At 44.1% G+C, this 461,373-nt stretch carries 474 protein-coding genes, 9 tRNA genes, 3 rRNA genes, 62 pseudogenes and 3 riboswitches (2 of these 551 running past the window's edge); of the genes and pseudogenes, 218 read left to right on the top strand and 330 right to left on the bottom strand.

Features of this window, described 5'->3' with window-relative positions; translation table 11 throughout:
* From DXE31_RS05505 to DXE31_RS05490, 4 genes are all read left to right on the top strand, one after another.
* Nucleotides 1-1,218, top strand: partial view of an O-antigen ligase family protein gene (locus DXE31_RS05505; RefSeq protein ID WP_114698110.1) — the 3' portion only. Its footprint begins 255 nt before the window's first position; the window shows 1,218 of its 1,473 coding nt (coding positions 256-1,473); the start codon falls outside the window, past its left edge; the stop codon is at nt 1,216-1,218.
* A complete protein-coding gene (locus DXE31_RS05500) occupies nt 1,215-2,165 on the top strand; it encodes a glycosyltransferase family 2 protein (RefSeq protein ID WP_114698109.1) in 951 nt (316 codons plus the stop codon). Before DXE31_RS05505 ends, DXE31_RS05500 begins: the two co-directional genes overlap by 4 nt.
* Nucleotides 2,158-3,312: a glycosyltransferase family 4 protein gene (locus tag DXE31_RS05495; protein WP_114698108.1), complete on the top strand. Its 1,155-nt coding sequence runs from the start codon at nt 2,158-2,160 to the stop codon at nt 3,310-3,312. Before DXE31_RS05500 ends, DXE31_RS05495 begins: the two co-directional genes overlap by 8 nt.
* Before the next feature lie 71 nt (nt 3,313-3,383).
* Nucleotides 3,384-4,190, top strand: coding sequence for a class I SAM-dependent methyltransferase (locus DXE31_RS05490; protein ID WP_114698107.1), 807 nt, complete (start codon nt 3,384-3,386; stop codon nt 4,188-4,190).
* 55 nt (nt 4,191-4,245) lie between these two features.
* Here DXE31_RS05490 and DXE31_RS05485 read toward each other — a convergent pair whose 3' ends face one another.
* From DXE31_RS05485 to DXE31_RS05465, 4 genes are all read right to left on the bottom strand, one after another.
* Nucleotides 4,246-5,805, bottom strand: a complete 1,560-nt coding sequence (locus DXE31_RS05485; protein ID WP_114698106.1) for a CDP-glycerol glycerophosphotransferase family protein — start codon at nt 5,803-5,805, stop codon at nt 4,246-4,248.
* On the bottom strand, nt 5,802-6,320 hold the full coding sequence (locus DXE31_RS05480; protein WP_114698105.1) for a hypothetical protein: 519 nt from the start codon (nt 6,318-6,320) through the stop codon (nt 5,802-5,804). The genes DXE31_RS05485 and DXE31_RS05480 overlap by 4 nt, the downstream gene beginning before the upstream one ends.
* A gap of 1,497 nt (nt 6,321-7,817) precedes the next feature.
* Complete coding sequence (gene pseB, locus DXE31_RS05470; RefSeq protein WP_114698103.1) at nt 7,818-8,816, bottom strand: UDP-N-acetylglucosamine 4,6-dehydratase (inverting); 999 nt, start codon at nt 8,814-8,816, stop codon at nt 7,818-7,820.
* Between the two features lie 53 nt (nt 8,817-8,869).
* Complete coding sequence (locus tag DXE31_RS05465; RefSeq protein ID WP_231969394.1) at nt 8,870-10,888, bottom strand: acyltransferase family protein; 2,019 nt, start codon at nt 10,886-10,888, stop codon at nt 8,870-8,872.
* A 99-nt stretch (nt 10,889-10,987) separates the two neighbouring features.
* Here DXE31_RS05465 and DXE31_RS05460 point away from each other — a divergent pair, with 99 nt between their 5' ends.
* The 3 genes from DXE31_RS05460 to DXE31_RS05450 are packed head-to-tail and all read left to right on the top strand — an operon-like array spanning nt 10,988 to nt 14,526.
* Nucleotides 10,988-11,872 (top strand): NAD-dependent epimerase/dehydratase family protein, encoded by an 885-nt coding sequence (locus tag DXE31_RS05460; RefSeq protein WP_162785541.1) that lies wholly within the window; start codon nt 10,988-10,990, stop codon nt 11,870-11,872.
* A gap of 9 nt (nt 11,873-11,881) precedes the next feature.
* The gene (locus DXE31_RS05455) at nt 11,882-13,273 is read left to right on the top strand and encodes an NAD(P)-binding protein (RefSeq protein WP_114698100.1); all 1,392 of its coding nucleotides are present in this window, start codon (nt 11,882-11,884) and stop codon (nt 13,271-13,273) included.
* Nucleotides 13,252-14,526: a class I SAM-dependent methyltransferase gene (locus tag DXE31_RS05450; protein ID WP_114698099.1), complete on the top strand. Its 1,275-nt coding sequence runs from the start codon at nt 13,252-13,254 to the stop codon at nt 14,524-14,526. Before DXE31_RS05455 ends, DXE31_RS05450 begins: the two co-directional genes overlap by 22 nt.
* Here the strand turns inward: DXE31_RS05450 and DXE31_RS05445 are convergent.
* The 34 genes and pseudogenes from DXE31_RS05445 to DXE31_RS05270 all read right to left on the bottom strand — a co-directional run bounded on the left by DXE31_RS05445 (nt 14,523) and on the right by DXE31_RS05270 (nt 47,266).
* A complete protein-coding gene (locus tag DXE31_RS05445) occupies nt 14,523-15,305 on the bottom strand; it encodes an oxidoreductase (RefSeq protein ID WP_114698098.1) in 783 nt (260 codons plus the stop codon). The two genes, DXE31_RS05450 and DXE31_RS05445, sit on opposite strands and share 4 nt — an antisense overlap.
* A gap of 19 nt (nt 15,306-15,324) precedes the next feature.
* Nucleotides 15,325-16,446 (bottom strand): FAD-dependent oxidoreductase, encoded by a 1,122-nt coding sequence (locus DXE31_RS05440; RefSeq protein ID WP_114698097.1) that lies wholly within the window; start codon nt 16,444-16,446, stop codon nt 15,325-15,327.
* A 63-nt stretch (nt 16,447-16,509) separates the two neighbouring features.
* Nucleotides 16,510-17,418 (bottom strand): glycosyltransferase family 2 protein, encoded by a 909-nt coding sequence (locus DXE31_RS05435; RefSeq protein ID WP_162785539.1) that lies wholly within the window; start codon nt 17,416-17,418, stop codon nt 16,510-16,512.
* Nucleotides 17,411-18,124 carry an SDR family oxidoreductase gene (locus DXE31_RS05430; RefSeq protein ID WP_114698095.1) on the bottom strand — a complete coding sequence of 238 codons (714 nt, stop codon included), beginning with the start codon at nt 18,122-18,124 and terminating at the stop codon, nt 17,411-17,413. The genes DXE31_RS05435 and DXE31_RS05430 overlap by 8 nt, the downstream gene beginning before the upstream one ends.
* Nucleotides 18,121-19,290 (bottom strand): methyltransferase domain-containing protein, encoded by a 1,170-nt coding sequence (locus DXE31_RS05425; protein WP_114698094.1) that lies wholly within the window; start codon nt 19,288-19,290, stop codon nt 18,121-18,123. The genes DXE31_RS05430 and DXE31_RS05425 overlap by 4 nt, the downstream gene beginning before the upstream one ends.
* The gene (locus tag DXE31_RS05420) at nt 19,283-20,002 is read right to left on the bottom strand and encodes an acylneuraminate cytidylyltransferase family protein (protein WP_114698093.1); all 720 of its coding nucleotides are present in this window, start codon (nt 20,000-20,002) and stop codon (nt 19,283-19,285) included. The genes DXE31_RS05425 and DXE31_RS05420 overlap by 8 nt, the downstream gene beginning before the upstream one ends.
* On the bottom strand, nt 19,999-21,033 hold the full coding sequence (locus DXE31_RS05415; protein ID WP_114698092.1) for a Gfo/Idh/MocA family protein: 1,035 nt from the start codon (nt 21,031-21,033) through the stop codon (nt 19,999-20,001). Before DXE31_RS05415 ends, DXE31_RS05420 begins: the two co-directional genes overlap by 4 nt.
* The gene (gene hisH / locus DXE31_RS05410; protein ID WP_114698091.1) at nt 21,026-21,673 is read right to left on the bottom strand and encodes an imidazole glycerol phosphate synthase subunit HisH; all 648 of its coding nucleotides are present in this window, start codon (nt 21,671-21,673) and stop codon (nt 21,026-21,028) included. Before hisH (DXE31_RS05410) ends, DXE31_RS05415 begins: the two co-directional genes overlap by 8 nt.
* Entirely contained in the window at nt 21,660-22,430 is a 771-nt protein-coding gene (gene hisF / locus DXE31_RS05405) for an imidazole glycerol phosphate synthase subunit HisF (RefSeq protein WP_114698090.1), read from the bottom strand. Before hisF (DXE31_RS05405) ends, hisH (DXE31_RS05410) begins: the two co-directional genes overlap by 14 nt.
* 13 nt (nt 22,431-22,443) lie before the next feature.
* Nucleotides 22,444-23,763: an N-acetyl sugar amidotransferase gene (locus tag DXE31_RS05400; protein WP_114698089.1), complete on the bottom strand. Its 1,320-nt coding sequence runs from the start codon at nt 23,761-23,763 to the stop codon at nt 22,444-22,446.
* Nucleotides 23,764-23,782: 19 nt separating this feature from the next.
* Nucleotides 23,783-24,835, bottom strand: a complete 1,053-nt coding sequence (locus tag DXE31_RS05395; protein WP_114698088.1) for a nucleotidyltransferase family protein — start codon at nt 24,833-24,835, stop codon at nt 23,783-23,785.
* Nucleotides 24,832-26,013, bottom strand: a complete 1,182-nt coding sequence (neuC, locus tag DXE31_RS05390) for a UDP-N-acetylglucosamine 2-epimerase (RefSeq protein WP_197712153.1) — start codon at nt 26,011-26,013, stop codon at nt 24,832-24,834. The genes DXE31_RS05395 and neuC overlap by 4 nt, the downstream gene beginning before the upstream one ends.
* Nucleotides 26,010-27,017 carry an N-acetylneuraminate synthase gene (neuB, locus tag DXE31_RS05385; protein WP_269460587.1) on the bottom strand — a complete coding sequence of 336 codons (1,008 nt, stop codon included), beginning with the start codon at nt 27,015-27,017 and terminating at the stop codon, nt 26,010-26,012. The genes neuC and neuB overlap by 4 nt, the downstream gene beginning before the upstream one ends.
* Nucleotides 27,018-27,021: 4 nt before the next feature.
* The gene (locus tag DXE31_RS05380) at nt 27,022-27,642 is read right to left on the bottom strand and encodes a NeuD/PglB/VioB family sugar acetyltransferase (protein ID WP_114698086.1); all 621 of its coding nucleotides are present in this window, start codon (nt 27,640-27,642) and stop codon (nt 27,022-27,024) included.
* The gene (locus DXE31_RS05375; RefSeq protein ID WP_197712152.1) at nt 27,639-28,823 is read right to left on the bottom strand and encodes a LegC family aminotransferase; all 1,185 of its coding nucleotides are present in this window, start codon (nt 28,821-28,823) and stop codon (nt 27,639-27,641) included. The genes DXE31_RS05380 and DXE31_RS05375 overlap by 4 nt, the downstream gene beginning before the upstream one ends.
* The gene (locus tag DXE31_RS05370) at nt 28,824-29,840 is read right to left on the bottom strand and encodes an NAD-dependent 4,6-dehydratase LegB (RefSeq protein WP_114698085.1); all 1,017 of its coding nucleotides are present in this window, start codon (nt 29,838-29,840) and stop codon (nt 28,824-28,826) included.
* A 3-nt stretch (nt 29,841-29,843) separates the two neighbouring features.
* Nucleotides 29,844-31,613, bottom strand: a complete 1,770-nt coding sequence (locus tag DXE31_RS05365) for an ABC transporter ATP-binding protein (RefSeq protein ID WP_231969392.1) — start codon at nt 31,611-31,613, stop codon at nt 29,844-29,846.
* A gap of 807 nt (nt 31,614-32,420) precedes the next feature.
* On the bottom strand, nt 32,421-32,645 hold the full coding sequence (locus DXE31_RS05360; protein ID WP_114698083.1) for a hypothetical protein: 225 nt from the start codon (nt 32,643-32,645) through the stop codon (nt 32,421-32,423).
* 341 nt (nt 32,646-32,986) lie between these two features.
* Nucleotides 32,987-33,628: a glycosyltransferase gene (locus DXE31_RS05355; protein ID WP_114698082.1), complete on the bottom strand. Its 642-nt coding sequence runs from the start codon at nt 33,626-33,628 to the stop codon at nt 32,987-32,989.
* Nucleotides 33,629-33,634: 6 nt separating this feature from the next.
* Nucleotides 33,635-34,033 (bottom strand): hypothetical protein, encoded by a 399-nt coding sequence (locus DXE31_RS05350; RefSeq protein WP_114698081.1) that lies wholly within the window; start codon nt 34,031-34,033, stop codon nt 33,635-33,637.
* A 1,009-nt stretch (nt 34,034-35,042) separates the two neighbouring features.
* Complete coding sequence (locus tag DXE31_RS05335) at nt 35,043-35,393, bottom strand: MATE family efflux transporter (protein WP_114698078.1); 351 nt, start codon at nt 35,391-35,393, stop codon at nt 35,043-35,045.
* 76 nt (nt 35,394-35,469) lie between these two features.
* Nucleotides 35,470-36,471 (bottom strand): annotated as a pseudogene (galE, locus tag DXE31_RS05330) (UDP-glucose 4-epimerase GalE).
* Nucleotides 36,472-36,509: 38 nt separating this feature from the next.
* Nucleotides 36,510-37,883 (bottom strand): hypothetical protein, encoded by a 1,374-nt coding sequence (locus tag DXE31_RS05325; protein ID WP_231969391.1) that lies wholly within the window; start codon nt 37,881-37,883, stop codon nt 36,510-36,512.
* 14 nt (nt 37,884-37,897) lie between these two features.
* A complete protein-coding gene (locus tag DXE31_RS05320) occupies nt 37,898-38,893 on the bottom strand; it encodes a GDP-L-fucose synthase family protein (protein WP_114698076.1) in 996 nt (331 codons plus the stop codon).
* 56 nt (nt 38,894-38,949) lie between these two features.
* Complete coding sequence (gene gmd, locus DXE31_RS05315; protein ID WP_114698664.1) at nt 38,950-40,080, bottom strand: GDP-mannose 4,6-dehydratase; 1,131 nt, start codon at nt 40,078-40,080, stop codon at nt 38,950-38,952.
* Between the two features lie 59 nt (nt 40,081-40,139).
* Nucleotides 40,140-41,666: a mannose-1-phosphate guanylyltransferase/mannose-6-phosphate isomerase gene (locus DXE31_RS05310; protein ID WP_114698075.1), complete on the bottom strand. Its 1,527-nt coding sequence runs from the start codon at nt 41,664-41,666 to the stop codon at nt 40,140-40,142.
* A gap of 517 nt (nt 41,667-42,183) precedes the next feature.
* A complete protein-coding gene (locus DXE31_RS05305; protein ID WP_114698074.1) occupies nt 42,184-42,492 on the bottom strand; it encodes a high-potential iron-sulfur protein in 309 nt (102 codons plus the stop codon).
* Between the two features lie 196 nt (nt 42,493-42,688).
* Entirely contained in the window at nt 42,689-42,895 is a 207-nt protein-coding gene (locus DXE31_RS05300; protein WP_114698073.1) for a hypothetical protein, read from the bottom strand.
* 26 nt (nt 42,896-42,921) lie between these two features.
* Complete coding sequence (locus DXE31_RS05295) at nt 42,922-43,929, bottom strand: hypothetical protein (RefSeq protein ID WP_114698072.1); 1,008 nt, start codon at nt 43,927-43,929, stop codon at nt 42,922-42,924.
* Nucleotides 43,930-43,933: 4 nt separating this feature from the next.
* Complete coding sequence (gene folE, locus DXE31_RS05290; RefSeq protein ID WP_231969539.1) at nt 43,934-44,605, bottom strand: GTP cyclohydrolase I; 672 nt, start codon at nt 44,603-44,605, stop codon at nt 43,934-43,936.
* Between the two features lie 150 nt (nt 44,606-44,755).
* On the bottom strand, nt 44,756-45,046 hold the full coding sequence (locus DXE31_RS05285; RefSeq protein ID WP_231969538.1) for an MAPEG family protein: 291 nt from the start codon (nt 45,044-45,046) through the stop codon (nt 44,756-44,758).
* A 138-nt stretch (nt 45,047-45,184) separates the two neighbouring features.
* Nucleotides 45,185-45,817, bottom strand: coding sequence for a glycerol-3-phosphate 1-O-acyltransferase PlsY (gene plsY / locus DXE31_RS05280; RefSeq protein WP_114698070.1), 633 nt, complete (start codon nt 45,815-45,817; stop codon nt 45,185-45,187).
* A 44-nt stretch (nt 45,818-45,861) separates the two neighbouring features.
* Nucleotides 45,862-46,788 (bottom strand): site-specific tyrosine recombinase XerD, encoded by a 927-nt coding sequence (gene xerD / locus DXE31_RS05275; RefSeq protein ID WP_114698069.1) that lies wholly within the window; start codon nt 46,786-46,788, stop codon nt 45,862-45,864.
* The gene (locus DXE31_RS05270) at nt 46,781-47,266 is read right to left on the bottom strand and encodes a YajQ family cyclic di-GMP-binding protein (RefSeq protein WP_114698068.1); all 486 of its coding nucleotides are present in this window, start codon (nt 47,264-47,266) and stop codon (nt 46,781-46,783) included. Before DXE31_RS05270 ends, xerD begins: the two co-directional genes overlap by 8 nt.
* Before the next feature lie 125 nt (nt 47,267-47,391).
* On the opposite strand from DXE31_RS05270, the gene murB reads away from it, so the two are divergent.
* On the top strand, nt 47,392-48,429 hold the full coding sequence (murB, locus tag DXE31_RS05265) for a UDP-N-acetylmuramate dehydrogenase (protein ID WP_114698067.1): 1,038 nt from the start codon (nt 47,392-47,394) through the stop codon (nt 48,427-48,429).
* Nucleotides 48,430-48,448: 19 nt separating this feature from the next.
* Here murB and xseA read toward each other — a convergent pair whose 3' ends face one another.
* Complete coding sequence (gene xseA / locus DXE31_RS05260; protein WP_114698066.1) at nt 48,449-49,669, bottom strand: exodeoxyribonuclease VII large subunit; 1,221 nt, start codon at nt 49,667-49,669, stop codon at nt 48,449-48,451.
* 310 nt (nt 49,670-49,979) lie between these two features.
* On the opposite strand from xseA, the gene DXE31_RS05255 reads away from it, so the two are divergent.
* The 7 genes and pseudogenes from DXE31_RS05255 to DXE31_RS05225 all read left to right on the top strand — a co-directional run.
* Nucleotides 49,980-50,609, top strand: coding sequence for a MotA/TolQ/ExbB proton channel family protein (locus tag DXE31_RS05255; protein WP_114698065.1), 630 nt, complete (start codon nt 49,980-49,982; stop codon nt 50,607-50,609).
* On the top strand, nt 50,606-51,070 hold the full coding sequence (locus tag DXE31_RS05250) for an ExbD/TolR family protein (RefSeq protein ID WP_114698064.1): 465 nt from the start codon (nt 50,606-50,608) through the stop codon (nt 51,068-51,070). Before DXE31_RS05255 ends, DXE31_RS05250 begins: the two co-directional genes overlap by 4 nt.
* Before the next feature lie 23 nt (nt 51,071-51,093).
* Nucleotides 51,094-52,185, top strand: coding sequence for a tetraacyldisaccharide 4'-kinase (gene lpxK / locus DXE31_RS05245; RefSeq protein WP_114698063.1), 1,092 nt, complete (start codon nt 51,094-51,096; stop codon nt 52,183-52,185).
* Between the two features lie 61 nt (nt 52,186-52,246).
* Nucleotides 52,247-52,426, top strand: coding sequence for a Trm112 family protein (locus tag DXE31_RS05240; RefSeq protein WP_114698062.1), 180 nt, complete (start codon nt 52,247-52,249; stop codon nt 52,424-52,426).
* Between the two features lie 32 nt (nt 52,427-52,458).
* Entirely contained in the window at nt 52,459-53,226 is a 768-nt protein-coding gene (kdsB, locus tag DXE31_RS05235) for a 3-deoxy-manno-octulosonate cytidylyltransferase (protein WP_114698061.1), read from the top strand.
* 116 nt (nt 53,227-53,342) lie between these two features.
* Entirely contained in the window at nt 53,343-54,008 is a 666-nt protein-coding gene (gene adk, locus DXE31_RS05230; RefSeq protein WP_114698060.1) for an adenylate kinase, read from the top strand.
* A 106-nt stretch (nt 54,009-54,114) separates the two neighbouring features.
* A pseudogene (locus DXE31_RS05225) lies at nt 54,115-54,987 on the top strand (GDP-mannose 4,6-dehydratase); the annotation flags it as partial.
* A gap of 28 nt (nt 54,988-55,015) precedes the next feature.
* Here the strand turns inward: DXE31_RS05225 and nrdR are convergent.
* Nucleotides 55,016-55,455 (bottom strand): annotated as a pseudogene (gene nrdR, locus DXE31_RS05220) (transcriptional regulator NrdR).
* A gap of 28 nt (nt 55,456-55,483) precedes the next feature.
* Nucleotides 55,484-56,728 carry a serine hydroxymethyltransferase gene (gene glyA, locus DXE31_RS05215; protein ID WP_114698059.1) on the bottom strand — a complete coding sequence of 415 codons (1,245 nt, stop codon included), beginning with the start codon at nt 56,726-56,728 and terminating at the stop codon, nt 55,484-55,486.
* A 76-nt stretch (nt 56,729-56,804) separates the two neighbouring features.
* Between glyA and tolQ the strand changes: the two genes are divergently transcribed.
* The 7 genes and pseudogenes from tolQ to DXE31_RS05180 form a co-directional block, all read left to right on the top strand.
* A complete protein-coding gene (gene tolQ / locus DXE31_RS05210) occupies nt 56,805-57,461 on the top strand; it encodes a protein TolQ (protein WP_114698058.1) in 657 nt (218 codons plus the stop codon).
* Between the two features lie 21 nt (nt 57,462-57,482).
* Nucleotides 57,483-57,902 carry an ExbD/TolR family protein gene (locus DXE31_RS05205; protein WP_114698057.1) on the top strand — a complete coding sequence of 140 codons (420 nt, stop codon included), beginning with the start codon at nt 57,483-57,485 and terminating at the stop codon, nt 57,900-57,902.
* Between the two features lie 15 nt (nt 57,903-57,917).
* Nucleotides 57,918-58,727: a cell envelope integrity protein TolA gene (gene tolA, locus DXE31_RS05200; RefSeq protein WP_114698056.1), complete on the top strand. Its 810-nt coding sequence runs from the start codon at nt 57,918-57,920 to the stop codon at nt 58,725-58,727.
* A gap of 27 nt (nt 58,728-58,754) precedes the next feature.
* Nucleotides 58,755-60,041 carry a Tol-Pal system beta propeller repeat protein TolB gene (tolB, locus tag DXE31_RS05195; RefSeq protein ID WP_114698663.1) on the top strand — a complete coding sequence of 429 codons (1,287 nt, stop codon included), beginning with the start codon at nt 58,755-58,757 and terminating at the stop codon, nt 60,039-60,041.
* A 148-nt stretch (nt 60,042-60,189) separates the two neighbouring features.
* Complete coding sequence (gene pal / locus DXE31_RS05190; protein ID WP_114698055.1) at nt 60,190-60,693, top strand: peptidoglycan-associated lipoprotein Pal; 504 nt, start codon at nt 60,190-60,192, stop codon at nt 60,691-60,693.
* Nucleotides 60,694-60,699: 6 nt separating this feature from the next.
* Entirely contained in the window at nt 60,700-61,425 is a 726-nt protein-coding gene (gene ybgF, locus DXE31_RS05185) for a tol-pal system protein YbgF (protein WP_231969389.1), read from the top strand.
* A 64-nt stretch (nt 61,426-61,489) separates the two neighbouring features.
* Nucleotides 61,490-62,099: pseudogene (locus DXE31_RS05180) on the top strand (7-cyano-7-deazaguanine synthase); the annotation flags it as partial.
* A 47-nt stretch (nt 62,100-62,146) separates the two neighbouring features.
* Here DXE31_RS05180 and DXE31_RS05175 read toward each other — a convergent pair.
* The 6 genes from DXE31_RS05175 to DXE31_RS12845 all read right to left on the bottom strand — a co-directional run bounded on the left by DXE31_RS05175 (nt 62,147) and on the right by DXE31_RS12845 (nt 65,693).
* The gene (locus DXE31_RS05175; protein WP_114698053.1) at nt 62,147-62,764 is read right to left on the bottom strand and encodes a riboflavin synthase; all 618 of its coding nucleotides are present in this window, start codon (nt 62,762-62,764) and stop codon (nt 62,147-62,149) included.
* Nucleotides 62,765-62,879: 115 nt separating this feature from the next.
* Nucleotides 62,880-64,004 carry a bifunctional diaminohydroxyphosphoribosylaminopyrimidine deaminase/5-amino-6-(5-phosphoribosylamino)uracil reductase RibD gene (gene ribD, locus DXE31_RS05170; RefSeq protein ID WP_231969388.1) on the bottom strand — a complete coding sequence of 375 codons (1,125 nt, stop codon included), beginning with the start codon at nt 64,002-64,004 and terminating at the stop codon, nt 62,880-62,882.
* A 214-nt stretch (nt 64,005-64,218) separates the two neighbouring features.
* Entirely contained in the window at nt 64,219-64,533 is a 315-nt protein-coding gene (locus tag DXE31_RS11240) for a pilus assembly FimT family protein (RefSeq protein WP_231969387.1), read from the bottom strand.
* The gene (locus DXE31_RS05160) at nt 64,526-64,855 is read right to left on the bottom strand and encodes a hypothetical protein (RefSeq protein ID WP_174222258.1); all 330 of its coding nucleotides are present in this window, start codon (nt 64,853-64,855) and stop codon (nt 64,526-64,528) included. Before DXE31_RS05160 ends, DXE31_RS11240 begins: the two co-directional genes overlap by 8 nt.
* A gap of 202 nt (nt 64,856-65,057) precedes the next feature.
* A complete protein-coding gene (locus DXE31_RS05155) occupies nt 65,058-65,477 on the bottom strand; it encodes a hypothetical protein (RefSeq protein WP_197712151.1) in 420 nt (139 codons plus the stop codon).
* Between the two features lie 135 nt (nt 65,478-65,612).
* Complete coding sequence (locus DXE31_RS12845) at nt 65,613-65,693, bottom strand: prepilin-type N-terminal cleavage/methylation domain-containing protein (protein WP_415078079.1); 81 nt, start codon at nt 65,691-65,693, stop codon at nt 65,613-65,615.
* A gap of 173 nt (nt 65,694-65,866) precedes the next feature.
* Between DXE31_RS12845 and ribBA the strand changes: the two are divergent.
* From ribBA to DXE31_RS05130, 4 genes and pseudogenes are all read left to right on the top strand, one after another.
* Nucleotides 65,867-66,997, top strand: a pseudogene (ribBA, locus tag DXE31_RS05145) (bifunctional 3,4-dihydroxy-2-butanone-4-phosphate synthase/GTP cyclohydrolase II).
* Between the two features lie 34 nt (nt 66,998-67,031).
* Complete coding sequence (gene ribH / locus DXE31_RS05140) at nt 67,032-67,547, top strand: 6,7-dimethyl-8-ribityllumazine synthase (RefSeq protein WP_114698051.1); 516 nt, start codon at nt 67,032-67,034, stop codon at nt 67,545-67,547.
* Between the two features lie 5 nt (nt 67,548-67,552).
* The gene (nusB, locus tag DXE31_RS05135) at nt 67,553-68,071 is read left to right on the top strand and encodes a transcription antitermination factor NusB (protein WP_114698050.1); all 519 of its coding nucleotides are present in this window, start codon (nt 67,553-67,555) and stop codon (nt 68,069-68,071) included.
* A 115-nt stretch (nt 68,072-68,186) separates the two neighbouring features.
* Nucleotides 68,187-69,669: pseudogene (locus tag DXE31_RS05130) on the top strand (NAD-dependent succinate-semialdehyde dehydrogenase).
* Nucleotides 69,670-69,691: 22 nt separating this feature from the next.
* On the opposite strand, the gene trmB reads toward DXE31_RS05130, so the two are convergent.
* From trmB to DXE31_RS05110, 4 genes are read right to left on the bottom strand one after another with little or no spacing between them, the layout of a single operon-like run.
* Nucleotides 69,692-70,495 (bottom strand): tRNA (guanosine(46)-N7)-methyltransferase TrmB, encoded by an 804-nt coding sequence (gene trmB / locus DXE31_RS05125; RefSeq protein WP_114698049.1) that lies wholly within the window; start codon nt 70,493-70,495, stop codon nt 69,692-69,694.
* Between the two features lie 2 nt (nt 70,496-70,497).
* Nucleotides 70,498-71,433, bottom strand: a complete 936-nt coding sequence (locus DXE31_RS05120) for a UDP-glucuronic acid decarboxylase family protein (protein WP_114698048.1) — start codon at nt 71,431-71,433, stop codon at nt 70,498-70,500.
* Nucleotides 71,434-71,472: 39 nt separating this feature from the next.
* Nucleotides 71,473-71,934, bottom strand: coding sequence for a DUF2721 domain-containing protein (locus tag DXE31_RS05115; RefSeq protein ID WP_114698047.1), 462 nt, complete (start codon nt 71,932-71,934; stop codon nt 71,473-71,475).
* A 35-nt stretch (nt 71,935-71,969) separates the two neighbouring features.
* A complete protein-coding gene (locus tag DXE31_RS05110; protein ID WP_114698046.1) occupies nt 71,970-72,815 on the bottom strand; it encodes an undecaprenyl-diphosphate phosphatase in 846 nt (281 codons plus the stop codon).
* A 487-nt stretch (nt 72,816-73,302) separates the two neighbouring features.
* Here DXE31_RS05110 and DXE31_RS10295 point away from each other — a divergent pair, with 487 nt between their 5' ends.
* From DXE31_RS10295 to DXE31_RS10280, 4 genes are read left to right on the top strand one after another with little or no spacing between them, the layout of a single operon-like run.
* A complete protein-coding gene (locus DXE31_RS10295) occupies nt 73,303-73,599 on the top strand; it encodes a hypothetical protein (RefSeq protein WP_197712150.1) in 297 nt (98 codons plus the stop codon).
* 6 nt (nt 73,600-73,605) lie between these two features.
* Nucleotides 73,606-73,797, top strand: coding sequence for a hypothetical protein (locus tag DXE31_RS10290; protein WP_197712149.1), 192 nt, complete (start codon nt 73,606-73,608; stop codon nt 73,795-73,797).
* A 33-nt stretch (nt 73,798-73,830) separates the two neighbouring features.
* Nucleotides 73,831-74,364 (top strand): TolC family protein, encoded by a 534-nt coding sequence (locus tag DXE31_RS10285; protein ID WP_197712148.1) that lies wholly within the window; start codon nt 73,831-73,833, stop codon nt 74,362-74,364.
* Between the two features lie 5 nt (nt 74,365-74,369).
* Nucleotides 74,370-74,534 carry a hypothetical protein gene (locus DXE31_RS10280; RefSeq protein ID WP_197712147.1) on the top strand — a complete coding sequence of 55 codons (165 nt, stop codon included), beginning with the start codon at nt 74,370-74,372 and terminating at the stop codon, nt 74,532-74,534.
* Here DXE31_RS10280 and waaC read toward each other — a convergent pair.
* From waaC to DXE31_RS05075, 6 genes are read right to left on the bottom strand one after another with little or no spacing between them, the layout of a single operon-like run.
* Nucleotides 74,531-75,598 (bottom strand): lipopolysaccharide heptosyltransferase I, encoded by a 1,068-nt coding sequence (gene waaC, locus DXE31_RS05100; RefSeq protein WP_114698045.1) that lies wholly within the window; start codon nt 75,596-75,598, stop codon nt 74,531-74,533. The two genes, DXE31_RS10280 and waaC, sit on opposite strands and share 4 nt — an antisense overlap.
* Before the next feature lie 36 nt (nt 75,599-75,634).
* Nucleotides 75,635-76,201 (bottom strand): dTDP-4-dehydrorhamnose 3,5-epimerase, encoded by a 567-nt coding sequence (gene rfbC, locus DXE31_RS05095; protein WP_174222257.1) that lies wholly within the window; start codon nt 76,199-76,201, stop codon nt 75,635-75,637.
* On the bottom strand, nt 76,198-77,121 hold the full coding sequence (gene rfbA / locus DXE31_RS05090) for a glucose-1-phosphate thymidylyltransferase RfbA (RefSeq protein WP_114698660.1): 924 nt from the start codon (nt 77,119-77,121) through the stop codon (nt 76,198-76,200). Before rfbA ends, rfbC begins: the two co-directional genes overlap by 4 nt.
* A gap of 47 nt (nt 77,122-77,168) precedes the next feature.
* Entirely contained in the window at nt 77,169-78,143 is a 975-nt protein-coding gene (rfbD, locus tag DXE31_RS05085; RefSeq protein WP_114698044.1) for a dTDP-4-dehydrorhamnose reductase, read from the bottom strand.
* A 9-nt stretch (nt 78,144-78,152) separates the two neighbouring features.
* Nucleotides 78,153-79,211 (bottom strand): dTDP-glucose 4,6-dehydratase, encoded by a 1,059-nt coding sequence (rfbB, locus tag DXE31_RS05080; protein ID WP_114698043.1) that lies wholly within the window; start codon nt 79,209-79,211, stop codon nt 78,153-78,155.
* 22 nt (nt 79,212-79,233) lie between these two features.
* A complete protein-coding gene (locus DXE31_RS05075) occupies nt 79,234-80,166 on the bottom strand; it encodes a hypothetical protein (protein WP_162785538.1) in 933 nt (310 codons plus the stop codon).
* Between the two features lie 15 nt (nt 80,167-80,181).
* Between DXE31_RS05075 and DXE31_RS05070 the strand changes: the two genes are divergently transcribed.
* Both DXE31_RS05070 and DXE31_RS05065 read left to right on the top strand, forming a co-directional pair.
* On the top strand, nt 80,182-81,198 hold the full coding sequence (locus tag DXE31_RS05070) for a glycosyltransferase family 10 domain-containing protein (protein ID WP_114698041.1): 1,017 nt from the start codon (nt 80,182-80,184) through the stop codon (nt 81,196-81,198).
* Nucleotides 81,191-81,526, top strand: a complete 336-nt coding sequence (locus DXE31_RS05065) for a hypothetical protein (RefSeq protein ID WP_114698040.1) — start codon at nt 81,191-81,193, stop codon at nt 81,524-81,526. The genes DXE31_RS05070 and DXE31_RS05065 overlap by 8 nt, the downstream gene beginning before the upstream one ends.
* A 649-nt stretch (nt 81,527-82,175) precedes the next feature.
* Here DXE31_RS05065 and DXE31_RS05060 read toward each other — a convergent pair.
* Genes DXE31_RS05060 through DXE31_RS05050 form a run of 3 tightly spaced genes read right to left on the bottom strand, consistent with a single transcriptional unit; the run spans nt 82,176 to nt 85,383 of the window.
* Nucleotides 82,176-83,132: a glycosyltransferase family 2 protein gene (locus tag DXE31_RS05060; RefSeq protein ID WP_114698039.1), complete on the bottom strand. Its 957-nt coding sequence runs from the start codon at nt 83,130-83,132 to the stop codon at nt 82,176-82,178.
* Entirely contained in the window at nt 83,132-84,031 is a 900-nt protein-coding gene (locus DXE31_RS05055; RefSeq protein WP_114698038.1) for a DUF6492 family protein, read from the bottom strand. The genes DXE31_RS05060 and DXE31_RS05055 overlap by 1 nt, the downstream gene beginning before the upstream one ends.
* Complete coding sequence (locus DXE31_RS05050; RefSeq protein WP_231969383.1) at nt 84,028-85,383, bottom strand: glycosyltransferase; 1,356 nt, start codon at nt 85,381-85,383, stop codon at nt 84,028-84,030. Before DXE31_RS05050 ends, DXE31_RS05055 begins: the two co-directional genes overlap by 4 nt.
* 602 nt (nt 85,384-85,985) lie before the next feature.
* On the opposite strand from DXE31_RS05050, the gene DXE31_RS11225 reads away from it, so the two are divergent.
* Entirely contained in the window at nt 85,986-86,147 is a 162-nt protein-coding gene (locus DXE31_RS11225) for a hypothetical protein (RefSeq protein WP_231969381.1), read from the top strand.
* Nucleotides 86,148-86,203: 56 nt separating this feature from the next.
* Complete coding sequence (locus tag DXE31_RS09740) at nt 86,204-86,365, top strand: hypothetical protein (RefSeq protein WP_231969379.1); 162 nt, start codon at nt 86,204-86,206, stop codon at nt 86,363-86,365.
* Here DXE31_RS09740 and DXE31_RS05045 read toward each other — a convergent pair.
* From DXE31_RS05045 to DXE31_RS05025, 5 genes are all read right to left on the bottom strand, one after another.
* Nucleotides 86,345-87,304 carry an aspartate carbamoyltransferase catalytic subunit gene (locus tag DXE31_RS05045; protein WP_114698658.1) on the bottom strand — a complete coding sequence of 320 codons (960 nt, stop codon included), beginning with the start codon at nt 87,302-87,304 and terminating at the stop codon, nt 86,345-86,347. The genes DXE31_RS09740 and DXE31_RS05045 overlap by 21 nt on opposite strands.
* Nucleotides 87,305-87,309: 5 nt before the next feature.
* Entirely contained in the window at nt 87,310-87,804 is a 495-nt protein-coding gene (gene pyrR, locus DXE31_RS05040; RefSeq protein WP_114698037.1) for a bifunctional pyr operon transcriptional regulator/uracil phosphoribosyltransferase PyrR, read from the bottom strand.
* Nucleotides 87,805-87,841: 37 nt separating this feature from the next.
* Nucleotides 87,842-88,258: a Holliday junction resolvase RuvX gene (ruvX, locus tag DXE31_RS05035; RefSeq protein WP_114698036.1), complete on the bottom strand. Its 417-nt coding sequence runs from the start codon at nt 88,256-88,258 to the stop codon at nt 87,842-87,844.
* Entirely contained in the window at nt 88,251-88,790 is a 540-nt protein-coding gene (locus DXE31_RS05030; RefSeq protein WP_231969537.1) for a YqgE/AlgH family protein, read from the bottom strand. The genes ruvX and DXE31_RS05030 overlap by 8 nt, the downstream gene beginning before the upstream one ends.
* Nucleotides 88,791-88,916: 126 nt before the next feature.
* Nucleotides 88,917-89,729 carry a YdcF family protein gene (locus DXE31_RS05025; RefSeq protein ID WP_231969377.1) on the bottom strand — a complete coding sequence of 271 codons (813 nt, stop codon included), beginning with the start codon at nt 89,727-89,729 and terminating at the stop codon, nt 88,917-88,919.
* Between the two features lie 73 nt (nt 89,730-89,802).
* Here DXE31_RS05025 and DXE31_RS05020 point away from each other — a divergent pair, with 73 nt between their 5' ends.
* Both DXE31_RS05020 and DXE31_RS05015 read left to right on the top strand, forming a co-directional pair.
* Complete coding sequence (locus DXE31_RS05020; RefSeq protein WP_114698033.1) at nt 89,803-91,275, top strand: cryptochrome/photolyase family protein; 1,473 nt, start codon at nt 89,803-89,805, stop codon at nt 91,273-91,275.
* Between the two features lie 8 nt (nt 91,276-91,283).
* Entirely contained in the window at nt 91,284-92,123 is an 840-nt protein-coding gene (locus DXE31_RS05015; RefSeq protein WP_114698032.1) for a symmetrical bis(5'-nucleosyl)-tetraphosphatase, read from the top strand.
* A 29-nt stretch (nt 92,124-92,152) separates the two neighbouring features.
* On the opposite strand, the gene hemL is transcribed toward DXE31_RS05015, so the two are convergent.
* The 10 genes from hemL to DXE31_RS04965 all read right to left on the bottom strand — a co-directional run bounded on the left by hemL (nt 92,153) and on the right by DXE31_RS04965 (nt 102,903).
* Nucleotides 92,153-93,454, bottom strand: coding sequence for a glutamate-1-semialdehyde 2,1-aminomutase (gene hemL / locus DXE31_RS05010; protein ID WP_114698657.1), 1,302 nt, complete (start codon nt 93,452-93,454; stop codon nt 92,153-92,155).
* A gap of 13 nt (nt 93,455-93,467) precedes the next feature.
* Nucleotides 93,468-93,638 carry a rubredoxin gene (locus tag DXE31_RS05005; protein ID WP_071464595.1) on the bottom strand — a complete coding sequence of 57 codons (171 nt, stop codon included), beginning with the start codon at nt 93,636-93,638 and terminating at the stop codon, nt 93,468-93,470.
* 62 nt (nt 93,639-93,700) lie between these two features.
* Entirely contained in the window at nt 93,701-95,137 is a 1,437-nt protein-coding gene (locus DXE31_RS05000; RefSeq protein WP_114698031.1) for a THUMP domain-containing class I SAM-dependent RNA methyltransferase, read from the bottom strand.
* Nucleotides 95,138-95,197: 60 nt separating this feature from the next.
* Entirely contained in the window at nt 95,198-95,623 is a 426-nt protein-coding gene (locus DXE31_RS04995; protein WP_114698030.1) for a CopD family protein, read from the bottom strand.
* Between the two features lie 35 nt (nt 95,624-95,658).
* Nucleotides 95,659-96,936: a glutamate-5-semialdehyde dehydrogenase gene (locus tag DXE31_RS04990; RefSeq protein WP_114698029.1), complete on the bottom strand. Its 1,278-nt coding sequence runs from the start codon at nt 96,934-96,936 to the stop codon at nt 95,659-95,661.
* A gap of 33 nt (nt 96,937-96,969) precedes the next feature.
* A complete protein-coding gene (gene holA, locus DXE31_RS04985) occupies nt 96,970-98,031 on the bottom strand; it encodes a DNA polymerase III subunit delta (protein WP_114698028.1) in 1,062 nt (353 codons plus the stop codon).
* 14 nt (nt 98,032-98,045) lie between these two features.
* Nucleotides 98,046-98,573: an LPS-assembly lipoprotein LptE gene (locus DXE31_RS04980; RefSeq protein WP_114698027.1), complete on the bottom strand. Its 528-nt coding sequence runs from the start codon at nt 98,571-98,573 to the stop codon at nt 98,046-98,048.
* Nucleotides 98,574-98,595: 22 nt separating this feature from the next.
* On the bottom strand, nt 98,596-101,268 hold the full coding sequence (gene leuS, locus DXE31_RS04975) for a leucine--tRNA ligase (RefSeq protein ID WP_114698026.1): 2,673 nt from the start codon (nt 101,266-101,268) through the stop codon (nt 98,596-98,598).
* A gap of 30 nt (nt 101,269-101,298) precedes the next feature.
* The gene (gene dapB / locus DXE31_RS04970) at nt 101,299-102,111 is read right to left on the bottom strand and encodes a 4-hydroxy-tetrahydrodipicolinate reductase (RefSeq protein ID WP_114698025.1); all 813 of its coding nucleotides are present in this window, start codon (nt 102,109-102,111) and stop codon (nt 101,299-101,301) included.
* A 78-nt stretch (nt 102,112-102,189) separates the two neighbouring features.
* The gene (locus tag DXE31_RS04965; protein ID WP_231969375.1) at nt 102,190-102,903 is read right to left on the bottom strand and encodes an outer membrane protein assembly factor BamE; all 714 of its coding nucleotides are present in this window, start codon (nt 102,901-102,903) and stop codon (nt 102,190-102,192) included.
* A 58-nt stretch (nt 102,904-102,961) separates the two neighbouring features.
* On the opposite strand from DXE31_RS04965, the gene fur reads away from it, so the two are divergent.
* Nucleotides 102,962-103,435 (top strand): ferric iron uptake transcriptional regulator, encoded by a 474-nt coding sequence (gene fur / locus DXE31_RS04960; RefSeq protein ID WP_197712246.1) that lies wholly within the window; start codon nt 102,962-102,964, stop codon nt 103,433-103,435.
* Nucleotides 103,436-103,489: 54 nt separating this feature from the next.
* Here fur and gap read toward each other — a convergent pair whose 3' ends face one another.
* Complete coding sequence (gap, locus tag DXE31_RS04955; protein ID WP_114698023.1) at nt 103,490-104,518, bottom strand: type I glyceraldehyde-3-phosphate dehydrogenase; 1,029 nt, start codon at nt 104,516-104,518, stop codon at nt 103,490-103,492.
* 47 nt (nt 104,519-104,565) lie between these two features.
* A complete protein-coding gene (gene tkt / locus DXE31_RS04950; protein ID WP_114698022.1) occupies nt 104,566-106,560 on the bottom strand; it encodes a transketolase in 1,995 nt (664 codons plus the stop codon).
* A 44-nt stretch (nt 106,561-106,604) separates the two neighbouring features.
* On the opposite strand from tkt, the gene DXE31_RS04945 reads away from it, so the two are divergent.
* Nucleotides 106,605-107,378 (top strand): 16S rRNA (uracil(1498)-N(3))-methyltransferase, encoded by a 774-nt coding sequence (locus tag DXE31_RS04945; protein WP_114698021.1) that lies wholly within the window; start codon nt 106,605-106,607, stop codon nt 107,376-107,378.
* 20 nt (nt 107,379-107,398) lie between these two features.
* Here DXE31_RS04945 and DXE31_RS11220 read toward each other — a convergent pair.
* From DXE31_RS11220 to DXE31_RS04935, 3 genes and pseudogenes are all read right to left on the bottom strand, one after another.
* Nucleotides 107,399-107,791, bottom strand: a pseudogene (locus DXE31_RS11220) (barstar family protein); the annotation flags it as partial.
* A gap of 50 nt (nt 107,792-107,841) precedes the next feature.
* The gene (locus tag DXE31_RS11215) at nt 107,842-108,018 is read right to left on the bottom strand and encodes a hypothetical protein (protein ID WP_231969372.1); all 177 of its coding nucleotides are present in this window, start codon (nt 108,016-108,018) and stop codon (nt 107,842-107,844) included.
* A gap of 128 nt (nt 108,019-108,146) precedes the next feature.
* Nucleotides 108,147-110,464: pseudogene (locus DXE31_RS04935) on the bottom strand (NADP-dependent malic enzyme).
* Between the two features lie 73 nt (nt 110,465-110,537).
* On the opposite strand from DXE31_RS04935, the gene DXE31_RS11210 reads away from it, so the two are divergent.
* The 4 genes from DXE31_RS11210 to DXE31_RS04920 are packed head-to-tail and all read left to right on the top strand — an operon-like array spanning nt 110,538 to nt 112,597.
* Nucleotides 110,538-111,056, top strand: coding sequence for an AIR synthase related protein (locus tag DXE31_RS11210; RefSeq protein ID WP_231969370.1), 519 nt, complete (start codon nt 110,538-110,540; stop codon nt 111,054-111,056).
* Entirely contained in the window at nt 111,049-111,564 is a 516-nt protein-coding gene (locus DXE31_RS11205) for a thiamine-phosphate kinase (protein ID WP_231969369.1), read from the top strand. Before DXE31_RS11210 ends, DXE31_RS11205 begins: the two co-directional genes overlap by 8 nt.
* Nucleotides 111,561-112,115, top strand: coding sequence for a phosphatidylglycerophosphatase A family protein (locus DXE31_RS04925; RefSeq protein ID WP_114698020.1), 555 nt, complete (start codon nt 111,561-111,563; stop codon nt 112,113-112,115). Before DXE31_RS11205 ends, DXE31_RS04925 begins: the two co-directional genes overlap by 4 nt.
* Before the next feature lie 2 nt (nt 112,116-112,117).
* Complete coding sequence (locus DXE31_RS04920) at nt 112,118-112,597, top strand: CinA family protein (protein WP_114698019.1); 480 nt, start codon at nt 112,118-112,120, stop codon at nt 112,595-112,597.
* 13 nt (nt 112,598-112,610) lie between these two features.
* Here DXE31_RS04920 and corA read toward each other — a convergent pair whose 3' ends face one another.
* Complete coding sequence (gene corA, locus DXE31_RS04915; protein WP_114698018.1) at nt 112,611-113,576, bottom strand: magnesium/cobalt transporter CorA; 966 nt, start codon at nt 113,574-113,576, stop codon at nt 112,611-112,613.
* Between the two features lie 73 nt (nt 113,577-113,649).
* On the opposite strand from corA, the gene pyrF reads away from it, so the two are divergent.
* Nucleotides 113,650-114,495: an orotidine-5'-phosphate decarboxylase gene (gene pyrF, locus DXE31_RS04910; protein WP_114698017.1), complete on the top strand. Its 846-nt coding sequence runs from the start codon at nt 113,650-113,652 to the stop codon at nt 114,493-114,495.
* A gap of 250 nt (nt 114,496-114,745) precedes the next feature.
* On the opposite strand, the gene DXE31_RS12840 is transcribed toward pyrF, so the two are convergent.
* The 7 genes and pseudogenes from DXE31_RS12840 to mpl form a co-directional block, all read right to left on the bottom strand.
* A complete protein-coding gene (locus tag DXE31_RS12840) occupies nt 114,746-114,823 on the bottom strand; it encodes a hypothetical protein (protein WP_415078076.1) in 78 nt (25 codons plus the stop codon).
* A complete protein-coding gene (locus DXE31_RS12835; protein WP_415078074.1) occupies nt 114,792-114,980 on the bottom strand; it encodes a transglycosylase domain-containing protein in 189 nt (62 codons plus the stop codon). Before DXE31_RS12835 ends, DXE31_RS12840 begins: the two co-directional genes overlap by 32 nt.
* Nucleotides 114,981-115,178: 198 nt before the next feature.
* A complete protein-coding gene (aroE, locus tag DXE31_RS04900) occupies nt 115,179-116,084 on the bottom strand; it encodes a shikimate dehydrogenase (protein WP_114698016.1) in 906 nt (301 codons plus the stop codon).
* A gap of 24 nt (nt 116,085-116,108) precedes the next feature.
* Entirely contained in the window at nt 116,109-116,864 is a 756-nt protein-coding gene (locus DXE31_RS04895) for an energy transducer TonB family protein (RefSeq protein WP_231969368.1), read from the bottom strand.
* A 110-nt stretch (nt 116,865-116,974) separates the two neighbouring features.
* Nucleotides 116,975-119,026, bottom strand: a complete 2,052-nt coding sequence (locus tag DXE31_RS04890) for a ribonuclease catalytic domain-containing protein (RefSeq protein WP_114698015.1) — start codon at nt 119,024-119,026, stop codon at nt 116,975-116,977.
* Between the two features lie 2 nt (nt 119,027-119,028).
* Nucleotides 119,029-119,763, bottom strand: coding sequence for a glucose 1-dehydrogenase (locus DXE31_RS04885; RefSeq protein ID WP_114698014.1), 735 nt, complete (start codon nt 119,761-119,763; stop codon nt 119,029-119,031).
* 128 nt (nt 119,764-119,891) lie between these two features.
* Nucleotides 119,892-121,221, bottom strand: a pseudogene (mpl, locus tag DXE31_RS04880) (UDP-N-acetylmuramate:L-alanyl-gamma-D-glutamyl-meso-diaminopimelate ligase).
* A 213-nt stretch (nt 121,222-121,434) separates the two neighbouring features.
* Between mpl and DXE31_RS11200 the strand changes: the two are divergent.
* The 7 genes and pseudogenes from DXE31_RS11200 to DXE31_RS04850 all read left to right on the top strand — a co-directional run bounded on the left by DXE31_RS11200 (nt 121,435) and on the right by DXE31_RS04850 (nt 126,956).
* Nucleotides 121,435-121,775, top strand: a pseudogene (locus tag DXE31_RS11200) (TlpA family protein disulfide reductase).
* Nucleotides 121,776-122,024: 249 nt separating this feature from the next.
* Complete coding sequence (gene aroQ / locus DXE31_RS04870) at nt 122,025-122,474, top strand: type II 3-dehydroquinate dehydratase (protein WP_114698013.1); 450 nt, start codon at nt 122,025-122,027, stop codon at nt 122,472-122,474.
* Between the two features lie 36 nt (nt 122,475-122,510).
* Nucleotides 122,511-122,966, top strand: coding sequence for an acetyl-CoA carboxylase biotin carboxyl carrier protein (gene accB, locus DXE31_RS04865; protein WP_114698012.1), 456 nt, complete (start codon nt 122,511-122,513; stop codon nt 122,964-122,966).
* Between the two features lie 62 nt (nt 122,967-123,028).
* On the top strand, nt 123,029-124,393 hold the full coding sequence (accC, locus tag DXE31_RS04860; RefSeq protein WP_114698011.1) for an acetyl-CoA carboxylase biotin carboxylase subunit: 1,365 nt from the start codon (nt 123,029-123,031) through the stop codon (nt 124,391-124,393).
* Nucleotides 124,394-124,413: 20 nt separating this feature from the next.
* Nucleotides 124,414-125,334, top strand: a pseudogene (prmA, locus tag DXE31_RS11195) (50S ribosomal protein L11 methyltransferase); the annotation flags it as partial.
* Nucleotides 125,317-125,994: a DUF3426 domain-containing protein gene (locus DXE31_RS11190; RefSeq protein WP_269460627.1), complete on the top strand. Its 678-nt coding sequence runs from the start codon at nt 125,317-125,319 to the stop codon at nt 125,992-125,994. The pseudogene prmA and the gene DXE31_RS11190, both read left to right, overlap by 18 nt.
* A 2-nt stretch (nt 125,995-125,996) precedes the next feature.
* Entirely contained in the window at nt 125,997-126,956 is a 960-nt protein-coding gene (locus DXE31_RS04850) for a carbohydrate kinase family protein (RefSeq protein WP_114698009.1), read from the top strand.
* A 229-nt stretch (nt 126,957-127,185) separates the two neighbouring features.
* On the opposite strand, the gene DXE31_RS12830 is transcribed toward DXE31_RS04850, so the two are convergent.
* The 5 genes from DXE31_RS12830 to DXE31_RS04825 form a co-directional block, all read right to left on the bottom strand.
* Nucleotides 127,186-127,392 carry a hypothetical protein gene (locus DXE31_RS12830; protein WP_415077807.1) on the bottom strand — a complete coding sequence of 69 codons (207 nt, stop codon included), beginning with the start codon at nt 127,390-127,392 and terminating at the stop codon, nt 127,186-127,188.
* A gap of 332 nt (nt 127,393-127,724) precedes the next feature.
* Nucleotides 127,725-128,909 carry a ribonucleotide-diphosphate reductase subunit beta gene (locus tag DXE31_RS04840; protein WP_114698008.1) on the bottom strand — a complete coding sequence of 395 codons (1,185 nt, stop codon included), beginning with the start codon at nt 128,907-128,909 and terminating at the stop codon, nt 127,725-127,727.
* A 44-nt stretch (nt 128,910-128,953) separates the two neighbouring features.
* Nucleotides 128,954-131,938: a ribonucleoside-diphosphate reductase subunit alpha gene (locus DXE31_RS04835; RefSeq protein ID WP_114698007.1), complete on the bottom strand. Its 2,985-nt coding sequence runs from the start codon at nt 131,936-131,938 to the stop codon at nt 128,954-128,956.
* Between the two features lie 274 nt (nt 131,939-132,212).
* Nucleotides 132,213-133,031, bottom strand: a complete 819-nt coding sequence (ampD, locus tag DXE31_RS04830; protein ID WP_269460585.1) for a 1,6-anhydro-N-acetylmuramyl-L-alanine amidase AmpD — start codon at nt 133,029-133,031, stop codon at nt 132,213-132,215.
* Complete coding sequence (locus DXE31_RS04825) at nt 133,032-133,883, bottom strand: cytochrome C assembly family protein (RefSeq protein WP_114698006.1); 852 nt, start codon at nt 133,881-133,883, stop codon at nt 133,032-133,034. It lies immediately after the preceding gene.
* Between the two features lie 20 nt (nt 133,884-133,903).
* Between DXE31_RS04825 and ffh the strand changes: the two genes are divergently transcribed.
* Nucleotides 133,904-135,286 carry a signal recognition particle protein gene (gene ffh, locus DXE31_RS04820; RefSeq protein WP_114698005.1) on the top strand — a complete coding sequence of 461 codons (1,383 nt, stop codon included), beginning with the start codon at nt 133,904-133,906 and terminating at the stop codon, nt 135,284-135,286.
* Here ffh and DXE31_RS04815 read toward each other — a convergent pair whose 3' ends face one another.
* Complete coding sequence (locus DXE31_RS04815; RefSeq protein WP_114698004.1) at nt 135,287-137,029, bottom strand: proline--tRNA ligase; 1,743 nt, start codon at nt 137,027-137,029, stop codon at nt 135,287-135,289. It abuts the gene before it with no gap.
* A 48-nt stretch (nt 137,030-137,077) separates the two neighbouring features.
* Between DXE31_RS04815 and DXE31_RS04810 the strand changes: the two genes are divergently transcribed.
* Nucleotides 137,078-137,677, top strand: coding sequence for an RNA pyrophosphohydrolase (locus tag DXE31_RS04810; protein ID WP_114698003.1), 600 nt, complete (start codon nt 137,078-137,080; stop codon nt 137,675-137,677).
* Nucleotides 137,678-137,978: 301 nt separating this feature from the next.
* The gene (locus DXE31_RS12825; RefSeq protein ID WP_114698654.1) at nt 137,979-138,269 is read left to right on the top strand and encodes a CNP1-like family protein; all 291 of its coding nucleotides are present in this window, start codon (nt 137,979-137,981) and stop codon (nt 138,267-138,269) included.
* Nucleotides 138,270-138,283: 14 nt separating this feature from the next.
* Here the strand turns inward: DXE31_RS12825 and proB are convergent.
* From proB to rplU, 4 genes and pseudogenes are all read right to left on the bottom strand, one after another.
* Nucleotides 138,284-139,063: pseudogene (proB, locus tag DXE31_RS04795) on the bottom strand (glutamate 5-kinase); the annotation flags it as partial.
* 20 nt (nt 139,064-139,083) lie between these two features.
* The gene (gene cgtA / locus DXE31_RS04790; protein WP_114698000.1) at nt 139,084-140,172 is read right to left on the bottom strand and encodes an Obg family GTPase CgtA; all 1,089 of its coding nucleotides are present in this window, start codon (nt 140,170-140,172) and stop codon (nt 139,084-139,086) included.
* Between the two features lie 91 nt (nt 140,173-140,263).
* Nucleotides 140,264-140,524, bottom strand: a complete 261-nt coding sequence (gene rpmA, locus DXE31_RS04785) for a 50S ribosomal protein L27 (protein ID WP_114697999.1) — start codon at nt 140,522-140,524, stop codon at nt 140,264-140,266.
* A gap of 19 nt (nt 140,525-140,543) precedes the next feature.
* The gene (gene rplU, locus DXE31_RS04780; RefSeq protein WP_114697998.1) at nt 140,544-140,855 is read right to left on the bottom strand and encodes a 50S ribosomal protein L21; all 312 of its coding nucleotides are present in this window, start codon (nt 140,853-140,855) and stop codon (nt 140,544-140,546) included.
* A 75-nt stretch (nt 140,856-140,930) separates the two neighbouring features.
* On the opposite strand from rplU, the gene DXE31_RS04775 reads away from it, so the two are divergent.
* Complete coding sequence (locus DXE31_RS04775) at nt 140,931-141,935, top strand: polyprenyl synthetase family protein (protein WP_114697997.1); 1,005 nt, start codon at nt 140,931-140,933, stop codon at nt 141,933-141,935.
* Between the two features lie 129 nt (nt 141,936-142,064).
* On the opposite strand, the gene DXE31_RS04770 is transcribed toward DXE31_RS04775, so the two are convergent.
* Complete coding sequence (locus tag DXE31_RS04770; protein ID WP_197712145.1) at nt 142,065-142,760, bottom strand: hypothetical protein; 696 nt, start codon at nt 142,758-142,760, stop codon at nt 142,065-142,067.
* Between the two features lie 237 nt (nt 142,761-142,997).
* Between DXE31_RS04770 and DXE31_RS04765 the strand changes: the two genes are divergently transcribed.
* Nucleotides 142,998-143,654 (top strand): fumarylacetoacetate hydrolase family protein, encoded by a 657-nt coding sequence (locus DXE31_RS04765; RefSeq protein ID WP_197712245.1) that lies wholly within the window; start codon nt 142,998-143,000, stop codon nt 143,652-143,654.
* Here DXE31_RS04765 and DXE31_RS04760 read toward each other — a convergent pair.
* A pseudogene (locus DXE31_RS04760) lies at nt 143,646-144,487 on the bottom strand (sodium:solute symporter family transporter); the annotation flags it as partial. The gene DXE31_RS04765 and the pseudogene DXE31_RS04760 overlap by 9 nt on opposite strands.
* Nucleotides 144,488-144,615: 128 nt before the next feature.
* On the opposite strand from DXE31_RS04760, the gene DXE31_RS04755 reads away from it, so the two are divergent.
* Complete coding sequence (locus DXE31_RS04755; RefSeq protein WP_114697996.1) at nt 144,616-145,578, top strand: squalene/phytoene synthase family protein; 963 nt, start codon at nt 144,616-144,618, stop codon at nt 145,576-145,578.
* 18 nt (nt 145,579-145,596) lie between these two features.
* Here DXE31_RS04755 and DXE31_RS04750 read toward each other — a convergent pair whose 3' ends face one another.
* Entirely contained in the window at nt 145,597-146,109 is a 513-nt protein-coding gene (locus DXE31_RS04750) for a methylated-DNA--[protein]-cysteine S-methyltransferase (protein WP_114697995.1), read from the bottom strand.
* Nucleotides 146,110-146,357: 248 nt separating this feature from the next.
* Nucleotides 146,358-146,651, bottom strand: coding sequence for a hypothetical protein (locus DXE31_RS12390; protein ID WP_331852042.1), 294 nt, complete (start codon nt 146,649-146,651; stop codon nt 146,358-146,360).
* On the opposite strand from DXE31_RS12390, the gene DXE31_RS04745 reads away from it, so the two are divergent.
* The 6 genes and pseudogenes from DXE31_RS04745 to zapD all read left to right on the top strand — a co-directional run bounded on the left by DXE31_RS04745 (nt 146,542) and on the right by zapD (nt 151,063).
* On the top strand, nt 146,542-147,507 hold the full coding sequence (locus DXE31_RS04745; RefSeq protein WP_331852033.1) for a CNNM domain-containing protein: 966 nt from the start codon (nt 146,542-146,544) through the stop codon (nt 147,505-147,507). The genes DXE31_RS12390 and DXE31_RS04745 overlap by 110 nt on opposite strands.
* Nucleotides 147,504-148,567: pseudogene (locus DXE31_RS10260) on the top strand (GspE/PulE family protein). Before DXE31_RS04745 ends, DXE31_RS10260 begins: the two are co-directional and overlap by 4 nt.
* Before the next feature lie 294 nt (nt 148,568-148,861).
* Nucleotides 148,862-149,158, top strand: a complete 297-nt coding sequence (locus DXE31_RS11185; protein ID WP_331852032.1) for a type II secretion system F family protein — start codon at nt 148,862-148,864, stop codon at nt 149,156-149,158.
* Complete coding sequence (locus DXE31_RS04730; protein WP_114697994.1) at nt 149,158-149,658, top strand: prepilin peptidase; 501 nt, start codon at nt 149,158-149,160, stop codon at nt 149,656-149,658. The genes DXE31_RS11185 and DXE31_RS04730 overlap by 1 nt, the downstream gene beginning before the upstream one ends.
* Nucleotides 149,613-150,299 (top strand): dephospho-CoA kinase, encoded by a 687-nt coding sequence (gene coaE, locus DXE31_RS04725; protein WP_114697993.1) that lies wholly within the window; start codon nt 149,613-149,615, stop codon nt 150,297-150,299. Before DXE31_RS04730 ends, coaE begins: the two co-directional genes overlap by 46 nt.
* 11 nt (nt 150,300-150,310) lie before the next feature.
* Nucleotides 150,311-151,063: a cell division protein ZapD gene (gene zapD / locus DXE31_RS04720; protein ID WP_114697992.1), complete on the top strand. Its 753-nt coding sequence runs from the start codon at nt 150,311-150,313 to the stop codon at nt 151,061-151,063.
* Here the strand turns inward: zapD and DXE31_RS04715 are convergent.
* The 11 genes and pseudogenes from DXE31_RS04715 to secA all read right to left on the bottom strand — a co-directional run.
* A pseudogene (locus DXE31_RS04715) lies at nt 151,060-151,383 on the bottom strand (NUDIX domain-containing protein); the annotation flags it as partial. The gene zapD and the pseudogene DXE31_RS04715 overlap by 4 nt on opposite strands.
* Before the next feature lie 92 nt (nt 151,384-151,475).
* Nucleotides 151,476-152,348, bottom strand: coding sequence for an ATP-binding protein (locus tag DXE31_RS04710; protein ID WP_415077806.1), 873 nt, complete (start codon nt 152,346-152,348; stop codon nt 151,476-151,478).
* Between the two features lie 15 nt (nt 152,349-152,363).
* The gene (argJ, locus tag DXE31_RS04705) at nt 152,364-153,599 is read right to left on the bottom strand and encodes a bifunctional glutamate N-acetyltransferase/amino-acid acetyltransferase ArgJ (protein ID WP_114697990.1); all 1,236 of its coding nucleotides are present in this window, start codon (nt 153,597-153,599) and stop codon (nt 152,364-152,366) included.
* Between the two features lie 330 nt (nt 153,600-153,929).
* On the bottom strand, nt 153,930-154,136 hold the full coding sequence (locus DXE31_RS12820; protein ID WP_415078069.1) for a MoaD/ThiS family protein: 207 nt from the start codon (nt 154,134-154,136) through the stop codon (nt 153,930-153,932).
* Nucleotides 154,137-154,210: 74 nt separating this feature from the next.
* A complete protein-coding gene (locus DXE31_RS11180) occupies nt 154,211-154,384 on the bottom strand; it encodes a hypothetical protein (protein WP_231969365.1) in 174 nt (57 codons plus the stop codon).
* Nucleotides 154,385-154,432: 48 nt separating this feature from the next.
* Nucleotides 154,433-154,591 carry a hypothetical protein gene (locus DXE31_RS11175; RefSeq protein WP_231969364.1) on the bottom strand — a complete coding sequence of 53 codons (159 nt, stop codon included), beginning with the start codon at nt 154,589-154,591 and terminating at the stop codon, nt 154,433-154,435.
* 33 nt (nt 154,592-154,624) lie between these two features.
* Nucleotides 154,625-154,819: an FAD-dependent oxidoreductase gene (locus DXE31_RS12055; RefSeq protein ID WP_269460584.1), complete on the bottom strand. Its 195-nt coding sequence runs from the start codon at nt 154,817-154,819 to the stop codon at nt 154,625-154,627.
* A complete protein-coding gene (locus tag DXE31_RS11170) occupies nt 154,732-155,328 on the bottom strand; it encodes an FAD-dependent oxidoreductase (protein ID WP_269460626.1) in 597 nt (198 codons plus the stop codon). The genes DXE31_RS12055 and DXE31_RS11170 overlap by 88 nt, the downstream gene beginning before the upstream one ends.
* Nucleotides 155,329-156,632 (bottom strand): annotated as a pseudogene (locus tag DXE31_RS04690) (aldehyde ferredoxin oxidoreductase family protein); the annotation flags it as partial.
* 77 nt (nt 156,633-156,709) lie between these two features.
* A pseudogene (locus tag DXE31_RS04685) lies at nt 156,710-157,129 on the bottom strand (4Fe-4S dicluster domain-containing protein).
* Nucleotides 157,130-157,295: 166 nt separating this feature from the next.
* The gene (secA, locus tag DXE31_RS04680; RefSeq protein WP_114697988.1) at nt 157,296-160,079 is read right to left on the bottom strand and encodes a preprotein translocase subunit SecA; all 2,784 of its coding nucleotides are present in this window, start codon (nt 160,077-160,079) and stop codon (nt 157,296-157,298) included.
* Between the two features lie 54 nt (nt 160,080-160,133).
* On the opposite strand from secA, the gene DXE31_RS04675 reads away from it, so the two are divergent.
* On the top strand, nt 160,134-160,634 hold the full coding sequence (locus DXE31_RS04675; RefSeq protein WP_114697987.1) for a hypothetical protein: 501 nt from the start codon (nt 160,134-160,136) through the stop codon (nt 160,632-160,634).
* A 21-nt stretch (nt 160,635-160,655) separates the two neighbouring features.
* Here the strand turns inward: DXE31_RS04675 and lpxC are convergent, their stop codons facing one another.
* The 19 genes and pseudogenes from lpxC to bioB all read right to left on the bottom strand — a co-directional run bounded on the left by lpxC (nt 160,656) and on the right by bioB (nt 181,533).
* Nucleotides 160,656-161,570, bottom strand: coding sequence for a UDP-3-O-acyl-N-acetylglucosamine deacetylase (lpxC, locus tag DXE31_RS04670; RefSeq protein ID WP_114697986.1), 915 nt, complete (start codon nt 161,568-161,570; stop codon nt 160,656-160,658).
* Nucleotides 161,571-161,617: 47 nt separating this feature from the next.
* The gene (locus DXE31_RS04665; RefSeq protein ID WP_114697985.1) at nt 161,618-162,118 is read right to left on the bottom strand and encodes a peroxiredoxin; all 501 of its coding nucleotides are present in this window, start codon (nt 162,116-162,118) and stop codon (nt 161,618-161,620) included.
* A gap of 112 nt (nt 162,119-162,230) precedes the next feature.
* Nucleotides 162,231-163,574 carry a cell division protein FtsZ gene (gene ftsZ / locus DXE31_RS04660; protein WP_114697984.1) on the bottom strand — a complete coding sequence of 448 codons (1,344 nt, stop codon included), beginning with the start codon at nt 163,572-163,574 and terminating at the stop codon, nt 162,231-162,233.
* Nucleotides 163,575-163,622: 48 nt separating this feature from the next.
* Nucleotides 163,623-164,852, bottom strand: a complete 1,230-nt coding sequence (gene ftsA, locus DXE31_RS04655) for a cell division protein FtsA (RefSeq protein WP_114697983.1) — start codon at nt 164,850-164,852, stop codon at nt 163,623-163,625.
* Between the two features lie 22 nt (nt 164,853-164,874).
* The gene (locus DXE31_RS04650) at nt 164,875-165,720 is read right to left on the bottom strand and encodes a cell division protein FtsQ/DivIB (RefSeq protein WP_114697982.1); all 846 of its coding nucleotides are present in this window, start codon (nt 165,718-165,720) and stop codon (nt 164,875-164,877) included.
* Nucleotides 165,717-166,709 (bottom strand): D-alanine--D-alanine ligase, encoded by a 993-nt coding sequence (locus DXE31_RS04645; RefSeq protein WP_114697981.1) that lies wholly within the window; start codon nt 166,707-166,709, stop codon nt 165,717-165,719. The genes DXE31_RS04650 and DXE31_RS04645 overlap by 4 nt, the downstream gene beginning before the upstream one ends.
* Nucleotides 166,710-166,722: 13 nt before the next feature.
* Entirely contained in the window at nt 166,723-168,159 is a 1,437-nt protein-coding gene (gene murC / locus DXE31_RS04640; protein WP_114697980.1) for a UDP-N-acetylmuramate--L-alanine ligase, read from the bottom strand.
* Nucleotides 168,156-169,229 carry an undecaprenyldiphospho-muramoylpentapeptide beta-N-acetylglucosaminyltransferase gene (murG, locus tag DXE31_RS04635; protein WP_114697979.1) on the bottom strand — a complete coding sequence of 358 codons (1,074 nt, stop codon included), beginning with the start codon at nt 169,227-169,229 and terminating at the stop codon, nt 168,156-168,158. Before murG ends, murC begins: the two co-directional genes overlap by 4 nt.
* Nucleotides 169,226-170,497: a putative lipid II flippase FtsW gene (gene ftsW / locus DXE31_RS04630; protein WP_114697978.1), complete on the bottom strand. Its 1,272-nt coding sequence runs from the start codon at nt 170,495-170,497 to the stop codon at nt 169,226-169,228. Before ftsW ends, murG begins: the two co-directional genes overlap by 4 nt.
* Nucleotides 170,494-172,077, bottom strand: a complete 1,584-nt coding sequence (gene murD / locus DXE31_RS04625) for a UDP-N-acetylmuramoyl-L-alanine--D-glutamate ligase (protein ID WP_231969533.1) — start codon at nt 172,075-172,077, stop codon at nt 170,494-170,496. The genes ftsW and murD overlap by 4 nt, the downstream gene beginning before the upstream one ends.
* Before the next feature lie 48 nt (nt 172,078-172,125).
* The gene (mraY, locus tag DXE31_RS04620) at nt 172,126-173,295 is read right to left on the bottom strand and encodes a phospho-N-acetylmuramoyl-pentapeptide-transferase (protein WP_114697976.1); all 1,170 of its coding nucleotides are present in this window, start codon (nt 173,293-173,295) and stop codon (nt 172,126-172,128) included.
* Nucleotides 173,286-174,734 (bottom strand): UDP-N-acetylmuramoyl-tripeptide--D-alanyl-D-alanine ligase, encoded by a 1,449-nt coding sequence (locus DXE31_RS04615; protein ID WP_114697975.1) that lies wholly within the window; start codon nt 174,732-174,734, stop codon nt 173,286-173,288. The genes mraY and DXE31_RS04615 overlap by 10 nt, the downstream gene beginning before the upstream one ends.
* Nucleotides 174,734-176,278, bottom strand: coding sequence for a UDP-N-acetylmuramoyl-L-alanyl-D-glutamate--2,6-diaminopimelate ligase (locus tag DXE31_RS04610; protein ID WP_231969362.1), 1,545 nt, complete (start codon nt 176,276-176,278; stop codon nt 174,734-174,736). Before DXE31_RS04610 ends, DXE31_RS04615 begins: the two co-directional genes overlap by 1 nt.
* A gap of 2 nt (nt 176,279-176,280) precedes the next feature.
* A complete protein-coding gene (locus tag DXE31_RS04605; protein ID WP_114697973.1) occupies nt 176,281-178,053 on the bottom strand; it encodes a peptidoglycan D,D-transpeptidase FtsI family protein in 1,773 nt (590 codons plus the stop codon).
* Nucleotides 178,050-178,316: a cell division protein FtsL gene (ftsL, locus tag DXE31_RS04600; protein ID WP_114697972.1), complete on the bottom strand. Its 267-nt coding sequence runs from the start codon at nt 178,314-178,316 to the stop codon at nt 178,050-178,052. Before ftsL ends, DXE31_RS04605 begins: the two co-directional genes overlap by 4 nt.
* Nucleotides 178,313-179,263 carry a 16S rRNA (cytosine(1402)-N(4))-methyltransferase RsmH gene (gene rsmH, locus DXE31_RS04595; protein WP_114697971.1) on the bottom strand — a complete coding sequence of 317 codons (951 nt, stop codon included), beginning with the start codon at nt 179,261-179,263 and terminating at the stop codon, nt 178,313-178,315. Before rsmH ends, ftsL begins: the two co-directional genes overlap by 4 nt.
* A 12-nt stretch (nt 179,264-179,275) precedes the next feature.
* Nucleotides 179,276-179,704: a division/cell wall cluster transcriptional repressor MraZ gene (gene mraZ, locus DXE31_RS04590; RefSeq protein WP_114697970.1), complete on the bottom strand. Its 429-nt coding sequence runs from the start codon at nt 179,702-179,704 to the stop codon at nt 179,276-179,278.
* Between the two features lie 295 nt (nt 179,705-179,999).
* A complete protein-coding gene (gene coq7 / locus DXE31_RS04585) occupies nt 180,000-180,629 on the bottom strand; it encodes a 2-polyprenyl-3-methyl-6-methoxy-1,4-benzoquinone monooxygenase (RefSeq protein ID WP_114697969.1) in 630 nt (209 codons plus the stop codon).
* 7 nt (nt 180,630-180,636) lie between these two features.
* Nucleotides 180,637-181,533, bottom strand: a pseudogene (gene bioB, locus DXE31_RS04580) (biotin synthase BioB).
* 229 nt (nt 181,534-181,762) lie between these two features.
* Here bioB and bioA point away from each other — a divergent pair.
* The 4 pseudogenes from bioA to DXE31_RS04560 all read left to right on the top strand — a co-directional run bounded on the left by bioA (nt 181,763) and on the right by DXE31_RS04560 (nt 185,815).
* Nucleotides 181,763-183,075 (top strand): annotated as a pseudogene (gene bioA / locus DXE31_RS12815) (adenosylmethionine--8-amino-7-oxononanoate transaminase).
* 103 nt (nt 183,076-183,178) lie between these two features.
* A pseudogene (locus DXE31_RS04570) lies at nt 183,179-183,859 on the top strand (aminotransferase class I/II-fold pyridoxal phosphate-dependent enzyme).
* Nucleotides 183,846-184,499, top strand: a pseudogene (bioD, locus tag DXE31_RS11165) (dethiobiotin synthase). Before DXE31_RS04570 ends, bioD begins: the two co-directional pseudogenes overlap by 14 nt.
* 117 nt (nt 184,500-184,616) lie before the next feature.
* Nucleotides 184,617-185,815, top strand: a pseudogene (locus DXE31_RS04560) (M20 aminoacylase family protein).
* Nucleotides 185,816-185,848: 33 nt separating this feature from the next.
* Here DXE31_RS04560 and DXE31_RS04555 read toward each other — a convergent pair.
* The 3 genes from DXE31_RS04555 to apaG form a co-directional block, all read right to left on the bottom strand.
* Nucleotides 185,849-186,451, bottom strand: a complete 603-nt coding sequence (locus tag DXE31_RS04555) for an enoyl-CoA hydratase-related protein (protein ID WP_114698653.1) — start codon at nt 186,449-186,451, stop codon at nt 185,849-185,851.
* A 27-nt stretch (nt 186,452-186,478) separates the two neighbouring features.
* Nucleotides 186,479-187,609, bottom strand: coding sequence for a murein transglycosylase A (gene mltA / locus DXE31_RS04550; protein ID WP_114697968.1), 1,131 nt, complete (start codon nt 187,607-187,609; stop codon nt 186,479-186,481).
* A gap of 130 nt (nt 187,610-187,739) precedes the next feature.
* Nucleotides 187,740-188,114 (bottom strand): Co2+/Mg2+ efflux protein ApaG, encoded by a 375-nt coding sequence (gene apaG, locus DXE31_RS04545; protein WP_114697967.1) that lies wholly within the window; start codon nt 188,112-188,114, stop codon nt 187,740-187,742.
* Nucleotides 188,115-188,163: 49 nt separating this feature from the next.
* Between apaG and rpe the strand changes: the two genes are divergently transcribed.
* Genes rpe through trpC form a run of 5 tightly spaced genes read left to right on the top strand, consistent with a single transcriptional unit; the run spans nt 188,164 to nt 192,804 of the window.
* The gene (gene rpe / locus DXE31_RS04540) at nt 188,164-188,889 is read left to right on the top strand and encodes a ribulose-phosphate 3-epimerase (protein ID WP_114697966.1); all 726 of its coding nucleotides are present in this window, start codon (nt 188,164-188,166) and stop codon (nt 188,887-188,889) included.
* Nucleotides 188,889-190,394: an anthranilate synthase component I gene (gene trpE, locus DXE31_RS04535; RefSeq protein ID WP_114697965.1), complete on the top strand. Its 1,506-nt coding sequence runs from the start codon at nt 188,889-188,891 to the stop codon at nt 190,392-190,394. The genes rpe and trpE overlap by 1 nt, the downstream gene beginning before the upstream one ends.
* Nucleotides 190,378-190,944 carry an aminodeoxychorismate/anthranilate synthase component II gene (locus DXE31_RS04530; protein WP_114697964.1) on the top strand — a complete coding sequence of 189 codons (567 nt, stop codon included), beginning with the start codon at nt 190,378-190,380 and terminating at the stop codon, nt 190,942-190,944. The genes trpE and DXE31_RS04530 overlap by 17 nt, the downstream gene beginning before the upstream one ends.
* A gap of 20 nt (nt 190,945-190,964) precedes the next feature.
* Nucleotides 190,965-191,990: an anthranilate phosphoribosyltransferase gene (trpD, locus tag DXE31_RS04525; RefSeq protein WP_114697963.1), complete on the top strand. Its 1,026-nt coding sequence runs from the start codon at nt 190,965-190,967 to the stop codon at nt 191,988-191,990.
* A 10-nt stretch (nt 191,991-192,000) separates the two neighbouring features.
* A complete protein-coding gene (gene trpC / locus DXE31_RS04520; RefSeq protein ID WP_114697962.1) occupies nt 192,001-192,804 on the top strand; it encodes an indole-3-glycerol phosphate synthase TrpC in 804 nt (267 codons plus the stop codon).
* A 230-nt stretch (nt 192,805-193,034) separates the two neighbouring features.
* On the opposite strand, the gene DXE31_RS11160 is transcribed toward trpC, so the two are convergent.
* Together DXE31_RS11160 and ychF are read right to left on the bottom strand one after the other, a co-directional pair.
* Nucleotides 193,035-193,307 carry a hypothetical protein gene (locus DXE31_RS11160; RefSeq protein WP_231969361.1) on the bottom strand — a complete coding sequence of 91 codons (273 nt, stop codon included), beginning with the start codon at nt 193,305-193,307 and terminating at the stop codon, nt 193,035-193,037.
* A 490-nt stretch (nt 193,308-193,797) separates the two neighbouring features.
* Nucleotides 193,798-194,892, bottom strand: a complete 1,095-nt coding sequence (gene ychF, locus DXE31_RS04505) for a redox-regulated ATPase YchF (protein ID WP_114697961.1) — start codon at nt 194,890-194,892, stop codon at nt 193,798-193,800.
* Between the two features lie 40 nt (nt 194,893-194,932).
* Here ychF and DXE31_RS04500 point away from each other — a divergent pair, with 40 nt between their 5' ends.
* The 11 genes and pseudogenes from DXE31_RS04500 (at nt 194,933) to DXE31_RS04455 (ending at nt 204,675) form a co-directional block, all read left to right on the top strand.
* Nucleotides 194,933-196,207, top strand: coding sequence for an FAD-dependent monooxygenase (locus DXE31_RS04500; RefSeq protein ID WP_114697960.1), 1,275 nt, complete (start codon nt 194,933-194,935; stop codon nt 196,205-196,207).
* Nucleotides 196,200-196,916, top strand: coding sequence for a DsbC family protein (locus DXE31_RS04495; protein ID WP_114698652.1), 717 nt, complete (start codon nt 196,200-196,202; stop codon nt 196,914-196,916). The genes DXE31_RS04500 and DXE31_RS04495 overlap by 8 nt, the downstream gene beginning before the upstream one ends.
* Nucleotides 196,917-196,995: 79 nt before the next feature.
* Entirely contained in the window at nt 196,996-197,727 is a 732-nt protein-coding gene (locus tag DXE31_RS11155; RefSeq protein ID WP_331852031.1) for a M61 family metallopeptidase, read from the top strand.
* A gap of 6 nt (nt 197,728-197,733) precedes the next feature.
* Nucleotides 197,734-198,335, top strand: a pseudogene (locus DXE31_RS11150) (M61 family metallopeptidase).
* A 68-nt stretch (nt 198,336-198,403) separates the two neighbouring features.
* Nucleotides 198,404-198,682 carry a PDZ domain-containing protein gene (locus DXE31_RS11145; protein WP_231969360.1) on the top strand — a complete coding sequence of 93 codons (279 nt, stop codon included), beginning with the start codon at nt 198,404-198,406 and terminating at the stop codon, nt 198,680-198,682.
* 6 nt (nt 198,683-198,688) lie between these two features.
* Complete coding sequence (locus DXE31_RS04485; protein ID WP_114697959.1) at nt 198,689-199,444, top strand: uracil-DNA glycosylase; 756 nt, start codon at nt 198,689-198,691, stop codon at nt 199,442-199,444.
* Nucleotides 199,445-199,731: 287 nt separating this feature from the next.
* Nucleotides 199,732-201,048, top strand: coding sequence for a glutamyl-tRNA reductase (gene hemA / locus DXE31_RS04475; RefSeq protein ID WP_114697958.1), 1,317 nt, complete (start codon nt 199,732-199,734; stop codon nt 201,046-201,048).
* Nucleotides 201,049-202,128: a peptide chain release factor 1 gene (gene prfA / locus DXE31_RS04470; RefSeq protein WP_114697957.1), complete on the top strand. Its 1,080-nt coding sequence runs from the start codon at nt 201,049-201,051 to the stop codon at nt 202,126-202,128. It abuts the gene before it with no gap.
* Between the two features lie 15 nt (nt 202,129-202,143).
* Entirely contained in the window at nt 202,144-202,983 is an 840-nt protein-coding gene (gene prmC / locus DXE31_RS04465; protein WP_114697956.1) for a peptide chain release factor N(5)-glutamine methyltransferase, read from the top strand.
* A gap of 95 nt (nt 202,984-203,078) precedes the next feature.
* Nucleotides 203,079-203,387: a Grx4 family monothiol glutaredoxin gene (grxD, locus tag DXE31_RS04460; protein ID WP_114697955.1), complete on the top strand. Its 309-nt coding sequence runs from the start codon at nt 203,079-203,081 to the stop codon at nt 203,385-203,387.
* A 76-nt stretch (nt 203,388-203,463) separates the two neighbouring features.
* Complete coding sequence (locus DXE31_RS04455) at nt 203,464-204,675, top strand: DNA recombination protein RmuC (RefSeq protein ID WP_231969359.1); 1,212 nt, start codon at nt 203,464-203,466, stop codon at nt 204,673-204,675.
* Nucleotides 204,676-204,840: 165 nt separating this feature from the next.
* Here the strand turns inward: DXE31_RS04455 and DXE31_RS04450 are convergent, their stop codons facing one another.
* The 14 genes from DXE31_RS04450 to petA all read right to left on the bottom strand — a co-directional run bounded on the left by DXE31_RS04450 (nt 204,841) and on the right by petA (nt 215,276).
* On the bottom strand, nt 204,841-205,128 hold the full coding sequence (locus tag DXE31_RS04450; RefSeq protein ID WP_114697953.1) for a hypothetical protein: 288 nt from the start codon (nt 205,126-205,128) through the stop codon (nt 204,841-204,843).
* Between the two features lie 19 nt (nt 205,129-205,147).
* Complete coding sequence (locus DXE31_RS04445; RefSeq protein ID WP_114697952.1) at nt 205,148-205,351, bottom strand: phasin family protein; 204 nt, start codon at nt 205,349-205,351, stop codon at nt 205,148-205,150.
* Between the two features lie 1,640 nt (nt 205,352-206,991).
* Nucleotides 206,992-207,150 carry an exostosin family protein gene (locus tag DXE31_RS09735; protein WP_162785536.1) on the bottom strand — a complete coding sequence of 53 codons (159 nt, stop codon included), beginning with the start codon at nt 207,148-207,150 and terminating at the stop codon, nt 206,992-206,994.
* A 102-nt stretch (nt 207,151-207,252) separates the two neighbouring features.
* Nucleotides 207,253-207,666: a hypothetical protein gene (locus tag DXE31_RS04435; RefSeq protein ID WP_114697951.1), complete on the bottom strand. Its 414-nt coding sequence runs from the start codon at nt 207,664-207,666 to the stop codon at nt 207,253-207,255.
* An 11-nt stretch (nt 207,667-207,677) separates the two neighbouring features.
* The gene (locus DXE31_RS04430) at nt 207,678-208,052 is read right to left on the bottom strand and encodes a hypothetical protein (protein ID WP_114697950.1); all 375 of its coding nucleotides are present in this window, start codon (nt 208,050-208,052) and stop codon (nt 207,678-207,680) included.
* Nucleotides 208,053-208,559: 507 nt separating this feature from the next.
* Nucleotides 208,560-208,943, bottom strand: coding sequence for a class I SAM-dependent methyltransferase (locus DXE31_RS04425; protein WP_114697949.1), 384 nt, complete (start codon nt 208,941-208,943; stop codon nt 208,560-208,562).
* Nucleotides 208,944-209,106: 163 nt separating this feature from the next.
* Nucleotides 209,107-209,182, bottom strand: a tRNA-Thr gene (locus DXE31_RS04420).
* Nucleotides 209,183-209,374: 192 nt separating this feature from the next.
* Nucleotides 209,375-209,584 (bottom strand): O-linked N-acetylglucosamine transferase family protein, encoded by a 210-nt coding sequence (locus DXE31_RS04415; RefSeq protein ID WP_162785535.1) that lies wholly within the window; start codon nt 209,582-209,584, stop codon nt 209,375-209,377.
* A 136-nt stretch (nt 209,585-209,720) separates the two neighbouring features.
* Nucleotides 209,721-210,044, bottom strand: a complete 324-nt coding sequence (locus DXE31_RS04410) for an O-linked N-acetylglucosamine transferase family protein (RefSeq protein WP_114697947.1) — start codon at nt 210,042-210,044, stop codon at nt 209,721-209,723.
* Nucleotides 210,045-211,309: 1,265 nt separating this feature from the next.
* Complete coding sequence (locus DXE31_RS04405) at nt 211,310-211,717, bottom strand: ClpXP protease specificity-enhancing factor (RefSeq protein WP_114697946.1); 408 nt, start codon at nt 211,715-211,717, stop codon at nt 211,310-211,312.
* A 28-nt stretch (nt 211,718-211,745) separates the two neighbouring features.
* Nucleotides 211,746-212,357 (bottom strand): glutathione S-transferase N-terminal domain-containing protein, encoded by a 612-nt coding sequence (locus tag DXE31_RS04400; protein WP_114697945.1) that lies wholly within the window; start codon nt 212,355-212,357, stop codon nt 211,746-211,748.
* A gap of 100 nt (nt 212,358-212,457) precedes the next feature.
* Nucleotides 212,458-213,231, bottom strand: coding sequence for a cytochrome c1 (locus DXE31_RS04395; RefSeq protein ID WP_114697944.1), 774 nt, complete (start codon nt 213,229-213,231; stop codon nt 212,458-212,460).
* A 31-nt stretch (nt 213,232-213,262) separates the two neighbouring features.
* Nucleotides 213,263-214,663: a cytochrome b gene (locus DXE31_RS04390; protein ID WP_114697943.1), complete on the bottom strand. Its 1,401-nt coding sequence runs from the start codon at nt 214,661-214,663 to the stop codon at nt 213,263-213,265.
* A 10-nt stretch (nt 214,664-214,673) separates the two neighbouring features.
* Nucleotides 214,674-215,276 (bottom strand): ubiquinol-cytochrome c reductase iron-sulfur subunit, encoded by a 603-nt coding sequence (petA, locus tag DXE31_RS04385; RefSeq protein WP_114697942.1) that lies wholly within the window; start codon nt 215,274-215,276, stop codon nt 214,674-214,676.
* A 137-nt stretch (nt 215,277-215,413) separates the two neighbouring features.
* Between petA and mscL the strand changes: the two are divergent.
* Together mscL and DXE31_RS04375 are read left to right on the top strand one after the other, a co-directional pair.
* Nucleotides 215,414-215,834 (top strand): annotated as a pseudogene (gene mscL, locus DXE31_RS04380) (large conductance mechanosensitive channel protein MscL).
* Nucleotides 215,835-215,927: 93 nt separating this feature from the next.
* Nucleotides 215,928-217,115: a Do family serine endopeptidase gene (locus DXE31_RS04375; protein WP_114697941.1), complete on the top strand. Its 1,188-nt coding sequence runs from the start codon at nt 215,928-215,930 to the stop codon at nt 217,113-217,115.
* A gap of 17 nt (nt 217,116-217,132) precedes the next feature.
* Here the strand turns inward: DXE31_RS04375 and DXE31_RS04370 are convergent, their stop codons facing one another.
* The 8 genes and pseudogenes from DXE31_RS04370 to DXE31_RS04330 all read right to left on the bottom strand — a co-directional run bounded on the left by DXE31_RS04370 (nt 217,133) and on the right by DXE31_RS04330 (nt 223,839).
* Nucleotides 217,133-217,867, bottom strand: coding sequence for an amino acid ABC transporter ATP-binding protein (locus DXE31_RS04370; protein ID WP_114697940.1), 735 nt, complete (start codon nt 217,865-217,867; stop codon nt 217,133-217,135).
* Between the two features lie 33 nt (nt 217,868-217,900).
* Nucleotides 217,901-218,571, bottom strand: a pseudogene (locus DXE31_RS04365) (amino acid ABC transporter permease).
* Nucleotides 218,565-219,376 (bottom strand): annotated as a pseudogene (locus tag DXE31_RS04360) (amino acid ABC transporter permease). The pseudogenes DXE31_RS04365 and DXE31_RS04360 overlap by 7 nt, the downstream one beginning before the upstream one ends.
* A 21-nt stretch (nt 219,377-219,397) precedes the next feature.
* Nucleotides 219,398-220,300 (bottom strand): annotated as a pseudogene (locus DXE31_RS04355) (amino acid ABC transporter substrate-binding protein).
* A 103-nt stretch (nt 220,301-220,403) separates the two neighbouring features.
* Complete coding sequence (locus DXE31_RS04350; RefSeq protein WP_269460625.1) at nt 220,404-221,045, bottom strand: O-linked N-acetylglucosamine transferase family protein; 642 nt, start codon at nt 221,043-221,045, stop codon at nt 220,404-220,406.
* Between the two features lie 803 nt (nt 221,046-221,848).
* Complete coding sequence (locus DXE31_RS11140; RefSeq protein WP_231969356.1) at nt 221,849-222,022, bottom strand: hypothetical protein; 174 nt, start codon at nt 222,020-222,022, stop codon at nt 221,849-221,851.
* 83 nt (nt 222,023-222,105) lie between these two features.
* On the bottom strand, nt 222,106-222,420 hold the full coding sequence (locus DXE31_RS04335; RefSeq protein ID WP_231969353.1) for a tetratricopeptide repeat protein: 315 nt from the start codon (nt 222,418-222,420) through the stop codon (nt 222,106-222,108).
* A gap of 234 nt (nt 222,421-222,654) precedes the next feature.
* Nucleotides 222,655-223,839 carry a porin gene (locus tag DXE31_RS04330; protein WP_114697935.1) on the bottom strand — a complete coding sequence of 395 codons (1,185 nt, stop codon included), beginning with the start codon at nt 223,837-223,839 and terminating at the stop codon, nt 222,655-222,657.
* 208 nt (nt 223,840-224,047) lie between these two features.
* On the opposite strand from DXE31_RS04330, the gene DXE31_RS04325 reads away from it, so the two are divergent.
* A complete protein-coding gene (locus DXE31_RS04325; protein ID WP_114697934.1) occupies nt 224,048-225,463 on the top strand; it encodes an SEL1-like repeat protein in 1,416 nt (471 codons plus the stop codon).
* Here DXE31_RS04325 and tatC read toward each other — a convergent pair.
* Genes tatC through hisB form a run of 10 tightly spaced genes read right to left on the bottom strand, consistent with a single transcriptional unit; the run spans nt 225,439 to nt 231,165 of the window.
* Nucleotides 225,439-226,227, bottom strand: a complete 789-nt coding sequence (tatC, locus tag DXE31_RS04320; protein WP_114697933.1) for a twin-arginine translocase subunit TatC — start codon at nt 226,225-226,227, stop codon at nt 225,439-225,441. The genes DXE31_RS04325 and tatC overlap by 25 nt on opposite strands.
* Before the next feature lie 35 nt (nt 226,228-226,262).
* The gene (gene tatB / locus DXE31_RS04315) at nt 226,263-226,739 is read right to left on the bottom strand and encodes a Sec-independent protein translocase protein TatB (RefSeq protein ID WP_114697932.1); all 477 of its coding nucleotides are present in this window, start codon (nt 226,737-226,739) and stop codon (nt 226,263-226,265) included.
* A gap of 45 nt (nt 226,740-226,784) precedes the next feature.
* The gene (gene tatA, locus DXE31_RS04310) at nt 226,785-227,006 is read right to left on the bottom strand and encodes a Sec-independent protein translocase subunit TatA (RefSeq protein WP_114697931.1); all 222 of its coding nucleotides are present in this window, start codon (nt 227,004-227,006) and stop codon (nt 226,785-226,787) included.
* 16 nt (nt 227,007-227,022) lie between these two features.
* Entirely contained in the window at nt 227,023-227,379 is a 357-nt protein-coding gene (locus DXE31_RS04305) for a histidine triad nucleotide-binding protein (protein ID WP_114697930.1), read from the bottom strand.
* Between the two features lie 36 nt (nt 227,380-227,415).
* Nucleotides 227,416-227,817: a phosphoribosyl-ATP diphosphatase gene (locus DXE31_RS04300; RefSeq protein WP_114697929.1), complete on the bottom strand. Its 402-nt coding sequence runs from the start codon at nt 227,815-227,817 to the stop codon at nt 227,416-227,418.
* Nucleotides 227,818-227,856: 39 nt separating this feature from the next.
* A complete protein-coding gene (hisI, locus tag DXE31_RS04295) occupies nt 227,857-228,270 on the bottom strand; it encodes a phosphoribosyl-AMP cyclohydrolase (RefSeq protein WP_114697928.1) in 414 nt (137 codons plus the stop codon).
* Between the two features lie 53 nt (nt 228,271-228,323).
* The gene (gene hisF / locus DXE31_RS04290; RefSeq protein WP_114697927.1) at nt 228,324-229,085 is read right to left on the bottom strand and encodes an imidazole glycerol phosphate synthase subunit HisF; all 762 of its coding nucleotides are present in this window, start codon (nt 229,083-229,085) and stop codon (nt 228,324-228,326) included.
* Nucleotides 229,085-229,846 carry a 1-(5-phosphoribosyl)-5-[(5-phosphoribosylamino)methylideneamino]imidazole-4-carboxamide isomerase gene (gene hisA / locus DXE31_RS04285; protein WP_114697926.1) on the bottom strand — a complete coding sequence of 254 codons (762 nt, stop codon included), beginning with the start codon at nt 229,844-229,846 and terminating at the stop codon, nt 229,085-229,087. Before hisA ends, hisF (DXE31_RS04290) begins: the two co-directional genes overlap by 1 nt.
* Nucleotides 229,847-229,863: 17 nt before the next feature.
* A complete protein-coding gene (hisH, locus tag DXE31_RS04280; protein ID WP_114697925.1) occupies nt 229,864-230,526 on the bottom strand; it encodes an imidazole glycerol phosphate synthase subunit HisH in 663 nt (220 codons plus the stop codon).
* Nucleotides 230,527-230,553: 27 nt separating this feature from the next.
* A complete protein-coding gene (hisB, locus tag DXE31_RS04275) occupies nt 230,554-231,165 on the bottom strand; it encodes an imidazoleglycerol-phosphate dehydratase HisB (RefSeq protein ID WP_114697924.1) in 612 nt (203 codons plus the stop codon).
* Between the two features lie 117 nt (nt 231,166-231,282).
* On the opposite strand from hisB, the gene hisC reads away from it, so the two are divergent.
* Nucleotides 231,283-232,344 carry a histidinol-phosphate transaminase gene (gene hisC / locus DXE31_RS04270; protein WP_114697923.1) on the top strand — a complete coding sequence of 354 codons (1,062 nt, stop codon included), beginning with the start codon at nt 231,283-231,285 and terminating at the stop codon, nt 232,342-232,344.
* Between the two features lie 45 nt (nt 232,345-232,389).
* Here the strand turns inward: hisC and hisD are convergent, their stop codons facing one another.
* From hisD to DXE31_RS04190, 16 genes and pseudogenes are all read right to left on the bottom strand, one after another.
* Nucleotides 232,390-233,712: a histidinol dehydrogenase gene (gene hisD / locus DXE31_RS04265; RefSeq protein WP_114697922.1), complete on the bottom strand. Its 1,323-nt coding sequence runs from the start codon at nt 233,710-233,712 to the stop codon at nt 232,390-232,392.
* Nucleotides 233,713-233,738: 26 nt separating this feature from the next.
* Nucleotides 233,739-234,365 carry an ATP phosphoribosyltransferase gene (gene hisG, locus DXE31_RS04260; RefSeq protein WP_114697921.1) on the bottom strand — a complete coding sequence of 209 codons (627 nt, stop codon included), beginning with the start codon at nt 234,363-234,365 and terminating at the stop codon, nt 233,739-233,741.
* 20 nt (nt 234,366-234,385) lie between these two features.
* Nucleotides 234,386-235,660 carry a UDP-N-acetylglucosamine 1-carboxyvinyltransferase gene (gene murA, locus DXE31_RS04255; protein ID WP_114697920.1) on the bottom strand — a complete coding sequence of 425 codons (1,275 nt, stop codon included), beginning with the start codon at nt 235,658-235,660 and terminating at the stop codon, nt 234,386-234,388.
* Nucleotides 235,661-235,701: 41 nt separating this feature from the next.
* On the bottom strand, nt 235,702-235,950 hold the full coding sequence (locus DXE31_RS04250) for a BolA family protein (RefSeq protein WP_114697919.1): 249 nt from the start codon (nt 235,948-235,950) through the stop codon (nt 235,702-235,704).
* Nucleotides 235,951-235,983: 33 nt separating this feature from the next.
* Nucleotides 235,984-236,637 (bottom strand): annotated as a pseudogene (locus tag DXE31_RS04245) (ABC transporter permease).
* A 118-nt stretch (nt 236,638-236,755) separates the two neighbouring features.
* Nucleotides 236,756-237,320: pseudogene (locus tag DXE31_RS04240) on the bottom strand (ABC transporter ATP-binding protein); the annotation flags it as partial.
* A gap of 5 nt (nt 237,321-237,325) precedes the next feature.
* Nucleotides 237,326-237,583, bottom strand: coding sequence for an STAS domain-containing protein (locus DXE31_RS04235; RefSeq protein WP_114697918.1), 258 nt, complete (start codon nt 237,581-237,583; stop codon nt 237,326-237,328).
* 18 nt (nt 237,584-237,601) lie between these two features.
* On the bottom strand, nt 237,602-238,246 hold the full coding sequence (locus DXE31_RS04230) for an MlaC/ttg2D family ABC transporter substrate-binding protein (RefSeq protein WP_114698651.1): 645 nt from the start codon (nt 238,244-238,246) through the stop codon (nt 237,602-237,604).
* 71 nt (nt 238,247-238,317) lie between these two features.
* Nucleotides 238,318-239,067 (bottom strand): MlaA family lipoprotein, encoded by a 750-nt coding sequence (locus tag DXE31_RS04225; protein ID WP_231969350.1) that lies wholly within the window; start codon nt 239,065-239,067, stop codon nt 238,318-238,320.
* On the bottom strand, nt 239,064-239,546 hold the full coding sequence (gene mlaD / locus DXE31_RS04220) for an outer membrane lipid asymmetry maintenance protein MlaD (protein ID WP_114697916.1): 483 nt from the start codon (nt 239,544-239,546) through the stop codon (nt 239,064-239,066). Before mlaD ends, DXE31_RS04225 begins: the two co-directional genes overlap by 4 nt.
* Nucleotides 239,547-239,567: 21 nt before the next feature.
* The gene (mlaE, locus tag DXE31_RS04215) at nt 239,568-240,356 is read right to left on the bottom strand and encodes a lipid asymmetry maintenance ABC transporter permease subunit MlaE (RefSeq protein WP_174222256.1); all 789 of its coding nucleotides are present in this window, start codon (nt 240,354-240,356) and stop codon (nt 239,568-239,570) included.
* Nucleotides 240,353-241,207 (bottom strand): ABC transporter ATP-binding protein, encoded by an 855-nt coding sequence (locus DXE31_RS04210; protein ID WP_114697915.1) that lies wholly within the window; start codon nt 241,205-241,207, stop codon nt 240,353-240,355. Before DXE31_RS04210 ends, mlaE begins: the two co-directional genes overlap by 4 nt.
* Nucleotides 241,208-241,217: 10 nt before the next feature.
* Nucleotides 241,218-242,681: a glutamate synthase subunit beta gene (locus tag DXE31_RS04205; RefSeq protein ID WP_114697914.1), complete on the bottom strand. Its 1,464-nt coding sequence runs from the start codon at nt 242,679-242,681 to the stop codon at nt 241,218-241,220.
* A 41-nt stretch (nt 242,682-242,722) separates the two neighbouring features.
* A complete protein-coding gene (locus DXE31_RS04200) occupies nt 242,723-247,468 on the bottom strand; it encodes a glutamate synthase-related protein (protein ID WP_114697913.1) in 4,746 nt (1,581 codons plus the stop codon).
* Nucleotides 247,469-247,662: 194 nt separating this feature from the next.
* A complete protein-coding gene (locus DXE31_RS10245; RefSeq protein WP_197712140.1) occupies nt 247,663-247,995 on the bottom strand; it encodes a hypothetical protein in 333 nt (110 codons plus the stop codon).
* 330 nt (nt 247,996-248,325) lie between these two features.
* Nucleotides 248,326-250,662 (bottom strand): penicillin-binding protein 1A, encoded by a 2,337-nt coding sequence (locus tag DXE31_RS04190; RefSeq protein ID WP_114697912.1) that lies wholly within the window; start codon nt 250,660-250,662, stop codon nt 248,326-248,328.
* 105 nt (nt 250,663-250,767) lie between these two features.
* Between DXE31_RS04190 and DXE31_RS04185 the strand changes: the two genes are divergently transcribed.
* The 7 genes from DXE31_RS04185 to aroB all read left to right on the top strand — a co-directional run bounded on the left by DXE31_RS04185 (nt 250,768) and on the right by aroB (nt 254,065).
* The gene (locus tag DXE31_RS04185; RefSeq protein ID WP_162785534.1) at nt 250,768-251,064 is read left to right on the top strand and encodes a hypothetical protein; all 297 of its coding nucleotides are present in this window, start codon (nt 250,768-250,770) and stop codon (nt 251,062-251,064) included.
* A gap of 88 nt (nt 251,065-251,152) precedes the next feature.
* Nucleotides 251,153-251,344, top strand: a complete 192-nt coding sequence (locus DXE31_RS04180) for a hypothetical protein (RefSeq protein ID WP_114697910.1) — start codon at nt 251,153-251,155, stop codon at nt 251,342-251,344.
* 186 nt (nt 251,345-251,530) lie between these two features.
* Complete coding sequence (locus DXE31_RS10240; protein ID WP_197712139.1) at nt 251,531-251,794, top strand: hypothetical protein; 264 nt, start codon at nt 251,531-251,533, stop codon at nt 251,792-251,794.
* Nucleotides 251,748-252,305, top strand: coding sequence for a hypothetical protein (locus DXE31_RS10235; RefSeq protein WP_197712138.1), 558 nt, complete (start codon nt 251,748-251,750; stop codon nt 252,303-252,305). The genes DXE31_RS10240 and DXE31_RS10235 overlap by 47 nt, the downstream gene beginning before the upstream one ends.
* Nucleotides 252,268-252,429 (top strand): hypothetical protein, encoded by a 162-nt coding sequence (locus DXE31_RS12810; RefSeq protein ID WP_197712242.1) that lies wholly within the window; start codon nt 252,268-252,270, stop codon nt 252,427-252,429. The genes DXE31_RS10235 and DXE31_RS12810 overlap by 38 nt, the downstream gene beginning before the upstream one ends.
* A 12-nt stretch (nt 252,430-252,441) precedes the next feature.
* Nucleotides 252,442-252,966 (top strand): shikimate kinase, encoded by a 525-nt coding sequence (locus DXE31_RS04170; protein WP_162785533.1) that lies wholly within the window; start codon nt 252,442-252,444, stop codon nt 252,964-252,966.
* A 16-nt stretch (nt 252,967-252,982) separates the two neighbouring features.
* Nucleotides 252,983-254,065 (top strand): 3-dehydroquinate synthase, encoded by a 1,083-nt coding sequence (aroB, locus tag DXE31_RS04165; protein ID WP_174222268.1) that lies wholly within the window; start codon nt 252,983-252,985, stop codon nt 254,063-254,065.
* Here aroB and cyaY read toward each other — a convergent pair.
* On the bottom strand, nt 254,062-254,439 hold the full coding sequence (cyaY, locus tag DXE31_RS04160; protein WP_114697908.1) for an iron donor protein CyaY: 378 nt from the start codon (nt 254,437-254,439) through the stop codon (nt 254,062-254,064). The two genes, aroB and cyaY, sit on opposite strands and share 4 nt — an antisense overlap.
* Before the next feature lie 239 nt (nt 254,440-254,678).
* Here cyaY and lysA point away from each other — a divergent pair, with 239 nt between their 5' ends.
* Nucleotides 254,679-255,977 (top strand): diaminopimelate decarboxylase, encoded by a 1,299-nt coding sequence (gene lysA / locus DXE31_RS04155; RefSeq protein ID WP_114697907.1) that lies wholly within the window; start codon nt 254,679-254,681, stop codon nt 255,975-255,977.
* A gap of 88 nt (nt 255,978-256,065) precedes the next feature.
* On the opposite strand, the gene DXE31_RS04150 is transcribed toward lysA, so the two are convergent.
* Nucleotides 256,066-256,782 (bottom strand): c-type cytochrome, encoded by a 717-nt coding sequence (locus tag DXE31_RS04150; protein ID WP_114697906.1) that lies wholly within the window; start codon nt 256,780-256,782, stop codon nt 256,066-256,068.
* Between the two features lie 109 nt (nt 256,783-256,891).
* Between DXE31_RS04150 and yihA the strand changes: the two genes are divergently transcribed.
* Together yihA and hemB are read left to right on the top strand one after the other, a co-directional pair.
* Nucleotides 256,892-257,557, top strand: coding sequence for a ribosome biogenesis GTP-binding protein YihA/YsxC (gene yihA, locus DXE31_RS04145; RefSeq protein WP_114697905.1), 666 nt, complete (start codon nt 256,892-256,894; stop codon nt 257,555-257,557).
* Nucleotides 257,541-258,560, top strand: a complete 1,020-nt coding sequence (hemB, locus tag DXE31_RS04140; protein ID WP_114697904.1) for a porphobilinogen synthase — start codon at nt 257,541-257,543, stop codon at nt 258,558-258,560. Before yihA ends, hemB begins: the two co-directional genes overlap by 17 nt.
* A gap of 19 nt (nt 258,561-258,579) precedes the next feature.
* Here the strand turns inward: hemB and dsbD are convergent, their stop codons facing one another.
* The 53 genes and pseudogenes from dsbD to DXE31_RS03875 all read right to left on the bottom strand — a co-directional run bounded on the left by dsbD (nt 258,580) and on the right by DXE31_RS03875 (nt 298,075).
* Nucleotides 258,580-260,241: a protein-disulfide reductase DsbD gene (gene dsbD / locus DXE31_RS04135; RefSeq protein ID WP_231969348.1), complete on the bottom strand. Its 1,662-nt coding sequence runs from the start codon at nt 260,239-260,241 to the stop codon at nt 258,580-258,582.
* Nucleotides 260,242-260,255: 14 nt separating this feature from the next.
* Entirely contained in the window at nt 260,256-260,606 is a 351-nt protein-coding gene (gene cutA / locus DXE31_RS04130) for a divalent-cation tolerance protein CutA (protein ID WP_114697902.1), read from the bottom strand.
* Nucleotides 260,607-260,674: 68 nt separating this feature from the next.
* Nucleotides 260,675-261,070, bottom strand: coding sequence for a 50S ribosomal protein L17 (gene rplQ / locus DXE31_RS04125; protein WP_114697901.1), 396 nt, complete (start codon nt 261,068-261,070; stop codon nt 260,675-260,677).
* 16 nt (nt 261,071-261,086) lie between these two features.
* Entirely contained in the window at nt 261,087-262,067 is a 981-nt protein-coding gene (locus DXE31_RS04120; protein WP_114697900.1) for a DNA-directed RNA polymerase subunit alpha, read from the bottom strand.
* Nucleotides 262,068-262,090: 23 nt separating this feature from the next.
* Entirely contained in the window at nt 262,091-262,714 is a 624-nt protein-coding gene (gene rpsD / locus DXE31_RS04115; protein WP_114697899.1) for a 30S ribosomal protein S4, read from the bottom strand.
* A 118-nt stretch (nt 262,715-262,832) separates the two neighbouring features.
* On the bottom strand, nt 262,833-263,240 hold the full coding sequence (gene rpsK / locus DXE31_RS04110; RefSeq protein WP_114697898.1) for a 30S ribosomal protein S11: 408 nt from the start codon (nt 263,238-263,240) through the stop codon (nt 262,833-262,835).
* A gap of 18 nt (nt 263,241-263,258) precedes the next feature.
* Nucleotides 263,259-263,624, bottom strand: coding sequence for a 30S ribosomal protein S13 (rpsM, locus tag DXE31_RS04105; RefSeq protein WP_114697897.1), 366 nt, complete (start codon nt 263,622-263,624; stop codon nt 263,259-263,261).
* A gap of 24 nt (nt 263,625-263,648) precedes the next feature.
* Complete coding sequence (gene rpmJ / locus DXE31_RS04100) at nt 263,649-263,765, bottom strand: 50S ribosomal protein L36 (protein WP_114697896.1); 117 nt, start codon at nt 263,763-263,765, stop codon at nt 263,649-263,651.
* 34 nt (nt 263,766-263,799) lie between these two features.
* A complete protein-coding gene (gene infA, locus DXE31_RS04095; RefSeq protein ID WP_114697895.1) occupies nt 263,800-264,018 on the bottom strand; it encodes a translation initiation factor IF-1 in 219 nt (72 codons plus the stop codon).
* A 4-nt stretch (nt 264,019-264,022) separates the two neighbouring features.
* Nucleotides 264,023-265,360 (bottom strand): preprotein translocase subunit SecY, encoded by a 1,338-nt coding sequence (gene secY / locus DXE31_RS04090; protein ID WP_114697894.1) that lies wholly within the window; start codon nt 265,358-265,360, stop codon nt 264,023-264,025.
* A gap of 18 nt (nt 265,361-265,378) precedes the next feature.
* Nucleotides 265,379-265,819, bottom strand: a complete 441-nt coding sequence (rplO, locus tag DXE31_RS04085; RefSeq protein WP_114697893.1) for a 50S ribosomal protein L15 — start codon at nt 265,817-265,819, stop codon at nt 265,379-265,381.
* A gap of 12 nt (nt 265,820-265,831) precedes the next feature.
* Complete coding sequence (gene rpmD / locus DXE31_RS04080; protein ID WP_114697892.1) at nt 265,832-266,020, bottom strand: 50S ribosomal protein L30; 189 nt, start codon at nt 266,018-266,020, stop codon at nt 265,832-265,834.
* Between the two features lie 24 nt (nt 266,021-266,044).
* Nucleotides 266,045-266,563: a 30S ribosomal protein S5 gene (gene rpsE / locus DXE31_RS04075; RefSeq protein WP_114697891.1), complete on the bottom strand. Its 519-nt coding sequence runs from the start codon at nt 266,561-266,563 to the stop codon at nt 266,045-266,047.
* 17 nt (nt 266,564-266,580) lie between these two features.
* Complete coding sequence (gene rplR / locus DXE31_RS04070; protein ID WP_114697890.1) at nt 266,581-266,934, bottom strand: 50S ribosomal protein L18; 354 nt, start codon at nt 266,932-266,934, stop codon at nt 266,581-266,583.
* A 13-nt stretch (nt 266,935-266,947) separates the two neighbouring features.
* Nucleotides 266,948-267,481, bottom strand: coding sequence for a 50S ribosomal protein L6 (rplF, locus tag DXE31_RS04065; RefSeq protein WP_114697889.1), 534 nt, complete (start codon nt 267,479-267,481; stop codon nt 266,948-266,950).
* A 10-nt stretch (nt 267,482-267,491) separates the two neighbouring features.
* Nucleotides 267,492-267,887 (bottom strand): 30S ribosomal protein S8, encoded by a 396-nt coding sequence (rpsH, locus tag DXE31_RS04060; protein ID WP_114697888.1) that lies wholly within the window; start codon nt 267,885-267,887, stop codon nt 267,492-267,494.
* Between the two features lie 24 nt (nt 267,888-267,911).
* Nucleotides 267,912-268,217 (bottom strand): 30S ribosomal protein S14, encoded by a 306-nt coding sequence (rpsN, locus tag DXE31_RS04055; RefSeq protein WP_114697887.1) that lies wholly within the window; start codon nt 268,215-268,217, stop codon nt 267,912-267,914.
* Nucleotides 268,218-268,230: 13 nt separating this feature from the next.
* On the bottom strand, nt 268,231-268,773 hold the full coding sequence (gene rplE / locus DXE31_RS04050; RefSeq protein WP_114697886.1) for a 50S ribosomal protein L5: 543 nt from the start codon (nt 268,771-268,773) through the stop codon (nt 268,231-268,233).
* A gap of 26 nt (nt 268,774-268,799) precedes the next feature.
* Nucleotides 268,800-269,108, bottom strand: coding sequence for a 50S ribosomal protein L24 (rplX, locus tag DXE31_RS04045; protein WP_114697885.1), 309 nt, complete (start codon nt 269,106-269,108; stop codon nt 268,800-268,802).
* A 9-nt stretch (nt 269,109-269,117) separates the two neighbouring features.
* The gene (gene rplN, locus DXE31_RS04040; protein ID WP_114697884.1) at nt 269,118-269,486 is read right to left on the bottom strand and encodes a 50S ribosomal protein L14; all 369 of its coding nucleotides are present in this window, start codon (nt 269,484-269,486) and stop codon (nt 269,118-269,120) included.
* Nucleotides 269,487-269,669: 183 nt separating this feature from the next.
* Nucleotides 269,670-269,939, bottom strand: a complete 270-nt coding sequence (rpsQ, locus tag DXE31_RS04035; RefSeq protein WP_114697883.1) for a 30S ribosomal protein S17 — start codon at nt 269,937-269,939, stop codon at nt 269,670-269,672.
* Between the two features lie 12 nt (nt 269,940-269,951).
* Nucleotides 269,952-270,146: a 50S ribosomal protein L29 gene (gene rpmC, locus DXE31_RS04030; RefSeq protein ID WP_114697882.1), complete on the bottom strand. Its 195-nt coding sequence runs from the start codon at nt 270,144-270,146 to the stop codon at nt 269,952-269,954.
* A 14-nt stretch (nt 270,147-270,160) separates the two neighbouring features.
* Nucleotides 270,161-270,574, bottom strand: a complete 414-nt coding sequence (gene rplP / locus DXE31_RS04025) for a 50S ribosomal protein L16 (protein ID WP_114697881.1) — start codon at nt 270,572-270,574, stop codon at nt 270,161-270,163.
* Nucleotides 270,575-270,576: 2 nt separating this feature from the next.
* Nucleotides 270,577-271,404, bottom strand: a complete 828-nt coding sequence (gene rpsC, locus DXE31_RS04020; RefSeq protein ID WP_114697880.1) for a 30S ribosomal protein S3 — start codon at nt 271,402-271,404, stop codon at nt 270,577-270,579.
* Nucleotides 271,405-271,412: 8 nt separating this feature from the next.
* Nucleotides 271,413-271,745: a 50S ribosomal protein L22 gene (gene rplV / locus DXE31_RS04015; protein ID WP_197712241.1), complete on the bottom strand. Its 333-nt coding sequence runs from the start codon at nt 271,743-271,745 to the stop codon at nt 271,413-271,415.
* Nucleotides 271,746-271,752: 7 nt separating this feature from the next.
* Nucleotides 271,753-272,031: a 30S ribosomal protein S19 gene (gene rpsS, locus DXE31_RS04010; RefSeq protein WP_011901904.1), complete on the bottom strand. Its 279-nt coding sequence runs from the start codon at nt 272,029-272,031 to the stop codon at nt 271,753-271,755.
* Nucleotides 272,032-272,050: 19 nt separating this feature from the next.
* The gene (gene rplB, locus DXE31_RS04005) at nt 272,051-272,881 is read right to left on the bottom strand and encodes a 50S ribosomal protein L2 (RefSeq protein ID WP_114697879.1); all 831 of its coding nucleotides are present in this window, start codon (nt 272,879-272,881) and stop codon (nt 272,051-272,053) included.
* Nucleotides 272,872-273,198 carry a 50S ribosomal protein L23 gene (rplW, locus tag DXE31_RS04000; RefSeq protein WP_114697878.1) on the bottom strand — a complete coding sequence of 109 codons (327 nt, stop codon included), beginning with the start codon at nt 273,196-273,198 and terminating at the stop codon, nt 272,872-272,874. Before rplW ends, rplB begins: the two co-directional genes overlap by 10 nt.
* Entirely contained in the window at nt 273,195-273,815 is a 621-nt protein-coding gene (gene rplD, locus DXE31_RS03995; protein WP_114697877.1) for a 50S ribosomal protein L4, read from the bottom strand. Before rplD ends, rplW begins: the two co-directional genes overlap by 4 nt.
* Before the next feature lie 11 nt (nt 273,816-273,826).
* A complete protein-coding gene (rplC, locus tag DXE31_RS03990; protein WP_114698647.1) occupies nt 273,827-274,483 on the bottom strand; it encodes a 50S ribosomal protein L3 in 657 nt (218 codons plus the stop codon).
* Between the two features lie 197 nt (nt 274,484-274,680).
* Nucleotides 274,681-274,992, bottom strand: a complete 312-nt coding sequence (rpsJ, locus tag DXE31_RS03985) for a 30S ribosomal protein S10 (RefSeq protein WP_114697876.1) — start codon at nt 274,990-274,992, stop codon at nt 274,681-274,683.
* 90 nt (nt 274,993-275,082) lie between these two features.
* On the bottom strand, nt 275,083-276,273 hold the full coding sequence (tuf, locus tag DXE31_RS03980; protein WP_114697866.1) for an elongation factor Tu: 1,191 nt from the start codon (nt 276,271-276,273) through the stop codon (nt 275,083-275,085).
* 50 nt (nt 276,274-276,323) lie between these two features.
* Nucleotides 276,324-278,426: an elongation factor G gene (gene fusA, locus DXE31_RS03975; protein ID WP_114697875.1), complete on the bottom strand. Its 2,103-nt coding sequence runs from the start codon at nt 278,424-278,426 to the stop codon at nt 276,324-276,326.
* A gap of 28 nt (nt 278,427-278,454) precedes the next feature.
* Nucleotides 278,455-278,925, bottom strand: coding sequence for a 30S ribosomal protein S7 (gene rpsG / locus DXE31_RS03970; RefSeq protein ID WP_114697874.1), 471 nt, complete (start codon nt 278,923-278,925; stop codon nt 278,455-278,457).
* 160 nt (nt 278,926-279,085) lie between these two features.
* Nucleotides 279,086-279,466: a 30S ribosomal protein S12 gene (rpsL, locus tag DXE31_RS03965; protein ID WP_068947691.1), complete on the bottom strand. Its 381-nt coding sequence runs from the start codon at nt 279,464-279,466 to the stop codon at nt 279,086-279,088.
* Nucleotides 279,467-279,648: 182 nt separating this feature from the next.
* Nucleotides 279,649-283,905, bottom strand: coding sequence for a DNA-directed RNA polymerase subunit beta' (rpoC, locus tag DXE31_RS03960; protein WP_114697873.1), 4,257 nt, complete (start codon nt 283,903-283,905; stop codon nt 279,649-279,651).
* 1 nt (nt 283,906) lies between these two features.
* Nucleotides 283,907-287,833: a DNA-directed RNA polymerase subunit beta gene (rpoB, locus tag DXE31_RS03955; RefSeq protein ID WP_114698646.1), complete on the bottom strand. Its 3,927-nt coding sequence runs from the start codon at nt 287,831-287,833 to the stop codon at nt 283,907-283,909.
* A gap of 227 nt (nt 287,834-288,060) precedes the next feature.
* The gene (gene rplL, locus DXE31_RS03950; protein WP_114697872.1) at nt 288,061-288,387 is read right to left on the bottom strand and encodes a 50S ribosomal protein L7/L12; all 327 of its coding nucleotides are present in this window, start codon (nt 288,385-288,387) and stop codon (nt 288,061-288,063) included.
* A 2-nt stretch (nt 288,388-288,389) separates the two neighbouring features.
* Nucleotides 288,390-288,719 (bottom strand): annotated as a pseudogene (rplJ, locus tag DXE31_RS03945) (50S ribosomal protein L10); the annotation flags it as partial.
* A 237-nt stretch (nt 288,720-288,956) separates the two neighbouring features.
* Complete coding sequence (gene rplA, locus DXE31_RS03940) at nt 288,957-289,658, bottom strand: 50S ribosomal protein L1 (protein ID WP_114697870.1); 702 nt, start codon at nt 289,656-289,658, stop codon at nt 288,957-288,959.
* Nucleotides 289,659-289,660: 2 nt separating this feature from the next.
* Nucleotides 289,661-290,092 carry a 50S ribosomal protein L11 gene (gene rplK / locus DXE31_RS03935; RefSeq protein WP_114697869.1) on the bottom strand — a complete coding sequence of 144 codons (432 nt, stop codon included), beginning with the start codon at nt 290,090-290,092 and terminating at the stop codon, nt 289,661-289,663.
* 157 nt (nt 290,093-290,249) lie between these two features.
* Nucleotides 290,250-290,822, bottom strand: a complete 573-nt coding sequence (nusG, locus tag DXE31_RS03930; protein WP_114697868.1) for a transcription termination/antitermination protein NusG — start codon at nt 290,820-290,822, stop codon at nt 290,250-290,252.
* 9 nt (nt 290,823-290,831) lie between these two features.
* Nucleotides 290,832-291,209 carry a preprotein translocase subunit SecE gene (secE, locus tag DXE31_RS03925; protein WP_114697867.1) on the bottom strand — a complete coding sequence of 126 codons (378 nt, stop codon included), beginning with the start codon at nt 291,207-291,209 and terminating at the stop codon, nt 290,832-290,834.
* A 20-nt stretch (nt 291,210-291,229) separates the two neighbouring features.
* Nucleotides 291,230-291,305 (bottom strand) — tRNA-Trp (locus DXE31_RS03920).
* A gap of 13 nt (nt 291,306-291,318) precedes the next feature.
* Nucleotides 291,319-292,509, bottom strand: coding sequence for an elongation factor Tu (gene tuf / locus DXE31_RS03915; protein ID WP_114697866.1), 1,191 nt, complete (start codon nt 292,507-292,509; stop codon nt 291,319-291,321).
* A gap of 64 nt (nt 292,510-292,573) precedes the next feature.
* Nucleotides 292,574-292,648, bottom strand: a tRNA-Thr gene (locus tag DXE31_RS03910).
* A gap of 21 nt (nt 292,649-292,669) precedes the next feature.
* Nucleotides 292,670-292,743: transfer RNA gene (locus DXE31_RS03905), tRNA-Gly, on the bottom strand.
* 5 nt (nt 292,744-292,748) lie between these two features.
* Nucleotides 292,749-292,833, bottom strand: a tRNA-Tyr gene (locus DXE31_RS03900).
* A gap of 105 nt (nt 292,834-292,938) precedes the next feature.
* Nucleotides 292,939-293,052 (bottom strand): 5S ribosomal RNA (gene rrf, locus DXE31_RS03895).
* Between the two features lie 106 nt (nt 293,053-293,158).
* A 23S ribosomal RNA gene (locus DXE31_RS03890) occupies nt 293,159-296,031 on the bottom strand.
* Between the two features lie 270 nt (nt 296,032-296,301).
* A tRNA-Ala gene (locus DXE31_RS03885) sits at nt 296,302-296,377 on the bottom strand.
* Between the two features lie 29 nt (nt 296,378-296,406).
* Nucleotides 296,407-296,483: transfer RNA gene (locus tag DXE31_RS03880), tRNA-Ile, on the bottom strand.
* A gap of 59 nt (nt 296,484-296,542) precedes the next feature.
* Nucleotides 296,543-298,075: ribosomal RNA gene (locus DXE31_RS03875) — 16S ribosomal RNA — on the bottom strand.
* The 16S, 23S and 5S rRNA genes sit together here with 5 tRNA genes alongside, the layout of an rRNA operon.
* Before the next feature lie 810 nt (nt 298,076-298,885).
* Between DXE31_RS03875 and DXE31_RS11135 the strand changes: the two genes are divergently transcribed.
* Nucleotides 298,886-299,206 (top strand): hypothetical protein, encoded by a 321-nt coding sequence (locus tag DXE31_RS11135; protein ID WP_231969346.1) that lies wholly within the window; start codon nt 298,886-298,888, stop codon nt 299,204-299,206.
* 381 nt (nt 299,207-299,587) lie between these two features.
* Here DXE31_RS11135 and DXE31_RS11130 read toward each other — a convergent pair whose 3' ends face one another.
* From DXE31_RS11130 to DXE31_RS03855, 3 genes are all read right to left on the bottom strand, one after another.
* The gene (locus tag DXE31_RS11130; RefSeq protein WP_231969345.1) at nt 299,588-299,830 is read right to left on the bottom strand and encodes a BON domain-containing protein; all 243 of its coding nucleotides are present in this window, start codon (nt 299,828-299,830) and stop codon (nt 299,588-299,590) included.
* On the bottom strand, nt 299,831-300,145 hold the full coding sequence (locus tag DXE31_RS11125) for a BON domain-containing protein (RefSeq protein WP_231969343.1): 315 nt from the start codon (nt 300,143-300,145) through the stop codon (nt 299,831-299,833). It lies immediately after the preceding gene.
* A gap of 91 nt (nt 300,146-300,236) precedes the next feature.
* The gene (locus DXE31_RS03855) at nt 300,237-300,839 is read right to left on the bottom strand and encodes a phosphoheptose isomerase (protein ID WP_114697865.1); all 603 of its coding nucleotides are present in this window, start codon (nt 300,837-300,839) and stop codon (nt 300,237-300,239) included.
* Nucleotides 300,840-300,932: 93 nt separating this feature from the next.
* Here DXE31_RS03855 and rsmI point away from each other — a divergent pair, with 93 nt between their 5' ends.
* Together rsmI and DXE31_RS11115 are read left to right on the top strand one after the other, a co-directional pair.
* A complete protein-coding gene (gene rsmI, locus DXE31_RS11120; protein ID WP_231969341.1) occupies nt 300,933-301,469 on the top strand; it encodes a 16S rRNA (cytidine(1402)-2'-O)-methyltransferase in 537 nt (178 codons plus the stop codon).
* The gene (locus DXE31_RS11115; RefSeq protein ID WP_231969339.1) at nt 301,466-301,609 is read left to right on the top strand and encodes a hypothetical protein; all 144 of its coding nucleotides are present in this window, start codon (nt 301,466-301,468) and stop codon (nt 301,607-301,609) included. Before rsmI ends, DXE31_RS11115 begins: the two co-directional genes overlap by 4 nt.
* 287 nt (nt 301,610-301,896) lie before the next feature.
* On the opposite strand, the pseudogene DXE31_RS12805 reads toward DXE31_RS11115, so the two are convergent.
* A pseudogene (locus DXE31_RS12805) lies at nt 301,897-302,348 on the bottom strand (c-type cytochrome); the annotation flags it as partial.
* Nucleotides 302,349-302,448: 100 nt separating this feature from the next.
* Between DXE31_RS12805 and DXE31_RS03840 the strand changes: the two are divergent.
* The 4 genes and pseudogenes from DXE31_RS03840 to DXE31_RS03825 all read left to right on the top strand — a co-directional run bounded on the left by DXE31_RS03840 (nt 302,449) and on the right by DXE31_RS03825 (nt 304,570).
* A tRNA-Arg gene (locus tag DXE31_RS03840) sits at nt 302,449-302,524 on the top strand.
* 84 nt (nt 302,525-302,608) lie between these two features.
* The gene (locus tag DXE31_RS03835) at nt 302,609-303,751 is read left to right on the top strand and encodes a fatty acid desaturase (RefSeq protein WP_231969336.1); all 1,143 of its coding nucleotides are present in this window, start codon (nt 302,609-302,611) and stop codon (nt 303,749-303,751) included.
* 41 nt (nt 303,752-303,792) lie between these two features.
* Nucleotides 303,793-303,978, top strand: a complete 186-nt coding sequence (locus tag DXE31_RS09730; RefSeq protein WP_129560400.1) for a hypothetical protein — start codon at nt 303,793-303,795, stop codon at nt 303,976-303,978.
* Nucleotides 303,979-304,154: 176 nt separating this feature from the next.
* Nucleotides 304,155-304,570, top strand: a pseudogene (locus tag DXE31_RS03825) (glycine cleavage system protein H).
* Between the two features lie 3 nt (nt 304,571-304,573).
* On the opposite strand, the gene priA reads toward DXE31_RS03825, so the two are convergent.
* The 26 genes and pseudogenes from priA to dnaA form a co-directional block, all read right to left on the bottom strand.
* A complete protein-coding gene (gene priA / locus DXE31_RS03820; RefSeq protein WP_114697863.1) occupies nt 304,574-306,700 on the bottom strand; it encodes a replication restart helicase PriA in 2,127 nt (708 codons plus the stop codon).
* Between the two features lie 265 nt (nt 306,701-306,965).
* Nucleotides 306,966-308,084 (bottom strand): uroporphyrinogen decarboxylase, encoded by a 1,119-nt coding sequence (gene hemE / locus DXE31_RS03815; RefSeq protein WP_114697862.1) that lies wholly within the window; start codon nt 308,082-308,084, stop codon nt 306,966-306,968.
* Between the two features lie 9 nt (nt 308,085-308,093).
* Entirely contained in the window at nt 308,094-308,510 is a 417-nt protein-coding gene (locus DXE31_RS03810; RefSeq protein ID WP_114697861.1) for a F0F1 ATP synthase subunit epsilon, read from the bottom strand.
* 21 nt (nt 308,511-308,531) lie between these two features.
* Complete coding sequence (gene atpD, locus DXE31_RS03805; RefSeq protein ID WP_114697860.1) at nt 308,532-309,932, bottom strand: F0F1 ATP synthase subunit beta; 1,401 nt, start codon at nt 309,930-309,932, stop codon at nt 308,532-308,534.
* Nucleotides 309,933-309,987: 55 nt separating this feature from the next.
* Entirely contained in the window at nt 309,988-310,857 is an 870-nt protein-coding gene (gene atpG, locus DXE31_RS03800) for a F0F1 ATP synthase subunit gamma (protein WP_114697859.1), read from the bottom strand.
* Nucleotides 310,858-310,874: 17 nt separating this feature from the next.
* Nucleotides 310,875-312,416, bottom strand: coding sequence for a F0F1 ATP synthase subunit alpha (atpA, locus tag DXE31_RS03795; protein WP_114697858.1), 1,542 nt, complete (start codon nt 312,414-312,416; stop codon nt 310,875-310,877).
* A gap of 45 nt (nt 312,417-312,461) precedes the next feature.
* Nucleotides 312,462-312,998 (bottom strand): F0F1 ATP synthase subunit delta, encoded by a 537-nt coding sequence (locus tag DXE31_RS03790; protein ID WP_114697857.1) that lies wholly within the window; start codon nt 312,996-312,998, stop codon nt 312,462-312,464.
* A 1-nt stretch (nt 312,999) separates the two neighbouring features.
* On the bottom strand, nt 313,000-313,470 hold the full coding sequence (locus DXE31_RS03785; protein WP_114697856.1) for a F0F1 ATP synthase subunit B: 471 nt from the start codon (nt 313,468-313,470) through the stop codon (nt 313,000-313,002).
* A 63-nt stretch (nt 313,471-313,533) separates the two neighbouring features.
* Nucleotides 313,534-313,800: a F0F1 ATP synthase subunit C gene (gene atpE, locus DXE31_RS03780; protein WP_028818346.1), complete on the bottom strand. Its 267-nt coding sequence runs from the start codon at nt 313,798-313,800 to the stop codon at nt 313,534-313,536.
* A gap of 42 nt (nt 313,801-313,842) precedes the next feature.
* Nucleotides 313,843-314,733 carry a F0F1 ATP synthase subunit A gene (atpB, locus tag DXE31_RS03775; protein ID WP_114697855.1) on the bottom strand — a complete coding sequence of 297 codons (891 nt, stop codon included), beginning with the start codon at nt 314,731-314,733 and terminating at the stop codon, nt 313,843-313,845.
* A gap of 35 nt (nt 314,734-314,768) precedes the next feature.
* A complete protein-coding gene (locus tag DXE31_RS03770) occupies nt 314,769-315,143 on the bottom strand; it encodes an ATP synthase subunit I (RefSeq protein WP_162785532.1) in 375 nt (124 codons plus the stop codon).
* Nucleotides 315,144-315,249: 106 nt separating this feature from the next.
* On the bottom strand, nt 315,250-316,143 hold the full coding sequence (locus DXE31_RS03765; protein ID WP_114697853.1) for a ParB/RepB/Spo0J family partition protein: 894 nt from the start codon (nt 316,141-316,143) through the stop codon (nt 315,250-315,252).
* Complete coding sequence (locus tag DXE31_RS03760) at nt 316,131-316,913, bottom strand: ParA family protein (RefSeq protein ID WP_114697852.1); 783 nt, start codon at nt 316,911-316,913, stop codon at nt 316,131-316,133. The genes DXE31_RS03765 and DXE31_RS03760 overlap by 13 nt, the downstream gene beginning before the upstream one ends.
* A 387-nt stretch (nt 316,914-317,300) precedes the next feature.
* The gene (locus DXE31_RS11105) at nt 317,301-317,669 is read right to left on the bottom strand and encodes a 16S rRNA (guanine(527)-N(7))-methyltransferase RsmG (RefSeq protein WP_231969334.1); all 369 of its coding nucleotides are present in this window, start codon (nt 317,667-317,669) and stop codon (nt 317,301-317,303) included.
* A complete protein-coding gene (gene mnmG, locus DXE31_RS03750) occupies nt 317,662-319,587 on the bottom strand; it encodes a tRNA uridine-5-carboxymethylaminomethyl(34) synthesis enzyme MnmG (protein WP_114697851.1) in 1,926 nt (641 codons plus the stop codon). Before mnmG ends, DXE31_RS11105 begins: the two co-directional genes overlap by 8 nt.
* A 106-nt stretch (nt 319,588-319,693) precedes the next feature.
* Nucleotides 319,694-320,407 (bottom strand): annotated as a pseudogene (locus DXE31_RS03745) (sulfite exporter TauE/SafE family protein).
* 34 nt (nt 320,408-320,441) lie between these two features.
* Nucleotides 320,442-321,181 (bottom strand): annotated as a pseudogene (locus tag DXE31_RS03740) (branched-chain amino acid ABC transporter permease); the annotation flags it as partial.
* Nucleotides 321,163-322,079: pseudogene (locus DXE31_RS03735) on the bottom strand (branched-chain amino acid ABC transporter permease). The pseudogenes DXE31_RS03740 and DXE31_RS03735, both read right to left, overlap by 19 nt.
* A gap of 24 nt (nt 322,080-322,103) precedes the next feature.
* Nucleotides 322,104-323,288: pseudogene (locus tag DXE31_RS03730) on the bottom strand (ABC transporter substrate-binding protein).
* Nucleotides 323,289-323,307: 19 nt separating this feature from the next.
* Nucleotides 323,308-324,008: pseudogene (locus DXE31_RS03725) on the bottom strand (ABC transporter ATP-binding protein).
* 18 nt (nt 324,009-324,026) lie between these two features.
* A pseudogene (locus DXE31_RS03720) lies at nt 324,027-324,768 on the bottom strand (ABC transporter ATP-binding protein).
* Between the two features lie 177 nt (nt 324,769-324,945).
* Nucleotides 324,946-325,095: pseudogene (locus DXE31_RS03715) on the bottom strand (DUF3717 domain-containing protein); the annotation flags it as partial.
* Between the two features lie 14 nt (nt 325,096-325,109).
* Nucleotides 325,110-325,601, bottom strand: a complete 492-nt coding sequence (locus DXE31_RS03710; RefSeq protein ID WP_114697850.1) for an SET domain-containing protein — start codon at nt 325,599-325,601, stop codon at nt 325,110-325,112.
* A gap of 2 nt (nt 325,602-325,603) precedes the next feature.
* Nucleotides 325,604-328,102: a DNA topoisomerase (ATP-hydrolyzing) subunit B gene (gene gyrB / locus DXE31_RS03705; protein WP_114697849.1), complete on the bottom strand. Its 2,499-nt coding sequence runs from the start codon at nt 328,100-328,102 to the stop codon at nt 325,604-325,606.
* An 11-nt stretch (nt 328,103-328,113) separates the two neighbouring features.
* Nucleotides 328,114-329,229 (bottom strand): DNA polymerase III subunit beta, encoded by a 1,116-nt coding sequence (gene dnaN, locus DXE31_RS03700; protein ID WP_114697848.1) that lies wholly within the window; start codon nt 329,227-329,229, stop codon nt 328,114-328,116.
* 263 nt (nt 329,230-329,492) lie between these two features.
* Nucleotides 329,493-330,920: a chromosomal replication initiator protein DnaA gene (gene dnaA / locus DXE31_RS03695; protein ID WP_231969333.1), complete on the bottom strand. Its 1,428-nt coding sequence runs from the start codon at nt 330,918-330,920 to the stop codon at nt 329,493-329,495.
* Nucleotides 330,921-331,142: 222 nt separating this feature from the next.
* On the opposite strand from dnaA, the gene rpmH reads away from it, so the two are divergent.
* The 9 genes from rpmH (at nt 331,143) to DXE31_RS03655 (ending at nt 338,006) form a co-directional block, all read left to right on the top strand.
* Complete coding sequence (rpmH, locus tag DXE31_RS03690; protein ID WP_114697847.1) at nt 331,143-331,289, top strand: 50S ribosomal protein L34; 147 nt, start codon at nt 331,143-331,145, stop codon at nt 331,287-331,289.
* Complete coding sequence (locus tag DXE31_RS03685) at nt 331,286-331,603, top strand: ribonuclease P protein component (protein ID WP_231969331.1); 318 nt, start codon at nt 331,286-331,288, stop codon at nt 331,601-331,603. The genes rpmH and DXE31_RS03685 overlap by 4 nt, the downstream gene beginning before the upstream one ends.
* Entirely contained in the window at nt 331,604-331,837 is a 234-nt protein-coding gene (yidD, locus tag DXE31_RS03680) for a membrane protein insertion efficiency factor YidD (protein WP_197712137.1), read from the top strand.
* A gap of 15 nt (nt 331,838-331,852) precedes the next feature.
* Nucleotides 331,853-333,526, top strand: coding sequence for a membrane protein insertase YidC (gene yidC, locus DXE31_RS03675; protein WP_114697846.1), 1,674 nt, complete (start codon nt 331,853-331,855; stop codon nt 333,524-333,526).
* A gap of 42 nt (nt 333,527-333,568) precedes the next feature.
* Nucleotides 333,569-334,930, top strand: coding sequence for a tRNA uridine-5-carboxymethylaminomethyl(34) synthesis GTPase MnmE (mnmE, locus tag DXE31_RS03670; protein ID WP_114698641.1), 1,362 nt, complete (start codon nt 333,569-333,571; stop codon nt 334,928-334,930).
* Between the two features lie 86 nt (nt 334,931-335,016).
* Complete coding sequence (locus tag DXE31_RS03665; RefSeq protein ID WP_114697845.1) at nt 335,017-336,882, top strand: phosphoenolpyruvate carboxykinase (GTP); 1,866 nt, start codon at nt 335,017-335,019, stop codon at nt 336,880-336,882.
* A gap of 72 nt (nt 336,883-336,954) precedes the next feature.
* Nucleotides 336,955-337,227 carry an FAD-dependent oxidoreductase gene (locus tag DXE31_RS12800; RefSeq protein ID WP_415077805.1) on the top strand — a complete coding sequence of 91 codons (273 nt, stop codon included), beginning with the start codon at nt 336,955-336,957 and terminating at the stop codon, nt 337,225-337,227.
* 49 nt (nt 337,228-337,276) lie between these two features.
* A complete protein-coding gene (locus DXE31_RS12795) occupies nt 337,277-337,441 on the top strand; it encodes a hypothetical protein (RefSeq protein WP_415077804.1) in 165 nt (54 codons plus the stop codon).
* A gap of 106 nt (nt 337,442-337,547) precedes the next feature.
* Nucleotides 337,548-338,006 carry an MnmC family protein gene (locus tag DXE31_RS03655; protein WP_114697843.1) on the top strand — a complete coding sequence of 153 codons (459 nt, stop codon included), beginning with the start codon at nt 337,548-337,550 and terminating at the stop codon, nt 338,004-338,006.
* On the opposite strand, the gene DXE31_RS03650 is transcribed toward DXE31_RS03655, so the two are convergent.
* A complete protein-coding gene (locus tag DXE31_RS03650; protein ID WP_114697842.1) occupies nt 337,989-340,658 on the bottom strand; it encodes a DNA topoisomerase III in 2,670 nt (889 codons plus the stop codon). The two genes, DXE31_RS03655 and DXE31_RS03650, sit on opposite strands and share 18 nt — an antisense overlap.
* Before the next feature lie 217 nt (nt 340,659-340,875).
* Nucleotides 340,876-341,415: pseudogene (locus DXE31_RS11100) on the bottom strand (DNA-processing protein DprA).
* Nucleotides 341,416-341,629: 214 nt separating this feature from the next.
* On the opposite strand from DXE31_RS11100, the gene def reads away from it, so the two are divergent.
* The 8 genes from def (at nt 341,630) to DXE31_RS03595 (ending at nt 350,483) form a co-directional block, all read left to right on the top strand.
* Nucleotides 341,630-342,145 carry a peptide deformylase gene (gene def / locus DXE31_RS03640; RefSeq protein ID WP_197712135.1) on the top strand — a complete coding sequence of 172 codons (516 nt, stop codon included), beginning with the start codon at nt 341,630-341,632 and terminating at the stop codon, nt 342,143-342,145.
* A gap of 8 nt (nt 342,146-342,153) precedes the next feature.
* Complete coding sequence (gene fmt / locus DXE31_RS03635) at nt 342,154-343,146, top strand: methionyl-tRNA formyltransferase (RefSeq protein WP_114697840.1); 993 nt, start codon at nt 342,154-342,156, stop codon at nt 343,144-343,146.
* A 2-nt stretch (nt 343,147-343,148) separates the two neighbouring features.
* Nucleotides 343,149-344,015, top strand: a complete 867-nt coding sequence (gene htpX / locus DXE31_RS03630; protein WP_114697839.1) for a zinc metalloprotease HtpX — start codon at nt 343,149-343,151, stop codon at nt 344,013-344,015.
* Entirely contained in the window at nt 343,990-345,333 is a 1,344-nt protein-coding gene (gene rsmB, locus DXE31_RS03625) for a 16S rRNA (cytosine(967)-C(5))-methyltransferase RsmB (RefSeq protein WP_231969330.1), read from the top strand. The genes htpX and rsmB overlap by 26 nt, the downstream gene beginning before the upstream one ends.
* Complete coding sequence (locus DXE31_RS03620) at nt 345,330-345,911, top strand: DUF4390 domain-containing protein (protein WP_231969329.1); 582 nt, start codon at nt 345,330-345,332, stop codon at nt 345,909-345,911. Before rsmB ends, DXE31_RS03620 begins: the two co-directional genes overlap by 4 nt.
* Entirely contained in the window at nt 345,908-348,214 is a 2,307-nt protein-coding gene (locus tag DXE31_RS03615) for a sensor histidine kinase (protein WP_114697838.1), read from the top strand. Before DXE31_RS03620 ends, DXE31_RS03615 begins: the two co-directional genes overlap by 4 nt.
* A gap of 2 nt (nt 348,215-348,216) precedes the next feature.
* Nucleotides 348,217-348,900 carry a response regulator gene (locus tag DXE31_RS03610; protein ID WP_114697837.1) on the top strand — a complete coding sequence of 228 codons (684 nt, stop codon included), beginning with the start codon at nt 348,217-348,219 and terminating at the stop codon, nt 348,898-348,900.
* A gap of 1,507 nt (nt 348,901-350,407) precedes the next feature.
* Nucleotides 350,408-350,483, top strand: a tRNA-Phe gene (locus DXE31_RS03595).
* 69 nt (nt 350,484-350,552) lie between these two features.
* Here the strand turns inward: DXE31_RS03595 and DXE31_RS10215 are convergent.
* Both DXE31_RS10215 and DXE31_RS12790 read right to left on the bottom strand, forming a co-directional pair.
* A complete protein-coding gene (locus DXE31_RS10215) occupies nt 350,553-350,894 on the bottom strand; it encodes a hypothetical protein (protein WP_269460624.1) in 342 nt (113 codons plus the stop codon).
* A pseudogene (locus tag DXE31_RS12790) lies at nt 350,840-351,004 on the bottom strand (glutathione S-transferase N-terminal domain-containing protein); the annotation flags it as partial. The pseudogene DXE31_RS12790 and the gene DXE31_RS10215, both read right to left, overlap by 55 nt.
* A 371-nt stretch (nt 351,005-351,375) precedes the next feature.
* On the opposite strand from DXE31_RS12790, the gene DXE31_RS12050 reads away from it, so the two are divergent.
* The 5 genes from DXE31_RS12050 to DXE31_RS03560 all read left to right on the top strand — a co-directional run bounded on the left by DXE31_RS12050 (nt 351,376) and on the right by DXE31_RS03560 (nt 353,757).
* Nucleotides 351,376-351,504, top strand: a complete 129-nt coding sequence (locus DXE31_RS12050) for a hypothetical protein (RefSeq protein ID WP_269460582.1) — start codon at nt 351,376-351,378, stop codon at nt 351,502-351,504.
* Between the two features lie 15 nt (nt 351,505-351,519).
* Nucleotides 351,520-351,957 (top strand): DinB family protein, encoded by a 438-nt coding sequence (locus DXE31_RS03580; RefSeq protein ID WP_162785531.1) that lies wholly within the window; start codon nt 351,520-351,522, stop codon nt 351,955-351,957.
* A 289-nt stretch (nt 351,958-352,246) separates the two neighbouring features.
* A complete protein-coding gene (locus DXE31_RS03575) occupies nt 352,247-352,453 on the top strand; it encodes a hypothetical protein (RefSeq protein ID WP_162785530.1) in 207 nt (68 codons plus the stop codon).
* A gap of 183 nt (nt 352,454-352,636) precedes the next feature.
* Nucleotides 352,637-352,867: a hypothetical protein gene (locus DXE31_RS03570; RefSeq protein ID WP_114697831.1), complete on the top strand. Its 231-nt coding sequence runs from the start codon at nt 352,637-352,639 to the stop codon at nt 352,865-352,867.
* Nucleotides 352,868-353,397: 530 nt separating this feature from the next.
* Complete coding sequence (locus DXE31_RS03560; protein WP_114697829.1) at nt 353,398-353,757, top strand: DMT family protein; 360 nt, start codon at nt 353,398-353,400, stop codon at nt 353,755-353,757.
* Here DXE31_RS03560 and DXE31_RS03555 read toward each other — a convergent pair.
* Entirely contained in the window at nt 353,722-354,249 is a 528-nt protein-coding gene (locus tag DXE31_RS03555; RefSeq protein ID WP_114697828.1) for a cupin domain-containing protein, read from the bottom strand. The two genes, DXE31_RS03560 and DXE31_RS03555, sit on opposite strands and share 36 nt — an antisense overlap.
* A 233-nt stretch (nt 354,250-354,482) precedes the next feature.
* On the opposite strand from DXE31_RS03555, the gene DXE31_RS09725 reads away from it, so the two are divergent.
* From DXE31_RS09725 to DXE31_RS03520, 8 genes and pseudogenes are all read left to right on the top strand, one after another.
* Nucleotides 354,483-354,623 (top strand): hypothetical protein, encoded by a 141-nt coding sequence (locus DXE31_RS09725; protein WP_162785529.1) that lies wholly within the window; start codon nt 354,483-354,485, stop codon nt 354,621-354,623.
* A gap of 192 nt (nt 354,624-354,815) precedes the next feature.
* Nucleotides 354,816-355,046, top strand: a complete 231-nt coding sequence (locus DXE31_RS10205; protein WP_197712133.1) for a phosphate-starvation-inducible PsiE family protein — start codon at nt 354,816-354,818, stop codon at nt 355,044-355,046.
* 278 nt (nt 355,047-355,324) lie between these two features.
* Entirely contained in the window at nt 355,325-355,783 is a 459-nt protein-coding gene (locus DXE31_RS10200) for a tetratricopeptide repeat protein (RefSeq protein WP_197712132.1), read from the top strand.
* Between the two features lie 258 nt (nt 355,784-356,041).
* A complete protein-coding gene (locus DXE31_RS12365) occupies nt 356,042-356,212 on the top strand; it encodes a COG4315 family predicted lipoprotein (protein ID WP_331851987.1) in 171 nt (56 codons plus the stop codon).
* Nucleotides 356,213-356,221: 9 nt separating this feature from the next.
* Nucleotides 356,222-356,398 (top strand): COG4315 family predicted lipoprotein, encoded by a 177-nt coding sequence (locus DXE31_RS12360; protein ID WP_331851986.1) that lies wholly within the window; start codon nt 356,222-356,224, stop codon nt 356,396-356,398.
* Nucleotides 356,399-356,912: 514 nt separating this feature from the next.
* Nucleotides 356,913-357,527 carry a DUF6803 family protein gene (locus DXE31_RS03530; RefSeq protein WP_197712131.1) on the top strand — a complete coding sequence of 205 codons (615 nt, stop codon included), beginning with the start codon at nt 356,913-356,915 and terminating at the stop codon, nt 357,525-357,527.
* A gap of 93 nt (nt 357,528-357,620) precedes the next feature.
* Nucleotides 357,621-357,719, top strand: a pseudogene (locus tag DXE31_RS03525) (haloacid dehalogenase); the annotation flags it as partial.
* Between the two features lie 27 nt (nt 357,720-357,746).
* Nucleotides 357,747-357,839: riboswitch (glycine riboswitch) on the top strand.
* A 3-nt stretch (nt 357,840-357,842) separates the two neighbouring features.
* Nucleotides 357,843-357,946, top strand: a riboswitch (glycine riboswitch).
* Nucleotides 357,947-358,118: 172 nt separating this feature from the next.
* A complete protein-coding gene (locus DXE31_RS03520; RefSeq protein WP_114697826.1) occupies nt 358,119-358,313 on the top strand; it encodes a hypothetical protein in 195 nt (64 codons plus the stop codon).
* Nucleotides 358,314-358,426: 113 nt separating this feature from the next.
* On the opposite strand, the gene DXE31_RS03515 is transcribed toward DXE31_RS03520, so the two are convergent.
* The 4 genes from DXE31_RS03515 to DXE31_RS10190 all read right to left on the bottom strand — a co-directional run bounded on the left by DXE31_RS03515 (nt 358,427) and on the right by DXE31_RS10190 (nt 359,902).
* Nucleotides 358,427-358,855 carry a histidine phosphatase family protein gene (locus tag DXE31_RS03515; protein ID WP_197712258.1) on the bottom strand — a complete coding sequence of 143 codons (429 nt, stop codon included), beginning with the start codon at nt 358,853-358,855 and terminating at the stop codon, nt 358,427-358,429.
* Between the two features lie 29 nt (nt 358,856-358,884).
* Entirely contained in the window at nt 358,885-358,977 is a 93-nt protein-coding gene (locus tag DXE31_RS12045) for a histidine phosphatase family protein (RefSeq protein ID WP_197712130.1), read from the bottom strand.
* A gap of 17 nt (nt 358,978-358,994) precedes the next feature.
* Nucleotides 358,995-359,393, bottom strand: coding sequence for a GNAT family N-acetyltransferase (locus DXE31_RS03510; RefSeq protein WP_114697825.1), 399 nt, complete (start codon nt 359,391-359,393; stop codon nt 358,995-358,997).
* 278 nt (nt 359,394-359,671) lie between these two features.
* Complete coding sequence (locus DXE31_RS10190; protein ID WP_197712128.1) at nt 359,672-359,902, bottom strand: hypothetical protein; 231 nt, start codon at nt 359,900-359,902, stop codon at nt 359,672-359,674.
* Between the two features lie 77 nt (nt 359,903-359,979).
* Here DXE31_RS10190 and DXE31_RS03500 point away from each other — a divergent pair, with 77 nt between their 5' ends.
* Nucleotides 359,980-360,231 (top strand): EamA family transporter, encoded by a 252-nt coding sequence (locus DXE31_RS03500; RefSeq protein ID WP_114697824.1) that lies wholly within the window; start codon nt 359,980-359,982, stop codon nt 360,229-360,231.
* A gap of 14 nt (nt 360,232-360,245) precedes the next feature.
* On the top strand, nt 360,246-360,563 hold the full coding sequence (locus DXE31_RS03495; RefSeq protein ID WP_114697823.1) for a hypothetical protein: 318 nt from the start codon (nt 360,246-360,248) through the stop codon (nt 360,561-360,563).
* A gap of 212 nt (nt 360,564-360,775) precedes the next feature.
* Here the strand turns inward: DXE31_RS03495 and DXE31_RS03490 are convergent, their stop codons facing one another.
* On the bottom strand, nt 360,776-360,958 hold the full coding sequence (locus DXE31_RS03490; RefSeq protein WP_114697822.1) for a hypothetical protein: 183 nt from the start codon (nt 360,956-360,958) through the stop codon (nt 360,776-360,778).
* A gap of 128 nt (nt 360,959-361,086) precedes the next feature.
* Between DXE31_RS03490 and DXE31_RS03485 the strand changes: the two genes are divergently transcribed.
* On the top strand, nt 361,087-361,323 hold the full coding sequence (locus DXE31_RS03485) for a DUF2798 domain-containing protein (protein WP_114697821.1): 237 nt from the start codon (nt 361,087-361,089) through the stop codon (nt 361,321-361,323).
* 257 nt (nt 361,324-361,580) lie between these two features.
* Here the strand turns inward: DXE31_RS03485 and DXE31_RS03480 are convergent, their stop codons facing one another.
* Both DXE31_RS03480 and DXE31_RS03475 read right to left on the bottom strand, forming a co-directional pair.
* On the bottom strand, nt 361,581-363,209 hold the full coding sequence (locus DXE31_RS03480) for a peptide chain release factor 3 (protein ID WP_114697820.1): 1,629 nt from the start codon (nt 363,207-363,209) through the stop codon (nt 361,581-361,583).
* Nucleotides 363,210-363,265: 56 nt separating this feature from the next.
* A complete protein-coding gene (locus DXE31_RS03475) occupies nt 363,266-364,003 on the bottom strand; it encodes a pseudouridine synthase (protein WP_114698638.1) in 738 nt (245 codons plus the stop codon).
* 102 nt (nt 364,004-364,105) lie between these two features.
* Between DXE31_RS03475 and DXE31_RS03470 the strand changes: the two genes are divergently transcribed.
* A complete protein-coding gene (locus tag DXE31_RS03470; protein WP_114697819.1) occupies nt 364,106-365,434 on the top strand; it encodes a dicarboxylate/amino acid:cation symporter in 1,329 nt (442 codons plus the stop codon).
* Here the strand turns inward: DXE31_RS03470 and DXE31_RS03465 are convergent, their stop codons facing one another.
* The 3 genes from DXE31_RS03465 to DXE31_RS03455 form a co-directional block, all read right to left on the bottom strand.
* A complete protein-coding gene (locus DXE31_RS03465) occupies nt 365,435-365,812 on the bottom strand; it encodes a hypothetical protein (protein WP_162785528.1) in 378 nt (125 codons plus the stop codon).
* A 116-nt stretch (nt 365,813-365,928) separates the two neighbouring features.
* Nucleotides 365,929-366,237, bottom strand: coding sequence for a protein kinase family protein (locus DXE31_RS03460; protein ID WP_114697817.1), 309 nt, complete (start codon nt 366,235-366,237; stop codon nt 365,929-365,931).
* A gap of 71 nt (nt 366,238-366,308) precedes the next feature.
* Complete coding sequence (locus DXE31_RS03455; RefSeq protein ID WP_231969530.1) at nt 366,309-366,488, bottom strand: hypothetical protein; 180 nt, start codon at nt 366,486-366,488, stop codon at nt 366,309-366,311.
* Between DXE31_RS03455 and DXE31_RS12040 the strand changes: the two genes are divergently transcribed.
* Nucleotides 366,450-366,584 carry a hypothetical protein gene (locus DXE31_RS12040; RefSeq protein WP_269460581.1) on the top strand — a complete coding sequence of 45 codons (135 nt, stop codon included), beginning with the start codon at nt 366,450-366,452 and terminating at the stop codon, nt 366,582-366,584. The two genes, DXE31_RS03455 and DXE31_RS12040, sit on opposite strands and share 39 nt — an antisense overlap.
* Before the next feature lie 175 nt (nt 366,585-366,759).
* Here DXE31_RS12040 and DXE31_RS10185 read toward each other — a convergent pair whose 3' ends face one another.
* From DXE31_RS10185 to can, 4 genes and pseudogenes are all read right to left on the bottom strand, one after another.
* Nucleotides 366,760-367,095 carry a hypothetical protein gene (locus DXE31_RS10185; protein ID WP_197712126.1) on the bottom strand — a complete coding sequence of 112 codons (336 nt, stop codon included), beginning with the start codon at nt 367,093-367,095 and terminating at the stop codon, nt 366,760-366,762.
* Between the two features lie 295 nt (nt 367,096-367,390).
* Nucleotides 367,391-367,794: pseudogene (locus DXE31_RS11095) on the bottom strand (LpxL/LpxP family acyltransferase).
* Between the two features lie 269 nt (nt 367,795-368,063).
* Nucleotides 368,064-368,294 (bottom strand): LpxL/LpxP family acyltransferase, encoded by a 231-nt coding sequence (locus DXE31_RS11090; protein ID WP_231969326.1) that lies wholly within the window; start codon nt 368,292-368,294, stop codon nt 368,064-368,066.
* Nucleotide 368,295: 1 nt separating this feature from the next.
* Entirely contained in the window at nt 368,296-368,967 is a 672-nt protein-coding gene (gene can, locus DXE31_RS03440) for a carbonate dehydratase (protein WP_114697815.1), read from the bottom strand.
* 94 nt (nt 368,968-369,061) lie between these two features.
* On the opposite strand from can, the pseudogene DXE31_RS12785 reads away from it, so the two are divergent.
* Nucleotides 369,062-369,286 (top strand): annotated as a pseudogene (locus DXE31_RS12785) (DUF167 domain-containing protein); the annotation flags it as partial.
* A gap of 261 nt (nt 369,287-369,547) precedes the next feature.
* On the opposite strand, the pseudogene DXE31_RS12035 reads toward DXE31_RS12785, so the two are convergent.
* From DXE31_RS12035 to DXE31_RS11080, 3 genes and pseudogenes are all read right to left on the bottom strand, one after another.
* A pseudogene (locus DXE31_RS12035) lies at nt 369,548-369,721 on the bottom strand (aspartyl/asparaginyl beta-hydroxylase domain-containing protein); the annotation flags it as partial.
* A gap of 14 nt (nt 369,722-369,735) precedes the next feature.
* Nucleotides 369,736-369,846: a hypothetical protein gene (locus tag DXE31_RS12030; protein WP_269460580.1), complete on the bottom strand. Its 111-nt coding sequence runs from the start codon at nt 369,844-369,846 to the stop codon at nt 369,736-369,738.
* Nucleotides 369,801-370,202 (bottom strand): aspartyl/asparaginyl beta-hydroxylase domain-containing protein, encoded by a 402-nt coding sequence (locus DXE31_RS11080; RefSeq protein WP_231969564.1) that lies wholly within the window; start codon nt 370,200-370,202, stop codon nt 369,801-369,803. The genes DXE31_RS12030 and DXE31_RS11080 overlap by 46 nt, the downstream gene beginning before the upstream one ends.
* Nucleotides 370,203-370,837: 635 nt before the next feature.
* On the opposite strand from DXE31_RS11080, the gene DXE31_RS03420 reads away from it, so the two are divergent.
* Entirely contained in the window at nt 370,838-371,122 is a 285-nt protein-coding gene (locus tag DXE31_RS03420; protein ID WP_162785527.1) for an HU family DNA-binding protein, read from the top strand.
* 97 nt (nt 371,123-371,219) lie between these two features.
* Here DXE31_RS03420 and rodA read toward each other — a convergent pair whose 3' ends face one another.
* From rodA to DXE31_RS03395, 5 genes are read right to left on the bottom strand one after another with little or no spacing between them, the layout of a single operon-like run.
* Complete coding sequence (rodA, locus tag DXE31_RS03415) at nt 371,220-372,371, bottom strand: rod shape-determining protein RodA (RefSeq protein WP_114697812.1); 1,152 nt, start codon at nt 372,369-372,371, stop codon at nt 371,220-371,222.
* A complete protein-coding gene (gene mrdA / locus DXE31_RS03410; RefSeq protein ID WP_114697811.1) occupies nt 372,353-374,260 on the bottom strand; it encodes a penicillin-binding protein 2 in 1,908 nt (635 codons plus the stop codon). The genes rodA and mrdA overlap by 19 nt, the downstream gene beginning before the upstream one ends.
* An 8-nt stretch (nt 374,261-374,268) precedes the next feature.
* Entirely contained in the window at nt 374,269-374,793 is a 525-nt protein-coding gene (gene mreD / locus DXE31_RS03405) for a rod shape-determining protein MreD (RefSeq protein ID WP_114697810.1), read from the bottom strand.
* Entirely contained in the window at nt 374,790-375,725 is a 936-nt protein-coding gene (mreC, locus tag DXE31_RS03400) for a rod shape-determining protein MreC (protein WP_114697809.1), read from the bottom strand. Before mreC ends, mreD begins: the two co-directional genes overlap by 4 nt.
* Nucleotides 375,726-375,749: 24 nt before the next feature.
* Nucleotides 375,750-376,793, bottom strand: coding sequence for a rod shape-determining protein (locus DXE31_RS03395; RefSeq protein ID WP_114697808.1), 1,044 nt, complete (start codon nt 376,791-376,793; stop codon nt 375,750-375,752).
* A gap of 61 nt (nt 376,794-376,854) precedes the next feature.
* Between DXE31_RS03395 and gatC the strand changes: the two genes are divergently transcribed.
* From gatC to DXE31_RS03335, 14 genes and pseudogenes are all read left to right on the top strand, one after another.
* The gene (gene gatC, locus DXE31_RS03390; RefSeq protein WP_114697807.1) at nt 376,855-377,148 is read left to right on the top strand and encodes an Asp-tRNA(Asn)/Glu-tRNA(Gln) amidotransferase subunit GatC; all 294 of its coding nucleotides are present in this window, start codon (nt 376,855-376,857) and stop codon (nt 377,146-377,148) included.
* Nucleotides 377,145-378,452 carry an amidase family protein gene (locus DXE31_RS03385; RefSeq protein ID WP_114697806.1) on the top strand — a complete coding sequence of 436 codons (1,308 nt, stop codon included), beginning with the start codon at nt 377,145-377,147 and terminating at the stop codon, nt 378,450-378,452. Before gatC ends, DXE31_RS03385 begins: the two co-directional genes overlap by 4 nt.
* Entirely contained in the window at nt 378,452-379,933 is a 1,482-nt protein-coding gene (gene gatB / locus DXE31_RS03380; protein ID WP_114698637.1) for an Asp-tRNA(Asn)/Glu-tRNA(Gln) amidotransferase subunit GatB, read from the top strand. Before DXE31_RS03385 ends, gatB begins: the two co-directional genes overlap by 1 nt.
* 82 nt (nt 379,934-380,015) lie before the next feature.
* Nucleotides 380,016-380,327 (top strand): DUF484 family protein, encoded by a 312-nt coding sequence (locus DXE31_RS11075; protein ID WP_231969325.1) that lies wholly within the window; start codon nt 380,016-380,018, stop codon nt 380,325-380,327.
* Nucleotides 380,328-380,354: 27 nt separating this feature from the next.
* Complete coding sequence (locus DXE31_RS11070; RefSeq protein ID WP_231969324.1) at nt 380,355-380,597, top strand: hypothetical protein; 243 nt, start codon at nt 380,355-380,357, stop codon at nt 380,595-380,597.
* On the top strand, nt 380,578-381,579 hold the full coding sequence (locus DXE31_RS03370) for a tyrosine recombinase XerC (protein ID WP_114697805.1): 1,002 nt from the start codon (nt 380,578-380,580) through the stop codon (nt 381,577-381,579). The genes DXE31_RS11070 and DXE31_RS03370 overlap by 20 nt, the downstream gene beginning before the upstream one ends.
* Before the next feature lie 70 nt (nt 381,580-381,649).
* Nucleotides 381,650-382,464, top strand: a pseudogene (locus DXE31_RS03365) (CobW family GTP-binding protein).
* Nucleotides 382,370-382,687 carry a GTP-binding protein gene (locus DXE31_RS12780; RefSeq protein ID WP_415077803.1) on the top strand — a complete coding sequence of 106 codons (318 nt, stop codon included), beginning with the start codon at nt 382,370-382,372 and terminating at the stop codon, nt 382,685-382,687. Before DXE31_RS03365 ends, DXE31_RS12780 begins: the two are co-directional and overlap by 95 nt.
* Before the next feature lie 213 nt (nt 382,688-382,900).
* Nucleotides 382,901-383,278, top strand: a complete 378-nt coding sequence (gene dksA, locus DXE31_RS03360) for an RNA polymerase-binding protein DksA (RefSeq protein WP_174222266.1) — start codon at nt 382,901-382,903, stop codon at nt 383,276-383,278.
* A 12-nt stretch (nt 383,279-383,290) separates the two neighbouring features.
* A complete protein-coding gene (gene argB / locus DXE31_RS03355) occupies nt 383,291-384,193 on the top strand; it encodes an acetylglutamate kinase (RefSeq protein WP_114697803.1) in 903 nt (300 codons plus the stop codon).
* A gap of 9 nt (nt 384,194-384,202) precedes the next feature.
* Nucleotides 384,203-384,844 (top strand): annotated as a pseudogene (slmA, locus tag DXE31_RS03350) (nucleoid occlusion factor SlmA).
* Nucleotides 384,841-385,913 (top strand): annotated as a pseudogene (metX, locus tag DXE31_RS03345) (homoserine O-succinyltransferase MetX); the annotation flags it as partial. The pseudogenes slmA and metX, both read left to right, overlap by 4 nt.
* A gap of 68 nt (nt 385,914-385,981) precedes the next feature.
* Nucleotides 385,982-386,575 (top strand): annotated as a pseudogene (gene metW / locus DXE31_RS03340) (methionine biosynthesis protein MetW).
* 15 nt (nt 386,576-386,590) lie between these two features.
* Nucleotides 386,591-387,895: pseudogene (locus tag DXE31_RS03335) on the top strand (AmpG family muropeptide MFS transporter).
* Between the two features lie 15 nt (nt 387,896-387,910).
* Here DXE31_RS03335 and DXE31_RS03330 read toward each other — a convergent pair.
* The gene (locus tag DXE31_RS03330) at nt 387,911-388,693 is read right to left on the bottom strand and encodes an exodeoxyribonuclease III (RefSeq protein ID WP_114697802.1); all 783 of its coding nucleotides are present in this window, start codon (nt 388,691-388,693) and stop codon (nt 387,911-387,913) included.
* 8 nt (nt 388,694-388,701) lie between these two features.
* On the opposite strand from DXE31_RS03330, the gene pyrE reads away from it, so the two are divergent.
* Complete coding sequence (pyrE, locus tag DXE31_RS03325; protein ID WP_114697801.1) at nt 388,702-389,370, top strand: orotate phosphoribosyltransferase; 669 nt, start codon at nt 388,702-388,704, stop codon at nt 389,368-389,370.
* On the opposite strand, the gene dapF is transcribed toward pyrE, so the two are convergent.
* The 3 genes and pseudogenes from dapF to DXE31_RS03310 all read right to left on the bottom strand — a co-directional run bounded on the left by dapF (nt 389,367) and on the right by DXE31_RS03310 (nt 391,853).
* Nucleotides 389,367-390,221, bottom strand: coding sequence for a diaminopimelate epimerase (gene dapF / locus DXE31_RS03320; RefSeq protein WP_114697800.1), 855 nt, complete (start codon nt 390,219-390,221; stop codon nt 389,367-389,369). The two genes, pyrE and dapF, sit on opposite strands and share 4 nt — an antisense overlap.
* A 60-nt stretch (nt 390,222-390,281) precedes the next feature.
* Nucleotides 390,282-391,181 (bottom strand): annotated as a pseudogene (locus tag DXE31_RS03315) (LpxL/LpxP family acyltransferase).
* A 15-nt stretch (nt 391,182-391,196) separates the two neighbouring features.
* Nucleotides 391,197-391,853: an LpxL/LpxP family acyltransferase gene (locus DXE31_RS03310; RefSeq protein ID WP_197712124.1), complete on the bottom strand. Its 657-nt coding sequence runs from the start codon at nt 391,851-391,853 to the stop codon at nt 391,197-391,199.
* Between the two features lie 408 nt (nt 391,854-392,261).
* On the opposite strand from DXE31_RS03310, the gene metK reads away from it, so the two are divergent.
* The 3 genes from metK to metF all read left to right on the top strand — a co-directional run bounded on the left by metK (nt 392,262) and on the right by metF (nt 395,995).
* Nucleotides 392,262-393,428 (top strand): methionine adenosyltransferase, encoded by a 1,167-nt coding sequence (gene metK, locus DXE31_RS03305; protein WP_114697799.1) that lies wholly within the window; start codon nt 392,262-392,264, stop codon nt 393,426-393,428.
* An 86-nt stretch (nt 393,429-393,514) separates the two neighbouring features.
* A riboswitch (S-adenosyl-L-homocysteine riboswitch) is annotated at nt 393,515-393,626 on the top strand.
* A 61-nt stretch (nt 393,627-393,687) separates the two neighbouring features.
* On the top strand, nt 393,688-395,133 hold the full coding sequence (gene ahcY, locus DXE31_RS03300) for an adenosylhomocysteinase (RefSeq protein WP_114697798.1): 1,446 nt from the start codon (nt 393,688-393,690) through the stop codon (nt 395,131-395,133).
* 31 nt (nt 395,134-395,164) lie between these two features.
* Nucleotides 395,165-395,995, top strand: coding sequence for a methylenetetrahydrofolate reductase [NAD(P)H] (metF, locus tag DXE31_RS03295; RefSeq protein WP_114697797.1), 831 nt, complete (start codon nt 395,165-395,167; stop codon nt 395,993-395,995).
* A gap of 12 nt (nt 395,996-396,007) precedes the next feature.
* Here metF and DXE31_RS03290 read toward each other — a convergent pair whose 3' ends face one another.
* Nucleotides 396,008-396,625 (bottom strand): 5-formyltetrahydrofolate cyclo-ligase, encoded by a 618-nt coding sequence (locus DXE31_RS03290; protein WP_231969323.1) that lies wholly within the window; start codon nt 396,623-396,625, stop codon nt 396,008-396,010.
* Between the two features lie 147 nt (nt 396,626-396,772).
* Here DXE31_RS03290 and DXE31_RS03285 point away from each other — a divergent pair, with 147 nt between their 5' ends.
* From DXE31_RS03285 to DXE31_RS03275, 3 genes are read left to right on the top strand one after another with little or no spacing between them, the layout of a single operon-like run.
* Complete coding sequence (locus DXE31_RS03285; RefSeq protein WP_231969322.1) at nt 396,773-398,674, top strand: lytic transglycosylase domain-containing protein; 1,902 nt, start codon at nt 396,773-396,775, stop codon at nt 398,672-398,674.
* A gap of 36 nt (nt 398,675-398,710) precedes the next feature.
* Entirely contained in the window at nt 398,711-399,592 is an 882-nt protein-coding gene (locus tag DXE31_RS03280; RefSeq protein ID WP_114697794.1) for an NAD-dependent epimerase/dehydratase family protein, read from the top strand.
* Complete coding sequence (locus DXE31_RS03275; RefSeq protein WP_114697793.1) at nt 399,592-400,722, top strand: polynucleotide adenylyltransferase; 1,131 nt, start codon at nt 399,592-399,594, stop codon at nt 400,720-400,722. The genes DXE31_RS03280 and DXE31_RS03275 overlap by 1 nt, the downstream gene beginning before the upstream one ends.
* Here the strand turns inward: DXE31_RS03275 and DXE31_RS03270 are convergent.
* Nucleotides 400,700-401,923, bottom strand: a complete 1,224-nt coding sequence (locus tag DXE31_RS03270) for a class I SAM-dependent methyltransferase (RefSeq protein WP_114697792.1) — start codon at nt 401,921-401,923, stop codon at nt 400,700-400,702. The genes DXE31_RS03275 and DXE31_RS03270 overlap by 23 nt on opposite strands.
* 25 nt (nt 401,924-401,948) lie before the next feature.
* Here DXE31_RS03270 and DXE31_RS12355 point away from each other — a divergent pair, with 25 nt between their 5' ends.
* From DXE31_RS12355 to DXE31_RS03230, 9 genes are all read left to right on the top strand, one after another.
* A complete protein-coding gene (locus tag DXE31_RS12355; RefSeq protein WP_331851985.1) occupies nt 401,949-402,131 on the top strand; it encodes an SDR family NAD(P)-dependent oxidoreductase in 183 nt (60 codons plus the stop codon).
* Nucleotides 402,132-402,160: 29 nt separating this feature from the next.
* The gene (locus DXE31_RS03265; protein WP_415077802.1) at nt 402,161-402,757 is read left to right on the top strand and encodes an SDR family oxidoreductase; all 597 of its coding nucleotides are present in this window, start codon (nt 402,161-402,163) and stop codon (nt 402,755-402,757) included.
* Between the two features lie 65 nt (nt 402,758-402,822).
* Nucleotides 402,823-403,170, top strand: coding sequence for a dihydroneopterin aldolase (locus tag DXE31_RS03260; protein ID WP_231969321.1), 348 nt, complete (start codon nt 402,823-402,825; stop codon nt 403,168-403,170).
* A 32-nt stretch (nt 403,171-403,202) separates the two neighbouring features.
* Entirely contained in the window at nt 403,203-404,111 is a 909-nt protein-coding gene (ttcA, locus tag DXE31_RS03255; protein ID WP_114697791.1) for a tRNA 2-thiocytidine(32) synthetase TtcA, read from the top strand.
* Nucleotides 404,108-405,649 (top strand): bifunctional UDP-N-acetylglucosamine diphosphorylase/glucosamine-1-phosphate N-acetyltransferase GlmU, encoded by a 1,542-nt coding sequence (gene glmU / locus DXE31_RS03250; RefSeq protein ID WP_114697790.1) that lies wholly within the window; start codon nt 404,108-404,110, stop codon nt 405,647-405,649. The genes ttcA and glmU overlap by 4 nt, the downstream gene beginning before the upstream one ends.
* Nucleotides 405,649-407,481 carry a glutamine--fructose-6-phosphate transaminase (isomerizing) gene (gene glmS / locus DXE31_RS03245; protein ID WP_114697789.1) on the top strand — a complete coding sequence of 611 codons (1,833 nt, stop codon included), beginning with the start codon at nt 405,649-405,651 and terminating at the stop codon, nt 407,479-407,481. Before glmU ends, glmS begins: the two co-directional genes overlap by 1 nt.
* 138 nt (nt 407,482-407,619) lie before the next feature.
* Nucleotides 407,620-409,149 carry an efflux transporter outer membrane subunit gene (locus DXE31_RS03240; RefSeq protein WP_231969320.1) on the top strand — a complete coding sequence of 510 codons (1,530 nt, stop codon included), beginning with the start codon at nt 407,620-407,622 and terminating at the stop codon, nt 409,147-409,149.
* Between the two features lie 169 nt (nt 409,150-409,318).
* The gene (locus DXE31_RS03235) at nt 409,319-410,458 is read left to right on the top strand and encodes an efflux RND transporter periplasmic adaptor subunit (RefSeq protein ID WP_114698635.1); all 1,140 of its coding nucleotides are present in this window, start codon (nt 409,319-409,321) and stop codon (nt 410,456-410,458) included.
* A gap of 7 nt (nt 410,459-410,465) precedes the next feature.
* Entirely contained in the window at nt 410,466-413,501 is a 3,036-nt protein-coding gene (locus DXE31_RS03230) for an efflux RND transporter permease subunit (RefSeq protein WP_114697788.1), read from the top strand.
* A 147-nt stretch (nt 413,502-413,648) separates the two neighbouring features.
* On the opposite strand, the gene DXE31_RS11065 is transcribed toward DXE31_RS03230, so the two are convergent.
* From DXE31_RS11065 to DXE31_RS12020, 4 genes and pseudogenes are all read right to left on the bottom strand, one after another.
* On the bottom strand, nt 413,649-413,852 hold the full coding sequence (locus DXE31_RS11065; RefSeq protein ID WP_231969319.1) for a glutathione binding-like protein: 204 nt from the start codon (nt 413,850-413,852) through the stop codon (nt 413,649-413,651).
* Between the two features lie 90 nt (nt 413,853-413,942).
* Nucleotides 413,943-413,999 (bottom strand): annotated as a pseudogene (locus DXE31_RS12775) (hypothetical protein); the annotation flags it as partial.
* A gap of 199 nt (nt 414,000-414,198) precedes the next feature.
* On the bottom strand, nt 414,199-414,399 hold the full coding sequence (locus DXE31_RS12025) for a flavin reductase family protein (RefSeq protein WP_269460579.1): 201 nt from the start codon (nt 414,397-414,399) through the stop codon (nt 414,199-414,201).
* Nucleotides 414,371-414,640, bottom strand: coding sequence for a flavin reductase family protein (locus DXE31_RS12020; RefSeq protein ID WP_331852029.1), 270 nt, complete (start codon nt 414,638-414,640; stop codon nt 414,371-414,373). Before DXE31_RS12020 ends, DXE31_RS12025 begins: the two co-directional genes overlap by 29 nt.
* A 495-nt stretch (nt 414,641-415,135) precedes the next feature.
* Here DXE31_RS12020 and DXE31_RS03210 point away from each other — a divergent pair.
* Nucleotides 415,136-416,009 (top strand): annotated as a pseudogene (locus DXE31_RS03210) (MDR family oxidoreductase); the annotation flags it as partial.
* Between the two features lie 184 nt (nt 416,010-416,193).
* Here DXE31_RS03210 and DXE31_RS03205 read toward each other — a convergent pair.
* Nucleotides 416,194-416,352 carry a DUF1289 domain-containing protein gene (locus tag DXE31_RS03205; protein WP_114697787.1) on the bottom strand — a complete coding sequence of 53 codons (159 nt, stop codon included), beginning with the start codon at nt 416,350-416,352 and terminating at the stop codon, nt 416,194-416,196.
* A 49-nt stretch (nt 416,353-416,401) separates the two neighbouring features.
* Between DXE31_RS03205 and DXE31_RS03200 the strand changes: the two are divergent.
* Nucleotides 416,402-417,434, top strand: a pseudogene (locus tag DXE31_RS03200) (MBL fold metallo-hydrolase).
* On the opposite strand, the gene DXE31_RS10175 reads toward DXE31_RS03200, so the two are convergent.
* Nucleotides 417,366-417,587, bottom strand: coding sequence for a hypothetical protein (locus tag DXE31_RS10175; protein WP_197712257.1), 222 nt, complete (start codon nt 417,585-417,587; stop codon nt 417,366-417,368). The pseudogene DXE31_RS03200 and the gene DXE31_RS10175 overlap by 69 nt on opposite strands.
* A 49-nt stretch (nt 417,588-417,636) precedes the next feature.
* Nucleotides 417,637-417,798 carry a hypothetical protein gene (locus DXE31_RS10170; RefSeq protein ID WP_197712122.1) on the bottom strand — a complete coding sequence of 54 codons (162 nt, stop codon included), beginning with the start codon at nt 417,796-417,798 and terminating at the stop codon, nt 417,637-417,639.
* A 74-nt stretch (nt 417,799-417,872) separates the two neighbouring features.
* On the opposite strand from DXE31_RS10170, the gene DXE31_RS03190 reads away from it, so the two are divergent.
* Both DXE31_RS03190 and metH read left to right on the top strand, forming a co-directional pair.
* Nucleotides 417,873-418,937, top strand: coding sequence for a homocysteine S-methyltransferase family protein (locus DXE31_RS03190; RefSeq protein WP_114697786.1), 1,065 nt, complete (start codon nt 417,873-417,875; stop codon nt 418,935-418,937).
* Between the two features lie 5 nt (nt 418,938-418,942).
* Nucleotides 418,943-421,684: a methionine synthase gene (gene metH / locus DXE31_RS03185; RefSeq protein WP_114698634.1), complete on the top strand. Its 2,742-nt coding sequence runs from the start codon at nt 418,943-418,945 to the stop codon at nt 421,682-421,684.
* Here metH and DXE31_RS03180 read toward each other — a convergent pair.
* Nucleotides 421,681-421,998 carry a DUF1840 domain-containing protein gene (locus tag DXE31_RS03180; protein ID WP_114697785.1) on the bottom strand — a complete coding sequence of 106 codons (318 nt, stop codon included), beginning with the start codon at nt 421,996-421,998 and terminating at the stop codon, nt 421,681-421,683. The genes metH and DXE31_RS03180 overlap by 4 nt on opposite strands.
* A gap of 35 nt (nt 421,999-422,033) precedes the next feature.
* On the opposite strand from DXE31_RS03180, the gene argS reads away from it, so the two are divergent.
* The 3 genes from argS to DXE31_RS03165 all read left to right on the top strand — a co-directional run bounded on the left by argS (nt 422,034) and on the right by DXE31_RS03165 (nt 425,061).
* Nucleotides 422,034-423,761, top strand: coding sequence for an arginine--tRNA ligase (gene argS / locus DXE31_RS03175; protein ID WP_114697784.1), 1,728 nt, complete (start codon nt 422,034-422,036; stop codon nt 423,759-423,761).
* Between the two features lie 71 nt (nt 423,762-423,832).
* Nucleotides 423,833-424,417, top strand: coding sequence for an SPOR domain-containing protein (locus DXE31_RS03170; protein ID WP_231969318.1), 585 nt, complete (start codon nt 423,833-423,835; stop codon nt 424,415-424,417).
* The gene (locus DXE31_RS03165) at nt 424,414-425,061 is read left to right on the top strand and encodes a thiol:disulfide interchange protein DsbA/DsbL (protein ID WP_114697782.1); all 648 of its coding nucleotides are present in this window, start codon (nt 424,414-424,416) and stop codon (nt 425,059-425,061) included. Before DXE31_RS03170 ends, DXE31_RS03165 begins: the two co-directional genes overlap by 4 nt.
* Nucleotides 425,062-425,110: 49 nt before the next feature.
* Here the strand turns inward: DXE31_RS03165 and DXE31_RS10165 are convergent, their stop codons facing one another.
* From DXE31_RS10165 to DXE31_RS03140, 7 genes and pseudogenes are all read right to left on the bottom strand, one after another.
* Nucleotides 425,111-425,347 carry a Rossmann-fold NAD(P)-binding domain-containing protein gene (locus tag DXE31_RS10165; protein WP_197712120.1) on the bottom strand — a complete coding sequence of 79 codons (237 nt, stop codon included), beginning with the start codon at nt 425,345-425,347 and terminating at the stop codon, nt 425,111-425,113.
* Nucleotides 425,348-425,387: 40 nt separating this feature from the next.
* On the bottom strand, nt 425,388-425,606 hold the full coding sequence (locus tag DXE31_RS12350; RefSeq protein WP_331852028.1) for an SDR family NAD(P)-dependent oxidoreductase: 219 nt from the start codon (nt 425,604-425,606) through the stop codon (nt 425,388-425,390).
* A gap of 449 nt (nt 425,607-426,055) precedes the next feature.
* Nucleotides 426,056-426,613 carry a DUF1365 domain-containing protein gene (locus DXE31_RS03150; RefSeq protein WP_269460577.1) on the bottom strand — a complete coding sequence of 186 codons (558 nt, stop codon included), beginning with the start codon at nt 426,611-426,613 and terminating at the stop codon, nt 426,056-426,058.
* Nucleotides 426,597-426,875 (bottom strand): DUF1365 family protein, encoded by a 279-nt coding sequence (locus DXE31_RS12015; RefSeq protein ID WP_269460576.1) that lies wholly within the window; start codon nt 426,873-426,875, stop codon nt 426,597-426,599. Before DXE31_RS12015 ends, DXE31_RS03150 begins: the two co-directional genes overlap by 17 nt.
* A gap of 500 nt (nt 426,876-427,375) precedes the next feature.
* Complete coding sequence (locus DXE31_RS10155) at nt 427,376-427,585, bottom strand: hypothetical protein (RefSeq protein ID WP_197712118.1); 210 nt, start codon at nt 427,583-427,585, stop codon at nt 427,376-427,378.
* Between the two features lie 338 nt (nt 427,586-427,923).
* Entirely contained in the window at nt 427,924-428,256 is a 333-nt protein-coding gene (locus DXE31_RS10150) for an NAD(P)-binding protein (protein WP_197712116.1), read from the bottom strand.
* Nucleotides 428,253-428,720 (bottom strand): annotated as a pseudogene (locus DXE31_RS03140) (glutathione peroxidase); the annotation flags it as partial. The gene DXE31_RS10150 and the pseudogene DXE31_RS03140, both read right to left, overlap by 4 nt.
* Before the next feature lie 184 nt (nt 428,721-428,904).
* On the opposite strand from DXE31_RS03140, the gene rfaE2 reads away from it, so the two are divergent.
* Nucleotides 428,905-429,393, top strand: a complete 489-nt coding sequence (gene rfaE2 / locus DXE31_RS03135; protein ID WP_114697779.1) for a D-glycero-beta-D-manno-heptose 1-phosphate adenylyltransferase — start codon at nt 428,905-428,907, stop codon at nt 429,391-429,393.
* On the opposite strand, the gene DXE31_RS03130 is transcribed toward rfaE2, so the two are convergent.
* Together DXE31_RS03130 and DXE31_RS03125 are read right to left on the bottom strand one after the other, a co-directional pair.
* Nucleotides 429,390-430,199, bottom strand: coding sequence for a type III pantothenate kinase (locus DXE31_RS03130; protein WP_114697778.1), 810 nt, complete (start codon nt 430,197-430,199; stop codon nt 429,390-429,392). The genes rfaE2 and DXE31_RS03130 overlap by 4 nt on opposite strands.
* The gene (locus DXE31_RS03125; protein WP_114697777.1) at nt 430,196-430,981 is read right to left on the bottom strand and encodes a biotin--[acetyl-CoA-carboxylase] ligase; all 786 of its coding nucleotides are present in this window, start codon (nt 430,979-430,981) and stop codon (nt 430,196-430,198) included. The genes DXE31_RS03130 and DXE31_RS03125 overlap by 4 nt, the downstream gene beginning before the upstream one ends.
* 373 nt (nt 430,982-431,354) lie before the next feature.
* Between DXE31_RS03125 and DXE31_RS10145 the strand changes: the two genes are divergently transcribed.
* The 7 genes from DXE31_RS10145 (at nt 431,355) to DXE31_RS09720 (ending at nt 435,384) form a co-directional block, all read left to right on the top strand.
* Entirely contained in the window at nt 431,355-431,957 is a 603-nt protein-coding gene (locus DXE31_RS10145) for a hypothetical protein (RefSeq protein WP_197712114.1), read from the top strand.
* Between the two features lie 15 nt (nt 431,958-431,972).
* Nucleotides 431,973-432,281, top strand: a complete 309-nt coding sequence (locus tag DXE31_RS03115) for a (2Fe-2S) ferredoxin domain-containing protein (RefSeq protein WP_114697776.1) — start codon at nt 431,973-431,975, stop codon at nt 432,279-432,281.
* Between the two features lie 25 nt (nt 432,282-432,306).
* Nucleotides 432,307-433,020, top strand: a complete 714-nt coding sequence (locus DXE31_RS03110) for an alpha/beta hydrolase (protein ID WP_114697775.1) — start codon at nt 432,307-432,309, stop codon at nt 433,018-433,020.
* A gap of 19 nt (nt 433,021-433,039) precedes the next feature.
* Nucleotides 433,040-433,306 carry a YbeD family protein gene (locus DXE31_RS03105; protein WP_114697774.1) on the top strand — a complete coding sequence of 89 codons (267 nt, stop codon included), beginning with the start codon at nt 433,040-433,042 and terminating at the stop codon, nt 433,304-433,306.
* Between the two features lie 8 nt (nt 433,307-433,314).
* The gene (gene lipB / locus DXE31_RS03100) at nt 433,315-433,959 is read left to right on the top strand and encodes a lipoyl(octanoyl) transferase LipB (RefSeq protein WP_114697773.1); all 645 of its coding nucleotides are present in this window, start codon (nt 433,315-433,317) and stop codon (nt 433,957-433,959) included.
* On the top strand, nt 433,956-434,966 hold the full coding sequence (gene lipA, locus DXE31_RS03095; protein ID WP_114697772.1) for a lipoyl synthase: 1,011 nt from the start codon (nt 433,956-433,958) through the stop codon (nt 434,964-434,966). Before lipB ends, lipA begins: the two co-directional genes overlap by 4 nt.
* Nucleotides 434,967-435,240: 274 nt before the next feature.
* A complete protein-coding gene (locus DXE31_RS09720; protein WP_162785526.1) occupies nt 435,241-435,384 on the top strand; it encodes a hypothetical protein in 144 nt (47 codons plus the stop codon).
* 168 nt (nt 435,385-435,552) lie between these two features.
* On the opposite strand, the gene DXE31_RS03090 is transcribed toward DXE31_RS09720, so the two are convergent.
* A complete protein-coding gene (locus DXE31_RS03090; protein WP_114698633.1) occupies nt 435,553-435,834 on the bottom strand; it encodes an accessory factor UbiK family protein in 282 nt (93 codons plus the stop codon).
* A 200-nt stretch (nt 435,835-436,034) separates the two neighbouring features.
* On the opposite strand from DXE31_RS03090, the pseudogene DXE31_RS03085 reads away from it, so the two are divergent.
* The 9 genes and pseudogenes from DXE31_RS03085 (at nt 436,035) to ptsP (ending at nt 442,334) form a co-directional block, all read left to right on the top strand.
* Nucleotides 436,035-436,949 (top strand): annotated as a pseudogene (locus DXE31_RS03085) (TorF family putative porin).
* 25 nt (nt 436,950-436,974) lie between these two features.
* Nucleotides 436,975-437,322, top strand: a complete 348-nt coding sequence (locus tag DXE31_RS03080; RefSeq protein WP_114697771.1) for a P-II family nitrogen regulator — start codon at nt 436,975-436,977, stop codon at nt 437,320-437,322.
* Nucleotides 437,316-437,555 carry a hypothetical protein gene (locus tag DXE31_RS03075; RefSeq protein WP_197712112.1) on the top strand — a complete coding sequence of 80 codons (240 nt, stop codon included), beginning with the start codon at nt 437,316-437,318 and terminating at the stop codon, nt 437,553-437,555. Before DXE31_RS03080 ends, DXE31_RS03075 begins: the two co-directional genes overlap by 7 nt.
* Before the next feature lie 141 nt (nt 437,556-437,696).
* Nucleotides 437,697-438,615: pseudogene (gene gshA, locus DXE31_RS03070) on the top strand (glutamate--cysteine ligase).
* Nucleotides 438,616-438,617: 2 nt separating this feature from the next.
* Nucleotides 438,618-438,881, top strand: coding sequence for a glutamate--cysteine ligase (locus tag DXE31_RS12770; protein ID WP_415077801.1), 264 nt, complete (start codon nt 438,618-438,620; stop codon nt 438,879-438,881).
* A gap of 29 nt (nt 438,882-438,910) precedes the next feature.
* A pseudogene (gene gshB, locus DXE31_RS03065) lies at nt 438,911-439,858 on the top strand (glutathione synthase).
* A 5-nt stretch (nt 439,859-439,863) separates the two neighbouring features.
* On the top strand, nt 439,864-440,289 hold the full coding sequence (locus DXE31_RS03060; protein WP_114697770.1) for a PTS sugar transporter subunit IIA: 426 nt from the start codon (nt 439,864-439,866) through the stop codon (nt 440,287-440,289).
* A gap of 21 nt (nt 440,290-440,310) precedes the next feature.
* Entirely contained in the window at nt 440,311-440,580 is a 270-nt protein-coding gene (locus tag DXE31_RS03055; RefSeq protein WP_114697769.1) for an HPr family phosphocarrier protein, read from the top strand.
* Nucleotides 440,581-440,585: 5 nt separating this feature from the next.
* Nucleotides 440,586-442,334: a phosphoenolpyruvate--protein phosphotransferase gene (gene ptsP / locus DXE31_RS03050; protein WP_114697768.1), complete on the top strand. Its 1,749-nt coding sequence runs from the start codon at nt 440,586-440,588 to the stop codon at nt 442,332-442,334.
* A gap of 4 nt (nt 442,335-442,338) precedes the next feature.
* On the opposite strand, the gene DXE31_RS12345 is transcribed toward ptsP, so the two are convergent.
* From DXE31_RS12345 to gpmA, 4 genes are all read right to left on the bottom strand, one after another.
* Complete coding sequence (locus DXE31_RS12345; RefSeq protein ID WP_331851984.1) at nt 442,339-442,755, bottom strand: HesA/MoeB/ThiF family protein; 417 nt, start codon at nt 442,753-442,755, stop codon at nt 442,339-442,341.
* A complete protein-coding gene (locus DXE31_RS12340) occupies nt 442,685-443,041 on the bottom strand; it encodes a ThiF family adenylyltransferase (RefSeq protein ID WP_331852027.1) in 357 nt (118 codons plus the stop codon). Before DXE31_RS12340 ends, DXE31_RS12345 begins: the two co-directional genes overlap by 71 nt.
* Before the next feature lie 75 nt (nt 443,042-443,116).
* A complete protein-coding gene (locus DXE31_RS03040; RefSeq protein ID WP_114697767.1) occupies nt 443,117-444,550 on the bottom strand; it encodes a S41 family peptidase in 1,434 nt (477 codons plus the stop codon).
* Nucleotides 444,551-444,562: 12 nt separating this feature from the next.
* Complete coding sequence (gpmA, locus tag DXE31_RS03035; RefSeq protein WP_114697766.1) at nt 444,563-445,252, bottom strand: 2,3-diphosphoglycerate-dependent phosphoglycerate mutase; 690 nt, start codon at nt 445,250-445,252, stop codon at nt 444,563-444,565.
* A gap of 94 nt (nt 445,253-445,346) precedes the next feature.
* Here gpmA and DXE31_RS03030 point away from each other — a divergent pair, with 94 nt between their 5' ends.
* Genes DXE31_RS03030 through DXE31_RS03015 form a run of 4 tightly spaced genes read left to right on the top strand, consistent with a single transcriptional unit; the run spans nt 445,347 to nt 447,549 of the window.
* Nucleotides 445,347-445,688, top strand: coding sequence for a rhodanese-like domain-containing protein (locus tag DXE31_RS03030; protein ID WP_231969317.1), 342 nt, complete (start codon nt 445,347-445,349; stop codon nt 445,686-445,688).
* 10 nt (nt 445,689-445,698) lie between these two features.
* Nucleotides 445,699-445,953, top strand: coding sequence for a glutaredoxin 3 (gene grxC, locus DXE31_RS03025; protein WP_114697765.1), 255 nt, complete (start codon nt 445,699-445,701; stop codon nt 445,951-445,953).
* A 26-nt stretch (nt 445,954-445,979) separates the two neighbouring features.
* Entirely contained in the window at nt 445,980-446,507 is a 528-nt protein-coding gene (secB, locus tag DXE31_RS03020; RefSeq protein WP_114697764.1) for a protein-export chaperone SecB, read from the top strand.
* A gap of 22 nt (nt 446,508-446,529) precedes the next feature.
* The gene (locus DXE31_RS03015) at nt 446,530-447,549 is read left to right on the top strand and encodes an NAD(P)H-dependent glycerol-3-phosphate dehydrogenase (protein WP_114697763.1); all 1,020 of its coding nucleotides are present in this window, start codon (nt 446,530-446,532) and stop codon (nt 447,547-447,549) included.
* A gap of 26 nt (nt 447,550-447,575) precedes the next feature.
* Here the strand turns inward: DXE31_RS03015 and trmL are convergent, their stop codons facing one another.
* Nucleotides 447,576-448,046: a tRNA (uridine(34)/cytosine(34)/5-carboxymethylaminomethyluridine(34)-2'-O)-methyltransferase TrmL gene (gene trmL / locus DXE31_RS03010; RefSeq protein ID WP_114697762.1), complete on the bottom strand. Its 471-nt coding sequence runs from the start codon at nt 448,044-448,046 to the stop codon at nt 447,576-447,578.
* Nucleotides 448,039-448,161 carry a hypothetical protein gene (locus tag DXE31_RS12765; protein ID WP_415077800.1) on the bottom strand — a complete coding sequence of 41 codons (123 nt, stop codon included), beginning with the start codon at nt 448,159-448,161 and terminating at the stop codon, nt 448,039-448,041. The genes trmL and DXE31_RS12765 overlap by 8 nt, the downstream gene beginning before the upstream one ends.
* A gap of 326 nt (nt 448,162-448,487) precedes the next feature.
* On the opposite strand from DXE31_RS12765, the gene DXE31_RS12010 reads away from it, so the two are divergent.
* The 7 genes and pseudogenes from DXE31_RS12010 (at nt 448,488) to DXE31_RS02980 (ending at nt 453,068) form a co-directional block, all read left to right on the top strand.
* Entirely contained in the window at nt 448,488-448,616 is a 129-nt protein-coding gene (locus DXE31_RS12010; RefSeq protein WP_269460575.1) for a hypothetical protein, read from the top strand.
* 207 nt (nt 448,617-448,823) lie between these two features.
* Nucleotides 448,824-449,621: a methyltransferase domain-containing protein gene (locus DXE31_RS03000; RefSeq protein ID WP_114697761.1), complete on the top strand. Its 798-nt coding sequence runs from the start codon at nt 448,824-448,826 to the stop codon at nt 449,619-449,621.
* A 514-nt stretch (nt 449,622-450,135) separates the two neighbouring features.
* Nucleotides 450,136-451,312: pseudogene (locus DXE31_RS12755) on the top strand (cbb3-type cytochrome c oxidase subunit I); the annotation flags it as partial.
* Nucleotides 451,313-451,434: 122 nt separating this feature from the next.
* The gene (locus DXE31_RS11045; RefSeq protein WP_231969316.1) at nt 451,435-451,617 is read left to right on the top strand and encodes a hypothetical protein; all 183 of its coding nucleotides are present in this window, start codon (nt 451,435-451,437) and stop codon (nt 451,615-451,617) included.
* A pseudogene (locus tag DXE31_RS02990) lies at nt 451,586-452,011 on the top strand (cytochrome c oxidase assembly protein). The gene DXE31_RS11045 and the pseudogene DXE31_RS02990 overlap by 32 nt, the downstream one beginning before the upstream one ends.
* Nucleotides 452,008-452,205, top strand: coding sequence for a DUF2970 domain-containing protein (locus DXE31_RS02985; protein WP_114697760.1), 198 nt, complete (start codon nt 452,008-452,010; stop codon nt 452,203-452,205). Before DXE31_RS02990 ends, DXE31_RS02985 begins: the two are co-directional and overlap by 4 nt.
* Before the next feature lie 29 nt (nt 452,206-452,234).
* Nucleotides 452,235-453,068: pseudogene (locus tag DXE31_RS02980) on the top strand (cytochrome c oxidase subunit 3).
* Between the two features lie 64 nt (nt 453,069-453,132).
* Here the strand turns inward: DXE31_RS02980 and DXE31_RS02975 are convergent.
* Nucleotides 453,133-453,345, bottom strand: coding sequence for a twin transmembrane helix small protein (locus tag DXE31_RS02975; RefSeq protein ID WP_114697759.1), 213 nt, complete (start codon nt 453,343-453,345; stop codon nt 453,133-453,135).
* Between the two features lie 87 nt (nt 453,346-453,432).
* Here DXE31_RS02975 and DXE31_RS11040 point away from each other — a divergent pair, with 87 nt between their 5' ends.
* The 10 genes and pseudogenes from DXE31_RS11040 (at nt 453,433) to DXE31_RS02950 (ending at nt 457,412) form a co-directional block, all read left to right on the top strand.
* Nucleotides 453,433-453,609 (top strand): hypothetical protein, encoded by a 177-nt coding sequence (locus DXE31_RS11040; protein ID WP_231969315.1) that lies wholly within the window; start codon nt 453,433-453,435, stop codon nt 453,607-453,609.
* A gap of 200 nt (nt 453,610-453,809) precedes the next feature.
* Nucleotides 453,810-454,157, top strand: a complete 348-nt coding sequence (locus DXE31_RS11035) for an SURF1 family protein (protein ID WP_231969314.1) — start codon at nt 453,810-453,812, stop codon at nt 454,155-454,157.
* Nucleotides 454,151-454,285, top strand: a complete 135-nt coding sequence (locus DXE31_RS12000) for a hypothetical protein (protein WP_269460573.1) — start codon at nt 454,151-454,153, stop codon at nt 454,283-454,285. The genes DXE31_RS11035 and DXE31_RS12000 overlap by 7 nt, the downstream gene beginning before the upstream one ends.
* 191 nt (nt 454,286-454,476) lie before the next feature.
* Entirely contained in the window at nt 454,477-454,659 is a 183-nt protein-coding gene (locus tag DXE31_RS11030; RefSeq protein ID WP_231969312.1) for a hypothetical protein, read from the top strand.
* Between the two features lie 155 nt (nt 454,660-454,814).
* Complete coding sequence (locus tag DXE31_RS12750; protein WP_415077799.1) at nt 454,815-455,063, top strand: COX15/CtaA family protein; 249 nt, start codon at nt 454,815-454,817, stop codon at nt 455,061-455,063.
* Complete coding sequence (locus tag DXE31_RS11020) at nt 455,026-455,238, top strand: COX15/CtaA family protein (protein WP_231969311.1); 213 nt, start codon at nt 455,026-455,028, stop codon at nt 455,236-455,238. Before DXE31_RS12750 ends, DXE31_RS11020 begins: the two co-directional genes overlap by 38 nt.
* 38 nt (nt 455,239-455,276) lie before the next feature.
* Nucleotides 455,277-455,411, top strand: a complete 135-nt coding sequence (locus tag DXE31_RS11995; protein WP_269460623.1) for a hypothetical protein — start codon at nt 455,277-455,279, stop codon at nt 455,409-455,411.
* Between the two features lie 4 nt (nt 455,412-455,415).
* Entirely contained in the window at nt 455,416-455,559 is a 144-nt protein-coding gene (locus DXE31_RS11990; protein ID WP_331851982.1) for a COX15/CtaA family protein, read from the top strand.
* Nucleotides 455,560-455,956: 397 nt separating this feature from the next.
* Nucleotides 455,957-456,820: pseudogene (gene cyoE / locus DXE31_RS02955) on the top strand (heme o synthase).
* 7 nt (nt 456,821-456,827) lie between these two features.
* On the top strand, nt 456,828-457,412 hold the full coding sequence (locus tag DXE31_RS02950) for an SCO family protein (RefSeq protein ID WP_114698631.1): 585 nt from the start codon (nt 456,828-456,830) through the stop codon (nt 457,410-457,412).
* A 36-nt stretch (nt 457,413-457,448) separates the two neighbouring features.
* Here DXE31_RS02950 and rpoH read toward each other — a convergent pair whose 3' ends face one another.
* Nucleotides 457,449-458,366 carry an RNA polymerase sigma factor RpoH gene (rpoH, locus tag DXE31_RS02945; RefSeq protein ID WP_114697758.1) on the bottom strand — a complete coding sequence of 306 codons (918 nt, stop codon included), beginning with the start codon at nt 458,364-458,366 and terminating at the stop codon, nt 457,449-457,451.
* Nucleotides 458,367-458,460: 94 nt separating this feature from the next.
* Nucleotides 458,461-459,351, bottom strand: coding sequence for a signal recognition particle-docking protein FtsY (gene ftsY / locus DXE31_RS02940; protein WP_114697757.1), 891 nt, complete (start codon nt 459,349-459,351; stop codon nt 458,461-458,463).
* A gap of 63 nt (nt 459,352-459,414) precedes the next feature.
* On the opposite strand from ftsY, the gene DXE31_RS02935 reads away from it, so the two are divergent.
* Nucleotides 459,415-460,761, top strand: a complete 1,347-nt coding sequence (locus tag DXE31_RS02935; protein WP_114697756.1) for a M16 family metallopeptidase — start codon at nt 459,415-459,417, stop codon at nt 460,759-460,761.
* Nucleotides 460,727-461,373, top strand: the 5' end (the start) of a protein-coding gene (locus DXE31_RS02930) for a M16 family metallopeptidase (protein WP_231969310.1). Its footprint extends 730 nt past the window's final position; 647 of the gene's 1,377 nt are visible here — the first part of the coding sequence; the start codon lies at nt 460,727-460,729; its stop codon lies beyond the right edge, outside the window. Before DXE31_RS02935 ends, DXE31_RS02930 begins: the two co-directional genes overlap by 35 nt.

Raw genomic sequence — 461,373 nt, 5'->3', positions numbered from 1 at the left:
TTTGCCATATTCGTGTTAACTATTCTCTTTCAAATTATTTCTACACTCATGTCCCCCAGAATTCCTGAAGGATTAAGACAAATTGCAATTCATGTCGCCCTGATGACAATCTTCATGATTATTGTTGCAACATCTAAAAATATTGCCACAATAACCAACGCAATAAAAATCTATCTTGGCGTTGGGTTTTTGCAAAGTCTTTACGGAATTTATCAAGTGTGGGGAGGGTCTTTCAATTGGATAACATATCAAAAAATACTTGCGTACTTGAAGATACCAACAGCCAATGATCATACGTATAATGGATTTTTATATTCAGGCCTTTATAAAACCTTTCGAGCCATAGGCTTCTATCCCGCCGATGTGAGTCACTATGCAGGATATTTAGTTGGCGTTCTCATACTTACAGCTTCATTCTTAATTTATAACCGACGTCTAGTTTGGCCAAAAATAATCTTTGCCTTAGGTTTTTGTGCAATTATTCTATCCTTTTCAAGGAGCGGAATGATCACATTGCTCTTTATAGGAATACCAACCTTACTGTATTTGCTAACACGCATAAAACCAGGCGCACTATTTGAATTTTCAAAATTGCTTCTGATTCCGATGGTAGCTGGATCATTCCTAGCATACATAGTATTTGATGGTAAAAGTATATTCAGTATTTCAACTCAAGAAACCCAATTTACAAAAATGCTGTCAGATCGCTATGGCGACCTTACTTTAAATTCCCTGACAAATAAAAATAAATTTGAATCCCTAAATGAGCATATAGAAACAAGAATAGCTGGATTAAAAGCATTTTCAACTAGTCCATTTTTTGGGGTGGGATTAGGGGTTAATGCCTCACCTTGGAAATCAAACGATTATCCTAGAGGGTGGGGTGGCTCTCATTCTCATCATCTCGATATGCTAGGGCAAACAGGCCTAATAGGCGCGATTCTTCAAACCTGGTTTATGGTATTGGTTGGGAAATATATGTGGAAAGCATTTAACATTGGATCAAAAAACGATTCCTCAAGGTATCTACTCGCAGGACTACTAGCAAGCTACGTTGCAATTATTATTGGCAACTTTTTATATCATTATTTCAATCTAGATATTGTTTGGTTTTTAATTGGCTCTGGCATTGCTTTAAGTAGGTTAAGAATACTTCGTGAATCCGGGCCAATAGAAGTTAAATCCTTCAATGGCATCATACAAAAAGGCTTAAGATGATAGATGCCCCACTAGTTGCAATTATATTAATCAATTGGAATAATTATCAAGATACATTAGAGTGCATCCAAGCCATCCAAGATTCAACGTATAAAAATATTTTGATTATTGTTGTTGATAACAACTCGCAAAATAATTCAGTTCAGATATTAAAGGAAAATTCAAAAGATATTCAACTGATTCTTTCCAATGAAAATACTGGATTTACTGGGGGAAATAATATTGGGATTTCATTTGCCACAAAAATGAATGCAGATTTAATCCTAGTACTAAATAATGATACTTTAGTAGATAAATCAGCAATAGAAGAGTTAGTTTTAGCAACTAAACTATATGACGATGTTGGAATTTTTACGCCAAAAATACTCTTCCACCCAGATCGGCATCTAGTCTGGTCGGCAGGTACCATCTATGATGAGAAAAAATTAATGGGGCTCAATTTTGGATATAAAAATATTGACAGTCCTGAGCATAACAATATTAGAGATCTAGATTATGCAGTGGGATGCGCCCTCCTAATTAGATCCTCAGTATTTAAAAAAATTGGTGTACTAACTGAGGATTATTTTGCTACGTGGGAGGACGTTGATTTTGGCCTTAGAGCCAAAAAGGCTGGAGTAAGAATCCTATATATTCCGTCTTCAACTATATGGCATAAAGAATCATCTAGCTCAGGAGGAATGGACTCTCCACAATATGTTTATTACCAAACTAGATCTGCTTTAGTATTTCAACGGAGATGGGCAAAATCACTACTCAATCTAATAATTGGTTACTCTTACTATTTTGCGTATTGTATAAAACGTAGTTACAAGTTTTTTATTAGAGGAAATTCACGCGGAATTCTTGCAATGCTACTTGCACTTAATGATTCCATATTTAATCGTCTTGGAAGACGTGACTATCCCATCCTAAAAAAACAAATTCCTATAAACGTTAATGACTGAGCAGTTTTCTCAAATGAAGATTTTAAATGTAATTGATTTAATGAACCCATTTACCGGCGGGGGCGCTACTACTCGAACGTACCAGATGAGTAAATTCCTAGTAGAACGCGGGGTTCAGATTGAGATACTAACAACTAACTGGGATTTAGATATCAGTTATGTGGCCGCTTTACCTAAAGTGAAATGGCATTCAATTAACGCTGTTCATCTCCGCTATCTCTTTCCATTAGGTGCAAAGAGTTGGCTAGAGAAGAATATAAGAAATTATGATCTTATTCATATCAACAAGAATTGGAGTGTTCTATCAACATGGGCTGCCCTTATTGCTTTTAAATACAATATTCCTTATGTTTTTTCTGGGATGGGCTTGGTATCAATGAGCAATCGATCCCAATTTCTCAAGCTTATTTATAGCAAGCATTTAAGCAAAAAAGTGATGAAAAGAGCTCGTTACTGTATTGCAGTTACGGATGAAGAAAGACAATCTCTCATTACCGCAGGAGTTTTTGAAGAAAAAGTTATAGTCATTCCTAATGGAATTGATTTTGATGAATTATCTTGCTTTGATAACAATAAATTCAGACGTAAATTCAATCTTGATGAGCGAAAAATAATTTTATTTATAGGTAGGATGGATGAAGTAAAAGGTGTCCATCTACTAATTGAATCTTTTGCTTCCATTAGAAGTTCGTTAAAAGAATGGCAAATGGTCTTAATCGGCACCAATACCCCTTATAAAAATCAAATGAAAAAATTGGTTGAAGAACATAAACTGAGTGATAGCATTTATTTTCTTGATCCTATTTTTGGAGAAACAAAAAGCATGGCTTATCATGCTTCAGAAATTGTTGCCATTCCATCCATAAAAGATGCAATGACGATCATAGCGCCTGAAGCTGCTTACTGCTCCAAACCGGTGCTAATTACAAACACCTCTGAATTTTCTAGCCTTTCAAAAATAGGCGGATCAATCGAAGTATCCCCTACTGTACCAGCAATATCAGAGGGGCTATTAAAACTAACTAATGATGCCTCTCTTCGTTTATCAATGGGGATAAAGGGGCAAGAGTTCATTAAAAAAAATTACTCATGGATTCAAATCACTGATAGCTATTTTGATATTTTTAGTGCTTCACTAAGAAATTAACGCTTCACTTTAAACTTCCATTTGAAATGGAAGTTTTTTAATTGTTACCATATGAAATATAAGGAAGAAAGATGGAAGAAAGGGTCGCATTCTATGAAAGGGTTGTAGATAGTCTAATTAAACCAAAAACAGCATCCATACTGATTTGTGGCGGCGGGATGCTAGATAGAATTGTCTTTGATAAATTAGGCTTTTCTAAAGTCACACTATCCAACTTAGACACCCGAATTAAGCCAATTGATTATGAGCCATTCGAATGGAAGTATGAGAATGCTGAAGCACTTTCATTTGCAGATAATTCATTTGACTATGTCGTAATACATGCTGCAATTCATCATGCATCCTTACCACATAAGGTACTCTGTGAGATGTATCGCGTGGCGCGAATAGGAGTTCTTGGAATCGAAAATCGAGACTCCGTTACCCTGCGAATTTTTGAGCGACTCAGTCTCACTCAAATGTATGAGCATGCAGCTGTTTATTTTAATGACTGCCAGTATGGAGGTCTTAATAATACAGACATACCAAACTTTGTTTACCGGTGGACAGAGAGAGAGCTTGAAAAAACAATTCAGACTTACGCCCCTTTATTTCAACATAAATATATTTATACCTATGGAACGGCATTTCCGTGTACGCCAAAATTAGAATCAAGGGGTCGAATCAAAACTATCTTTTTAAAAGTTTTGAGACCAGCTTATCAAATTTTCGTAAAATTTTTTCCTAAACAGCAGAATCTATTTGCTTTTTATATCGATAAATCAAATCCAGAACAAGAGCTTTTCCCTTGGTTAATTCAAGACGAGAATGGTAATATTCGATTTAATGAAAAATGGGGGCAACAAAAATATGGCCAAAAATCTAGCTCATTAATATAATCATACTTATTTTTGATAAGCCCCTTAAGATACCTCATTACTAAAAAGTTAATTCTTAATGTTCTGAAATTCTATATAGTGATTCTACGATTTTCCTGGTTGCACCATTGCCATTGTCTAGAACCACATCATCAAGAAATTTATTACGATTTTCAGAGTGGCGCTGAATAATACTTTTGCCACTATCGAAAATAATTTCTTGAATTAGAATATTTAACTCATCCTCTGATGAAGGGGCGGGAACTGAGCCAGTCTTTATGAAGTTATCGCTAATAATCCATCCTGGATACGCAGGACAAATTGTTGGTTTTTCGAGAATGATACCATCAAGAGTTGAGGTACTCCCGAAAGTAATAAATGCATTACATGCACATATCAGAGGTCTGATATCCTCTTTAGCATCTGCAAAAATAATATTTTTTATACCCTTTGCTAGTAATTTAGTTGCCTGAACATCCTCTATTGGATGCGGCTTAACAATAAGCACTAATTCAGGAAATTTTGATAAACATGAAAAAATGTCCCTCTTCATCTTGATTAGCAACTCTGTAGTTTTCGCTAAATTATTTTCAAAAATTTCCGAAGAGTACGAAGATGCTAGTAGTACTAGTATGGCATTTTTTTCAATGTTAAATCGACTTTTCAATTTACTTATTTCTGCCTGAGTAGCTGTAACAAGCCCATCATACCGAGTTGATCCAGTTACTTTAATCTTATTCTCGGATACGCCATGAGCAATAAAGTAACGCCTTGACTGATCACCTTGCGCCATTACTAAATCATCTAAAAAAAAATTCCATTCAGTAGCTTCAGGACCCACCGCTCCCGACTGAATTTGAACAACGGGAATTCCAAGTGATTTTCCAATTAATGAATAAATACGAGTTCTTGGATCAGCAGTATCAATTGAGATAATGACGGAAGGTTTATGCTCTCTTAGAAGATGACTAGCAACAGCGATAATATCAGGAAGAATAAAACTTGCATGGACTCTAAATGCTCGTTTTATCGAATGTTTCAATTGCTTCCAGAGAAAAATTCCATTCTCAGAAAATATTGATCTGTATTCTTCACTGCTTACTAATTGGTAAGTTGCTTTTGCAAGAGATTTATGAAAATCAATTGATTCATCTATACACGATTGTGTTCGATGGTGATGCATCGAATGTATATGTTTTACACCTGGATGCATATCAGGATTATCCGAGAGTAATATTGGAGTAATATGCCCCTCTTTTGTCATCAAACTAATAATTGGGTGAAATATATCCCGAGCCAAGTAGTCACTAAATCCGAGGAATAGTGCTGTTCTTCCAGATGGCCATCTCTTACAGTCCTTAAAACTTAATTCTGAAGGCTTCCAGAAAGAGTATTTTATGGGTCTTAAATATGGAGTCAGAACTTGACGCAGAGTTCTGCGTTTTACTCTACCAGCTAAACTGTCTGGGACAAGATATAAGGCAAGCTCAACCGCCAATACATCCCAAATTGATAAACTTTTTATAGTCAGCAAACCCCTAAGGGACCTGCCATTGGGTAACTGATAATCGCCCCATTCTTTAACCAATTTTGCGGAACGGTGCAATGATTTTTCAAAGGTATTTAGCCCTTTCATAATAGACTTTCATTTACTTCCCATAATTCAGCACCATCAATTACTGACTTTAAATGAACTAAATCTGGATTTTCTTTAAAATTTTGTGAGTTTATCAAATTATTTTTTGATAAATAAATATATCGCACATTTCTACGAGTGATTATTTCCAGTAACTCGCTTCTCGACTTTGAAAATGACAACAAGCTATCATTATCATCCTTATTTATCGCAATATCCTCTATTGACTTTGCCCTCCATACTTCAGTAATAATTGGATCAAGCTCTGTAAGAGCTGCCACTGGGGTGGACATAGGCGCATCCAAAACAATAACGCCTGGGGTCAGGGTCCGAAAGTATAAGAATGGTGAAGAAGTAAGTGAATTATGAGTGCTATAGTATCCCCCCCTATTTTGAAGCAATGCTAGAAAATAATCAGCCCTCCAACTAACAATGATTAAGCTGGAGGCAATCAGCGCTACAATAATTGTGTTTCGAAAACTTTTAAAACTAAGCTTTAATTTAAGAAAATCCAATACTGCATATATAGTNATATAAAACTACCGAAGACTTTAAATAATTAATGACTAAGTAAACAAGTAGAGGATTAAAGATTACTAAAAATACGGAAGTAAGTGTTCCAATATAAACCCAAAATAACAAGTTAAATATTTCGGCTCTTGATTTATTAGTTTGCTCACTATATTTTAAATGTGTTATTTTCGAAAGATATCTTAATAATAGAATTGTTCCAAAATCAAATATTGCTCTCTCTGAAAAATACGACTTAGGGTCATATAAATATATAAAATTAGAGATGAATAGCAAGTTTCCACCACTATCACGCCAAAGTGCAATCGGGCTAATGATATTAATATCAGAAGAATAGGTATTGCTGCATAAAATATACCCAGCAAAAGATATGATACTAATGAAAAATATTATTAATAATAATTTAATTAGATAAATCCAACTGAAATTTTTGTTTTGAATACCTATTTTATTAAAAAATAAAATTCCAACAATCAAAATTGGCGCCCAAAATAGCCATGAAGGATGCGTTCTTGAAGCCACTAAAAAGCAAATAAGCGTTAAAACTAAGTCAGAGTAAAGCCTATATTTCAAATATCTAACAAGAAAGATTAGTGTAGTTGGAAAAAGAATATATGAAATAAGATGTTGAGGAAAAATTAGGTTATTAATTGGGTCTAAGCTATAATAGGAATTATTTCCAATAATTATCAACCAATTAGATACTGAAACAATCACAAAGCCAATTGATCCTAGCTTTGCTAGATAACTGCTGTTGGAAATTTCTTTAATGAACGAATAGGTTGCTACTACCCACAGGGAAAATATTAACCCACACAAATATTGATAACCTAAGGCGATATCAACTCCTGATAGCCTAGAGATAAGGCCAAGAATTAGATACCAAGGATTACACCCATATGCTGAAGTCATAGGCGCATTTCCGCCTAAAATCCAATCACAAGATAATATTTTTTCTGAGATTGCCAAGTTCCTAATGCTGGCTATGTGTGCAAACGCATCACCATCTCCGGTTTGATACTGTGAAATAAAACCTACTAAGGTTGCACACACTAGAATCAAAAGTGAATAAGTATTAATAAAATTAAAATAGTTTTTNACCAAAAAAACATCTAATAAATGGCTGCGAAATTTTAAAGCAATCAAAAATAAACTACTCAGAACAATAGTAGTTAAGAGGTCTGTTGATATACTGAAGCCATAGGCCAATGCTGAAATTGGCACCCATACAGATAACCCAAAAATAAAAGAGAACGCCAGTCGCTGATACGGGTCCAAGCCACCGTTATATTTTCTGGGCATTAAATATTTTGATATTAATATCCCAGGTAGAATTAATAATATAAGAAAAACAGCTAATACCCTAGCAACTATAAATATCGATGTCATTTATCGCGTACTAAAGTATACGAGCTCGTTAAAAATTTATTCAAGATGATAAATAAATTTGCTAGGAAATTGAAGTTAATGTTTAAATATATTTAATAAACATTAAAATTTTTATGAAACTTTTCTATCCAATTTCTAAGATGACTTATGGTCATCCATTCAGCATTGTTATTGGAGCAATAAGTAAAATTTTCATTAACTTTTTGGCCCTCTTTTATTCGTTTTGGATCCTTGCTCCAATTATGGATTGCAGGAAGAATTTTAAAATAATCCAAATATTCATAGGTATGCGGAGCATCTTCAATACCAATCATTTGTTCGTGTAATTTTTCCCCCGGAAGAATTCCTATAATTTTTTGATTTGCATCTGGAGAGCATGCTATTGCTACTTCAGTAATTTTCATTGAAGGAATTTTTTTAACATAAATTTCACCTCCAATCATATCCTCTAATGCATGCCATACCAATTCAACGCCCTGCTCAAGAGTGATCATAAACCGAGTCATTCTAGTATCTGTAATTGGAATAGAATCACCCTTAGGAATCGAAAGAAATAGTGGGATAATGGATCCGCGAGATCCCATGACATTTCCATACCTGACTACACTAAAATGAGTATCGTGAGATCCCGCATATGAATTGGCGGCAACAAATAATTTATCCGAAGCCAACTTTGTAGCCCCGTATAAATTTGCAGGGCTACTTGCTTTATCTGTAGATAAAGCGACAACCCTCTTGACCCCACTTTCAATACATGCGTCAATAACATTCATGGCTCCAAAAATATTAGTCTTAATGCACTCGAATGGATTATATTCGGCCGCCATAACAATCTTAGTTGCGGCTGCATGAATCAGAAAATCTATACCGTCTAAGGCGCGAATCAATCTATCCCGATCCCTTACATCTCCAATCATGAATTCTACTCTTGAGTCTTTTGAGTACAACTTAGCCATTTCCCACTGCTTCATTTCATCGCGAGAATAAACAACCAGTCTCTTAGGACTATATTTTGCTAGCGTCATTGCTACAAAAGTTCTACCAAATGAACCCGTCCCGCCTGTTACTAGAATACTGTTATTTTTAAGCATAAAAAATTAAATTCCTTGTGAATTAGGCACAATTAAAAACAATCTTAAATAAGTTATTTACTTTTTTTGTATAAGACATCATTGAGTAATTTAGTGCTACCTACTAAAGATAGGTGATCATCATCCCAATACCATAAGCCATCAGAACCTTTTCCGTAACAACTTATATCATCGCAAAATGTGTTCATACCATGATAAACATCCAAGTCTGGATTGTCTGCCTTTATTCTTTCAATAATTTCAAAATATTTTGCTTTTCTCGCAAGAACATCTTGTTTGTTCTGTACACAAGATGAGGCTTCTTTTTTGAAAAAGAAGATTGGCCTTTTTGCTATACAATTTTTAGGCTCTTCACCTAACTCAGGTATCTCTGTAATTAAGATTACTTTAATCTTTTTTGCAATAAGTTGTTTTATAAAACTGGAATAGCCTAAATAAAATCTCTCCTCCTGGCTTAAGTTATCATTTCCGTTTACACGAGAAATTGATAATTTATTTTTCCCCTCAATTCCGTATCCTTCCCCAGAAAAATATACTGGACCGCGCGTACTCAAATAAACTTTCTCTACGCTTGGCATTTTATCAATCGTATTTAAAACATTAGCGGCATAGTCTAGGCACCAGGAGCGAGAAACAAGATTATCTTGAATTACATAATTTAATAAGGGCAGGCAACCGTTACCGGCATATAAAACTGCAGATTCATTTATTTTCCCATTACGAATCCCACCAAATAATGCAATTGCATGACTATCACCTGCAATCATGATTTTAGGTGAATTGGAATTCTTTATACATACATTTGGGAATAACGTGGGTTGCTGAAGAGTGTTGTCACATGATCCATCAGATTTTATAAAATGCTGAGGACTCAAAAGTGCCGACTCCATCTCGACAATGTCTCTTATTGCTGGTCTATTAATTAATCCCTTTTCAAAAGCAACATAAAAACCCAGGCTACCAACTAATGTCATTGCAACTAATAACAAAGTAGCTGTTTTTCCAGTTTGATTATTTTTTTGAATTGGAATTTCGACAAGCTTATAAGTAATGTATGCCAAAGAAATGGAGGCAAAGATTATTATGCATTTTATTCCAGCCCCCAATTGATCTCCCTTGACAATACGAAAGAAACAAAGCAGAGGCCAATGCCAAAGATACAGTGGATAGCTAATTTTTCCAAGAAAAACTAATCCCTTATGAGACAGCACCTTTGAACCCGCCGAATTTTTTGGTAAAACCAAAAGAAAAGCCGCTCCTAGAACTGGCATAAGTGCATACCATGATGGATATCTAGTATCTCCCGTCAAATAGAGTACACTTAATGTCATTAAAAAAATTCCGATAAGCGTAAAAAAACTAATTACAAAATTCTGATAGTTTTCAAAAAACTTAACTCCAATTCTTCTTTCCAATCTAGGAAAACTTAGGAAACCCCCATTTTTCTGATTCCACACACCAATGAATGCCCCTATTAGTAACTCCCACAATCGAGTAAGGGGTGAATAAAAATCAAACGAAGGATTAGCAAAGGAATAGTAAATGTTTAATAGAAAGGAGCCCACTACCAAGAAAATTATTACAAGCAACCACTTCCATCTTCTGTGCCATACTATTATTAGCAATATTGGCCAAAATATATAAAATTGCTCTTCAACACCAAGGCTCCATAAATGCAGTAAAGGCTTCATTGCGGAGTTAATATCAAAATATCCAACTTCATTCAAGTAAATAATATTAGAGAGAAATCCTGATCCAGCGGCAATATGCCTCCCTAGAAGCTCATACTCATTGGGCAGCAATAAATACCACCCGAATATTAAGCAAAAAATTAACACCGCCAAAAGAGCGGGGAAAATTCTAACTATACGTTTAGAGTAGAAATTAATAATATTGAATTTATTAAAATTTAAATCCAACCATATAATGCTAGTAATCAAGCACCCGGATATTACAAAAAAAATGTCAACGCCAATGTAACCGCCACGAAATACTTCTGGAAATGTATGAAAGCCAACGACTAAAATTACAGAAACCGCCCTAAGTCCATCAATATCAGGACGATAAGCCAAAGAGTGAGACTTGGAGGACAATTGATCGTTTTTGAACATCTGTTTTACAATAATTGGATTAAAAATTACAAATCAGCAAAAAAATAAATGAGTATATTGGTGACTGGTGGAAGTGGATTTATTGCTTCACACCTAATAAATAAACTTTGTAAAGATTATAAGGTTTATTTACATAATCGATCATCGAGATTTGATGCCATAGTTTCAAGGGACAATTCCCCTACAATAATCTCAGGTCCGCTCAATCTAGATACGCTTAGTAACTCAGAAATAGATAATTGTGAATGCATCATTCATTTAGCCGGCTCCTTTTCTGCAAGTACGTTTGAGGAATTAATTTTTGATAATTTAATCACAACGAAAATTATCTTGGATTTCATGAGAATAAAAAAGATTCCAAAAATTATTTTTATTTCATCAGCGRCTGTTTGGGGTAAAAATCTTCAAGAAATACCAACTGAAAAGACTCCGGCTAGCCCTGAAACAGAATATGCATATACAAAATTTTCTGCTGAGTGCCTCATAAAGAGCGCGCACTCGAATGGTGATATTGAGACAGCATTCATGCTTAGGCCAAACACAATTTATGGCATTGGAAGCAATGCAGGAGTTATTCATTCTTTAATTAGCCAGGCTTTAAATGGTACAAAATTTAAGATATTTGGAAATGGCGTTCAAAGAAGGCAACCTCTGAATATTCAAGATATGGTAGATGTTATCTTTGGTTGCCTTATGTTTGATAATAAAGGGCTCAATTTATACGGGGTAGCGGGTCCAGAGGCACATTCAATTTTAGATATTGCAAGGAAAATTGCAGAAATATTTAATGTGAAATTTGATTATGAATTCTTATCTGCTCAAACAAATAAGCCTCAAACAATCTTAATTAATCAGTCAAGGATCAACAATGAGTTATCTTGGACCCCAAAAGTTACGCTAGACAATGGTCTTATAGCGATGTTTAATGTAAATAAATTTGAATGATTTAATCAAGTGAAAAAAACTATTGTAATTATTGGCGCAGGGCCGGCTGGTTTAATGGCAGGACTTGAAGCACTGCAAAATGATTTAAATGTAATCATCATAGAAAAAAGTTCGTTCCCTGGCGGTAAGGGTGCAAGCATAAAATGGGGTGATTATCTCGTAGACTATGGTCCTCACGTTTTTCATCCAGCAACTGAATCCTTAAAAAAATTAATGATCAAGTATTCTGGCGGAAAAGAATTTCAACCAAAAATAATGCAATCCCTATATGTTGAAGATCAACCTATGGATTATCCATTTCGGATCTCTCAAGCCATTTCACATTTAAAGTTTACAACTAATTTAAAAATATTTTTTGATTATTTCTTTGTTAAGCTTAAATCAATTGTTTTTAAGCCGCCAAAAACTAACTTTAAAGAATTTGGTATTGCTAATTTTGGGAATACCTTATATCAAATTTGCTTTGGGAAATATTCGGAGAGAGTTTGGGGATGCTCTGCAGAAAATATATCTATCGAGTTCGCTATGCGAAAGTTACCTTCGCTATCACTTCGTTCTCTGTTAATTGACTCTCTTTCTAAGAGAAAGAAATCGCACACTTCGTACCATGATTCAGGTTTTCTTTACCATGAAAATGGTATTGGCACTATTTTTAATAATATTGCAGCTGATCTACTCGAACGAGGTGTTCAATTTATCTATAACTCTACAATTAAAGAATTGATTTTGAAAGATGGGAAGATTGCAAGCGTAATTGTTAATGACACTGAAGTATACCTAGATTATTTATTGACGACGATGCCTTTAGGCGAGCTTGTGAGCTTAATCTCAGATAAGTACTGCCTTTTTACTAAATATAGTGATGCAATGCAGTATCGCAATACTATCTTTGTCAACGTCATACTCAATAGACCACAGTTCTCAAAATTTAACTGGTCTTTTCTTGTCAATGAACGATTCATTTTTAATAGAGTTAGTGAGCAAAAGAATCTTTTTCCAACATTTGCCCCAAAGAACAAAACCCTCATTACTCTCGAAAAAGTTTGTAAGAACTCTGACCCAGAGTGGCTCCGTGATGCATGCATGTGGAGGTCTGATGTCGAGAAAGAACTTGGCTTTTTTGGTGTTTCTGGAAATGAAATTGATAGCATTTTTATTAATAAATTAGAGAAATCTTATCCTTTTATGTATGTTGGATATGAATTCCAAAAAATTAATTGTCTTAATGACCTAGCATCTTTTAAGAATCTAATTACTACTGGACGATATGGTTTATCAATCGATACCGATATGCATGATTCAATGCAACTTGGGCGCGAAGCAATCTCATATCTTATCAATCAAAAAGTTTCTGATTTTTATACTCAACACGAAGAAATATGCAAAACTCGAGCAGCTTAGACAAACCGTCTAATATTGGAAGTTACATTAAAAATTGCACTTGCATTATCTGTAATTCCACAGACCTAATGCCCTTTCTTAATTTTGGAGACCTCCCTTTAGCAGGAGGATTCATACTAGAATCTGATCTCAATTCAGACAAGCTTTATCCAATGACGATATCCTTCTGCAGAACTTGTTTTGAGGTTCAAATACAGGAAATTGTTCCTCCATCAATTCTTTTTACTGACTATCGTTATACATCATCAACAACTAAAACACTGCGGAATCATTTCCAAGCGTATGCCGAAGAAATGCATGAAAGATTCTTATCGCCTTCATCCTTTGTGGTTGAATTCGGCTCAAATGATGGTGTGCTACTAACTCCATTTAATAAATTAAATATAAATGCTCTTGGAGTAGAACCTGCTAAGAATATTGCAAATATTGCAAGAAGTAGAGGTTGCAATGTTATTAATAATTTTTTTAATACCTCTGTTGCGGCTCAAATTAAAAGCGAATATGAGCCAGCAGATCTTATTCTTGCCAATAATATTTTGGCCCATATTAGCGATATGCATGAACCTATTAAGGCCATCAAAATATTATTGAAACCAGATGGAGTATTCGTATTTGAAGTGCACTATCTTTTAGATTTACTTGAAACTTATCAATATGATATGTTTTATCATGAGCATTTATTACATCACTCTTTAGGTGCTCTAGTTAATTTTTTCAAACTCCATGATATGGAAATCTTTGATGTGAAAAGAGTTCCTACGCATTGTGGATCAATTCGCGCTTACTCGCAAATTAGAAACTCGGGCATTCACCCTTTATCTGATAATGTAAGTAACTTTCTTAAGATAGAAAAGGAAGCCGGTTTGTACGAGGAATCCACTTTTATCAAATTTAGTAATGATGTTCTTAAAAAGAAAGATGAGCTGATTACACTAGTCAAAAAATTAAAATCCGAAGGCAAAAGAATTGCTGCATATGGCGCATCAGGAAGAGCAACAATTCAACTTAATTTTTGCAACCTCACCTCTACTGAGGTTGAATATGTTATAGATGCGTCTTCGGAAAGAATAGGGAGATATATACCGGGCATTCATATTCCAATAGTTGCCGCCGATATTCTCAATACTAATCCTCCAGATTACTTAATTATTTTTGCCTATAACTATTTAGATGAAATTCTTAGAAAGGAAAAAGTCTATATCAACGGTGGTGGAAAATTTATTATCCCACTTCCAATACCTAAAATTATTTAGCTTGAAATACTATAGCCATCGTCGATATTTATACTTTGTCCAGTTAAATACTTTGATTCGTCAGATAATAAATATACCAAGCTTCCAGACACATCTTTTGCTTCAAGCATGCCCTTAGAGTTGCAATGTGCATCATATTTTGATCTGAACGCAATTTCTTGCCCGTCCAAAATTCCCCCAGGACTTAAGCAGTTAAAACGAATACCCGTGCCTTTGTAGTAGCTAGCAAAATATCGCGTGAGTTGTAAAATTCCTGCTTTGATTGCTGCATACTCTACTGGCATGGTCATCTTTGTATCCCGATAAATTTCAAATCTCGGGGGCATATATGAATATATTGAGGCTAAATTGATTAGATTTCCATATCCCTGCTCTTTAAAAAAAATTCCAAACTGTTGCGACACAAGAAAATATCCGCCTAGATGTACATTAACGTTCGTACAAAAATCTTCATAGGTTACATCCTCAACCAACCTACCATAATTTGGACCCCTAGGATATGCGCTATTGACGACAGCATCAATTCGCCCATGTCTAGCTTTAAGATTATAGATTAATGATAAAACTGTACGTTTTTCAGTTATGTCAAGTGCAAAGGGATATGCATTACCGACCCCAGAAAAGCTAATTTCCTTTGCAACTTCTGTTGCTTTATGAATATTATTATCCGCAACTATTACAACTGCACCCCGTTTAACAAGGTCCATGCAAAATACTTTTCCAAGTAGTCCAGCCCCACCAATAACTACAATAACTAAATCTTGGATTGTATTGCTCATTGACCACCACCTACCAATCTCATGAGCTTTCCCCTAAAAGCCGATCTCTTATATTTCTAGCAACCCAAATACTGCTATCAACCTTTCCAGAAAGAATTGAAATATAACTATTATCATTACTAAACTTTACGACGCTTGGCCTAGCATCAGTGCTTTCTTTCTTCGATTGCACAATCCTAGGCCCCTCTAAATATCCACATACTTTTGCACTTTTTAACGCTGGAATAAATTTACTACATAATTCGATCATTTTTAAAAAATATTCTTGCTTGTTTACTGAAAAAAATGGTCCAGTTTCCGGCGATAACCAATTAGCATTAACTTGGCAACCTACCTCTCTAGCCAACACTGAATGATCAACGTGGTACAGCAAAAATTCTCCTGAAGATCCCCTTGGAAGTATTGATGTAAAAGGACCGTCCATAATCGTAACTCCAACACGTGGAATTTCAGCTTCAATTATCGGAATTACAGTGTATTCATACTGCATCTCATCCAATTCAAATCCACATTGGATGGTTAGCCTATTAATATCGGCATAGGTTGTATTTATTACAACATCAGCATTAAGAATTTCGCTATTGGACAACTCAAGTATATATGAGTTGTCAACTTTAGATAAGCGATCAACTCTATTCCCGATTATGAGCTGCATCTGATTCTCTTTAAACCGTTCGTATATCAGGTTACGCATTGATTCAAAGTCGTAAACGCTCTCTTCGCAAATTATTCCTTTATCCGCTCCAATAATTTGAAGAGGGAACTCTGTGGAATTTATAATTTCGTATGGCGCACCTAATTCCCTGCAAAATTCGAAGAAATGTTGAGGACTAGTTAAAGATCCTTCATTGGCAATAAAATATGAATTCAAAAAGTCTGTGCTAACGCATGAGGAATATTTTTTTCTAAATTCTTCATAACATTGATATGCTTGCTTAGCGGTTTCTAAGTCACGTGGATAATGGAAGCCAATATGCAATCTGTTCAGATTGTTACCAGTTGCGCCACCTAAAATTTGGCTCTTACTTTCAATAATCGAAACTGAAAAACCTGATTGACTCAATGCGATGGCAATTTCTGTACCAAAGATTCCACATCCAATCACTGCTACTCTATTTTTTTTTAACCTACTAGCATCCATAAATTTTTTTAAACGTTTAAATGTTATTGATCCTAGGAATTTCAGGCATCAGTACTAACTAAACTAAATTCTTTGATCACCGAAGGCATAGTGATCCATCTTTTCCTTTTCTGTAAGTTTGTAGGCCTCTAGGCCCACTGAAGTTTCTCCAGGCCTTGGCAGAACATAGGCTAAAACCTCATCACAAAAACCTATACGTGCACCTGAATCATATATTCTCAACGCTAAATCAATATCCCATACGCGATTCCAATCTTTGCGCCAGCAATCAATATTATATTCCATGAAACGAAGATAAGTCCTCTTTAACCACGTAGAAACACCTCCTATTTTCGGACTATTCTTATAATTTTCTTTCTTACTTCTCGTAAAATATTCGTCTAATGCATGCACGCCATCAACAACCTTACGAACTCCAAAACGCTCTTCGGCATACAAGCCAGAAACAAATTCATAATCACCTTTAAGGGCAAAATGTAGTAACTTTTCGATGTGATCATCTGTCCAAGTATCATCGTCATCAAGCCTAGCAATCCAAGTTCCATTCGCAAGACGCATCGCTTCATTAGTCGGAACCGCACCCCCAACAAACCAATGGTTTTCTATATTTTTTGGGTATTTTCTATGACGGGTCGGTAAATTATAAAATCTTAACCTCGGGTCCTGTACTTTCGACAAAAGTTCCGCTGTATTATCTGTGCAATGGTCTCCGACTATTATCAGTTCAATATTTTTATATGATTGAGATAATGCCGTCTTGACTGCTCGCTCGATGAGAATGTCAGCCCTATTGTAAGTTGGTACACATATACTTACTAAAGGCTTTTCATTATGGTTTTTATACAAATGCTCGCTTCTAAGTCTTTCTATTTTTAAGCGTGTTGGCTCTACAATAGAGTAATAAACCTCATGCAATTTTGCTATTATCTGATCTTTTGTAGACTGATTATTTTGTCTCAAACCCTTAGACATAAGCTCCCCCATTTAGATCAATACATGCGCCATTCAAATGCGTCCATTTTAACTGGCTAATATCAAACACTATTTCAGATAAATCTTGCATTGAGAGAAGATTTTTTGAATTTGACTGCATTTTATGCCTCTCTTGAACTATAGGATCCATAGCCATATACATAGAACTACCCTCAATCAAACCTGGAGCTAATGCATTAATTCTGACCCCCATTGGCAACTTAGATGACATAGACTTGACAAATGATAGTAATGCCCCTTTTGAGGCAGCATATATTGGATCAAAACTTCCCCGTCTAGCAGAAATTGATGAAAACATCAAAATGCAAGCTTGATTGGATAGCATCGGAACTAGTTTTGAAAGCACTTTAACCTGACCGCTAAAATTAATACTCATCACATTATCAACTTCAGCGAAAGTATATTTCTCTAGACTTTTACCAGGCAAAATTCCTGCGAGAAATATTAAAACATCAATTTTTTTACAAACTTTTTTAAGATTAGTAGTAAATTTTTCTATGCTATCTTCACTAGAAAGATCTAGGTAAAAACTTGAAGGCATATTATTTGGAGTTTTTTTTCTGCCACTAGAATATGTACCGAAGACTTCAAAACCAGAATTAATAAATTTTTGGGAAATATCATGACCAATGCTGGAATATGCGCCTACAATAACTACCGTTTTTTGTAATCCAATATTACTCACAGCAGTGACTCACCAGATAAACTTTCACCAAGTACAACGATATTATCTGATGAAATTTGCTTCCCGCTTTTTTTAAAAATCCAATCAATTATTTCTGACTTGTATCTAGGAGCACATATAATAATCAAATCACTGGTTGCTATATGTTCAATTACGTTTTTTGGCTCGAATACTTCTATACCTTCATTTAGAAGAAACCCCTTTCTTCTCGGATCTGAATCAACAATAATCGCACCTTTTGGAAGTTTCATAACTTCAAGTATTCGCCTTAATATCTCAGTAACACCCCACAATGTCATTTTCTTATTTTCAAGACTTAAGGTGTTTATTTTCTCAGTCAGTTTTTTGACATTACTCAACATCAATTCTATTTGGTCCATGCCACCTCTTAAGCATGCAAGTGCATCAATATACTCTACAGTATGATCATAACTAACAGCGTTTTTTTCGGGTTGTTTACAAAATACCGCAAGAAACCCAAAGCTTCTACTGCATTTGTGAGAAACTTCAATGAGAGTAAATCCAATTTCTCTTGCAATATTACTTAATGTATTGACAGAAAAATGATTCACATGCTCACACTCAAGCATCAGTAAATTACGAGGATATAGCCGTAAATTTGGTACCTCACAGATCATAATTCCACTCGGTTTGAGTACCCTTAAACACTCGCCTAAAAAATCTTTTATATCTAATACGTGTTCAAGAACATCATAATGAGCTAACACATCAACTGATTCACCTTCTAAATTCTTTACACTTCTCAATTTTGAATCAATATCATTACTTATATCGATTACAAGCTGTGTTTTAAAAAGGCTAGCACATGCTTTATGAAAGTCTCCTGGCTCATCCCCGCCTACTTCAGCAAAAACTCCATCTGGAGCGGCATATTTTTTTAATATTTGAACTCTAGCCCCTATCGAGTAGGGCAATCCAATACTCTTGCATCCAGAATATCCATTTGAATAATATTTCTCTAAAGAACTTTTAGAGGGAGCAGGAGAGGAAAAACAAAACCCGCAATTTCGACATAAAACTGTATTTATCGGAAATTGCCATTCTCCATTTACCCTGGTGACCTGCGCACTATTCTTCCAGATCAAGTCAAAATTAGTGCCGCCGCAGGACTCGCAAGCCCTAAATTCCATATCCATCTTATGCATAATCTTTTCCTTGATTACTTAATCTTTCCTTCATAAGCAATTCAGCAATTTTGAAATCATAGATCGTGTCTATATCAATAGAGCGCTCAATAGGTACCAATGTAGACTTAACCCGCCCTTCAAAAATAGAATTATTATTCAAAACAAACTTTGGACTAGCCGCATAACAAACTGTTGTCATATCATATACAGTCGGAGCATCTTGACGGCGCACTATGGATGAAGACCATGGTATAACGAGCTCAACTGTATTATCTGGATTTTTTGTTACCATATTAAAATATGGACTTCTATGGGCGTTAGCAACCGTAATCACAACATCTACTTCACCCTGCTCGTAAACATTAAGGCAGTTTTCGATATCTTGCGGTATCCGCAAAGGTGCTGTGACTGGCACTGAAATCATCACATCTGGTAATTCTTTAGATGTTTGATAAAGATGATTAAGAGCGTGCTTCCATGCCAGCCACTCTGGGCTCTCATCCTGAGAAAATTCTGCGGGGCGAATAAATGGTACTTTGGCCCCATACTGCAATGCAACTTCAGCAATTTCTGGTGAATCCGTAGAAACAATCACTTGCTTGATGCGCTTTACAGCTAAAGCTTGCTCAATAGACCATGCAATTAAAGGTTTGCCAGCTAGCTGCCTGATATTTTTCCCAGGCAAACCTTTAGATCCCGCTCTTGCAAAAATAAAAGCAATCGGATTCATGAGCCGACCTCATACGCCCGAAGATCGCTTAACTCAAAAATCACACCGCCTAACTCAGAGGAGCGCTTAGCGCCCTCGATAATCTTAAGCACCTCCAAACCATCTTCGCCAGAAATAAATGGTGATTTATCGCCAACTACACAATCTATGAAATTTTGCCATTCAGCAATATAACTTTCATCGCGATTAGATGAGTACTGGAATAACTTATCCCAATTACTAGCTCCCGCCTTGTAAAGTAAAACCTCTCCTGTTAATCCATTCCAACGTAGGCTCCCTTTTTCACCGATTGCGGTACATATCCTTGTAGTATCGTGACGAATAAAATCTAGGTCAATAGCGCCAATAAGTTGCCGCCCATCAGACGAAGGATTAAAGCCAACTGTTAAGTGAGCAGTATCTTCGACATTTATTTCTAAACCACTCTGACGGCTGATCATGGCACTTATCCAGCAAATTTCGCCAAATATCCAACGAAGGTAATCAAGTTCGTGACTCAGTTCCAATAAAACACCGCCACCTAATTCATGCTTAGCAGATACCGTTTGCCGATAATCCCTGTCAGGACGCCAGGATGGTAAATACTGACCCATTTCGCAGCGCACAGATAAAACTCTTCCTACAACCCCCTCATCCACTAACAACTTAAATCGTTGTAGTGAAGGCAAAAACCTAAGATTATATCCCGTAAATAAATAAACCTGTCGTTCTTTACAAATTGCTATTAGTTCCTTAACACCAATCAAGGATGCTGATAGTGGCTTCTCTATCAGCAGATGTGTTCCCAAAACTACCAAGGCTAGTGCAGTCTCAATATGAAATGATGCTGGATTTGCAATCACTGCCACTTGAGGGTTAAAGCGAATCACATCTTCAATCGAAGAAAAACACCCATTAGCATATTCAGGATTCTCATCTGTAGTCTGATGTCTCAATATGCGAATATCAGCAAGTGGCATCAACTCTCTAGCAACTCGTAAATGACGCTTACCAATACTGCCATATCCAACAATAAGGATGCGATTAATCAATGCAAAACCTTCTCAAAATCTTTAAACCCACTGCCCCACTTTTTTCTGGATGGAACTGACAACCAATAATATTATCCCTACCTATCACTGCAGATATACGATGACCGCCGTAAAAGCAATCTGCAATGCGATGAGATTTATTTTTGGGTGACGCCATGAAACTATGCACAAAATAAGCGGCGTCACCTTGGTAATTATCTTTCAGCAAAGTATCCTGCCAGCCCACATCTCGTTCTGACTTATGTAATGCACCCCATCCAATATGGGGAATTTTTTGTAATTTACCGGATAACCCTCTATCTGGTACTGCAATAACCCGTCCAGGGATTAACCCTAAGCCTTTAGTAACCCCAAATTCGTCACTCTCATCAAGCAAAAGTTGCATCCCAAGGCAAATACCAAGCACAGGTGTTTTACGATCCGAAAGCTCCCGAATAACATCGACTAAACCCAATCTTTCTAAGGCCAACATCGCATTAGCAAAAGCCCCAACCCCAGGTAAAACAACCCTCTCTGCTGAGAGAATTTTTTTTGGATCAGCCGTCAGAACTACATTTGCACCACAATATTCAAATCCACGCTGAACACTAAGCAAATTTCCAACGCCATAATCAATCACTACTATCTCAGGGGTATTCATAATTCCTCACTCCAAATCCTGAATTCTGAGCAAGTCGTCTAATGTCAGCAATTTCCGCCCGATCATAGTGCAGTATGTCAGCCATAGCAACTGCATCGGCACCACCTTCATTAACAACTGTCAGCAAGTCCTCTGGTTTTCCCATGCCACCACTAGCGATTACTGGCACAGAAACCTCCGAGGTTACCGCTGCAACTAATGCAATATCAAAACCCTTACGAGTTCCCTCTCTATCCACTGAAGTCAACAATATCTCACCAGCGCCCATAGCGACACCACGCTTAACCCATTCAATAACATCACAACCAGTATGTTCACGTCCATTATCCGTATAGACCTCCCAACGATCTGGGCCTACTTGCTTGGCCTCTATAGATAAAACCATACATTGACTGCCAAAACGACGAGCAACATCAGTAATAAGTTTTGGATTATTTACCGCTGCAGTATTGATGGCCACCTTATCGGCACCTGCACGTAAAATTTCAGTGGCATCATTGATAGAGCGAATACCACCACCAACTGTCATAGGTACAAAAATATTTTTTGCAGCGTCTTTAACTATATCTCCCAGATGATTTCGACCATATAAGCTTGCAACGCAATCCATGTAAATCAACTCATCAATACCTTGGAGGTAATAACGCATGGCATACTCATTGGGCGAACCCATAACACGCAACCCTTCTAGGTGGATTCCCTTGATTAGATTTGGACCTTTGATATCAAGGCGGGCGATTAGGCGAATATTTCTCATGCACACCTATTCCCTAAGCCTTATCCAGCAAGGGATGGCGTAATTTCCAAACACCATCCTCGACATACCAGAGATGAGGAGATCTGAACTGATCAGTGAGCAAGCGGAAGTACTCTTTGTTCATTGTGGGATTTTCGAACATCTTACTTGCCTGAGGAAATTCATTCTCACTTAGACTCAAATAAGAAAACATTTCATCAATAAAGCGTTCTGGGTACTCATGATCAAAACGCTTTACCAACGCGACCCCTTCTTCTCTGGTGATATCACCAGAACGAATTTCTTGTGCCGCATCGTAACTAGCACGCCCAAGACCGAACTTAATACCAGTGGTCAAATAATGTAAATCATCAATTCGATCATCGATACTATTATATTTTGAATAAGTGCCTGGCGTTCGCTCAGGAGATGCTTGAAAGCCCCCATACTCAACTGCGTAGTAATAACAAGACTGCGGATGCCATTTTAAATAGTATCCAAGATAATGGACCTCAACGTTTTTTTCTAATATTTGATTGGGATCAGCAGGCAAATAGGGCTGAAGATCATTTTGATCTACACCAAAATGTGACTTCAAGTCAGCTATTGATACACCGCCTAGATGAATTTTTGATTGATCATCAGAGGTGAAATAAGACCAATCACGCTTTGCAGTTTCAGTATCACCAATTGGGTTTCCATATTCAGCCTCATTCTCACCATAAAAAACTAAGGGTATGTTGAACAACAGCGCCATTTTAGGAGCCAAAGCCTTTTGACCAAACATAAAAGCCTGAAATGGGTGAAAAAGTAACTCCGTTGAAAGCCTAGTTAATAAACGATGTATGCGTCCATTTGGAGTCATTAAGAAATTATCATGTCCAGCTTGAATCCAAGATTGAAAATTTTTCCAGCCCCACTGTGTATATACATGTGGGGCCCAGGTTACAGTAAGCGGGTGCATACCATATTTTGTTTTTAAAATATGTGAAGCATAAAAACTATCTTTACCGCCTGATCCAGGTACGATGCAATCGTACGATCCATCATGCTTTCGATGTTTATCACAAAGTTCACGCAACTGCTTCTCGCGCTCGTCCCAGTCTATAACATGACGCTTACGCTCCGTAAAATTGCAGGCATCGCAAATACCGTTTTCATCAAAATTTATAGTTACTTTTTTACTATCTTTAGTATGTTGATATTCAACCGCAGAGTTTGGTCGCTGATTAGATATTACACACGTCTTGCAATAGGCAACAGTCGAAGGCAATCCGTATAAAGCCGCTGGATTTTCAGCATCTTTAGCAAAACTCTTCAAATCAACAGCTTTTGGGTATTTAATTTTTCCCATCTGAAATCTATCTTTTTAATTAAATTTGATTATTTATATTGGCCTGCTTTAAATCATCTGGTCTACCAACATCTAGCCATGGCTCATGCATTGGATATGCGACTATACGTTGAGCATTCACTTGCAAACGTTCAAATAACGTAGGCATATCGCAACGTACATTTTCAGTTAAGGTATTTAGAGTAATTGGGTCAAGAACGTAAACTCCTGCATTAATATGACTTCGAGCTACGGGCTTTTCTTCAAACCCAATAATTTCAACACCATCTGTGTTAACTACCCCAAAGGGATGTTGCCACTCATATGTTCGGACAGCCATAGTGGCAGCGGCACCATGCCGAACATGAAAGTCAAGTAACCCTCCATAGCGTATATCCGTTATAACATCACCATTAGCAACGACAAATGGGCTGTCTGGTATCGGCTTAAGTAAGCTCAATGCACCAGCAGTACCTAATGGAGAGTTCTCACGTAGATAGTCAATTCGAACACCTAAATGCTCACCATTTCCAAAATAATCCTCAATCATCTCACCTAGATAATGAATTGTAAGTATGAAATGGTTAAATCCCTCCAACTTAGCACGATCCATAATGTGCTCTAGCATTGGTTTACCGGCAACCTCTAATAGAGGTTTTGGGCAGTTATTAGTATGCGGGCGAAGCCTTGTGCCCATACCCCCAGCCATAATTACCATTAAGTTAGGCCGAGCAGTTGGTAGAGTAATCTCATCCCATATATGCAAATCTACGATTCGATGGTTACTATCAACCACAGGAATTTGCTGAATCTTATTTGCAACCATTAATTGCATGACTAGCTCGCGCTCAAATTCTGGAGGTACCACAAATGCATTTCTATGTACGATTGTTGAAATAGAACTTTCTAAATCAAGCCCCTTGAGCAAGCCTCGACGAATATCTCCATCAGATATGGTGCCCTCTAAAACGCCAGTCTCGTTAACAACCAAAACAATTTTTATAGATACTTCATTTAGATTGCGGATAGCTTCTGCGATAGTCGCATTACTTAATAATATTGCGCTACGCCAAAGTTGATTAGAAGAGTTCATGCAACACCTTTATCGCTATAAACAATCGGTAAGTCATAAAAAGTCTTTTTAGTAGAACTATTAATGGGGAAATTTTTAAGCACTTCTACGATCTTAGTGCTTGCTCCACCCTCGCCATATGGATTGATTGCATTGAGCAAATTTGCTTGAAACTCATTAGAGTAGAGTCGTGTTAATGCGCTAATTATGCTATCTTTCGTCGACTCACAATTAATAACGCTAGCGGCTTGCAGGCGACCACGTTGCCTATCACCGATATTAATGGTGCCCTTCTGAAAACTTGGTACCTCTGTCAGACCGCTAGATGAGTTTCCAACTACACCGTCCACATGAGCAATACAGGAAAGGTACCTTAATTGCCCCAATGACTTATATGCACGGGCATTAGGTCGTCTATCAACAAATCCTTGAATCATATCAATTAGCACACGACCATCAACATCTGCATTGGGCATAGTGAAAATCAGGTGGACATCTTTAATCACATCAAGAGCATCAAGCAAACTTTGCATTTGCTTTTCAGCCGAAGCTGTTTCTAACGTTGTAGAGTGAAAAGTAATCAATAAATTCTTAATGCCCAATTTAAATTCAAGCGAGTCCTCCAAGGCAGATCTATCCAGCAGCCTCATTCGCTTAATGTTATCAACACCTAATCCACCAACTAAAAATACTCTATCTGGTGATTCGCCTAATTGAGTTACTCGCCAACGATATGCTTCCGCTGCCACAAAATGCAAATGCGACATCTTAGTGATTGAATGTCTCAGCGACTCATCAAAAGCACCCTCCGTAGTCTCACCTCCATGCAGGTGTGCTACTGGTATGCACGCTATCAATGCTGCTGAAACTGCAGAAAATATTTCAAAACGATCGCCAAGCACCGCAATCAAATCCGGCTTCATCTCATGCAATGCATCTGCAAAACTAATCATGCCAAGACCCATAGATTTGGCGACCCCAACAGGGGTATCAGAACTAGTTAGCATTTCAATTTTGCGGTCAATTTTAAAACCGTCTTGCTCAATGACTTTGTAAGTCAGACCAAACTCAGGAGAAAGATGCATGCCAGTAACGATAACCTGTAGCGCTAGAGTAGGCTCATCTTTGATACCCTGCATTACCCAACGTAGCAAACCATATTCAGCACGAGTACCTGTAATGACGCAAATCTTTTTCATAATTCTATCATTTCATCAACCATGAAATTTCGTCGCGCAATCTCACCCATTACCTCACTCCATCTCATGGGTGAGATACCAGTGCCAGGCCTCTTAGTGGTTGTATTCTTAACGCTAAATTCCTCCCCAGCTTTAATTGCACATCTAGCAACCAAAGATTTGCGCGCCATTGACTTATTTTTAATTTCACTTGTAGTTAGACGCTTTACCCCATCACCCAAAGCTATCTCTATATTTCGAATAGCATCAACCATAGCCTTTAACTGGCACGGCTCAAGGCTAGCTTTATGATCTGGCCCCTGTAGATTGCGATCTACAGTAAAGTGCTTCTCAATCACAGAGGCGCCCAAAGCAACAGCGGCAATCGAAACTTCTATACCCTCCGAATGATCAGAATATCCTACATTAGCATTAAATGCTGCTTGCATACTTTGCATAGCTCGCAAGTTCACCTCGCACATAGGTGTTGGATACTCAGTAGTGCAATGTAATAAAGTGAAATTTTTTCGATGAGTACCAGCATGCTCAAGCACATCAATAGCCGACTCAATATCGCCTAAGGTCGACATACCAGTTGATAGGATAACCTTCTTACCTAATTGACCGATATGACGCAGATACGGCAAGTTAGTAATCTCACCAGATGGAATCTTAAAAAGCTCAAGCCCAAAGCTTAAAAGTAAATCCACGCTTTCAATATCAAATCCCGTCGATAAGAATCCAATGTTACGTTTTTGACAGTGTTCAATAAGATTAAGATGCATTGCTGATGACAATTCCAACCTCCTTAGCATTTCATATTGAGACTCTGTATCACCAGTCGTTTGAATTTGGTAATCAGCTTTTTTAGCTGTTTGAGTAACTTGACGACTAGCGCTAAAGGTTTGAAATTTCACTACATCAGCACCTGCAAATGCAGCCTCATCGATCAGTTGCTTTGCCAAATTAATGTCGCCATTATGATTAACACCTGCTTCAGCAATAATAAGAGTTTTGTGAATCATGATGCTAGTCGCCTAAAAATTTTGCTTGGCTAATGAGGTCATGTCGAACTGATAAGCCCATGCCTATAAGACAATTCTTGCCTATTTTAACCCCTTGCTTAATAACGCTAGCACTTCCTACAAAACTTCCAGACCCAATTGCCACCCCCCCGTTTAAAATTGCACCGGTCGAAATATGGCAATGGTCTTCAACACTTACGTCATGCTCAAGCAGAGCGCAACTATTAATAATGCAATTAGCTCCAATGCTTACACCAGCATTCACTACAGCTCTATGCATGATTATCGTACCCAATGCAATGGTGGCGTGGCGTGACACATAAGCACTAGGTGCAATTATGGTGGGTAACTTAAAGCCGAGTTGCGTAACCTGCTGAAAAAGGCGTATGCGGCAAGATGAATTCTGAATCTGACCTGTGGCAATCACTGCATAGTCATATATTTTTGCAAGAGATGGCAAATCCTTATCTGTACCAACAACAGTATAACCCAAGCGCTGTTCATACCGCTCATGTGGCAATCCAATCAGACCAGCAATCTGAAAGATATTGTGCTCTTCAACCACATCAATACATGAATCGGAATGACCCCCAGCACCTATCAAAATCAAACTTGGTTTAGTCATAATTGATCCACAACCAAACCTGCGCTACTTGGAATATTAATTAAGCACTTTGCTAAAGTCTGTGCCATAGACAAATCCATGCGAGGACATTCTTTGTAAGGGGCAAGCTCATGCATCAAAGTCCAAGCAGGTCGTGTCATAAAGCCTGCATCATTTGTTGCCTTCAATATGGAATCACGCATGTTTGAATTTTCAGAGTCAAGCAATAATGTTTGAAGCCAATAATTACTATGGCATTTAGAGGGTTCAGCCATTAATTTAATGCCCGCTACTTTTGCAAAAGCATTTTGATAACGCTCATACAACGCTCTTTTAGCTGCAAGTTTAAAAGGCAACCTCTCCAACTGAGCACAACCTAAGGCAGCATTCAAATTTGGCATTCGGTAGTTATAACCAACCTCATCATGAGAAAATTCCCATAAATGCGCCAATTTAGCGGTAGTTGTTAGATGTTTAGCACGGCACGCAAGATCAGCGTCATTAGTCAATATTGCACCACCTCCACCTGTAGTAATAGTTTTGTTGCCATTGAAGCTCAGCGTCCCCAAAATTCCAAATGTACCGGTATGTTTTCCATGGTAGTAACTACCTAGCGATTCAGCAGCATCCTCAATCATGGCAATATTAAAATCACTTGCCACTCTGAGTAAGCCATCAATATCTACCGGATGGCCAAATGTATGCATAGGTACAAGAGCGCGGATCACTCTTCCGGTATAACGATTAATACATAGACCTGATCGTTGATCGGTATAGTCAATTAGATAATTACGTAATTTAATTGCATCCACACCTAATGTGCCAATTTCACTATCTACAAAATGTGGGATTGCATTACAGTAAGTAACAGCGTTAGCAGTGGCAATGAAAGTAAGTGCTGGTATCAGTACTTCGTCACCAGCTTTTACACCCGCCAACTTTAAAGCGATATGTAAAGCAGAAGTACCGTTAACTACAGCCACCACATGTTTTGCACCGGTAAATTTTGATAAATCTTTCTCAAAGCGATCAACAAACTTGCCGACTGACGAGACAAATGTGGAGTCAAGACACTGTTTAAGATAGAGCCATTCATTTCCATCAAAACTAGGTTCATGAAGCGCAGCAACTTCATCCCCAGCCACAGACCGAATAGCCTCGACCACCTGGTTAGGGAGAATATCTTGGATACTCTTGTACATCTAAACATTATAAATATCAGACTTATACCGATGCAAATTTTCAGGCTCGGTAAACCACTCAACAGTTTCGACCAATCCTTGCTTAAAGCCTGACCCCCCCCCGTATCTCGGATGCCATCCAAACAGTCGTTTTGCTTTAGAGTTGTCAGCCCATAGGCGCTCTACCTCAGAATTTTCTGGCCGTAAGCGTACTTCATCGGCAATAATGTCGATCTCAATATTCATAACATCAGAAATCAGCTGAACGGTTTCGCCGATTGAAATTTCAAAATTACTACCTAAATTCACAACTTCCCCTAAACCACCATCAGAGGTTAGCACAGCAATAAAACCAGCCACGGTATCTAAAACATAATTGAAATCGCGAGTGGGTGAAACTGCACCTAATTTAATTCGACGCATACCACTTGCGATCTGGGTAATGATAGTGGGAATAACGGCACGAGCAGACTGTCGTGGCCCATAAGTATTGAAGGGCCTCACAATTACAACTGGCATATCAAACGAACTATAAAATGAATAAGCCATCTGATCTGCAGCAATCTTTGTTGCAGAGTATGGTGACTGCCCTTGCAAAGGATGATCTTCCGTGATCGGCACAAAACACGCCGTACCATATACCTCGCTTGTTGAGGTATGAATAATCCTCTTAATGCCTAATTCTCGAGCTGCCTGTAGAACATTAAGTGTGCCCTTAATATTTGTATCCACATATGTATCTGGCGAATGATAAGAATATGGAATTGCAATCAACGCTGCTAAATGCAATACAGCATCGCACCCAGTCATGGCCTTTTTCACTCCATGTGGATCGCGAATATCTCCAGCAAAAACCTCAAACTGACCTTTAAGATCAGTAGCGCAATGATCCAACCAGCCCCAAGAATTGAAAGAGTTGTACATTACAAACGCGCGTACCTGAAAACCTAAACGCACTAAAGCCTCAACAAGATGAGAGCCTATAAAACCATCAGCGCCAGTGATAAGAATAGTTGTGTTATTTTTTTTTAAAGGCATAAGCTATGTCGATCGATTCACGAAATCTTGAAATTTTCCAATACTTTTAATATTGCCATCAATCAACTCTACAATTTGGGTGCAGTCTTTTAAAGTTGTAAGGCGATGAGCAATAATCAATATGGTTGTCTCATGACTGAGGTTTTCAATAGAATGCATCACAGCCCTCTCCGTTTCTCCATCTAAGGCACTGGTAGCCTCATCAAAAATGATAACGTCCGCTTTCTTATAGAGTGCCCGAGCGATTCCTATTCGCTGTCGCTGACCACCAGACAGGCGTATACCCCGCTCTCCAACAACAGTTGAGTATTGATTTGGCCAATTTTCAATAGTATCGGCAATTTGAGCACGTTGAGCAGAGGCTCTAACTTGAGAATGATCAATGAGATTTTTTGGAATGCCGAAAGCAATATTTTCCTCAATGGTGCTATCAATCAAAAAAATTGTTTGCGGGACATGAGCAATGTGAGCCTGCCAAGCCCGAGCATTGCTAAACGTAATCGGCGCTCCATCTATTTCTATTAAGCCATTGGTCGGTTGAAGTAAACCCATTAAAATGTCCAACAAAGTACTCTTTCCACTTCCCGTGGTCCCAATAAACCCGACTCGACTTCCTTTGGGGATTATGAGATCAATTTTATTGAGAACATTGGGCTCATAAGAACCATAGCGAAACTCAATCTGCTTGAGAGCCATGCATTGATTAAATGGTAATTTTGTATTGTTATCATAGGCATTTAAAGGCATCGGCTGATCTAGTAACTCGAGAGTATCTACCAATGAAGCTTTTCCACTACTCATTTGAGCCCAAGACCCGTAAGCTTGCTGCAAGACCGGCAACAATCTTTGCGCACCAAGCGCAAGGGCGCCCAAGAGGGGAATAGTTTTTGCAATACCATCAACCTGCTGAGCTAGCATATAAGCAAGTGTGGATATAAGCACCATACCTAAAGCTTCCATTCCGTAACGTGGGCTAAAGCCAATGAATAAACTATTACCTTGTGCCCTACGAAGCAGGGCATCAGCTCGGCGATAAATTTCGCTATAAATCTCTTGACTGCCATCTATGAGGACATCACGTATACCGCCTAACCCCTCTTGAAGTGCTTTGATCACTTGAGTCGATTCACGAGCAATACACTCACTATCAAGCATCAATTGTTTGCGGGTAAGGCGGACGATAGCTAGATAAATAAATCCAAAGCCACCAAAAGCAATAAGCGCGATAACGGGCTCTAACATTAATAAGGTAATCAAAATCGCAATAAGCATGACGCTAGAGCTAATTAAAGTCAAAGCCGGAAAAACAACACTGTAAATAACTCCATTGGCCTTGCCTGAAATGCCATTAATGACCTCACTACTGTTTCGTGCGCAATGGATAGAGTATGGTTGATAAAGTGTTCTTCTATAGATATCAATACTAAGATCTGCGCCTGTAGCAAAAGATAATCTAGTGCTCGCCCAAAGCAACATTAACCGCATGGTTCCTGCCATTAAAACCGACAAAATAAAAGCAATAGTAAGTGGTAATAGCAACTGCTTAGGCTCGAATAATCCTAAATACTGAATCATGAATTGGGCTGAGGGAGCCTCAAAAATACGCTCGGGTGCTGTTAAAACTCCAAGAAATGGTAAAATTGTACCTATGCTGAGGATCTCCGCAAACGAAGCAAGTAACATTAAAAGTAGCAACAAAACGAACTGCTTACGACGCCTAAGAGTAATGTGACGCCACAGGCGGCCCAAAAGGCTAAAAATAGAAGTATTCAAGTCCATTTAAGGGATGGACGCATACAAAGCCCAAATTCGATCGTCTGCTTAGTTATATTTACTATGCCGTCTGAATATGGATCTAGATTCATGATAATTAATTCAACAATGTAGCTATATTTTTCAATCAAACATTATCGCACAAAGCCTAGTTGTTAGATAATACTAAATTCACGCTAATAAATTCATATCCTCTATCTTCCAATTAAAACCTTTTTTAGATGCATGCTGTAGTTAATTTTCTGCGTAATTTTGCCAATCATTTGGACTGTTCTGTCTATTTTTCCTCTCAATCTCTTTTAGAGTATTCTTCTATCTACGACCTAGCCAAAAAATGGAAAGCCGTCTGTTTTGAGTTTTATACTCATTGGATTTACTGCCCTACGCTCAATGGGCATTGCGCGAGATGACATAGCTGATGTCTGGTGGTCTTCAAGAATTAGCCCTATGTTAGAGACCGACAGCATCATTCAGTATTCACGAGATTGAGCTTAGTATTTCTTGGTAAGCATTTTCACAATATTTTTATCTAATGATCGCGCTGTTTTAGCGCTTAGTGCCGCTGGAATGTTTGTCTAGCTTTTTATAATTACTCGATTATGCTGTCAGAAACTTTTAGCATTTACTCTATTTTTACCACTTATCTACATTGATTATGATTTTACTCTCCTAAGGGGAGGATGGGCACTAACTGTATCTTTTTTAGGGCTTTATTTTTTAACTCGTTCACAAAAAATTCTAGGATCGAGCATTCTCATTAGCAATTATTTCTTTCACTCACAAGGGATTTTCTCGATTGGAGTGATCCTATTTAAATGAGGGTTCATAAGAATTTAAAACGAAAATGGCATCATATTTTTGATTTTTTAAAATATCCATTACTTGGGTTGCTTGATATTGATATTTAATTTTCTTACTAGACAGGGACTCACTAGCCCTATTGGCTTGCCAATGACTAATGAAAAATACTCGATTAATACCTGGATACCCCTGAACTAATGGAGAAGCCCAATCGCCAACTAAAAAAATCAATTACCCATTTTGGAAATTGATTCCTTAACTCCCTTAAAATTGCTGTACTAATAACAACATCACCTAAATGAGCTGGATTTACTAGTAAAATTCGATTCAAAGCCTTAGGCAAAGCAATGTTTCGCCTAAATAGGCTTGCACATAACCAATAGTACAAATCCTGCAGAAAGAATCTAGCAATAGCCAATCGATGACGACGGTGATAAGGAAAAAATGATTTCATTTAAAACTCTTACCCGCCTGAATATTGATCAGCACTGAGCTCATGATGCAGCATAAGGAATACGCTCACAAACTGATCAATTCCACCTAGCTTTACTCTATCAATCAGAGCGATACGCTCAACTGCGACATTGCCAGACTGAAATGCAGCAATCGTAGACTGGATAACCCCAGCCATCTGCACGAACTTTCCTTCGGCAAAGCATCGCGATGAGTCGCCAATTACCAATGGGTAATGCCCTAGACTGACTGCCTACTACTGGAGCTCCACAAGCCATCGCCTCCACCAGGACTCTGCCGTACTGCTCCTTCCAAAAATAATCTGTTCTTGAGGGAAAAACAAGCACATCAAAACTAGCATATAGCCTAGCCAATTCATCACGTACTTTTGGAGAGAGTATCTCCACTCTATCTTGCAAATTTACATCCTTAATACAATCTCTTAATTGAGCCTCTAACGGGCCACTACCCACAAGGATTAGACGATAGCTCTTATCTAGTTTGACAAGCGCATCAAGCAAATCAAAAATACCTTTTTCCGCAATAAAGCGACCAACATATCCAATAATATTTGGTGATTCATGGGACTTATTTTGAGAATTTTGCAAGCTAGAGTGGTGTGCGCTACTTAAGTGCAAAAATGGATTGAGATCTAATCCCCACCAACAGATATTGACTTTAGGTTTCCGGCCAAACTGGTGAACCACATCCAAACTCTCTTGATAACAAGCAAGCCCACCACTTACCAAGCGAGTTCGCATGGGTTGTCATAGAGCGTCTGCAAGCAAATACCGAATTGTTTTTCTGATAAACACCCAGATGCTCTCTAAGGAGAAATTCTCCGTAAGAAACTGAAATGGCGGGATTGGTTTAATATTTTCAAAACTATAAAACAGCACAGTTGTATTATTTTTAGCCAAATAGTTGGCTATGGCAGCATTCAAGACATTTACAGAGAAAGCTTCATCGAGCACCATGATGCAATTAGGTCTAAATTCTTGAATGCATTTCTTCAATTCTGCGATCGGACCCCACTTCTTCCTCAATGAATATGTTTTGATCTTTTTGAAGATAACTTTTTCTAAAAAAGATTGATGATTCTCAGATCCAGAGTAGATCGAATCAGCTTCATGCTCATTGGGACCAACAATACAAATTTGGCTCATTCTTATATCGGCAGAAAATCCTCTTATTCAATAATCCGAATAGGGCAAATAAATATCGTGCCAATAAAGTAGAACTTTCATGGCTAGCCTCGACGATATTGACGAATGAGATTATGAAAGTGCGAGAACTCATAAAAACATGTAAATACTGCAGACGAGTTTTTTCTGTAAAACAATAAATCCGTGAGCACCGTTAAAGTAAATAGCCTCTAACATGCTAGAGGCCACGGCTCTATATAAACCGTATCAAACTATAACCAGCAATCACACTAATAATAAGACTACATAATGAAGATAGGGCCGGATACCAATAATTACCCTCCAAAATAAGAAACATATTACGAACTGAGCCTAGCATTCCAAAAAGCGGTCTTAAAAATAACCAGGGCAATAAGGCTGCTGCTTCAGCATACTGTGCCCCATGTAGGCAAATGAAAACAGTCGTCAAGAAAATTATTACTGGAATCAACAAGCAATAGATAATAAAACCAATAAAATATGTACGTCTTCTATCAATCAAATCATTCTCAGAATTCATCAGTGAAGCTAGCTTAGGCATTAAAACGGTCACTAAAATGACGCAGACTACATCTATGATTTCAAAAATCTTGAGTGCTGCAGAGTACCGACCCACATCTTGCCACCCTAGAAATTTTTGCGTGAATAAGCTTGCTTGAATTTGTACTTCATGGACAGCGGATCAATGAACAAATATTCAACTCGAGCTTGAAACGTAATCGGAAGACCAGAAAAAATCATCTTCCATGAACTTAACAATAGATTTTTTGCGTAATCAAACCGAAATGAACCTGATAAAAATCCTTTTTTCTTCAAAAATAATTTAAAGAAAGTGGCAGTCATCAAGAATTCGCTTGTCAGCGCCACAGTCATATAGTCTATAGGCAATGAGAATACGAGGACAAGTGTCTTGAATATATTCGCTAAAAATGCTGCCACACTTCTACTTAGGGCTATCTTAGAGAATTCATCTTCAACCCTAAGACGATACTCATATACATCTCCAGCCTGAATTGGTAGACATAGGGCGAGCAATCAAGAAGATCTGCGATGTTCCAGATTCATAAAATATCAGTCCAATTACCAATATATAAGCAGCACCGCCAACAAGCCTCAGTATGAATGCTGTTTTTTCAATATCGTCGCGAGATAGGCCTTGTTGATTGAATGTTGCCATATCTCTAGGCACTATATCTTCCAATCCTAGGGAAGATAAGCTTCCAAATACACTTGCCGTAGCTAAAACGTAATTGAGCTGTCCAAATTCTTCAAGTCCATAGAAGCGTGCAATCAATACACCTAATACAAAGCTAATGACTAACCGAAAACCTCGATCTGCCAATAAAAAAATGAACTTTGAATGATCCGTGCATGCATACTATTGTTTATCCAAAGTATCCGCAATCAATTCTGAAAAATTACTTAATTAACTTTTGAAGCTGCACTTGATAATTCCATGAGCTGTCACACATTGACTGCAAATCCCGCTTAGCTTGCCAACCTAAAACAGCTAATACCTTATCTGCCTTGGCGAAGTCAATAGGTAGGTCTCCGCTCCTGCGTTCTTTTACTATCTTTGATATTGCTTGCTTTGCAAACTTTTCAAAAGCGCTAATCAAGTCATCAACGCTATAGGGATTGCCAGTTCCGAGATGAATGGCTTCCCAACCTTTGTGCTTATTAGTAAAAGCCAAGGCTTCTGCATGTCCTTCAGCCAGATCCATTGCATGAATATAGTCGCGCTCACCTGTGCCATCTTTCGTATCGTAATCGTCACCAACAATATTGAGATGCGGCAGTTTTCCAGAAACTACCTGGCAAATATAAGGCATGAGGTAATTAGGGATGCCTTGAGGTAGCTCACCTATTAACCCTGACTCATGTGCGCCAATGGAGTTGAAGTAACGCAAGCAAACAATCGACCATTCCGGATCAGACTTGGATAAGTCTTGCAAAATTTCTTCGACTTGTAATTTGGTTCTGCTATAATTCTTCATAGCATCCAAAGGATGCTCTTCATCGTACGGCAAGTATTGTGGTTCACCATAAACAGTAGCGCTTGAACTAAAGATCAACTTTTTAACATTCATAGTCTGCATTGCTTCGATGAGAGCAATTGATCCGCCGACATTATTATCAAAGCATTTAAGAGGGTCAGCACCTGATTCAACGACGGACTTTAAACCCGCAAAATGAATAACGCACTCAATCTGATGGTCTTATAAAATACTTTTTCGTCAAGATTGATCTCGATCATCCCCTTGATAAAAAGGTAATTTTTTACCCGTAACAATCTCTAAACTATCGAGAGATAGTCGCGATCTCTTGCAAAGATTGTCAATATTCACCACAGAATGACCTTCACCAGAAAGAACGGCTGCTATATGACTTCCAATAAACCTGAGGCCACCTGTTAACAGAACAGAATATTCATATTGAAAGTATGCTTTTTATTTAACTATCGATGATCGATTTTTGAAGCTTGAGGCAATTGCAATGCTGTCAAAATCGCAAACCAATAAAATAAAATTTCCACAGCATGCTTGCCATTGAGCTCACCAACAAGATAAAGCAAAAAAATCATTCCGGCCATAATTGGTACAGTTACTCTAAATGGACCTTTAGATTTGGTGCTTAAGTAAAAAACACTAATTAAAATACCCCACATAAGTAAGAGCGCAGGAACACCAAGGGATAAAGTTAAATCAATCCAGCCACTGTGAGTCGCATAGGGTGTTGCACCAGGATAGTCTATCAGCAATAGTTTATTGAACGAGATATAGAGAACGCCAGTTCCTAAAGGATGCCGACCAATCAATCTCACTCCTACGACTGCCCATGCCACCCGCTCATACGTATTGCCAACTACAGCACGTCCTGTGTCTGTTTTGGGCACCTCACCATTAATATTAGAGTGTTGCCACTGTGGGAATCGATCTACTTGAACTGCAATTTTCGCGTCTTCAACTAATGTGAGCCAACCCGTATTTCTCTGTATCTGATGATAGGTAAATATCGAAGCCAGGATTGCTAATCCAACAATAAAAATGATCACAATAGCCAGCTCTTTAGTGGCACCTTTGGTAATAATCTTTTTAACAACCCATAACCCCCCGCTCATAATAAGTGTGGCAAATAAGATGGCTGCCAAACCAAAGCCATTGCGGGTGTCATAAATAAAAACGTAGGAATACAAGGTGATTACCACGCCCAGAAACCAAAAAAGCAATACCCACTTATGTGCTGTTAACTGCTGACGCCTAAAAAGATCGAGCACTGTTCCTGTAAGCCCAGCAATAAGCAAGGTTCCCACCAGAACGCCATTAATCTTGCCTTCAAAAAGGTAGCCATGATAGTCGGGTACAAAAAGCGCATTTTTTGCTAACGCTTTTGGGATATATTGGGCATAGACAGCCATAATTCCCAAGAGGATTCCAAGCCATAAATAATGTATCCAGATGGGTTTACGCAAAATCACTAAGCCCGTACCCCAAGCCAAAATTGAAGCTAACACCACTCGCAACCATGTGCTTTTAAGCTCCTGAAGCTGGCTGATTGGATCTTGCGAAAAGAAAAAGAAATGAATCACCACCCAAGCAAATATCAATCCAGTAAAAATCAGGGGTAGCACATGTACCGACTGGAGTTGTCTTTTTAAACTTCCTGTGCGCCAGCGATTAACAATGTATATGATGGATACAATCGTCCCAAGCACCAACACGATGTTACGTAATGCAATCGTATCTTTAATAGCCCAAATTGCCAGCAATACAACATTGAAAAAAATCAATCCGCCACCAAGCCAATCTGGCTTTACTGAAGTACCGTTCAAGGCCAGTCTCATCGCTATCGGGCTTGGCTTGCGGTAAAGTCTGCTTGGGTCACCATTTGCGCATAGGCATTCTTCAGACCCTGGTCTAGTTGAACTTGCGGCTTCCAACCTAACTGATTTAATAGCTCTGAACTCATCCACTTACGGGGTGCACCGTCAGGCTTTGATTTATCAAAAGTAATTTCCCCCTGATAGTCCGTTGCAATAGCTACAGCATGAACTAACTCAGCAATCGTCACATCTGACCCAAAGCCGACATTAATATGACTTTGCATAGGATCTGTATTCTCGTCATATATAGATTTATCCAGCTCCATAACAAAAACGGAGGCAGCAGCCATATCGTCCACATAGAGAAATTCACGGCGTGGGGTGCCAGTACCCCAAATGACTACCTCTGGGGCATTATCTAACTTTGCTTCATGCAAACGCCTAATCAAGGCCGGAATCACATGGCTATTTTCTGGGTGATAGTTATCCCCTGGACCATATAAATTGGTGGGCATGACTGAGCGATAATCTACGCCGTGTGACTTGCCATATTGGCGATTGTAACTCTCACACATCTTGATGCCAGCAATTTTTGCAATGGCATAGGGCTCATTGGTTGGCTCGAGCTTACCCGTTAAGAGGGCATCTTCACTCATTGGCTGCGGTGCCAATCTCGGATAAATACAGCTTGAACCTAAAAAGAGCAATTTTTTAACGCCATTAACAAATGCCTGATGAATGACATTGTTTTGCACCATCAAGTTGTCGTAAATAAATTCAGCTGGAAAAGTATTATTCGCATAAATACCGCCTACCTTAGCAGCTGCTAAATAGACTTGATCGGGCTTTTCAGATTGAAAAAAATCTGCTACGGCAGCTTGATTGGTGAGCTCTAACTCAGCATGAGTGCGTGTGATAATATTTTGATAACCCTTAGCTCGAAGATTGCGCACAATAGAAAAACCTACCATACCGCGGTGGCCAGCTACATATATTTTTTGATTTAAATCTAAGGGCATCTAAATAATTTCTTTATCTTTTAGCTTATCTAACTTCTAGTTTGGTCTTGGAAGGTTTAATTCTCTTTACCAACAGGCACTGAGTAACCATGCTGTTGTAATAAAGCGTGCTGCTTAGCCTGATCTAAGTCGTTAGCCACCATTTCTACGATCATTTGATCGAGTGTGATTTCTGGAACCCAGCCTAACTTCTCTTTAGCTTTAGTTGGATCACCCAAGAGGGTTTCTACTTCAGCGGGACGGTAGTAACGTGGATCAATTTGCACAATCACATCACCCACTTTGAGTGCAGGCGCTTTATCACCATCAATTGCAGCAACAGTCGCTTTTTCATTTTCAGCAGAGCCTTCAAACTTTAAAGTTATGCCCAATTGCTTTGCACTACGCATAATAAATTCCCGTACAGTGAATTGCACACCTGTCGCAATTACAAAGTCTTCTGGCTTATCTTGCTGGAGCATGAGCCACTGCATACGCACATAATCTTTAGCGTGACCCCAGTCGCGTAGTGCGTCGATGTTACCCATGTACAGACACTTCTCCAAACCTTGTGCAATATTGGCAAGGCCACGAGTCACCTTACGCGTCACAAAAGTCTCACCGCGGCGCTTGGATTCATGGTTAAACAAAATACCGTTACAAGCGTAAATGCCATAAGCCTCACGATAGTTCACAGTAATCCAGTAGGCGTACATCTTCGCAACTGCATAGGGACTTCTGGGATAAAAAGGGGTAGTTTCCTTTTGCGGGATTGCTTGTACCAAACCATACAACTCAGAAGTAGATGCTTGATAAAAGCGGGTTTTCTTTTCTAAACCCAAAATACGAATTGCCTCAAGCATGCGCAATGGACCTATTGCATCGACATCGGCCGTGTATTCTGGAGACTCAAACGACACCGCCACATGAGACTGCGCGCCCAAGTTGTAGATTTCATCGGGTTGTGTTTGCATAATTATGCGCACTAGATTAGTAGTATCAGTTAAATCACCGTAGTGCAATATTAAATCTGGGTGATTGAGATGTGGATCTTGGTAGATATGATCAATACGATCGGTATTAAAAGAAGAGGCACGTCGCTTGATGCCGTGAACGATATAACTTTTTTCTAATAAGAATTCAGCCAAATAAGATCCGTCTTGGCCTGTAATACCAGTAATTAGGGCGACTTTTTGTTTGCTCATCATTAACTCTTCCATGCTATGTAAATATTGACTAAGGTAATCACTAAAAGTTGACTACTAATTTAACTTCTACCGTAGGTATCTTCAAAACGAACAATATCGTCTTCACCGAGATAACTACCGGATTGCACTTCAATAATTTCTAGCGGGGTTTTTCCAGGGTTAGCCAAGCGGTGGATTTGACCTTGCGGGATATAAGTGCTCTGGTTCTCGCTTAATAACAGGACTTGATCGCCATTAGTGATCTCAGCAGTACCTTTCACCACAATCCAATGCTCGGCACGATGGTGATGCATTTGTAAAGATAGACTTGCACCGGGCTTTACCTGAATACGCTTGACTTTAAAGCGCTCACCCTCATCGACACTGTCGTACCAACCCCAAGGCCGAGATACTTTGCGGTGCAAATTTTTCTCTTCACGTTTTTGCGCTTCTAATTGCCCAACAATATTTTTAACCTCTTGACTATTTTTTCGGTCAGCAACTAAAACAGCATCTGCAGTTTCAACAATAATCAGATTCTCAACACCCACAGCACTCACCAAGCGACTACTCGCATGAATCAGCGAGTTCTTAGAATTGCTCACCAAAGCATCGCCAGAAGTGACATTACCTTGTTCATCTTGCTTACCAACTTGCCACACAGCATCCCATGCTCCAAGATCATTCCAGCCTGCATCGAGCTCTACCATCTTGATTGGATAGTGAGAGCCTGGGCATTTTTCAATCACTGCATAGTCAATCGATTCACTGGGAATTGCTTTGAACAATTCTGCGTCTGGACGAATAAATTCAACGTCACCTGCGGCATCAATGACTTTAGCCTGCCATGCGCTTTGCGTGGCAGCGAAAATATCAGGACGAAACTCTTTAAGCGCTGCTAACCAAACACTGGCTTTAAGAACAAACATTCCGCCATTCCAAAAGTAACCGCCTTCAGCAAGGTATTGTTTAGCGGTTGTCTCATTGGGCTTTTCTACAAAGCGCTCAACTGTATATGTGTGATTAGAATTGGGGCCATCTTGAACCTTGATATAGCCATAACCTGTTTCTGATGCCATCGGAGTAATACCTAAAATTGCAATCACACCAGATTGTGCAATTTCGATGCTAGCGGCTAAAGCTTTTGTAAATGCAGTTGGATTGGTCACCGTTTGATCGGCTGGAGTGACAACCAGGATCGGATCATTAGCTACTTCTGCATGGATGCTATGAGCCTGATCATGTGCATATAAAGCTGCCAATGCAAGTGCGGGAGCAGTATTTCTGCCGACAGGCTCTAACAACAGTGCGGCCGAAAGCTCTGGATACTTATTCTTTATCTCACGCAATTGATCCAAAGCTAAAAAACGGTGTGCTTCGTTAGTAACAACGTGAGTTTTACCAAGAGCAATGTCCTTGCCAGCAACTGTATGAATTCGGCCAATCGCTTGCTGAAATAGGCTTTGATTAGAACCGTCGCCAGAGAGAACCAAAAATTGCTTAGGGAAACCTGCTCTAGATAATGGCCAAAGACGAGTACCCGAACCGCCACATAAAATGACGGGAATTATCTGGGTCGATAAAAAGGATGGAGTAATATCACTCACCAGTTATGTATTTTTGCAAAAGAAGTGTTATTATAAGGCCCAATGCCTATTAGCATGGATACTTTTTATCTTTCCCGGCGCCTTCCGATCGGAGCCTTATCTATTCTAAGGCTTTAGAACCCCTAGATTTCTACCTAAACATCCCTATTGAATTAAGGACCTTGAAGTCAGGCACAAAGATTTTTATTATTCATTGTTGCAAGAAAGCTATTTAAAGCTCCATATTGTATATCTAAAACAATATCAAGGAGCCAACCTGACTACAGAAAGCATCCCAAAAATCAATGTTCGTAATTCAGTAAACGAATGCGCCCCTTCTCTCTCAAAAAGGAGAATGCAGGCAAGTATCAGAATTACGGGATGAAAGACTGCATCGCCTCGATTGCGGCGACAAAAATTAAATAGGCCCTCACTGATAAACACTCGTCACTCATACCAAGAGAAGCTTTAAAGGTAATGTAATAAAAAAGACCGCACATGCGGTCTTTTTTATTAAGTGTTGCAAAGCAGTTTTAGCTTAAGCCTTCTTAGCGTAAGCAGAGCACCAACCCTTACCAGCAACTTGCTTACCAGCAAACAATGAACAACCACCAGAAGCAGAACCCGCTTTACCTTGATAGAGAGCGCAGTTGTCGCACTGTTGGCCAGCAGTATATTTAGAAAATTTTGCTTTGTCTACTTTAGAGGCATCGGCTTTGTAACCTAATGCAGCAGCTTGTGGATCGGTTTCAGCAACCATTGCTTGAGCTTGAATTTTACCGTTCAAAGCCAAGGTACAGGCACCAGCAGCAGACAAAATCATAAATTGGCGACGACTATTTTTCATGGGTTCTCCAAAAAATAAAACAGCAAATAATTTAAAAGTGTTTTAACAAAATCAATCAGTTTCAATAACTTTTAAAGCTAAAGCGAATCATAGTGGAGAAGATTTGATGCTGCTAGCCAGCATGTAAGTCAATGATCTATAAAGAAATATAGATGAGAATAATTCTCAGAACAATCTAGATAGCTCCAATGAGGACTTATTTCCACCCCTTAAGATTCATACAGCTGATCCACTGCTTTATGTGCGCCCCAGAGCCAGCCTCTGGATAATCCTCTTGGCATCCCTTAAGGTCTTTGTTGTAAGCGGCCTTCGTATTTTTTGCTGGATCTTGACTTGCCGTTTGCATATCAATGCAAGCTATCAAACTTAGGCTTAAACCAAGAATCGTAACAACGGTTTTCAAATAGGCAGGTCGTAATGATTTCCTTTTTATTTTGCTGATCGGCCATTAGGGCTATTTGTGCTGTTTATTTTCATATATAAACCATGATCTGCGCAGGCCCGATTAAACGCTATAGCAGGTAAAGAATCTTTCGCACCGATCTCTCCACTAGATTTTTTACCTGCCCCCTGGGCAGTCATACTATAAGTATTGCTTTGACAATTGGCCGTAAAAAGATAATCGGCTTGCTTTGGAAAATCATTTTCCATCAAATAAGAACTTAATCGCATATGACGGACATCCTTCTTAGCATCAATGATGTCCACTGCATTGTTGATGACTTCATAAAACACTGGAGGATTTTTGGCTGGCACTTCTGTACCTATAGAAGGTGGGGGCGCAGATGGAGTCTGGGTTTTTACCAAGCTATTCTTTTGCGTCTGCTCAAGCTCCAACTGTTTTTCTTTTTCATATTGCGCAGCATCTCGAATGACCTCTTTTTTGGCCTGAATTAAAGACATTGGCTCCAACTGGAATAAAAAGTAGTTGACGTTTGCATCATCTATGAATTTTCTACCGCAAATACGGGTGCGCACATATGCCATAGCGGTGCGTGGTTTGATCTTGACCCAACCTGTTCCATTGGGTGATTTTACGTCACCCACCAACGGTGCTTTTGAAACGGCATTCTGAGTAAACAGCGTTTCTGACCTTTGATAGTTGCCAAAGCAATCGATTTTCTGACGATAGGGTCCCACGATAGTGGCATTGTAGGGTGCAAGCTGATTTTGTTCCCTAGGAGAAAAGAATATGTCAAAAATAACGATGCCATTCTCATCCTCACTTAAGGTGTAGGGATCGTAGTACCACAGCTTAGCTTTGGATTCTGCTAACAAAATCCAGGTACGACTTGCAAAATCTTTTTGATTGAGTGGGGGGAGGTAGAAAAATGGGGACTCCGTCTCTTCGCTCATGAAGGCTTGATAGTCTTGTCGCTTTGGGCCTGTATTGCAGCCAACAATGAATACAACAATAAGAAGCAACAGTTTTTTCATACGATTATTTTCGATCAATCAGAGCCAAAAACTCTCGACGTAGATTTGAGTCCTTCAAAAATGCACCGCGCATCACGCTATTAATCATTTTTGAGTTACGATCCTTCATGCTACGCCATTGCATACAGAAATGATCCGCATCCATCACCACGGCGACACCGATAGGCTTGATCCTTTTCTCCAGCATATCGGCTAGTTCAACCACAGCCTCTTCCTGAATCTGTGGACGACACATCACCCACTCGGTTAAACGCGAATACTTTGATAAACCGATCAAAGCGGATTCTTTGCTAGGCAGCACTCCAATCCAAATGCGGCCCATGATTGGGCACAAATGATGGGAGCAAGCGCTGCGTACAGTAATTGGCCAAATAATCATGAGCTCATTTAGACGACTGACATTAGGAATCTTGGTTAAGATAGGTTGATCGACATAGCGCCCGTTAAACACCTCCTGGACATACATCTTGGTTACACGGCGGCTCGTATTTTGGGTGTTGTGATCGTTTTTGGTATCTATCACCAAGCTCTCAAATACAGTCTGCATTTTTTCCGCCACCTCTTCAACTAATCCCTCAAGCTCGCCTGGCTTAATAAATACCGAGATGTTGTCATTCGCATGAAAGCGTGCGTTTTGAACTTCGATACAACGATGCATGACTACTGAGAGCGGCATTCCACCATCTTCAGCTTGGCTAGATTGTTTAGTAACGGCTAATTTATTATTGCCAGTCGTTTTAGCGGCGCTTGCGACTTTTTGTACTGGCTTTTTTTGAACAGGCATTTCAATTTCCTAGTCTCGAATTTTTACGAAAATATGCTCAATCTAAATCTGAAAAAATAATGCCACTACACAAAGAAGACCTATGCTCCAAACGATACTCCGAGTTGTTGGCCAATTCGCTACATAGCAACCCAAATACGCAATACGGGCGAATACAAAACCTAAGGCCAAGAAGTCTACAGTTGCCTGAGGAGCATTTGCTAGATGGTCAATGATGACTGCTGCAAAAAACAAAGGAAGAGACTCAAACAAATTAGTCTTGGCAGCATTAGCACGAGCACGAAAACCCGTTTGCTGAGCAAACCATTGCCTTTTGGCATGCTGTTGTCGTATCCATTAAAGCCTTTTTTAGCGATTCCAGCGGCTACATAGGACAACAAAAAGCCCATAAACAGTACACAAAAGCGTAGGCAATAGTCATGATGGTATTTGAAGGGGGTTTAGATGATGAGATGAGATGAGATGAGATGATTATTTTGGGGCTTTTTTACTACCGATACGACTCTCAGTGCCATTGAGCAAATTTTGAATATTGCTACGATGCCGCCAAATGTGTAAGAGGCACACAATCAAAAGCGCAATACCCATAGGATGAAAACCAAATAAAAAGACAAAATAGATCGGGCCAAATATTGCTGCTGACAAAGCCGCCAGAGATGAGTACCGCATGAACACCGCCACAATAATCCATGTGCTCAATGTAGCGAAGCCTAAGATCCAATTAACCCCAAACAAGATGCCACAAGCGGTTGCCACACCTTTGCCACCCTTAAAGCCATGGAAGATCGGAAAGAGATGTCCAAGAAACACTGCGAGCACAACGCCGCACAAAACCCAGGAGTTGTTGGTAGCACTCAGTGAGTCATCACCAAGTAGCAATCTAGCCAACATGACCGCAAGGAAGCCCTTTAGCGCATCTCCGATCAGGGTTAGGACTGCGGCCAGTTTATTGCCTGTACGCAATACATTGGTGGCCCCAGGATTACCAGAGCCATAAGTATGGGGGTCGGGCAAACGCATGCACTTACTCACTACAACTGCAAAAGAAACAGAGCCAATTAAATAGGCAAGCGAAATCAACCAAAGATCTAAAGTAAGGTCCATACCGCTATCTTAATCACTTGTAGCGATGCTTGAGTCAGAAGAGCTCAAGAGCCACGCGGGTGATGCTGCTGATGAATGGATTTAAGCCTTTCCCTTGCCACATGGGTGTAAAGCTGCGTAGTCGAGATATCCGCGTGCCCTAGGAGCAACTGCACCACCCTTAAGTCTGCACCATGATTGAGTAAATGAGTAGCAAATGCATGGCGCAAAGTATGGGGTGATAGTGCAACCGGAATATTGGCTACGGTGGCATAGCGCTTAATAAGCGCCCAAAATGCTTGGCGAGTTAAACCAGTACCCGTATGTCGACCCACAAACACGGCATCGCTTGTTTTACCTTCTAGCAAAGGTGTGCGCGCCTCAGCGAGATAACGCCTTATCCATTGCCCAGCTTCACCCCCAAAAGGGACTAAGCGCTCTTTTCCACCTTTACCATTAATGACGCGTACAACACCCTCGTTTAAACCTAAGGCAACAGTTTTCAGAGATACGATTTCTGAAACGCGCAAACCACTGGCATACATGAGCTCTAACATCGTTCGATCGCGCAAACCCAGCGGTGCTTCAATGTCAGGCGCATTCAGTAGAGCCGTTACCTGATCTTCGCTTAGCGTCTTAGGAAAACGCAGTGCTTGTTTTGTAGCGCGCAATCCAATGCATGGATCACTTTTGACTAAATTCATGCGTAGAGCATGTCGATAAAAACGCTTGAACACTATCAAACGTCGATTAGCGGTAGTCGCTTTGTCAGCACGACGATGAGCAATATATGCCGTCAGATCTTTTTCAGTAACAGCGTATAAATCTGCCCCTGATTTTTGATAAAGCCATTGAGCCAGAAGTAAGAGATCTCTGCGATAGGCATTAAGACTATGTTGGGCCAGACCATCCTCTAACCAGCAAGCATCACAAAAGCATTCAATTGCCTCTTGGCTTGCGGGCTCTATCTTGAGAGAGGATGCATTAGTCACGGAAATTATTAAAGCCCAATGGTGCTTCAGTCGCTTCTTTTTTGAGCAAAGCCATCGTCTCTTGTAAGTCATCGCGCTTAGCGCCAGTAACACGTACAGCATCACCCTGAATGCTCGCCTGCACTTTGAGCTTGCTATCTTTAATAATATGGACAACTTTCTTCGCCAAATCAGAAGTAATACCTTTTTGGATCTTCATAGTTTGTTTGCGCTTGTCGCCCCCAATAGTTTCGGTTTTGTCATCTTTTAGATAACGAACATCGACATTGCGCTTAGCCATCTTGTTGATCAGTACATCACGAACCTGACCCAATTTGAAGTCATCGTCACCAAACAAAATCAATGTTTCATCCTTTTGTTCAACACGACTATCAGAGCCCTTGAAGTCAAAACGATTGGTAATTTCTTTATTGGATTGCTCGATCGCATTTTTGAGCTCGACCATATCCGGCTCACACACAACGTCAAATGATGGCATTTTTACTCCTTCTTGATTCTGTAAATAATTCTCTAAACAACTCTATTTTCTCGATATTGAGCATCTCTTAGAGGCCTTAACTACAAAAAATATGCTCAAGATTCTTTTACAAATAAGATTGTGGCATGAACCGTCCTCAAAATGCGCTTTCGCCAGCAAAATTGATCTCCAATTTGGGATTGAAGGACCGCAATACCTTTGGATTGGACGCCCATGCTGAGCTAGTCTATGAAGTCAATGCGCCCGAGCAAATCCCAGCGGTTATAAAGGAAATCAGAGATCAAAAATTGACTTGGCGGGTTCTTGGAGGCGGCAGCAATGTCATTCTTCCTCCAGTTTTGCCTGGCGCTACCTTACTCATGAACATTATGGACCAAGACATTATTTCCAGCAATGCTAACGCCGCCCTTCTTGCAGTAGGCGCAGGGGTGAATTGGCATGAGCTAGTTGTCTGGACGCTCGAAAATAACTTACCTGGCTTAGAAAATTTAGCCCTCATTCCAGGAACGGTGGGTGCAGCGCCGATTCAAAATATTAGTGCATATGGCGTTGAAGTTGCGGATTACATTAACAGCATCGAAGCATTTGATGCAAATAAGCAAACCTTTGTCACTTTGCACAATGATGCCTGCCACTTTGCCTATCGCGATAGCTGCTTCAAGCAAAATCCCCAGCGCTTTATTGTGACAAAGGTCGTTTTTAAAATTCCTAAAACATGGCGGGCCCGTGTTCATTACGCAGATTTAGCAAATCAGTTTGGAGAACACTCCAGTCCAAGCCCTGAGGATGTATTTTTAGCAGTTTGCAAAATGCGCACACAGAAATTACCCGATCCTAGAACGATTGGTAATGCTGGTAGCTTCTTTCAAAATCCAATTGTATCCATTGAGCAATTTGAAACTTTACTTAAAGTCCATACAGACCTAGTTTCTTACCCAGATGCCACTGGAAAACGTAAGTTGGCAGCAGGCTGGCTAATTGATCAGTGCGGGTTTAAAGGACAGCGTATGGGTAATGTTGGGGTTTATGAGAACCAGGCTCTGGTACTCGTAAATCATGGTGGTGGCACCGCAAAGGACATTCTAGTCCTGGCTAAATGTATCCAAGACAAAGTACGAAAAGAATTTGGTATCAGTCTGCAGATTGAGCCAAATATTTTTTAAGGGTCTTCTTTCAAGCCAATCACTTCACCTCAAGCATTTGGATCTCTCCAAACTGCACTTCTGCCTCACCCTCTGCTAGACGCACCTGAAACGGCGCTTGTATATTTAGCTCGCTAGGTTTTCTGACTGCATGCAAGTACTCTTTGTGTTTACTCAGAATAACGGCATAACCCCGCTCTAGAGTACGCTGAGGATTGAGCATCTCTAATTGGGATTGATAGTGCGATTGATTGCGTTGCCAATTTTGCATGCGTACAGTCCAAGCTTGATGCAAGCGTTGTTGCCATCCTTGTATTTGCTCTCTCATGCGCTCGTGGTTGGGTAATGCATGGCTGAGACGAAGAGCCAATTGATCCAAAGTCTGCGCCTCATGCTCTACCTTTTGTTCAATTCGCTGGCGTAAAGATTGTTCAATGGTTGCAAGCTCTTGCAACATTTGATCTCTGCGCGGTGCCGCTAGCTCTGCCGCCCCAGTTGGAGTTGGAGCGCGTAAGTCCGCTACGAAATCTGCGATGGTGAAATCCGTTTCATGTCCAACGCCACTGACGACTGGTATCGATGAATCTGCAATTGCATAGACCAACTGCTCATCATTAAACGCCCAGAGATCCTCAATGCTTCCGCCACCACGCACTAATAAAATGACATCAACCGCATTTTCTTTTTCTGCAGTCTTGAGCGCAGCAATAATTCCACTAGGAGCATCAGGGCCCTGCACTAAGGTTGGGTAAATCACAATCGGGATATGGGGCGCTCTTCTAGCCAATGTACTCAAGACATCTTTTAATGCTGCTGCTTGAGGTGAAGTGATGATGCCAATCGATCTTGGATGAGATGGAATTTCTCGCTTACGCTCATCATCAAATAAGCCTTCTCTAGCCAGCTTCGCTTTGAGCTTTAAAAAAGCCTCATACAGTCCACCCATTCCTGCACGACGCAGTGTCTGAATGGTCAGTTGAATGTCGCCACGAGGAACATACATTCCTAAACTGGCACTAACCTCAACAAGGTCACCAGATTGAGGCATAAATCCGACGTGGCCATTGCGACCTCGGAACATGACACAGCGAATTTGGCCCTCTTCGTCTTTTAAGGAGAAGTACCAGTGCCCACTGTCATAAGCCTTGAAATTAGAAATCTCCCCGCTCACCCAAACAATATCAAATCGAGCCTCCAAAGAAGCAGCAATGGCGCGGTTGAGATCGCCAACACTGAGAATTTCCCTTGATATTTCCGACATTTTTCTCTTTAATCATGTGACAATCTGGGTTTGATGACCATCAATATTCACAGATCTTGATGCGCCCTCGCTTCGAGACTTATAAGTCAGCAATTACTGACCCAAAACGTCTCATAAATCCAACTTAGCATTACTAAGTTATTGATTTATATAAATAATAATTTGTCCTTTTTAAACGATTTTGGCCAAAAAAAGTATGCCAACCATCTATCAAGGACGTACAGCACCCATCTAAAAAAGTTTTGCACAGAGTGATCCACAGACTAGCTTGTCGAAACAGGTTGATTAATTCAGCTAAAGTACTGAGCTTATGTATTCCATTTTACTATCAGCAGGCTGGCCAATTTGGCCCCTCCTCGTTATCTCTATTATTGGCTTAGCAATTGTTTTGGAGCGCAGTTGGTACTTACGCCAAAACCATATTTTTCCCAAAAACTGCTTAGAAAGCACGTTTTCTTGTGTAAATCATATTCTTAGCAAAAAAACGGGGCTTGAACAGTTAATTAGCGACCTGAACCAGACTTCTCCAGTAGCGCCATTACTCATCTGTGCCTTGCGTGAAAAGCTCAATAACAGTAGCGCCGAGGAAACTCTAGAAGAGCTCCAAGTGACCGCGCAAATCATATGGCAAAAATTAGACCGCTATTTAGGCACCCTTGCCACGATTGCGCCTTTATTGGGTTTGTTTGGCACTGTAGTTGGCATGATTGAAATTTTTGGCAGTCAAGGCGCCATCAATGGCTCCGCCGGAAGTCCACAACAATTGGCACACGGCATTTCTGTTGCTTTGTATAACACTGCCTTTGGTTTATTAATTGCCATTCCTGCTTTGGCTGCATGGCGTGCTTTACGTGCAATCACCAATCAGCGTCAACGCGAGTGTGAAGAATTTACCCGCCAGATTTTTAAGAAGCTCTACCCGAACGATTCCTCAAAATGAGTTGGTTAGATACCCATCCACATGCCAAGAGAAAAATTTCACTTATACGTAATTTTCCTGCAGCAGAACCTGAGCTTAATCTCATTCCATTTATTGATGTGCTGCTGGTCATCTTGATCTTTTTGATAATCTCAACCACATTTACATGCTATCAAGAATTGGCCATCACCTTGCCGACGGCTAACGGCAGTGAAAGCCAAGTAGATGTGAAGCAAATTCAGAGTGCGGTAAGCCGCGATGGTCGCTTTGCGATTAACGGCAAAGTGACGGATCGCTCGCAACTGACCAATACATTAATTCAGCTTAATGGGCAAGGCCAACAAAAAGAGGTTGGCAACTCCTTACAAGTTTATATCGATGCGGATGCTACAGCCACACACCAAGCGGTCATGACTGCACTCGAAGCGGCACGAGATGCTAACCTGTCGAATATTGTGTTTAGTAGTCACACCAAAAAGTAAAACGAATCTAGAAAATCGCCTTCATGTCTTTTTCTCTTTTTCGTAAAGCGCCACAGTTTTGGGAAAGACGTGAGCCTACTAGCCTATTGCTATGGCCTTTTTCTTGGTTATACGGTTTAGTACTGCGTACTCGCAAACTGATTCAAGACAGCGGTCTACTCAAACAAACACCTGCTCCTGTTCCGATCATCGTCGTCGGCAATATTCGCGTGGGCGGCACTGGTAAAACACCTATCGTCATTGCCGTAGTGGAACGTTTACAACAACTGGGGTGGAATCCTGGAATTATCAGCAGAGGCTATGGCTCCTCCTCGCAACTGGTTCCGCTTCAGGTAAAGAGCCAATCCGATCCAGCATTGGTAGGCGATGAGCCAATCTTAATTGCAAAACGTACTCACGATCAGTTTCCAATTTGGGTGTTTCCAAAACGCCAAAAGAGTATTCAAGCCTTACTGAAACATTCTCCTAATGTGAATGTTATTATTAGTGATGATGGGTTGCAGCATAGCGGCTTAACTCGCTGGCCCGCTCGCGAAGGCGGCCGTGATATTGAGCTTGTAGTGCGCGATGAACGCGGTGAAGGTAATCGCTTTTTACTACCCGCCGGTCCATTACGTGAACCCGCTACACGTGATCGTGATGCCACTCTGTTCACTGCAAAAGCAAAAAATGATCCTCACAAACAAGGGCAGCAAGACGAATACTTTTTGGGTCGTCGCGCGTTCTCCTTGTTGACTAACTTAGCTAATCCCTATCAACTGATCAATCCCAGTAATCATCAAACCTTTGCTCAAATTGCCGACAGCTATTTACCAAACCAAATCAGCAAGATTGCCGCAATAGGAAATCCACAATGCTTTTTTGATGACCTCCTTCAGCGCGGCATTACTGGAAAAACCATTGCCTTAGCCGATCACGCTACCTATACACCCGAATTTTTTGAACACCTCAATACCCAATGCATTCTCATTACCGAGAAAGATGCCGTGAAATGTGCGGGCATTACGGATGAGCGCATTTGGGTGGTGCCAATGACGCTGCCACTCCCCGATAGTTTTGCCGAGTGGTTGCAATCCATACTGCAAAGGCCAGATCCTTACCGTTACAACTTGTAGGTTTCAGCTAGATAGCACTATACTGTCTCATCATTTATATAAGTCGCAAGCTAAAGACATTATGGATAAACGACTGCTCGATATTTTGGTGTGCCCTTTATGCAAAAGCCAAGTACACCTAGATACCGCTAAACATGAGTTGATCTGTAAAGCCGATCGTTTGGCCTACCCCATTCGTGATGACATTCCAGTAATGCTTGTGGATGAAGCGCGTAGCCTGAGCGCTGACGAAATCGCTTAAAAAATTTAGCTTTCTCTTTTAAACCATCATCAATGAATGCTTCTCTTAAAGCTCCCGATTTCCTGGTGGTCATTCCAGCAAGGTTAGGATCAACTCGCCTACCTCGTAAGCCTTTAGCAGATATTGGCGGCAAGCCGATGGTGATTCGGGTTGCTGAACGCGCCATGCAGTCGCTCGCACAAAGCGTGGTAGTTGCTACTGATTCACCAGAGATCCAAGCAGTTTGTGATGAGTATCGGATTGAATGCTTGCTGACTAGTGCAGACCATCCAACGGGTACTGATCGCATTGCTGAAGTTGCACAGCTCCTGAAATTACCCAATAATGCATTCATGGTAAATGTACAAGGCGATGAACCCCTGATTCCACCAGAACTCATTAATCAAGTAGCCATGACATTGGCAGATCATGCTCAATGCGACATCTCGACTGTTGCGGTACCCATTACAGATGCTGCAGAGATCAATAATCCCAATGTCGTAAAAGTCGTGCTTAACCGATCTGGGGAAGCGCTGTACTTTTCAAGGTCAGTCATTCCGTTTATTCGTGACCCTGATGTCAATCAGAAAACTGAATATCTACGGCATCTGGGCATCTATGCTTACAGGGCTGACTTTTTGAATGCGTTTACTCGCCTAGACCCTGCTCCACCAGAGAATGCAGAAGCCTTAGAGCAACTACGTGCCCTCTGGAATGGCTATCGGATCGCGACTCACATTATCCCTGAAGCACCTCCAGCTGGAATCGATACCCCAGAGGACCTAGAGCGGGTAAGAGCGCTAATAATCGGCCACTCTTAGGCTAATCCGCACGAAAAGAGGAGTGGATTCTGGCTTCTCGGGGATAATCCTAGGCAATGAGTTTCTTGGATCCCCACAAAATACGGGACAATGATAGCTCTTCTAAGGGGAAAACAATGCGGTTGATTCTGCTCGGTGCACCAGGTGCTGGAAAAGGCACACAAGCTCAGTACATTTGCGAAAAATTTGCGATTCCACAAATCTCCACAGGAGACATGTTACGAGCCGCTGTCAAGGCCGGAACCGAACCCGGTATTGCGGCTAAGAAAATCATGGATGCTGGCGGCTTAGTTTCTGATGACATCATCCTTGGCCTCGTGAAAGATCGCTTAACTCAACCAGATTGCAGCAAAGGCTATTTGTTTGATGGCTTCCCCAGAACAATTCCTCAAGCGCAAGCTATGAAAGACGCTGATGTTCCTATTGATTACGTTTTAGAAATCGACGTACCGTTTGATGTCATCATCGATCGCATGGAAGGACGTCGCGTACACACAGCCTCTGGTCGTACTTATCACATCAAATACAACTCGCCAAAGGTTGAAGGCAAGGATGATGTGACTGGTGATCCACTGATTCAGCGTGACGACGACAAAAAAGAAACGGTGCGCAAGCGTTTACAGGTCTATAATGATCAAACACGCCCATTAGTCGAATACTACTCCAGCTGGGCATCACAAGCAAATGCAGCCGACAAAGTCAAGGCACCAGCCTATTGCAAAGTCAGCGGCACTGGAAGTGTTGCAGGCATCACCGCATCCATTTTTGCGGTATTAAAGTAAGCTCAGTAAATTGGCCGCCAAAAAAGCGTTAATTATTGGTGCTACTGGGCAGGATGGTGCTTACCTAGCTAGACACCTCCTATCCAAAGGATAGGAAGTCACGGGTTCATCACGTGATGTGATGGCCTCCTCCTTCAATAATCTCAATGCCCTTGAAATACGATCTCAAGTCAAACTCATCTCTGTTTCTATTAATGACTTGAGAAGTGTATTCAACGCCATTCAAGCTGCCGATCCTGATGAGATTTATAACCTAGCAGGTCAAACCTCTGTAGGGCTCTCTTTCGATCAGCCAGTAGAGGCGATTGAGAGTATCGCAATTGGCACGCTCAATATCTTGGAAGTCATTCGACTCCTGAATAAACCGGTACGTTTCTATAACGCTGGTTCGAGCGAATGTTTTGGTGATACTGGTGACACTCCAGCAAACGAGCAAACACCTTTTGCACCACGCAGCCCTTATGCTGTTGCCAAGTCCACTGCCAAGTGGCTGATCAATAGCTACCGTGAGTCTTATGGTCTCCATGCATGTACTGGAACCCTCTTCAATCACGAGTCTCCATTACGTCCAGAGCGCTTTGTGACACAAAAAATTATTACTGATGCTGCCAAAATTAAAGCTGGCCAACTGGATAAATTGCAGCTTGGTAACTTGGATATCTCTCGTGACTGGGGTTGGGCTCCAGAATATGTAGAAGCCATGTGGCTCATGATGCAATTAGATCAACCGGATGACTTTGTCATTGCCACAGGCAGAAAAGAATCCCTGAAATATTTTGTCGCTAAATCATTCGAATACTTTGATTTAGATTGGCAGAAATTTGTGGAAATCGAGCCAAGCTTTTTCCGTCCCAACGAGATTGTTTCTAGTGTAGGCAATCCAGAAAAAGCGATTAAAACTCTGGGCTGGAGCAAGCTAACAGATATCGATGGCGTTATCAAAATGATGTGTGCCGAGCAAGCAAAAAAATATCTGTAATCACTGAACCGACTGGTAGTTTTCTATACTATTTCAGCTCTTTGAGAGCGCTTTCAAACGATTCAATGTCGGCAAAGCCTCTATACACAGAGGCGAAGCGGATATAAGCAACCTTGTCCAAACGTTTGAGTTCGCGCATCACTAGCTCACCCACGCGCTCACTGGAAACCTCCTTTTCACCCAAACTCAGAAGTTGTTCCTCAATACGGGCAATCGACTCACTGAGTCTGAAGAAACTGGTCGCTTGCGTAAGGCAAGCTTAATTGAGTCGGCCAATTTATCGTGACTGTACTCAACGCGGCTACCATTCTTTTTAACAATAGCCAGCAGAACCAATTCAACACGTTCATAAGTTGTAAAGCGCTTATCACATTTGGCACAACGGCAGCGGCGAATAGTATCGCCTTCGTCTGAGACCCGGGTATCTAAAACCTGGGTATCGTCGTTATGACAAAAAGGGCAGCGCAATTAACTCTTCTTGACTTGAATAGTTGAATTAACCATAAACCGGAAAACGCTTCGTGAGCTCTGCAACTTGAGCACGCACCTTAGCAATATTTTCTGGGTCATTAGGGTTATCCAAAACATCTGCAATGAAGTGACCGACTTGTCTTGCCTCTGCCTCTTTGAATCCACGTGTTGTCATTGCTGGGGAACCCAAACGAATACCGCTGGTCACCATTGGCTTTTCTGGATCATTCAAAATCCCATTCTTGTTACAAGTGATGTGTGCTTCACCAAGAACGCGCTCTGCTTCTTTGCCAGTCATTTTCTTCGCACGCAAATCTACCAACATCACATGAGAATCAGTACCACCAGAAACAATGCGCAAGCCACGCTCTATCAGGGTTTCTGCAAGTGCTTGGGCGTTAGCAACAACTTGCTTTTGATAATCCTTAAATCCTGGCTCCAAGGCTTCTTTAAAGGCTGCAGCCTTGCCGGCAATCACATGCATTAAAGGACCACCCTGCAAGCCTGGGAATACCGCAGAATTAATAGCCTTCTCGTGCTCAGCCTTCATCAAAATGAAGCCGCCACGTGGACCACGTAAGCTCTTATGAGTGGTAGAGGTCACAATGTCGGCATGTGACACTGGATTGGGATAAACACCAGCAGCAACTAAACCAGCATAGTGAGCCATATCAACCATAAATATCGCGCCCACTTCCCTTGCTAATTTACCGATACGCTCAAAATCAATTTTTCTAGAGTAGGCAGATGCGCCAGCAATAACCAATTTAGGTTTGTGCTCGTGGGCCAAACGCTCCATCTTCTCGTAATCGATCTTTTCATTTTTATCTAAGCCGTAAGCAATTGGATTGAACCACTTACCACTCATATTTAGAGCCATACCGTGGGTTAAGTGACCACCTTCAGCAAGACTCATACCCATAAAGGTATCGCCTGGCTTGAGGAAGGCCAAGAACACTGCTTGATTGGCAGATGCGCCACAATGGGGTTGCACGTTTGCAGCTTCAGCACCGAATAAAGTTTTAACGCGGTCAATCGCCAATTGCTCAGCAACGTCAACGAATTCACAACCACCGTAGTAACGCTTACCTGGATAGCCTTCGGCGTACTTATTAGTCAACTGAGAGCCTTGGGCCTCCATTACCGCAGGAGAGGTGTAGTTCTCAGAAGCAATTAGCTCAATATGATCTTCCTGACGCTTATTTTCGTTCTGAATTGCTGCCCATAACTGGGGATCAGTTTTGGCTAGGGTATTTTGACGGTCAAACATGATGAAAATCCTGATTTAGTTGGATTGCTGAGTTAATTGACTTAGTAAAATCAACCTACATCATACAAAATCCATCATGACCTCTACACAAGACCTTTCATTCCTCTCTCTAGTCCTCAATGCCAGCCTATTGGTACAGTTGGTAATGCTGTTATTGCTGAGCATGTCCATTGCCTCTTGGACCATTATTTTCAAGAAAACGGCTGTTTTACGAGGCGTTCGCCAAGATACAGAACGCTTTGAGCGTGACTTCTGGGCCAGCGGGGACTTGCGTATGCTTTTGGAGGCAGCCCAACGTAATACCCGTAGCGATGCCATCCTAGAGCACATTTTTGAGGCCGGGATGCAAGAGTTCACCAAAGGTCGCGAAATTGACGCTGCCCGCCGCGCCATGAAGGCCACCTACCAGCGTGAAATCGACCTCTTAGAGGCTAATCTACCCTTCTTGGCTTCAGTAGGCTCAGTTTCACCCTACATTGGTCTCTTTGGAACGGTTTGGGGCATCATGCACGCTTTCCGCGGACTGGCTAACATCCAAAATGCCACTTTAGCCGCAGTTGCTCCCGGAATTGCTGAAGCCCTAGTGGCCACTGCAATTGGTTTGTTTGCTGCGATTCCTGCTGTAGTTGCCTACAACCGTGCAGCAACCGATGTAGACCGTCTCTCGATTCGCTTTGAAACTTTTATTGAAGAGTTCACCAATATTTTGCAACACCAAAGTGTCGGATGCTAATCGAACTCATGGGTAAAAATTATGGCTAGATCTTCATTGCGTACACATAAATGTCGGGCGATGTCCGACATTAACGTCGTTCCCTATATCGACGTCATGTTGGTATTGTTCGTGATCTTCATGGTCACTGCACCCATAGTGAATCCAGGCGTAGTGAACTTGCCTACCGTTGGTGGCGCAAAAGTTCAGCCATATCCACCAATTTTTCTAACCATTGATGCTAATGAAAAAATCACCATTCAAAAAGAGGGTGAACCATCTCAAAACTTAAGTAAATTTGAAGTTGGTGCGTTTGCACGCTCCCTAGCAGAAAAAGCTAGCGACCAACCAATCATGATCGCCGGAGATAAAGACATCAAATACGGGGTAGTTATGGATGTTATGTCGACACTCAAAGAAAATGGTGTTAAACGAATGTCTCTGGCGGTAAAGACCCAATAACTAGCATCAACTTTAATGAACAATACTCCCGCTTTTCAGCCACCCATCTCCTCCTTAAAACGCGGACGCTTTACCAGACAGGAAAGCACAAAACGTGCTTTTAGTTTTTCTATTTTTGTTCACTTGGGTTTGCTTGCTTTTTTAATGCTTAACATTAATTGGCAATCTGAAACGCCATCTGGAATTGAGGTTGAGCTCGTAGATACACCCGTCAAGATTAACTCGACTCCAGAATTCGAACTGAAAACAGAAGTAAAAGAAGAGGCTGCTGATATTGCCATTAAGAAACAGAAGGTAGAAAAAGAACCTCCTAAAAAAGAGGTCACTAAAGAAACGCCTAAAACTGTGAAACCTTCTCCACCCAAGGAAAAGGAAAAAGAGACTCCTAAAAAAGCCGACACTTCTAAAGCACCCTCTCCTGCCGCAACCAAAGCCAATCCCGCTGCAGAAAAGGCGCGTGCCGATCAGTTGGCTCGTTTACGTGCTGCAGCAGGGGCCGAAGGGGGAAGTGGTGGTACCGTCGGTAGCGGTGTCGGTGGTGGCGGAAATGCACCCCCTGGTTGGACTGATAAAGTCATTAAAAAAGTTAAACCCTTAATTGTTTTCAATCCTGAATCCATAAGCGGCAACCCTGCTACTGTGGTCTTGGTTACCCTTGCGCCAGATGGGGCTATCTTAAGTACTAGCATTCAGTCCTCTAGTGGCAATGCGGGCTGGGATCGTGCGGTCCTGCTAGCACTGTCTCGCGCAGAAAGTTTGCCAAAAGACGACAATGGCAAAATTCCACAAAGCGAAGTCAAGCTAACCTTTAAACCCAAGGATTAATGCATGCTGCAAATGGTAAAAAGACTGATGTCTCAATTGAGCGCTTTGAGCTTAGTTCTTATCGCTGGCTGTATCAGTCTCATCACACCAGCCCATGCACAGATGAATATCGAGATCACTGGTGTAGGTCAATTACTTTATCCAATCGCGGTCATGCGATTTAAAGATGAAACTAAATTACCAACAAGCGTTACCGAAATTATTCGTCAGGATTTAGCACGTAGTGGCTATTTCAAAAATACCGAGAACGGTGATGCCGTTGAGAGCGATGAAGGCACTCCACACTACAAATCTTGGGCCGCACGCGGTGCCGATGCACTGGTTGTGGGCTCTGTAGTACAAATTGGCAACAATCAACTTGAAATTCATTCCAAGTTGATTGATATTCGAAAAGCGCAAAGTTTAGGTGGCCTCAATCTGAACTCCAGCGCCGATAATTTGCGTGCAGCTGCCCACAAAATTGCCGATGACATCATCTTTAAATTACTTGGTGAGCGTGGCGTGTTCTCTACTCGCCTCTCTTATGTTATCAAGGATGGAAAGCGCTATCGCCTCGTTATCTCTGATGCAGATGGGCAAAATATTCGCAATGTCATGAATAGCGGCGCGCCAATTATTTCTCCATCTTGGTCTCCCGATGGCAAGAAAGTAGCTTATGTTTCTTTTGAAGATCGCAAGCCTGTTATTTATGTTCATGAGCTGGCGACTGGCCGGCGCATCTCCCTCTCAAATCAGAAAGGCAATAACAGTGCGCCAGCATGGTCTCCCGATGGCAAGAAGTTGGCCATCTCCCTGTCTCAAGATGGCAATACACAAATTTATAGCATCAATTCTGATGGTACTGGCTTACAACGCTTAACTCGCGGCAATACGATTGATACAGAGCCACAGTATTCGGCTGATGGTCGTTATATCTACTTCACGAGTGATCGCGGTGGTAATCCACAAATTTATCGCATGAATGCAGACGGCGAACAAGTCGAAGGGGTTAAACGCGTCACCTTCAAACAAGGCTTTGTTACCTCACCACGCATCTCGCCTGATGGAAAATATTTAGCCTACATTGTCAATGTTGGTGGTGCTTATCGTTTATTCATTCTGAACTTGGCTACAGGTGATGCTCAGCCCCTCACCGATGGCACGAGTGATGAATCACCATCTTTTGCAGCGAACGGCCGCTACGTTCTCTACTCCACCAAAGTGGGTGGCAAGCGAGCGCTCGCAGCAGTGTCTGTCGACGGCAACTCCAAGCAGGTATTAAGCATTCCAGGATCTGATGTTCGTCAGCCATCCTGGGGTCCCTTCATGGATTAAGCTTTAAACCAAATCCTATTGATGCCCTTTTAAAGGGCGCAAATAGTCACTTTTGATGTTCTTGGGGGCATAATATTAACTATTGACTCCTTTGGAGCAGCTTTTATTAGTCAATTTATCATTCAGCTAGTAGGAAAAAGGAAAGATCATGAAGATTTCGATTGCCCGTCGCGCAGCGACATTTGCCATCATTGGCGCAACTGCACTACTTTTGGCAGCATGTTCAAGCGTGAAACTAGATGACACTGACGGTGCTGGCAGTGGTAGCGGCAGTGGCAAGTTTGGCTCGCAGCCTTGGAATGATCCCAATAGCCCTCTTTTTGAAAAGAGTGTTTACTTTGGCTTTAATGAATATACCGTTCAAACTAAATATCAAAAAATGTTGTCTGCTCATGCAAGTTATTTAAAAGCGAATCCAAAGCAAAAAATCATTATTCAAGGCAATACCGATGATCGCGGAACAGCCGAATACAACTTAGCACTTGGCCAGCGTCGTTCAGATGCAGTTCGTAAGTCACTCAACTTGATGGGTGTGTCTGATGACCAAATGGAAGCGGTTAGCTTTGGTAAAGAGAAACCAAAAGCAGAAGGTGATAACGAAGCTGCTTGGGCACAAAATCGCCGCGCCGATATTGTTTACATTACGAATTAAATGAAGATGCTGTTTCAAACAACAAAACAAACGCTCTCACGAGCGTTTTGTTTAAGTACTGCCATCGTTTCCCTAGGGGTATCCAATAATGCGTGGGCCCTCTTCTCTGATGACGAAGCACGTAAGGCTATCCTGGATTTGCGCAAATCACTAGCCACAACCCAACTTGAGCTACAGAGTGAAATTGACAAGCTCAAAACTGAAAATGCCGCGCTGCGCGGCAAGGTAGAGGAGCTTGAAAAACAAGGTGAAGATATTAACGCCAGTCAAAAAACGTATTACCAAGATCTCGATAGTCGTCTTGGTAATTTTGAGCCACGTACAGCAACTATTGAGGGTGTCTCTGGCACCGTTCAACCTGGCGAGAAAAAGACCTATGACGATGCATTAAAAGCGTTTCAGGCGGGCAATCTGAAAAAAGCAGATGAAGGATTTTCAGCATTCGCAGCCAAATACTCCAAAAGCCCTTATTTACCGTTGGTACTCTACTGGGGTAGTAATAGTAAATACGCCAATAAAGACTACGCAGGCGCCATAAACCAATTGCAAAACCTGATCAAGAAATACCCCACTCACCCACGCATCCCCTCAGCAATGGTGACCTTAGGTAATGCGCAGCTGGAGAGCGGTAATCAGACTGCAGCGAAGAAGACTTTCAGCGACATCATTGCCAAATACCCTGATACTGAGTCAGCCAAAGAAGCACAGCAACTCATGGCTACTACTAAGTAAGCATTGAGTGCTGATAATACCAAGCATGTCCAATTAAAGACCTTGGATACACGCCATATGCACTCTCAGTGTCGGCTATGGTCAACGTCACTCCTCAGAACTTGCTGTAGCAAAACATATTGCTAAGCAAATCGGGGTTGCCCGCCATGAAGCAGTCAACTTGGATCTCACGCATTTTGGTGGTTCCGCTTTAACGGACTCAAATATCGCCGTACCAACTACGCCAGGTAAAGATCAAAAAATTCCCATGACCTATCTGCCAGAGCGTAATACGACTTTGCTCTCACTAGCACTGGGCTGGGCAGAATCATTAGGTGGACTAGATATTTTCTATGGCGCCAATGCAGTTGACTACTCAGTCTATCCTGACTGCCGACCAGAGTACGTTGCATCTTTTGAGCATATGGCCAACCTAGCCACCAAAGCAGGTGTAGAGGTCATTAATGATGCAAATCGTTTTCTCTCAGGTACACGCTCCTCCCATCCTTAGCCTTACTAAGGCTGCAATCATTCAATTTGGCAGCGCGCTGGGTGTAGATTATTCCCAAACAGTATCTTGCTATCAGGCAAATGATTGGGGAGAAGCTTGCGGGAAGCGTGAATCGTGCGGCTTAAGACAAGCAGGCTTTAAGCAAGCCAATGTCAGTGATCCAGCTCGCTATAGAAAGTTCTAACCTTCATCCGGTGTATCAAAATGCGTAAAATAACCAAGCAGTAAAAATTACTTTTCTTGCGTTTCCAGCATTTTTGCCACATAACGCGCAATCAAATCGACCTCAAGATTCACAGCATCACCCTGCTCAAGAGTACCAAGTGTTGTGTTCTGCAAAGTATGAGGAATGATGTTGATATCAATGATGCAGGCATTTGCAGTATCTTCTGTTTGATTGACTGTTAGCGAGACACCATTGACAACAATGGAACCCTTATAGGCAAGGTATTGAGCCAGAGACTTTGGTGCCTCAATACGTAATAGCCATGAGCCGTAAGTATCATTAGCAACTTGGGCAAAATGAGCAACCATGCCAACACCATCAACATGCCCGCTCACTAGGTGTCCACCTAGACGATCATTTAGACGCATGGCTTTCTCAAGGTTGACAGGGCCGACTTTATCAAGTCCAACTGTTTTATTAAGAGACTCGCGAGAAATATCTAAAGCAAAACTATTGCCATCTAAGTGAGTGGCTGTCATACAGGCACCTTGAATAGCAATACTATCACCCAAAGCCACATCCTCTAAATAGCCTAGAGGAACCTCAATAACTAAATGTAAACCATTACCCTTTGCTTGAGCGCTCTTGATATGACCAACGGCAGTAATAATTCCAGTAAACATACAATAATTTTCTTGTGGATTTTGAGTTGTTAATTGTTAATTAGGCGTACACGAAGATCAGCACCAAAAAGAGTATGGTCTAGCATTTTCCACTGCTGCTTGGCATCCAATGAGCTTAAGGGTGAAACATTTGCCATGCCAATGCCCTCCCCCCCATCATAAAAGGGGCGTAGTAGAGCAAAAGCTCATCAACGCAGTGTTCTCGAAGCATTGATCCATTGAGTGTAAAACCTGCTTCAACATGAATCTCATTCATCTCGCGTTCTTGAGCAAGGTAAGAAAATAGCTTTGGTAAATCTACTTTGCCAAATTCGTTTGCCATCGCAATGACTTCAATACCACGCTCAATAAATACTCGGGCCCTTTGCTGCATCTCTTGGTTTTCAAGACTGGCACAAATGATCATCACGCCTGATTGATCAAGGTGATTCAGAATCTTGGCACTCGGCGGGGTTTCTAATTTGGAGTTGATAATAATTCGCCAAGGTTGACGCTCTGTCAGAACATCTCGCACGTTTAAGCTGGGATCATCTTCTGTGACAGTCCTAATACCAGTCACAATGGCGCAAGCTTGAGCACGCCAATGATGACCATCCGCTCTTGCAAGCGGTCCTGTAATCCACTGACTGCAACCATCTGGTAAAGCGGTTTTGCCATCAAGACTAGCGGCAATTTTCATGCGTACCCAAGGCAAACCACGCGTCATTCGAGAAATAAATCCTGGATTGAGAGCGCTCGCCTCAGATTCCATTAAACCAAAATGCGCTGCAATTCCTGCTGCTTTAAGACGGTCTAGACCTTTACCAGCGACCAGAGGATTGGGATCAGACATTGCTACAAATACCGCTGCAGGTTTAGCGGCGATCAAAGCGTCTACACAAGGCGAAGTTCTACCGGTGTGATTGCAAGGCTCAAGCGTGACATAGATCGTTGAGCCTCTAGGATCATTTCCGAGAGACTGTGCATTAGCTAAGGCTTGCACCTCAGCATGAGCACTGCCGACTCTTTGTGTAAAGCCTCGGCCGATGATTTTTCCGTCTTTAACGATCACACACCCTACCCTTGGATTAGGGTTGGATAAATAAAGTGCTTTTTGAGCTTCGGCCAAAGCCTCGCTCATGAACTGGAGGTCATCTATACTATACATGGGGTCTATTAAACCATTCAATGCAATGGCAAAGCTTTGCATCTCTTGTTGGGTCACAAATTCGCCAAAACGCCCGCCACCACCTAAAATCAATTGACGCTCTCAGTTGGGAGCCCTGTGATGTCCCCACAAGCATCAATCGATTAGCCACAAAGCCGCCTTGGGCTGTTTTTGCAGCACCAGCCCATTAAATAAGATGCTTTTTTACCAGAATGGGGATCAAGAAATTGCTTTCCCCCACCCTTAAAGTAAATAGGGCTAATATTTGACTCAAAAAACCAGGGCTTTTCAATACATGTTGCTTGTGTTACTTGGGGCTTGCGACTCTTTCACTGCTTGTTTGGTGCACCCACTTTTCACTATCCACCCAAACCCCCAATTCGCTCCCGCAATAGGCGCAAGGCTCACCTAAATAAAGGGCTTGCTGACGCGCAAAGTGAGTGTGCACAATAAATCTTCTAGCTATAGCCTCGATTTCTCGAATGGCGATTTGCTCATGTATTAAAGGCATAGTCATCATTACAATGATCGCAATCATCAAGACAGCTGCCATCAACTCCAAAAGGCTAAAGCCCGACTGAAATTGAATGTGCGAGCTTGAAGAGAGGCGAGATTTATTCAAAAACTTGTCGCCAATTAACGCGTTTAGTTGCTCCACTCTTTTCATCAATAACAACCCCTATTTGAATGACTGGCTTCACTTTACTAGAAATCAGCCAACGGTTATTCCCAATTGACTGAATAAAGCAGGCCTTATTTTTTAAATCACTCAGAGCAGTGAGATATTGTTCGCATTCAAGCACTGCTTTTTCTGCAGCAAGAAAATGGCTTTGAGCCTGCTGGATGGTATTTGTCTCAACAATACGTATAGAGCTCGCTCGCTCCAAATAGATTACGAGAGTCGAGAGAAGCATGAGCAAGGCAATGATCCAAGCCAAAATCACAACAAATTCCTCGTAGAAAAGGCGCGCTCTAGATCGAGATTTAGCGTAGCTCCATCGGTCATTTGTAGTCTGACTTTAAAAAGTCGTTGGCCAACTGATTGCTGAGCTTGAGCGCTCAATATTTCATCAATCAGGAGGTTATGTACCCCATTCATTAAAGTCGTATTCTATATCCTGCCTTGACGATCAAACGATTGGCAGATCAAGGATCCACCATTAACTTTTTTCCTTTTGGGACGCCTGCTTGATGATCTACTAAAAAGCCCTGAAGCGCTAAGTCATTTTTAGTGCGCTCTTTGGTAATGGCATTACCAAAGCAATCAAAATCGATACCATCCGATATTTCATGACGAACCGTTAAAGAATTAGACCCCCTAAAACCCGACTTTTTGTTGACCTCTAATGCCAAATTTTTACCCGCTTGATATTGCACAATATTACGATAGCACGCCATTCGTATAGCACGCCCAATGAGCTCCAATGCACGATCTGCCTCTGAAATGAGTGCTTGCGTTTTTTCATGCTCAACTTGTTTAATTAGCAAGTCAGCGCTGGACTTGAGCAACGGGTTGAGCAGCAGTGCGCATAGAGATATTCCGACTAAGCAGTCGAGCAGTGTCACGTCTTAAACCTTGGCTCGTAATAAACAAATTAGCTCTGGCATGTTCTTGTATCCCATAGACATCGAATTCCTTTCCGATTTGGGATCGCCTACTTTCTTGCTGGACGAGGTTGAGAGCGAGTTTTTGATAAACACCTATTGAGCCCAGACCCCCAAAATCAGGCTCATAGCCACCAAAACCTCTAACAATATAAATCCACAGCTATTTCTGGGCATCGGTCTTGGGCTCATTGCATTTATTAGGCTGGGGTACTTTGGGGCTGACACAACCCATTTTCAAAAAACAGGCATCAGGTCGAAACTCTTGCTCACAGCTCTATTTGTGCGAAAGACGGGACATTCATGTCGGACCGAACAACAAGTATGTCGTGCGCTTAAAATAAAGGGCTATGCCAAATAACCTTGCCACTACTGAAGACATCATTGCCGAGCTCAGCGCCGGCAAGATGGTGATCGTCGTTGACGAAGAAGATCGCGAAAATGAAGGTGATTTAGTTTTGGCAGCAGATCATGCTACAGCCGATGCAGTAAATTTCATGGCTAAACATGGTCGAGGCTTAATTTGCTTAACCTTAACCCGTGAACGCTGCCAGCAACTCAACTTGCCATTGATGGTTCGAGACAACGGCACATCGATGGGAACGAATTTCACAGTATCCATTGAGGCAGCGAGCGGAGTGACTACTGGAATTTCAGCGGCCGATCGTGCACTGACGATTAAAACTGCAGTAGCCCCCAATGCCAAACCGAGTGATCTAGTTCAGCCTGGGCATGTATTCCCACTAATGGCTCAGCCAGGAGGCGTCTTAATTCGCTCCGGCCATACTGAAGCAGGTTGCGATCTTGCAGCAATGGCGGAATGATCCCCCACTTCTGTGATTTGCGAAATCATGAAAGACGATGGCAGTATGGCGCGCCTTCCTGATCTTCTTGAGTTTGCTAAAGAACATCAATTAAAAATTGGCAGCATTGCCGATCTCATTCAATACCGCAGTCAACATGAAAGCATCGTTATTCGCGAAGGTAGACGTGAATTCGTTACCCCTTAGGGGAAATTTCAGGGAATTGTTTATCGCGATACCCCGAGTTCATGTATACATATCGGATTAGTGCACGGCAAACCCTCAGAATCCCAAGAAACCTTAGTGCGTGTGCATGAACCCGTCACGATTTTGGATTTCCTTGACTCTCATGTCAGCACCCATTCTTGGCCGCTAGCCAAAGCATTAGCAGCGCTTGCATCTGCGCCCGCCGGTGTTGCTGTACTTCTAAATGCCTCAGGTATTGCCGCACCAAATGCTTATGACTGGCTTGCTCAATTCAAGAAGCTCAATCAATCCCATGACGAAGTTAAGAAACCGTTGGCCAGAAAAACAGATTTCAGAAGCTATGGCATTGGCACTCAAATACTTAAAGATATTGGCGTTGGGAAAATGCGCTTACTCGCCAACCCAAGTCTTGTATCGAGCCTGTCCGGCTATAACTTGGAAGTGACTGGCTATAAGCCTTACACTCCTTAATATCTATTAATGCGTTCCTGATTAAAAAATATATATGACTAGCTCTAACAATGATTTTGTAGGCGTATTAGAAGCAGACCTCAACGGTCAAGATTTGCGTATTGGCGTTGTACAAGCACGCTTCAATGAGGATCATTGCGTTGCGCTGACCAATGCTTGTATTAATGAATTGATTGCACTTGGCGTGAATCAAGCGAATATCAAACTTGTAACCGTATCTGGAGCACTCGAAATTCCCTTCGCACTACAAAAGCTTGTCGAAACCGGCGAGTTTGATGGTTTGGTAGCTTTGGGTGCTGTGATCCGTGGCGAGACTTATCATTTTGAATTGGTTTCCAATGAATCCGCAGCTGGTATTACCCGCATCTCCCTCGACTCGGGTTTGCCAATTGCAAATGGTATTTTAACTTGTGACACTGATGAGCAAGCTCATGCACGTGTTCAGGTGAAAGGCGCTGAATGCGCTCACGCAGTAATCGAAATGGCAAACTTAACCTTGGCATTAACTCCTGATTTTGATGTTGAAATCAACTCGAGTGAAGAAAAATAATTCTCATGTCTAACTCTAGCCAGAACCCTGCTAACTCGAAATTTCCACAAGCAAGTAAAGAAGCGAAGCCAGCACCTAAGCGCTCGCTCACACCCCGCCGTCGCGCTCGTGAGTATGCCCTTCAAGGCGTTTACCAAAGTTTGGTAATGCGTCGCGCTGGAAGTATCCCGAATGGTGCAGCCATTGCCAAACAGCTTTCTGAAGATCCAGCATTCCGTCGCTGCCAACTAGATCTCTTTCAGGGTATCTTTGATGGTGTCCTAGCTCGAACAGATGAATTAGAAGCCATTATTTCACCGGCCTTAGATCGCCCCATTAACGAACTATCGCCTGTAGAGCATGCGGCCCTTTTAATTGGAGCTTATGAGCTAGCTGCGGATCTATCTGTCCCCTACAAAGTAGCCATCAATGAAGCAGTTGAGCTAGCCAAAACCTTTGGTGGTACTGATGGTCATAAGTATGTCAACGGCGTACTAGACCTTCTAGCTCAAACACTCCGAACTGCAGAAATCCAAGCGGGCTAAACAACCTAATCAATACAGCATCATCCAAGCCCTCAAGCCTTAAAGATCTGGGGGCTTGAGGCTATTTTATCTATTGAGGGATAAAATAGTTTGCATCTCACTAAGGTTAAAAATCATGCAAAAAGTTGATATTCGCAGCCAATTGAAAAACATCCTTCTTTTCAAAAAAGATGCTTTCATTAATGGCAAATGGATTCACTCCAAGAACACCTTTAAGCTCAAGAATCCTGCAGCCGATGAAATGATTGCTACGGTAGCCAACTTAGACAGTAGCGCTGCTGAACTTGCAGTCGCTGCTGCAGCAAAAGCCCTACCTGCATGGCGCGCAACAAGCTATCCAAAGAACGTGCGCTCATCATGCGTAAATGGTTTGATTTGATTATTGAAAATACACAAGACTTAGCAACGCTCATGACTCTCGAACAAGGCAAACCCTTAACAGAAGCTACAAATGAAGTGGCATATGGGGCTTCATTTGTAGAGTGGTTTGCAGAAGAAGCGAACCGTGTCAAAGGATCTATTTTAGGAAGCACTTGGAGCGATATAAGCGTCTGATGGTTTTGAAGCAACCGATTGGCGTCTGTGTGGCCATCACTCCCTGGAACTTTCCGATCCCCGCAATGATCACTCGTAAGATCGCCCCAGCCCTAGCGGCAGGCTGCACCATTGTGATCAAACCAGCCAGAGCTAACCCCTTATCTGCACTTGCCCTTGCCGAACTAGCACAGTGTGCCGGCATCCCTGATAGGGTGATGAATATTGTGACCGCCGATGCAAAGCAGTCAGTTGTGATTGGCAAGACGCTTTGTTCATCACCTATAGTTCGCCATCTTTCCTTTACTGGCTCTACAGAGATAGGTCGTATTTTGATGGAACAATGCGCTCCAACAGTTAAAAAACTCGCTCTAGAGTTAGGAGGCCACGCTCCTTTTATTGTCTTTGAGGATGCAGATATTGATGCCGCAGTAAATGGTGCCATGGCTTCTAAATTCAGAAACTCAGGTCAAACCTGTGTTTGTGCCAATTGTTTTTATGCCCACAAAACGTGCACAATCAATTTGTTGAAAAGTGTGCCAAGGCCCTCCTGACAGTGTTAAAGTTGGCAATGGCTTGGAAGATGGTATCACTCAAGAACACCTCATTGAGACTGCCGCTCTAGAAAAAGTTAAAAGGCATATTGCTGATGCTCTCAGCAAAGGCGCAAAGCTCGTAACCGGTGGCAATCAAACGATTGAAGGTAAAAACTTTTTTGAGCCCACTATATTAGCTAATGTCGACAATCAAATGCTCATCACTTATGAAGCAACTTTTGGTCCGGTAACACCAATCATCTCTTTTGAGAGCGATGAAGAAGTAATCAAGCGTGCTAATCACAGCCAATTTGGTCTGGCATCTTATTTTTATAGTCGCGATATAGGCAGAGTGTGGAAATTAGCCGAAGCCTTGGAATACGACATGGTAGGTACCAATACTGGCCTCACCTCTAACGAGGTAGCTCCGTTAGAGGGGTCAAACAATCGGGCTTAGGGCTCGAAGAAGGTAGTGTATTTGGTATGGATGAATACCTCGAGATCAAATATGTTTGTGTAGGCTTATAAACGACTTTTGTTTATCGTTTATTTATTTCTTTTGATAGATTAAATCCCAAACACCATGGCCTAGTTTGACGCCACGGTTTTCAAACTTTGTAACTGGCCGATATTCAGGTGCAGGTACGTATCCGGCATGTAATGAATTGATTTGCTTTACAGTCGGTTTAAATTCATTCCAAACCTCATCTGGTTTAGCTATATCACCTAAGTCGAACGTTTCAATCTTCACCAACTCTGAAGAAGTATTTGTTAAAACGGGCTCTGCATTGAGCACTAATAACATTTGTTCAGCATAGTTATGCCAATCTGTTGCTAAATACAAATAAGCGCCTGACTTTAATTTAGAAACCAGAAGTCTGACAAATTCTGCCTGAATCAAGCGACGCTTATGGTGACGTTTTTTATGCCATGGGTCTGCAAAATAAATATGAATACCATCTAATGAAGCATCACCAATCATGTGCTCTAAAACCTCAACCGCATCATGACGAATTAATCGCAAATTCGTGAGCCGGTTTTCACCTATCAGCTTGAGCAAAGCACCAACTCCTGGAGCATGGACTTCAATTGCCAAAAAATCATCTTCTGGTCTCAGGGCTGCAATCTTAGCGGTAGTCTCACCCATACCAAAACCAATCTCCAGAATCTTTGGCTTGCTTGATCCACCAAAGGCATCAATTAGATTGAGTTTAGATTCTTGATGCGGCAGCAGAAACTGGGGACCAAGCTCTTCAATAGCTCGCTGCTGACCAGCAGTCGTTCTCCTAGCTCTTAAAACAAAAGATCGAATTCGATCAAATCGCTGATTCGAAGCGGCGCCACTCTCGATCACTATTAACCTACTACCTTCCTAAAGTAAGCAATCGTCTCCTTTAATCCATCTTCTAAATTCACCTTTGGTTGCCATCCGAGTTTAGCTTTGGCTAATTCAATATTAGGCTGACGTTGTTTTGGATCGTCAGATGGCAGTGCTTGATGGATGATCTTGGACTTACTGCCAGATAATTTCAATACAGCTTCGGCTAGTTGCAGCATAGTAAATTCACCAGGATTGCCAATATTGACCGGCCCAGTAAAGCCTTGTTCGGAGTTCATCATTTTGACCATGGCGTCTATTAAGTCATCAACATAGCAAAAGCTTCGAGTTTGCTGGCCATCACCATAAATCGTGATGGCCTTGCCTTGTAATGCCTGAACAATAAAGTTACTCACTACTCGGCCATCATTGGGATGCATTCTGGGTCCGTAGGTATTAAAAATGCGAACAACTTTAATATCTAAATTGTGCTGGCGGTTGTAATCAAAAAACAGAGTTTCAGCACAGCGCTTGCCTTCGTCATAGCAAGAACGAATACCGATGGGATTGACCTTGCCCCAGTACTCTTCTGGCTGAGGATGCACTTCTGGATCGCCATACACTTCACTAGTTGAGGCCTGCAAGATACGCGCTCTGCTGCGCTTGGCAAGCCCGAGCATATTAATTGCACCATGCACACTCGTCTTAGTTGTTTGCACTGGATCGTATTGATAATGCACTGGAGAAGCTGGACAAGCCAAGTTATAGATCTGATTGGTTTCGACGTAGAGCGGAAAGGTCACATCGTAACGCATGAGCTCTAAACGAGAGCTAGGCATTAAGTGCGCTAAGTTCTCTTTTCTACCTGTGAAGTAGTTATCGACTACCAAGACATCATTACCCTCTTTGAGTAATTGTTCGGTAAGGTGAGAACCCAAGAAGCCAGCACCACCGGTGATGAGGATTTTATTCATATTGATCCTAATTTAAGAAAGTATGATTAATACAGTTGCTCATTTGTCCAGCGTGGGGTTATTCCAGCCTGCAGAACGATAAGCATAGACAATCTCAGCAAGCACGATGGCGAGAGATGTCATAAAAAAGATAAGGCCCAGTACAAATGTCCAAATAACATACATGGTTTGCAAAGAACGTACAGCACCAGCCTGAAAGAAAAAGAGCTCCAATACCGTAAGAGAAATAAAAACCCCGCTCAATACATCAAAAAAGATGGCTGCGGTACACAGGCGCCCACGCACTTTAACTTCATTTGCGTCTTTATGCATATTCCGCAATAGTGCCGGGTCCTTCACTTGTCCTTCATCGATAGCGCGTCGGATTGAGTGCATACGATCTACAGATCTGGCCAAACGACCAGAGATAGCATTAATAAAGGTAGCCACAGCAGTTAGCAGAAACACGGGTGCTAGTGCTAGCTGAATATGATTGGTGATTGCGTCTATTGATGCATCCATGAGAATTGCCTGAACCTAGTAAGTCAATAAAGATGTTAATGGGACCAAGCAATTAAGCCAGTATAGGCGGTGAATAAAACCAGCAATCCAAAAGCTATGCGATACCATGCAAAAGGTATGAAATTATGGTGAGCCACATAATGAATTAGCCAGCGAACACATACAAATGCTGAAATAAACGCAGCGATAAAGCCCACCACAATTGCGAGAGTATATTCTCCAGAAAAAGTAACGGGTGCCTTCCAAAGCTTCAGTAACTCATACGCAGTAGCTCCACCAATTACTGGAATGGCTAAGAAAAAAGAAAACTCAGTTGCCACTGCACGCGGCAGGCCAAATAGCATGCCGCCGATAATGGTTGCACCCGAGCGAGATGTTCCAGGCATTAATGCTGCACATTGAGCAATGCCGACCTTTAGAGCATCCAAAGGGGTAAGGTCATCGACCGATTGAATATGTGTTGCACTAGTAACGAGCTTTTGCTGGTGGCGCTCTGCCCAAAAAATAATGAAGGCACCAATAATAAATGCACTAGCAACAGGAATTGGGGAAAACAATACCGCTTTAATGTGCTTACCGAAGACAAAACCTAACCCCATCGCCGGAATTGAGGCAATGATTAAATTCGCAATAAAGCGACGTGCAAGTGCACTGCTGCCAAAAGAAGATGCTACTTTGCCAAGCTTTTGACGAAACTCCCAACAGACTGCCAAAATAGCGCCAAACTGAATAATGATCTCAAATGCTTTACCTCGGTCATCATTAAAGTTGAACAAGTCACCAACCAAAATGAGATGACCAGTACTGGAGATTGGCAAAAACTCCGTTAATCCTTCGACAACACCCAGAATGACTGCTGTTAATAACAAAATTAGATCCATGAGCTAAATTTTACAGGTATCTAGGGGCAAATCAGGGGATTTGACAAAATAGTACTGAAATATGCAATTGGAATAAATTGGCCTTAAACTGGATAGCACATTGAAAAGTAACTGAATTACATGACCCTAAACCGCTTTAGACGCTCTCGACTTACAGCCTTTGTTTTGATCCTGAGTGAAGCGCTCGGTTTTGGTGCCTGGTCTTTTCATACCCTTGCGCAAAGCCCTAATGCTGCCCCAAGGCCTGCATTGCCAACCCCGATGAGTACCTCTACCCTTATAGGACTTGAGCAGCCACCGCAACTTACAGTCCCGCCAAGTAAACCTGCAGTACCACCCATTTCTGCCCCTCCACCTTAACAGGTAGCAAGGATGCAGAAAATAAAGGTCAACTCAATGATTTAATTCAGCTTTACCAAGAAGCTGCTTTTAGCGATCCCGTATTAACTGCGGCTCATTTCAATTACCAAGCGAGCAAAGAACTGTATTGGCAAGGCTTTTCTTTATTAATGCCGCACAGGCTCATGCCACCCCTGGTGGAACACGTTACTACCAACATGGTGCTGGCAGCACTATCATATCGAATAATGCCGGTAACTCTAGACTCTCTGATCAAAAGAGTTACACAGCGACCTTAACTCAGCCTGTTTTTAACGTTGCTACATTGGAGCTATTTAAGCAAGGTGATCTCAATACCACATTAGCGGACACGCGCTTTTTCTCAGCGCAACAAGACCTGATATTACGGGTAACACAAGCCTATTTTGATGCTCTTACTAGCTAAGATAATGTGGCGCTTTACAAAAATAAAAAAGACTTAATTAAGCAGCAATTTGATGCCAGACTTGCAACCATTGTTGATGTGAATACCCCTCAAGCCGCGCTTGATTTAGCAAATTCACAAGAGATCGCTCCACAGGCAGATCTGATTGTCAAACGTGGAGCACCAGAACAAATCGTTGGACGTCCAGTAGGTGCATGAAAGCCCCTTATTAAGGATGCCAAAATTGAAGGGGTGCCTCAAGATCCACCTAGCAAGAACAAAGACACCAAAGGTAGTCCTATTGCAGAGAGCGTTAATCCCCACCTACCTCCTGGACAAACGCTGGATGATTGGATAAACCAAGCAGAGGCATCAAACTTTAATGTTCTTGCTGGACAGCTGTCTGTAAGCATTGCAGAGCGCACCTATCGAGGTGCTCAGGCATTAAAATACCCTACCGCCAATTTTGTCGGTACCTCTGGATACAACACCTCTAACGGAAGGCCAAATAACTACACACCAGCAAATACGAACATCTATCACAATACCGTCGCACTGCCAATGACTATTCCGCTGGTTTCTGGTGGCTACAACAGTTCAGTGATTCGACAAAATGCCGCTCTATTAGATGTGGCGAAAGCAAATTACGACAACTATCGACGGACAGCAGCACAAAACACACGTACAGCTTTTACTGGTTTTTATAGGGGCCTCTCGCTAGTGTTAAAGCATATGAGGCTGCAGAGCAGCTCTACTTCATCCGCATTGGAGTCAGCTTTCAGGTAGGTACCTTGATCAATATCGATGTACTGATTGCACTCGATTTGTTAATCAATACCCACTCTTTACTACAACAAGCACGCTACAAGACTATTGTGAATGCGATTACATTAAAAGCACACGCCGCCGCGCTCAACGATGAAGATCTGGTAGCAATCAATGCCTTACTGCGTTAAGGCAATAATTCAGCAGTAGCAGCAATTACTTCCGCTACACTTGGCGACTTCTGAATATCGCCTACATTTCGAATTTTCTCTGACCAATAACCCTCAGTCTTCCATCTAGGCGAGTCACAATAGATTTCAACTGTGGGCTTGCCTAAGACCGCTGCTAAATGAGTAAGGCCTGTGTCAACACCTACAGTCAGCGCTGCACCAGCCATGACTGAAAAAGCGTCTTCGATCGAGAAAGCCTCAGGCACTAATGAACCGGGAATGTGCTTAGCAATCGTTTCGCTTACTGCTTTTTCTGCGAGATTGCCCCATGGCAGAACTACTTGATATCCCTGATCAGCGAGTTTATTACCCAAAAGCACCCAATTTTCATTTAACCAGCGCTTTGCCTCCCTTGCTGTCGAATGAAAGCAAAGCACATAAGGCATTTTCAGTGCACAAATGGAGTGACTAGAGCTCGCAGCAAGTTGCTCAAGATAATGATGAGGATAAAACTGAGGCTGGGTAGTACGTTCGATCAGCGGCCAATCGAATGCAGAACACATCACCCAGCGAGAACGGTCAACTGCATGGCATTGCAATGGAACTTGTACCGACTGGTTGTAAAAAGATCGGGCTATCGGCTCATAACCCGAAAATTCAGTTGCATTGGCAAGGCCAGCAATAATGGCGTTTAAAGATTTTTTGGCTAAAGAGCAAACTAGCGCAGATTTGAGTAATCCCTGAGTTTCAATGAGGGCATCGTATGTACTTTTTTGCAACTGGTCTTTAAAAGCAAAAAATTCTTTCCAGGTTGATGACTGAAGCAGGTTTTTTTTCCAGCGACGCAAGCCAAAAGGAATAATATGATCAATACCCTTAGCGCCCTCACGACTCAATAGAGGCTCTAATAGGTGAACGTACCCGTCTTCAACTACCCAGTCTATTTGGGCGCCAGGTAAACGAGCGCGCAAATCCCAAACAATCGGCAAGTTGTGGAGCACATCCCCCAAGGAAGAGAGTTTGACCAACAAAATCTTGGGATCAGGTTTTTGATTTACTAAAGGGTTGGAAAATACGACGCTCATATGAGCATTATCTTATCTTTTAACGCAAGTCAGCTATTAAAACTTAGGCGCCATATCCCACAGTAATCCCGCAGAATCTTTCGCATTCATATTGGGTTGAGCGCCAGCCGGAAGTGGCCATTCAATGCCTACCGTTGGATCATTCCAGGCAAGGCACGCTTCACTTTGCGGATGATAATAATCGGTAGTCTTATACAAAAACTCAGCGGTCTCTGAGAGAACCAAAAAGCCATGTGCTAATTGGGCTGGTATCCACATCTGTTTATGGTTTTCAGCGCTTAATTCAATCCCCACCCATTTGCCGTAAGTTGGTGAATCTTTACGAATATCAACAGTTACGTCATATACACTTCCTACCACCACTCTGACTAACTTGCCCTGCGCCTTTTCTAGTTGATAGTGTAGACCGCGCAGAGTCCATTGACGGGAATAGGAATGATTATCTTGTACAAACTCAATATCTAAACCAGTAGCATTAGTAAAGTCTTTTACATTAAAAGACTCGGTAAACCAACCACGCTCATCACCAAATACCTTTGGTTCTACGATCAATAAATCGTGAATTTCTGTTGGAGTAATTTTCAACTTAGGATGCTGACTCATTCTCTGCCCTTCTTAGCAGAAAGAGTTACAGGTTGTACATACATATTCAATTCATTCAAAATCTTATTGAGGTACTGCCCGTAACTATTTTTACTGAGTTGGGTAGCCACTTTTTGAACCGTCTCTGCACTAATCCAACCCTGTCTATAAGCAATTTCTTCGGGACAAGCAACCATGAGGCCTTGACGCTTTTGCAAAGTTGCAATAAACCCAGCAGCATCGAGCAACGAATCATGCGTTCCCGTATCTAGCCAGGCAAAACCTCGGCCCATGATCTCCACGTTCAATTCATTTTTTTGCAGATATATCCGATTTACGTCTGTAATTTCCAGTTCGCCACGAGCACTCGGCTTGATAGAGGCCGCGATATCACAGACCTGATTATCATAAAAATACAGGCCCGTAACCGCATAACTACTTCGCGGCTTTAGCGGCTTTTCTTCAATAGAGAGTGCTTTGTAGTCTTTATCAAACTCAACGACTCCATAACGCTCTGGATCATTTACATGGTATGCAAATACTGTAGCTCCTTGGCTACGATCATGAGCTTTGCCCAATTGATCCACTAATTCATAGCCATAGAAGATATTGTCACCCAATACTAATGCACTTGGGCTATTGTCAATAAAATTTTTGCCTAATGTAAATGCTTGTGCCAGCCCATCTGGCGATGGCTGAATACAATATTCAATATTGAGGCCCCACTGCGAGCCATCGCCGAGTAATTCTGAAAAGCACGGCGTGTCGTGGGGCGTGGAAATCAATAAGATATCGCGGATGCCCGCCAACATCAGAGTACTCAAAGGGTAATACACCATTGGTTTATCGTAAACCGGCATCAACTGTTTGGAAACTGCTTGAGTCACCGGATAGAGCCTTGTACCGGACCCACCAGCCAGAATAATTCCCTTACGATTTATCGTCATGTAATACCCTTATCTAGCACCCCACTTAATGCGCGCAGTTTTTAAATTAAGCCGTCAACAGCAAGTTGAGATACGTATTCTTGAACCAAGCCATCCCATACAGGGAAATTAGGCATATTTTGAGGTTTATTATAAGAGTTTGAGGTCTTAGAAGCGTGATTTTGCAAGGCGGAGCGTAGCTTAGAGCTGTCCATACGGGAATTCATAGGTCGGGGTGCTGGCAAAGGATAATCGATTGTCTGGATGGGTTTAATGACATCTGGATTGGCTTTTAGAGTTATTCCAGCATCAAGTGCTGTTTGAGCCGCCAAGCAAGCCAAACCATACCAGCTAGTCTCACCCGCTGGGGTTGCATGATAAATCCCTGAATCAAACTTTTTGAGATTCCATTGCGAATCCAAGACCAAATCTAAACTTACCTGCGCCAACCATTTTGCAGAGGTGGGCACACCATACTGATCATGAATAACTTTTAACTCTCCTCGCTCTTTTGCCAAACGCAAAATGGTACGTATGAAATTACCACCGTCGCCATATACCCCGCTAGTTCTTAAGATCGCAAATTGACCTGTAGGAGCATTTACAAATGCATTCTCAATTGCTATCTCACCAGCTGCCTTACTTTTTCCATAAACACCTAAAGGATTGCGCTCATCAGCCTCAATATACCAACCATCTTTACGACCATCAAAAACATAGTCCGTTGAAAAATGTAGGAAAGTGGCGTTATTTTCTCTAGCGTAGCGCACCATCAATTCGGGAGCTCTAGCATTCACAGCAAAAGCTAAATCTGTTTCAGTTTCTGCCTTATCTACTGCAGTATATGCAGAAGCATTGATAATAAGATGTGCTCCTGATTGCTTGAGGTGCGATTGAACTGCCGCTGCATTTGCAAGATCACACTCGGCCCTACCAAGATAAGATACCTGTGCTTTAGCGGCTTTAGGCAACCGATCTAATAAGACTTTAAAAGCTTTACCTAACTGCCCATCCTTTCCAAAAACGAGAATATTCATGAAGCAATATCAGTTGTATTGTTTTTGCAACCAGTCGCGATAGGATCCACTCACAACACCCTCGATCCACACAGGGTTATCTAAGTACCACTGTACTGTTTTACGAATACCCGAATCAAAAGTTTCTGCTGGACGCCAGCCTAGCTCGCGCTCAACTTTACTAGCATCAATGGCATAGCGTCGATCATGTCCAGGGCGATCTTTCACGAAAGTAATTTGCTGGTCATAGGACTGGCCATCTGCCCGAGGTTTTAACTTATCCAAAATTCGACAAATCGTTTTGACTACATCAATATTGGCTTGTTCATTCCAACCACCGATGTTGTAGGTCTCACCTAATTTTCCTTTTGTCAATACTTCACGAATTGCTGAGCAATGGTCGCCGACATACAACCAATCTCGGATTTGTTGACCATCACCGTAGATTGGCAAAAGCTTATCATTTAAGGCGTTCAAAATAACGAGTGGAATTAATTTTTCGGGGAAATGATATGGCCCATAGTTATTAGAACAGTTTGTTCTCACTACTGGGAATCCATAAGTATGAAACCAGGCTCGCACCAAATGGTCAGAGGCAGCCTTAGAAGCTGAATATGGGCTATTGGGCTCATAAGGATTGGTTTCAGTAAAAGCGGGATCTGTTGCAGACAGGGAGCCATAGACCTCATCAGTAGAAATATGATGAAAACGAAAATTTACCTTTGCCTTTTCTTGAAGGCTATTCCAGTACTTACGAGCACACTCAAGTAAATTAAATGTCCCTACGATATTAGTATTCACAAACTCCGCAGGGCCATGAATCGAGCGATCCACATGACTTTCGGCAGCAAAGTTAATGATCGCACGCGGTTGATAATCATTGAGCAGCTTGGTGACTAAGGCTTGGTTACCAATATCCCCATGAATAAAAATATGGCGTTGATCTTTTTTTAAAGAATCAAGAGTAGCTAGATTACCGGCATAAGTTAATTTATCTAAATTAATAATGCCTTCATTTTCTGGGACTTTTAGCCAGTCCAAAACAAAGTTACCGCCAATAAAGCCTGCGCCACCAGTTACTAAAATCATTGCTTACCTCTGTTGTTTCGCCTTACGGCGTATGCATCATCTCTAAGTATTTATTAAAACGCTTTTTTCCAAACAAAAAAATCCCAAGGCGCTTAACTACCTTGAGGGCACCTCTCCGCTTAGGGACTACAGCTCCTTCCGCATAATCACGAGTAGATTTATCGCAATTGATTAAAGCTGGGTTGATAAAAATACGATAGCCTTTCTTTCGCAAATCACGATGAAAAGGGATGTGATCAGCGACATCAATTCCACCAGCCTGATCATCTGTGCCAGCATACCTTCCCGCTAAAAATGATGCTCTTGTATAAATACCAAGGCCGCCAAATGCAGAGTCGACCTCAATCAGATCAGCCCGAGGATCAATGGGAGCCTGCTTACAAGTCACTGCAGTATTTTGAGCCATATCGTTACCAAAAATATTCTCTAGCCGAAGCTTTTGCTCCCAACAATCCATTGGGTTCCAATCTGGATGACTTAAACCCCAGATATCGTAATACTCACCCAATTGATTGGCGGTTATCACATCCCATGGCTCATCCACCTCCCAGCACTGCGCAATTTTTTCTGCGGTCACCAGAGCATTCATGCCATCTAAATCAGCCATGGCAATATAGTCAATGTCAGCGAATTCTTGCCTAGAAGCGACTGCATCAATAATAATATTTCTACATAAGGCAATACGGTCAGTGCGTCTAGGATATTGCTTGCATAAGTTACCGACGCTAACAAATGAGAAATTTTTAATGGCTGCTTGGAGTTCCTCTAATTTTTTCGGGGTATCATCACTAGAATCACTCTCAACTACAAAGCAATGAATTTCCTTGAAGTTAGCAAAACTTGCCGCCAAGGTTTCAACTTCATTTTGAATCGTATGCGCTACATTTCTGATAGGACCAGCCAGCAAAATTTTGGAATCAGCAATAGCTTTACGAGTATGCTTTCGAAACTTCACTAGAGTCATATAAAAATGTTATTTGCCAATTACTATCAACGTGATAGGGTAAAAAATGCCTCTTTTGAGGAAATCGATAGACATCATACCTATAACCCAACCTTTACCAATAGATTGCTTAGAGCAGAATTTCTGAAGCATGGGATTGAGTTAAATAATCCAGATGTCAACGAGGGTCGAGAAATCGCTTTTAGTATTTTGCATGACGGTCAGCCTTTAGATCAAATTTCTGGCCCAAAGTATCTCATTGCTACCGAAAACCCCTATATTTGCCCTCGTAATCAAGATGAGGGTTACCTTAGTCAGTTTGATGGGGTGTTTACTTGGAAGGCCGACTTTACAAGCCTCCCAAATATCAGCCACGTCTTCATTCCCAACCAAATACGCAATCAAGTCACACCCTCTTTCGCTGAAAGACCGATTTTTTCCTGCATCATCAATGCGAATAAAGCATTTCCAAAAAGTCTTGAAAATGATCTCTATCGGGAACGTTTAGAAGTGATTCGCTGGTACGAATCCCATGCACCTCAATATTTCTCACTATTTGGTCTAGGGTGGAGCAAGCCTGAACCAGGCTTTACCGCATCTGAAAAAGTATCAAGACGCTTCAAAAGACTAGCGACCCAACTCATAGGCTATAAACCCTTTCCAAGTTATGCAGGGGAAGTAGAAGATAAAGAATTGATCTATCGAAAAACGAAGTTTGCCTATTGCTATGAAAACGTAGCCAATCTGCCTGATTACATTAGTGAAAAAATCTTTGATTGCTTCTTTGGGGGATGCGTTCCAGTCTACTGGGGCTCGAATACGATCACACATCACATTCCTAAGTCCTGTTTTATTGATAGAAGAGACTTTAAGAATACTGCGGAAGTACACCGCTTCTTATTGAGCATCAATGCACAGCATTATACAAAATACCAAGAATACATTCGTGAATTTCTAACATCTCCTAAAGCAATGGAGTTTGATACCACAACTTACGTGTCAACGATTATTAGCAAGATTCTTAAAGACCTCAAGCATGTCTAATCGCTTTATTCTAGATTACGATAATCCTGATGCAGGTATTGGTCATTCGATAGGTATTTTGAATCGAGCACTCAAAATTGCCGATCGCAATCAACTGCAATTCGCTTATTCAGAGACCCAGCTCACAAACTCTCATCATCAGTCCTTTAAATGGCGCCTTAAGCAAACCTTGCCCAAGCTCAGAAGGCGCAAGGCAAACGAAACCCATCATATTGGGAATGGTCTCAACGTAATGCTCAACCCAATAGCGTTACCACCCAGTCGCGAGGAGGTTGAAAATCAAATTCGGGGTGGTGCAATCAAGCTAATCGAATTACCCCCTTTTTGAGATTCATATCCCCTCTAACGAGTAAAATACTGATGAAATCTATAGATCAGTTCATTTAAAATCATCTCGAGCCTAATGTCGCTTTCAAACTCAGTAATAATCGCTTTGGCGATTATGAATATGTGTCCACTAGAGAATGGTTGTTGAATGCCTATGCAAAAGCTCGAGAGCAACATCCTATTCACCTCTTCTACGATCCAAATAAATTAAATATTGCCGTACATCTTCGCCGAGGAGATTTGTTGCTAGGACAACAGTTCTCAGATCTCTCTTCTAGAATGCTCCCAGATGCGCAGTATTTAGAAATCCTCAATATGATTTTACGCAATACTCAACAGCAAATTGCAATTTACATCTTTAGCGAAGGCAGAGATGGAATCTATCACTCTGAAAGTGGACAAGCTGTTTCCTGGAAAGCCTATTTTCAAAACACCCCACATGAAGTTCATGAATGTATTGACAGCGATGTTATGAGTTCGTTTTACTATCTGTTGAACGCCGACATATTGATAGGCTCAAAAAGTGGAATGAGCCACTTAGCAGGGTTGTTGAACCAACAAATGAAGATCATGCCGAAAATGTGGTATGCCTATCGAGGCGCAAATCGCCTACTTGAGGTATCTGGCTTGCCATCAGAACTGTCGCAAGATCAAATAAAGAGCCATCTGCAAGGGGATGCTGTAGTGACCGAATTACAGAGGGTGATCCAAAGACTGATGAAGAAACGCTCTAAGCGCGTCAATGGCGTCCACCATCTATTACGTCTAAACTGAAAGCGAGCATAGATCTCCGAATTTGCTCGAAAAGAAACGCCTGGAAATTTCTTATTTAAAGCGCGTAATAAATTCATTCCGACACCTAATCTTTTGGGCCATGGCAATTGACGCGGATAAAGTGCCGCAGAAATTCCGAGAAGATCTAAGTACTTCTTTTGCACCTCAATTGTGGTAACTCTAAATTTATCGAGGTGTACAGAGCTGGTTTGCGCAGGATAACGCCGATACGTAATCAATCGCTCTTTCAAATTAATAAAACGATATCCAGTAGCTGCCATCTGCACCCATAAGCAATAATCTTCAGAAGTTAATATGGAAGTATCGTACTTAAATCTTTTAAAAATTTCTACTTTTCCCATCATGGCAGAATTACACAAGCCACAATAGACGGTTAAAAGTGCTCGCAAGTCTGAATCAGTAAATTTATCTTTTGACTTCTTCAGTTTTCCAGAAGCCTCATCCAAAACCCATTGGGCACTTCCACATAAATCACATTCGCCTAGCTCTAAGCTTCGTAATTGCTTCGCGAGGCGCGTAGGATCAGCAATATCGTCAGCATCCATAAGGGCGATATATTGACCGCCTGCTCTATCGATCATCTCATTACGCGCTTTGATCACACCATAATTCTGGTCAGACAAGATCTTCACAATACGAGGATCACCAAAACTTTCAATGATTTGTCGAGTCTTATCAGTAGATCCATCGTCAAAAATGAGCAACTCTATGTTCTGATAGCTTTGCTGCAAGATGCTATTGATGGCCTCAGCGATATACAACTCCGAGTTGTATGCGGGCATCAGCACGCTGATGAGTGGCTTTGAAATCATTAGATAAAACTTTGTAAATAGCGACCAAATCGTTTCAATTTTTTCAGTGCTCTTGAAAAAATTGATTTTTGACTAGCGCCATAATCCAAACTAAAATCCCAACTCGATTGATAGATGACGCCCAAATAGTGCTCTTTTAGTTTCGCAGGCGCTTCACCAATTCGACACAGTAGATAGTAGTGCCAGTCATAGTAATAAATACGAAATAGCTGCTCAATAGGATGCAAAGGAATCGCTTTGTAATTTAACAAAGCTTCTAAATAAATAAGAGTTTCAGGCTGTTCTGGCGTGCAAATATCCCAAAAAGATAGGCCTTTAGGTTTTAAATAAGACTCTTCTATCGACATCCAAACCTTAGCAGACCAAATAAATGGTGGGCAAGGGCAGTAGTAATTCGGGCCATGACGTCCAAATAAATGTTTAACCCTATCCCCCTCGGTCTTCAGCTGAAGAGGCACTTTTGCAAAGCCGCGATTAACAGCCAGCTGGAAATACTCTTTATTTTGATAAATCACCGTATACGGATAACCATCGCTTGCCATGAAATCAGACTTATAAAAAGATTTTATAAAAATGCAGTCCGAGTCTAAGCAAACGTAGTTCTCACACAAGCCTAATCGCCAAAATTCTGACTTCACTATTTGTTGAGTCAAGCTGCCAGATTTGGTTTTCTCGATTTCGACTGGCGCAGCAGGATTTGCTTCAATGATAGATTCATCCGACACCCACTCATAACCTTCGACACCTAAGAGGTGAATTAATAAATCGCGATCAACTTTTGGGGTAGAGATATAGAACTGGATGCGATCCTGATTGAAATCCGAGATTGATTGCAACAGTCGCTTTAATCGCAAGAAATCTTTGCGATAGGATTTACAGTAAAGAACAAGGTCTTTCAAAGGGCAGCCTTTTCTTGAGCAAGATGCGACAGAATACTGCTAACCGCCTGATCTACACCAATAGGCTGCCAAACTGGTTTTAAAAGCTGTTTTTGTTTCCAATCAAGCCAAATTCTCTCAAGTGCCATGGCAATATCTACATCATCACCATCCGCACTTAAATAAGATTGACGCTCTAGAAGCATTTTATCGAGCCGTGGATTACGATGAATGATCCCCCAAATAGGCCTTCTAGCCCATAGGTAGTCATAAAATTTAGAGGGAATGTATTCAGCACACCACTCATCATTTCCGTGTAGCAAAATTAAAACATCCGCTTCTTGCATTTTTTGCGCTACTCGTTCGCGCCCCGATTTACCGGTATCTGGATCATGCTCAAGGCGACCATGCGCAAGCAAAATATCCGAAAAATCATACTGCTTTATTGCCTCAAGTGATAATGAGTCTAGAGGAGCTCCGTAAGCATGTACACGAAGATGCTTTCTAGCGTCGGGATACTTAGCGAAGAGTGTATTAGCAGCCTTCAAAATAATAGAAAGCGATCTATCGTTTGCTAGTGAGCCAAAGTGACTTAAGTTGAGATACTCACCATATTGATGGTGAGATTTGCAATGCATATCCCCCGGAGGATTAGCACCAGGCATCACTACAAATCCCGTTGCGTTACCTGCAGTATTCAAATTTGGATTTCTGACTTTTGCGTAATGCAGAGCGCCATCAGTCAACCACCATACAAAGTCGGAATACTTACAAAGCTGCCTCTCCAAGTAGAGACGAAAACGAGCATCTCGATTTTTAGGTTTCTCAAAACCCTGATCTTGGGGGCTCTTACGAATTACCATTGGATCATGCACTTCAGAGATTAATGGCAAGCCAGTTGCGCGTTTTAGCCATACTCCTGCTAAATGTGCTGACCACGCACTTCCAATTGAGTAAATAACATCAACCTTTCCACTACGAATCAAGAAATAACCACGTACAAATGCGGGGAGCGCCCAAGACCACTGACTGGAATACCCAAGCACCAACTTCTCAATCCCAATAAATGGAGCCAAAAGAATCGAAACTGTTCTCGTAGTAATCTTGTAGATAAAACCACGGCCATATTTATTGGCAATCCAGTGACGAACATCAAATCTAAAGGCAGCCGGACCCCAAGCCAAGAATTGCTTATGGGGAAAGCGCTCGTCTTTTAAACCCGTAATGGCACTAAATACAATCGGCTGAATTCCGGCTTCTAAGAAGTAAGGAATCTTATCTGTAATGGCTAAACTAGCCGCTCTACCATCCATATTGAAAGCATGAGAAAGCAGAAGCCAATTTTTCTGTTGCGCAATGGATTTAGCTTTCAATTAGCACCCTTATATCACCGCTTAAAATCATATTTGTAACTAAAATTATAGCGGGCTTTCCCTACCATATTGAATATTAAACCTGCATGCTAAAAATTAAAGACCGCTTCCAAAAATTGTTTGTTTCCATAGCGGGCAGTGCTAGCTTCATTCTCTATAAAGATCAGCTGTTTGCCAAAAAGACATTATCGGCAAAAAATGATCGAGTTCACTATCATTCGCAGATAGTCTTTATTGCCGTTTGAACCCAAGACAAAAAACCTTGAAGGTGAAGCTTTTTATCTACTCATCATTCATACGGACAATATTTCCCATTTTTTTCATGACGTATTTTTTTCTTTTTATCTTCAGTGGCGAAATAATAAAAAGTGAGTCTGCGTATCAATTAAAGGCAATGCATTTCAAAGAGAGTTCCTAGAGTCAGTGTTCGACACTAGCAATTTAATATTTTTAAACCACAAAACTGCTTATAGTTTCTCTGACTTGATTATGACCCCGAGGGGAGAGATTTACAGATTTATCCCGATTACCAAAAAATTTATCGGGAAATCAAATCAATCTGTTTTGCCAAGCACGATATTACTGAAATCCGAACTAAAAATTTGATTTATGGACGAAACGAACTTAGTCGTAAAAATTTATTAAATATTGAGCAGGTGGTTTTATCCAAGCTGAGCTTTAAGGATTATCTAGATACATTAGCTAGTGCGAAGACTTTTACTTACATGGTTGGCGCCGCGGGGTGCTTAATCTTCTGTTTTTAAACGACGACGTCCAGGTTTTAGAAATCAACCCTCATCGAAATAATTCATGGGCACAAATGTTTGGCTTATCAAAGCTATGCCAATTTCATGGTGTAATCAGCAATAATTTAGAGCACTCTAGCGCTGCTGCTCAAGACGAATTAATACTGGATAGCCATATTAATTTTGATCAGCACATAGCTACAGCAATTACCGATTTAATTACCAGCCACAATTGACATTACTGCCATCCGCACAGCAATACCAAAAGTCACTTGATTCAAGATGACTGACTGCGGACCATCTGCTACTGCCGAATCAATCTCTACTCCACGATTCATGGGACCAGGGTGCATCACAATTGCGTCTGCTTTTGCTAAAGCGAGACGGTTTGGAGTTAAGCCATATTGCCTAAAGAACGCATCACCTTCTGGAACTTGACCTATCTCTATACGCTCTTTCTGAATGCGCAAGGTCATCACAACGTCTACATCTTTCAAACCTTCTTCTATGCTATGAAATACCTTCACACCAAGCATATTGAAATCGCTTGGCAATAAGCTTTCCGGGCCAATGGCACGAATATCTTCACAACCCAAAGTAGTGAGCGCATGAATATTCGATTTCGCCACCCGGCTATGTACGATGTCGCCCACAATTGCGACCTTTAAGCCCTTAAAGTTTTGCTTAAAGTGACGCATGGTATACATATCCAATAAGCCTTGGGTTGGATGTTGGTGGCTACCATCACCAGCGTTAACTACGTGAACATGGGCTGGTAAGTGATTCGCTATTTCAATTGGTGCCCTAGAAACGCCATGTCGAACCACAAAGATATCCGCTTGCATTGCTACTAAGTTATCAATCGTATCCAATAAACTTTCGCCCTTAGCGGTGGAGGATGTAGAAATATCTAAATTAATTACATCTGCTGATAAACGTTTGGCAGCGATCTCAAAGGTTGTTCTCGTACGAGTGGAATTTTCAAAGAAAAGGTTGAAGACACTTTTACTTCGAAGCAGTGGCACTTTTTTTACTTCACGCGCAGGGTCTGTGACACTCACAAACTGCTTTGCAGCATCCAAAATATGGAGAATTTGCTCCTTTGGAAGGCCCTCAAGGGTCAGAAGATGAGTCAACTCTCCAGCCGCATTAAATTGATTCACTGACTGACTCATTAAGCTCACCCCTCTAACTGAAAGCTGAACTTGCCAGCAGTATCTTTCTCCAAAACCAACATTTGGTTTTCTGCAATCATGACCTGCTCACCTACAAAATTTGCACATACTGGTAGCTCCCGATTCCCTCGATCAGCCAAGACCATGAGTTCCACTTTTGCAGGTCGACCATAATCAAACAATTCATTTAGCGCTGCACGGACAGTCCTGCCCGTGAATAAAACATCATCAATCAAAATGATATTGGCACCATTGACATCAAATGGCAAATAGGTAGTCATCGTACTAGCAGTCCGTAATGCGGTCATACCCTTCTCGGCATAATCGTCCCGATGAAAAGCGACGTTAATGACTCCAAAATGGGCAAGCCCCAAATCAGCAGCGATACGCTCGGCAATCCAAGCACCACCCATCGCTAACCCCGCAAGCTCAAATGGACTCTCTAGCGCTCTTTTGCGCAGATTTTCTAGCAATCTTCCGTATAACTGTTCTGCATTCAATATTTGGCCTGGTACTGATATCTTAATCTGATGTTATTTATTTGCTGAAAGACTTGACACTTTGCTCTGCAAAATATTGCTCCAATATCAAAACAGCAGAATGTGCATCTAGATTGTCGTGAATCTCTGCATTTCCCTTTAGAACTGCTGATGTGTAACGCTCATCGACCCATGCCACCGGCATCTGAAAGCGTCCATGAAGTTGATTACCAAATCGAGTCGCCTTGGCAGTCATATCATGTGCCACTCCATCTAGATGGAGTGGCCTACCCACCACCAATTGATCTGGTTGCCACTCCTTCAGAAGCCTGTCAATTTCCTGAAACAAGGTTTCGTTATTTGTCGATGAAATTGTCTTTAAAGGCTGGCCTGATTGAGTCAGAGAATTACCTACTGCTGCACCCACTCTGCGAGTTCCGTAATCAAAAGCAATTACAGTCACGGCCTTAGGCATGCCCCGCCTCACCAGAAAGATGAGATAAATCAAACCCTAGGTGAGTTACCGCTTGTTCATAGCGTTGACTTGATGGAGTTTGAAAAATAATTTCAATCATTTGCTCACGCCTAAGCGGCACATTCATCCAGCCATTGAGCGAGATCTCCTCCTCCAACTGTCCTGCATCCCAACCTGCATAACCCACAGTCATCAAGAAATGTGCAGGGCCCTTGCCTGCAGCAACCGCCTCTAGCACATCCCTAGATGTAGTCATTGTGAGGCCGTCTGGAATAATCAAAGAGGAGCTATATGGAGATAATGTATCGGATTCATGCAATACAAATCCTCGTTTCACCTGAATGGGTCCGCCAAAATACACTGGCTGCTTTAATAAAGGTGCGATCTCTAGCTTTAACTCAATCTTGTCAAAGAGGGTGGCAAGATCTACCTCTGTGGGCCGATTAATGACTAAGCCCATTGCCCCTCTTTCGGTATGCTCAAATAGATAAATAACAGATCCAGCAAAATTTGGATCCACCATACCAGGCATGGCAATCAGGAATTGATTTGCAAGATGGTCAGCAGAAAAAGAAATTAATGACTCAGATTCAGAGGCTAGTTCTGAAACAGGGGGTGCTTTTTTAGCCGAGGTCATGAAGTTTATTTTACAGAATATCTAGATTTTTCCAGTCATCCAATAGGCAAATAGACCAACAATTTCATGAATTAGGCTATTCCAGTTTCGAGCGCCGTCGACTAAATCAAAATTAGTCCATTGCAGGCTATTGGCCGTCTGATAATCCACTGGCATGGGCATCGCCTCCAACCCCTGCTTTTGGAAAATCTTAGTCGATCGATACATATGACTAGCTGAGGTAATTAAAAGCCATGGCTTAAGCTTTCCCCCATCATCTTTTAACCCAAACTCCTGAATCATCGGCTTCATATAAAGCACATTTTCATAGGTATTACGGGACTGGTTTTCATAATGCGCGTTTTCACTACTAAGGCCCTGTTCCTGAATCAATTGCTTAAATGCTTCAGCCTCAGAAACCCCTTTTGGGGTAATTCGACCAGAGTAGCCACTAAAAATAAAAGGTAGATTTGAGTGCTTTCGTATCAGTTCAAATGCTTTAGTGACCCTTTCAGCAGCTGAATAGATTGAAATTTCACCCCGGTCAACGGCGATTTCACCACCATCAATTGCGCCGCCCAAAATAATAATGCCGCCCAATTCATTTGCTGACAACTTAGCGATCTCTGTTTTTACTATGGTATTTTCTAGTGCACGCAGAAAAATTTCTGATGTCGGAAGCCAGCCTACTAGCGCAAGATCTACTAAGGCAATGATTAGAAAACGCTTACAAAGGTGCAACTTTCGCAAAGACAAGAAGAGTAGTGCCAATAGAATAAAAATTGGCAGCCAATTTAGCGGCTCTAAACAAAATTGCACTACTTTCGAGAGAATAAAAAAGATCGTATCCATCATTACATTGAATCTTAACCTGACAGACTAGGCTTTGCCCCTGCATTTCTTCTCAAGAAGCCCTAATATAGGGGTTATGCAAAAAGCTCTAGTATGGCTTCGCCGTGATCTCCGTCTCTACGACAATGCCGCCTTTCACCACGCCCTCAAGACGAATCAACAGGTCTGGCTGACCTTTATCTTTGATACCGAGATTCTGAAACCATTGCTGAAGGGTGAATTAAATGCAAATGGCTTAAAAGATGATCGACGTGTGGATTTTATTTGGCAAGGCTTAAAGCAAATTGATGATGAGCTTCGCAAACATGGTAGTGGTCTGCTTGTTCGAGTCGGCCAGCCAACTGAATGTATTCCTGTGCTTGCTAAAGAGTTAGGTGTTGAGGCGGTATTTACCAACCATGATTACGAGCCTACAGCTATTAAAAGAGATGCGACAGTCAAAGCATTGCTAGAAAGAATTAGTATTGATTTTGCGAGTTTTAAAGATCACGTGATTTTTGAAAAAAAAGAAATTCTCACCAACTCAAACACCGTTTTTTCAATCTTTACACCATACAAAAATAATTGGCTGAAGTCCCTTCAAGAGAAAGACCTTGCTGCTTATGAATGCAATCCCAAGCCAGGACAATTGGCAGCCATTCCTAAAAAATTGGACCAGTCATTTCCTTTTTTAGCATCTATGGGCTTTTGTGCCACTGGGATCGAAAGCTATTTACCACCAGGCTCTCAAGGCGGTCAAGTATTCTTGGAGGACTTTCTATCACGTATTGATCAATATCAAATTGGCAGAGACTTTCCGGCCATTAAAGGCGTAAGCTATCTGTCCACGCATTTACGCTTTGGCATGCTATCCATCAGAGGTTTAGTGAGAGAGGTCCATCGTCGGATGCTGTCTGGCAGCATGGGCGCAACAATTTGGTTAAGCGAGCTCATTTGGCGAGATTTTTATTTCATGATTCTCGCTAATCATCCACGTCTGGCAGATGGTGCATCCTTTAAACCAGACTATGACAATATTGTTTGGGAATCCGGACCCAAGGCGAAGAAATTGTTTACCGCGTGGTGTGAGGGTAAAACTGGCTACCCATTAGTTGACGCAGCAATGCATCAACTGAACCAAAGCGGCTATATGCACAATAGACTACGCATGGTGGTAGCGAGCTTTTTGACCAAGGATTTGGGGATAGATTGGCGTTGGGGTGAGGCCCATTTCGCAGAGCACCTCAATGATTTTGAGCTCTCATCTAATAATGGTGGCTGGCAGTGGGCCTCCTCTTCCGGATGCGATGCACAACCCTATTTTCGCATCTTTCACCCCATTACACAGTCTGAAAAATTTGACCCCGAAGGAAAATTCATACGGTGCTACCTTCCTCAACTCGAGAAACTCTCCAAAAAGACAATCCATGCACCTTGGAAAGCTGGACATGTCGAACTAGAAGCTGCTGGGCTGCAACTTGGACGCGATTATCCAATGCCAATCGTGGATCATGATGAGGCTCGTAAAAATACCTTGATTCGCTACAGCGTAGTCAAGAAGACGATTTAATATAGAGTATGAGCAAGATCTACGCTGTAGGGGATGTACAAGGATGCGCACCCTCTCTTAAAGCCCTCGTTAAAAAACTTCCCAAAAAATCAAAGATGATTTTCTTGGGGGATCTAGTCAATCGTGGACCCGACTCTCTGGGAGTATTGCGCCAACTCAAAGCCCTGCAAGAATCTGGGCGCGCAGAGTGCATTTTAGGCAATCACGACCTTCATCTGTTGGCGATTGATGCTGGACTTAGGAAGCCCAAAAATGTAGATACTATTGAGCCCATACTTTCAGCACCTGATCGTAAGGAATTGATTCATTGGATACGCCATCGCCCGATGGCACTAAGTAATGGCAAGATCCTGACTGTGCACGCTGGCGTTCTGCCACAATGGGACTTACAACAGACGATTGAATGCGCTCAAGAAGTTGAAAAAACTTTGCATAGTAAGTTATACAAAGAATTTTTAGCAAATATGTATGGCAATACTCCAAATACATGGAGCAAGTCACTCAAAGGATATGAACGCTTACGCATCATCACAAATGCACTTACACGCATACGTTTTTGTACACCCTCCGGTAAGATGGAATTCCTGAGCAAAGAAGGTCTAGGACAAGGGCCTAAAGGTTTTATTCCTTGGTTCACAGCCCCAGAAAGAAAAACTCAAGATATTCTGACCTATTTTGGTCACTGGTCTACGCTGGGATTATTGAGAAAGCATAATGTCGTTGGCCTAGACACCGGTTGCGTCTGGGGCGGGAAGCTGACTGCTTTGGAACTATCAAACTCAAACAGGGATTCGAAAAGTCTCGGCCTGATTCAAGTGAGTGGTTATGACCACCCACTCCGAATGTAGCAATTACCTCTGATTCAGAAAATATTTGCTCAAAGCTTTTTAAATGATTTATCAGCAGCAGCAATAATGGCATCGATCACCTCATTGTCATGAGTAATCGAGATAAAACCAGCCTCATAGGCCGAGGGTGCTACGTACACTCCCTCATCCAACATGAGATGAAAGAATTTCTTAAATGCTTCTATATTAGATTTGGTAACAGCCTTATAAGAAATTGGTACTTCATCGGCAAAGTAAATACCAAACATCCCACCAACACTATCAACAGAAAAAGGTATGCTTGCCTTATCTGCAGCCTGCTTTAAGCCTTTCATCAACTTTTCAGTTTGATCTGTTAAGCACTCAAAAAAACCTTCGCGAGAAATAATCTCTAAATTCTTTAGGCCAGCTGCAACAGCTACGGGGTTGCCAGATAAAGTTCCCGCTTGATAGACACTCCCTAAGGGGGCAAGCTTAGACATAATTTCTTTTGTACCGCCAAATGCAGCCATCGGCATGCCACCACCCATCACCTTACCCAAACAAGTCAGATCCGGAATAACACCTTGCAAGGATTGTGCCCCACCCAAGGCAACCCTAAAACCAGTCATTACTTCATCATAGATCAAGACACTACCGTACTTACTGGTGAGTTTACGAATAGTAAACAAAAACTCTTTGGAGGGTTGAAGAAGATTCATATTGCCAGCAATCGGCTCCAAAATTACGGCTGCAATCTGGTTACCCTGCTTTTTAAATACCTCTTCAATAGCTGCTGCATCGTTATAAGGCAGCACTAAAGTATGCTTCACCAAATCTTGCGGAACCCCCCCAGAAGAAGGTGCATTCTGGGTAGCGTCGGCAAATGTCAGTAAGCCAGAGCCCGCTTTTACCAATAAGCTATCGGCATGGCCGTGATAACAGCCTTCAAACTTAATAATTAAGTCACGCCCGGTATAGCCTCGCGCTAAACGCAGTGCACTCATCGTGGCTTCAGTGCCACTAGACACCAGACGCACTTGCTCAACACTTGGCATTAAGGCGCATATACGCTCTGCCAACTCTATCTCACCCTCAGTAGGCGCCCCATAACTAAAACTGGTTTCAGCAGCCTTTTGAACTGCAGCAACTACCTCGGGATTGGCATGGCCCGCAATCATAGGACCCCAAGACATAATTAAGTCAATATAGCGCTGCCCATTTGCATCCCAAAAATATGGGCCGCTAGCTTTTGTGACAAAACGAGGAACTCCTCCCACGTGCCGAAAAGCACGTACCGGAGAATTCACACCCCCAGAAATTGTCTTTTGCGCACGCTCAAACAAGACTTCGTTTTGATCTACTTTTTCCATCATGTATTCCGAATTAAATGGCCATCATTTCAAAATCTTCTTTACGTGCACCACACTCTGGACAAGTCCAATTCATTGGTACATCCTTCCAGAGAGTGCCTGGGGCAATCCCCTCATCAGGTAAACCAGCGGCTTCGTCATATACCCAGCCGCAGATTAAGCACATATACGTTTTAAATTCCATTACTCTGATCTCCGCTTATCTTATCTTATCTTATCTTTAGCCTACATTTTAAGGTTTAATACTCAAGTCAGCCGCTTAGCATGCATCTCAAACTTGAACAAACGGCACTCCAGTGAGCCATTAAACAATGGGGTGCGCTTCGATTCTTTAATGCGCAGTTGACCAGGCAGAGCCATATCTGCGGTAAGAACAAAGATATTCCACCCTCCAAAATTCTCTTTGAGATGCTGGCCAAACTGGCGCAAAAACTCCACAAACTTTGGGTCTTGCTCTGCTTGTGCTTGCAGCTTCTTCAAAGACTCACGACTAGAGCGCTTAGCACTCTGACGACCCGTCTCCAGATTTAGCTCAAAACGGTTATCTAGCACTTCATCATGACGTGCATCTTGAGTAGATACGCGCTCCTGGCCACGACCGCCCTTAATGACCAGACGCTCCCCATAGGGAGGATTCAATAACATTACGCCCTCATTAACTCCTCCTGGAGGATTAGCTGCTAAGGCATCAATTTGACGCACTACTGGCTGTTCTGGCAACTGCGCTCTTTGCCAGTTACACTTAAACATCGACACTAATTTCTCATTAATATCGCCACCAGAAATATTTAAAGTTTGAACGCTTGGATATTGCTTACGCTTTTCTAGCATCTGCGTAAGCGCAGTGTCCTTCAAGCCAACCCAACGCTTTTGTTCGGTAGCCTCATTAAAAGGCTTGAGCCTTTGAAACCCAAAGCCATGAACCGAAGTTACTAGTGGTCGATAAGCTAATCTGCTGGGCTTTGCGTCATCACCATATATTCCTGCACGAATCGCACCAGGCGGAATGGATAAAACCATCTGGGCTGCCTCAATTAGAAAGGTGCCGCTACCGCACATCGGATCAAACAATATTTTTCCAGGCTGCCAAGAGGTGATTGAAAGAATACCTGCCGCCAAATTCTCTTTTAAAGGTGCGTCACCTTTTTCATTTCGCCATCCACGCTTAAATAAGGCTTCACCAGAGGTATCCAAATAAATAGTCACTTGAGTTGCCGTTAAATGTGCTTGCACCCGCACATCTGGAAAAGCAGGATCAATACTTGGACGGTCGCCTGTGACATCACGCAAGCGATCTACAATCGCATCCTTAATTTTGAGCGTAGCAAAATTTAAACTTTTCAAGGGAGAGCGGTGAGCAGTGACATCTACTCTTAGCGTTTGTTTAGAAGTAAACCATTCCTCCCAAGCTAAACCGCTCACTAACTTATAAAGATCCTCTTCTTGTCGATAAGGGGCTTGCGCCATCTGTAACAATATGCGACTCGCAATGCGGGAGTGCAAATTCAGTGCCATAGCCGCCGATATTGGTGCAGCCAGGCCAACCCCACCTGTTGGGCTGATGGGGGTGGGGTCGATGACCCATGCACCTAGAGCCTTGCATGCTGGGCGCCCAGCAATTTCGGCCAGCTCCTGGGCCAGCGGTATTTCTAAACCGCCTGGACAAACAACAAAAAATCTCATGTAGCTAACAATCTATAAGGGTTTAGGTAGTAAAAATAAAACCGCGGCAATCACTTAGCACTAAGGCTTAAATAAAACTAGGGCAACAATAGTGACAAGCAAAATAACGGGCACTTCATTAAACCAACGAAACCAAACCCCTGAACGTTTATTTACACCAGTACGGAATTTCTTAAGCATGCCCAAACAAGCGTGGTGATAACCAATCATTAAGATCACAAAAAATAATTTGGCATGCATCCACACGTCACCACGACCAATTCCAAAATGAAGCCATAGGGCTAAGCCCACCAACACTGCGGGAACCGCCAAAATAGTCATGAAACGATAAAGACGATCAGCCATACCAAGTAAACGAGAATAAGCTTCAGCATTCTTCTCTTCGGCTAAGTTCACAAAAATTCTGGGCAAATAAAATAAACCAGCAAACCATGAAGTAATTAATACGATGTGAAATGTTTTTACCCAAAGGTATGAATTACTCATATGTAGTGCGCTCTATCTATCAATCAAATTATTTCTTAAGTACGAATCTCACCATGACCCATTACGACATATTTCAATGAAGTCAGTCCATCAAGACCAACAGGACCCCGTGCATGTAGCTTGTCATTCGAAATCCCAATTTCAGCGCCGAGCCCATATTCAAAACCATCTGCAAAGCGTGTGCTGGCATTGACCATCACGCTAGCACTATCAACCTCCCGCAAAAAACGCTCAGCATGAGCTTTGTTATTAGTAATGATGGCATCAGTATGTTTGCTGCCATACTGCTCAATATGGTTCATTGCCGCATCAATATTAGCGACAGTCTTGATTGACAAAATTGGTGCTAAGTATTCTGTTTGCCAATCCTCGTCATTCGCCTCTACTAGATTTTGGAAACCATTTGCCTCAAGTGTTTTACGCGTTAAATCATCAACCCGTAGTTCAACACCTTTGTCTTGATAAATTTTGCACAGGATTGGCAATACTTGATTCGCAATCTCTTGATTAACCAAAAGGGTCTCCATTGCATTACATGGTGCATAACGCTGGGTCTTTGCGTTATCACAAACTTTGATGGCCATAGCAACGTCGGCATCAGCATCAATATAGGTATGGCAAATCCCGTCTAAATGCTTAATCATAGGTACACGAGCCTCAGTCATCAAGCGCGCTATCAGACTCTTACCGCCCCTTGGAACGATCACATCGATATATTGTGTCATCGTGACCATCTCACCCACAGCACTACGGTCGGTTGTAGTCACCACTTGTACAGCATCTTTAGGCAAGCCTGCGGCTGCCAAGCCTTCCTGAATAATCTGAGCCAATAAAGTATTAGCAGCAATGGCTTCAGAGCCACCTCTCAAGATGACTGCATTGCCCGACTTTAAACACAAAGCAGCTGCATCAATCGTCACATTCGGACGTGACTCATAAATAATACCAATCACTCCAAGCGGTACACGCATCTGGCCAATCTCAATACCAGAGGCTTGCTTTTGTAAGGCAGAAATTTTTCCGATAGGATCGTCTAAAGAAACAATTTGCTCCAAACCAAGCGCCATGGTTTCAATAGTTTTAGGCATCATAGTTAAGCGATCTACGAAAGCGGCATCCTGCCCATTTGCTTTAGCGCGATCCACATCGAACTGATTCACTTTTTGAATCTCATTAAATTTTTGGCGAATAACCATAGCAACATGTAATAGAGCATGATTCTTTTGCTCGCTTGACACACGCGCCATCGATCGCGATGCAGCGCGTGCACGCTTACCAATGTCTTGCATCATCTCTTGAATAGCTGAACTCATTTTTTTGATCTCTAATTACTTATTTTTTTCTATCTAACGTAATAAATTGCCAACTAAACGCAATCCATCCCATGGGTCTCCAGGCAATTCTGCAGCATGCAACCCTTTAACTTGGCGATCTAATCCAGCGGCAACTTGGATCGCTTTGCGCAATTTTAGAGGCTGAATTCTTCTCAATGCAGCAGGGTATAAACGCTCTTTATTTCCCCAGATACGATTCGCACGCATCAGATTCTGAACAGATTCACCCGCATCACTTGCTGCCTTTAATTTAGATAGTATTCGAAGCTCCTCAGTTACGCTCCACAGAATGAGCACTAACGGCTCACCCTCACCTTTAAGGCCATCGAGCATCCGATTTAACCTGGCTAAATCGCCGGCAAGCATAGCTTCAGTTACTTCAAAGACGTTATAACGCGCCACTTTTAAAATAGAGGTACGAATTTGCTCGTCAGTTAGTTTTCCTGTTGGATACAACAAACCCAACTTTAAAAGTTCTTGGTGGGCAGCAATTAAGTTACCCTCTACTTGATCGGCAATAAACTCAAGTGCGCGCTGACCTTCAGAACCCGTCTCAACCTCTTGATCTTGGCGTTTCAGTCGGTCTGCAATCCATTGCGGCAAATGACCACGATCCAATGAATCAATCTGAATTGCCATCCCCACTTCATCCAAAGCACTAAACCAGGCAGCAGTCTTGGTCTTACCATCCAAACGTGGCAAGATAATACAAACTACTATATCGGGACCTTCAGGTTCTCTTGATTGAGATGCAATTTGTGTAGCAAACTGCTTAAGTGCATCAGCTCCATCGCGACCAGGCTTGCCAGTTGGTATGCGCAACTCTACCCAACGCTTATCACCAAATAATGACATTATTTGGCCAGCATTGAATAGAGCACTCCAATCAAAACCCCGTTCCTGCAGCAATACTTCGCGCTCAGTAAAGTTTTGTTTCTTAGCGGCAGACCTCAATTGATCTATAGCCTCCATCATCAAGAGAGGTTCATCACCACTAAAAATATATAGCGGCAACATAGCACCGCCAGAAGTTACAGACTTCAGGTGTGCCTGCAAGGCATCTACTTTGACCATGCCTCATCTCACCTCTAGAATGCTCTTGCTTGCGGCGCTTTTGCCGCAGCAGCAACACGACGCAAGATCTGAATAGCCAAATCTTTGCGCATCAGAGTTAAGAATTGTTGAATCTGCACATCCGCAGCCAAAACAGTTAAGACTGTAAAGTCTAAATCCCTAGTCATACAGATCTCAGCCTCGGGTACTATCTCAGCCCCCGCTAAATCAAAAGCCCTAAATTCAACACAAATATTGAGTCGATAAGCGGATATCTGATCACTTGAGGTATAAGCTAAGATTTCGCGATCGCTTACATCGTTGGTAATCTCTAAGATCAGATTTGCGTCCTTCGGATTGATCGCAACCTTTGCATCCGTACCCGTCAAGATTGCTGTCTGTAAATCAGCCCTAAACGGAGGAGATGGATTACCAATGATAGCAATAGCCTTGAATGGCAGATCAACCATTCCTCGCAGGCGATAACCGCAAGCAATCAGCCCACTCATAGGTGCGGCAATAATCAATCCCAGTACGACACGACGAAATCGATTTATGCTCATCGTTTTAGTTTCTATAAATGGGTTAGACAACAATGTTGACCAAACGACCAGGGACCACGATCACTTTTTTAGGTGTGCCCCCATTTAAAGCTTTTTGTGCGGGCTCACTTTGTAAAGCTAAAACTTCAATTTGCTCTTTATTTGCATCAGCAGACACCTTAATCTCACCACGCAACTTGCCTTTAATCTGCAACATTAAAGTTATTTCGGTTTGGACTAGAGCTGTTTCATCCACTGAAGGCCAAGGCGCATCGAGCAAGGGACCAAATGTTTTATCATAGCCGAGATCCTGCCACAAAACATGAGTTATATGTGGAACCACTGGATAAAGAATACGCAACAAGATACTAAGAGATTCGCGTAGAACTGACGCATTAATGGCGGTATTTTGATCTAGCTTGATTGGCTCTAGCGTATTGAGCATTTTCATGGCTGCAGAAACAACAGTGTTGTGCTGGCAACGCTGATAATCAAAGTTTGCTTGTTTTAAGATCGCATGAACATCGCGACGGAGTGCTTGCTCGGCATCATTCAAGACATTAGACAAGTCATCAGAGGCTTCACGTAGGGCCCCCGCTTGACTACTGGAGTACATCCAAACGCGCCTCAAGAATCGAGAAGCCCCGTCTACACCGGCGCCAGACCACTCTAACTGTTGCTCTGGAGGCGCTGAAAACATGACAAACACACGAGCAGTATCAGCGCCATATTGATCAATCAGAGCTTGGGGATCAACGCCATTATTCTTGCTCTTGGACATCTTCTCTACGCCACCAATCACTACTGGCGTATTTGTAGCATCACCAATTAACTTAGCACCTTGTGGACGACCTTTTTCATCAAGCTCTAACTCAACATCAAGGGGATTGAGCCAAGTTTTCTTACCAGAAGCATCCTCTGAGTAGTAAGTTTCATTAAGGACCATGCCTTGAGTGAGCAAATTTTGAAATGGCTCATCAAAACTAATGAGATTGAGGTCACGCATGACCTTAGTCCAAAAGCGCGCATAAAGTAAATGCAAAATCGCATGCTCAATACCACCAATGTATTGATCCATTGGCATCCAATACTCATTACGCCCATCAACCATAGTCTTTGCATGCGGACCGGTGTAGCGCATGAAATACCAAGAAGAATCAACGAAGGTATCCATCGTGTCAGTTTCCCGGCGTGCAGGCTTACCGCATTTTGGACACTTCACATTTAAGAAGTCAGCACGTTTATTCAGTGGATTACCACTGCCATCAGGTACGCAATCTTCTGGCAAGACTACTGGTAAATCGGCTTCGGGTACCGGCACAGCACCGCACCCAGGATGACTCTCATCACCACAATGAATAATTGGAATCGGTGTTCCCCAATATCGCTGACGCGAGATACCCCAATCACGCAAGCGATAGGTAGTCTTAATTTCACCAATACCTAACTTCTCTAGTTCCTTTGCGACTGCACTGACTGCCTCTTCATGAGATAAGCCGTCAAACTGTGCACTATTAAAACAAACAACACCTTCTTTTTGGGCATACCAATCTTCCCAACGAGTGGTATTAAACATTGGCGACTCGTCTTTGAATGCAATGACTTGCTTTATTGGCAGGGCATACTTTAGAGCAAAAGCGAAGTCACGCTCATCGTGAGCTGGTACGCCCATTACAGCACCATCACCGTAAGACATTAATACATAATTACCAACCCAGACAGGCACAGGCTCATGTGTCAAAGGATGCGTGACATACAAGCCAGTAAACATACCCTCTTTTTCTTGGGTAACTAAATCAGCTTCAATCACACTACCCGTTTTGCATTTTTCAATAAATGCGGCTAACGCTGGATTATTTGCAGCCGCTTTAGTTGCTAAAGGATGTGCGGCTGCTACCGCACAGAAAGTGACACCCATGATGGTGTCAGCACGTGTAGTGAAAACATACAAAAGACCATCTTGAATAAATTTACCATGTTCATCTTTGATGTCATGTTTAAAAGCAAAACGCACACCACGACTTTTGCCAATCCAATTTTGCTGCATCGTCTTCACACGCTCTGGCCAACCCAATCCATCCAAACCAGACAGTAATTGCTCAGCGTAAGTGGTAATTTTGAAGTAATAACCTGGGATCTCACGTTTTTCGACCAATGCGCCGGAGCGCCAGCCGCGACCATCAATGATTTGCTCATTTGCTAAGACGGTCTGGTCAATCGGATCCCAATTGACTACTTGAGTTTTACGATAGGCAATACTCTTCTCAAGCATCTTCAAGAAGAGCCACTGATTCCAGCGATAGTAATCAGGGCTGCAAGTCGCCACTTCACGCGTCCAATCAATCGCCAAACCCATCGCAGCCATTTGCTTTTTCATATAAGCAATGTTGTCGTAGGTCCATTTTGCAGGAGGTACTTTATTCTGAATCGCTGCATTCTCAGCGGGCATGCCGAAAGCATCCCAACCCATTGGCATTAAAACGTTATAGCCCTGCATCCTTAGCTGGCGCGCCATCACATCATTAATGGTGTAGTTACGAACATGCCCCATGTGCAGCTTGCCAGAAGGGTAAGGCAACATAGAACAGGCATAGTACTTAGGCCTTTGTTTACCCTGTGCATCAACAGCATTCTCTGCCACTTGATAGACTTGCGCAGCCTCCCAATCAGCCTGTGCTGCCGCTTCAATTCTGCGGTAATCGTAATCCTTGCTCATTCTGCAACAACTCTTTTCTTCTATTTTTAATTAATTGACTGATGATTTGCGTAAGCCAAGAACATCCTGCATATCACATAGTCCACTACTTTGGTTTTGCAAGAAACGTGCGGCGCGCAATGATCCTTGAGCATAAGATTGACGGCTCGAGGACTTGTGAATGATTTCAATTCGCTCGCCATCACCAGCAAATAGTACAGTGTGATCGCCAACAATATCACCACCACGAATTGTTGCGAAACCTATCGAACCTTCTTTACGTTCACCAGTATGGCCTTCGCGCGCATAAACTGCTACATCATCCAACTTTTTATTTAGGGCTTCTGCAATCACCTCGCCCATCTTGAGCGCAGTACCCGAGGGAGCATCAATCTTGTGTTTGTGGTGAGTCTCAACGATTTCAATGTCATACCCCTGATTAAGCATCTTGGCAGCAATCTCCAAAAGTTTGAAGGTTGCGTTTACGCCAACACTCATATTCGGCGCAAATACAATCGCTAATTTTGCAGAGGCTTGTTTCAAAACCATTATTTGCTCTGCTGTAAGTCCAGTAGTGCCAATGATCATTTTGGTACCAGTCTTTTCGGCCATAGCCAAATAAGCCATCGTACCGTCAGGCCTTGTGAAATCAATTAAAAACTGCGCATTCGACAAAACTCCTGCAACGTCAGAAGATATCAGTACGCCTGTTTTTTGTCCTAAAAATGCACCAGCATCTTCACCCAAATTTGGACAAGAAGTATGCTCAAGCGCACCAACCAATTGCGCATCAGCTGTATTGAGCACAGCTTCAATCAACATTTTTCCCATACGGCCTGTTGCGCCGGCAATTGCTATCTTCATCATGTGTTTCTTCGCTTCTTAGCTTCTTATTAAGGGTTGCCGAAATCACTCGCATCAGCATCTATATAAAAGTAATCTTTACTTCGCTTCACTAGCCTGTGGAACATTGCGATTGCCTGGTCCGAGCTCAGGCTGGACATCAGGTTCCTTTTTAGATGAACCAAAAAAATCCCAAAATGAACTGCTGGTATTGGCTGGAGGTATGGGAGTGCCAGCCGCTAGATTATCTGTCTTGCTGGGCACCAATACTTCGGGTTGCTGTAAAGGTGTTGTAACTGGCGGCTTATTAGATCCTGTAACAATATCCCAAAATGAGCGTTTAGACTTGGCGTAATTATCAAGCTCAGCGACCATTTCAATTTCGGTTGGCAGAGGATCGCCTTCAAACTTGACAACCTTATCACCATCAAAGAAGACTGTGACACGCCGCTCTTTACTAATAGGTTGACCAGAGCGTTTAAATTCAAAAATATAATCCCAACGATTGGCGTGGAAATAACTTGCCAACAAGGGAGTGCCCAGTATCTGACGCACTTGTTCGCGACTCATACCTAATTGCAATTTGGCATATTGCTCGCTAGAAATAAAATTGCCCTGCACTACGTCAGGAACATACGGCCTGAAAATCTTGTTCATCCATGCCCGCTGAGTTTCATCGACTGCAGAAGTACAACCACCGACCCCTAATAATCCAAATAGGGCGATTGCCGAAATTCCTAGTCGAACATGGGTATTAATACCCTTCAAAAGAGGGTTCATAGTGCGGTTAAAAAGTTCAAGGCAATTTTGCATGGCTGGCCGTATCATTAAGACATTGATTTTAGCCTCCAATGCCATAAATATGCCCCAAATTCCTACCCCCGAAGATTTACACGATATCGGCTTAAAAGCAACTGGGCCACGGATGAAAATTCTGGATTTTTTTCACCAAAATGGTGGTACGCACTTTAGCGCCGAAGATGTCTTTATGGCTCTAGCCAAAGAGGATAAAGAGATTGGACTGGCAACGGTGTACCGAGTCCTCACTCAATTTGAACGGGCTGGGCTGCTGCTACGTAGCCATTTTGAATCCACTAAATGGGATAGCAGGGCGATTTATGAGCTCAATGAGGGCCAACATCACGATCACTTGGTATGTATCGATTGTGGTCACGTTGAAGAGTTTGTAGATGAGGCAATTGAAAAAAGGCAGCGCGATATCGCTAAGAACCTGGGTTTTCAACTCCACGAGCATGCGTTGGCCATGTATGGCCACTGTCAAAAGAAAAATTGCTTTAATAAACAAGCAAAAAAAAGACCTCTAAATGAGGTCTTTTTTACATAATTGCACTAAAAAAACAGATTTAAGCTATTTTTAGCTGCTTTTAACAACTTTTGACTAATTTACCGCCATTAAAGCCTCTGCTGCATTCAACATCTGCACAGAATAGCCCCACTCGTTGTCATACCAGGCCAATACTTTTACCAATTTGCCATCTGCGGAAACCCTCGTTTGGGAGGCATCATAAATACTGGGGCGTGGGTCGTGATTGAAGTCGCTTGATACTAGTGGCAATGTATTGAAACCCAAACTCCCCTTGAGTTCACCCTCGCTTGCAGTCTTAAGAATGGAGTTAACCTCATCCACATTGGTGGCACGACTGGCTGCAAAGGTGAGATCCACAACAGATACGTTAATTACTGGTACACGCATTGCAAAGCCATCAAAACGTCCAGCTAAAGCTGGAAGTACTAGACCCACCGCCTTAGCTGCCCCAGTTTTCGTTGGGATCATGCTAGTCACAGCAGAACGCGCACGACGCATATCCTTGTGATAAACGTCAGTCAAAACTTGATCATTTGTAAATGCATGAATGGTCGTCATTAAACCTGATTCGATACCAATCTTCTCTAAGAGGGGCTTAACTAGTGGTGCTAAACAATTGGTGGTGCAACTGGCATTTGATACCACAACGTCACTTGGCTTCAAAACATGCTGGTTAACGCCATACACAATTGTTGCATCAACATCTTTTTCACCAGGAGCTGAAACTAATACTTTCTTTGCGCCTTGCTGAATATGAATCATCGCTTTTTCTTTAGAGGTGAACTTGCCAGTGCACTCTAAAACCAAATCTACACCCAACTCACCCCATGGGGTTTCTGCAGGTTTACGCGTGCTAAACATCTTAATGCGATCGCCGTTTACCACCATGCAATCGCCATCTACCGAAACCTCAGCAGGAAAGCGACCATGGGCTGAATCGTATTGAGTCAAATGGGCATTGATTGCGATATCACCCATCGCATTAATTGCAACAATCTTGATATCGCGACGCGGCTTTCCATGAACTTGATCTTCATATAAAGCACGCAGAACCATGCGGCCGATACGTCCATAACCATTGATTGCGACACGAATTGTCATTAATTTCCCCTTGCTAATTTTGAATGTATTCGCAGTTCTATTGCTACTTATTTCTCGGCGATGCATTGCTTAACAGTCTTAGCAATTTGATCAACTGTTAGGCCAAAATATTCGTATAACTGAGCAGCTGGCGCAGATTCACCAAAGGTATCCACACCATGAACAGCCGAACAACCATACTTCCACCAGAAATCACTTACTCCAGCCTCTACAGCAATACGTGGAACGCTAACAGGCAATACTTTTGCTTTATAAGAAACATCTTGTTGATCAAAGACAGTGGTTGATGGCATCGAAACCACCCGAATTCCTAAGCCTTCTTTTTGTAATTGCTCTGCTGTCTGCAATGCAAGAGCAATTTCAGATCCGGTCCCAATAATAACTGCATCAATCTTGCCAGATTGTGAGTCACGTAAAACGTAGCCGCCACGAGTAATGTCTTTAATTTGCGCAGTAGTACGAGATACAAAAGGACAAGTTTGGCGACTAAAAATCAAGGCGCTAGGGCCATTTTTACGTTCAATCGCCGCACCCCAAGCAACTGCGCTCTCAGTCGTATCACAAGGACGCCAAACCATAAGATTGGGAATCAATCGCAAACTCGCAACATGCTCTACAGACTGGTGGGTTGGACCATCTTCACCCAACCCAATCGAATCATGGGTAAATACAAAAATACTGCGTAACTTCATCAAAGCAGCCATACGCAATGCATTGCGACTATAATCCGAGAAGGTCAAGAATGTGCCACCAAATGGAATATAGCCGCCATGCAAAGCAATACCATTCATAATCGCGCTCATACCAAATTCGCGCACACCATAATTAATGTGGTTACCCCATTGATCAGCGCGTACCGCTTTACATGCAGACCAATTCGTTAGATTTGATCCCGTTAAGTCTGCAGAGCCCCCCATCATTTCTGGCAATCCTGGGGCTAAAGCCTCTATTGCATTTTGACTTGCCTTACGAGTCGCAATAGTCTCCGCTTTGGTTTGACAACTTTTAAGATATGCGCTCAGTGTCGATGAGAAATCTTTCGAGAGCTCACCTTGCATGCGACGTTGTAATTCAGATGCAAGCTCTGGAAATTTATTTTTGTACTTTTGAAATTCTTTATTCCAGTCATGCTCGGCTGTTTGACCGCGCTTTTTAAAACCCCATGCCGCATAAATATCTTGTGGAATCTCAAAGGGTGCGTAAGGCCAATTCAGAGCAACGCGAGTCGCAGCAATTTCAACAGTACCCAGTGGTGCACCATGGACCTTGTCACTATCTGCCATATTCGGTGAGCCCTGACCAATAGCCGTCTTACAGCAGATCAGAGTAGGTTTATCGCTCCTTTTGGCCTTTGTGATGGCAGCAGATACTGCCTCAGCATCGTGGCCATCAACATCGCGAATGACATTCCAGCCATACGCTTCAAAACGTTTAGGCGTGTCTTCGTTAAACCAGGACACAACTTTTCCGTCTATCGAAATACCATTGTCATCCCATAGTGCAATCAACTTATTTAGCTTGAGAGTGCCGGCTAAAGAACAAACTTCATGGCTAATACCCTCCATCAAACAACCATCACCTAAAAAGACATAGGTGTAGTGATCAATAATGTTGTGCCCAGGACGATTAAATTCTGCTGAGAGTAACTTCTCTGCGAGAGCCATGCCAACCGCGTTAGAAATTCCTTGGCCAAGTGGGCCAGTAGTCGTTTCTACTCCGGAAGTGATTCCATACTCCGGATGGCCTGGAGTTTTACTGTGCAATTGACGGAAGTTTTTTAACTCTTGAATAGGCAAGTCGTAACCAGAAAGATGCAAGAGTGAATACAACAGCATCGAACCGTGGCCGTTAGATAAAACAAAGCGGTCGCGATCTATCCAATGTGGATCAGTTGGGTTATGTTTTAAATGTTCATTCCACAGACCAACTGCAATATCTGCCATCCCCATCGGCATACCAGGATGACCTGAATTTGCCTGCTGTACTGCATCCATGGATAAAGCGCGAATGGCATTGGCCATACGAATTTGAAGGTTTGACATCGTCAAAGTGGTCTCGAAGAAAATAAATTGGCTATATTTCAGTAATGCCTCAATTTTATCTTCCCGGACCATGGCAATCCCAAAAGCCAACTATCCTCACACCTGAGGTTGCCCACCATTTGCGCGTTCGCCGCATCCAACTTGGGGAATTTTTCCCGGTATTTGATGGCAAAGGCCAGGTTGCCAAAGGAGACCTTCTATCTTTGAGCGGCAACACTGGTCAAGTACAGCTGTCTGAAATCCGGATGGATACCCATAGAGAGACTCCTTATGCAATTACATTAGCCCAAGGTTTAGCAGGTGGCGACAAAATGGACTGGATTATTGAAAAAGCGGTAGAAACGGGCGCTCAAAATATTGCCCCCATGCAATGCGAGCGTTCTATCCTGAAACTCACTCGGGCTAGCGATCAAGAGCGTGTCCATAAGCGTCTCAACCATTGGGAGGGCATTATTCAAGCCGCCTGCGAACAATGCGATCGAACCATTTGTGCCAGCCTAGAGTCCATTCAAACATTTGACGCCTATTTGCAGGCAAGCTCAAAGCCCGCTCTCAAACTCTTATTAAGTCCAGACGCTACCAAAAGTATCTACTCAGTACTGCTTGAAAATATTCCTCAAGATCTTGTTCTTATGATTGGCCCAGAGGGGGGTCATTCTCCTGAGGAAGCAAAGCAAGCACAAGCTGCTGGCTATCAACTTGTTTCTTTGGGTGAGCGGGTGCTGAGAACTGAAACTGCCGGTGTTGTTGCCATTACAACAGTGCATAGTGTATGGAATGCTGAAATGCAAAATCGCCTCAAAAGAGGCGATTTATAAGGCTTTTAGTAATTTGCAAATTAGGCAAACGAGTAGAAAACCCGATAGGGGGTTCTGCGCTCAGCCCAAAAATCAACTGCATCACGGAACACATCTAACAGCGTCTCGCGAGCTTCTTTATCAAACTTCTGCGTGCATGGCAAACCTTCAAGCACCACTACAAATCCAGGCTGTGGACCTGCCTTATCTACAGTAGTAGTTAAGGCATCTAACAAAGGATCATAGTTTTTTGCCTGCTGCTTTGTGAATGAATATGCAATTGCAATGGATTCTAAAACTTCACCTTTAGTCATTGCATTTGCGCAGTGAGCGTAAATGAAATTTTGACCCAATTCAGTTGCCGCCTCCTGTAAATCAGGCGTACGGAAAGCGCGAATAGATTGCACGATATTAGGGCGCACACTGCGCAACATTGCCGGCGGTCCGGCATCGCGAACGGCCAAAGCGGCACGCCAAGAAGCTGTCACTTTTTTCCCGAAACTTGATTTGCTGCATAGGTTTGTAAACGAGATAAGCCGCCTTCTGCATACATGTTGGCGGCGGATGACTCTGTTGCGAGTCGATCACTGCTATCCCAACTTTCAGCGCGGCTATGTTCGTCGAAGCTGGCTGTATTGCTGTTTTCAGAGCGATTATTCATGATGGGTGTTAGGTTACCCTTAACATGCCATCAAATCAAGTCCAAATATAGTACTTTTTATGTAAAGTACTGATTTATATAAGAATAATTTATTTCAGTTATCGCTAACTTACATAAATACTCGTCATTTAACTAATAGCTCTAGCATTGCTTGCGGCCTCAACTACGGCCAAAGTTGTCACATTCACGATCCTACGAACAGTAGGTGCTGGCGTCAGAATATGAATCGGTTTAGCGACTCCAAGCAACAATGGACCAATTGCAATACCGTTTCCAGCTGCTGTCTTTAGCACGTTGTAGGAAATATTGGCTGCATCAATATTTGGGAGAACCAGAAGATTAACCTCGCCTTTTAATGGTGAAGATGTCACTGCCCTCGCACGAATACCAACGCGCTATCGCCATGCATTTCACCATCAACCTCTAAAGCAAGATCTGCTTTCTGAATGAAAGCCAACACTTCGCACATTCTAATAGCAGACGGCGCATTGCTCGAGCCAAAGTTGGAATGAGAGAGCAGCGCGACTTTTGGAACGAGACCTAATTTACGCATTTCACTTGTTGCCATCAATGTCAGTTCAGCTAACTCACAAGCACTTGGATCAACATTGATATGAGTATCCAACAAGAATACTTGGCGACCCGGCAAGATTAATCGAGACATTGCACCATAAACATTGGCACCAGCCTCACGACCCACAACTTCATCAATGTACTTACGGTGAGTTGCGGAGCTACCTACTGTTCCACAAATCATGCCGTCAGCCATGACTTTAACGATCATGATGGAACCAATCAAACTATTTCGGCGGGGCATCTCCAACTTGGCAAAGGACGCATTGACGCCTTTGCGCTCTGTCAGGCCGAGATAGGTTTGCCAGAAGTCCCGGAAACGTGGATCGCGTTCGGGATTAACGACCTCAAAATCATCACCCGCTTTCATACGTAAACCAAACCTCTCAATACGATGCTCAATCACAGCAGGGCCTCCAATCAAGATTGGAGTGGCTAAATACTCATCAATGATGATCTGCACTACGGGCAATACGCGTTCATCTTCACCCTCAGCAAACACAATTCGTTTTTGATTTTCTGGTACGCGCTTGGCAATACTAAAGAGTGGCTGCTGCAGCTGGTTTCGGTAGGCATCAAAATCTTTAATTGGTCATAAAGCCACCCCATCATCCATCGCAGCCTTGGCAATCGCTGGAGAAATCACAGCAATCAATCGGGGGTCAAACGGTTTTGGTATTAAATACTCTGGTCCAAAAGACAGATTCTCAATACCGTAAACCGATGCAACCACCTCGCTTTATTCGGCCCGAGCCAACTCCGCCACCGCCTTAACTGCCGCTACTTCCATACCGCGAGTAATTGTAGTCGCACCCATATCTAATTCACCTCTGAAGATGAATGGGAAACACAAAACATTGTTAACTTGATTTGGACAGTCCGTACGACCTGTGGCCATCACTGCATCTGGGCGAACCGCCTTCATCTCCTCAGGCAAGATTACCGGGGTTGGATTAGCCAGAGCAAATACCAATGGCTTTGGAGCCATCTTCTTGACCATGGCTTGTTTTAGAACACCGCCTGCAGACAAGCCTAAGAGAATCTCCGCACCCTCAATCGCTTGATCTAGTGTACGCAGATCTGTTGCTTGGCAGCAAGGCTCCTGCTCTAGATCCATTAATTCTTTGCGCCCCTTGTAAGTAACACCTGCCAGGTCAGTTACCCAAATGTTTTTGCGTTGAATACCCAGATCAACCAATAAATCTAAGCAAGCCAAGGCAGCTGCACCTGCCCCAGAAGTCACCAGCTTTACATCTTCCACTTTTTTGCCGACTACCTTTAAGCCATTGAGGATTGCCGCAGCCACAACAATTTCAGTACCGTGTTGATCATCCTGAAAGACTGGAATTTTCATGCGTGCTTGCAACTTCTGCTCAACTACGCAACAGTCAGGCGCTTTAATGTCTTCTAAGTTAATACCACCAAATGTTCGCTCGAATGCTGCAATGATTGCAACTAATTTATCTGGATCGTTTTCGTTCACTTCGATATCAAACACATCGATGCCAGCCAATTTCTTAAAGGGAACTGCCTTACCTTCCATTACTGGCTTACTGGTCAGCGGTCCAATATTTCCTAAGCCAAGCACCGCCGTACCATTCGTAATCACACCAACTAAGTTTCCACGAGCTGTGTATTTAAATGCATTCGCTGGATCTTTCACGATCTCTTCGCAAGGCGCTGCGACACCTGGCGTGTAGGCTAGTGCCAAATCTCGTTGATTGGTCAGCTACTTGGTGGGCGCAATTTCAATCTTGCCTGGAGTCGGAAACTCATGGTACTGAAGGGCTGCCTCTCTTAAGGCTACAATTTGTTGCTCTTTGTTATTTTCTTTGCTCACCCACTCACTCGCTAAGTTCCGTCTTATCTTCATTTTATCTAAGGCCGTTAAGAGCTTCATTCTATTCCTCTCGGGCATTTGCCTCCCAACAGCCATAAAATGAGGCATGTCTTCTCATTCCAAGCCCATCGGTGAATTTGACCTCATTGAACGCTTTTTTAAAGCGGGTGCTCAATTCTTGTGCACCCGATCCAATCAAACCATTACGCTTGGTATTGGAGATGACTGCGCCATACTGAAACCACAAAATAATGAAGAAATCGCAGTTACCAGCGATATGCTGGTCGAAGGAAGACACTTTTTTGCCAATGCTAATCCTGAGCTATTGGGCCACAAAGCCCTAGCAGTTAACCTTTCAGACCTAGCTGCCATAGGCGCAAAACCGCTAGCATTCACCCTAGCAATCGCCTTACCTAAAGTGAATGAGGCCTGGCTAAAAGCATTTTCTAAAGACCTATTTTCTATTTCTGAGCAGTATTTCTGCCCACTAATCGGTGGTGATACCACTGCGGGCCCATTAACTATCTCTATCACCGCCCTAGGAACCATTGCATCCGGAAAAGCCATCCGGCCGATCAGGGGCAAAAGCTGGCGACGACATTTGGGTTTCCAGCACTGTGGGTGATGCAAGACTCGCTCTTGCTGCGCTGCGTCATGAGATCCATCTTCCTAGCGAAGAGTTAAAGCAAGTTGAGCAGTATATGCATCAACCAACCCCAAGAATTGCACTGGGTCTGCAATTAAGAGGTATTGCAACAGCGGCATTAGATGTATCTGATGGATTGCTGAACGCCTTGCGCCACATTATGAGTCAGTCACAATTAGATGCAGAGATTCAATTAGACCAACTGCCACAATCTACTACGCTCCAAAAACAAGAAATGTCAATTCAAAATCAATTTGCTGCATGTGGTGGTGCTGACTATGAAATTTGCTTTACTACATTGGTCAATCATCGCGACCAGGTTGCTGAAATTGGTAACTCCCTCAATCCACCCCTAACCTTGATCGGCAAGACGCTTCCCAGAAGAGGGATTGAAGCCAAAATAGATTTACTCAATAGCTCGGAGGAGTTATTGAGCGATGCAGAAGCAGCAACTTTTCTCAACTCATTCGATCACTTTGCATCATGACGAATCGTCAGACTTCATCCGAAGTGCAGCCGAATTTGAAGTGGGTTTTTCAAACTGCTAGTCGTACTATCGCCTTTGGCTTTGGAAGTGGCTTAAGCCCTATAGCTCCTGGTACTGCTGGCACTCTCTGGGCATGGGCTACTTTTTTAGTAGGTGAATATTTCCTCAGTACGGCAGACTTTCTTTGGCTGATCGGTGGTGGTATTTTGTTTGGCTTTTGGATCTGCGGTCATGTCAGCGAAGAGCTTGGTAAAAAAGATTTTGGCGGAATAGTATGGGATGAGATCGTCGCTTTTTGGCTTGTACTCATCATCATGCCAACAAATATTTGGATGCAAGTTATTGCTTTTGCATTATTCCGATTTTTTGATGCCGTGAAACCAGGACCAATTGGCGCAATAGATCACCACTTTAAAAGTTTTGTCAGCGACAATTTTCAGCATTCAACTTTTCTAGAGCTTATTTGGCGAGGCTTTGGAATCGTGATTGATGACCTTGCTGCTGCATTTTGCACTCTGCTAGCAATCGCGTTAATACAGCTCCTCATCTAACCATGCACATAGTCGACCTCACCAAAACCTTAGCCCAAATTTTGCTTTCTAGAAATTGGGCATTGTCTCTTGCAGAGTCTTGTACTGGCGGTCTTATATGTGCCAACCTTGTTGATTTAGCAGGCTCAAGTGAATGGTTTGAGCGTGGCTATATTACCTATAGCAATGCAGCTAAAACTGAATGCCTTGACGTGCCAGAGCAAGTTATTGAGATCTATGGGGCTGTAAGCGAAGAAGTTGCAAAAGCCATGGCTGATGGGGCCCGTGTGAACTCCGGAAGTAATGTAGCCATCTCGATAACAGGAATTACTGGCCCAAGCGGGGGATCGATAGAAAAACCCGTTGGAACAGTTTGCTTTGGCTGGTCTACAGAAAATCAGACTTCAACTAAAACAATGCATTTTGACGGCGATCGTCAAAACATAAGACAACAAGCAACAGAATTTGCACTATCCGAGTTGATTGCTCTACTCAGAAACTAGATGCACCTCCCAGTTACTTCATCCAACCTTTGCTGTGGAAATATCCAAGCGGAATAATTGCAGAAACCACCATTGCAGCAATTGCCATTGGATAACCCCAAGTCGCATCTAACTCGGGCATGTGTTTATAATTCATACCCCAAACGCTAGCTAGTAAGGTTGGAGGCATTAAGGCTACCGATACCACCGAGAAGATTTTAATAATTTTCGATTGGTTCAAATTAATGAAACCGACAGTAGCATCCATCAAGAAGTTAATCTTCTCGAATAAGAAAGCCGTGTGGTTTTCCAAGGAATCAATATCACGCAAAATTTGACGTGCTTCTTCTTGCTGCTCATCAGAGAGTAGCTTGCTACGCATTAGGAAAGATAAGGCTCTGCGGGTATCCATTACATTCCGGCGAATACGACCGTTGGTATCTTCCTCTTTAGCAATAGTTTCCAATACTTCAGCCGCATCGGCATCATTGATACTGTCAGAAAGCACTCGTTTACCAGCCTGTTCAAGGTTTTCGTAAACCTCCTCCAAAGCATCGGCAGAGTATTCAGCATCAGTTGAGTACAAATCCAGTAACACATCTTTGGCATTACTCACTGATCCGGGACGTAAACGTGCACGCAAGCGAACCAAGCGGAACACTGGCAAATCTTCATCATGAATCGAGAACAATACTTGCTTGGTAAGAACAAACGCAACTCGAACGTTTCGAGAGGTTTCCTCTTCATCTAATAAGAAATCAGTTCGGATGTGCAGATGGCCATCATCTGCTTCAAAATAACGTGCAGATGCCTCCAAGTCGCCCAAGTCATCTAACTCAGGCAATAGAACGCCAAATGCCTCTTTAATCCAGATTAATTCCTCTTCTTCTGGATCAACAACGTCAATCCAGATAGGATTGGTATATTGCAACAATTCATTGCGATCTTCGACTTGCTCTTGAGAGAGGCGGCCATTTTGCAGGACGAACAAGTTGATCATAGTGAACTCCTAAGGAATGTGCGCTAGTTTATCTTATAGAACATGACAGTTTCACTAAAATCAGCCAAATTCAATGAACTCTCGCTCATATACCTTTAACCAGCAACTCCAGTCTGCGTGGGCTTTACAAGGCAGCATGCTATGCGTTGGTTTTGACCCTGACCCCAAGCGCTTACCCCCTTCCCTACAAGGGAGACCCGAGGGCATTTATGAGTTCTGCCGTGAAATCGCTGATGCAACCGCGGATCTGGTCTGCGCCTTTAAGCCTCAGTTTGCTTACTTTGCCGCCCCAAGAGCGGAAGCACAATTAGAAAAACTGATCAAGCATCTCAAAGATAAGTATCCTCATATTCCCGTAATTCTAGATTCCAAGCGAGGAGATATTGGAAGCACTGCAGATCACTATGCTTTAGAGGCTTTTGACCGATATGGAGCCGATGCCGTGACTGTGAACCCCTACATGGGATTTGACACACTCGAGCCTTATCTCAAATATGCCGGTAAGGGGGTCATTGTCTTATGTCGCACCTCTAACCCTGGTGGCTCTGATTTACAGTTTCTCAATATTGCCCCCAATGATGAGCCCTTATATTTGCATGTAGCCAAGCTTGCTACACAAGAATGGAATAGCTCGGGTCAGATCAGTTTGGTAGTTGGTGCCACATTTCCAGAAGAGATCGGTAAAGTCCGATCCATCGTTGGTGAGATGCCTTTATTGATTCCAGGGATTGGTGCGCAAGGTGGGGATATTGATGCCACGGTCAACGCTGGGAAGATTGCTAGTAAGCCAGGAACCGGGATGATCATTAATTCCTCTCGGGCTATCCTGTATGCGAGCTCAGGATTTGATTTTGCTCAGGCCGCTAGAGACGTAGCTTTGAGCACACGCAACGCTCTAAGGTCTGCTGTAGTTCAATAAATCAGCAGATCAATTACTTGCCAGGTGTGCTTTTAGGATTAGGGGTCAAGGCCACCCGACCCATATTCTCCAGAATAAATTTTTGCCGGGCCGAATAGTTAATCCTTCCTCGACGGCAATACTGCTGTTTATCAAAGCATTTGGGCGCGGGTAGCGCAGAGGCTAAGGCCGCACAGCCTGCTCACGATCTCAACTAACTGAACTAGTAGCGTAATAGTGCTGAGAGGCAGCACCAATTCCAAAGATACCCTCAACCCCATTCGACAGAATTGAGATAAATTTCAAACAATCTCTGCTTAGAAAGCGTTAACTCTAAAAGACCAGTAATGATGAGCTCCTGACCTTTTACGTAAATAGTTTTGCTCTGAGGATAAAAATAAATTTTTTGCTAATTGCTGGGTAATAGTAGAGCCACCTCGTAAGACAGTTTTTGTTTGATTGCCAACCTGAATTTTTTGTTGATTTGTCTGCCAGACCTTTTGCATATCTTCAATCCGCACACCTTTGTGCTGAAAAAGATATTGTCTTCACTTACTAAAACTGCTCGCTTCAGATTGTTCAAAATCTTGTCATAAGGAACCCATTTAGACTGGACAGAACAAGACCAGTGCCAAGAACATAATCGTCACAAATCCTACTAGCAAACATTTCTCTGGATAGAGAAGCCAGCGCATTATAGCAAACTAACTACGTAACTCTGCCAGAACTGCGCGAGGGTTGATGATTGTCGCAAGCTGTGCACCGCGCCATAGTAAAAAAGCATCAGCTGCTTGCTCAACCAACATGCCAAGACCGTCGCTGACACGAGCACCGCGTTGTAATGCTTGTTGCATGAAAGCAGTCGACTTACCATAAACCATGTCATAGGCAAATGAGCTGGGCACAAAAATGTTAGCAACCACTTTTAAACTTATAGGGGACTCATCGATTAATCCTGCGGCTGTGGCATTAATAACTACATCAAATGGATATTGAGTTTTTTCAGTATCCTCTAGATCGACCAAGCTTCTCGACTCTAGCGCGACTTCTTTAGAGGCTGCTAGGCCAGCAAATAGCCTCACCAACTCATCTGCTTTAGTGCTCGAGCGATTAGCGATAACGAGAAATTTAGGTGCCTGTTCGAGTAATGGTCCAATGACCCCGCGCGCAGCACCACCCACCCCAATCAAGAGAATGCGAGCACTATGCAGCGCTATTCCTTGTGCCAGTAAATCACGCACAAGACCTGCGCCGTCGGTATTATCACCAAAAATTTTGCCCTCAGTCATCCATAAGGTGTTCACCGCACCTGCCAATTGAGCACGAGGTGTTAATACGTCTGCAAAGTTTTGAGCCTCAAGTTTAAAAGGCACGGTGACATTTATGCCTTTGCCACCTGCAGCAAAAAAAGCTTTTGCTGACTGAACAAATGAATCGAGATCTGGTTGCAAACGACCGTAGTGCATCCGCTGGCTGGCCTGCTCAGCAAAGCGCTGATGTATTAGTGGTGATTTGCTGTGAGATATCGGATTACCTGCCACAGCATAGACCTCCAAGCCAGGGAAAAGGCTCGGATCAGTATCTAGATTGGTTAAATGTGCAGAACTCATGATAAATAGAGAATAAGCGAATTTCTAATTCTCTTGATGGCTTGATTGGCGTCGTAGCTCGAGACGATCTATGCCATCTCGAGTGAACTCAAAGGTAGAGATCCAATCCAATACATCGATTTGATTACGCATTTCTGGAGGAAAGGGGCCAAACGGCGCAGAAGCTCTGACAATAGCGAGGGCTTGCCGATCTAACTCTGGATTATCCGAACTACAGCCTATTGAGAGCCCATCTTTGCCTTGAGCATTCGCTGTAATTCTGCCTTGGTTATCTACGCTAATAACAATGATCAGACTGCCATATAAAGGGCGCCCATATACCCTTGGGAAAAATGCACTGCCGTAGGTTTCAATCTTTTGACACATGGCATCGTAGTAGTGAGCAAAAGTTACTGCCTTGATGTTAGCGCCAGTCAGGACTTTACGCCTAGGTTCTTTGCCCTCTGATTGGAGTCGTTTAGCTAACTCAGCTTCCAATGAATTCAGTTGAGGGGTAATTTTTTGCTCATCACCACTTTTTCGACCTCCAGAGTGATTGCGCCGCTCGTCTAATTTTGCGAGCATCTGCTTTTGTTGCTTCTCCAACATCTCAAGGCGGGCTTCAGCGCCTAAGCGAGCACGGTGTAATGCAGTAGCTTCTTGCAAATCTGCTTGTGACAGCTTATTTGCATTTTGTGGCGGAATCTTATTACTGGCATTTACTAGCACCACACTTAATGGTGTGTTTACTCTACGGTGTTGAATCTCCCCAAGCCCCCAGTGAAAAGATAGAAAAAACATGAATCAAAATAGATATGCAAAGTGCAAAACGAAATGGGTAACGTTTCCATGCACTATGAAGATAGCGGAACACTGCTCCAAGCCACTCAGGACACGGTATTTCCAACGCTTTACTCTGGACTAGCATCTTCTTCGGGACGTTCTGCTACTGCCAAAGTGCCGGGACTAACTGACGCCTCACACTCAAGAGGCTGTTCGGGGAAATCCTGCTTTGACTCAATTTCTATCACTCGCACACCTGCGCTCAATTGCAATAAATCGACGTCTGCAATTAGCACTTCAGCTCGAGTCATACGAGGATGACTTGCAAGCTCAGGAATAGGCAAATGTAGAGGTACTAATTCCAAGCGAGACATACCTGCTTTTAAGTGGCGAACATGAAAGGATTTAGGTTCCCCATTCTGCACAGCCCAACGTAGACACCAATACTTTTCCAAACGATCCTGGAACTCACCATAGGTCTGATAACAAGATTCAAAGTCTGCTGCAATACCCATCAAACTTGCATCCCGAGGTGAAAATGGGGCAACCATCTTTGCAGTAACTCCATGCTTTACGAGAGCGATTAATTGCCATTGATTCACTAAATCTGAATACCGACGCAGTGGAGAGGTGCACCAAGCGTAATAATCGAGACCTAGACCTTCGTGGGGCCCAGGGGTAGTTTGCATACGAGTGCGTAATGGACCCCAGCCTTTCTGAGTTCTAAATAGCCCAGGCAAGCCATAGTCCGCAAGCAACTGCCCTGCGGCGCTATTACAAAAAATCATCCATTCAGCGACGATCGTATCCAGGATAGACCCTCGTTGACGCGGCACAATATCGACGCGCTGAACGCCAGCCACCTCCTGAATCTGAAAATGAAAATCTCTTGCTAGCGCATTTGAATCTATTAAGCCCAATTGCTCGGCACGTAATCCATTTGCAATACGCTTTTCTTGGCGAGCAGCATAAAGCAATTTAGCAGCTTGCCATAAGATCGCTAATTCATTGCGATAGGGATATCCAGAACTCTCATCAAGAAAGCTCTCTTCGGTTACGAGATGCTCGATATCCTCTAGACGGAGGTTAGATGTCATTGGCACCATCTCCGTACGCATCTGAAGGGTATCTCGATTTGCAACGCCTTGCGCATCAATATCGACATAAATCGATAATGCAGGTCTTGGCCCACCTTCATCCAGTGAAAATTGCTCAATCACTGATTCTGGCAACATCGTAATTTTGTCGCCGGGAAAATAAACTGTCGACATGCGATTACGAGCCACCTTAGCCAATGGATCATCTTTGGAGATCGCCAAACCTGGGGCAGCAATATGAATTCCCACCCGATGTCCACCGTCAATTACCGTAACTGATAACGCATCATCTATTTCAGTGGTGTCAGAATCATCAATCGAGAAGGCTTGTACTTGGGCAAACGGCAGCTCTGCGACTGCAGCGGCATAAGCCGCTTTATCAATGCCAATATCACTTTGATGAGCTGCACCATTTGGAAAACGCGTCTTAAGAAACAAGCCCTGGTGATATGCCAATGGCGAATCAATAGCGCCACATCGAATCATGAGTTGCGCAGGCGATTCTCCAGTCTCAGCACAAGCAGCAATCAATGCCTTATAGGCCGAAGTATGTTTATCGGGAGCAAACAATAGTTGCTTGGCGGAAGATTTCAGCGATTCAGGAACATATCCTGAGACTAGCTCTTGTTGCCACAACGATTGCTGTTCGAGTTCTTTTTGCTTGCGCTCTAATGCAGCCAAGCCAGCCTGCAATTGCTCCAGCGGAGCTCTTTGAAAACGGCCACGCCCTTTACGACGAAAAAATACGGGGACACCTTGCAAAGCAATCGCTAACGCAACTTGCTGTGGAACACTTGCTTGTGAACCAAAGTACTCCTTAGCCACATCGACCAAACCAAACTCTTCGTCTGATGCACAATCCCAAAGAAACTGTAAATCAATATCTGCAGTGAGCTTACCCGCTTCATCCATGGCCGCTTGAGCCTCTGGCTTTTCAAAACGCAACCAAACCTCTTTGGCCTTGAGCTTAATTTTTTTTCCAGAAAGGCTTGTAGCCTGCCAAGACTCCGCATCCCCTGTGCCCGATGCAGATTGAGCTGTGGCAATCTTGATGTCACCACCCTCTTCGTATAAAAGATTCATACTTAGAGCGAAATTCCGCCGCTTGCCTCTAGAGCTACGCCATTGACATAGCTCGCTTCATCGCTAGCCAAGAATAAATACACATTAGCCATTTCAGTAGGTGTACCACGGCGCCCAAGCCAGCTCCGCCTTTCAATATCTTGCAAAATATTTTCTGGCATAGCTTTCACCATTTCTGTAGCGATAAAACCAGGGCAGACCGCATTGACCCGCATTCCCTTAGGACCCAGCTCTCGGGCCCAAGTTTTGGTAAATCCAATCACGCCAAATTTAGTAGCCGAATAGTTGGTTGGACCAAAGTTGTCATAAATTCCAACAACGCTTGACGCATTAACAATCGCACTAGCACCCGCTCCCAGCATATGGGAGACAACCAGTTGCGTGCAATTAAATACGCCCTTCAAATTAACATCAACGACAGTATCAAACTGCGCTTCACTCATCTTAATTAGGCGCGCATCCTGGGTGATGCCGGCGTTATTAATTAAAATATCAATTCGTCCATGCTTTTGCATAACTTGGTCTACCACCACTTGAATGCTGGCGCGATCGGTGACATTCATTTCATAACTCTCGGCATTAGGCGTTTGTGCTGCAGCCCCATTCACAGCATCCTGATTAATGTCTGTAATGATGATTTTCGCGCCTGCTTGCGAGAAACGCTGAGTAGTAGCAAAACCAATCCCCTTAGCAGCGCCAGTCATGATGGCTACTTTGCCTTGCAATCTTTTGCCCATTTTTTGCTTTCTGTAACTAGATCTTTACTGCGATTATTTTGAATCAGTCTGTTTTTTTACTGCTTTGATAAAGCTTTTAATATTGTCTAATGAACGCCGCAGAATCCACCGTTACTCATCACCAAGATCTAATCGCCTAGATTAGCTTCTAGAATGACTGCATCACCCAAAACCTCTAGGTCATCAAACGCCCTAGCTTTATCTTGGTTGTTTACATTCAGCGGGGATAGGACCTCTGCTAAGTCCCAACCCAATGATTCCTTTCCTGTACTAGCGCCATAGGCAAATACCTTATCTGCCGCTTGTAAGCTTCCAGGTAGCTGGGCCTTCATCACGCCGAGCTTCATCGTGTTAGAACGTGGCTCGAGCACAGCTAAGATACACGCCTTGCCCACACGACGACGAAGACCATCAACGGTTGTAGTAATCGCAGTTGGATGATGCGCAAAGTCATCATAAATTGTGATGTCATTGTCAACGCCAATTGTTTCCAAACGACGCTTAACATTCTTAAACTCAGCCAATGCATGAGTTGAGTCCGCCGGCGAAATGCCAATATGGTTTGCAGAAGCGATAGCAGCAAGTGCATTGAATTGATTATGACGCCCCTATCACACCAGAATCAGGCGACCACTGCACAGTTGCAACCTCCTTGCCAGACTTGCGCATAATAAAACCATCGATTTCTTGTGAAATCAAACACCATTCGTTGGTAGACTCCTGGTCAAAACGTTCAACAGGAGCCCAAGCCCCCCTCGAAATTACACTGGCTAAGGCAGGCTCCTCACCATTGGCTACCAATAAGCCATCCCCGGGAACGGTCCGCACCAAATGATGAAACTGTGTTTTTATTGCTGCAAGCTCAAAAAAAATCTCAGCGTGATCAAACTCTAAGTTATTGAGCAATGCTGTACGTGGGCGATAGTGGACAAACTTACTGCGCTTATCAAAAAATGCCATGTCGTACTCGTCGGCTTCGATGACACAATATTTACTCTCGCTCAATTGCGCAGAGACAGTGAAATTCAGTGGTACACCACCAATCAGGTAGTCTGGTTTATAGCCATTAAATTCTAAAATCCAAGTGAGCATGGCTGAGGTAGTAGTTTTACCGTGTGTTCCAGCTACTGCAAGAACGCGCCTTCCATACAAAACTTGCTCGCCCAACCATTGCGGTCCAGAAATATAAGGCAAGCCTTGATTAAGAATCGCCTCCATCAAAGGGTTGCCGCGAGAAACCACATTACCAATCACAAATAAATCAGGCATGGTCTCAAACTGAGATAATTGATGCAGCGAGAACCCCTCAATTAGTTCGATGCCTTGAGCCTCAAGGTGCGTACTCATGGGTGGATACACATTGGCATCACAACCAGCAACACGATGTCCAGCCTGTCTCGCAATTGCGGCAATGCCGCCCATGAAAGTACCGCAAATGCCCAAAATATGTATATGCATTAGCGAATTTTAGCGAAGGAGTTCCAATGAACCGCAAACAATGGATGATCATCGTCACAATTAGTCTTTTAGCACTCCTTGCCGGCGTCCTCACTTCGCAGTGGATCCTATAAAACTGGTTTAGCAAACGCTCCTCCTGTAAAAGCCTTTTTAGGCAATTCTTGGCAAACTCCGGATGGAAAAGCAGTTGAAATTCAAAAATGGCAAGGGAAAGTGCTTGTGGTCAACTTTTGGTCATCTTGGTGCCCCCTTGCGTCGAGGAAATGCCTACATTAGATAAGCTTCAACAAGATTTTTTACAAAAAAATGTCTTATTTGTTGGCATTGGTATCGCTTCATCCTCTAATATTCGTGATTTTCTTTCAGAAACTCCAGTTTCCGATCCAATTGTGATAGGCGGATTGGAAGGTAGCAGCCTTTCCAAACAATTAGGAAGCTCCCAAGGAGCCTTACCCTATACCATCATCATCAGTGCAAAGGGAAAAGCAACCTATAGCAAATTAGGCAAGATAAGCGAAGATGAACTAAGAAGTGCTATTAAAAACGCTTTATAGAGAATTTATTAGAGTTGACTCCATCAATAAGAAATATGCTCTGCATAAAAATTAAGCAATCAAGAGGCTATTTTTCAATATCTGCATCTAAAAGCTCAGAAAATTCTAATTTTTTAGGGGACTTTTTTCACCTTTCGAGAAGTTTAAAAAGGTATACTTTGCTCATTAGCAATCAAGCATGTAGTTGTACGAAGGGCCCAAAGCCTAATCCATCAATGAACGCTTAACTGCCTCTAAAAACAGGGATCTATGTCGAAAACAGCTTCAATTCTCGTAATACAGGGCCCAAACCTCAATCTTTTAGGTACTCGCGAACCCGCTATTTATGGGAAAACTACACTAGAAGATATTCATCAAACACTGAGCGAACTGGCAAAAGCACAGTCGATTGATTTAAACAATTTTCAAAGCAATCATGAAGGTGAGTTAATCGACCGCATTCAAAAAGCTAAACAAGATGGGGTTGATTTCATCATTATTAATCCAGGTGCCTTTGCTCACACTAGTGTTGCCTTGCGGGATGTATTGGCAGGCGTAGCGATCCCATTTATTGAAGTTCACTTATCCAATATTCGCCAGCGCGAAGAATTCCGTAAGCATTCCTATTTGTCAGATATCGCAACGGGCGTGATTTGTGGCCTTGGCGCTATTGGCTATGAAGTAGCGCTACAAGCAGCCATAACTCGTTTACAAAAGTAAGTCTATTTAAAGAATCGCAAGAGAGGAAATACTCGTATGGATCTGAGAAAACTAAAAACCTTGATCGACCTAGTCTCTGAGTCTGGTATTTCAGAATTAGAAGTAAACGAGGGTGAAGATCGCGTTCGCATCGTCAACGCTGGATCACCAGCCCCCTCTGGCCAAGTGGTTTATACCAATCCAGCCCCTGCGCAACCGACTCAAGCTGCACCAGCGGCCAGCGCAACGCCTGCTACGTCAGCTCCTGCTGCTGAAGCAGGCTTTGTGGCGCGCTCACCAATGGTGGGAACTTTCTATCGCGCCCCAAATCCAGAGTCTCCAAACTTCGTCAATATCGGCGATACCGTCAAGGTGGGTCAGACCCTTTGCATTATCGAAGCGATGAAGCTGCTCAATGAGATCGAATCTGAAAACGCTGGTGTGATTAAAGAAATTCTTTGTGAAAACGGTCAAGGTGTTGAGTTTGACCAGCCACTTTTCATCATCGCTTAGTGAGTCATCTTTGATTATTTTTCGATTCACTCCAATTCACCATCATCTACCTCAGAGCCGACATGTTCGATAAGATTCTGATTGCCAATCGCGGAGAGATCGCTCTCCGTATCCAACGCGCATGCCGCGAGTTGGGAATTAAAACTGTAGTGGTCTATTCCACAGCCGATAAAGAGGCGAAGTATGTAAAGCTTGCTGATGAAGCAGTTTGCATCGGACCAGCACCGTCTCCACTCAGTTACCTCAATATGCCAGCGATTATTTCGGCGGCGGAAGTAACCGATGCCGAAGCTATTCATCCAGGCTACGGCTTCCTCTCTGAAAATGCAGACTTTGCAGAACGCGTTGAGAAGTCAGGATTCGCATTTATCGGCCCTACTGCAGCATCTATACGTCTTATGGGCGATAAGGTATCAGCCAAACGAGCCATGATTAACGCAGGTGTCCCTTGCGTATCTAGTTCGGAGGGCGCACTTCCCGATGACCCAAAAGAAATTATTGCAATTGCCAAAAAAATTGGTTACCCAGTCATTATTAAAGCTGCAGGTGGTGGTGGTGGTCGTGGTATGCGCGTCGTACATACTGAAGCGCACTTAATGAACGCTGTCAATATGACTCGCGAAGAAGCAGGTCGCGCATTCGGTAACCCAGAGGTTTATATGGAGAAGTTTTTAGAAAAACCTCGCCATGTAGAGATTCAGATTCTCGCAGATACCCACGGTAATGCAATCTGGCTAGGCGAACGAGATTGCTCTATGCAGCGTCGTCATCAAAAGGTCATCGAGGAAGCCCCTGCCCCAGGCATTGATCGTTATTTAATCGCCAAACTTGGTGAGCGTTGCGCTGAAGCCTGCCGCAAAATTGGCTACCGAGGGGCTGGTACATTCGAGTTCCTCGATGAGGATGGTGAATTCTTTTTTATTGAGATGAATACTCGTGTTCAGGTAGAGCATCCGGTTACCGAGATGATTACCGGCGTAGATATTGTTCAAGAACAAATTCGTATAGCGGCCGGCCTGAGATTAAGCTATCGCCAAAAGGATATTGTTTTCCGTGGTCATGCGATCGAGTGTCGTTTAAATGCGGAAGATCCATTTAAGTTCACTCCAAGTCCTGGTCGCATCGGCTCATTCCATATGCCAGGTGGTCCTGGTATTCGTGTTGACTCTCATGCTTACAGCGGATATGTAGTGCCTGCAAACTACGATTCCATGATTGGTAAGTTGATTTCTTACGGCAATACCCGCGAGCAAGCCATTCGTCGTATGCAAATCGCACTTTCAGAAATAGTCATTGACGGAATCACAACCAACGTACCATTGCACCGTGAATTGATGTTGGATCCTAACTTCATTGAAGGTGGAACCAGCATCCACTACTTAGAGAATCGTCTCGAAAAGCAGGCTGCAAGCCGCGACAAGCCCTAATGCTTTGATGCGAGCGACCCATGACTTATCGTGAGCTGATCTTCACGGTAGCTGCTGAAACTGCAGAGCCATTGGGCGATGTACTGTTGGAGCTGGGTGCCCTTTCGGTCACCATTGAAGATGCTGCTGCTGGTGGATACGATGAAAACCCACTTTATGGTGAGCCTGGACTTCATCCAGAAGTACAAGCTTGGGATAGATCAGCTGTCACCGCTCTATTTAACCCTGAAATTGATTTTTCTGATAGCGCAGAATTTATCCCCGAACTCCTAGTTTCGCTCAAAGAGGCTGGCTTTCATTTAGACCCTCCTCAAGAAAAAATGGTGGAAGAACAAGATTGGGTGAGGCTCACCCAAAGTCAATTTGCACCAATTCAGATTGGTGAGCGTGTTTGGGTGGTACCCTCTTGGCATGACGCACCAAACGATCCCAACGCCATTTGTCTTGCGGTTGATCCAGGGCTTGCATTTGGTGCTGGTAGCCACCCAACTACGCATTTATGCCTTCTATGGCTTGAACAACAGAGTAATTTACAAAATCAACGCCTCCTCGATTATGGTTGCGGCTCAGGTATTTTGGCAATTGCTGCTGCAAAACTGGGCTGCAATCCAGTTATCGGCACAGATATTGATCCTCAAGCAATGGTTGCTGCTCGCAGCAATTCCGAGATCAATCACACTTCGATCCGTTTTGTACTCCCCAACGAAGATGCACCAGAGTTGGCTGCCGAAACCAAATATGACATCGTTATGGCCAATATCTTAGCCAATCCACTGCAAGTTCTTGCCCCAGCCTTAGTAAACAAAATGAAAGTGGGTGGTCACATTGTTTTATCTGGCGTGCTCGCCCGCCAAGCAGAAGAAGTGATTGCTACCTATAGTCAATGGCTCAAACTCTCCGTTTGGAAAGAGAATGAAGGCTGGATATGTCTGCACGGAACCCTTGGCTCAGAAAAGCAGGTCACGGAAGCAGCTTCCTTAACCGCACCCGCTCAAAAAAAAAGTTTTAAGCTAACCCTATTAGCTACTTTATTTCTATTGCTGCTGATTTTTGGAGAGCATCTTTCTAGAAATTCTTTGCTCCCAACATTAGCGCCACGAGTGGACGGATCATCCAATTCATTTTCAGTTGGTGCATTTCAATTATTACAACGTATCGATACGAAACTTTGTCAGGCACTAGGCTGCATAGAACGCACTGTGAGTGATTTTGCAGCATGGCAAATCACTTCATCAGCCACACTCTCACCTGAAAACTCACGAGACGGGCTTAAAAGCCTCAAAAATCAATCTCTATTGCAAGTGGAGATACAAAATCGTCTTGCTATTGCTGTTTTACCGCCAACTTTAGAAATTTCCTTGACCGATGCTGAAGAGTCAGATATCAAATCGCTGCAATTTACACCTCAAGAGTGGTTACCCAGCTCTTGGCAAGAGCAGCATGCTGATTTTTTAAAAACCGGGGTTCCCTCTGGCGAAATCCTCCAAGTTGAATTACCGATTACGTTGCCTATAAGTGCCGCGGGCTATCGTGTTCGCGTTTTGTATCCCTACTCTCCTTCCTCATTTCATTATTCACCTTTTATTCTTATAAGAAAGTAACTATGGCTAGCTTGATCTGCGGTTCTATCGCTTACGACACCATTATGAACTTTGAAGGCAAATTTGCTGATCAAATACTACCAGAGCAGATTCACATTCTGAATGTTGCCTTTTTGGTACCAACAATGCGCCGAGAGTTTGGCGGTTGCGCAGGAAATATTGCTTATAACCTCAATCTTTTGGGTGGCGATACCATCATCATGGCTACTGTTGGTGGCGATGCATCACCTTATATGCGCCGCCTTGAACAACTCAAGATCGATGCGACCCATATTCGTCAAATCGAACATGCCTTCACTGCTCAAGCCATGATCACCACGGATCAGGCCAATAATCAGATAACCGCTTTTCATCCAGGCGCCATGGGTAAGTCCCATTTAAATCAGGTTTCGGAAGTTGTTGCAGAACGTAGTAAAAACGCTAAGAACCCAGCTAAATTCGGAATCGTTGCGCCCGATGGTCGCCAAGGAATGTGGGAGCACTGCCATCAGTTGGCCGATGCCAATATTCCATTTATCTTCGATCCAGGCCAAGGCTTGCCCATGTTTAATGGTCCAGAGCTTTTAGAGTTGGTTGAAATTGCCAGTTACTTAGCGGTAAATGACTATGAAGGTGAAATGCTTGCCCAAAGAACCGGCTTAAGCCTGGCAAAAGTAGCCGAACGAGTGAAAGCAATGATTGTTACCAAAGGGGCAGAAGGCGCTGATATTTACTTTGAGGGTACATGCATTGCAATTCCCCCCGTACCACCAGCAAAAGTGGTTGATCCAACAGGCTGTGGCGATGCCTTTCGCGGCGGATTATTGTTCGGACTGGAAAACGACATGGACTGGGAAACAACCGGCCGATTAGCCAGCCTGATGGGTGCAATCAAAATTACCCACCAAGGACCGCAAAACCACCAATTACGCAAAGATGAGATTGCCGAACAATTTAAAAGAGCATTTGGCTTTAGCCTCTAGGCTTATTGGTTTGTACTTAGACTCAGAGTTGGATCATTGCGGTTTTAGGAAATAAAAAAAGGGTCTCATAAGAGACCCTTTTTAGCAAAACCCGTCTAAAGCCGAAGCTCAAGGACGTGTGCCAGTTGGGAAGGGCCAAGCAGCGGCAGGATTCAACGCACTAGTCGCTGGTGCAGCTTTTTTAGCCACGGGCTTTTTTACAACAGCGTCCGCTTTCTTCGCAGCAGGCTTACTTACTTTTTTTTGCTACACGCTTTTTTGCAGCTTTTTTAGCGGCTGGCTTTTTAGCAGTAACTTTTTTAGCAGTAACTTTTTTAGCGGCTGGCTTTTTAGCGGCTGGCTTTTTAGCGGCTGGCTTTTTAGCAGTAACTTTTTTAGCAGCTGGTTTCTTTGCAGCAGGTTTCTTTGCAGCAGGTTTTTTCTTGGCAGTTGCCATAGTATTACTCCTTCACGTGAGGATTAGTATAAACTACATTAAGAAGACCCGACCACTCATTTCCGCCAGGTTTTGCAACCTATTGGGTCTGACGAGCGAGCCATTCATCGGCGCACGGCTTGATGCTAAGTGCTGCACGCTAATGAATCCTAGAAAAAAAGCCGCGGCCCCGAAGGACAACGGCTTCTGAAATGTGCTGAAAAAAATAGAGAGAATAGCCCTGGCACCCTTGAGGAAGGGTTTTCGGATTTGAGTCTGGTTTTGCTGACTACTACAACTATCCAACCGTCTAATCTCCTATTTAGCCAGTTGTGCGCCTTATTACAGTCTTACTACTCCCAACTAAGCGCACCACCGGTTTGATACTCAATAACGCGTGTCTCAAAAAAGTTTCGTTCTTTTTTCAGATCAATCATTTCTGACATCCATGGAAATGGATTCTCTTCATTTGGGAACAGCGCGTCAAGTCCTATTTGCAAACATCTGCGATTACAAATGTATCTTAGATACCCTTTGAACATCGGAGCGTTCAATCCGAGCACTCCGCGAGACATCGTATCTTCGGCATAACGGTACTCTAATTCAACCGCCTTTTCAAAGATGGATTTGATCTCATCTTTGAACGCAGCAGTCCATAACTGCGGGTTCTCCAGCTTGATTTGGTTAATCAAATCAATACCAAAATTACAGTGCATTGACTCATCGCGAAGGATGTATTGATACTGCTCAGCAGCACCCGTCATTTTGTTCTGACGACCCATCGCAAGTATTTGCGTAAAACCAACATAAAAGAACAATCCTTCCATCACGCAAGCGAAAACGATGAGCGAACAAAGCAAAGTTTGATCAGCTTCTAATGTGCCAGTCTTGAAATTGGGGTTGGTCAGCACATCAATATATGGAATTAAGAACTCATCTTTAGCGCGAATAGACTCTATCTCATGATACGCATTGAAGATTTCGGACTGATCTAAACCCAAAGATTCCACAATATATTGGTATGCGTGGGTGTGAATTGCCTCTTCGAAAGCTTGGCGCAATAGGTATTGGCGACACTCTGGAGCGGTAATGTGACGATAGGTACCCAAAACAATGTTGTTTGCAGCCAAAGAATCAGCAGTTGTAAAGAAACCAAGATTACGTTTAATAATGCGACGCTCGTCTTCCGTCAGGCCGTTTGGATCTTTCCAAAGCGCGATATCGCGGTTCATATTGATCTCTTGAGGCATCCAATGGTTTGCACAACCAGCCAAATACTTTTCCCAAGCCCACTTGTATTTAAATGGAACCAGCTGATTTACATCAGTCTTAGCATTGATCACTCGCTTATCAGCAGCATTTACACGCAAGGATGCACCACCAGATAAATTTGCAGCGGGGATTGGCTCTGGTGCAGCAGTTTGTAGCGCAATTGCTACTTGATCTAACTGTGGGCGTTGTGGCTCCACTACAACCGACTCCGGGGCAAGACCAGCTTTCGCTAGTGCTGGAGCAACTTCCTCTTCCCAGTTCAACATAACTGTCTCCTAATTATTCTCTTTATAGTCAATAAGCAACTAGCTTATTGGCATGCTTCACATTCTTCGAACACAGCATCACCGGGGCGCATTGTACAAACCGGGCCATCCGCTGCTTCAACGCCTCCAGCAGCGCTTGATGCAGCAACATCGGTGCCGTTAACGCCACCACCGCTGGAAACAGAATTCAGCTGGTCACTAGTAACGGTTGATTTCTCAACGTGGGTTGCAGCCATAGTGCGGAGATAGTAAGTTGTTTTCAAACCGCGCAACCATGCCAATTTATAAGTGTCATCCAGCTTCTTACCAGAGGCACCAGCCATATAAATATTGAGTGACTGGGCTTGATCAATCCATTTTTGTCGACGGGAAGCTGCCTCTACTAACCAGCTCGGCTCAACCTCGAAGGCTGTGGCATATAGATCACGCAAATCTTGTGGAATGCGGTCGATCTTAGACAAGGTGCCGTCAAAGTATTTCAAGTCAGCAATCATCACCTCATCCCAGAGATCGCGATCCTTCAAATCACGAACTAAATACTCGTTTACTACGGTGAATTCGCCAGAAAGGTTAGATTTCACAAATAAATTTTGGAATGTAGGCTCAATACAAGCTGAAACACCTATGATGTTTGAAATCGTTGCTGTTGGTGCAATTGCCACACAATTAGAGTTGCGCATACCGTGCTGCTTAATACGTGCACGCAAACCACTCCAATCCATCGTGGATGAGCTATCTACTTCTACATAGCCGCCACGTTCAGCCGCCAACATTGCCACTGAATCCTGTGGCAGGATGCTACGATCCCATAAAGAACCTTTATAGGTGCTGTAAACGCCGCGCTCCTCTGCCAACTCATTGGAAGCCTGATACGCGTAGTAGCAAACCGCTTCCATAGAAGAGTCAGCAAACTTTACAGCATCTTCGCTAGCGTAAGGAATGCGTTGCATATGCAAACAATCCTGGAAGCCCATGATGCCCATTCCAACTGGACGATGCTTCAAATTGGAATTACGCGCTTTAGCTACTGCGTAGTAGTTGATGTCAATCACGTTATCCAACATACGCATTGCCGTACGCACTGTTTTTTGGAGCTTCTCGTGATCCAAAATCATCTTGCCATTAGCGTCGGTAGTCATGTGAGCCGTCAAGTTCACGGAACCTAGGTTACAAACTGCAATCTCACTCTCATGTGTATTGAGAGTAATCTCAGTACAAAGATTAGATGAGTGAATTACGCCAATATGCTGCTGCGGGCTACGAATATTGCATGGATCTTTGAAAGTGATCCATGGATGACCAGTTTCAAACAGCATACCAAGCATCTTGCGCCATAGTTGCTGCGCTGGAATGCGACGGAATGACTTCAATTCGCCGCGATCTGCCTTTTGCTCATATGCAACATAGGCCTCTTCAAACGCCTTACCGTATTTGTCATGCAAATCTGGAGTATTTGATGGGGAAAATAATGTCCAATCTCCGTTTTCCATGACTCGCTTCATGAACAAGTCAGGAATCCAGTTAGAAGTGTTCATATCGTGGGTACGGCGACGATCGTCACCAGTGTTTTTACGCAACTCCAAGAATTCTTCAATGTCTAAGTGCCATGTTTCCAAATAGGCACAAACAGCGCCCTTACGCTTACCACCTTGATTCACAGCAACAGCTGTGTCGTTTACCACCTTGAGGAATGGAACAACACCCTGTGATTTGCCGTTAGTGCCCTTAATGTGACTTCCTAATGCACGCACATTAGTCCAGTCATTACCCAAGCCACCAGCAAATTTAGATAACAAAGCATTTGCTTTAAGCACTTCGTAAATACCATCTAAGTCATCATCCACAGTCGTTAAGTAGCAGCTAGAGAGCTGTGGACGTGTGGTTGCTGAGTTAAATAAGGTTGGAGTACTGGACATGAAATCAAAAGTGGAGAGGATTTCATAAAACTCGATTGCACGACGCTCACGATCCAACTCATTTAGTGCCAAGCCCATTGCTACGCGCATAAAGAAAGCTTGTGGCATTTCAATGCGACGTTCTTCAATATGCAAGAAATAACGGTCATATAAAGTCTGCAAGCCGAGGTAGTTAAATTGTAGATCACGGCTAGCGTTCAAAGCGCCGGCCAAGCGCGGCAAATCGAATTCACGCATACGTGGATCTAGCAATTCTGCAGAAATACCTTCGTTGATGTACTTAGCAAAATAGGTGCTGTACTCAGCTTGCATATCACCCTGCAACACTTCTTTACCAAGAATTTCTTTACGAATTACATGCATCAAAATACGTGCTGTCACTTGACTGTATGCGGGATCTTGTTCAATCAAGGTACGGGAAGCCAAGATGGCAGCGTCGTAGACTTGCGCCATTGGTACGCCATCGTACAAATTCTTAATCATCTCCGTGATGATTGGAGTGGTGTCGATGCGGGTGCCTAAACCTTCGCAAGCAGCTTCAATGACTGTACGCAAAGCGGCCATATCAAGCCATTTTTCAACACCGTTATCGGTTACCTTGATGTCAGTCTCACCAGCTTGGTTGGCTGCTTGAGACTCTTGTGAAACTTCTTGCTGAACAGCACGTTCTTGATTGCGCTTCTCACGATAAAGAACATAGGCGCGGGCAACGTTATGCTCACCGCTCCGCATCAAGGCCAACTCAACTTGGTCCTGGATATCCTCAATGTGAAAAGTTCCGCCGTTTGGTCGGCTACGGAGTAATGCTCGCACAACTGAGTGCGTTAACTGCTCAACTTGCTCACGAACACGTACAGATGCGGCACCCTGCCCACCATTGACGGCCAAAAATGCTTTAGTTACTGCGATCGCAATTTTAGATGGCTCAAAAGCAACAACTGATCCATTGCGGCGAATGATTTTGTAATCAGACAATTGAGTTGCCTGAGTACCCCCAACGCCACCAGCCACAAAGCCGGCAGAAGGGGTCTGACTTACAGCACCAACAGAGCTCATTCCAGGATTATTTGTTCCAGCTGGTTGGCCGGCTGTCTGTGGGTTGGCGTATGTCATGTTGCTCCTGCGTTCATATATAGTGATTCGGACAAAATATCGTTAAAAAACAATAAGGTATTGCTAGATTCAAAACACTACATCTAGTGTTTTGAAGTGCATTAGGCACTAAGTATATGGAAATATTTGATATTTGGTAAGCTTTTTCTAACAAATACTTATTAGTATTTTTACTAATTTTTCGACTAACTCTGGGGTCATTTTGGTGCGGAGTTTTTTTGCCCTTTTTATATAAAGGCTAAAAAAGTAAGCGTACGCTTACATACAATAAAACTTATCGAGGCTCTAGGCCAAAAGGCATTTTTTCTGTCGAAATTTGCGTATCTTTTCGGAACTTTTCCCAATCAAAATAAATTCCGGGATCAGTTTTGCGATCGGGTGCAATATCGCTATGCCCTGCGAATTGCAGATGAGGATAGTCGCTCTCTAATTTTTGAATAAGTTGTACTAACGCTTGGTATTGAACATCCTCAAATGGCGCATCACCATCACCTTCTAACTCAATTCCAATAGAAAAGTCATTGCACATTTCTCTACCAAGAAATGATGAAACACCCGCATGCCAGGCCTTGTTATGGGTTGACACAAACTGGAACAACTCACCAGATCGATTTATCAGAAAATGACTTGATACCTTTTGATCGGCAATCTCCGCAAAGTACGGATGTGCATTTGGGTCCAGCTTATTGTGAAAAAGATCTACTATGCAATGACTAAAGTTGCGATTACGGAACTCGCTTGGTGGAAGACTGATGTGATGAATAACAACCAAATCAGGCTGGGTGTTTTCTGGTCTGAGGTCTTGATTTGGAGATACACGCCAAAAAGCATTGCCAATCCACCCCTCAGAATCCAAGGTATCGCGATGTTTTTTTGAACAATAAAAACGCCTTTCATGACTAAGTGCATTTGATTGAGGCAAATACACTTTACAGGCTTGACATTGCACCATTGCTTCCGGCTCGCCAACCCGCTTGGCCTTATTATCATTCGATACTTTCGATTCCTCTGACCTGAGTTTGGCCTGCTTTTGCTTCTTCACCCAGAAGTAAACACAACCTATACCGAGGAATAGTAAAAACCACTTCAGCAATTATGAAGATCTCTGAAGAATCACTTCAACGACAAAACGACTACCGACATAAGCCAACAATAAGGCGGTATAAGCACTTAGGACCCAGCGAATTGCGGCTCTACCACGTAAACCTACCTGCCAACGAGCCAAAAGCAATCCTGCAAACAAAAACCACGAGATCACAGCAAAAATAGTTTTGTGATCAAACACGAGAGGCTTCCCAAACAACGTTTGGGAAAAAAGTAAACCCGAGAAGACTGTCAAACTAAGCAATGCAAAGCCAACGTATAACAAGTTAAACAGGATACGTTCCATTGTCATCAAAGGCGGAAGCTCTTCCAGCCAATGCACAAAACGGCTGTTGGGAATAATAGCCAGCTGTCGGTGTAAAGCGCGATCTTGAACACTCATCAACATGGCATGCATGGCCGCCAAACTCAGCAATCCAACCGCCACTGTTGCTACAAAAAAGTGCCCCTTAAACCAAGGATCTGCAACGGCTTTAGGAGAAATTAAAACTCCTGGAAAAAGACTAGGAAGAAATGCGCAAACCATTGCGAACATCACAGCCATCCAGCGCAAACTGGAGATTGGCAAAAACCATGACTGAAACCAATAAAATGCCAACCCAACCCAGGCTATTAGGGATAAATCTTGAGCAAAATCAAAAACAAAACCCTCTGAAGTGAAAACAGAATCATGAAGTTGCATCCCCTGGATCACCAGGATGACAAAAATCGCCGCCTGTACCAGAGAAGACGACAGGCCAGACTCCACGCCAGCCTTGGTTTTTATGCTTAAGACTAGCAAAAGAACTAAATAAAGTACGGAAGGAAGCCATCCGTAACTGAGGTAACCTAAAATATCCATCTGGAAATTTTAATCGATAAATGCTAAAAAACCTCACCGACCGCCTATCTCGCGTTGTGAAAACGATGCGTGGCCAAGCCCGCCTTACTGAGGCGAACACCGCAGAAATGCTGCGAGAAATCCGTCTGGCCTTGTTGGAGGCTGACGTAGCGCTTCCAGTGGTGAAGTCTTTACTCAAGCAAATTAAATTTAAAGCCCTTGGTGAGGAAGTGGTTGGAAGTCTGAGCCCTGGCCAAGCGCTGGTAGGTGTAGTCCAAGGGGAACTCGCTCAAGTAATGCGCGGTGATACCAATCAAAGTGGCGAGCTCAATTTAGCCACGCAGCCCCCAGCAGTAATCTTGATGGCTGGTTTACAGGGTGCTGGTAAAACCACATCTGTTGGTAAGCTGGCCAAATGGCTTCAAGAAAAGAAGAAAAAGAAGGTACTAACAGTTTCTTGTGACGTCTATCGTCCTGCAGCTATTGAGCAATTAGAAACGGTTACCAAGCAGGTTGCTGCTGAATTTTTCCCAAGCAATGTTCATCAAAAGCCCAATGACATTGCACTTGCGGCTTTAGATTGGGCAAAACGCCATTATTTTGATGTTGTCTTAGTCGATACGGCAGGTCGCCTTGGTATCGATGAAGCGCTGATGCAAGAAATTAAAACCTTGCATGCTAGCCTAAACCCAATCGAGACCTTATTTGTTGTCGACGCCATGCTGGGTCAAGATGCCGTCAACACAGCGAAGGCTTTCCATGAGGCTCTACCACTCACAGGCGTCATTCTGACCAAACTTGATGGAGACTCTCGTGGCGGTGCTGCGCTTTCTGTTCGTCAAGTGACTGGTGTGCCACTCAAATTTATCGGCGTTGCCGAAAAAATGGATGGTCTTGAAGCCTTTGATGCTGAACGCATGGCCAATCGTATCTTGGGTATGGGCGATATTCTGGCTTTGATTGAACAAGCCCAACAACACGTTGACGTCGCTAAAGCAGAAAAGTTAGCGACGAAGATTTCTAAGGGCGGGTTTGATCTGGAGGACTTTCGCGATCAGCTCATGCAGATGCAAAAGATGGGTGGCATGGCCAGCTTAATGGATAGGCTACCAAGCCAAATGGGGCAAGCAGCCTCTAAAACCAATCTCAGCAATGCCGATCAACAGACCATCCGAATGCGCGGCATTATTGACAGCATGACACCTCAGGAACGAAGAAAGCCTGAATTGTTAAAGGCCAGTCGCAAACGTCGTATTGCTGCAGGTTCAGGCGTAGAAGTGCAAGAAGTCAATCGTCTGCTAGCTCAATTTGAGCAAATGCAAACGATGATGAAGCAATTTAAGGGCGGCAAAATGGCTCGCACCATGGCAAGTATGGCTGCAAAAGGAGCCGCTAAAGGTCTAGGCGGCCTCTTGAAAAAATAATTAGCCCACCAAGTTCTTTGCTGCTTGAATCGCAGAAATCACTTTCTCTTTGATTTGCGCCAACGGAATATTTTGAGCGTCAGCATCAGTGCGACCCTTAAATTCGACTTGAGAATCTGCCAAACCACGATCGCCAATCACCACCCGGAATGGTGCTCCGACTAATTCCCAATCAGCAAACATCGCTCCTGGACGTTCATTACGATCATCTAAAATGACGTCAATACCCGCATTCAATAACTCTTCATGCAATTGATCGCATGCAGCTCTGACAGCCTCTGACTTGTCATAACCCATTGGGCAAATCACGACCTCAAAAGGCGCCATGGAAATTGGCCAAATAATGCCTTTCTCATCATGCCCTTGCTCAATTGCTGCGCCAAGTAAACGCGTCACGCCAACACCGTAACAGCCCATTACCATTAGCTGGGCTTTCCCCTGTTGATCCAAATAAGTGCAACACATTGCCTCTGAGTAGCGTGTTCCTAATTGGAACACGTGACCCACTTCTATTCCACGACAAATATCCACAACACCTTTTCCGTCAGGCGAAGGGTCACCAATCACTGCATTTCGGATATCCATTACCAATGGCTCAGGCAAATCTCGACCCCAATTCACCCCAGTCAAATGATGATCTGCATCATTTGCACCGCAAACAAAATCAGCCATATTGGCTACGGTACGATCAGCAACAACAGTTACATCAGCACTTATACCAACTGGTCCCAAATAACCAGCTATTGCATTACAAGCTTGCTTGATTTCTGCTTCGGTAGCAAAACGGGACTCCGCCATTCCAGGAATCTTACCTGCTTTCACTTCATTAAGCTCATGATCTCCGCGAACCAATAACATAAAGAGTTTTGCTGGCCCATTTTCTTGATCAACTGCAAACAATAGCGATTTCACCGTTGATTGAAGAGGAATATTCAAGAACTGAGCAACATCTGCACAGTTTGTTTTCTCTGGTGTTGGCACCTTGGTCATTGCACAAGAGGCTGTGGCACGAGATGCATTCAGTGCTAAAGATTCAGCGGCCTCTAAATTGGCGGCATAATCAGAATTGGGGCAATACACAATTGCATCTTCTCCAGTATCTGCAATCACATGAAACTCTTGGCTACCAGAGCCGCCAATAGCGCCATTATCTGCAGTCACGGCACGAAACTTTAACCCCATACGCTTGAAGATCCGTGTATAGGCATCAAGCATAATTTGATAAGACTTCTTAAGTCCCTCGGCATCACGATCAAATGAGTACGCATCTTTCATACTAAATTCACGACCACGCATGATGCCAAAACGAGGGCGACGCTCGTCACGGAACTTCGTCTGAATTTGATAAAAATTGACGGGCAACTGTTTGTAGCTCTTAAGTTCATTGCGCACTAAATCAGTAATGACTTCTTCAGAAGTCGGCTGAATTAAAAAATCGCGATCATGACGATCCTTGATGCGAAGTAACTCTGGACCCATCTTTTCCCAACGCCCAGTCTCTTGCCACAATTCAGCAGGCTGAATCATCGGCATCAATAACTCAATCGCGCCAGCACGGTTCATCTCTTCGCGAATAATGTTTTCCACCTTACGGATGACCTTTAAACCGAGAGGTAGGTAGTTGTAGACGCCCGCACTAAGTTTGCGAATGAGTCCTGCACGCACCATCAGTTTGTGCGAAACCACCTCAGCATCGGAGGGAGTTTCTTTTAGCGTAGCGAGAAATGATTGTGAGGCTTTCATGTATGGATATAATCAAATCGTTGATTTTAAAGGATTTGAGGCACGATCATGCTTGACCGTGAGGGGTATCGCCCGAATGTCGGCATTGTCCTCCTTAACAGCCGTAACGAGATTTTCTGGGGAAAACGCGTTGGGCAGCATTCGTGGCAGTTCCCACAGGGTGGGATTCAGCATGGTGAGAGCCCTGAACAGGCTATGTACCGCGAATTGCAAGAGGAGGTTGGCTTACTGCCGGAGCATGTCCAAATTATTGGACGCACTAGGGATTGGCTTCGCTACGATGTCCCTGAGGAATACTTGCGCCGCCAAAACTCTACTCGTGTACATCGGGCAGCTTATCGTGGACAAAAGCAAATATGGTTTCTGCTTCGTCTGGCTGGGTTAGACAGCGATATCCAATTACGCGCTTCAGAACATCCCGAATTTGATGCTTGGCGTTGGGTCCCATTTTGGATTCCATTAGATTCAGTAATTGGCTTCAAGCGTGAAGTTTATCAATTGGCGCTATCAGAGTTAGCGCGCTATCTTGCTCGAGGCATCAGGAGGCAACAACTTGCCTGGGGAACACCTCTTAATCTCATTCAATCTTTTTACGGCAACTCTCAAGAGCGCTCTAAAGAAGAAAACCCAAAAGTCAAATCTCAATGACTAATTCATTCCAGCGGACTTACTCCTACATTGGCGCCGCCATCATGGGCGCAGGATTAGCTGTATGCACAGGCGATCTCCTGCAAAGCGGACTAGATCCTTTTACGCCAATGATATTCAAGGAGGGCACAACCACTATGCCCCTCAACCCACCCAACCAAGCTACCTTAGTGCCTTTTTATATTTCCCAGCATACTATTTTCAAATTTGCGGTAGATACAGTCTCTCTATTGCGGTAGAGACGGACTCTATACAGATCGGCGCAGATGGCGTTACGCGCGCTATATTGTGGTGATGACAAATCCAAGCGGAAGCGCGCACGCAAGCGCAATATGAAGGTATTCGCTGTGATTCATTTCAATGGCGCCTTGATGGCATCTTTGACAATAGTCCTTGGAGGGAGAATCCATTATCCAGCTGGAAAACAATACAAAGCAATATCCCCAATCGCTATCAAGCCGCTCTAGCGCAGGGTGCTTTTTGCAATTTCAATTTACAAGAAAAAAATATCAAAACAATTCTGCAATCACGCAACCCAAATGGATTTACTGGCGGCACTAAGCCAAGCCATTCATATAGCATCATTCACTAACTACCCTCAATAGAGGTGGGGGCTAGGAAAGTCCCAATCCGCTCCCCGGCAATTAAGCGAGTAAGGACATTCGGTTCGCGTCCAGAGGCAATTACAGTGGCTGCACCCGTTTTCACTGCAATCTTGGCAGCCAAAACTTTCGTTAACATACCTCCCTTACTCAATTCACTCGCAGCTCCGCCTGCCATTTTTTCCAAAGCAGGGTCACCTGCTATTGCATCAATCAGCAATGTGGCATTTGGGTTTTGACGAGGATCGGAGGTAAAAAGGCCACCTTGATCTGTCAATATCGCTAATAAATCCGCATGAATCAAATTCGTTACTAAGGCAGCCAGGCTATCGTTATCGCCAAACTTAATCTCATCCGTTACAACCGTATCATTCTCATTAATAATCGGAACAACACCCATCTTCAGCAAGGTGTCCAGAGTCGCTCTTGCATTAGCATTGCGCTCTGCATCAGCTAAGTCGGTATTGGTTAATAAAATCTGGGCACTGCGTAAATTAAAACGCGCAAAACAACTCTCGTAAACTTGAACCAAGCCCATTTGCCCAACTGCAGCTGCTGCTTGCAGTTGATGAATCTCTTGAGGGCGCTTGGTCCAACCTAAGCGTTTCATACCTTCGGCAATAGCGCCCGAGCTCACCATCAATACCTCATGACCAGCCTTTAATAGGCCTGCCATTTGTTCGGCCCACAGCGCGATTGCAGCATAGTCTAAGCCCTCACCATTATTCGTGACGAGGCTCGAACCTACTTTGACAACAATCCGTTGGGGGGTTTTAACACTCATAGCAATAAATAAATCGATATTTAATCTGGTTTTTTATCCTCTGCAGCGTCTTGATACCGAGGATCTTGAGCGCGCTCATCAGCATCATCTCGATCACGACGTACAGAGTCTAAGTAATCCTGCAAAGAGTAGCAGAGCTTATCGCAGCCCATACCAGTTAAAGCGGAAATCTCAAAAACAGGCCCCTTCCACTTAAACTTTTTAACAAAGTCGGCAACCACTTTTTTACGATCTTCCTCTGGGATCATGTCGACTTTATTGAACACCAACCATCGTGGCTTCTCAACCAAAGCCTCATCATACTTACGCAACTCATTGACGATGGCATTAGCATCCGCTACTGGATCTACTTTCTCATCAAAAGGGGCAATCTCAACCAAATGCAGCAAGACACCTGTACGTTGCAAGTGGCGCAAAAAACGATGACCTAAACCAGCACCCTCAGCTGCACCCTCAATCAACCCCGGTATGTCCGCAATCACAAAGCTACGCTCATTACCAACACGAACAACACCCAAGTTTGGATGCAAAGTAGTGAATGGGTAATCCGCAATCTTTGGTCGGGCATTAGAAACCGCAGTGATCAAGGTAGATTTGCCAGCATTTGGCATGCCCAATAAACCTACGTCAGCCAATACCTTAAGTTCCAATTTCAACTTACGGCGTTCACCAGGCTTGCCATTAGTCTTCTGGCGCGGAGCCCGATTAGTACTACTCTTAAAGTGAATATTGCCCCAACCACCAACACCACCTTGCGCTAGACACAAACGTTCACCATGCGTAGTTAAGTCAGCAATAGGCTCACCTGTTTCATAGTCAGAAATGATGGTGCCAACCGACATGCGCAATTCAATATCATCGCCAGCGCGTCCGTAACAGTCAGCTCCACGACCCGGCTCACCATTTTTTGCAATATGTGTTTTTGCGTAACGATAATCAATCAAAGTGTTGATATTGCGATCGGCAATAGCCCAGACACTTCCGCCTTTGCCACCATCGCCACCATCAGGACCACCAAATTCAATGAACTTTTCACGGCGCATAGAGGCACTTCCGGCACCACCTTGCCCGGCAATTACTTCAATACGTGCTTCGTCTATAAATTTCATGAATAAACAAGGCCTCGCTTAGCGAGGCCTGTTCCTAAGAGTTAAATTCGGAATAAATCTGAATCAAACGTTTCTCAGTCAGGCAGGCGCCTTATGCACGAGGGAAGACTGAAACTTGGGCCTTCTTTAAAGCACCCTTAGCGCCGAATTCCACTTGTCCGTCAATCAAAGCAAACAAAGTGTGATCTTTGCCAATACCAACGTTAGCACCTGGATGTACACGTGTGCCTCGTTGACGAACGATGATGCTGCCAGCATGAATATGCTCGCCGCCAAACACCTTAACGCCTAAGCGTTTCGCTTCTGAGTCACGGCCATTTCGTGTTGAGCCGCCGCCTTTTTTCTGTGCCATATCTTTCTCCTACCCTGAATTAGGCTTTAATCGTGTTGATCAAAATTTCAGTGAAATTTTGACGATGGCCTTGGTGCTTTTGATAATGCTTGCGACGGCGCATCTTAAAGATTGTCACTTTATCGTGTCGTCCTTGGGAGACGACAGTGGCCATCACAGCTGCACCATTAACCAATGGATCACCTAATTTCAGTGAAGCGCCCTCGCCAACGGCGAGGACTTGGCCAAGAGTGATTTCGCTGCCGATTTCCGCTGGTATCTGTTCTATTTTCAATTTTTCGCCTGCAGCAACTTTATACTGTTTGCCACCGGTTTTTATGACCGCGTACATGGTTTGAAACCTCAATTAATATCTACATTTAAGCTAATCCAGCCTGGATAAGCTAAGCCTATCATTATATCTTGCATGACGAGCACTGTCAAAATCAATGCCTTAAGCCAAATTCTGGCCCCAATCGCCTTAGATTTCAAGGCCTTAGACGAGGTTATGCGTCAGCGTTTGACCTCAAAAGTTGCCTTAATCGATCAAATCTCAACTTATATTATCCAAGCGGGTGGCAAACGGGTTAGACCCGCCCTATTGATGCTTGTAGCCAAAGCTTTGGCCAATGGCCAGGAAACGCCCCACACATTGGAAATGTCTGCTGTCGTGGAATTCATTCATACAGCCACCCTGCTTCATGATGATGTCGTCGACGAATCCACTCTCAGAAGAGGACGTGAGACAGCAAATGCCGCATTCGGCAATGCGGCCAGCGTCTTAGTGGGCGATTTCTTATATTCCCGAGCCTTTCAGATGATGGTGAGGCCTAATGACCTGCGAGTCATGCAAATTCTGTCAGATGCAACCAATACGATTGCTGAAGGTGAGGTACTACAACTCCTCAATATGAATGATCCGGAAGTCGATGAAGCCAGCTACCTTCAAGTGATTCGCTACAAAACTGCCAAACTATTCGAGGCCTCTACCGAACTTGGGGCCATTCTCGCCAACGCTTCAGATACTCAACGCGAGCGGGCAGCAGCATTCGGGCGTCATATCGGCACCGCTTTTCAGTTAATGGATGATCTACTAGATTACACCGCTAACGCAGCTCAAATGGGGAAAAATGCTGGTGATGATTTACGCGAAGGTAAGCCCACATTACCGCTGATTTATTTGCTTGAAAATGGCAGCAATGAAGAGCGCTTATTGGTCCGCGCAACAATTAAACAAAATCAAGACTTACCAGATGATGTGTTTATCAAAATCCTCTCTGCAGTTCAAAGCTCGGGCGCTCTCGATTACACACAAGCAGCCGCTAAACGTGAAGCAGACCTAGCGCTTTCCTGCCTTAAAGACTTCCCAGCAAACCAAGCTAGTAAAGCTCTTCAGGAGCTTTGCACCTACTCTCTGACAAGGCAAACTTAAGCTCCTAGGCTACTAACTCGGAGCTCACGTGCAGTAATGCGTGCCAATTCAGATTCTTCACGTAAGCGTGCAATTTCTCCACTGGATAGTTTGGCTAAATTTGAATAATCCAATTTCCAAGAAGGGTCCTCAGACCAAATTAATGGAGATTGAACGGGTAGTGCGGCAGATTGGAGCTAATTCGAGCAGCCGTAAAGCTAAGTCAAGATTAATATCTTGCGATGCTAAGTCATTCGGTTTTGCAGCGGCATTGCCCAGCGGAAAATCACTAAATAAGAAACGGGGTACTCCGCAATATTCCACGATGTCTTTGGCCGCGCCCATCAATACAGTGGAAATACCCGCTGACTCCAAATATCGCGCTAACAAACTTTGGCTCTGATGACATATTGGGCAGTTTGGAATTAATACCGCCACATCCACACCATCTGCTTTTAGCATTTCTAACACGAGATGGGCATCTGTCTCTAATGTATGTCGCTGCCTCCAATTAGTCGGTAGACCATAAACATTCGAAGAAATCGCTTTTACTCTGCCAGCGCTAACCGTTCTGTCTGCAGTTTCCAGAGGAAACCAATACTTGCTATCTTTCATATCGGCGTTTTTACGTTCAACGCCAACATGTACAATTCGTAGATCGCTCTTACCGCCCACAGATTGACTGTATGGTTGATAAAACTTAGCGGCGGCGTTGTATGGCGCATCCTGACCCTGAGGACCTTTATCCGGATCATAGGGAGCTGCCGTCGTAATTATTCCCAATTCAGACTCTGAAAGTGGCTTTTTCAGAGGAGAAAAAAGGGGACGTTCACGAAATGGGCCCATACTTAGGGATTTTCGTATCCTAAGCCTAAATAATAGCTTCGGGTGCGCTCCAACATAGCATGCCGGCTGATCTTGTTCTGGTGCAAATGTAAGCTCAGAAGACTTTGACATCAATCTATCCCTGTAAGATATTACATATCAAATATTTAACCTTATATGATCACCTTATGGCTCAGTGGCTCAAATTTCAACATCAAGGAAAAAGTGCTTTAGGACAAACAAGTACAGGGAGATCAAATTGCCACTTACGATGGCGGCCTATTTAACGGACCTAAGGCAACTGGCGAGACCATTAAATTATCTGATGTAACAATTGATATCCCATGCACCCCGTCCAAAATGGTTGATAACTTTCATGCATTGGTCACTAAGCTTGAGCATGCAGTTCCTGCTGAGCCGCTTTACTTTTTAAAAGGACACAATTCCTTTTTGGCAGCAAACCAAGTTATTCACACCCCCAAATCCTATTCAGGAAAAGTCGTTGATGAAGGCGAGTTGGGTATTGTAATCGGCAAGCATTGTCATGCAGTCAATGAAGCAGAGGCGGCTAAAGCAATTGTTGGTTATACCTGCATTAATGATGTCACAGCCATCGAAATCTTAAATCGTGATCCTGGGTATGCTCAGTGGACTCGCGCCAAGAGTTTTAAGACCTTTGGCGTCTTTGGTCTCTACATCACGACCGATGTAGACCCAAATAAGCTGACTATCAAAACCATTCTTAATGATCAAGAGCGTCAAAACTACCTAATTGCAGATATGATCTGCCCGCCGGCAAAACTGGTAAGCCCGATCTCTCAGAATGTGCCACTTGAAGCTGGCGATATCATTGCTTGTGGCACGTCCGTTGGCGTTGGACCTATGAGACAGCAACTGAGGGTGCCAATAAGGTAGCACTGGCACAGCTCTTGATAGCAGAAAGAAGGGCACCCCACCGAGCAAAGCCGCCTGCACCGCAGTATTCACATTCTTAGATGATGTTAAGCGCTGAAATATATCTTGCTGAGGTATCGATCCCAGCATCATGGTGCATAAAGCTGCCACAAAACCCAGGATAGAAGCCAGATTCATATCGGGCCAAAAATTACCAAACTGACCTGCCGCTGCTGTATGCTCGATCATCACACCAACGCCACCAGTCTGCGCCGTCATTTCACCGCCAATGTACAGCATCCCAATCCAACAATGATGATAATCAGTAATAGCTACTGACCACATTCCACCAAACAAGGTGTAAATCAAAACGCTCCCCGCGCCAATCAACATCCCACCAGTTTGTGCGAAATACTTCCTTCAGATACAACATTAAATACGAGACCCAGTGCTTTAATTTGAGCAGCCACCCAACCGAAATAAGACACCACAATACGGAGTGGTACTAAGACTTCTACCGTACGACCATACTTCTCACGAAAGAAGTCACCAATCGTTAACATGCGACGGTTATAGAAGTGGCGAGCAAAAAAGAGACCTACCAAAATCAAACAAAGAGAGGATCCAAAGCGATCGGAAACTACACCCCCTAAACCTTCCTTCAAAAAGGTGGCAGGAATACCCAGGACGGTTTCGGAGCCAAACCAAGTAGCAAAAACTGTGGCGGTAACAATCGGTAAAGGCTGACTATGCCCCGCTGCGGCGAAGTCAGCGGTATTTTTAACGCGTAGGGCAGCCCACAAGCCAATGCCCACTGAAATTACCCAGTAAATGATGACGAACCAAATGAGCACGCCTAAAGCCGCCTTCTGAAATTGATGAAATCATATGGCCTTGTCACTTTTGACAGATAGCAGAATTACCCATCGGGAGTGCCGCATAAAAGATGATGCTCTGAGATAATTGACCCGTGAAAGCATCCATGCAAGCCCCCAATTTAAATCCGTCTGCAGATCTGGCTTACCAAAAAGCCATTCTGAGTTCTGTATCACGGACTTTTGCCCTCACGATCCCGCTTTTACCGCCCAATATTGAAAAGGTAGTGGGCAACACCTACCTTCTCTGCCGCATTATCGACACCATTGAAGATGCAGCCGATATCAGCGCAGAGACTAAACAATCACTTTCAGCGCTCTTTTTAAATGCAGTTCTAGAAAAAGCACCTGTTGAAATATTTGTGCAAGCCTGTCTAGAGACCTTAAAAAATTACGGCAATCAGGACGAGCTAGATCTCATTTCTCACACACCTACCGTTTTGCGGATTTTGCATACTTGCTCACAGAGTGATCAGAAAGCAGTAAGTCGTTGTGTTTCCATCATGTCTGAAGGAATGTCTTATTTCCATGCAAAGCAAAATCGTGAAGGCCTGAACGGCCTTGCAGAGTTTGAAAAATATTGTTATGTAGTTGCTGGAGTCGTGGGCGAACTTCTAACTACTATTTTTGGTAATCATTCTCGTGCCTGTGAAAGAAAGTTTATCGGTCATGAAAAGTTAGCCATTGCTTTCGGACAAGCTTTGCAAATGACCAATATTTTGAAAGATGCGCCCGAAGATAAGACGCGCGGAGTATCCTGGAAACCGGTCAACGTCAGTCAGACAGAGCTTTTGAATATTGCATACCAAAAGCTAGAAGACTCCATGACCTATATTCTATTAATTCCCAAGCGGGAGCGAGGCATGAGACGTTTTTGCTTTTTAACCTTTGGCTTGGCAGTAATGACTCTTTCTAGGATTGCTAATCGGACAGAATTTCATGATAAAAATGAAGTGAAGCTCTCTAAAAATACAGTAATGAAGTTTTATGCATTCACAAACATTGCCGTTACAAGTGATCTTCTTATGAAAGCTTTCTTTTATTTCAATAGCAGACTGTTGGCAAAGTAAGCAATTACATAAGCAATTTCAAATTGCCCCTTCATGCCTAAGCAACCACATCTTAATTTGGCGATATAAACCTGGGGAGTTTTCTTTCATAAACCCCCCAAGTCCCTGAGCAGAAACGACTCGATGACAGGGAGCAATTAATGGATAGGGATTGGCACCACATGCCGTCCCGACTGCCCGCGCCCCACTCTTAATTTGCTTGGCTACCTCTCCATAAGTTTTGGTTTTGCCAACCGGTATATTTTGAATGCTAGCCCACACTTTTTTTTGGTGCTCCGTACCAGCAGGCTTAATCGGTAGATCAAATTGGCAACTAGGGTCCTTAAAATAGGCCCTGCACTGTTTTGCAACTTCTTTGGCCAGTTGATTTTGCGGGGCAATCAAGGCTACGCCTGCTGGTAAGTAGTCGATTTTTGTCAGCATCAAACTACCATCCACTAGCTCAGTCAAAATTCCCAGTCGGCCAAAAGGCGCTGCAACAACATAGTAGTTAGGACTATTCGCGCTTATTTGCTTTTCAGATGGCTTCATAAGGATTCATTCTCACACAATTAAGCAGGGAAGCGGACGGCTCTTTCTTCTCTGTCCCTAGCTTGTCAAATGGCACTTTGCTATATTGACTCATCCTTACTTTTTTTAGGCAGAATGTATGGACGCCTTTTTTGACGATTAGCCGTTTTATCGTCAAGTTGCTCTAGTCCTATTGTTACGCGCACTATCGGGATTTTTCTCGATGGCTGAAACCAGTATGCTCTCCTCCAATCGCCATCGCCTCCGTGCTATGGCAAATGGTAGTAACGCTGGGGCAACACTGCCGAAAGACTACTTAAGCGCATTGATTCCTTGCTATCAGTGCTACTGATTTCTAATAATCTCATCAATACCATATGACCAATTCCGGTCACTGGAATCGCGCTACATATTTTCGGTGATAGTGGCTTAGTACTCTCAATTGCAACACTCATAGTTGCGCTACTCATCATCATCTTTAGCAAAATTACCCCAAAAGTAATAGGTGCCGCATTTCCTAAAAAGATTGCCGCCAATGTTGGTTGGTTGATTTTGCCTCGCATATTTGTATTGAAACCATTACTTTGGTTTATTAAGAGCTTTTTTTCGGGTCTTATGAGGGTACTGGGTCTGCAGTCCTCTTCTGATAGCAGAGCTATGAGCAAAGAAAAATTGCGTAGCCTTTCAAACCGATTTGCCTCTAATCATCACCGCAACATTCTGTTAAACCTATTTAATCTAGAGAGCATCACTGTAAATGACGTCATGACCCATAGGTCCAAGATTGAGGCGCTCGACCTCTCAAGACCGATTGACGAGGTAGTTCAACAACTAGAAACCTGCTATCACAACAAATTACCCGTCTGCGATGGTGACTCCGAAAGGATCGTGCGGATCCTTTCGGTTAAAAAGACCTTGTCATTACTGGGTGATGCTGACTTAAAGCACCAAGACTTTCGTTCTTTACTAAATGAACCTTACTTTATTCCAAGTGGCACCCCAGTATTACCACAAATGCAATTTTTTCAAGACAACCAACAACGCCTGAGGTTGGTTGTAAATGAATATGGTGAAGCGCTAGGTCTGGTAACTTTTGAAGATATCGTCAAAGAGCGTATTGATGAATACACTACCTCATTCTCTAACCTTTCGACCGATCCACGCTGGCTTGCAGATGCTATGTATTTACCATCTGGTGGCGAATCTTTACGGGATCTGCATCGATTGCTCACCCTCAATCTTCCATGCAATGGACCGCGGACATTAAATGGTCTCATCCTCGAAAAACTCGAGGCCATCCCAGCTCACGATGTGAGCATTCGTATTGCCGGAATTGTCATGGAAATAGTGCAGTTTGATGAGCATGGTGTAAAAACGGTCAAGCTCTATCGCCCCATAATAGTTCAAGCACAAGATTGAGTATTGCACCAGATGATTCGCTCATTATTCGCACTTGGTATGAAATCGCTACACATGCCCTTAATGCCAGAGCGAGCGATATCCACATCGAGGCAGGCTCTCAAGCCACGCTAGTCCGCTTCCGTGTAGATAGCCTACTTGCACCCCTATTGAAGATCACGATCGTCTGATTACCCGTATCAAGGTATTGGCCCGATTAAATATCGCAGAGAAGCGCCTTCCTCAGGATGGACGCCTCTCAATAGGTCACAACTTCTCCAAGCCCAATATAGATTGTCGCGTGTCCATACTTCCAACCCTTTATGGAGAAAAGGCAGGCATCAGAATTTTGCCTAGCCGCATTGAAGACCTTCAATTGGAGGAGCTTAGCCTACTTACTGAGCAACTTGAAATTATTTAAAAAGCTCTAGCCCAACCACATAGTCTTTTTCTTGTAACGGGACCAACAGGTAGCGGAAAAACTCGCACCCTCTATAGTTGCCTGAGATACCTAAATCAACTACATCGTAATCTTTGCTCTATCGAGGATCCTATTGAAATTTGTTTAGCAGGAGTCAATCAAGTGGCCTATCACCCGCGTGCAGGCCTAGACTTCCCAACCATTATTCTTGCCCTTCTTAGACAAGACCATGATGTCATGATGATCGGAGAAATACGAGACGCTCCCACAGCACAACTAGCAATTCAAGCAGCCCAAACAGGGCATCTGGTTTTGAGTACTCTACATACGCGCAGCGCTCATGGGGCACTGTCTAGACTTAAAAATTTAAGGATAGATCATGAATCTCTTGAATCCTACCTTTTGAGTGTAAGCTCACAACGCTTAATCCGCAGGACTTGCCCGCAGCAGCGCCTTGAAACTAACAATTCATCGACAGGTCCCAGCTGCAAGGGAAGCGGCTACTTTGGGCGTATTGGCGCTCACGAAGTCTTAAGCAGAGATCATCTATTTGGGTCAGCGCTTTCTCAACTCAACATGTACAAGGCTGGATTGACTCATATACAAGCGGGCCTCATCAATCAAGCATCCCTGAACCCTGAAGTTGGGGAATGGCATTAATACTTAGTAAGCAAGATCAACTGCATTTTCCAGAACAACTCTTAACTCTTTTAGAGTCAGGCTTACCACTTCTATGGCTCAAGTTTTCAAGGTTACAAAGATTCTGCGATCGATTGAGCTGCTCCATACCAGCCCTTGGTCAGCTCCTCAGGTTCGCGTCTCTTACTTACTGCAGGACATTAGGTCACCTTCTGAAATCTGGATTGCCACTCCCAGATGCCCTGAAAGTCACCGCCCAATCATCTAACCACTGGCTTATCTAACCACTAGCTTAGTCATGATTTCAGTGCAGAAATATTTAAGCACCTAACCCGAGGCTCATCACTGGAGGATGCAATCTATAAGGCCGATTCAAAACAACTGCTTTTTAATCTGGAAACTCTGCAGCTTTTAAGAATCGCCCCTGAGAGTGGCGCCCTTGCTGAGATGTTAAAAAGACGATCCTCGATCCTAGGTTCCCAACTAAGCAATCGACTGAGCCATTTAAGTCAACGCTTGGAGCCCCTATTGATAATCATCGTTGGACTCATCATTGGAAGTCTAGTCATAATCCTATATCTTCCTATCTTTAACCTAGGGCAGATTATTTAATGGGTACCATTGCTTTTTTGGATTGGGTCAGCATTTTCTTAATAGCCTCGTTAATCTATTTGGCTTATATTGATTTGCGCACTTTCCGATTACCAGACGCCATTACCCTACCGCTCATTTTCTTTGGACTACTGTTTAACGGTCTTATCAGTCAGGGATTTGCCGCCTTTAAGGACGCAGTTATTGGAATGATTCTGGGCTACGTGAGTCTTTGGGCTGTCAATTGTCTTTATCGAACTTTTAAAAAACAGGATGGTATCGGTATGGGTGACGCCAAACTATTAGCAGCATTAGGTACATGGTTCGGCTGGTCTGCATTACCCAGCATTCTGTTTATAGCATCTATAACAGGGCTAATTGGGGGTTTTATTTGGTTGCAACAGAAGAAACACAATCATTATTCAGTCTTTCCATTTGGACCATTTCTTGCCATTGCTGGCATCATTGAGTTGTTATGGCCACAGATCCTGCAAACTCCCTCCATCAACAACCCAGCTTAGATTCATTAAAGGGGGGCGCCCCTTTCATTGGCCTTACAGGAGGGGTTGGCTCAGGCAAAACCGCTGTCAGTGACATGCTCGCTCAATTTGGGGCGGGTGTAGTCGATACCGACCAGATTGCTCACCAGATTACCTCTCCCAATGGAGTCGCAGTACCCTTGATTAAAAAGCAGTTTGGCTCAGACTTTCTTGACCCCGTTGGGGCTCTAGATAGAAGCAAAATGCGGCACTTAGTGTTTGCCAACCCTGAAGCTAGAAAACGATTAGAGGCTATCACTCACCCCTTGATTCGGATAGAATCTGCCCGACAAGCCCAGAGACTGCTTCGAAAGCATGTCCCTTATGTAGTTTTTGCCGTTCCCTTATTGATTGAATCGGGTAATTGGAGGCAATTGATTGATTACTTAGTTGTAGTAGACTGCCTAAAGGAGACTCAGATTGAGCGGGTGATGCACCGCAGCAATTTACCCCGAAATGAGGTGGAAAAAATTCTAGAAGCCCAAGCCAACAGAAATGAGCGCCTGAAGAGTGCAGATTTCATCATTGAAAACCAGGGAACTCTTCAACAGTTGCAGGCAGAAGCACCCCAGTTGCACCAAAAATTCTTACAGATTGGCAAAGATCGCCTCAGTTCGTCATAGAATATGGGCTTGTGATTGTCTACGAATACCCTTTCAATGAATTAGTTCGAAGCATGCTTCGACTAGAGTATTTGTTCGCCCGTTTCAATCACTTTGTTCGCTCGGATGATCCCGAGTTACATCACAATGCTATTTCCATTTTGTTTGATCTTGGAGATATTGGTGCTCGCGGTGATATCAAGTCGTTGCTTCTAAAAGAATTTGAACGTCAAAAATATGCGCTAAACGGATTAAAGTCGTCGCAAAAAGTAGACCAAGAGGCGCTCTCACAAACCCTTTCTGAAATTGATACTGTTGCAAGCAGCATCAATCAGTCTGCAGGCAGACCAAATGCTGTCTTTACTGAAAACGAGTGGCTAAATGCAATTCGTACTCGCCTAAATATTCCAGGTGGAACGAGCCCTATTGATTTACCAAGCTATCACGCATGGAAAAGTAGCCCCACGTCAGAGCGTCGCGAGCTACTGGAAAAATATATCAGACCACTCTTGCCATGGCATGAAGCATCTCAATTATTTTTACACCTACTTCGCCAGTCTGGTGAAGCTAAAGATGTCGTTGCGCACAACGGATCTTTTCAGCAAGCACCGTCTGGTAAGGTATATCAACTCATGCGAATAGCCGTTGAAGATGACACCTTATTTTCAGAAATTAGTGCCAACAAGTATTTGTTATCTGTTCGCTTCTTAAAGTCAGAGCGCGACAAAAAAGCACAGCTAGTAAATGCCGATGTGCCATTCAAATTAACTCTCTGCCAGCTTTAAGATAAAGCCCTTCTGAGGCGCTCCAGCATTGGCCAGGCAGCCGGGGCCAATAAAGGTTCAACACTTGGTGATTCAGCGGCAATATCCTCCCAAGATAATGCTTGCCCTTCGCAACCCGTTGGAGTTCCAGACCAATCTCGAATGATGCTGACATAAAGACGCACAAATGCATGGGGGTAAGCGTGCTCTAGAACCGTTAACTCTTCACTTGAGTGAAGATCAATACCGAGTTCTTCTTGTAATTCGCGGTGCAGGGCCTGAAAAACGGCCTCCCCTTTTTCAACTTTTCCATCAGGCACTTCGCAGTAGCCTCCATAAGGCTTACCTTCAGATCTTTACCCTAAAAGATATCGCCCTTCAGAATCAATCAATATTCCAGCAGCATCAACAGTGATTGGACGCTGGGTTTCAATCATGCAAAGATAGTGTAAGCATGCGATCCAGCCCAATGTTTAGCAAATTGCCAGGCAACACGTCCAGAGCGTGAGCCGCGCTCTAATGCCCAAACCAATGCCTCTGAGCGTGCTGCCTCAATTTGCTGGGTGTTTAAACCAAAGTGTTGCAACCAATGGGCGACGATTGCTAAATATTCATCCTGCTTAGGAGGATAAAAAGACAACCAAAGACCAAAGCGCTCGGATAAAGAAATTTTTTCTTCAACTACTTCACCTGGATGAATTTCACCATCATCACTATGAATATAACTCTCGTTATCTTTCATGTATTCAGGTAACAAATGACGTCGGTTGGAGGTGGCATAAATCAAAATATTCTCCACTTGGGCAGAAACAGAGCCATCTAAAGCTGATTTCATGGCTTTATAGCCTGATTCACCCTCCTCAAATGAAAGGTCATCGCAAAAAATAATGAAACGCTCTGGCCTCTCAGCCACAAGCTCAGTAATGTCGGCTAAATCTGCCAAATGCTCTTTTTCAACCTCAATCAAACGTAATCCCTGGCCAGCAAATTCATGCAAGCTCGCCTTCATCAAAGAGGATTTTCCTGTTCCCCTAGCACCAGTTAACAAGATATTATTTGCTGGCTTTTTAAGGATAAAGTTTTTGGTGTTGCCACGAATCGCATCACGCTGGCGATCAATGTTTTGCAGATCATCAAACGATATATCAGAAACGTGCTTTACTGGTTGCAAAAAACCAATGCTGCCAAAAATACCATCGCGACGACGCCACCTAAATGCAGTTGAGGATTTCCATTGAGCTTCAGTTATGGGTTTCGGTAAAAAAGTATCGAGATGGTCTAAAAGACGGTCTAGTTTTTCATTCATATTCGGGACAATCTTTTAAGAGCGGTAATCTGCATTAATAGATACATAGTCGTGAGATAGATCACAGGTCCACATAGTTTGTGCCGCGTTGCCGCGACCCAACTCAATCTTTACGGTGATTTCAGATGCCTGCATCACGCACTGACCATCTGACTCCTTGTAGTCTGGGTTGCGACCACCATCTTTGGCGACCCAAACGTCCCCCAACCACATCTGGACACGATTTACATCTAAATCAGCTATACCAGCATAACCAATTGCTGCAAGAATACGACCCAAATTAGGGTCACTAGCAAAAAATGCTGTCTTGACTAAAGGGGAATGAGCGACAGCCTTAGCGACTAAGCGACACTCTTCAGCATTTTTTCCGCCAAGCACCTCAATCGTCATAAACTTAGTTGCGCCTTCACCATCGCGCACAATCATCTGTGCTAACTTTCTAGCCAACGAAATGAATGCATCACGCAAAATTCCATAGTTAGGATCATTGACAGATTTAATCTGCACTGGCGACTGACCTGTCGCCATGATGATGAAAGAGTCATTTGTAGAGGTATCTCCATCAATCGTGATGGCATTAAACGAGAGATCAGCAACCTCTTGAGTCAGCTTACCCAACAGACCGGGAGCGAATTCAGCATCGGTTGCAATGAAGCCCAGCATCGTTGCCATATTCGGATGAATCATGCCGGCACCTTTACAGATCCCAGTGATCGTCACAGACCCTTCGACAGCTTGAACAGTCATCGAGGTAGCCTTAGGCTGAGTATCCGTAGTCATGATTGCCTCAGCCGCATCAAACCAATGATCTTCGCCTAGGTTAGCAATCGCCTTTGGCAAGGCGCTAATAATTTTTTCAATCGGAAGGGACTCTAGAATGACTCCCGTTGAAAATGGCAAGATTTGCTCTGACTTAATTTTCAACTCCTTTGCCAAGGCCGCACATGTTTCTAAGGCATGCTTCATACCAGTTTCGCCTGTGCCAGCATTTGCATTGCCGGTATTTACTACTAGAGCCCGAATTTCTTCATGACGGCCGTCCTGCGACAAATGCTCACGACAAATCTGGACAGGAGCAGCACAAAAACGATTTAGGGTAAAAACCCCGGCAACCTGAGAACCAGGCACTAGAGTCATCACGAGCAAGTCCTTGCGATTCGCCTTCTTAATTCCAGCTTCGGCGATACCCATCTCAAAACCTTTTACTGGTTTGAGTGCGGCTTTTTGGGGAATGGGTAAGTTCACTGTCATATATGACATCAAAAAATAAGTTAGGGGCCATGGTTAGCCGCCACCCCTACAAGTATAAAGATCAAATCGATTTAAAACAGCCAGACAGTCAGCACTAGTCCAGCCCGACGAAAACTCAAGCCTCACTCCAAGCACTGGAATCTCTAAAAGAGCAATTTTTCATACAGACCGCTCAAACGCTTCAATTTGTAGCTGTGAATTTTCTGCTATTAAATAGGCCATGCCATCTATTACCAGACTGGTATGTAAATAGAGGTCGCCAAGAGCTAGTAGCAACCACCGTAACAAATCTTGACTGGTGCAGCCCATCTTTCTCTCAAATTGCAGCATTTAAAAGACTGGAATAATTATCCGCCCAGCGACTGGAGGACAAATTGCAAGGGCGTCGCTAGGTTTGAGAACATATTGATCGCATTCTTGAAGTTTAATATAAACCCCATTTACCATCACCAAATGCGCTGATTTGCGAGGAATTTTATAAAGAAGAATGATGTCACCCATTGTGCTGTCATCGGCAAGTTCGCTTTCTGCTTCAATACTATTTTTTTAATGTGTGGTAAATAGTTTGCCAAACTGGCAAACAACTTTAAAATAATTTGCATTGCTACAGCTTAATTCATCCAAGTAGATTGCGCTTGACCAGCACCTAAAGGCATCTTTCCTTGAATTAACCCTCTTAATACACCTATATGTTCAGTACTACCAACACAAGTAGCGCCGACCAGAACATCCTCGAAAAATTCTAGCCGCAAATACTTATATTGCTCTAAATCAACCAATTCCACGTGATCACCACCCTTTGCTCCAGACCATAAGCCAAAAGAGGATGAGATTCAACCCAATGTATCAAGTACATTAATTTGTAGCGCGCCTAAACTCTCAATTTTTCCACCGGTCATAGCAATAGCAGCTATCCGAGCCTGCTCAGCAGCATTTGGTTGAATCGCATTCACAATACGCTCACCGATTGAGAAATCAAGACTCTCCGTCACATCTCCTGCGGCATAAATATCTTGGTGAGAAGTCTACATCCTTTCGTTGACCAATATTCCAATTTTCGTGTCTAGTCCAGATGTTTTTAAATTAGCAATATTGAGCTTAACACCTGTTGCAGAGATCACTAAATCGACCTCTAGAGATTGTCCATTTGATAAGGCAACCAATAGTCCAGATTGAGATTGAGTAATAGCATCCACTTTAGTGTTGGTATGCACTTGCATACCCTTTTCCTCAATTCATTTTTAATCATGCCTCCAGCCACAGAGGTCATCATTCTTGGGACCATGCGGTCGCCCATCTGCAAGACACGGGAACCTGGTTTTGCTAACTTTGTAATCGCACGCGAATCCTCTAAAGTCCAGCAGAGATGGACACCAGGCAAATCGATTCCCGGAATGGGTGGTTGAACCGGAATAGAGCCTGTCGCAATCAGCAACTTGTCAAACTGAACTAACTGACCATCTCCTAACTCTGAATTCTTTGCTTTTGCATTAACCGCTAACGCTTTTCCATGAATCTGTTCAATTTTCAGTGTTTCGAAATGATTGGGTTCCTTGCGTAAATAGGTCCCCGACTCTGAAATATTACCCATGAGTAAATAAGGGATCGCCATCCGAGAATACGGCGCCTCAGATCCAATCATCACGATCTGATCTTGCGAAGCACGCTTTCGTATGATTTTGGCTGCAATAACACCTGCTGGCCCATTGCCCAAGATGACATGCTTCATATATGCCTTTACTAGTTCCGGCTTACCTTTAGTCTCAGAGAGTTCGGTCTTGACCGGAATCCCCAATGCTTCAGAGGCAATCGTATAACCGCGTACATGACAAGCACCCCGATTTGATGTTGCATAAGCCAAACTAATTCCTTAAATCACACGTCCATCGTAAGCAGGAAACTCTTGACCCTTCACTCTCATAGAGAGGTCTGGGTAACCATACTGTTCAGTAAAACGCGCAAAACCAAGACCAATCTCTTTCCCGAACCCAGTTCCTTCAGTGGTAATTTCGGCTAAGTAGCAGAGTGCCTTTGCTGAACCAAATGGAGCCTCTATGCCAATACTCCTTCGTCAATACCGTCCTCACTCCATGACAGCCCCGATAGTGGCTCCAAAAGGAAATTGGATCTAAACCCTATTCATTACACAATTGATTAGCATATTGCAAAGCCTCCAAATCATTGACGCCATTCGCGGCACTCAAGGCCCAAGCAGCCTCATACTCAAGACCGCCTGAGGCATGCATATGCTGTGGCTGATTCTCAATAGAGAAGTGAGTGTCATCAATTTTTGAAATCCGGCCACAAGCAATGGTGCATGCAAAACAGGCTTGATTTGTCGCTAAGTGAGCCTTGCCCTCGCTTTCGCGAGGTGCTGCCACAGCTTCCATAAATGCTTTTGGATTTTTTTAAGTTACCAACTCCTTTAGTATCACGCACGGCAATTACTTTTAAATTTTTACTACCCATTACCGCCCTAACACCCGAACGACCTGCAGCACGGTGTAAATCATTCACAATCGCTGCATATAGAACTTAGTTTTCTCCCGCACGCCCACAATACAAGAAACACGAATCTGTGGATCTTGGTGTTTAATTTTGATACTTGGCTCTGTCTCCCAAACAGATCTTCCCCACAAGTCAGAGGCATCGATCAATTCAGCCTTATCGTTTTCAATGTAAAGATAACCTGGCTTAGGTGATTTACCCTCAAATATCACCATATCCCAACCGGCCATCTTTAACTCTGCACCCCAATACCCGCCCGAGTGAGAACATGCAATTGCCCCCGTCAATGGTCCTTTTGTAACGACGGTATAACGACCACCCGTGGATGCAGTAGTTCCCGTGAGAGGGCCAGTAGCCCAAATAATTTTATTATCGGGAGATAGTGGCTCTATCTTTGGATCTACCTCTTCTACAAAATACTTTGTAGCCAAACCTCGTGAACCTAAAGAGGCCTTAGCTGAGAGGTTCAGATTGGCAAGTGCCCTTACTTAAGTTAACGCGAAGCAATTTTCCAGCCGATGACATGATATTTTTTCCTATACTTTTTAGTTGGCGCTGCTATCTTGGTTACCGAGCTTATCGGCCCATGCGCGCATTCTGTCTCAACCAGTACAATCAGCATCCACATAGGTAATTGCCTCGGTTGGGCATGCTGCAGCACAGGCTGGGTCTCCACCACATAAATCGCATTTTTGTACTTTTTGCCCGTATCTTGGACATAGTTAATCGTTCCGACGGGACAAGAAATGGTGCATACCTTACATCCAACACAGGTATCCTCAGATGCTACCTTTACGTCAGCGACCAAATCTACCCGAACAGCATTCACCGGACAAGCCTGAAGACACCACGCCTCATCACATTGCGTGCAGGTATAAGGCACTTTCTTACCAGTTTTATGAAACTCAAAAACCTTAATGCGAGACTTTGATGGCTTAAAACACCATAGTACTCATAACTACAGGCCATCTCGCATTGAAGACACCCAATTTGTCTGCATTGATGAGTAAAGACTTTTGCATGACGATTCCTTTTGCCAATAAATGTAATTCTTTGCATATGAGGTCTCATAATCATCGAAATTTATTTACCTAGATAGCTAGGGAAAGCCCTGAACACGGCCATGCAGACTCAAAAAATAGGGGTCTAAAGCCCCTACTAATCCATCTCGCTATGAATGGAATAGGCTTATGCTAAAGCACCGCAGCAATTTTTGTACTGCTTACCACTGCCGCAGCTACATGAATCATTACGGCCGACCTTTGGTCCATGACGAAGTGACGCTGGCTGAATTGCAATTGCAATACCTCGATCACCAGTTGAACCAGCTACCTCTAGATCAGCATCAGCATCAGCATCAGCATCAGCATGTTGATATTGAACATCAGAAAGTTTGGCCAAATCATCATTCATTGCTTCAGAAGCTTGATCTAATTCGCTTGCACTACGGATTTGAACAGTCATGATGCTTTTCACTACATTGCTCTTAATCACATTAAGCAGTTCGCCGTAAAGCTCAAATGCTTCACGACGATATTCTTGCTTAGGATCTTTTTGGGCATATCCACGCAAATGGATACCTTGACGCAAATGATCCAAGGCAGCTAAGTGTTCGCGCCAATGACTATCCAAGCTATATAAGAGAACGGACCGCTCAAATCCAGCAAAGGACTCGCGACCAGAAAGATTGACTTTGGCATCATAAGCATCTTGGGCCGCTTGCAGAACACGATCAACGATTTCTGCATCGTCAACAGTCTCGACACCATCAACCCAACTCTTCAGGTCAATAGTAAGACCCCACTCACTTGCCAGAATATTTTCAAGTCCGACAATGTCCCACTGCTCTTCCATAGACTCAACCGGCACATAGGCAGAGCAAATAGAACGCAATACGTCTTCACGCAAGTTGGCAATCAAGGCGCCAATATCGGCGCTCTCAAGAACCTCATTTCTGAGGCGATAAGTCTCTTTGCGTTGATCATTAGCAATGTCATCATACTCTAATAGCTGTTTACGGATATCAAAGTTACGGCCTTCAACCTTCCCCTGGGCTGACTCAATGGAGCGCGTCACCATCCCTGCTTCAATGGGCTCACCATCTGGCATCTTCAAACGCTCCATAACGGCACGCAAACGATCGCCAGCAAAAATACGTAATAACGGATCCTCCAAAGAGAGGAAGAAACGTGATGATCCTGGATCACCTTGACGACCCGAACGACCCCTTAATTGGTTGTCGATACGACGACTTTCATGACGCTCAGTACCGATGATATGTAAACCGCCAGCAGCTAAAACTTGATCATGGATATTCTGCCACTCATCGTGCAACTGCTTGATTCTAGCTGCCTTCTCTGCATCAGAAAGCGCACTATCAGCCTCAATTAAAGAAGCTTGCTTACCCACATTGCCACCCAAAACAATATCCGTGCCTCGCCCCGCCATATTAGTAGCAATGGTGATCATTTTTGAACGACCTGCTTGAGCAATAATTTCAGCTTCACGAGCATGCTGCTTCGCATTCAAGACTTGATGTGGCAATTTTCGTTGATCAAGTAATTTAGCAATCAATTCCGAATTTTCAATAGAGGTAGTACCCACCAATGCTGGTTGGCCACGCTCATAGCAATCCTCAATCTCCTTAATGACAGCGTCGTAGCGCTCGCGAGAAGATTTAAAGATTTGGTCTTGTTTATCTATTCTTTGACTAATTCGATTAGGGGGAATTACAACGGTCTCTAAGTTGTAGATTTCCTTAAATTCATAAGCTTCAGTGTCAGCGGTACCAGTCATACCGGCCAACTTACCGTACATACGGAAATAATTTTGGAAGGTAATGGTAGCTAGTGTCTGATTCTCATTCTGAATCTGTACACCCTCTTTCGCTTCCACAGCTTGATGCAGTCCATCTGACCAGCGACGACCTTGCATCAAACGGCCAGTGAACTCATCTACGATGATCACTTCACCGTTCTGAACCACATAATGCTGGTCGCGGTTATACAAAGAATGTGCCCGCAGAGCTGCGTATACGTGGTGCATCAAGGTTATATTTTGTGGAGCATAGAGAGAGTCGCCATCATTCAGGGCTCCTAGCTGAACCAATATAGCTTCAGCCTTATCGTGGCCTTGTTCCGTTAGATATGCCTGTTGAGACTTCTCATCAACCCAATAATCTCCAGGCTTTTCAACGCCAGCTCCATCAGCTTTCTCTTCGCCAATTTGACGCTCAAGATGGAACGGGAGCGCATTGATTTTGATGTAGAGATCAGTATGGTCTTCAGCCTGACCAGAGATAATCAGTGGAGTGCGAGCCTCATCAATCAAAATAGAGTCTACTTCGTCAACAATGGCATAAGCTAAACCACGTTGCACTCGTTGACTCAGATCCTGCACCATGTTGTCGCGCAAATAGTCAAATCCAAACTCGTTGTTAGTGCCGTATGTAATATCTGCTGCATAGGCCTCTTGCTTGGTGGTGTGATCCATTTGAGATAAATTCACACCGACCTTTATGCCCAAGAAGTTGTATAACTTGGACATCCATTCAGCATCGCGCTGCGCCAAATAATCATTTACGGTGACTACGTGCACACCTTTGCCTGTCAGTGCATTTAAATAGACCGGAAGAGTAGCGGTAAGCGTCTTTCCTTCACCAGTACCCATCTCAGCAATCTTGCCTTGATGTAAGGCCAAGCCGCCGAGAATCTGCGCATCGAAATGGCGCATCTTCATCACGCGAACGCTGGCCTCACGAACGACCGCAAATGCCTCTGCAGAAATATCATCTAATGACTCACCAGCGGATAAGCGGGACTTGAATTCCGCTGTTTTTGCGGCAAGAGCCTCGTCATCCAAAGATTGCAAGGCAGCCTCAAATGCACCAACCTTGGCCACGACTTTGCGATACTGTTTTAAGAGGCGGTCGTTACGACTGCCGACCAGGGTTTTAAGAAGACCAATTACCATGGGATTTTGAAGAAAATGAAGTCCTTGAGTTTATCACCCACAACCTCATTTTTTATGAACTTTAACCCTAAACCATCCCGCAAGCATTCAGCTCATGACTGGATAGATTACCTACGTGAATCGGATGGTCTTGGAGAAATTTTGGCTAAAACAGAAGATCTAGCCAAACTGAAGATTATTTTGAATGCAGCCCTCATAAAACTCGAGTTAGGTCATCTAGGCCCAAAAATTGAAGCAGGATGGCGCTCCGGCACAAAAGAGGAGCTTTTTTTACTAGTTAATAGCGCCAGCGTTGCTAGTCGCTTACAACAAATTTTACCTAGTCTAATCAATGCGTTATCAAAATCTGGCTTACTCTGCAAGACGATAAAAGTACGCGTAAAACCCGCTCCCCCCTCTTGGGCAGTTAAGCCCCGTGCAAATACCCAAAGGGAGCGACCTCAGGGCCTTAACGCGGTAGCCAAAAAATCTTGGGAGTCTCTTTTAGAAAAATTAGAGCCCAACTCAGGCTTGCGCTCCCCTATTGAGAAGCTCCTCAAAACTAAACCGAAATAACAGAAAATTGTACATAGCCCCTTAGAAGAAGAGGGGTTGGTTTTCTTGAGAATAAGCCTCTGGAGCTTTGTTTTCGGAAAAAGTACTGATTTCGTAAGAATCGGGATCTTCCAAAAGCTTACGTAAGAGTGCGTTGTTCAGAGCGTGGCCAGATTTTTCAGCAATATATGCGCCAACGATAGGATGGCCAATGAGATACAAATCACCGATTGCATCCAAAATTTTGTGGCGCACGAATTCATCTTCGTAACGAAGTTCTTCGTTATTCAAAATCCGGTGCTCGTCTAAAACAATCGCGTTGTCCAAACTACCGCCGCGTGCTAAACCCGTTTCACGTAGCGCTTCCACTTCATGAGCAAATCCAAAAGTGCGGGCTCGGCCAATTTCACTACGATAAGCATGCTTAGCAAAATCGACTATAAAGCGCTGCCCTGTTTTATCAACAGCTGGGTGCTTAAAGTCAATGGTGCAATCCAACTTAAACCCAAAAAATGCCTCAAGTCGAGCAAGCTTGTCGTCGTCACGAACCTCTACTGGTTTTTTGATCACCACAAACTGGCGCGGCGCTTCTTGTTCAGAAATTCCAGCCGATTCAATCAAAAATAAGAATGAAGCAGCACTACCATCCATGATGGGCACTTCTTCCCCATCTAACTCGATGAATAAATTGTCCAGACCAAGTCCGGCGCAGGCTGATAAAAGATGCTCTACCGTAGAAACACGTACTCCATCCTTCTGAATTACAGAGGCCAATCTGGTATCGCATACGGCCAAAGCAGTTGCGGGAATGACTGACTCCTGCGCAGTGTCCACTCGAACAAACTGAATCCCTGAATTGATTGGCGCAGGCTTAATCGCAATCGTCACTTTGCGACCAGAGTGCAAGCCAATTCCGACGGTTTTTACAGGAGTGGCGATAGTGCGTTGCTTCATCATTTGGCGATATTTAAATTCAGGGGATGCGATTTACTTAATTAATTGGATTACAACTTTTTAAGAACTGAAGCAGCATCACTTACCTCAAACTTACCAGGAGCTTCACGATCGAGTGATTTAACTACACCATCCTCAATAATCATAGCGTAACGGTCTGAACGAACACCTAAACCGCGTGCGGTTAAATCCAACTCTAAGCCCAACTTTTTAGTGAACTCACAACTACCGTCACCAAACATACGAATCTTGTTACTAACTTTTTGATCACGTCCCCATGCGCCCATGACAAATGGGTCGTTTACGGAAAGACACCAAATTTCATCAATACCTTTAACCTTAATCGCATCATGGTGCTCAACATAACCAGGCACCTGCTTAGCAGAGCAGATAGGAGCAAATGCTCCAGGCAGCGCAAACATGACAATCTTTTTACCAGCAACCAGTTTCTCAACTTCAAAGGCATTTGGCCCTAAGAAGCAACCTTCGTTCTCTTCATTAATGAACTCATAAATAGTAGCGTTTGGTAACTTTTGTCCGACAGCAATCATGACGTCTCCAATAAATAATTGTTAGTGAGCATGCCAACGCAAGCGCGGGATTCATCGTCCGGAGGGGCGCTGCGCTGGCATTCTGCAATTACCTATTGTATTGAGCAGTTAATTAATCTGCTTGCTTATATAAAAAGGCAGGAATTTCACAGTAATCAGCCCCTTTATCCAGCATGGATTTAGCCTGAGGAGAACTATCAGCGCCTACTGTAGGCGCAGGAGTAGCGTCACGAGAGCTACGAAAGACTCTAGGTAAATCATATTGACTATAGTCAACGCCTGAGCTCGTTGGTTGCGCTGTCATGGCTGGCGCACCTCCACCAACACCAGTCATGGCTAAACCTACACTGCTACTTAATGCAGAATCTAAGTTCACCTTACTAATAGCTGCTGATGCACTTGCAGGGGTAAAGCTATTGAGATCAGCCATTGTGGGCATTACATCATGTGTACCAGTAGCTTGCCTCCAAACGACTTCTGGCTGGTTATTTTTACGTGCTTGAGGGTTATTCAAGCCAGTAGCCACAACAGTCACACGTAAGGCATCACCCAAACTTTCGTCGTATACCGTACCAAAAATTACAGTTGCATCATCAGCAGCATATCCACGAATTGCAGCCATTACCTCGCGTGTTTCAGATAACTTGAGTGAGCGGCTAGCTGTGATATTGACCAATACGCCACGTGCACCAAATAAGTCAACACCATCGAGTAGCGGTGAAGCAACAGCTGCTTCAGCAGCCAAACGGGCACGGTCCATACCTGAGACGGTTGCCGTTCCCATCATGGCTTTACCTTGCTCGCCCATGACTGTCTTAACATCCTCAAAGTCAACATTAATCAACCCTTGAACATTGATGATTTCCGCAATGCCAGATACGGCGTTATGCAATACATCATCAGCACATGCAAATGCTTTATCAAACTCAGCATCTTCACCCATCACTTCAAAGAGTTTTTCATTGAGCACAACAATTAGTGAATCTACATAAGATTCAAGTTCAGTCGCGCCATTCTCTGCAACCTTCAAACGCTTCACGCCCTCAAAATCAAATGGTTTGCTAATCACGCCAACTGTGAGGATACCCATCTCTTTGGCAACTTGAGCAACAATCGGAGCAGCTCCAGTTCCAGTACCTCCACCCATACCAGCAGTAATAAATACCATGTGGGCACCCTGCATTGCATCAGCAATACGAGCACGGGCTTCCTCTGCTGAGGCTGCTCCAATTTCCGGCTTCGCACCTGCACCTAATCCACTAGAGCCCAGTTGCAAATTCACAGATGCCTTAGAACGCTGTAAAGCGCCAGCATCGGTGTTCATGCAAATGAACTCTACGCCATTAACACCACGACGGATCATGTGCTGGACCGCATTACCACCAGCCCCACCGACTCCAACCACTTTGATAATGGTCTGGCCAGCTGTTTCTTGATCTAACATTTCAAATTCCATATACCCTCCTAGGTAACAAAACTTACTACATTGACGACGACGAAAAACTTAAAAATTTCCTGCAAACCATTCCTTCATGCGCGATACAACACCCTGTAATGCGCCTGACTGAGAAACACGACGACCACGCAATAACTGGGCTTGACCTTCCTTAAGCAATCCAATGCTGGTGGCATATCTTGGACTTCGTAAAACTTCATATAGATGACCACGATATTCGGGCGTACCTATGCGTGCCGGTCTTAAGAAGACTTGTTCAGCCAACTCCACCATGCCGGGCATTAATGCGGTACCGCCAGTTAAAACAATTCCAGAAGAAACCATATCCTCGTAACGTGAGTCACGAACTACACCCCTAACTAAGGTAAATAGCTCTTCGACCCGCGGCTCAATAACAGCCGCTAAAGCTTGTTTAGACATTGGGCGCGGCTCCCGATCTCCAACGCCTGGGACGTCAATCATGGCAGTTGGATCAGCCATCTCTTGACGTGCAATACCATGAGCAATTTTGAGATCTTCAGCGTCAAGTGTTGGCGTACGCAATGCCATTGCAATGTCATTGGTAATTTGATCGCCTGCGATTGGAATCACAGCAGTATGGCGTATCGATCCCTGACAATAAATAGCAATATCAGTCGTACCACCGCCAATATCCACTAAGACCACACCAAGCTCTTTTTCATCCTCAGCGAGTACCGCCAAACTTGAGGCCAATGGCTGCAAAATTAAATCATTTACTTCAAGACCGCACCGACGCACACACTTCACAATATTTTGAGCAGCACTCACAGCCCCCGTAACAATATGCACCTTAACCCCAAGACGCAAACCACTCATACCAATTGGCTCTCGAACATCTTCCTGCCCATCAATAATGAATTCCTGAACAAGGATGTGCAGTATCTGTTGATCGGTTGGGATATTGATTGCTTTTGCAGTTTCCAGAACACGCTCTACATCCCCAGAGCCCACCTCCTTATCGCGAATGGCGACCATACCGCTAGAGTTAAAACTCACGATGTGATTTCCAGCAATGCCTGTAAAGACCTGAATAATCTGGCGATCCGCCATGACCTCAGCCTCTTCAAGGGCCTTCTGGATTGACTGAACAGTAGCCTCAATATTGACAACTACACCTTTCTTTAAGCCCTTAGATGCAGTTTGTCCAACACCCACAACGTTGAATTGACCATCGGGAGCTAATTCTGCAACCAAGGCAACCACCTTGGAAGTTCCAATGTCTAAACCCACCAAAATATCGCGACTGTCTTTACTCATTAACATTCCTCATTGCTTCAGCTCACTTTTTTTTGCCATCTACTGCATTCTTTTTCAAACCTGCAGAGGCAAGATGAACTGCAAAACCATTTGCATAGCGCAAATCGACTGCATCTATACGATTGGGCCGCTTTTCTTGGACTTGAGGCCAATACTTAAATAAGCGTGCAACACGCTCTTCGGTTAAATTCTTATCGGAGCTTTCTTCGTCACGACCAAACTCTACTTTCATCCCGTTCGAAAGTTTGACATGCCATGCATAGCGCTCAGTGAGTGCAAGACTTATCACTTCTGCACCCCATGGCTTAAACCAGTTGTTTGCTTTTTCATACAAGCTCATCACCTCTTTACCAGCATCTGCTGGGCCTGAGAAATCCACCAAATGAATATCATCACTTACCTCAGACACACGGCCAGTAAAGAGTTCGCCGTGAGTATTCATAAGGGTATGACTTTCAACTCCACCCCAAGCGCCAAAAGGCTTTTGCTCTTCGATGCTGACCACCAAACCATTCGGCCAAACTCGCCGCACATTTGCGTGCCGCACCCATGGCATGTTTTCAAAGCCACGCTTCACATCCTCCAAGCGCACACTAAAAAAATTTCCCTGAACTGTTTCTAAAACCTGCTGCTTCACGATGGGCTTTTTAATGTGTTTCAGCGTTTGACCTGCAACAGGCTCGATTTGAATTTGCTTCATGGCAAATACAGGACGTTGGCTTAGCCAGACCAAAATATCTATCACTAGCATCACGACAAAGCAACGCATTAAGAAACGGCTTAATTTCTCCATACACCCCGAATGATTCCAAATAGGAGCCATCAGCATGGAGAAAATTTCTCCGAAGCGATCCATGAAGTTACTCATGCAGAAGCACCCTCTCTTTGACCTAAGGTTTGGTTTAACAACCAAAGCACCAAATCTGCATATTCGATACCAGCAGCCTCGGCAGCCATTGGTACTAATGAGTGAGAAGTCATACCGGGAGAAGTATTCATTTCTAACAAATAAGGTTTGCCCGTTTTTTGATCCAACATCACATCAGCACGACCCCATGTGCGACAACCTAGAGCTTTATAAGCAGCTAAAGCTAATTCTTGGACAGCCGCATTGACCTCAGGAGCCAATCCAGTTGGGCATAAGTACCTCGTTTCATCAGAAAAATACTTATTATGAAAATCGTAATTCGCTTGCGGAGGAATAATTTTGATCACCGGCAAAGCTTCAGCTGTATTACCTTGGCCCACCAATGGGCAGGTCAACTCATCACCAAGAATGCAGGTCTCAGCAATCACCTTCTTATCTAATTTAGCTGCCAGCTTGTAAGCTGCTGGTAACTCATCAATCGATTTCACTTTGGTTAAACCCAATGAAGAACCTTCATGCGCAGGCTTGACAATTAATGGCAAACCCAAATGCTCTACAACCGCATTCCAATCGCTTGTTGCCGTAAGTTTTTCATACCGAGGAGTGGCAAGTCCGTTACTAATCCAAACTTGCTTAGTGACAATCTTATCGATAGCTAATGCAGAGGCTAAGACACCACTTCCAGTATAGGGCAAATCCAATAACTCTAGCAAACCTTGAATAGTGCCATCTTCTCCAAAGCGACCATGCAAGGATATAAATATTCGATCAAATTTTTCCTGATCTAACTCGGTAGGAGAACGTAAGCCAGTATCAAAAGCGTGAGCATCTACACCTTTTGAGCGTAGAGCCTCTAATACACCGTTACCTGACATCAAAGAAATTTCTCTCTCGCCAAATTTACCGCCAAGTAGCACACCGACCCGCCCCAATGACTGGATATCTAAACCCGCTAAGCTAGACTTAACTCGATCACCCCAAGAGTTCAAATTTGCACCTATCTTAGACCTGTTTTGCCTCAGCTAGGGTATGCGGCAAAGCGGCAATTGAACCTGCACCCATAGTGATTAGTACGTCCCCATTTTTTAAAATTTGACTTAACTTTTCTGGCATTTCAGCAATATTTGCCGCATAAGCAACTGCAGCAGAATTTAGTAAAGCTTTTGAATTTTTGTTTTCTGTGATGGCGGCCTTCATTAAGCTTTTTCCATCAGCCCCTGGAATTTTTGCCTCACCCGCTGGATATACGTCAGTCAATACCAAGGCATCAAAACTCCTGAGAACCTGTACGAATTCGCCAAAGCAATCTCGAGTTCTAGTAAAGCGATGTGGCTGAAATGCCAACACCAAACGACGATCTGGATAAGCGCCTCTAGCTGCAGCTAAAGTTGCCGCCATCTCTACGGGGTGATGTCCATAGTCATCAATCAAGGTAAAGCTTCCACCTGAAACTAGCGGAATTTCTCCATAACGCTGGAAGCGACGTCCTACGCCACTAAATTCAGCAAGGGCTTTGATAATTGCTTCATCACCTACACCCAACTCAGTTGCAATGCCAATGGCAGCCAATGCATTACGTACGTTATGTAATCCTGGTAGATTAAGGGTTACGTTTAGCGGTCCAGGTTTATTGCCATGCCTACGCACAGCGCGACGGTCAACCATAAAATGCATTCGCGTACTATCAGCCTGAATGTTACTTGCACGAATATCCGCATCTTCCGAGAGGCCGTAACGAAGAATAGGTTGCGATACAAATGGAATGATGTCTCGTACATTAGCGTCATCAATACAAAGCACTGCGACACCATAAAACGGCATCCGCTGAATAAACTGAACAAAGGCCTGCTTTAAGCGGGCCATATCATGCTGATAGGTATCCATATGATCAGCATCAATATTGGTAACCACTTCCATTGCTGGGAATAATTGCAAGAAAGAGGCGTCTGACTCATCTGCCTCAACAACGATAAAATCGCCACGACCTAGACGTGCATTAGCACCCGCTGAATTGAGCTTGCCACCAATCACAAAAGTAGGATCTAAGCCTTCTTCAGCTAAAACAGATGCCACCAGACTAGTTGTGGTTGTTTTGCCATGTGTGCCAGCAATTGCAATACCCTGTTTTACGCGCATTAGCTCACTCAACATCACCGCACGCTGAATGACTGGAATTTTTGCAGCTCGGGCAACTAATACTTCAGGATTATTTCCAGCGACTGCTGTAGAAATGACCACTGCTTCAGCAGTCCCAATATTTTTAGGATCATGGCCGATGTGGATAACGGCTCCTAGCTCTCTCAGACGCTTAGTAACTGCACCATCAGCCAAGTCAGAACCAGAAACTTGATAGCCTAAATTCAGCAATACTTCGGCAATGCCACTCATACCGGCGCCGCCAATACCAATGAAATGAATTTGCTGAACAATATGTTTCATATGCTTACTCCCGCACATTCAGCACATACTTCAGCCACCCGCTGTGTAGCTTGGGGCTTTGCTAATGCATGTGCACGCAATGCCATTTCCTTTAAGTCATTGCGATTAAAGTTCTGAATCATTAACGCCAAATCTTGCGGATTTAAAAGTGGTTGTGGCAATAAAACTGTCGCATCAGCATTTGATAAAAATTGTGCATTAGCCGTTTGATGATCGTCGATTGCAAATGGAAATGGAATCAAACAAGATGCAACTCCACAAGCAACTATTTCAGAAACCGTCATTGCTCCTGAACGACAAATAACTAAATCTGCTTGTGAGTATGCAGTCGGCATATCGTCAATAAAAGGTCGAATCTCGACAGATATCCCTAAGTCAGCGTATCGCTTTTGCAAATCCGCTAGATGTTTATCGCCTGCCTGGTGAATCACCTGAGGCCGTAATTCTGAGGGGATTAAGGCTAGTGCTGCAGGAATATTCTCGTTAAGCGCTGCCGCACCTAAACTTCCACCTACCACCAAAATCGAGAGCGGCCCTTGACGTTGCTGATATCGCGCAGCTGGGGCAAGCATATGATCAAACTCTTCGCGAATGGGGTTACCTACCCACTCAGCCTTAGGCATTGTATTTGGGAATCCAGTCAAAGTTCGCATGGCAATTTTGCTTAGTGCGAGATTGGCGCTACCTGCAACTGAATTCGCTTCATGCAACACTAAGGGGCGCTTTAACAACTTTGCAACTAAGCCACCGGGGAATGTAATGTAACCCCCCGTACCCAATACAACATTGGGCTTAAGGCGACGCATAATCTTCCAACTTTGGAGGCATGCCCGTATCAAATTAATTGGTAACATGATTTTGGTCATTAGACCCTTGCCACGTAAGCCGCCAAAATCAACCGTCTCAAATGGAAAATCACACGCCTTCACCAGGCGATACTCCATGCCTGACTGGTTCCCTAACCAAGAGACCTTCCACCCACAAATCCGTAAGTATTCGGCAACAGACAACCCTGGGAATATATGCCCACCAGTTCCACCAGCCATTACCAAGATTGAAGGTTTAGTCAAAGCTTCCCTCCACGCATCAGAATACGGTTTTCATAATCAATACGTAAGAGCATTGCCATCGCAACAGCATTCATCAAAATTCCAGATCCGCCATAACTCACCAGAGGTAAGGTCAATCCTTTTGTTGGAAGTAGCCCGAGGTTCACGCCCATATTGATGAAGGCCTGCCAACCAATCCAGATCGCAACCCCTTGAGCTGCGAGGCCGGCAAAACTACGGTCCAATTGCAAAGCAGTTCGGCCAATTAAGAAGGCGCGACGTACGATCCAGTAGAACAAAAAGATCATGACAACTACACCAACAAATCCTAACTCTTCACCGATGACCGCCATGATGAAATCGGTATGCGCTTCAGGTAAGTAATGTAATTTCTCTACACTTCCTCCCAGCCCAGTTCCAAACCATTCACCACGTCCAAATGCCATTAGTGAATGTGTTAGTTGATAACCTTTATTCGCAGCGTTATCAACCTGCCATGGATCCATAAAAGCAAGCATACGACCACGACGGAATGGTGAGAGTGCAATCATCGTAGCGGCACTCAATAAACCAACTGCAATCAAACCACCAAATAATTTGGCGTTGATGCCGCCTAAAAAGAGTATGCCAAAGGCAATTAAAGCCACAACCACAAACGCACCCATGTCTGGCTCAGCCATTAATAGACCACCAACCAAGGCTACCGCGATACCCATTGGCAGCATGCCTTTCACAAATGAGTGGAGATACTCCTGACGCTGTACGGTATAGCTTGCAGCAAAAATTACAGCGGCAAACTTCATCAATTCGGACGGCTGAAAATTCATCAAACCCAAAGGGATCCAACGTTTAGCTCCATTCACACCCTTACCAACCCCTGGAGTTAATACGGCGATCAGCAATAAAATAGTAAATCCAAACATGACTGGCGAATAGCGATCCCATACCTTTGTAGGAATCTTGAAAACCCATATTCCCACCCCAATGGCAATTGCCAAAGAAATCATGTGGCGGATCAAGAAATAATTACTGCTGTAATTTGCGTACTTAGGTCCATCCGCTAATGCGATGGAAGCAGAGTAGACCATCACTAAACCGATCAACATAAGAGAGAGAATTGCCCAAACAAGCAACTGGTCATACTCCATCATCCGTGAGCGAGTCTGCTCCACTCCAGAAACCGCATCACGCAAGCCAGTTCGAAAGTTATCAATTCCACCTCTAGAAAAATTCCAGAAGCGATTCAGTCCAAGATGATTTTCAGGGAAAAATTTATCGTTCAAATTCATGCCTGAACTCCTTCAAATTGCATTCCCAGCTCTTCAACTTCTGAAGCAAACACTTGTGCACGTTCAAGATAGTCACGAAATTGGTCAAAACTGGCACAAGCTGGGGAGAGCAACACTATATCTCCGGATACGGCCTGACCGGCAGCAGCCTTAACAGCAGACCTCAGATCAATACAATTTGTAATAGGAATGCCAGTACCTAAAGCTTCGCCAATTGCTGCACCATCTTTTCCAATCAAGAAGGCGCCCTTCACAAAACGTAAGGCTGGTTCACGAAGTGGGCTAAAGTCTTGCCCTTTGCCATCGCCACCGACAATTAACCAAATACGTTTACCCGCTTCATTGCTGCCTAAGCCATTTAATGCGGCAACTGTTGCACCGACATTGGTGCCTTTACTATCATCTACATACTCAACGTCTCTAACGATTGCAATACTTTGTACACGATGCGGTTCACCATGGTAGTCCCGTAAACCATGCAAGAGCACGTTCAATGGCAATTTAGCAGCTCGAGCTAATGCCAATGCAGCTAAGGCATTTAGAGCATTATGTCGACCGCGGATTCTTAATGCATCTGCTGGGATCAAACGCTTTAATCGTAGTGACTCATCTTCTTGTAATGCTGCAGACTTACGACGACGTTTAGGTTGAGGCTCAACCTCTTCATCTACTTCAGCCCAAACTAGCCAATCAATTCCACCCGCTCGCAAGTCATGCTCGATACCAAAGGCGTCTTGCTCATCTGGACGATTTGACCCGAAGGTAACGATGGATTTCTCTGTCGTTTGTTTTTCAGAGAGCAATCCCATTGCGAGGGGATCATCACGATTTAGAACGCAAACTGTGTCATCGCCAAATATCTTTGATTTAGCAGTTGTATAAGCCTGCATATCACCATGCCAATCTAGATGGTCTTGAGTAATATTCAGAACTGTTGCCGCAGTTGCATTGAATGTATGGGTATAGACAAGCTGGAAACTCGAGAGTTCTATCACCCATACCTCTGGCATATCCACAATTTGATCTGCGCCATCTAAACAACTCATCAACTTTTCTAAGGCCGCAGGACTAATATTTCCAGCCACGGCGACCTTCTTGCCAGCACGCTCACACAGCTGACCCGTTAATGCCGTGGTAGTTGTTTTGCCATTAGTTCCAGTAATCGCCAATACTGCTGATGCATAGCTTGTTTCCTGAGCAAGCGCCATACGACTGATAGCGGATAAGGCCCGTGCAAAAAACTCAATTTCACTCCAGACATCAATTTCAGCAGCCTCAGCTCTAGCCAACAAAGATTGGATAGGCTCTTGCAATGGAGATAGACCAGGACCAATACCAATCACGTCAATATCTTTTAGCAACTCATCGCCTACAGGTCCGAAGCAAATATCTTTTAGTCCAGCAATTTGTAATTCTTGTAACCATGCATGTTGGCGCGCACTAAAAGATGATTGATCACGGGTATCTGCAAAGCGCACTTTAGCCCCATTCCGCAAGCACCACTTCGCCATCGCTACACCAGTCTCACCGAGACCCAGAATCAAAAATCGAAATGGTGCTTGGTAGCTTTCATTAGCCATAAAAGCAGAGTTTGCAAAAGTGTTTTCTAAGAGCAACATTTATTTAGTTCACCGCAATTTCAGACTTGATAAGCCAATTAAGACTAGAAGAATGGTGATAATCCAGAATCGCACAACCACTTGTGTTTCTTTCCAGCCACCCAATTCAAAATGATGATGCAATGGCGCCATCCGGAAAATTCGTCGGCCTTCGCCAAAATGTTTTTTAGTAAACTTAAACCAAAATACTTGCAACATTACAGAAACAGTTTCCGCAACAAAGATGCCACCCATTACAAAGAGCACAATCTCTTGACGAACAATCACGGCGATAGTTCCGAGTGCACCACCCAAAGCTAGTGCGCCGACATCACCCATAAATACTTGTGCTGGATGCGCGTTGTACCAAAGGAGCGCTAACCCTGCTCCACCCATCGCACCGCAGAAAATCAATAATTCTCCAGCACCAGGAATGTATGGAAAAAGTAGATACTTTGCATAAATTGCATTACCCATGACATAGGCAAATGCACCTAAAGCAGCACCCACTAGGATGACTGGCATGATGACCAAGCCATCCAAACCATCGGTTAGATTCACGGCATTACTACTGCCAACAATTACTAAGTAACTCAAGATGATGAATCCCATCATTCCCAATGGATAGCTAACCTCTTTCATAAATGGCAGAAGCAAGTCCGTTTTAGCCGGTAGATCTAATGCAAATCCACTTCTGACCCACTCATAAAATAATTGCAAAACCTTGAGGTTACTGACCTCAGAAATGGAGAACGCTAGATAAATAGCGGCAAACAAACCAATCAAGGTTTGCCAGAAGAACTTCTCTTTTGATGCCATCCCTTTTGGATCTTTGTAGACAACCTTGCGATAATCATCTACCCATCCTACAAGACCAAAACCAAAGGTCACTATCATCACAATCCAAATAAATCGATTACTGAGATCGGCCCACAACATACACGAGATAAATATGCCGATCAAAATTAATACGCCACCCATAGTGGGCGTACCAGACTTAACTAAATGGGTTTGCGGGCCATCGGTACGAACAGCTTGGCCCATCTTTAACGCAGTTAGCTTGCCAATCACCCAAGGTCCTGCCGCCAAACCCATTAACAGAGCAGTAACCGTCGCCATCACCGCCCTAAAAGTAATGTAGTTAAATACGCGCAAGAATCCAAAATCATCCTGTAGTAATTGAGCTAGGATTAAGAGCATGCTTTAGCCTCCTCTACTAAGGCTTGCACTACACGCTCCATGCGCATAAACCGTGAACCTTTTACCAAAATATTTAAATGCTGATTACTGCCAATAGACTGAGCATGCAATGCGTTTTTTAACTGCGCTATTAAGCTATCCATATCAGTAAAATGAGTTTCACTAGGGATAGTTGAACCATTTTTGCCAACATCATTAAATCCCTCCAGGGTAAATTTGCATTGTTCGCCCAATACAAATAGCTTTGATACACCCTGTTCTGCAGCATAAGCACCGACTTCTCGGTGAAACTCGGGCCCTTGATTGCCAACCTCGCCCATATCACCCAATATCAACCAAAATAAATTACCTGATTGCTTTAAAGCATCAATTGCTGCTCTTACTGAATCCGGATTAGCGTTATAGCTATCGTCAATTAAAGTACGATTCGAATCAAGTGCCTTTGCTTGCATGCGACCGTTTGCTGGGTAAAAAGATTCAAGACCTTGCTTAATCTTTTCTAAACTGACTGCAGCCGCAATACCAACAGCAGTTGCTGCTAATGCGTTGCGCACATTATGACTACCCAAGGTGTTTAATTGAACCTCTATAGACCCTAGCTCCGTTTGAATTTGTACTTGGCCATTACTTAAGAGGCTGCCACTGACTGCAGCTGTTGTCTTGTTCTGGCCAGATGACATAACAAAGTCAACGACTTTTCGCCCGCTAGCAGCAGCGCGCCAAACACTTGCAAATTCTGAGTCCGCTGGAAATACTGCAATACCATCATCTGGTAAAGCGCGAATAGCGTCAGAGTGTTCTTCTGCAACCGCTGCAACAGAAGCCATAAACTCCTGATGCTCACGTTGGGCGTTATTAATTAATGCAATGTTTGCTTGAGCAATTGCAGCTAACTGAGCAGTTTCACCCGGATGATTCATGCCTAACTCAATCACGGCCAATTGATCAGTCGACCGCAGTTTTAAAAGCGTTAATGGTAAACCAATGTCGTTATTGAGATTACCTTTAGTTACCAAAGTATGTTGCGCCCCAACTGCAGCTTTAAAAATGGAAGCAATCATTTCCTTAACAGTAGTCTTACCATTGCTACCTGTAATTAAGACTAAGGGAATCTGATGATTGGCACGCCATGCTTTTGCTAAATTGCCCAAACCAATACGTGTATTTGAAATACGGATCGCAGGTAAATCGCCTGGACAATGATCCTGGCTACTAATTAAGGCAGCGCTTGCGCCTGACTTGGCGACATCCGATAAAAAATCATGGGCATCAAAACGCTCGCCCACGAGTGCTACAAATAATTCATTTTGGTCAATTTGACGGCTGTCTGTACCCACTCGAGAAATCGGAGTTTTTTGAGCAATCTCTATTGAAGTATTAATCAATGTACTCCCAGGGAGCATAGCTTGTGCTTGCGCAAGAGTTGTCATATCTGACATCAGATGCCCCCGCCTGCAGCTAAACGAATATGTTCTTGGTCCGAAAATTCAAACTTCTGACCATTGAGCTCTTGAGTTGTTTCATGGCCCTTACCAGCAACTAAAACAATGTCGCGAGGATCTGCATGACGAATTGCCGCCATAATTGCGGCTGCACGATCCACAATCATTTGAATATTTTTTGCATCAGCACTCATACCAGAACGAATCATCTGCATAATGGCTTGTGGATCTTCTGAGCGAGGATTGTCACTCGTAATCAACACATGATCGGAGTTGCGTTCAGCAATATTTCCCATCAACGATCGTTTGCCAATATCACGATCACCACCACAGCCAAATACACACCAAATTTTTCCGCCACGTTGAGTGGCCATAGGACGCAATGCTTGTAATGCTTTTACTAATGCATCTGGCGTATGTGCGTAATCTACAACCGCTAATAAGCTATCCGCTTTTTGAGACTTACTCAAACGAATGAGCTCCATACGACCAACTACGGGGGTTAAATGACTGATTTTACGGGCGGCAGACTCACAACTAATGCCTTGGGAAACTAATACTGCCCATACTGCAAGAGCATTACTAAGATTAAATTCACCTAACAATGGAATGTGTAATTCAGCACTGCCCACATCATTGCAAATAAAATTTGAGTTGTAACCGGTACCGCTCAATACAGTATCTCTTGCATAAATACGCTGCAATCGATTGCCAAATTTTTCAAATCCACTAAAAACTGACTCCGATAAGGCATAAGCCCATACTTTTAAATTCTCCTTGGCCAATAAGTTCATAGCTAACTCACGACCAAAAGTATCATCTAAATTAATGATTGCATGCTTGAGTCCAGGTTGCTGAAATAATTTTGCTTTCGCTTCACCGTAATCAACCATGCTACCGTGGTAGTCCAAGTGATCTTGAGTTAGGTTGGTGAATACTGCGCAATCGAATTTAGTACCGGAGATTCGCTCTTGATGCAAAGCATGCGAAGACACTTCCATCGTCACTTGTTGAGCACCTGCATTGCGCAACTCTACGAGCTGAGTTTGCAATTTAGGGGCATCCGGGGTTGTGTAGCCGGTTGTTGTAAGCGCCCCTGGAAAACCTGAACCCAATGTACCCAATACTGCCGTACGATGATTACTAGTATCTAAAGCTTGGGCCAACCACTGCGTAATACTGGTTTTACCATTCGTGCCTGTAACGCCAATAATGTTTAAATCTTTGCTAGGCTGCCCATACCATTGAGAAGAAAGTTCACCTACCTTTGTAGCAAGGCTATCAACAGCAAAACATTGTGGATGATCTATCCATTGCTGACCAATGCCTGCAGGATCAAATACCACAGCTGCTGCTCCGTTTTGGAAAGCAGCCTCAATAAACTGACATCCATCTCGCAAAGCAGATCCATGTCCTACTGGGTATGCAAAAAAGATATCTCCAGATTGAATCCGTCGACTATCCGCACATACTTTTGCTGAAGAATTCACTAAGGTATGTAAGTGTTCAATCAAAAGCTTGGTGTCTATTCTCAAAGCCACCCTCATCGCTTCAAAACCACATGTTGAGCTTGAGCGCTTGCAGAATGAATCTCTTGTGGATTCTTATCTTGCAATACCATTTGCTTTACTTTAATATCCGGCAAGACATTTAAGGTGTGTAATGTTTCACTCACGATAGTTGAAAATACAGGTGCAGCCACATCTCCACCGTAGTGACTACCTCCTGTTGGCTCATCAACCATAACTGCAACAACAATTCGTGGCGCACTAATGGGGGCAAGCCCTACAAAGTAGGCGCGATATTTATTGCCGTACCCTTTACCAACAAGCTTATGCGCCGTTCCAGTCTTACCACCTACACGAAATCCTTCGGCCTGAGCTTTAATTGCAGTACCACCTGGTTCAGTAACTGACTCCATCATGTTACGCATATCAATTGCCGTTTTTGGAGACAGCACCTTGATGCCCGGCTTGTACTCTGGGCTTCGCTCAATGGTTAAGGGAACTAATTCACCATCACGCGCAAACACTGTATACGCGCGTGCTAACTGAAAGAGTGATGCAGAGATACCATAACCAAATGCAATACGCGCTTGATCAGTAGGCATCCATTTTTTGAATGGATGAACGGTACCAGCAACAGCACCGGGGAATCCAATTTTCGGTGCCTGACCAAAACCAACAGCTATATAAAAATCCCACATTTCCTCTGCCGATAGGTTATGGAGAGCAATCTTTGCAGCACCAATGTTGCTGGACTTTTGAATGATCTGAGAAACAGTTAAGTTCCCGTAAGGATGTGTATCCGTAATCGGTTTTGGGCCAACTAAATATTTTGCTCCAATGACCATATTGGTATCAGGCTTCACAACCCCTTTTTCTAAAGCGATTGCAACGGTGAATGGCTTCATTGTCGAGCCAGGCTCAAACGTATCCGTCAACACACGATTGCGCAATTGCTCGCCAGTTAAATACTTGCGATCATTTGAGTTGTAACTTGGATAGTTTGCTAAGGCGAGAATCTCGCCAGTTTGTGTATCCAGCACTACTGCACCGCCTGCTTTGGCGCGATGTTTTTCAACTGCATCTTTAACAGCGTTATAGGCTAGAAACTGAATCTTACTGTCAATTGAAAGATTGAGATCTTTTCCATTTTGTGGTAACTGCAAAATAGCCATTTCATCGACAACACGTCCAAGACGATCAACGACTACACGTCTTTGTCCGGGATGTCCGGCCAGATCTTTCTCTCTTGAAAGCTCTATGCCTTCTTGACCTTTGTCGTTTACATTAGTAAACCCAACGACGTGTGCCATCGCCTCCCCTTCAGGGTAAAAGCGACGGTATTCATTATTCAAGCCGATACCAGGAATTTCCAACTGCTTAATTTGTTGCGCAACTGCTGGGTCCACTTGACGTTTTAAGAAAATTTGCTTGCGCTCTTCTTTCAATTTCTTACGTAATTCAGCTTCACTAATTTGCAAAAGGCTTGCCAGCTTTTGAAGCTTATCGGTAGCCAAATCATCAGGAACCGTATCGCTATAAGCAATAATGGATTTAGCTTCCAAGCTAGTAGCAATAACTTGACCATTGCGGTCCAAAATTTTTCCACGGCTTGCAGGCAACTCCAATTCACGCTGAGTACCACGGACACCCTTCGCTTCATAAAATGCGTTGCCCGGACCCTGAATCCAAAATGCGCGCAATAGCAACATCATGAATACAACAAATAGGAGGAAAAGCATCAAACGCGACCGCCACATTGGCAGACGCAATACTAAATTTGGCGTAGTAGAAAAACCAACCGGCCTCATTGAGTCTCCCTTAAATACAAAGTACGCTCTGGAGATATAGGAGACATTCGCAATTGATTTCGCGCTACCTCACGAATATGAGCCGATTTTGAGAGATTGCGTTGTTCGTATTCAAGGCGGAGCCATTCTTGATTTAACTTACGCTCTTCAATCTGGGCACGCTCTTGCAAAATAAATAACTTACGCGCCCGCTGTTGCGCCGCGACAAGAGATAAAGCGCAAATTAATAGAAGCGCAAGGAATGTCAACGTTGCTCGATTCATACAACTACTCCGCTACGTTTTTCAGCTACTCGCATAATGGCTGAACGGGCGCGTGGATTCTCAGAAATTTCAATATCACTTGGCTTAACACGGCTAATGATTTCTAGCGCACTTTGTGGCAAATCCTTTTCACGTACAGGCAAGCCACGTGGCACATCTACTTTTGCGTGCGCTTGCATAAACTGCTTAACAATTCGATCTTCTAATGAATGGAAGCTAATTACAGCCAGTCTTGCGCCGGGCTTGAGTAACTTCAATGCTGCTTTTAAGCCAATTTCCAAATCTTCTAACTCACGATTTATGAAGATACGCAATGCTTGGAATGTTCTAGTTGCAGGATCTTGGCCCACTTCACGCGTACGAACAACACTCGCTACTAAATTGGCCAGCTGAGTAGTAGTTTTTGGAGGCGAACCCTCTTCGCGCTTAGCCACAATAGCTTTCGCAATCTGAAATGCAAAACGTTCTTCTCCGTAAGTCTTAATCACGCGTGTGATTGCCTCCAGTGATGCCTGTTCCAACCACTCTGCTGCAGTCAAACCGTGATCGATATTCATCCGCATATCTAACGGCCCTTCGCGACGAAAGGAAAATCCTCGATGTGCTTCGTCTACTTGAGGCGAGCTGATTCCAAGATCCAACAAAATTCCATCCACTGAATCGACTTCTGCATACTGATCCATTTGCGCAAAACTGTCGTGCACAATCCTTAAACGTGGGTCGTTGATTTGCTGTGCCACCGCGATCGCATCTAAATCCTTGTCGAAAGAAATCACTCTTGCAGTAGGATTTAATTCTTTGAGAAGTGCTTGTGTGTGTCCACCACGCCCAAAGGTTCCATCGATCAGCAAAATAGGATCGGATATTTTTTGATTTTGAATTAGCGAGCCACCAACTAGCGCCGTCACCGCCTCGCCCAGCAATACTGGGCAATGAGTAATGTTCATGGCAGCCTGTCATCAAAAGTTAAATTGCTTGAGTGCTTCAGGCATGCCTTGCGCAATAGTCGCCTGTTCTTTTGCAGCGTATGTCGCTGCATCCCACAATTCCAAGTGACTTCCCATACCAAGCAAAATCACTTCTTTTTCCATACCTGCTGCCGCGCGTAATTCTGGGCTGACCAACACACGACCAGCGCTATCCAAATCCATCTCTGCTGCATTACCCAAGAAAATTCGACGCCACCAATGCGCATCCATTGGTAGTTGTGCAACCCTAGCTCTAAACGTTTCCCATTCTGGCCTTGGGAAGAGCAACAAACAGCCATCTGGATGGTTTGTGAGCGTGACTCTACCGTCGCCCTGTACCCACAAGGCATCACGATGCTTAGCCGGCACAGACATGCGGCCTTTTGCATCTAAATTGAGAGCTGACACACCTTGAAACACCAATGACCTCACTTTTTCACATTTCCTCCCACTTTAGAGGATCGCAATAATAGGGTCAAGTGTTTTTAAGAGTTTTTTTAGGAATTTCTCTAGTGTTTACAATCACTTAGCGTCATGCGCTGAGAAAATGGTGACAATAGAATAGCTACTTGAAACAATGGCTTGGAAAATCTACTTAAGAGTAGATCTTAGCTATTAGAGAAGATAATCTCTATTATACTGTATTAATAAACAGTAATCCAATGAAAAATATATCAATAACTATTAAAAAGTAATTCTCTAATTTAAAACAGATTTAAATCTTATAAGCAGTAGTGACCATTATCTTGGAAATCGCCTGCATGATTTTTTGAATTGACTCTGGCAAATTTACCCCACCAGCATTTTTTGCATCTTGCCCATGAGCAATCTCATCGATACGCATATGATCAACAATTGCGCGCGAACGATGATCGTCTTTAGGTAATTTTTCAAGATGACTTTCCAAGTGATTCTCCACTTGTTTTTCTGTTTCGGCTACAAAACCTAAACTCCACTTATCGCCTGCCAAGCCTGCTACTAAGCCGATCGCAAAGGATCCAGCATACCAAATTGGGTTGAGATAACTAGTATGTGAACCAAGCTCTTGCAAACGGGTTTCACACCATGCAAGGTGATCCATCTCCTCTCGTCCAGAGTGATTCAACATCTCCCGAAGTTCTGAATTACGGGCAACTAATTTTTGCGATTGATACAACGCTTGCGCACAAACTTCACCCACATGATTCACACGCATGAGTCCAGCGGCATGTTTACGTTCAGCAGCATCCAAGCTAGAACCTCCCCCAATTTCCGACCCAGGAGTTGGTCTACTGGCATTTGCACCACCCACTACCGCTCGAAGTGCAGTGTCAAATTCTAAGATAAGGCGATCAACTGGTGACATTCTTTAATTAGACCAAAACCTCTGCTTTACAGCTTTGCTTGGTCTTCAATCCAAGCGCAGCCAAAAATGCGCAGTCTTGCTCCGCCTCCGGATTGCCGGTAGTGAGTAGTTGCTCACCATAGAAAATCGAATTGGCACCAGCCATGAAGCACATTGCTTGAACCGCGCGGCCAAGCTCTTGACGACCGGCCGACAGACGAGCACGGGCTGGTGATGCGGGCCACTGCAATTGTTCTAACAAATTCCAAGGGCTTTTGTTCGGCCAAAGGAGTCCCGGCAATAGGGACTAAATGGGTAATAGGCACAGATTCTGGATAGGGACTTAAATTTGCCAAGCGAGCCAAAAACGCACCGCTTTGCTGTCTGGACTCGCCCATGCCGACAATACCACCACAACCAACTGACATACCTGCAGCACGTACATTAGAAATCATATCCAAACGGTCTTGATAGCCTCGGGTTGAGATCACAGAACGATAGACAACCTCGCTGGTATCAAGGTTGTGGTTATAAACATCTAAGCCGGCTATCTGCCTCCAACATACCTAGGGTAGCGCATGTCTCTAAACCTAAGGTTTTTACACCCTTAATCATGGCTGTCACTTTCTCAATATCGCGATCTTTAGGCTCGCGCCAAGCGGCACCCATCATACAGAAGCGATTTGAGCCAGTAGCTTTAGCAGCTTCTCAAACTTCTTCTAAACCCATCAACTTTTCAGCTTTCACATCGGCGTCATAGCGAGCAGCTTGTGGGCAATATCCGCAATCCTCAGCGCAACCACCCGTTTTAATTAATTGATAGCAGAGTAGCCGATTCCACATCCCCTTCAGGGAAATAGCCTTTATGTGTCTCTTGAGCCTTGAGCATTAATTCATTGAAAGGAAAGGCAAATAAAGCCTCAATTTGACTTACTGACCACTCTTCAGAAGCCTCAGAATCACCATTAGCGCCCTGATGTAAATCCGCCTTAGATTTAAATTGAGTTAAGGGTTTTTCAGCGGTTTGAGTGTCCAACCTAGGCAAATTCCAAACATTAGGTAGATTCAAGGCATCAACATAACAGATAGAAGCCCGATTTTGGAAAAACTAGTGGTCAAATATCAAACATCAAGGTTAGTGCTGACATAAATCAATCCCCCTCGTAGATCGCAGTCTCGCCACCGTTTGGCACCCATGCACTCAGATGAAACAGCATGAGTCTTTTCCGCTGGTTACCATCACAAGAGACAAGGCTCTATGACGAAAACGGAAAACCCCTACTTGATGCAATTAGCTCATGGTGGACGAATTTATTTGGTCATTCCAATCCGCACATCAATCAAGCAATTAGCAAACAACTAGAAAAAAATTGAGCATGTAATGTTCGCATGTTTTACCCATCCTCCAGTTTTAGAACTTTCAGAAAAACTCGCTGCACTGACAAAACATCATTTAGGCCATGTCTTTTATGCATCGGATGGTGCCTCTGCAGTGGAAATTGCACTGAAGCTGAGTCATCACTACTGGCAACTCAATGGCAAAGCTGAAAAGAAAAAATTTGTATGCCTAGACAATGGATATCACGGAGAAACGCTTAGAGCACTAGCAGTTACTGATGTAGCAATTTTTCGTGAAGCTTATGGTTCACTCCTACAAGACGTCTTCACCATCACCTCTCCTGATGCACGCAAAACAAAAGCCGGCGAGAGCGCTGAAGATGTAGCAAAGTTTGCTGCCAATCAACTGAAAGAACTTTGTGCAAGAGAACATGGGAAATATTGCTGCCATCATTATTGAGCCTGTAGTGCAATGTGCAGGCCAAATGGCAATGCACTCACCTGAATATCTTCGCCTTGTAAAAAAATTTATGCGATCGACACTCAATTCACCTGATTGCCGATGAAATTGCCGTTGGCTGTGGACAAAGCGGTAAGTTTTTCGCCTGTGAGTATGCTAATATCTGGCCAGACTTCCTAACTCTCCAAAGGGAGCGGCGGTGGCTATCTGCCACTCTCATGCTGCCTCACTACAGACAAAATCTTCCAAGCTTGTTACAGCAATCAAACACAGCAAGGGTTTGTGCATTCCCATTCTTATACTGGAAACCCACTCGCTTGCGCTGCGGCACTCGCTCGTCTAGAGATTTTTGAAGCAGATAAAGTACTCGAAAAAAATGTTGAGCGATCACAGAATTGAGCTAAAGCATTTGCGTGGGCAAAAACGGATTCTCGAATTGAGCACTGGCGTCAACAAGGAATGATTCTTGCTTTCGACATCAAAGTGGATAGCTTAAAGAATGCAAAAACATTTGCGCGAGAAATGTTTGCCAATGGTATAAAGCAAGGTGTTTTGATCCGTCCAATCGGTAATACGGTCTACGTCATGCCGCCTTATAGCTTATTGCCCGAAGAGACCATGCAATTGGGTCGTGCCGTGCAACTTGCTCTTAAGAAAACATTGGCATGACAAAATCTTCGAACCCAGTTAGCGCTCTACAACTTGTCCAAGATCAGATCGTTATCCTTGACGCTCAGGTACTGAAACGAAAGCTCAGAGTTACATCACCCCCTTGAAGATCATCGTGACTGATGGTGTATTTAGTATGGATGGTGATCTTGCACCGATTAAGCAACTATTGGCATTAGCCGAGAAATATGACGCTCTTTTACTGGTAGACGATGCTCATGGATTTGGCGTTCTTGGGGAGCTAGGTCACGGAATTTTGGAACAAGAAAATATTTGCTCTGATCGCATCATTTATGTCGGGACTCTTGGCAAAGCTGCAGGTATCAGCGGCGCATTCGTTTGCGCACAAGCTCCTTTTATTGAATGACTCATTCAAAAAGGGCGTCCCTTTATCTACAGCACCGCCACTCCACCTGCAATTGCAATTGCAATTGCAGTTGCACATACTCTTTCAAAGAGTTTGAAAATAATCGAAGGGAAAGAAGGTGGCAAGCGACGTGCTCAACTGAATAAACTCGTTGACATCTGGCAGGAAGAGATGCGATTTACTCAATGGAAAATGGTTTCCTTGCGTACCGCTATTCAACCCATCATTTTGGGTAGCAATGCAAATGCCTTACTTACTGCAAAATTATTAGATAAAGCAGGCTACTGGATTCCAGCTATTCGCCAACCTACCGTTCCAGTAGGAACTGCAAGATTACGCATTACTTTTTCTACCAACCATAGTGCAGCAGATGTTCGGGCACTCATTGCCACCCTAAGAATGGTTGAGCAACTCTAAAGGCGTCTTTATCACCGGTACTGATACCGAGGTCGGCAAGCCCCTAGTCAGCGGGGCGCTACTTTTGAAATTATGTAGACAGGGAATCAATACAACTGGCTTTAAGCCAGTGGTTGCTGTTATCTATTTGAATGCACATGGCAAAACTCAGACTGAAGATTTGGAAACGCTACGTATTGCTTCAAATCTGAAATCCAATGCACTCAATTTATGTCCTTATGTATTGGATCAACCTGCTGCACCCCACCTTGTAGCTGCACAACAAGGACTAGCGCTGGAGACAAGGGTCCTCATTAATGCTTTTAAAAGGATTCAAAATAAAGCGGATTTTGTTGTGGTTGATGGAGTCGGGGGTTTTCTTGTTCCACTCAATGACAAAGAAGATTGAGCTTATTTTGCAAAAGAAATTGATTTGCTAATCATTCTCGTCGTGGGGATGGAATTAGACTGCATCAATCATGCTTGGCTGACTTATGAAGCGATGCAATCTCGGAATTTAACTATTGCAGGGTGGGTGGCCAACCGCCTATCAGAGGAAATGCCCTTGATTGAAGAAAATTTACAAACTCTTCTTACAAAAATTACCGCACCTTTTTTAGGCTTTATTCCAGTACTTCCCAAAAAACTCCAAAAGCCATAAATGCGCCATATTCTTTTGAGGCGCTTGATTTTGCTGCGCAGCACATTCAAGTACCGATTAATTCATATTTCATTCTTTCTCAAGGCAACTCCACATACTTTCGGATAAGATGGAGGGATGCATGTACTCCCTGAAATTACCGACTCCGCAAAGGCCATACAGGAAATTCGACGCAATATTCATGCGCATCCTGAATTGCATTTTGAAGAAAATCGTACTGCTGATCTAGTAGCGGAAGCCCTTTCTAGTTGGGGAATTACGGTTTATCGTGGATTGGGTAAGACTGGGGTTATTGGCCGACTAGATGGTGATTTGGGTCCAGGCAAGATGATTGGGCTGCGTGCAGACATTGATGCCTTGCCTGTGCAAGAGCACAACAACTTTGCTCATGCCTCACAAAATCCAGGAAAAATGCATGCTTGTGGGCATGATGGTCATACCGCCATGCTACTAGGAGGAGCTCAATATTTATCAAATCACCGTGATTTCAAAGGTAGCGCAATCTTCATTTACCAGCCTGCTGAGGAGGGTGGGGCTGGAGCGAATGAAATGATCAAAGATGGACTTTTCAAAGAGTTTCCATGCGATGCAGTTTTCGGACTTCATAATTGGCCGGGCTTAGCATCAGGGTATTTTGGCGTTACTCCCGGCACCATGATGACATCGAGTAACGCCTTTGAAATTACCATTAAAGGTAAAGGCGGTCACGCGGCTCTGCCTCACAATAGCGCAGATCCTGTATTTACTGGCGCACAAGCAGTACTCGCACTACAAAGCATCATTACCCGCAATAAGCGCCCTGTCGATGCCGCAGTTTTATCGATCACTCAATTTAATACGGGTGAAACTAGCAATGTCATTCCTGACAGCGCTTTCATTGGTGGCACTATGCGTACGTTCACATTAGATGTCCTCGATTTAATTGAACAACGTCTACGCGAAATCACTCACAGTGTTGCATCTGCTTTTGATTGCCAAGCTGAAATTAGCTTTACCCGTAACTATCCACCCCTCATCAACCATGCTAATGAAGTGCAAGTTGCTGCTGAAGTTATGGCTGAGTTAGTTGGTATACAAAATGTCAATGCCTCGATCGACCCAACCATGGGTGCAGAGGACTTTGCCTTCATGTTGCTTGAGAAGCCCAGGCTATTACGTCTTTCTGGGTAATGGTGATGGCGATCATCGCTCTGTAGGGCATGGTATGGGACCTTGCCATCTGCACAAATCCATCGTATGACTTTAATGATTCCTTGATTCCTGTCGGCGTGAGCTATTGGGTCAAACTAGCTCAACACTTCCTAGAAAAGAACTAAATGTTCTTTAAGGCATTCAATTAAATTGCTTGCTTAAGCATTAGTAAATTTAGCAGGGCGTTTTTCCATACATGTCGCCATTCCTTCTTTCTGGTCATTCGTACCAAAGCAAGCATGAAAAAGACGGCGTTCAAAATGAATTCCCTCTGCCAAAGTAGTTTCATAGGCAGTATTAATGCTTTCTTTGACCATCATGGCCTTTAATAAAGGCATGTCTGCAATTCCTTTAGCAAGCGCTTTTACTGCTTGCAATAAATCTGCTTGCGGAAAAACTCTGGCGACTAAACCTGAACGCTCCGCCTCAGCAGCATCCATCATGCGCCCTGTCAAAGCTAAATCCATCGCTTTCGCTTTTGAAACTGCACGGGGTAAACGTTGCGTACCACCTGCACCTGGAATGATGCCCAACTTCACTTCGGGTTGTGCAAATTTTGCGTTATCTGCTCCAGCAGCAAATGCTTTTTCACTTCCAGTAAGGATCATGCAACCAATATTGTCATCAACATCAAACGCTAATAAGGCTTCGCCCAACTCTTCCATTAGTTGACCGTTCAATGCATTTAATGCTTCTGGACGGTTTAAGGTAATAGTGGCAACTTTGCCATCAACTTCTGTCAAAATTGTTTTGTAGCTCATGAGCTTCTCTCGATTATCTTTAGTCAATTAACGTGGAAGCAGCAACCACATTCTGCCATTTTGTTTCATACGCCCTGCCACCTCTCCAGCAGAATCCCCAGATCCCCAATAGTAGTCCGCTCTAACACCGCCGACAATGGCTTTACCAGTATCTTGCGCCATCACTAATTTCTGCAAAGCTTGATTACTCAATGGTTTAGTCGTAGCTAAAAAGACGGGCGCCCCCAAAGGTATAGCCTGTAAATCGACTGCGATACTACGCTCACCAGTCAACGGCACTCCTAATGCACCATTAGGCCCTAAGTCTGCCGCTACATTACCTGGCAATTCTTTAAAAAATACAAATCTGGGATTGGCATTCAGCATTTCATTTACGCGGTCGGGATTCCGCTTCGCCCACTTAGACATGCCTTGCATCGTCGCCTCACTTCGTGTGATCTCTTTACGATCGAGCAACCACTGAGCAGATGACTTGAAAGGTTGATCATTTGTGCCTGCAAAACCCAGACGCAAGATGCGGCCATCTTCAAGGCGAATTTTTCCTGAGCCCTGAATTTGCATAGAGGCAGCCTCAACAGGATCTTGTATCCATGCAATTTCTGAACCCCTCAAAACGCCTGAACTCATCAGCTCAGCACGCGTTGGAGCTGGACTTGGTTTAGATTTACGCCATGCGTTTGGGTATGCATAAAGCGGTACGCCATAAGTACTAGTTCGTGTTTGTGAACCATTCATCATTGGCTCGTAATAACCCGTGATTAAACCTGTCTCATTCCCAGAGCTTGTACGGATTGCATAAGCCTGAAAGTTACTCTCAAAATATTGACGAATAGCTTGAGTGTCGTGACTCGATACATTGCTTGCTTGCACACAAACTAGGCGCCAATTCACTTCACTACTTTTCTTGCGTAAGACATCACAACTCTTTAACCAGGCGGGCCAAGCTTGGGATAGATCGTCTTCCTGCCATCCTGATAAGACCTGCCAAGAGACAGCGCCGAAACTCGCAATCGAAGAGCTATAGCTAGAGGGTGACACTCCCGGAACACTAGAACGAGATCCCGTACCACGGGTGGGTGGCGTGGAGCAACCGACAATTAAGCTAACGATGAGGATAGCGAAGACACTTATCGGGATTAATTCAAATTTTGAAATCATGATTGCCAATTTACTCGATAAATACCCAATGCTACTGTTTGCTTTTGAAGGCGCCGTTGCTCTCGGACTTTTGTTGTTTATTGTCCTCTGAACAGGCAAAGGCAAAAAATAAGCTTTTTACAGTCCCTTTCTAGTGCAGGGTGCGCGGCATTACCAGGGCAAACTCTGGAATGGGCACCTGAAAGAATTGAGCCTCCTCGGTAACACAGAAATATTCCCCCCGCATGGTCCCGGCAGATGTAGGTAAGGTAGCCCAGCTGGTGTACTCAAAATGCTCTCCAGAGCCCAAAAGCGGCTGCTGCCCAACAACCCCCAATCCCCTGACCTCGTGAACGTCGTTATCGCCATCAGTAATAAACCAATGGCGGGCAATCAGTTGAATACTTGCCGCACCTGTATTGCGTATGGTGACGGTATAAGCAAAGGCAAATTGGCGATTATCGGGGTCAGATTGCTCCGGAAGGTACTGGGCTTTGACGGTTATCGTCATTTCATTGGGATTCATGCTCGAATTCTGCTCTATCTTCAGGCCAACTGCAAGCTAGAATCTAGGGATGAAAAGCCAAAATTCATTCTCAAATAGTCAATTTGTGATCGCCCCCTCAATTTTGTCAGCTGACTTCGCCTGTCTAGGCAAGGAAGTAAAAGACGTATTAGCGGCTGGGGCCGACTGGATTCACTTTGATGTTATGGATAACCACTACGTACCTAATCTCACTATTGGCCCCTTGGTTTGTGAGGCTATTCGCCCGCATGCATACAAAGATGGCAAGCCTGCGGTGATCGATGTGCACCTAATGATCGAACCGGTAGATCGCATTGTTCCTGACTTCGCAAAAGCAGGTGCCAACTTAATCAGCTTTCATCCAGAGGCAAGCCCTCACGTGAATCGCACATTGAATCTAATTCGTGATCAAGGGTGTCAAACAGGTCTAGTATTCAATCCGGCAACTCCACTTGATCATCTTGATCACACCCGAGAATTACTCGATCTTGTATTGCTCATGTCTGTAAATCCTGGTGTTGGTGGTCAATCATTTATCTCAAGTACCTTGAATAAGGTTGCTCAAGTTCGTGCACGTCTTGATCGTTATCAAATGGATACCGGCAGACATATTCGCCTTGAAGTCGATGGCGGAATTAAAGTCGACAACATTGCCGAAGTAGCAAGAGCTGGTGCCGATACTTTCGTTGCAGGTTCAGCAATTTATGACAAGGAAAATTATGCGGATGTTATTCAAGAAATGCGTACTGCATTAGACAAGTCAGGTAAAGCCTAATGCATCGCGAAGAATTTCATGACCTTGCTAAACAGGGTTTTAATCGCATTCCTCTCATCAAGGAAGTATTAGCCGATCTAGAAACACCCTTATCGCTTTACGTCAAACTCAGTCAAGCATTTGGCACAAAAAATACCTACCTTTTAGAGTCCGTGCTCGGTGGCGAACGCTTCGGTCGCTTCTCCTTTATTGGCCTGCCTGCCAAGACGATTTTGCGAACTGTGGGCACGCCTTCTGCGCCAGTAAATGAAGTAGTTACTGACGGCCAAGTTATTGAGAGCGATACCGAAAATCCCTTGGACTTTGTAGACACCTATTTCAAACGCTTTAAAGTAGCACTACAAGCGGACAGTCCTCGTTTTTGTGGTGGACTTGCAGGATACTTTGGATACGACACAGTTCGCTATATTGAATCACGTTTAGCCAAGCATCAACTACCCGATAAATTGGGCGTCCCGGATATACAACTCATGTTGACTGAAGAGTTAGCAGTCATTGATAACATTGCCGGAAAAATTTACTTTATTGTTTATGCGAATCCCAGCATTGCCAATAGTTTTGAAAACGCACAAGATCGTTTAAGAGAATTACTTACTTGTCTTGGTAAACCTGCAAATATGCCGGCATCTTTACCAAGCACTAAAACTGATCTTATTCGCAAATTTAAAGCAACTGATTTTGAAAATGCGGTGCTCAGAACTAAAGAGTACATCTTGGCTGGTGATTGTATGCAGGTGGTAATTGGCCAAAGAATTAGCAAGCCATTCACGGACTCTCCATTGGCTCTTTATAGAGCACTTCGTTCACTCAATCCATCGCCTTATATGTATTTCTACGACTTTGGTGATATGCAAATTGTTGGTTCATCTCCCGAGATTTTGGTGCGCCAAGAAAAACGTGCTACCGAGAAGATTGTGACGATACGGCCGCTCGCTGGCACCCGTCCTCGTGGAGCAAATTCAGAGGAAGATGAGCGTCTAGCCAAAGAACTCTTAGCGGATCCAAAAGAAATTGCCGAGCACGTAATGTTGATTGATTTAGCGCGTAATGATGTAGGTCGTATTGCCAAAACTGGTTCAGTCAAAGTGACTGACTCTATGTCTATCGAAAAATATTCTCACGTTCAGCACATTGTGAGTTCGGTAGAGGGCGACCTATTAGACAAGATGAGCAATATGGATGTATTGCGCGCCACATTCCCTGCTGGAACCTTGTCTGGGGCACCGAAAATTCGTGCAATGGAAATCATCGATGAGATGGAGATAGTGAAACGTGGGGTCTATGGTGGTGCAGTTGGCTATCTCTCCTTCTCGGGCGATATGGACGTAGCAATTGCCATACGTACTGGTGTTATACGAAATGGCGTATTGCACTCTCAAGCAGGCGCTGGCGTTGTAGCAGACTCCGATCCAACTGCTGAATGGAAAGAAACGGAAGCAAAAGCACGTGCAGTACTATCTGCTGCCGATTTAGTACAAGGAGGACTCGATGCTCCTAATGCTTGATAACTACGATTCGTTCACCTATAACCTAGTCCAATATTTTGCTGAATTGGGTGAAGAGGTCAAAGTATTGCGAAGCGATGAAATGACCGTCGAAGATATTGCCAAACTCAATCCGGAGCGGATTTGTATCTCACCTGGACCTTGTAGCCCAGCTGAAGCAGGTATCTCTGTCGATACCATTAAGCGTTATGCCGGTCAAATTCCAATCCTCGGCGTTTGTTTGGGGCATCAGGCAATTGGTGAAGCATTTGGCGGTCAAGTAATTCGCGCTCAAAAAGTAATGCACGGCAAGACGGACAGCATTCACCATACTGGTGTTGGTGTATTTAAGAATCTGCCTGACCCATTTAAAGTCACTCGCTACCATTCGCTAGCTATTGAGAAAAGCTCCTTGCCTGTAATGCTAGAGGTAACGGCAACATCGTCTGATGGAGAAATCATGGCTGTACGCCATAAAGAACTTGCTGTTGAAGGTGTTCAGTTTCACCCCGAATCCATTCTTTCTGAGCATGGTCATGCACTACTGAAAAACTTTTTACAGACTAAATAAGTCCCTATAAATACGACTTTATGCCAATCACTCCACAAGAAGCTCTACAACGCTGTATAGAACATCGCGAATTATTTCATGATGAGATGACAGACATGATGCGCCTCATTATGAGCGGTGCAATGTCCCCAGAGCTTGTAGCTGGACTATTAGCAGCTCTTCGCACCAAGAAAGAAACAGTTGGTGAAATCGCTGCAGCTGCAAAAGTAATGCGTGAGTTTGCAACCCCTGTAAAAGTGGCTGATCGGAGTCATTTGGTAGATGTTGTTGGCACAGGCGGCGATAGCGCCCACACCTTCAATATCTCCACTGCAGCAATGTTTGTTGCCGCAGGTGCCGGAGCCAAGATCGCTAAACATGGCAATCGGAGCGTAAGCAGCAAGTCTGGTAGCGCAGACGTTTTAGAGGCTCTTGGAGTAAACCTTACCCTGTCCGCTGAACAAGTGGCCCAATGTATTTCAACGGTTGGCGCGGGCTTTATGTTTGCCCCAAACCATCACCCCGCCATGAAGAACGTAGTACCTATTCGCAAGGAGTTGGGCGTTAGGACGATTTTTAATATCCTAGGCCCCCTCACCAATCCAGCAGATGCTAAGCGTATCCTAATGGGTGTGTTTCACCCGGATCTAGTAGGCATTCAAGCACGTGTATTACAAGCACTCGGCATGACTCATGCGCTGGTTGTTTATGGACGTGACGGTCTGGATGAGATTTCTTTAAAGGGGCCTACCTTAGTTGGCGAACTCAAAGATGGTCAAGTTCGTGAATATGAAATTCATCCCCAAGATTTTGGCTTCAGCGTTACTCCAACTAATAGTTTTAAAGTAGCTAACGTGGAAGAATCCAAAAAGATTGTGCTAGACGTACTTGATGGTCGGCCTGGTCCTGCTAGCGATATTGTTAGCCTCAATGCTGGAGCCACACTCTATGTGGCGGGAATAGCTAAAGATATTGCTGATGGCATTGCATTGGCTAAAGCAGCCATTACCTCTAGATCGGCCCGTCAAAAGTTAGATACTTTTGTTGCAGCAACACAAATACAGTAATTGATTATTTATGAGCGATATCCTCGAAAAAATTGTTGCAACGAAAAAGATTGAGATAGATCGCTGCCTACAACAACTATCACTTGCCAAGCAACGTGATCAAGCTGAGGCAAACAATCTGGATACCTTCTTAAAGCCAAGGGGCTTTATCAATGCTATTGAAAATAAGATCTCTGCCGGTAAAGCAGGAGTGATTACTGAAATTAAGAAGGCAAGTCCAAGCAAAGGTATCTTGCGCGATAACTTTGCTCCCGCAGGGATTGCCCAGTCCTATGAAAAACATGGTGCTGCTTGTTTATCAGTACTGACTGATCAAGACTATTTTCAGGGCTGCAATGCATATCTACAACAAGCTCGTGCTGCATGCAATATTCCAGTTTTGCGCAAAGACTTCACGATCGATCCATATCAAGTTTATGAGGCACGTGCCATTGGCGCAGATGCAATCCTACTTATCGTGGCGTACTTAGAGTTAAATCAAATGAAGGAGCTTGAGGCCTGCGCCCATGAAATAGGCTTGGATGTTTTAGTTGAGGTGCATAACGCCCCAGAATTGGAGCAGGCCTTAGAACTGAAAACACCATTACTTGGCATCAATAATCGCAACCTCAAAACCTTTGAAGTTGCCCTACCAACTACCCTTTCTTTAATGTCCATGGTTCCAGAAAATAAAACCTTGGTAACAGAGTCTGGAATCTTGAACCGCGCTGATGTAGAGCGGATGCGCAACAATCGAATTAATGCGTTTTTGGTTGGCGAAGCATTCATGCGTGCCGCTGATCCAGGCGTAGCACTCAGTGAGCTCTTTTCCTAACTTTTCTCAAAAGATCTAGACAGCTCTTGATTAAAGAAATCAGCAGTAGCGAACCTAATGCATCACCTATACAGAAAACCACCATTGATGTAAGCCTGCTGACATCAATGAATAAATCAAAATACAAGCTATGAGTTTAGAAATGCTTAGATTACTTAAGTCTGGCTCTAGTCTCAAATTGCTAAATACGAAAACTCTGGCCAAATACGGAGCAAATCCAGAAATTAACCCTATGCGCCAATGCAAATAATTAAATCACCTGGGAAATCACCGAAATAACTAATTAAAAATGAGGCCAAGGCAATACCAGCAGCTCCTGAGAATCCAAAAATTAAGGTGAGAAATAAACGTAAGCCCGCTGGTAAATAAATCCACTTCACTCCCAGGTCACAAGTCCAACTATTGGTAAGCCATCCGTTGAGATAAAAAAGAAATGCGTAAGCAAATGCGCTAATCAAGCATCCGATGAGCCATTCTGAAGAAATTGAAAAGAATTTAGACATTGCAGTCAGTCTGGATTACTTTTTTAGTTGACGTACATCAATTGCTGAAATCTGACTTCAGGAATACACTGAAGCCGTCCTCTAATGGGCAAACAACCACAAGATATTTATACAAGCTCCAAAAACCTCGCCTTACCTAAATCTGCTGAACCTGATTGATTCAATCGATCGCATGAATCCAGGCAAAAAGCTTGACTGCATTGAGGAAAGCTTGCTCGATAAGATTGTTTCCTGTGCCCATGAGAAGCAGTCCACCTTAGTAGGTGACCTCATATCTTCATCCGACTTTGGCTCACAAGCCACTTTGCACGGTCGCCTGAAACATCTGAGTGTGTGGGCTACATTAAAATGGCCCTTAAGCGCTACGAGGAAATTTCCAAGTGTCTTGAAAAAGCAGCCAAAACTGCTTAAAAGAAATGGCGTGTTTGTTGCCCAATAAAAAACCCTTTACAGGGCTATTTTATCAAATAGATTACTTACATTTATTTGCTTAAACGTTAAACAAGAAATTCAAGACGTCGCCATCTTTAACTACATACTCTTTACCTTCGGCACGCATCTTACCGGCTTCTTTTGCACCTGCCTCACCTTTGAACTGAACAAAATCATCGTAAGAGATTGTCTGGGCTCGAATAAAACCACGCTCAAAGTCTGTATGAATGACGCCAGCGGCCTGAGGCGCTGTATCGCCCTGATGAATGGTCCAAGCGCGAACTTCTTTCACTCCAGCAGTAAAGTAAGTTTGTAGGCCGAGTAGGGAATAACCAGCACGAATTACACGATCTAGACCAGGCTCTTCCATGCCAAGGTCAGCTAAGAACTCAATCTTATCGGCCTCATCTAAGTCAGCAATTTCTGCTTCAATTGCTGCGCAGACAGCCACAACTGGAGCATTTTCTTTAGCTGCGTGTTGCTTTACAGTCTCAAGGTGTGGGTTATTAGAAAAACCATCCTCTTTTACGTTTGCAACATACATGGCAGGTTTCGCTGTAATTAAACACAAAGGTTTAATCAATAGCTTTTCATCATCACTTAAATCTAGACTGCGAACTGGCTGCGCAGAGTCCAAATGCGCTTGAACTTTCGTCAAAACAGCAACCAAAGTAGCTGCATCTTTGTCATTACCTGACTTGGTGGCTTTACTGGATCTGTTAAGCGTTTTTTCAACCGTTGCTAAATCGGAAAGCGCTAACTCAGTATCAATGACCCCAATATCAGCGATAGGATCAATTTTTCCAGCAACGTGAATCACGTTTGGATCCTCAAAACACCGCACCACATGAGTAATAGCGTCAGTTTCACGAATATTTGCTAAAAACTGATTACCTAGGCCCTCGCCTTTTGAGGCGCCGGCCACTAATCCAGCAATATCAACAAATTCAACCGCTGCTGGCAATATACGCTCAGGCTTCACGATTTCAGCCAAAGCAGCTAAACGGGGGTCAGGAACCTCGACTACGTCAACATTTGGCTCAATCGTGCAGAAAGGATAATTTTTTGCTGCGATTCCAGCCTTGGTAAGCGCATTAAAGAGGGTAGATTTGCCGACATTAGGCAGGCCGACGATGCCACATTTTAAAGACATGCCCTTATTGTAAAGGGACTTGTTTCGATATCATCGAGTTATGTCAGAAGTTCACCTAAAACCCTTATCCAATTCAATGGCCCAATCCACCAAAATGCGCACCGCAGATGTAGTCGTGGTCGGCGGAGGCATTACTGGTAAAGCTTGCGCCCTTGGTCTGGCACAACTTGGTCTCCAAACTATCGAGATTGCCCCAGATTTAGGGCAAACCTGCCCAAACCCTTCTGGTAATCAATGGGGGCAACGAATTTATGCTTTTTCTCCAAGTAGCCAAAAACTGCTTGCCCGCTTACAAATTTGGGATGCAATTGATCAAAGTCGCTTACAGCCTGTTCAAGATATGCGGATCTATGGCGATCGCGGTGAAAAAAATGATTTCCTCCACCTCTCCGCATTCGAAGCGGGAACACCACAACTTGCTTGGATCGGCGAATCTAATCTCATTGATCATAGACTTGATCAAGCTTCCCGGTTTCAAAACAAACTGGAGCGTGTAAGCACTATTGTTGACAAAATAAGCGTAGATGCGGATGGAAGTACTCTGCACTTAAAGAATGGTGGCAGCATTCGTACGCAACTCGTGATTGCAGCCGATGGTGCTCACTCGGCAATTCGTAATAATATTGGCATCAATGCAAGCGAAGAAAGCTACTCACAAAGTGCTCTAGTTACGAATTGGCTTTGCACTTACCCACACTTAGAAACTGCGTTTCAATGGTTTCTACCTGGAAGAGATATTGTGGCCATGCTCCCTCTGCCAGGAAAACAAGTGTCCATGGTTTGGTCTACGTCACCAGAAAACGCTACTGATTTACTCAAACTCAATCAAGCTCAATGGCATGAACAACTCTCATCCATTGCTAACGGTGCAATTACAAAGCAGTTGGGTGAACTTACCCTGAACTCGATTCCAGCAGCCTTTCCTCTAAGGAGAATGAGAGCCAAACGATTTATTGGTCCTGAGAATCATCCCAAAGTAGCGCTCATTGGTGATACTGCCCACGTTATGCATCCTCTGGCTGGACAAGGCCTCAATCTGGGACTGAGAGATGTAGCAGTATTGCTCAATATATTAGGCAACCGCGAATCCTTTCGCTCGCCCAGCGACCGCGTTTTACTCCGCCGCTACGAACGACAACGCCAAGGCGATACGAGTGCGCTTTTATGGGTAACCGATAAACTCAAGAAATTATTTTCAGCAAGTAGTAGTACAGAACGACAACTCCGCAACTGGGGTCTAGGGTTGGTCAATAAGAGCCATTTTATAAAACAGCGCTTGATTGAACGCGCTTTAGGGGAAATTGATTTTGAATAAATTCTTATCCGTGATTACCGTTATCAGTGCAAGCCTATTCTTTTCGGGATCACTGTCTGCGCAACCAGAGCAGCAAGTAAAGACTGCAATTCAAAAAAAATTGGGCGCCAATGTCAAAGTCAAAAGTGTGTCACCAGCCCCAGTTTCTGGCTTATATGAAATATTGGTTGGTCATGATATTTTCTATACAGATGTCTCTGCAAAATATCTCATTCAAGGAGAGATTATTGAGATTGCTACTGGCAAAAATATTACCGAACAAAGACAGGCAGACCTCAATCGCATTAAATGGAGCGATCTATCTCCTACCAATGCGATTAAAAATGTACGTGGCGATGGCAGGCGCCAATTAGCCGTCTTTTCTGATCCAAACTGTGGCTACTGTAAGCGCCTTGAAAAAACATTACAGCAATTAGACAACGTCACGATTTACACCTACTTAATGCCAATCTTGTCTTCAGACTCAGCTCAAAAATCAAAACAGATCTGGTGCTCAACGGATCCGAATAAGGCTTATATGGATTGGATGATAAATGGTATTACTCCCAGTGGTAAGGGAGATTGCAGTACACCGCTGGATCAGAATATGGCTTTTGCTACGACTTATGGTGTCACAGGGACGCCAACTCTATTTTTCGCTGATGGCAGTAGATTTCCTGGCGCAGTACAAATAACTAATATCGAAAAGAAATTTAATTCTCTGAAATAAACATCATGCATCATGCCGATTTACCAGCAATTCACAATACACAGTTTGGCCGGCTGATTTTCATGGCCATCACTTTCGCATAAAGCTCCATATAGCTAATCCTGACCCCAATGGTCAGGTCTTGCAAATGCCGGCCTGGATTCCTGGCGGCTACCTCATCCGGGATTTCAGTAAACATATAGAATCCATTGAAGCTTTTGCTAGCTCAGATTCAAAAAAAGTGATTGCGCTCGAACGGATCGACAATGATCATGAGCGTCTGCCACCAGTCAATAGTGCCGTAGACATTCTGACTGCCGTCTATGCTTTTGATTCTTCTGTACGAGCAGCTTATTTAGATACGGAATGTACATTCTTTAACGCCACCAGCCTTTGTCTTGCCGTCAATGGACAAGAGCGCCTTCCTTGCTCGCTCGCCATTCCCTCTCCTGAGCAAGCTTTTGCTGATCAATGGAGCGTGCACACCACCCTGAGATCCGTCAAAACTGATGGTCGTGGGTTTGGTTTTTATCTTGCACAAAACTATGATGATCTACTTGATCATCCAGTTGCCATGGGTGAGTTTCAAGTTATTCATTGGCAATCAAATGGGGTGCCTCATCGTATAGCCATCCAAGGATGCAACTGCATTGTTGATATCAAGCGAATTTCTCAAGACCTGCAAGCGATTTGCGCAAGCACTATTAATCTCTTTGAACCAAAAACTAAACGCGCGCCTTTTGGAGAATATCACTTCTTAGTGAATGCCGTATTGAATGGTTACGGCGGTCTTGAGCATCGCCACAACAGTACTGCATTACTCTCTAGGTGAGATCAGATTCCCCGAGAAAATATCCTGCTTGAAGAATCTGCTTATCGAGAATTTTTAGGCCTATGTAGTCATGAGTATTTTCATGCATGGTTAGTAAAACGCATTCAACCAAACTTTTTTCAGCCATATGACCTGAGTCAGCGCAATCGCACTCGCCTCCTTTGGGTATTTGAGGGCTTTACCAGCTTTTACGAAGTAAAAGGATCGATCTCAAAACCTATTTAAAACTGGTTGCAGATAACTGGAATGGTATTTTGCGCGGTCCTGGTCGCCAAAAAAAGAACCTGGCTGATAGCTCTTTTTATGCCTGGACTAAATACTACCAGATAGATGAAAACACACCAAATGCTGTCGTAAGCCATTACGGTAAGGGTGCGTTATTCGCGCTCGGTCTTGATTTGCAAATCCGCGCATTTACCAAAAATAAGCAGTCACTGGATGATCTGATGCGTCTGCTTTGGCGCAAGCATGGCATTACCTTTAACGGCATTCCAGAAAATGGTCTAGATGATTTAGTCTTTGACTTGCTGGGGCAAGGTTTTGCCGAAACCTGGGAAGAGATGAAGATGTATTTGGCGTTGAAGAGATTCCTCTACAAAAATGGATAGGCTCAAATCTAATATCTGTTAACAATAAATCTTTATCCACTCTTGATAAGTGACAACTGGAATTTGGTATGCGCCGTACCGATGCTAACGGGTGGTTAAAAGTAACTCATGTACTTGATGGTGGCATTGCTCAGGCTGCAGGCCTATCACCTGGAGACTTGCTAGCTAGCATGGATGGGCAGCGCATTACCAGCGCTCGCTGGGATAAGGTGTTAGCAAGTCTTTCTGAAAATACCCAGATTCACATTACCTTCTATCGCGATGGTCTAGAGCACGAGCGTATAATAGCCCTGCAGTCTGCTCATGTTCCTATGCAATACGAACTCACTCCCAAGAAGGATGTTTAAGCGAAATTGAAAGCGCTGTTTTCAAAAGACGATATCCCCAATGATTGGCGGGAGTTATTTGGCGGCTTCTTTGAGGCGATGGAGTGGCAATCACTAGAGAAAAATTTACAAAATGTCTTAAATGAAAATATAAGTTTGGTAAGACCTGAACCTCAACATTTTTTCAAGGCTCTGAAGCTTTGCCCAGTTCAATCGGTAAAAATAGTCATTCTGGGACAAGATCCATATCACTCACCAGCGTTAGCTCAAGGATTGGCTTTCTCCATACCCCCAAATATTGCAGTGAACTCGCGAGAATTTCCCAGCTCCCTTCGCAATATCAGTAAAGCGCTGGCAATTGAAGGCTTTGGATCATTACCAAATGGCGATCTGCATCATTGGGCAGAACAGGGCGTGCTGCTTCTAAACACCGCATTAAGCGTTAAATTAGGCGAAGCAGGTAGCCATACTAATCTGGGTTGGAAAGGTGTGACTGATCACCTCATTAGCACTTTAGCCAAACAAAGGCCTCACCTAGTCTGGATGCTTTGGGGTAGACATGCTCAATCGAATCTACCCTTAATTGAAGATGGTCTAGGCCAATGTGTTTTGCAATCTTCTCACCCATCGGGGCTAGGCGTCTACAAAACCAATAAACCTTTTTTGGAGTCGGGTGACAAAGCAAGTTGCGCCCACTTCACCAAAGCTAATCAATGGCTAATTGAGCATCAGAGCACGCCCATTCAGTGGGTAAATGCCCCTCAATCTGATTTATTTAGCTAAAGCTGTAAAAATTCCAGCCGCAGTACAGGAAGCAAAAATAGCGCAGCCCCACTCCAAGCTTTGCCCAGACTGAAAAGCCCCTCAATATTACCCCAAAAACGAGCTGGCGGCGGCAGCCCTTACCTCAATTAAGGATGCCATGAGGAGCTTGATGGACAAAGAGCTACGAGAGAGACTGGGGTAAAAAATCCAAGCCGATGTCCCTGAAATACCCCCCAATCACCAGAAAAGCCAAAAACCCCATTGTTACCCCCATTAAAGTTGCCATCAAATCTATAATTGCCATTATGAAGTTGTGGACACTCGGCATCAACCATCATACAGCGCCGGTCGCCATTCGGGAACAGGTCGCCTTTGACCCTGAATTTCTTCAAGAAGCGTTGCACGATCTTCGCCAGCATTTAGTTGGTGCGAATCATGCTGGGCTGCCAGAAGCCACAATTCTATCTACCTGCAACCGTACTGAGGTCTATTGCGCAGCAAATGATGATAGTGCTGCAGGTATTTTGCATGAGGTCGCTTTTGATTGGCTAGCAAAAACCCAACAGCTTGCACCAAGCACTCTACAACCACACATTTACTCCTTACCGCAATCCGATGCGGTTCGTCATGCCTTCAGAGTGGCCTGTGGTTTAGATTCTATGGTGATTGGTGAGACTCAAATCTTAGGTCAAATGAAAAATGCAGTTCGGACTGCAAATGATGCGGGTGTTTTAGGAACCTATCTCAATCAACTCTTTCAGAAAACGTTTGCTGTCGCAAAAGAGGTCCGAGGCTCAACAGAAATTGGTGCTCACTCTATTTCGATGGTCGCAGCATCTGTCCGTCTTGCTGAACGTATTTTTGAAAACATTTCGGATCAGCGGATTTTGTTTATTGGCGCTGGTGACATGATCACTTTATGCGCCACGCATTTTGTTGCACGTAAACCAAAGAATGTCGCTATTGCAAACCGCACCATCGAACGAGGTCAAGAGCTCGCAAACTCTATTGCAGCACAAGACATAGAAGCAGAATCTTTCAAACTCTCCGAATTGCCAGGGCGTCTTCATGAATTCGACATTATTGTCTCAAGTACTGCTTCCTCACTACCCATTATTGGCCTCGGAATGGTGGAGAGCGCCCTAAAACAGCGTCGCCACAAACCAATGGTGACGATTGATTTGGCGGTACCAAGAGACTTTGAACCTGAGATCTCCAGGCTTGATGATGTTTATCTCTATACCGTAGATGATTTAGGTGCAATGATTCAGACTGGCGCTAACTTACGTCAGGCCGCTGTCAGTCAAGCAGAAGCAATTATTGAAGATCGCGTTGGTCACTTTATGCACTGGATGCACGGTCGCAATGCTGTTCCACTGATTCAGGATATTCAACAACAAGGCGAACGTTTACGACAACTTGAACTTGAACGTGCCATGAAGCGTTTAATGCGTGGCGATGATCCTCAAGAAGTACTAAATACGATGGCCAAAGGTCTTACCAATAAATTTTTGCATGGCTCACTCCATGCGCTGCAACACTCTAACGGCGCTGAGCGTGACGCCTTGATTAAGTTGCTACCCAAATTATTCGCCTCGCATTCCAAGCCAGAAGATCATTAGATGAAGGCCAGCATGCGGGCTAAGCTAGACCACCTAGATACGCGCTTTGCAGAACTTAACTCCCTATTAACCTCCGAGGAAGCGACCAAAGATCTGGATGCTTATCGGAAGCTTACGCGAGAACATTCAGATATTGCTGCGGTTGCAGAGCAATTTAGCCTCTACAAACAAGCCGAGGCTGATGCCCAGACAGCCGAAGATATGCGCAAAGATCCTGAGATGAAAGACTTTGCAGATGAAGAGCAAAAGCAAGCTCAAGAAACGATGGAAGAGCTTGAAGCCACACTGCAAAAGCTCTTGCTCCAAAAAGATGAAAATGATGAGCGTAATGTTTTCTTGGAAATTCGTGCAGGCGCTGGAGGTAATGAGAGCGCACTTTTCGCGGGTGATCTATTGAGAATGTATACGCGCTTTGCAGAACGTCAAGGCTGGAAAGTCGAAGTTGTGAGCTCTGCCGAATCCGATTTAGGCGGTTATAAAGAGGTTGTCTTACGCCTAGTAGGACAAGCCGTCTATTCACGCCTCAAGTTTGAATCTGGTGGTCATCGAGTTCAAAGGGTGCCCCAAACAGAAACACAGGGTCGAATTCATACCTCTGCTTGCACTGTCGCTGTGATGCCAGAAGCAGACGAACTAGAAGCGGTCAAAATTCATCCAGCTGAATTGCGTATTGATACCTTTCGTGCCTCCGGGGCTGGCGGTCAACACATCAATAAAACCGATTCTGCAGTACGTATCACCCACCTACCTACCGGTACAGTAGTAGAGTGCCAAGATGATCGTAGTCAACACCGCAATCGCGCACAGGCAATGACAGTATTGGTCTCACGACTTATGGATGCCCGTGAACGCGAGAAGCATCAATTGGAAGCTCAAACGCGCAAGTCCCTCATTGGTTCTGGCGATCGCAGTGATCGTATCCGTACATATAACTTCCCACAGGGACGCATCACCGACCATCGCATCAACCTCACCCTTTATAAAATTGATGCCATGATGGATGGTGATATTGATGATCTTTGTAATGCGCTTGCATCCGAACATCAAACTGAATTGCTAGCCGCCCTTGGTGATAATTAATTCCCCAGGCATTCTGTGACTAAAGAGTTAAGTCTGCGAGCTTTATTAAGCACCTCAGCACTTACACCTGCTGAGGCAAAAATTCTGATGACTTATATTCTGAACAGCCACTACAAACTTCCTCGGTCTGCATTATTTTCTCGAGACGATATGCTGCTTAACGAAAAGGTCTTGGCAGAATGGAAAACGCTGGAGACAAGACGACTCAGTGGTGAGCCAATTGCTTATCTTGTGGGTAAAAAAGGATTTCACAAGATTGAGCTTTATGTTGCACCCGGTGTTCTTATTCCAAGGCCAGAAACAGAATTACTCGTAGAGATTGGTCTAAGAGAAATCGAGCGCCTGAATAAGTCTGTCAAAGTCTTAGATCTTGGTACAGGCTCTGGTGCAATTGCTCTAGCTATTGCACATGAGTCACCTCATGCGGAAGTTGTTGCTACCGATCAATCTATTGAGGCCTTAGAGATTGCAAAAGAAAATGCAAAATTACTAAATCTCAACAGAGTTCAATTTGTGCAAGGAAGTTGGTATGAGGCACTGAAGAACGAACCCCCCTTTGACATCATCCTAAGTAACCCACCCTATATTGCTGCTCAGGACCCGCACCTTGGCCAAGGTGATCTCCGATTTGAGCCGGTTTTTGCACTGACCGACCATGCCAGCGGACTCACCTGCTTAGAAAATATTATTTTTGGCTGCAAAGCCCATCTTCAACCAACTGGCCTACTTGCTGTTGAGCACGGATTTGATCAATCTAAGGCAGTTGTAGACCTCATGAATCAAGCGGGATTATCTAATATCCAAACCCACCTAGATTATGGCGGTCACCATCGTGTCGTCTCAGGCAGCAAATAAGCTTAAATACCATTTTTTCGCATTAAGTCTTAAAATCTAGGAAATCATATTTTCAAACTGTCTGCATCGTTGGACCGCCTTACTAGGAAACATTTATGGACACACAATCTCAAATTAAAGAAATCGTTACCAGCCATCCAGTTGTATTGTTTATGAAGGGGACTGCGCAATTTCCACAATGCGGCTTTTCTGGAAACGCAATCAATATCTTGCGCGCCAGTGGTGTTGAGAAACTTCACACTGTAAATGTTTTGGAAGACGCAGGCATTCGCCAAGGCATCAAGGAATATGCCAACTGGCCTACCATTCCTCAGCTCTATATCAATGGTGAGTTCATTGGCGGATCTGACATCATGACTGAAATGTTTCAGTCCGGCGAACTTCAACAGCTAATCAAAGCTTAAAAACTCGGTTGTTGTGACTTTTGACCTAAGTTCGCTTATATTATTTGGCCTGCTATTTGCAGTTTGTGCAGGCCTTTTGGTTTACGTTCTAAACCTACGTTCTGCCCTAACTCGCGTTGAACTCCAAGCGCAAGCAGAAATTGCTTTGGCTATCAGCTTGCGAACAGAGCGCGACCAAGCATTACAAAATTTGATTCGTCTGGAGGCTGAGTTAGATTCAGAACGTAAGCAAGGCCTAGGAAGAATTGAATTGCTGAATGAAGCTAAAGAAGCTTTAACAAATCAATTTAAAAATCTAGCCAATGAAATTTTGGAAGATAAGTCCAAGCGCTTTACCGAACAAAATGCTGCCAATTTAGATGTCTTACTAAAGCCACTGCAAACTAAACTTTCTGAATTTAAAGAGCAAGTCAGCACTTCATACGGCAATGAGGCGCGCGAACGACATGCGCTTAAAAGCGAGATTGAACGCTTAGCCAATCTCAACCTACGCATGTCAGACGAGACACGCTCCCTAACTCAAGCCTTAAAAGGCGACTCTAAAGTTCAAGGAAATTGGGGTGAGCTAGTATTGGAGTCTATTTTGGAATCCTCTGGCTTACGCAAAGGCGAAGAATATCTCGTTCAAGATAGCCACACTCAAAGTGACGGCTCCCGTCTTCAACCAGACGTAGTCATTAAGTTGCCTGACGGTAGAAGTTTGGTGGTAGATAGTAAAGTTTCTATCACAGCATATGCTCGGCACGCTGAAACAACTGATCCAATGACCGCAGAGCAAGAGCTTGCGGCCCACCTTCAATCATTAAGACAACATATTCAGGGTCTTTCTGGAAAGAACTATAGCTCACTCTATGGCGTTGGCTCAGTCGACTTTGTTTTAATGTTTGTACCAATTGAGCCTGCCTTTTTACTAGCATTAAAAAGTGCGCCAAATTTATACCAAGAGGCTCTTGCAAAAAATATTGTGCTGGTTTGCCCAAGCACATTAATGGCGACACTCAGAACTGTTGCTCACTTATGGCGGCAAGACCATCAAAATCGCAATGCGCTTGAGATCGCCAAACAATGTGGCAATCTTTACGACAAGTTTGTTAGCTTTGTTGATGATTTAGAAAAACTCGGGCAACGTTTGGACCAAGCACAAACAAGCTACCACGATGCCTTTAATAAACTCAAATCGGGTAAAGGTAACCTGATTCGTTCTGCAGAGAAAGTCCGTGAATTAGGCGTTAAGCCTAGCAAAAATCTGGCTGTACCACTTATTGAGTCTTCATCTGATTTTGAGTGATGAGTCAAACAAAACCCCACTTAGTTTGTACTCAACGGGGTTTTTATTTAAGCATTACTTCTAAAGCTAATTATTAATGAGCAAATTATTCAGCAGCTTTACGGCTACGTGAAGCAGGAGTTGCTGCTTTTTTCACATTAGTAATTTGACCCTGTACTGTTTCAATTACTTGATCAGCTGTTTTTCTACGTTAGCAAATGCTGCTTTGCTAGCAGCATGGAACTGTTCAAAACCTTGCAATGCGCTACCGTATACAGTCTTAAATGAAGATAAGAATGCGTCAAAACCAGCAGGTGCATTATTAGCAGCAACACTGTTAATCCAATCTTGGAAACCGTCTTGCAACTGATCAAGATTTGCATCAACAACGTTTACCAATTCTTTATTGCCATCACGCAATATTTTGCTTACTTTCTTTTGGTAGGCAACAGTTTGGCTACCAAAAGACTGCAATGTTTCTGCATTGAGGAGCTCAATAACTTATTTTGGATCCTTGGCCTCTCAATACTTGCTGAATGCCGTCCTGAACATTCACCAATACATCCTTAGATGCAGCGTAGTTCAACTCAGCCAATTTTTGAGCGTTTTCTAAAGCAGCTTCGCTTAAAGAAAATGTAGCCTCGAGGCCTTTGCTGTTAATTTGGGACAATTTAGCGGTGATTTGATCTTGGTTCATATATTTCTCCAGAATTTAAGTCGTACAACTAGTCAATTCAGCACACGATTTAAGAGATGGAAAACAATAAATACCTTAAATATTGCACTGCACCATTAAACTGTAACTGCATGAATATGACAAATCAAGAAAATTTTGCTGCTAAGCAACAAATTTATATTTTTTAATAAATAACTTCAATATAATCAAATACTTAATGAACATTCAGCCCCCATTTCTATCGCAAAGTAGCAATCGCAGCCTGCTTTGACATCTTTGTGGAGTGGGATGACTTTTTGACTTTCGCCACATTGGCGGTTGTTTTTGCACCGCTATTTTTTNCATCTAGTGACCCCAATACAGCTCTTTTAGCAAGCCTAGCAACGTTTGGTGTTGGAATGGTAGTTAGACCTCTCGGGGTCTGCTATTTTTGGCTCAATGGGCGATCGCATTGGCTGAAAGCCGGTATTTATAAGCATCATCGCATTAATGGGGTTTGCGCCAGTTTGCGTTCGTTTCTTGCCTACCTATGCACAAGCAGGGATTTGGGCACCCATCATGCTTGTGAGCTTGCGCTTACTTCAAGGATTCTCCGCATAGGGCCGGCTAGGCATTCTGTTTTCTACCCTACAAATCGCCTGATTAAGAAATTACCTATCTCCAGAAGAATTTCAATCTTGGGGGTGGCGGGTACCTTTTTGGATTTCAGTTGTGCTTCTGATGATTGCTTTTAAAGCTCGTATGGCTTTAAAAAACGCCGGTATTTTTAGAGCTGCAAAAAAACCATCAAAAATCTGCCAGTCCTCTACTCAATCATTTTCGAGATCCACAAACTCGTCAGCGTATGCGCTTACTTTGCTTCTGCATTTCAGTTGGTGGAGCAGTGCTTTTCTTTTGCGTTCAGGTTTATACATCGATCTACCTTAAAACATCCATCAAAATTTCATCGACAATCGTAGATCAGTTGAGCATTTACTCTACAGCAATCTGATTTCCGTTTACTCTTTTTGCAGGGTGACTTTCAGACAAGATTGGACGAAAACCTATTGTAATTGCCGGCTTGCTCTTAGGTGCAATTTTTTACAACCTGTCTTTTATTTTGTAATAAATTCTAGGCAATGATTAGTTGATCTATGGGAATGCTAATAACAATCTTGTAATCATTTTTATCACTCTCTCTTGCACTGGTGGTAGGCCCCAAACTGCCTGATTGGCAGAACTTTTTCCAGTCAAATCAAGAAATAGATAGCGTAGCCACCTTGCCCCATATCCTCGCAGCAGGATGGATAGGCGGACTTATGCCATTAATTGTGACCTGGCTACATCAGAGATGGGATAGCGATTTGGCCGGACTATAGTATCCAGTTATTTTTTGGGCGCAGGAGCCACTATAGCTTTAATTTCTTTACCTGCAACTAAAAAGTTAATCTTTCTCAGCAAATTAAAGAGTATTTATTTGATGGGCAATCTTTTCTTTAATAGCTAGCTTGAAGTCAGCCCACCAACGAATACATATTACTTGAAGTGCTGCTATCTCAGCAGGATTCAACAATGCAGTATTTTTCCTCTTATCCAAAAATGCTGGTCATTCTGCGCATGAATTCAGAATTGGCAATGGTACTGGACCAATCATCGCTAAAGCATTTTGCGAGAGGAGAAATTCATGAGAGAAAAATGAGAATGCAGCCAAGTTCCAAAGCATCATAGAGTCGAATAGTCTCGGACTTATTACCCGATGGACAAGGCGCAAAAATACTGTCTTCCATAATGGTCGAGTAAAGACCAACGTTATAGCCACCTACAAAGCCATGTGAGGGCATGACGTATAAATTATCTCCACAATCCGTAGCGGGACCCGCAAAACTTGCGCGCTCATTATTAAATGAAGCGGCATTATTGATCCATCCTAAAAAGGAAGCTAATCATTGGCGATGAGACGCTTTTTTGATGGTCTCTCTAACCCTAGGCCCAACACCTGTTCTAAAGCTATTTGGAGCCCATATTATTTTTCCGCCAAGATTGTTGGAATTAATGATGCTTGAAAAGCAATAATTGCGAATAACTAAATCACATTCCGAGTATGCAGAAAGAGCTTTATCTAAACACTCGCCACCCATATGATAGAGAACTACCTTGCTACCACATGGCTTGATATGTGAAATTAAGTCGCGGTTAATTTGATAAAGCGCCAAATAAACCACTGGCGAATCGCCAAGATGAGCGGGATTTATACCAAGACTATATGGTGCGCCACCAAAAATTTCATTTTGAACAAACCAGGTCTCTAATGCACCATTTAACGAATCTGGGGTGCTAATGATTTGCAAATGACTCATGGAATGTGAGTCTATCCTTGGTGGTACTGATTCATTGAATCGGGATTTGAATAATAGGCGTTTAATTGATCAAAAAATGGTGGCGGGTCTGCATAGTCATGCCAAATCTTAATTGGCCCACAAAAACTCTTATGCCACATTGGCCTGAAGTTCCACTTCATTGGTAGCACATAAGGATGAAATTCAGTCTTCTCAACTGCTAATGCAAATGCCGCCTGATCATTAGCGCTCATATTAAAGATTTCGCCAGTTTCAAAAGAGATGCCTAAAGCCTCTGAATTCACAGTGCCACTACTCAGCTCTCGCCAAGCTTTAAAAACAGGCTCAGCCTTTTTATCAAAGAACATAACCCCTGTGTTGTACTCAACTTTATCACCCGAAAACACATGGCGGTATCTTTTTGCCCAAGGGATTCACATATCGCAATTGCCAATCCGAACTGTTGTGCTTTCTGAAAACCAAAGTCCAACCTACCGAGAACAACGGTATCTAAATCAAGAAACAAGGTCTCATCAAACGGAGAGAGATCAAACATTGTCGCTTTTTGATTTAAAGTATTGGGATTGCTCCGAAGGAGCATCAATGCTAATGATTTCATGTGACAATTCAGGATGCAACTTTTTCACCGATGCCTTCAAGCGATCAATGGGAAGTTTGGCTTTGTCACCCCAATAAACAGAAAGAATTCCGCGCGACATACTTAATTCACCTTGTCTTTAAATTCATAATGAACTTGAATCGCAAAAAGCATGAAATAGAGGAGTATTCTTGGGAGTAGATGATTAAGCTACGACTTGGAAAAATGCTGGCATATGCTCAAATCCATCTTTGGAAATAATTTGATAATCATTTCCAATTTTCGAAAAGAATTCGTCAGTTGCCCTCTTAACCCCTTACCACCCAATATCATCTCCACGAAGAATGCCACCTTTTCTAATTTTGAGATACCAGGCAGCCAAGTCCTTAACTACCGCTTCATAGGTGTGATCACCATCTATATAAACAATCTCTAATGAGCCATCCTCAAAAAGATCTGCTCCGAGCCATGATTTTTCTCTGACCAAGCGCGCTCTGCCATGGAATTTATCTAGATTGCTTGATATAGCTGAAAAAAGACGATTCATTGCATGCTGAGAATTATTCTCTTGAAATAATGCTTGAACATCTTTGCAAAAAATATCTTCTGCATCATATCCCGCTAAATACGGATCTATTCCCACATTATTTATGTCCGGCAAAGTAGGGCAAATGAAGTCAGCGTGATACCCATATTTCAACTATGTTTTGCGCGCCCACCATTTGCGCCAAATGCGTAACGATGCCATAAGAACCAAACCAGGAACAGCTCTTCTTATTTTCCTGAAGCAAAATCTTGTCAGCATCTAACATTCTCTGCTCCACAGAAGAAATGCCTCACAAGTGAGGCATTTAGGTGAAATTTGGTGCCCCTTGTCCGACTCGAACAGACCGCCTACTGATTACAAATCAGTTGCTCTACCAGATGAGCTAAAGGGGCACATCAATATTTTAACCTAAACTTAAATGTCACCCCCCCCGCCGCCAAATGCTGTAATTTGAGCTGGAGGAAGCCAAGATGTATACCTTTCTTGCATTTGAAGGTATAAATTTTCTAAATTATTTAGGAACTTTACAGAATCAAATAGTAGCACTTGCGCATAGGTCGTGAGCAACTTATCTCGAAAAGCATTCAATTTATCGGGGTTTGATGCTCAACCCACTGCCAAAAGTCAACACAGTCCTCTTCCGTCTCTACAACAAGCTCTAGGATTCCGGCTACGTAAATTAAGCTGGAAGCAACTCGACTTGCAAAGCTTTTCCCTTTAACACCCAAAACTGGTAGATCAACCCAAAGGGCATCACCAGTAATGGTATGTGCGTTGTAAGGTCCAGTATCCAAGCGGCTGTGATATGCGTGCCAAATGCTTCTCGGGAGCAACCCTTGGCGCAAATATCAACTTATTCGGATCTACCCCGCTTTTCTGAATTGCACGCCTTCAGTTCCCTGAGGCCAAAGCGTTATCTTCAAGAAGACATCAAAGGCTATCCTCTACTCTCTTAAAAATGGCAGCCAACATCTCCAATCTTTGCGGAGTAATCTTAAAATTATTGTTGAAGCAACAAAATACAAATCCATCTTGAGGTAAGCACGCTTCTTCACGTGAAACTCTTTTCTCAAGTCTTGTCCGTTTTCGATCATTGGGCTGATAGGTTTCTGGCAGATAGGCGATCTTTTCAGCATAAAACGGCTGACTAGCCTTTGGGATCAATGCTCGGTCTGCAATCATGTAATCCATGTAGGAGGCGCCAAGTGTGCCTGGATATCCCACAAAAAAATTGACTTGAACTGGTGACGCCACAAGAGAGCAAAAATATTGGTTCGACCATCTTGGGTAAAACCTGTTAGATCAATAGCAATATCAACTGTTAGCTCTCTTGAGCACTTGGCAATCTGTGCATCCGACAGATGTTCAGCATCTATAAATTGATCGAATGCTCCCTCTCTAAACACTTTCTCATTGGGCCCCCTTTAGGTCCAATTGAGAACCCATACATTTCAAACTTCATCCAGGCCATCATCAGAAATCTCAGCAATCAAATATGCCACTGGATAGAAACCAAAATCAGCAGAAAATAAGCAACTCGGATTTTTTGGAATCTGAGTTTTTAGCCTGCGCTTGAGCTGGTTCAATATTTTTCGTCTCACTGCTTACCCAAGTCTTGGCAGCAATTAACTGCAACCCCGGATCATCTAGCAGCGCAAGTAAGGGGAATGGGGGATGGCCTCTTTAGCATCTTGTAGGCCTTGTTTAAGTTTTAAGAGATTTTCTTCATAATCACTCTACTCGCAAATAAGTAATTTACTATTGACATAGTTGCCCAATAAAAATGGCAAATTTGGAGCCACTTTTAAGCCTCTTGCATAGGTTTCAATTGCCTCTGCATAGCGCTCTTCATAGAGCGCAAGAGGTTGCCTTTCAGATACACGGCCTCAGCAGCACTTGATGGTTCTTGGGGAATCGCTTTATCAAATGCATTTAAGGCTACAGCAAAGTCACCCTTATTTTTTCATAATCGCCCTCCCGAAATCCATGCACGCACAAATCCTGGATCAATGCTAATAGCCTTTTCATCCTCCACAAGCGCTTGACTAGGCTCCCCCATATATTCACATATAGCTTAGCTAAATTAAAAATCAACTCGGGGCTAGAGCTATTCTTTTTTTGCTAGGGAAAATTGTTCAAAAGCCTTCTGAAATAAGCCTACTTTTGCTAATGCCTGACCATATTTGAAGTGAAGTTTGAAACTGCAAGGCGGCGGCTTTTCAAATGATGCTATCGCTTTATGATCATCATCACGACTTAAACAAATGCCACCCCACTCATAATGTACGAGCGGGACGCAGCTAGCTTGGAGAGGAGGTTGCTTTCTCTAGGCGCCTAATGGCGCCTGCTAGATCACCATCGTTACCAATTACATAAGCAAGTAACTCATTTGCTCTGGCGCTACCTGGATCCTCAAGAAGGATTTTTTCAGCACAGCTTTTGCTAATGCATAGTTTTGCTGACGAAAATATTGCTCAGCCAGCTTCAAGAGTTGCGGCAGCTGATTTTTCGACATCGCTTTATTTCTCAATTTTTAAGACTGGTCTACCTAATGTAGGCTTTCGAGGCGCCTCATCTGAGGCATCGGCAATATGAAGATCTTTGGCTTGACTGGAATCAAATGGAAATAACATACCTTGACCATTCTCTCTCGCATAAATTGCTAAGACATGAGTAACGGGGACCATAATTTTTCTTGGAATTCCACCAAACCTTGCCTGAAAACTGATCCAGTCATTTTCTATCTGCAGTTGATGGGAAGCGTCCAAGGATAAATTTAGAACGATTTCATTGTTCTTAACAAACTCTATGGGTACTTCCACCCGAGCATCTACAAAAACAGCAATGAAGGGTGTAAAACCAAAATCCGTGCACCACTGATGTAGAGCACGGATTAGGTAGGGTTTATTACTTGGGATGTCAGACATACAGACAGGTAAAGAACCGCTAGTATGCTTAGCGGCGCATTGCTTTTTCTGAAGGTGTTAAGGCTTCGATGTATGCAGGTCTACTGAAAATACGTTCAGCGTATTTCAGCAATGCTGCAGCATTACGAGAAAGCGCAATACCGTAATGCTCAAGTCTCCATAACAACGGCGCAATGGCAACATCCAACATTGAAAATTCATCGCCCAACATGTATTTGTTTTTAACAAAAATTGGAGCCAACTGAGTCAAGCGATCACGAATAGCCAAGCGAGCTTTTTCATGAACTTTTTCAGCAGCTTTACCTTTTTCGTTTTCCAAAGCAGCTACGTGAACGAACAACTCCTTTTCAAAATTGAAGAGAAAGAGACGTGCACGTGCGCGCGCTACTGGATCAGGGGGCATCAACTGAGGATGAGGAAAGCGCTCATCAATATATTCATTGATGATATTTGACTCATACAATATTAAGTCGCGCTCAACCAAAATCGGCAGTTGACCGTATGGGTTCATTACTGAGATGTCTTCAGGCTTATTGAATAAATCGACATCGCGGATTTCAAAATCCATGCCTTTTTCAAAAAGCACCAAACGGCAGCGTTGCGAGAATGGGCAGTTAGCACCCGAGTACAACACCATCATAAATTTATTTCCTTAAATTTCTACTTCAATACAACAAACGCACAACAGCGTTAAATCTTCTCATTAATGAGTCCTGGCTACAGGACTCATCGAATAACAATTAGTGAACGTCTTTCCAATAAGCCTTGTTCAAGCGCCAAGCTAATAACGTAAAGAATGCCAAGAATATAAGAACTACAACTCCAAGACGCTTACGCTCCAACTGCACAGGCTCAGCCATCCATGACATGAAAGAAACTAAGTCGGCCATGTTGTCGTCATACTCTTGCGGCTTCATACTTCCAGGAGTTAATTGCTCAAAACCAACAAATACTTTCTCAACTTTGCTTTCGTCATGAGGATCTTTGCGCTCTTCGAATTTCGCAGCGCGCTCTCCCTGTAACTGCCAGAGAATATGCGGCATACCAACGTTGGGATAAACTAAATTATCCCAACCGGTTTGGGAGGTGTCATCTTTGTAAAAGGTGCGGAAGTAGGTATAGAGCCAATCCGTTCCACGTGCGCGAGCCTCAACCGAAAGATCAGGTGGAGTTTTACCAAACCACGCTTTACCTTCTTTTGGCGTCATGGCAATAGTCATCAAATCACCTACTTTGGCATCAGTCAAAATGAGGTTGTCTTTGATTTGCTGATCGGTCAAGCCGATATCGCGCAAGCGGTTGTAACGCATGCTCGTAGCGGCATGGCAGTTCAAGCAATAGTTCACAAATATTTTTGCGCCATTTTGCAATGAGGCATTACTACTGAGGCGATCTGGTGCCTTATCTAAAGGAACGCCGCCTTCACTTGCGTTGGCGACAACACCAAAGCCTAAGACGGCAACCAAAAATGTTGCGTGGCAGACGCCCGTCAAAGTTTGCAGAATTCGTTTCATGCTAGTTCCTAATTTCTCTTCGGCGTCTGAATTAATGGGGCTCAAAAGTAACGCGTGTTGGAACCAGCTTGAAAGTTCCAAGCTTGCTCCAGAAAGGCATGGCTAAGAAGAAGCCCAGATAATAAATCGTACAAATCTGAGAAATCTTTTCAGATACTGGTGAGGGTGGCTCGATACCTAAGTAACCCAAAATCACAAAACTCACAATAAATACAGCATAAATGTACTTATGGAATGTTGGACGATAACGAATTGACTTCACTGGGGAATAGTCAAGCCAAGGCAAGAAGAACATGATGACTACAGAACCACCCATGATCACAACACCCCAGAATTTGGCATCAAACAAATAGAAGCCGGCAGCCAATATCAAGGCGATTGCTACACATGCACCCTTGACTTTGAGATTGTCTGATTTAAGGGCAAACATTCCAAGAATGACTGCTAAGAAAATCCACAAAGGCAATAAGAAGTTCGAAGTTGTAGCGCGCAACATTGAGTAGAACGGTGTGAAATACCAAACAGGTGCAATGTGAGATGGCGTCACAAACGGATTTGCTGGAATGAAGTTATTTGCTTCTAGGAAGTAACCACCCATCTCGGGCGCAAAGAATACGATGCTTGCAAAGACAATGAGGAAGCCGCCCAAGTACATTACGTCATGCACGCTGTAGTAAGGATGGAATGGAATACCGTCAACTGGATGTCCATTTGCATCTAAGTTGTTTTTAATTTCAACACCATCAGGGTTATTTGAACCAACTTCATGTAGAGCCAAAATATGGGCTGCTATCAAGCCAATTAGTGCCAATGGGATTGCAATAACGTGAAATGCAAAGAAGCGATTCAAAGTTGCATCACCAACCACATAGTCGCCACGTAACCACAAGGCAAGGTCTGGACCAATGAATGGAATTGCTGAGAACAAGTTCACAATCACTTGAGCACCCCAGTAAGACATCTGACCCCATGGGAGCAGGTACCCAAAGAATGCTTCACCCATGAGGCACAAGAAAATTGCGCATCCAAAAATCCAAATTAACTCGCGTGGTTTGCGGTATGAGCCGTAGATCAAACCACGGAACATATGCAAATACACCACTACGAAGAACATAGAAGCGCCTGTGGAGTGCATATAGCGAATCAGCCAACCCCATGGAACTTCGCGCATGATGTATTCAACTGATTCAAAAGCCTTTGCAGCATCAGGCTTGTAGTTCATCACCAAGAAAATTCCGGTAATGATTTGAATTGCTAAAACAACAATCGCAAGCGCTCCAAAAATATAGAAAAAATTCAGATTTTTTGGGGCATAGTACTCGCTCATATGCCGCTTAAATGCTTCGGTAACTGGAAGACGTGAGTTAACCCATGCCATCATCTTCTCGACAGAAGATGCGTTAGCTGGGACTTCTTTTTCTTGAAATGCCATTGATCTCTCCTTAGGCCTTCTTATCTTCGCCAACCAGAATTTTGGTGTCGCTCAAATACATATGTGGCGGCACTTCCATATTGTCTGGTGCTGGTTTGTTTTTAAATACTCGGCCGGCCATATCAAAAGTAGAGCCATGACATGGACAAAGGAAACCACCTGGCCAATTATTAGGCAAGGAAGATTGTGCTCCAGCTTCAAATTTAGCCGTAGGAGAGCAGCCTAAGTGCGTGCAAATACCCACAACTACCAGGTACTCAGGCTTAATGGAACGCCATTGATTTTGTGCATATGGGGGCGTAAATTGGGCTGGGTCTCTTAAAGAATCCGGATCAGCAAGCTCAGCATCAATTTTGGAGAGTTCCGCAACTTGCTCTGGGGTGCGACGCACAACCCACACAGGTTTACCGCGCCACTCAACCATTCTCATTTCGTCTGGCTGCATACCGGTAATATCGATTTCAACAGCGGCTCCGGCGGCTTTCGCGCGCTCAGAAGGCTCAAAACTGTCCACAAAAGGGTAAAAGGCTGCGGCTGCACCTATGCCGCCAACCGCCGAAGTGGCGATCAACCAATTACGGCGATCCTTGTCCATACCGGGCTTGTTACTCATTTACAAAATTCCTAGAAAAGGTATTTATGGGTGGAAATTGATTAAAGGTAAGATTTTAAAGTAAAAAGTGGGGTAAATAAGAAAATTATGTGGTTAATCTCGGGTTAATCTGTATCTAGATTCAAAGGACAGCATTTATGAGCATTTTAAAGGGGTTCCGGGACTTCGCAGTAAAGGGCAATGTGATTGACTTAGCGGTCGGCGTCCTTATTGGCAGCGCTTTTGGAAAAATCGTCGATTCCCTGGTAAATGACATCGTTATGCCGGTCATTTCGCCCTTTTTGGGGGGTCATATTGACTTTACGAACCTATTTTTGATCCTAGGTCATGTCCCTGGTGGGATATCAAGAACCTTTGATGCCCTTAAAAAGCAGGCGTACCCATATTTGCCTATGGCAATTTCATGACTATTTCCATCAATTGCATCCTCTTGACATTTATCATCTTCCAGATGGTGAAAGTGGTCAATAAAGTTCATGCCTTGGACGCACCCCTCCTCCTCCAGTCCCAGAGGATGTTGTGCTACTTCGCGATATTCGTGACAGTCTTAAAAAATAACTTTGCTCGCCTTTTTAAGAAGAAGCTAAAAATTTATCCATAGGGGAGCATTCCTATGACATTGTCAAAAAAACTAACACTCCTGTCCCGTCAATGAATTCTTCTCTTCAAAAATTTTGGCTTCTCTTTGCCCAAGCAGTAACTATCATGCTGGCGGCATTATTTATTGTTGCAACCCTAAAACCAGAGTGGCTCTCAGAAACCAAGGTAGGCTCCATAGTTGATACGGTTTCGCTAAAAGAGAGTAACTATGATGGTCAATTGAGTCCCGGCTCTTACCATGAAGCCGTGAAGCGCTCCATGCCTGCAGTAGTGAATATTGTTACCAACAAAGGTGTCACGAAACCCAAGAGTCGCAAAGGCGCGAATCCGAACTCTTCAGACCCTTTGTTTAAATTTTTCTTTGACGATCAACCGCCAGAAGCAGAGCCTCGCTCAAGCTTAGGCTCTGGTGTTTTGGTGAGCCCAGAAGGCTATATTCTCACCAATCACCATGTTATTAGCGATGCTAGTGATATCGATGTTGCACTTGCCGATGGACGCAAGGTAAAAGCTCAACTCATTGGAAGCGATCCTGAAACAGACATTGCTGTGTTAAAGATTGAACCCAAACAACTACCTACACCGATTACGCTCGGCAAAGTTGAATCAGTTCACGTTGGCGATGTAGTTCTTGCCATTGGCAATCCATTTGGTGTGGGCCAAACAGTGACCTCAGGAATTGTTTCGGCGCTGGGCCGTGATCATGTTGGCATCAATACATTTGAAAATTTTATACAAACTGATGCTGCAATTAACCCTGGAAATTCTGGGGGTGCACTCATCGACACTCGCGGTAATCTCATTGGCATTAATACTGCAATCTATTCCAATAATGGTGGCTCCATGGGGATTGGCTTTGCGATTCCCATTAATCTCGCGAAGCAAGTGATGGAGTCAATCCTAAGCAATGGCAGCGTTTCTAGAGGGTGGATTGGGGTAGAACCTCAAAATCTATCTAAAGAGCTCTCAGAGGCCCTAGGCTTGCCGGGCAATATCTCAGGAGTGCTTCTATCCGGAGTGCTTGAGGGCGGTCCTGCGGCTCGGGCTGGAATAAAGCCAGGGGATGTTCTGATGGCAGTTAATGGCAGTCCTATTAAGGATGTACGAGGACTTCTCAATCAAGTCGCTCAAATTAATCCGGGCAGCCAAGCTCAGCTAACCATCTTGCGCAAAGGCAAGGAGATAGACTTAACAGCGCAAATCGGAAAGCGGTCTAAACCCAAACAGCAAGCCAACTAGCTTTTAGCTTTACAGAATTAATTTGCCAGAATTTTTGACAAAAACTCTTTTGCCATTAACGAGCGAGCTTCAGGTTTATCAAAAAATTCTGTCTTGCTGCAATCCTCAACAATGCGTCCCTGATCCATAAAAATCAGGCGATGACTTACTTTTCTAGCAAAGCCCATTTCATGGGTAACGCAGCACATCATCATCCCCTCATTAGCAAGCTTGATCATGACGTCTAAAACTTCACCTACCATCTCCGGATCAAGCGCAGAGGTTGGCTCGTCAAAAAGCATCACGATCGGATCCATACTCATTGCTCGAGCAATAGCGACACGTTGTTGTTGACCGCCGGATAACTGACCTGGAAATTTATCTTTTTGAGCAATCAATCCAACACGCTCTAAATATTTAAGGCCATGGGTTTTTGCCTCGTCAACTAAACGCCCCAATACCTTGCATTGAGCGAGGGTGAGATTCTCAGTAACACTTAAGTGAGGAAAAAGCTCAAAATACTGGAACACCATTCCTACACCAGAACGCAACTTAGGTAAGTTGGTTTTTGGATCGCCGAGATCGGTTCCATTCACTAGAATTTCACCAGATTGGAAGGGTTCCAAAGCATTAATCGTTTTGATTAACGTCGACTTACCCGAACCAGAGGGACCGCAAATAACAACCACCTCCCCGTTTTCGATTGATGTTGTGCAATCAGTCAAAACCTGAAAGGCGCCATACCATTTAGAAACGTTTTGTAGTTCAATCATGATGGTCTCTTTAGTGTGGAGTGATCAAAAAAATTAGCGAATAATGGCGACTTTTGCCTGAATGGCCCGTACTGCCCTTGATAGCGAAAAGCAGATGATGAAATAAGTAGCTGCCGCCAAAATATAAGTCTCAATTGGGCGACCATAGTTTGTCCCAGCAATCTCAAAACCTTTCAATAAATCATAGGCTCCAATTGCATAGACCAAGGAAGTATCTTGAAACAGAATGATGGTTTGCGTCATAAAGACCGGAATCATATTTCTAAATGCTTGAGGCAAAACAACGAAACGCATATTTTGTGCGTAGGTCATTCCTAAGGCTTCGCCAGCATAAATTTGTCCCCTGGGGGCCGACTGAATACCAGCCCTCACGATCTCAGAAAAGAAAGCGGCCTCGAATGCAATGAAAGTAATGGTGGCTGACAAGTCAGCGCCTATCGGCCTCCCACCCAACATGGGTATCAGCAAGAAGAACCAGAGAAGCGCCATAACCAATGGAATAGAGCGCATGGTATTAATATAAAACGTTGCTGGAGATACCAAAGCAGGTTTGCCCGAGAGCCTCATCAACGCTAAAAAGGTACCAACCACAATCCCCCGCCAACCGTAGCAATAACCGTAAGCTGCACGCTGAATAACAGCCCCTTCAAAATATAATTTGTGAAGAGTTCCCGGTTATAGAAACTTAAGTCTAAGCTCAACATATGGTCACCATTGAATGAACCAGACCTGCGTCATTCGACGCAGCAATGAAACCAGGAATACGGCTTCTCTTTTCGATTAAAGCCATTACACGATTAACAGCAAATGCTGACAGCGCATATAGAGCAGTCACAGCCAAATAAATCTCTACGCCATGAGAAGTTTCTTCTTGGGTTTGCATGGCAAACAAAGTCAGCTCAGGGACGGATACGGCAAATGCTACTGATGAGTTTTTAATCACATTCATACTCTCTGAAGTGAGAGGCGGAATAACGATACGCAATGCCATCAGCAATATAACTTAACGATAAGTTTGTGGAGTAGTAAGCCCCAATGCTGTTGCGACTGCTCTTTGACCGCTTGGCAAAGACTGGATGCCCGCTCTCACTTGCTCAGCTATACGAGCCGAGGTAAAAAAGCCCAATGCAATACTGACCATCCAATAAGATGGCAGAGTCTTGAAAGGTAAAACAAAAGCCGGAATAACGTGATACCAAAGAAATATCTGTACTAAGACCGGAATATTTCTAAACAACTCCACCCAAACTGTCGAGAGTCTAACCAACCACCTACTGGTTCTGCCATTGTCCGGGAGGGTTCTGAGAGCACCCATTACCACTCCTAAGACCAAGCCGATAGCCAGACCTAGACCCGCACAACTGCCAAGGTCCAGCCCCAGGCTGTCAATAACCAATCTAAATAGCTAGGATCGTCATTTTGACCAAACCCGATAATTGAAGAGAAGCAGTGATCAACCACCTCTCCGTCTAAGGTACTTTTACAAAAAACACCTAAATCTAAGGCCATATAACGAACTTTTTTGTTGAATTACTTTTTGTTGTAGTCTTCCACAGGTTTGTCATTTAAATTAACCCAAGCATTTTTGGTTGCTGGAGATAATTCAAGACCAACTACGATATTTTTTGGTGGAATTGGAGATAAGAACCATTTGTTCCAAAGTCCAGGCATCTTGCCATTCGCAACAATCTTTGCAATAGCGGCGTTTACAGCAGCCTTAAACTCGGGATCATTTTTAGGAACCATAATGGCTATCGGCTCGGTTGAAAGCACTTCGCCAACAATTTTGTAATCCTTTGGATTCTTAGAGTTTGCAATGTTACCGGCCAAAATGGAACCATCCATCACAAATGCATCTGCACGCCCAGACTCAAGTAACAAAAAGCTGTCAGCGTGATCCTTGCCAAAAACTGCATCAAAGTTCACGCCATTGGCTTTCTTATGCTTACGTAACAGTTGAACCGAAGTAGTCCCTGTAGCGGTAGCAACCTTCTTGCCTGCTAACTGTGAAATAGAGTTAATACCAGAATTGGCCTTAACAGCCATGCGTACTTCTTCAACATACAAGGTATTGGCAAAGCCAACATCTTTAGCGCGAGCTGCATTATTCGTCGTTGTGCCGCACTCAATATCTACTGTGCCATTTTGTACCAATGGCACTCGATTTTGCGAGGTTACTGGCTAATAGTTAATACGTAGAGTGCTCATGCCTAACTTATCTTTCATGTCCGCCAAGATCATACGACAGATTTCTACATGGTATCCATCAAAACGGCTATCGCCAATTGTGTAGGACATTGGAATAGATGGTTCACGCACACCCATGGTGACAGAGCCAGAGGATTTTATTTTGTCCATTGTTGCGCTAGCGGCCATTAGCTGAACATACATTAGTGCAATAGCAGGGATAATAAAAAGTACACTTTTTTTGATATTTTTCATGTCTTTCGCTCTTCCATTGCTATAAAAACTATTACTGATAACATTGCTGACGGATTGCTTGATATTAGCGCAAATTGTTATACAAGCAAATCTATTAACCAGAAATAAGGCGGATAGTCTGAAATCCATGACCAGACCGGGCCTGAACATGGGCTGTGAAATGGAGTTGCTCTAAGTTTCTAGCAAATGTCACCGTATCAAATAGCGGTGTAGTTAGCTTGTTTTGATCCAATCTATCTCTAAGGGCTTGCAATGTCTCGGGGGAGCTTCCAAAACTAGATGCAAGAGCCCCATACTCCCGCGTTGTCTTGGTAATCCGCTCTGGGAGATCAATAGCGTTTAGCAAGCTACTTGCGACTCGACTAGCAAATGTTTCACCTTGCCGTGTCATAATAGGAACCCCAACCCACAAAGAGTCACTTGCGGTAGTGCCAGCGTTATAAGGGAATGTATCTAGGAATAAATCAGCCACTTTATATCTCGCTAAATATTCAGCCGGCGGTAACCTACTTCCAAAAATTAGACGAGCCAGATCAACTCCTCTTTTGATTGCCTCTTGTGTGAGGTTTTTATCAGCCTCTTCATTATGGGCATATAGGAACAAAACACTCTTGGGCACCTGCTTCAAAATTTCCATCCAACTCGTAAAAACTTCTGGCAATATTTTGAAAATATTATTAAAGCAGCAGTACACAAAGGCATCCTCAGGAATTCCTAACTCTGCTTTTGTAAAAATCCGCTCAGAGATAGCCCGTTTAGCATCACTTACCTGGTAACTGGGTAAGTAGGCGATCTTCTCAGAGTAGTATTTTTGGGCCGATTCAGGAATGATCTCATCATCTGCAATGTGTAGTCAATACAGTTAGAGCCAATGGCTCCTACATAACCTAAATAGCTCATTTGGACTGGCGCCACCCTGCGAACAAATAAACCAAACCTTGAATTTTGGGTATCACTCCCCAATCAATGGCTATATCCACACCCTTATGAGTCATGAGGTCGATAATTTCTTGTTCTGACTTATAGTGAGCTTGCGCATACTAATCAAATGCTGAGGTTCTTTGCTGCATTTTATCTTTGACCGATGAGAAAGAAATTCCAAACATTTCAAATTTTTCCCTATCGTGAACCTCAAATAACTCTGTCATTAAGAATGAAAGTGGATGGGCCCTAAAATTTGCTGCAAGATAAGCAACAACAATTTGCTTAGTTGGAGAGGAATGCTCAATTTTGATGTTTGCTCGCTGTCTTGTATTGCTAAATTGACCATTGAAATAAATTTCAGCCGCCTTTTTTGAATTTTCAGCGAATCGAAAATTGTAAGGACAATAAAAGGCTCCAAGCCTGTCCCGCCATTTTGGAGCTTGGATTGCAGCTCCTTTAGGTGGGCGTCAAATTCACTCCATTCACATAGATGAAGTTGGGTATTCAATATTGCGCCCGATCAATTCTTACAATCGGGACTCATTTCATAAGCACGCTTAAACGCCTGCAAAGCTTCTAGATATTATGCAGCGGCAGTCCATAGCTACCCCTTATTTACCATTGCTGCACCAGAAAGAGGATCGCATGCCAGAGCGCCTTTTCATAAGCTAGCATTAATTCAATAGGCAACTCCATCTCTCTCAATACATTTCCAAGACTGACATATGCATCAGACCTTGCAGGATCGAGCGTCAGCGTATCCTCAAGCGAGGTTTTTGCATCTGCCAACTGCCCCCCATACTGGTGGGGGTAGGCATTTCCCAACCTATTAAGTGCCTCAGGATTGCTAGGCTCCAGCCTGAGTGAGCGCTCTAAAGCCTGGATAGCCTCCAGTAATATCCTAGTTTTCTTTGAGCTTCTCCAATATCACTCAGTGACTTTGCATTATTGGGATCTAATTCCAACGCCTTTTTATAGAAATCGAAGGCCCCTTGAAATTGTCCTTTGCGCATTTGAAAAGCGCCTAATTCCTGTAAAACCCTAATATTTTTTGGATTCACAAGCAGAGTTTGCCTATAAAAGTGTTCTGCCTCAGACTTACTGTTTATTTTTAATGCTTTTAATAAATGCTCTATTACTAGGTCCGATCGGTCAAGCTTGGCTGGCATAAGCCCTGCAAGTAACAAAGCATCAAAATCTTTCGGATTCAGCCTTCAAAGATAGTCGTCGATGCTCCTGGCTTCAGACTAATTTTTAGCTTGATGCAATTGCACTGTCTGCTGAATTAAATTATTCATCATCGAATACGCTTCACTCTATGTAACCACTCATTTGATGGCGCACAAACCCCCGCTGTGAACCACAGCGGGGGTTTACTATTTACTATCTTTAATTTATAACTAGCTTACGCTAGTTCTAAATTAGAAAGTGTGTCTTACACCAACTGCATAGTTGTTTTGGTTTGCTGCACCAGCAGTTGTTGTAGATGTCTGCGTAGAACCAAAGATTGCATACAAGTTTGTACGCTTGCTGAGGTAGTAGTTAGAACCAACTTGGTAGCCAGTAAAGTTAGCTGCTGGAGCTGCGTTTCCAAAAGAACTCCAACGACCGTTACCTAAGCTAGCCCATGCCTCAACTGTAGGAGTGATGTAGCTACGTACACCTAACTGTTGAGCAGAACGTTTGAGGTAGTAGTTTGAAGACTGAACAGCAGTCGCTTTACGGTTAATCCACTGACCGTAGGCCTTCAAGATACCAAAGTCATATGTTGCAGCGATATATGCTTGATTGTCTTGTGTGTTTACGCCACCAGTAGAAGTTGACCAAGCAGCGTCAGCTGGGTTGTATGGGTTAGCACCAGTTGAACTACCGTAAGGCTGAACGCTCTTCAAAGCCTGGTAGTTAGCAGTTGCATAGAACTTTTGGAATGTGAAATCAGCACCCAAGCCCCAACCGTTGTAGTTAGAAGTACCACCGTTTGAGCTACCACCAGCAATGTTGTAAGCACCAGTTTGTGTTGTGTTGTCATTGTTCCATGCATAAGTTGCATTAACTTTGAAACCAGAAAATACAGGGCTCTCATATTTCAAAGTTTGTGCAGTACGGATTGTGTAAGCATCAGTTTGACCGAATGTGGGGTTAGTAGAAGAACTGTTGGTTTGGCTGCTATTAGCAGCATAGATTATGTTACCAGCGATGTTGTTTTGCTGACCTGGGTCAGTTGCACCAACAGCGTTGTGGATGATGGTATTTTGCAAACCAACAGATGCAGCACCGAGTTTGTTGTCTTTTAAGCCAACGAAAGCTTGACGTATGCCACCTAAAACAGCTGTTGAATCACCAGCTAAAGTAGCTTCAACTGTGAATAAAGCAGACTTACCGCCACCTAAATCTTCAACGCCTTTGAAACCTAAACGGCTTGTAGATTTAGCACCAGCGATTGTGAAACCATTGTTATTTGTGCCAACTACTGATGTTGTTTGAACACGTTGGTTACCGCCTACGTAACCTGCATCCAAAATACCGTAGATAGTAACGCTGGACTGAGCTTGAGCAGCAGATGCAAAAGCACCCATAGCTGCAACTGCTAATAGCGATTTTTTCATTCTTTAAATCTCCAAAAATTAAAAGTAATGCCCAAAAAAAACTGGGGCCTATGCATTTTGCTGCTATCGGTCCGCTAGACTGTGGGTCGGAGTATTTAGGAACTCCTTTTGCTTGTCAAAAGATAGTTTTTTGGCTTTCTTCGTTGTATCTCGGCAACAAGCCACTACTTTTCTACCTTTTAAGCCCTCTAAATGACAAAATTGTCACATGGCAAGTCGCGAATTTTTAAAAATCCTCAGTTCTGCTCGATTAGGTGATGTATCTGCGCAACAAAATCTGGCTCAAGCTTATTTAACGGGTGCATTTAAAACGCCTATTCAACCCGCTAATGCCTTAATTTGGCTGGAGAAATCTTATTTTTCTATTAAAAATCAAATGCCTGAGAATAATGCCTCAGGTAATACTGAAATTTTACGGGTTTTAAATCAAGTTACTGATATTCCATTGGCAGAGACCTTTAATTCTCCTGCCTTTGGCTTTGGCTGGGATTCTTTTTGGAAGTTAGCGGAATCTGAAATTTTCAGCGCCTCTCAGTTAGCGGCTCGATGGCAACTGGTGAACTTATTAATTAATCCAGCCAATCAAGAAATCCAATCTCAGCTGCTTAAGTGGCTGAAGAAGACCCCTTCACAATCCCTGGAAAAAATTTCAACCTTAGATTTTGCTGACATACAAAAGATTGCCAAGAAATATCTTCAAGAATTGGCTGAGGGAGAGTCTGCTTTTGCATCCAGCGCTAAAGAATTGCTGATCAAGCTACAACCAAAAAATGAAGATGCCCTTGTTCAAGCAGCAGAGCTAGGCTTAACGATTGCAAAGCTCACTCTTGGCTTACGCCTTGCACAACTCGATGAGAGAGTTGACGCAGAAGAAGCAAAATCAAACGCATCTCTAAAAAAAGCAGCGTATTGGTTAGGACTTGCTGCTAAGGATGGTGATCGCGATGCGTGGTACGCGCTCGGTGAAATTTACCGCCGTCCACAATTTTCTGGATACAACGCTGCTGAAAGTGATCGTTGTTTCGATCGTGCTGCAGATCTTGGCCATCCTCAGGCGCAATTGCGCAAAGGGGCTAACCTTTGGCGTAAACGCGCAAAGAGCGAAGAAAAGGTTCGAGGCCTGCAAGCTTCATACTGGGTATGGCAAGCTCATCAACAAGGAGTGCCAGAGGCAAAAGAGTTGTTGAGTAGGATTTTAGAGAGCTGCCCGACCCCGCAAAAAAATGAATGGTTTGATTTAGCGCAATGCGCTGAAGAGGCCATTAACCATCATGCCGCACATAAGATTGATGATGACCGGCTGTTACTTTGTCATCGCATCATCATTGCAAATCAATTTAATTTCAGTAAGGCAGAGCTTTTACTTTGCGGAATAGGACAACTGCAACATGAACACTGCGTAGTGGTAGATATTCGTCGGGAATTACCAAAAATACTACCTAGACTGATTCAAATTGAAACCATTCAACAGCGTCGTGCGCTATTGGCTGCTGGAAAAGCTTGTGCCGGAGCGGAAATAGATCGTGAAGGCAATCTACGTCAAAGACGCTACCGTTTTGATCGAGTGACTAATTGGCTAATGAATACCTTTGCCAAGAATCAGGCAGAGGCTGAAGTCGATTGATCGGCGGCGGCCTCATCTTTCACCTTTGGTACATAAAAGCGCGCAATAAATAATCCCAGTTCGTAAAGCAAAGTCATGGGTATCGCTAGCAGTAATTGTGATAGGACATCTGGTGGAGTCGCAATTGCAGAGATCACAAACGCGCCCACGATGACATAAGGTCGAATCTCCCTTAATTTAGCTAAAGGCACTATACCCATACGCACCAGGACAACTACTACAACTGGCACCTCAAAAGTAATACCAAATGCCAAAAAGGTATTCATAGCAAAACTAAGATATTTATCAATATCCGTCGACATTTCGGCACCCAGCGGTGCGTTATAGCTTGCCATGAAATTAAACACTGTCGGGAATACCAAGAAATAGGCAAAAGCCATGCCGAAGACAAATAAGCTGTAGCTACTAATCACCAATGGAATAACCAACTTACGCTCATGCTGATATAAGCCTGGAGCAATAAATGCCCATAATTGATAAATCACCACTGGCAAGGCAATCATGAACGTAACCAGCATAGTGACTTTCATGGGAACAAAGAAAGAACCCGTTACATCCGTAACAATCATCTTGCCACCTGCTGGTAACGAATCAAGTAATGGCTGCGAAAAAAAATAAAAAATATCGGGAGCCCAGTAAACCAAACAAACAAAGACCACAATAATGGCTAGCGCCGCTTTAATTACGCGATCACGCAATTCAAATAGGTGGGATAGAAAAGTTTCTTGTAATCCCGAATCTTCAGTTGAATTTTTTTCAGTCATGCGTCGCTATGAATAATTTTCTTATTGTTATTGTTTTATTTACTGGCACTATGATGAAAGCGCTTCATTCTGGCAGCGCCAGAATGCACGCGAGTCCGAATTCCAGCGGAGCGCTTGAACCAAACCGGCCTTGCAGCACGGCGGACACCCCAGCTATTACGCCCCTGACGCCTTGTTTTACGTAGGACTTCTTTTTCATCGAGTGGCGGCTTTTCAAAACTCGTTTCAAAGATATTAGCCTGGTCGCTTAAGTTAGTTCCTGCCTCTTGAACGGTAGAGCTAATACTATTTTCAATTTCTTTAAAAGAAGCAGAAGTTTCTTCTCGAAACTTTTTAAACTCCTCTACTTCCATCTGGCGATTCACTTCAGACTTAACTTCAGCCATGTAGCGTTGGGCTCGCCCAAATAAATTACCAGCCATACGTGCAACTTTTGGCAAGCGCTCCGGTCCAACCACCACCAAAGCAACGACAGCAATTAGCGCAAGTTTTGAAACTCCGAGATCAATCATTTAACCAGTCGTTTGAAAGCCGCACGAATTTCTCTTGCACATTAATTATTTATTAACGTCTTTAGCCTGCACATCAACCGTCTTTCCTGCCGCTGCAGGACTCTGTTGAATGTGCTCTTTAGGTTCTTCACTTGGCTTCATGCCATCTTTAAAACCTTTTACAGCGCCGCCTAAATCTTGACCAATGTTGCGCAATTTTTTGGTACCGAAGACCAACATCACGATCACTAAAACGATCAACCAATGCCAAATGCTAAATGAACCCATTTTTAATCTCCTTGGATTATTTTTTCCAGGGGCGGAGACCGCCCATCACATGCAAGTGCAAGTGATAAACCTCCTGCCCACCATCAGCACCATTGTTCACTATCAACCTAAAGCCGCCATCCTTGCCTGGACGACAGCCCTGCTCTTTGGCAAGACGGGGCGCTAATTCCATCATTCTACCTAGCAAAGGCGCACCTATGCTTTCAGCCGACTCCAACATAGGGATATGTTTTTTTGGAATCATTAAAAAATGAACAGGCGCTGCAGGATTGATGTCTTTAAAAGAGTAGATTTCTTCATCCTCATATACCTTCTGAGAAGGGATCAAACCTTGAGAAATCTTGCAAAACAGGCAATTCGGGTCGTTTGACATGCTTTATCTCGTATTTAATACGGGGTTATGTTGTGTTTATTCTTTACCGGCGGCTTTTCTAGCGGCTTTTTCTTCAATACCGGAAGTTCCTAGGCGACGATCCAGCTCAGCAATCACATCTTCTGGGCGCAAGTTAAATTGGGATAAAGCAACTAAGCAGTAAAACCACAAGTCCGCCATTTCACCTACTAAGAGTTTTTGCTGCTCAGTTGCCAAATTCGAATTGCGTGCGTCTTTTGCGGCCATCACAGCCTCTGTTGCCTCTTCACCTATTTTTTTTAAGATGCCGTCATCACCCTTAGAAAAGAGTAAAGCTGTATAAGAGGTTTTAGGATCAGCTTGACCAGCCTTAAACGCATCGCGGCGTTGATCGACAACATCCGCTAAATGAGCAAATGCAGAATCTAAATTAGAGAGTTTGCTTACAGAATTGGTCATCTGATTATTTTATGTCTTTTATATAAAAGACTTTGTTCTCTATTTACCTGAGACCGACTCATCAACCCAAGCTGCCTTGGCTGAATCCCATTGCCAAAAAAAACAGCTGTGCTCCCCGGTATGACAGGCAATGCCATCTTTTTGCTCCACCATGAGCAAAATCGTATCCCCATCGCAATCCAAGCGAATTTCTTTTACCTTTTGAGTGTGGCCAGATTCTTCGCCTTTGTGCCATAGCTTTTGCCTAGAACGCGTCCAATAAACCGCTTCACCTAAACGTATTGTTTCCAATAAAGCATCGCGATTCATCCAGGCCATCATCAGAATATCCTTGCCACGAACCTCCTGAGCTATGACCGGCACCAATCCCCGATCATTCCAAATCACGGCATCAAGCCATGAACCCGCTTGAAGCGATTGAATAGAGGTAAAGGCGCTCTGAGGTTTGCTCATACCTAAACTTTACAGGCAATCGCCCAAACCGACTAAAAAACCTACTTTTTGAATTAAATTCGTACCGGAATACCTTGAGCAGCCATATATTCTTTGGCCTGCCCAACCGTGAATTCACCGTAGTGGAAAATGCTGGCAGCTAATACCGCGTCAGCGTGACCTTTGGTGATGCCGTCAACCAAATGCTGCAAATTACCGATACCCCCCGATGCAATTACTGGTACAGGAACTGCATCACTGACCGCCGCTGTAAGAGCTAAATCAAAACCATCTTTACTACCGTCCCGATTCATGCTGGTTAATAAAATTTCTCCGGCACCCCGTTTGGCAACTTCTTTAGCCCAATCGACTACATCCATTCCAGTAGCCGTTCTACCACCATGAGTAAAGACCTCCCAATTACCAGCCTCAGTTTTTTGCTTAGCATCAATTGCCACGACAATACATTGAGAGCCGTAATATGCAGCGGCATCGGATACTAAATCAGGATTGGCTACCGCGGAAGAATTCATACTCACTTTGTCTGCACCCGCATTGAGTAAGCGCCGCACATCTGCAACAGCACGTACACCGCCACCAACAGTTAAAGGAATAAATATCTGAGAAGCGACATCTTCAACAATGTGCAAAATCAGGTCGCGTCCATCAGAGGTTGCGGTGATATCTAAAAAAGTTAGCTCATCCGCACCTTGAGTGTTGTAGCGTTTTGCAATTTCTACTGGATCACCAGCATCGCGAAGACCAACAAAGTTCACGCCTTTCACTACACGCCCTGCTGTGACATCGAGGCAAGGAATAAGTCGCTTGGTTAACACTAGAAAATTTTCTTTTTATATTTAAGCGTCAACTCGTCTGCATATTTTTGAGCGGCAGCAAGGTCAAGATCACCTGCATAAATTGAGCGGCCTGCAATTACACCCATAACACCCTCTTCTTCCGCTTTGCAGAGCGCATCAATATCTTGATTATTTGAGAGGCCGCCGCTGACAATAACGGGAATATGGATTGCTTGAGCTAACTTAACCGTGGCATCTATATTGACACCTTTAAGCATGCCGTCTCGACCAATATCGGTATAGATAATGGCTTCCACACCCCAATCTTCGAATTTCTTGGCAAGATTAATCACCTCGTGCCCCGTCATCTTGCTCCAGCCATCGGTTGCTACTTTGCCATCACGTGCGTCTAAACCAACCATCACATGGCCGGGGAATACAGTACAGGCGTCCTGCACAAAGCCAGGATTTTTAACAGCAGCGGTACCTATGATGACTGTACTGATACCGTCATCCAATAAGCGCTCAATAGTTTCAAGATCACGAATGCCGCCACCTAATTGAACGGGAATTTCATCTCCGACAGCTTGAAGTATAGATTTAATGGCAGATTCATTTTTAAGCTTGCCAGCAAATGCGCCATTGAGATCCACTAAATGCAAACGACGTGCACCCTTACCCATCCAATGGGCCGCCATTGCACCTGGGTCTTCAGAAAAAACTGTGGCCCTATCCATATCACCTTGCTCTAGCCGAACACAGTGGCCATCTTTAAGATCAATTGCGGGAATCAGCAGCATAGCTAAAAATTATTAAATTAAGGCTGCCAAGAAACAAAATTTTGATAAAGCTTTAATCCGTATTCTGCACTTTTTTCTGGATGAAACTGAGTAGCAAAAATATTATCTCGCGCCACCGCAGATGTAAACCAATCACCATATTCAGTTGAACCAGCTATATCCTCATTGCATTGCGGCACAACAAAATAGCTATGGACAAAGTAAAAGCTCGTTAAATTGGGTATGCCGTCCCAAAGCCGGTGTTTTCGATCCTGACGTACTTGATTCCAACCCATATGAGGAACTTTATAGGTAGATCCGTCTGCCTGCTTTTTACCGGCTAGCTCAAAACGGCTGACCTCCCCAGGGATTAAGCCCAAACAAGGCGTCCACTGATCATTGCCATTAGTACGTACTTCAGCGCTTTGATTAAATAACATTTGTTCGCCTACACATACCCCTAAAAGTGGCTTGCTTTTAGTGGCGTCCAACAAGGCCTCCAATAAGCCGGATTCTTCAAGATGCTTCATGCAATCTGGCATGGCACCCTGACCCGGCAATACAACGCGATCAGCCGCACGAATCTCTTCTGGTTGATGTGCAATCAACACATTGTCTTTAGGTGCAACGTGATGGAAGACTTGATAGACAGAACGGAGATTGCCCATTCCACAATCAACGATCGCAATGGTTTGCGCCAAAATTTACCTGTTGTCTACTGTTGTCTTCTATGCAACCGTGGTCAGTCTAAATGAGAGACTTCCTTTAGTTGAAGGAATAGTGCCTGAAGCACGTGGATCGACAGCCAACGCCATACGCAATGCACGACCAAAGGCCTTAAATACGGTTTCAATTTGATGATGTGCGTTAATGCCGCGTAAATTATCGATGTGCAATGTCACTCCCGCATGGTTCACAAAACCGCGGAAAAACTCAATACTGAGATCCACATCAAAATCACCCACCCGAGCACGAGTAAAAGGGACATTGAACTCCAAACCAGGGCGTCCAGAGAAATCGATGACTACTCTTGAAAGAGTTTCATCCAAAGGCACATAAGAATGACCATAACGAGTAATACCAGCCTGATCTCCCATTGCTTTAGCAAAAGCTTGGCCTAGGGTAATTCCTACATCTTCAACCGTATGATGATCATCAATGTAGGTATCGCCATTTGCAACCACTTTAAGGTCGATCATGCCATGGTGAGCAATCTGGTCAAGCATGTGATCTAAAAAAGGAACCCCTGAGGCCAGTTCAGCTTTCCCGGTTCCATCTAAATTGATAGAAATTTGAATTTTGGTTTCCGAAGTGTTTCGGATTACGTCGGCTTGCCGCATGCTTCATTGCGCCGCGAGGCGAAGTGTTGATTGAAGCCTCATAATATCATTGCTAGAAAAGATTTAAATATCAATATTGCTGCACTTTCATTCTGATTTTTTGACCCGAGAACCCTCATGAGCCGTTTCTGGAGCTCAGTTGTTCAAACCTTAACCCCCTATATGCCGGGGGAACAACCGCAAATGCAGCGGCTGGTCAAACTCAATACCAATGAAAGTCCTTATGGGCCATCGCCAAGAGTGCTTGCTGCAATCGAGAATCAAAACACCGCAGATTTACGCCTTTATCCCGATCCCGAAGGTGCTGCCCTTAAACAAGCTATCGCCGACTTGCATGGTCTCGATCCAAAACAAGTCTTTTTAGGCAATGGCTCAGACGAAGTATTGGCCCATGTATTTGCCGGACTCCTGAAGCAAAGTAAGCCGGTACATTTTCCTGACATTACCTATAGTTTTTACCCTGTCTATTGCAAACTTTTTGGTATTGACTATCAAACCGTACCACTGGGCAATCAGTTTGAAATCAACGCCGCTGACTATAAGGTCCCAAACGGCGGCATTATCTTCCCTAATCCCAATGCGCCAACCGGCAGATCGATTCCCCGCTCAGAAATCGAATCTCTAATCCATGGCAATAAAGACTCTGTTGTCGTCATTGATGAGGCTTACGTAGATTACGGTACTGAATCCTGTATTCCTTTGCTGCGCGGCAATCACTGCCCTGAAAATCTATTGGTCGTACATACACTTTCCAAATCCCGCGCTCTCGCAGGGCTGCGTGTTGGTTATACCGTTGGCCATCCTGATTTAATTAATGGATTGGAGCGGGTGAAAAATAGTTTTAACTCATATCCTCTAGGACGCCTAGCACAGGCTGGCGCCATTGCAGCAATTGAAGATCAGGCACATCTTGAAGAAACTTCTGCCAAGGTTATTAGAACCCGCACAAAACTAGTGGAGCAACTGAGTGCTCTAGGATTTGATACGCTACCCTCAACTGCAAACTTTATCTTTACACGCCACCCACAACATTCTGGGGCCAAGCTCGATCAAGCGCTAAGAGATCGTGGGATCATCGTGCGTCACTTCAAATTACCACGTATTGAAGAATTTTTGCGGATTACGATTGGTACAGACGAACAAAGCGGCGAACTTGTTTCTGCTCTAAAAAAATTCTGAATTAATTTAAAGTGGTATGAAAGTAAGCTCGAACTTACTCTGAATTTACTTCTTCAAGCGCATCTCGGCAGCACGTGCATGCGCTTGAAGGCCCTCGCCATGCGCCAAGGTACTAGCCACTGCACCTAAGGTCTGAGCGCCCGCCTCACTCACTTCGATCATGCTGGAACGTTTGATGAAATCATAAACACCCAATGGTGAAGAAAAGCGTGCAGTGCGTGCAGTTGGCAAAACGTGATTTGGGCCAGCGCAATAATCACCAAGCGACTCACTGGTGTAATTACCCATAAAGATAGCGCCAGCATGACGAATTTGTTCAGCCCACTTACGCGCATCCCGGGCGCATATCTCAAGATGTTCTGCGGCAATCGCATTAGCAATCTCACAAGCTTCTGCCATATCTTTAACCTGAATCAATAAAGCACGATTTGTGAGTGAAGCTTCGATCACTTGTGCCCGCGGCATTTCAGGTAATAATCTATTGATACTCACCTGCACTTGCTCAATGAAAGCAGCATCAGGACAAAGCAAGATCGATTGGGCCTGCTCATCGTGCTCAGCCTGAGAAAACAAATCCATTGCAATCCAATCTGGGTTGCTAGAACCATCACAGAGCACCAAGATTTCAGATGGGCCAGCGATCATATCAATACCCACGGTGCCAAAAACTCTGCGCTTAGCAGCTGCTACGTAGGCATTACCAGGACCCACAATTTTGTCCATAGAAGATATAGTCTTAGTCCCATAAGCTAATGCGCCAACCGCCTGAGCGCCCCCAATTGTGAAGACACGATCTACACCAGCAAGATAAGCAGCTGCCAAAACTAGTGGGTTGCGTGCCCCTTCTGGGGTAGGCACTACCATAATGACCTCAGCAACACCCGCCACTTTTGCAGGAATCGCATTCATCAGGACGGATGAAGGATATGCAGCCTTACCCCCAGGTACATAGATACCAACGCGATCCAGAGGGGTTACTTTCTGGCCTAAACGAGTGTCATCCTGTTCTTTATATTCCCAAGAATGACAGCCTGCTTCAATTTTTTGTATCTCGTGATAAGCGCGCACTCTTTGTGCAGCAATATCTAAAGCTTCTTTTTGCTCTAAAGATAAAGAGTTGTAAGCCAGCTCCAAATCTCCACGAGGAATCTCCAATTCAGAAACGCTTGAGACATTCAAGCGATCAAACTGTTTGGTGAAATTGAGTACCGCTTCATCTCCCTGATCTTTGACGGCTGCAAGAATCTTGACTACCGCAGCGTCAATTGCGTCATCGTCTGCCATCAGCAATGAAAGACTCGACAACAAGATTTCCTTGAAGCCAGCATCTTTACTATTGAGGCGTTTTACATTGATCTGCACTGACATGAATTGATTTCTGCTCGTGTTGTCGTTTACTTTAACAACTCAAAAATGGGTTGTAGCTGTGCGCGCTTATGCTTATACGAAGCTTGGTTTACTACTAAGCGTGCACTGATATCTGTAATTGGCTCAACCTCAACCAAACCATTTGCTTTGAGCGTATTCCCAGTGGAAACCAAATCCACAATCGCATCAGCCAATCCGACTAAAGGCGCCAATTCTATTGAGCCATAAAGCTGGATCGTATCAATATGAACGCCCTTATTTGCAAAATGTTCGCGCGCACAATTAACGTATTTAGTAGCTACTTTTAACCGAGATCCTTGCTTTACTGCAGCAACATAATCAAATCCCTCACGTACTGCCACTGACATACGACACTTAGCAATATCGAGGTCATAGGGTATGTATAGTCCATCAGCACCCTTTTCCATTAAGACGTCCAAACCAGCCACGCCAAAATCAGCACCGCCAAATTGAACATAGGTAGGCACATCTGAAGCGCGCACAATGATTAAGCGAATATCTGGATTTGAAGCCTCAATGATGAGTTTGCGTGACTTCTCAGGATCTTCCATAGGCACAATCCCAACCTTGGACAAGATCTCTGCGGTTTCTTCGAAGATACGCCCCTTGGAGAGGGCTAAAGTCAATTTCATGGACTAATTATCCATCAGCCTTACTTCACGCGCTTGATATTGGCGCCCAACAGCGTTAACTTCTGCTCCATTCGGTCATAGCCACGATCTAAATGATAAATCCGATCCACCTGTGTTTCACCTTGAGCCGCTAATCCAGCAATTACTAGGCTAGCGGAGGCGCGCAAGTCTGTAGCCATCACAATTGCGCCAGCAAGCTTTTCTACCCCCTGAGCAATTGCAGTATTACCCTCGATTGCAATGTCTGCCCCCAAGCGATTCAACTCTTGCACATGCATAAAGCGATTCTCAAAAATCGTTTCTGTAATGGTCGAATTGCCTGATGCAATCGCATTCACCGTCATTAGTTGGGCCTGCATATCAGTTGGAAATGCAGGATATTCGGAAGTACGAAAATTAACTGGTTTAGGGCGATCCTGCATGGTTGCCTTAATCCAATCAGGACCAATTTCCATCTTCAAGCCCGCTTCTCTTAACTTCACAATCACCGCATCCAAAGTATCCGGACGACAATCCTTGACTGTAATCTCGCCGCCAATAGCTGCCACTGCACATAAGAAAGTACCCGCTTCAATTCGATCTGCTATCACCGAATGATCAGCACCATGCAGTTTTTCAACGCCCTCAATCACCAGACGATCACTACCGATACCAGAAATCTTCGCGCCCATTTTCACAAGCAGTTCAGCTAAATCACCAACCTCAGGTTCACGTGCAGCATTTTCTAAAATCGTTATTCCAGATGCCAGAGTCGCTGCCATTAATAAATTTTCAGTCCCAGTGACAGTGATCATGTCCGTCAGAATTGACACGCCCTTCAATCGATCAGATTGTGGCTTGGTCTCCGCTTGGATATAGCCACTCTTAATCTTGATACTGGCACCCATCGCCTTTAAGCCTTTGATATGCTGATCTACCGGGCGCGCACCAATAGCACAGCCGCCAGGCAAGGAAACTTTAGCGCTATGCATTCTGGCTAAGAGGGGACCAAGCACCAAGATCGAAGCGCGCATGGTCTTCACCATTTCGTAAGTTGCTTCAGAGCTTTTAATGACAGCAGCACTCAAAACCAAATGACTACGATCACCCGGATTTGGAAAGTCAACCGTCACACCAATCTCTTGCAAAAGCTTAAGCATCGTACGCACATCCTGTAAATCAGGAACATTACGCAATACAACTGGCTGATCGGCTAAGAGACACGCACACAGAATTGGCAATGCGGCATTTTTTGCCCCAGCTATCTCTACCTCACCTTGCAGAGAAGTTCCGCCAACCATTTGTAATTTATCCATGAAACAATTCCAGTAAAAGCTTTCTCATTAATAGCTTATTTTTATGCAGCTGAATTTTTCGCATACTCTTCAGGCGTAAACGCCTTGATAGATAAGGCATGTACTTCTGTTTTCATACGATCGCCCATTGCACCATAAACCAATTGATGGCGCTGCACTAAACGCTTACCAGCGAACTCAGGGCTCACAATAGTCGCAAAAAAATGCTGGCCGTCACTCTCTACGTGAATATGAGTGCACTCAATGCCTTGCTTGATATAACTTTCAATCTGTTCAGGGGTGGGTAACATTTTTTCTCCAAATAAAACTGAGGATATGCGTCATTAGTAGCGGAGCTTATAGCCCTTTTGTAGCAAGCGTAATGCACTCGCTGAAACTACTATAAAAAAGCAAAAGACAATCGTCAAACGACCCCATGGGGTTATCAGATACTCCAAAAAAAACCATAGCGGAACCCGTCAATCATATAAGAGAAGGGGTTGAAATGCGAGACCACTTGCCACACTGAAGGCAAGGAATGGATGGAGTAAAACCCCAGACAACATGGTCGCAGGCATGATGATGAAGTTCTGAAAAGCGGCCAACTGATCATATTTATCCGCCCAAATACCCCGAAAGACAGCAGCCAGAATATAGGCCGCATAAAACTCAAAATGACTTAAGGGTGCGAGCAGAACAAATACAAGATTACCAGTCTCTTTAGATTGAATTAAAGAGGAGGGAGTATTAGCAAAAGCATTTTGCAAAATGCTCATCATCACCAAACCTGGAATTAAGAAAGCAGTGTAACTAAGACGACCATAGACTTCACGACCTTCGAGTACATGACCGAAAATCATTAGATATAAAACAGCCGTAAGGACAGGGGCGACGATTGTTTGAAAGGCTACCTTATAAAAACGCTTTACCTCTTTTAGCAATAATGTTGAGAAGCCAATTCCATATTGCAATACAGGTCTATTGAGTCCGTGCTTCATAGAGCGCCTCCCTCCCAGTCATAATATTGACAAATACCTCTTCTCAATCAGTTTTAACTTCGCCATCTTGTTTTACAGATCCATAGCGACTTAATAAATTTACAGTGGTGTCTACAGCAACAATCGTATGGCCATCTTGATTTAATCGGCTAATGCATTGCCAGAGTGACTGACGCAATTCGACATCCACTCCAGCAGTAGGCTCATCCAACATGATGACGGGTGTCCTATGGACCAAAGCTTGCGCTACAAGCGCCCGACGCTTCAAACCACCCGATAAAGAGCGCATATTACTATCGGCTTTGGACGTGAGATCGAGATTTGCCATGATCTCATCAATCCATGAATCGTTATTACGGATTCCAAAGTAACCAGACTGAAAGCGTAGCGTTTCTCTAACAGTAAAAAGGGGTCGCATTCCAACTCTTGAGGAACGACTCCTAGTATACGACGTGCTTCGCGAAATCCCTTTTGAACATCTGCGCCCATGATGGCGGCATGACCCTGAAAGGGCCTGACAAAAGACCTGCCAAGATCGAAATTAAAGTAGTCTTACCGGCACCATTCGGTCCAAACAAGCCAAAAAATTCACCGGGCTCAATATGTAATGAAACATCATCTAAAGCCTGCAATGCTCCGTATTGTTTAGAGATGTTTTGAATCGTTATTGCGGGATGATGCATTACGTTTACAGCCCAAGCAATCCGGCAACGCCATATACGCCAGCTAATACCCTCAACTTTTCTGGCGCGTGCTCTATTGAAAGAGTCCGCCCTTCAGAGCTCAGCTTCTTTTGCCAAGAAAGCAAAATGGTCAATACCGTGGAATCAAAATCCTTTAATGCTACGCAGTCAATCAGGCTCAAACTTGAGTCATTCAAGAAACCCTCCTTTTGCACTTGCAGAGCATTAGCTTGCGTAACTTTTTTTGGCAAAAGAAAGGGCATGATCTCTTTGTATAAGAATTAATTCACAGGCTTAGTGGTTGCTAGTTGCTTATTGCGATCTTGTAAGAACTTCACCAAGCCCTCTATTCCATTTTGGCTGATCTGATTTGAGAACTGGCTACGATATGCCTCAACCAACCAAACGCCCATAATATTCATATCATAGACCTTCCAACCATTGGCGGTTTTCTCCAGGCGATAGTCCAAGGGCACCGGATCACCACGGCCTAAAACTACTGTTTTAACCACTACCTCTTTGTCATCAGGGGCTGCACGTAAGGACTTAAATTGAACCGTCTGATCCCGTAATTGACTCAAAGCACCTGAGTAAGTACGAATCAATAAATTTTTGAACTCCATGGAAAGTTGCGCCTGCTGTTCTGGTGTAGCTTTTTTCCAATTAGGTCCCATTGCCATCTCAGTGGTTCGACGCATGTCGGTATAGGGAACAATTTTCTTTTCTACTAAATCCACAACAATGTTAGGAATGCTGCCCTTTTGAATATCAGGATCAGCCTTCACCGTCGCCATTACATCAGTAACAACCATCTTAATTAAAGCGTCTGGAGGCGTGGATGCATCCGGGGTTTGAGAAAAAGCAGCGCTAGATACAGTTATCAAACCAGCAAAAATGAAACTACAAATTCTATTAAAGCTTTTCATATCTACACCCACGATTTTTATCTAAATTGAGGCTCATGTTAGCCACTCTATACTGCCGCAATTGACTATTGCTACTCCTGGTAAGGATTCTCATAGATCACCGGCTCTGCGTCATCGCGGCCCTCATTGATTTGATACTCACGTCTTTGAATATACGCATCACGCATAAAAGTGTACTTATCAATCGCAGCGCCATCCAATAAATCACCCGCTTCATAGTAAGTATGACGCGCGTTAACTACGCGAAGACCAGCAATACTATTGCGCAAGGCAACATTAGGAAGTAGTTTAAATAAGTAATCAGACTCTAGATCTGCTACCGTGCCAACTGTATCGCGCACATTACTTGGGCCAAAAAAAGGCAACACAACATATGGGCCTGAAGGTACACCCCAAACCCCCAAAGTTTGGCCCCAGTCTTCTTTATGCTTTTCGAGACCGCCAGGTGTAGCCAAATCTAAGAGACCGCCAAGTCCCATTGTCGTATTGACAGCAACTCGCATAAAGTCACCAAAAGCATAGCCTGGCTTACCTTGCAATAAGTTATAGAGTGCTGTGTAGATATCGTTATAGTTGCTAAAGAAGTTATAAATCCCCTCACGCACAAACTCAGGCAACACAAAGCGATAGCCTGCAACAACCGGCTTCAATAGATAAGCATCCAAAACTTCGTTGACTTCAAATACCGAACGATTAAATGATTCCCATGGATCCTGAGGAGATGGTTGGGAGCCAGCCGGAATCGATGCACAGCCGAATAAGACTGCAACCAAACCAAGCAAAATCATTGCTTTGATGTTCCGTAAAACAAATAAAATCACTTTGCGGCGCCTTTTGCTTGGCCGCTATCCGCCGCTTTGCTGTAAAGAAACTGACTAATCAAATTTTCTAAAACAATAGCTGATTGAGTTTGAGATATCTTCTCGCCATTCGTCAACATGTCATATGAACCACCCGCTTCAAGGCCGATGTACTGTTCGCCCAATAAACCAGAAGTCAGGATTTTGGCGGATGAATCTTGAGGGAATTTATAAGAACCTTCAATAGTCATATCAACTGTTGCTTGATAGGTCTTGTCATCGAAAGAGATATTGGCAATTCTTCCCACTACAACACCGGCACTCTTAACTGGTGCTCGTGGCTTTAAACCACCGATATTGTCAAAGCGCGCAGAAATCTTATAAGTTGGCGCAAAAAAAATTGCGTTCATATTGCCAACTTTGAGCGCAAGAAATAGTGCGGCCAATAAACCAATGGCAACAAAAATCCCTACCAAAACATCAATTGCACTTTTTCTCATAAGAGCCCCAGTTTATTCTTTCTAATTTGAGAACATCATCGCGGTCAGCAAAAAATCCAATGCCAGGGCCGATAAAGAGGAGATCACCACCGTTCGGGTAGTGGCTTGCGAGACGCCCTCGGGCGTCGACTTCGATTCGTAACCTTGGTAGAGAGCAATAAATGTCACTGCAACACCAAACACCATGCTTTTAATGAGGCCGTTGCCAATATCGGAGAATAAATCCACACCACCCTGCATTTGAGACCAAAAAACGCCTGAATCTACACCAATCAGTGGTACGCCTACGAGGTAGCCACCGAGTACACCCACCGCAGTAAAGATGGTTGCCAAGATTGGCATCGAAATTATTCCCGCCCAAAGTCTTGGTGCTATCACACGCCCCAGTGGATCAACCGCCATCATTTCCATGGCTGTTAATTGCTCACCAGCCTTCATTAAGCCTATCTCCGCGGTCAGAGAGGTACCCGCCCTTCCAGCAAACAATAGGGCTGTAATCACTGGACCCAGCTCTCGAGTTAAGGAGAGCGCCACTAATAAACCCAACGCTTGCTCCGAGCCATAACGATTTAATGTGTGGTAACCCTGCAAACCTAGAACGAATCCAACAAATAGGCCTGAAACGGCAATAATGACAAAAGAGTGATTGCCTACAAAGTGAATTTGATCTATCACTAAACGCGGTCTTTTAAGCAAAAATCCCGAGCGAATAATCACCGCGATAAACATGCGAGCGGCCAAACCTAAGCTACTTAAATTACGACGAATAAAGAATCCAAGATCGCCAAATAAATTGAGGAGTGCCGTCATGATGTACTCACCCCAAAATCTTCTTCCAAGCTAATGCCCGGGTAGTAGAAAGGCACTGGACCATCTGGAGCAGCATCCAAAAATTGTCTAACGAAAGGATCGGTTGAACAACTTAACTCTTCGGGCGCTCCCTCAGCGCCAATGCGGCCATTGGCAATAAAGTACACACAATCCGAAATAGCAAAAGTCTCCTCAACATCATGTGTAACCAATAGGCTCGTAGCTCCTAATGCATTATTTAGATCTCGGATCAAACGTGCAGTAATTCCTAAGGAAATCGGATCTAGACCAGCAAATGGCTCGTCATACATGATGAGTGGAGGATCCAATGCAATCGCTCTTGCCAGAGCAACTCGTCTAGCCATACCTCCAGACATTTGTGAAGGCATTAAATCACGTGCACCTCGCAATCCAACTGCATTGAGTTTCATCAACACTAAAGAGCGCAATAGTTCTTCACTTAAATCAGTATGCTCACGCAATGGAAAGGCCACGTTTTCAAAAACACTGAGGTCTGTAAATAAGGCGCCAAACTGAAACAACATACCCATTCTGCGACGGGCAATCATTAATTCAGAGCTAGTCATCTTACCAAGATCTTGACCTTCGAACAACACTTGACCAGATTGGGCATTCAATTGACCGCCAATTAACCGGAGTATGGTGGTCTTACCGCAGCCCGAACCACCCATCACCGCAACTACCTGGCCACGTCGAAACTCCATATTGAGTCCAGACAAAATCTGCCGCTCGCCTGGCGCATAGGAAAAATTGACGTCTTTAATCGAGACGACAACTTCACCCGTAGTTTGCTTACTTACATCCAAGGAGTTTGGTTGACCACTGTTCATATCTCCGATATTATCGAGGTAAAATAGAAGACCCCATTAAATACTCATCCACTGAACGGGCGCATTGACGACCTTCACGAATTGTCCAAACTACCAAAGACTGCCCACGGCGCATATCTCCAGCAGCAAACACCTTAGGAACGTTAGTTTGATAGGCATTTTGGCCATCTACAGTAGCTTTTGCATTTCCACGAGCATCCTTCTCGACACCAAATGCATTGAGCGCTTGCTGAACAGGGGACACAAAACCCATAGCCAAAAGCACTAAATCTGCCTTGATTTCAAATTCAGAGTTTGGAACTTCTGACATCTTGCCGTCTTTCCACTCCAAACGCACACCAATTAATTTTTCTACTTTGCCGTTTTTACCTTCAAAACGCTTAGTTCCAACAGACCAATCACGCTCACACCCTTCTTCATGAGATGAAGAAGTACGTAATTTCGTTGGCCAATAAGGCCATACCAAAGGTTTGTTTTCTTCTTCCGGGGGCTGTGGGAGCAACTCAAACTGAGTAATTTTGGTTGCACCATGACGATTTGAAGTGCCAACACAATCAGAACCCGTATCACCGCCACCAATAACAACTACATGCTTATCAGTTGCACGGATTTCGTTTTTCAAGTCGCCCGCATTTTCTTTATTTTGGGAAATCAAAAATTCCAAAGCAAAATGCACACCGACTAACTCACGTCCTGGAACAGGTAAATCGCGAGGCTGTTCGGCGCCGCCAGTGATGACTACCGCATCAAAATCTTTCATCAACTGTTCTGGTGGAACTGTTTTATTGGAGTAATTTTTTACTTCGGCCCCAATAGCTTCTTTACCAACAAACACACCTGTTTCAAATTTGACACCTTCGGCTTGCATCTGTTCAACACGACGGTCAATCAACCACTTTTCCATTTTGAAATCAGGGATACCGTAGCGTAATAGTCCACCAACACGGTCATTCTTTTCAAACACAGTGACATCATGACCAACACGAGCTAATTGCTGAGCAGCAGCCATACCAGCAGGGCCACCGCCAACGACAGCTACTTTTTTACCAGTCTTAGTCTTGGGTGGTTGAGGTTTAACCCAGCCACTTTCCCAACCCTTGTCAATGATAGCGTGCTCAATGGATTTAATGCCAACGGCAGTGCTATTAATTCCTAAGGTACAAGCAGCCTCGCAAGGTGCAGGACAAATACGGCCCGTAAATTCAGGGAAGTTATTGGTTGATTGCAGAACATCTAATGCATTTTTCCAATCACTGTGAAAAACCAAGTCGTTGAAGTCAGGAATGATGTTGTTGACTGGGCAACCGTTATTACAAAATGGGATGCCACAGTCCATACAACGTGCACCCTGAACTTTTGCCTCTTCATCAGTCAACGCCGCAACAAACTCTTTGTAATGATGGAGACGTTTAACCGGCGCTTCATATGATTCATCAACGCGCGCAAACTCCATAAATCCAGTGACCTTACCCATATCTAATCCTTAGTATCTTGTCTTGATGTCTGTCTTATTAGTTAAGCTGCAACTGTTTTGTTTTGTGCTTTTTCCCACAACTCACCGAGAGCATGCTTGTATTCAGTGGGGAGAACCTTCACGAAACGTCCGCGAGCATTGTCCCAATCAGCCAAGATGGCTTTAGCACGCTCAGAGCCAGTGTGACGGAAATGACGCTCAACTAAGCCTTTCAAAATTTGCTCATCAGTCAAGCGCTCGCCCCCATCTTTGACATCAACAGGAGCATGCCACTCAGACTTCGGCATCTTGGCAATCTGTTCGGCAGAAGGTAATACTTTTTCTAAAGTTGCCATGCTAGTGTTACAGCGTTTGTCCAATAAGCCGTCCTCGTCATAGACATAGGCAATACCACCACTCATGCCTGCGGCAAAGTTACGGCCCGTGACTCCCAAAACAACTACAGTTCCACCAGTCATATATTCACAACCATGGTCACCGGTTCCTTCAACAACAGTAGTGGCACCAGAATTACGGACTGCAAAACGCTCACCAGCTACTCCGTTCAAGAATGCTTCACCAGCTATTGCGCCGTAAAGAACAGTATTACCAACAATAATATTCTTCGCGGTGTCGCCACGGAATTCATTTGGTGCACGAACGATCACACGACCTCCTGATAAACCTTTACCAACATAGTCATTTCCATCACCCACCAAATCAAGAGTGATACCTCGCGCCAAGAAAGCTGCAAAACTCTGACCGGCTGTGCCATTTAATTGAATGTGAATGGTGTCGTCTGGCAAGCCTGCATGGCCATAGCGCTGAGCTACTTCACCCGATAACATTGCACCTACAGTACGGTTCACATTCTTAACGGGAGCTATGAAGGAAACCTTCTCACCGCGCTCTAATGCTGGCTCACTCTTTTCAATGAATACATTATCGAGGGCACTGGTCAAACCATGGTCTTGTGTCAGAACTTGATAACGTGGAACCTCAGGAGCAACTTGAGGCTCAGCAAAAATCTTACTGAAATCTAAGCCATGTACTTTCCAGTTCTCAATACCTTTACGGGTATCTAACAAATCAACGCAACCAATTAAGTCATCAAACTTGCGGATGCCCAATTGAGCCATGATCTCGCGAGCTTCTTCGGCAATAAAAAAGAAGAAGTTCACAACATGCTCAGGCTTGCCCGAGAATTTCTTACGCAACCATGGATCTTGTGTGGCAACACCCACTGGGCAGGTATTCAAATGACACTTGCGCATCATGATGCAGCCTTCAACAACTAAAGGCGCAGTCGCAAAACCAAATTCATCCGCCCCCAATAAGGCGCCAATAACAACGTCACGACCGGTTTGCATTTGACCGTCAGCTTGAACGCGGATACGACTACGCAAACCATTCAGAACCAATGTTTGCTGTGTTTCAGCCAATCCAAGCTCCCAAGCTGAACCAGCATGCTTAATTGATGACAGTGGTGATGCGCCAGTACCGCCGTCATGTCCAGCGATCACAACGTGATCTGCTTTTGCTTTTGCAACGCCTGCTGCAACCGTGCCTACGCCAACCTCAGAGACCAGCTTTACAGAAACATCTGCCTTTGGATTGACATTCTTCAAATCATGGATCAGCTGAGCAATATCCTCAATCGAATAAATATCGTGGTGCGGAGGTGGAGAAATCAAACCAACACCTGGAACAGAGAAGCGCAACTTACCGATGTAGTCAGAAACTTTTCCACCTGGCAGCTGACCACCCTCACCAGGCTTAGCTCCTTGCGCCATCTTAATTTGAATCTGATCTGCAGAGCGCAAATACTCTGTAGTTACACCAAAACGGCCAGAAGCTACCTGCTTAATCTTGGAGCGCAATGAATCACCATCTTGCAATGGAATATTGGCTTCCACCACATCGTTGCCTAAGATACTCGCCAAGCTCTCGCCCTTCTTAATTGGGATACCTTTGAGTTCATTTACATAGCGATTTGGATCTTCACCGCCTTCACCAGTATTGGACTTACCGCCAATTCGGTTCATGGCAATTGCCAATGTTGCGTGGGCCTCTGTAGAGATGGAACCCAAAGACATCGCGCCCGTTGCAAAACGTTTAACGATTTCTTTTGCTGGCTCCACTTCATCTAGCGGAATGGCTTTAGCAGGATCAATCTTGAACTCAAACAAGCCACGCAAAGTCATTTGGCGCTTTGTTTGATCGTTAATGATGTTGGCATACTCTTTGTAAGTCTGATAGCCCTTTTCAGCACCAATACGAGTTGAATGTTGCAGCTTTGCAATGGTGTCAGGAGTCCACATGTGATGCTCGCCACGAATACGGAATTCATACTCGCCACCAGCATCAAGCATATCGGTCAACACTGGGTCATTTCCAAAGGCTGCGGAATGCATGCGCAATGCTTCTTCGGCCACTTCAAACACGCCAATACCCCCAACATTAGATGGGGTTCCCTTGAAGTACTGATCAATGATGTCGCGATCTAATCCAATCGCCTCAAAGATTTGAGATCCAGTGTAAGACATGTAAGTTGAGATACCCATCTTAGACATGACTTTCTGTAAACCTTTACCTACTGCTTTCACAAAATTCTTAATTGCTTTTTCAGCTGAAAAATCACCAGACAGTCCTTTAGCCATCTCCGCTAAAGTTTCCATTGCCAGGTATGGATGTACGGCTTCTGCACCATAACCAGCCAATAGCGCAAAATGGTGGGTCTCGCGTGCGCTGCCGGTTTCAACTACTAAACCAACACTGGTGCGCAAGCCTTTTTCCACCAAATGCTGATGGATCGCAGAAGTTGCTAATAGCGCAGGAATGGCTACATGCTTCTCATCAACTTGGCGATCACTCACAATCAGAATGTTGTAGCCTGATCGCACAGCATCAGCCGCTTCAGCACATAAAGAGGCCAAGCGAGCTTCAATGCCAGCCTTTCCCCATAAGGCTGGATAACAAATATCCAATTCGTAAGAGCGGAACTTGCCATTGGTGTAGTGGCCAATATGCCGAATCTTGGCAATGTCATCAAAACCCAAAATAGGTTGACTTACTTCCAAGCGCATGGGTGGATTGATGTTATTGATGTCCAGTAAATTTGGCTTAGGCCCAATGAACGACACTAAAGACATCACCATATTCTCGCGAATCGGATCGATTGGAGGATTGGTCACTTGCGCAAATAATTGCTTGAAGTAGTTGTAGGGCGGCTTGTTCTTCTTGGATAGCACTGCTAATGGGCTGTCGTTACCCATTGAACCAATCGCCTCTTCACCATTTTGAGCCATTGGAACCATCAGGAATTTCAGATCTTCTTGGGTGTAGCCAAATGCCTGTTGGCGATCTAGCAATTTAGCTGCTAGACGAATGGTTGTTGTTTCATCAATCAAGTCCGCTTTGCTGGCATTGACTTCGTCCAACTTCACACGAACCGCGTCAATCCAACTCTTGTAGGGCTTGGCTTTAGAGACGGCGTTCTTCAGTTCTACATCATCAATGATGCGACCTTGTTCCAAGTCGATCATGAACATCTTGCCAGGTTGTAAACGCCATTTTTGAACAATCTTGCTTTCCGGAATCGGCAACACTCCAGCCTCAGATCCCATAATGACAAGATCATCATCTGTTACGTAGTAACGTGCTGGACGCAAGCCATTGCGATCCAAAGTTGCTCCAATTTGACGACCATCTGTAAACGCCATTGCAGCTGGGCCATCCCAAGGCTCCATCATTGCCGCATGGTATTCATAGAAAGCGCGACGATTGTCGTCCATCAAGGTATGCTGCTCCCATGCCTCAGGAATCATCATCATCATTGCCTGAGCCAGTGGATAACCAGACATTACTAACAACTCTAAACAGTTATCAAAGCATGCGGTGTCAGACTGGCCTGGATAAATCAACGGCCAGAGTTTTTTGAGATCATCACCAAGTACAGGTGAGCTCATAGCACCCTCACGTGCGTTGACCCAGTTCACGTTACCTTTAACAGTGTTGATTTCACCGTTGTGCGCAATCATGCGATATGGATGAGCCAATCCCCAAGCGGGGAAAGTATTGGTAGAGAAACGTTGGTGTACTAATGCAAGAGCAGATACAGTGCGCTTGTCTTGCAAATCTTGGTAATATGCACCTACTTGGTTTGCTAACAGCAAACCCTTATAAACAATGGTTCTCGCGGACATTGAGGCCACAAAATATTCTTTGCCATGCTTCAGGTGCAAATCTTGAATTGCATGACTTGCTGTTTTACGAATTACATACAACTTACGTTCAAGTGCATCGGTTATCATAATGTCCCGACCGCGACCAATAAAAATTTGACGAATGAATGGCTCAGTCATTTGCACAGTTGGAGACATTGGTAATTTCACATCCACCGGTACATCTCTCCAACCCAAGACAACCTGACTCTCTAAGCGAACAGTGCGCTCTAATTCTTGTTCGCATGCCAAACGTGATGCATGCTCTTGTGGCAAGAAAATCATGCCAACTCCATACTCACCTAAAGGTGGCAATGTGACACCTTGCTTTGCCATGTCTTCGCGATACAAAGCATCTGGAATCTGAATCAAGATGCCGGCACCATCACCCATCAAAGGATCTGAACCAACCGCCCCCCGATGATCCAAGTTCTCCAGAATCTGTAAACCCTGAGAAACGATCTCATGCGATTTCTTACCTTTGATGTGCGCAACAAATCCCACACCACAAGCATCGTGCTCATTTGTTGGATCGTATAGACCTTGAGCGATTGGGTGAAGATCGGTATTTAATTGTGTGGTCATAGCATTTCCGAGAGGCGTCACAGGCCTGATAACTTTTGGAAAGTCCAATATAGGTGAATACCCATACTGATGCAATAGAAATAAAATGTATCTGTCCCGTTTTTTTAGGTGTCGCACCAATATGAATTACACATATGGGGACAGAGTCGCAAGATTCAACTCTTCTTCAATTACTTCGACAAATATTTGTATATCTAAGTAATTGAATTAAATGGATTTATTTTTCTAGGCCTGCCTCGCTGGCGTATTATAGCAATTTCTGGAATATCTTTAAAAAGCTTTTTTGCGTAAATGTCACTAATCCAAGGCTTGGATTGCAATAGTGATTCTGTAATTTGACGATCCTCCCAGTGAGGTGCGCCTTCTTTCACAAAATTGGCCCAACTCATCTGACGCTCCAATAGTGTGTTACCCAACTTCCAAAAATACTGCTGATTAACAAGCCAAGACTCTGCTTTGCCGCCGATATGAGTAGCAAAACTTGTCCAAGTGGAACTTTGCGGGCTAGATTCATATCCAGATCTCACGGGATTTAGCTCGATATACCGCTGACATCGTAAACAATACTTCGGATCAATTAATGAAGATCGATACCTTCCCTCCAAAATTGTTCCTGAGCGTTGTTGTTGTTGTTGTTGTTGATTGAAGTATTGAGGATAACGGCAGTCCCAAAGACTGCATCATTTTCGCAAGTGAAAATTCATTTTGTGGCGTTATCAATAAATGCACCAGTCTAAATAAATACGACGATCTTGATCTGAAAAGAAAAGTGTCTCTCGATTATTGCCGCGCACCATCACATGCATAGCTTGACCAGGTATTACTGTGTGCACTTGCCGTGCCATTTTGAAAACGAACTATGGCAGTTCGCGGACACCGCCATTATTTGAAAATTCTGGAATAAACCAGTCGCCATCGACTTGCGTGACTCCACTCGGAACTTCACGTGCTTCTTGTGGAGTCTCTCTTAAAGCTGTGCCCATATATGAAATCCACATTGGTAATGCAAGTCCGCCGCCAGTCTCACGGTCACCTAAACTTGCGGGCTTATCAAAACCAATCCAAGCAACTGCTACTACCTTAGGGTTATAGCCCGCAAACCATGCATCATGCGAATCATTGGTTGTACCAGTTTTGCCCGCAATATCGTTACGACCTAACTTGCCACGAGCTGATGCGGCTGTTCCTGTCGTGGCACCTTCCTGCAACATACTATCTATGACAAATGCTGTGCGAGCATCCAATACGCGTGTTGCATCTTCTCTAGCACGCGTAGGCTTTGCCTCGAACATCACCGTACCCTTGGAATCAACCATCTTATCAATCAAAAAAGGATCGACACGATATCCACCATTGGCAAACACACTATAAGCTGATGCCATTTGCAAGGGCGTGACAGAACCTGCACCCAAAGCCATCGTTAGATAAGGTGGGTGTTTCTCAGGCTCAAAGCCAAAACGTTGAATATATTCTTGAGCATAAGATGGACCAATAGCACGAATAATACGAACCGAAACCAAATTCTTCGACTTGGCTAGGGCATTGCGCAAACGCATCATGCCGTCATATTTTCCGTCGTAGTTTTTTGGCTCCCATGCTTGACTGCCTGTTTCCATACTGCCAATAGATAAAGGTGCATCATTCACTACCGTGCTGGGCATAAACCCTTTTTCTACTGCTGCTGCATAGATGAAAGGCTTAAAGGAGGAGCCAGGTTGACGTAATGCTTGAGTCACATGATTAAATTGATTGCGACGGAAATCAAAACCACCAACAAGAGAAAGAATTGCGCCTGTCTCTGCATTCATTGATATAAAGGCAGCTTCGACTTGCGGCAATTGAGCTAATTTCCATACCCCTCCGTCAGACAGTAAGCGCACTATTGCGCCGGGACGTAAACGCTTCTTGGTCTGTGTACTATCAGTAATTGAGGCTGCTGCTAACTTCATCCCATCACCTTTGATAGTAATAGTATCGCCAGTAGCAATCATGACTTGCATTGCTTTTGGCTTGATATCTAGCACGATGCCTGACTGCAAATCGTCTAACTGCGGATAAGCAAGCAATGCCTCATCAATGGCACGCTGGCGTTTGACAGCGTCTTCTGGCAAGTCAATAAAGCCTTCTGGGCCACGGTACGCATGGCGCAAGTCATACTCAAAAATACCTCGGCGCACTGTCTTATAGGCTGCATCTTGGTCTGCCTTCAGGATGGTCGTGTAAACGTCGATTCCCTGGGAATAAATTGCCTCACCATATTGTGTAACAAGTAACTGGCGCACCATCTCTGCAGGAAAATCTGCACGTACTGCAAATTCATTTCCAAGGCCACGAATATGTAGGTCTTCAATCATCGATTTTTCATAGTCCTCAGGCGTGATGTAACCTAGGTCGCGCATGCGTTGCAGAATGTATTCTTGGCGAATTTTGGCCCGACGGAAATTGCTTACTGGGTTATAAGCAGACGGTGCTTTTGGTAAACCAGCCAACATAGCTGATTCTGCGATTGTGAGGTCTTTTAAGTCTTTGCCAAAATAAATCTGGGCGGCGCTAGAAAAACCATAAGCCCTTTGACCCAAGAAAATCTGGTTCATATAGATTTCTAGAATCTTATCTTTGGTTAATTGGGATTCAATCTCCCAAGCCAAAAGAACCTCATACATCTTGCGAGTAAAGGTTTTCTCATTGGTTAGGAAAAAATTACGCGCAACCTGCATTGTGATAGTTGATGCACCCTGAGAAAGGTTTCCGCGCAAATTCGTAAGGGCAGCACGCAATATACCGACATAGTCAACACCGCCATGCGAATAAAAGCGATCATCCTCAATTGCCAATACAGCATTACACATACTTTGAGGTATTTCATTTAAGGGGATCACCTTGCGGCGCTCTTCACCAAACTCTCCAATTAATACTTTATCCGCCGTATATATACGTAGCGGGGTCTTAGGGTTGTAATCTGTTAAAGCTGAAATCTTAGGAAGATTAGGTTTGGCTATCAAAAAGGCGTAGCCCATGACTAAGGTGATCACTAATGCGAAAACCACACCAATGATCAGCATCGCCTTTACAAGTGGATTACTCGAATTCTGGCGCGACAAACCAGACTCAAAGCCTGGATCACGAGGACGTCTATCGGACGGTCGAATAGGACGCCGATTCAGCGGTGGCTTGTCTTTTGGAGGTAAGGCCATATGATCAAATTATAGGCTGCTTAGGCAATTCCCCTAAAAGCTCCAAGATCCTAGCTCGTGAATCAGTAATGCCACAATTTCTGACAATGGGTTCAGCTTAGGCTGATGGATTTTCTCCCCATAAAACTCAAGAATATGGAGATGCCAGCACGCCATATTGCTAGCCATTCATTTGACGAAATTTTGAGCGATCTTGGGGATGATCCAGCAAATCCAGATCCCTATGGTATTCGCAAGTCTCCGCAACAAAATAAGGGCCCATCCAAACCGCAAAATCCAAGCAACCACACCAATTTTGCTCAAGCCCTCAACAGCCTTCATAGCAAAATCCCACTTCAGAAAATAGGGGTGTTCATTCCTCTTCTCGGGATTATCGCCCTATGGACAGTAGGCGTTTTATAGCTAATGACGCTGCTCTTAATAAAAATGCACACGCCGCCCTTGAAGACTCTCAGAAATTATTGTCAGAATTCAAAAGGAGCTAGCACTCTTGCGTGATGCAATCAAACAGGCTCAAGATGATCTTTATCAAGCAAGAGATAAATTAGAAGTAAGTATTCACTTGTTAAATGAAAGAAAGCCAGAAATGCGAGTTTCTAACAAGGCGCCCGGGGCCAGCTACGAGTCAGAACTCCGCCGCTGGCGTTACGGATGGGCACCTCTCATCAAGCTATTTCAATAATGGAAAAGGCATTATTGCGCTTGAAAAAGGCGTTCTCGTAATGGGTGAATGGCGTCTTAGCAGCATTGAAAAGGAGATGGCCACGCTTACCCATTCCACAGGCAGTTCGCTCATTTTAAAAGCCTTTAAAAGCGAGGCAAATTGAAGGCGCAGCCCATTCAATAAATCCGTTTGTGGACTCTCAGCTTGTGGCTAGTCATATTGCCTGTTTTATTAGCCAATTCAGCAGCTGGAAATAGCCATGCAGATAATCGCCCGATAACACTCATTACCCTGCAATTTATTGATATTGAAATCACCGAACTTTTACAAACCTTAGCAAAGTTGGGCAAAACTAATTTGCTCCTGAGCGAATCTATTCAGGGAAAGATTTCAGTAGACCTCAACTATTCCTTGACAAACAGTGCTGCACTCCATTCTGGCCAGTTGCGGCTTACGCATTGTCCGTAATAGTGCTATTTATTGGATTGGACCCCATGCAGAAATTCAAGCCTTTCAAAAATTTCGCCGTAAGGATGCCGCACTCCCTTTTGGCGGAGATCACATCAATAGCCGAAGACAAATTCTGATGGAGGCACGAATTGTCGAGGCAGACGAGCGTTTTGCTAGGGAGCTCAGTGTCAAACTCGGCTATCAGGCAAATGGGCTTTTTGGGAATGTCGACCAAAAACTCTCAGGAAATATTGATTTAGGCGGTGCTGGATTAAGTGGATTTAACCCAGCTGCAGTAGCCGCAACCTTAGTCTCAAAAAATGGTAGTCGAATACTGCAGGCAGGACTCTCTGCACTCGCATCTGAAGGTAAAGGAAAAATTCTTTCCAATCCTCGCATCATGACGGGAGACCAAGTGAAGGCTACGATAGAACAAGGCACTGAACTTCCGTACCAAACATCAAATCAAAATGGCAATTTAGAAAAGCCAAATCGGTGGCATTTTCTACACTACCGAACGCAAAGATGAAATCAAAATCCCGCTATTAGGGGATATTCCCCTAATAGGCCATTTTTTTCGCCATCAATCGAAATTACAAGACAAAACTGAGTTACCTGTCTTCTTCACCCCGACTGTTCTCGATAAACCCTAATAAAATCAGGGGGTGAAATCTCCGACAAACAATATTTTTCTAATCGGCCTTATGGGTGCGGGGAAATCGACCGTCGGTAAAGTGTTGGCCAAAAAATTAGGGCGTCGCTTTCTAGATGCTGATCATGTCATTGAAGAGCGCTGTGGAGTAACAATCCCTCTGATATTCGAGATGGAAGGTGAAGTGGGTTTTCGCAAAAGAGAAGCTCAAGCCATACGTGCAATCACCTCTGAGAATGACATTATTTTGGCAACTGGCGGAGGTGCTATTTTGTTGCCTGAAAATCGTCAAGCATTGAGTGAACGAGGAACTGTTATTTATTTGCATGCCAACCCTATTGAGCTTTGGCATCGCACCAAAGGTGGTGAAGGGCGCCCATTGCTCAGAAATGGTGATGCTAAACAAATCTTAGAAAATTTATATGCTATACGCAGTCCTCTTTATCGCGAAATTGCTGACCACGTTATTGAAACTGGCACACCCAGTGTGAATCAATTAGTAAATACTTTAATCATGCAGCTTGAACTATCAGCTTAAATATATTGGCACAATGATGAAAACACTTGAAGTTGATCTTGGTAACCGTAGCTACCCAATGTATATTGGTACTGATTTAATTGATCAGACCAACTTATTTGGTGCTTGCGAGAAAGCAACTTCCATTTATATTATTAGCAACACTACGGTTGCCCCGCTTTATGCAGAGCGCCTAACTAAAACCCTCAATACTTTTGGTAAGCCCGTGAGAACGATTGCTCTACCTGATGGCGAGTCGTATAAAGACTGGAAAAATCTCCAGCTAATTTTTGATGACTTATTAAAGTTTGGGGCTGACCGCCAAACGATGTTGGTTGCTTTAGGCGGAGGAGTGATTGGAGATATGACGGGTTTTGCTGCAGCAAGCTTTATGCGTGGCATTCGCTTTATCCAAGTCCCTACCACGCTACTTGCGCAAGTCGATTCATCTGTTGGTGGCAAGACTGGTATCAATCATCCGCTTGGCAAGAACATGATTGGCGCCTTTCACCAGCCAGCCGCCGTAATTGCTGACCTCAATACTTTGAAGACCTTGCCTCCTAGAGAGCTCTCTGCAGGACTTGCAGAAATAGTGAAACATGGCGCTATCGCCGATGCGCAATTCTTAGATTGGATTGAAGCTAATGCAACATCTTTATTAGCTTGTGATACCGAGGCAATGAGTCATGCCGTTTTGCGTTCTTGCGAAATTAAATCTGCTGTAGTTTCTGCTGATGAGCGAGATGGTGGTATTCGTGCAACCCTAAACTTTGGCCATACATTTGGTCATGCTATTGAGGCGGGCATGGGGTACGGAGAATGGTTGCACGGCGAGGCTGTAGGTTGCGGGATGGTATTGGGGGCAGACTTATCAGAACGTCTCAATTACATCAGCGAAGCCGACGTCAAGCGCCTCACTAACATCATCCAATCCATGAATCTTCCAATCACGCCCCCTAAATTTGGTGCTGAGCGTTATATGGAGCTGATGCAAGTTGATAAAAAAACGGAGGGTGGACAAATCCGTTATGTGGTCTTGGAGAAAATCGGAAAAGCCCAGATTAAAAGCGTTCCCGATGAGCAAGCAATTGAAACTTTGAAGGCTACTGGCGCTGCCTAAATCAAGCTGACTTTGATTGCTTGTCCGGCTTGCGCAGAAGCAAACTCAGACAAATCACTTAAAAGCTCTTTACCTGTTTTTGTGTCAAGCCAAAGGGGTTTGGCCATAGTGCCAGCCCAACGATAGTGATAACCGCCAGATTTTGCCGCGACCCAAATTTCATGCAGAGGTGGTTGGGTATTTACGACAATGACACTTTTATCCTTAAAACGAATATTGATAACATTGCCACCCCGGCGCTCAATATCTAGGTCAAGATCCAAATGATCATCTGCAGCCTCTAATGCCAGTTCTATAGAGTGCAATAAATTACTCCCAAGTTGATAAAACTGCTTGTCATCAATGGTTTCTACGCCTGAATTATTTGGATTCATACTGGAGTCCTGCATGCTATATTAAATCATTCGTTTTAGAGACATTCATGATAGCGATTCTTAATAGAGCCCTTTGCCTTAGCCTACTAATATCCCTTTATGGGTGTGGGGTAAGGGGGCAGCTGTATATGCCAAATGCGCCCCCAGCTCCCGCGGCCCCATCAGAGCCAGAACCCAAGGGCAGACTCTATCCACCCCAAAGTCCGGATAAGCCCCAGCCACCCCTTGTCGACTAAGTAATGACTAACAAAGCAATTCCTATCCCTAAATTATCCGGATTTACTGAGCGCGATGGTAGTTGGTATGCCGAAGATATTCCACTGGCTGATCTAGCAAAAGAGTTTGGTACGCCACTGTACGTCTACAGCAAAAAGGCGCTTGCCGAGGCTTATCAGGCTTACGACAAAGCATGTGTAGATTCACTTGGCAAACGTCGTGCACGCGTGCACTATGCAATGAAAGCAAATAGTAATTTAGCGGTAATTGATTGCTTTAAAAAGCTAGGAGCAGGCTTTGACTCAGTCAGCGGTGGCGAGTTGGCTCGGGCCTTAGCTATTGGTGCTGATCCAAAAAGTTTGGTATTTGCAGGCGTAGGCAAATCTGCAGCTGAAATCGCAAATGCATTACAAGCAGGAGTGAAATGTATCAATGTGGAATCGATTGCCGAACTTCACCAAATTAATCGTGTCGCCATCAAGCTTAACTGCCGAGCACCAATCTCTTTGCGAGTTAATCCAGATGTTGATGCACAAACCCATCCATATATTTCTACTGGATTAAAAGGTAATAAATTTGGCATCGCCTATCACGAAGTTTTAAAAACCTATCGTGAAACATCGCTACTTTCTCAAATTGATGTTGTTGGAATTGATTGCCACATAGGCTCGCAGATTACTACTACCTCTCCCTATTTAGATGCGCTCGACAAAGTATTAGATCTAGTCGCGCATCTAAAAAATGAAGGTATTGTAATTCACCATCTCGATCTCGGTGGTGGTCTTGGCATCTCATATAGCGATGAAACTCCACCAGACATTACTGAGTTCACAAATACCTTGCTTAATCGAGTCGCTGAACGTGGCTTTGGTCATCTAGATGTTCTTCTAGAACCAGGCAGATCTCTAGTTGGTAATGCTGGTGTGCTTCTTACAACGGTTGAGTACTTAAAGCCAGGTGCTGAAAAGAACTTCTGTATAGTTGATGCAGCAATGACAGAGCTAATGCGTCCAGCCTTATATGAAGCCCATCATGGCATCGTGCCAGTCCACAAAAAGAATGTAAACGCACTCACTTATGACATCGTTGGCCCTGTTTGCGAGTCTGGGGATTGGCTTGGACGAGATCGTCATCTAGCAGTCGAAGAAGGAGATCTTCTCGCCATTCTTTCTGCTGGAGCCTATGGTTTTGTCATGGCATCAAACTATAACACGCGCCCAAAACCTGCAGAGATTATGGTTGATGGAAAAAATGCCTACGTCATTCGTGCTCGTGAAAAAACTACCGACCTCTTTGCAAGTGAAGCTACCTTGCCTAATTGAAAATTCATTTTCAATTAGGTCGCTAGAAATTTAGAGGAATCAAAAACCCCGCCCCCTCAGCGGGGTTTTTGTTTAGTGCCTTAGTGATTTAGCGCAAACCTGCAATATAATCGGAAACTGCCTTCATTTCTATATCTGACATCTTGCCAGCAATCGTTGTCATCATTGGACCATTCTTACGCGTGCCGTTACTAAATGCTACTAATTGCGAGTATGAATAATCAGCCCACTGACCATTCAAACGCGGATATTGCGAAGGGATACCAGCTCCAGTTGGACTATGGCAAGCTGCACAAGCAGGAACACCTTTTGCTGCTATGCCGCCACGATAAATGCTTTGGCCTAATTCGATCGTTTCTTTATTTTGTGCAACACCCAAAGAAACGGGTTGCTTCGCTAAATATACTGCGATGTTTTGCATCTCTTGTTCAGTCAATGTTGCAGACATGCCCATCATGACTGGATTGGCACGAGCACCTTCTTTAAAGTTTTTCAGTTGCTTCGCTGTATATGCGGCATGCTGAGCAGAAAGTTTGGGCCATGTCCCAACAGAGCTTTGACCTTTAGGTCCATGACAAGTTAAGCATGCAGTCACACCACGGCTAGCTTCACCATTTGAGTACAAAGCCTCGCCAGCAGCTACATCGACTTTTGGTTTGCCAGGCACAGCAGGCTTAGCTTCTGCTGCTGGGGCTGGATCTGCAGAAAAAACTGCACCAAAAATGCCAATCAAAGCGAAAATGGAGAGTGCCGCAAAACGAGCGCGTAAGCTAGTTAATTTGGAGATTTGAGAGCTTTGAAGCATTATGTTTACCTTAGCAAAAATTCCTAAAAATGTTTGGGCCCCTCCCCTACATTTACCCAACACCAGGAGATATTTCATGATTTGCGTGATTTTACAATAGCTTCTGGACATGTCTAAACTCTTTCAAGCCCGTTTCGCCACCACAGTCACTGACACCCATTGCCTACCTGCCACCCCCTTACGTGAAGTGGCCTTTGCGGGCCGCTCAAATGCGGGCAAATCCAGCGTTATCAACGTCCTTTGTAATCAAAAAAGGCTAGCTTTTGCCAGTAAAACGCCTGGTCGCACCCAACATATCAACTATTTTGGTCTTTTCGCTAAAGATGATCTATTGGCATATTTAGTGGACTTACCAGGATATGGCTATGCAGCCGTTAACCATGAGACCAAATTCCACTGGAATACCCTCCTAAGCGACTATTTGCAGGAAAGGGAGCAGTTAGTGGGGATGGTGCTCATCGTAGACTCTAGGCGGGGTATTACAGACCTAGATGAACAAATGATTCAGTGGTTTGTGCCTACCAACAAGCCAATTCACGTTTTACTAAGTAAATGCGACAAACTAAATAAAAGTGAGTGTAAGCATGCTCTAGAGGCAGTTCGCAAGCAATTACAGCAATATGACCCAGCCTTGCCTGATGGTAATGGTGCGTCTAAACGACTTACGGCACAATTATTTTCCAGCACCAAACGCATTGGCCTTGAAGAGGCTGGCAATATTGTTATTCAATGGTCATTTGAAGCGGAGAATAAAGAAGATGAACACACCAACTAAATCATTGCTTAATTTTCCAGAACATCGCCCTCGTCGTATGCGTCGCGACGATTGGTCACGCCGACTGATGCGAGAAACTAGCGTTAGTTCAAGTGATTTGATATACCCCGTTTTCTTACTTGAGGGCCAAGGCAAATCTGAAGCGGTCGCATCAATGCCTGGCGTCAATCGCGTTTCACTTGATCTCCTATTTCCTGTTGCACAAGAGTGTGTAGATTTAGGAATCTCAGTTCTAGCGCTTTTTCCAGTGATTCATGCTTCTGTAAAAACACCGGATGGAAAAGAAGCTTTCAATCCAAAGGGGCTAATTCCAGCAGCAGTCCGTGAACTCAAAAATCGCTTTCCTAATTTGGGCATCATGACTGATGTTGCACTTGATCCCTACACTAGCCACGGTCAAGATGGTGTACTCGATAAACAAGGCCTCATTCTTAATGATGAGACTACGGCAATTTTAGTTGAGCAAGCCCTTACCCAAGCGGAGGCTGGAGTCGATATCGTCGGACCCTCTGACATGATGGATGGTCGAATCGGAAAAATTCGCGAAGCGCTCGAACAGAAAAAATTAATTCATACTCGCATCATGGCTTATTCAGCTAAATACGCTTCTGCTTTTTATGGGCCCTTTAGGGATGCGGTAGGTTCAGCAAAAAACCTAGGTAAAGCGGATAAAAAAACCTATCAAATGGATTGCGCCAATGGTGACGAGGCTTTGCGGGAAGTGGCTCTGGACATCAACGAAGGTGCCGATATGGTGATGGTCAAACCTGGCATGCCTTATCTAGATATCGTTCGTCGAGTGAGTGAGGAGTTTGATTACCCTACTTATGTCTATCAGGTCAGTGGTGAATACGCCATGCTCAAAGCTGCGGCACAGAATGGTTGGCTAGATCATGATGCAGTAATGATGGAGTCTTTGCTAGCATTCAAGCGTGCTGGTGCAGATGGTGTTCTTACCTACTTTGCACTAGAAGCATCGCGCTTACTCAAAAAAACACAGTAAGCAAAATACCAATCGATTTCTATAGGGCACTTACAACCTGCTGTAAGCGCTCCATAAAACGCTGTGGGGGCATATATCCAATGATACGTTGCTCTTTTTGCTCTTCAGAGTTTTGATTGAAGATCAAAATGCCTAGTGGTCCAAATAAACCAAATTGCTTCAATAAAGCCTGGTTATCCGCCGAGTTAGTGGTGACATCTGCTTGCAATAAAACAAACTGCTTGAGCTCTTTACTTACCTCTGGATTTGCAAAAGTATTTACTTCCATTTCTTTGCAGCTGATGCACCAGTCCGCATAGAAATCCAAGAGGACTAATTTCTTTTCTTCTTTCGCTTTATTAAGATGCGCGTCCAAGTCTGCTGGAGATTGAAGCACCACAAAAGTAAGGTCGCCAACCTGATGAATGCGTTGCCCATTAACTAAATTAGTAATTCCAGCGGCATCATTTTTTTGTAGTAATGGGGCGGCAATCCAGACTGCTGTAGCCGCCAAGAGGACGCCTAATGTGCGTTGCAGCCAAATCATCCAAATACCTGTTGAAGGAATCAAAATTCGGGCCTCAACAGCGATAAATAGCAGCGGAAGGCCCATTCCCAGGGCCATTACGAATAATAACCCAGCACCCAGCCTCAAAGAGCCTGTCTGAGCGATAAAGGCCAGTACACCTGCTAACGGAGCTGTAATGCATGGACTAGCCACTAGGGTAGAGATCCCGCCTAAAGCAAAAGCACCAAACATACTGCCCCCCTTTTGTCGCCCAGCCATTCTAGCGACATGCTGATGCCATGATTGCGGCAATCGCAGGTCATACAAACCAAATAAGCTCCCTGAAAGGACCAGGAGTAACAAAGCAAAAGTGGCCAGCGCAACAGGGCTCTGTAGGGCGCGCTGCACGCTACCGCCCAATGCTGCCATCAGCACCCCTGCCAGTGCATATATCAATGCCATACCTAGCACGTATGCCAGAGCCAACATGCTGGCGCGCTTCTTAGATATTGCCTTCCCACCTTGCGTGCCAAAAATAATGCTTGAAAGAATAGGAAGCATTGGGAGTACGCAAGGCGTAAATGCCAAGGCTAGGCCAAAAATAAAGAAAGCAAAAAATAAAGAACCTGTAGAGGTGTTTGCTAAAAAACGGCCGATAGCATTGACATCATCACGCTCACGCCATAAATCAGAAAGACTAAATGCAGTCTTTGTTTTTGCTTCCGATTCTGACAACCTATCTAATGTTTCAGGAATCGGGGCGGCCTTAACTTCTGGGCCCGCTAGGAAAAACTTGGATGTCATCGGGGGATAACAAATACCATCTTCAGCACATCCTTGCAAAGTGACTTCCACATGCATAGGTTTGCCAATCACCGGGTTTACTTCAAGCATCACCATAAATGGCTGCTTGTATACCTGTAGTTTTTTCTGAAATGTTGCATCAAACTTCTCAATACCAGCTGGCAATATGGGCTTGATTATTATTTGCTTTGCAGCGTTAGGACTTACCTGAAATTTGAGTGATTCTTGATAAATGTAGTATCCCTTGGCAGGCAAAAATTTCACTTCAATTTGCTGCGAATTTTCAAGCCAAGTAGCCTCCACCCGAAATGCTTTTTCTGGAGACAAGAAATTTTGTGCAAATCCACTCTGTACCGTCAAAATTAAAAGCAGGGTAAAAATCCTTGCCATGATTGATTGCATTCTCATGACTTTGCATTTACCTCAGACTGCAACCATTTGCCGTACAGCCAATAATATTGCGCTGGAGAAAAAGCCAAGATCTCAGGCACTTCATAAGGGTGTTTATCTTTAATAAAGACTGAGATTGCCTGCCAATTACTTGCAATCGTTTTGGCCGATAAAAGAACCTCCTGTTCTTCACAAATCTTGCCATTCCAGCGATATATCGATGTAATCCCAGCCTGTAATTGAACGCAAGCAGCCAAATGGGCTTCCATCAGATCTCTTGCTAAGGTTTGAGCAATCTCCCCATTTGGTAAGCTCGTGACCACTATCAACATGGCATCTAAATTATTTGGCGAGGTTTGAGGCATTCTGTATTTATAACCCGATGAATGAAAAAAGCCAGACCGAAGCCTGGCTTTTTAACACAGTGTGAGAGTTAAGCCTCTTCCGCTACAGTTGTTGTTTCTTCTACCTGAGGGCGGTCTACTAACTCAACCAGAGCCATTGGAGCATTGTCGCCGTGGCGAAAGCCAAACTTCAAAATGCGAAGATAGCCACCTGGACGTGTTGCATAACGTGGTCCGAGCTCGGTAAAGAGCTTAGTCACGATATCGCAATCACGAGTGCGATTAAATGCCAGACGACGGTTAGCCAAGTTGTCTTTTTTACCTAAGGTAATCAAAGGCTCAACAACCATGCGCAATTCTTTTGCTTTTGGCAAGGTCGTTTTAATAAGTTCGTGCTCCAAGAGTGAATTGGACATATTGCGCAGCATCGCCAAGCGATGTGATGATGTTCTGTTTAGTTTGCGCAAGCCGTTTCCGTGACGCATGATGCTTCCTTTCTAATTATTTCTCGAGGTTAGCTGGAGGCCAGCTTTCAAGTTTCATGCCAAGACTTAAGCCACGAGCCGCCAAAACATCTTTGATTTCATTCAAAGATTTACGGCCAAGATTAGGCGTCTTCAACAATTCATTCTCTGTACGTTGAATCAAGTCACCAATGTAGTAGATATTCTCAACCTTCAAGCAGCTTGCAGAGCGAACTGTGAGCTCGAGATCATCAACTGGACGCATCAACATTGGATCTACCATTGAAGGGCGGCTTGGTGCTAGGTCACCAGACACTTCACTGCTCTCAAGAGCTGCGAATACAACCAATTGATCAACCAAAATGCTAGCAGCTTGACGAATTGCCTCTTCAGGAGACAACACACCATTAGTTTCGATAGTTATTACCAAGCGATCGAGGTCGGTACGTTGCTCAACACGAGCAGATTCAACAGCGTAGCTAACACGGCTTATCGGGCTAAATGAAGCATCTAACACAATACGGCCAATAATCTTAGTAGCTTCGTCGCTGTATTGACGTACGTTACCAGGAACATAACCACGGCCTTTTTCAACCTTGATCTGCATGTCTAACTTGCCACCAGCTGACAAGTGGGCAATTACATGATCAGGGTTCATAATTTCTACATCATGTGGCAAATCAATATCGTTTGCAGTAACTACGCCTGGGCCTTCTTTACGCAAATTGATAGTAACTTCGTCACGTGACCGTAACTTAAATACGATACCTTTGAGGTTCAACAAAAGGTTTACTACGTCCTCTTGAACTCCATCTAATGTGGAATATTCGTGAACAACACCGGCAATAGCTACTTCAGTTGGCGCATAACCAACCATCGAGGACAAGAGTACACGACGTAATGCATTGCCGAGTGTGTGGCCATAGCCACGCTCGAACGGCTCCATAACAACCTTAGCTTGGTTGGCGGTAAGCGCTTCAACAGAAATAATCTTTGGCTTGAGCAAATTTGTTTGCATATTTTTCCTTGAGAGTGCCTAAATTAGCGTGAATACAATTCGACGATCAAACTTTCATTAATTTCACCGCTAATATCTTCGCGGTCGGGCACGTGCTTAAATGTTCCTTCCAGCTTAACTGCATCAACCGATACCCAGGTTACTGCAGACATTTGCTGAACCAAATTGAGCGACTCTGCAATTCGCGCTTGCTTCTTTGCTTTTTCACGAATCGCAACAACGTCACCAGGCTTTACCTGGATAGATGGAATATTCACAGCACTGCCATTAAGCATGATTGTGCCATGCGAAACCAACTGACGTGCTTCAGCGCGTGTTGAACCAAAACCCATGCGATAAACCACGTTATCTAAACGTGACTCGAGCAACTGGAGTAATGTTTCACCGGTATTGCCCTTACGACGCTCAGCTTCTGCGAAGTAACGACGGAATTGACGCTCCAATACGCCATAGATACGCTTCACCTTTTGCTTTTCACGCAATTGATTACCGTAATCAGATGTTCTTGAGCCAGATGTACGGCCATGTTGACCAGGCTTAGTCTCTAACTTGCACTTGTCTGACAGGGCGCGACGTGCGCTCTTTACAAATAAGTCGGTACCTTCCCGACGCACTAATTTGGCCTTAGGCCCTAAGTAACGTGCCACGATGCTTTCCTTTCTTTGCCGCAGTCTTACGACCGGCGGTGAGTTCACCCTTGAAACCAGGCGAACAGTGGGCTTTAATAAAAAACTACTGAAACTTTTTTGTTACCAACTTCCAAGCTTAAATACGACGACGCTTAGGAGGACGGCAACCACTATATGGAACTGGAGTTACGTCTTGAATCTCAGTGATCTTGATACCCAATGAGTTCAAAGCACGAACTGCTGATTCACGACCTGGGCCTGGGCCTTTGATCTGAACTTCTAAATTCTTGATACCGCATTCAATGGCCGTCTTACCAGCCACTTCTGCGGCTACCTGAGCAGCAAAAGGAGTTGACTTACGTGATCCTTTGAAACCTTGACCGCCAGAAGTTGCCCATGAAAGCGCATTTCCCTGACGATCAGTAATCGTAATAATGGTGTTATTAAAAGAAGCGTGAACGTGCGCAATACCGTCAGCAACGTTCTTTTTAACCTTTTTACGAGCGCGCTGTGAAGCTGCAGAAGCGGATTGTTGTTTTGCCATGTCAATAAACTTTCTTGATTATTTCTTGAGTTGGACGCCAGACTTACGTGGGCCCTTGCGGGTGCGTGCGTTTGTCTTAGTGCGTTGACCACGTACAGGCAAGCCCTTACGATGACGAACACCGCGATAGCAACCTAAGTCCATCAAACGCTTGATGCTCATAGTTACTTCACGACGAAGGTCACCTTCAGTGATGAATTTACCTACTTCATCACGCAACTTTTCCAAGTCAGCGTCAGTAAGATCTTTCACTTTTTTGTCAATAGCAACACCTGTGGTTTCACAAATTTTGCGCGCACGAATTATGCCGATGCCAAAAATTACTGTTAAACCGATAACGGTATGTTGATGATTTGGGATGTTTACCCCAGCGATACGTGCCATAAGATTTCCTCTTAATTAACCAGATCAGCCTTGACGCTGCTTATGACGTGCATCTGAAGAACAGATCACGCGCACAGCGCGTTTGCGCTTAATGATCTTGCAATTTCTGCAAATACACTTAACGGATGCTAAAACTTTCATAACTCACCTCTTAAAAATAGGTACTACTTAATCTTTACTTCGCACGGAAAATAATCCTAGCGCGCGTTAGATCGTAAGGCGTCATCTCCACCGTCACCTTATCACCCGGCAAAATGCGGATGTAATGCATCCGCATTTTGCCGGAAATGTGCCCCAGAACCACATGTCCATTTTCTAGTTTCACGCGAAACATCGCGTTCGGCAAATTCTCTACAACTTCTCCCACCATCTGAATTGCATCGTCTTTAGACATTCAGTTAAGCGCCCATCTTAAAGTTCGCTTTTTTCATCAAAGAGCCATACTGCTGTTGCATGACAAATGACTGAACTTGAGCCATGAAATCCATTGCAACAACCACAATAATTAACAATGAAGTACCACCGAAATAAAATGGCACGTTGTACTTCAGCACCAAGCATTCTGGCAATAAACAAACCAAAACCATATAAATGGCGCCAGCCAAAGTTAAGCGGACCAAGATCTTGTCGATGTATCGTGCTGTTTGGTCGCCCGGCCGAATACCTGGAACCAATGCACCGCTCTTCTTCAAATTCTCTGCAGTTTCACGATTATTAAAAACCAATGCGGTATAGAAGAAGCAGAAGAAAATAATCGCTGCTGCATACAAAATAGTGTAGACGGGCTGACCTGGAGCCAAAGTGGCTGCCAAATCTTTGATAATTCTGCTAAACATATTTGTAGGCTCGCCTGATGTGAACCAGCCTGCAATCGTTGCAGGGAACAAAATAATGGATGAAGCAAAAATTGGAGGAATAACTCCTGCCATATTTAACTTCAACGGGAAATAAGACGACTGCCCACCATAGATCTTATTGCCAACTTGACGCTTGGCGTAATTCACTAAGATGCGGCGCTGACCACGCTCTACAAACACTACAAAATAGGTCACTGCTACGCAAATCACAACGATGAGTAATGCGGAAATGATATGCATTGAGCCAGCACGAACAAGCTCTAACAGGCTTGCTAATGCGCTTGGCAAACCAGAAACAATACCGCCGAAAATAATAATAGAGATACCGTTACCTAAGCCACGCTCAGTAATTTGTTCACCGAGCCACATTAAGAACATTGTACCTGTTACTAAAGTAACCACGGAGCTGAACTCAAACATCAAGCCTGGATTGATAACCAAACCTGATTGGGCTTGCAAGGCAACAGAAATTCCTAATGCTTGGAATGTTGCTAAAAATACCGTGCCATAGCGTGTGTACTGAGCAATCTTACGCTGACCTGCTTGACCTTCTTTTTTTAAAGACTCCAATGAAGGAACAACAATCGTCATTAGCTGCATGATGATCGATGCGGAGATGTAAGGCATGATACCCAACGCAAATACAGTAAAACGAGACAAGGCGCCGCCAGAGAACAAATTAAACATTCCCAAAATGCCATCTTGTTGACCAGAAAATAACTGGGCCAATTGGTCTGGATCAATTCCGGGAACAGGGATATGAGCACCCAAACGGAACACGAGCAAAGCTAACACCAGGAATACCAAGCGTTGGCGTAATTCGCCAAACTTGCCACCTGTTGCGGCAGTGCTTGCGTTATTGGTAGGTGCTAATGCCATATCTACTTAATAGACTTATTAAGCCAACTCAACTAATTTGCCGCCAGCTGCTTCAATGACTGCTTTTGCACCGGCTGTTGCTGTGATACCTTTGAAAGTTACAGCAATCTTGAGTTCGCCAGTTTTAATAACTTTAATTGCGTTGATTTGCTCACCAGCAAAGCCGTGAACTTTCAATACCAACAAGTCCACTTCTGGCAAGTTGATTTTTGCTAAGTCGTTCAAGGTGATTTGACCAACGTGACGACGAGTCAAAGACATGAAGCCGCGTTTTGGCAAACGGCGATACATAGGCATCTGACCGCCTTCAAATCCAACCTTGTGGAAACCGCCTGAACGGGATTTTTGACCCTTATGACCACGGCCAGCAGTTTTGCCCAAACCAGAACCAATTCCGCGACCAACGCGACGACGGTTTTTCTTGGAGCCTTCTGCAGGTTTAATTGTATTGAGTTGCATTTTCTTCGCCTATTAGCCAATGACTTTAACTAGATAAGAAACTTTATTAATCATGCCGCGCACAGCTGGCGTATCCTCCAATTCAGATACTGAATTGATACGGCCGAGGCCCAAGCCACGTACAGTTGCACGATGGCTCTCGCGAGTGCCGATCAAACTGCGCACTAATTGCAGTTTTACTTTGGAGTTAGATATTGTCATTTGTAGATTCCTAATCTTTTGGTCTTAGCCGAGAATCTCTTCAACTGACTTACCGCGTTTAGCAGCAATCTCAGCAGGAGTCCTCATCTTGCTCAAACCATCAACTGTTGCACGAACGAGGTTGTATGGATTTGTTGAGCCAAGTGACTTAGCAACCACGTTAGTTACACCCATTACATCGAAAATTGCACGCATTGGGCCGCCGGCAATAATTCCAGTACCGTCTTTAGCTGGCGAAATCAAAACGCGAGATGCGCCATGTTGGCCAGTGACAGTGTGCCGCAAAGTACCCTTGCGTAAGGAAACTTTGAGCATCTTGCGACGAGCTTCATCCATTGCTTTTTGAACAGCAACTGGCACTTCTTTTGATTTGCCTTTGCCCATGCCGATACGGCCATCGCCATCGCCAACAACAGTAAGTGCAGCGAAGCCAAGAATACGGCCACCCTTCACCACTTTAGTGACGCGATTAACAGCAATCATTTTCTCGCGAAGACCATCATCACGCTCTTCGTTTTGCATCTTAGTTTGCATTTTTGCCATGTTTTTTCTAAACCCTATTAGAACTTCAGGCCGGCTTCACGCGCAGCTTCAGCTAAAGCCTTAATACGGCCGTGGTAACGATGACCGGAACGATCAAAAGCAACATCAACAACGCCTGCCTTAACAGCACGCTCGGCAACTAATTTGCCAATTTGTTTTGCCGCTTCAGCATTGCCGCCATTTTTGATGGCTTGGCGCAAATCTTTTTCCATTGTTGAAGCAGCTGCAACAACTTTGGTTCCGCATGAGCTATAAACCTGGGCAGAAATATGTGTATTGCTACGGATAACTGTGAAGCGATTTGCTTGAGCTTCAGCAATCCGAATACGAGTCTGCCGAGCACGTCTTTGTCTGGATTCGTCTTTATTCATTTTCTAATCTCGCTTACTTCTTCTTAGCGTCTTTCAGATGCACTACCTCATCCACATAACGAACACCTTTGCCTTTGTATGGCTCTGGTGAACGGTATGCGCGAACTTCAGCTGCAACCTGCCCAACCTGCTGCTTGTTGGAGCCTTTGATGATGATTTCAGTTTGCGACGGCGTCTCAGCTTTTACACCTTTTGGCAAATTGTAAATAATGTCGTGAGAGAAACCCAACTGTAATTTCAACGACTCACCTTGAGCGTGAGCGCGATAACCAACGCCAACCAAGCTGAGCTTGCGCTCAAAGCCAGTGGTTATGCCAACAACCATGTTGTTTACTAAGGCGCGTGCTGTACCTGACTGCGCACCAGCTTCTGGTGTGTCATTATTCAAAACAACTGTCAGTACGCCGTCTTCTTGTTTCAATCCAACAGAAGGATGCAAGTTATGAGTCAACGTTCCCAGGGGGCCTTTAACAGTAATGTTTGCACCGTTGATGCTTACCTCAGCGCCCTTAGGAACTGTAATGGGTGATTTACCTACACGGGACATATTTCGCTCCTTAAGCTACGTAGCAAATAACTTCGCCGCCCACGCCTGTTGCACGTGCTTTACGGTCTGTCATTATGCCTTGAGGGGTTGAAATAATTGCAATGCCCAAGCCATTCATTACTTCTGGAATGTCGTGGCGGCCTTTGTAGATACGAAGACTTGGTGTCGAGACACGGTCGATACGTTCTATAACAGGACGGCCTGCATAGCACTTGAGATCAATGTGTAGCACTGGCTTAGCTGCTTCACCTTTGATTTCAAAACTTTCGATATAGCCTTCGTCTTGCAAAACTTTTGCAATGGCTACTTTAACTTTTGACGACGGCATTGTGACTAACGGCTTTTGCACTGCTTGCGCATTGCGGATCCGGGTCAACATGTCGGCGATTGGATCGCTGATACTCATGAGTTCTCCTAATTCTTTCGCCGCTTACCAGCTGGCCTTGGTTAAACCAGGGATTTCGCCGCGGAAGGCGATTTCTCGAATCTTGCTTCGAGCCAAACCGAATTTACGGAATGTGCCACGTGGGCGACCGGTTAATGAACAACGATTTCTTTGACGAATCGGGCTTGCATTACGTGGAAGTGCCTGTAGCTTCAAGCGAGCTTCATAGCGCTCTTCATCGCTGCGTGATTGATCAGCAATGATCGCTTTGAGTTCAGCACGCTTGGCAGCGTACTTCTCTACAGTTTTTGTGCGCTTATTCTCGCGCTCAATCAGGGATAGTTTTGCCACGTGAGCCCCTTACTTAATTGCGGAAAGGAAATTTGAATGCTGCCAACAACGCTTTTGCTTCTTTGTCGGTTTTAGCAGTCGTCGTAATGCTGATATTGAGACCACGGAGGGCCTCAATTTTATCGTATTCAATTTCAGGGAAAATGATCTGTTCTTTAACGCCGATGTTGTAGTTGCCACGGCCATCAAATGCTTTACCAGAGATACCGCGGAAGTCGCGTACGCGAGGTAATGCAACCGTAACAAAGCGATCTAAAAATTCGTACATACGTGCACCACGCAATGTCACCATGGCACCGATTGGGTAACCCTGACGAATTTTGAAACCTGCAATCGCTTTTTTAGCCTTGGTCACAACAGGCTTCTGCCCTGCAACTTTAGTTAAATCACCAACTGCATTTTCGATAATTTTCTTGTCGTTCACGGCATCGCCTAAACCCATATTCAGGGTTACCTTAGTGATACGTGGAACTTCCATTACAGACTTATAGCCAAACTTAGCGATCAAATTTGCAACAACCTTAGCTTGATAGTGTTCTTGAAAACGTGTACTCATAATTTCTCCGTGCCCCTGTAGTTGATTTATGCGCTTAAAGTCGCGCCAGTGGTTTTGAGGAAACGCTGCTTTTTACCGTCTACGAGTTTGATACCAACTCGTGATGGCTTACCGTTACCATCAACCAAAGCCACATTTGAAATGTGAACAGGCATAGGCTTGTCAATAAAGCCGCCAGTAACGCCAGCAGCTGGATTTGGTTTAACGCTCTTTTTGTAGATATTCACGCCTTCGATGACTACTTTGTTCTCGAGAACGGCCGTTACAGTTCCTTGCTTGCTTTTATCACGGCCAGTCAACAAAACTACGGAATCGCCTTTACGAATCTTTTTCATATCAGTCTCTTAAATAACTTCGGGGGCGAGAGAAACGATCTTCATGAACTTCTCAGTACGCAATTCGCGTGTGACAGGTCCAAAGATACGTGTGCCAATTGGCTCTAACTTAGCGTTGAGCAATACCGCAGCGTTTGCATCGAACTTAATCAATGAACCGTCCGGACGACGAACACCCTTTGCTGTTCTAACTACAACAGCGTTATAAATATCACCTTTTTTTACACGGCCACGTGGAGCAGCAGACTTAACGCTGACCTTGATGACATCGCCGATACTGGCGTAACGACGCTTAGAACCGCCCAATACCTTGATGCACAACACCTCAGTGGCGCCTGTGTTATCGGCAACCTGTAATCTACTTTCGGTTTGTATCATTTCTAATCCCCAACTTATTGGCCAAAGGCAAACAGTCTTGGGTCCGTCTATGGGCTTTAACAAAAGCTAAAACCCGGAATTAATGAAAACACTGCTGCTCCAACAAAACCAGAGAAGCCTTTTATTTTACTACGTAAAACAGGAATTTGGGCAGAAACTTCGCCAAAATCCCTAATAATTTCTTTAAATACCCTTAGAAGCTTCTACTAAACGGGTCACAACCCAAGATTTAGTGCGTGAAATTGGCTTAGATTCAGCAATTTCAACGGTATCACCCATCTTGTATGTGCCAGCTTCGTCATGAGCATGGTACTTTTTAGACTGTCCAACGTACTTGCCAATTACCGGATGCTTAACTTGACGCTCAACTAAAACCGTAACAGTTTTTTGCAGTTTGTCGCTAACAACGCGGCCCACGAGGGTACGGCGTAAGGGTTTAGATAATTCTGCCATATCCCTTTTTCCTTATGTCTGTGCAGTCTTTTGGGCGATAAAAGTCTTAACACGAGCGATGTCGCGCTTATTTTTACCCAATTGGCTGGTATTAGTGAGTTGCTGAGTGCCTTTTTGCATACGGAGTTTAAAACCAGTCTTCAATAACTCAGTTAACTCTGTATTCAAAGCAGCCAGATCTTTTGTGGCTAATTCTGTATTTTTCATAATCTCTATCCCGATCAACCTAAGTGGCGAATCACGAAAGTGGTCTGCAAAGGTAGCTTAGCAGCAGCAAGCTTTAAAGCTTCACGCGCCAATTGCTCGTCAACACCGTCCATCTCGTAAAGCACTTTGCCTGGTTGAATTTCAGTTACGTAGTACTCCGGGTTACCTTTACCGTTGCCCATACGTACTTCTGCAGGTTTTTGTGAAATTGGCTTATCTGGAAAAATGCGAATCCAAATACGGCCACCACGTTTAATGTGACGAGTCATTGCACGACGTGCTGACTCAATTTGACGCGCAGTCAAACGACCACGGCCAACAGCCTTCAATCCAAAGTCACCAAAGGCTACAGAACTGCCGCGTGTTGCCACGCCAGTATTACGGCCCTTTTGTTCCTTACGATACTTGCGACGCTTTGGTTGTAGCATACTTACTCTCCTGACTTCTGCGTATCTGCGGCTGGTGTTTCTACCTTACGCACACGCTTAACTGCTGGTTTAGCAGCAACTAAAGGTTTGTCTGTGCCAGCAGCTGGTTTACGAACAGCCGTCTTACTTGGGGCACGACGAGTTTTCTTTTCTTCGGCAGCTGGTGCAGCGGATGGAGCTGGTACTTGAGCTTCTGCACCACGACCCAATGTGTCGCCTTTGTATACCCAAACTTTTACACCAATAATGCCGTATGTTGTTTCAGCTTCAGAAGTTGCGTAGTCAATATCCGCTCTCAAAGTATGAAGCGGAACACGACCTTCACGGTACCATTCGCGACGAGCAATCTCTGCTCCATTTAAACGGCCTGATGACATGATCTTAATACCTTGTGCGCCAAGACGCATTGCGCTTTGCATTGCACGCTTCATTGCGCGACGGAACATGATGCGCCTCTCTAACTGTTGAGCAATAGAGTCAGCAATCAATTGTGCATCAACTTCTGGCTTACGAATTTCTTCGATGTTCACATGAACTGGAACTCCCATACGCTTTTGTAATTCGCGCCGGAGCACTTCAATGTCTTCACCTTTTTTGCCGATTACAACGCCTGGACGTGAGCTGTAGATAGTAATACGCGCGTTCTTTGCAGGACGCTCAATGACTACTTTGCTTACGGATGCGTTCTTCAACTTCTTCTTGAGATAGCTGCGGACATCTACGTCCTCTTTCAGCATCTTTGCGAAGTCAGTATTGTTTGCATACCAACGTGATGTCCAATTCTTCGTTACCGCGAGTCGGAATTCGGTGGGGTTTATCTTTTGGCCCATATATTTCCTTAGTTACTCAAGGTCACGCTAATGTGACAAGTTTGTTTTTCAATTTGATTGCCACGACCCTTAGCGCGTGCGGTAAAGCGCTTCAATGACGTGCCTTTATCAACAATAATTGCTGAAACCTTGAGCTCGTCAATGTCAGCACCCTTATTGTGTTCAGCGTTGGCCACAGCGGACTCAACAACTTTTTTCACAATGAAGGCAGCTTTCTTGGGGCTGAAGTTCAAAATGTTTAATGCGCGAGCAATTGGCAAACCACGAATTTGGTCAGCAGCCAAACGTGTCTTTTGCGCAGAAATGCGGGCACCCTTGTGAATAGCTTTAACTTCCATCATCATCCCCTTACTTCTTCGTTACTTTCTTGTCAGCAGCGTGACCTTTGAAAGTACGGGTCAAGGCAAATTCGCCTAACTTATGACCCACCATGTTTTCTGATACATATACCGGAACGTGTTGACGACCGTTATGTACAGCAATCGTCAGACCAATAAAGTCTGGGAGGATTGTTGAACGGCGTGACCAAGTTTTGATCGGCTTTTTGTCTTTGTTGGCTTGTGCAACTTCAACTTTTTTTACTAAGCTGGCGTCGCAGAATGGGCCTTTTTTAGCTGAACGTGTCATATCTATTTATCCTTATCGCTTAACGTTTTTGACGACGTTGAACGATCATCGAAGTTGTACGCTTATTACGACGTGTGCGATAACCTTTGGTTGGAGTACCCCATGGGGATACAGGAACACGGCCTTCGCCAGTTCTACCTTCACCACCACCATGTGGGTGATCTACTGGGTTCATTGCTACACCGCGAACGGTTGGGCGAATGCCACGCCAGCGATTTGCACCTGCTTTACCAATTTGACGCAAGCTGTGCTCTTCGTTGCCAACTTCACCAATGGTGGCGCGGCACTCAATCAGAACACGGCGAACTTCACCGGAGCGTAAACGCACTTGAGCGTAAACACCTTCGCGAGCCAACAATACTGCTGAACCACCAGCAGAACGTGCAACTTGCGCACCTTTGCCTGGCATGATTTCAACGCAGTGAATTGTGCTACCAACTGGAATGTTACGAATTGGTAAATTGTTACCAGACTTGATAGGCGCTTCTGAGCCATTCATCATTGCCTGACCAACAGTCATACCCTTAGCCGCAGGAATATAGCGACGCTCACCATCAGCAAACACGATCAAAGCGATATTTGCACTGCGGTTTGGGTCATATTCCAAACGCTCAACTTTTGCTGGAATACCATCTTTGTCGTTGCGCTTGAAGTCAACAACACGATAGTGATGCTTATGACCACCACCTTTATGACGGATAGTGATGTGACTGTTGTTATTGCGACCTGCTTTTTGGAACTGTGGCTCAAGTAGTGGTGCAAAAGGCTTACCTTTATGGAGGTCAGGATTGACCACCTTGACCATTGAGCGACGACCTGGTGAGGTCGGTTTTGTCTTCATCAAAGGCATGATGAATTCGCCTCCGCTTCAAAGTTGATTTCTTGGCCTGGCTTCAAATTCACGTAGGCCTTCTTAGTATGGTCACGACGACCTTCAAAACGGCCATAGCGCTTAGGCTTACCTTTTTGATTCACGATTTGCACTGAGTCAACTTGCACTTTGAAGAGCAATTCAACTGCTTGTTTAACATCGAGCTTATTGGCATCGCGAGCCATTTGGAAAACTACTTGTTCATTTTTCTCGGCAACCATAGTGGCTTTTTCAGAGATTACCGGACCAAGCAGAACCTTCATGAGGTTGTGATCGTTTTTACGGACTTGGCTCATTTCAGCAACTCCTCAATTTTGGCGATCGCTGCTTTGCTTACCAATACTTTTTTGTATTGAACCAAAGCTAATGGATCGGCATGCTGCGGCTCAACCACTGCAACTTTATGCAAATTACGTGAGGCCAAGTACAAATTCTCGCTAACCTGATCAACAATGATCAAGACTGAATCCAAGCCCATAGCTTTAACTTTGTCAGCTAAAACTTTGGTCTTTGGAGCATCTAGATTGAATTGACAAACAACATTCAATCGACCTTCGCGGGCTAACTGAGACAAAATCGATCTCATACCTGCGCGATACATTTTCTTGTTTACTTTTTGGCTAAAATTCTCTTCTGGAGAATTCGGGAATATACGACCACCTCCACGCCACAGCGGGGACGAGCTCATACCAGCACGTGCCCGACCAGTACCCTTTTGACGCCAAGGCTTCTTGGTAGTGTGCTTAACTTGCTCACGGTCTTTTTGTGCGCGATTACCGCTACGTGCATTTGCTTGGTAAGCCACTACAACTTGGTGTACCAAGGCTTCGTTATATTCACGCTCGAATACCTCTGGTGAAGCTTTTACGCCTGCACCTAAAGTACCATCCTCTTGGAGAAGCTTAAGTTCCATATTCGCTCTCCTTATTTCTTCTTCAACGGTGTCTTCACCGCTGGAGTAACAATAACTTTACCGCCCGGAGCGCCTGGAATGGCGCCTTTAACCATGATGAGATTACGCTCTGCATCAATGCGTGCGATGACTAAATTTTGTACGGTGCGAGTAACGTCACCAAAGTGGCCAGTCATGCGCTTACCCGGGAAAACGCGACCCGGATCTTGCGCCATACCGATGGAGCCGGGTACGTTATGTGCTCTGGAGTTACCATGTGATGCTCGACCAGAAGCGAAGTGATAACGCTTGATGGTGCCTGCGTAACCCTTACCGATGGTTACGCCTTGCACATCCACTTTTTGACCAGCAGTAAATGCAGCATCAGCAGGAACAACTTGTCCTGGTGTCATTGCTGCAATTGTTGCTGCATCTAAATGAAATTCGTTGAGTGCATTACCAGCCATCACGCCTGCTTTTGCAAAGTGACCAGCCATTGATTTAGTAACGCGAGTCGCTCTACGTATGCCATGCGCCAACTGGATAGCGTCATAGCCATCAGTTACCTGGCTCTTGATTTGAGCGACTCTGTTGTCGCTCACGTCGATTACAGTCACAGGAATCGCTTCCCCTTCGTCCGTAAACAGACGGGTCATGCCGACCTTGCGGCCGATTAAGCCTAAGCTCATATTCATGCTCCACGCCGACTTCAATTGGTCGGCAAAATTAATTTCAGTGATTTACAAGTAAAAATACTTCTAAATCAATAACTTACAACGTTTTTAATGCTGATAAAACTAATATTTGAACTCAAATAATTGAGTGAAGCCTTAAATTTTATCCCGAAAAACTGATCTTGACAAGCAAAAAGACCAGAAACAACACATTACTGCAACTTAATTTCGACGTACACACCTGCTGGGAGGTCTAATTTCATCAATGCATCTACAGTTTTCTCTGTAGGATCAATGATATCCATCAAACGGAGATGGGTACGGATCTCTAACTGATCACGAGATGTCTTGTTCACATGCGGGGAACGTAAGATATCAAAACGCTCGATACGAGTTGGCAGAGGTACTGGACCCTTAACAACTGCACCAGTACGCTTGGCTGTATCAACAATTTCAGCAGCAGACTGGTCGATCAAACGATAATCAAATGCTTTAAGACGAATACGAATTTTTTGGTTTTGCATATTAATTCCAAAGAGCGTTGTGGTGCTGCCACGTTATATACATCTAAAGAGCACGGTGACATCAGCAGCACTAATATCACCGTTTAGCACTTAAGCCAAAATCTTTGCAACCACTCCGGCGCCAACAGTACGGCCACCTTCACGGATCGCAAAACGTAAACCTTCTTCCATCGCGATTGGTGCGATTAGTTTGACGGTAATCGTGAGGTTATCACCTGGCATCACCATTTCTTTGTCTTTTGGCAACTCGATTGAACCCGTTACGTCTGTAGTACGGAAGTAGAACTGGGGACGATAGTTGTTAAAGAATGGAGTATGACGACCACCTTCGTCTTTACCCAAGATGTAAACCTCGGCAGTAAAGTGCGTATGTGGAGTGATAGAACCCGGCTTAGCCAATACTTGGCCGCGCTCAACTTCTTCACGTTTTGTACCGCGCAACAAGATACCCACGTTATCGCCTGCTTGACCTTGGTCGAGCAATTTACGGAACATTTCAACACCAGTACAGGTTGTCTTAAGAGTTGGCTTGATGCCGATAATTTCGATCTCTTCGCCGACTTTAACGATACCGCGCTCAATACGACCAGTGACGACAGTACCTCGACCGGAGATCGAGAACACGTCTTCTACTGGCATCAAGAACGCACCTTCAACCGCACGCTCTGGAGTAGGGATGTAAGAGTCAAGGGTTTCAGCCAATTTCATGATGGCTTCTTTACCCAATGGACCTTCATCGCCTTCTAGGGCTAACTTAGCAGAACCTTGGATGATTGGTGTGTCATCGCCAGGGAAGTTGTACTTAGACAGAAGTTCACGCACTTCCATTTCAACTAACTCGAGCAATTCAGCGTCATCAACCATGTCACACTTATTCAAGAAAACGACGATGTAAGGAACGCCCACCTGGCGTGCCAAGAGAATGTGCTCACGAGTTTGTGGCATTGGGCCGTCAGCAGCAGAACAAACCAAAATAGCGCCGTCCATCTGAGCAGCGCCAGTAATCATGTTCTTGACGTAGTCAGCGTGTCCTGGGCAATCTACGTGAGCATAGTGACGATTGGCTGTCTCGTACTCAACGTGCGCAGTGTTAATCGTAATACCACGGGCCTTTTCTTCTGGAGCAGCATCGATCTGATCGTATGCTTTTGCTTCGCCACCGAATGCTTTTGAGAGCACAGTTGCGATTGCTGCTGTCAAAGTAGTTTTACCGTGGTCAACGTGACCGATAGTACCTACGTTTACGTGCGGTTTTGTCCGCTCGAACTTTTCTTTTGCCATTTTTGTCTGCCTTCTTTAGCTAGTCAATATTCAAAATTAATGTGGATAAATTATTTCGCTTTAGCAGCCATAACTGCTTCTGCAACGTTCTTAGGTGCTTCGGAATAATGCTTAAATTCCATGGTGTAGGTAGCACGACCTTGGGTCAACGAGCGCAAGTCGGTTGAGTAACCAAATATCTCTGCCAATGGCACTTCAGCGCGAACAATCTTGCCGCCACCTGGAATGTCATCCATACCTTGCAAAATACCGCGACGGGATGAGAGGTCACCCATTACGTTACCCATGAAATCTTCTGGCGTTTCAACTTCTACAGCCATCATTGGCTCGAGCAATACTGGAGCCGCTCTGCGCATACCGTCTTTAAACGCCATCGAGCCCGCCATCTTAAATGCGTTTTCATTGGAGTCAACATCATGGTATGAACCGAAGAACAATGTTGCTTTGACATCAACGACTGGATACCCAGCCAAGATACCGGAGTTCAATGTTTCAATAATGCCTTTTTCAACTGCAGGGATGTATTCGCGTGGAACAACACCGCCCTTAATAGCGTCAACGAATTCAAATCCTTTGCCTGGTTCCTGTGGCTCAAGCTTCAATACAACGTGACCATATTGACCACGACCACCAGATTGCTTAACAAACTTACCTTCAACTTCGTCGCAGGTTTTGCGAATTGTTTCGCGGTAAGCAACCTGTGGCTTACCAACAGTGGCTTCAACACCAAATTCGCGCTTCATACGATCAACCAAAATTTCCAAGTGGAGCTCGCCCATACCGGAAATAATGGTTTGGCCTGATTCTTCATCAGTCTTCACGCGGAAGGAAGGATCTTCTTGGGCTAACCGATTTAATGCAAGCCCCATTTTTTCTTGGTCAGCTTTTGTCTTAGGCTCCACTGCTTGAGAGATCACTGACTCTGGGAATACCATGCGCTCCAGGATCACAATGCTATCTGGATCGCACAATGTCTCACCTGTGGTTACATCTTTGAGACCAACAGCAGCAGCGATATCACCTGCGTAAACTTCTTTAATTTCTTCACGTTGGTTAGCGTGCATTTGCAACAAGCGACCAACACGCTCTTTTTTTCCCTTAATTGGGTTGTAGATGGTGTCGCCAGACTTCATTACACCTGAGTAAACACGAAAGAAAATGAGCTGACCAACGAATGGGTCGGTCATGATCTTAAATGCCAATGCTGAAAATTTCTCATCATCGGCAGCTTTTCGTTCTGCAGGTGTACCGTCTTCCAATCCACATGGCACTGGCGGCACATCTAATGGAGATGGTAATAACTCAACTACCGCATCCAACATTGCCTGAACACCTTTGTTCTTAAAGGCAGTTCCGCACAACATTGGAACGATTTCATTAGCAATAGTACGTTGACGCAATGCTTTTTTGATTTCATCTTCTGTCAAGCCTTCGCCGCCGAGATACTTTTCCATCAACTCTTCTGAGCTCTCTGCAGCGGCTTCGAGCATTTTCTCGCGCCACTCTTCAGCAGATGTTTGCAACTCAGCAGGAATATCTTCGTACGTGAACTTAGTACCTTGTGAGGCCTCATCCCAAATAATGGCTTTCATTTTTACCAAGTCAATAACGCCTTTGAAGTTGTCTTCTGCGCCGATTGGAATCTGGATCAAGATTGGGTTCGCTTTAAGACGGGCTTTCATCTGGTCATAAACTGTGAAGAAGTTCGCACCAGTACGGTCCATCTTGTTTACGAACGCCAAACGTGGCACCTGATACTTGTTAGCTTGACGCCAAACAGTTTCAGATTGTGGCTGAACACCACCTACCGCACAATAAACCATGCAAGCGCCATCCAAAACGCGCATAGAGCGCTCAACTTCAATGGTGAAATCTACGTGTCCTGGGGTATCAATAATGTTGATACGGTGCTCAGGCATATTGCCTGCCATACCCTTCCAGAAAGTGGTGGTAGCAGCAGAAGTAATGGTGATGCCACGCTCTTGCTCTTGCTCCATCCAGTCCATGGTAGCTGCGCCATCATGCACTTCACCGATTTTGTGATTAACACCGGTATAGAACAGAACGCGTTCTGTAGTTGTTGTCTTACCTGCGTCAATATGCGCAGAAATACCAATATTGCGGTATTTGTCGATGGGAGTTTTACGTGCCACTGTTTATGCCTTTTCTTGACTATTGCGATTAGAAGCGGAAATGTGAGAAAGCCTTATTGGCTTCTGCCATGCGGTGCACTTCTTCACGCTTCTTCATAGCGCCGCCACGACCTTCAGCAGCTTCTAATAATTCGTTGGCCAAACGTTGAGCCATTGATTTTTCGCCACGCTTTTTAGCGGCTTCACGCAACCAGCGCATTGCCAAGGCGGAACGACGTGATGGGCGAACTTCAGCTGGAACTTGATAGTTAGCACCACCAACACGACGACTTTTTACTTCCACCATCGGCTTAACGTTACCCATGGCAGTTGAAAAAATTTCGAGTGGTTCTTTATTTGCTTTTTTCTCGATATGATCAAAGGCGCCATACACAATGCGTTCTGCTACCGATTTCTTGCCGTCCAACATGAGGACGTTCATGAATTTAGCTACTTCTACATTACCGAATTTTGGATCCGGCAAAATTTCCCTTTTGGGAACTTCACGACGACGTGGCATAACAACTCCTTCAGTTCAGTTAGGGATGATTCAGGCGAACCATCCGCTCCGGTTGCCCTACTATCTAAGAAGATTCCTAGACGGAACAACTACTTACTTGTCTTTTGAGTCTGACAAAAAATGACTTACTACCAATACTACGATTGCTTAATTCTATGAATTAAGCAGCTTTCTTAGCGCGCTTTGCTCCATACTTAGAACGGGCTTGCTTGCGATCTTTAACGCCTTGTAAGTCCAAAGAACCGCGGACGATGTGGTAACGCACACCTGGCAAGTCCTTCACACGACCACCACGGATCAGCACTACTGAGTGTTCCTGGAGGTTATGGCCTTCACCGCCAATGTATGAAATCACTTCAAAACCATTGGTTAACCGAACTTTAGCTACCTTACGTAGCGCAGAGTTAGGCTTTTTAGGAGTGGTTGTGTACACACGTGTACATACACCACGGCGCTGTGGGCTGTTTTGCAGCGCAGGGCTCTTGCTTTTAACGGTAAGCCTTGTTCTTGGCTTGCGTAATAATTGATTAATTGTTGGCATAAAATAGCTCGGTTAGTACTTCTTTGGTGCTTTCTTTAAGAAAATCAATGACTTAGAGAAGTTCTAGGTCAAAAAGACCCTCTTCTGAATCAGTAGAACTCAGCATTTTAGCTTGGCCAGCCTTTTCCGTCAACCAAATGGGGAAAAACTGGCCATTTCTAGCCAAAATTACCAAATTAGCTTTAATCAACCTCCCCAGTAGGAGCAACGACTTCAGTCTCAATTGCTACAAGCATATTGGCCATTGCTTCCTCTTCGGCGGCAATCATTTGAGCACAATCGCGCTCGAATTGCTCTCTGACCTTGCGTGCACGGCGGTAAGACAAGCCAGTACCAGCAGGGATCAAACGACCAATAATGACGTTTTCCTTGAGGCCACGAAGAGTATCGGTCTTGCCCATAATTGCAGCTTCGGTCAATACACGAGTGGTTTCTTGGAAAGAGGCCGCCGAAATGAAGCTATCGGTCGACAAAGATGCTTTAGTAATACCAAGCAATACGTTATCGAACTGAGCAGGGTGTTTACCTTCAGCAATGACACGATCATTTTCGTCATATAACTTGGAGCGCTCCACCTGCTCACCAGTAATGAAGGATGTATCACCCGGTTCAGTTACCTGAACACGACGCAACATCTGACGCACAATAACTTCAATGTGTGTGTCATTAATCTTCACCCCCTGGAGACGATAAACGTCCTGAACCTCGTCGACGATGTAGAGAGCTAACTCTTCGATGCCTTTGAGAGTCAAGATGTCATGCGGATCAGCAGGACCTTCCACAATCATCTCGCCCTTGTTCACAACTTGGCCGTCATGAACGAGAACTTGCTTTTCTTTAGAAATCAAGAATTCATTAGCTTCACCATCCATATCGGTAATCACCAAACGTTGCTTACCCTTAGTTTCTTTACCAAAAGAAACGGTTCCAGTCACTTTCGCCAATACCGCTGCGTCTTTTGGTGAGCGTGCTTCGAACAACTCTGCAACGCGTGGCAAACCACCAGTAATGTCGCGAGTCTTCTGTGATTCGATTGGAATACGTGCTAATACTTCACCAACTTCGACTGTCTGACCATCTTTAACAGTAATCAAGGCGCCCACTTGGAGGCCAATATTTACTGGGTGATCGGTGCCGGCGATCATGACATCATTGCCCTTGTCATCAACCAAGTTGATTACTGGGCGAACGCCTTTGCTCGCTGCTGAACGACGTTGACCATCAATGACCACCAAAGTTGAAAGGCCAGTTACTTCATCAACCTGTTTGGCAACGGTGACGCCTTCTTCAACGTTGTCAAAGCGAGCAACACCAGCATACTCAGAAATGATCGGGCGTGTTAATGGGTCCCAAGTTGCCAAGCTTGCTCCGGCTTTCACTGCTGCGTCTTCTTTTAACAAGAGAGTTGCGCCGTAAGGAACTTTATGACGCTCGCGTTCACGACCATTGTCTTCAACGATCAAAGCTTCGCCAGAGCGTGAAATCACGATCTGCTCACCCTTAGCGTTTTTCACAACACGCATCGCGCCAGAGAACTTCAAAGTACCATTCGATTTAGCTTCAATATTACTTGCAACTAAAGCGCGTGAAGCCGCACCACCGATGTGGAAGGTGCGCATTGTCAACTGTGTGCCTGGCTCACCGATGGACTGAGCAGCAATCACACCAACCGCCTCACCAACGTTCACCAAGCCACCGCGACCTAAATCACGTCCATAGCACTTCGCGCACAAACCATAACGGGTCTGGCAAGAGAGTACTGTGCGAACTTTGACTTCGTCGATACCCAATGCAACGATTTGATCAACATGATCTTCATCGAGCAATGTGTCATTAGGAACAGTGATCTCTTGTGTGTCAGGACGAACGATGTCACCGATACATACACGGCCCAAAATACGATCGCGCAATGCCTCGATAATTTCGCCGCCTTCAACAAGCGCTTTCATGGTTACACCAGTAGTCGTACCGCAATCTTCTTCGATCACAACGAGGTCTTGTGTTACGTCGCATAAACGACGTGTCAAGTAACCGGAGTTAGCAGTTTTCAATGCAGTGTCAGCCAAACCTTTACGAGCACCGTGGGTTGAAATGAAGTACTGCAACACGTTCAAGCCTTCACGGAAGTTCGCAGTAATTGGGGTTTCGATGATGGAGCCATCAGGCTTAGCCATCAAACCACGCATACCGGCCAACTGACGAATCTGGGCTGCAGATCCGCGAGCACCAGAGTCCGCCATCATATAGATAGAGTTAAAGGATTCTTGACGGGCAGGCTTACCGTTACGATCAAGTACATCCACATGTGATAACTCATCCATCATCGCTTTACCAACTTGGTCGCCAGCGGCACCCCAAATATCAACAACGTTGTTATAACGCTCTTGATTAGTTACGAGACCAGACATGAATTGCTTGTCATATTCCTTCACCTTGGTAGAAGCTTCGGTGATGATGCGCTCTTTAGAGCTTGGAATCAGCATATCGTCGATCGCAATCGAGATACCGGCCTTAGTAGCCAAACGGAAACCAGACTGCAAGAGACGATCAGCAAAAATCACGGTCTCACGCAAGCCACACTTACGAAAAGAAGTGTTGATCAATCGGGAGATTTCTTTTTTCTTCAAAGGTTTATTGATTTCCTCGAAAGACATCCCTTTAGGCAAAATCTCAGACAAGATGGCACGGCCAACTGATGTTTGATAAATCTTGGTCTTCTCAGAAACACGCGCATCGCCTTCCGCCTTCTTATCCACGATGTCATACTCAGTAATACGCACTGCAACACGAGATGCCAATTCAACTTGACCTGCTTCGTATGCACGCATTACTTCAGTAATGTTCGCGAAAACCATGCCTTCGCCTTTACCGTTGATCTTGTCACGGGTAGCGTAGTAAAGACCCAACACCACGTCCTGTGAAGGAACGATAGATGGCTCGCCGTTCGCTGGGAACAACACATTGTTAGAGGCTAACATCAGCGTACGTGCTTCCATTTGCGCTTCGAGCGACAAAGGAACGTGAACCGCCATTTGGTCGCCGTCAAAGTCTGCGTTAAATGCTGCGCAAACCAATGGGTGCAATTGGATTGCTTTGCCTTCAATTAGCATTGGCTCAAAAGCCTGAATACCAAGACGGTGCAAAGTCGGTGCACGGTTCAACATGATTGGATGTTCACGAATCACTTCTTCGAGAATGTCCCAAACGATTGGCGTCTGGCTTTCAACTTCTTTCTTCGCAGCCTTAATGGTGGTTGCAATTCCTAAAGTTTCGAGCTTATTAAAAATGAACGGCTTAAATAACTCCAATGCTATCAATTTTGGCAAACCGCACTGATGCAATTTCAATGTAGGGCCAACCACGATGACTGAACGACCAGAGTAGTCAACCCGTTTACCCAACAAGTTTTGACGGAAACGACCGCTCTTACCTTTAATCATTTCAGCCAAGGACTTGAGAGGGCGCTTGTTAGCGCCAGTCATAGCCTTGCCGCGACGACCATTGTCGAACAATGAGTCAACCGCTTCTTGCAACATTCGTTTTTCGTTACGAACGATGATCTCTGGTGCGCGCAACTCTAACAACCGCTTCAAGCGGTTATTACGATTGATCACGCGACGATAGAGATCGTTCAAATCGGAGGTGGCAAAGCGACCGCCATCCAACGGCACCAATGGACGTAATTCGGGAGGCAATACAGGCAAGACCTCCATGATCATCCAGTCAGGCTTAATGCCTGAAGTCTGGAACGCTTCGAGTACCTTTAAACGCTTGGCGTATTTCTTGATCTTGGCATCACTGCCTGTCGCCTTCAATTCAGCACGAATCGTCTCTACTTCGCGATCGATATCAATCGAACGCAAGAGATCACGAATTCCTTCCGCGCCCATGATGGCCGTAAATGCACCGTCACCATATTCTTCTGTCTTCGCAATGTACTCGTTTTCGGATATGATCTGACCACGCTTCATCGCGCCTTCAGGAGTCATACCAGGATCAACAACGACATACGCCTCGAAGTAGAGAACGCGCTCGATATCACGCAAAGTCATATCGAGCACCATTCCCAGACGGGATGGCAAAGACTTCAAGAACCAAATATGCGCAACAGGGGCTGCCAATTCAATGTGGCCCATGCGCTCACGACGCACTTTAGCGAGAGTGACTTCAACGCCACACTTCTCGCAGATAACGCCACGGAACTTTAAGCGCTTGTACTTGCCGCATAAGCACTCGTAGTCTTTAGTTGGTCCAAAAATCTTGGCGCAGAACAAACCATCACGCTCGGGCTTAAAAGTCCGATAGTTGATTGTTTCTGGTTTGCGTACTTCACCAAAAGACCATGAGCGAATTTTCTCAGGGGATGCAAGGCCAATCTTGATGACATCAAACTGCTCATCACCTTGCGCTTGCTTAAATAAATCGAGCAATGCTTTCATATCAGTTGTGCTCCATATCAATGTCAATACCCAACGAACGGATTTCTTTTACCAGCACGTTGAAGGATTCGGGCATGCCAGCATCAATCGTGTGCTCGCCCTTGACGATGTTTTCGTACACCTTGGTACGGCCTGCGACGTCATCGGACTTCACTGTCAGCATTTCCTGCAAGACATATGAAGCACCGTATGCTTCGAGGGCCCAGACTTCCATCTCACCAAAGCGCTGACCACCAAACTGAGCTTTACCGCCCAATGGCTGTTGCGTTACTAGAGAGTAAGGTCCAGTTGAACGAGCATGCATCTTGTCATCCACCAAATGATGGAGTTTCAAGACGTGCATTACGCCAACAGTGACTGGACGCTCAAACTGATCGCCAGTACGGCCATCACACAAAATCATTTGCTGACGTGATGGGGTCATCTTCAAAGAAGTAGCTACTTCTTCTGGATAGGCCAGCTCGAGCATGCGTCCGATTTCGGCTTCAGTTGCACCGTCAAACACTGGAGTAGCAAATGGTAAGCCTTGGCGGAGATTCTCAGCCAATACGTTGATTTGCTCGTCAGTGAAGTTATCGATATCTTCAATGCGACCTGTTTCGTTGTAGAGCTGCTTGAGGAACTTACGTAACTCAGCTTGCTTAGCTTGCTGACGAACCATTTCATCAATACGCTTACCAATACCTTGAGCAGCCCAACCTAGGTGGGTTTCCAAGATCTGACCAACGTTCATGCGGGAAGGAACTCCCAATGGGTTCAAGACGATATCAACAGGACGTCCGTCTGCCATAAATGGCATATCTTCAGCAGGGGCGATTTTAGAAACTACACCCTTATTACCGTGACGACCAGCCATTTTATCACCAGGTTGCAAGCGACGCTTAACAGCTAAGTAGACCTTAACCATCTTTGTTACGCCAGGTTGTAAATCATCGCCCTGAGTAAGCTTAGTGCGCTTCTCTTCAAAAGCTTCATCAAACTGTTTACGTTTCGCTTCGATAGAGGACTTGATTGCTTCAAGTTGTGAAGCCGCTTCCTCATCTGCTGGACGAATATCAAACCAATAGTATTGATCCAAATCAGCAAGGTAATCCTTATTGATCTTGGTGCCTTTAGCTAATTTCTTAGGGCCGCCATTAGCAACTTTGCCAATCAACAGCTTTTCTAAACGCATGAAGGCATCGCCCTCGACAATACGCAACTGGTCGTTTAAGTCCAAACGATAACGCTGGAGCTCTTCCTGAATGATGAACTGTGCTCGAGCATCGCGCTCAATACCTTCACGAGTGAAGACTTGAACATCAATAACCGTACCAACCATGCCGGAAGGAAGCTGTGACTCTGCCAAATTGGAAATATCACGAGCAATCTCTTCTGACCCAAGCTTGGTATCACGCGCAACCACTGACAACTCTTCAATATGAATAGAGGTGTAACGGTCATCTGCAACCACTTTCTCCGAGATCAAGATCGAATCTTCAAAGTTGTAGCCATTCCATGGCATAAATGCCACAGTCATGTTTTGACCCAAAGCCAATTCACCCAAGTCAGTAGATGCACCGTCAGCCACTACGTCGCCACGTACTACACGATCGCCAACCTTCACGATTGGACGTTGATTGATATTGGTATTTTGGTTTGAGCGGGTGTACTTGATGAAGTTATAGATGTCTACACCAACTTCACCAGCTGCAGTTTCATCATCGTTTACACGAATCACAACACGATTCGCATCAACGTAATCCACGATGCCGCCACGAGCTACTAAAACAACGGTGCCGGAGTCAACCGCAACAATACGCTCTAAGCCTGTACCAACCAAAGGCTTATCTGGACGTAAGCAAGGCACTGCTTGACGCTGCATGTTCGCACCCATCAATGCACGATTCGCATCATCGTGCTCTAGGAATGGAACGAGTGAGGCTGCAGCAGAAACAATCTGACTAGGTGCAACGTCGATAAAATCAATGCGCTCTGGGCTAACCATCATGGTTTCACCAGCTTGACGCGCCGAAACCAATTCGTCGGCCAACTTACCATTTTTGTCGATTGTTGCGTTCGCCTGGGCAATTACATACTGCGCCTCTTCAATCGCAGAGAGGTAAACCACTTCATCGCTTACCTTACTATTGGAAACCTTACGATATGGAGTTTCAAGGAAGCCATGCTCATTTAAACGCGCAAATAACGCGAGTGAGTTGATCAAACCAATGTTTGGTCCTTCTGGGGTTTCGATTGGACAAACACGTCCATAGTGGGTTGGATGTACGTCGCGCACTTCGAAGCCTGCGCGCTCGCGTGTCAAACCACCAGGTCCCAATGCAGAAATACGACGCTTGTGCGTGATTTCTGAGAGTGGGTTGGTTTGGTCCATAAACTGGGACAACTGTGAAGAACCGAAAAACTCACGAATCGCAGAAGAAATTGGCTTACTGTTAATCAAGTCATGCGGCATGAGATTTTCCGTTTCAGCTTGGCCGAGACGCTCTTTAACAGCACGCTCAACACGTGACAAACCGGCACGGAATTGGTTTTCAGCCAATTCACCAACACAACGCACACGACGATTACCTAAGTGATCGATATCGTCTACTTCGCCTTTGCCGTTACGTAAATCTACGAGAGACTTAATCGTGTCGAGAATATCTTCATTCGACAGTACCATCGGCCCTTCCATCTCGGCACGACCAAGACGGCTGTTCACCTTCATGCGGCCAACACGCGATAAATCGTAAGTATCTTCACTGTAGAACAAGCGTTGGAATAAAGCCTCAACCGCATCTTCGGTTGGAGGCTCACCAGGACGCATCATACGGTAGATGGCAATACGAGTGGCCATTTGATCCACTGTCTCATCAATACGCAATGTTTGTGAAATGTACGCACCAGAATCTAAATCGTTGATGTAGATGGTTTCCAATTGCTTAATGCTGGTATCGCGCAATGTAGCCAACAACTCTTCAGTGATTGCATCATTAGCATAGGCCAGGATTTCACCAGAATTTGGATCAACAATATTACGCGCAACCACGCGACCCACTAAGTAGTCATCTGGTACCGCGATTGTTTTTGTCTTAGCCGCTTCGAGTTCGCGAATATGCTTTGCATTGATACGCTTATCTTTGTGAATGACGACAACGCCATTCTTATCGAGCACATCAAAGCTAGCCAACTGGCCACGCAAACGCTCTGGCACAAATTCCATTGAACTGCCGTTAGCAGTCAATGTGAAATGGTCAAAGTGAAAGAAGTTAGCAAGAATCTGTTCGTTGTTTAAACCAATTGCCTTAAGCAAAATGGTGACAGGCATCTTACGACGACGGTCAACACGGAAATAGAGTATGTCTTTTGGATCAAACTCGAAGTCAAGCCATGAACCACGGTAAGGAATGATGCGAGCTGAGAATAGCAGCTTTCCTGAGCTGTGTGTTTTGCCCTTATCGTGCTCAAAGAAAACGCCTGGAGAACGATGCAACTGAGACACAATGACACGCTCAGTACCGTTGATCACAAAAGAACCGTTTTCTGTCATGAGTGGAATTTCACCCATGTAAACTTCGCTCTCTTTTACTTCTTTGACCTTTGTGGGCGCTTCGCGATCATAAATAATCAAGCGAACTTTAGCGCGCAAGGCAGAGTGATATGTGTAACCACGTTGCTGACATTCTTTAACGTCAAATGGAGGCTGTGATAACTGGTATGACACGTATTCCATACGTGCATAGCCGTTGTTAGAGACAATTGGGAATGCTGATGTAAAGGCAGCCTGTAGTCCCTCGTTAATACGAGAAGTAGCTGGCTTATCAGCCTGTAAAAATTTAGCGTAGGATTCCAGCTGCGTTGCGATCAGATACGGAACCTGGTGGTTATTGACTCGCTTAGCAAAGCTTTTACGGACTCGCTTGCGTTCGGTGAAGCTATAGTTCATTTCATCTCCGACTTCAGCGACTGTACAAAGATTTGGCGATTGGCCACTACCAATCACTGGCGGACAACACTAGACCGTTTCAATCTAGTGTCCGACCAAACTTGCATTCTGCAGTCGTATCAGAAGGCAAACCCGATTTCATGGCTGATTGAAATCGGGTTTGACCTCTAGATGTCAAACCCAACATGACTAACCTCCCTTTATGAGAGGCGCCAGCATTGCTTGTGTTACTTAAGTTCTGCTTTAGCGCCAGCTTCTTCAAGCTTCTTCTTAGCTTCTTCAGCTGTCTTCTTGTCAACAGCTTCTTTAATTGGCTTAGGTGCACCATCGACCAAGTCCTTAGCTTCTTTCAAGCCAAGACCAGTAATTTCGCGAACTGCCTTAATTACTGAAACTTTATTTGCACCAACTTCGAGCAAGTTAACAGTGAATTCTGTTTGCTCAGCGCCACCAGCATCGCCACCAGCTGCACCGGCAGGACCAGCAACGGCCATAGCTGCAGCTGAAACATTAAACTTCTTTTCGAACGCCTTAACCAAGTCGTTCAAATCCATAAGCCAGCAGTAATAACTAGCTTCTCCTGAGTCTGAGCAAAGTTCTGTAATACTTTTGCCGAAGCAATAGGATCAGCAGAAATACTATAGATCAAGGGGCCAATCATCGAATCAGCAAGGGGCTCAAACTGAGTGCCTTGTGCAGCACGGCGTGCCAATGTGCTCTTCAAAACGCGAAGATATACACCTTGGTCACGTGCGCTAGCGCGTAGCTTTGTAAGCTGCTCTACTGGAATACCACGGTATTCAGCCAGCACGACAGTTTGGGCTCTAGCCAATTGAACGCCGACATCAGCAACAATCGCTTTTTTATCTTGTACATTCAAAGGCACGGTTTAACTCCATCAAAACCAACTGTTTCCAGTTGGGGTTACACACCAGCGTCTGATCATTTGTTCGCAAAGCCTCTTGTGAAAATCTTTTCAGGGTCGCCATCTGCGCTGGCTATTACTTTCGTAACGATTAAGAATTAATTCTGTATTAGCAATTAATCCACCAACGGTCTTTGATGTTCGACTCCCGCTCTTTGAGCGGGAGTCGACCCAAAGTTCTTTTTTGTTACAAGCTAATTAAGCTGCTGCCTGTAACGATGCTTGGTCTACACGTACGCCTGCACCCATGGTGCTGCTTACGGCAACCTTCTTTAAATAAAAACCCTTAGATGCTTGAGGCTTTGCTTTATGCAAAGCCTCAAGCAATGCGAGTAAATTAGATTTCAATGCAGCTGGCTCGAATGAGCGACGGCCAATGCTTGCGTGCACGATACCGGCTTTGTCTACACGGAACTGTACTTGACCAGCTTTCGCATTCTTAACAGCAGTAGCTACATCGGGAGTTACTGTTCCCACTTTTGGATTTGGCATCAAACCGCGTGGGCCCAATACCTGACCCAAGGTACCAACAATCTTCATTGTGTCTGGAGATGCGATCAAAACATCAAAATTAATTTTGCCGCCTTTGATTTGTTCCGCAAGATCTTCCATGCCGACAATTTCTGCGCCAGCAGCCTTGGCTTGCTCAGCCTTCTCGCCTTGTGCAAAAACAGCCACGCGAACATGCTTACCTGTACCGGCTGGGAGTACTACAGCGCCACGTACCACCTGGTCAGATTTCTTAGCATCAATACCCAACTGAACAGCAACGTCGATAGATTCATCAAACTTTGCAGTTGCACACTCTTTAACGAGATTTAATGCGTCTTCTAATGAGTAGAACTTGTTGCGATCTATTTTGGATTGAATGGCTTTTACGCGTTTAGATAATTTAGTCATGATTAGAGCCCTTCCACAGTGATGCCCATGGAACGAGCGCTACCAGCGATTGTTCTAACAGCTGCGTCCATATCGGCGGCTGTCAAATCTGGCATTTTTGCTTTAGCGATTTCTTCCGCTTGAGCACGAGTAATTGAACCCGCCTTGTCAGTATGCGGACGTGGTGATCCTTTTTCGATCTTCGCAGCCTTCTTAATCATGATGGTTGCTGGAGGAGTCTTCATGATGAATGTGAAGCTCTTATCAGCGAAAGCTGTAATCACGACTGGAATTGGCAGGCCAGGTTCCATGCTCTGAGTTTGAGCATTAAACGCCTTACAGAATTCCATAATGTTGATGCCGCGTTGTCCCAATGCTGGACCTACGGGAGGTGATGGATTTGCTTTACCTGCAGGAATCTGCAGCTTAATAAAGCCAATAATCTTCTTCGCCATGTGTTGCTCCTTAAAGCGCGTCTTACCTCACGAGTAGAGACCGCCGTTGAGTAAACGCTTCGCTAGTTTTTGACTTACTAGCTCCGCTCCTCGGTTAAATACAAAATCTAAATAACCACTTAAAACTGCAAAACAAAACAGGCTCAAACCCTTGTTTTTACATCTTTTCTACTTGGCCGAACCCAAGCTCAACTGGGGTACCGCGGCCAAAAATTGTAACAGAAACACGCAATCTTGACTTCTCGTAATTCACTTCCTCAACGTTCCCGTTGAAATCCGTAAACGGCCCTTCCTTAACGCGCACCATTTCTCCAACCTCGAAGAGGGTCTTAGGCTTAGGTTTATCGACCCCAGCCTGCATTTGGTCCATGATTTTAGTCACTTCTGCCGTAGAAATTGGGCTTGGGCGGTTACGAATACCCCCTACAAAACCGGTTACCTTTGGCGTATTTTTTACCAAATGCCAGCTCTCATCTGTCATTTCCATTTCAATCAGGACATATCCCGGGAAGAAACGACGCTCAGAAACTGATTTAGTGCCGGATTTAATTTCTACAACCTCTTCGGAGGGAACCAAAATGCGGCCAAATTTTTCAGGCATTCCAGAACGCGCAATACGCTCTTCAAGACCCTTTTTAACGCTCTTTTCCATGCCGGAATAGGCGTGAATAACGTACCAGCGCATATTACCGGTAGCTTGTGGATTGGTGGCTGTTGCAGAATCAATCATTTTGCTTACTCACGTCCAGTCTAAAAAGACTGAAAAAACTAGCCATTCAATTAATTTGTCTGCAATCCATAGAAACAAGGATGTGATCAGAACAAAGCCAAATACGACTAGAGTCATTTGGGTGGTCTCTTTACGAGACGGCCAAACAACCTTTTTTACTTCATACCAAGAATCTTTTGCGTAGGTTATAAAACGACGCCCACCTGGAGAAATTGTTACAATCAGAACCGCAGCAGCAATGCCACCAAACAAAACCCCCAGCCTTACCAGTAACGACTGGTCGACCAGTGTGTAGTAAAGAACTAACGCTGCAACGACGACTAAAGCAGCGAGTATCGAAACCCAGCTACTTTTTTCTTCAGTTTGACTTGCCGTTTGTTGAGACATATTACTTTCAGTTCAAATCATGGCAGGGGCGGAGGGCATCGAACCCCCAACCTTTGGTTTTGGAGACCAACGCTCTGCCAATTGAGCTACACCCCTTTATCAAAGGCACTTAAGCCAAAATCTTTGCAACCACTCCGGCGCCAACAGTACGGCCACCTTCACGGATCGCAAAACGTAAACCTTCTTCCATCGCGATTGGTGCGATTAGTTTGACGGTAATCGTGAGGTTATCACCTGGCATCACCATTTCTTTGTCTTTTGGCAACTCGATTGAACCCGTTACGTCTGTAGTACGGAAGTAGAACTGGGGACGATAGTTGTTAAAGAATGGAGTATGACGACCACCTTCGTCTTTACCCAAGATGTAAACCTCGGCAGTAAAGTGCGTATGTGGAGTGATAGAACCCGGCTTAGCCAATACTTGGCCGCGCTCAACTTCTTCACGTTTTGTACCGCGCAACAAGATACCCACGTTATCGCCTGCTTGACCTTGGTCGAGCAATTTACGGAACATTTCAACACCAGTACAGGTTGTCTTAAGAGTTGGCTTGATGCCGATAATTTCGATCTCTTCGCCGACTTTAACGATACCGCGCTCAATACGACCAGTGACGACAGTACCTCGACCGGAGATCGAGAACACGTCTTCTACTGGCATCAAGAACGCACCTTCAACCGCACGCTCTGGAGTAGGGATGTAAGAGTCAAGGGTTTCAGCCAATTTCATGATGGCTTCTTTACCCAATGGACCTTCATCGCCTTCTAGGGCTAACTTAGCAGAACCTTGGATGATTGGTGTGTCATCGCCAGGGAAGTTGTACTTAGACAGAAGTTCACGCACTTCCATTTCAACTAACTCGAGCAATTCAGCGTCATCAACCATGTCACACTTATTCAAGAAAACGACGATGTAAGGAACGCCCACCTGGCGTGCCAAGAGAATGTGCTCACGAGTTTGTGGCATTGGGCCGTCAGCAGCAGAACAAACCAAAATAGCGCCGTCCATCTGAGCAGCGCCAGTAATCATGTTCTTGACGTAGTCAGCGTGTCCTGGGCAATCTACGTGAGCATAGTGACGATTGGCTGTCTCGTACTCAACGTGCGCAGTGTTAATCGTAATACCACGGGCCTTTTCTTCTGGAGCAGCATCGATCTGATCGTATGCTTTTGCTTCGCCACCGAATGCTTTTGAGAGCACAGTTGCGATTGCTGCTGTCAAAGTAGTTTTACCGTGGTCAACGTGACCGATAGTACCTACGTTTACGTGCGGTTTTGTCCGCTCGAACTTTTCTTTTGCCATTTTTGTCTGCCTTTAGTTAACTCTTAAACCAAACACGAAATACACAATTAATAAAAATGAAACATGGTGCCCATGGGCAGGATCGAACTGCCGACCTCTCCCTTACCAAGGGAGTGCTCTACCACTGAGCCACATGTGCTAAATTTATTGCAACAAATTCTGGAGCGGGATAAGAGAATCGAACTCTTGACCGAAGATTGGAAATCTGCTGTTTTACCATTAAACTAATCCCGCACATCTGGTGGAGGGGGTAGGATTCGAACCTACGTAGGCATAGCCAACAGATTTACAGTCTGCCTCCTTTAGCCGCTCGGACACCCCTCCACGAACCAAATATATTGACTCCAAATGGAGATTTTGTCAATCTCTCTAAACGCTTTGTACAAGTAAAAACGCCCAGACTTAAAAGGGTCTGGGCGTCGCATTGGTGCCCGGCAGTTACCTACTTTCACACGGGTAATCCGCACTATCATCGGCGTAGAATCGTTTCACTGTCCTGTTCGGGATGGGAAGGAGTGGTTCCAATTCGCTGTGGCCACCGGGCTTAGAGGGTTGAGTTGCTGATTTATCAGCAACTTTATTTAAGTAAGCATGTAATTAAGGCTGCAGATTAAATCTGGCAAACATCCAACACAATAGTGCTGGTTATAGGATCAAGCCTAACGGGCAATTAGTATTGGTTAGCTTAACGCATTACTGCGCTTCCATACCCAACCTATCAACGTTGTGGTCTTCAACGACCCTTTATGTAGGTTAAACCTACGGGAGATCTCATCTTCAGGCAAGTTTCCCGCTTAGATGCTTTCAGCGGTTATCTCTTCCATACATAGCTACCCTGCGATGCTTCTGGCGAAACAACAGGTACACCAGCGGTATGTCCACTCCGGTCCTCTCGTACTAGGAGCAGCCCCCGTCAAATCTCCAACGCCCATGGCAGATAGGGACCAAACTGTCTCACGACGTTTTAAACCCAGCTCACGTACCTCTTTAAATGGCGAACAGCCATACCCTTGGGACCAGCTACAGCCCCAGGATGAGATGAGCCGACATCGAGGTGCCAAACACCGCCGTCGATATGAACTCTTGGGCGGTATTAGCCTGTTATCCCCAGAGTACCTTTTATCCGTTGAGCGATGGCCCTTCCATACAGAACCACCGGATCACTATGACCTGCTTTCGCACCTGCTCGACTTGTCGGTCTCGCAGTTAAGCACGCTTTTGCCATTGCACTTTAGGTACGATGTCCAACCGTACCAAGCGTACCTTCGTACTCCTCCGTTACACTTTGGGAGGAGACCGCCCCAGTCAAACTGCCTACCATGCACTGTTCTCGACCCGGATAACGGGCCAAGGTTAGAACCTCAAATAAATCAGGGTGGTATTTCAAGGTTGGCTCCAACAGAACTAGCATCCTGTTATCAACGCCTCCCACCTATCCTACACAGACCGATTCAAAATCCAATGCAAAGCTACAGTAAAGGTTCATGGGGTCTTTCCGTCTAGCCACGGGTAGTTTGCATCATCACAAACATTTCAACTTCGCTGAGTCTCAGGAGGAGACAGTGTGGCCATCGTTACGCCATTCGTGCAGGTCGGAACTTACCCGACAAGGAATTTCGCTACCTTAGGACCGTTATAGTTACGGCCGCCGTTTACTGGGACTTCAATCAAGAGCTTGCACCCCATCATTTAATCTTCCAGCACCGGGCAGGCGTCACACCCTATACGTCCACTTTCGTGTTTGCAGAGTGCTGTGTTTTTATTAAACAGTCGCAGCCACCTTTTTATTGCAACCCTTTCGTCCTTCCGTTGTTCACGGTCAAACTACAAGGGCGCACCTTATCCCGAAGTTACGGTGCAAATTTGCCGAGTTCCTTCTCCTGAGTTCTCTCAAGCGCCTTAGAATACTCATCTCGCCCACCTGTGTCGGTTTGCGGTACGGTCTTGTTAGACTGAAGCTTAGAGGCTTTTCTTGGAACCACTTCCAATTGCTTCGCGAATAAATTCGCTCGTCTCACGCCCTTGAATTATGCTACCGGATTTGCCTAATAGCCATCTCCAACGCAAGAACCGAGACTTCCAACACCCGGACAATTTTCCGCGATCCGTCCCCCCATCGCATCTAACAATGGTCAAGGAATATTAACCTTGTTCCCATCAGCTACGCATCTCTGCCTCGCCTTAGGGGCCGACTCACCCTGTTCCGATGAACGTTGAACAGGAAACCTTGGGCTTACGGCGAGGGGGCTTTTCACCCCCTTTATCGCTACTCATGTCAGCATTCGCACTTCTGATACCTCCAGTATCTTTTACAAGACACCTTCACAGGCTTACAGAACGCTCTCCTACCATCACATTGTGTGATCCGCAGCTTCGGTTATATGCTTAGCCCCGTTACATCTTCCGCGCAGGACGACTCGATCAGTGAGCTATTACGCTTTCTTTAAAGGATGGCTGCTTCTAAGCCAACCTCCTGACTGTTTTAGCCTTCCCACTTCGTTTCCCACTTAGCATATATTAGGGACCTTAGCTGGCGGTCTGGGTTGTTTCCCTCTTGACACCGGACGTTAGCACCCGATGTCTGTCTCCCGTGCTTGCACTCGTAGGTATTCGGAGTTTGCTATGGCGCAGTAATCCGCAATGGACCCCACTACCATGACAGTGCTCTACCCCCTACGGTGATACACGAGGCTCTACCTAAATAGTTTTCGGAGAGAACCAGCTATTTCCAGTTTTGTTTAGCCTTTCACCCCTATCCACAGCTCATCCCCTAACTTTTCAACGTTAGTGGGTTCGGTCCTCCAGTACGTGTTACCGCACCTTCAACCTGGCCATGGATAGATCAACTGGTTTCGGGTCTACACCCAGCAACTAGTGCCCTATTCGGACTCGCTTTCGCTACGCCTTCCCTATTCGGTTAAGCTTGCTACTGAATGTAAGTCGCTGACCCATTATACAAAAGGTACGCAGTCACCCCTTACGAGGCTCCTACTGTTTGTATGCACACAATTTCAGGATCTATTTCACTCCCCTCCCGGGGTTCTTTTCGCCTTTCCCTCACGGTACTTGTTCACTATCGGTCGATTACGAGTATTTAGCCTTGGAGGATGGTCCCCCCATATTCAGACAGGATTTCACGTGTCCCGTCCTACTTGTCTCTAGCCTAGTACCACTCAATAATTTTTACATACGAGACTATCACTCTTTATTGTTGGACTTTCCATTCCATTCTGTTAATTACAGAACTATCACTAGAAGGCTCTTCCCATTTCGTTCGCCACTACTTTGGGAATCTCGGTTGATGTCTTTTCCTCTCGCTACTTAGATGTTTCAGTTCACGAGGTTCGCTTCTCATACCCTATGTATTCAGGTATGGATACCACAAAAGTGGTGGGTTTCCCCATTCAGAAATCCCCGGATCAAAGCTTATTTACCAGCTCCCCGGGGCTTATCGCAGGTTATCACGTCTTTCGTCGCCTGTAATCGCCAAGGCATCCATCATGTGCACTTATTCACTTGATCCTATAACTAGCACCATTGCTAGTACCTGTTACAGGTTTTATTTTTACTTCTGACATGTTTGCCGTAATCCAAACTGTAAGTTCTTGTTAAGAACTTTGTAAAACTTGTTTGATATTACTGATTGATGCTTTAAATCTTTACCCTTATTACATTGTCAAACGCACTCTCTCAAAGATACGTTTGACACTTTGCTTACTCAAATTTTTAAAGAACAGCCATAAATTGCACAACTAAACAGTTCACAATTGCTTAGTTTTGCCATTTATCTGTTGGTGGAGGATGACGGGATCGAACCGACGACCCCCTGCTTGCAAAGCAGGCGCTCTCCCAGCTGAGCTAATCCCCCAACGCCGACTAAGTTATGTTTCTGGCTGGTGGTGGGTCTGGTAGGACTTGAACTTACGACCCCTGCGTTATCAACACAGTGCTCTAACCAGCTGAGCTACAGACCCGTGGCTTTTATTGTCAACCGATAAGTGTGGGTACTATAGATCCAGTCTTTTTTCTCTAGAAAGGAGGTGATCCAGCCGCACCTTCCGATACGGCTACCTTGTTACGACTTTACCCCAGTCATGAACCCTGCCGTGGCAGTCGCCCTCCTTGCGGTTAGGCTAACGGCTTCTGGCAAAACCCACTCCCATGGTATGACGGGCGGTGTGTACAAGACCCGGGAACGTATTCACCGCGACATTCTGATCCACGATTACTAGCGATTCCAGCTTCACGTAGTCGAGTTGCAGACTACGATCCGGACTACGATGCATTTTTTGAGATTAGCTCCCCCTCGCGGGTTGGCAACCCTCTGTATGCACCATTGTATGACGTGTGAAGCCCTACCCATAAGGGCCATGAGGACTTGACGTCATCCCCACCTTCCTCCGGTTTGTCACCGGCAGTCTCTTTAGAGTGCTCTTGCGTAGCAACTAAAGACAAGGGTTGCGCTCGTTGCGGGACTTAACCCAACATCTCACGACACGAGCTGACGACAGCCATGCAGCACCTGTGTTCACTTTCTCTTGCGAGCACCTAATGTATCTCTACTTCGTTAGTGACATGTCAAGGGTAGGTAAGGTTTTTCGCGTTGCATCGAATTAATCCACATCATCCACCGCTTGTGCGGGTCCCCGTCAATTCCTTTGAGTTTTAATCTTGCGATCGTACTCCCCAGGCGGCTGACTTCACGCGTTAGCTACGTTACTCAGGATGTAAATCCCGAACAACTAGTCAGCATCGTTTAGGGCGTGGACTACCAGGGTATCTAATCCTGTTTGCTCCCCACGCTTTCGTACATGAGCGTCAGTGTTATCCCAGGGGGCTGCCTTCGCCATTGGTATTCCTCCACATATCTACGCATTTCACTGCTACACGTGGAATTCTACCCCCCTCTGACACACTCTAGCCATACAGTCACAGGCGCCATTCCCAGGTTAAGCCCGGGGATTTCACGCCTGTCTTGTATAACCGCCTGCGCACGCTTTACGCCCAGTAATTCCGATTAACGCTCGCACCCTACGTATTACCGCGGCTGCTGGCACGTAGTTAGCCGGTGCTTATTCTTCAGGTACCGTCATTCCCGGACTGTGTTAGAGCCGGTGTTTCTTCCCTGACAAAAGAGCTTTACAACCCGAAGGCCTTCTTCACTCACGCGGCATTGCTGGATCAGGGTTGCCCCCATTGTCCAAAATTCCCCACTGCTGCCTCCCGTAGGAGTCTGGGCCGTGTCTCAGTCCCAGTGTGGCTGATCGTCCTCTCAGACCAGCTACTGATCGTCGCCTTGGTGGGCTTTTACTCCGCCAACAAGCTAATCAGGCATCGGCCGCTCTAATCGCGCGAGGTCTTTCGATCCCCCGCTTTCCCCCTCAGGGCGTATGCGGTATTAGCACAGCTTTCGCTGCGTTATCCCCCACGATAAGGTACGTTCCGATGTATTACTCACCCGTTCGCCACTCGCCACCAGGTGCAAGCACCCGTGCTGCCGTTCGACTTGCATGTGTAAGGCATGCCGCCAGCGTTCAATCTGAGCCAGGATCAAACTCTTCAGTTCAATTCCTGCGATCCTTGCGGATCGTCGCACTCATTTAAGAAATTGAGTTGGCAATAAAACCAAATCTTTTTACTGTCTATGAGTACTATTTATTTACATCTGTCCTGAAGGACTGGATGCTTTCACTTAGTACCCACAATTATCGGTTGACTAATTTTTAAAGAGGGCTGATTTGTTTATTTTTTTAAAAACATTCAGCAGAGAAATGAAATTCTATCCCACTTTTTCGGGGTCGTCAACACCTTTCGTACTCTTTTACCTAGAAAAGAACTATTTTTTTCTGACTCTGGAAATTTAGCCAATGAAAACAAGGATTTATATTTCAAAAAAATAAACTTTTTTTCGAAAACTTCTTTTTTCTAGTGTTTAGCGCCAGCTTTTCCAAAAAATTAATCCTTCTTTTAGTGTCAATCTGACCGATTTCCAACACATTATGGACAACCCTGAAAAATATGCTTATTTCTGCTCTATATTGCTATGCACAATAAATTGGCGAACAATCACTCACCTGCTTTGCCATAAAGGGCGGGGCAGGCAGTACCCCCGTTCGCGAGCTTCATGCGGGCTCTACAAAGAGCAGATATTGAATCATTTATTGCAGTTAAATGATGCGGTTACGCTTTGGCACTCAGACCCCTGATGAGGTCATTCGACACTATGTTGAGCAATTTGATTTCAACAAAGATGTCATTTTTGGCGTGTTTGCTTTGGATTGAAGACTCATTGGCATGGCGCATTTGGCATACCCACCAGAACAGAGCGGTCAAGCGCGAGCTGCAGACTTTGGTGTTTCCGTACTCCCAGAGGGTCGTGGACAAGGCCTTAGGTACCACCTTATTACAACGCTCAGCGGTTCACTCCCGCAATACACTCATTGAAACTCTTGATGTTCATCGCTTGTCCAGCAATAAGGCCATGATGCACCTGACTCAAACAGCTGGCATGACTATTGAATATGCCTATGGTGATGCCGATGCCTGCCTTAAGTGGCCACCAGCCAGTCCTGCAACCATTGTGGAAAGCTGCCAACGAACAATGGGCAGATATGGAGTTTACGCTCTAAAAGAAAACCTCAAACGCTCTAATGAGGCTTGGTGGTGGTTCTTGGGCAGACCGGGTCTTGCACGTTAATTTCAAGAGTTAGTTTTTGTTGGGTGCGCCACGCAAAATCCAGCTAGCTAACATTGATAAGTTAGCATCACTCAACTTGCTATTAAGCAGGCATCGGCACGACGCCCCATGATCCTGCACCGCCTTTAACAATTTTGTTTTTCAAGAATGCTTGCGCATTCGGGTCGCTCTTATATTTTTCTGCCACTGCCTGAAAGCTTGGGCCAACAATTTTTTATGAATTGCGTGACATCCAAGACATGCATTTTGTTTTGCGATTGAGAATGCTTTTTCATCTTCAACATTCGCTTTGGAATGAGAAATGAAGCAGTTGAGTGCTATGAATAAGAATAAGACTTTCTCAATGCTCAGTTTTATAAACATTGCACACTTACTGAAAAATTATTGAAATTTTGGCGGGCTATTTGGTTGTGATTGATCTGCTTTGTCTTGTTTTTCTAAACGATTTTTTGCTTCAGAGAAGATGTCAAAGTATGTGAAAATATCTTTCACACCATTTGTATTGCGAGCAACTTTTTTAGCAAGATCTGCTTTGCTCTGAGTCAAGATACCCATAAGATAAAAGCTGCTACCCTCAGCCACTATCACCATGGAATGTGATGGTAGCTGATCAGTAAAGATCATTTATGTTTCAATTTTTGATACCAGATAAGCATCATTGGCGCGTGATGGAAAGCTACTGTTAGGTCCAATAGTCAGTTCGTTAAATACAGAGCGCGAATTCTTTAATGCTTTCGCATAAGCGCTAGCTTCACCTTCGATATCAGCATCTTTTACTTCGTCTGTTAATAAAACTTTTTGATTAAATGAAGTCACATGAATGTGTGCGTGATCACCAAATCGTTTTGCTAACCCATTCTCCGCCTCTAGCTCAATTCCCCTATCAATAGCCTGCACTGCTGGGGTGTGACGATCTGCAGCAATGGATGAGCCTGCCACAACCCCGCCCAGAGCCAAGACACCGCACGCACTGAGCTAGTAAGTGAAGAAATTGTCATTGAAATATTTTCTGTTGAGAGAACGATAATTTTCAGTCAAGCAAAACATGATCTACGCCATCGCATAAGGCGTGCAACAAAACTAAATGTGTCTCCTGAATGCGTGCAGTTCTAATTGAAGGTGCGCACAAGTGGATGTCGTCCTTATCTAATAACTCGGCAATCCTCCCGCCGCCATTGCCAGTAAAAGCAATGATTTTCATGCCAATATTTTTTGCTGCTTCCATTGCTTTAACTACGTTCCTCGAGTTGCCTGAAGTAGAAATACCCAATAAGATGTCGCCTGTTTTTCCGAGGCCACGAACCTGCTTACTAAAAATGTCATCGTAGCTATAGTCATTTCCAATGGCAGTCAAAATTGAAGTGTCGGTTGTTAATGCGATAGCAGCCAACGCTTGCCGCTCTCTTTCAAAGCGGCCAACAAGCTCTGCTGCAAAGTGCTGAGCATCTGCAGCAGAACCACCATTACCACAAGCCATTACCTTGCCTCCGGCACGCAGACACTCCACCATTGCCAGAACACCTTTAGCAATGGTATCAGGCAACACTTTTTCAGCCTCTTGTTTTACTGCAATGCTATCCAAAAAATGCTGGGAAGCGCGCTGCCGCAAACGTTCTCTAATCTCTTGTTCCATATCGATATTATGCGCTAATTTCAGTAGCAATGAGCTGATCCCCAAACAACGTATTCTTGTACTAACTCAATTACTTTTAGAGCAGGCAACCTCATGGCACTGAGCTCATTCAATTTGTTAAAACAGCAAGATTGGCCTGCTGGGGCTCTCTACATGGTTGCAACCCGCATGGGCAATTTGGGTGACATCACGCTACGTGCCCTACATGTATTAAATGCGGTAGATGGAATTGCATGTGAGGACGCTAGACATAGCGCGGCCTTGCTTCAACAATTTGGCATTCACAAAAAGTGTTTAGCACTTCACGAACACAATGAAATGAGTGACGCTCAAACTGTTATTCAGCATCTCACCAACAATGAACGTTGGGCCTATATTTTAGTAGATGCAGGTACATCTGGTGTTTCAGATCCTGGTGCCAAGCTGGTAAATGAAATGCAAAAGGTAGGCTTTAGAGTAATACCAATAGCAGGCGCAAGCTCTGTGTCGAGCGCCATCTCGGCTCCAGGATCCGTGATGCATGAATCAGAGGGACGCTTTCAGTTTTTAGGCTTTTGGCCCAACAAATCCAAAGAGCGTGACACCTTTATTCAAGATGTTTTGACAAATAAACAAGGAGTATTTTTTTGAGTCCCCACCACCATCTTAAAGAAACACTAAGTTTTTTAGCGAATAATTTGGAGCCTGATAGACAACTCTTCATTTGTCGTGAATTAACAAAAAAATTTAAGGAACTTGTATCTCTTCAGGCGATCGATATTGCTCGTTGACTAAAAGATGCGCAGAGTCTTAAGGGTGAGTTTGTCATTCTGGTAGCTGAGCGATCAGCTAGTAGCGCCGAGGCTCCAGAGCATGCATCTCTTATACTTTGGGCCAATGCGCTAAGCCCTTTTTTCTTGGAAGCCAAGAAATTGCAGCAGTGCTTTCACAAGCATTAGGCCTTACAAAAAAAGAAGCCTATCGAATTGCGTTAGATGCAACAAGTGAGCAAACAAAACCCTTTAAGGCTGACTAATCGTCAGCCTTAAAGGGGATATAAACAATTATTTCGCAGCAGGGGCGCTTTAGGCTCTGGCAATTTTCCACCCGCAGAATTTGCTAGGCACACCACCGCACGGCCTAACTCGTACTCACTCACATCAGTAGGACTTGCTCCACCACAAGCAGGCATTGCGCCTTTGCCTTTCAACACAGATGTCAACAGACCATCGTAGCCTTTATCCAAGCGAGAAGACCATGCACCCGCATCACCAAATTTAGGAGCTCCTGCAGCACCTGATGCATGACAAGATGCGCGCATACTGCCTTGTAAACCTGTTCGCCAGTCTGCAGCTCTTTGGGTGCGCTAGCATCGTTAAATTCCAATTGAGCAACGGGTTTAATTAATTATTCAGCTGAAGCTGAAGAATCGCTGCATTTGCCATTGTTTACACACACCATCAACAACAACAACAACATAATGATGAGTTGTTTTGGGGACTTAATTAGACTTCCGTGCTCGTTGCTCATAAGAATTTATCGTTTGACGAGTTTAGGAGTATTACCGTGATGACTACTAGAGAGTAGGGCTACAGGCCCTTACAATAGAAGGGTAACCAGTTTTTCACTGGCGCCCGTAGCTCAGTGGATAGAGTATTGGCCTCCGAAGCCAAGGGTCGCAGGTTCGATTTCTGCCGGGCGCGCCAACAATCAAGTGGTTTTTGACCTATATCATGTGCGGAAAATTACGAAAACCGCTATCATTTGCACTTAACTTATTGATTTTTATCGTGTCTACACATTTAAATTCCACCCTTTCAGAGCCCTCTTTAACTAATCCTTTGCCGCCAGAGGCACCGTTACCGCACCGAAAAATTATTCGGGGTTGGCTAATGCCTATGGCACAAGGAGAAACTGGGCGCGCAATCATACTCCTAGTAATTGATGCGCTGCTGTGGCTTGGTTGCATCGCTGGAACCATTTTTGTAGAGAGCACGTTGTTAAAGATTATGTTCGGCCTCATTGCCGGATTTGTGACAGGGCGTATTTTTATTTTGGGTCATGACGCATGTCACCAAAGCTATACGCCTAACCGTGAGCTCAACAAAATCTTAGGTCGCATAGCGTTCTTGCCATCCCTAACACCATATAGTTTGTGGGATGTTGGTCACAACGTTGTTCATCATGGCCAAACTAATCTGAAGGGATTTGACTTTGTATGGGCGCCTCTATCAAAGTCTGAGTATGACGCACTCCCCCCATGGCGTAAGGCTGTAGAGCGTCTGTACCGCAGTGGCTGGGGTCCAGTTTTTTATTATTTAATTGAAATTTGGTGGAGACGCGAATACTTTCCAAATGCCAAAAATAAACCGGGCGACCGCCCCATTTTCTTAAAAGACAATTTACTGGTTACTGGATTTGCAATCATGTGGATAGGTTGCCTGATTGCTGGCGCGATCTCTACTGGACAAGCTATCTTGGTTGGTTTGAGCACTGGTTTTGCTGTCCCATTCCTGTTCTGGAATGGCATGATCGGTTTTGTGGTTTATGTTCATCACACCCACCCCAAAGTCTCTTGGTATGATAAAAAGTCTGAATGGTTGCGTGCCCAACCTTTTGTATCTACCACGGTTCACCTCACATTTAACTGGATTTGGGGTAAGTTGATGCACCACATCATGGAGCACACAGCCCACCATGTTGACATGAGCGTGCCGCTATATCGCCTAGAAGAGGCCCAGCAGACCCTTGAAACCATACTCCCAGAGCGCATTTTTGTGCAAAAGTTCTCATGGGGATGGTATTTTGATACTGCCCGTAAATGCAAGCTTTATGACTTTGCAAACAAGGCTTGGCTAGATTTTGATGGCAACAAGACAGCGGCTTCAGTTCGGGTTGTGCTTAGCCCAGCCCCAGTGGGACAAAACGGGTAAAATAGTTCCTCTGTATAAGATTTGTCTTACCCGGATTATCCATGACTACATCGACTCCAGCAGCTACCCAAGACACCTCTCAGAGTCTTAAATTTTGCTCTTCTTGCAGTCGCGAAAAACGACTTGAGGGTGGCACGTGGATTCCTACAAGTAATCGTAAGCAACGTTGGATATGCGCAAGCTGTTTATACAACCGAACACATCGCACTGGTTCCGCAAAAACCTGATCCCGTTTGTAGTCAAAACTTTTAAGCACCATCCCTAACATAGGGATTTGTTTTGCGATCTTTACCAAATGTTGGGATTGTTCCGTAACCGGAACAATTCCCAATTTAATTGGCATATATGCTAGGCATGAAAATAAATCATAAGAGAGATGCTAGTTTATTTGACTGAGCATACAATGCTTTTAAAGGATAAAACGATAAATAGCCAAGACACATTTAAATTTGCAGAAACTCACGAGTGGGCCGATCTACAAAACGATGGCCTAGTTTGGATTGGAATAAGCAACCACGCACAAGAAGCGCTAGGTGATGTCATGTCTTTTCAAGCGCCCAAAGTTGGGCAACTAGTAAAGAAAGGCGAAGCTATTGCGGTCGTTGAATCCGTTAAGGCTGCCAGTGACATTTATGCCCCGGTGAGAGGAAAGGTCGTCGCACTTAATGACGAGATGTAGACGCTGCCCCTGAAATCGTCAATGAAAACCCATACGGCGTTTAGTTATTCAAAATCAAGCCGACTTCAGATGAAGTGCTTTCATCTGATTTAAATCAACTCTTGAGTCTTGAAAAATATCACTCGGGCCCAGGCGCATAAGGGTTAAATCGAAATTGGATCGCGCTCAATCAACCAGCGAATACGGCCCTCTTTGCTAATGCGCCCTTGAGATTGATCACGCAAATACCGATCAATCTCCTCTAAAACGTCTTGCAAGGATTTACGATTATCTGACTCAACCAACAGTTGAGCACGCTCGCTACCCGCAACGCGCATCACTGCTTTTGGTACTGGGTCGTATACCCTGAGGCCTTTTTTTACATGGCCACGGGACTTTAAATTCCCTTTCAATAGATTCAGGAAATTGATTGCCTTATCCAAGCTCTTTCCTTCAGCATGGATAAGCGCTTGATAGGTAAAAGGGGGAAGCCCCGCTTCTTTTCTTTCGTGTGCAGTAAAAGATAAAAATCCATCTACATCATGTGTTAATAAGTACTGAAAAACGGCTGCATCAGGGAACTGTGTCTCAATATATATTGCGCCGCCCGTTTCACCATCTTTATTTGAGCGTCCAGCGCGTCCAGCAACCTGGACCAATTGTGCAAATAATCTTTCTGCAGCCCTGAAGTCTTGAGAGAACAATCTGTTGTCTGCATCTAATATAGCCACCAACCCAATGTTCTGGTAGTCATGACCTTTTGCAATCATTTGAGTACCGACCACTATATCCACAGTACCTTCATGTATCCTCTGAAAAAGTTCTTCCGCCCCCTTACTCTTGCGACTTGAATCAGCATCCACTCTTAATATTCTTGCTGTAGGCCACATCTCCTCAATAGAGTCTTCAATTCTCTGAGTTCCTTGCCCCAAAGTTTTTAGATCTGCATTTCCACAATCAGGACAATGGCTGACGACATTCTTTACCAAGCCACAGTGATGACAACTCATGACCGAGTTACGACCAAAGGCGCCCGCCTTATGAACCACCATATATGAACTACATTGCTCGCATCTGGATAACCATGAACAAGCTCCACAACTGAATACTGGTGCGTAACCGCGTCGATTGATCAGTATTAAGCTTTGCTGCTTCGCTTCCAAATTCTGACTCACTGCATTAGCTAAAGTTTTAGTAAGCAGGCTTTTAGTTTTAGGATTATCGGCATCGCTTGGACTAAATTGAGATTGCGGATCACGTGTATTTATCAAATACACCTTAGGCAAACTTGCACCTTGTGCCCGCTGGTCTAGACGTATATATTCATAGCGGCCACCCCTAGCAGCCACCCAGGTTTCAAGCGAAGGTGTTGCTGACGCCAATAGGATTGGAATCTTAAGATCGTGAGCGCGCCAAATAGCGAGATCGCGTGCTGAGTAGCGAATACCAACTTGCTGCTTATAAGAAACGTCATGCTCCTCATCTACAACAATCGCCTTTAAATTTGGTATTGGTGTCAATGCAGCTAAACGCGTTCCTAAAATAATTTGTGCCTTACCGACCATAGAATCATGCCAGGCAATGCCTCTTACTTTTTCGCTAATTCCACTATGAAGTACGGCCATTTTCTTGTCAGGAAAATATGTGCATACTCTACGCTCTAGCTGAGGCGTTAAATTTATTTCCGGAACTAGCAGCAAGACTTGCGAGCTTGGGTCCTGCAAAACGTCACTTAACCAATTCAAAAATACCGCTGTTTTTCCACTGCCTGTTTGCCCCTGCAAGAGAATGACTTTGAATTCATTTTTCGAACATGGGCGCAATTGTTTGAGAGCATTTTTTTGACAGATATTCAGCTGATATTCTTCAATACGACTCTCGCTAAATTCTGAGTTATTTTTTTTCCTTTTCTTTTCTTGCTCAACCGCTAATTTTTTAGGGATCTTTTCCCAGTCATTTGGTTTTTTCCACATCTGCGGAATGGTAGGGATGATGGTTTCCCCAAGCGCATGGACGTAATACTGGCTTGCAAAGTTCATCAGGCGTAAAACAGCTGGGTCAAGCGGGTCTAATGGCGCGCGTCTAGTAACATACTTTAATTTATCTATTTCAAAATCAGAGTGAGCGCTTACTTTAATTACCAAACCAACCAATAAGCTTCGTCCGAAAGGAACCTCAACTATCCCCCCCACTGCTGGAGCGTCACCAAGAGCCTCCTTGTCCCACAGGTATTCGAAGCCCTGGGCTAGGGGTCTATCAACGACTACTTGGACAACGATGGCAAGGGACATGTATCACTTCAAATTTCTTTTTATCTTGTGGATAAGTCTGTGGATATCATCGAAGATTTCTGATTTAGAAGCTAATTTATCAGTTTTTTGTTTTTATACCCTTTTAAAGCTTGTTACTTATTTTATTTATTAATCAATGCTTTACAAACAAATGCGAAAGTAAATTTTCATCATTAATCGGAATCTCCCTGAATATTGAAGTTTGTCGCTACCTGTGTATAACTTTCATTCAAAACTTCAATGGAAAGTTAACAATCACTCAGGCTTATGACTTTGCTCTTAGTAACCTTGAGCGATTAATAACAGCTTCCGCAAGAGCAGTAACGCTCTCGGGTGGGGTGAATTGAGAAATACCGTGGCCTAAATTAAAAACATGGCCGTCCAAAGGATGTAAACCGGCCTTAAGAGTTGGAGCGCTTGCTAAATCCTCGAGGATAAGATTTGCCTGTGCCGCTATTTGCTTAGGCTCTGAAAACAGAATGAGAGGGTCTAAATTGCCTTGCAATGCCAAAGGCTTGTTGATGCCCAACAATTGTTTTCTGGCCCGACTAAGTGACATTGTCCAGTCAAGAGCAATTACATCAGCTCCAACTTGAGCCATGTCATTTAACCAAATTGCGCCGCCCTTGGTGAACATAATGACAGGAATTTTTCTTCCCTCGTGTTCACGCGGCAAAAGAGCAATTACTTTTTGTATTGCTGCCAAAGATATTGTTTGATACCAACCATCAGGCAGCATTCCACCCCAGGTATCAAAAATCATTAATGCTTGTGCGCCTGCTTTAACTTGCTCGGTAAGATAGGCTGCAACTGACTGCGCATTTACATCTAAAATATGTTGCATCAAATCTGGGCGGCTAAACATCATGGTTTTAGCATGGCGAAATTCATCAGCGCTAGAACCATCAATCATGTAGCAAGCCAAAGTCCACGGGCTTCCAGAAAAACCAATCAACGGAACACGCTGTTTACCATCTTGAATCAGCGCTTTGCGAATTTGAGAAACAGCATCAAAAACATATTTCAACTCATCCATGTTTGCCACGCGCAGCTTTTTGACCGCCCCTTCAGTACGAAGGGGATGCTCAAAAGTTGGGCCTTCGCCTGCAGCAAATTTCAGACCCAATCCCATAGCATCGGGAACAGTCAAAATATCGGAAAACAATATAACTGCATCCAAGGGATAGCGATCCAGTGGCTGTAGAGTTACTTCGGTGGCATATGCTGGATTGGTTGCGAGTCCCAAAAAGCTTCCAGCTTTGGCGCGGGTCGCATTGTATTCAGGGAGGTATCGACCGGCTTGACGCATGAGCCAAAGCGATGTTTGATCAATCGCTTCACCCAGGCAGGCTTTTAGAAACCGATCGTTTAACAACAAGGAGATAACCGGTAATTATTTTTTACGGCGGAAACGAGCAATGGCAGCAAGTTGAGCAGCTGCCATAGCAAACTCAGACTGAGCCAAAGCCAAGTCAAAGTCAGTGCCACGGTTTTGCATTGCCTCTTCCGCGCGCTTCTTTGCCTCTAATGCTTTTGCTTCATCAAGATCATGGCCACGAATCGCTGTATCTGCTAAGACAGTTACGTAATCTGGTTGAACCTCTAAATAGCCACCTGCTACGAATACAAATTCTTCGTCCCCATCCGTTTTTTCAATGCGCACCGATCCTGGACGAATGCGTGTAATCAAAGGAGTGTGGCCATGCAAAATACCGAGCTCACCAGTTTCACCGGGAAGCACAACAAACTTGGCTTCACCGCTGAAAATAGATTGCTCAGCACTTACTACATCTACGCGTATGGTTGACATAACTTCCCTAGATGAGTTCGATTAAAGCTTCTTAGCTTTCTCAATGGCTTCATCAATTGAGCCCACCATATAGAACGCTTGCTCAGGCAAGTGATCTAATTCGCCACTGCAGATCATTTTAAAACCACGGATAGTTTTTTTCAATGGAACGTATTTGCCTGGTGAACCAGTAAACACTTCGGCAACGTGGAAAGGCTGGGACAAGAAACGCTGAATCTTACGAGCGCGTGATACGGCTAATTTATCTTCTGGTGACAATTCATCCATACCCAAAATCGCAATAATGTCGCGCAATTCTTTGTAGCGTTGCAACGTCATTTGTACGTCGCGAGCTACTTCATAATGCTCTTGGCCAACAACTTGTGGATCCAGCTGACGACTGGTTGAGTCCAATGGATCAACCGCTGGGTAAATACCCAATGCAGCAATATCACGTGACAACACAACGGTGGAGTCTAAGTGCAAGAAGGTTGTGGCTGGTGACGGATCGGTCAAGTCATCCGCAGGAACGTAAACGGCCTGAATAGATGTAACGGATCCAGTCTTAGTAGACGTAATACGCTCTTGCAATTTACCCATCTCTTCAGCCAAAGTAGGCTGGTAACCCACAGCAGAAGGCATACGACCGAGCAACGCCGAAACTTCAGTACCGGCCAATGTGTAACGGTAGATATTGTCAACGAAGAACAAAATGTCACGGCCTTCGTCACGGAATGCTTCAGCCATTGTCAAACCTGTCAACGCAACACGCAAACGGTTGCCAGGAGGTTCATTCATCTGACCAAATACCATCGCCACTTTGTCGATAACGTTAGATTCTTTCATCTCGTGATAGAAGTCATTACCTTCACGAGTACGCTCACCAACGCCGGCAAACACTGACAAACCTGAGTGCTGTTTAGCGATGTTGTTAATCAATTCCATCATGTTCACGGTCTTACCAACACCCGCACCACCGAACAAACCAATCTTACCGCCCTTAGCAAACGGGCAAACTAAGTCAACAACCTTAATACCGGTCTCTAACAAGTCCACAGAAGGAGAGAGTTCATCAAATTTTGGAGCTGGCTGGTGAATAGCGCGACGCTCTTCAGTAGCAATCGGACCAGCATCATCGATAGGACGACCCAAAACGTCCATGATGCGGCCCAAAGTTGCAGGACCTACAGGAACAGAAATTGGCATACCAGTAGATTTCACTTCCATACCACGACGCAAGCCATCGCTAGCACCCATGGCAATCGCGCGAACCACACCGTCGCCAATTTGTTGCTGAACTTCAAGGGTCAAGCCTTTTTCAGCAAATGATTTTTCGCCGCTATCAACTAATACCAACGCATCATAAATTTTTGGCATTTTGTCACGTGGGAACTGAATGTCCACCACTGGACCGATACATTGCACGATATTTCCGTTACTCATCGCATTTCTCCGCTTTTAATTCCTGAATTCTTTCGTATTCCTAAACGCTGACTGCTTAAACTGCAGCCGCTCCGCCAACAATTTCTGAAAGCTCTTTAGTAATAGCAGCTTGTCGTGTTTTGTTGTAATCCAATTGCAATTCGCCAATAACATTCTTCGCATTGTCTGAAGCAGCCTTCATGGAGACCATGCGTGCAGACTGCTCAGAAGCCATATTTTCAGCAACTGCTTGATAAATCATTGCTTCCACATAACGCTTTAATAAGCCATCCAGAATGGACTCAGCGTCAGGCTCGTAGATGTAATCCCAAGATGGGTCTGTCTTGTCTTCAGGAGTCAGATCGGCTACCTCCAAAGGCAAAAGCTTTTCTAAAACAGGCTCTTGTTTCATTGCATTTACAAAGCGGGTGTAAGCTAAATAAACAGCATCAATCTCGCCACGCTCAAACGCTTCTAATTGAGCGGTGATGGCACCAATCAAAATATCCAGATGAGGCGTGTCGCCGATTTGGATTGTTTGAGAAATGAGTTTTGCTTTTGAGCGATTCAAAAATTGCAGGCCTTTTGAACCGATTGCTGTATACGCAATATCGATATTTTTTGCCTGCAAATCACGCACTTGGTTAGCAATCAAACGCAAGACGTTGGTATTTAAACCGCCGCATAAGCCTTTATCTGCAGTAACCAAAATCGTGCCAACCTTCTTAACTTCACGAGTCGCCATGTAAGCAGGGCGAAACTCAGGATTTGCTTTAGAAAGATTGGCAACAATCTCACGAATTTTTTCGGCATATGGGCGCGCATTACGCATACGCTCTTGGGCGCGCCGCATCTTGGATGCGGCGACCATCTCCATTGCCTTCGTGATCTTGCGCGTGTTTTGCACGCTCTTGATCTTAAATCGTATTTCTTTTGTGCTTGCCATGCTTTATGCGAGCCTTCTTAGAAAGAGGCAAAACACTTGTAATCCTCAATAGCGGCGCGCAAGGCAGCCTCGTCCTCTTTGCTCCAGTCTTTAGTTTCTTCAATACGTGCAACTAAATCCGTGTATTTAGATTTCAAATGATCTTGCAAACCTTTTTCAAAGGGCAATACATTTTTAACTTCGAGATCATCAAAGAAGCCATTATTAACAGCATAGAGTGAAGCCGCCATTTCCCAAACTTGGAGTGGCTTGTATTGAGCTTGCTTACACAATTCAGTAACGCGACGACCGCGCTCGAGCTGCTTGCGGGTTGCTTCGTCAAGATCAGATGCGAACTGGGCAAATGCTGCCAATTCACGGTATTGAGCTAAGTCGGTACGGATACCACCAGACAACTTCTTAATTGCTTTAGTTTGTGCTGCACCACCAACGCGCGATACAGAAATACCGGCGTTAATCGCCGGACGAATACCGGCATTGAACAAATCGGTGTCCAAGAAAATCTGTCCGTCAGTGATCGAAATTACGTTAGTTGGAACGAATGCAGAAACGTCACCGGCTTGAGTTTCGATAATAGGTAATGCGGTTAAAGATCCAGTCTTACCTTTTACTGCGCCATTAGTGAACTTCTCTACGTACTCGGCATTTACACGTGCTGCGCGCTCAAGCAAGCGTGAGTGGAGGTAGAACACGTCGCCAGGATAAGCTTCGCGGCCTGGTGGGCGGCGGAGCAACAAGGAGATTTGACGATAAGCAACCGCTTGTTTAGTCAAATCATCGTAAACAATTAAAGCATCTTCGCCATGATCGCGGAAGTATTCGCCCATTGTGCAACCCGCATATGCAGAAAGGTACTGCATCGCTGCTGACTCAGAAGCACTCGCTGCAACAACAACGGTGTACTCCATCGCACCCAATTCAGTTAGCTTGCGAACAACGTTGGCAATAGTAGAAGCCTTTTGACCAATCGCTACGTAAACGCAATAAACGCCTTTACCTTTTTGGTTAATGATCGCGTCAACTGCAACTGCAGTCTTACCTGTTTGGCGGTCACCAATGATCAACTCACGCTGACCACGGCCAATTGGAACCATCGCATCAATCGCCTTCAAGCCAGTTTGCACTGGCTGGCTAACAGATTGACGTGCGATAACGCCAGGAGCAACTTTTTCAATAAAGTCCGTTAACTTGGTGTTGATTAGGCCTTTGCCATCAATTGGCTGACCGAGCGCGTTAACAACGCGACCTAGCAACTCCGGACCAACTGGAACCTCCAAAATACGGCCCGTACATTTCACTAAGTCGCCTTCTTTAATGTGAGTATACTCACCCAAGACTACGGCACCCACAGAATCACGCTCAAGGTTTAATGCGAGGCCGATAGTGTTGTTTGGAAACTCCAACATTTCGCCCTGCATAACACCTGACAAGCCATGTACGCGGCAAATACCATCGGTCACTGAAATTACAGTGCCTTCGTTACGAGACTGGGTGTCAACACCCATTTCGCTAATTCGGCTTTTGATCAGCTCGCTGATCTCGGAAGGGTTGAGTTGCATTACTGACTCCTGGGTCTTATGTCGTATGTTCTTCATAGGGATAACTTATGCGCCAAGGCTTGCTTGCATTTGAGCTAACCGTGCCTTTACAGAACTATCCATTACCTCGTCACCAACTTGAATGCGAACACCGCCAATCAATGCTGGATCAATCTGAATAGTTGGGCGCAAATCTTTACACCCAAAGCGCTTCTTCAAACCTGACAACAAATCATTTAGAGCACTTCCCTCTATTGGGAATGCGCTTGTAATCATCACGTCTGCTGCACCTTCACGTTTGTTTTTCATCGATTCGAATTGACTTGCAATTTCAGGGATGGCCGCAAGACGATGTCTTTGATTCACAAGACTCAAAAAGCTCGTGACTTTACCATCCAACTTAGTCTTCACCATGCGAGACAGAAGCTTGGTCAAGTCATCAGCGGAAACCTTTGGATTATTAGATAATCCAGCAACTTCCGGCAGCACAGCAAGCTGGGCCAATTCATTTAACTGCTCCAATATGGCAGCAAGCTCAGTAGGCTTAACACTTTGAAAAAGTGCTTCAGCATAAGGACGCGCAATTGTGGCTAACTCAGCCATATCAAAGCTCTGCCTTAAGTTGATCAAGCAAAGCACCGTGGGCTTTTGCGTCAACCTCACGACGCAAAATTTGCTCTGCACCTTTCACAGCTAGAACAGCAACTTCTGCACGCAGTACTTCGCGAGCGCGAGTAACTTGCTGATCAGCGTCTTCTTTTGCTTGAGCGATAATGCGTGCGGCTTCTGCTTGTGCATTCGCACGAATTTCATCTGCAGACATTTGCGCACGTTTCTCGGCTTCAGCAACACGCTGAAGACCTTCTTGACGTACCCTTAAAAGCTCTTGCTCAGCCTCGTTATTTGCGCGTGCTAATTCTTCTTTGCCACGCTCAGCCGCAGCCAAACCGTCAGCAATTTTGGTTGAACGTTCGTCTAATGCCATTACTAATGGAGGCCACACAAAACGTGCAACAACCCACCATAAGACAAAAAAGACGATCATTTGCGCGAATAGGGTTGCGTTCAGATTCACGATATTCCTTTCAGTATTGTTGAGAACAATTGGATGACTTGTTGGTCATCCACGCCAAAACAATTACTTAATAACTGCGAGCAGTGGGTTTGCGAAAGCAAACAACATTGCAACACCAACGCCGATCAAAAACGCAGCGTCGATCAAACCTGCCAAAAGGAACATTTTGGTTTGCAATTCATTGATAAGTTCTGGTTGACGGGCAGCGCCCTCAATGAACTTACCACCCATTAGGCCAATGCCCAAACAGGCTCCTAAAGCGCCGAGGCCGATGATGAGGCCGATACCGATAGCGGTTAGTCCTTGAATGTTGGCTAAGAATGCTTGCATGTTTACTCCTAAGTCTTGAAGGTGAGGTTAAAAATAAAAGGGTTAATGGTAACTATGAGCTTGGCCAATGTATACCAAGGTCAACATCATAAAAATAAAAGCTTGCAACAAAATGACTAAAATATGGAAGATTGCCCAAGCAGAACCGGCGATTACGTTACCAACGAAGCCGAGCATGTAGAGATCTAAATTGAAGGTCCACATACTTCCCAACAAGGCAAGCAGCAAAAAGATCAATTCGCCCGCATACATGTTGCCAAAAAGTCGCATTCCCAAAGAAACGCCCTTGGCAATATATTCAATGATATTTAGGATAAGGTTAAATGGCATGAGATACCATTTCGCTCCAAATGGTGCGGAAATCATTTCATGCATGAATCCACCGACACCTTTTACCTTGAAGCTGTAAAAGAAAACCAATAGGAGTACAGAGAAAGAAAGGCCAAGAGTGGCATTTAGGTCTGTAGTCGGCACAATCTTGTGATGTGGCACATGAACACCAAAGCCACCAATAAATTGGTTCACGCCATAGACCCAGTCAACTGGCACAAGGTCCAAAGTATTTAAAAGAATGATCCAGCAAAATACCAAGAGGGCTAAAGGGGTGATATAGCTACGATCACCTTGGACAATTCCCTTAGATTGGGTTTCAACCATCTCAACAAGCATTTCAACCAAACACTGAAAGCGGCCTGGAACTCCTGGGGTAGCTCTACGAGCAGCAATTACCAGCAAAAATACAGTCAACAAGCCCATAAGGCTAGTCCACAACATTGTGTCTAAATTTATAACACTGAAATCAATAATGGAAGGCTGAGGTCCACCAACATTATTAAGATTTTGTAAGTGCTCAGCAATATAAGCAGTGGGCGTAAGCGGTTCGGTAGCTACATGCTGAGCCATTCCTGCTGCTGCGTTGACTTCGCTAGACATCTCTAAACTTGTCCCTTATCAATATTTATCGCTTGTTAATTCCAAAGCCACACCAACAAGTAACATTTGAGCGTAGCTAAATAAGTGACAAGCAATGGAATCCATTTCAAATCAGGCTGCTTTAGTGCAAAACCAATAAACAGGAAAATAGTTGCTAGAATTTTTAAAAATTCGCCAGAAACTACTGCTGCTAACAATCCGCCAGGACTTGATTTGACATTCTTTTTTGCAGCCTCTAAACGCACTAGAAACAGCGCCGATGGCAAAAAACCAATGAAACCGCCAACTAAAGCCGAATAAGTATAAACGACTCTTTCTGGTAGTTCAAAAAAAATATAACAAAAGCAAGCAATAATCAGGGTAAGCACCACCTGACTTGCAATAATTTGCCAACCATTAACGGTGGCCAAGCTTCTTGGCTTTGCCTTTCGCAATATGTCCATCTCAGTTTTGCTAAGGGGCTTATAGGAGTCATCCTCTTGGTCGTCCCATTCATTCGGCCTAATGAAACTCTTCTTATGCAAAGCCAATACCCAACTTTTTTAATAAAGAATCAAGTTCATCAAATTGGCTAAAACGAATTCTGAGCTCTCCGCCTTTGCCTTTAAGCTTAAATTCAGTGCTTAAACCTATTAAATCAGCGATTTCTTGCGTTAAACGTTGCATATCGGGATCGCTACTTGGAGTAGCGGGTCCCGACTTATTTTTAACTTTTTGATCCCTTATTTGACCGCCGGCAATTACCAAAGCAGCCGTTATTCTCTCTGCTTCGCGAACCGACAAACCCTGAGCAGAGATTCTTTGGGCCAAGGCCACCTGACTAGCCCCAGGCAGAGGCAAAAGAGCACGAGCATGCCCCATATCAATATCGCCCGCCAGCAACATGGACTGAACTGGTTTTGCTAATTGTGCCAAGCGCAATAAATTGGTAATTGCACTACGGGATTTGCCGACAGCTTTAGCAGCCTGCTCATGAGTACAGCCAAACTCCTCAATAAGTCTTGCTAAACCTTGGGATTCTTCAAGGGGATTTAAGTCCTCTCTCTGCATATTTTCAACTAACACCATTGCTGCCGCAGCTTGATCATCTGCACCGGAAACCAATACAGGCACTTCTTTTAAGCCAGCGATAGTAGCCGCACGAAAACGTCTTTCACCCGCAATAATTTCATATTTACCTAGCGCCACCAACCGCACCAACAAAGGCTGCATCACACCTTGTTCACGAATACTTTCTGCTAGCTCCTGCAAAGCGCCCGCTTCCATTTTTTGACGTGGTTGATATTTGCCCGCTTGCAAAGCCGTGAGCGGCAAACGATTGATTTCAGCAGAGGAACTTGTTGCTTGAGTTTTTGCTCCGAGCAAAGCTTCAAGACCTCTACCCAAACTTTTTTTCTTTATGGCAACCATCTTATCTCTTTCATACGCTCAACCATCTCTGCACCAAATTCTAGGTAAGCTTTTGCGCCGCGAGATGTCTTATCAAATGCAACACCAGGAAGCCCATAAGAGGGCGCCTCGGCTAGCCTTACATTGCGCGGAATAATGGTCTTGAAAACCTTGTCGCCGAAGTGCTCTAGTAACTGATCAGAGACTTGTTGTTGCAATGTCATGCGTGCATCAAACATAACGCGCAGAAGACCAATGATCACTAAATCGGGGTTCAAATTTGCATGCACTTGCTTAATCGTATTCACTAAATCAGACAAACCTTCCAATGCAAAATATTCACATTGCATTGGAACGATGACTCCGTTAGCAGCACACAATCCGTTGAGCGTCAGCAATGCCAATGCTGGCGGACAATCAATCAAAATAAAGTCGTAATCATTTGCAACTTGTGCGAGTGCATCTTTCAAGCGAACTGCACGCCAATCTAAATCCACCAACTCGATCTCAGCTCCCGCCAAATCACGATTAGCCGGCAATACGTCATAACCCGAACTTTCACAGCGTTGCGCGCATTCCTTGACTGTCGCCATACCAATTAAGACGTGATATACGCCAATACTTAAATCGGATTTCTCTATGCCAGATCCCATGGTTGCATTACCTTGCGGATCTAAATCAACCAACAAAACTCGCTGTTGCAATCCAGCCAAGCCTGCGGCCAAATTAACAGCGGTAGTGGTCTTGCCAACGCCACCTTTTTGATTTGCGATGCAGAAAATTTTTGCCATGGCTTCTATTGAATTTGCTTGAGAGGAAAGAGGGGATTTTCTCACGGGGGTCAACACCACAAGTCCTCTCGCCACTGCTCAAGTTGGGATATGCAGAGATTCATCAGCAACTAAGCGCCCATCACCCATGCACACATCTTTCATTTCATCATCAGCGCGCTTGGCTTTCATGGCAAATACCAAGGCCATCAGGCTTCAGAAAGGGCAATGACAAGTCTAAAAAAACGCGCGAGCTTCGTAAATGCGCGAGAAATCACCGCATCAAATTGACCAGTTTACTGCACCGCAACATCTTCTACTCTCTCACACAACACTTCAATGTGTTACTGATCATAAGCAGCTCGTTTATTGGGATCAGTCAGTGTTTCATAAGCCTCTTTGGCCTCTTTAATTAAGTTTTAATTTTCCGCGCACATGCTGTAAAAATGCGGTCTTTTTCCGAATGGCTTCAATCAAAAAAATGCGCCACCCTGGCTGAACAATTGCAATCGGGATTGCTGGCAACCCACCACCCGAACCAAGATCTGCAATCCTAGGGGAGGGGTCCTTTAAACAACGTCTTAGAACTGGTAAAACTGCAATATAATCAATAAGATACAATATTATTGATTCCTTCTCGTTCTCACTTGTAGTGTGATTATGGCCCTGATTCCAGCGCCCCATTTCTTGCAAAAATAACTCTAAATCAGCAAGATTGACTGAACTTAAATCCAGGCCAAGCGCTTGTATTCCCAGCGCAAGCAAACCCTCACTCATGGGTTTCTTGGGTGCGGCCCAAACCTTTTTTAAGATGCACCAAAAGAAGCGAGAGTGCGGCAGGCGTTACACCTGAAATGCGGCCTGCTTGTCCTAATGTTTTGGGCTTATGCAAATTCAGCTTTTGCTGAACCTCTTTTGATAAACCAAGAACCTGCGAGTAATCAAGTGATTCTGGAATGGGAAATGTTTCGTTATGTTCTTGACGCGCAATTTCAACTGCCTGACGATCAATATATCCTTGATATTTGATGGAAATCTCAACTTGATCGCTTATTTGCGCCGCTAAACCAAGATCCTCGTCCAGCGACTCTGGCGCCGCCCACATATCATTACCCAAATCAGTGATTGCCTCGTAAGTAACCCCCGGTCGCCTCAATAGCTCTGTCAAACTGCATTCGTGAGATAAGTCTTGGCCTAAAAACTTCGAAACCAAAGGCGCCGCCTCATGTTTTGGGCCAATCCAAATCTCTTGCAAGCGAGCTGTTTCACGTGAAACAGCCTCTTGTTTTCTACAGAACATCTCCCAACGATAATCATCCACTAAACCAAGTTGGCGACCAATCGTAGTTAAACGCATATCCGCGTTGTCTTCCCTAAGGCTTAAACGGTATTCAGCACGACTTGTAAATATACGATAAGGCTCTTGAACCCCACGGGTCATCAAGTCATCTACCAAAACACCAATGTAAGACTCGCTACGCTTAGGCAACCAAGGTTCCTTGCCTTTGGAGGCCAAACCAGCGTTAATTCCAGCCAGCATGCCTTGTGCTGCCGCCTCTTCATAACCTGTTGTGCCATTAATCTGGCCAGCAAAATACAAACCGCTAATCGCCTTAGTTTCAAGACTATGCCGCAATTGGCGCGGATCGAAGAAGTCGTACTCAATCGCGTAACCAGGGCGAACTATAACCGCAGACTCCATACCACGAATACTGCGGACCAGCTCCAACTGAACATCAAAAGGCAGGCTAGTAGAAATTCCGTTGGGATAAAACTCATTTGTCGTTAAGCCCTCGGGCTCCAAAAAGATTTGGTGGCTATTTTTGGAAGCAAAACGGTGAATCTTATCTTCAATAGAGGGGCAGTAGCGTGGTCCAATCCCTTCAATTACGCCGGTATACATAGGTGAACGGTCTAAACCGCCCCGAATAATGTCGTGAGTTTGCTCGTTAGTATGAGAAATCCAACAGGATACCTGTCTTGGGTGCTGCTCTGGGCGTCCCAAATAAGAAAATACGGGCACTGGATCCAAATCTCCCGGCTGCTCAAGCATGGCTGAAAAATTAATTGTTCTTCCATCAATTCGGGGTGGGGTGCCAGTTTTGAGCCTGCCCTGCAGAAGTTTTAGCTCTTTCAGCCTCGCAGACAAGGAGATTGCTGCAGGATCACCGGCGCGACCCCCGGCATAATTGTTTAAACCAACATGAATCTTGCCATCCAAGAATGTTCCCGCCGTTAAAACCACTTGTTTGGCCATAAATTCCAAGCCCATTTGAGTAAGAACGCCTTGGACTTCGTCGCCTTTGACCAATAGCTCATCAACTGCGGCCTGGAAAAGGCTTAGATTGGGTTGGTTTTCCAAGCGGCGACGAATTGCAGCCTTATAAAGCACTCGATCACCTTGCGCACGAGTTGCACGAACAGCTGGGCCCTTGCTAGAGTTGAGGATTCGAAACTGGATTCCAGCCTCATCCGTTGCGGCTGCCATGGCCCCGCCCATAGCATCAATTTCCTTAACTAAATGCCCCTTACCAATTCCACCAATCGAAGGGTTGCAGCTCATGGCGCCAAGATTTTCAATGCTGTGCGTGATCAGCAACGTGTCGCAACCCATGCGCGCAGAAGCGAGAGCGGCCTCGGTTCCGGCATGACCACCGCCAACAACAATAACATCGAAACTTTTGGAATAATGCATGATTTGCCCCAGATAGGGCGATGATCATAGCATTTTGTTTGTTTCACGTGAAACAAAAAACGCCAAAATTCTTAAAAAATCGAGGTTAATTTTCTAAGTATTTGTTTTAATTAATAAAATAGGCATTCCAGGCGGACTTCAAAATTAATACACTCACAATCACGAGGAATATCTTCCTAAAAAAAGTGCTGCCATGTTTAATTGCTAAGCGACTTCCAAATTGGCTACCTGCAATATTTGCAATCATCACTGCAAAACCAAGAGGCCAATTAATTTGCCCAAGGCTAGCCAACATCAAAATTGCCGCTAGATTGGTAACCACATTTACGAGCTTTGTGGCTGCAGACGCATGTAAGAAATCAAATAGCAAAAAGCTTCCGATATCCGGACCAAAAAAACCATCATAAAAACCAATAATCAAACCTAGCGCTACGCCTTGAAGCCGCTGGATCTACCCGAAACCTTTCGGAGCATGAGCTTGACCAAACGACGGCTGGAACCATGTATACATTAATAAACACAATAATAGGAACGGGAGCGCCTTACGTAAAGGCTCCGCAGGGAAAGGGCTAACCGCATTTGCACCCAACAGAGATCCTACAAAACCAGCCGCAATTGTTGGCAACACAATTGCCCATGGCAAAGAAACATGGCGCAAGTATTTTCTTGCAGTGTTTAAGGTTCCGCCAATGGCAGAAACCTTATTGGTAGAAAGCAATGTTGCAGGGGACGCTTCAGGATACACAACAAATAAAGCAGGAACCTGAATTAAACCTCCTCCACCAGCCACCGTATCAACAAGCCCAGCAAAACAGGTCATTGCCAAACGCAGAGGCCAACTCCAATGCCTACACACCAACGACAGGACCAAGAATGGTTCCCATTCCGCCAAATAAGGTCATCAGCACTACCTCGCCTGACATGTGCCAGCGAACATCGGTTAATGTGGCCAACTGAAATACAAGAGACTTCATAGATCCGGCTAGCCCTGAAAGGGCGGCAGAAATGATAAAAGACATCAGCTTGAAACGGTCGACGTCATATCCAAAAGAAATAGCACAGAGCTCATTCTCACGCATTGCTTTCAGAACTTGACAAAACGGTGAGCGAACTGCGCGCATGATGACAGCAAAGCTGAATAGCATCCCGCGAGGTACCGCCCTGAATGCTATCTTCGCCGCCGGTATAAGGTAACTGCACCGCTAAAAAGCAAATCATTTGCGAGAGAGCTAAAATTAGCATCGCAAAATACATACCTTGCCTGCGAATAGTAAGGGAACCAATCAAAAAACCCAAAACCCCCGACCCTACAACCCCCCAGAATGATCCCTATCTCGGGCGTGAAATCCGCTACTTTAAAAAAGTAGACGGTGATATAAGAGATTTTACCAAAAAACGCGGCGTGACCAAAAGACAATAAGCCCGTGAATCCAAGCAACAAATTAAATGCGCAAGCAAATAAAGCAAAACACAAAACCTTCATTGCAAAAACAAGATAGATGAAGTCCTGGAAAGATAATAGTAGCCCTATCAAAACCAAGATGACGTAAAGTAATTTTGTTTTTGGATTCACATTTATTTCTCCTGCCCGCATAGTCCAGCAGGACGAATCAATAAAACCATTGCCATGGTCACAAAAATCACTACGTCGGAGGCTTCTGGATAAAAGACCTTAGTGAGACCCTCAATTAAGCCCAAACCCAAACCAGTCAAAATGGCGCCCATGATCGACCCATACCACCAATAACTACCACCGCAAACACAACAATAATCAAGTTGGAACCAATTAATGGGTTTACTTGGAAAATAGGAGCTGCTAGAACACCCGCAAAAACTGCCAAACCGATACCATAGGCGTGAGCCAAAGAAATCATCAACGGCACGTTGATACCAAAAGCTTGAAGTAATTTAGGATTTTCTGTTCCAGCGCGCAAGTCAGCGCCCATCTTAGTTCTTTAGATAACATACCAAGTAGAGAAGCAAACCACCAAGGAAATGGCAACCACCCAAACGCGATACTGCGGCAAAATAATACCGATTGACCCTAAAGGAATTGCACCCTGCAATATTGCTGGAGCAGGGTAGCTTTCACCAGAAATTCCGTACCAGTGACGGAACATACCCCCAATAATTAAGGCCAAACCAAAAGTCAGCAATAAGCCGTAAAGATAGTCGAGGTGATCAAAACGGCGCAACATCGTTCGCTCAAGACTGAAACCGAACCCCGCCAACACCAAGGGCACGACAATCAAAGCAAACCAATAATTAATGGATAGCTCGGGAAAGTCGAGCCACTGACTAATTTAGGTTAAATCAATCCATGCAATAAAGGCGCCCATGGTGTACTGCGCACCATGGGCAAAATTAATAATGTTGAGAAGGCCAAAAAATAATGGCCAATCCCAAAACTCAAAATGGCATAGAAAGAGCCATTGATAAGCCACCAAGAGCTGGGCAACCAGCCACTGTTGGGGCACTTCCGAGAAGTGCAAACATGCGAGAGAGATAGAAATCAATTACTTATTAGTAACCAGTTTGTATCGTGACAATGAAAGTGGTTGAGTCGCTTCAGCAGCAGGAATTACTGCCTTCATGTTGCAATCATCCCATGTGCTCGTAGACTCAGTTGGTTTTTTCACTGCTAACAAATACATATCATACTCAAACTTACCATCGGCACGGATCTTGCCTTTGAAGAGCTCATCATCAATGTTTGTAGCCTGCAAGGCCTTCATCACAGCTTGTGTGTCGTCGGTTCCTGCTTTTTGCACTGCATTTAAATATGTAAGAACGGAGGAATAAACGCCAGCCTGAACGCTTGATGACATACGCTTGTGTTGCACAATGAAGCGCTTTGCAAAGGCGAGGGTCTTGTCGTCTCGGTCCCAATAAAAGCCCTCTGTAAGGTACATGCCTTGTGCGGCATTTAAACCCAAAGAGTAAACGTCTGTAATAAACATTAGCAATGGCACCACGGTTTGCTTTTGATTCATACCAAACTTAGATGCCTACTTAACACTGTTGATAGTATCTTGACCGGCATTTGCTAGGGCCACTACATCTGCTCCACTAGCCTGCGCCTTTAAGATATAAGACGAAAAGTCGCTGTTTGGAAACGGATACTTACTGGTACCCAACACCTTACCGCCATTAGCATTCACCACCTTGGTTGAGTCCCCCTCCAAGGCTGCGCCAAAGGCATAGTCAGCAATCAGGAAGTACCAATTCTGCTTGCCCTGCTTTACAACCGCCTTAGCTATTCCGTTAGAGAGCGCGTAAGTGTCATACGTCCAATGTACGTTATTGGCTGTACATTTTTCATTGGTAATTGGCAACGAAACGGCACCCGAAATGAGAGTAATTTTATTCTTTTGTTCAGCCACCTCCATTACTGCCAAAGCAACATTGGTAGAAATCAATTCAACAATGACGTCCACGCCGTCTTTGTCGTACTACTCGCGAGCTTTATTCGCAGCAATATCAGCCTTGTTTTGATGATCCGCGCTTACAAGCTCAATCCGCTTACCAAGAACAGTGCCGTCTTTAGAAAAATCAGCAATGGCCATCTTGGCAGCGATGACAGCTCCAGGACCAGCTAACTCAGAGTAGACTGAAGAAAGATCGGTTAGTACGCCAATCTTGATAACGTCGCCACTAATCTTCGATGCGCTTTGCGCAAACGCAGGGCTTGAACCAAACACACGGTTATTTGCTTTAACTTCATTGCCATCTCCTATAGACACCCAGATACTCAGTTAACAGACCCGCTTTTTCAGCAAGCGCATTCTGATTTACAACCTCAACCACATTTCCATGTTCAACCACATAGTGGCGATCCGCTAAAGGCGCAGCAAAACAATGGTGAAGCCCTTGTTGCGCACACTAGTGACCCTCTCCCCAAGTTTTTTTCACAATGACGGGCACCAGCAGCCCCTCAGTAATTTCATCTAGCAGCAATAATTTCGCGCTTGTGCTCAAAATCCGCGCCATTGCCAACATCTGCTGCCCCCTCCAGACAAGCACGTACCTGGACTGCTTCATCTTTCATAAAGATTGGGGAACATTTCATAAATCTCGTCTAAACCCATTCCGCCGGAAGCAACCTCTGGCAAAAGCAATAAATTCTCCTCAGCACTTAGACTAGCAAAAATACCCCGCTCTTCTGGGCACAAACCAACCCCTAAACGAGCAATTCTGTATGTTGACATTGAAATGGTTTGTGTGCTATATATCTCTACCGAACCAGTGCGCTTGCTAGTGAAACCCAAAATGGTTTTAAGGATAACGCTACGATCGGCGCCATTTCTTCCAAGCAAAGTAACCACCTCGCCATCGCGCACAGCAAAGTTAACTCCACGCAAAATATGGGACTCACCATACCAAGACTCTAGGTTTTTAGCCTCTAAAGCCATAGTACTCATAGGTTGTCTCCCCCGTGGCTACCCCTTACCCATATAAGCTTCGATCACCAATGGGTTATTAGAGACCTCGTGATAAGAACCCTCAGCCAAAACCGCGCCACGCTGCAGCACTGTGATCCGGTCGGCAATTGACATATTGTGCTCAACCATCAATATGGTATGCCCCTTGGCAACACGATCAATGAGCTCAATCACGCGCTCAACATCTTCATGGTCCATTCCGTGTATAGACTCATCTAACAGCATCAGCTCTAGCTCCATGGCCAATGTTGTTGCTATTTCAAGAGCCCTCTTTCGCCCATAGGCCAAGTTAAGGGTTTCTTCATATGCAAAATCTTGTAGCCAAACCTCATATAAAAACTCTAATGCGCGCTCATTGAGGATGTTGAATGAATTACCTTGATTTCCAAAAATGAAATTTGGTGCCGAGCCCGCGATGCAGTGCAACACGAACATTCTCTAAAATCGATAAATGCGGAAAAACAGCTGAAATCTGAAAAGACCGAATAATATCCCGACGAGCAATTTGTGCCGGGGCTTCCTTGGTAATATCAAAACCATTACACAAGATTTGGCTGCTACTTGGCTCCAAAAACTTCATTCACACGTTAAAGCAGGTAGTCTTGCCAGCACCGTTCGGCCCAATTAATGCGTGAATAGTTCCCCGAGCAACATCTAAGCTCACATCGGTGACTGCAGAAACCCCCTTAAAGGATTTGCCTAGCCCAATTGTTTTTAATATTGTTTCGTGCAATCTCATAACCCCTACTCCCGACCTGGAAGCAAGAATATGAGGCTACCCCAAGCTAGCATTGCTATATATAGCAATAACCCTAAAAACGAGGGACGGACAAATAAAATTTACTTAGCCTGTTTTTTGAAATTTTTGCATTGCCAAACGCGCCACATCATCCAAGACATCAACGGGTATTCGCTAAGCGCCCTGGACAATCATTAGGGCATAAGGCTTGGCAAGAGCAGAGGCTTCGGGACATAGGCGCAACTCACCCCCCTCCATCTCTGAGGGAGACTGGCTACGCCAGTAATTGATTGCAGCTTCAAGCTGTTGGATAGTAACAAACAACATGGGTGATTTTGCTGCTAATCTTTGATGGCAAGCATCGTGCCGCGGCATTTTTTTGCACCACAACGACACTCGTAATCCCTTTTCATCTGTTTTGTAATTTTTCCCTCAACATCCAGCGAGTAGTCGCACAAAAGCTCTTCGCCAACCTTAAGCGCACGATTGGCATAAATAAACACTTTTGGTTCACCATCAAAACTGTCTTCGCGCGTTTCACAGCTTGGCTTGCAGGAGTGATTGATCCAACGGGCAGCATTGCCGCCGTACTTTGCATCAATCACTCGGCCATCTTCTAGTGAAAAATAGAAGGTATGGTTTGGGTCATTGGGATCGTGGGGGTGGCGTTTTTCAGCCAACCTCCAACTAATGCGCTCACCCTTGTACTCAATAATTGCCTGGCCTTTTTTTATTGGCTTTGCAACAAAAACCCCTTTGCCATGAATGGGGGATGACTTAACAACAATGGAAGACCGATCCACTTTCGGTGGTTTAAGTTTTTTGGATGCCATATTTAAACGTCTAGGTTACGTGCAATTAACGCATTCTTCTCAATAAATGCGCGACGCGGCTCAACCTCATCACCCATCAGTGTTGCAAAGACCTGGTCTGCAGCAATCGCATCTTCAATCTTTACCTGTAAAAGCGTTCTTGAATTTGCATCCATGGTGGTCTCCCACAATTGAGATGGATTCATTTCACCAAGACCTTTGTATCGTTGACGACTTAATACACGCTCAGCCTCGGATAACAGCCAAGCAAAAGCGGCCCTAAAGTCGCCAATGGTTTTTTCTTTTTGATTTTTATCAGGATCGCCCCTGCGAACTTTGGAGCCTGGAACAACCTTACCCGATAAAACTGCTGCCGCATTAGCAAGGCTCCGATAGTCATCGCCGTGCACAAAGTCTGAGTTAATGGTTGAAAGCTTTAAGTTTCCGTGAATCCTTCGCGAAAGCAGAAGACGGAAGCGCTCGGTGCGCTCTTTTTTTTGGACAATAATTTCTGGTGCTATTGCTAGTGGGTTTAAGGAATCAGCCAGGGCCTTTCGCAAAAGATCGGCCGACTCGTTGGCTAATTTTTCGGTATCCAGATTTAGCGGTGTTCCGGATGCAATTGCTCGCAACGCATCCTCATCAATGGTGCGTGATAATCGATCAACGATCGATTGAATGACTTGATAGTGTCTTGCCAGCTCATTGAATGCTGTGCCTTCAATCACTTCACCGTCTGGGGTTTGTAGAGAGGCTGTTTCAAGCGCAATCTTCAATAAAAGCTGGTTTAATTCTGCATCATCTTTAATGTATTGCTCGCTCTTGCCAAACTTAACCTTATATAAAGGTGGTTGAGCAATATAAATATGGCCACGCTCAATTAACTCTGGCATCTGCCTATAAAAGAAGGTGAGTAAAAGAGTGCGGATATGACTCCCGTCAACATCGGCATCGGTCATGATGATGATGCGGTGATAACGCAGCTTATCGGCTTTGTACTCTTCAATGCCAATGCCTGTTCCTAGAACGGTAATTAAGGTTACCACTTCTTGGCTAGCCAACATCTTGTCAAACCGTGCTTTTTCGACGTTTAGAATTTTTCCTTTTAGTGGAAGAATGGCCTGAAAGCGGCGATCACGCCCTTGTTTGGCAGATCCTCCCGCTGAGTCGCCCTCAACAATGAATAATTCAGATTTTGAGGGGTCTTTTTCTTGGCAGTCAGCCAACTTACCAGGCAAACCCAAGCCATCCAGGGCGCCTTTACGACGAGTCATATCGCGCGCTTTACGAGCAGCTTCTCGTGCACGGGCTGCATCTACAATTTTGCCGCAGAGAATTTTTGCATCCGCTGGACGCTCTTGCAAATAAGCGCTTAGAGCTTCTGCAACCATTTCTTCAACTGGACCACGAACTTCACTAGAAACTAACTTGTCTTTTGTTTGACTAGAAAATTTTGGCTCTGGAACTTTGACAGATAAAACGCATGCAAGACCTTCGCGCATATCGTCACCAGAGATTTCTACTTTTGCTTTTTTTGCAACTTCATTTTCATCAATATATTTATTAATGACACGAGTCATCGCGGCACGTAAGCCTGTTAAATGTGTACCACCATCCCTTTGAGGAATATTATTGGTAAAGCAAAGTACTTGCTCGCTAAAACTATCATTCCATTGCATGGATACTTCAACAGTAATCTGACCACCTAAATCAGAAGGACGCATACCTTCTGCGTAAAAAATATTAGGGTGTAAAACGTTTTTTGTTTGATTGATGTATTCAACAAAACCCTTAACTCCGCCAGAAAAAGCAAAGTCTTCCTCTTGCCCCGTACGCTGATCAATAAGCTTAATGTGAACACCATTATTTAGAAATGAAAGTTCACGAATTCTTTTAACTAGAATTTCATAATGAAACTCTGCGCTCCCAAAAATCTCTTCATCCGCCAAAAAGTGGACTTCCGTACCTGAAAGTGCGGTATTACCAGTAACCGTGATTGGAGAGACAAGGACACCATTCTCATCCACTACATTGCGATTTTTAATAACACCCCGCTCAAACTCCATATAGTGCGCTTTTCCATCGCGACGAATGGTCAGCTTCAACCATGTGGATAAGGCATTTACACAACTAACACCAACACCATGTAAGCCGCCAGAAACCTTATAGCTATTTTGGTCAAATTTACCTCCAGCATGAAGCTCGGTCATCACAATTTCTGCAGCACTTCGTTTTGGCTCATGCTTATCGTCGTACTTAATGCCTGTAGGAACACCGCGTCCATTGTCAACAATAGAAATGGAGTTGTCTGTTTGAATAACGACCGTAATTTCAGAACAATATCCCGCTAAAGCCTCGTCAATAGAGTTATCTAAAACTTCAAAAACAAGGTGATGTAGGCCAGTGCCATCGGAGGTGTCCCCGATATACATGCCTGGACGTTTACGAACAGCCTCTAAGCCTTCTAGGATTTGAATCGATGCAGCACCGTACTGCTCTACTACTTTTTTTTCTTCAGTCATTTTTTTCTAAATTAAATACGCATTGGCATCACAACATACTTAAAACTCTCTGTGCCAGGCAGAGTAATTACAACACTACTATTTGCATCACCTAAACTGATTTGAATTTTTTCGTTCTTGAGATTTGATAGAACATCGAGAAGATAGCTTACGTTGAACCCAATTTCTACAGCATCTCCAGCGTATTCAGTTTCAATCTCTTCTTGTGCCTCTTCTTGTTCTGCATTGGTAGATTGAATAGTAATTCGATTGGGAGATAAGGAAAATCGAACTCCTTTGAATTTATCTGTTGTCAAAATCGCAGCGCGTTGCAGAGCTGACTGCAATGCATCCCTGCCTACGACTAAGGTGTTTTTCTGCCCTTTTGGAATCACTCTTTGGAAGCCTGGAAATTTGCCTTCCACTAATTTTGAGATTAATTCAATATCGCCAAATGAAAACTTTACTTGATTTGCCGTAAGACTAATTTCGAGCGACTCGTCAGATTCCTCTAATAGGTGTTGACACTCCAAAATAGTCTTGCGAGGAATAATAATTTCTTGTTTTTGACCAGATCCAGATGGCGCCTCAGCCAACCCAACTTGGGAATAAGCAAGACGATGACCATCAGTGGCTACCGCAACAACATCTTTATCCTCAATTACCAATAACATGCCATTTAAGTAAGAGCGAATGTCTTGTTGAGCCATTGAAAAATGGACTTGACTAATCAGTTGCCGAAAACTTTTCTGGGACATCTTCCAAGCAGCGGTAACCTCACCCACACGTTGCATCATAGGAAATTCAGTTGCAGATAATGTTTGCAAAGAAAATCGGCTCTTGCCGCTTTGCACCACCATACGATTATCTTTTAAATTTAAAGACACCGGGCCCTCAGGTAATGCACGTAAGATCTCTAAAAGCTTTCTTGCTGCAACAGTAGTGGTTACATCTTCAGAACCAACACCAAAACTAGCGGTGGTTGTCATTTGAGTTTCGATATCAGTGGAAATTAAAAATACTTTCTCACCAACCTTCTTAAATAAAAGATTTGCCAAAATTGGTAGTGTGTGCCTACGTTCAACAATTCCATTAACGACCTGAAGGGGCTTGAGTAAGTTATCGCGAGAAGTGTTAACGAGTTGCATGGCTTTTAAATCCTTGTATATATCTTAGTAGTAATAGTAATAAGGGCCTTAAAATCCGTGGATAAGTCCAAAATCCCTTTTAAAACAATGCATTAAAAACTAAAAAACCTGTGGAAAACCTCTGTATAGAGGTTGCATAAAAAGGGGACAACTTATGACCAATACCCTATTTTTGCATGACTCTCAGTCTTTCCACAATTTATCCACATGTAATTCCCAAACTTATCCCCGTGCTTATCCACAAACTTATCAACAGGTAAATATTATGATTTCAACGTCTGCTCAATTACATGGATCTCATGATTGAGTTGACTATCATGCGCTCGCTCATCGGAAATCTTGCGCACAGCATGTAAAACAGTGGTGTGATCTCTTCCTCCAAACAATTCACCAATCTCTGGGAGGCTCTTTTGGGTCAATTCTTTAGCCATAAACATGGCAATTTGACGCGGCCTGGCAATGTTTGTTGGCCGTTTTTTTGAATACATGTCGACAACCTTAATACTATAAAAATCAGCAACGGCTTTTTGGATATTCTCGACAGAAATTTGTCGATTTTGAATAGAAAGTAGGTCTTTTAAGGCCGTTCTTGCTACCTCAATAGTGACCTCGCGCCCATGAAATCGAACGAAGACAAGAATTTTACGTAAAGCGCCCTCTAACTCACGAACATTCGAACGAAGGTGTTTGGCAACAAAAAAAGCAACATCCTCGCTCATGGGGATGCCTTCACTAATTGCCTTTTTCATTAAGATAACGACACGCATTTCCAGCTCTGGGGGCTCGATTGCAACGGTTAAGCCAGAGTCAAAGCGTGAAATGAGTCGATCATCTATACCGGCTATCTCTTTGGGGTAAGTGTCACTTGTAATGATTACTTGTGACTTATTGCTGAGCAAAGCTTCAAATGCATAAAAGAACTCTTCTTGGGTCCTAGACTTACCACTAAAAAATTGGATATCGTCAATTAACAGTAGATCTAGTGAGTGGTAATAGCGCTTAAAGCGATCAAACGCCTTTTGTTGATAAGCCCGCACCACATCGGAAACATACTGTTCAGCATGAATGTAGCGAATTCGTGCGTTTGGCTTTTTTTTTAAGAGGTGATTTCCAATGGCGTGAATTAAGTGCGTTTTGCCCAATCCCACCCCACCATATAAAAACATTGGGTTGTAAGAGGTGCCAGGATTGTGTGCGATCTGAATTGATGCTGCTCTAGCCAGCTGATTTGCTTTGCCTGTAACAAATGTTTCAAAAGTAAGATTTGGGTTTAGCTTAGAGTGATCTTCAATCTCAAAAGCATTCTCTTCTACGGACATTACAGAATCAGGATATCCCAATTCGCCGATCTTTTCGTCCCGATCATCATTGGTTGATGTTAATGTGGTGACTGCTGGTATCGCCTCGATCGCTAAGGTAAAGCCTACATTCATTTGGCGACCAAAATATTGGGAGGCTAGCTCTTGGAAGCGGTCAGCAAAAGTTTTTTTGATCCAATCAAGCTTAAATCGATTGGGAGCCCCTATGGTTAGTGAGTCATCACTCTCAACAAAAGACAGTAAAGTAAGGGGCTGAATCCATGTCTTAAACTGTTGGGGTGACAGTTCGCGGGATAAAATGCCTATAGCATCATCCCAAAACCCCAGTGGGCTAATTGAATTCAAGGCGGGAGGATTGTTTAAGTTACTCATATTTTTAGAGGATCCATTGTAGCTATCCTCAAAAGTTATCCACAAGCTAAAAAACAGTGGAAAAGCTGTGGATAACTTGTGAATAATGAAAAAATTTCTAACTAAATTAATGATTTAAGAGGAATTGAAGTAAAAATAGAGAAAAATACCTCTATATTCGTTAAGAATGATTGACCTTTTGCTTCGCAACAAGGAAAATAGTTGGTTTTCCAGGGATCGAACATGAAAAGAACTTACCAACCCTCAGTAACCCGTCGCAAGAGTACACATGGTTTTCGCATTCGTATGAAAACCAAAAGCGGACGCGCAGTTTTAAATGCCCGTCGCGCAAAGGGACGCAAGCGTTTGGCTGTTGAATTTAGCCATTGAATAGTGCAAGGATTTCTGAATTACTTAAGATGCGTCCGCAGTCAAGTTTGTGCTGGGGCGTATATGCTGCATCAACTCAAGGCAAAGCAAAGCCCGATTTGGGCGTTGCGATAGCAAAGAAGTTGGCCACAAGAGCTGTTGATAGAAACCGTCTCAAGAGAATGATTCGTGAGTTGGTTTGGGCTGCGCAAGCTGATACATTAAAAAAAGATGTTGTGGTTAAGTTGAAAAAGCCAATTGGTCGAGAGACAAAGGGCAGACTTAGAAAAAAAGAAAAAGAAATTTTGCGCTCTCAATTTTTGGAGCTAATTTAGGTGCACCCCCTGAATAGGGTGGCCATTAGGTTGGTCAGAGTGTATCAACTTACTTTGAGCCCATTTTTGGGAATGCACTGTAAATACGTTCCTAGCTGCTCTCAATATGCATGCGACTGTTTCAATCATTATGGATTTTTCAAAAGCTGTAGCCTGATTATGTGGCGAATTTTGCGTTGTAACCCATGGTCACAGGGTGGTTATGATTCTGCGGTAAAACAAACACTTCAATAACTTAAGCGAATGTAAATGGACTTCAAAAAAACAATTCTTTGGGTGGTCTTCTCGATGTCGGGTCTGATGCTCTACAACAATTGGCAGGTTCATGAAGGTAGACCTTCTCTTTTTGGAGGCACGCAGACAACGCCCCCTGCGGTTGTAGATAAAGCAACCCCTAATAATAAACTTGACGTCCCAACACAAATTTCTGGCACCCCAGCTCTTGCCGCAGCTCCGGTCGTTGGCGGTGGCGCTATTGAGGGCGCAGAAAAAACTATGCTTCAAAACGATGTTCTCGTGCTAGAAATTAGTGCAAGCGGAGCAAATATTGTGGATGCAAAATTATTGAAATCCCTCACTGCGGAAAATAAGCCGGTTGAGTTATTTCAGTACACACCAACTCATAAATACTTTGCCCGCTCCGGACTGATTTCATTCAATAACAATGATTTGCCGAACCACACCAGCAATTTCAAATTGATTCAATCTGGCAAAGATGGGTCTGGTAGGCCGTTTGCTGTTTTTGCAAGTGAGCGTAGTGGCGTTAAGCTTGAAAAAACATTTGTGTTAAATCCTGGCAGCTATGTAGTTGATGTTGGGCATCGGGTTACCCAAACAACCAACAACCCAAATCCATTGGTTCTATACACGGAGATCGTGCGAGATGCTTCGCAAGAGCAAAAAATTGGCCCATTTGATGGAGCTTTCTCTGCGAGCACTTTCACTGGCCCCGCGGCTTATACAGACAAAGAGAAGTTCAACAAGCTTGAGTTCACAGCAATTGATAAAAATAAAATAACCATTCCTACCCAGATGGGTGCTGGCGATTCTGCTTGGATCGCAATGGTTCAGCACTATTTTGCAAGTGCATGGATTCCTGGCGACAAAGTTGCCCGCGATATTTATGTCGGCAAAATTGACAACAATCTTTATCGAATTGGCATGCAAATTCCACTTGGAGTTGTAGCTTCGGGTACCACTGTTGTAGAAAAGGCGAAATTATTTGTTGGGCCGCAAGAAGAGCGCCTTTTAGAGACGATCGCCCCCGGTTTCGAGTTACTTAAAGACTATGGTTATTTAACTATTTTGGCCAAACCGATTTTTTGGCTGCTCGATAACATTCACTCATATGTTGGCAATTGGGGTTGGTCGATCATTTTATTGACCATCTTAATTAAGCTGGTGTTTTTCCCTCTGTCGGCCGCTAGTTATAAGTCGATGGCACGCATGAAGGAAGTTCAGCCACGTTTGGCTGCTATGAAAGAGCAATACAAGGGCGAACCACAAAAACTGAATCAAGCCATGATGGAGATGTATCGCAAAGAAAAGATTAATCCATTGGGTGGATGCCTACCCGTCTTGATTCAAATCCCAGTCTTTATTGCTCTTTATTGGGTTCTGCTGTCGTCAGTTGAAATGCGCGGCGCACCATGGATTTTATGGATTCACGATCTTTCGGTTCCTGACCCAAATTACATTTTGCCCATCATGATGGCTGCATCGATGTTTATACAAACAAAATTGAACCCAACACCGCCGGACCCAATTCAAGCAAAGGTAATGATGTATATGCCGATTATTTTCTCGGTCATGTTCTTCTTCTTTCCAGCAGGCTTGGTGTTGTATTGGGTTGTTAATAATTTGCTATCGATTGCACAGCAATGGAAAATTAACCAAATGTGTGGAAAAAAGCCCGCTAAGTAATTTGCGTGCCGCATAAAAACTTGTAATTAGTAGACAGTAATGATGACAAGAAAATTACCCATCATTGCTGTCGCAACTGCGGCTGGTAAGGCTGGCGTGGGAGTAATTCGGATCAGTGGACAGAGTCTGCACCGTATTATTGACTCCTTATTTCAAAAGAAACTTCCCCCAAGACAGGCAACCCTGTTAACGCTGTTTGATGGGCTGGGTCAAGTCATTGATCAGATGATTGCAATCTACTTTGTTGGCCCAGCATCATTTACTGGTGAGGATGTTTTAGAGCTTCAGTGTCATGGCGGCCCACAACTACTTGAATTAGTAATGAAGCGTTGTTTGGAGCTTGGTAAGGGCGAGGGCTTGGTTATCGCCGACCCGGGCGAATTTACCCTGCGCGCTTACTTAAATAATAAGATTGATTTAGCCCAGGCCGAAGCAATTGCAGATCTCATCGATGCCCAGAGTGAGGCCGCTGTCCGTGGCGCAGCCCGATCCTTACAGGGCACGTTTTCTGACGACATTAATGGCCTTATAGAAGAAATCACACAGCTCAGAATTTTGGTTGAGTCAACTCTAGACTTTCCAGAGGAAGAAATTGAATTCCTGGAAAATGTTCAGGCACGACAGCGCCTCTTGGCTGTAAAAGAAAAACTAAATGCCTTGCGTGCTGGAGCTAAACAGGGAAAAATTTTACGTGACGGCATTCAGCTGGTTTTGGCGGGTGCGCCCAATGTTGGGAAAAGCTCTTTATTAAACCGTTTAGTCGGAGAAGATGTGGCTATTGTTACGCCCATTGCAGGGACTACGCGTGACCGAGTAAAGGAAAGCATCACTATTGATGGCGTACCTATGCACATTATCGATACCGCCGGTTTGCGCGAAACAGTTGATATTGTTGAGGCAAAAGGTATCGAGAGATCCTGGGATGCCATATGCCTCGCTGATCTGGTCTTATTTTTGACCGATGCGGAGTCTGACTCCAATCAGGACGAATTAAAGACCGAGATCTTGGCGAAACTCCCCCCAAAATGTGCTGTACTTGAAGTAATTAATAAGGCGGATTTGTTACTGAGCCCATCAACATTGCCAAACAATGAAGTTTTGCTCATTTCTGCTAAAATGGGACTTGGAATACCGCAGTTAAAGCAAAAAATCTTGGAAATTGTGGGTTGGGCTGGACCTCAAGAGGGGGTGATTTTGGCTCGGAGAAGACATTTAGACGCAATAGAGCGCGCCGCTGAGCACATTGAAAAATCAGAACAATTTGCAGAAAATGGCAACAATTCACTAGAATTGTTCTCAGAAGAGCTATATTTAGCGCAAAAGCACCTTGGCGAAATCACCGGAAAACTCCTTCCAGATGACCTGTTGGGAAAAATCTTTAGCCAATTTTGCATTGGCAAGTAAAGGGTTTGCTCTGTGGTGGGCGTAAAAATTCACCCAAAATGTTAAAATTACCGGATTAAAACAATTCAATCTTCATAGGGAAACATATGACTTCAACTACTAGCGCTCAGATTAATGTCAACGCGCCAGATTACGTAAAAAACAAGCGTTTAATTGAGTGGGTCGGGGCGGTAGCCGCCCTCACAAAACCTGATGCCATTCGTTGGTGTGATGGTTCACAGGCTGAGTATGACGAGCTTTGTGAGCTATTGGTTGAGGCTGGTGTTTTTAAGCGCCTCAACCCCGCTAAGCGTAAAAACTCATTTTTAGCGCTGTCTGATCCCGAAGATGTGGCACGGGTCGAAGACCGCACATTTATTTGCTCGTCCAAAAAAGAAGATGCTGGTCCAACAAATAACTGGGTTGAGCCAAGCGAAATGCGCGCAACCCTGAATCCTTTATTTGATAGCTGTATGCGCGGTAGAACAATGTATGTAGCGCCATTCTCGATGGGCCCAATCGGCTCACCAATCGCCCATATCGGTGTTGAGTTGTCAGACAGTCCTTATGTTGCCATCAATATGTGTCTCATGACACGCATGGGTAAGGCTGTTATTGATCAGCTTGGTGCTAATGGCGAATTTGTGCCTTGTATCCATACCGTTGGTAAACCATTGGCTGCCGGCGAAAAAGATGTTGCGTGGCCGAACAACAAAACCAAATATATCGTTCACTATCCAGAAACACGTGAGATTTGGTCTTTCGGTTCAGGTTACGGTGGTAATGCATTGTTGGGTAAAAAGTGCTTTGCATTGCGTATTGCATCCAACATGGGTCGCGGTCAAGGTTGGCTTGCTGAACACATGTTGATCCTGGGTGTGACCTCGCCTGAAGGCAAGAAATATCACATCGCAGCTGCATTCCCATCTGCATGCGGAAAAACGAATTTCTCCATGATGATTCCACCAAAAGGCTTTGATGGCTGGAAAGTTACGACGATTGGTGACGATATTGCATGGATCAAGCCACGCAAAGATCCTGTCACTGGTAAAACCCGCTTGTTTGCGATCAACCCAGAATCTGGTTACTTTGGCGTAGCTCCTGGAACCAATCGTCAAACCAACCAAAACTGTATTGATTCCTTGAATCAAGATGTGATTTTCACAAACGTTGGCTTGACTGATGATGGTGATGTTTGGTGGGAAGGCTTGACAGAAACACCCCCAGCGCATTTGATCGACTGGCAAGGCAAGGATTGGACGCCTGCTGATGGAGAGGCTGGTCGTAAGGCTGCCCATCCAAACTCACGCTTTACAGTAGCAGCAACAAATAATCCTGCGGTTGATCCTAAGTGGGATGACCCTGAAGGGGTTCCAATTGATGCATTCTTGTTTGGCGGTCGCCGTTCAAATACAGTGCCTTTAGTTAGCGAGGCGCGTGATTGGGTTGAAGGCGTTTACATGGCTGCAACTTTGGGATCAGAAACAACCGCTGCAATTACGGGACAAATCGGTGTTGTCCGTCGTGATCCATTTGCGATGATTGCGTTTGCTGGTTACAACATGAGCGATTACTTCCAGCATTGGCTCAATATTGGCAAGCAGCTCGAAGCCGAAGGCGCGGTGTTACCAAAGATTTATTGTGTGAACTGGTTCCGCAAGGATGAGAATGGCAAGTTTGTTTGGCCTGGTTTTGGAGAAAACATGCGCGTTCTTTCTTGGATCTTGGATCGCGCTGAAGGTAAAGCCAGTGGTAAAGAAACACCATTTGGTATTTGCCCTGAGCATACCGATATGTATTGGAATGGCCTTGACTATTCAGCTGAGAAATTTGCTAAAGCAATCCACGTTGCCGTTGATGACTGGAAGAATGAGCTGAAGCTTCATACAGAACTGTTTGAGCATCTTGGTGATCGTTTACCAAAAGAGTTGAAAGAAACTCGCGCCAAAATTGAACAACGCTTAAACGCTTAAGCTAGATAACTATTGAATAGTGTCTAGCGTTTTATTTAGATCGATTGAATGACCAAATCCTAATACCATGAAATGGTGGTGATTGGGGCTGGCAGTTGTGGAGCATTCATAGCTAATGAGTTGTTCGAGCGCGGTAAATCAGCCTGTATTGTTGATGCCGCTCAATCTGCAGGTACTGCTTGTTCAAGTCAAGCGTATGCAATTGCCCATCTCCACATCGGGCATGGGCTCTCTCCGTTTATTGCGACTAACTCGTATTGCGTTCTTGCTGGCAGAGGCGCGTTGGAAAAACGTTTGGCAACAGCACGGCATATTTCAGCCGGCCAAAAAAGAGAAAATTTTTGATCTTTTACAAATTACAGAGTATCTTCATGATTTAGGTCTTGATGGGGATATGGCGGTAGCGATGAATGCCGAAGAAGCACATCTATCTTGTGGCATTGAACAAAGCGGTGCTTGGTTACCGCGGGGCGCTTGTTTGAATGTATTTAAAGCAAGTAAACACTTGCTGCAAGATCATGAGCGCCTCACCTTTTGTTGGAATACACAAGTTATTTGACTTGAGAGGCATCAAAATGAGTGGCATTTATTCGGCAGCATGGATACTCTCATCATGACGGCCAGAAAAGCCGTTGTGGGCTTGTGCTCAAGATACAAAATCTCTCATGAACAGCGTTGATATTCGCTTGCCAATAAAACCAGTGCGTGGTCAGTTAAGCATTTTTTCGGTAAAAGATGGCGACCCATGGATTAAAAAATCACCCCCTGTTGGGATATCGGGTGATGGCTATTGTTTACCCGTCGAGCAACTTGAGGACAGCAGTTATCGCTGGATAGTTGGCTCGACTTTTGATGAGGGCGAGGATAATCTTGAGCCATGGCATACAAGCGATGCTTGTAATCGTGAGCAAGCTATGCGCTTGGTAGATTATCCAGATGGAAATCCGCGCTCACTTATAGGCGTTGGCGAGTTTGTCGGCGTGCGTTGCGGGAGATCGCTTACCAATTATTGGTTCGCTAACTCAACGTCCTGGGATATTTTTATCGACAGCTTTAGGCTCGAGAGGGATTTTATGGTCTGCTCGGGCGGCCAAGCTGATTACAGCTCAGCTACTAGAGGATGACTTTGCTTTACTTGCACGCTTTGGTTTTACGGCTGACTTAGTTTCTGTGCTCGCGCCAGCGCGTTTTTTCGCTGGTGCTGCACCTTCAGCCTTGGGCGCTTTGGCCGCAAATTCAAAGCTAATTTTGCCAACTGAATCCAGGGCTAAATAAGCTTTAAAGCCTCGCCCAGTACGGTTTGATTTAAAGTTGGCCAGCAGATCGGTTTTGCCCTCTTTGAGTAACTTTTGTACTTGTGCTGGCGAAACCTCTTGCTGCAGCACCACTTTGCTAGTTTTGAAATCGCATGACTTGCTTGGACCGGTATTGTTTTCACAAACATAGCGCATGCCGTCTTCGTAGACTGCGCCTGAACATTTAGGACATGCTCCTAGAGCTTGACGACCAGTCAAGTCAACCGGCTCTGTTGCATCCTCTTGCGTGTTGCCAAAGTCAAATTCAAGCTTAAAACCTGCGTTTGGATAGTCTGCATCAACCTCGGGAATTTCACTTAATTTAATAATGGCAGCAAACGGGCGCCCGATTTTGCTTCGGAACCCTTGTAGTGGCCCGATTGTTTTCTCGCGCAATAATTCTTCGACTTCTGGATATTCAAACGCGCGTCCACCAGGTGTTTTGCTGATAGTAAAACCGCACGTTTCGCAAGCAAAACGACGATAGTTTTCTTTGACGGGGCCTTTGCAGTGTGGGCAAGGCGTGACCATAGCAGCGTAATCGCCAGGAATCGTATCGCTGTCATATTCCTTCGCCCGCTTCACAATACGCTGGGTCATTTGCGCAATCTCTTGCATGAAAGTGTCACGATTCATCTTGCCTTGCTCGATGAGTGATAATTTGTTTTCCCAGCTACCCGTTAAATCAGGGCGGGTTAATTCTTCTACATCTAGGCCGCGCAATAAGGTCATTAATTGAAACGCTTTTGCGGTTGGAATGAGTTCACGTGCTTCGCGCACAATGTACTTTTCAGCAAGTAAGCCTTCGATAATGGCCGCTCGAGTCGCCGGGGTTCCAAGACCCTTCTCTGCCATAACCTCTCGCATCTCATCATCAACCCATTTACCAGCACTTTCCATTGCGGAGAGCAATGTTGCCTCTGTGTAGCGAGCAGGTGGTTTTGTTTTCAAGGGTACTGCCGCAATCGATTCAGTTTGAACCGTCTCATCTTTTTGGACTGGAGCAAACTCATTATCAGCCTGATTTGATTTACCGTAAACCGTTAACCATCCAGGGCTTACAAGAACGCGGCCCTCAGTTTTAAAGTGATGTCCCGATGCTTCAGTGATGCAAGTGGTGACGCGGAACTCCGCAGCTGGATAAAAAACCGCCAAGAATCGACGCACTACTAAATCGTAGAGCTTAGCCTCAGGCTCACTTAAATTCTTAGGCCTTTCCAAGGTGGGAATAATCGCAAAGTGATCAGAAATTTTAGAGTTATCAAAAATGCTTTTATTTGGTTTAATCCAGCCATAGCCTGCCCTTGCTTTGGGGTCCTTGGGATCCCCTTGCAGAATTTGTTTGGCAAATGCTCGGTAATCTTGCGAATGGTCGGCAAGATTTTCCATTGTTTGCTTAACGGTATCGAGGTAATCTTCAGGTAGCGCTTTTGCGTCTGTACGTGGGTAGGTTAAAGCTTTGTGGCGTTCGTATAAAGCTTGCGCAAGACCCAAAGTATTTTTTGCAGAGAAGCCAAACCGTGCATTTGCTTCTCGCTGCAGGCTGGTTAAATCAAATAACTGTGGTGCAAGTTGTCTGGCTGGCTTAGCTTCCTCAGTAACGCTCGCTTTTTTACCCCGACATGCGGTCACAATGCTTTGGGCCGCAGCTTCGCTCCAAAGGCGGTTCTCGCGAGCATCGGGCTCCGTTACATCCTTTTTGAATTTCGGATCAAACCAACGGCCCTCATAAACCCCAGAAGCAGCCATAAACTCCGCCTTTACCTCCCAGTAGTCTTTAGAACCAAACTTACGAATGAGTTCTTCGCGCTCTACAACGATAGAGAGTGTAGGGGTTTGTACACGCCCTACAGTTGTTAAGAAAAAACCACCACTTTTGCTATTAAAGGCGGTCATTGCGCGGGTACCGTTAATGCCAACGAGCCAGTCTGCTTCAGAGCGGCAACGAGCTGCATCCGCAAGGGGCTTCATATCTTCATCGGTGCGCAAGTTTGCAAAGCCCTCTCGAATGGCAGCAGGCGTCATAGACTGTAGCCATAAGCGCTTAATTGATTGTGATGCCTTTGCATGTTGCGCTATCAAGCGGAAAATCAACTCACCTTCTCGTCCAGCGTCACAGGCATTAATGAGCGCGGTTACATCTGTGCGTTTAATGAGTGTTTGTAACACCTTGAGGCGCGATTCTGTTTTCGCAATTGGGCGTAAATCAAAGCAAGGGGGTACAACTGGCAAATTGGCAAAAGACCATTTACCGCGTTTGACATCAAATTCCTCGGGGGCAGCAATTTCTAGTAAATGACCAACCGCAGATGCAATTAGAAATTCATCACTCTCAAAATAAGCTTCGTATTTGGTAAAGCCGCCCAAAGCCTTGGCAATGTCATTTGCAACAGATGGCTTCTCTGCAATGATGAGCGTCTTTAGGTGCTCCCCGGCGGTAGTCTTCGAAGTGCTTTTTTTGGTAGTTGCCTTAGTTGCCACGCGTTATGCCTAAATTTGAGCTAAGAATGATGTTTTTTGGGTAAAACGGAGGGTCAATTTAAACCAAAATGAGATCCATGCAATCCCGCACCCCTTTTTTATTATTAACCGATAAATTAGTAAAAGTCCAAAAACTCCTATTTGTCCCCGTTTTAAACAAGCCACAACGTCTTCAATATAGGCAAAAAGCCTTTTTAAGGCCTTTCAAATGGGGTTTTTAGCTAAATATGTAGATCCTCAAGGACGTTTTCCGGTCTAAAGGCCAGTTTTGCGCCGTGTTGGATAAGTTAGTGACAGCCGACGGAATTGGGGTGTTGAATGGACCCAGGCAAAGCAAAACCTCTCTACCCATCTCTACTGCTAGCTTCGCCGTTATGAATGATCCGGATTTTTCTGTCGCTTCGATCATTACGACGCCAAGCGATAGTACCTCGATGATTTGATTTCTTTTGGGAAAGTGTCATTTTTTGGGGGCAATACCTAAAGGCAGCTCCGATATTAGAAGCCCCTGATGACGAATAGCATGCGAAAGGCTTAGGTTCTGCAGGGGATACACCACATCAACGCCAGTTCCTAATACGGCGGCCGTGAAATGCCCGGCTCCAAGGTCAATCACCGCTTGGTGGACTGCGCTGTCACCCCATTTTGCTATGCCCGAGACAATCAGGGCCCCTGCCCTAGAAAGCGCTTGGCTAAAAAGGCGGCAATTTTTTAAGCCTTGAGGGCTTGCCTCACGTAAGCCAACAATCGAAATCATCGGCATTTTAAGCAGACGAATGTCGCCATATAGATAAGAGCGCTTCTGGGGGATCGTATAAGTCCAGGAAGGAGCCGGGTAGGATAGTGAGCGCTTTTACGATTGATTTGAATTATGGAGCTTGATGTGGCAGAAGAGTTCATAAAACAATTTTGTACCGTTGGGGAATTGGAACAATCAGGACATACTGATAGCTCTGTTGGATAATTCTTATATGACCTTATTAAATGCCCTCTGCTATCCAGATCCTCGATTGCACAAGGTTGCTAAACCTGTGGAGCAGGTAGATGCACGTATTAAAACAATTGTCGCTGATATGGCCGAGACGATGTATGACGCGCCAGGCATTGGATTGGCAGCAACGCAGGTGGACATTCATGAGTGCATCGTAGTAATTGATGTATCAGACGATCAAAATGAATTAATGGTTTTTATCAATCCAGAAATTATCCGGGCAAGCTCTGAAACCAAATCTTGGCGCGAAGGCTGTTTGTCTGTGCCAGGGTTTTATGATGAAGTTGAGAGGCCTGCCGAGATTCGCGTCAAGGCGTTAGATGTCGACGGCAAAGAATTTGAGATAGATGCAGATGGTTTGTTAGCGGTATGTTTACAACATGAGCTGGATCATTTGCAAGGAAAAGTATTTGTTGAGTATTTATCGATACTCAAGCGAACTCGTATCTCACAAAAAATGAAGAAGCGCGCTAAAGAATTAGCAGGTCAACGCTAAGCGCCCCAATGAAAATTGTCTTTGCTGGAACTCCTGAGTTTGCCGCGCAAGCGATGCGTGCTATTGATAATGCAGGACATGAAATTGTCCTTGCTCTCACTCAACCAGATCGTCGGGCAGGCAGAGGCATGCACCTTCAAGCAAGTCCCGTAAAAGAATTTGCTTTGCAAAAGAACATTCCAGTCTTACAGCCAGAAACATTAAGGCTTAATAGTCTTGACCCGCAGAAACAGGCTCAGGCACAGGCTGCCTATGATCATCTCTCCTCGATCGATTTTGATGCTATGGTGGTTGTCGCTTACGGTTTGATTCTGCCCCAAGTAATTTTAGATATTAGTGAGCGGGCTGGACGGCACGGCAGCTTGAATATTCATGCCTCTCTTTTGCCGCGATGGCGTGGTGCAGCACCGATTCAGCGTGCATTAGAGGCTGGTGATCAGAAGACGGGAGTTTGTATTATGCAAATGGATGTAGGCCTAGATACTGGCGATGCTGTTATGGTCTCAGAGCTGGAGATGGCTCGGGGTGAAACTAGTGCTAGTTTGCATGATCGCTTAGCTTGGCTTGGTGCCGATGCGATTGTGAGGGTATTGAACATATTGCAGCAAAGCGAAGCATTAGTTCGAGTACCACAGCCTAAAGAAGGCGTTACTTATGCAGAAAAAATTCTGAAGAGTGAGGCGGAGATCGATTGGACCTTAAGTGCCAAAGCAATTGATCAACGAATTCGCGCTTTTAATCCATTTCCCGGAGCGCTTAGTCATGCGGAAGAGTTGGCAATTAAATTTTGGAACTCAAGGGTTGCAAAAATCAATCTGTCTAACGGAAAATTTTGTGAAGGTGAGATGTTTGGCTTTAGTGATGATGGTGTATATATTCAGTGTGGCGATGGAGTGCTAGAGGTTTTAGAAATGCAAAAACCAGGTGGAAAAAAAATGGATGCCAAAACATGCACTCAATCGATTAGTGAAAAACCCTTACGCTTTCAATCAAAGGAGTAGAAATGTTTAATTTCGCAAAGACTGCTGTTTTGATGGCAGCAATTACTGCCTTGTTTATTGTGGTTGGCGGTCTGTTGGGTGGCGAGCAGGGTATGTTGATGGCCCTATTAATCGCTATTGGCATGAACTTCTTTAGCTACTGGTTCTCTGACACCGTGGTGTTAAAGATGACCAACGCACAACAAGTAGATGACAGATCTGCGCCTCAGTTTTATGGTTTAGTTAAGGAGCTCTCAGAAAAAGCAGGCTTACCTATGCCTAAAGTATTCTTAATTGATGAAGATGCGCCCAATGCTTTTGCAACAGGACGAAATCCTGAGAATGCCTCTGTTGCCGCAACCACCGGGATTTTGAGAATTCTCTCAAATAGAGAGTTGCGCGGTGTAATGGCTCATGAGTTAGCACATGTCCGTCATCGTGATATTTTGATATCGACGGTCGCTGCAACTATGGCAGGCGCAATTTCTGCGTTAGCAAACTTCGCGATGTTTTTCGGTGGACGTGATTCGGAAAGTAGACCCAATAACCCGATTGCGAGCTTAATGGTGGCAATTTTGGCCCCGATCGCAGCCAGCTTGATTCAGATGAGTATTTCGCGCGCGCGCGAGTATGAGGCTGATCGTGGGGGTGCAGAAATCAGCGCAGACCCAGAGGCGCTTGCACATGCTTTAGAAAAAATTCATAACTACGCACAAGGTATTCCATTTCAAGCGGTTGAGCAACATCCAGAAACTGCACAGATGATGATTCTCAATCCGCTGAGTGCTGGTGGTCTTGCCCAGCTTTTTTCTACTCATCCGCCTACTGAAGAGCGGGTGGCACGTCTAATGAGTATGGCTAAAAATGGGACGTATCCCGGAGAAAACTAATTTGACTAATCCTAAAACAACCCATAGTCTCCCTCTTTCTGTAGCAATGACAATCGCCGCACAAGCAATTAGCGAAGTAATCCGCGGTAGACCACTCACGGAAGTTTTGGATCAGCTAGAGCCTCATGAGCGCCCGATTGTTCAGAGCCTCAGTTTTGATGCACTCCGTAAATGGACGCGCTCTCACGAGCTGATTAAGCAATTTATTCCTAAGACGCCACCACCAGAAGTGGATCATTTATTAAGCGTTGCAATCGCATTATTTTTACAAGATGGAATAGATGGAAAAGGGTATCCAGCCCATACCATTGTTGATCAGGCTGTGAAGGCTTGTGGCGAGTATGACAAGACCATGTATGCTAAAGGCCTGGTCAATGCTGTATTGCGTAAGGTGAGCATATTGACGAGACCACCAGAGGCTGACACGTCTTACCCTCCAGACCTGATGCCGATGTATGTGCCAGCTTGGTGGCGAGCAAACCTAAAGCGTAATTACCCTAAGGGTTGGCAATCTATTTTGTTTCAGCAGGCTAAGCGCGCACCCTTAATTTTGCGCGTCAATCACAAGCAAAACACGCGTGAGCAATATCAAGCCTTATTATCTGAAGCTGGCATCTCCTCGCAGCCAATTAGCGCATTGGCTGGTATTGACTTACCTCATGCACTTTTATTGCCCGAAGCAGTTCCTGTATATGATCTACCAGGTTTTTATACGGGCGCCGTTTCGGTACAAGATGTCGGTGCTCAGCTTGCAGCAGTCTTATTAAATCCACAGTATGGAGATTTAGTACTAGATGCTTGTGCCGCTCCTGGTGGAAAAACGGCTCACATGCTAGAGCTTGCAGATTCTTATATGCGGGCCCTAGAGCTTGATGGAGACCGCATTGGAAAAATTAGTGGCAATTTGGATCGCTTACGCTTACATTCTTATAAGGTACAAGTATTGCGAGGCGATGCATCAAAATCGGCGTGGTGGGATGGAGTTCTTTTCGACAAGATTCTGTTAGATGCACCTTGTTCAGCTTCTGGAATAGTAGCTAGACATCCCGATATCCCCTTTTTAAGACGCGAAGCAGATATTCAGTCTCTTCAACAAAGGCAGCGCGCTTTATTGACGCAGGCATGGAGAATGCTTAAATCAGGCGGCAATCTTTTATATGTCACTTGCTCTGTTTTTCCAGAGGAGGGAGAGGATCAAGCACTTTGGTTGGCTGAGCAGCACCCCGATGCGGTACGATTAGGCGCACCGGGGCAGCTTTTGCCTGGCGAGCTAAATGATGGGTTTTATTACGCCTTGTTTAAGAAAAATGGGCCATGAGTCAAAGAATTAAACAACTCACTTTCTTGTTTTTTATGGTGCTGGGATTATTCTCGAGCGCTGTTAGTGCAGAAGGAATCAAGATCAAATCCTTTGAGCTAGAGAGGGTGGATAACGATTGGTTACTGAATGCCACCTTTCAGATTGAACTTTCCCCCGGCCTAGAGGATGCGGTTCAGAAGGGCGTAGTTTTATATTTTCAAACTGAGTTTGATTTAACTAGATCGCGTTGGTACTGGTTTGATGAGAAGCTTGCCGTTGTTCAAAGGCAAACTCGTTTGTCATATCAACCGCTGACGCAGCAGTACCGAATAGCCTCAGAAGGATTTACTTTCTCTGCAAAATCGATGTCTGAGGCATTACAGGCAGTAGGCAGTATTGGTGGATGGCGAGTAATAGATGGCGCTCAACTTGACTCGAACAAGTCCTATATAGCAAGCATGCGCATGTCGCTCGATCTTAATAAGTTGCCAAAACCTTTTCAGGTAAACGCTCTCAATAATCGCGATTGGAGTGTTTCGAGCGATTGGTATCGATTCCCATTTTCATCAAATGGCCCCAACCTCATTAAGCGATGAGACCAGTACAAGCGCTATTAGACGGTAGTTGTTTTACTTCAAAGATTTGGGGTAAAAAAGTAATTCCCATCACGATCGGGATAATTGGGATATTTGCTTTGCTACTTTTGGTTTTATTGGCAATCGCATCATCCAACACCGAATTTTTTGATAATTACTTTATTTGGTTGTATGCCGCAAATGTAGTGATTGGTATTTGTCTTACTTTGGTTATTTTGATTCTCATCGCAGTGATTGCGGTACGCTGGTATCGAGGTCACTTTGGTACCCGCCTGATTGCAAAGCTGGCCATGATCTTTGCTCTAGTCGGCATTGTTCCAGGCTTGATTTTGTATGGAGTTTCCTTACAGTTCGTCTCTCGCAGTATTGAAACTTGGTTTGATGTAAAAGTTGAGTCAGCCTTGAACTCAGGCCTAGAGCTAGGACGAGTAACTTTGCGAGTTGCTCAGGAAGAGATTTTGGGTGAAGGCAACTATATTGCCGAGCAGATAGTGCGGATGCCCTCTGGCACTTCGACAGAGCAGGTGGCTACGGCGGTTATGAAGATGCGCAATCAATTTGGGATTCAAGAGGTTAGCCTTTTTAATATACGGCGCAATTTAATATTCACTAGTGAGTTAAAAGCTAAAAAATATCTTCCTGCGTCTCCAGTTGATGTAGTTGATGATGCATTTAAAAAGAAGGGGGTCGCCTTTTTAGATCAAATTGAGATGGAAGACGGACAGCGAGGCTATCGAATCAGAGCGATAGTTCCCGTGGTTCGAAAAAAACCAATCCATAGCAAATTAGATTCAGGAAAAGAAGCTGAGGATAAGTATTTCTTGCAGCTGGTGCGCTATATTCCAACTCCATTGGCTAAAAATATTTTTGCAGTGGAATCTGCTTGCAGTGAGTATCAAGAGAAAGCACTGGGGCGAACAGGTTTACGCAAGATGTTTGTTGGCACCTTGACCCTTACTCTTTTCTTCGCAGTATTTGTGGCAATTACTTTGGCTCTTTTGTTGGGTCGACAGCTAGCACGCCCCCTGTTGATGCTTTTGAGGGGTACACAAGCGGTAGCACAAGGTGATCTATCTCCTAAACCTGAGTTGGATACAGGCGATGAGCTCGGAATGCTTACAAGGCAATTTAATGTGATGACAAGACAGTTGGCCGATACCCGCACTTCTTTGCAGGAGTCCAAAGCATTTCTAGAGCGCGTATTGGGCAGTCTAACTGCAGGCGTCTGCATTTTTGATAAAAACTATAACGTTGTATCTAGCAATCCTGGTGCAGACCGAATCTTTGGCCAAGATCTTACGCAATTAGATGGCAAACCACTGAGTAGTAGCCCAGCATTGATTGAATTTGAGCAGGCCTTCCAGGAAGGTTTTGCTACCATGAAGCTCGCAGTACTTAGTGAGGGCGGAACAGAACAAAATACACCGACTAATGCTCCGGTATGGCAAAAACAGATCCAGCTGCACAGTACAAATGAATTCGATAATGAATTAGGCGTTACATTATTTGTGCGCGGTACCGAGTTGACTGGTGACCTACGAATGATTGTATTTGATGATATTACTGATGTGGTGAGCGCACAAAGATCTATTGCCTGGAGCGAGGTTGCGAGACGCCTTGCGCATGAGATTAAAAATCCTCTGACACCAATTCAGCTATCAGCCGAAAGATTGCAACACAAGCTTGCAGGTAAGTTGAGTCTAGAGCAAGAGGAAATGATTAATCGCAGCACGGAAACCATCATTGGTCAGGTGCAGGCCATGAAAAAAATGGTGAATGACTTTAGGGATTTTGCGAAGACGCCTACGCCACAACTAAAGCCAGTTTCGATCAATACGCTGACTACAGAAATTTTGGGTCTTTATGATGGAAGCTCTTTGCGTACTCAGTTAGATCCGCATTGCCCAAATATTATGGGTGACCCCACTCAAATCAGGCAGGTTATTCATAATTTGTTACAAAATGCTCAAGACACCACTCTTGAGGGAAGTCATCCTACTAGCCCAGTAGAGGTTAAAACTGAGCTGGTGCCGTATGGTGAGCATAATGGCATAGCGCAAAATGCGGTGCGATTAACAATAAGTGATTGCGGCATTGGATTTCCAGTTAAGATATTGGCAAGAGCATTTGAACCTTACATAACAACCAAGAGTAAGGGCACTGGGCTTGGTTTGGCGGTTGTGAAAAAAATTATTGATGACCACTCTGCCAAAATTGAAATCCGCAATCGGATGCGGGGTGAGGAGGTGATTGGTGCGCAAGTGTCAATATTGTTTATGAAACTAGCAAAAGAGGCAATCTAAGCATGGCTAGTATTTTGGTTGTTGATGATGAGATGGGAATTCGTGAGCTTCTCAATGAGATTCTGACGGATGAGGGCCATACCGTGTATTCCGCAGAAAGCGCGGAACAGGCACGAACTATTCGTGAGCAAATGCGCCCCGATCTAGTATTGCTAGACATTTGGATGCCCGATACAGATGGCATTACCTTGTTAAAGGAGTGGTCTAATTCTGGTCAACTCACTATGCCTGTTGTGATGATGTCAGGTCATGCAACGATTGATACTGCAGTTGAGGCCACTCGTATTGGCGCCTTAAACTTTTTAGAAAAGCCGATTGCTTTACAAAAGCTTTTGAAGACAGTTACCAAGGCTTTAGAGATATCGCCTAAATATGTTGAACTGGAACAAGAGCGCGCAGTTCAATCTAACGTAAGCACATTGGCCGCACCAAAGCAGGCTGTTACTGAATCGGTTCCCACCCCTCTTGAGGGTGAATTCATTAGTGGAATTGCTAAGACCTACTTTGATCTTCCCTTAAGAGAAGCAAGGGACTTATTTGAAAAAGCGTACTTTGAACATCAGATGCAAAGTATGGGTGGGAGCATGACCAAAATTTCTAAGTACACAGGCTTAGAGCGTACCCATTTGTATCGTAAGCTTAAGGCACTCGGAATCGACACTTCGCGTAACAAAGGCGAAAGCTAGCCGAGTAAAAGAAATGGATGTGGCAAAATGAGTCATGCTCTAAGTCACTTCGTTTCTTACGAAACAATCTTAGGAGTTATCAATGCAATCCAAATATCTAATACAAAAAGTTGTATGAGATATTTCATTAATCGGATTGTCTTGTCTAGCCTATGCAGCTTGTAATCATCTCGCGCATCAGCTTTTGCTCATCCTGGAAAAGGCAGCTGTCATAGTGGATACTACTCATCGGGTAACAGTTGAGTGGCTAACTGACCTTATCCACTTGTACACAATAATGCCACAGCATTACCTTCCCCGCAAAGTAATTTCCTAATATATTCGTAGAGCTTTCTTCGGCTTTAGCACTATAAATTTGTTTGAAATGCATGCGGAGATAATTGTTCCGAACTGTTTAGATTCTTCGTCACATAATGCACGGTTTATTTTTTCCAAAAACAACTGAGAATCTTTGATTTTTCTGTCTATCCAAAGCATTTTTCTAAATGTATTCCATACGAATTCAGTCTTTGCCGTTTCGTTCACTTGTATTTGAGAGGCCTCAGATTCGTTTGATAGCGTAGTTACAAATGGAAAAATTACAAAACCTTTCAATTTATTTTCCGAAATCAATTGTCGTAAATATACGTCATATGGAATATCTAAAGAATTTTTTTCGTCAATAAAGTGAAAAATTTTCTCTAAAGAGTTTGGGTTCAAAATATAAGAAGTTGCTCCAGCAAATATATCACTTGCTAAGTCTAATCTTTTAGATTAATTGCTTTTACATAAATTTTTTCTTCACTCCATACATTCAATCATTGTGGTTGGCCAGGGAACACAAATAGCTGTAAACAATATATCCCACTCAAATTTATTACTAATCTTTATAAAGTTATCCCAAATTTCACAAGTACTTTTTCCAATTACTGTGTCATCATCCATGAGTAATATAGGCTCAGTAGCATTTAAATTTTGTTTAATAACAAATTTATGGCTCAGAAAACAAGCTTTCTCATTGCTTCTTAGGTTTCCCAGGATCTTGTTGCTCTCAACGTACTCAATCTTGAAGTTACGGTTTGTGGCTTTTTCTAAATTGATGTAAAAGCATTTCATTGACATTCCGTTTCAGGCCTGTTTATTTGCCGTGATAATTACTATAAGCATGCTGTAATGTCTTGCAAGCACTTTATAACCCTCACGTTTGTTTATCTACCTAGATGGCGAATTCTTCACGCTACGTTCTGTCGGCCTCAATGTGGGATAGGCGTGAAACAAGGCTTGTGTTGATTGTGCCGGGTGATGGGGTGCAAACGGAAAATTAATTTTTATAGCTGAGCGTCATAAGAGTGTAAGGACAATACTTTTTATCAGCTTTGAAGGCTATTAGGATGGGGATTAAGTAATGGCCTGGCAATTAAAGCCGGTCAAAATGGGCATATTAGAAAAGCTAATAACAATTAGGCGGAGCGTGCTGAAGGACGCTTTTTGTGACCTCAAGACAGTTGCATTTATAATCTTCTTTCTTGGCCTGGTAGCTCAGTCGGTAGAGCAGAGGATTGAAAATCCTTGTGTCGGTGGTTCGATTCCGCCCCGGGCCACCAAGAAACACTAAAACCACCTTCGGGTGGTTTTTTATTTGCCTAATTTTCGACAGGCCTTTTAAAAGCCATTCATTCTTGAATCGCTGGATATTGCCAATGGTGGGCGACATAAGTTTTTAATGACTCCGGGACTGGATCGCCATTAAAAATTAAGCGATGGAGCATTAAAGCAAGATCAACATGAGCGATTGTCCCAGACCAAAATACGTTAGCTCTTTTATCGCTCAATAGCAGGTCGGCAATTTTGATTAATTTCTCTGAGGCCACTTTTCCTGATTGCGTAAGCCCTGAGGCAGTTGGTTTATAGAAGATAACTTCAGTCGGTCGGTCTTGTCGCAAAGTCAGCAAGTCGCTTCTCAACCACGCTTGTATTTGAGAGCTTTGGCTAGATCTCGAATGCTTTTTGGATATAGATTGGGGGCGGGCTGTAGATCTTCTAAATGCTCAACAATTGCCGAAGATTCTGAAATTGAAAAATTACTATCTACCAATGTGGGCGCTCTGCTTGTCGTTGAGGCTTGAAAAAAGTCATCAGTGAGGTTCTGTTAAATAGCCAGATCAATAGTTTCTAATTCAATATTCACCCCCTTAACTCTGAGGGCTACGAATGCCGACATCGCATAGGGTGAAACGAATTTCGAATCAACAAAAAGGCGCATATATCCCCACTTATTTGTATGAATAATTTAACAGTATTGGGGAACATGTGAGTAGAGTCAGACATCCTCAGGCCCTGGTCGATTTCGCCTCGGGCCAACAATAAATCAGTAAATGTGCTTAAATTGTTATGAGTTCTATATTAATGTAAGTAGTATTGATGATATTTATCGCTATGTTTTTGTTTTGGCTTTCCTTGTTTCTTAGAGAAAAGATTTTTTCTGGAAGCCTTTGTGTGGCTCTGCAACTCATGCTTATTGGATGGATGTCAGCTGCTATTTGGGCTGTATCAGCTCTAAATGCCGATCACGTTGATAAGCGTCATGACAAATTGATTGAGGCAATTAATAAGCGGGAAAAGTGAACAGACTACCTGCGTTTGGGGGCCATTGCTACTTTGCCACCTGACGAGGTGGCTAAACAGCGTGCTGCTGCATTTGGGGGAATGTCATTCGCTTTGGCTCAAATTGTCATTGTTGACCAAATATGGCGAGCTCATTTACTTGGAATAGATCACGGATTTAAGTCTCGTACTACTGAGTCGCCAGATTCTCTAGTGTTGCTGACGCATAAGTTAAATCAAATAGGCGGTTGGTATAGTCAGTATGCCGACACTATGAGTGAGTCACTGCTCAATGAAAAGATTCAATTTTGCTTCGTTGATGGTGGGGCTGGTGAAATGACAAGAGGCGACATTCTGATTCATGTCTTCAATCACAAAGTGCTTCATCGCGGCCATATAAGGGATATGTTTTACCAGTCTGGCTATAGGCCTCCATCAATAGATCTGCCGGTATACATAAGAGACTTTTCATGAAGCTGAAGTTGGATAGCGCGCCCCTTCTGTCCTGGTCGATTCCGCCACCGGCCGGGCCAGCAAGAAATATTAAAAACCACCTCTGAGTATTTTTTAATATGTGGCCTGATGTATGAGCTTGGCTGTCTTGTTTATTGTTCTTATTTTGAAAATAGTTAAACTACTTTCAACATAGAGCACAGATATAAGCCGGCTTACTTGGAGACTGATAAATATGTCAGCATTGCGTTCCTTTGATAAAAAGTCCTTTCATAGAAAGTGGGCTCTCGGAATTTCCATAACATACATCTTGATCGCCATATTAGTTATCTACATTATTCAGGGTGAGAAAAACATTTCAAATAGAAACCATGCTTTAAGGATGAGTCCTGATGTTGTGGAGTCTGGTAACACGCCTCCGGATCCTCTGCCAATTAACAACGCAGACTTTAAGTCTGTTAATGTTGGAATTTACTTAGATGGAATAGAAACCTTTTCTATCAAAGATTTTTACTAGACCCCAACTTTTTATCTTTGGTTTCGCTGGAAGGGCGAAAAGTCCCTTAACCCTGGAAAATATTTCAGAATTGTTGACGGAAAAATTGAAAAACAAGCTCTTTAAGATAGTTACTTTGCTCCCGATGGTACCAATTACGAGCTTTATAAGGTAGTTGCCCGAATTACTAAAGTTTTTAATACAATGCGAGTCCCTTTGGATGACCATATGCTCAATATTGATATTGAGGACTCAACAAATGATGTCAGGCATATGCGCTATATCGCCGATCCAGCGTCTGGTATCAGCTCTCGCGTAAAGATTTCAGGTTATGACATTATTGGTATGAGCGCGGTAGTTAAGCCACATACTTATAAAACAAGCGCTGGAGACCCTAAAGTTGCGGAGGGCAAACGTACTACATATAGTGAATAGAACTATGCAATGATAATTAAGCGCAATAGTGTCGGTGTTTATTTACAACTGTTTATTGGGCTTTATGCCGGTGTATTACTTACCTTCTGTAGTTTTTATATTCACCTATCTGAGACCGGATCGCGCTATGCTTTTCCATCAGCATCATATTTTGGTGTGGTAGCAAATGCTTATATGACTCACTCTTTATTGCTCTCCTCCGGGTATTTTGGATGGGCAGATTTGTGGTGACTGCAATAGGTTTATTTACCATCACCATGTGCGTGCTTGCATCATTAATTTCGGTTTATTGTTATCAGCAGACAAAAGATTCAGACTTTCCCTTGAGGCTTGACAAGGCATCTTTCAGATATATTGGAGTTGGGTTTATAGCAGTCAATATTCTTTTGCCAGTTTGTGCTTTTTATTAAGATAGCTCAAGGTTTGAGCGCTCTCAGATCCGTGTCAATTCAGCCCTGGGCCATTTATAAATACCAAAACCGCCTTCGGGTGGTTTTTTATTTTTTTTGGTAAGTTGTTAGTCTTGATCAATGATCACCCTCTCTAAACTCGTTGACCCACGCTCTTTTATTGGTCGTTTGATGCTTTGTAATATCTTTATGACATTTGCTTGGTATGCCCATCTGAAGAATGTATCATCTAATCCTTGGTGGATTGCCGTATTCGCAAGTTGGGTAATTACATTATTTGAATATGCTTTTCAGGTTCCAGCCAATCGCATTGGATTTCAATACTTTTCCTTGGGTCAGTTAAAGAGTACGCAAGAAGTAATCACACTGAGTGTATTTGTGCCATTCGCTGTTTTTTATATGGGCGAATCATTTAAGACGGATTACATGTGGGCCGGCCTCTGCTTATTGGGCGTAGTGTATTCTATGTTTAGAGGCTAGGCTATGTCCTTGTGAAGGCTTGAATAATTTGAGTGTTCTCGTCCGAGCCCCAAATTCTTTTATGAGTTCTTCACGCTTTGCAATTTCAAAGTCATCAAATTCGAACCCCGGGGCTACTGCACAGCTGACTAAGCAGAGGTCATTTGCACTTAGTGGCTTTGCGGCAAACCAAGTTCGAGCAGGAATCGTGACCTGTAAATTCTTTGATGCCGTGCCAATTGGCATAGTGCGCAGCAATTTATTTTTATCAAAAAAATAAATAAGAACATCACACCCAAGGTGAAAGCACCAGGTTTCATCGGATGTAATACGATGCCAAGCCGAAAAATCTTTTCCCGAAAGAAGATAGTAAATACTGGTGTTGGCACTTGTATTGCTAGCGCCCAACAAATCCTCAATCCTTGTTTTCGATCGATACATTTCTTGGTAGAAGCCTCCCTCTGGGTGTGGCTCAAGATCCAGGGTGGCGATGATAGAGTGAATGTCTTGCATGAGGGCGCTTTATTCTTTGCGTGTTAATTGGCTTGAATCTATTCTATAGATTCAAGAAGATTTCGCATACTTGGTTCTGGTCAATTTGGATGCTGCCGCGAAGAAACATAAACACTATATTCATATGATCTTTCTATTAATGACCTTTTAAAGAATAAATCAATTAGCCCTCTCCAGGCCACTCAAGCGCTAAATAAATAGACACTTCAGTGGCTATTCGATAGCCCGGGATAATGCAAAACAATCCAGGGCAACCCAATGAAAATCTTGCCGAAGAATATAAGCGGACTCAGGCCGGACGAGCCTTAGAGGAAGAGCTTCTTGAGGATCATGAGCATCAAGGGACGTATCGCAACGATCAATCATTGTTATAAGCCGTCTTAAGTGAGGGGGCAACAAGTTGAATGCAAAAATTAAAAGGTCAATATATGAACGTTAAAAATATGATTGGCCTAGTCGAAAAATGATTTCTAATCATCATTGCAATTTTTACTATTGCAGCTATGGGACAAGAAATTCATTCCCTGATGAGCAATCGTCGCGTTGAGTTATAAGACCTTTTGCTGATGTTTATTTATGCTGAGGTGCTTGGAATGCTGGCAGCATTTTATGCCAGTCATCGTATTCCAATAACAATACCTTTATTTATTGCAATGACTGCAATGAGTAGATTGATTATCCTTCAGGGCAAAAATGGAAACCCCTCGATACTGCTCTATGAGAGCGGAGCTATTATTTTGATTGCGGGAGCTTGCTGGATTATTAGTCGCATTAATATGGCTAAAGAGCATGAATGATGTTTCAGTTGAGGCGGTGCTGAGTTGACTTGAAATAATAAAACGCCTAGAAAGTTTTTATTTGTCTCACTTGAGCATAAACTGAATGCTCAGTAGATAAAAAATGATTCATATAAAGATAGTCAAATGAAACAATACTTCCAGCAGTTCTGCTGTTCCTTTTAACCATTGCTACATCATATGCAGCAGATGTGGTTCCACCCACGTTAGCGCCAGCATGACTCACAGAAGCGAGAGTCAGCATTAAAGATAAAAAATATGATCAAGCAATACAGCAATTGCGGTCCGTTAATGAAACTAACTCTGCTGATTGGAATAATTTGTTTGGATACTGTCCGCGTAAAAAACAGCCCCCTGACTTGGCTGGTGCGGAAAAATATTATCAAGCTGCGCTGAAAATAGACCCAGATTATCGTGGTGCTCTCGAGTATTACGGAGAGCTTAAGTTAATGAATAATGATTTGCCAGGGGCTGAGGCGTTATTAGCAAGACTCGATAAAGCATGTTTCTTTTGGTGCGAAGAATACTCAGATTTAAAAGAGGTTATACAAAAATATAAATCCAGAAAGCAGGGTTTGAGTGCCCTGGCTTTATTGATTTCGCTCCTCAGTTCTAACGAGGAAGAAGCCGCCTGTGGGTGTTTTTATTTATCTCGCAGCTTATACGGACTTTGGATAGAATTCATCCATGACAAATCTAAACCAGCCCCCAACAGACTTGCCAATTCCTCAAGATGATAGTTCAACCAATCATTTGCGCGGAATGACACTGCCCAATGTTTCTGTAAAAGCTACCAATGGCCAGACTATCAATTTTGGTGGTATCAAAGGTAAATTGGTAATCTATTGTTACCCCATGACGGGGCAGTCCAATGTTGTACTTCCCGATGGGCTGGGATCAAATTCCGGGAGCAAGAGGCTGTACCCCTCAGAGCTGTTCTTTTAGAGATCACTTTCAAGAGCTTTAAGCATTGAGTGCTCAGGTTGTGGGTTTGAGTGTACAAACTACCGATTCTCAAAAAGAGATGGCAGAAAGACTGCGTCTGCTGTTCCTGGTCTAATGACGGTGTTGTAGCTGGAAACAATAATATGACTCTTTATATGTTCAGCAAAGATGTGGCTGGATCAGGAAAGTCAGTTTGTAATGGCATGTGCGGAACGAATTAGCCCTCCTTATTGGTTGATGGTAATCCTGCTGTCTCTAGTGGCTACTCAATCATCACGCGCGATGATGGCAAAAAGCAATTGGCCTTCAATGGCATGCCTTTATATTTTTCTGCCAAAGACACAAAACCAGGCGATAAGACTGGAGACGGTCGCTCAGATGGTGCTTGGCAGATTATTAAGATGTAACTTAAGCAAGTTTTAAAAACTCTGAATTACAAAAAACATGAAAACTACCTTCGGGTGGTTTTTCTTGATGGCGCTACCTCTTAGAGCGACAAATCTAGTAAACGGGCATAGAATGCAATAATAAGAAGCATGTGTATCGCCCTATGTTTTAGTTTGTTTACCAGCTGGATTCATGCTGGTGGCTTGCCTGTGTCTATTAATGTCTTGACACAGGCCCATGCAGGCCAGGTAGCTCAGCATGATTGCCATACAAAAAGTGATGTAAATGTTGAGACGTCACCACAATCAACTAACCATCACACACACCGCCAATGTTGTTTGGGCTTTGTGGCTGACTTATCTACAGGCCACAATACATACAACCAGATTTCTCAAACCACTTTATTTCTCAGGTGCTTCAACTCATTATTGAGGCAATTCCAAGTTTTATCTTTAAGCCTCCAAGACAGATTAGTTAATACGCATTAACTAATTTTTGTGGCTTCCAGCCACTGCAATTTTTTGGAGAAATCTCATGAGAATGACTCACTACATGGAGTTGCTGGCTGTCAACCAGTCTTGGAACTTAATTATTTTTATGGCCATTCCAGTAATCTTGGGTGAGACTTTGGCTATTACAGAGTTATATATGCTGTTCACCCGCAAGTTTGATGGGGCTGTGTATTACCTTAATCGCTTTGCTGGAATTGCTGTAGGCATTTACTTTATTGGCATCATTTATTACATCATCACCAATGCTGTCATTCCAATTGCTAAAGCAGGTGCATGGAGAACAGTAATTGACATTATTGCTGTTAGCACATATGTAAGCGCTGGATTACCTTTGATTTGGATTGCTCTTCAAGAGTTAGGTCTGGTGAATAAAGCACTAGATCACATGGGCAAGCTAAAAATTCATGCGATCTGTGTTGCTTTGTTCTTAGTCTTTGGACATATCGCCATGATTGCTGGCATGGTCGATCCAAGTATTCTTGGTTATAAGGTGGCAAATAATCATCAAATGAACGGTGTAAAAGATGATGTGCATTGCGATCCCGTGATGCATCAACAAATGATGGTGGATCATCAGAAGATGTATCAACAAATGAAGCAAAATATGCCAATGAATAATCAGAGCCACACCCACTGATAAATTAGCTCGCTTTCGGGCGGTCTAATTTAGTTTCTAACTCTTCAGAGTATTGTTTTAAACATCGATAGAATTTCATAAACCGGAGACAGTATGTATAAGCTCATAGCATTCGATGCCTATGGAACATTGTTTGATGTGCATTCAATGGGAGAATTGGCAGAAGAGCTATTTCCAGGTCATGGGCAAGCATTTGATGCAGTGTGTCCCGGGCTATAATTTTCTCAAGCAGGAGAGTGAGATAAATTTCTCCACCGAAGGCGCACAAACTCCCATGAACGCTCAGGTATCCACCAGGAAGGTGCTGCTTATCCTAAATAGTCATCTGGAGAGTCACAATTTTCATGGTGCACCGAAGGAGCAAGCCCTCAGCAGAGCTTAGGGTGAATTTCTCAGGGCTCAGGGCCAGGGGGAGCAGCATCCCATCAGCATGGTCTATTCATGTCAAGGATGGGCTGCTTTAGGAGAGTCACGATGCAAATTCCAATTCAATAGCCTGCTCGCTTTTAATTACCGTTCACGCGGTTTCAATTCAATGCTGTATTCCAGAATGAGTATTCATTTTTGGCACCAACTAATGAAGGTAAATGTATGACTAATCAATTTGTTGAAGAGGCTCCATATCACCCTGGCTACGAAGACGCTGCATTTAAGAGTTCAGTCTCTCCTTTGTCTGCTGAGATCGACAGTTTTAGAAAAAGTAACTCGCGTTATTTAGACTTTGCTGATGTAGTTGTAGATTTTTGTATTTCAGAGCAAAATAAATTGCAGACAGTCAGAACATAAACCACCTTCTGGTAGGTTATTGTTTTGGTCCGTATTTTGTTGAGGCACTCAAGATCTAAATTATCAAGAGCTAGCACGTTCAAATGGCTAGTATCAGCCCACCCATCGACCTTTCATCCAAGCCCATCATGACTGATCCAGTTGAGAGAGGCATTGAGAACTGCAACAGCCTTTTCGGCATCCCAGGCTTGATTGCTGGCAATTCTGTACATCATATCTAATGCACCACCATGGCTGACAAGCAAGATGGTTTTGCCAATATGTTGTTTGCGGATTTGCTCGAGAACGATTTTGATGCAATCTGCAAATTGCTGCATGCTTTCTCCATTACGCAAATTTTCATCTAGATTGCTGTTGAGATGCGATTTCCAAAGTTCAGGCTCTTGCTTGGGAGTCTCATCCATGGTAAGTCCTTGTAGCATGCCAAGATGGCGTTCTCTTAGTGCGGCGTTTTGGATAGCATCAGTTTCAAATACCCGCTCGATTGCTTCAGCAGTTTTTGCTACTCGTTGAAGATCGATGTGTTTGAGAGCCCGAGCCATTTGGATAGCTTGTGCATATCCACGAGTACTTAAATCAATATCGCGGTATGACCGCGTAGGCGACGCGCAGCATTCCAGTCGGTTTCTCCATGGCGAACCAAGCAAAATCGAGTGATATTCATAGTGCAATCATAAAGATTTAATTGCTTTTCAGAACCCATGCACGAGGGTTGTGTTCAAAGCCAATGTGCGCATAGTCTTCGTTCGCTTTAGGCGCTGCTAGTAGAATAATCATGCATTCGGGGCCGAGGCGAATTTTGGTTTCTTCAATAAGGCGTTTACCAATACCTGGGCGTTGATAGATTTCATCAACTGCTAAGTCTGCAAGACGGGCTACATAGGAAAAGTCAGTTAATGATCGGGAAATGCCAACTAAGTGCTCTCCATCCCAAGCGGTTATGACGAGGTTAGCATTCTGGAGCATGGCCTTAAAAGTTTGTAGGCTATGAATAGGGCGTCGTTCACCTAGTGTAGGGCGCTTGTAAAGATCGATTGCTTGTTCTGCTGTAATAACAGTGTTATCGCGATACTCAATCATGAGATTTTTTCATCCCCCAAAATGAGTGTGTCATCAATAGCAAGCACTCCGGAACCGAGAACTTTTGCTCTAAGATCGCCGCGCCCCTCAAAAACTTCCATAAAGCTTGGCCTATTCAGAAGCTGTGCAGGTCTTTCGCAGGGGGTACAAAGCTCTGTCCCTAGCAGGTTAATACTTCCTAGCCAAACTTGCTGACCCACTAAAAAGTATTGAGTTGATTGGCTGTAATTCCACTTAACACGACATTTCGACGTGTTTCGCTCCCATCGAAAGTGGGCTCACCCCCTTGCTTGAAGCCACTCATTTGCCACTTCAATGCCCGATAATGCAATCAGGGTGCTATGACGCACCTTACTTGGCTCGACCGCTGAATATTTGCCTGTTCCCAAGGCAAATCTATCACCCTCAATTCCAGAGGCCACGGTGACCTTGGCCTTACCTATCGGTTGCTTGACTACATCTGCAAGGTGTGCAAGATAAATTGCGTGAATTTGAACGTTGGTTTTCATGGGGTTGCAGATATATTACAGCCCCACATTAGTGTTGTGGTTAATACAATTAATCCAATAATACAACAAGGGCAATAGTGAATAAAGAAAGCAAAGAAATGCTAATTGGCTTGATAGGAATTCTGATCTTTAGCCTAACGTTACCAGTAAGTAAGATAGCCGTTTTAAGCTTCAATCCCTATGTCATTGCATTTGGCAGAGCCTTTCTGGCTGGCGTAGTTGCACTAGCCTATCTTGTTGATAAAAAAGAACCCGCCCCCTCAAAAGTCGATTTTGTGAAATATATAGTGATTGCCTTGGACGTGGTTTTTGGTTTCTATCTGTATTAGGGGCGGGTTTCGTAGTGTTATATGCGCTTTTAAAGAGCTCAGGAAACTTTACTTATATAGATGGTCTTCTGGTATTGGGTGGTATTAGCGCTTGTATTGGATATGTAGAAGGCGGCGAACTTTCTAGAAGGATGAATCCTCGCACCGTCATGTCATGGACGTTAATTATTTCCCTGCCGTTTAATGTGGCGATGACTTGGTTAACCTACAACTCTGAATATATTGATGCAGGCGCAGTTGCATGGACTAGTTTTATCTACTTGCGCTTCTTCCCAATGTTTCTGGGATTTTTTTGGTATGAGGGTCTTGCAATGGGGGTATTGCTCGAGTGAGTCAAGTCCAGCTTATCCAACCCTTTTGCACACTAGTTGCAGCCAGCATTTTATTGGGCGACTCACTCACATTAAGGAACTTAATGTGTGCAGTCTTGGTTGTTTCAACGGTGATGCTTGGGAGCAGAATGTTAATAAAAAGAAATTAATAGCCCTCTGAATAAATTTTGTTGAAGCAGGAAAATCAAAAGCCCCGTTTAAGGGGTTTTGTATTATTTTGTAATGATTTGACGATTATTAAGAGCTCGTAAAATTTTCCTTCTGTCTTTTGGTTTGGTGCTTGCTTCCAATAATTTGGTTAACTGAGCTGAATTAAGCGGTCCTAAGCGTGCCTTTCCTGTTTTGGTGAGCATGGAGTCATTTTTTCTGGTTCTTTGATTTTGGCCTACAGCCATGGAATTTCCTAGAGTTATGGAGTGATGGGCCCCTCAGAATGGCTGAAAGGGCTCACCTATCTCGGGTGCACAATAGTGATCATAATTCAGAATAACAGTTAACAGGCTCGGGGAGCTATGATGTGATCATGATGAATCTACCAAATCTTATATTTGCCCTTGTAATGGGCCTTCTCATGTCATTGAGTATTACATTAGCCATCACATTAGTTCGTGTTGGTCTCAAAGAAAATTTTCTCTGGGTATGGCTTGAAGTTTGGATGGTGGCCTATCCGGTCGCGATTATTTGTATTTTGCTTTATAGGCCGTTTGCCACCAAAATCACCTTAAAAATTCTGAAATCTTTGGAATTAAAACAAGATTAAAGTACATAAGAGAGATTTAACAATGAGGACATTAATGCAATCTTCTCTGCTAGGAAGAAGATGTGCATTCTTTTTTGGTGCTTGTGCGGCCCTATATACCGATGCCTCAGACCCTCATCATGTTACTATTTTAAATAGTAGTGGTGAATCGATTGAACAGTTAACCATAAAGGCAAGCTCGTATTGTGAGCAATACGGTAAAGCACCTTCTTTTAAAGGTAGTGATTGTTGTATTGGATTGCAAGCCGATACGCTAATTAACCTGATAGATCAGACTGATAAATCAAGCTTGCATGCTCTCGTAGTGCATGGAATTGGATTGATTGCCAGCGTTGTTGTGTAACAACAAGCTCTGATTTATGTGAGGCTAAAAATACTGAGGCTCCAACAACATCTTCTGCCATACGGTGAATGTTTTCTTGAATAAATTTCTTCAGGGCTATAGAATCATCTGCGCTAACCCAGCGAGCTAGGTTATAGCGTGCTGGCAAAAGCCTGACTTCTGCGCCATATTCCGTCTGGAGTCGATGGCTAACTACCTCAAATTGCAGTTGTCCAAATGCACCTAACAGCATGGTACCCCCCGCCATTGGCCTAAAGACCTGAATAGCACCCTCTTCACCAAGTTGCATGAGTCCAGTGCGCAATTGTTTTGAGCGCAATGGATCGGCAGATTCAACCATACGAAAAATTTCTGGGGCAAAGAAAGGTAAGCCGGTAAATTGCAACTGCTCGCCTTCGGTAAGTGTGTCCCCTAAACGCAGCAAGCCATGATTAGGTAAGCCAATGATATCGCCCGGAAACGCCTCATCTAAAATATCACGACGTTGCGATAAGAAGGAGAGCGCATTATTGGTGCGAACCTCTTTATTATTGCGGCAAATGTTTAATTTCATGCCGCGTTGAAAGCGTCCAGAGCATATGCGCAAAAATGCGACACGGTCACGATGTGCTGGATCCATGTTGGCTTGTATTTTAAAAATTACTGCAGAGAATTTGTTTTCCGCAGGACTAACTTCCCGCTGTAATGCTTTTCGTGAACCCGGCGATGGCGCCAGTTCAACTAATGTATTCAGAATCTCGCGTACGCCAAAATTATTAATCGCAGAGCCAAAGAAGACGGGTGATTGATGTCCTGCTAGAAAAGCGTCTAAGTCAAAAGCAGGCATGGCCTCTTGGATTAATTCAACTTCGGCTAAGGCGTTTTCAAGATCGGCGCCAAGACGCTTTTTTGGAGCTGGATCATTGATATCCATTACCGCATGTGAGTCTTCAGTGACACGGTCTTCACCCGCTTTGAACATCCGCATGCGAGAGTTGGCAATATCAATTACTCCAGCAAAAGATTTGCCCATCCCAACTGGCCAAGTGAAAGGAACCACTTCAATACCAAGGGCAGTTTCAATTTCATCCATTAATTCCATGGGAGGCTTGACTTCGCGATCCATTTTATTAATAAAGGTAACGATAGGTGTATGTCGAGCGCGACAAACCTCGAGCAAACGCAAGGTTTGCGATTCGACACCGTTTGCTGCATCAATCACCATGAGGGCTGAATCAACCGCAGTTAATACCCGATAAGTATCTTCAGCAAAATCTTGGTGGCCTGGTGTATCTAATAGATTAATGATGCAATCGCGATATTCCATTTGCATTACAGAACTTGCTACAGAAATGCCGCGCTGCTTCTCAATTTCCATCCAGTCGGATGTAGCATGACGACTTGCTTTACGTGCCTTGACACTTCCTGCAATTTGAATGGCGCCTGCATAAAGTAATAATTTTTCAGTGAGCGTAGTTTTGCCGGCATCTGGGTGAGAGATGATAGCAAAGCTGCGACGTCTTAAGACTTCTGCGCCCGGGGAGCTGGAGGTGGGGGTTTCGATGGTAATTTTGCGTTGATTAATCTAGGACTGGACGAAATTATAAGCGGGTGGGGCGTCTAGAATTGCTCTTCCGGCCTGACATAACGCCACTGGCCTGCTGGAAGCGGACCTAGAGAGATTCGTCCCATTCTGACCCTTTTAAGTCCTAATACTTTAAGTCCAACCATTTCACACATTCGCCGAATTTGACGTTTGCGCCCTTCGCGTAAAACGAAGCGAAGTTGATCTGCATTCTGCCAGCTAACTTGAGCTGGTTTAAGTACCACTCCGTCAAGCGACAGACCGTGTCTTAGACGATCTAACTCTTCAAATGAAAGCCTTCCTTCAACACGTACTAAGTATTCTTTCTCAATCGGACTGTTTTCACCAATCAATAATTTAGCCATACGTCCATCTTGGGTGAGTACCAGCATACCTGTAGAGTCTATATCCAGTCTTCCCGCAGGGGCCAGTCCTTTCGTATGAAAACGAGGACTCCTGCCTTTATCTAGAGGACTGGCGAAGTAGTTTTCTGGAGTAATTAAGGATGCCGCAGGTTGATACTCTTGCTCATCGTCATAGTGGGAAATATATCCCACAGGTTTATTGAGGATGACGGTAATGCGGGAGGCTTGTTGTGCTCTAGCACCAGACTGCAACTCAATTTTCTGATGGCGATATGCCCGAACACCTAATTCATTTACTACTTCTCCAGCTACCGTCACTAGGCCCTGTTCAATATATGAATCAGCCTCACGACGTGAGCAAAGTCCAAGCTCAGAGAGTAGTTTTGAGACACGTACCTTTTCTTCCATGCTCACATTATCCGTGATCAAAGAGTTTTTATTGAGTCGATGTACCATCTCATTAAAGCAATCGCGTTTTTGCTCGCTCATTAGTTGATAAAGGACGCCCAAATGACGACTACATTAAAAAAACCACCATTCTATAAAATTCTTTATTTTCAAGTACTTGCAGCTGTTGTTCTAGGAGTTTTATTGGGGAACTTCTATCCCTCTATAGGGGTTGATATGAAACCCCTTGGAGATGCTTTTATTAAAGGCATCAAGATGTTGATTGCACCAATCATCTTCTGTACGGTAGTGGTAGGTATTGCCGGGATGGAGGATATGAAGAAGGTTGGAAAAACAGGCGGATTGGCGCTTGTGTATTTTGAGGTGGTGAGTTCACTTGCTCTGATAGTCGGTCTAATAGTGGTGAATGTTTTGCAACCTGGCGCAGGAATGAATATCGATCCTGCTAGTTTGGATACCAAAGGCATTAACGCTTATACAGGCCCTGGAAAGATGGCTAGCACCACTGAGTTTTTGCTCAATATTATCCCCAACACTGCGATAGATGCCTTCGCAAAAGGCGAGATATTACAAGTGCTATTTATTGCGGTGCTATTTGGTTTTGTATTGCATAAATTTGGAGGCAGGGGAACATTGGTTTTTGATTTAATCGAGAAATTTTCCCATGTGCTTTTTGACATCATCGGAATCATCATGAAGTTTGCCCCGCTGGGAGCATTTGGTGCCATGGCATTCACGATTGGTAAGTATGGCGTTGGTTCATTATTTTCTTTAGGAAAGTTAATGGGGGCGTTTTATATCACTTGCCTACTTTTTGTATTTATTGTGCTAGGTTTAATTGCCCGCTTTAACGGATTTAGTATTTTTAAATTTGTCCGCTACATTAAAGAAGAGTTATTAATTGTTTTAGGAACCTCATCATCCGAATCTGTTTTGCCACACATGATGGAAAAAATGGAGCTTTTGGGTGCCAAGAAAAGCTGCGTGGGGCTAGTAATACCAACGGGTTATTCATTCAACCTGGATGGAACGTCTATTTACCTAACCATGGCCGCAGTATTTATTGCTCAAGCAACAGATACCCCAATGACCATTACGCAGCAGATCACGCTTTTGTTGGTTTTACTTTTGACATCTAAAGGTGCTGCAGGTATTACTGGTAGCGGATTCATTGTTCTTGCCGCAACCCTATCTGCGGTGGGTCATGTTCCTGTTGCGGGGCTTGCCATCATTCTGGGTATCGATCGCTTTATGTCTGAGGCGCGAGCATTAACCAACTTAGTTGGTAATGGTGTTGCCACGATAGTGGTGGCGCGATGGACTGGAGAGTTAGATCAAAAACAATTAACGAGGGTTCTCAATAAAGATAATTTGATGGAAGCCCGGGAACCAGAAATCTTGCTAGATCAAAAACAGGATAAGATGCGTTAACTACGTTCTGACAATATGTTGCTCACTGCAGGGAGCCTCTTCAACAATCTTGGTCATCGAGGTGCTCCAGGGCGTGACTTTATTGGAAAGCTTGTGTGAGGCTCCACTCAAAATAAGTGACGTATCATTATCTTTTGCGAATTCAAAAATTCTAGTGGCGGGGTCGAGAGCCTCTAGTACGTGATAAGAAATTCTTTCAGGTAGCAGCTTTAACGGTTTGGCCCATTCCATGACTTGCACTAAATGGCCGCGCACAATGCCGCTCGCCGTTTCATTTTCCTGGCTACCCTTAAACGTAGGGGTACTGCTTATCGTGCTTAAGCAGGCAAGTCGACTTTCAGGGTAGGCATGTAAAAGATTCTTGGCAGTAACTTGCATACGCCCCTCATAAGTCTTCATCAGATTGGCGCGTCTCAATTGCAGTAATCATGAGCGGCGCATCAAAGTGACCCATGTTTGGGCGTAGGCATGTTTAAGGCTGCAGGCTATGAGCCTTAACTATGAGCCTTAAACATGCCTTTGAGATTTTGCCAACAGCTCAGCGGCTCAATACGGTCAGCCCGTTCTGTGTGAGGGCTACCCCCTCCCTCTGGATCGCGTAATACTTGTCGTAAGCGTGCAGCACTTTGATAACGAGCTGCAGCTCGAGGCCATAAACAGCGGAGCACAACTTCTTGCAACCATCGTTGGATTTCTCTGCGAATGGCGCGCGGAGGAAGGGGTTTAGCCCACATTCTTCTGCGTAAACCACTCATTGTTTGAGGATTACCATAGGGCAACTCACCAGTGAGAAATGCGTACATTATTTTGCGGCAATGGAATAAATATCGCTGCGTGAGTCAGATCGAATGCCGGCTACTTGTTCGGGAGAAATCTAGGGCGCAGAACCTACGCCCTTGCGCATTTCTTCTGCAAGTAAATCCGGGTATCGAGCATGATGCGATAAGCCAAAATTACCCTTATCGTCGATCAAAATATTTTCTGGGTTGATGTCCAGATGAATGGCATTTTGTGAGTGCAACGACTGTACGGCTTGTGCAAGATCTGCGCCAATACGAACGACTTCATCGATCGTACATTGCTTACCCTCTTTAATGAGCGTAAGATTGTGAGTGCAGTTTCAAAGCCAATCAAACTCTCTACCGGCTGATCTTTGCCCACACGCGGTATCTTCAGCAGAATGGGAGCATTAACACCTTCTTTCGTTGCTGAAAAAAGACTGGCCATACCGCCGCGATGAACTTCTTTTCCTCAGACAAAACCATCTACTACTTTACCTTCGTGGAATATATTGTCTAGGGCTTCGATATCAGAATTGATCGCCATTAATTCTTATTTGGCCAATCTTCTGGAAGTCCAGCGCGTCGCACTTTCTCTGCGGCAGTGAAGTGGTCGTAGGGTACGCGATGAAATGTGAGCATTTCAGATCCCGGTTCAAAAATAGCAAAGCATGCTTCTGGATTGCCATCTCTTGGTTGCCAAAGAGGGTCTACCACGCCGACCCGCTGATGATGTTGTAGTACTGGAATTTCATCGCCAGGATGTGGCGTAAAGCGAATTAATTTACCAACAGCACTTTGAGAAAACAGGGCTTGCTCATGAGCAAGGCCTACGAAGGTATAACTTTTTCCAGAGCTTTGGACGCATCGCCATGCACTCATGCTATTGGTAATGTAATTCTAGTCGGCAGGATTGTACGCAGATGAATGGACAAAGCAAATTTTTTTCTTCCTGAATCATTGGCGGTAGATTTTGTAGGAACTCTAAATGATCATGATTTAACTGAGATTTAGTCCACTCAATGGCAGCATTAGCTGCTAGCATTCATTTGACTGCGACTATTTTTAAAAAAAGCCTCATCATGATTGCCGAGTATGGTAATCGCCTTTTTTCTCCACTAGATCGGCGAAGAGCCCAATGCGTTCAGTCATCCCTCAATAATAGGGTAAAAGACCTTTATATAGAAGGGTTATAGGGGCTAGGAGCGCTATCGGGTCGATTTTTGAAACACTTATGAACCCAGGAGGACTCTGTCGGTCGCAGTCGAATTTCTTGCTCAAAATATTGATTTAAGCGCGCTGTATCTGATTTTGGATCAGACCCAGGAAAGTTCTCTAAAGGTTTCTCAATTTCGCCAAGATACCCCGATTCATCTGACTTCAGAGTGGTTGTCATGAGGCATACGTCTGCACCCGTAATCTTTGCTAAACGAGAAATCGTGGTGATAGTGTTGGTTTGAATTCTAAAAAAGGAACAAACTCAGACTCTTTGAGTCCCAAATCAATGTCAGCGGCGATGATGATGAAATCACCATTACCCATTTCACGAATAATCTCCTTTGTATTGCCCTGTCGATCAATAGAATTTCCGCCAAAGCGATTGCGCCACTCAACAATTTTTTATTGAAAAAAGGATTTTTTATTCTTTGAAACAACCCTGAAGTACGCGGCCAATGTTTTTCTTTGGAGAGGAGGGCGCTCAATATAATGCTGCTCTCAATGCTGGTGAAGTGCATATTGACCAAGATTCGAGGTGTTTTACTCGAGAGGTCAACAGCAGATTTCACCTCAATCACTTTGCTTAATTGATGTGAACTACCACACAAAATGATGCTTGTTTCAACAAGACTTCAACCTAGTAACCTCCAGTGCTGTTTGCTTAGAGAGTCAATTTCATCTGGGTTGAATTTAGGAAAGCATAAGTGCAGATTTGTCTTAACTACTCGATTTCTATCACTCGGAATGCGGGCAGCAATAAATCCCAGGCCATAGCCAATAGCGACTACTAATAACTCATAGGGCAAAATCGCTAGGAGTCGAAGTAGAACAACGCCAGCTTGATTAGAAATGGTTTGTAGCAAACTAGTTGTGCTCTGATTCGTAACGCTTAGTTGACTTTGCATAGCGTTCAGTCATTTCCTCGATCGAGCTACACGACATTCCTAAGTCATTTACTAAACCAGTGTCTAGTCCGTATGCCCAACCATGCACTGTTAGCTCTTGTCCCCGGGACCATGCATCTTGCACGATGGTTGTTTCGCAAACATTGACAACTTGCTCAATCACGTTGAGCTCGCATAAACGATCTTGTCGTTTAGCGGTAGGGAGTAATTCGCCCAAATATCGTTCATGTTTTTGGTGAACATCTTTAACATGGCGTAACCAGTTATCGGCGAGCCCCACGCGTTTATCTGCGAGAGCTGCATGCACGCCAGAGCAGCCGTAGTGACCTACAACTAATATATGTTTCACCTTTAAAAGGTCAATTGCAAATTGTATGACGGACAAGCAATTTAAGTCTGTATGAACTACTACGTTAGCAACATTTCGATGAACGAATAGCTCGCCGGGCAATAAATTCACAATGTCATTTGCTGGAACGCGACTGTCAGAGCAGCCTATCCAAAGATATTCAGGGGCTTGTTGAGAAACTAAGCGCTTAAAGAAGTCGGCATCTTTAGAAACCATACTTTCGGCCCATGTCCGATTGTTGGTAAATAGTTGTTCAAGGGCTTGAGAATTATTCGTTGTCATGGTTGCAGTTTAAAGTACTTTGATGACGCCTATTTGGGTAACAAAAACTCCTCATGGAACCATTCTCAATTTGCATTGCTAGCCGGGTGCAAAACTAACCAAAGTTGTTGGACTGCATGACGGCTGTTTAAAGAGTTCCCTGCAAGCCCAAGCTCTTGAAAACAAGGCTAATGAACTTTTGTTGACCTGGCTTTCCAAGCAATTAAGAGTGCCGCAGAAGCAAATTCAATTCGTATCTGGACAAAATAGCCGCAAGAAGCGAGTGGAAATATGGGGCACTATTAGTCCGGAGCACATTGTTCAGTTATTGATTCCGTGAGGGGTCAGTCTATCAAAAAATGGCCCACAAAATCCCTAGAATAAGAACCCATTTACCAATGTAATATATGGAGCGATGTTTTGCCTTTAACTTTTTAGCTTGAGCGCGTAGCTGGTAAAACTAGGTAAACAGAATATTAACAAAACCAATTTTTTCACCTTCAACGTTTTGAGATGTTGCTGCGCTCATCACATATCGCGCAAACCGGCGATTAAAGAGCTGCACTACTTTTGTGTATACAGGACGCTCGACATCGAAAAATCAAATGATTCTTTGTTGATCAGTTTCATTAGCGGCATAGTGAATGTAGGTTTCATCAAATATGACCGCCTCACCATCTTTCCAAAAGTAGCGCTCATTATCAACATCAATAAAGCATTTGGGATTGTTTGGCGTGAATAGGCCGATGTGATATCGCAGAGATCCCGCATACGGATTGCGATGACGTACTAGAGTTGTTCCCGGGGGGTTAGTAGTGAGGCAAACATCGCTGCCTTGACTGAAGGGATTGATTTCAAGAGCGCCACTGTCTTTGGACAGTTTGCCTGAGCTGAGGGCACCTTCTTTCTATGCCAACATAGGTGCAAACGCTTCCAGCCAGTTCGAAAAAAGAGTTGAAGCCAATATCGTTATATCCGGTAGCCGCAGCAATCGAACCACCCTCTTGCAAAGAAAGGGCTTCTTGTCGAATCATTTCCCAGCTGTCTTGGATTACTTTTATCGTAGGAAATTGGGAGACTGAAATAAAGGCGCTGGGCTTAACCTTTGAAAATAAATATAAAAGCGTATTTACTGGCGCCAAAAGCACCTGGTAGTCGGTCAGTGATCTGACAACTCCAAAACGAACCTTGCCTCTGAAATAGACATAAACCGCAGATGCTACAAAAACAAAAAAGATAATGTGCCGAATTTCCATGGGGATTGGTCTAATTAAGGTAATGAACTCCATTTTAATTTGGATGACAGCGCTAACTAGACTATTGCTTGGGCGTGGAAGCTCATATACTCGACATAGAAGATGTAAGGACCCGTTAACGGTTTGCGTGGAGAGTTACCGAGGAAATGCTGATGAATAGCTTTATAAAAAATGGCTCTTAAGCTTTGTTTTAATTAAGTTAGTGAGTATTTCAGTCTACACCTGGGCAATGCTCACTTGGAGCTACAGAAGTGGAGAGTGCTCAGGATATGTACAGAAACTCTCAAATCGCGGCTATTTATGCAAAGCTTGGGAGGGTGCATTAGAGCGATGGTTTCCATGCCAGGGACAATGTCAGAAAAATCTTTCTTGACGGTGCGTGATAATGCTGTGGCGCAAAAAATAAATGCTAACTTAGTCAAAAAAGTAGCTTTGAAGTATGAGCAGCACATAGGTTGACCAACTACTTGTTTTGGCGATACGGAGTATTTCGTTTCTGATATCGTAGTTTTGGATGGGTAATTTGTAGGGGTAGTAAAAAATTGCTGTAACGCAACTTTATTTTTGTAAGTTTTTGTAGTTAAAATCATATAAGCGTAATGTGCGCTGACATCAATATCTATAAGGAGCTTCACTTGAACAAAGCCGAACTAATCGCAGCGATTGCTGACGATGCGGAGATCTCTAAAGCCAAAGCTGAATTTGCATTGAATTCTGCTATCGCAAATATCATCAAAGCTGTTACTAAAGGTGACTCATTACAACTGATCGGCTTTGGTACTTTTGCAGCTGGAAAGCGTGCTGCACGTATGGGTCGTAACCCAAAATCTGGCGAACCGCTCAAAATCGCTGCTACTAAAACTGTTAAGTTTTCTGCTGGTAAAGCATTTAAAGATTCAGTTAACAAGCGTAAGAAGTAATTTTTTCTTGGTAATAAAAAAGCCCGGCATGCTGGGCTTTTTTATTACCTTAAGAGTTCGCAAGATCTTTTAAGGTAGATTAAGCGGCAACTGCAGCCTAACTTTGTACGAGGCGACGGTGACGATGAATACTCATCAATAATCCTGCTCCAAACCCAAGCGTGACTAATGCTGTGCCACCGTAGCTAATAAACGGAAGCGGCACCCCTACAACAGGTAGTAAACCACTTACCATTCCAATATTCACAAACGCATAGGTGAAGAAAATTAAGGTAACAGAAGCACCTAAAAGTCGGGTGAACAAATTAGGAGCACTCGCAGAAATTGCAAGCCCTCTTTTAATGAGGTCAAAAAATAATGCAATTAATATGATGTTGCCCAGAAGGCCAAACTCTTCTGAGAAAACGGCAAATATAAAGTCAGTATGTTTTTCTGGAATGAATTCTAGATGTGCCTGTGTTCCGTGAAACCATCCTTTGCCAAAGAATCCACCAGAACCAATCGCAATCATCGATTGAATGGTATGAAAGCCTTTGCCTAAGGGATCACTGGTGGGATCTAGCAAAGTACATACGCGATGTTTTTGATAGTTATGAACAAGCGGCCAAACCACATCATGGGCACAGATCGCGCTACCAAAAATAATAATTAACAAAATACCAATAACACCAAGACCCACAAACGGCAAAATCCATTTCCAAGGTAGACCAGCTAAGATGATGACGTAAAAGCCAGCTGCAAATACTAGTAGGGCAGTTCCTAGATCGGGCTGGCGCGCAATCAGAAAAACAGGGATTGCCAGAATAATGGCGGCAACACCATAGTCCCAAGATTTTTGAATGCCTTCCCGCTTTTGAAAGTACCAAGCAAGCATGAGCGGCATCGCAATTTTCATAATTTCTGATGGTTGAATCACGACACCAAGATTGAGCCAACGACGTGCACCTTTTTTGATTAATCCAAATACAGCCACTGCGATTAAGAGAGCAACGCCTAATCCATAAATCCAAACTGCACCCATCTCTAACCATTTAGGCGGAATACGCGAGACAGTCCACATCACTAAAAATGACAGTGCAAGATTACGTAACTCATCTGCAATTTGCACGGGAGTATTTTGTCTTGCAGACAAGAAGGTAAAAAAACCAACAGCCGCTAAGCCAAGCAATATAAGGCCTAGCTGGCGATCGAGTCCAGCAAAAATGTCAAAGAAAAATCCTTGAACTTTGATTAAGGGGCTCTTTTCCATTCGGGAATCTCCTTAGGCCACTTGCCCTCAATGTAATAGTCCAGTGCTTTACGTGCAATCGGTGCAGCATGTTGCGCTCCGAAGCCAGCATTTTCCACAACCATAGCAATCACGATGGTGGGTTTATCTATTGGAGCAAATGCAATATATAAAGCATGGTCGCGCAAAACTTCTGCAGTGGCGTTATGTTTATATTCTTTCGAATTCAAACTGAAGACTTGTGCTGTACCAGTCTTTCCGCCAACTTGATATCCTACATCTTTGAATGTTGCTGCAGATGTACCGGTGATATTCACCTCAAGCATGGCTTTTTTGATAAGCGCAATATTATCGCGATTCAGATCAATGCGATAGCTTTCTTTTGGAGTTGTTAGTACACGATTGCGAGTGAATGGATCTTCAATCGCCTTCACTAGATGAGGCTTCATCACGATGCCATTATTAGCAAAATTAGCCATGGCGTGCGCTAATTGCAAAATAGTGAAAGCGTTATAACCTTGGCCAATTCCCAAAGAAATCGTTTCACCTTCGTACCATTTTTGGTGCTCTGGCTTTTTGAAAGTATTTTTCTTCCACTCGGTTGATGGTAGAACCCCTCTAGCCTCTCCTTGCAAATCAATGCCGGTGATCTGTCCGAAGCCTAAGGGCTTCATAAAGTCATGAATCATGTTGACACCCATATCGCGTGCTAATAGATAATAGTAGGTATCACAAGATTCCACTATTGACTTTTGCATGTCCACAATTCCGTGACCTCCTTTTTTATCGTCGCGGAATGTATGGTTGCCAAAATCAAAGTAACCAGGATCCGAGATCGTTTGTGACGGAGTGCGCTTTTTAGTTTCTAAAGCAGCCAGTGCCATAAATGGTTTGTAAGTAGAGCCAGGAGGGTAAATCCCTTTTAGTGGTCGGTTATAGAGGGGTTTTTGCGGAGAGTCATTGAGCTCTTTCCAAGTAACCGAATCAATACCCTCAACAAAATCATTGGGATTAAAGGTAGGCTTAGAAACAAATGCCAATACATCACCAGTTTCAGGCTCAATCGCTACAAATGCACCACGAAAATTTCCGTAAAGTTGTTCAACTAAATATTGCAACTTGATATCTACAGAGAGCACCACGTTTTTACCGGGAATCGATGGAGAGCTGGAAAGCGTACGCACTGGCTTGCCGCCCGCAGTAATTTCTACTTGGTCGTATCCAGGTACACCACGTAAAACATTTTCGTAGCTTTGTTCTAAGCCAATCTTTCCGACATGCTGAATGCCGGGTAAAAATGAGGTCTGCAATGCATTGGGATCATCCGCTTTAGAGCCCTCTATTTCGGCCTGCATGCGCTCCTTATCTTTTTTGGAAACTCGTCCGATATAACCAATAAGATGTGAGGCTAATTCGTTATAGGGGTACTCTCGGAAACTTCTAGCGCGGATTTCTACGCCCGGAAAACGGTAGCGGTTAGCCATAAAACGGGCTGTTTCAGTCTCGGTAAGCATCGAACGCAGGGGAAATGTGCCCATATTGCGTGAATCCTCCAAGGATCTTGTGAAATTTCGACGATCTCTAGGAGAAATATCAATGATTTCAGAAAGATCATTGATTAGTTGATCTACATTACCTTTTATTTCTTCGGCATTTACATCCAAAGTGAGGGCCGAATAATTTCTGCCAATCACAATGCCGTTACGATCAATTAAAAGGCCACGATTTGCTGGCGCCGGTACTAATGCGATGCGATTGTTCTCTGCCAATAGCGCATATTTTCCATGGCTAATGAGTTGCAGCCATACAAGTCGAGTAATGAGCAGTAAAAAGCAAAATGTGACAAAGAGAGTCGCAATATGAATTCGCTCGTGAAATGAGACGAGGCCTGGCTTTTTAAAAGAAACCATATTACTTCTCAGAGCGGTCGATTGTGATCAACGTCTATTGGGCGGCGCTGTGGTGCAAGCAGTACACGTGTTGCTAATGGCCAAAGCATTGCTTCAATCAGCGCTTGAATGGCTCCTGTGAGAGCCCACCAGTAAAGTTCTCCACTGAGCAACCAATGCACCAGCACAGGAAAAAGTGATACCAATATAAAAACAGGAAGTAGATGCAGTGCTTGAGATAGAACCGTCAAAGCCACAATACGTCTATGCCAAGAGATGGCTACATAAGCAACCAGAGAATAGCTAAATGCATGCAGACCCAAAAGATCTGAATTATGAACATCCATCAATAAACCGAGAATGAAGGCGGTAATGACGTTGACATAACGATGCTGATGAATATTCCAAAATACAATACATAAAATTAACCAATCAGGCACCCAACCATAGTTGCCAATTGGCAAGAGATTTAATAGCAACGCACAAAAGAGGCTGAAATAAATAAAGACCGGGTCTACCGGGCGCAGAATATAGCCACTCTGGAAATCGATCATTGCGTTCCCCGCCCGCGAGTTTGGCGTCTACCCGGTGTGTTGGTTAGCGGTGTACCAGAGTTGGCTTTGTTATTAATACTCGGTGCTTTAGCGTCGAATTGAGGGTCATATAAAAGGGCTAGAGCTTGACGATAGCGATTAACTGCGGCTACGGGCATACAAAATACATTAGATGAGTTTTTATCAACATTGCGCTCAATTTTGCTAATAACGGCCACTGCAAATCCAGGGGGGTAAACGCCATCAATTCCTGAGGTCAATAAAATATCCCCCACTTCGAGGTCACTTGCGACGGGAAGATATCGAAGGTCTAATGGATTGCCACGACCTGCCCCAAATACTGCGGCACGAAGTCCATTGCGGGCTACTTGGACAGGTACCGCAAAATCACGATCTTCAAGCAAGGACACCTCGGCAGAGCGCTCGTAAAGACGGACCACTTGGCCTAATATGCCAGAGTCGTTAGCAATGGGATTGCCAAGCTTGAGCCCATCATTGCTGCCACGATTAATAATGATACGTTGAGAAATTGGATTTGGTGGGTTGAATAAAATCTCTACTGGCAATGTTTTGAAGGGGACTTGTTTTTGCAAGTCCATCAACTCACGTAAGTTTTGGTTTTCCACCATCAAAAATTCAGATTGGTTTGCCAGCAGAGAGAGTTCTGCTTGTCGTGCCTTCATCACTTGATTTTCTTGATCTAGTGTTGCGCGCGTCGTGAAATATTCAGACGTTGCCTCAAACGCATTGCGCGGTGTCATCATCACATACTCAAGTGGACGCAAAATCCAGTTGACATTATTGCGAATAGGGTCGAGTGCTTGGAAACGAAAATCGATCAACATCAGTGCGATGCTGATCGACAGGCAAACAATCAGTTTAAGTAAGGCCGGAATGCCCTGTCTGAAAAGTGGTGGTGCGCTATGTTGCAATTCCCCAGTCGACGTATATGTCGCTTACTCTTGCGAGAACACTCCGCCTAACTTATCCATGCGCTCAAGTGCGAGACCACAACCTCGTGCCACGCAGGTTAGGGGATCCTCGGCAACATGAATCGGCAAACCAGTCTCTTCAAGCAATAGTCGATCGAGATCGCGCAATAAGGCGCCACCGCCAGTAAGCATCATCCCGCGTTCAGCAATATCGGATGCCAGCTCAGGTGGTATCTGCTCAAGAGCAGCTTTGACTGCAGTCACGATTTGATTGAGCGGATCGGTTAGAGCCTCGAGAATTTCATTGCTAGTAACAGTAAAGCTACGTGGAATACCTTCAGAGAGATTTCGACCTTTTACTTCCATCTCGCGTACTTCAGCACCAGGAAAAGCAGAGCCAATAGTTTTTTTAATTAACTCCGCAGTTTGTTCGCCAATTAGCATTCCATAGTTACGACGAATGTAATTAGTAATGGCCTCATCAAACTTATCGCCACCAACGCGCACGGAGCCTTTGTAAACCATGCCGCCTAATGACATCACACCAACTTCAGTTGTGCCACCACCGATATCAACAACCATGGAGCCAGCAGCTTCAGAAACTGGTAAACCAGAACCAATTGCAGCAGCCATAGGCTCTTCAATCAAAAATACTTTTGATGCACCAGCACCTAGAGCAGATTCACGAATTGCGCGACGTTCAACTTGTGTAGATCCGCAAGGAACGCAAATGATGATTTTTGGGCTTGGTTTTAATAATTTGCTTTCATGCACGAGCTTAATAAATTGCTTAAGCATTTGTTCGGTAATCGTAAAGTCGGCGATAACACCATCTTTCATTGGGCGAATTGCCTCAATATTTCCTGGAACGCGACCCAACATCGCTTTTGCCTCCTTGCCGACGGCCAAAATGGTCTTTTTGCCGTTTGGACCACCTTCTTGGCGAATCGCCACAACAGAGGGCTCATCGAGGACAATACCCCGCTCACGCATATAAATTAAGGTGTTAGCGGTTCCTAGGTCGATGGCTAGGCCATTGGAAAAGTAGCTTCGGAAAAAACCAAACATGATGTAGTGGGAAAATAGAAAGTGTTAATAAAAATATATAGGAATGATACTCTAGCGCCCCATGAAACTTGATGATGTCCAGCGCATTGCGCACCGTTCTAGGCTTGAGTTAAATCAGGCAGAAGCTGAGGCAGTTTTGCCTCAATTACAGGCAATTTTTTCTCTGGTTGAGGAAATGCAGGCCGTTGATACAACTGGTCTTGAGTCTTTGGCCCACCCAATCCTCTTTTTGCGTGATTTAGCTCAGCCCATGCGTGTCGACCAAGTCACGGAATCGGACCATCGTGCTGAAAATATGCAATCAGCCCCTGCGGAGCAGGGGGGCTACTTCTTAGTGCCAAGGGTGATCGAATGAGTTGGCACAACACACCTATCGCTTTAATGGCAAAAGCGTTAGCTGCAAAAGAGGTTTCCAGCAGCGAGTTAACTCAGTACTTTTTAGATCGTATTGACGCCGGCAAGCAGTGGAATGCTTACTTGGATGTGAATGCCCACTTAAGTTTAGAGCAAGCAAATAAAGCAGATCACTTAATTTCGAATGGTAAAGCTGGTAAATTAACCGGCATCCCCGTGGCCCATAAAGATGTTTTTGTAACTCGAGGTTGGAAGTCAACAGCGGCATCGAAAATATTGGCTGGATATCAGAGTCCATTTGATGCCGCTGTGGTTGCAAATTTGGGAATTCCAGATGAAAACAATCCCCATGGGGCAGGCATGGTTTGTCTGGGCAAAACTAACATGGACGAGTTTGCGATGGGCTCCTCCAATGAGAATTCTGCTTTTGGACCCGTCTTAAATCCTTGGAACGCCGCACATGTTGCTGGAGGATCTTCTGGCGGTTCAGCGGCAGCTGTTGCTGCCGGCCTAGCGCCAATTGCGACCGGGACCGATACAGGCGGCTCTGGGCGCTATCTCAATCAACATTGGCAAGAAAGTAATTCGAATCCTGCAAAACCATTAGAAGGTTTGCGCGTGGGTTTGCCAAAAGAATTTTTTGCAGATGGTTTGGCAGGTGATGTTGCAAGGTCTGTGCATGAGGCTGCTAAGCTTTTAGAAAGCTTGGGCGCAACTTTGGTTGAGGTCAGTTTGCCTAAAACAAAGTTATCGATTCCAGTCTATTACGTTTTAGCGCCAGCAGAGGCTTCGAGCAATCTGAGTCGTTTTGATGGTGTGCGTTATGGTTATCGCGCAGATAAATATCGAGATGTGGCTGATATGTATACGAAATCTCGGACTGAAGGTTTTGGATCTGAAGTGAAGCGTCGCATCATGATTGGAACCTATGTGCTTTGCCATGGTTACTATGATGCTTACTATCTGCAGGCACAAAAAATTCGCCGCATTATTGCGGCAGATTTGCAAGCAGCTCTTGATCGGTGTGATCTTATCTTAGGCCCTGTGGCACCTGATGTAGCCTGGCGCTTAGGGGAAAAATCTAAAGATCCTGTGCAAATGTATCGTGAAGATATTTATACACTTTCCACAAACTTAGCGGGCCTACCTGCAATGAGCGTTCCATGTGGATTTAATGCAAGCAATTTACCCATTGGCATGCAATTGATTGGTAATTATTTTTCTGAGGCGCGTTTGTTGCAAGTGGCCCATCAATATCAGCAAGCCAGTGACTGGCATTTGCGTCAAGCAAGTGAGGTGGAATGATGCACTGGGAAATTGTTATTGGTCTTGAGACCCACGCACAGTTGCAAACACAATCAAAGATTTTTAGTGGTGCTAGTACGCGTTTTGGCGCAGAGCCAAATACACAAGCCTGCGCAGTGGATCTTGCATTGCCCGGAGTTTTGCCGGTACTCAATCGTCAAGCGGTTGCGCATGCAATCCGCTTTGGAGTAGCGGTGCATGCCAAAATTTCACCAGTGAGCATCTTTGCACGTAAGAATTATTTCTATCCTGATTTGCCTAAGGGATATCAAATTAGTCAGATGGAAATTCCGGTAGTTGTTGGTGGTCAGGTCGAGATTCTGGTCGGTGATGAGGTAAAAGTAGTGCAGCTCACCCGCGCTCATATGGAAGAAGATGCGGGCAAGTCTGTTCATGAAGAGGGTTTTATTGGTCCGCATGGCGAACCTTCCAGCGGAATTGATTTAAATCGTGCTGGCACACCTCTTTTAGAGATCGTGACTGAGCCCGTCATGCGCAGTGCTGCAGAGGCGGTTGCTTATGCCAAGGCATTGCATAGCTTGGTGGTTTGGCTGGGAGTATGTGACGGCAATATGCAAGAAGGCTCTTTCCGTTGTGATGCTAACGTATCCGTTCGACCTAAAGGTCAAGCTGAGTTTGGTACTCGTTGTGAAATTAAAAACTTGAATTCCTTTCGCTTTTTGGAGGAAGCGATTCAATATGAAGTGCGACGTCAAATTGAGCTCATCGAGGATGGTGGAGCCGTTGTTCAAGAAACGCGCTGGTACGACCCCGATCGTGGCGAGACGCGAAGTATGCGCAGTAAGGAAGATGCTAACGACTACCGGTATTTCCCAGATCCTGATTTGTTGCCGGTAGTGATTGATAGTGCGTGGATTGAGGATGTGCGTAGCAAGATGCCAGCCCTGCCTGCACAATTGCGCGAACAGTGGCAAAGCGAATTTGGTTTAAGCGCATACGATGCGCAGTTACTCACACAAGATCGTGATACTGCCAAAGTATTTGAAGACTTATTAGGAATCGTGGGTAAGCCATTGGCAAAAGCAGCTGCCAATTTAATTGCCGGTGAATTTGCCTCCTCACTCAATCGTGCTGGTATTGCAACAGCAGACGCACCTTTAAAAGCAGAGCACTTAGCGTCATTATTAACGCGCGTGGCAGATGGAACTATCTCCAATAAGATTGCCAAAGATATTTTTGCCATTCTTTGGGAGGAAGCGATCGCAGGTCAGGCTCTCAGCACTGTTGATCAAGTGATTGATGCCAAGGGTTTGAAGCAAATTAGCGACAGCGGAGCCATTGAAGCCATCATTGATCAAGTTTTAGCCGCTAATCAGAAGTCTGTTGAAGAGTTCCGCTCTGGTAAAGAAAAAGCATTCAATGCCTTGATTGGACAGATCATGAAAGCCTCGCAAGGCAAAGCCAATCCTGGTCAGGTGAATGAACTATTGCGCAAAAAATTAAGCTCATTAAGCTGCTAAACGTATTTTAAGAACGAGATAGATGAACGCAATTGATTTTAAGCAGGCCGAGCAAGAAGAGTTGGTTGCCGAGTGGTGACGTGTGACACCAGGCTTTTTTGAGCGCTATGCCGATCTCTTGAATGAGATACGGATTAAGCACCTACATGAAGATCGCACCATCTCTTTACAAGAGCGTCGGATGACAGTGCTTCGCACCCAGAATCAAGAGCTGAATCGCCGCTTAAGTGAGATGCTATATTTTGGCAGTCACAACGATAAAACCCAGCAGAGTTTAGTTGCTTGGTTACTGCGATTAATGAAGGCAAATATCAAAGCAGAAGTATGTGAGGTGGAGTCCGCACAGCTGTTGCCACCTAATGCAGCCTTTGGCCCCTGGGTGGATACGCCTTGATGTGGCTCAGCAAAAGAATTGGCTCCCGTGAGTATTGAGCTATTAGCCAGTCAAACGCAGATGGATCCTGATTGGCAAAGCATGGTAGGTATTGGCTTATCTCTAGGAAATAGCATTGGGATTAATCAATCACCAGCCGTTCTACTTTTGGCTAGCAAAGGCGAGTCGCGTTTTACAGCAGATATGGGTGCCTTTTATTTACGTCAGATCGCTGAATTAACTGCAGCAGCTTTGGATCGCATCCAGGCTTATGAAATTAAACGCGACTGATCTACCTCCACTCATGCAAGAGTATTTGCATGAGTTGCATGTATTGCGTCACCTCTCATCGCATACGCTCAAAGCGTATGGCATGGATTTGAGCGATCTTCAAAATTTTGCTTTAGAGGACTCGATCGAGCTTTTAAAAGTCAGCAATGGCCATGTGCGCCGTTGGGCTGGTAAGTTACATTCCAAAGGTAAATCCTCAAGAAGCATTGCTAGGACACTTTCTGCATGGCGGGGTTGGTATGACTGGTTGACTGAGAAGGATGCGAGACGCGATGCTCGAGCGGGTAAGGTAGCCCGCAATCTGATTGCTAACCCGGTCGTTGACGTTAAAGCACCAAAACGCCTGAAATCTTTGCCAAAGGCCTTATCGGTTGAGCAAGCTCTGGCCTTGGTAAATCAAGCCGTTAAAGAGGCTCAAGAAAAAAATGACTTGGAGTCTATCCGAGATGCAGCCATTATTGATTTGCTGTATTCCTCTGGTTTGCGTCTATCTGAGCTTTTGGGTATTGATATCATGCCAAGCAAAGATCGCCAACATGAATCTGCTGGCTGGCTCGACTGGGATGCTGCTGAGGTAACGGTTTTAGGTAAAGGGGGTAAACGTCGCTCTGTGCCAGTTGGTGCGCCTGCGATGAAATCTCTTGCAGCCTGGAGGGAGCTGCGTGATGCCGGAACTTATGAAGAGCAATCAGTGGCTTTATTTTTATCCGCGACAGGTAAACGCCTGTCTCCGAGAACGGTACAGGCGCGTTTGCGGACTTTAGCTATGCGCGCCGGTTTGCCAGCCCACGTCCATCCCCATATGATGCGCCACAGTTTTGCAAGCCATGTGTTGCAATCCTCGCAGGATCTGCGAGCGGTACAAGAGATGTTGGGACATGCAAGTATTGCCAGCACTCAGATTTATACCTCTTTAGACTTTCAGCACCTTGCTCAGGTATACGACAAAGCACACCCACGCGCAAAGGCTGGTAAAAGTTGAGGAACTCGGTAAGATAAAAGTTTTCCCCAGTTTGGGAAAACACGGCTTTTAGATTTTGATTGGATTATTCATGGCATTAATCCCGGTAATGATTTTGACGGGTTTCTTAGGAAGTGGCAAAACTACATTGCTGAAACATATTCGGACTGAAGAGCACGGTAAAAAAATTGCTGTAATCGAGAACGAATTTGGTGAGGAAAATATTGATAACGATATCTTGGTGCAAGACAACCAAGAGAATATCGTGCACATGAGTAATGGTTGCATTGCACCATGCGTGACGATCTCGTTGAGGCACCAAACGAACTTTTTGAGCAACGTAAGGAAAAGAAGATCAGTTTTGATCGGGTGCTAATTGAGGCTACTGGGGTTGCTAATCCTGGACCCGTAGCTCAGACTTTCTGTATGGATGATGATGTTGCAGATCATTATGTTTTAGAGGCTGTTGTTACCTTGGTGGATGTCAAGTATGGTCAGCAGCAATTGAATGAGCATGAGGAGGCTCAGCGCCAAGTCGACTTTGTAGATCATATCTTCATCACCAAGACTGACTTAGTTAGGCCTGGTGAGGTTGAGGCTTTGCGCAATCGCCTTATGCATATGAATCTGAGCGCGCCGATTGCAGGTATCTCTAATGGCGTTGTGCCTTTGAATGCGGTTTTGGATCTCAAAGGCTTTAATTTGAATGCCAAGCTGGATATTGATCCACACTTCCTGGAGCAGGATGATCATGATTACATAAATTGTGGTCACGATCATTCCAATGACCACGATCACAGTACGTGTGGCCATGACCATGGTCATGCAGGCCATACAGACCGCATTCAATCCTTCGTTTTTCGTAGTGATAAACCCTTTGATCATAAAAAATTGGAGGACTTCTAGGGGGCATTTTGGAGGGCTTTGGCGAGAAGAGGTTGCGCTCAAAGGAGTGCTTTATGTAAAGGGAGGCAGCCGGAAAGTGGTGTTTCAGGGGATGCATCAGATGATGGGGAGCGATTTGGCAGGTCTATGGGGTACAGAACCAAAGCAAACCCGAATGCTCTTTATAGGTATTGATTTACCTAAGGACACCCTATTGACTGGGCTTGAGGGCTGGTTGGCCTAGGAAGATTCGGGTACAATCCGCCGCCACGGTCAATATTAATTAAGGCTGTAAAAGAGTTTGGCAGAATGAGGCAATAATGCTTCAAATCTAGGAAAGAATGAGATGACGGTAAAAACAGCAACAAAATCAGTGGCTACTGCTAAAACGAGCAGTAAAGCAGCGAGTGCCAAGGTTGCAAAAGGCACTCCGCTCACTGAAACAGAATTACTCAAAATGTCCGATAAGGACTACATGAATGCTGCGCAACTAGACTTTTTCCGCCAAAAATTACGGACCCTCAAAGAAGACATTTTGAAAAATGCATCTGAAACAACAGAGCATTTGCGTGAAAATATTTTGGTTCCTGATCCGGCAGATCGCGCAACGATTGAAGAGGAGCATGCTCTAGAATTGCGGACACGTGATCGTGAGCGTAAGTTGCTGAAAAAAGTTGAGCAAGCATTGGCGCGTATTGAGTCCGGCGACTACGGTTGGTGTGAAGAAACGGGCGAGCCAATTGGCTTAAACCGTTTAATTGCAAGGCCTACAGCTAATCTGTCTCTTGAAGCTCAAGAGCGTCGCGAACTCCGTCAAAAATTATTTGGCGAATAAATTTAAGTAGCAATGACTAAGTATTTACCAACTATTAGCGACATCTCTCCCTTATTGAAGGCAGAGATTCTGGCAGAGGCATTGCCTTATATTCGTTCGTATCACGGCAAAACTATTGTGATTAAGTGCGGTGGAAATGCCATGGTTGAGGAGCGCTTGAAAGAAAGTTTTGCTCGCGATGTCATCCTATTGAAATTGGTTGGCATGAACCCAGTTGTGGTTCATGGCGGTGGACCACAGATTGATGAAGCTCTTAAGAAAATTGGCAAGACAGGCACTTTTATTCAAGGAATGCGTATCACTGACGAAGAGACCATGGAAGTGGTTGAGTTGGTTCTTGGTGGCGAAGTACAGCAAGATATTGTGATGTTGATTAACCATTTTGGGGGCCAAGCAGTTGGCTTGACTGGTAAAGATGGTGGATTAATTCGCGCTAAGAAAATGCTTGTCCCCGATGAAAAAAATGCTGGCGGATCAATTGACTTAGGATTTGTTGGTGAGATTGAGGCTATCAATCCTGCAGTTGTAAAGGCTTTACAAGATGACGCCTTCATTCCAGTAATTTCACCCATTGGATTTAGCCAAGAAGGTCAGGCCTTTAACATTAATGCTGACTTGGTAGCTGGCAAGATGGCTGAAATTCTGCATGCGGAGAAGTTGGTCATGATGACCAATATTCCTGGTGTGATGGATAAGAACGGAACACTCTTGACCGACCTTACTGCTCGTGAAATAGATGCGTTGTTTGCTGATGGCACTATCTCTGGCGGTATGTTGCCTAAGATTTCTTCGGCATTAGATGCAGCTAAGAGCGGTGTTAACTCGGTACATATTATTGATGGTCGTATCGAACATTCTTTATTGTTGGAAATTTTGACCGAGCAAGCTTTCGGTACGATGATCTGCTCGAGATAAGTAGACAAGATGCCTGAATTCTCAGTGTCCGCAGTAATTATCGACAGCAGCGTTGACGCGAGTAAAGCTCGCAAGCGCCAACGTCCAGGTGAGCGTCGTCTGCAGAGATTTCAGGTGCTTGCAGAAATGTTGCACAACTCAAAGGGTGAACGCGTTACAACTGCAGCTTTGGTGGCCAAGATTGAAGTTTCTGAAGCGGCTTGATATCGTGATTTCGCCAGTAAAGCGCAAATGTTTGAGGGTTTGGTTTCATTTCTTGAGCAAACTGTTTTTGGGTTGATCAATCAAAAAGAAGAGTCAGGCCTTGCTCAAGCAAGCGGCATTTTACAAATGCTTTTGTTTTTTGCAGACAAAAAACCTGGCATGACCCGTGTGCTTTTGGGTGATGCGCTATTGCAAGAAGATGATCGTTTGCAATAGCGGATTACTCAAGTATTGGATCGTGTTGAAGCCTCTTTGAAGCAGGCTTTACGCATTGCTCACACCCAAGGGGGTAACTGGGCGCAACTGGGCCAAGAAGAGGTTAGTATTTGTGCGGCCATGTTGATGAGTTTCGTTTGAGGTCGTTGGCATCGCTTTGCTCGTAGTGCATTTAAGAAGCTGCCAACGGAAGCGTCCGATGACAGTTTGCGCCTTCGTCTCTCAGAATGAGAGAGTTACACCTCTCTAGAAATATGATTCACTTTGCTGAGCCCCTGCCTTTGCAGGGTGGCGCCGTTTTATCTGGCTATGATGTAGTCATTGAAACTTACGGCCAGCTCAATGCCGATAAAAGTAATGCGGTATTAGTTTGTCATGCACTCAATGCTTCCCATCACATAACAGGTCCAAATCCTGATGATTCGGAGGGTATCGGCTGGTGGGAGATAATATGGTTTGGCCTGGTAAGCCAGTTGATACCGATCATATCTTTGATATTGGGGTAAATAATCTAGGCTCATGTTTTGGTTCTACTGGGCCGATGAGCATTAATCCAGTAACTGGTAAGCCATATGGTGCTGAGTTTCCTGTTGTTACAGTTGAGGATTGGGTGAAGACCCAAGCACGCCTGGCCGACAAGTTAGGCATTCGCAAGTTTGCTGCAGTGATGGGTGGTAGTTTGGGTGGTATGCAGGCAATGGCTTGGGCTATCCAGCTTCCTAAGCGCTTAGAGCACTGTGTGGTGGTGGCATCGACTCCAAAGTTGAGCGCACAGAATATTGCCTTTAATGAGGTAGCGCGTAATGCCATTCTTTCCGATCCGGATTTTCATGGTGGTAACTACTATGAGCATGGCGTTGTGCCAAAACGGGGTTTACGATTAGCACGTATGGTTGGTCATATCACTTATTTATCGGATGACGATATGGCTGAAAAGTTTGGGCGTGAGTTGCAGCGCCTTAATGGTGAGTCTAATGATTACCGCTTTAGCTTTGATGTCGAGTTTGAGGTTACGAGTTATTTCCGTCACCAGGGCGATAAGTTCTCGACTGACTTTGATGCAAACACATATTTATTGATTATTCGTGCATTGGATTACTTTGATCCTGCGCGTCGCTATGATGGCAGTCTGAATCGTGCTTGAGCAGAGGTTCGAGCTAAGTTTCTAGTAGTCAGCTTTTCGACAGATTGGCGTTTTCCACCGAATCGCAGCCGCGAAATCGTTCAGTCTTTACTAAGCAATAAGAGTGAGTTGGCTTATGCTGCGATCGATGCTCCGCACGACGGGCATGATGCGTTCTGATTAGAAGAACTCCGCTACCATAACTTAATCAGGGCTTACTTTAAATAGATGCGCGAGACTCAAGCATGAGAAATTTTCATCAGTGCGGCAACTTTGCAGCCATAGCCAATTGGATTGCCCCCAATACAAGAGGTACTCGATCTTGGTTGTGGTGATAATAGCTTCCTAGAGTATTTGCAACAGCAAAAACCAGTCCATGCCTATGGCGTTGAGATCGATGACGTACGTGTCTGTCCTGTGTACAAAAGGGTTTAAATGTCATTCAGCAGGATTTAGAGGGCGGATTAGCACTATTTGAAGATAACAGTTTTGACACGGTTGTGTTATCGCAAACCTTGCAAACCATTCATCAGACTGAAAAGATTTTGCGTGAAGTAGTTCGTGTGGGAAAAGAGTCGGTGATTTCTTTTCCAAATTTTGGACACTGGTCTCACCGTCTCGCAGTAGGATTAGGCCGTATGCCAATCTCTAAGAGTTTGCCTGACCAGTGGTACAACACTCCGAACGTACGCGTTCTCACAGTTACCGACTTTGAGAAGCTGGCTTCAAGTCTTGGTTTGAAGGTTCTCGATCAATGCATTCTGCATGAATGTCGGCAAATAACTTTTCTGCCAAATCTATTTGGCAGCCTCGCTTTATTTCGCATGCGTCGCGCATAAAATAAAAATGCAAAGGTGTTCACTGCGGTTCAATCCTGGTTAAAAGATTTTTGGATTTATCTCGAATGGCCTTGCCTGCGCATGCTCTTTTTGGGTTTCTCAGCAGGTCTACCTTTATTGCTGATTTTGGGGGCTCTCAGCTTCTGGCTACGTGAGGCTGGTATTGTGATCGCAGCACTATTGTATATTTAACTTGGGTTGGTTTGATCTATGCCTTTAAATGGGTATGGTCGCCCTTGGTTGATCGTGTACAAATTCCGATTCTGATAAGACACTTTGGACGACGTCGTAGTTGGCTAATCTTTGCACAAGCGCTCATCATGTTGGGTCTGGTTGGTATGTCATCACTCGATCCTAAGCAGGCCCTTAATCCCGTGGTTTGGTGTGCCTTATTGGTAGCCTTCGGATCAGCTACTCAAGATATCGCCTTAGATGCATTTCGAATTGAGTCGGCTAATAGTGATCATCAAGCGGCTTTAGCAGCAACCTATCAAACTGGTTATCGACTGGCATTGATTTGGGCTGGTGCTGGCGTTCTTTGGCTTGCTGCAAGAGCTGAGACGGGGCTGGATACGATGCCACAGCTTGGCAATTTGCCTATTTATGTATGGCTGCTTCTATTGGTATTGGTGTCATAACAACCCTATTAAGCAAAGAGCCGGTGCAGTATGAATTAACCAAGGTGCGAACTGCTAAAGCATGGTTGTATCAAACGCTTGTCGAACCCTTTGCGGAGTTTATTAAGCGCTATCGCTGACATGCTATTTTAATTTTGTCTTTGATTGCTGTTTACCGTATTAGCGATGTTGTGATGGGAATCATGGCCAACTCTTTTTATGTCGATATGGGTTATACGAAGGATGAGGTTTCAGTAGTCAGTAAGGTTTTTCGTGTCATCATGACTCTAGTGGTGGCTTTTGTAGGGGCGTACTCACACTGCGTTTTGGTGTCTTACGAATTTTGTTTGTGGGCGCAGTTCTCTCGGCAGTCAGCAATTTGTTATTTGCTTGGTTGGCAACACAAGGCCATGATTTGCATGGTTTGATTTGGGTAATTTCGGCAGATAATTTAAATTCTGGTATCGCTAGTGCAGCATTATTACTTACCAATATTCGTTACTCAGTTACCCAGTATGCTTTATTCTGTTCGATGATGCTGCTTTTACCTAAATGGCTTGCCGGCTTCTCTGGTGTCTTCGTAGATAACTTCGGATATGAAGCATTCTTCTATGGCACGGCAAGTATTGGCGCCTCGGTTTTACTTCGTATTTTGGTAACGATTCACTTTAAGATCGTGCAGATCAAAAAAGAAGGCGTGTAAGCCGAAGATTGTTACCTAGATTTTCCAGTCGTAATCCACGGTTAGTGGTGCATGATCTGAGAATTTCTCATCTTTGTACACAGCAGTTTTTTTAGCGGTCGCTGCGATGCCCGGTGTAGTGATGTGATAGTCAATCCGCCAGCCAAGATTATTTGCGTAAGCCTGACCACGATTACTCCACCAGGTATAACAAGTTTCAGTTGCATTAGGCTCTAATTGACGATAAACGTCTACATAGCCAACTTTTCCAAAAAGCTTGGTAAGCCATGCGCGCTCTTCTGGCAGAAAGCCAGAGTTTTTGAGATTGCCTTTCCAGTTTTTGAGATCAATTTCTTGATGGGCAATATTGACGTCACCACATAGGACTATTTCACGACCCGACTTTTTGAGAGATATGAGATGAGGTAGGAAGCTATCAAGATAGCGGTATTTTGCCTCTTGCCTTTCAGGTGAGCTCGAGCCTGATGGCATATAAACCGAAATGACAGAAAGATCTTTAAAGCGTGCCTCTACATACCGCCCTTCGGCATCAAACTCTTCGTTGCCATATCCATAAAGAACTTCATCTGGATTGTGGGGCGTGTAAACACCACAGCCGCTGTAGCCCTTTTTCTCGGCGTGGTGGAAAAAAGCTTGCAAACCTTCTGGATTGAGAATGGCAGCTTCTAGATCATCGCGTTGAGCTTTGAGCTCTTGCATGCAAATGAAGTCTGCCTGTTGCTGGGTGGCCCAAGGCAAAAAGCCCTTTTTGACTGCTGAACGGATACCGTTGAGGTTCGCGGAAATGATGCGTAACATGGAGGCCTATGAGCTCAAATAATTCAAATCAAGATAACTTTATTCGTTTTGCCTTGGAGGCAAAGGTTTTGTCCTTCGGTGAGTTTAAAACTAAAGCGGGAAGACTCTCTCCTTATTTTTTTAACGCCGGCGAATTTAATGACGGTGCTCGCTTGAGTGCCTTAGGACGTTATTACGCTAAAGCATTGCAAGCATCAGGTATTGAATTCGATATGCTTTATGGTCCAGCTTATAAAGGCATCACGCTTGCAGCAGCTACCGCTATAGCTTTAGCTGATAACGGGGGTAACGTACCTTATGCTTACAACCGCAAAACAGCTAAAGATCATGGTGAAGGTGGGGTGCTGGTTGGGGCCCCTGTTAAAGGCAGAGTAGTCATTGTGGATGATGTGATCTCAGCGGGCACATCTGTAAGAGTGTCGGTTGACCTAATTCGTAATGCCGGTGCAGAGCCCGCAGCGGTGCTTATTGCCTTAGATCGTATGGAGCGCTCAGGTAATGCGGTGGAGATTGGGGATAAATCTGCTGTACAGGCCGTAGAGCAAGAGTTTGGGTTGCCAGTCATTGCAATTGCAAATCTGGCCAGCTTGATGTCTTTTTTAACCTCTTCCAGTGATTTGCAGCTAACAAATTATTTACCAGCAGTAAAAGCCTACCGCGAGAAATACGGAATTTAAATACTGATTTCACCCTCAAAGAGGGTTACTGCAGGGCCGGTCATGATGACGGGTTGAGCAACATCGTCTATGATTCCGTCCCAAGCAATCTTCAGGTCACCACCGCGTGTGTGGACTCTCACGGGCGAATCAAGTAACCCTCTGCGGACTCCTGAGACAACAGCTGCACAAGCACCAGTGCCGCAAGCTAGAGTTTCTCCGGCGCCACGTTCGAATACACGCAATTTGATTTCATTACAACTAATCACTTGCATATAGCCCACATTCACCCTGTTTGGGAAGGCTGCAAAACTTTCAATCTCAGGACCTTCTTCAAGGACAGGGGCGCTATCAACGTCACCCACTGCTTGAACTGCATGTGGATTGCCCATTGAAAGCACTCCAACCAAGCTATCGTGCCTAGCGGGATGAGTTAGTGGTAGCGCATAAAGCGTTTCCCGAAACTCTTGAACACTTGCTAAGCCACTTGCATGAAATGGAATGAGTTTATGTTCAAAAATAGGTGCACCCATATCGACTTCAACTTGGCCATCGTCATGGGCTTTGAGGGTGAGGATAGTATGCGCAACTTCTACGCGTAAGGAATTTTTATTGGACAGTCCTTTTTCCAGCACGAAACGAACAAAACAGCGGGAGCCATTGCCGCACTGCTCAACCTCACCGCCATCAGCATTAAATATGCGATACCGAAAATCGGTATCTGGACGCGTTGCATTTTCAACTAGAAGAATTTGATCGGCTCCAATTCCAAATTGACGATGCGCTAATGCTAGCCATTGTGCTTTAGAAATGTCACTGAGATCTTGATCAATGCCATTAAAAACAATGAAATCATTGCCAGCACCATGCATTTTGGTGAAGCGTAATTTACGGCGTGAATTACTGGTATTAGTGTTCAAAAATATTTCCGTTTAATCATAAAGACTAGGCTCGCCTTCGGGCCTGTGTTTAAAGCGCTTATGTACCCAATAGTACGCTGCAGGTCTTGCGCGAACAAGTTCTTCAATGTATTGATTCAGTCGAGCAGTATCTTTCTCAACATCATCACTGGTGAAGTTTGGTAATGGCTCAGAGATGTTGCAGGTATAGCCTTTTCGATCCTTGTTAAGGGTCGTTGTCATGAGGCATACTTCGGCGCCGCTAAGCCTTGTTAGACGTGATACGGAAGTGATGGTGTTTGTTTGTATGCCAAAAAAAGGAACAAATATAGAGTCACACGGACCTAAATCAATGTCGGTCGCAATAAAAATACAGTTTCCTATTTGAATTTCACGAATAAGATCACGCAAGCGGTTTTGTCTTTCAATCGACTTACCGCCAAAACGATTCTGCCATTCGATCATTTTTTGATTGAAAAAGGGATTCTTCATGTTCTGATATAGACCGGCACCACGAGGCCAGTTATGTTCATTGTCCAAGACTAAACGTGCCATAACCCGCCCTTCTAGACCAACAAAATGAGGATTAATTAGTAAACGTGGCTTGCGATCTCCCAGCGTGATCGCAGACTTAAGCGTAACAATATCGATAATTTGCTTCCCGCTGCCAAGCCAGATACGACTTCGTTCTAAAACGCTGCGACCAAATAACTTTCAATGCTCAATCGCAAGAGCATCAATTTCTTTTTCGCTCAAATTAGGAAAGCACAAGCGTAAATTGGCTTTGACAACATGTGAACGACTATTTGGAATATGGCTAGTTAGCCAGCCTAGGCCATATCCGACATGGACTCTGATGGTATAGGGTAGAAAAGCAAAGAGATGCAAAAAACTGAGCGCCAAGAAATTGAAGAGATTTTGTAACCAGGCCATTTCGACATTTTATAACTAGTGACTTGGAGGCAATTCTGCGCCAGCAGGATGTTTATAGCGGTTGTATGACCAAATGCATTGCTCAGGCGCAATCAGAACTGCATTTTCAATCGCTATATTAAGTTCTCTAGCGGCAATACTGGCCTCTTCAGAAAAAGGTTTTAGCCGAGCTGCTTGCATTAACCAGTTCCGACTAAGTGACTTACGTTTAGCGGTAAACATGATTACCGGGGTATTGTTGCGATTAGCAAGTCCGGCTGGAAGGGGTGTTGTATAAGCGGAACGACCAAAAAATGGTACCCATACGCTCTCGCCACCACTTGACGCCTGATCTGGAAGAATACCTATCGCCTCTCCTCGAGTAAGCGCCCCAGTCATTTGACGAACACCATGGAGGTTGGTTGGAGCAAAATGCATATTGGGATAAGCGCGACCTTCTTCTACTACCTCATTGAGCCACGTTTGGCGTGAAGGTCGATAAAGAATGGTGGCTGGAACGTATTGAGCCAAAACGCGGGGAATGCTTTCAAAGCCGCCAAGATGCGGAGTGAGCATGACTAATCCGTGGCCTTCGCCAATAGCAGCTTCTACTAAATTCCAATTTTGGACTTCGACTAATTTTAGTGCTTTTTGAGGGTTTCGCCAAATCCATAGACTATCTGAGAACAACATCCCAGCAGACCTTATTGCCTCCCAAAGCTTGAATGGACGATCTCAGGTCTTAATTACCGTTTCATATTGAGTTCGACACAACGAACGATATTGTTTTGAGCCAACATAAATTATTACGCCCAAGGTGGCATTTAACACTTGCACAATGGCAAGTGGGAGCGATTGCAATCGCATTGAGGCATAACTTTAGTATGAGTTTTCGCGCCCCCTAATGATATTCCATGCCGATAAGGGAGTGTGGATTTCAGTCCATCTTGCTGAATTAGGCATTTTTCGGATAAAATTTGAACATCGCTGAGTTAAGACAACTTGCAGGGCGATTCATAAATGTTGCTAAAGCGTCGCCGTTGTGGTTCCTGGCGCGTTGAGTTGTCCGATTGATCGTGTTACTAACTTAAGGAATATGCAATGGCAAATGATTACTTCTTTACCTCAGAATCTGTCTCTGAAGGTCATCCCGATAAAGTAGCGGACCAAATCTCTGATTCAATCTTGGACGCCATTTTGGCTCAAGAGCCTACTGCGCGTGTTGCAGCAGAAACTTTATGTAATACCGGCTTAGTGGTTCTCGCTGGTGAAATTACAACTAACGTTAATGTTGATTACATTCAGGTAGCGCGTAATACCCTGCGTGAAATAGGTTACGACAATACAGATTACGGCATTGATTACAAAGGTTGTGCGGTGTTGGTCGCTTATGACAAGCAAAGTCCTGATATTGCTCAAGGCGTGAATAAAGCTCATGATGATGGCTTAGATCAAGGTGCTGGTGATCAAGGCTTAATGTTTGGTTATGCTTGTGATGAGACAGCAGAGCTCATGCCTTTGCCAATTCACTTGTCCCATCGCTTGGTTGAACGTCAATCTCAATTGCGCCGTGATGGTCGTTTGAATTGGTTACGCCCAGATGCAAAGTCTCAAGTCACCTTGCGCTATGTAGATGGTAAGCCTGACTCAATTGATACTGTGGTTTTATCTACGCAGCATGATGAAGATATCTCTCTTGAGAAATTGCGTGAAGCTGTTATCGAAGAGATGATCAAACCGGTATTACCAAAGCATCTGATTAAAGGCGCAATTAATTTCTTGGTAAACCCAACAGGACGTTTTGTAATTGGCGGTCCACAAGGCGATTGTGGTGTAACTGGTCGCAAAATTATTGTGGATACCTATGGCGGTGCAGCCCCTCACGGTGGCGGTGCATTCTCTGGTAAAGACCCTTCTAAGGTTGACCGCTCTGCTGCGTACGCTGGTCGCTATGTTGCAAAGAATGTAGTTGCTGCCGGCTTAGCAAGCAAGTGCTTGATTCAGATCTCTTATGCAATTGGAGTTGCTAAGCCAACTTCAGTGATGGTGAGCACATTCGGTACTGGCAAAATTTCTGATGAGAAGATCGCGCAATTGGTCTCTGAGCACTTTGACTTACGTCCAAAAGGCATTGTGAAGATGTTGAACCTCTTACGCCCTATTTATCGTAAAACTGCTGCTTATGGCCACTTCGGACGTGAAGAGCCAGAATTTTCTTGGGAGCAAGCAGACAAAGCGGCTGCCTTACGGGCTGCAGCAGGTCTGTGAGCTATAGAAGTGATTTAAAGATATTAAAAAGCAGTTTGTAGATAGATTAAGGCGGCATATGGCGTAATTGTTTACAATTACGCCATACTTTCGAGGAGCGTTGCAAGGAATGCTGAAATCTAGCACTTCCCCAGGCTTGAAAGGAGTAGGTTCCGAGGTAACCCCCGGATTTACTAATTGCAACCGCGCTCGCTAACCCATGATTCAATGGCTAGCGAGTTTCTACTCCAGCATTGGATCGTATTTAGCTGGAGCATTAATGCATACCGTATCTGATTTAAATAACTTCGTAGCAACTCGTTGCGCGATTGCGGATATTACTTTGGCCGACTTTGGTCGCAAAGAAATTGCGATTGCTGAAACTGAGATGCCTGGCTTAATTGCCATTCGCGATGAATTTGCTGCGCAACAGCCATTGCGTGGTGCGCGTATTACTGGTTCGTTACACATGACCATTCAGACTGCAGTACTGATTGAGACGCTTGAAGCACTCGGTGCTGAAGTGCAATGGGCTTCTTGCAATATTTTCTCAACACAAGATCATGCCGCTGCAGCCATTGCTGCGAACGGTACACCAGTATTTGCGATCAAGGGCGAAACCCTCGAGCAATATTGGGATTTTACTCACCGCATTTTTGAGTGGGCCGATGGTGGCTACACCAACATGATTTTGGATGACGGTGGCGATGCTACTTTGTTATTGCACCTCGGCGCACGTGCTGAGCAAGATCAAGCCTGCTTAAACCATCCAACAAGCGAAGAAGAAACTATTTTGTTTGCTGCAATCAAGAACAAATTGACGCAAGATCTAACTTGGTATTCAACACGATTGGAAAAAGTAAAAGGTGTTACAGAAGAGACGACTACTGGCGTGCATCGTTTGTATCAGATGTTTGCTAAGGGTGAATTGAAGGTCCCTGCAATTAACGTAAATGATTCTGTGACCAAAAGTAAATTCGATAACCTTTATGGTTGCCGCGAGTCGTTGGTAGATGCCATTAAGCGCGCTACCGATGTGATGGTGGCTGGCAAGGTTGCTGTAGTGTGTGGTTACGGCGACGTAGGCAAGGGTTCAGCCCAAGCATTGCGTGCCCTGTCGGCTCAGGTATGGGTTACTGAAGTGGATCCAATCTGTGCATTGCAGGCAGCAATGGAAGGTTTCCGTGTGGTGACAATGGATTATGCTGCTGATAAAGCAGATATCTTCGTTTCCGCAACTGGTAACTACCACGTGATCACACATGACCATATGGTAAGGATGAAGAATCAGGCGATTGTATGTAACATCGGCCACTTTGATAATGAAATTGATGTTGCTGGTATTGAAAAATATAAATGGGAAGAGATTAAGCCCCAAGTTGACCATGTCATTTTCCCGGCTGCTAATGGCCAACCTGAAAAGCGCATCATCATTTTGGCTAAGGGCCGCTTAGTAAATTTGGGCTGCGGTACTGGCCACCCCTCTTATGTTATGAGCTCTTCATTTGCTAATCAGGTGATTGCACAGATTGAATTGTGGAATGCTGTTGGAACCAAGAAATATCCAATCGGTGTTTACACATTGCCTAAGCATTTGGATGAGAAAGTTGCGCGCTTGCAGCTCAAGACTCTCAACGCGCAGTTAACTGAATTGTCTGATCAGCAAGCCGCCTACATTGGTGTAACGAAGGAAGGCCCTTATAAAGCCGACCACTATCGCTATTAATCCAAGAGAATAGATACCCAGGCTCAAAATCATGGAATTAAGCGTCGAATTCTTTCCTCCAAAAACACCTGAAGGTGAGAGTAACCTGCATCAGGTTCGCGAGCGTTTTGCTGAAACACTCAAGCCCACGTTTTATTCTGTGACTTTTGGGGCCGGCGGCTCTACTCAGTCAGGTACATTAAAAGTAGTAAGCAACATTCATGCAGCAGGTGCAGCAGTTGCCCCTCATTTATCCTGTGTTGGTAGCTCGCGTGAAAGCGTGCGCGAAATGCTCAAGCAATATCAAACCTTAGGGGTGAAGCGGATTGTCGCTTTGCGCGGTGATTTGCCGTCTGGCATGGGTCAGTATGGTGAGTTTCACCATGCAAATGAGCTAGTGGAATTTATTCGCTCAGAAACAGGCGACTGGTTTCATATTGATGTTGCAGCTTATCCAGAGACGCATCCACAGGCAACGTCGCCCGCGAGTGATGTTGATTTCTTCGTGCAAAAAATGAAGGCGGGAGCGAACTCTGCCGTCACACAGTATTTTTATAACAGCGATGCTTACTTTCGTTTTGTGGACGATGTCTATGACCAGGGCGTAACGCAGCCTATTATTGCGGGTATTATGCCGATCGCTAATAGCAGTCAGTTATTACGTTTCTCAGATGCTTGTGGTGCGGAGATTCCACGTTGGATTCGCCTGCGTCTTCAAGCTTATGGCGACGACATTATTTCTATTCGTGCATTTGGTGAGGAAGTAGTGACCGATTTATGTGACCAACTATTAACTGCAGGTGCACCAGGCATCCATTTCTACTCGCTCAATCAGGCGGATGCAGTTTTGGCCATTGCTGATAATTTAGATCTGACGAAGTAAACAATTAATGGGTTAACGCTTTAGGCCTGACTCAGTTAAGAGTATGTCTAAGGGCTCATCATGAGTTTGAGCAGACCATTGAGAATCATCTAATTGCTGCCAATCAAAACCAATTCCAATGCAGACAAGTTTGGGATTTTGCTTTCTGAGTTGTGCCAGGGTGCGGTCAAAGTATCCTCCGCCGTAGCCTAAGCGCCAGTATTGTCGATTTCCATCAGATGTTGAGCTAGTCCAGCCAACACAAGGAATAAGAATGCAATCAGGATTGACAGGTGGCCTTTTAGGATCATTGGGGACGGGCTCTGGCACTCCATGCTTACTTGGGTGTAATTGATTGCCTTGTCGCCAAAGATAAAAATCGAGATGTTTATCCTCGCGAGCAAAGGGCAATGCAAGATTCCGATTGGGGGCATTTTGGGCCCAAGTGAGCAGGGTGGAGCGTAAATCGATTTCATCTTGAATAGGCCAATAAAGGGCAATTGATTGCCAAGATTTACCTTCTTCTGTCAGCAGTTGATTTACGTGATCCATGAAGCAAGCTTGAATTTGAGCGTAATTTTCCTCAGCAACAAACGTAGTACGCTGTTTTAGTAAATTTTGACGGAGAGTTTTTGGTGAAGTACCGTGCATCTTGATCATTATCAGACGAAAATTAAAGGATATAGTAATCAAGTATTCCAAGGCGTTTAGCCTGGTATATAGAAATGGGATTAGAGCGTAAAAATGAAGTCCGCCATAATGCATCACAAACATCTGCACTGGGTCAAAATTTTAGTTTTGAGCCTTGTAATAGGTGCGTCCAATGTCTATGCAGACAAGATCAAAAAGCCAAATCTTCCGCAGTCTTATGAGAGTAAAGCCGCTCCTGCCGAAATTGCTGATACAGATCGTATGTTTATTGATCTGCGTGAGGCAGCGAAAAAGAACGATGTGTTTAGAGCACAACAGCTATCGTCCAATTTGGTGAACTATCCGTTTGATGATTATGTGGCGTATTTTCGTATCAAGCCTCAGTTATTTGATGGCAGCGGGACACGTAGCGATTATAGCGCGGATGCACAAGTCATTGCTTTTTTGAATCAATACCAAGATACCGCCTTGGCAGATCGCATGCGCAATGACTGGCTGTTGGTTTTAGGTAAACGTAAAGATTGGGCGCGTTTTGATATTGAGTATTCCAAGTGTGTTTTGGATGACTATACTCAGGTTAAGTGCTACTCGTTGCTATCCAAGTTGTCGCAAGGAGAGAATCCAACGAAGTTGGCAATCGATTCTCGCGCACTACTCCTCGATCCTAGTGACTTTGGTCAGGCTTGTCAGGAGTTGGTGTCTTCGCTAGTTGCGGCTGGGGGCATGACTCCGAGTGAGGCCAAGGCCATAGGCCGTGCTGCTAGTGAGAGAGGCTTTGAAACCATGGCTCGCCATCTAGGAGGTGAAGATCCGATTGGAGACATTGTTAAAGCAGCCAAGGCAGATCCAGCCAAAGCTTATAGAGACTTTTCGCAAAATGCTTCACGCTATAGCAAAGAAAATCAAGCGGTTGCCTGGGGGGTGATCGGGCAATTTTTGGCCAAAAAGTTAGACCCCAATGCCGATGATGCATACCGTTTACAACAAGAACTTGGTTATAACGAATTGCTATCTGTTGAGTCGCAAGAGTGGAAGGTGCGCGCTGGTTTGCGTGCGAAAGATTGGGCCTTAGTCAAAAACGCGATCGATGGCATGAATCCAGTGGTGCGCTCTAAGGATCCAGCCTGGACCTATTGGTATGGCAGTGCACTTAAAGCCGAAGGCCAAGATGCAAAAGCTACAGAGAGTTTTGCGCTCATTGCAGACCAATATAATTTTTATGGCCAACTAGCGCGTGAAGAGCTCGGTAAATCCAATCAAGTGCCAGCAAAAACAAAAGTGACTGAGCAAGAGATTGATGCGATAGCAAGTCGCAAGGGCTTTATTCGCGGTGAGCGTTTATATGCCATGAATCTTCGCTTTGAGGGTAATCGCGAGTGGAATTGGGAACTCCGCAACATGACTGATAAGCAGCTGTTAGCTGCTGCGGAATATGCAAAGCGCATCCATCTATATGACCGCGTAGTGAATGCTGCCGACCGTACAAAGCAAGAACACGATTTTAGTTTGCGTTACCCAACACCTTTTAAAGAGGTGTTATCTCCTATTGCGCGTCAGATCGATCTCAATCTATCTTGGGCATATGGTCTTATACGCCAAGAGTCGCGCTTCATCATAAATGCGTCTTCTTCTGTCGGTGCATCAGGATTAATGCAGATAATGCCTAACACTGCTAAGTATGTAGCCAAGAAGATCGGAATGACAAATTACACAAATGACAAATTGAGCGACACCAATACCAATCTGACATTAGGAAGTAATTATCTCAAGATGCTTCTTATCGACTTGGATGGCTTTTGGGTTTTGGCTTCTGCAGCTTACAACGCAGGACCTTCGCGCTCTAAAGCATGGCGTGAAACATTAACGGGTCCAACCGAGGGTGCAATTTTTGCTGAAACAATTCCATGTACTGAAACACGCGTTTATGTGAAGAATGTACTCTCCAATGCACATTATTACTCTTCAGTGATGAATGGTACGAGCCAATCATTAAAGCAACGCTTAGGAGTAATTTCGCCAAAGGCTGCCACTCAATCAGAACTTCCTTAAACAAGTCATCATCGCTCAAATAAAACAAAATATTTTATGAAATACGACATTCTTCTCATCGGTGGTAATGGATTTGTGTGGCGCGTTATTGCTGCGCAACTCCAGCTTGCAGGCTATTCAGTATTAGTGCCAACAAGTCATCTAAGTGCTGCACGCGAGTTACGCATGCTTCCCAAGATTCCTGTTGAAGAAGCGGATATTCACGATTTTGATGAGCTGCAAAGTCTTTGTGGACGCATTAAGTCTGGCGGTGCTGTGATTAATTTGGTTGATGTTTTACACGACAAGCCAGCTCAGCCTTATGGAAAAGTATTGAAATCGGCACACGTTGAATTGCCGAAAAATATTATTACAGCGATGCAATTGCATGGCGTGAAGCGCTATTTGCACATGAGTGCTTTAGGTGCTGATTCTCAAGGATCCTCAATTTATCAGTGTAGTAAAGGAGAAGGTGAAGTTGCAGTGAAGGAAAGCAACTTAGATTGCACTATTTTTAGGCCGTCTGTCATCTTTAGTGCTCAGGACCGGTTTATTAATCTGTTTGCTAAATTAACAAAGCTATTCCCGGCCATGCCATTGGCAAATTATCAAGCGCAGTTTCAGTCAGTAAGCGTAGATGATGTTGCGACTGCATGTGTGAAATCTTTGTTAATGCCGCAAACGATACATCAGTCTTATGACTTAGTTGGCTCAACGGTTTACACAATGCAAGAGATTGTGGAGTTTGCTGCACGGAAAGCAAACACCTCGTGTGCCATTATTCCTGTGCCAGATTTTGAATTTTTGCCAGGTCCAACCTTGATGTCACGCGACAATATTGCTTCAATGCAAATGCCAAATATCTTGCCTGTAAATAGTACTGATGCGCTATCAGAAGTATTTAAGATGAGTCGTCGCAGACTTGATGGTATGCAGTAATGAAAATCTATGCAGTGGGTGGTGCCATCAGGGATACCCTTATGGGTCTACCCATTAACGATATTGATTATGTCGTTGTTGGCTCCAGCGTAGAGGAGATGCTTGCCAAAGGATTTCGTCCTGTGGGCAAGGATTTCCCGGTGTTTTTACATCCTGAGACACAAGCGGAATATGCACTCGCTCGGACTGAGCGCAAGACTGGCAAAGGCTATAAAGAATTCCATTTCTATGCTGATCCAGCCGTTACCTTAGAGCAAGATTTAGAGCGTCGTGATTTAACGATTAATGCGATGGCGCAAGAGGTGGATCAAAATGGTAGACCATTTGGACCGATTATTGACCCATATAACGGACAAGCAGACCTAGTAGCCAAAATATTCCGTCATATATCAGATGCCTTTGCAGAGGACCCATTACGTCTATTACGGATAGCTCGATTCGCAGCACGTTTTCTACAATTTACAGTAGCCAATGAAACCCTGGTAGCGCTTCAAGCAATTGTTCAATCAGGCGAACTCAATGCCTTATCAGCCGAACGAATTTGGCAAGAGTTAGCAAGGGGTTTAGTTGCTGCAAAGCCTATGCACTTGTTTCAGGCCCTATTAAATACGGGTGCAGCAAGTGCAATATTGCCCCCTACCCTAACCGCCAAGTTGACTGAAGAGGCATTTCGCGAGGAATTGAATGCATATTTTTCTTTAAGTGGTGATGGCCTAGAGGAGCGCTGTGCTATTGCCTTGATGGATTTACCTGCCAGTGAAATTCGTGCTTGGGCCGAAGGTGTGCGCATGCCGATTGAGGTTCGAGACTTCTGCGAGATTTTTAGCAGCCTTAGAGTTTTGATAAATCAATACCGAAATACACCCTATTTAGCGGTAGATGTTTTAGCGTGGTTCAATCGTGCCGATGTATGGCGAAAACGAGACCGTGCCCAAACAATTTTGAATTTAGCGGAAAAAATAGGATGGAATGTTTCTCGTTTAATCAATGCGATGCGCAATGCACAATCAATCAACACTGCAGAAATAATTGCTGGAGTTCCTACCGAAGATCGCTCTAATGGTGAGCGGATCGGCAGTGCATTTGAGTCAGCCAGACTGGCCTCGATTATTGAAGCCTTGGAAGCCTGAAATTAGCCTGGATCTCCAGTCTATTTCTACCACGTAGACCAGGTAGATTCTCGAGTACATATCCTGGTAATAAAGTCTCTAACTTTTTAGAAAATGCAAATGCCTTAAAGAGCTCTCCCATTTCCGCTTCTGATAATAGCTTTTGTAAAGAGTTAGAAATTGGTAAAAAGATTTCTGGATCGCTAGGATTCCCAATTTCTAAAGCAATATCTCCGATACCCGCATCTAATAAATAAGCAGCTTGATTGGTAAGGTAAACATCGTAAGCATTTTGAGCTAATGCGCAGCGAGCTATTTGCGTCCAATCAACGTGAGTTGTTAGATCGCAAAGACCCGGTAGATGAAATGGATCTTGAAGTGCATGATGGCGATGATGCGCCATTAGCGTACCTTCAAGCCTTTGAGGATGGTAGTACTCGCTCTCAGGAAAGCCGTAGTCAAATGTGAGAAACAAACCCATATCCAGTTGACTTGCAATTTGTTGCATCCAAGCATTTGCGGCTGTATGAAGTTCAGTGACATAACCCTCAGAGAGGTTACCGCTCAATAAACTTTCAGGCAGTAATTTTTGCTCGACTGGAGAACCAGTTTTCCAAACAAGTTTGCCATTTTGACAAGCAACGCCATACCAGTACCACAATCCATTTTGATAAATGATGACATCACATGGAATGGCATCGATGACCTCGTTTGCAAGAATAACTCCTTTAAAATTTTCAGGCAACTCTGTAAGCCAATTGAATTGCGTTTTGAGGCCTAATTGTCGAACAGCGTCACTAATGTTTTCTTGCTGACGTTGCGCTAAGTCTGGGGATATTTCAATGATGTCGTAACGATCTAAATGAAAACTGAGATCATTCAGTCTGGTAAGTATGGACGTTGTTAGTTTTCCCGTGCCCGCTCCAAACTCCAGAATTTGCGTGGGAAACCCTGTTTGCTTGAGTGCTTCAAGGACTGGCATGAGGGTGGAGCAAATCGTGGCGCCAAAGAGGGGGCTCAATTCGGGGGCGGTGGTGAAGTCTCCTCCAGAGCCAAGTTTCTGGGCACCGGCGTTGTAATAGCCCATAGCGGGCTCATAAAGCGCCATTTCCATATATTTGGAAAATGGTAGCCAATCCCCTTGAGAGGCAATCTGAGAGGCTATTTTTGCCTGTAGAAGCGCACTATGCTCCGTTTCTAGGCTGGTCAAGGTAATATTCATAGCTCGCTAGTCTAAAAGAATTTAATTGAACCCTAGTTCAACCCCTTCATCCCAGCAAGTAAAAGCAGTGTTGGTGACTGGTGCCACAAAGCGCCTTGGTCGTGAAATTGCCTTGCTATTTGCCCGTCAGGGCTGGGATGTTGCCGTTCATTATGGGCGATCAGCCAAAGAAGCGGCGCAAACCGTAGAAGAAATTCGGGGTCTATAGGGGTTCAGGCTCAAGCATTCCAAGCAGATTTGGCCAATGAAGCGGCCACTAAAGACCTGTTCTTGGCTGTTAATCAGATATTTCCACATTTAAGTTGCTTGATAAACAGTGCCTCAATATTCGAATACGATCGTGCAAACTCAGAAACTCCTTTGAGCGAGAAAGGTCTGCAAGAGCATATGTGGGTGAATTTGACCGCACCAATTTTGTTATTGAAGTTGATGTTTGATTGTCAGAAAAGTAAATTAAGCACATCAGCAATCATTCCATTATTAGATCAAAAGCTGATCAATCTAAATCCAGATTATTTGGCTTATACATTATCGAAAGCTGCATTACTCTCATCAGTCGAATTATTGGCTATGGATTTTGTACTATACCTGCGAGTGCTTGGCTTTGCCCCTGGTATTTCCTTGCCATCTGGTGATCAAATGAATGATGGATTTGCGATAGCGCACCCAATGACACTGCTTGGAAAATCATCTACTCCCTTAGATGTTGCTAAAGCAGCCGTTTTCTTGGCTGAGGCTGGTGCCATTACTGGTACAACTCTATATGTAGATGGCGGACAACATTTATCGCCATCATCACGTGATGTGATGTTCAAAACCAATGAAGTATTTTAATAAAGCAAATATTCATGCACGCCATCCTTTCTTATCCAGCTCTTGTTGACTACCGCCGTTGATTTTTGCGTGACTACGAGATTTATATCAATATAGGCGTTCATGAATTTGAGAAAAAAGCGGAACAACGCGTGCTCTTGAATGTTGATCTATATATACCGTTGGCAATGAATACATCAACCAATGATCAATTGGATGAGGTAGTCGACTACGACTTCATGAGAGAGACTATTAAGGCCAGAGCCGCTAATAAGGGGCATATTCATTTACAGGAAGCCTTCTGCGACGACATGGTGACAGCCATGTTGCATTATCCTAAGGTACTAGCCGCAAGAATTAGTACCGTTAAGCCAGATGTCTATCCAGAGTGCCACCCGGTGGGCGTAGAGGTTGTTCGTATCAAAACCTCTTGAGCGAGAAGAGTTTAGAAAAGAAATCGATTGTGATGGGCAAGATTCGTAAAGTTGTCTTTGAAGAAAACAAGCTAGAAAAAAAACTCTGTCGCTTGGTGGGGCAGGCCATTGGTGACTTTGGCATGATTGATGGTGACGATAGGGTGATGGTCTGCCTATCAGGAGGTAAAGATAGTTACGCCATGTTGGATATTTTGATGAAGCTTCGTGAGCGTGCGCCAATTAATTTTGAAATAGTGGCGGTGAATCTAGATCAGAAGCAACCTAATTTCTCCGCTGAAATATTACCGAATTATTTGAAGGCTTTAGGCGTTCAATATCACATTGAAGAACAAGATACTTACAGCATAGTGAAGCGAGTAATCCCGGAAGGAAAAACGACTTGTGGGTTATGCTCACGTTTACGTCGCGGTATTTTGTATCGCGTGGCGGATGAATTAGGAGCAACAAAAATTGCTTTGGGTCACCATCGAGATGACATTCTTGAGACCTTGATGTTGAACATGTTTTATGCAGGAAAGCTCAAGGGGATGCCACCAAAGCTTCGTTCAGATGATGGAAAACATATTGTGATTCGCCCATTAGCGTATGTTCCTGAAAAATTACTGGAACGCTATGCTGGCGATATGAACTTTCCCATCATTCCGTGTGATTTATGCGGTAGTCAGCCCAATCTTCAACGTCAAGTGATGAAGGAAATGCTGCGGGAATGGGAGGGGAAGCATCCAGGCCGAGTGGAAAACTTATTCCGCTCGATGCACCATATCGTCCCATCCCATTTGATGGATGGCGAAGCCTTTGATTTCAAAAAGCTGGAGATTTCGACACAGCTAACCGGCATCGCATCTAGATCGACTGGTGACAGAGCAATTGATGAAGCTAATTTAGACGAATTAGCCTGTGGAACCTTGATTCAAGGGACTTATAATCCTCCTTTATGAATATCGTCATTTTGGCTGCTGGGCAAGGAAAGCGGATGAAATCTGCTCTACCCAAAGTCCTGCAAACCTTGGCAGGGAAACCTCTTCTTCAGCATGTTCTGAGTACCGCACTTTCTCTCCAAGGTAAGCAGGCCAAGAATGGCCTAGTGGTAGTTGTTGGGCATGGAGCGGCTGACGTAAAAGACTTTTTAGTAAAAGTCTCTCAAGAGGATTCGGGCTTTGGAAAAGTTGCCACCGCCTTGCAATCTGAGCAAAAAGGAACTGGACATGCGTTTTTGCAGGCATTACCTAAGCTTGATATTCAGGAGCCTGCCTTAGTTTTATATGGTGATGTTCCGCTCACAACAAAAAAGACGCTTAGCAAATTAGTCAAGTTAGCCGATGGTGTGAGAGGCCAAGACTCTGCACTGGCTTTATTAACACAAAATCTTAGTAATCCAACAGGCTATGGTCGTATCGTGCGTGATGCTGATGGATCAGTCAAAGAAATTGTTGAAGAAAAAGATGCAACACCTGCACAAAAAACTATTCAGGAAATTAATACTGGCATCATGGTGCTGCCGACCAAATCTCTAAAGAAATGGCTGAAAGCATTGAGTGCAAGCAATGCGCAAGGCGAATATTACCTAACTGATGTTATTGCTATGGCCGTAAAAGATGGCGTACCTATTCGTACGACACAAGCAGATGATGAGTTTGAAACTATTGGCGTTAACAGTCGCGATCAATTGGCATCACTAGAACGAGTTCATCAACTGAACATTGCGAATGAATTAATGGACTCAGGAGTGTCACTCGCTGATCCTGCTCGTATTGATGTGCGCGGAACTCTAGAGTGCGGCACAGATGTATCAATTGATATTGGTTGTGTATTTGAAGGCTGCGTTACTTTAGATGCAGGTGCAAAGATTGGGCCTTATTGTGTAATTTGCAATAGCGTGATCGGTAAAGGCGTCTCTATTCATGCTTATAGCTATATTGATGGCGCGAAAGTTGGTAGTCAATCCGTTATCGGGCCTTATGCTCGTTTAAGACCTGGTGCAGAGTTATCAAATAATGTGCATATTGGTAATTTCGTGGAAGTGAAGAACAGCAAGATTGCAGCAAATAGCAAAGCCAATCATTTAGCCTACGTTGGCGACTCTATTGTTGGCTCACGAGTCAATATTGGTGCAGGCACCATTACTTGTAATTACGATGGTGTAAATAAACACCAGACCATTATTGAAGATGATGTCTTTATTGGCTCCGATACTCAGTTGGTTGCTCCAGTACGCGTCGGTCGTGGAGCGACATTAGGTGCTGGTACAACCCTTACTAAGGATGCTCCAGCAAATCAACTTACTGTCTCTAGGGCAAAACAAATTTCATTACAGTGGCAGCGCCCCATCAAGCAAGAGAAAAAAACTGCGTCAAGAAAAGTGGGAACAAAGAAGTCTGCTTTTACAAAACAAGTGATTAAAAAAGTAGCACCAAAGAAAATAGTTCAAAAGGTGGTTAAGAAGGCGATTAAGAATACTGCAAAGGGTAAAAAATAATGTGCGGTATTGTTGGTGCGGCCTCCAAGAAAAATATTGTTGATGCTTTAGTTGAGGGGTTACGTCGTTTGGAATATCGCGGCTATGACTCATGTGGATTTGCAGTCATTAATGATAATGACACAAAGCATCCAATTGAGAGGGCTCGTACAACAGCACGAGTTTCAGAGTTAGGCGCACAGAGTAAAGATTTTTTTGGAACCTTAGGCATTGCACATACCCGTTGGGCAACCCATGGCAAACCTGATACGCAAAATGCCCACCCCCATATATCAAATGGATTGGTCGCAGTTGTTCATAATGGCATTATTGAAAACTATGAAGTGCTTCGTGCCGAGCTTAAAGTAGCTGGATATGTGTTTACTTCTGAAACAGATACCGAAGTCATTGCGCATTTAATTCATCAACAATATGTTGCAGGCGGTCAGAAAGATATTGCGCAGTCAGTTAAAACAGTATTGCCAAAATTACATGGTGCATTTGCTATTGGTGTGATTGCTCAAGATAGTCCAACTACTCTGGTTGGAGCGCGTTCGGGATCGCCTTTGGTTGTTGCATTAGGTGAAAAAGAGAATTTTTTAGCCTCGGATGCTTTAGCCTTGGCTGGTCGCGCTCATTCCATGATGTATTTAGAAGAGGGCGATGTCGCTGTCCTTACGGCGGACGGAGTTGAAGTCATTGATCAGACCGGTAAGTCTTTGCAGCGAGCGCTTAAGCCGATGCCAACACAAGCAGACTCAGTTGATGTAGGCCCATATCAGCACTACATGCACAAAGAAATTTTTGAGCAACCTAGGGCGATTGGTGACACTCTCGCTAACATAGCTACATTTGGCCCAGAGTTATTTGAAGCTAATCCAGAAGATTGGAAGGCTTTTGATCAAATCTTAATATTGGCGTGCGGAACAAGTTATTACTCTGCATGCGTAGCGAAGTATTGGTTGGAAGATATTGCCGGTATTCCAACGCAAGTTGAAATAGCAAGTGAGTATCGTTATCGCACTACCGTTCCAAACCCAAAGACACTTATCATAGTGGTTTCTCAGTCAGGTGAGACGGCGGATACTTTGGCAGCCTTGCGTCATGCTAAGGCTTTAGGCCATTGTTACACATTAACAATCTGTAATGTAGCAAGTAGCGCCATGGTTCACGAGACTGATTGGCACTTTCTGACTAAGGCTGGTACTGAAATTGGTGTTGCCTCTACCAAGGCATTTACTACTCAGCTTTTAGCACTGTATCTCCTTGCGATATCGCTTGCTAAGCGAGATGGCGGGATCACAGCCGAGAGAGAAAAAGACTTACTCCGGGCATTGCGTCACTTGCCAAAAGCGCTACATGCAGTGCTTGCCCTTGAACCACAAATCATCGCTTGGAGCGAAGCTTTCGCGAAATGTGAAAATGCACTTTTCCTGGGCCGTGGATTGCACTATCCAATTGCGCTTGAAGGCGCATTAAAGCTTAAGGAAATTTCTTATATTCATGCTGAAGCCTATCCAGCTGGCGAGTTAAAGCACGGACCTTTGGCGTTAGTTACCGATAAGATGCCCGTAGTTACAGTAGCACCTAAAGATGAGCTGCTAGAAAAACTCAAGTCTAATATGCAAGAAGTAAAAGCGCGCGGAGGTAAGCTTTATGTGTTTGCAGATCAAGATACAGAGATCGTTAGCGGCGATGGTATTAACGTTATTCGATTGCCAGAGCATTATGGCAATCTTTCACCCATCCTCCATGTAGTGCCTCTACAGCTTTTGGCATATCACACTGCTTGTGCACGTGGTACCGATGTAGACAAGCCGCGGAACTTAGCTAAAAGCGTAACAGTCGAATAATTTTTTACTCGTTTGACATCCGCCTAAAGTTGTGAACAAAAATTCAGTAGATTAATCAGGGTTTTACGGAGTCCTGATTGCATTTTTGTGTTCAAATTACTCTTGTAAACAAGATATTTGTTGCAAGCCATGTTTTTGTTGATTCCCCTATGCTCACGTTTTAGGTTGCTTCCACTCATTTGTGGAGGAGCTCTCTCTGCATGTGCAGTTGGTCCGGATTTCAAACAACCAGACCCTCCGAAGACTTCTTCATATACAGAAACGCCCTTGATCAAGAGACTGGCTACTGCTGCTGGGGTTCCTGGTGGCAGTGATCAAGAGTTGGTTGAGGGCGCCGATATTGAAGCGCAATGGTGGGAGTTTTATAAAGTTCCCGAGTTAGATGCCCTCATTAAAAAAGCGCTGCAACAAAATCCCAATTTAGGCGCCGCTGATGCTGCCTTACGTGCGGCCCAAGCAAATGTCAACGCTCAAATTGGCGGACAGTACTTGCCTGCGATTGGTGTTGGTGCAAACGCATTAAGACAAAAACAACCGTCTGCCGTATACGGCTTAAATTACGGCACCGATACTTATAACCTTTACAATACTTCAGTAAATGTTACCTACAAATTCGATGTATTTGGTGGGGCCCGACGTGCGGTTGAAGGTGCTCGTGCTCAGGCAGAAGTTGCACAGTTTCAGCTAGAGGGGGCCTATCTTTCTTTGACTGCCAATGTTGTTACTAGTGCAGTCAGAGAGGCAGCATTACGAGCGCAGATGCAAGCCACTGAAGAAATTCTGAAAGCACAAACTAATCTTGCTGAGGTCACTGAAAAACAGTTGAAGATTGGTACCGTCTCAAAAGTAGATGTCACATCGCAACGAACTTTAGTTTCAACTTCTCAAGTTGATCTCTTTAACTACGAAAGAGATCTAGCATTTGCGCGTCATCAATTGGCGGTATTGGTGGGTGAGATCCCGAGCAATGCAAATATTGCTAAATTTGACTTGGCTAACCTACATTTGCCGGAGAAATTGCCGCTATCAGTTCCTTCTAGCCTTGTTCGGCAACGTCCTGACGTACGTGCAGCTGAAGCGCAGCTCAAGGCACAAAATGCATTTGTCGGGGTTGCTATTGCAAACCTGTTGCCGCAATTTAGTATTACAGGGTCGATTGGTGCCGCTGCACTGACTTCTGCCCACTTGTTTGGCCCTAATTCTTCTTTATGGACTGTGGGTGGCGGCATTCTGCAGCCCCTCTTTCAGGGTGGTCAATTATTGGCGCAACGTCGTGGAGCTTTGGCGAATTATGAGCAAGCTGCCTTTCAATATCAGGCGACGGTTCTAAATGCATTTCAAGAAGTTGCTGATGTGTTACGTGCATTAGAGATTGGTGCACAAGCTCTGAGGTCAGCATCTGATGCTGAGCGTTATGCCTACGAAACCCTTGACTTGGTTCAACAGCAGTACAAGTTAGGAGCAGTTAGTTATTTGGCAGTACTGTATTACCAAAACCAGTACCAACAAGCAAAAGTGAAATCGGTTGCAGCACAAGCAACTCGCTTCTCAGATACCGCAGCTTTATTTGCAGCACTGGGCGGTGGTTGGTGGAATCGTGAAGGCCCTGCTTTTACACCAAAAGACTTAGCGAAGAAAGATCACAATGAAACTTCTGGAAAAAATTAAGAACCAGCTCATTGCTCTTATCTTTACCCTATGGGCATGGACTCAACGTAAAGCAATTGAGTGGAAATTGCGTGAGAGGGTTATTGCCATTTGGGAAAGGGCAAAAGCTTTTTGGGAGCTTTTGGGACAAAAATGGCGAGGCACCAAGGCTCATGAGAAGTTAATGGCAATGGAGCCGCTAAAACGTCGCATGATTATTATGCTCTGCGGAGTATTTTTATTATTGGGTTTGATTTTTGCTTTCAATCAACTCAAGACTTTCATGATTAAGCATTTTATTGCTAGTATGGGATTGCCCCCTGCAACCGTTGCCACCATGGTGGCAACGACTTCTGAATGGCAGCCTAAGCTGAGCAGTGTTGGTAATGTTCGCGCATTTAGAGGTGTAGAGCTAAGCACTGAGCTTGGCGGTCTTGTACAAACGGTGCCCATAAAGTCAGGCCAGGATGTCAAAGAAGGCGAGCTTCTTATTAAGCTCAATGATGCCTCTGATATTGCGCAACTCAACTCTCTAAAAGCTATGGCAGCTTTAGCTAAAGTGCTTAATGAGCGTGATAGACAGCAGTTAGCGATTCAGGCAATTAGTAAAAATGTACTTGATACTAGCGCAGCTGATGCTAAATCGAAGCAAGCACAAGTAGAGCAACAAACAGCGGTGGTTGCTAAGAAAAACCTTAAAGCTCCATTTAGTGGAAGAGTTGGAATTGTTGCGATTAATCCAGGTCAATATGTAAATCCTGGTGATAAGTTATTAACTCTGCAAACTCTCGATCCTATATTTGTAGACTTCAACTTACCGCAAAATAATGCTGAGCTAGTTCAGGTTGGTCAAGAGGTAATTGTGACAACTGATGCATTTAAAGATGCAAGCTTTACAGGAAAAATTACTGCTGTGAGTCCAAAGGTTGATACCAACACTCGTAACATTCAAATTGAAGCCCAGCTTGCAAATCCAGATAAGAAAATCTTGCCGGGAATGTTTGCGAATGTAAATATTAAGCTTGGTGATCAAGTGAAGTACTTAACTTTGCCTCAAACTGCAGTGACATATAACCCGTACGGATCAACTGTTTTTATTGCTAAACCGACCGGAAAGAAAGATAAAAAGGGTAACCCTGGTCTGGAGGCGCAACAGGTATTCGTTACTACGGGTTTAACACGTGGCGATCAAGTTGCTATTTTGAAAGGCATTGATGAAGGTGCAACAATTGTTACAAGCGGCCAACTTAAGCTGCAGAATGGCACGCCGCTCATTATTAACAATAAGGTGCAGCCAGCAAACTCACCTGATCCAAATCCCCAGGAATAAATAGTAGATGAATTGGACTGACATATTCATCCGTAGGCCAGTGCTCTCCTTGGTGGTGAGCGCTCTGGCACTGATATTTGGTTTGAAATCAATTGGATCTCTACCAGTCAATCAATATCCACAAACGCAAAATGCGATCGTGACCATTACTACGGCTTACTATGGAGCGGACCCGGAAACCATTGCAGGCTTGATTACACAGCCTTTAGAGGCATCTATCGCGCAAGCTCAGGGTATCGATTATTTATCATCAGCTAGCGTAAGCGGAGTCTCCACGATTATTGCAACGCTGAAATTGAACTACGATTCAAACGCGGCACTAACGCAGATACAAACACAAATTAGCGCAGTAAAGAACCAATTGCCCCCTCAAGCGCAACAACCAATCTTGACTGTACAGGTTGGCCAGTCTACTGCCGCAATGTACATGGGTTTTTATAGTGATGAAATTCCCAATAACGCTATTACTGACTACTTATTACGAGTAGTTAAGCCAAAACTAGATTCTGTGGAAGGTGTGCAAAACGCAGAAATTACTGGCGGTCGAAAATTTGCTCTGCGTGCTTGGTTGGATTGCGAGAAGATGGCAGGTCTTGGAGTTGGTGCAGATGATGTTTATAACGCCCTAGCAGCTAACAATTTTCTTTCAGCTGTTGGAAGTACTAAAGGCGATATGATTGCCGTAGATTTGGTTGCAGGCACAGATCTACATACTTTGGAAGAGTTCCGTAGGCTGGTTGTCAAAAAAGATGGGATCAATATTGTTTACTTGGATCAAGTGGCTTCAGTCACATTGGGGTCTGAGGATTACAACACCAATGTTGCCTTCAGTGGTAAGCGTTCGGTATTCATCGCCATTAAGGTTGCCCCGCAAGCCAACTTATTAGACGTGGCGCAACGTGTCCGTGACGTTGTGCCAGATATTCAAAAGCAGTTGCCAATTGGTATGACTGGCAAGATTGTGTATGACTCCACTAAATTCATTGCTAGCTCGATTGATGAAGTAGTTTCTACTTTGCTTGAAGCGCTGGTGATTGTGACTATTGTTATCTACTTATTCTTAGGTAGCGTCCGTGCGGTAGCTGTTCCTGTAATTGCGATGCCTTTATCGCTGATTGGTACATTCTTCCTCATGCAAAGATTGGGTTACTCCATCAACTTACTTACTCTTTTAGCTTTGGTGTTAGCAATTGGACTGGTAGTCGATGATGCCATCATCGTGGTAGAAAACGTTGACCGTCACATGAAGGAAGGTAAGCCTCCCCTAGAAGCTTCTTTGATTGCTGCTCGTGAATTAGGTGGTCCAATTCTGGCGATGACTGTTGTGTTAATCGCGGTTTATATCCCGATTGGATTCCAGGGCGGATTAACGGGCGCTCTCTTTACCGAATTTGCTTTTACTTTGGCCAGTGCGGTAGCTGTCTCTGGTTTGATAGCTCTTACCCTGTCACCAATGATGTGCTCTCGTATATTTACCGAGGAGCAAGAAGCGTCGTCTTTTGTGCAGAAAATTGATCGCATCTTTGACAAAGTTCATCATAGTTATCAATCCACTTTGCGTGAACTTTTGAGCACGTGGGAGGTCATTATTGTGATGGGAGTGCTTTTATTGGGTGGCATTGCCTATTTATATGATACCGCACGCGCTGAATTGGCACCAACAGAAGACCAAGGTATTATCTTGATGCAGGCTTCTGGGCCTCCAAATAGCACCGTTAATCAAATGCAGACTTATGCTGATCAAATCTATGCGATTGCAGCAGCAGAACCAGAGTACGAACAAGCGTTTCAGATCACAAGCCCAACTTCTAGTTTTGGTGGAATTTTGTTGAAAGACTGGGGTGAACGTAATCGCAATGCAACAAAGTTCCAGGAGGATATGCAGCAAAAGTGGAATTCTATTGCGGGAGCTCGTGTTGCGGCATTCCAGTTCCCTGCATTACCTGGTGCGCAAGGCTTACCAGTTCAGGTGGTCATCAATACAACTGAATCTTATGCTCAATTACATGAGGTATCGCAAGCGGTGCTAGACAAAGCACGCCGTAGCGGCAATTTCTTTTTTGTAGCCTCTGATTTAAAGATTGATAAGCCCCAAGACGTCTTAGAAATTGATCGAGAGAAGGTGGCTGCTTTGGGCATGACTCAACAGCAGGTTGGCTCGGCATTATCAGCTGCATTAGGTGGCGGGTTTGTGAATTATTTTTCTGTCGCAGGCCGCTCCTATAGGGTGATTCCACAAGTGAAACAAGTTGATCGCTTGAATCCCGATCAAATATTGGATTACTACATTCGTACTCCAAGCGGAGCGATGGTTCAGGCGCGTACAATTGCAACTATTAAGCAGCGTGTTGTTCCGCAATCAATTAATCACTTCCAGCAACTAAATTCAGCAACCATTTCTGGTGTGAGCACCCCATTTATTTCACAAGCAGATCTGTTGGAGTTTATGCGCCAGACCTTAAAAGAGGTAGCACCAAATGGATACACCATGGACTACGCTGGTCCCTCACGTCAATTTATGTCAGAGTCTGGCGGTTTCTTGGTTACGATGTTTTTTGCAATTTTAATTGTGTTCTTGGTTCTTGCTGCCCAATTCGAAAGTTTCCGAGATTCGATTGTGATTTTGGTCTCTGTGCCCCTAGCTTTGTTTGGTGCCCTGATCTTTATCAATCTTGGTTTTACCACCTTGAATGTCTATACCCAGGTTGGCTTGGTTACGCTGATGGGTTTAATTAGTAAGCACGGAATATTGATTGTAGAGTGTGCGAATGAACTTCAAGAAGTTGGCCGCAGCAAGCTTGATGCGATTGTTGAAGCAAGCAGTGTGCGCTTAAGACCTATTTTGATGACCACTGCTGCTATGGTCTTGGGTGTTGTACCGCTGGTGATTGCCACTGGGGCAGGGGCAGCTGGTCGAAAATCAATGGGTATCGTAATCTTTACTGGATTATCTATTGGTACGCTATTTACACTGTTCGTGGTTCCAGCGATGTACCTATTTATCGGCGCAGATCATCACGCGAAGAAATTTAAGCAGCAATAAATTACGAATCTACTTAACGATATTGAGCTCTTTTTCGGCAATATCGTGAAAGCAGGTTTCTGTCTCTAAGCGCCTTAGCCATGCTTCAATATTTTTAAGTTCTGCACGCTGCCCTGTTTCTTTCGGGAAAGGCTTGTGCAGAAGAATCTAGCGACTTGCGCAAAGTGCAAGAACAATATCTCCAATTTGAAATTGATCGCCTGCACAAAAATTTTGTTTGCTGAGTGTTTGGTCTAACATCCCTAGTAAGCGATTAGTTTCTTGGTATCCCTTTTGAATCGCTTCATCATTTCGTTCTTGCTCTGGTGTTCTAGTTAACCCTAGAAATGGAATTCGTAGGGCTGGCCACATTGTCCCTAGTTGCCAGTCCATCCATTGCTCGGACTTATATTGAGTTTGGACATCTCTGGCAAAGCGCCCTGATTGATCATGACGACGAGCTAGATAACGCAGAATAGTATTGGACTCCCAAAGAACAAGTTCACCATCTTGTAATGTAGGCGCTAGACTTGAGGTTGAGTTTTAAAAACTCAGGCGTGTTATTGATGCCAAAGTGGAGGCCAGCGTCGATCCGCTAAAAATCTTACCCGCTTTAAGACCTAGTTCAGCCAAGCACCACAATACTTTTTGAACATTAATAGAACTGTTGCGACCCCATACACGCAACATAGTATTTCCTTACAGAGATTCATTGGGTTTAGTTAGCCTTGACTTCACTGAAATCGAGGCCAACAAATTTACTTCTTGTAAAAATAAGGGGCTCTCGTTCAGGATGATTTTTTAAGTTAATGATTTTAGCGACAATGATGTTGTGATCACCGCCAATGTGAACGCAACCTGTCTTACATTTATAATAGGCTACGCAATGATTAACCTGGGTTAGTCCGGCTCTCTGCAAGCTTATGAGCTATCCCGTTAAATTGATCTGCTTTTACAGTCGCAAAGTGCATTGCTAGGTCCTCTTGAGGGCGTTCTAGCACATGTATTAGATGCTTTTTGCAAAGCTCTACCCAAGAAGAAGGCATGAGTCGTGAATGTTTTTTCAAACTCCATAGAATGAGCGGCGGCTCAAGTGAAACGGTATTAAAAGAGCTTATCGTCATGCCGTGAGGATTGCTGTCTTCGTCAAAGCATGTGATGACGGTGACCCCAGTTGCAAATGATGCAAAACCTTGACGAAGCTCTTGTGTCTTGTGAAGTGAATGGGGTCATTAGCTTTGCTTATTTTGCCTCTGTTTTGCTAGCTTCGGTAATTGTTGTGCCAGGGATGGGAGTCAAAATTGCGTTTCCTTCGGCTGTCACGCATTTAAAATGCTACTTTTTGCCTGCTTTGGATAAGAAGCTAGCTCCTTGATAATAGCCGTCATCTCTGCAGGTTTTGGTTGCAAAGTCCATCACATCCTGTGGGCTGGCGCCAGAGCTAATGAGGCGCATATTACCCATGGACATATGTTCGGCTACTTTTGCCGGGCTTAATTAGTTGAGTAGAGGAGCATCCAGCCAATATCAAGCCAGAAGTCGCGGTTAATAGTAGAATTTTTTTCACGGAAACCTCCATAATCAGCAATGCTCATTATGGGTAAACCTCTTGAGCGATTGATGCGGGGAAATACCTCCCTCTAAAAGGAAGAGATATGTTTAAAGCAATATTAGCAAATAAAGATGATCAAGGCTATCGTGCAGAAGTAGCCCAAGTCGATGAAGCTAGCCATCCCGGATGGCGACGTTCGCATCAAGGCGTTGTATTCCACGCTAAACTATAAGAGGATGGCCTGGCGAGCACTGGAAAAGGTCCTGTGGTGCGTAGCTTTCCCATGGTTCCAGGTATCGACTTTGCTGGAGAGGTAGTAGAAAGCCTTAGTAGTGCTGAGTTTAAAGTTAGCGATATGGTCCTCCTGAATGGCTGGAGGCGTTGGTGAGGGCCATTGGGGTGGTTTTGGTTAGCAGGCTCGTGTAAAGGCCGAATGGTTAATTTCGCTTCCAAAAGGATTTGCTGCTAAACAGGCTTTGGCAATTGGCACTGCTGGCTATATCGCCATGCTATGTGTCATGGCATTACAAAAACACGGATTGAAGCCCAGTGATGGCGAGGTTCTAGTACCTGGTGCTGCTGGCGGCGTTGGCAGCTTTGCCAATACTCTTCTGGGTAAGTTCGGTTTTACAGTGGCAGCAAGCACTGGGCGTATGACTGAAGCGGATTACTTGAAAAAATTAGGGGCCACTGAGGTTATTGATCGCGCGACTTTATCTGCGCCAGGCAGGCCATTGGCAAAAGAACGTTGGGCCGCAGTGGTCGATAGCGTTGGGAGTCATACCTTAGCAAATGCTTGTGCCCAGACCAAGAGTGATGGTGCTGTTGCAGCCTGTGGTTTGGAGTTGGCTAAGTTGGTAGCTCTAAATACTTTAGATGAAATCTCTCAGGACATTTCACTTGAAGATTCGATCAAATACGCGCAGGATTTGATGGCGGGTAATGTGCGTGGACGTTTAATTGTCGATGTTAACAAGCAAGAAAATGAATTGGATTGCACTGCGGCTCTTGAGGTTTGCGCTTCGGAAGTTTTGACCAAACCTCAAGCCTGGATGCCACCAAAGCTTCGTTCAGATGATGGAAAACATATTGTGATTCGCCCATTAGCGTATGTTCCTGAAAAATTACTGGAACGCTATGCTGGCGATATGAACTTTCCCATCATTCCGTGTGATTTATGCGGTAGTCAGCCCAATCTTCAACGTCTTCAGAGTTACTCAGATCAGACCAATCAGCAATCTCAGAGAGCGCGCGATAGCAGCCGCGGCAGTAACCATTTTCAGGATTAATGTCGCACCAATTAATGCAAGGTGATGGCACAGCTGTTAAAGTAAACCTAAATTATTAATAATAAAAATAACGGTACACCATGAGCACTAAAAATCAAGCCGGCGTCGAAGCTGCGATTCATCATCCATTGCAACTGCTACCACTGGTAGGTGATGCACTTCCGGAAGTGGGGGGGGTAGCATTGAAGTTTCAGCAGGAGTTCGTTGGCTCAGAATGCGTGTACCGTTCGCCCTGGATCATATTAACTTGTGGCTTTTACGTGATGAGATTGATAGTGTTACTGGCTGGAAGATCGTGGATCGTGGATCGTGGCATTGCAAATGATGAGACTAGAGCTTCTTGGGAAAAGGTTTGTGCAACCCACAGCTTGAAGGCATGCCAGTCCTACGTGTCATTGTGACGCATATGTATTCAGATCATGTTGGGTGATCTCAATGGCTATGTGAGAAATGGAATGCGCCTTTATGGATTTCCATGACTGATTATTTAACCGCTCAATGGTTAAGTTGCAAAGAAGATGGTGCTGCGGTTGGGGCTCGCTCAAATGATTACAGCAACATGGTGTCAGGAGTACCGTGTCAATATCGCCGCATTATCAATGATGAAGCAATATTGATTAGCGGTCGTTCATGGCAAGTCATGATGGGTTTTGGTCATGCTCCTGAACATGCGTCTTTATTTTGCAAAGAGCTCGGTATTTTAATTTCTGGAGATATGTTGTTGCCTCGCATCTCTACTAATGTGAGTGTGTATGACGCAGATCCAGATGCTGATCCTTTAGGGTTGTATCTTGATTCAATTGAAAAATATTTAGCTCTGCCCGAGGATACTTTGGTTCTCCCTTCGCATGGTAAGCCATGTCCTGGAATGAGAATTCGAATTGCCCAGCTGAAGACGCATCATGATGAGCGCTTAATAGATACCTTAGGTGCATGCAACAAACCGGCACAATCTCTCGAGCATGTGCCGGTTTGTTCAGGCGTGAATTAGAGATTCATCAACTCACATTCGTAATGGGTGAGGCTATTGCTCATCTGAATTACCTACTTTGTCGAGGTAGGTTGCGTCGCCAGCTTTGCGACGACGGCGTGTTGCGGTTTTCCGTGGTTTAGCGCTAGTTTTGTTTTAGTCACAGATTCTTCGCTAGGAGCAGTTGCTGTAGCACTCGCTGCGGATACGGCATCGCCAAAGGATTTAAGCGCCATCATCGTGGCATGATGGACTTCAAGTCCTTGAATAGTTGACTTTAGGATATTGAGGTTCAAATTCAGCCAGTTTTCAACGCTTGTGAGGTCTTTAATGCGTTTTTCCAGCTCATCTTATATCTACCCCAGGAAAGGCTGATCCAAAGCCGCCTGCGGCCTTGGATGCATCTGTTGTAAAGGGAAGTTGTCCAGCCTGGGCTGTCGCACCTTGCCCCCACATGGTTTTAAACATTTCTAGGCTTTGATTGAATTCAGGAATGGTTCCAAACATAATGGCTCCAGGGTAAATAAAAAGTGGCTTTTCTAATAGAATAAGGGATTCTAAAGATTAATCCGGATTTAACAATGCAATCTAATGACTTGTCACATCCTTACACCCGTGGTAAGGAGCTGCCTGAGCTTTTGAAAGAGCGTATCCTGATTTTGGATGGCGCCATGGGCACCATGATTCAGCAGTACAAGTTAAGTGAAGCCGACTACCGTGGTTTACCAGACAATGCCCGTTTTGCTGATCATCCGGGCGACCTCAAAGGCAATAACGAGTTATTGGTACTCACACAGCCTCAAATTATCAGCAAGATTCATGAGCGGTATTTAGAAGCTGGCGCGGACATTATTGAGACCAATACTTTTGGTGCGACTTCAGTGGCACAAGAAGATTACAAAATGGCCGGCTTAGCTCGCGAGATGAATGAAGTTTCCGCGAGACTAGCGCGCGCTGCATGTGAAAAATATAGCACTACTGATAAACCACGTTTTGCAGCTGGTGCTATTGGACCTACGCCAAAGACTGCTAGCATTTCTCCAGATGTTAATGACCCAGGTGCGCGCAATGTCACATTTGATGCATTGCGGGCATCCTATCGTGAGCAGATCGAGGGGTTGTTTGCTGATGGCGTTGATTTGTTTGTAGTTGAAACCATCTTTGATACCCTCAACGCTAAAGCTGCACTATTCGCTCTTGATGAATTTTTTGAAGAAACTGGTGAGCGCTTACCAGTGATGATTTCTGGGACTGTGACTGACGCCTCGGGACGTATTTTGTCTGGTCAAACCGTTGAGGCATTTTGGAATAGCTTGCGCCATATCAAGCCACTTACTTTTGGCTTGAACTGTGCACTTGGCGCTGCCTTGATGCGTCCTTATATCGCAGAGTTATCGCGCATTTGTGATGTTGCCGTTTCCTGCTACCCCAATGCTGGTCTGCCTAACCCAATGAGTGATACTGGCTTTGATGAGACCCCAGACATTACCTCAAGTTTGGTAGATGGTTTTGCAAAAGACGGTCTAGTCAATTTGGTTGGTGGTTGCTGTGGTACTACGCCAGATCACATTCGTGCTATAGCCACTGCCGTTGCAAAGCGGAGGCCCCGTGCTTTCTATCGTGAAAATGCGCAGGTGACAGCGTGAGCAAGATGGAGAAAAAAGTCATGCCAGCGATGAAGTTATCTGGCCTTGAGTCATTTAACGTTACTGCTGCTGTAGGCTTTGTCAATATTGGAGAGCGTACTAACGTTACTGGCTCCCAAGCATTTGCTCGCATGATTTTGAACAATCAATTTGACGAGGCGCTTGCTGTCGCGCGTCAACAAGTTGAGAATGGTGCACAAATCATCGATATCAACATGGATGAAGCGATGCTTGATTCCGAAGCAGCGATGACTCGCTTCTTAAATTTGATCGCATCTGAGCCTGATATTGCACGTGTGCCCATCATGATCGACTCATCTAAGTGGAGTGTGATTGAAGCTGGCTTGAAGTGTATTCAGGGCAAGCCAATTGTGAACTCTATCTCTTTAAAAGAGGGTGAAGAGCCATTCAGAAAACAAGCGCATTTAATTCGCCGTTACGGTGCCGCTTCTGTAGTGATGGCTTTCGATAAAGTTGGTCAAGCAGATACATTCCAACGTAAGACTGAAATCTGTCAGCGCTGCTACGAGATCTTAGTGAATGAAATTGGCTTTCCGGCAGAAGACATCATTTTCGACCCGAATATTTTTGCGATTGCCACTGGTATTGAAGAGCATGACAACTACGCTGTTGACTTTATTAATGCCACTCGTTGGATTAAAGCAAATCTCCCCGGCGCTAAAGTGAGTGGTGGCGTTTCTAATGTCAGCTTCTCTTTCCGCGGCAACGATCGTGTCCGTGAGGCTATTCATACTGTATTTTTATATCATGCTATCCAGGCGGGAATGGATATGGGTATCGTGAATGCTGGTCAATTAGGTGTTTACGCCGACTTAGATCCTGAGTTATGCGAACGTGTTGAAGATGTCGTACTCAATCGTTTCAAAGAAAAAGACGGCAAAACCCCAACAGAACGCTTATTGGATATTGCTGATCAATTTAAGGGCGGTGGCGCTAAGCAGGTTGAAAACCTGGTTTGGCGTGAAACACCTGTTCGTGAACGTTTAACCCATGCCTTAGTTCATGGCATCACAAATTTTATTGAAGAAGATACAGAAGAACTGCGCGCAGAAATCATGGGCGCCGGTGGTAGGCCAATTGAAGTAATTGAAGGCCCCTTGATGGATGGCATGAACGTTGTTGGCGACTTATTTGGTGCGGGAAAAATGTTCTTGCCTCAAGTGGTGAAGAGCGCGCGCGTGATGAAGCAAGCAGTTGCGATCCTAATACCCTATATTGAAGAAGAAAAACGTCAGCATATTGCGGCTGGTGGGGAAGCGAAAGCTAAGGGAAAAATTGTGATGGCCACTGTTAAGGGTGACGTTCACGATATTGGTAAAAATATTGTGACTGTGGTTCTACAATGCAATAACTTTGAAGTTGCCAATATGGGTGTGATGGTTCCCTGTGCTGAAATTCTCAAGCGTGCCAAGGAAGAGAATGCCGACATCGTTGGTCTATCAGGCTTGATTACCCCTTCGCTTGAAGAGATGACATACGTTGCCCAAGAGATGCAACGCGATGACTATTTTCGCGATCGTCAAATTCCACTCATGATTGGTGGTGCAACTACTTCTCGTGTGCATACTGCAGTGAAGATTGCGCCACACTATGATGGCCCAGTAGTTTATGTGCCAGATGCGTCGCGCTCGGTATCGGTAGCTTCCAGTTTGCTATCTGATGAAAGTGCAAAGAAATTTATTCAAGGTTTGCGCGATGACTATGTGCGCATTCGTGAACAACATGCCAACAAGAAAGCAGTGCCCACCATTTCACTAGCAGCGGCTCGTAAGAACCGTGAGTTGATTGATTGGTCTACTTACGTACCCGAGAAGCCTAAATTTATTGGCCGTCGCGTATTTAAAAAGTTTGCGCTTAGCGATATTGCCAAATATGTTGACTGGACCCCAGTCTTTCAGACTTGGGACTTGGCTGGTAAATTTCCGGCAATTCTCGATGATGAAGTGGTTGGTGTAGAGGCGCATAAAGTTTATGCTGATGCCCAGGTATTGCTCAATAAGCTGATCAAAGGTCAGTGGTTACAAGCGGATGCAGTTGTCGCTTTTTATCCTGCTAATACTGTCGGTGACGATATCGTGTTATATCGCGATGAAGCGCGCGAACACCCATTATTTGTATGGCATAACCTCCGCCAACAATCTGAGCGCCCAGTAGTGGATGGAATCCGTAGACCTAATCGTTGTTTGGCTGATTATGTAGCGCCAAAAGACTCTGGTGTTGCTGATTATCTGGGTTGCTTTGCTGTGACAACAGGTCATGGTGTTGAGAAAAAAGTAGCTGAGTTTCAAGCAAAGCATGATGATTACAGTGCCATTATGTTGAAGGCCTTGGCTGATCGTTTGGCTGAAGCCTTTGCTGAGCTTATGCACCATCGTGTTCGTACTGATCTCTGGGGCTATGCAACCGATGAGATCTTGACTAATGATCAAATGATCAATGAGGAGTATCGCGGTATACGTCCTGCACCAGGCTATCCAGCCTGCCCTGCGCATGAAGTCAAGGAGGACTTATTGCGAGTGATGGGTGCTGAAGATATCGGTATGACTTTGACTGAGTCAAAGGCCATGAATCCTGCTTCTAGTGTTAGCGGTTTCTATTTGGCGCATTCGGATGCTCGCTACTTTAATGTAGGCAAACTTTCAGAAGATCAAGTCGAAGACTTGGCCAAACGTCGCGGTCAAAGCATCGAAGATACTCGTCGCCAGCTAGCGAGTTTGTTAGATTAAACGCCCCACATGATGGGTTTGTCTTTCGCGCTTGCCTGTTTCATGAGTTCGAGGAATGGGTAAGCGCGTTGCCCTAGTCGGTCCGCTAACTTAGGCTTCTCTGTACCCGTCTTGAGATTGTCATTTGCCTTTGCTCGTTCCTCAAGATCTTTTAGGATGGCTGTTTCAAGAGAGGTGATCAGAGCTGGGAGTTGTTCTACAGTCAGGATCCCTCGAGGTTCTAGGGGGCGTCCTAAAATATCAAAAATTCGTTGTGTCAGATCCGCCAGCATGATGACATTTGGACCAGCCGTTGAGCGAAATGGATAGATCATTTCGATAGCTTACCACCTGATAAACTCGCTAATCCATGTTGTCGACTAATAAAAATCGTTTAATGCAGATGCTGAGCGCTGCTCTTGCCGAATTGGCTCAAGAGCGCGGCTTGTCACAACCACCTACCCCACGTTTAGAGCGTCCAAAGGCCATTGATCATGGAGATGTTGCCTGCAATATTGCCCTCCAGCTTTCTAAGGCTTGGAAACTGAATCCTCGCGATTTGGCGCAATCTCTAGTTGACCGACTCCATACCAAAGCCGGCTTTAACGAGCTCATTATGTCTTGCGAAATTGCTGGTCCTGGATTTATTAACTTCCGCCTGAGTAATGTGGCTAAGTCTGCTGTAGTGAAAGAAATTCTATCTGCAGGAGTGCGCTTTGGAGAGTCTGTCCTTATTGGCGAGCCCTCCCCAAGCGCCATGATTGAGTTTGTCTCTGCTAATCCAACTGGCCCCTTGCATGTAGGTCATGGGCGACAGGCAGCGCTGGGTGATGCCTTGGCTAATTTGTTGGCCACCCAAGGCATCAAAGTACACCGAGAGTTTTATTATAACGATGCAGGTGTTCAGATTGCAAATCTAGCCCTATCGGTTCAAGCTCGGTTGCTGGGCTTAAAGCCGGGTGACTCTCAGTGGCCAGAACAAGCTTATAACGGTGAATATATTGCGGAAATTGTTGCAGCATTTAAAGCATCTCCTGATTTTAGGGATGATATTGACACGATTCGTCAATTTGCAGTTAACTATTTGCGTCATGAGCAAGATATTGATTTACAAACTTTCGGCGTTAAGTTTGATTGCTATTATTTAGAATCCTCTTTGTATACCGACGGTAGTGTTGCACAAATCGTTAGTGATTTACAGGGCATTGGTAAGACCTATGAGGCCGAAGGTGCTCTATGGTTAAAGACTACAGATGATGGCGATGATAAAGATCGCGTGATGCGTAAGTCCGATGGAAGTTTCACTTATTTTGTACTTGACGTTGCTTATCACGCTAGCAAGTGGAATCGTGGCTTTGGAAAAGTCATTAATGTACAAGGAAGTGACCACCACGGCACAATAGCCCGCGTGCGTTCGGGCTTGCAGGGTGTAGCTCAAAAGCGTGGCTGGGATATTCCAAAAACTTATCCAGAGTATGTATTGCATAAGATGGTCACAGTAATGCGTAATGGCGAGGAAGTAAAAATTTCTAAGCGTGCTGGCTCCTATGTTACCGTGCGTGATTTAGTTGAATGGTCTGGTGGTGTTGCTCCAGAAATGACTCCAGAAGATAGAGATCCAGCATTACAACGTGGTCGTGATGCAGTGCGCTTTTTCTTGATCTCGCGTAAGGCGGATACCGAATTTGTTTTTGATATTGATTTGGCGTTGCAGCAGAATGATGAGAACCCAGTTTTCTATGTTCAGTATGCGCATGCTCGAATTTGTTCAATCTTGCAACAATGGGGTGGACAGGCATCAGATTTAGCTGAAGCTGATTTATCGCTCTTGCAGAGTAAGGCAGCAGATTATTTATTGCGTCGTTTAGCGGAGTATCCAGAGGTTCTCACAGCCGCCGCAGAAGAGTTGGCACCTCATGCATTAGCTTTTTATTTGCGTGATTTAGCTGGTGATTTCCATGCTTTTTATAACGCTGACCGCGTATTGGTAGATGATCAGAAATTAAAGTTAGCCCGCCTGGCCTTGCTTTCGGCAACCCGCCAAGTTTTACAAAATGGCCTAAAAGTACTTGGAGTATCCACGCCAGCAAAGATGTAATGGCGGGGTATGAAGTGTGGATGTAAGATGAGGAAATGATGAAAATACCGAATCAGCAGACTGGCTCCAAAATGCGTCCCAAAAGCCCAGATAGCAAGAATTCCCAATATGGTGGAACTATTCTTGGCTTTATTTTGGGTTTAGGCGCTGGACTAGCAATCGCATTTGTCGTCGCCTTCTATCTAAATAAAAATACACCACAAGAGCGACCAGGAATGCGAGCGCCAAGCTTGCCACTCACCATTAAGCCTTCAGAGGGAGGGGCCCCTGCAGCTACTGAGCAGGTAGATTTAAATAAGCTTCTACAAGGTAGGTCGCCCGCGCCTTCATCGTCTGATCCAATTGGTGATTTAGTAAGCGGTAAAAAATCTGCTGATAAACCTGCAGATCTAACCCCGGCATCTACTACCAAATCTGATTCTATTTATTTCTTGCAAGTCGGAGCTTTTGCTAAGCGCTCTGAGGCGGATGCGCAAAAGGCGAATTTGGCGATTCAGGGAATTCAGGCGCAGCTAAGTGAGGTTGCAAGTGAGGGAAATACCTTATGGCGTGTTCGTATCGGCCCATATAACAGTGTCGACGAGAGTAATGCCGTACGTGATAAGTTAAGCGGTATGGGAATTAAACCAACTTTAATTAAATCTAGTAAATCATGATTTCATTGAGCAAAAGAGCAATTACTTTTTTAGCACTCCTTTCTTTGATTGGCATTGTCAGTGCTCAAGCGCCAAAAATTGAAGAAGGTTTTGACTGTCGTGTGATGCCCATGCCTCAGCCAGTTGCAACCAAAGATACGGTCGAGGTAATTGAATTTTTCTGGTACGGCTGCCCGCATTGCTACGACTTCGAGCCAGAGCTCAGCGCCTGGGTGAAGCGTCAGCCAAAAGACGTTGTATTTCGCAGGGTTCCTGTGGCTTTTCGTGATGACTTCATGCCTCACAGCCAATTATTTTATGCCCTAGAGGCGATGGGCAAAGGCGATGCCCTTAATGAAAAAGTCATGTATGCCATGCATAAAGAAAATAAGCGTCTTTTAAATGAGAAGGAAATTGCTGATTGGATTGCTTCGCAAGGCATTGATCGTAATTCATTTTTGGCAACCTATCGATCATTTGCGGTTGTTTCTAAAGCACGTGCTGCTAAGCAGATAGCCGAAGCATATCGCATTGACGGGGCGCCTACCATTGTGATGCAGGGTAAGTATTTAACCTCACCATCGATTGCTGGTACCAAAGCAAAGTCAATTACTGTGATGGATTATTTAGAAGACAAAATTCGAAAAAATAAGTACAAACAATAACTTCAAATAGCTAGCTATAGGCTTCAAAGAAGTTTGATGTTTTTACCGCTTAAATTTTGACAAAGCGACGCACAATCCAAAAGTAGATTGGATATGGCAAGATTCTAAGGAATTTTAAGAATCTGGAGACTTCCTTAGGGAAGTGAATATCAAATTGACCCTTCTGGGTACCATCCAGAATTTCTTGAGCAGCTTCTTCAGCACTAATCAGCGCAGGCATTTCAAAATTATTTTGTGCAGTAGCCTCGGTGGCTACAAATCCTGGCGATATCATATGAGCGCTCACTCCTCTTGGAAGTAAGTCGTAATAAAGGTTTTCACAAAAATTAATAATGGCTGGCCTTACTTGATTCGTAGGCTAATGCCTTGGGGAGGCCACTATATCCTGCCAAACTGCCAACGATAGCAATATGTCCCGAGTGGTGGGCTCGCAACATCTCAGGAATAACCAACGCAACTGCTCTCATTGGCCCCAAGAGATGCGCATGAATGGTTTTCTCGGCAACCTGAATATCAAAATGATCTGCGCGAAGTGGGGTATAAATGCCAGAAACAAATAACAGAAGATCAATTCCACCCCAGCTTGCTTGAATAAGGTTGTAAGCAAGCTGTAATTACTCATCATTAGTCATGTCCAAACGCAAATTCTCGTTCGATTCTTAAGTCGGCCTCAGCAGCGCTGGCCTAAAAGCTTGCCAGAGATGGCAACATGCCCCCGGGAAAGACATGCTGTTGAATAAAGTCAGTGTTGTGACGATAACGTTCAAAAAGGTCTTCTGCAATCACGATAGTCCTGTAGGCGCACTTCAAATGGCGGGGGATTTGCAAGTTCCGTTTGGATATTATTGAGGCGGCTTTCTGCAAAAATCTTCTGCTCTGTCGGTAGCAGTCATCCTTAAGTGACCCCTACTGAGTTGATTGAGAAGAGTTAGCGGTGTTTTGGTGCTCATTTGATGTTGTGAAGCCTGAGTCCGCTCTGGTGGACGAGAAAAATTCAATCTAGAGAGAAGGGATTGTCCTGGGCGATTCCTCGACTAACTTCAAGTGCTGGAGGTTGAGATTTTGAATGAAAGGGTACACCTTTTATCCATAATTTCAACGCCTGCCAATGAAGTCGGCAAATCACATCTAAGCTCATTAATGGGTAACGAAGCAGTGCCAGACTCACATTGCCTCGGCTGAGTGGGCGACTAATGCCACTAATACTGGTATTAATAAGGGACAGTCCATCTTCGTGTAGTTCGATGCGATAGACGCTATTTTTGCCGCTTCCACGATCCTCTGTAAATAGGAGGCGGAAATGATATTCGCCACGAATCTCATAAAATGGAGAAACATGCAATGCTTTTTTGCTAGTAAGAGTTTCGCCTGATTGCAATTCTTGGTCCGAATCCTTATGCAGCAAATAGCAGTGACGTTCGCTAAAAGTGTTATTCACGTCAGCCAATACGGCTTGTACTGTTCCATCTGCGCGAGTGCAGACCCAGAAACTGACTAGATTAAAAACATATCCTAGGACATCTTGGAGATGTATGTCACCAGATTGCTCCATCAATATTGGAAATTTGGTTTTCTTTCAGAATTTTTTCAATCCAGGCTAGGCTATTAGATGACCCTAAGCCATGATCCTTATCAAAAAAAGAACATAATCCCCAGCGGTTATTGCATAGCCGATACTGGTCAAGTAAGTTTGGATTTGCTTTGCGAGCACGCATCGGTATGGATACAGTAAATACGCTATAGCCAAAGGCATTGTTAGCCGGCCGAAAGCGCCGGTGCTTCACTAATCCAAAATTTATCTTGGCGGATGACATGAACTACACGTCTTGTTTATTTTTAAAAGGCTGCCGAATACTTTCAATTAAAGCCTCTGCAACTAACTCGCCAGAGCACTAGCCATCTTCATGAAATTCAAATCCTGTCCAGGCACCGCGATACCAAATGGAAGAAACGCCTTGAATCAAGGGAAGCTCTTTCTGGGCCTGGATTGCGCTCATATCGAATACGGGGTGCGAATAATGAATCTCCTGATGAATTAGTTTGGGATCTGGTTCCTCTGATATGGATTGAGGCTGACAATGATGTGAGTATCTTGCAGTTGATCTTGGGGTGGTTGAAGACGATTAATTAAGTAGTTAACACTGACATGTTGTTTCGCATTGGGTATATCGCCAGATTTGGCTGTGTAATTCCAGGCGGCCCAGCAACGTTTTGCTGGAGGTAAGAAGCGAGGGTCGGTATGCAAGATAGCCCTATTCTTTTGATAGGGAATCGTTGCCAAAATATTTCTGGATTGCTGATCAATGCCATATACTCAATCGAGTGTTTTATCACTGTGACAGGCCATGATGACTTCATCAAAATAGGCGCTGCCATTCTGGCTGATTACTTCAACTTGCTCGCCATCATGAGTGGTATTTACGCGCAGAACACATTCGCGCTTAATGGTGACTTTACATTTGTCAAGAGCGGCGCGACTAGTCTTTTGACGTATTCCCGTGAGCCACCCTGAATCGTTAGCCACTGAGGGCGATTTTGAATTTGTAATAGCCCATGGTTATGGCAAAAATGCACCATGGCTTGAATCAGAAATTCCCGCATTTGCTCAACAGAGCATGACCAAATAGCACCAATCATTGACAGAAAGTAATTTTCTTTAAAACTTTGGCTGAAACGATGGCGCTTTAAAAAGTCTGCAATCTTTTCATCTGGTTCTTTATATCAATGACCTGCTTCAATTTGCTGATGTGCAAGCTTAGTGGCTAGACGATTGAAGCGCAAAATATCATAGGCCATCCGCCAGAGTGACGGAGAAAGCAAGTTAGATCTTTGGCCAAAAAAAGAATTAATGTCATTTTCTGCTTACTCAATTTTTTTCTCTGAAGGGGATTTTGATGAGGAATCAATTGAAGCTGAAAAAGACATTTCTGCTGGAGCAACTGGGGCTTGAATTTCTTCAAATAACCGCACTAAGCGAGGATAGGTCTTGCGATTGAAAACTAAGAAGCCAGTATCTACCCCATGAGTTAGTGCGTTACCATCAATGGTTTTTGTGAAATCTACAGTGTTACTATGACCGCCAATGTGATTTCCGGCTTCATAAAGAGTGATTTTGAATTCAGGATGTTGTCTGGCGTATGCACAGACTAATCCGGAGATGCCTGCGCCAATGATGGCAATTCGTTTGTGAGTCACTGGACTTTTTCTCCCAAAAGCTTTTCAATTTTGTTGGTAATGCTGCTGCTAGTTGGTTTAGTCATGCTTCCAAAGGAAGCAATCGCATTACCATTGCGATCTATTGAATATTTATAAAAGTTCCACTTTGGAGTTGTGCCAGTTTTCGCGATTAACATCTTAAATAATGGATTTGGGTTGTTGCCCGAAACCACGCTCTTAGCAAACATTGGAAATTTCACATCATATGTATTTTTACAGACATCAGCGATTGCTTTATTGCTGCCCGGTTCTTGGTGGCCAAAATCGTTAGAGGGAAACCCCAGAACTACAAAGCCCTGATCTTGATATTTCGCATAAATCTTCTCTAATCCTTCATATTGGCTTGAAAAGCCACAGAAGCTAGCTGTGTTCACCACCATGATGACCTTGCTTTGATACTGGCAAAGGTTCTGGGGAGCTTCATCTTGTAGGCGCGGGAAAGTCATGGACTACAGTTTTGGGTGGCAAATACGGGCTGCATTCCAAATAAGAAAGCAATTAGCCCAAATAGGTAATGCATTGGATGGCGGGGCATAAAACGCCTTTATATTTCATTTGATAGAGCCCAAGTCTAAGATATTCTGGGCAAGATCGCTGGCCTTGCTAGATTGCCATTAATATTAAGTGATGAGTCTTTTGCCACCCCCCCCTTTTGAAGCTAAAGTTTGCCCACTAGAACAGCTTGCTACTCGTCTAGCGAAGCTTCCGCGGCCATTGGTATTTACTAATGGTGTATTTGACATCCTTCATCGTGGCCATGCCAGTTATTTGGCGCAGGCACGTGCATTGGGCGCTAGTTTAGTGGTGGGTGTTAATTCGGATGCTTCGGTAAAGATGTTGGGGAAAGGAGACGACAGGCCGATTAACTCTGAGGCAGATCGCCAGGCTTTATTGGCTGCTCTAGAGAGCGTGGATATGGTCGTTTTATTCACTGAGCAAACTCCAGTGAACTTAATTGAAAAAATGCGACCTGATATTTATGTCAAGGGTGGGGATTACGAAATCGAAACTTTGGCAGAAACCCATCTAGTCAAAAGTTGGGGAGGCAAAGCAATAGCCATACCTTTTTTGTATGAGCGTTCAACGACTTCTCTTTTAGGGAAGATCCGATCCTAAGGATTTTGTCTTAACCAAGACCAGACTCCCCGAAGGACCAATCCCTCAGTGACTTCAATGATTTTCTTGATTGGTAAATTGATCTTCTGTATTTCATTTGCGAGGATTTTGGCATTCCCACCATCAAGCCAAATTTTTTCGATAGGAAGCTTGAATTTTTTTGCCTGCTGAATTCCATAAAGAATAGCGCCGACTTGAGCGGCATCACAACCACCGATAATGGCATCGTTAGTGCAAGTGCCAAAACCATGATGTTCTGTCCGCGTTGGTAATTCAAGCTGGGCAGTGTTGCTTGCCAAGCTTGTCTGCATCAGCCAAAGACCAGGCAAAATCCATCCTCCATAGTGCACTCCATTGGATCCAAGTAAGTCAATTGTTGTGGCAGTTCCAGCATTCACAATCAAAGTATTTTTATTAGATAAAGCACGAGCACCAATTAGCGCTGCCCAACGATCGACTCCAAGTTTGGCAGACTCTTGATAAAGGCTACGCATCCCAGGGACGGGGCTATCACCATTGAGTTGTTGCCATACAAGATCGTTCCATTGGGGAAATAATGACTTGAGATTAAAAATCGCCTCTTGACCTGCAACACAACAAAAACCGATTGCAGTTGGCTTTGGTAGTGTTTTAGAGATGTAATCCGCTAACTCAGATCGATGTTCTTCAGATTGCAAAGACTTGCTGTTAATAGAACCAGAGTAAGCCCATAATTTTTTTTGTTGAGTGCTTGGATTTTGATTGGATTCAACAGCCGCCCATTTCAGACGCGTGTTACCTACATCGAAAAATAAATAGAGGCTCATGCTTGAATTCGCAATGAAACATCGCCTGCATGTACAGTCACAGTTTTATTTGCTTGCTGCAATAGTAATGCCCCTGAATCATCTACGCCTCTTGCAATGCCGAATACGGGGTCTTTGCCGGCTCCTGAGATGCACGCTGTCTGACCCAGATAAGCATCCCATTGCATCCATTCCTCCTTGTAAGGCCGAAATCCATATTGATCAAATTTAGCAAAATGGTTTTCAAGAGACTCAACTAGTTTGAGCCAGAGATATTCATTATCTATAGGTGATTTAGTAATTTGATCTAGAGAACTTGCTTTTAGTTCATTGGTTAATTGTGCAGCACTGACCCCTGCATTGCGTAAGTTAATACCCACGCCAATGATCATCCAGGTGAGTTCACCCGCTTTCGCTTGTCCACCCTCAATCAGGATGCCAGCCAGTTTATTGTTATTCAGCAATAAGTCATTCGGCCACTTGAGACGAAAACCGGCTTCATGAAGCTCTGACCCCCTGAGATTACAAGCTTGAGCAATTCCTGAAAGCACGGCAAGGCCGACTAGTAAGCTCAGCCCACTCAGCTCGGCAGGCGTTCTTTTGAAGGGGTGTGCCAAAGAGAAGCAAAGGGAGTCTTCTGGACTGGCTAGCCAGGATCTGCCCGCTCTACCCTTGCCGGCAGTTTGTCTATAGGCAATGCGTGCTACGGGGTCGATTAACTCTCCTGCGCGCCATCGCTCCAAAAGATCATCATTGGTTGACCTGGTTTCGGCAACGCGCTCAAATATGCAGTTAGCAGTCATTCTGCCATTGTAGAAAGGTCTGACCTAGAATTGTGGGATAGATCAAAAAGATCATCGTCCTAGAAAGTTTGTATGGCCGCTGCAGGCCATGCCTTTAGCTAAAGTTATGAGGTTGAGTTATGCGCTCTTGATCATCTATGTCAGCTTGAAGCCCTTGGATTTTGATTTCCATAACGGGATCTCTGCCTGGGCTTGGATGAGTGCGCCCTTGCCCCGCTTTATTACTCTATGTGATCTGTCGGTCAATATTTTGGCCTACATACCATTTGGATTTTGGGTGATGTTTGCTGCATAGCCGCGATGGCGTAACTTCTCTGCTCTGGGTCCTGCACGTGGCTTAAGTGCAGCCTTGTTGGCGTTAGGGGTTGAAACCTTGCAAACCTGGTTGCCCACTCGCATACCTAGTCAGATGGATTCTTGGCGATTCCGTTGGGACCGCAATGGCTCTCTGGAAGCGCTATTTGCAGGCGATTTGATCAATGGGTTGGTCTCAATTGGGCGGCGTGTGCGCTTTTCTTGCTGTTTCCTTAAGCTCAGATTTATCCTCAGAGCTCATGGCTTGGTATTGGATTTGCGTGCCAAAGCCCCTCAGTGGCGTATTCTGAATGCCTTGCTAGTTTTAACCATGGTGATTAAGACCTTATTTACTGCTCTTCAGTTTGGTGTGGAGTTTAGCTTAATTTGGCTGACTACTGGCGCTCTGTGGGGCATGGTCTTGGGTAGCATTTTATTAAAGTGGGCAGTGAGGCTTGAAGTACGGATGAAGTTCTGGCTCGCTTTGTTATGCTTAATTAGTGTTACAGTTGCAGTCAACATATTGCCTGACAATCGTCATTTCATAATGACACTTCGGCACTGGTATCAAGGGCGACTATTGCATTTCAATCAGTTAATACAATGGGTTTCAGTAGTATGGTTACCGTTAGTGCTAATTTGGCTGATACGAAGTGCCTGGGAATTTAAACCGAAACATTGAACAACATATATTGATATGAGTTTTTCACACCACCTATTTTTTTGTTTAAATCAGCGTAACAATGGTGAGGAGTGCTGTGAGCAGCATAACGCTTTTGCCTTGTTTGACTATGCCAAAAAGAGAGTTAAAGAACTTGGTCTTGCAGGACTAAGAAAGATTCGCGTAAATAAAGCGAGTTGCTTGGATCGATGTGCGGAGGGTCCAGTAATGGTGATTTATCCGCAGGGTATTTGGTATACCTTTGTTGATAAGGATGACGTTGAAGAAATCATTCAATCCCATTTAATCTTGGGGCACCCAGTTGAGCGCTTGCAATTAACTTAGTGTGCAATAGATTGAAAGTATTCTAATGAACAGTCGTACAAAAGTAATTCATATTGAAGGCATCGTTGGATCGATGGAGATGTCTATTGATCTCCCGGACGAATTAAAAAATGACCCCACCTTTGCAGTGCGTGGACTAGCCCTCGTTGCCCATCCCCATCCTTTGATGGGAGGGATCATGGATAACAAAGTGGCGCAAACTATAGCGCGCGCTTTTAACCAATTAGATTATGTCAGTGTGCGGCCAAATTTTCGTGGTGTAGGTGGAACTGTAGGTGTTCATGATGATGGTGTGGGTGAGCTGGAAGATTTGCTTCATGTAACGGACTGGATGCGGACCCCATCCAGTTGGGGTCAAGTTGAGACAACTGCAAATCATGCTTGGGTTATGAATGCCAATACTTTGCCCTTAGTGATTTCAGGTTTCTCATTTGGTAGCTTTGTTGGTAGTCACTTGGTACAAAGACTTGCAGACCTCGGTCGCCCAGCTGAGCGTCTAGTGATGGTCGGAAGTGCTGCTGGCAAATGGACTTTAGCTCAAGTACCGTTTGATACGATCTTGATTCATGGTGAATTAGATGAAACTATTCCTTTGATTGATGTGCTGGATTGGGCGCGACCTCAGGAACTTGCGGTACAAGTAGTTCCAGGCGCAGATCACTTTTTCCATCGTCGATTACATTGCATTGGCAACATCATTACTGGCGGCTGGTTGGGCATGCCAGATCACCGAAAATAATGCGTGCTAGAGAAAGCTGATGGCCGAAGAAAAATCTTTAATTGAGTATCCATCCGTATTTCCGATTAAGGTGATGGGAAAATCGAATCCCGAATACCTTCCTGCGATAGTGCATATTGCAAAACAATTTGATCCTACATTTGATGAGAGTAAGGTAAAACAACGGCCATCTAAAGATAGAAATTATTTTGGCATTACTTTGCCAATTACAGCTACCAGTCGAGAGCAGCTAGATGAGTTGTATAGAACCTTATCCACTCATCCATTGGTTAGTATTGTTTTGTAATTGAATGGATGATTCCTTTTGTAAAACAATTGGGCTTAGCAGATTATAGGGCGACGTATGAAGCGATGCAAGCGTTTACTAAAGATCGTACTAGCGAGACTCCTGATGAAATTTGGGTATTACAGCATCCCCCAGTTTTTACATTAGGCTTGGCCGGTGATGCCGGCAATTTACATTCTCCAAGCAATCAAATTCCCTTAGTTCGGGTTGATCGTGGCGGTGAAATAACGTACCACGGTCCAGGCCAAATCGTGGTTTATCTTTTGTTGGATCTTCGTCGTTTGGGGATTTTCGTAAAGGAATTGGTTTCTCGAATTGAGCGGGCGGTAATTGATACGCTGGCAGACTTTGATATTCAGGCTGAGAGACTCCCTGGCGCCCCTGGTATTTATGTCTCTCAGAACCCAAGAGTGCCGACAGAGTGGGTAGGTTCCAAGATTGCAGCTTTGGGTCTTAAAGTCTCAAAAGGGTGCTCTTATCATGGTCTAGCTTTGAATGTGGCAACTAATTTGGATGCTTTTCAGCGTATTCACCCTTGTGGTTATGAGGGTTTAAAGACAGTTGATATGCAGACTCTTGGGATCACGGACAATATAGACACTATTAGCCAAAAGCTTTTGCAGCACCTACAAAAGCAACTAAAGCCATCATGACAACCAATAAGTCTGACATTCTCAATACGATTGAGGCACGCCAAGACCTCAATTACGATGCCTCTCGCAAACAAAAATCAAGCGAGAAGACTGCGCGCATCCCGATCAAAATTGTTCCGCTTGAAGAAGCGTTAAAAAAACCGGATTGGATTCGCGTAAAGGCTGCCTCAAATAATTCTCGCTTTAGTGCAATCAAAAAGATTTTGCGCGAGAATGAATTGGTAACGGTTTGCGAAGAGGCAAGCTGCCCCAATATTGGGGAATGTTTTGGTAAGGGTACTGCTACCTTCATGATCATGGGCGACAAGTGCACGCGACGTTGCCCATTCTGTGATGTTGGCCATGGCAGACCCGATCCTCTGGATACAAAAGAGCCTGCCAATCTAGCACGCACTATTGCTGCGCTTAAATTGAATTATGCGGTTATTACTAGCGTTGATCGTGATGATTTGCGTGACGGTGGTGCAATGCACTATGTTGATTGTATTTCTCAATCGCGCTCTTTTTCACCTAATACTCGGATTGAAGTATTGGTGCCAGATTTTCGTGGTCGCCTTGATAAGGCATTAGAGATATTTGCGGAGCATGCACCCAGTGGTTTGCCTGATGTCATGAATCACAATCTTGAAACAGTACCTCGTTTATATAAACAAGCTAGACCGGGTGCTGATTATTTGCATTCATTAAAACTTTTAAAAGACTTCAAAGAGCGCTTCCCTCACATGCCTACTAAGAGCGGTTTGATGGTGGGTTTAGGTGAACTCGACGAAGAAATTTTAGAAGTCATGCAGGATATGCGTGATCACAATATTGATATGTTAACGATCGGCCAGTATCTAGCTCCTTCAGGACACCACTTACCGGTGACGCGTTATGTTCATCCTGATGTGTTCAAGATGTTCGAAGAAAAAGCTTATGCCATGGGCTTTTCCCATGCGGCCGTTGGTGCAATGGTGCGTTCAAGTTATCACGCCGACCAGCAGGCACACGGAGCTGGGATTGTATAGAAGGGTTCTGAAAGTTGTTGCTATAGCAACAACTTTTATTCTTCTAGCAGCTTGTAGTCCCAAGTTAGATTGGCGAAAGGTCCAAGCTCCTTAAGACAGATATACGGCATTATTTCCTGGCACGCCAGAGAAAATTGAGCGCCGTATTCTATACCAAGATCCAGAGCTTTTACAGACAATCGAAGCAGTCAAGATTGATGAGGAGATTTATTCAATCAGCGTCATTCAGTTGCCATCATCTCAAAGTAACTCACTTAATCAACTGCTTGCCTAGTTGAAAGCAAATTTAGTTGATAGAACAAAAGCCTCGGGTGGTGAAATTGCTATTGAAGAAAATTTTTATAAGACAGCAGATCGACAGCGTTTGCCAACAAAAGATTATTTTGTTGATCTAATGGCAAATGGAAAAACGCAATAAATGATGCGAGTACGCTGGATTAATCGCGTGGCTCCCAACGGAGATCATTGGATTTACCAAGTTTCTGTTCTGCGTACAGGCGCAGTTTCTGAAAATCCAAAAACTTTATTTTCGAAAGAGGGGTAGGAAACCTTTTTCAGCGATTTTTCTCCGGAGGAGATCTGGGAATTAAAGAGGCGTCACCTCAGGTGACCGACTACTGTTTTCTAGTGCTGCAACCTTAGCTTCAAGCGCCTCTAATTTTTCGCGCGTCTTAGCTAACACTTTAGTTTGAAGTTCAAATTCTTCTCGGGTGACCAGATCCATCTTTTGGAATCCTTGATTTATCATGGCGCGTACATTTTTCTCAAGCTCTTGAGCCGGTGAATTGCGGATCGCATCACCAGCCTTATACTGCATATCGTTTGCGATACGTTGGATTTGTTCGAGGATTTCGTCAGGCTTTTGCATGATGATGATTCGCAGTTCAATCAATAGTTGCAGAAAAGATACATATTCGTATTGTAAGTTGTATGGCGAAAAATGCCCAAAAGGGGTTGAAAACCCAAAAAATCCCCTCAATTCCCCCTTGGGGTGCAATAGTAAGCACCAAATAACTGCATCAGCTTAATTAGGGGAATTTGCCCGCAGTCAAACAGGGGTCGACTGTCATGACCACTAAGGAGTTTTATATGAAAATAATTCAAAAGACGGCCATAGCTCTAGCAGCTTCTGGTTTATTTTCCACAGCAGCTCTTGCTCAGGCGGCTCCTGCAGACGCGCCAGAAGCTAGTCCTGTTGCAACTAACGTAACTATTGTTAATGATTATCGCTATCGTGGACTGAGTCAGTCAAACTTTAAGCCGGCTATTCAAGGTGGTTTTGATTACGCACACGAGAGCGGCTTCTATATTGGTAACTGGAACAGCTCAATCAGCTGGATCAGTGATTCATTCGGTCAAAATGGTGGCTACGGTGGAAACGGGTCTGCTGGAAAGACTGTGTCTGCACCTATCGAAATGGACTTCTATGCTGGCTTTAAGAAGGAGGTGATTGGTGAAGGCTTCGCATCTGATATTGGATTCTTGTAGTACTACTACCCAACTTCAGGAATTCCAGCTGGAGCAACCAACCCAAATACGAGTGAAGTTTATGTAGCCCAGAGCTTTACTTTTGGTCCTTTAACTGGTTTTGCGAACTTTTCCTATGCAGTATCAACTACATTCGGTACAGCTAATTCAACAGGATCTTACTATCCTGATTTGATATTGAATTACAACACCGGTGTATGGGGCATGACATTGAACGGCCATATTGGATATCAGTACAGTGCTGGCAATGTAAACGATAACTCTACTTCTTATGTGGGAAACTCTATTCTGAATGGAATCAGAAATAGCACCTTATACAGCTATACCGATTAGAAGTTAGGCGTAACCAAAGACTTTGGTAGTGGTTTATCTGCAGCAATTGCCTATATTGGAACTAACGCAGCTACCTACCAAGGTGGCTATGCATGCTTAAACCCTCAGGGCAAAAACTTGGGTAGATCTACCGATTTGATCTCTCTAACCAAAACTTTCTAAGTTCCACTTCTAATCGGAGAAGTGTATGAAATTAATTACCGCAATCATCAAGCCATTCAAGTTTGACGAAGTACGCGAAGCTCTCTCGGAAGTGGGAGCTTCTTCGGGCATCACTGTCACCGCAGTTAAAGGCTTTGGTCGTCAAAAAGGTCACACTGAGTTATATCGCGGTGCTGAGTATGTTGTCGACTTTTTACCTAAAGTAAAAAGTGAAGCTGCTGTGGAAGATGGTATCTTAGAGCGCGCGATTGAGGCAATTGAAAAATCAGCGCGTACTGGCAAGATTTTTGTCTCACCAGTTGAGCACGTCATTCGTATTCACACCGGTGAATACCAACGCTTCAGCACTTTAAAGAGCGGTTCAAAATGTTAACTTGGATGAAACGACTTGGTGGTGCGATGGCTTTGGCCGTTGGTGCTACTGGTGTAATCGTGACTTCGCCAGCCTATGCTGATAAAGCCAAAAAACCAGCAGTAACTGCCCCGGCTGCAACTCCTGCCGCTGCAGAGCCTGCTCCTGTGCTGTGCTCTGAGAAGAGTAATAAAGCAGATATCGCTTGGATGATGGTTTGGCGTGTTAAGGAAGATGAAGAGCGCGAGCCTTAATATCAGCTCACACGGCGAGTCTGCCTAGGAGTCTTAATTAGTAGCTTTACCCCTCACTGGGCAGTTTTGGTTGACTACCCAGTTTTAAGCGCGGGATCCGAGGATCCCGCGTCTTTCTTTTAATAATCTTACAATGGTAGAATGGTTCTACGTCTCATTACTGCACTCAGCGGCCCTGTGCTCGAATTAGAGTCAAAGGTTCTAGAAGCGACACCAACGATAGAGCGTTGGTTCGGGCTGGAGTGGCAAGAACACATGCCTCCTTTCTATTGTTCAGTTGATCTTCGTAATTCTGGCTTTAAGTTGGCCCCAGTCGATACCAATCTGTTCCCAGGAGGATTTAATAATCTTTCGCCTCAAATGTTACCGCTTGTCTTCCATTCTGCGTCAGGCTGGATTGAATGTTCGCTTAGGCACTTTCTCGGAAGACATTAAGAAGCCCACATGGATTGAATTGCCAGAGGGTAATCGCTTATTATTAGAGCCCATTTCTCGATTAGACCTCAAGAAGCAACGTTTAGGCCTAAAAGATTTTGATCCGTGTTCGATACTTTTGAATAACGCTTTATCCGTGGGGATCCCACTAATACTAGAAAATATTGACGAGCAATACTTATTGCCTGGCCTGCATGCGGGCTGGCATGTACGTCGTAAGTCTAATCACTTCGCCGCTTACGAAGAGGTGGCCAAGAAGTTCGCCAAAGTAGTTGATATTGATCCCTGGATGATTAATCCCTATTTCTCATCCTGCTCGAATATTAATTTTCATGAGCGTAAAGGCGAAGAAGAGTTGCAAACTGCAGTCGAGCAAATATTAAAAAAGACTGCAAAAAAATATCGTGAATACGGTATTAAAGAGACGCCTTACGTCGTTATGAAGGCAGATGCAGGTACTTATGGCATGGGAATTATGATGGTAAATGATGCATCGCAATTAAAAGGCTTGAATCATAAAGACCGCAATAAGATGAGTGTTGTGAAGGAGGGTCTTGAGGTAAGTGATGTATTAATTCAGGAGGGTGTATACACCTTTGAGAAAGTCAATGAAGCGGGTTGCTGAGCTTGTGGTTTTATATAATTGATCGTTATGTGATTGGTAGCTTTTATCGCGCGCATACCGACCGTGGTCCCGATGAAAATCTGAATGCACCAGGGATGCATTGTGTACCGTTGGCGTTTGAGCAAAACTCAATGCCCGACTTAGGTGCTAAGTCAGGCAGCGCTGTAGCTAATCGCTTTTATTTATATGGTGTAGTAGCCCGTCTAGCGCTACTTGCTGCATCATTGGAGCTAGAGCGCACCGATCCTGATGCCGAAGCTGCATAAATGAAATACTGTATTTCTTAAGAGAAAAAATGGATTTTCTTTTTATTGCGGACCCCCTTGAGTCTTTCAAGATTCAAAAGGACTCTACCTTGGCGATGATGTGTACAGTTCAAGAAGCGAGTCATCGTTTATGGTTTTGTTATAGTGGAAATATTGTATGGCGAGATGAGTTTGTAGTGGCTGATTGCCAAGCCTTGGTAATTAAGCCAAGCTCCATAACAACAGCCTGGTTTGATCTGGCTAATGAGGAGCCTCGAGCACTCAATTCTTTCTCTGCTGTTTTCATGCGCACTGACCCTCCGCTTGATATTGAGTATCTCAATACAACATGGTTGTTATCAGCTGCGGTTCGTCAGGGCGCAAAAGTCTTTAATGAGCCGAGTGCTGTGCGTGATCATTCAGAAAAACTTTCTATTACTGAATTCCCAGAGTTAATGCCTCCTACTTTAGGCACGCGAGAATTGGTGGCGGTAAAGCGCTTTCATCAAACCTATTGCGATATTGTGATTAAGCCCTTAGATGGTATGGGGGGGGTGGGTGTATTCCGAGTTGGTTCAGACGGACTTAACTTGGCAAGTATTGTTGAGATCCTTGGAGAGAATGGCGCTAGAACCTTAATGATTCAGCGTTTCATTCCAGAGATTGCTTAAGGCGATAAGCGTGTTCTATTAATTGGTGGAGAGGTAGTGCCATTTGCGCTTGCACGCAAACCTCAGGGGAGTGAAATTCGGGGTAATTTGGCTGTCGGTGGAAAAGGTGTTGCTATGCCACTAATTGAGACTGAACATACAGTTGCTGAAAAATTGGCGCCCATCTTGAGTCAGCGTGGATTATCCTTAGTAGGATTGGATTTAATTGGCGGCTACCTCACTGAAATTAATGAGACTAGCCCTACTTGTTTCGTTGAAATTACCGACCAAAGTGGCTTTAACGTTTCAGAATTTTGGTTGGCAAAAGTTGAGAAAGCTTTAACTTAAATAATATGGCTGGAATTGTGATTGTTGCCCATACGCCGGTTGCTAGCGCAATGCTAGGATTTGCGGAACATACTTTTGGAGTAGTGCCAGAGCGTGTGCGGGCGGTAGATATTCCCCCGCATGAGGATACTAAAGCGAGTTTTGAGCGTGTATTAAAAGCAGCTTATGGTGTTAATACGGGTAATGGCGTGCTGATTTTGACCGATGTCATGGGAGCAACACCCGCCAATGTAGCTTCAAAATTAGAAGCCCTTGGTCCTTTGTCTGGATTAAATGCGCCAGTCATCGTCTTAGCTGGATTGAATCTACCAATGTTGATGCGTTGCATCTCTCATCGTGGAGAGAGATTAGAGGAATTAGCTCAAAAGTCGCTCGCAGGTGGTCAAAATGGAATTTTGCGTCTTGGTACCAAAGTAAATCAAGATAAATAATGATTGAAGGATCATCCCAACATGCCTACTGCAGAAATTGAAATCATTAATAAGTTAGGTTTACATGCTCGTGCTTCTGCAAAGTTATCGCAGTTGGCTGCGCAATTTCCTTGTGAAATATTCTTGTCACGAAATGGTCGTCAAATTAACGCTAAGAGCATCATGGGTGTAATGATGTTGGCGGCCGGCATGGGAGGCACTGTGACGCTTGAGACGGTAGGTGATAGGGCAGAAGAGGCAATGGCTGCCCTTACCGCCCTCATTAATGATCGCTTTGGCGAAGGTGAGTAAATAGAATGACTTTTGCATTGCACGGAATTCCTGTGTCGAAAGGGATTGCCATTGGCAAGGCGGTACTGATTTCTCGTGCAGCGATAGAGGTAAGTCATCACTTAATAGACTCCGGCAAGGAAGAAGCCGAAGCCAAAAAATTATTGGACGCTTTCGATCAAGTTCGTCTTGAGCTCGATCAATTGCGTCAAGGCTTGCCAAAAGATGCTCCACCAGAAATGGCGGCATTTTTAGATGTGCACGGCATGATCCTGGCTGATCCAGCATTAGCCGAAAAGCCCATTAAGTTAATTCGGACACAACGTCTAAATGCTGCTTGGGCCTTAACAACAGAACTCAATGATCTATTAGAGCAATTTGCTGAGATTGAAGATTCTTATTTAAAAGAGCGTGCCAATGATATTAGGCAGGTTGCCGAACGTGTTATCAAGACATTGAATGCTCAACAAGATTCATTAACTCCTTCTGATTTCTTGCCCACAAGCGATATTGGTGTTGAATCCATTATTGTTGCGCACGATATTGCACCTCATGACATGTTACGTTTTAAGGAGCATGCCTTTACTGGTTTTATAACTGACCTTGGCGGAAAAACTTCACATACTGCAATTGTTGCTCGTAGCATGGAAATTCCTGCTGTAGTGGGCGTGCGACATGCCAGTGAAATGATTCGGCACGGTGATTGGTTGGTCTTAGATGGTGAGCGTGGTGTGGTGGTGGTCGCTCCCGACGAGCAACTTCTTGCGGAATATCGCGAGCTACAAACCCAGATTCTCAAAGAGGCTCGCAAGCTTCAGCAGTTAAAACATGCGAAAACTGAAACAGCCGACCGTGTTGAAATTGAATTATTCGCTAATATTGAATTGCCAGAAGATGCTATTCAAGCAGTCAAGTTAGGCGCTGTAGGCGTTGGCCTCTTTCGCTCCGAATTCTTATTCATGGACCGAAAGCAAGCGCTGCCTGATGAAGAAAAGCAATACCAAGAATATCGTCGAGTGGTTGATCTGATGCATGGCTTGCCTGTCAATATTAGAACAATCGACGTTGGTGCCGATAAGGCGTTGGGCGGCGGTAGAGATATCTCTCAAACGGGGACTTCCCCGCTGGGCTTACGAGCAATTCGTTGGTCACTAACTGAGCCCGAAGTTTTTTTAACGCAACTAAGAGCGATCTTACGCGCATCTGCGCATGGTCAGGCACGTATCATGATTCCAATGTTGGCGCATGCAAAAGAGATTGATGAAACATTGAGACTGATTGAAAAAGCTAAACAACAATTGCATCAGCGTGGCAAGGCATTTAATCCGAATATTCAAGTCGGCGCCATGATTGAAATTCCAGCCGCTGCATTAGTGCTACCTTTGTTTATTAATCGATTCGATTTTCTTTCGATTGGTACCAATGATTTAATTCAGTACACCTTGGCGATTGACCGGGCTGATCATGCGGTTGCTCACCTCTATGATCCTTTGCACCCAGCCATATTAAATTTACTTGCAAACATCATTGATCAGGCTAAGCGTGCAAATGTACCGGTAGCGGTTTGCGGTGAAATGGCTGGTGACTCAGCGTTGACAAGACTACTACTAGCTTTAGGATTAACTGACTTTTCGATGCATTTCAATCAACTCCTTTTGGTAAAGCGGGAGGTTCTGAGTGCTAATGTGGGTTTGTTGCGTGCTCGTGTGCCTAGAGTATTGAGGGCTTATGAACCTGAAGAGCAGGCAAAAGCTTTAGAGCGACTTTTATCCTAGTAGCCTAATGACTGGTGCCGCATATTGAACATTCAGTATTTCGGCTCATGCGAATTTCGTCAACCTGAGTAGTGCGACCATTCCACAGCAACATACGCCCCACCAAAGATTCTCCAAAGCCAACTAATATGTGCAGGGCTTGTGCCGCTTGAATGGCTTCAATTATGTCCACCAAAGACGAAAAGACGCCCATACTCGAACAGCTGACTTCTTCAAATTGCTCATCTGGAGAGATGATGCAGGCAGAACATGGTGCACTGGAATTGCGGGGATCAAAAACACTGACTTGACTATCAAACTTGAGAGCGGATCTGGAAACTAGCGGGGTGAAGTGTCTAACGCAGGCAGCATTAATCAGTTGTCGGATTGAAAAAGTTATCTGTGTAATCAAGAACAATATCAACGCTTGGGAGCAAATCATCTAGGAGCGAGTCGGTAGTGTTGAATGGAATTGCTTCACCCTGGATAGTTGAGTTAAGACGTTCAAGAAATTCTTTACTAGAGGCCGCTTTACTATTGGCAATATTGCTTTCGGTATGCATGATGTGGCGCTGCAAATTAGTTAGCTCAACTGAGTCGAGATCGACCAGGATAATATGACCAATCCCGGCAGCTACTAAATATGGCGCGGCGGCACTACCTAAGCCACCTGCACCAATTACTAGTACATGAGCATTGAGAAGCTTCTCTTGGCCCTGGACATTTATTTCCTCGAGCAGTAAATGCCTAGAGTATCGAAGTGGCTGCTCGTCATTTATGCGCCGGTCGCAAAGATCGAAAAGTTATTCGAGCTTAGAGGATGATCGTTTTACTGGCTGGCCATTAATGAAGGCCACCGCCTGAGATAGCATGAAGTCATCTGCACTGCCGAGTTCAGGAGGCTTTTTATTTTTTTCTTTCTCTTTTTCCTCAGGAGTCTTCTTGGCATTCTTTTCCTCAATGCGCTGTAGCGCTTCTAGACGTCGTTGCTCACGATCTTTAATGAGCTTGTCTTCAGCGGATTGCTTATTACGCAGATGTTTTTCACTATCAATTTCGCGGGTGATTAATACATCATCTGGATCGCCATCTTTATTTTGGTCGACTGGGATATCTGGTTTCACTCCGTAAGCCTGAATTGATTTACCGCTAGGTGTGTAGTAATAAGCGGTGGTGATTTTTAATGCAGAGTCATTGGTAAGAGGATGGACAGTTTGCACCGAACCTTTGCCAAACGTAGTTTTCCCGATGATTGTTGCGCGCTTATAGTCTTGGAGTGCACCAGCCACGATCTCTGATGCGGAAGCGGAATAGGCATTGACTAAGACTACCATTGGTAATTTTTTAAACATTGTTGGTACACCTGCCAGAGGGTCGCCAGGTTCACTAAGTCGATACATTGCAGGGGAGGCATTAAAGACTTGTTTTGAATCTGGAGTTTGGCCCTTGGTAGAGACAATAACGGCATCTGCAGGCAAGAATGCAGATGCAACCCCGACAGCTCCTTGAAGCAAGCCACCACCATTATTACGAAGATCCAAAATAATCCCTTTGAATTTTGGATCTTGATTAGCTATGTCGGTTAATTTTTTTGCGAGATCAGGAACTGTGCGTTCTTGAAAGCTAGTAATGCGCACCCATGCAATATTGTTATCGAGTATTTTTGTTTTGACTGACTGTGCTTTAATTTCTGCGCGAGTTATTGTCAAAGGAAAGCTACGTTCTTCACTTTTACGAAATACAGTCAAGGTAATTTTGGTGCCAGGTGTACCGCGCATTGTTCGTACCGCTTTGTCAAGTGACATGCCACGCACAGGTTTGTCATCAAGGCGAGTAATTAAATCTCCCGCTTGAAGGCCAGCACGTGCTGCAGGGCTATCTTCAATTGGATTTAATATCTTCACTACACCATCTTCCGAGGTAATTTCAATTCCAAGCCCAGCAAATTTTCCAGAAGTTTGTTCCTGCATTTCTAAAAAATCTTTTTTGTCTAAGAATGTCGAGTGCGGATCAAGACTGCTTACCATGCCCTTGACTGCATCGGTTAGTAATTGTTTGTCTTCGATTGGCTCAACATATTCACGCTTGATTTGTGCAAATACATTCGATAGCGTCCGAAGCTCATCAAGCGGAAGCTGAGTGCCTTGCTGAGCGGTGGCAGAGAGCTGGATCGTAGCAGCAACGCCAGCGATTAGGCCAACGGTAATTAGAGCAAAATTCTTTAAAAATTGTCGCATCTCTCTTTTGCTTTAATCTAGGTAAAAGTGTTGAATAGGTTTGAGGTTGTCATCGAGTTCGTAAACAAGTGGCACGCCATTGGGTACATTGACTTCCATAATGGCCTCATCTGACATTTGATCTAAATATTTGATCAAAGAGCGAATACTATTACCGTGAGCCACCAAAAGCACGCGCTTGCCCGCTTTCAATGCTGGGGCAATTGATTCATTCCATAAAGGCAACGCACGTTCAACATTATCTTTTAGGCATTCGCCAAGAGGGATATCTGAGGGATTTAATTTTGAATAGCGCGCATCATTCTTAGGGTTCCGCTCATCTTCATCCTCTAATAGGGGTGGGCGAACATCATACGAGCGACGCCAAATGTGAACTTGTTCATCACCATATTTTGTTGCCGTCTCAGCTTTATTTAATCCAGTCAGTGCACCATAGTGACGTTCATTAAGGCGCCAACTATGCACTACAGGTAGCCACATCAAATCCATGGTGTCCTGAACGTTCCAAAGGGTGCGAATAGCGCGCCTCAAAACTGAGGTGTAGGCGATGTCAAATTCATAGCCTGCTTTACGCAGATTTTCACCAGCTGCGAGGGCTTGTTGCGCACCTTTGGGGGTTAAGTCAACATCCGCCCAGCCAGTGAAGCGGTTTTCAAGGTTCCAGGCAGATTCGCCGTGACGAATAAGGATAAATTGTTTCATAGAGCCATTCTATAATCCGATGATGAACTTTCTTACGCAAATCGATAATTTAGCGCTAATCTCCCTCCTTCTGGTTTCGGGCTTAGCGCTTTTCATGCCTACATTATCTACGCTTATCGGCGGAAAAGGCTTGTCACCAACCGAGGCGACGATTTGGATCAATCGTCGCAAGGCCCATGTATTGGATGTGCGTTCCGAAGAAGTCTTCAAGATCGGACATCTACCTGGAGCCAAGCTTGCAAATCCTTCTGGGTTAACTGCAGCAATTGAAAAGTTCAAATTAGATCGTAAGCTACCTGTCGTGTTGGTTTGCGAGACTGGTGTTCAGTCTCGAAAGCTGGTTGCTGAAGCTCAAAAACTGGGTTTTGCTGATGTTGGCGCATTGGAAGGCGGTGTGCAGGCGTGGAAGTCAGCAGAACTTCCATTGGTGAAGTAAGGAGAAATTAATGCCGTCAGTAACAATGTATAGCACTCAGGTTTGTCCATATTGCGTAATGGCTGAAAAGTTATTACTCAAGAAGGGAGTTGCTAATCTTGAAAAAATTTTGATTGATTGTGATCCTACAAAACGCGAAGCGATGATGGCTCGTACTGGTCGTCGTACTGTTCCTCAAATTTATATTGGCGATACCCATGTTGGTGGTTATGACGACTTAGTGGCTTTGGATCGTGCTGGCAAGCTCGATCCTTTATTGACCTAATAAATTAAATATAAAGAAAGTTGGCAATGACTAAACAATCATCTACATCTCAAGAAAATCAACAGCAATCAAAAGAGCCTGGATTTCGTATTCAGCGTATTTATCTGAAAGACTTGTCACTCGAACAACCCAATGCGCCGCATATTTTGTTGGTTGCTTCTGAGTCGCAAGTACAAGTAGAGATTGATATTGCAGTTGTCCCATTGACAGAGGGCATCTTCGAGGTTTCCTTAAGTTCTACCGTCACCTCTAAGGTGGATGCGAAAGTATTATTTTTGATTGAAGCAAAGCAAGCAGGTATTTTTGAGTTCAGTAATATTTCTGTTGAACAAATCGATCCGATGTTAGGCATTGCTTGCCCAACAATTTTGTATGCATATCTACGTTCTAATATCGCCGACATTATTAGTCGTGCTGGCTTCCAGCCAATTCACTTGAATGAGATTAATTTTCATGGCATGTATGAGCACCGCTTGATGCAGGCTCAGCAAGCGGTATCAGATGGCAGAGGTGATGGTGGTGTGGATGAGAGCAAAATTATCCTTCCTCACTAGGCTTTTTAATAGCCTATAGATCATGAAGGTGACACTACTTGGTGCTGGCGCATGGGGGACGGCGATGGCTGCGCAAGCAGCTCGTGACATCCAAGAGGGCGAAGTTTGTCTATGGACTCGCAGTCCACAACAATTGCTTGATATTCAAAACAACCTTGAGAATCGTGCTTATCTTCCCGGTATTCGGTTGCCCGATGGATTGAAGTTCGAGAGTGATTTCTCTGCTGCTATCAAGAGACTCTCTAGCGATGATCTGTTGGTTATTGCTACACCAATATCTGGGCTTGCGGAGACAATTGCTCAAGCTCTAAAGGTCGCAGCGCATCCTCTTAATGTGATCTGGTTAAGTAAGGGCTTGGAGCCCTCTACTGCTTTACTACCTCATCAAATTGTCGAGCGTGAGAGCAATATTCATTCTCATGGAATAACGCACTCATATGGCGCTTTATCTGGGCCAAGCTTCGCACGTGAAGTTGGCGAAGGCATGCCTTGCGCTTTAACGGTAGCAAGTAAGTCTGCAAAACTTTGTGAGAAAGTTCAAGAAGCTTTTCATTATGGAAATATGCGTGTGTATTCCAGTGATGATTTGATTGGTGTTGAGTTAAGTGGTGCTGTAAAGAATGTGCTTGCTATTGCTGCAGGCATTGGGGACGGTCTCAGTTTGGGTCTCAATGCTCGTGCCGCGGTACTCACGCGAGGATTGGCAGAGATGATGCGTCTCGTAAAAGCGGCTGGTGGTAAATCTGAAACTTGTATGGGCCTAACTGGGGTTGGAGATTTGATCTTGACTGCTACTGGCGATCTTTCTCGTAATCGTCGGGTTGGTCTTGAGCTAGCTGCTGGTAAATCGCTGCCAGCAATTCTTTCAAGCTTGGGGCATGTTGCAGAGGGCGTGCTCTGTGCATCAGCAGTTGGAGATCTAGCATCGCGCTTGGGGGTTGGGATGCCAATAACCGCCATGATGGGCCAAGTACTATCAGGAAAACTAAAGCCTCAAGATGCTATAAAAAAACTGATGGGGCGCGATCCTAAAATCGAGTAGTAAGTAATTTATTTGGCGTCGCTTGACTAGTTGACGCCTACAAGCCCATTTTGGCGCCATGCTTCATACACCACAATTGCAACCATATTTGATAGGTTGAGACTACGACTATTGTCTTGCATCGCTAAACGCATGCGATTAGATGCTGGGATGGAGTCCCTTACTTCATCTGTAATCCCTTTTGTCTCGGAGCCAAATATAAAGTAGTCATTAGGTGAATATTTGCCCTCATGAAATTTTCCTGAGCCTTTAGTGGTTAATGCAAATAGATGATTAGGTTCTGGTTTTTCATCTTTTAGAAATTGTCTCCAATTTTTATAAACTTTTACTTTGGCAAATTCGTGATAGTCGAGACCTGCTCTGCGAAGTTTTGCATCCTCCATTGGAAACCCGAGTGGTTCAATTAGATATAGTTTTGCGCCCGTATTTGCACACAGGCGAATGATATTACCGGTATTAGGGGGAATTTCAGGTGCGAATAAAACAATATTAAACATGTGACACTCTTTGGGTTGGTCGCGCAGTCCTTAGTAATACCCAATTAATTACGCGAGATACACCATTGTCCTTCAGAATACGGGCAATTTTATTCAGAGTCGCGCTGCTTGTCATGACGTCATCAAAGACTATAATGGTCTTATTTTGTATTTGCTCTGCGTAAATATCGTCAACATAAAATACTCCCTGAATAGCCAAGCGTCGATTTGTAAGAGTCTGCCCTGCTTGGTGTTCTAAATGATGATGGCGCTTAAGGACGTATGGTGTTTTTTAATCCTTGTGGTGCAGCGAACACGTTTAACAAACTCCCAGCTTTGATTAAAAGCTCGTTCTGCTAATTTTTTGAGTGCTTAGCGGTACAGGCAATAGGTAGTCTGCTGCAATACTTTCTAATTGCATTGAGAAAAGCGTATTCCAGATATTGCTTAGGGCAGAGGTATATGCAATACACTGGTGATACTTCAATTCGTGTAGAGCGTTTTGCAATATTCCGTCGTAGCGCTCTAGACAAAAAGTCTCATCAAAATACGGATGAGACTGTTGACAGGGTTCACATTGTTGAAGGGTAATTTCTTTGGCATCAAGAGCTATCCCGCACTGATGGCAGCACTGGTAATTCAGTAGCGCTTCATTTTCTAAGAGATTCAGACAACTCTAGCAGATAGTAGATTCTTGAAACTCCTCACATACGAGGCAAGCAGTTGGTAAAAGCTGGTTACAAAGGGTTTCAAAAATGTTCGCTGGAGTTTGCATGGGGCGCTGAGTATACTGAGCTAATGACCCAGTCCATTAGCTGGTTACAAGACGAAATTGCAGATCGTATGCTGCAGAAATTAGATATCGTAAAGCTCGATGTCAAAGATATTTTGATCGCGCCAGATTTTCCAGGCAAACATTTAGGTGCGCTATCTAAGCGATTTCCTAAGGCACAGATAATTAGTGTTGTAGACGAGGATGTATCTGATTTTCAATTGTGGCGCGCTAAAGCTTTGAGTAATTTACGCTCATTATTTGGAAGCAGTATCAGCCCATTTGCAAGTTACGCTTCCTCTGGAAAATTTGACATTCTTGATAATTCCGTCGATTTAATTTTTAGCAACCTTCTATTGCAGGATCTGGCGGACCCAAAACACTTTCTGCAGGAAAGTTGGCGTGTATTACGTAAGGGCGGTTTAATTGTCTTCAGCTATCTTGGGCCAGACACTGGGAAAGAGTTGAGATTGCAAAGCATCAAAGGATTGAAGTTAAAGAATCTATTGAGCCCTTGGGATATGCATGACATGGGGGATGCTTTGCTCGCAGAGCGATTTTCTGATCCTGTGATGGATATGGAGTATTTGTCACTGGAGTATGAGAGGTCGGACTTGTTGCTGGCCGATGCAAGAGCCATGAAATTATTCGACATCACCCCTCTTGGGGCAATTGAAAATGACGTTTTGCCGCAAAAATTAACATTGGAACTTATTTATGGTCATGCTTGGGTGATCGGAAAGCACCTAGCGAAGTCAAAGGACAAGGTGGCCTATGTTGACGTAAAGCAAATTGGACGCAAGGCTAGGTCAGATTCGGCTTAAGTTGTAAGTGCTTCCTATCTTTAAGATCTTGACCAAGATTGGATCAAGCTGGGGTAACCAAGTGTGTTGTGGAGGCTAATTAACCCTATAATTGTGGCAATACAAATTAGGTTGATAGCGTTTTTTTTGGGCATTTTGTGGCATGTTTGCTGCTTTGCTCACGACAATAAACAGAGAATAAGATGCATTTCTTTGGAAAAGTCAGTATAGGGCATCGCTCTATCTTGCAGTAGCTTTTGGTTTTGCTGTTGCTTACGCAGCAGACAAGATGTCTGGTGGTCCAGCTGTAAATCAGCTGGATTTTGCCCCTGCAGCTCCCAAAATCATGCAAGAGATTCATTGGCTGCATTGGATGATGTAGATTATTTATGCATTGATCTTTGTGGGCGTTGTTGGGGTGTTCTATTCCATCCTGAAGCATCGTAAATCATTAAGTCATAAATCAGTTTCATTCCATGAGAGTACAACTGTTGAAATGATTTGGACAGTGATTCATCTATTACTTGTTAATGGTATGGCAAGTGCCCGCATGAATAACTTTAGCTTCTGGATTCTGCTGGTAGCGACAACACTGTTATTGAGTTCATTCTTGGTTCTTGGTGGTGCTCCATCTGGAGGTTGGACCATCTATGCACCATTGACTGCGCACATGGGTCCTGGCATGACGTTGATGAAGATGCCAATGTTCTGCTGGACCCGGTTGATTACTCCATATTTATTGATTGCTGTGATGCCTGTTTTGGCTGGTGCAATTACGATGGTTCTCACTCATCGTCATTTCGGTACTTTATTCTTCTCTGTAGTTGGCGGTGGCGACCCAATTATGTTCCAGCACATTTTCTGGTTCCTTGGTCACCCAGAGGTTTACATTATGATTCTTCCTGCATTCGGCATCATGAGTGGAATCGTGCCAGCCTTTTCCAGAAAAACATTGTTTGGCTATAGCTCGATTGTTTATGCAACCGCATCGATTGCGATCTTGTCATTTATCGTTTGGGCCCACCATATGTTTGCAACGGGTATGCCAGTAACTGGTCAATTGTTTTTCATGTACGCAACAATGCTGATTGCTGTTCCTACGGGCGTCAAGCTTTTTAACTGGGTTGCAACGATGTGGAAGGGTTCAATGACTTTTGAAACCCCAAACCATCGGTTTCATCTTCGTGTTCACCATGGGCGGCTTTACTGGTTTGATTCTAGCGATGGCGCCAATCGATATTGGTGTGCAGGATATTTGCTATGTTGTTGCTCACTTCCGCTATGTATTGGTAGCGGGCTAATTATTTGCAATGTTTGCCGGCTTTTACTACTGGTGTTCTAAGTGGACTGGCTACATGACTGACGACACTCGTGGCAAGACCCATTTCTGGGCTTCTATGATTTTCTTTAATATCACTTTCTTCCCTATGCACTTCTTGGGATTAGCGGGTATGTATGCCACGTCGCTATGCTGACTACCCAACTCAGTTTGCTGACTTCAATGCACTTGCATCAATCGGTGCGTTAGGCTTTGGCTTGGCGCAGGTCTATTGCTTAATCTTTGTAGTGCATATCGTGGGCAAGGCGAAAAGGCTCCACTGAAGCCATGAGATGGGGGCACAGGTCTCGAGTGGACAGTTCCTTCACCAGTGCCACACCACACTTTTGAAACTCCGCTTAGCGCAGAGCAAATGCGTGAAGCCGGAATTTAATTCTTCGGAGACACAAGCCCTTTCTGCGAATAATCGTAGGACGGGCTTCACACTTTTAAGTGTTGCGGCTACTTTTTTATTAGTATTTTGATTAAACGGAGCTTCTTAAGCTAATCCCACCGATGACGATGGTTTCAAATCAAGCGCTCAATCGCCAGATACTATTAAAGCTCTTAATTGCAGCGGTAATGATGTTTGGTTTGGGTTGCGCCTTAGTTCGGATGTACAAAGCCTTATGCGAGGTAACTGGAATTCATGGTGTAACGAGTAAAAATGACTATGGTGTTAGAGCCTTCCCCGAATAAGGTTGGCAATACTCAGGTGGACTATGCGCGTACTGTGACGATTGAGTTTGATTCGAATAGTCGAGGACCATTCACGTTTAAGTCAGTTAAGACTTTTTTGGAAGTGCACCCTGGTGAAATGATTGAGATTGTTTATGAAGTCACTAATAACTTGAATCGCAAGCTATTCCGAGGTATGCGCCTAAGCGTGCAACAAAGTTTTTTTACGACATTAGAATGCTTTTGTTTTCAAGAGTAAACACAAGCAGAAAATGAAACAAAAAAGATGCCAGTTGTTTTTGTGATTGATGCGGGAATGCCGGATGATGTCAACATAATTACTTTGTCATACACATTCTTTGAGTTAGGTTTAGGCGGTACTCCACCAGCACCTAAATCAAGGATTTCTTCATGACAAAGAAAAGTAGTTTCTTGCAGTCCATGAAAGCCGTGATGTGGGGCTTTTTGGGGGGTGCGCAAGAAGTCAGGTTTGCAGGAAGATGTTGCTCTTCATTGAGTTTTGTGCACATTATCATTGCAGGTGTTGTTGGAGCCTTGATTCTTATGGGTGTCTTCCTGTTGATAGTGAAAGCAGTTGTGTCCCATTGATTATTGTTTGATTGAATAGAGAGAATAAGATGTCATCTAATTCAACTCCTTACTATTACGTCCCTGGACTATCAAGACGCCCAGCAATGGCCGCACTAGGCTTAGTTGTATTTGATTTTGGAATCGCTGGCTGGGTAAACGGCGCCTCCTGGGGTGGTCCGCTGACCTTGGCGGGGTGTAGCATTCGTGCTCTACGTTCTCTATAACTGGTTCGGAGACACAATTGCCGAGTCCAATGCAGGTAAGAAGGGTGTCAATGTCGACGTCTCCTCTCGTTGGTCGATAGCTTGGTTTATCTTCTCGGAGATCATGTTCTTTGGCGCGTTCTTTGCGGCCCTTTTCTACGCCCGTAATATCGTGATGCCTTGGATGGGTGATGTAGAAAGTAAATTGCTTTGGCCAAATGATAGCCCGGCCGGTTTGGTTGAGAAATTTACTACTATGGGCCCTTGGCCAATTCCAACCATCAACACATTATTGCTGTTGAGCTCAGGTGTGACGATTACGATTGCTCACCATGCAATGGTTGCAAATCATATGAAAAAAGCCATGGTTGGCTTAGCTGCGACTGTTGGTTTAGGAGCCATCTTCTTGATCTTCCAAGTTTATGAGTACTACCATGCATATCATGAGTTGAACTTGAAATTGACCTCAGGTATTTATGGTTCGACATTCTTTATGTTGACCGGTTTCCATGGCTTCCACGTTTTCCTTGGGGCACGATGTTGGCAATTGTATTGCGTCGTATGATTCGCGGCGACTTTACTCCTAGGCACCACTTTGCATTTGAAGGTGCTGCGTGGTGCTGGCACTTTGTTGACGTTGTTTGGCTGGGTCTTTACATCGCTGTTTACTGGATGTAGTCCAATAGAAAATCGGGGCCTAAAGCCCCGATTTGTTTTTAAGCGCCTTTTTTGTGTGGCTTACTCAGTTTGTTCCTACTTTAATTTCGGTGGCCTCTATCAGGCCTAGGTAATGGGCTAAAAGAATTCCCAGAAATAAGATGATTGATAGCCCAATTCGTAACATCAGTGAGCGAACCGTATGGGAGCTATTTCCCCCATCTTGCATCATGTAATACAAGGCCGACCCTAAGCTAACAACAAGCATTAGCAGGACAATTGCAATAAGCCACTTCATCTCAAATCCTTATCTTTATATCTTTTGAATAGTCTTTTTACCGCCCTGATTGCTAAGCGTATAGTTGCTACTTTCTAAGCCTTGCTGGTGGTTTCGATTGGCTGTGGAGCAAGTATTTGGCAACTCGGAAGAGCGGACACCAAAATAGCCCTTGCTGCCAATTTGCAAGCACGCCAACAAATGCCAATCTTGAATGCAAACTCAGTATCTTGGACTTTAGATGAGGCACGTGAGCGCCGTATGATTGTTTGGGGCAATCTATAAAAGAGGCCGCAATTTGGTTAGATAACCTTCCAAGATCGATACCTCCTGCTGGTACTAATAATGCACAGTCATGTTTTTATCTCATGATGCCTCTTAGACTTAAGGCTAGCGATGAGATTCTTTGGATTCATCGGGGTTGGGCACCACGCAATAATGAAGATCGCGAAACTTGACCCCCAGTAAAAACGCCACATCGGGTAGTGAGTATCGAGGGCATAGTATTTCCTGAGCCTGGTAGGGTATATGAGCTGGGTGGCGGTAAGAATTTACCCGATATAGCTAGGCCAAGGATTGAGCAAAACTTTGATTTAGAGATCGAAGGTAAGCTTCGTGATTGGAAACAGCTGCCATTTATTTTGCGTGAGATAGAAACCGGACAAGAGGATGGCATGCTTCGCGAAAGGTCGCCTCTGACAAGCGGAGTGGATCGCCATTATCCTTATGCATTCCAGTGGTTTGCTTTGGCGTTCGCTGGATTTTCATTCTGGTTACTAAGCGGCCTGCGGCAATATCAATGTCAAAGATGGGTGAATGGGGATCAATGGTGAGTGATAAAGAGTTATTAATTCCGGCTTCACAAATTGATGCAGCTGCTATCAATGCGCGCACTCGTCGTGGTCGCATCCAGATGTTATTGCTACTGCTTACATGCGCCTCTCCAGTGATTGCTTCTTAGTTTGCTTACTACGTTATTAGGCCTGCTGGCGGCAAGACTAATCTAGGAACTTTAGTTTATCCAGCACAAGAATTTAATCTAGCATGGATTGATGTTTTTCTACAGGGTAAGTGGACGCTTTTAATTGCTTGTCCTGCTGTGGTGGTGAATGCCAAATAAAAGATCAGCAGTGTATTGAGGCTCTTTATTTAATGAGACAAGCAAGAGTTGCTGCTGGAAAAGAAAGTCGGCGCCTTCAACTTGTTTGGGTCAACACAGATGGAAAACCGGTTGATCCAGAGGTCATCAAGATTGATGACGAGAGGACAGCAGGTTTTCAGGTTGCATCGCTCCAATCTGGTTTAAAGGAAAAAGTGGAATTTGAAGCCTGGTGAAATAAAGAGGGGGCAGGACAGCAGATTTAATTGATTGATCCAAGCCCGGCAAAGATGATGTATTTTCCAGTGACAAATTCTCCCAAAGCATTTGCTGGCACGAAGAAAGACTTGGAAAAACTTCTTAAGTTAAATCACAAGGGTGAGCATTTGTAATGCCAAGTGTGATTTTGATCATAGAGTTAGCGGCAATCACGATTATTTTTGCGGGCTTGCCATTACTCTATCTTTGGAAAAAGCCAGACTTTAGCTTTTTCCAACAGCTCAATTGGACCCTAGTTTTCATGACATTTGACCTGATTGTATTTGGCGCATTTACTCGTCTTACGGATTCTGGATTGGGTTGTCCAGACTGGCCTAGATGCTATGGGCACTTCAACCCCTTTTCATGCACCTGGGGATGATATCCGAGAAGTGGAGAGTGCTTTGCCAACTGGGCCCGTAACTGTCATGAAGGCCTGGATTGAAATGAGTCATCGTTACTTGGCTATGACGGTGGGTGCACTGATATTGATGCAGGTTGAGGTTGCGTTTAGTAAAGTAAAGAAGGCCCTTTATTTGGTAGTCTGGGATTGTTGATATTGGTTTGTATCCAAGGTGCATTTGGCCCATGGACTGTGACATTTAAGCTGCAACCGATCATTGTGACCATTCATCTCATGCTGGTCTTAGTTTTATTGGCTTGTTTAACTGTTTATGCTCAACAAGTCTGGATAGAAAAAAATTTCTGCCGTTCGCACACTTCGTATTAGGCCATTGCCTGCAGTATTGGTATTGACGTCCTTCGTAGTTCTTGCAATACAAATTTTCTTAGGTGCTTGGGTCAGCACGAATTACGCAGTTCTTGCTTGTCCAGATTTCCCGATTTGGATAGGAAGTGCTTGGCCTGAAACCAATTAGTCTGAGGGCTTTACCCTTTGGCGTCAATTAGGCCTTAATGCGCAAGGCGCATTTATTTCGCCGGTAGCATTACAAATGATACACTGGGCACATCGACTTTTTGCTTTGTTGGTATTGGGTTTCTTAGGTCTGAGGGGTTGCAACTTGCAACTCCAGTGTTATCCGGGTGAGGCCAAATAGCCAAATTCCTGTTGAGTTTGCTCATTTTGCGGTTAATTGCTGGTATTTCTAATGTGATATTTCAGTCGCCATTATTAGCTTCTCTGTTACATACCGCTGGCTCTGCAGCTTTGGTATTCTGTTTGGTCAGGATGAGTTATTGTGCCTCTTGGAATCCTTCTATTTAGAAGGAGATCATATAAATATGAGTAGTTCTCAAACAAACGTACGAGCGGCCATGCCGCGTTGGCGTCAATATTGGGTTTTAACCAAACCTAGAGTGACTCAGCTCGCCGTATTTTGTGCAGTCATTGGGATGTTTTTAGCAACTCCTGGCATGGTTCCGTATCCAGTTCTCATCGGCGGCATTGTTGGGATATGGCTTTTAGCTAGCGCAGCATTTGCAGTGAACTGTTTAATCGAGCAAGCCGTTGATGCCAAGATACAACGCACATCCTGGCGCCCATCTGCGACTGGCGAAGTAACACCGTTGCATATCATTAGCTTTTTTAGCATTCTGGGTTCGATCGGAATGATTATTTTATGGAATTTGTGCAACCCGTTAACGATGTGGCTCACTCTTGCTACCTTCGTTGGATATGCAGTGATTTATATCTGGCCCTTAAAACCAGCCACACCTCAAAATATTGTAATTGGCGGTTTATCTGGTGCGATGCCACCAGCTCTGGGCTGGGCCGCCGCAGTTACGAGCACGCTTTCTGCAGAAGCATGGCTGCTGGTCCTTATTATTTTTGTGTGGACCCCCACATTTTTGGGCCTTAGCTCTATATCGTCGCGATGACTATGTGCAAGCTGGATTCCCAATGCTGCCTGTTACTCATGGGGAGCGCTTCACACTTCTCAATATCTTGCTCTACACCTTGATATTGATTGCGGCTACGCTACTGCCATATGTCTATGGCATGAGTGGTATGGTCTATCTCGTATCTGCAATTATTCTAGGTTTAATATTCCTTGCATATGTAGTGGCTTTATTTGTCTCTTATAGCGATGCACTTGTCAAGAAAACATTCCGCTTTTCTATTACATATTTGTCACTACTGTTTGTGTCGCGTTCTTAGTTGACCACTATTTCCTCTGAGACCAATATGAAGATTCTCCGCTTATGTTTTCTGGCTACGCTATGTTTTGTATTGACTGCTTGTAGTCCAAAGCCAGAGTTCAAAAATATTGATATCACTGGTAGCACCGCCTTTGGTAAAGATTTTAGTTTGTTAGATCCTGACGGTACGGTCAAAACACTATCTGACTTTAAGGGTAAAGTAGTGGTGATGTTCTTTGGTTATACCCAGTGTCCCGATGTTTGCCCCACGACCTTAACCGAAATGCAACAAGTCATGGTGCTATTGGGGCCTCAGTCCAATAAGGTACAAGTTTTATTTGTCACCGTAGATCCTGGGCGTGATACCGCCGAGATTCTGAAGCAGTATGTTCCAGCATTTGATCCGCGCTTCCTGGGTCTTCGCCCTGCAGATGCGGCTGCTCTCGAAAGGGTTACTAAAGATTTCAAGATTTATTACAAGAAAGTGCCTGGGACTAAACTCGGCGTTTACACGATGGATCACACAGCCGGGAGTTATGCATTTGATCCGGATGGTCGCTTACGTTTATATATCAAGCACGCCCAAGGTCCAGAGACCTTGGCGCATGACTTGAAAGAGTTATTGAAGTAAGCGGGTGAAGAAGTGTGCAGTGAGCAAACTTACTGTTTAGACAGCTTGTAAGAAGCTACGCATTTTTTTCAGCGCAGCAGTTTCGATTTGGCGAACGCGTTCTGCGGAAATGCCATACTCATCAGCCAAATCATGTAAGGTCTTTGTGCCATTACCCTCAGCATCCATTGCCAACCAGCGAGATTGGACAATGTTACGACTGCGTTTATCTAGGGCCATTAGAGCTTTGTCTAACTTGGGGCCTTGAAGTGCATCTGCTTCAGCGCTAGCTATGCATGCGGTAGGCTCTTGTGAGCTATCGGCAAGCCATTGAATTGGCGCATAATAGGTTGAGTCAACATCGCTGTCGTCACCCTCAAGAGCCACGTCGCCACCAGCAAGACGCATTTCCATTTCTTTAACATCAGAGCCTTTTACATCAAGGGCTTGAGCTAAAGCTTCAATTTCGCTTGGGGTTAGTGCATTTAAAGAAAGTTTGTTGCTACGTAAATTAAAAAAGAGTTTACGTTGCGCTTTAGTGGTTGCAGTTTTCACTAAACGCCAATTCTTAAGAATGTACTCATGAATCTCAGCTTTGATCCAGTGAATTGCATAAGAAACTAAACGAGCACCATTGCTTGAGTCATAGCGTTTAACCGCCTTCATCAAGCCAATATTACCTTCTTGAATAAGGTCTGCATGTGGAATGCCGTAGCCAAGATATTGGCGTGCAACAGAAACTACCAAGCGCAAATGTGAAAGTACTAATGTTTTAGCAGCGTCGACATTTTCAGTACGACGAAACTCCTGCGCAAGATGTAATTCTTCTGCAGCGCTGAGCATAGGTACGCGATTCACATATGCTATGTATGAGTCAAGAGTTCCAACCCCAAGAGTTGGTAGCATTGGAAATGCAGACGCCGTCGCAGTCTGCGCGACGGGCAGCCTTTGCAAATTCGGTTTGTCGGATTTCATTTTTTTCTTATAAATATGAGGTATTAGTAGGATTTCATTTTAGCACTCTTGTCAAGAGAGTGCTAATCGTTTTGATTATCTGTAAGTAATTGATTTAATTAAATAATTCGTATGAATATTGCTTTGCTGTGAAAGGGACTAAATCAGCAATTCCCTCACCTTTTCCTAAGGCTAAAACAGCGGGTTTTGGAACCTCTTGTAGGGTATGAGCAAGAGCACAGATCACGCCACCCTTAGCGGTGCCATCTAGCTTCGTAACAATGATCCCTGTGAGGCCGAGGGCGGAGTGAAAGGCTTTCACCTGATTTAGGCCGTTTTGCCCCGTATTTCCGTCCAATACAAGAAGAGTGTGGTGGGGTGCACCTGGAAGTGCCTTGCCAATCACGCGTTTTACTTTCTTCAGCTCTTCCATCAGGTTGTCTTGAGTGGCTAGGCGGCCTGCGGTATCGATAATCAGAATGTCGTTCTTTCGTGAAATAGCGGCATGAATGGCATCATGAGCTACAGCTGCAACATCACCCCCTTCTTGCGTGATCACATCCACCTGATTGCGCGCCCCCCACTCTTGCAATTGATTGCGAGCGGCAGCCCTAAAGGTATCCCCTGCCGCCAAAAGGACAGATTTACCTTGAGACTGGAAGAGCCAGCAAAGCTTGCCAATCGTTGTGGTCTTACCGGCCCCGTTAACCCCTACTACCAACCATATCTCTGGTGAGTTGACTTTCTCATTGCTAAATAGGGGGTTTGGTGAAGGTTCAATAGCTTTTAGCAAAAGATCGACCTCTTGAATGAGGAGGGTCTTTAACTCTTCTGAGCTAGAGGCCTTTTCTGATTTTGCAGCTCTACGAAGTTTACTGATTAACTGTTCAGTCGTGGCAATGCCCACATCACTTTGAATGAGTGATTCTTCTAGGGTATCAAACCAAGATTCATCAATCTTGCTTGATTTAAATAGGGAGCCGAGGGTTGTACGTAAGCCGAACATAATCGATACAATTTAAACATTGCATCTTATCAATTAAATTTTAGGGATATGGTGATGTAGCAGATGCTTTCTAATTTACTCCGAATTTTCTTCTTATTCATCGTATTTGCTCAGATGAGTTGGGCTGTTGGCCCCCAATCAGCCGATACATACGAGTATCAGCTGAGTAATGGCCTTAAATTAATCGTGAGAGAAGATCACCGCGCGCCAACGGTAGCCCATATGGTTTGGTACAGGGCAGGCTCCATGGATGAGATGGATGGACGTACTGGTGTTGCACATGTCCTCGAGCACATGATGTTCAAAGGTACACATAAAGTGAAGGCGGGAGATTTTTCGCGTTTAGTAGCAGCTGTGGGTGGACGTGAAAATGCATTTACCTCGCGTGATTACACCGCGTATTTTCAGCAAATTGAAAAATCAAAATTAGAGGATGTGATCCGACTTGAAGCGGATCGTATGTCGAATTTAAATTTTGATGACTCTGAGTTCTTAAAAGAAATTCAGGTGGTGATGGAAGAGCGCCGCTTGAGAACAGAGGATAATCCTAGTAGCTTGCTCAATGAATCACTAATGGCAACTGCATTTATGCGCTCTCCTTATCGTCATCCCGTGATTGGTTGGATGAATGATTTACAGAATATGAAAGCCGCTGATGCCCGAGATTGGTATCGCAGCTGGTACGCGCCAAATAATGCAACTGTTGTCGTGAGTGGTGATGTGGACGCAAAAAAGGTATTGAGCATGGTCGAACAGTATTCCGGTGCTGCGTTAGCCCGTGAATTACCGGTTCGTAAGCCTCAAATTGAACCTACTCAAAAAGGCATTAAGCAGGTCCAAATAAAAACACCGGCAGATAGCGCTCAATTGGCTATGGCTTGGAAGGTGCCTCGCCTGGAGCCTGGGAAGCTTGATGATCCAGAGCCTTATGCATTAGAGCTCCTGACCGGGGTATTAGATGGCTATGACAATGCTCGCTTAAATCGCGTTCTCGTGAAACAGGAAAAAGTAGTTACTGATGTCGGCGTTGGCTATGACATGATCTCGCGTGGCCCAGAATTATTTTTCATTAGGGCAACGATGGCTAAGGGAAAAACGGTTGAGCAGGCACAAGCCAGCATTCATAAAGCGCTAGATGAGTTAAAGCAGAAAGGCATTTTGGAGTCTGAGCTTAAAAGAATTAAGGTACGCATTTTGTCTGAACAAATTTATAAGCGTGACTCTATCTTTGGCCAAGCGATGGAAATTGGCAGCACCGAGATGGCTGGCTTTTCTTGGAAAGAAATTGATGACATGCTTGAGCGAATGCAAAAAATTACTCCTGAGCAGGTTCAAGCAGTTGCCAAAAAATATTTGGTTGATGAAGGATTAACAATTGCGATATTGGATCCACAAGCTCGTCAGTCCTGAGGCAAGGAGGTTAACCATTAAGACAGTTTCCGCTTGCTTGTTTACCCTTGGCTTGATAAGTAACGCTTGCGCAATTTTGCCAATTGAGCAGCTTGAGTCATTTAAAGGAGCAAAAGCTTATTTAATTCAAACGAAAGCTTTACCAATGGTCGATATTGAAATCAGCATCGATGCTGGTGACCGCTATGATCCCATTGGTAAAAGTGGACTTGCGGGTATGACTGCGGGCCTCATGAATTATGGAGTCAGAGGTGATAAGGGGTTTTTAACGGAAGCTCAAATTGCCGATAAGATCGCTGATTTGGGTGCCAATATTGGCCTATCTGTGGGTGGAGAACGCGCAATCTTGAGAATTCGGAGTTTAAGCAGGAAAGATGTGCGTGATCGTGCAGTGCATTTGGCTGCTGCGATGTTAAGCGCGCCAACTTATGATCCTAAAATTATGGAGCGTGAAAAGCAAAGGATGCTAACCAATTTGCGTGAAGCCGAAACAAAACCTGAGTATGTCCTTGAACGCAGTTTTAAACAATCGGTTTATGGGGATTATCCCTTGGCCTATTCGCCTAGTGTCAAATCAACAGCCACAATCAATGCCAATGATTTGGCACAATT

The sequence above is a fragment of the Polynucleobacter necessarius genome (genome assembly GCF_900095185.1).
Classification (GTDB): Bacteria; Pseudomonadota; Gammaproteobacteria; order Burkholderiales; family Burkholderiaceae; genus Polynucleobacter.
This window is presented reverse-complemented; position numbering and strand designations above follow the sequence as displayed.

Bases quoted from the DNA above. Each gene is read 5' to 3' on its own strand.
- DXE31_RS05500 (WP_114698109.1), top strand. From the start codon at position 1,215: ATGATAGATGCCCCACTAGTTGCAATTATATTAATCAATTGGAATAAT.
- DXE31_RS05495 (WP_114698108.1), top strand. From the start codon at position 2,158: ATGACTGAGCAGTTTTCTCAAATGAAGATTTTAAATGTAATTGATTTA.
- DXE31_RS05490 (WP_114698107.1), top strand. From the start codon at position 3,384: ATGGAAGAAAGGGTCGCATTCTATGAAAGGGTTGTAGATAGTCTAATT.
- DXE31_RS05485 (WP_114698106.1), bottom strand. From the start codon at position 5,805: ATGAAAGGGCTAAATACCTTTGAAAAATCATTGCACCGTTCCGCAAAA.
- pseB (WP_114698103.1), bottom strand. From the start codon at position 8,816: ATGCTTAAAAATAACAGTATTCTAGTAACAGGCGGGACGGGTTCATTT.
- DXE31_RS05450 (WP_114698099.1), top strand. From the start codon at position 13,252: ATGCAAAACTCGAGCAGCTTAGACAAACCGTCTAATATTGGAAGTTAC.
- DXE31_RS05445 (WP_114698098.1), bottom strand. From the start codon at position 15,305: ATGAGCAATACAATCCAAGATTTAGTTATTGTAGTTATTGGTGGGGCT.
- DXE31_RS05440 (WP_114698097.1), bottom strand. From the start codon at position 16,446: ATGGATGCTAGTAGGTTAAAAAAAAATAGAGTAGCAGTGATTGGATGT.
- DXE31_RS05435 (WP_162785539.1), bottom strand. From the start codon at position 17,418: ATGTCTAAGGGTTTGAGACAAAATAATCAGTCTACAAAAGATCAGATA.
- DXE31_RS05425 (WP_114698094.1), bottom strand. From the start codon at position 19,290: ATGCATAAGATGGATATGGAATTTAGGGCTTGCGAGTCCTGCGGCGGC.
- DXE31_RS05420 (WP_114698093.1), bottom strand. From the start codon at position 20,002: ATGAATCCGATTGCTTTTATTTTTGCAAGAGCGGGATCTAAAGGTTTG.
- hisH (WP_114698091.1), bottom strand. From the start codon at position 21,673: ATGAATACCCCTGAGATAGTAGTGATTGATTATGGCGTTGGAAATTTG.
- hisF (WP_114698090.1), bottom strand. From the start codon at position 22,430: ATGAGAAATATTCGCCTAATCGCCCGCCTTGATATCAAAGGTCCAAAT.
- DXE31_RS05400 (WP_114698089.1), bottom strand. From the start codon at position 23,763: ATGGGAAAAATTAAATACCCAAAAGCTGTTGATTTGAAGAGTTTTGCT.
- DXE31_RS05395 (WP_114698088.1), bottom strand. From the start codon at position 24,835: ATGAACTCTTCTAATCAACTTTGGCGTAGCGCAATATTATTAAGTAAT.
- neuC (WP_197712153.1), bottom strand. From the start codon at position 26,013: ATGAAAAAGATTTGCGTCATTACAGGTACTCGTGCTGAATATGGTTTG.
- neuB (WP_269460587.1), bottom strand. From the start codon at position 27,017: ATGATTCACAAAACTCTTATTATTGCTGAAGCAGGTGTTAATCATAAT.
- DXE31_RS05380 (WP_114698086.1), bottom strand. From the start codon at position 27,642: ATGACTAAACCAAGTTTGATTTTGATAGGTGCTGGGGGTCATTCCGAT.
- DXE31_RS05375 (WP_197712152.1), bottom strand. From the start codon at position 28,823: ATGTACAAGAGTATCCAAGATATTCTCCCTAACCAGGTGGTCGAGGCT.
- DXE31_RS05370 (WP_114698085.1), bottom strand. From the start codon at position 29,840: ATGCCTTTAAAAAAAAATAACACAACTATTCTTATCACTGGCGCTGAT.
- DXE31_RS05355 (WP_114698082.1), bottom strand. From the start codon at position 33,628: ATGCGAACTCGCTTGGTAAGTGGTGGGCTTGCTTGTTATCAAGAGAGT.
- DXE31_RS05350 (WP_114698081.1), bottom strand. From the start codon at position 34,033: ATGAGCCAAATTTGTATTGTTGGTCCCAATGAGCATGAAGCTGATTCG.
- DXE31_RS05320 (WP_114698076.1), bottom strand. From the start codon at position 38,893: ATGCCCTTAGATTTAAATCAAAAAATATATGTAGCTGGCCACCGCGGT.
- gmd (WP_114698664.1), bottom strand. From the start codon at position 40,080: ATGATGAGCAAACAAAAAGTCGCCCTAATTACTGGTATTACAGGCCAA.
- DXE31_RS05305 (WP_114698074.1), bottom strand. From the start codon at position 42,492: ATGAAAAATAGTCGTCGCCAATTTATGATTTTGTCTGCTGCTGGTGCC.
- DXE31_RS05295 (WP_114698072.1), bottom strand. From the start codon at position 43,929: ATGAAAAAACTGTTGCTTCTTATTGTTGTATTCATTGTTGGCTGCAAT.
- folE (WP_231969539.1), bottom strand. From the start codon at position 44,605: ATGCCGCTCTCAGTAGTCATGCATCGTTGTATCGAAGTTCAAAACGCA.
- plsY (WP_114698070.1), bottom strand. From the start codon at position 45,817: ATGGACCTTACTTTAGATCTTTGGTTGATTTCGCTTGCCTATTTAATT.
- DXE31_RS05270 (WP_114698068.1), bottom strand. From the start codon at position 47,266: ATGCCATCATTTGACGTTGTGTGTGAGCCGGATATGGTCGAGCTCAAA.
- murB (WP_114698067.1), top strand. From the start codon at position 47,392: ATGAACCGTCCTCAAAATGCGCTTTCGCCAGCAAAATTGATCTCCAAT.
- xseA (WP_114698066.1), bottom strand. From the start codon at position 49,669: ATGTCGGAAATATCAAGGGAAATTCTCAGTGTTGGCGATCTCAACCGC.
- DXE31_RS05255 (WP_114698065.1), top strand. From the start codon at position 49,980: ATGTATTCCATTTTACTATCAGCAGGCTGGCCAATTTGGCCCCTCCTC.
- DXE31_RS05250 (WP_114698064.1), top strand. From the start codon at position 50,606: ATGAGTTGGTTAGATACCCATCCACATGCCAAGAGAAAAATTTCACTT.
- lpxK (WP_114698063.1), top strand. From the start codon at position 51,094: ATGTCTTTTTCTCTTTTTCGTAAAGCGCCACAGTTTTGGGAAAGACGT.
- DXE31_RS05240 (WP_114698062.1), top strand. From the start codon at position 52,247: ATGGATAAACGACTGCTCGATATTTTGGTGTGCCCTTTATGCAAAAGC.
- kdsB (WP_114698061.1), top strand. From the start codon at position 52,459: ATGAATGCTTCTCTTAAAGCTCCCGATTTCCTGGTGGTCATTCCAGCA.
- adk (WP_114698060.1), top strand. From the start codon at position 53,343: ATGCGGTTGATTCTGCTCGGTGCACCAGGTGCTGGAAAAGGCACACAA.
- glyA (WP_114698059.1), bottom strand. From the start codon at position 56,728: ATGTTTGACCGTCAAAATACCCTAGCCAAAACTGATCCCCAGTTATGG.
- tolQ (WP_114698058.1), top strand. From the start codon at position 56,805: ATGACCTCTACACAAGACCTTTCATTCCTCTCTCTAGTCCTCAATGCC.
- DXE31_RS05205 (WP_114698057.1), top strand. From the start codon at position 57,483: ATGGCTAGATCTTCATTGCGTACACATAAATGTCGGGCGATGTCCGAC.
- tolA (WP_114698056.1), top strand. From the start codon at position 57,918: ATGAACAATACTCCCGCTTTTCAGCCACCCATCTCCTCCTTAAAACGC.
- tolB (WP_114698663.1), top strand. From the start codon at position 58,755: ATGTCTCAATTGAGCGCTTTGAGCTTAGTTCTTATCGCTGGCTGTATC.
- pal (WP_114698055.1), top strand. From the start codon at position 60,190: ATGAAGATTTCGATTGCCCGTCGCGCAGCGACATTTGCCATCATTGGC.
- ybgF (WP_231969389.1), top strand. From the start codon at position 60,700: ATGCTGTTTCAAACAACAAAACAAACGCTCTCACGAGCGTTTTGTTTA.
- DXE31_RS05175 (WP_114698053.1), bottom strand. From the start codon at position 62,764: ATGTTTACTGGAATTATTACTGCCGTTGGTCATATCAAGAGCGCTCAA.
- DXE31_RS12845 (WP_415078079.1), bottom strand. From the start codon at position 65,693: ATGCCCAGAAATAGCTGTGGATTTATATTGTTAGAGGTTTTGGTGGCT.
- ribH (WP_114698051.1), top strand. From the start codon at position 67,032: ATGACTAGCTCTAACAATGATTTTGTAGGCGTATTAGAAGCAGACCTC.
- nusB (WP_114698050.1), top strand. From the start codon at position 67,553: ATGTCTAACTCTAGCCAGAACCCTGCTAACTCGAAATTTCCACAAGCA.
- DXE31_RS05120 (WP_114698048.1), bottom strand. From the start codon at position 71,433: ATGAATAAAATCCTCATCACCGGTGGTGCTGGCTTCTTGGGTTCTCAC.
- DXE31_RS05115 (WP_114698047.1), bottom strand. From the start codon at position 71,934: ATGGATGCATCAATAGACGCAATCACCAATCATATTCAGCTAGCACTA.
- DXE31_RS05110 (WP_114698046.1), bottom strand. From the start codon at position 72,815: ATGGATCTAATTTTGTTATTAACAGCAGTCATTCTGGGTGTTGTCGAA.
- waaC (WP_114698045.1), bottom strand. From the start codon at position 75,598: ATGAGCGTCGTATTTTCCAACCCTTTAGTAAATCAAAAACCTGATCCC.
- rfbC (WP_174222257.1), bottom strand. From the start codon at position 76,201: ATGAGTCAGCATCCTAAGTTGAAAATTACTCCAACAGAAATTCACGAT.
- rfbD (WP_114698044.1), bottom strand. From the start codon at position 78,143: ATGAATATTCTCGTTTTTGGAAAGGATGGGCAGTTAGGTAAAGCTTTT.
- rfbB (WP_114698043.1), bottom strand. From the start codon at position 79,211: ATGATTTTAGTAACTGGTGGCGCAGGCTTTATTGGCGGTAACTTTGTT.
- DXE31_RS05070 (WP_114698041.1), top strand. From the start codon at position 80,182: ATGTTATTTGCCAATTACTATCAACGTGATAGGGTAAAAAATGCCTCT.
- DXE31_RS05065 (WP_114698040.1), top strand. From the start codon at position 81,191: ATGTCTAATCGCTTTATTCTAGATTACGATAATCCTGATGCAGGTATT.
- DXE31_RS05060 (WP_114698039.1), bottom strand. From the start codon at position 83,132: ATGATTTCAAAGCCACTCATCAGCGTGCTGATGCCCGCATACAACTCG.
- DXE31_RS09740 (WP_231969379.1), top strand. From the start codon at position 86,204: ATGTTTGGCTTATCAAAGCTATGCCAATTTCATGGTGTAATCAGCAAT.
- DXE31_RS05045 (WP_114698658.1), bottom strand. From the start codon at position 87,304: ATGAGTCAGTCAGTGAATCAATTTAATGCGGCTGGAGAGTTGACTCAT.
- ruvX (WP_114698036.1), bottom strand. From the start codon at position 88,258: ATGCCTAAGGCCGTGACTGTAATTGCTTTTGATTACGGAACTCGCAGA.
- DXE31_RS05030 (WP_231969537.1), bottom strand. From the start codon at position 88,790: ATGCCTGGTATGGTGGATCCAAATTTTGCTGGATCTGTTATTTATCTA.
- DXE31_RS05025 (WP_231969377.1), bottom strand. From the start codon at position 89,729: ATGATGGATACGATCTTTTTTATTCTCTCGAAAGTAGTGCAATTTTGT.
- DXE31_RS05020 (WP_114698033.1), top strand. From the start codon at position 89,803: ATGCAAAAAGCTCTAGTATGGCTTCGCCGTGATCTCCGTCTCTACGAC.
- DXE31_RS05015 (WP_114698032.1), top strand. From the start codon at position 91,284: ATGAGCAAGATCTACGCTGTAGGGGATGTACAAGGATGCGCACCCTCT.
- hemL (WP_114698657.1), bottom strand. From the start codon at position 93,454: ATGGAAAAAGTAGATCAAAACGAAGTCTTGTTTGAGCGTGCGCAAAAG.
- DXE31_RS05005 (WP_071464595.1), bottom strand. From the start codon at position 93,638: ATGGAATTTAAAACGTATATGTGCTTAATCTGCGGCTGGGTATATGAC.
- DXE31_RS05000 (WP_114698031.1), bottom strand. From the start codon at position 95,137: ATGAGATTTTTTGTTGTTTGTCCAGGCGGTTTAGAAATACCGCTGGCC.
- DXE31_RS04995 (WP_114698030.1), bottom strand. From the start codon at position 95,623: ATGAGTAATTCATACCTTTGGGTAAAAACATTTCACATCGTATTAATT.
- DXE31_RS04990 (WP_114698029.1), bottom strand. From the start codon at position 96,936: ATGAGTTCAGCTATTCAAGAGATGATGCAAGACATTGGTAAGCGTGCA.
- holA (WP_114698028.1), bottom strand. From the start codon at position 98,031: ATGGTCAAAGTAGATGCCTTGCAGGCACACCTGAAGTCTGTAACTTCT.
- DXE31_RS04980 (WP_114698027.1), bottom strand. From the start codon at position 98,573: ATGAGCATAAATCGATTTCGTCGTGTCGTACTGGGATTGATTATTGCC.
- leuS (WP_114698026.1), bottom strand. From the start codon at position 101,268: ATGAGCAAGGATTACGATTACCGCAGAATTGAAGCGGCAGCACAGGCT.
- dapB (WP_114698025.1), bottom strand. From the start codon at position 102,111: ATGAAGATAGCAATTGCCGGCGCAACAGGCCGTATGGGAAAAATGTTG.
- DXE31_RS04965 (WP_231969375.1), bottom strand. From the start codon at position 102,903: ATGCAAAATTGCCTTGAACTTTTTAACCGCACTATGAACCCTCTTTTG.
- gap (WP_114698023.1), bottom strand. From the start codon at position 104,518: ATGACAATTCGTGTCGCAATCAATGGTTATGGACGTATCGGCCGCATG.
- tkt (WP_114698022.1), bottom strand. From the start codon at position 106,560: ATGTCAAACCTTCAAATTCGTATGGCCAATGCCATTCGCGCTTTATCC.
- DXE31_RS04945 (WP_114698021.1), top strand. From the start codon at position 106,605: ATGCCTCAATTTTATCTTCCCGGACCATGGCAATCCCAAAAGCCAACT.
- DXE31_RS11215 (WP_231969372.1), bottom strand. From the start codon at position 108,018: ATGAATAATCGCTCTGAAAACAGCAATACAGCCAGCTTCGACGAACAT.
- DXE31_RS11210 (WP_231969370.1), top strand. From the start codon at position 110,538: ATGTCTTCTCATTCCAAGCCCATCGGTGAATTTGACCTCATTGAACGC.
- DXE31_RS04925 (WP_114698020.1), top strand. From the start codon at position 111,561: ATGACGAATCGTCAGACTTCATCCGAAGTGCAGCCGAATTTGAAGTGG.
- DXE31_RS04920 (WP_114698019.1), top strand. From the start codon at position 112,118: ATGCACATAGTCGACCTCACCAAAACCTTAGCCCAAATTTTGCTTTCT.
- corA (WP_114698018.1), bottom strand. From the start codon at position 113,576: ATGATCAACTTGTTCGTCCTGCAAAATGGCCGCCTCTCTCAAGAGCAA.
- pyrF (WP_114698017.1), top strand. From the start codon at position 113,650: ATGAACTCTCGCTCATATACCTTTAACCAGCAACTCCAGTCTGCGTGG.
- DXE31_RS12835 (WP_415078074.1), bottom strand. From the start codon at position 114,980: ATGCAAAAGGTCTGGCAGACAAATCAACAAAAAATTCAGGTTGGCAAT.
- aroE (WP_114698016.1), bottom strand. From the start codon at position 116,084: ATGAGTTCTGCACATTTAACCAATCTAGATACTGATCCGAGCCTTTTC.
- DXE31_RS04895 (WP_231969368.1), bottom strand. From the start codon at position 116,864: ATGTTTTTTCTATCTTTTCACTGGGGGCTTGGGGAGATTCAACACCGT.
- DXE31_RS04890 (WP_114698015.1), bottom strand. From the start codon at position 119,026: ATGAATCTTTTATACGAAGAGGGTGGTGACATCAAGATTGCCACAGCT.
- DXE31_RS04885 (WP_114698014.1), bottom strand. From the start codon at position 119,763: ATGGGCAAAAGATTGCAAGGCAAAGTAGCCATCATGACTGGCGCTGCT.
- aroQ (WP_114698013.1), top strand. From the start codon at position 122,025: ATGTCGAAAACAGCTTCAATTCTCGTAATACAGGGCCCAAACCTCAAT.
- accB (WP_114698012.1), top strand. From the start codon at position 122,511: ATGGATCTGAGAAAACTAAAAACCTTGATCGACCTAGTCTCTGAGTCT.
- accC (WP_114698011.1), top strand. From the start codon at position 123,029: ATGTTCGATAAGATTCTGATTGCCAATCGCGGAGAGATCGCTCTCCGT.
- DXE31_RS04850 (WP_114698009.1), top strand. From the start codon at position 125,997: ATGGCTAGCTTGATCTGCGGTTCTATCGCTTACGACACCATTATGAAC.
- DXE31_RS12830 (WP_415077807.1), bottom strand. From the start codon at position 127,392: ATGGCAACTGCCAAGAAAAAACCTGCTGCAAAGAAACCTGCTGCAAAG.
- DXE31_RS04840 (WP_114698008.1), bottom strand. From the start codon at position 128,909: ATGTTGAACTGGGAAGAGGAAGTTGCTCCAGCACTAGCGAAAGCTGGT.
- DXE31_RS04835 (WP_114698007.1), bottom strand. From the start codon at position 131,938: ATGACATACGCCAACCCACAGACAGCCGGCCAACCAGCTGGAACAAAT.
- DXE31_RS04825 (WP_114698006.1), bottom strand. From the start codon at position 133,883: ATGGATATTTTAGGTTACCTCAGTTACGGATGGCTTCCTTCCGTACTT.
- ffh (WP_114698005.1), top strand. From the start codon at position 133,904: ATGCTAAAAAACCTCACCGACCGCCTATCTCGCGTTGTGAAAACGATG.
- DXE31_RS04815 (WP_114698004.1), bottom strand. From the start codon at position 137,029: ATGAAAGCCTCACAATCATTTCTCGCTACGCTAAAAGAAACTCCCTCC.
- DXE31_RS04810 (WP_114698003.1), top strand. From the start codon at position 137,078: ATGCTTGACCGTGAGGGGTATCGCCCGAATGTCGGCATTGTCCTCCTT.
- cgtA (WP_114698000.1), bottom strand. From the start codon at position 140,172: ATGAAATTTATAGACGAAGCACGTATTGAAGTAATTGCCGGGCAAGGT.
- rpmA (WP_114697999.1), bottom strand. From the start codon at position 140,524: ATGGCACAGAAAAAAGGCGGCGGCTCAACACGAAATGGCCGTGACTCA.
- rplU (WP_114697998.1), bottom strand. From the start codon at position 140,855: ATGTACGCGGTCATAAAAACCGGTGGCAAACAGTATAAAGTTGCTGCA.
- DXE31_RS04775 (WP_114697997.1), top strand. From the start codon at position 140,931: ATGACGAGCACTGTCAAAATCAATGCCTTAAGCCAAATTCTGGCCCCA.
- DXE31_RS04770 (WP_197712145.1), bottom strand. From the start codon at position 142,760: ATGGGCCCATTTCGTGAACGTCCCCTTTTTTCTCCTCTGAAAAAGCCA.
- DXE31_RS04755 (WP_114697996.1), top strand. From the start codon at position 144,616: ATGCAAGCCCCCAATTTAAATCCGTCTGCAGATCTGGCTTACCAAAAA.
- DXE31_RS04750 (WP_114697995.1), bottom strand. From the start codon at position 146,109: ATGAAGCCATCTGAAAAGCAAATAAGCGCGAATAGTCCTAACTACTAT.
- DXE31_RS12390 (WP_331852042.1), bottom strand. From the start codon at position 146,651: ATGCGAGGCAAAATCAACCAACCAACATTGGCGGCAATCTTTTTAGGA.
- DXE31_RS04730 (WP_114697994.1), top strand. From the start codon at position 149,158: ATGGGTACCATTGCTTTTTTGGATTGGGTCAGCATTTTCTTAATAGCC.
- coaE (WP_114697993.1), top strand. From the start codon at position 149,613: ATGGCCACAGATCCTGCAAACTCCCTCCATCAACAACCCAGCTTAGAT.
- DXE31_RS04710 (WP_415077806.1), bottom strand. From the start codon at position 152,348: ATGAATGAAAAACTAGACCGTCTTTTAGACCATCTCGATACTTTTTTA.
- argJ (WP_114697990.1), bottom strand. From the start codon at position 153,599: ATGACAGTGAACTTACCCATTCCCCAAAAAGCCGCACTCAAACCAGTA.
- DXE31_RS12055 (WP_269460584.1), bottom strand. From the start codon at position 154,819: ATGCAAGTGCATACCAACACTAAAGTGGATGCTATTACTCAATCTCAA.
- DXE31_RS11170 (WP_269460626.1), bottom strand. From the start codon at position 155,328: ATGAAGCATGTCATCTTGGGCAATGGGCCAGCAGGTGTTATTGCAGCC.
- secA (WP_114697988.1), bottom strand. From the start codon at position 160,079: ATGGTAATTGGTCTTCTTAAAACCCTGGTCGGCAGTCGTAACGACCGC.
- DXE31_RS04675 (WP_114697987.1), top strand. From the start codon at position 160,134: ATGAACTTTAACCCTAAACCATCCCGCAAGCATTCAGCTCATGACTGG.
- lpxC (WP_114697986.1), bottom strand. From the start codon at position 161,570: ATGATGAAGCAACGCACTATCGCCACTCCTGTAAAAACCGTCGGAATT.
- DXE31_RS04665 (WP_114697985.1), bottom strand. From the start codon at position 162,118: ATGATTGCTGTCGGACAAAAGTTACCAAACGCTACTATTTATGAGTTC.
- ftsZ (WP_114697984.1), bottom strand. From the start codon at position 163,574: ATGGAATTTGAAATGTTAGATCAAGAAACAGCTGGCCAGACCATTATC.
- ftsA (WP_114697983.1), bottom strand. From the start codon at position 164,852: ATGAGTAAAGACAGTCGCGATATTTTGGTGGGTTTAGACATTGGAACT.
- DXE31_RS04650 (WP_114697982.1), bottom strand. From the start codon at position 165,720: ATGAGTAACTTCATGGATCGCTTCGGAGAAATTTTCTCCATGCTGATG.
- murC (WP_114697980.1), bottom strand. From the start codon at position 168,159: ATGAAACATATTGTTCAGCAAATTCATTTCATTGGTATTGGCGGCGCC.
- ftsW (WP_114697978.1), bottom strand. From the start codon at position 170,497: ATGAATTTGAACGATAAATTTTTCCCTGAAAATCATCTTGGACTGAAT.
- murD (WP_231969533.1), bottom strand. From the start codon at position 172,077: ATGGCTAATGAAAGCTACCAAGCACCATTTCGATTTTTGATTCTGGGT.
- mraY (WP_114697976.1), bottom strand. From the start codon at position 173,295: ATGCTCTTAATCCTAGCTCAATTACTACAGGATGATTTTGGATTCTTG.
- DXE31_RS04615 (WP_114697975.1), bottom strand. From the start codon at position 174,734: ATGTCAGATATGACAACTCTTGCGCAAGCACAAGCTATGCTCCCTGGG.
- DXE31_RS04605 (WP_114697973.1), bottom strand. From the start codon at position 178,053: ATGAGGCCGGTTGGTTTTTCTACTACGCCAAATTTAGTATTGCGTCTG.
- ftsL (WP_114697972.1), bottom strand. From the start codon at position 178,316: ATGAATCGAGCAACGTTGACATTCCTTGCGCTTCTATTAATTTGCGCT.
- rsmH (WP_114697971.1), bottom strand. From the start codon at position 179,263: ATGAACATTACTCATTGCCCAGTATTGCTGGGCGAGGCGGTGACGGCG.
- coq7 (WP_114697969.1), bottom strand. From the start codon at position 180,629: ATGTCACCAGTTGATCGCCTTATCTTAGAATTTGACACTGCACTTCGA.
- DXE31_RS04555 (WP_114698653.1), bottom strand. From the start codon at position 186,451: ATGAGCTACAAAACAATTTTGACAGAAGTTGATGGCAAAGTTGCCACT.
- mltA (WP_114697968.1), bottom strand. From the start codon at position 187,609: ATGATTTCAAAATTTGAATTAATCCCGATAAGTGTCTTCGCTATCCTC.
- apaG (WP_114697967.1), bottom strand. From the start codon at position 188,114: ATGAATCCCAATGAAATGACGATAACCGTCAAAGCCCAGTACCTTCCG.
- rpe (WP_114697966.1), top strand. From the start codon at position 188,164: ATGAAAAGCCAAAATTCATTCTCAAATAGTCAATTTGTGATCGCCCCC.
- trpE (WP_114697965.1), top strand. From the start codon at position 188,889: ATGCATCGCGAAGAATTTCATGACCTTGCTAAACAGGGTTTTAATCGC.
- DXE31_RS04530 (WP_114697964.1), top strand. From the start codon at position 190,378: ATGCTCCTAATGCTTGATAACTACGATTCGTTCACCTATAACCTAGTC.
- trpD (WP_114697963.1), top strand. From the start codon at position 190,965: ATGCCAATCACTCCACAAGAAGCTCTACAACGCTGTATAGAACATCGC.
- trpC (WP_114697962.1), top strand. From the start codon at position 192,001: ATGAGCGATATCCTCGAAAAAATTGTTGCAACGAAAAAGATTGAGATA.
- DXE31_RS11160 (WP_231969361.1), bottom strand. From the start codon at position 193,307: ATGTCTAAATTCTTTTCAATTTCTTCAGAATGGCTCATCGGATGCTTG.
- ychF (WP_114697961.1), bottom strand. From the start codon at position 194,892: ATGTCTTTAAAATGTGGCATCGTCGGCCTGCCTAATGTCGGCAAATCT.
- DXE31_RS04500 (WP_114697960.1), top strand. From the start codon at position 194,933: ATGTCAGAAGTTCACCTAAAACCCTTATCCAATTCAATGGCCCAATCC.
- DXE31_RS11145 (WP_231969360.1), top strand. From the start codon at position 198,404: ATGCGCCGTACCGATGCTAACGGGTGGTTAAAAGTAACTCATGTACTT.
- hemA (WP_114697958.1), top strand. From the start codon at position 199,732: ATGAAGTTGTGGACACTCGGCATCAACCATCATACAGCGCCGGTCGCC.
- prfA (WP_114697957.1), top strand. From the start codon at position 201,049: ATGAAGGCCAGCATGCGGGCTAAGCTAGACCACCTAGATACGCGCTTT.
- grxD (WP_114697955.1), top strand. From the start codon at position 203,079: ATGGACACACAATCTCAAATTAAAGAAATCGTTACCAGCCATCCAGTT.
- DXE31_RS04445 (WP_114697952.1), bottom strand. From the start codon at position 205,351: ATGAACCAAGATCAAATCACCGCTAAATTGTCCCAAATTAACAGCAAA.
- DXE31_RS09735 (WP_162785536.1), bottom strand. From the start codon at position 207,150: ATGCCCTCACATGGCTTTGTAGGTGGCTATAACGTTGGTCTTTACTCG.
- DXE31_RS04435 (WP_114697951.1), bottom strand. From the start codon at position 207,666: ATGAGTCATTTGCAAATCATTAGCACCCCAGATTCGTTAAATGGTGCA.
- DXE31_RS04405 (WP_114697946.1), bottom strand. From the start codon at position 211,717: ATGTCTGACATCCCAAGTAATAAACCCTACCTAATCCGTGCTCTACAT.
- DXE31_RS04400 (WP_114697945.1), bottom strand. From the start codon at position 212,357: ATGATGGTGTTGTACTCGGGTGCTAACTGCCCATTCTCGCAACGCTGC.
- DXE31_RS04395 (WP_114697944.1), bottom strand. From the start codon at position 213,231: ATGAAACGAATTCTGCAAACTTTGACGGGCGTCTGCCACGCAACATTT.
- DXE31_RS04390 (WP_114697943.1), bottom strand. From the start codon at position 214,663: ATGGCATTTCAAGAAAAAGAAGTCCCAGCTAACGCATCTTCTGTCGAG.
- petA (WP_114697942.1), bottom strand. From the start codon at position 215,276: ATGAGTAACAAGCCCGGTATGGACAAGGATCGCCGTAATTGGTTGATC.
- DXE31_RS04375 (WP_114697941.1), top strand. From the start codon at position 215,928: ATGAATTCTTCTCTTCAAAAATTTTGGCTTCTCTTTGCCCAAGCAGTA.
- DXE31_RS04370 (WP_114697940.1), bottom strand. From the start codon at position 217,867: ATGATTGAACTACAAAACGTTTCTAAATGGTATGGCGCCTTTCAGGTT.
- DXE31_RS04330 (WP_114697935.1), bottom strand. From the start codon at position 223,839: ATGAAAAAATCGCTATTAGCAGTTGCAGCTATGGGTGCTTTTGCATCT.
- DXE31_RS04325 (WP_114697934.1), top strand. From the start codon at position 224,048: ATGGCAAGTCGCGAATTTTTAAAAATCCTCAGTTCTGCTCGATTAGGT.
- tatC (WP_114697933.1), bottom strand. From the start codon at position 226,227: ATGACTGAAAAAAATTCAACTGAAGATTCGGGATTACAAGAAACTTTT.
- tatB (WP_114697932.1), bottom strand. From the start codon at position 226,739: ATGATTGATCTCGGAGTTTCAAAACTTGCGCTAATTGCTGTCGTTGCT.
- tatA (WP_114697931.1), bottom strand. From the start codon at position 227,006: ATGGGTTCATTTAGCATTTGGCATTGGTTGATCGTTTTAGTGATCGTG.
- DXE31_RS04305 (WP_114697930.1), bottom strand. From the start codon at position 227,379: ATGTCAAACGACCCGAATTGCCTGTTTTGCAAGATTTCTCAAGGTTTG.
- DXE31_RS04300 (WP_114697929.1), bottom strand. From the start codon at position 227,817: ATGACCAATTCTGTAAGCAAACTCTCTAATTTAGATTCTGCATTTGCT.
- hisI (WP_114697928.1), bottom strand. From the start codon at position 228,270: ATGAGCAAACCTCAGAGCGCCTTTACCTCTATTCAATCGCTTCAAGCG.
- hisA (WP_114697926.1), bottom strand. From the start codon at position 229,846: ATGCTGCTGATTCCCGCAATTGATCTTAAAGATGGCCACTGTGTTCGG.
- hisB (WP_114697924.1), bottom strand. From the start codon at position 231,165: ATGCGGCAAGCCGACGTAATCCGAAACACTTCGGAAACCAAAATTCAA.
- hisC (WP_114697923.1), top strand. From the start codon at position 231,283: ATGAGCCGTTTCTGGAGCTCAGTTGTTCAAACCTTAACCCCCTATATG.
- hisD (WP_114697922.1), bottom strand. From the start codon at position 233,712: ATGTCAGTGCAGATCAATGTAAAACGCCTCAATAGTAAAGATGCTGGC.
- hisG (WP_114697921.1), bottom strand. From the start codon at position 234,365: ATGAAATTGACTTTAGCCCTCTCCAAGGGGCGTATCTTCGAAGAAACC.
- murA (WP_114697920.1), bottom strand. From the start codon at position 235,660: ATGGATAAATTACAAATGGTTGGCGGAACTTCTCTGCAAGGTGAGGTA.
- DXE31_RS04250 (WP_114697919.1), bottom strand. From the start codon at position 235,950: ATGTTACCCACCCCTGAACAGATTGAAAGTTATATCAAGCAAGGCATT.
- DXE31_RS04235 (WP_114697918.1), bottom strand. From the start codon at position 237,583: ATGCCCTTTCTTTTGCCAAAAAAAGTTACGCAAGCTAATGCTCTGCAA.
- DXE31_RS04230 (WP_114698651.1), bottom strand. From the start codon at position 238,246: ATGAAAAGCTTTAATAGAATTTGTAGTTTCATTTTTGCTGGTTTGATA.
- mlaD (WP_114697916.1), bottom strand. From the start codon at position 239,546: ATGAGAAAAAGTGCAATTGATGTTTTGGTAGGGATTTTTGTTGCCATT.
- mlaE (WP_174222256.1), bottom strand. From the start codon at position 240,356: ATGACGGCACTCCTCAATTTATTTGGCGATCTTGGATTCTTTATTCGT.
- DXE31_RS04210 (WP_114697915.1), bottom strand. From the start codon at position 241,207: ATGAACAGTGGTCAACCAAACTCCTTGGATGTAAGTAAGCAAACTACG.
- DXE31_RS04205 (WP_114697914.1), bottom strand. From the start codon at position 242,681: ATGGGTAAGGTCACTGGATTTATGGAGTTTGCGCGCGTTGATGAATCA.
- DXE31_RS04200 (WP_114697913.1), bottom strand. From the start codon at position 247,468: ATGACCACACAATTAAATACCGATCTTCACCCAATCGCTCAAGGTCTA.
- DXE31_RS04190 (WP_114697912.1), bottom strand. From the start codon at position 250,662: ATGGCCTTACCTCCAAAAGACAAGCCACCGCTGAATCGGCGTCCTATT.
- DXE31_RS04185 (WP_162785534.1), top strand. From the start codon at position 250,768: ATGGATTTTCTCCCCATAAAACTCAAGAATATGGAGATGCCAGCACGC.
- aroB (WP_174222268.1), top strand. From the start codon at position 252,983: ATGAAAACACTTGAAGTTGATCTTGGTAACCGTAGCTACCCAATGTAT.
- cyaY (WP_114697908.1), bottom strand. From the start codon at position 254,439: ATGAATCCAAATAATTCAGGCGTAGAAACCATTGATGACAAGCAGTTT.
- lysA (WP_114697907.1), top strand. From the start codon at position 254,679: ATGACTAACAAAGCAATTCCTATCCCTAAATTATCCGGATTTACTGAG.
- DXE31_RS04150 (WP_114697906.1), bottom strand. From the start codon at position 256,782: ATGCTTCAAAGCTCTCAAATCTCCAAATTAACTAGCTTACGCGCTCGT.
- yihA (WP_114697905.1), top strand. From the start codon at position 256,892: ATGTCTAAACTCTTTCAAGCCCGTTTCGCCACCACAGTCACTGACACC.
- hemB (WP_114697904.1), top strand. From the start codon at position 257,541: ATGAACACACCAACTAAATCATTGCTTAATTTTCCAGAACATCGCCCT.
- dsbD (WP_231969348.1), bottom strand. From the start codon at position 260,241: ATGGCAAGGATTTTTACCCTGCTTTTAATTTTGACGGTACAGAGTGGA.
- cutA (WP_114697902.1), bottom strand. From the start codon at position 260,606: ATGCCTCAAACCTCGCCAAATAATTTAGATGCCATGTTGATAGTGGTC.
- rplQ (WP_114697901.1), bottom strand. From the start codon at position 261,070: ATGCGTCACGGAAACGGCTTGCGCAAACTAAACAGAACATCATCACAT.
- DXE31_RS04120 (WP_114697900.1), bottom strand. From the start codon at position 262,067: ATGCAAACAAATTTGCTCAAGCCAAAGATTATTTCTGTTGAAGCGCTT.
- rpsK (WP_114697898.1), bottom strand. From the start codon at position 263,240: ATGGCAAAACAACAATCCGCTTCTGCAGCTTCACAGCGCGCTCGTAAA.
- rpsM (WP_114697897.1), bottom strand. From the start codon at position 263,624: ATGGCACGTATCGCTGGGGTAAACATCCCAAATCATCAACATACCGTT.
- rpmJ (WP_114697896.1), bottom strand. From the start codon at position 263,765: ATGAAAGTTTTAGCATCCGTTAAGTGTATTTGCAGAAATTGCAAGATC.
- infA (WP_114697895.1), bottom strand. From the start codon at position 264,018: ATGTCTAAAGACGATGCAATTCAGATGGTGGGAGAAGTTGTAGAGAAT.
- secY (WP_114697894.1), bottom strand. From the start codon at position 265,360: ATGGCATTAGCACCTACCAATAACGCAAGCACTGCCGCAACAGGTGGC.
- rplO (WP_114697893.1), bottom strand. From the start codon at position 265,819: ATGCAACTCAATACAATTAAACCTGCAGAAGGCTCCAAGAAAAACCGT.
- rpmD (WP_114697892.1), bottom strand. From the start codon at position 266,020: ATGACAATATCTAACTCCAAAGTAAAACTGCAATTAGTGCGCAGTTTG.
- rpsE (WP_114697891.1), bottom strand. From the start codon at position 266,563: ATGGCAAAAATGCAAACTAAGATGCAAAACGAAGAGCGTGATGATGGT.
- rplR (WP_114697890.1), bottom strand. From the start codon at position 266,934: ATGAATAAAGACGAATCCAGACAAAGACGTGCTCGGCAGACTCGTATT.
- rplF (WP_114697889.1), bottom strand. From the start codon at position 267,481: ATGTCCCGTGTAGGTAAATCACCCATTACAGTTCCTAAGGGCGCTGAG.
- rpsH (WP_114697888.1), bottom strand. From the start codon at position 267,887: ATGAGTATCAGCGATCCAATCGCCGACATGTTGACCCGGATCCGCAAT.
- rplE (WP_114697886.1), bottom strand. From the start codon at position 268,773: ATGAGTACACGTTTTCAAGAACACTATCAAGCTAAGGTTGTTGCAAAT.
- rplX (WP_114697885.1), bottom strand. From the start codon at position 269,108: ATGAAAAAGATTCGTAAAGGCGATTCCGTAGTTTTGTTGACTGGCCGT.
- rplN (WP_114697884.1), bottom strand. From the start codon at position 269,486: ATGATACAAACCGAAAGTAGATTACAGGTTGCCGATAACACAGGCGCC.
- rpsQ (WP_114697883.1), bottom strand. From the start codon at position 269,939: ATGGCAGAATTATCTAAACCCTTACGCCGTACCCTCGTGGGCCGCGTT.
- rpmC (WP_114697882.1), bottom strand. From the start codon at position 270,146: ATGAAAAATACAGAATTAGCCACAAAAGATCTGGCTGCTTTGAATACA.
- rplP (WP_114697881.1), bottom strand. From the start codon at position 270,574: ATGCTACAACCAAAGCGTCGCAAGTATCGTAAGGAACAAAAGGGCCGT.
- rpsC (WP_114697880.1), bottom strand. From the start codon at position 271,404: ATGGGCCAAAAGATAAACCCCACCGAATTCCGACTCGCGGTAACGAAG.
- rplV (WP_197712241.1), bottom strand. From the start codon at position 271,745: ATGATGGAAGTTAAAGCTATTCACAAGGGTGCCCGCATTTCTGCGCAA.
- rpsS (WP_011901904.1), bottom strand. From the start codon at position 272,031: ATGACACGTTCAGCTAAAAAAGGCCCATTCTGCGACGCCAGCTTAGTA.
- rplB (WP_114697879.1), bottom strand. From the start codon at position 272,881: ATGCCTTTGATGAAGACAAAACCGACCTCACCAGGTCGTCGCTCAATG.
- rplW (WP_114697878.1), bottom strand. From the start codon at position 273,198: ATGAGCCAAGTCCGTAAAAACGATCACAACCTCATGAAGGTTCTGCTT.
- rplD (WP_114697877.1), bottom strand. From the start codon at position 273,815: ATGGAACTTAAGCTTCTCCAAGAGGATGGTACTTTAGGTGCAGGCGTA.
- rplC (WP_114698647.1), bottom strand. From the start codon at position 274,483: ATGAGCTTAGGCTTAATCGGCCGCAAGGTCGGCATGACCCGTCTGTTT.
- rpsJ (WP_114697876.1), bottom strand. From the start codon at position 274,992: ATGCAAAACCAAAAAATTCGTATTCGTCTTAAAGCATTTGATTATCGT.
- tuf (WP_114697866.1), bottom strand. From the start codon at position 276,273: ATGGCAAAAGAAAAGTTCGAGCGGACAAAACCGCACGTAAACGTAGGT.
- rpsG (WP_114697874.1), bottom strand. From the start codon at position 278,925: ATGCCACGTCGTCGTGAAGTTCCCAAAAGGGAAATTTTGCCGGATCCA.
- rpsL (WP_068947691.1), bottom strand. From the start codon at position 279,466: ATGCCAACAATTAATCAATTATTACGCAAGCCAAGAACAAGGCTTACC.
- rpoC (WP_114697873.1), bottom strand. From the start codon at position 283,905: ATGAAAGCATTGCTCGATTTATTTAAGCAAGCGCAAGGTGATGAGCAG.
- rpoB (WP_114698646.1), bottom strand. From the start codon at position 287,833: ATGAACTATAGCTTCACCGAACGCAAGCGAGTCCGTAAAAGCTTTGCT.
- rplL (WP_114697872.1), bottom strand. From the start codon at position 288,387: ATGGATTTGAACGACTTGGTTAAGGCGTTCGAAAAGAAGTTTAATGTT.
- rplA (WP_114697870.1), bottom strand. From the start codon at position 289,658: ATGACTAAATTATCTAAACGCGTAAAAGCCATTCAATCCAAAATAGAT.
- rplK (WP_114697869.1), bottom strand. From the start codon at position 290,092: ATGGCGAAGAAGATTATTGGCTTTATTAAGCTGCAGATTCCTGCAGGT.
- nusG (WP_114697868.1), bottom strand. From the start codon at position 290,822: ATGATTGATTCTGCAACAGCCACCAATCCACAAGCTACCGGTAATATG.
- secE (WP_114697867.1), bottom strand. From the start codon at position 291,209: ATGTCTCAACAAACGGCAAGTCAAACTGAAGAAAAAAGTAGCTGGGTT.
- tuf (WP_114697866.1), bottom strand. From the start codon at position 292,509: ATGGCAAAAGAAAAGTTCGAGCGGACAAAACCGCACGTAAACGTAGGT.
- DXE31_RS11130 (WP_231969345.1), bottom strand. From the start codon at position 299,830: ATGATCTTTACTGATCAGCTACCATCACATTCCATGGTGATAGTGGCT.
- DXE31_RS03855 (WP_114697865.1), bottom strand. From the start codon at position 300,839: ATGGAACAAGAGATTAGAGAACGTTTGCGGCAGCGCGCTTCCCAGCAT.
- rsmI (WP_231969341.1), top strand. From the start codon at position 300,933: ATGGCACTGAGCTCATTCAATTTGTTAAAACAGCAAGATTGGCCTGCT.
- DXE31_RS09730 (WP_129560400.1), top strand. From the start codon at position 303,793: ATGACTACATCGACTCCAGCAGCTACCCAAGACACCTCTCAGAGTCTT.
- priA (WP_114697863.1), bottom strand. From the start codon at position 306,700: ATGTCCCTTGCCATCGTTGTCCAAGTAGTCGTTGATAGACCCCTAGCC.
- DXE31_RS03810 (WP_114697861.1), bottom strand. From the start codon at position 308,510: ATGTCAACCATACGCGTAGATGTAGTAAGTGCTGAGCAATCTATTTTC.
- atpD (WP_114697860.1), bottom strand. From the start codon at position 309,932: ATGAGTAACGGAAATATCGTGCAATGTATCGGTCCAGTGGTGGACATT.
- atpG (WP_114697859.1), bottom strand. From the start codon at position 310,857: ATGGCAAGCACAAAAGAAATACGATTTAAGATCAAGAGCGTGCAAAAC.
- atpA (WP_114697858.1), bottom strand. From the start codon at position 312,416: ATGCAACTCAACCCTTCCGAGATCAGCGAGCTGATCAAAAGCCGAATT.
- DXE31_RS03790 (WP_114697857.1), bottom strand. From the start codon at position 312,998: ATGGCTGAGTTAGCCACAATTGCGCGTCCTTATGCTGAAGCACTTTTT.
- atpE (WP_028818346.1), bottom strand. From the start codon at position 313,800: ATGCAAGCATTCTTAGCCAACATTCAAGGACTAACCGCTATCGGTATC.
- atpB (WP_114697855.1), bottom strand. From the start codon at position 314,733: ATGTCTAGCGAAGTCAACGCAGCAGCAGGAATGGCTCAGCATGTAGCT.
- DXE31_RS03765 (WP_114697853.1), bottom strand. From the start codon at position 316,143: ATGGTTGCCATAAAGAAAAAAAGTTTGGGTAGAGGTCTTGAAGCTTTG.
- DXE31_RS03760 (WP_114697852.1), bottom strand. From the start codon at position 316,913: ATGGCAAAAATTTTCTGCATCGCAAATCAAAAAGGTGGCGTTGGCAAG.
- DXE31_RS11105 (WP_231969334.1), bottom strand. From the start codon at position 317,669: ATGAGTGAGGGTTTGCTTGCGCTGGGAATACAAGCGCTTGGCCTGGAT.
- mnmG (WP_114697851.1), bottom strand. From the start codon at position 319,587: ATGCATTATTCCAAAAGTTTCGATGTTATTGTTGTTGGCGGTGGTCAT.
- DXE31_RS03710 (WP_114697850.1), bottom strand. From the start codon at position 325,601: ATGGCATCCAAAAAACTTAAACCACCGAAAGTGGATCGGTCTTCCATT.
- gyrB (WP_114697849.1), bottom strand. From the start codon at position 328,102: ATGACTGAAGAAAAAAAAGTAGTAGAGCAGTACGGTGCTGCATCGATT.
- dnaN (WP_114697848.1), bottom strand. From the start codon at position 329,229: ATGCAACTCGTTAACACTTCTCGCGATAACTTACTCAAGCCCCTTCAG.
- dnaA (WP_231969333.1), bottom strand. From the start codon at position 330,920: ATGAGTAACTTAAACAATCCTCCCGCCTTGAATTCAATTAGCCCACTG.
- rpmH (WP_114697847.1), top strand. From the start codon at position 331,143: ATGAAAAGAACTTACCAACCCTCAGTAACCCGTCGCAAGAGTACACAT.
- yidC (WP_114697846.1), top strand. From the start codon at position 331,853: ATGGACTTCAAAAAAACAATTCTTTGGGTGGTCTTCTCGATGTCGGGT.
- mnmE (WP_114698641.1), top strand. From the start codon at position 333,569: ATGACAAGAAAATTACCCATCATTGCTGTCGCAACTGCGGCTGGTAAG.
- DXE31_RS03665 (WP_114697845.1), top strand. From the start codon at position 335,017: ATGACTTCAACTACTAGCGCTCAGATTAATGTCAACGCGCCAGATTAC.
- DXE31_RS12800 (WP_415077805.1), top strand. From the start codon at position 336,955: ATGGTGGTGATTGGGGCTGGCAGTTGTGGAGCATTCATAGCTAATGAG.
- DXE31_RS12795 (WP_415077804.1), top strand. From the start codon at position 337,277: ATGGCGGTAGCGATGAATGCCGAAGAAGCACATCTATCTTGTGGCATT.
- DXE31_RS03655 (WP_114697843.1), top strand. From the start codon at position 337,548: ATGAACAGCGTTGATATTCGCTTGCCAATAAAACCAGTGCGTGGTCAG.
- def (WP_197712135.1), top strand. From the start codon at position 341,630: ATGACCTTATTAAATGCCCTCTGCTATCCAGATCCTCGATTGCACAAG.
- fmt (WP_114697840.1), top strand. From the start codon at position 342,154: ATGAAAATTGTCTTTGCTGGAACTCCTGAGTTTGCCGCGCAAGCGATG.
- htpX (WP_114697839.1), top strand. From the start codon at position 343,149: ATGTTTAATTTCGCAAAGACTGCTGTTTTGATGGCAGCAATTACTGCC.
- rsmB (WP_231969330.1), top strand. From the start codon at position 343,990: ATGGGACGTATCCCGGAGAAAACTAATTTGACTAATCCTAAAACAACC.
- DXE31_RS03620 (WP_231969329.1), top strand. From the start codon at position 345,330: ATGAGTCAAAGAATTAAACAACTCACTTTCTTGTTTTTTATGGTGCTG.
- DXE31_RS03615 (WP_114697838.1), top strand. From the start codon at position 345,908: ATGAGACCAGTACAAGCGCTATTAGACGGTAGTTGTTTTACTTCAAAG.
- DXE31_RS03610 (WP_114697837.1), top strand. From the start codon at position 348,217: ATGGCTAGTATTTTGGTTGTTGATGATGAGATGGGAATTCGTGAGCTT.
- DXE31_RS03570 (WP_114697831.1), top strand. From the start codon at position 352,637: ATGCGAGTCCCTTTGGATGACCATATGCTCAATATTGATATTGAGGAC.
- DXE31_RS03560 (WP_114697829.1), top strand. From the start codon at position 353,398: ATGATCACCCTCTCTAAACTCGTTGACCCACGCTCTTTTATTGGTCGT.
- DXE31_RS03555 (WP_114697828.1), bottom strand. From the start codon at position 354,249: ATGCAAGACATTCACTCTATCATCGCCACCCTGGATCTTGAGCCACAC.
- DXE31_RS09725 (WP_162785529.1), top strand. From the start codon at position 354,483: ATGCAAAACAATCCAGGGCAACCCAATGAAAATCTTGCCGAAGAATAT.
- DXE31_RS10205 (WP_197712133.1), top strand. From the start codon at position 354,816: ATGTTTATTTATGCTGAGGTGCTTGGAATGCTGGCAGCATTTTATGCC.
- DXE31_RS03530 (WP_197712131.1), top strand. From the start codon at position 356,913: ATGAGAATGACTCACTACATGGAGTTGCTGGCTGTCAACCAGTCTTGG.
- DXE31_RS03520 (WP_114697826.1), top strand. From the start codon at position 358,119: ATGACTAATCAATTTGTTGAAGAGGCTCCATATCACCCTGGCTACGAA.
- DXE31_RS03515 (WP_197712258.1), bottom strand. From the start codon at position 358,855: ATGGCTCGGGCTCTCAAACACATCGATCTTCAACGAGTAGCAAAAACT.
- DXE31_RS12045 (WP_197712130.1), bottom strand. From the start codon at position 358,977: ATGAATATCACTCGATTTTGCTTGGTTCGCCATGGAGAAACCGACTGG.
- DXE31_RS03510 (WP_114697825.1), bottom strand. From the start codon at position 359,393: ATGATTGAGTATCGCGATAACACTGTTATTACAGCAGAACAAGCAATC.
- DXE31_RS10190 (WP_197712128.1), bottom strand. From the start codon at position 359,902: ATGAAAACCAACGTTCAAATTCACGCAATTTATCTTGCACACCTTGCA.
- DXE31_RS03490 (WP_114697822.1), bottom strand. From the start codon at position 360,958: ATGGCTGTAGGCCAAAATCAAAGAACCAGAAAAAATGACTCCATGCTC.
- DXE31_RS03485 (WP_114697821.1), top strand. From the start codon at position 361,087: ATGATGAATCTACCAAATCTTATATTTGCCCTTGTAATGGGCCTTCTC.
- DXE31_RS03475 (WP_114698638.1), bottom strand. From the start codon at position 364,003: ATGGAAGAAAAGGTACGTGTCTCAAAACTACTCTCTGAGCTTGGACTT.
- DXE31_RS03470 (WP_114697819.1), top strand. From the start codon at position 364,106: ATGACGACTACATTAAAAAAACCACCATTCTATAAAATTCTTTATTTT.
- DXE31_RS03465 (WP_162785528.1), bottom strand. From the start codon at position 365,812: ATGCAAGTTACTGCCAAGAATCTTTTACATGCCTACCCTGAAAGTCGA.
- DXE31_RS03460 (WP_114697817.1), bottom strand. From the start codon at position 366,237: ATGTACGCATTTCTCACTGGTGAGTTGCCCTATGGTAATCCTCAAACA.
- DXE31_RS10185 (WP_197712126.1), bottom strand. From the start codon at position 367,095: ATGAGTGCATGGCGATGCGTCCAAAGCTCTGGAAAAAGTTATACCTTC.
- can (WP_114697815.1), bottom strand. From the start codon at position 368,967: ATGACAACGAATAATTCTCAAGCCCTTGAACAACTATTTACCAACAAT.
- DXE31_RS11080 (WP_231969564.1), bottom strand. From the start codon at position 370,202: ATGGAAATTCGGCACATTATCTTTTTTGTTTTTGTAGCATCTGCGGTT.
- rodA (WP_114697812.1), bottom strand. From the start codon at position 372,371: ATGGAAAAGAGCCCCTTAATCAAAGTTCAAGGATTTTTCTTTGACATT.
- mrdA (WP_114697811.1), bottom strand. From the start codon at position 374,260: ATGGTTTCTTTTAAAAAGCCAGGCCTCGTCTCATTTCACGAGCGAATT.
- mreD (WP_114697810.1), bottom strand. From the start codon at position 374,793: ATGATCGATTTCCAGAGTGGCTATATTCTGCGCCCGGTAGACCCGGTC.
- DXE31_RS03395 (WP_114697808.1), bottom strand. From the start codon at position 376,793: ATGTTTGGTTTTTTCCGAAGCTACTTTTCCAATGGCCTAGCCATCGAC.
- gatC (WP_114697807.1), top strand. From the start codon at position 376,855: ATGAAACTTGATGATGTCCAGCGCATTGCGCACCGTTCTAGGCTTGAG.
- DXE31_RS03385 (WP_114697806.1), top strand. From the start codon at position 377,145: ATGAGTTGGCACAACACACCTATCGCTTTAATGGCAAAAGCGTTAGCT.
- gatB (WP_114698637.1), top strand. From the start codon at position 378,452: ATGCACTGGGAAATTGTTATTGGTCTTGAGACCCACGCACAGTTGCAA.
- DXE31_RS03370 (WP_114697805.1), top strand. From the start codon at position 380,578: ATGAAATTAAACGCGACTGATCTACCTCCACTCATGCAAGAGTATTTG.
- DXE31_RS12780 (WP_415077803.1), top strand. From the start codon at position 382,370: ATGACCATGGTCATGCAGGCCATACAGACCGCATTCAATCCTTCGTTT.
- dksA (WP_174222266.1), top strand. From the start codon at position 382,901: ATGTCCGATAAGGACTACATGAATGCTGCGCAACTAGACTTTTTCCGC.
- argB (WP_114697803.1), top strand. From the start codon at position 383,291: ATGACTAAGTATTTACCAACTATTAGCGACATCTCTCCCTTATTGAAG.
- DXE31_RS03330 (WP_114697802.1), bottom strand. From the start codon at position 388,693: ATGTTACGCATCATTTCCGCGAACCTCAACGGTATCCGTTCAGCAGTC.
- pyrE (WP_114697801.1), top strand. From the start codon at position 388,702: ATGAGCTCAAATAATTCAAATCAAGATAACTTTATTCGTTTTGCCTTG.
- dapF (WP_114697800.1), bottom strand. From the start codon at position 390,221: ATGCATGGTGCTGGCAATGATTTCATTGTTTTTAATGGCATTGATCAA.
- DXE31_RS03310 (WP_197712124.1), bottom strand. From the start codon at position 391,853: ATGTTGTTCTCAGATAGTCTATGGATTTGGCGAAACCCTCAAAAAGCA.
- metK (WP_114697799.1), top strand. From the start codon at position 392,262: ATGGCAAATGATTACTTCTTTACCTCAGAATCTGTCTCTGAAGGTCAT.
- ahcY (WP_114697798.1), top strand. From the start codon at position 393,688: ATGCATACCGTATCTGATTTAAATAACTTCGTAGCAACTCGTTGCGCG.
- metF (WP_114697797.1), top strand. From the start codon at position 395,165: ATGGAATTAAGCGTCGAATTCTTTCCTCCAAAAACACCTGAAGGTGAG.
- DXE31_RS03290 (WP_231969323.1), bottom strand. From the start codon at position 396,625: ATGCACGGTACTTCACCAAAAACTCTCCGTCAAAATTTACTAAAACAG.
- DXE31_RS03280 (WP_114697794.1), top strand. From the start codon at position 398,711: ATGAAATACGACATTCTTCTCATCGGTGGTAATGGATTTGTGTGGCGC.
- DXE31_RS03275 (WP_114697793.1), top strand. From the start codon at position 399,592: ATGAAAATCTATGCAGTGGGTGGTGCCATCAGGGATACCCTTATGGGT.
- DXE31_RS03270 (WP_114697792.1), bottom strand. From the start codon at position 401,923: ATGAATATTACCTTGACCAGCCTAGAAACGGAGCATAGTGCGCTTCTA.
- ttcA (WP_114697791.1), top strand. From the start codon at position 403,203: ATGGGCAAGATTCGTAAAGTTGTCTTTGAAGAAAACAAGCTAGAAAAA.
- glmU (WP_114697790.1), top strand. From the start codon at position 404,108: ATGAATATCGTCATTTTGGCTGCTGGGCAAGGAAAGCGGATGAAATCT.
- glmS (WP_114697789.1), top strand. From the start codon at position 405,649: ATGTGCGGTATTGTTGGTGCGGCCTCCAAGAAAAATATTGTTGATGCT.
- DXE31_RS03235 (WP_114698635.1), top strand. From the start codon at position 409,319: ATGGAGCCGCTAAAACGTCGCATGATTATTATGCTCTGCGGAGTATTT.
- DXE31_RS03230 (WP_114697788.1), top strand. From the start codon at position 410,466: ATGAATTGGACTGACATATTCATCCGTAGGCCAGTGCTCTCCTTGGTG.
- DXE31_RS11065 (WP_231969319.1), bottom strand. From the start codon at position 413,852: ATGTGGCCAGCCCTACGAATTCCATTTCTAGGGTTAACTAGAACACCA.
- DXE31_RS10170 (WP_197712122.1), bottom strand. From the start codon at position 417,798: ATGTTTGGAACCATTCCTGAATTCAATCAAAGCCTAGAAATGTTTAAA.
- DXE31_RS03190 (WP_114697786.1), top strand. From the start codon at position 417,873: ATGCAATCTAATGACTTGTCACATCCTTACACCCGTGGTAAGGAGCTG.
- metH (WP_114698634.1), top strand. From the start codon at position 418,943: ATGGAGAAAAAAGTCATGCCAGCGATGAAGTTATCTGGCCTTGAGTCA.
- DXE31_RS03180 (WP_114697785.1), bottom strand. From the start codon at position 421,998: ATGATCTATCCATTTCGCTCAACGGCTGGTCCAAATGTCATCATGCTG.
- argS (WP_114697784.1), top strand. From the start codon at position 422,034: ATGTTGTCGACTAATAAAAATCGTTTAATGCAGATGCTGAGCGCTGCT.
- DXE31_RS03170 (WP_231969318.1), top strand. From the start codon at position 423,833: ATGCGTCCCAAAAGCCCAGATAGCAAGAATTCCCAATATGGTGGAACT.
- DXE31_RS03165 (WP_114697782.1), top strand. From the start codon at position 424,414: ATGATTTCATTGAGCAAAAGAGCAATTACTTTTTTAGCACTCCTTTCT.
- DXE31_RS03150 (WP_269460577.1), bottom strand. From the start codon at position 426,613: ATGGAGCAATCTGGTGACATACATCTCCAAGATGTCCTAGGATATGTT.
- DXE31_RS12015 (WP_269460576.1), bottom strand. From the start codon at position 426,875: ATGTCATCCGCCAAGATAAATTTTGGATTAGTGAAGCACCGGCGCTTT.
- rfaE2 (WP_114697779.1), top strand. From the start codon at position 428,905: ATGAGTCTTTTGCCACCCCCCCCTTTTGAAGCTAAAGTTTGCCCACTA.
- DXE31_RS03130 (WP_114697778.1), bottom strand. From the start codon at position 430,199: ATGAGCCTCTATTTATTTTTCGATGTAGGTAACACGCGTCTGAAATGG.
- DXE31_RS03125 (WP_114697777.1), bottom strand. From the start codon at position 430,981: ATGACTGCTAACTGCATATTTGAGCGCGTTGCCGAAACCAGGTCAACC.
- DXE31_RS03115 (WP_114697776.1), top strand. From the start codon at position 431,973: ATGAGTTTTTCACACCACCTATTTTTTTGTTTAAATCAGCGTAACAAT.
- DXE31_RS03110 (WP_114697775.1), top strand. From the start codon at position 432,307: ATGAACAGTCGTACAAAAGTAATTCATATTGAAGGCATCGTTGGATCG.
- DXE31_RS03105 (WP_114697774.1), top strand. From the start codon at position 433,040: ATGGCCGAAGAAAAATCTTTAATTGAGTATCCATCCGTATTTCCGATT.
- lipB (WP_114697773.1), top strand. From the start codon at position 433,315: ATGATTCCTTTTGTAAAACAATTGGGCTTAGCAGATTATAGGGCGACG.
- lipA (WP_114697772.1), top strand. From the start codon at position 433,956: ATGACAACCAATAAGTCTGACATTCTCAATACGATTGAGGCACGCCAA.
- DXE31_RS03090 (WP_114698633.1), bottom strand. From the start codon at position 435,834: ATGCAAAAGCCTGACGAAATCCTCGAACAAATCCAACGTATCGCAAAC.
- DXE31_RS03080 (WP_114697771.1), top strand. From the start codon at position 436,975: ATGAAATTAATTACCGCAATCATCAAGCCATTCAAGTTTGACGAAGTA.
- DXE31_RS03075 (WP_197712112.1), top strand. From the start codon at position 437,316: ATGTTAACTTGGATGAAACGACTTGGTGGTGCGATGGCTTTGGCCGTT.
- DXE31_RS03060 (WP_114697770.1), top strand. From the start codon at position 439,864: ATGGCTGGAATTGTGATTGTTGCCCATACGCCGGTTGCTAGCGCAATG.
- DXE31_RS03055 (WP_114697769.1), top strand. From the start codon at position 440,311: ATGCCTACTGCAGAAATTGAAATCATTAATAAGTTAGGTTTACATGCT.
- ptsP (WP_114697768.1), top strand. From the start codon at position 440,586: ATGACTTTTGCATTGCACGGAATTCCTGTGTCGAAAGGGATTGCCATT.
- DXE31_RS12345 (WP_331851984.1), bottom strand. From the start codon at position 442,755: ATGATTTGCTCCCAAGCGTTGATATTGTTCTTGATTACACAGATAACT.
- DXE31_RS03040 (WP_114697767.1), bottom strand. From the start codon at position 444,550: ATGCGACAATTTTTAAAGAATTTTGCTCTAATTACCGTTGGCCTAATC.
- gpmA (WP_114697766.1), bottom strand. From the start codon at position 445,252: ATGAAACAATTTATCCTTATTCGTCACGGCGAATCTGCCTGGAACCTT.
- DXE31_RS03030 (WP_231969317.1), top strand. From the start codon at position 445,347: ATGCCTACATTATCTACGCTTATCGGCGGAAAAGGCTTGTCACCAACC.
- grxC (WP_114697765.1), top strand. From the start codon at position 445,699: ATGCCGTCAGTAACAATGTATAGCACTCAGGTTTGTCCATATTGCGTA.
- secB (WP_114697764.1), top strand. From the start codon at position 445,980: ATGACTAAACAATCATCTACATCTCAAGAAAATCAACAGCAATCAAAA.
- DXE31_RS03015 (WP_114697763.1), top strand. From the start codon at position 446,530: ATGAAGGTGACACTACTTGGTGCTGGCGCATGGGGGACGGCGATGGCT.
- trmL (WP_114697762.1), bottom strand. From the start codon at position 448,046: ATGTTTAATATTGTTTTATTCGCACCTGAAATTCCCCCTAATACCGGT.
- DXE31_RS12765 (WP_415077800.1), bottom strand. From the start codon at position 448,161: ATGACAAGCAGCGCGACTCTGAATAAAATTGCCCGTATTCTGAAGGAC.
- DXE31_RS12010 (WP_269460575.1), top strand. From the start codon at position 448,488: ATGCAATACACTGGTGATACTTCAATTCGTGTAGAGCGTTTTGCAATA.
- DXE31_RS03000 (WP_114697761.1), top strand. From the start codon at position 448,824: ATGACCCAGTCCATTAGCTGGTTACAAGACGAAATTGCAGATCGTATG.
- DXE31_RS11045 (WP_231969316.1), top strand. From the start codon at position 451,435: ATGACGATGGTTTCAAATCAAGCGCTCAATCGCCAGATACTATTAAAG.
- DXE31_RS02985 (WP_114697760.1), top strand. From the start codon at position 452,008: ATGACAAAGAAAAGTAGTTTCTTGCAGTCCATGAAAGCCGTGATGTGG.
- DXE31_RS02975 (WP_114697759.1), bottom strand. From the start codon at position 453,345: ATGAAGTGGCTTATTGCAATTGTCCTGCTAATGCTTGTTGTTAGCTTA.
- DXE31_RS12000 (WP_269460573.1), top strand. From the start codon at position 454,151: ATGGTGAGTGATAAAGAGTTATTAATTCCGGCTTCACAAATTGATGCA.
- DXE31_RS11030 (WP_231969312.1), top strand. From the start codon at position 454,477: ATGAGACAAGCAAGAGTTGCTGCTGGAAAAGAAAGTCGGCGCCTTCAA.
- DXE31_RS12750 (WP_415077799.1), top strand. From the start codon at position 454,815: ATGCCAAGTGTGATTTTGATCATAGAGTTAGCGGCAATCACGATTATT.
- DXE31_RS11020 (WP_231969311.1), top strand. From the start codon at position 455,026: ATGGGCACTTCAACCCCTTTTCATGCACCTGGGGATGATATCCGAGAA.
- DXE31_RS02950 (WP_114698631.1), top strand. From the start codon at position 456,828: ATGAAGATTCTCCGCTTATGTTTTCTGGCTACGCTATGTTTTGTATTG.
- rpoH (WP_114697758.1), bottom strand. From the start codon at position 458,366: ATGAAATCCGACAAACCGAATTTGCAAAGGCTGCCCGTCGCGCAGACT.
- ftsY (WP_114697757.1), bottom strand. From the start codon at position 459,351: ATGTTCGGCTTACGTACAACCCTCGGCTCCCTATTTAAATCAAGCAAG.
- DXE31_RS02935 (WP_114697756.1), top strand. From the start codon at position 459,415: ATGCTTTCTAATTTACTCCGAATTTTCTTCTTATTCATCGTATTTGCT.